Annotated in this window: 475 protein-coding genes, 13 tRNA genes, 1 other RNA gene and 13 pseudogenes (2 of these 502 cut by a window edge); 247 read left to right on the plus strand and 255 right to left on the minus strand. The window is 31.5% G+C overall.

The genetic code is table 11. The features are described from left to right. A protein-coding gene (locus ACAM25_RS04030; RefSeq protein ID WP_369611056.1) for an MFS transporter crosses the window boundary here: on the plus strand, nucleotides 1-121 show its 3' end. Its footprint begins 1,301 nt before the window's first position; only the last 121 of its 1,422 coding nucleotides appear in the window; its start codon lies off the left edge, out of view; the stop codon is at nucleotides 119-121. Here the strand turns inward: ACAM25_RS04030 and ACAM25_RS04035 are convergent. From ACAM25_RS04035 to ACAM25_RS04050, 4 genes and pseudogenes are all read right to left on the minus strand, one after another. Further along, complete coding sequence (locus tag ACAM25_RS04035; RefSeq protein ID WP_369611057.1) at nucleotides 118-366, minus strand: hypothetical protein; 249 nt, start codon at nucleotides 364-366, stop codon at nucleotides 118-120. The genes ACAM25_RS04030 and ACAM25_RS04035 overlap by 4 nt on opposite strands. Continuing rightward, a complete protein-coding gene (locus ACAM25_RS04040) occupies nucleotides 342-1,652 on the minus strand; it encodes an amino acid permease (protein WP_369611058.1) in 1,311 nt (436 codons plus the stop codon). Before ACAM25_RS04040 ends, ACAM25_RS04035 begins: the two co-directional genes overlap by 25 nt. Before the next feature lie 182 nt (nucleotides 1,653-1,834). Continuing rightward, nucleotides 1,835-3,286, minus strand: coding sequence for a 4Fe-4S binding protein (locus ACAM25_RS04045; protein WP_369611059.1), 1,452 nt, complete (start codon nucleotides 3,284-3,286; stop codon nucleotides 1,835-1,837). 12 nt (nucleotides 3,287-3,298) lie between these two features. Continuing rightward, nucleotides 3,299-4,297: pseudogene (locus tag ACAM25_RS04050) on the minus strand (hypothetical protein). A 189-nt stretch (nucleotides 4,298-4,486) separates the two neighbouring features. Here ACAM25_RS04050 and ACAM25_RS04055 point away from each other — a divergent pair. From ACAM25_RS04055 to ACAM25_RS04070, 4 genes are all read left to right on the plus strand, one after another. Then, nucleotides 4,487-5,278 (plus strand): DUF929 family protein, encoded by a 792-nt coding sequence (locus tag ACAM25_RS04055; RefSeq protein ID WP_369611600.1) that lies wholly within the window; start codon nucleotides 4,487-4,489, stop codon nucleotides 5,276-5,278. A 66-nt stretch (nucleotides 5,279-5,344) separates the two neighbouring features. Beyond that, on the plus strand, nucleotides 5,345-5,539 hold the full coding sequence (locus tag ACAM25_RS04060) for a hypothetical protein (RefSeq protein WP_369611060.1): 195 nt from the start codon (nucleotides 5,345-5,347) through the stop codon (nucleotides 5,537-5,539). A 63-nt stretch (nucleotides 5,540-5,602) separates the two neighbouring features. Beyond that, a complete protein-coding gene (locus ACAM25_RS04065) occupies nucleotides 5,603-5,800 on the plus strand; it encodes a hypothetical protein (RefSeq protein WP_369611061.1) in 198 nt (65 codons plus the stop codon). Between the two features lie 15 nt (nucleotides 5,801-5,815). Continuing rightward, nucleotides 5,816-6,454: a hypothetical protein gene (locus ACAM25_RS04070; RefSeq protein ID WP_369611062.1), complete on the plus strand. Its 639-nt coding sequence runs from the start codon at nucleotides 5,816-5,818 to the stop codon at nucleotides 6,452-6,454. On the opposite strand, the gene ACAM25_RS04075 is transcribed toward ACAM25_RS04070, so the two are convergent. The 4 genes from ACAM25_RS04075 to ACAM25_RS04090 form a co-directional block, all read right to left on the minus strand. Beyond that, nucleotides 6,447-6,788 (minus strand): hypothetical protein, encoded by a 342-nt coding sequence (locus ACAM25_RS04075; protein WP_369611063.1) that lies wholly within the window; start codon nucleotides 6,786-6,788, stop codon nucleotides 6,447-6,449. The genes ACAM25_RS04070 and ACAM25_RS04075 overlap by 8 nt on opposite strands. A 64-nt stretch (nucleotides 6,789-6,852) precedes the next feature. Continuing rightward, nucleotides 6,853-7,872, minus strand: coding sequence for a DEAD/DEAH box helicase (locus tag ACAM25_RS04080; protein WP_369611064.1), 1,020 nt, complete (start codon nucleotides 7,870-7,872; stop codon nucleotides 6,853-6,855). Between the two features lie 492 nt (nucleotides 7,873-8,364). Next, a complete protein-coding gene (gene fdhF, locus ACAM25_RS04085; RefSeq protein WP_369611065.1) occupies nucleotides 8,365-10,341 on the minus strand; it encodes a formate dehydrogenase subunit alpha in 1,977 nt (658 codons plus the stop codon). A 56-nt stretch (nucleotides 10,342-10,397) separates the two neighbouring features. Further along, nucleotides 10,398-10,979 carry a hypothetical protein gene (locus ACAM25_RS04090; RefSeq protein WP_369611066.1) on the minus strand — a complete coding sequence of 194 codons (582 nt, stop codon included), beginning with the start codon at nucleotides 10,977-10,979 and terminating at the stop codon, nucleotides 10,398-10,400. Nucleotides 10,980-11,056: 77 nt separating this feature from the next. Here ACAM25_RS04090 and ACAM25_RS04095 point away from each other — a divergent pair, with 77 nt between their 5' ends. Continuing rightward, a complete protein-coding gene (locus ACAM25_RS04095; protein WP_369611067.1) occupies nucleotides 11,057-11,911 on the plus strand; it encodes a lysine exporter LysO family protein in 855 nt (284 codons plus the stop codon). Beyond that, a complete protein-coding gene (locus ACAM25_RS04100; RefSeq protein ID WP_369611068.1) occupies nucleotides 11,908-13,020 on the plus strand; it encodes an MFS transporter in 1,113 nt (370 codons plus the stop codon). The genes ACAM25_RS04095 and ACAM25_RS04100 overlap by 4 nt, the downstream gene beginning before the upstream one ends. On the opposite strand, the gene ACAM25_RS04105 is transcribed toward ACAM25_RS04100, so the two are convergent. Continuing rightward, nucleotides 13,001-13,630 carry an HAD family hydrolase gene (locus ACAM25_RS04105; protein WP_369611069.1) on the minus strand — a complete coding sequence of 210 codons (630 nt, stop codon included), beginning with the start codon at nucleotides 13,628-13,630 and terminating at the stop codon, nucleotides 13,001-13,003. The genes ACAM25_RS04100 and ACAM25_RS04105 overlap by 20 nt on opposite strands. 137 nt (nucleotides 13,631-13,767) lie before the next feature. Between ACAM25_RS04105 and ACAM25_RS04110 the strand changes: the two genes are divergently transcribed. After that, nucleotides 13,768-14,679 (plus strand): sodium:calcium antiporter, encoded by a 912-nt coding sequence (locus ACAM25_RS04110; protein ID WP_369611070.1) that lies wholly within the window; start codon nucleotides 13,768-13,770, stop codon nucleotides 14,677-14,679. A 17-nt stretch (nucleotides 14,680-14,696) separates the two neighbouring features. Further along, nucleotides 14,697-15,038, plus strand: a complete 342-nt coding sequence (locus ACAM25_RS04115) for a YidH family protein (RefSeq protein ID WP_369611071.1) — start codon at nucleotides 14,697-14,699, stop codon at nucleotides 15,036-15,038. Here ACAM25_RS04115 and ACAM25_RS04120 read toward each other — a convergent pair. Beyond that, nucleotides 15,033-15,887 (minus strand): translation elongation factor, encoded by an 855-nt coding sequence (locus ACAM25_RS04120; protein ID WP_369611072.1) that lies wholly within the window; start codon nucleotides 15,885-15,887, stop codon nucleotides 15,033-15,035. The genes ACAM25_RS04115 and ACAM25_RS04120 overlap by 6 nt on opposite strands. A gap of 304 nt (nucleotides 15,888-16,191) precedes the next feature. On the opposite strand from ACAM25_RS04120, the gene ACAM25_RS04125 reads away from it, so the two are divergent. Together ACAM25_RS04125 and ACAM25_RS04130 are read left to right on the plus strand one after the other, a co-directional pair. Next, nucleotides 16,192-17,892, plus strand: a complete 1,701-nt coding sequence (locus ACAM25_RS04125) for a PQQ-binding-like beta-propeller repeat protein (RefSeq protein WP_369611073.1) — start codon at nucleotides 16,192-16,194, stop codon at nucleotides 17,890-17,892. A 41-nt stretch (nucleotides 17,893-17,933) separates the two neighbouring features. After that, entirely contained in the window at nucleotides 17,934-18,068 is a 135-nt protein-coding gene (locus tag ACAM25_RS04130) for a hypothetical protein (protein WP_369611074.1), read from the plus strand. Between the two features lie 2 nt (nucleotides 18,069-18,070). Here ACAM25_RS04130 and ACAM25_RS04135 read toward each other — a convergent pair whose 3' ends face one another. Next, the gene (locus tag ACAM25_RS04135) at nucleotides 18,071-19,822 is read right to left on the minus strand and encodes a DNA/RNA helicase domain-containing protein (protein ID WP_369611075.1); all 1,752 of its coding nucleotides are present in this window, start codon (nucleotides 19,820-19,822) and stop codon (nucleotides 18,071-18,073) included. Nucleotides 19,823-19,897: 75 nt separating this feature from the next. Here ACAM25_RS04135 and ACAM25_RS04140 point away from each other — a divergent pair, with 75 nt between their 5' ends. Continuing rightward, nucleotides 19,898-20,644, plus strand: a complete 747-nt coding sequence (locus ACAM25_RS04140; RefSeq protein ID WP_369611076.1) for an exodeoxyribonuclease III — start codon at nucleotides 19,898-19,900, stop codon at nucleotides 20,642-20,644. 280 nt (nucleotides 20,645-20,924) lie between these two features. Here the strand turns inward: ACAM25_RS04140 and ACAM25_RS04145 are convergent, their stop codons facing one another. The 4 genes from ACAM25_RS04145 to ACAM25_RS04160 are packed head-to-tail and all read right to left on the minus strand — an operon-like array spanning nucleotide 20,925 to nucleotide 23,352. Beyond that, nucleotides 20,925-21,392 (minus strand): hypothetical protein, encoded by a 468-nt coding sequence (locus tag ACAM25_RS04145; protein ID WP_369611077.1) that lies wholly within the window; start codon nucleotides 21,390-21,392, stop codon nucleotides 20,925-20,927. 3 nt (nucleotides 21,393-21,395) lie between these two features. Continuing rightward, a complete protein-coding gene (locus ACAM25_RS04150) occupies nucleotides 21,396-22,139 on the minus strand; it encodes a hypothetical protein (protein ID WP_369611078.1) in 744 nt (247 codons plus the stop codon). After that, nucleotides 22,132-23,013 carry an ABC transporter ATP-binding protein gene (locus tag ACAM25_RS04155; RefSeq protein ID WP_369611079.1) on the minus strand — a complete coding sequence of 294 codons (882 nt, stop codon included), beginning with the start codon at nucleotides 23,011-23,013 and terminating at the stop codon, nucleotides 22,132-22,134. The genes ACAM25_RS04150 and ACAM25_RS04155 overlap by 8 nt, the downstream gene beginning before the upstream one ends. A gap of 6 nt (nucleotides 23,014-23,019) precedes the next feature. After that, complete coding sequence (locus ACAM25_RS04160; RefSeq protein ID WP_369611080.1) at nucleotides 23,020-23,352, minus strand: hypothetical protein; 333 nt, start codon at nucleotides 23,350-23,352, stop codon at nucleotides 23,020-23,022. Between the two features lie 203 nt (nucleotides 23,353-23,555). On the opposite strand from ACAM25_RS04160, the gene ACAM25_RS04165 reads away from it, so the two are divergent. From ACAM25_RS04165 to ACAM25_RS04175, 3 genes are all read left to right on the plus strand, one after another. Then, a complete protein-coding gene (locus tag ACAM25_RS04165) occupies nucleotides 23,556-23,849 on the plus strand; it encodes a HEPN domain-containing protein (protein ID WP_369611081.1) in 294 nt (97 codons plus the stop codon). Beyond that, nucleotides 23,827-24,171: a nucleotidyltransferase domain-containing protein gene (locus tag ACAM25_RS04170; RefSeq protein ID WP_369611082.1), complete on the plus strand. Its 345-nt coding sequence runs from the start codon at nucleotides 23,827-23,829 to the stop codon at nucleotides 24,169-24,171. The genes ACAM25_RS04165 and ACAM25_RS04170 overlap by 23 nt, the downstream gene beginning before the upstream one ends. A gap of 435 nt (nucleotides 24,172-24,606) precedes the next feature. Then, the gene (locus ACAM25_RS04175) at nucleotides 24,607-25,509 is read left to right on the plus strand and encodes a hypothetical protein (protein WP_369611083.1); all 903 of its coding nucleotides are present in this window, start codon (nucleotides 24,607-24,609) and stop codon (nucleotides 25,507-25,509) included. A 12-nt stretch (nucleotides 25,510-25,521) separates the two neighbouring features. On the opposite strand, the gene ACAM25_RS04180 is transcribed toward ACAM25_RS04175, so the two are convergent. The 5 genes from ACAM25_RS04180 to ACAM25_RS04200 form a co-directional block, all read right to left on the minus strand. Continuing rightward, complete coding sequence (locus tag ACAM25_RS04180) at nucleotides 25,522-28,446, minus strand: thermopsin family protease (protein ID WP_369611084.1); 2,925 nt, start codon at nucleotides 28,444-28,446, stop codon at nucleotides 25,522-25,524. A 237-nt stretch (nucleotides 28,447-28,683) separates the two neighbouring features. Beyond that, nucleotides 28,684-30,627 carry an APC family permease gene (locus tag ACAM25_RS04185; RefSeq protein WP_369611085.1) on the minus strand — a complete coding sequence of 648 codons (1,944 nt, stop codon included), beginning with the start codon at nucleotides 30,625-30,627 and terminating at the stop codon, nucleotides 28,684-28,686. Between the two features lie 133 nt (nucleotides 30,628-30,760). Next, nucleotides 30,761-32,281, minus strand: a complete 1,521-nt coding sequence (gapN, locus tag ACAM25_RS04190) for an NADP-dependent glyceraldehyde-3-phosphate dehydrogenase (RefSeq protein ID WP_369611086.1) — start codon at nucleotides 32,279-32,281, stop codon at nucleotides 30,761-30,763. A gap of 24 nt (nucleotides 32,282-32,305) precedes the next feature. Then, nucleotides 32,306-33,241 (minus strand): bifunctional 2-dehydro-3-deoxygluconokinase/2-dehydro-3-deoxygalactonokinase, encoded by a 936-nt coding sequence (gene kdgK, locus ACAM25_RS04195; RefSeq protein ID WP_369611087.1) that lies wholly within the window; start codon nucleotides 33,239-33,241, stop codon nucleotides 32,306-32,308. 40 nt (nucleotides 33,242-33,281) lie between these two features. Beyond that, complete coding sequence (locus tag ACAM25_RS04200) at nucleotides 33,282-34,154, minus strand: bifunctional 2-dehydro-3-deoxy-phosphogluconate/2-dehydro-3-deoxy-6-phosphogalactonate aldolase (protein ID WP_369611088.1); 873 nt, start codon at nucleotides 34,152-34,154, stop codon at nucleotides 33,282-33,284. Here ACAM25_RS04200 and ACAM25_RS04205 point away from each other — a divergent pair. Further along, nucleotides 34,136-35,002 carry a DMT family transporter gene (locus ACAM25_RS04205; protein ID WP_369611089.1) on the plus strand — a complete coding sequence of 289 codons (867 nt, stop codon included), beginning with the start codon at nucleotides 34,136-34,138 and terminating at the stop codon, nucleotides 35,000-35,002. The two genes, ACAM25_RS04200 and ACAM25_RS04205, sit on opposite strands and share 19 nt — an antisense overlap. Nucleotides 35,003-35,291: 289 nt before the next feature. Next, nucleotides 35,292-36,611: a hypothetical protein gene (locus ACAM25_RS04210; protein ID WP_369611090.1), complete on the plus strand. Its 1,320-nt coding sequence runs from the start codon at nucleotides 35,292-35,294 to the stop codon at nucleotides 36,609-36,611. 112 nt (nucleotides 36,612-36,723) lie between these two features. On the opposite strand, the gene ACAM25_RS04215 is transcribed toward ACAM25_RS04210, so the two are convergent. Next, entirely contained in the window at nucleotides 36,724-38,229 is a 1,506-nt protein-coding gene (locus tag ACAM25_RS04215; protein ID WP_369611091.1) for an APC family permease, read from the minus strand. A gap of 143 nt (nucleotides 38,230-38,372) precedes the next feature. On the opposite strand from ACAM25_RS04215, the gene cutA reads away from it, so the two are divergent. The 3 genes from cutA to ACAM25_RS04230 all read left to right on the plus strand — a co-directional run bounded on the left by cutA (nucleotide 38,373) and on the right by ACAM25_RS04230 (nucleotide 42,739). Continuing rightward, on the plus strand, nucleotides 38,373-40,568 hold the full coding sequence (gene cutA, locus ACAM25_RS04220) for a glyceraldehyde dehydrogenase subunit alpha (RefSeq protein ID WP_369611092.1): 2,196 nt from the start codon (nucleotides 38,373-38,375) through the stop codon (nucleotides 40,566-40,568). 89 nt (nucleotides 40,569-40,657) lie between these two features. Continuing rightward, nucleotides 40,658-41,887 (plus strand): NAD(P)/FAD-dependent oxidoreductase, encoded by a 1,230-nt coding sequence (locus tag ACAM25_RS04225; RefSeq protein WP_369611093.1) that lies wholly within the window; start codon nucleotides 40,658-40,660, stop codon nucleotides 41,885-41,887. Between the two features lie 3 nt (nucleotides 41,888-41,890). Next, nucleotides 41,891-42,739 carry a DUF1641 domain-containing protein gene (locus ACAM25_RS04230; protein ID WP_369611094.1) on the plus strand — a complete coding sequence of 283 codons (849 nt, stop codon included), beginning with the start codon at nucleotides 41,891-41,893 and terminating at the stop codon, nucleotides 42,737-42,739. Between the two features lie 92 nt (nucleotides 42,740-42,831). Here ACAM25_RS04230 and ACAM25_RS04235 read toward each other — a convergent pair whose 3' ends face one another. Both ACAM25_RS04235 and ACAM25_RS04240 read right to left on the minus strand, forming a co-directional pair. Further along, the gene (locus tag ACAM25_RS04235) at nucleotides 42,832-43,404 is read right to left on the minus strand and encodes a hypothetical protein (protein ID WP_369611095.1); all 573 of its coding nucleotides are present in this window, start codon (nucleotides 43,402-43,404) and stop codon (nucleotides 42,832-42,834) included. Between the two features lie 25 nt (nucleotides 43,405-43,429). Continuing rightward, nucleotides 43,430-44,686: an AMP-binding protein gene (locus ACAM25_RS04240; protein ID WP_369611096.1), complete on the minus strand. Its 1,257-nt coding sequence runs from the start codon at nucleotides 44,684-44,686 to the stop codon at nucleotides 43,430-43,432. A gap of 167 nt (nucleotides 44,687-44,853) precedes the next feature. On the opposite strand from ACAM25_RS04240, the gene ACAM25_RS04245 reads away from it, so the two are divergent. Continuing rightward, complete coding sequence (locus tag ACAM25_RS04245; protein ID WP_369611601.1) at nucleotides 44,854-48,684, plus strand: protease pro-enzyme activation domain-containing protein; 3,831 nt, start codon at nucleotides 44,854-44,856, stop codon at nucleotides 48,682-48,684. Between the two features lie 13 nt (nucleotides 48,685-48,697). Here the strand turns inward: ACAM25_RS04245 and ACAM25_RS04250 are convergent, their stop codons facing one another. Continuing rightward, complete coding sequence (locus ACAM25_RS04250) at nucleotides 48,698-49,276, minus strand: DedA family protein (protein WP_369611097.1); 579 nt, start codon at nucleotides 49,274-49,276, stop codon at nucleotides 48,698-48,700. Nucleotides 49,277-49,448: 172 nt separating this feature from the next. Between ACAM25_RS04250 and ACAM25_RS04255 the strand changes: the two genes are divergently transcribed. Next, nucleotides 49,449-50,102 (plus strand): DUF3834 domain-containing protein, encoded by a 654-nt coding sequence (locus ACAM25_RS04255; protein ID WP_369611098.1) that lies wholly within the window; start codon nucleotides 49,449-49,451, stop codon nucleotides 50,100-50,102. Between the two features lie 20 nt (nucleotides 50,103-50,122). Beyond that, nucleotides 50,123-50,809: a creatininase family protein gene (locus ACAM25_RS04260; protein WP_369611099.1), complete on the plus strand. Its 687-nt coding sequence runs from the start codon at nucleotides 50,123-50,125 to the stop codon at nucleotides 50,807-50,809. Here ACAM25_RS04260 and ACAM25_RS04265 read toward each other — a convergent pair. Then, nucleotides 50,790-51,005, minus strand: a complete 216-nt coding sequence (locus tag ACAM25_RS04265; RefSeq protein WP_369611100.1) for a winged helix-turn-helix domain-containing protein — start codon at nucleotides 51,003-51,005, stop codon at nucleotides 50,790-50,792. The two genes, ACAM25_RS04260 and ACAM25_RS04265, sit on opposite strands and share 20 nt — an antisense overlap. A gap of 357 nt (nucleotides 51,006-51,362) precedes the next feature. Here ACAM25_RS04265 and ACAM25_RS04270 point away from each other — a divergent pair, with 357 nt between their 5' ends. The 4 genes from ACAM25_RS04270 to ACAM25_RS04285 all read left to right on the plus strand — a co-directional run bounded on the left by ACAM25_RS04270 (nucleotide 51,363) and on the right by ACAM25_RS04285 (nucleotide 54,346). Beyond that, the gene (locus tag ACAM25_RS04270) at nucleotides 51,363-52,079 is read left to right on the plus strand and encodes an ABC transporter ATP-binding protein (protein ID WP_369611101.1); all 717 of its coding nucleotides are present in this window, start codon (nucleotides 51,363-51,365) and stop codon (nucleotides 52,077-52,079) included. Beyond that, nucleotides 52,076-53,419, plus strand: a complete 1,344-nt coding sequence (locus tag ACAM25_RS04275) for a hypothetical protein (protein WP_369611102.1) — start codon at nucleotides 52,076-52,078, stop codon at nucleotides 53,417-53,419. The genes ACAM25_RS04270 and ACAM25_RS04275 overlap by 4 nt, the downstream gene beginning before the upstream one ends. A gap of 462 nt (nucleotides 53,420-53,881) precedes the next feature. After that, on the plus strand, nucleotides 53,882-54,079 hold the full coding sequence (locus ACAM25_RS04280; protein WP_369611103.1) for a hypothetical protein: 198 nt from the start codon (nucleotides 53,882-53,884) through the stop codon (nucleotides 54,077-54,079). A gap of 36 nt (nucleotides 54,080-54,115) precedes the next feature. Further along, on the plus strand, nucleotides 54,116-54,346 hold the full coding sequence (locus tag ACAM25_RS04285; protein ID WP_369611104.1) for a hypothetical protein: 231 nt from the start codon (nucleotides 54,116-54,118) through the stop codon (nucleotides 54,344-54,346). Between the two features lie 929 nt (nucleotides 54,347-55,275). Here ACAM25_RS04285 and ACAM25_RS04290 read toward each other — a convergent pair. From ACAM25_RS04290 to ACAM25_RS04325, 8 genes are all read right to left on the minus strand, one after another. Then, nucleotides 55,276-55,629: a nucleotidyltransferase domain-containing protein gene (locus ACAM25_RS04290; protein ID WP_369611105.1), complete on the minus strand. Its 354-nt coding sequence runs from the start codon at nucleotides 55,627-55,629 to the stop codon at nucleotides 55,276-55,278. Next, complete coding sequence (locus tag ACAM25_RS04295) at nucleotides 55,613-56,038, minus strand: HEPN domain-containing protein (RefSeq protein ID WP_369611106.1); 426 nt, start codon at nucleotides 56,036-56,038, stop codon at nucleotides 55,613-55,615. The genes ACAM25_RS04290 and ACAM25_RS04295 overlap by 17 nt, the downstream gene beginning before the upstream one ends. Before the next feature lie 353 nt (nucleotides 56,039-56,391). Further along, nucleotides 56,392-56,766, minus strand: coding sequence for a hypothetical protein (locus tag ACAM25_RS04300; RefSeq protein ID WP_369611107.1), 375 nt, complete (start codon nucleotides 56,764-56,766; stop codon nucleotides 56,392-56,394). Next, nucleotides 56,763-57,974, minus strand: a complete 1,212-nt coding sequence (locus ACAM25_RS04305) for a hypothetical protein (RefSeq protein ID WP_369611108.1) — start codon at nucleotides 57,972-57,974, stop codon at nucleotides 56,763-56,765. Before ACAM25_RS04305 ends, ACAM25_RS04300 begins: the two co-directional genes overlap by 4 nt. Continuing rightward, a complete protein-coding gene (locus ACAM25_RS04310) occupies nucleotides 57,931-59,097 on the minus strand; it encodes a hypothetical protein (RefSeq protein WP_369611109.1) in 1,167 nt (388 codons plus the stop codon). The genes ACAM25_RS04305 and ACAM25_RS04310 overlap by 44 nt, the downstream gene beginning before the upstream one ends. Before the next feature lie 7 nt (nucleotides 59,098-59,104). Then, nucleotides 59,105-59,380: a hypothetical protein gene (locus tag ACAM25_RS04315; protein WP_369611110.1), complete on the minus strand. Its 276-nt coding sequence runs from the start codon at nucleotides 59,378-59,380 to the stop codon at nucleotides 59,105-59,107. Between the two features lie 140 nt (nucleotides 59,381-59,520). Next, nucleotides 59,521-60,387: a DUF4352 domain-containing protein gene (locus ACAM25_RS04320; protein ID WP_369611111.1), complete on the minus strand. Its 867-nt coding sequence runs from the start codon at nucleotides 60,385-60,387 to the stop codon at nucleotides 59,521-59,523. Between the two features lie 112 nt (nucleotides 60,388-60,499). After that, nucleotides 60,500-60,871 carry a hypothetical protein gene (locus ACAM25_RS04325; protein WP_369611112.1) on the minus strand — a complete coding sequence of 124 codons (372 nt, stop codon included), beginning with the start codon at nucleotides 60,869-60,871 and terminating at the stop codon, nucleotides 60,500-60,502. Between the two features lie 113 nt (nucleotides 60,872-60,984). Here ACAM25_RS04325 and ACAM25_RS04330 point away from each other — a divergent pair, with 113 nt between their 5' ends. After that, nucleotides 60,985-61,545, plus strand: a complete 561-nt coding sequence (locus tag ACAM25_RS04330; protein ID WP_369611113.1) for a hypothetical protein — start codon at nucleotides 60,985-60,987, stop codon at nucleotides 61,543-61,545. Nucleotides 61,546-62,259: 714 nt separating this feature from the next. Next, a complete protein-coding gene (locus tag ACAM25_RS04335) occupies nucleotides 62,260-63,240 on the plus strand; it encodes an ATP-binding protein (RefSeq protein ID WP_369611114.1) in 981 nt (326 codons plus the stop codon). A 258-nt stretch (nucleotides 63,241-63,498) separates the two neighbouring features. On the opposite strand, the gene ACAM25_RS04340 is transcribed toward ACAM25_RS04335, so the two are convergent. Together ACAM25_RS04340 and ACAM25_RS04345 are read right to left on the minus strand one after the other, a co-directional pair. After that, nucleotides 63,499-64,059 (minus strand): isochorismatase family cysteine hydrolase, encoded by a 561-nt coding sequence (locus ACAM25_RS04340; RefSeq protein WP_369611115.1) that lies wholly within the window; start codon nucleotides 64,057-64,059, stop codon nucleotides 63,499-63,501. 93 nt (nucleotides 64,060-64,152) lie between these two features. Continuing rightward, a pseudogene (locus ACAM25_RS04345) lies at nucleotides 64,153-64,389 on the minus strand (IS110 family transposase); the annotation flags it as partial. 664 nt (nucleotides 64,390-65,053) lie between these two features. Between ACAM25_RS04345 and ACAM25_RS04350 the strand changes: the two are divergent. Then, the gene (locus ACAM25_RS04350) at nucleotides 65,054-65,179 is read left to right on the plus strand and encodes a hypothetical protein (RefSeq protein WP_369611116.1); all 126 of its coding nucleotides are present in this window, start codon (nucleotides 65,054-65,056) and stop codon (nucleotides 65,177-65,179) included. Here ACAM25_RS04350 and ACAM25_RS04355 read toward each other — a convergent pair. The 5 genes and pseudogenes from ACAM25_RS04355 to ACAM25_RS04375 form a co-directional block, all read right to left on the minus strand. Next, on the minus strand, nucleotides 65,176-66,426 hold the full coding sequence (locus ACAM25_RS04355; protein ID WP_369611117.1) for a hypothetical protein: 1,251 nt from the start codon (nucleotides 66,424-66,426) through the stop codon (nucleotides 65,176-65,178). The genes ACAM25_RS04350 and ACAM25_RS04355 overlap by 4 nt on opposite strands. 5 nt (nucleotides 66,427-66,431) lie before the next feature. Then, complete coding sequence (locus ACAM25_RS04360) at nucleotides 66,432-68,024, minus strand: AAA family ATPase (protein ID WP_369611118.1); 1,593 nt, start codon at nucleotides 68,022-68,024, stop codon at nucleotides 66,432-66,434. Further along, nucleotides 67,994-68,164, minus strand: a complete 171-nt coding sequence (locus ACAM25_RS04365; RefSeq protein WP_369611119.1) for a hypothetical protein — start codon at nucleotides 68,162-68,164, stop codon at nucleotides 67,994-67,996. The genes ACAM25_RS04360 and ACAM25_RS04365 overlap by 31 nt, the downstream gene beginning before the upstream one ends. Nucleotides 68,165-68,218: 54 nt before the next feature. Further along, nucleotides 68,219-68,433 (minus strand): annotated as a pseudogene (locus ACAM25_RS04370) (IS6 family transposase); the annotation flags it as partial. 66 nt (nucleotides 68,434-68,499) lie between these two features. Further along, nucleotides 68,500-68,625 (minus strand): hypothetical protein, encoded by a 126-nt coding sequence (locus tag ACAM25_RS04375; protein ID WP_369611120.1) that lies wholly within the window; start codon nucleotides 68,623-68,625, stop codon nucleotides 68,500-68,502. Between the two features lie 127 nt (nucleotides 68,626-68,752). Between ACAM25_RS04375 and ACAM25_RS04380 the strand changes: the two genes are divergently transcribed. From ACAM25_RS04380 to ACAM25_RS04390, 3 genes are all read left to right on the plus strand, one after another. Then, entirely contained in the window at nucleotides 68,753-68,941 is a 189-nt protein-coding gene (locus ACAM25_RS04380) for a PaREP1 family protein (RefSeq protein ID WP_369611121.1), read from the plus strand. A gap of 74 nt (nucleotides 68,942-69,015) precedes the next feature. Beyond that, the gene (locus tag ACAM25_RS04385; protein ID WP_369611122.1) at nucleotides 69,016-69,174 is read left to right on the plus strand and encodes a hypothetical protein; all 159 of its coding nucleotides are present in this window, start codon (nucleotides 69,016-69,018) and stop codon (nucleotides 69,172-69,174) included. Nucleotides 69,175-69,465: 291 nt separating this feature from the next. Beyond that, nucleotides 69,466-69,768: a PaREP1 family protein gene (locus ACAM25_RS04390; RefSeq protein WP_369611123.1), complete on the plus strand. Its 303-nt coding sequence runs from the start codon at nucleotides 69,466-69,468 to the stop codon at nucleotides 69,766-69,768. A 79-nt stretch (nucleotides 69,769-69,847) separates the two neighbouring features. On the opposite strand, the gene ACAM25_RS04395 is transcribed toward ACAM25_RS04390, so the two are convergent. After that, a complete protein-coding gene (locus tag ACAM25_RS04395) occupies nucleotides 69,848-71,185 on the minus strand; it encodes a DUF711 family protein (RefSeq protein ID WP_369611124.1) in 1,338 nt (445 codons plus the stop codon). After that, nucleotides 71,186-71,458 (minus strand): ACT domain-containing protein, encoded by a 273-nt coding sequence (locus ACAM25_RS04400; protein ID WP_369611125.1) that lies wholly within the window; start codon nucleotides 71,456-71,458, stop codon nucleotides 71,186-71,188. It abuts the gene before it with no gap. A 255-nt stretch (nucleotides 71,459-71,713) separates the two neighbouring features. Between ACAM25_RS04400 and ACAM25_RS04405 the strand changes: the two genes are divergently transcribed. Both ACAM25_RS04405 and wrbA read left to right on the plus strand, forming a co-directional pair. After that, nucleotides 71,714-74,713 (plus strand): S41 family peptidase, encoded by a 3,000-nt coding sequence (locus ACAM25_RS04405; protein ID WP_369611126.1) that lies wholly within the window; start codon nucleotides 71,714-71,716, stop codon nucleotides 74,711-74,713. Nucleotides 74,714-74,762: 49 nt separating this feature from the next. Beyond that, a pseudogene (wrbA, locus tag ACAM25_RS04410) lies at nucleotides 74,763-75,323 on the plus strand (NAD(P)H:quinone oxidoreductase); the annotation flags it as partial. Between the two features lie 391 nt (nucleotides 75,324-75,714). On the opposite strand, the gene ACAM25_RS04415 reads toward wrbA, so the two are convergent. From ACAM25_RS04415 to ACAM25_RS04430, 4 genes are all read right to left on the minus strand, one after another. Continuing rightward, complete coding sequence (locus ACAM25_RS04415; RefSeq protein ID WP_369611127.1) at nucleotides 75,715-76,116, minus strand: PIN domain-containing protein; 402 nt, start codon at nucleotides 76,114-76,116, stop codon at nucleotides 75,715-75,717. Beyond that, nucleotides 76,088-76,336: an AbrB/MazE/SpoVT family DNA-binding domain-containing protein gene (locus ACAM25_RS04420; protein ID WP_369611128.1), complete on the minus strand. Its 249-nt coding sequence runs from the start codon at nucleotides 76,334-76,336 to the stop codon at nucleotides 76,088-76,090. Before ACAM25_RS04420 ends, ACAM25_RS04415 begins: the two co-directional genes overlap by 29 nt. Nucleotides 76,337-76,447: 111 nt before the next feature. Beyond that, a complete protein-coding gene (locus ACAM25_RS04425) occupies nucleotides 76,448-76,675 on the minus strand; it encodes a hypothetical protein (protein ID WP_369611129.1) in 228 nt (75 codons plus the stop codon). Nucleotides 76,676-77,009: 334 nt separating this feature from the next. Then, nucleotides 77,010-78,359, minus strand: coding sequence for a hypothetical protein (locus ACAM25_RS04430; protein ID WP_369611130.1), 1,350 nt, complete (start codon nucleotides 78,357-78,359; stop codon nucleotides 77,010-77,012). Nucleotides 78,360-78,577: 218 nt separating this feature from the next. On the opposite strand from ACAM25_RS04430, the gene ACAM25_RS04435 reads away from it, so the two are divergent. The 6 genes from ACAM25_RS04435 (at nucleotide 78,578) to ACAM25_RS04460 (ending at nucleotide 85,786) form a co-directional block, all read left to right on the plus strand. Continuing rightward, a complete protein-coding gene (locus ACAM25_RS04435; protein WP_369611131.1) occupies nucleotides 78,578-79,141 on the plus strand; it encodes a hypothetical protein in 564 nt (187 codons plus the stop codon). Continuing rightward, on the plus strand, nucleotides 79,138-80,769 hold the full coding sequence (locus tag ACAM25_RS04440; RefSeq protein ID WP_369611132.1) for a hypothetical protein: 1,632 nt from the start codon (nucleotides 79,138-79,140) through the stop codon (nucleotides 80,767-80,769). Before ACAM25_RS04435 ends, ACAM25_RS04440 begins: the two co-directional genes overlap by 4 nt. Continuing rightward, nucleotides 80,751-82,160, plus strand: coding sequence for a hypothetical protein (locus ACAM25_RS04445; RefSeq protein ID WP_369611133.1), 1,410 nt, complete (start codon nucleotides 80,751-80,753; stop codon nucleotides 82,158-82,160). Before ACAM25_RS04440 ends, ACAM25_RS04445 begins: the two co-directional genes overlap by 19 nt. Next, entirely contained in the window at nucleotides 82,142-82,672 is a 531-nt protein-coding gene (locus ACAM25_RS04450; protein ID WP_369611134.1) for a hypothetical protein, read from the plus strand. Before ACAM25_RS04445 ends, ACAM25_RS04450 begins: the two co-directional genes overlap by 19 nt. 965 nt (nucleotides 82,673-83,637) lie before the next feature. Then, the gene (locus tag ACAM25_RS04455; RefSeq protein WP_369611135.1) at nucleotides 83,638-84,846 is read left to right on the plus strand and encodes a radical SAM protein; all 1,209 of its coding nucleotides are present in this window, start codon (nucleotides 83,638-83,640) and stop codon (nucleotides 84,844-84,846) included. Between the two features lie 292 nt (nucleotides 84,847-85,138). Then, a complete protein-coding gene (locus ACAM25_RS04460) occupies nucleotides 85,139-85,786 on the plus strand; it encodes a hypothetical protein (RefSeq protein WP_369611136.1) in 648 nt (215 codons plus the stop codon). A 408-nt stretch (nucleotides 85,787-86,194) separates the two neighbouring features. On the opposite strand, the gene ACAM25_RS04465 is transcribed toward ACAM25_RS04460, so the two are convergent. Further along, nucleotides 86,195-88,402: a DUF929 family protein gene (locus ACAM25_RS04465; protein ID WP_369611137.1), complete on the minus strand. Its 2,208-nt coding sequence runs from the start codon at nucleotides 88,400-88,402 to the stop codon at nucleotides 86,195-86,197. Nucleotides 88,403-88,714: 312 nt separating this feature from the next. Here ACAM25_RS04465 and ACAM25_RS04470 point away from each other — a divergent pair, with 312 nt between their 5' ends. After that, complete coding sequence (locus ACAM25_RS04470) at nucleotides 88,715-90,403, plus strand: APC family permease (protein ID WP_369611138.1); 1,689 nt, start codon at nucleotides 88,715-88,717, stop codon at nucleotides 90,401-90,403. 2 nt (nucleotides 90,404-90,405) lie between these two features. Here the strand turns inward: ACAM25_RS04470 and ACAM25_RS04475 are convergent, their stop codons facing one another. Together ACAM25_RS04475 and ACAM25_RS04480 are read right to left on the minus strand one after the other, a co-directional pair. After that, nucleotides 90,406-91,161: a sulfite exporter TauE/SafE family protein gene (locus tag ACAM25_RS04475; protein ID WP_369611139.1), complete on the minus strand. Its 756-nt coding sequence runs from the start codon at nucleotides 91,159-91,161 to the stop codon at nucleotides 90,406-90,408. A 23-nt stretch (nucleotides 91,162-91,184) separates the two neighbouring features. Further along, nucleotides 91,185-91,877, minus strand: a complete 693-nt coding sequence (locus tag ACAM25_RS04480) for a purine-nucleoside phosphorylase (RefSeq protein ID WP_369611140.1) — start codon at nucleotides 91,875-91,877, stop codon at nucleotides 91,185-91,187. A gap of 275 nt (nucleotides 91,878-92,152) precedes the next feature. On the opposite strand from ACAM25_RS04480, the gene ACAM25_RS04485 reads away from it, so the two are divergent. Continuing rightward, entirely contained in the window at nucleotides 92,153-93,175 is a 1,023-nt protein-coding gene (locus ACAM25_RS04485; RefSeq protein WP_369611141.1) for a hypothetical protein, read from the plus strand. Here the strand turns inward: ACAM25_RS04485 and ACAM25_RS04490 are convergent. After that, complete coding sequence (locus tag ACAM25_RS04490) at nucleotides 93,167-93,499, minus strand: hypothetical protein (RefSeq protein ID WP_369611142.1); 333 nt, start codon at nucleotides 93,497-93,499, stop codon at nucleotides 93,167-93,169. The two genes, ACAM25_RS04485 and ACAM25_RS04490, sit on opposite strands and share 9 nt — an antisense overlap. 581 nt (nucleotides 93,500-94,080) lie before the next feature. Here ACAM25_RS04490 and ACAM25_RS04495 point away from each other — a divergent pair. Next, the gene (locus tag ACAM25_RS04495; protein WP_369611143.1) at nucleotides 94,081-94,719 is read left to right on the plus strand and encodes an MBL fold metallo-hydrolase; all 639 of its coding nucleotides are present in this window, start codon (nucleotides 94,081-94,083) and stop codon (nucleotides 94,717-94,719) included. Between the two features lie 117 nt (nucleotides 94,720-94,836). Here ACAM25_RS04495 and ACAM25_RS04500 read toward each other — a convergent pair whose 3' ends face one another. Further along, the gene (locus tag ACAM25_RS04500; RefSeq protein ID WP_369611144.1) at nucleotides 94,837-95,985 is read right to left on the minus strand and encodes an MFS transporter; all 1,149 of its coding nucleotides are present in this window, start codon (nucleotides 95,983-95,985) and stop codon (nucleotides 94,837-94,839) included. Nucleotides 95,986-96,366: 381 nt separating this feature from the next. Here ACAM25_RS04500 and ACAM25_RS04505 point away from each other — a divergent pair, with 381 nt between their 5' ends. Next, a complete protein-coding gene (locus ACAM25_RS04505) occupies nucleotides 96,367-96,939 on the plus strand; it encodes a DUF998 domain-containing protein (protein WP_369611145.1) in 573 nt (190 codons plus the stop codon). 292 nt (nucleotides 96,940-97,231) lie between these two features. Here the strand turns inward: ACAM25_RS04505 and ACAM25_RS04510 are convergent, their stop codons facing one another. After that, nucleotides 97,232-97,708 carry a hypothetical protein gene (locus ACAM25_RS04510; protein ID WP_369611146.1) on the minus strand — a complete coding sequence of 159 codons (477 nt, stop codon included), beginning with the start codon at nucleotides 97,706-97,708 and terminating at the stop codon, nucleotides 97,232-97,234. Nucleotides 97,709-97,838: 130 nt separating this feature from the next. On the opposite strand from ACAM25_RS04510, the gene ACAM25_RS04515 reads away from it, so the two are divergent. Both ACAM25_RS04515 and ACAM25_RS04520 read left to right on the plus strand, forming a co-directional pair. After that, nucleotides 97,839-98,783: an SPFH domain-containing protein gene (locus tag ACAM25_RS04515; protein WP_369611147.1), complete on the plus strand. Its 945-nt coding sequence runs from the start codon at nucleotides 97,839-97,841 to the stop codon at nucleotides 98,781-98,783. A 50-nt stretch (nucleotides 98,784-98,833) separates the two neighbouring features. Further along, a complete protein-coding gene (locus ACAM25_RS04520; protein WP_369611148.1) occupies nucleotides 98,834-99,175 on the plus strand; it encodes a hypothetical protein in 342 nt (113 codons plus the stop codon). Nucleotides 99,176-99,290: 115 nt separating this feature from the next. On the opposite strand, the gene ACAM25_RS04525 is transcribed toward ACAM25_RS04520, so the two are convergent. Further along, nucleotides 99,291-99,788 carry a hypothetical protein gene (locus ACAM25_RS04525; protein WP_369611149.1) on the minus strand — a complete coding sequence of 166 codons (498 nt, stop codon included), beginning with the start codon at nucleotides 99,786-99,788 and terminating at the stop codon, nucleotides 99,291-99,293. A gap of 180 nt (nucleotides 99,789-99,968) precedes the next feature. On the opposite strand from ACAM25_RS04525, the gene ACAM25_RS04530 reads away from it, so the two are divergent. Further along, complete coding sequence (locus tag ACAM25_RS04530; RefSeq protein WP_369611150.1) at nucleotides 99,969-100,127, plus strand: hypothetical protein; 159 nt, start codon at nucleotides 99,969-99,971, stop codon at nucleotides 100,125-100,127. On the opposite strand, the gene ACAM25_RS04535 is transcribed toward ACAM25_RS04530, so the two are convergent. Beyond that, entirely contained in the window at nucleotides 100,124-100,906 is a 783-nt protein-coding gene (locus ACAM25_RS04535; RefSeq protein WP_369611151.1) for a helix-turn-helix transcriptional regulator, read from the minus strand. The genes ACAM25_RS04530 and ACAM25_RS04535 overlap by 4 nt on opposite strands. Nucleotides 100,907-101,009: 103 nt before the next feature. On the opposite strand from ACAM25_RS04535, the gene ACAM25_RS04540 reads away from it, so the two are divergent. Continuing rightward, the gene (locus tag ACAM25_RS04540; RefSeq protein WP_369611152.1) at nucleotides 101,010-101,615 is read left to right on the plus strand and encodes a hypothetical protein; all 606 of its coding nucleotides are present in this window, start codon (nucleotides 101,010-101,012) and stop codon (nucleotides 101,613-101,615) included. 497 nt (nucleotides 101,616-102,112) lie between these two features. Here the strand turns inward: ACAM25_RS04540 and ACAM25_RS04545 are convergent, their stop codons facing one another. Next, nucleotides 102,113-102,265 carry a hypothetical protein gene (locus ACAM25_RS04545; protein ID WP_369611153.1) on the minus strand — a complete coding sequence of 51 codons (153 nt, stop codon included), beginning with the start codon at nucleotides 102,263-102,265 and terminating at the stop codon, nucleotides 102,113-102,115. A gap of 63 nt (nucleotides 102,266-102,328) precedes the next feature. After that, a complete protein-coding gene (locus ACAM25_RS04550) occupies nucleotides 102,329-102,526 on the minus strand; it encodes a hypothetical protein (protein ID WP_369611154.1) in 198 nt (65 codons plus the stop codon). A 432-nt stretch (nucleotides 102,527-102,958) separates the two neighbouring features. Between ACAM25_RS04550 and ACAM25_RS04555 the strand changes: the two genes are divergently transcribed. The 3 genes from ACAM25_RS04555 (at nucleotide 102,959) to ACAM25_RS04565 (ending at nucleotide 106,574) form a co-directional block, all read left to right on the plus strand. Further along, the gene (locus tag ACAM25_RS04555) at nucleotides 102,959-103,654 is read left to right on the plus strand and encodes a hypothetical protein (protein ID WP_369611155.1); all 696 of its coding nucleotides are present in this window, start codon (nucleotides 102,959-102,961) and stop codon (nucleotides 103,652-103,654) included. Beyond that, a complete protein-coding gene (locus ACAM25_RS04560; RefSeq protein WP_369611156.1) occupies nucleotides 103,647-104,255 on the plus strand; it encodes a hypothetical protein in 609 nt (202 codons plus the stop codon). The genes ACAM25_RS04555 and ACAM25_RS04560 overlap by 8 nt, the downstream gene beginning before the upstream one ends. 504 nt (nucleotides 104,256-104,759) lie before the next feature. Beyond that, nucleotides 104,760-106,574 (plus strand): protease pro-enzyme activation domain-containing protein, encoded by a 1,815-nt coding sequence (locus ACAM25_RS04565; protein WP_369611157.1) that lies wholly within the window; start codon nucleotides 104,760-104,762, stop codon nucleotides 106,572-106,574. Here the strand turns inward: ACAM25_RS04565 and ACAM25_RS04570 are convergent. Continuing rightward, nucleotides 106,563-106,730 (minus strand): hypothetical protein, encoded by a 168-nt coding sequence (locus ACAM25_RS04570; protein WP_369611158.1) that lies wholly within the window; start codon nucleotides 106,728-106,730, stop codon nucleotides 106,563-106,565. The genes ACAM25_RS04565 and ACAM25_RS04570 overlap by 12 nt on opposite strands. Before the next feature lie 114 nt (nucleotides 106,731-106,844). Between ACAM25_RS04570 and ACAM25_RS04575 the strand changes: the two genes are divergently transcribed. From ACAM25_RS04575 to ACAM25_RS04590, 4 genes are all read left to right on the plus strand, one after another. Beyond that, nucleotides 106,845-107,252, plus strand: coding sequence for a hypothetical protein (locus ACAM25_RS04575; protein ID WP_369611159.1), 408 nt, complete (start codon nucleotides 106,845-106,847; stop codon nucleotides 107,250-107,252). A 643-nt stretch (nucleotides 107,253-107,895) separates the two neighbouring features. Further along, nucleotides 107,896-108,345 (plus strand): hypothetical protein, encoded by a 450-nt coding sequence (locus ACAM25_RS04580; RefSeq protein ID WP_369611160.1) that lies wholly within the window; start codon nucleotides 107,896-107,898, stop codon nucleotides 108,343-108,345. A gap of 288 nt (nucleotides 108,346-108,633) precedes the next feature. Next, nucleotides 108,634-108,810: a hypothetical protein gene (locus ACAM25_RS04585; RefSeq protein WP_369611161.1), complete on the plus strand. Its 177-nt coding sequence runs from the start codon at nucleotides 108,634-108,636 to the stop codon at nucleotides 108,808-108,810. Between the two features lie 129 nt (nucleotides 108,811-108,939). After that, nucleotides 108,940-110,490 (plus strand): hypothetical protein, encoded by a 1,551-nt coding sequence (locus ACAM25_RS04590; RefSeq protein ID WP_369611162.1) that lies wholly within the window; start codon nucleotides 108,940-108,942, stop codon nucleotides 110,488-110,490. Here ACAM25_RS04590 and ACAM25_RS04595 read toward each other — a convergent pair. The 5 genes from ACAM25_RS04595 to ACAM25_RS04615 are packed head-to-tail and all read right to left on the minus strand — an operon-like array spanning nucleotide 110,441 to nucleotide 120,862. Beyond that, nucleotides 110,441-111,709: an MBL fold metallo-hydrolase gene (locus ACAM25_RS04595; RefSeq protein ID WP_369611163.1), complete on the minus strand. Its 1,269-nt coding sequence runs from the start codon at nucleotides 111,707-111,709 to the stop codon at nucleotides 110,441-110,443. The genes ACAM25_RS04590 and ACAM25_RS04595 overlap by 50 nt on opposite strands. Next, nucleotides 111,706-114,414 carry a DEAD/DEAH box helicase gene (locus tag ACAM25_RS04600; protein WP_369611164.1) on the minus strand — a complete coding sequence of 903 codons (2,709 nt, stop codon included), beginning with the start codon at nucleotides 114,412-114,414 and terminating at the stop codon, nucleotides 111,706-111,708. The genes ACAM25_RS04595 and ACAM25_RS04600 overlap by 4 nt, the downstream gene beginning before the upstream one ends. Next, entirely contained in the window at nucleotides 114,398-114,805 is a 408-nt protein-coding gene (locus ACAM25_RS04605; RefSeq protein ID WP_369611165.1) for a hypothetical protein, read from the minus strand. The genes ACAM25_RS04600 and ACAM25_RS04605 overlap by 17 nt, the downstream gene beginning before the upstream one ends. Then, complete coding sequence (locus ACAM25_RS04610; protein WP_369611166.1) at nucleotides 114,802-118,005, minus strand: DUF499 domain-containing protein; 3,204 nt, start codon at nucleotides 118,003-118,005, stop codon at nucleotides 114,802-114,804. Before ACAM25_RS04610 ends, ACAM25_RS04605 begins: the two co-directional genes overlap by 4 nt. Nucleotides 118,006-118,051: 46 nt before the next feature. Then, nucleotides 118,052-120,862 (minus strand): DUF1156 domain-containing protein, encoded by a 2,811-nt coding sequence (locus ACAM25_RS04615; protein ID WP_369611167.1) that lies wholly within the window; start codon nucleotides 120,860-120,862, stop codon nucleotides 118,052-118,054. 902 nt (nucleotides 120,863-121,764) lie between these two features. Between ACAM25_RS04615 and ACAM25_RS04620 the strand changes: the two genes are divergently transcribed. From ACAM25_RS04620 to ACAM25_RS04630, 3 genes are all read left to right on the plus strand, one after another. Beyond that, nucleotides 121,765-122,211 (plus strand): hypothetical protein, encoded by a 447-nt coding sequence (locus ACAM25_RS04620; protein WP_369611168.1) that lies wholly within the window; start codon nucleotides 121,765-121,767, stop codon nucleotides 122,209-122,211. 434 nt (nucleotides 122,212-122,645) lie between these two features. Beyond that, entirely contained in the window at nucleotides 122,646-124,043 is a 1,398-nt protein-coding gene (locus ACAM25_RS04625) for a tetratricopeptide repeat protein (protein WP_369611169.1), read from the plus strand. A gap of 47 nt (nucleotides 124,044-124,090) precedes the next feature. Then, nucleotides 124,091-124,711 (plus strand): hypothetical protein, encoded by a 621-nt coding sequence (locus ACAM25_RS04630; protein ID WP_369611170.1) that lies wholly within the window; start codon nucleotides 124,091-124,093, stop codon nucleotides 124,709-124,711. Between the two features lie 35 nt (nucleotides 124,712-124,746). Here ACAM25_RS04630 and ACAM25_RS04635 read toward each other — a convergent pair whose 3' ends face one another. From ACAM25_RS04635 to ACAM25_RS04670, 8 genes are all read right to left on the minus strand, one after another. Next, on the minus strand, nucleotides 124,747-126,822 hold the full coding sequence (locus tag ACAM25_RS04635) for a hypothetical protein (protein WP_369611171.1): 2,076 nt from the start codon (nucleotides 126,820-126,822) through the stop codon (nucleotides 124,747-124,749). A 5-nt stretch (nucleotides 126,823-126,827) separates the two neighbouring features. Then, nucleotides 126,828-130,334 (minus strand): DEAD/DEAH box helicase, encoded by a 3,507-nt coding sequence (locus ACAM25_RS04640; RefSeq protein WP_369611172.1) that lies wholly within the window; start codon nucleotides 130,332-130,334, stop codon nucleotides 126,828-126,830. A 75-nt stretch (nucleotides 130,335-130,409) separates the two neighbouring features. Next, nucleotides 130,410-131,489: a DNA methyltransferase gene (locus ACAM25_RS04645; RefSeq protein WP_369611173.1), complete on the minus strand. Its 1,080-nt coding sequence runs from the start codon at nucleotides 131,487-131,489 to the stop codon at nucleotides 130,410-130,412. A gap of 326 nt (nucleotides 131,490-131,815) precedes the next feature. Then, nucleotides 131,816-132,874, minus strand: coding sequence for an AAA family ATPase (locus ACAM25_RS04650; protein ID WP_369611174.1), 1,059 nt, complete (start codon nucleotides 132,872-132,874; stop codon nucleotides 131,816-131,818). 133 nt (nucleotides 132,875-133,007) lie between these two features. Continuing rightward, nucleotides 133,008-133,277: a hypothetical protein gene (locus ACAM25_RS04655; RefSeq protein WP_369611175.1), complete on the minus strand. Its 270-nt coding sequence runs from the start codon at nucleotides 133,275-133,277 to the stop codon at nucleotides 133,008-133,010. Between the two features lie 262 nt (nucleotides 133,278-133,539). After that, nucleotides 133,540-134,064, minus strand: coding sequence for a PaREP1 family protein (locus ACAM25_RS04660; protein ID WP_369611176.1), 525 nt, complete (start codon nucleotides 134,062-134,064; stop codon nucleotides 133,540-133,542). Nucleotides 134,065-134,248: 184 nt separating this feature from the next. Next, complete coding sequence (locus ACAM25_RS04665; protein ID WP_369611177.1) at nucleotides 134,249-135,145, minus strand: hypothetical protein; 897 nt, start codon at nucleotides 135,143-135,145, stop codon at nucleotides 134,249-134,251. A gap of 237 nt (nucleotides 135,146-135,382) precedes the next feature. Further along, complete coding sequence (locus tag ACAM25_RS04670; protein WP_369611178.1) at nucleotides 135,383-135,574, minus strand: hypothetical protein; 192 nt, start codon at nucleotides 135,572-135,574, stop codon at nucleotides 135,383-135,385. Between the two features lie 689 nt (nucleotides 135,575-136,263). Here ACAM25_RS04670 and ACAM25_RS04675 point away from each other — a divergent pair. Beyond that, complete coding sequence (locus tag ACAM25_RS04675) at nucleotides 136,264-136,509, plus strand: AbrB/MazE/SpoVT family DNA-binding domain-containing protein (protein WP_369611179.1); 246 nt, start codon at nucleotides 136,264-136,266, stop codon at nucleotides 136,507-136,509. A 166-nt stretch (nucleotides 136,510-136,675) separates the two neighbouring features. Here ACAM25_RS04675 and ACAM25_RS04680 read toward each other — a convergent pair whose 3' ends face one another. From ACAM25_RS04680 to ACAM25_RS04695, 4 genes are all read right to left on the minus strand, one after another. Beyond that, nucleotides 136,676-137,020: a DUF86 domain-containing protein gene (locus ACAM25_RS04680; RefSeq protein ID WP_369611602.1), complete on the minus strand. Its 345-nt coding sequence runs from the start codon at nucleotides 137,018-137,020 to the stop codon at nucleotides 136,676-136,678. 33 nt (nucleotides 137,021-137,053) lie between these two features. Then, nucleotides 137,054-137,476 (minus strand): nucleotidyltransferase domain-containing protein, encoded by a 423-nt coding sequence (locus tag ACAM25_RS04685; protein ID WP_369611180.1) that lies wholly within the window; start codon nucleotides 137,474-137,476, stop codon nucleotides 137,054-137,056. A gap of 664 nt (nucleotides 137,477-138,140) precedes the next feature. Continuing rightward, on the minus strand, nucleotides 138,141-138,704 hold the full coding sequence (locus ACAM25_RS04690) for an MFS transporter (RefSeq protein ID WP_369611181.1): 564 nt from the start codon (nucleotides 138,702-138,704) through the stop codon (nucleotides 138,141-138,143). Beyond that, a complete protein-coding gene (locus ACAM25_RS04695) occupies nucleotides 138,659-139,453 on the minus strand; it encodes an MFS transporter (RefSeq protein ID WP_369611182.1) in 795 nt (264 codons plus the stop codon). Before ACAM25_RS04695 ends, ACAM25_RS04690 begins: the two co-directional genes overlap by 46 nt. A 136-nt stretch (nucleotides 139,454-139,589) precedes the next feature. Here ACAM25_RS04695 and ACAM25_RS04700 point away from each other — a divergent pair, with 136 nt between their 5' ends. Further along, nucleotides 139,590-140,552, plus strand: coding sequence for an alkaline phosphatase family protein (locus ACAM25_RS04700; protein ID WP_369611183.1), 963 nt, complete (start codon nucleotides 139,590-139,592; stop codon nucleotides 140,550-140,552). Nucleotides 140,553-140,580: 28 nt separating this feature from the next. Here the strand turns inward: ACAM25_RS04700 and ACAM25_RS04705 are convergent, their stop codons facing one another. Next, nucleotides 140,581-142,017, minus strand: coding sequence for an MFS transporter (locus ACAM25_RS04705; protein ID WP_369611184.1), 1,437 nt, complete (start codon nucleotides 142,015-142,017; stop codon nucleotides 140,581-140,583). A gap of 207 nt (nucleotides 142,018-142,224) precedes the next feature. Between ACAM25_RS04705 and msrA the strand changes: the two genes are divergently transcribed. Then, nucleotides 142,225-142,779 (plus strand): peptide-methionine (S)-S-oxide reductase MsrA, encoded by a 555-nt coding sequence (msrA, locus tag ACAM25_RS04710; RefSeq protein ID WP_369611185.1) that lies wholly within the window; start codon nucleotides 142,225-142,227, stop codon nucleotides 142,777-142,779. 60 nt (nucleotides 142,780-142,839) lie between these two features. Here msrA and ACAM25_RS04715 read toward each other — a convergent pair whose 3' ends face one another. The 5 genes and pseudogenes from ACAM25_RS04715 to ACAM25_RS04735 all read right to left on the minus strand — a co-directional run bounded on the left by ACAM25_RS04715 (nucleotide 142,840) and on the right by ACAM25_RS04735 (nucleotide 145,559). After that, nucleotides 142,840-144,393: an aldehyde dehydrogenase family protein gene (locus tag ACAM25_RS04715; protein WP_369611186.1), complete on the minus strand. Its 1,554-nt coding sequence runs from the start codon at nucleotides 144,391-144,393 to the stop codon at nucleotides 142,840-142,842. 135 nt (nucleotides 144,394-144,528) lie between these two features. Beyond that, nucleotides 144,529-144,804, minus strand: a pseudogene (locus ACAM25_RS04720) (nucleotidyltransferase domain-containing protein); the annotation flags it as partial. Nucleotides 144,805-144,859: 55 nt separating this feature from the next. Then, nucleotides 144,860-145,072 (minus strand): HEPN domain-containing protein, encoded by a 213-nt coding sequence (locus ACAM25_RS04725; RefSeq protein WP_369611603.1) that lies wholly within the window; start codon nucleotides 145,070-145,072, stop codon nucleotides 144,860-144,862. Nucleotides 145,073-145,154: 82 nt separating this feature from the next. Next, nucleotides 145,155-145,277 (minus strand): HEPN domain-containing protein, encoded by a 123-nt coding sequence (locus ACAM25_RS04730; protein ID WP_369611187.1) that lies wholly within the window; start codon nucleotides 145,275-145,277, stop codon nucleotides 145,155-145,157. A 90-nt stretch (nucleotides 145,278-145,367) separates the two neighbouring features. Next, nucleotides 145,368-145,559: a hypothetical protein gene (locus ACAM25_RS04735; protein ID WP_369611188.1), complete on the minus strand. Its 192-nt coding sequence runs from the start codon at nucleotides 145,557-145,559 to the stop codon at nucleotides 145,368-145,370. Between the two features lie 165 nt (nucleotides 145,560-145,724). Between ACAM25_RS04735 and ACAM25_RS04740 the strand changes: the two genes are divergently transcribed. The 5 genes and pseudogenes from ACAM25_RS04740 to ACAM25_RS04760 all read left to right on the plus strand — a co-directional run bounded on the left by ACAM25_RS04740 (nucleotide 145,725) and on the right by ACAM25_RS04760 (nucleotide 150,611). Continuing rightward, nucleotides 145,725-146,360 (plus strand): hypothetical protein, encoded by a 636-nt coding sequence (locus ACAM25_RS04740; protein WP_369611189.1) that lies wholly within the window; start codon nucleotides 145,725-145,727, stop codon nucleotides 146,358-146,360. A 137-nt stretch (nucleotides 146,361-146,497) separates the two neighbouring features. Beyond that, nucleotides 146,498-146,904 (plus strand): annotated as a pseudogene (locus ACAM25_RS04745) (hypothetical protein). An 89-nt stretch (nucleotides 146,905-146,993) separates the two neighbouring features. Further along, nucleotides 146,994-147,617, plus strand: coding sequence for a zinc ribbon domain-containing protein (locus ACAM25_RS04750; RefSeq protein WP_369611190.1), 624 nt, complete (start codon nucleotides 146,994-146,996; stop codon nucleotides 147,615-147,617). 225 nt (nucleotides 147,618-147,842) lie between these two features. Next, nucleotides 147,843-148,124, plus strand: coding sequence for a twin-arginine translocase TatA/TatE family subunit (locus ACAM25_RS04755; RefSeq protein WP_369611191.1), 282 nt, complete (start codon nucleotides 147,843-147,845; stop codon nucleotides 148,122-148,124). A gap of 429 nt (nucleotides 148,125-148,553) precedes the next feature. Next, nucleotides 148,554-150,611 carry a xanthine dehydrogenase family protein molybdopterin-binding subunit gene (locus ACAM25_RS04760; RefSeq protein ID WP_369611192.1) on the plus strand — a complete coding sequence of 686 codons (2,058 nt, stop codon included), beginning with the start codon at nucleotides 148,554-148,556 and terminating at the stop codon, nucleotides 150,609-150,611. Here the strand turns inward: ACAM25_RS04760 and ACAM25_RS04765 are convergent. The 7 genes from ACAM25_RS04765 to ACAM25_RS04795 all read right to left on the minus strand — a co-directional run bounded on the left by ACAM25_RS04765 (nucleotide 150,598) and on the right by ACAM25_RS04795 (nucleotide 156,860). Continuing rightward, a complete protein-coding gene (locus ACAM25_RS04765) occupies nucleotides 150,598-150,915 on the minus strand; it encodes a TA0938 family protein (protein WP_369611193.1) in 318 nt (105 codons plus the stop codon). The genes ACAM25_RS04760 and ACAM25_RS04765 overlap by 14 nt on opposite strands. Continuing rightward, complete coding sequence (locus ACAM25_RS04770) at nucleotides 150,912-151,817, minus strand: C2H2 type zinc finger domain-containing protein (protein WP_369611194.1); 906 nt, start codon at nucleotides 151,815-151,817, stop codon at nucleotides 150,912-150,914. The genes ACAM25_RS04765 and ACAM25_RS04770 overlap by 4 nt, the downstream gene beginning before the upstream one ends. A 115-nt stretch (nucleotides 151,818-151,932) precedes the next feature. After that, the gene (locus ACAM25_RS04775) at nucleotides 151,933-152,400 is read right to left on the minus strand and encodes a hypothetical protein (RefSeq protein ID WP_369611195.1); all 468 of its coding nucleotides are present in this window, start codon (nucleotides 152,398-152,400) and stop codon (nucleotides 151,933-151,935) included. A 31-nt stretch (nucleotides 152,401-152,431) separates the two neighbouring features. Beyond that, the gene (locus tag ACAM25_RS04780; protein ID WP_369611196.1) at nucleotides 152,432-152,695 is read right to left on the minus strand and encodes a hypothetical protein; all 264 of its coding nucleotides are present in this window, start codon (nucleotides 152,693-152,695) and stop codon (nucleotides 152,432-152,434) included. Nucleotides 152,696-153,299: 604 nt separating this feature from the next. After that, nucleotides 153,300-155,207: a GH116 family glycosyl hydrolase gene (locus tag ACAM25_RS04785; protein WP_369611197.1), complete on the minus strand. Its 1,908-nt coding sequence runs from the start codon at nucleotides 155,205-155,207 to the stop codon at nucleotides 153,300-153,302. Between the two features lie 137 nt (nucleotides 155,208-155,344). Next, a complete protein-coding gene (locus ACAM25_RS04790) occupies nucleotides 155,345-155,524 on the minus strand; it encodes a nucleotidyltransferase domain-containing protein (protein WP_369611198.1) in 180 nt (59 codons plus the stop codon). A 259-nt stretch (nucleotides 155,525-155,783) separates the two neighbouring features. Next, nucleotides 155,784-156,860 (minus strand): MFS transporter, encoded by a 1,077-nt coding sequence (locus ACAM25_RS04795; RefSeq protein ID WP_369611199.1) that lies wholly within the window; start codon nucleotides 156,858-156,860, stop codon nucleotides 155,784-155,786. A 41-nt stretch (nucleotides 156,861-156,901) separates the two neighbouring features. Between ACAM25_RS04795 and ACAM25_RS04800 the strand changes: the two genes are divergently transcribed. Both ACAM25_RS04800 and ACAM25_RS04805 read left to right on the plus strand, forming a co-directional pair. Next, complete coding sequence (locus tag ACAM25_RS04800; protein ID WP_369611200.1) at nucleotides 156,902-157,564, plus strand: TrmB family transcriptional regulator; 663 nt, start codon at nucleotides 156,902-156,904, stop codon at nucleotides 157,562-157,564. Nucleotides 157,565-157,595: 31 nt separating this feature from the next. Then, nucleotides 157,596-158,336, plus strand: coding sequence for an MBL fold metallo-hydrolase (locus tag ACAM25_RS04805; RefSeq protein ID WP_369611201.1), 741 nt, complete (start codon nucleotides 157,596-157,598; stop codon nucleotides 158,334-158,336). A gap of 12 nt (nucleotides 158,337-158,348) precedes the next feature. On the opposite strand, the gene ACAM25_RS04810 is transcribed toward ACAM25_RS04805, so the two are convergent. Both ACAM25_RS04810 and ACAM25_RS04815 read right to left on the minus strand, forming a co-directional pair. Beyond that, on the minus strand, nucleotides 158,349-158,660 hold the full coding sequence (locus tag ACAM25_RS04810; RefSeq protein ID WP_369611604.1) for a hypothetical protein: 312 nt from the start codon (nucleotides 158,658-158,660) through the stop codon (nucleotides 158,349-158,351). A 215-nt stretch (nucleotides 158,661-158,875) separates the two neighbouring features. Then, nucleotides 158,876-159,832, minus strand: coding sequence for an acetamidase/formamidase family protein (locus ACAM25_RS04815; protein WP_369611202.1), 957 nt, complete (start codon nucleotides 159,830-159,832; stop codon nucleotides 158,876-158,878). A gap of 390 nt (nucleotides 159,833-160,222) precedes the next feature. Here ACAM25_RS04815 and ACAM25_RS04820 point away from each other — a divergent pair, with 390 nt between their 5' ends. Continuing rightward, entirely contained in the window at nucleotides 160,223-160,459 is a 237-nt protein-coding gene (locus tag ACAM25_RS04820; RefSeq protein WP_369611203.1) for a hypothetical protein, read from the plus strand. A gap of 585 nt (nucleotides 160,460-161,044) precedes the next feature. Here the strand turns inward: ACAM25_RS04820 and ACAM25_RS04825 are convergent. Together ACAM25_RS04825 and ACAM25_RS04830 are read right to left on the minus strand one after the other, a co-directional pair. After that, entirely contained in the window at nucleotides 161,045-161,758 is a 714-nt protein-coding gene (locus ACAM25_RS04825) for an ABC transporter permease (RefSeq protein ID WP_369611204.1), read from the minus strand. Then, nucleotides 161,739-162,572, minus strand: a complete 834-nt coding sequence (locus ACAM25_RS04830) for an ABC transporter ATP-binding protein (RefSeq protein WP_369611205.1) — start codon at nucleotides 162,570-162,572, stop codon at nucleotides 161,739-161,741. The genes ACAM25_RS04825 and ACAM25_RS04830 overlap by 20 nt, the downstream gene beginning before the upstream one ends. Nucleotides 162,573-163,052: 480 nt before the next feature. Here ACAM25_RS04830 and ACAM25_RS04835 point away from each other — a divergent pair, with 480 nt between their 5' ends. Then, a complete protein-coding gene (locus ACAM25_RS04835; protein WP_369611206.1) occupies nucleotides 163,053-163,199 on the plus strand; it encodes a hypothetical protein in 147 nt (48 codons plus the stop codon). Nucleotides 163,200-163,927: 728 nt separating this feature from the next. On the opposite strand, the gene ACAM25_RS04840 is transcribed toward ACAM25_RS04835, so the two are convergent. From ACAM25_RS04840 to ACAM25_RS04865, 6 genes are all read right to left on the minus strand, one after another. Beyond that, the gene (locus ACAM25_RS04840; protein WP_369611207.1) at nucleotides 163,928-164,770 is read right to left on the minus strand and encodes an SMP-30/gluconolactonase/LRE family protein; all 843 of its coding nucleotides are present in this window, start codon (nucleotides 164,768-164,770) and stop codon (nucleotides 163,928-163,930) included. Nucleotides 164,771-164,866: 96 nt separating this feature from the next. Next, nucleotides 164,867-165,256: a PH domain-containing protein gene (locus ACAM25_RS04845; protein WP_369611208.1), complete on the minus strand. Its 390-nt coding sequence runs from the start codon at nucleotides 165,254-165,256 to the stop codon at nucleotides 164,867-164,869. Then, on the minus strand, nucleotides 165,220-166,191 hold the full coding sequence (locus ACAM25_RS04850) for an ABC transporter ATP-binding protein (protein ID WP_369611209.1): 972 nt from the start codon (nucleotides 166,189-166,191) through the stop codon (nucleotides 165,220-165,222). Before ACAM25_RS04850 ends, ACAM25_RS04845 begins: the two co-directional genes overlap by 37 nt. Next, nucleotides 166,184-167,155, minus strand: coding sequence for an ABC transporter ATP-binding protein (locus ACAM25_RS04855; RefSeq protein WP_369611210.1), 972 nt, complete (start codon nucleotides 167,153-167,155; stop codon nucleotides 166,184-166,186). The genes ACAM25_RS04850 and ACAM25_RS04855 overlap by 8 nt, the downstream gene beginning before the upstream one ends. Continuing rightward, nucleotides 167,152-168,228, minus strand: a complete 1,077-nt coding sequence (locus tag ACAM25_RS04860) for an ABC transporter permease (protein WP_369611211.1) — start codon at nucleotides 168,226-168,228, stop codon at nucleotides 167,152-167,154. The genes ACAM25_RS04855 and ACAM25_RS04860 overlap by 4 nt, the downstream gene beginning before the upstream one ends. Continuing rightward, on the minus strand, nucleotides 168,225-169,256 hold the full coding sequence (locus tag ACAM25_RS04865; RefSeq protein ID WP_369611212.1) for an ABC transporter permease: 1,032 nt from the start codon (nucleotides 169,254-169,256) through the stop codon (nucleotides 168,225-168,227). Before ACAM25_RS04865 ends, ACAM25_RS04860 begins: the two co-directional genes overlap by 4 nt. A 263-nt stretch (nucleotides 169,257-169,519) precedes the next feature. On the opposite strand from ACAM25_RS04865, the gene ACAM25_RS04870 reads away from it, so the two are divergent. Together ACAM25_RS04870 and ACAM25_RS04875 are read left to right on the plus strand one after the other, a co-directional pair. Beyond that, complete coding sequence (locus ACAM25_RS04870) at nucleotides 169,520-171,403, plus strand: ABC transporter substrate-binding protein (RefSeq protein WP_369611605.1); 1,884 nt, start codon at nucleotides 169,520-169,522, stop codon at nucleotides 171,401-171,403. Nucleotides 171,404-171,577: 174 nt separating this feature from the next. Continuing rightward, nucleotides 171,578-171,889: a Rieske (2Fe-2S) protein gene (locus ACAM25_RS04875; protein WP_369611213.1), complete on the plus strand. Its 312-nt coding sequence runs from the start codon at nucleotides 171,578-171,580 to the stop codon at nucleotides 171,887-171,889. 212 nt (nucleotides 171,890-172,101) lie between these two features. Here the strand turns inward: ACAM25_RS04875 and ACAM25_RS04880 are convergent, their stop codons facing one another. Further along, on the minus strand, nucleotides 172,102-172,356 hold the full coding sequence (locus tag ACAM25_RS04880; protein ID WP_369611214.1) for a hypothetical protein: 255 nt from the start codon (nucleotides 172,354-172,356) through the stop codon (nucleotides 172,102-172,104). Between the two features lie 122 nt (nucleotides 172,357-172,478). Between ACAM25_RS04880 and ACAM25_RS04885 the strand changes: the two genes are divergently transcribed. Then, nucleotides 172,479-172,844, plus strand: coding sequence for a hypothetical protein (locus tag ACAM25_RS04885; RefSeq protein WP_369611215.1), 366 nt, complete (start codon nucleotides 172,479-172,481; stop codon nucleotides 172,842-172,844). A gap of 966 nt (nucleotides 172,845-173,810) precedes the next feature. Here ACAM25_RS04885 and ACAM25_RS04890 read toward each other — a convergent pair. The 7 genes from ACAM25_RS04890 to ACAM25_RS04920 form a co-directional block, all read right to left on the minus strand. Beyond that, entirely contained in the window at nucleotides 173,811-174,533 is a 723-nt protein-coding gene (locus tag ACAM25_RS04890; RefSeq protein WP_369611216.1) for a glycosyltransferase, read from the minus strand. A 110-nt stretch (nucleotides 174,534-174,643) separates the two neighbouring features. Beyond that, complete coding sequence (locus ACAM25_RS04895) at nucleotides 174,644-175,177, minus strand: TQO small subunit DoxD (protein ID WP_369611217.1); 534 nt, start codon at nucleotides 175,175-175,177, stop codon at nucleotides 174,644-174,646. After that, complete coding sequence (locus tag ACAM25_RS04900) at nucleotides 175,174-176,073, minus strand: hypothetical protein (protein WP_369611218.1); 900 nt, start codon at nucleotides 176,071-176,073, stop codon at nucleotides 175,174-175,176. Before ACAM25_RS04900 ends, ACAM25_RS04895 begins: the two co-directional genes overlap by 4 nt. A 1-nt stretch (nucleotide 176,074) precedes the next feature. Then, nucleotides 176,075-177,301 (minus strand): YncE family protein, encoded by a 1,227-nt coding sequence (locus ACAM25_RS04905; protein ID WP_369611219.1) that lies wholly within the window; start codon nucleotides 177,299-177,301, stop codon nucleotides 176,075-176,077. Nucleotides 177,302-177,378: 77 nt separating this feature from the next. Next, on the minus strand, nucleotides 177,379-177,711 hold the full coding sequence (locus ACAM25_RS04910; RefSeq protein WP_369611220.1) for a DsrE family protein: 333 nt from the start codon (nucleotides 177,709-177,711) through the stop codon (nucleotides 177,379-177,381). Beyond that, on the minus strand, nucleotides 177,686-178,027 hold the full coding sequence (locus ACAM25_RS04915) for a hypothetical protein (RefSeq protein WP_369611221.1): 342 nt from the start codon (nucleotides 178,025-178,027) through the stop codon (nucleotides 177,686-177,688). Before ACAM25_RS04915 ends, ACAM25_RS04910 begins: the two co-directional genes overlap by 26 nt. Before the next feature lie 34 nt (nucleotides 178,028-178,061). Continuing rightward, on the minus strand, nucleotides 178,062-179,012 hold the full coding sequence (locus tag ACAM25_RS04920; protein WP_369611222.1) for a sulfurtransferase TusA family protein: 951 nt from the start codon (nucleotides 179,010-179,012) through the stop codon (nucleotides 178,062-178,064). Between the two features lie 102 nt (nucleotides 179,013-179,114). On the opposite strand from ACAM25_RS04920, the gene ACAM25_RS04925 reads away from it, so the two are divergent. The 7 genes and pseudogenes from ACAM25_RS04925 (at nucleotide 179,115) to ACAM25_RS04955 (ending at nucleotide 182,278) form a co-directional block, all read left to right on the plus strand. Then, a complete protein-coding gene (locus ACAM25_RS04925) occupies nucleotides 179,115-179,330 on the plus strand; it encodes a sulfurtransferase TusA family protein (protein WP_369611223.1) in 216 nt (71 codons plus the stop codon). An 89-nt stretch (nucleotides 179,331-179,419) separates the two neighbouring features. After that, nucleotides 179,420-179,645, plus strand: a pseudogene (locus tag ACAM25_RS04930) (sulfurtransferase TusA family protein); the annotation flags it as partial. A gap of 261 nt (nucleotides 179,646-179,906) precedes the next feature. Continuing rightward, nucleotides 179,907-180,080: a hypothetical protein gene (locus ACAM25_RS04935; protein ID WP_369611224.1), complete on the plus strand. Its 174-nt coding sequence runs from the start codon at nucleotides 179,907-179,909 to the stop codon at nucleotides 180,078-180,080. Nucleotides 180,081-180,165: 85 nt separating this feature from the next. After that, entirely contained in the window at nucleotides 180,166-180,417 is a 252-nt protein-coding gene (locus ACAM25_RS04940) for a sulfurtransferase TusA family protein (protein ID WP_369611225.1), read from the plus strand. A gap of 3 nt (nucleotides 180,418-180,420) precedes the next feature. Beyond that, nucleotides 180,421-181,650 (plus strand): YeeE/YedE family protein, encoded by a 1,230-nt coding sequence (locus ACAM25_RS04945; RefSeq protein WP_369611226.1) that lies wholly within the window; start codon nucleotides 180,421-180,423, stop codon nucleotides 181,648-181,650. A 3-nt stretch (nucleotides 181,651-181,653) separates the two neighbouring features. Further along, nucleotides 181,654-181,926, plus strand: coding sequence for a hypothetical protein (locus ACAM25_RS04950; RefSeq protein ID WP_369611227.1), 273 nt, complete (start codon nucleotides 181,654-181,656; stop codon nucleotides 181,924-181,926). Beyond that, on the plus strand, nucleotides 181,919-182,278 hold the full coding sequence (locus ACAM25_RS04955; protein WP_369611228.1) for a DsrE family protein: 360 nt from the start codon (nucleotides 181,919-181,921) through the stop codon (nucleotides 182,276-182,278). Before ACAM25_RS04950 ends, ACAM25_RS04955 begins: the two co-directional genes overlap by 8 nt. Here ACAM25_RS04955 and ACAM25_RS04960 read toward each other — a convergent pair. From ACAM25_RS04960 to ACAM25_RS04970, 3 genes are read right to left on the minus strand one after another with little or no spacing between them, the layout of a single operon-like run. Next, a complete protein-coding gene (locus ACAM25_RS04960; protein ID WP_369611229.1) occupies nucleotides 182,267-183,553 on the minus strand; it encodes a deoxyribodipyrimidine photo-lyase in 1,287 nt (428 codons plus the stop codon). The two genes, ACAM25_RS04955 and ACAM25_RS04960, sit on opposite strands and share 12 nt — an antisense overlap. A 53-nt stretch (nucleotides 183,554-183,606) precedes the next feature. Beyond that, nucleotides 183,607-184,125 (minus strand): type 1 glutamine amidotransferase domain-containing protein, encoded by a 519-nt coding sequence (locus ACAM25_RS04965; RefSeq protein ID WP_369611230.1) that lies wholly within the window; start codon nucleotides 184,123-184,125, stop codon nucleotides 183,607-183,609. A gap of 46 nt (nucleotides 184,126-184,171) precedes the next feature. Next, complete coding sequence (locus tag ACAM25_RS04970) at nucleotides 184,172-185,374, minus strand: MFS transporter (protein WP_369611231.1); 1,203 nt, start codon at nucleotides 185,372-185,374, stop codon at nucleotides 184,172-184,174. Between the two features lie 123 nt (nucleotides 185,375-185,497). Here ACAM25_RS04970 and ACAM25_RS04975 point away from each other — a divergent pair, with 123 nt between their 5' ends. Continuing rightward, entirely contained in the window at nucleotides 185,498-186,901 is a 1,404-nt protein-coding gene (locus tag ACAM25_RS04975; RefSeq protein WP_369611232.1) for a glycosyltransferase, read from the plus strand. On the opposite strand, the gene ACAM25_RS04980 is transcribed toward ACAM25_RS04975, so the two are convergent. Next, nucleotides 186,879-188,687: a thermopsin family protease gene (locus tag ACAM25_RS04980; RefSeq protein ID WP_369611233.1), complete on the minus strand. Its 1,809-nt coding sequence runs from the start codon at nucleotides 188,685-188,687 to the stop codon at nucleotides 186,879-186,881. The two genes, ACAM25_RS04975 and ACAM25_RS04980, sit on opposite strands and share 23 nt — an antisense overlap. Nucleotides 188,688-188,718: 31 nt before the next feature. Further along, complete coding sequence (locus ACAM25_RS04985) at nucleotides 188,719-190,422, minus strand: glycoside hydrolase family 15 protein (RefSeq protein WP_369611234.1); 1,704 nt, start codon at nucleotides 190,420-190,422, stop codon at nucleotides 188,719-188,721. 91 nt (nucleotides 190,423-190,513) lie between these two features. On the opposite strand from ACAM25_RS04985, the gene ACAM25_RS04990 reads away from it, so the two are divergent. The 5 genes from ACAM25_RS04990 (at nucleotide 190,514) to ACAM25_RS05010 (ending at nucleotide 195,832) form a co-directional block, all read left to right on the plus strand. Beyond that, entirely contained in the window at nucleotides 190,514-190,720 is a 207-nt protein-coding gene (locus ACAM25_RS04990) for a VapB-type antitoxin (protein WP_369611235.1), read from the plus strand. A 25-nt stretch (nucleotides 190,721-190,745) separates the two neighbouring features. Beyond that, a complete protein-coding gene (locus tag ACAM25_RS04995) occupies nucleotides 190,746-191,126 on the plus strand; it encodes a type II toxin-antitoxin system VapC family toxin (protein WP_369611236.1) in 381 nt (126 codons plus the stop codon). 479 nt (nucleotides 191,127-191,605) lie between these two features. Then, entirely contained in the window at nucleotides 191,606-192,217 is a 612-nt protein-coding gene (locus tag ACAM25_RS05000) for a hypothetical protein (protein WP_369611237.1), read from the plus strand. Nucleotides 192,218-192,296: 79 nt separating this feature from the next. Then, nucleotides 192,297-194,186 (plus strand): protein kinase, encoded by a 1,890-nt coding sequence (locus ACAM25_RS05005; RefSeq protein WP_369611238.1) that lies wholly within the window; start codon nucleotides 192,297-192,299, stop codon nucleotides 194,184-194,186. A gap of 56 nt (nucleotides 194,187-194,242) precedes the next feature. Then, nucleotides 194,243-195,832, plus strand: a complete 1,590-nt coding sequence (locus ACAM25_RS05010) for a PQQ-binding-like beta-propeller repeat protein (RefSeq protein WP_369611239.1) — start codon at nucleotides 194,243-194,245, stop codon at nucleotides 195,830-195,832. A gap of 18 nt (nucleotides 195,833-195,850) precedes the next feature. Here the strand turns inward: ACAM25_RS05010 and ACAM25_RS05015 are convergent, their stop codons facing one another. The 3 genes and pseudogenes from ACAM25_RS05015 to ACAM25_RS05025 all read right to left on the minus strand — a co-directional run. Then, on the minus strand, nucleotides 195,851-197,158 hold the full coding sequence (locus ACAM25_RS05015; protein ID WP_369611240.1) for a M20/M25/M40 family metallo-hydrolase: 1,308 nt from the start codon (nucleotides 197,156-197,158) through the stop codon (nucleotides 195,851-195,853). A gap of 20 nt (nucleotides 197,159-197,178) precedes the next feature. Next, complete coding sequence (locus ACAM25_RS05020) at nucleotides 197,179-197,436, minus strand: putative peptidoglycan binding domain-containing protein (protein WP_369611606.1); 258 nt, start codon at nucleotides 197,434-197,436, stop codon at nucleotides 197,179-197,181. Then, nucleotides 197,410-197,940: pseudogene (locus ACAM25_RS05025) on the minus strand (DUF1028 domain-containing protein); the annotation flags it as partial. The pseudogene ACAM25_RS05025 and the gene ACAM25_RS05020, both read right to left, overlap by 27 nt. Nucleotides 197,941-198,011: 71 nt before the next feature. On the opposite strand from ACAM25_RS05025, the pseudogene ACAM25_RS05030 reads away from it, so the two are divergent. The 4 genes and pseudogenes from ACAM25_RS05030 to ACAM25_RS05045 all read left to right on the plus strand — a co-directional run bounded on the left by ACAM25_RS05030 (nucleotide 198,012) and on the right by ACAM25_RS05045 (nucleotide 202,502). Next, nucleotides 198,012-199,163, plus strand: a pseudogene (locus ACAM25_RS05030) (RNA-guided endonuclease TnpB family protein). Nucleotides 199,164-199,337: 174 nt separating this feature from the next. After that, nucleotides 199,338-200,447, plus strand: coding sequence for a cytochrome P450 (locus ACAM25_RS05035; protein ID WP_369611241.1), 1,110 nt, complete (start codon nucleotides 199,338-199,340; stop codon nucleotides 200,445-200,447). An 18-nt stretch (nucleotides 200,448-200,465) separates the two neighbouring features. Next, a complete protein-coding gene (locus tag ACAM25_RS05040) occupies nucleotides 200,466-201,083 on the plus strand; it encodes a hypothetical protein (protein WP_369611242.1) in 618 nt (205 codons plus the stop codon). 93 nt (nucleotides 201,084-201,176) lie between these two features. Then, a complete protein-coding gene (locus ACAM25_RS05045) occupies nucleotides 201,177-202,502 on the plus strand; it encodes an MFS transporter (protein ID WP_369611243.1) in 1,326 nt (441 codons plus the stop codon). Here the strand turns inward: ACAM25_RS05045 and ACAM25_RS05050 are convergent. Continuing rightward, nucleotides 202,499-202,915, minus strand: coding sequence for a hypothetical protein (locus tag ACAM25_RS05050; RefSeq protein WP_369611244.1), 417 nt, complete (start codon nucleotides 202,913-202,915; stop codon nucleotides 202,499-202,501). The two genes, ACAM25_RS05045 and ACAM25_RS05050, sit on opposite strands and share 4 nt — an antisense overlap. A 77-nt stretch (nucleotides 202,916-202,992) precedes the next feature. Between ACAM25_RS05050 and ACAM25_RS05055 the strand changes: the two genes are divergently transcribed. From ACAM25_RS05055 to ACAM25_RS05065, 3 genes are read left to right on the plus strand one after another with little or no spacing between them, the layout of a single operon-like run. After that, on the plus strand, nucleotides 202,993-204,294 hold the full coding sequence (locus ACAM25_RS05055; protein WP_369611245.1) for a phytoene desaturase family protein: 1,302 nt from the start codon (nucleotides 202,993-202,995) through the stop codon (nucleotides 204,292-204,294). A 19-nt stretch (nucleotides 204,295-204,313) separates the two neighbouring features. After that, a complete protein-coding gene (locus ACAM25_RS05060) occupies nucleotides 204,314-205,348 on the plus strand; it encodes a hypothetical protein (protein ID WP_369611246.1) in 1,035 nt (344 codons plus the stop codon). A gap of 55 nt (nucleotides 205,349-205,403) precedes the next feature. After that, nucleotides 205,404-206,993, plus strand: coding sequence for a serine protease (locus ACAM25_RS05065; RefSeq protein ID WP_369611247.1), 1,590 nt, complete (start codon nucleotides 205,404-205,406; stop codon nucleotides 206,991-206,993). On the opposite strand, the gene merA is transcribed toward ACAM25_RS05065, so the two are convergent. After that, complete coding sequence (merA, locus tag ACAM25_RS05070) at nucleotides 206,990-208,348, minus strand: mercury(II) reductase (RefSeq protein ID WP_369611248.1); 1,359 nt, start codon at nucleotides 208,346-208,348, stop codon at nucleotides 206,990-206,992. The genes ACAM25_RS05065 and merA overlap by 4 nt on opposite strands. Nucleotides 208,349-208,358: 10 nt before the next feature. Further along, entirely contained in the window at nucleotides 208,359-208,523 is a 165-nt protein-coding gene (locus tag ACAM25_RS05075) for a TRASH domain-containing protein (protein WP_369611249.1), read from the minus strand. Nucleotides 208,524-208,621: 98 nt separating this feature from the next. Between ACAM25_RS05075 and ACAM25_RS05080 the strand changes: the two genes are divergently transcribed. Together ACAM25_RS05080 and ACAM25_RS05085 are read left to right on the plus strand one after the other, a co-directional pair. Continuing rightward, on the plus strand, nucleotides 208,622-208,972 hold the full coding sequence (locus tag ACAM25_RS05080) for an ArsR/SmtB family transcription factor (RefSeq protein ID WP_369611250.1): 351 nt from the start codon (nucleotides 208,622-208,624) through the stop codon (nucleotides 208,970-208,972). A 46-nt stretch (nucleotides 208,973-209,018) separates the two neighbouring features. After that, the gene (locus ACAM25_RS05085; protein WP_369611251.1) at nucleotides 209,019-209,474 is read left to right on the plus strand and encodes a hypothetical protein; all 456 of its coding nucleotides are present in this window, start codon (nucleotides 209,019-209,021) and stop codon (nucleotides 209,472-209,474) included. Nucleotide 209,475: 1 nt separating this feature from the next. Here the strand turns inward: ACAM25_RS05085 and ACAM25_RS05090 are convergent, their stop codons facing one another. Next, entirely contained in the window at nucleotides 209,476-210,432 is a 957-nt protein-coding gene (locus ACAM25_RS05090) for a zinc-ribbon domain-containing protein (protein ID WP_369611252.1), read from the minus strand. A gap of 129 nt (nucleotides 210,433-210,561) precedes the next feature. On the opposite strand from ACAM25_RS05090, the gene ACAM25_RS05095 reads away from it, so the two are divergent. From ACAM25_RS05095 to ACAM25_RS05110, 4 genes are read left to right on the plus strand one after another with little or no spacing between them, the layout of a single operon-like run. Further along, nucleotides 210,562-210,828: a hypothetical protein gene (locus ACAM25_RS05095; protein WP_369611253.1), complete on the plus strand. Its 267-nt coding sequence runs from the start codon at nucleotides 210,562-210,564 to the stop codon at nucleotides 210,826-210,828. Beyond that, entirely contained in the window at nucleotides 210,822-211,763 is a 942-nt protein-coding gene (locus ACAM25_RS05100) for an Ldh family oxidoreductase (RefSeq protein ID WP_369611607.1), read from the plus strand. The genes ACAM25_RS05095 and ACAM25_RS05100 overlap by 7 nt, the downstream gene beginning before the upstream one ends. 31 nt (nucleotides 211,764-211,794) lie before the next feature. Then, nucleotides 211,795-212,562, plus strand: coding sequence for a plastocyanin/azurin family copper-binding protein (locus ACAM25_RS05105; protein WP_369611254.1), 768 nt, complete (start codon nucleotides 211,795-211,797; stop codon nucleotides 212,560-212,562). A 1-nt stretch (nucleotide 212,563) separates the two neighbouring features. Next, the gene (locus tag ACAM25_RS05110) at nucleotides 212,564-212,902 is read left to right on the plus strand and encodes a hypothetical protein (RefSeq protein ID WP_369611255.1); all 339 of its coding nucleotides are present in this window, start codon (nucleotides 212,564-212,566) and stop codon (nucleotides 212,900-212,902) included. A gap of 35 nt (nucleotides 212,903-212,937) precedes the next feature. Here the strand turns inward: ACAM25_RS05110 and ACAM25_RS05115 are convergent, their stop codons facing one another. Next, nucleotides 212,938-214,281, minus strand: a complete 1,344-nt coding sequence (locus tag ACAM25_RS05115) for an MFS transporter (RefSeq protein WP_369611256.1) — start codon at nucleotides 214,279-214,281, stop codon at nucleotides 212,938-212,940. Nucleotides 214,282-214,888: 607 nt separating this feature from the next. Further along, nucleotides 214,889-216,277: a selenium-binding family protein gene (locus tag ACAM25_RS05120; protein ID WP_369611257.1), complete on the minus strand. Its 1,389-nt coding sequence runs from the start codon at nucleotides 216,275-216,277 to the stop codon at nucleotides 214,889-214,891. Nucleotides 216,278-216,559: 282 nt separating this feature from the next. Between ACAM25_RS05120 and ACAM25_RS05125 the strand changes: the two genes are divergently transcribed. After that, nucleotides 216,560-216,979 (plus strand): PaaI family thioesterase, encoded by a 420-nt coding sequence (locus ACAM25_RS05125; protein WP_369611258.1) that lies wholly within the window; start codon nucleotides 216,560-216,562, stop codon nucleotides 216,977-216,979. Here the strand turns inward: ACAM25_RS05125 and ACAM25_RS05130 are convergent. Together ACAM25_RS05130 and ACAM25_RS05135 are read right to left on the minus strand one after the other, a co-directional pair. After that, entirely contained in the window at nucleotides 216,976-218,520 is a 1,545-nt protein-coding gene (locus ACAM25_RS05130; protein WP_369611259.1) for a long-chain fatty acid--CoA ligase, read from the minus strand. The two genes, ACAM25_RS05125 and ACAM25_RS05130, sit on opposite strands and share 4 nt — an antisense overlap. A 49-nt stretch (nucleotides 218,521-218,569) precedes the next feature. Further along, nucleotides 218,570-219,967 (minus strand): 4-hydroxyphenylacetate 3-hydroxylase N-terminal domain-containing protein, encoded by a 1,398-nt coding sequence (locus tag ACAM25_RS05135; RefSeq protein WP_369611260.1) that lies wholly within the window; start codon nucleotides 219,965-219,967, stop codon nucleotides 218,570-218,572. A gap of 91 nt (nucleotides 219,968-220,058) precedes the next feature. Between ACAM25_RS05135 and ACAM25_RS05140 the strand changes: the two genes are divergently transcribed. Continuing rightward, entirely contained in the window at nucleotides 220,059-222,026 is a 1,968-nt protein-coding gene (locus tag ACAM25_RS05140; protein WP_369611608.1) for a 3-hydroxyacyl-CoA dehydrogenase/enoyl-CoA hydratase family protein, read from the plus strand. A gap of 31 nt (nucleotides 222,027-222,057) precedes the next feature. Then, nucleotides 222,058-222,816 carry an SDR family oxidoreductase gene (locus ACAM25_RS05145; RefSeq protein WP_369611261.1) on the plus strand — a complete coding sequence of 253 codons (759 nt, stop codon included), beginning with the start codon at nucleotides 222,058-222,060 and terminating at the stop codon, nucleotides 222,814-222,816. 10 nt (nucleotides 222,817-222,826) lie between these two features. Here the strand turns inward: ACAM25_RS05145 and ACAM25_RS05150 are convergent, their stop codons facing one another. Next, nucleotides 222,827-223,741 carry an alpha/beta hydrolase gene (locus ACAM25_RS05150; RefSeq protein ID WP_369611262.1) on the minus strand — a complete coding sequence of 305 codons (915 nt, stop codon included), beginning with the start codon at nucleotides 223,739-223,741 and terminating at the stop codon, nucleotides 222,827-222,829. Between the two features lie 185 nt (nucleotides 223,742-223,926). Between ACAM25_RS05150 and ACAM25_RS05155 the strand changes: the two genes are divergently transcribed. From ACAM25_RS05155 to ACAM25_RS05205, 11 genes are all read left to right on the plus strand, one after another. Further along, the gene (locus tag ACAM25_RS05155) at nucleotides 223,927-224,514 is read left to right on the plus strand and encodes a TetR/AcrR family transcriptional regulator (protein WP_369611263.1); all 588 of its coding nucleotides are present in this window, start codon (nucleotides 223,927-223,929) and stop codon (nucleotides 224,512-224,514) included. A gap of 41 nt (nucleotides 224,515-224,555) precedes the next feature. Next, on the plus strand, nucleotides 224,556-224,957 hold the full coding sequence (locus ACAM25_RS05160; RefSeq protein ID WP_369611264.1) for an SRPBCC domain-containing protein: 402 nt from the start codon (nucleotides 224,556-224,558) through the stop codon (nucleotides 224,955-224,957). Between the two features lie 34 nt (nucleotides 224,958-224,991). Further along, on the plus strand, nucleotides 224,992-225,927 hold the full coding sequence (locus tag ACAM25_RS05165; RefSeq protein ID WP_369611265.1) for an alcohol dehydrogenase catalytic domain-containing protein: 936 nt from the start codon (nucleotides 224,992-224,994) through the stop codon (nucleotides 225,925-225,927). 44 nt (nucleotides 225,928-225,971) lie between these two features. Beyond that, entirely contained in the window at nucleotides 225,972-227,174 is a 1,203-nt protein-coding gene (locus ACAM25_RS05170; protein ID WP_369611266.1) for an acyl-CoA dehydrogenase family protein, read from the plus strand. Nucleotides 227,175-227,225: 51 nt separating this feature from the next. Continuing rightward, the gene (locus ACAM25_RS05175) at nucleotides 227,226-228,836 is read left to right on the plus strand and encodes a long-chain fatty acid--CoA ligase (RefSeq protein ID WP_369611267.1); all 1,611 of its coding nucleotides are present in this window, start codon (nucleotides 227,226-227,228) and stop codon (nucleotides 228,834-228,836) included. A 9-nt stretch (nucleotides 228,837-228,845) separates the two neighbouring features. After that, nucleotides 228,846-230,033 (plus strand): thiolase domain-containing protein, encoded by a 1,188-nt coding sequence (locus ACAM25_RS05180; RefSeq protein WP_369611268.1) that lies wholly within the window; start codon nucleotides 228,846-228,848, stop codon nucleotides 230,031-230,033. Beyond that, nucleotides 230,027-230,557, plus strand: a complete 531-nt coding sequence (locus tag ACAM25_RS05185) for a Zn-ribbon domain-containing OB-fold protein (RefSeq protein WP_369611609.1) — start codon at nucleotides 230,027-230,029, stop codon at nucleotides 230,555-230,557. The genes ACAM25_RS05180 and ACAM25_RS05185 overlap by 7 nt, the downstream gene beginning before the upstream one ends. A 379-nt stretch (nucleotides 230,558-230,936) precedes the next feature. Next, on the plus strand, nucleotides 230,937-233,867 hold the full coding sequence (gene fdhF, locus ACAM25_RS05190) for a formate dehydrogenase subunit alpha (RefSeq protein WP_369611269.1): 2,931 nt from the start codon (nucleotides 230,937-230,939) through the stop codon (nucleotides 233,865-233,867). Then, nucleotides 233,831-234,187, plus strand: coding sequence for a DUF1641 domain-containing protein (locus ACAM25_RS05195; RefSeq protein WP_369611270.1), 357 nt, complete (start codon nucleotides 233,831-233,833; stop codon nucleotides 234,185-234,187). Before fdhF (ACAM25_RS05190) ends, ACAM25_RS05195 begins: the two co-directional genes overlap by 37 nt. Further along, nucleotides 234,168-234,944, plus strand: coding sequence for a formate dehydrogenase accessory sulfurtransferase FdhD (gene fdhD, locus ACAM25_RS05200; protein ID WP_369611271.1), 777 nt, complete (start codon nucleotides 234,168-234,170; stop codon nucleotides 234,942-234,944). Before ACAM25_RS05195 ends, fdhD begins: the two co-directional genes overlap by 20 nt. Before the next feature lie 27 nt (nucleotides 234,945-234,971). Further along, nucleotides 234,972-235,778 (plus strand): acyl-CoA dehydrogenase family protein, encoded by an 807-nt coding sequence (locus ACAM25_RS05205; RefSeq protein WP_369611272.1) that lies wholly within the window; start codon nucleotides 234,972-234,974, stop codon nucleotides 235,776-235,778. Here the strand turns inward: ACAM25_RS05205 and ACAM25_RS05210 are convergent. The 3 genes from ACAM25_RS05210 to ACAM25_RS05220 are packed head-to-tail and all read right to left on the minus strand — an operon-like array spanning nucleotide 235,758 to nucleotide 238,150. Next, nucleotides 235,758-236,192, minus strand: coding sequence for a MaoC family dehydratase (locus ACAM25_RS05210; RefSeq protein ID WP_369611273.1), 435 nt, complete (start codon nucleotides 236,190-236,192; stop codon nucleotides 235,758-235,760). The two genes, ACAM25_RS05205 and ACAM25_RS05210, sit on opposite strands and share 21 nt — an antisense overlap. Before the next feature lie 28 nt (nucleotides 236,193-236,220). Continuing rightward, nucleotides 236,221-237,294, minus strand: coding sequence for an acyl-CoA dehydrogenase family protein (locus tag ACAM25_RS05215; RefSeq protein ID WP_369611274.1), 1,074 nt, complete (start codon nucleotides 237,292-237,294; stop codon nucleotides 236,221-236,223). 34 nt (nucleotides 237,295-237,328) lie between these two features. Continuing rightward, nucleotides 237,329-238,150 carry a DMT family transporter gene (locus ACAM25_RS05220; protein WP_369611275.1) on the minus strand — a complete coding sequence of 274 codons (822 nt, stop codon included), beginning with the start codon at nucleotides 238,148-238,150 and terminating at the stop codon, nucleotides 237,329-237,331. 131 nt (nucleotides 238,151-238,281) lie between these two features. On the opposite strand from ACAM25_RS05220, the gene ACAM25_RS05225 reads away from it, so the two are divergent. The 3 genes from ACAM25_RS05225 to ACAM25_RS05235 all read left to right on the plus strand — a co-directional run bounded on the left by ACAM25_RS05225 (nucleotide 238,282) and on the right by ACAM25_RS05235 (nucleotide 240,746). Next, nucleotides 238,282-238,614, plus strand: coding sequence for a hypothetical protein (locus tag ACAM25_RS05225; RefSeq protein WP_369611276.1), 333 nt, complete (start codon nucleotides 238,282-238,284; stop codon nucleotides 238,612-238,614). A 242-nt stretch (nucleotides 238,615-238,856) separates the two neighbouring features. Next, on the plus strand, nucleotides 238,857-239,051 hold the full coding sequence (locus ACAM25_RS05230) for a hypothetical protein (protein WP_369611277.1): 195 nt from the start codon (nucleotides 238,857-238,859) through the stop codon (nucleotides 239,049-239,051). A 51-nt stretch (nucleotides 239,052-239,102) separates the two neighbouring features. Beyond that, nucleotides 239,103-240,746 carry an NAD(P)-binding protein gene (locus tag ACAM25_RS05235; RefSeq protein WP_369611278.1) on the plus strand — a complete coding sequence of 548 codons (1,644 nt, stop codon included), beginning with the start codon at nucleotides 239,103-239,105 and terminating at the stop codon, nucleotides 240,744-240,746. On the opposite strand, the gene ACAM25_RS05240 is transcribed toward ACAM25_RS05235, so the two are convergent. Next, nucleotides 240,714-241,976 (minus strand): MFS transporter, encoded by a 1,263-nt coding sequence (locus ACAM25_RS05240; protein ID WP_369611279.1) that lies wholly within the window; start codon nucleotides 241,974-241,976, stop codon nucleotides 240,714-240,716. The genes ACAM25_RS05235 and ACAM25_RS05240 overlap by 33 nt on opposite strands. Before the next feature lie 145 nt (nucleotides 241,977-242,121). On the opposite strand from ACAM25_RS05240, the gene ACAM25_RS05245 reads away from it, so the two are divergent. From ACAM25_RS05245 to ACAM25_RS05255, 3 genes are read left to right on the plus strand one after another with little or no spacing between them, the layout of a single operon-like run. Further along, nucleotides 242,122-243,345, plus strand: a complete 1,224-nt coding sequence (locus tag ACAM25_RS05245) for an NAD(P)/FAD-dependent oxidoreductase (protein ID WP_369611280.1) — start codon at nucleotides 242,122-242,124, stop codon at nucleotides 243,343-243,345. A 22-nt stretch (nucleotides 243,346-243,367) separates the two neighbouring features. Continuing rightward, nucleotides 243,368-245,653: a xanthine dehydrogenase family protein molybdopterin-binding subunit gene (locus ACAM25_RS05250; protein ID WP_369611281.1), complete on the plus strand. Its 2,286-nt coding sequence runs from the start codon at nucleotides 243,368-243,370 to the stop codon at nucleotides 245,651-245,653. Beyond that, nucleotides 245,650-246,960, plus strand: coding sequence for an FAD binding domain-containing protein (locus tag ACAM25_RS05255; RefSeq protein WP_369611282.1), 1,311 nt, complete (start codon nucleotides 245,650-245,652; stop codon nucleotides 246,958-246,960). Before ACAM25_RS05250 ends, ACAM25_RS05255 begins: the two co-directional genes overlap by 4 nt. Here ACAM25_RS05255 and ACAM25_RS05260 read toward each other — a convergent pair. Next, a complete protein-coding gene (locus ACAM25_RS05260; protein WP_369611283.1) occupies nucleotides 246,935-247,666 on the minus strand; it encodes an enoyl-CoA hydratase/isomerase family protein in 732 nt (243 codons plus the stop codon). The genes ACAM25_RS05255 and ACAM25_RS05260 overlap by 26 nt on opposite strands. Nucleotides 247,667-247,746: 80 nt before the next feature. On the opposite strand from ACAM25_RS05260, the gene ACAM25_RS05265 reads away from it, so the two are divergent. From ACAM25_RS05265 to ACAM25_RS05275, 3 genes are read left to right on the plus strand one after another with little or no spacing between them, the layout of a single operon-like run. Then, nucleotides 247,747-248,343, plus strand: coding sequence for a class I SAM-dependent methyltransferase (locus ACAM25_RS05265; RefSeq protein WP_369611284.1), 597 nt, complete (start codon nucleotides 247,747-247,749; stop codon nucleotides 248,341-248,343). Nucleotides 248,344-248,394: 51 nt separating this feature from the next. Further along, entirely contained in the window at nucleotides 248,395-249,516 is a 1,122-nt protein-coding gene (locus tag ACAM25_RS05270; protein WP_369611285.1) for a thiolase family protein, read from the plus strand. Beyond that, a complete protein-coding gene (locus ACAM25_RS05275) occupies nucleotides 249,516-249,782 on the plus strand; it encodes a hypothetical protein (RefSeq protein ID WP_369611286.1) in 267 nt (88 codons plus the stop codon). Before ACAM25_RS05270 ends, ACAM25_RS05275 begins: the two co-directional genes overlap by 1 nt. Here the strand turns inward: ACAM25_RS05275 and ACAM25_RS05280 are convergent. Next, nucleotides 249,769-250,236 carry an STK_08120 family protein gene (locus tag ACAM25_RS05280; protein WP_369611287.1) on the minus strand — a complete coding sequence of 156 codons (468 nt, stop codon included), beginning with the start codon at nucleotides 250,234-250,236 and terminating at the stop codon, nucleotides 249,769-249,771. The genes ACAM25_RS05275 and ACAM25_RS05280 overlap by 14 nt on opposite strands. A 210-nt stretch (nucleotides 250,237-250,446) precedes the next feature. Between ACAM25_RS05280 and ACAM25_RS05285 the strand changes: the two genes are divergently transcribed. Further along, the gene (locus tag ACAM25_RS05285; RefSeq protein ID WP_369611288.1) at nucleotides 250,447-251,442 is read left to right on the plus strand and encodes a Glu/Leu/Phe/Val dehydrogenase dimerization domain-containing protein; all 996 of its coding nucleotides are present in this window, start codon (nucleotides 250,447-250,449) and stop codon (nucleotides 251,440-251,442) included. Here ACAM25_RS05285 and ACAM25_RS05290 read toward each other — a convergent pair. The 3 genes from ACAM25_RS05290 to ACAM25_RS05300 all read right to left on the minus strand — a co-directional run bounded on the left by ACAM25_RS05290 (nucleotide 251,395) and on the right by ACAM25_RS05300 (nucleotide 255,013). Continuing rightward, nucleotides 251,395-251,841: a hypothetical protein gene (locus ACAM25_RS05290; protein ID WP_369611289.1), complete on the minus strand. Its 447-nt coding sequence runs from the start codon at nucleotides 251,839-251,841 to the stop codon at nucleotides 251,395-251,397. The genes ACAM25_RS05285 and ACAM25_RS05290 overlap by 48 nt on opposite strands. A 192-nt stretch (nucleotides 251,842-252,033) precedes the next feature. Beyond that, entirely contained in the window at nucleotides 252,034-252,564 is a 531-nt protein-coding gene (locus tag ACAM25_RS05295) for a DUF1404 family protein (protein ID WP_369611290.1), read from the minus strand. A gap of 1 nt (nucleotide 252,565) precedes the next feature. Beyond that, complete coding sequence (locus tag ACAM25_RS05300) at nucleotides 252,566-255,013, minus strand: cbb3-type cytochrome c oxidase subunit I (protein WP_369611291.1); 2,448 nt, start codon at nucleotides 255,011-255,013, stop codon at nucleotides 252,566-252,568. A 433-nt stretch (nucleotides 255,014-255,446) separates the two neighbouring features. Between ACAM25_RS05300 and ACAM25_RS05305 the strand changes: the two genes are divergently transcribed. From ACAM25_RS05305 to ACAM25_RS05330, 6 genes are all read left to right on the plus strand, one after another. Then, nucleotides 255,447-256,040 (plus strand): sulfocyanin, encoded by a 594-nt coding sequence (locus tag ACAM25_RS05305; protein WP_369611292.1) that lies wholly within the window; start codon nucleotides 255,447-255,449, stop codon nucleotides 256,038-256,040. A 59-nt stretch (nucleotides 256,041-256,099) separates the two neighbouring features. Continuing rightward, a complete protein-coding gene (locus tag ACAM25_RS05310; protein ID WP_369611293.1) occupies nucleotides 256,100-256,540 on the plus strand; it encodes a cytochrome c oxidase subunit II in 441 nt (146 codons plus the stop codon). A gap of 4 nt (nucleotides 256,541-256,544) precedes the next feature. Further along, nucleotides 256,545-256,994, plus strand: a complete 450-nt coding sequence (locus ACAM25_RS05315) for a hypothetical protein (protein ID WP_369611294.1) — start codon at nucleotides 256,545-256,547, stop codon at nucleotides 256,992-256,994. Nucleotides 256,995-257,060: 66 nt separating this feature from the next. Continuing rightward, complete coding sequence (locus ACAM25_RS05320) at nucleotides 257,061-257,780, plus strand: hypothetical protein (protein ID WP_369611295.1); 720 nt, start codon at nucleotides 257,061-257,063, stop codon at nucleotides 257,778-257,780. 58 nt (nucleotides 257,781-257,838) lie between these two features. Beyond that, complete coding sequence (locus ACAM25_RS05325; protein ID WP_369611296.1) at nucleotides 257,839-258,564, plus strand: Rieske 2Fe-2S domain-containing protein; 726 nt, start codon at nucleotides 257,839-257,841, stop codon at nucleotides 258,562-258,564. 4 nt (nucleotides 258,565-258,568) lie between these two features. After that, nucleotides 258,569-260,092 carry a cytochrome bc complex cytochrome b subunit gene (locus tag ACAM25_RS05330; protein WP_369611297.1) on the plus strand — a complete coding sequence of 508 codons (1,524 nt, stop codon included), beginning with the start codon at nucleotides 258,569-258,571 and terminating at the stop codon, nucleotides 260,090-260,092. Nucleotides 260,093-260,204: 112 nt separating this feature from the next. Here ACAM25_RS05330 and ACAM25_RS05335 read toward each other — a convergent pair whose 3' ends face one another. The 4 genes from ACAM25_RS05335 to ACAM25_RS05350 are packed head-to-tail and all read right to left on the minus strand — an operon-like array spanning nucleotide 260,205 to nucleotide 263,026. Further along, a complete protein-coding gene (locus tag ACAM25_RS05335; protein ID WP_369611298.1) occupies nucleotides 260,205-260,561 on the minus strand; it encodes a hypothetical protein in 357 nt (118 codons plus the stop codon). A 15-nt stretch (nucleotides 260,562-260,576) separates the two neighbouring features. Then, nucleotides 260,577-261,302 (minus strand): winged helix-turn-helix transcriptional regulator, encoded by a 726-nt coding sequence (locus ACAM25_RS05340; RefSeq protein ID WP_369611299.1) that lies wholly within the window; start codon nucleotides 261,300-261,302, stop codon nucleotides 260,577-260,579. Between the two features lie 21 nt (nucleotides 261,303-261,323). Continuing rightward, the gene (locus ACAM25_RS05345; RefSeq protein WP_369611300.1) at nucleotides 261,324-261,785 is read right to left on the minus strand and encodes a GNAT family N-acetyltransferase; all 462 of its coding nucleotides are present in this window, start codon (nucleotides 261,783-261,785) and stop codon (nucleotides 261,324-261,326) included. Continuing rightward, nucleotides 261,782-263,026, minus strand: coding sequence for an NADP-dependent malic enzyme (locus ACAM25_RS05350; protein ID WP_369611301.1), 1,245 nt, complete (start codon nucleotides 263,024-263,026; stop codon nucleotides 261,782-261,784). Before ACAM25_RS05350 ends, ACAM25_RS05345 begins: the two co-directional genes overlap by 4 nt. A gap of 127 nt (nucleotides 263,027-263,153) precedes the next feature. On the opposite strand from ACAM25_RS05350, the gene ACAM25_RS05355 reads away from it, so the two are divergent. The 3 genes from ACAM25_RS05355 to ACAM25_RS05365 are packed head-to-tail and all read left to right on the plus strand — an operon-like array spanning nucleotide 263,154 to nucleotide 266,176. Further along, nucleotides 263,154-263,969 (plus strand): DUF929 domain-containing protein, encoded by an 816-nt coding sequence (locus tag ACAM25_RS05355; protein ID WP_369611302.1) that lies wholly within the window; start codon nucleotides 263,154-263,156, stop codon nucleotides 263,967-263,969. Between the two features lie 37 nt (nucleotides 263,970-264,006). Further along, nucleotides 264,007-264,468 carry a CoA-binding protein gene (locus tag ACAM25_RS05360; protein ID WP_369611303.1) on the plus strand — a complete coding sequence of 154 codons (462 nt, stop codon included), beginning with the start codon at nucleotides 264,007-264,009 and terminating at the stop codon, nucleotides 264,466-264,468. Nucleotides 264,469-264,499: 31 nt separating this feature from the next. Next, complete coding sequence (locus tag ACAM25_RS05365) at nucleotides 264,500-266,176, plus strand: hypothetical protein (RefSeq protein ID WP_369611304.1); 1,677 nt, start codon at nucleotides 264,500-264,502, stop codon at nucleotides 266,174-266,176. Here the strand turns inward: ACAM25_RS05365 and ACAM25_RS05370 are convergent. After that, a complete protein-coding gene (locus ACAM25_RS05370) occupies nucleotides 266,168-266,872 on the minus strand; it encodes a hypothetical protein (protein WP_369611305.1) in 705 nt (234 codons plus the stop codon). The genes ACAM25_RS05365 and ACAM25_RS05370 overlap by 9 nt on opposite strands. 53 nt (nucleotides 266,873-266,925) lie before the next feature. On the opposite strand from ACAM25_RS05370, the gene ACAM25_RS05375 reads away from it, so the two are divergent. After that, nucleotides 266,926-267,702: an XdhC family protein gene (locus tag ACAM25_RS05375; protein WP_369611306.1), complete on the plus strand. Its 777-nt coding sequence runs from the start codon at nucleotides 266,926-266,928 to the stop codon at nucleotides 267,700-267,702. On the opposite strand, the gene ACAM25_RS05380 is transcribed toward ACAM25_RS05375, so the two are convergent. Continuing rightward, nucleotides 267,691-270,582 carry a hypothetical protein gene (locus ACAM25_RS05380; RefSeq protein WP_369611307.1) on the minus strand — a complete coding sequence of 964 codons (2,892 nt, stop codon included), beginning with the start codon at nucleotides 270,580-270,582 and terminating at the stop codon, nucleotides 267,691-267,693. The genes ACAM25_RS05375 and ACAM25_RS05380 overlap by 12 nt on opposite strands. A gap of 483 nt (nucleotides 270,583-271,065) precedes the next feature. On the opposite strand from ACAM25_RS05380, the gene ACAM25_RS05385 reads away from it, so the two are divergent. From ACAM25_RS05385 to ACAM25_RS05420, 8 genes are all read left to right on the plus strand, one after another. Next, nucleotides 271,066-271,995 carry a hypothetical protein gene (locus ACAM25_RS05385; protein WP_369611308.1) on the plus strand — a complete coding sequence of 310 codons (930 nt, stop codon included), beginning with the start codon at nucleotides 271,066-271,068 and terminating at the stop codon, nucleotides 271,993-271,995. 330 nt (nucleotides 271,996-272,325) lie between these two features. Beyond that, nucleotides 272,326-272,472, plus strand: a complete 147-nt coding sequence (locus ACAM25_RS05390) for a hypothetical protein (protein ID WP_369611309.1) — start codon at nucleotides 272,326-272,328, stop codon at nucleotides 272,470-272,472. Nucleotides 272,473-272,703: 231 nt separating this feature from the next. After that, on the plus strand, nucleotides 272,704-272,949 hold the full coding sequence (locus tag ACAM25_RS05395; protein WP_369611310.1) for a hypothetical protein: 246 nt from the start codon (nucleotides 272,704-272,706) through the stop codon (nucleotides 272,947-272,949). A gap of 17 nt (nucleotides 272,950-272,966) precedes the next feature. Continuing rightward, complete coding sequence (gene tsaA / locus ACAM25_RS05400) at nucleotides 272,967-273,431, plus strand: tRNA (N6-threonylcarbamoyladenosine(37)-N6)-methyltransferase TrmO (protein ID WP_369611311.1); 465 nt, start codon at nucleotides 272,967-272,969, stop codon at nucleotides 273,429-273,431. 235 nt (nucleotides 273,432-273,666) lie between these two features. After that, on the plus strand, nucleotides 273,667-273,948 hold the full coding sequence (locus tag ACAM25_RS05405) for a hypothetical protein (protein ID WP_369611312.1): 282 nt from the start codon (nucleotides 273,667-273,669) through the stop codon (nucleotides 273,946-273,948). Nucleotides 273,949-274,018: 70 nt separating this feature from the next. After that, nucleotides 274,019-275,152 (plus strand): radical SAM protein, encoded by a 1,134-nt coding sequence (locus ACAM25_RS05410; RefSeq protein WP_369611313.1) that lies wholly within the window; start codon nucleotides 274,019-274,021, stop codon nucleotides 275,150-275,152. Then, on the plus strand, nucleotides 275,125-276,168 hold the full coding sequence (locus tag ACAM25_RS05415) for a TIGR04053 family radical SAM/SPASM domain-containing protein (RefSeq protein WP_369611314.1): 1,044 nt from the start codon (nucleotides 275,125-275,127) through the stop codon (nucleotides 276,166-276,168). The genes ACAM25_RS05410 and ACAM25_RS05415 overlap by 28 nt, the downstream gene beginning before the upstream one ends. A gap of 21 nt (nucleotides 276,169-276,189) precedes the next feature. Further along, entirely contained in the window at nucleotides 276,190-276,993 is an 804-nt protein-coding gene (locus ACAM25_RS05420) for an aldo/keto reductase (protein WP_369611315.1), read from the plus strand. A gap of 130 nt (nucleotides 276,994-277,123) precedes the next feature. Here the strand turns inward: ACAM25_RS05420 and ACAM25_RS05425 are convergent, their stop codons facing one another. The 6 genes from ACAM25_RS05425 to ACAM25_RS05450 form a co-directional block, all read right to left on the minus strand. Further along, nucleotides 277,124-277,654: a hypothetical protein gene (locus ACAM25_RS05425; protein WP_369611316.1), complete on the minus strand. Its 531-nt coding sequence runs from the start codon at nucleotides 277,652-277,654 to the stop codon at nucleotides 277,124-277,126. Nucleotides 277,655-277,665: 11 nt separating this feature from the next. Continuing rightward, nucleotides 277,666-278,061 (minus strand): hypothetical protein, encoded by a 396-nt coding sequence (locus ACAM25_RS05430; RefSeq protein ID WP_369611317.1) that lies wholly within the window; start codon nucleotides 278,059-278,061, stop codon nucleotides 277,666-277,668. 87 nt (nucleotides 278,062-278,148) lie between these two features. After that, complete coding sequence (locus ACAM25_RS05435) at nucleotides 278,149-278,568, minus strand: hypothetical protein (RefSeq protein WP_369611318.1); 420 nt, start codon at nucleotides 278,566-278,568, stop codon at nucleotides 278,149-278,151. Nucleotides 278,569-278,615: 47 nt separating this feature from the next. Further along, nucleotides 278,616-278,804 (minus strand): hypothetical protein, encoded by a 189-nt coding sequence (locus tag ACAM25_RS05440; protein WP_369611319.1) that lies wholly within the window; start codon nucleotides 278,802-278,804, stop codon nucleotides 278,616-278,618. Next, nucleotides 278,801-278,941 (minus strand): hypothetical protein, encoded by a 141-nt coding sequence (locus tag ACAM25_RS05445; RefSeq protein WP_369611320.1) that lies wholly within the window; start codon nucleotides 278,939-278,941, stop codon nucleotides 278,801-278,803. Before ACAM25_RS05445 ends, ACAM25_RS05440 begins: the two co-directional genes overlap by 4 nt. Beyond that, on the minus strand, nucleotides 278,941-279,921 hold the full coding sequence (locus tag ACAM25_RS05450; protein ID WP_369611321.1) for a Rieske (2Fe-2S) protein: 981 nt from the start codon (nucleotides 279,919-279,921) through the stop codon (nucleotides 278,941-278,943). The genes ACAM25_RS05445 and ACAM25_RS05450 overlap by 1 nt, the downstream gene beginning before the upstream one ends. Before the next feature lie 253 nt (nucleotides 279,922-280,174). Here ACAM25_RS05450 and soxA point away from each other — a divergent pair, with 253 nt between their 5' ends. Genes soxA through ACAM25_RS05470 form a run of 4 tightly spaced genes read left to right on the plus strand, consistent with a single transcriptional unit; the run spans nucleotide 280,175 to nucleotide 284,554 of the window. After that, nucleotides 280,175-280,702, plus strand: a complete 528-nt coding sequence (gene soxA / locus ACAM25_RS05455; RefSeq protein ID WP_369611322.1) for a proton pump complex quinol oxidase subunit SoxA — start codon at nucleotides 280,175-280,177, stop codon at nucleotides 280,700-280,702. A gap of 45 nt (nucleotides 280,703-280,747) precedes the next feature. Then, nucleotides 280,748-282,286, plus strand: coding sequence for a proton pump complex quinol oxidase subunit SoxB (gene soxB, locus ACAM25_RS05460; protein WP_369611610.1), 1,539 nt, complete (start codon nucleotides 280,748-280,750; stop codon nucleotides 282,284-282,286). Then, nucleotides 282,264-283,958 carry a proton pump complex cytochrome B SoxC gene (gene soxC / locus ACAM25_RS05465; protein WP_369611323.1) on the plus strand — a complete coding sequence of 565 codons (1,695 nt, stop codon included), beginning with the start codon at nucleotides 282,264-282,266 and terminating at the stop codon, nucleotides 283,956-283,958. The genes soxB and soxC overlap by 23 nt, the downstream gene beginning before the upstream one ends. Before the next feature lie 38 nt (nucleotides 283,959-283,996). Then, nucleotides 283,997-284,554 (plus strand): DUF1404 domain-containing protein, encoded by a 558-nt coding sequence (locus ACAM25_RS05470; RefSeq protein WP_369611324.1) that lies wholly within the window; start codon nucleotides 283,997-283,999, stop codon nucleotides 284,552-284,554. Nucleotides 284,555-284,634: 80 nt separating this feature from the next. Here ACAM25_RS05470 and ACAM25_RS05475 read toward each other — a convergent pair whose 3' ends face one another. Both ACAM25_RS05475 and ACAM25_RS05480 read right to left on the minus strand, forming a co-directional pair. Continuing rightward, on the minus strand, nucleotides 284,635-285,084 hold the full coding sequence (locus ACAM25_RS05475; RefSeq protein WP_369611325.1) for an HPP family protein: 450 nt from the start codon (nucleotides 285,082-285,084) through the stop codon (nucleotides 284,635-284,637). Between the two features lie 119 nt (nucleotides 285,085-285,203). Further along, the gene (locus ACAM25_RS05480) at nucleotides 285,204-285,596 is read right to left on the minus strand and encodes a hypothetical protein (RefSeq protein ID WP_369611326.1); all 393 of its coding nucleotides are present in this window, start codon (nucleotides 285,594-285,596) and stop codon (nucleotides 285,204-285,206) included. 236 nt (nucleotides 285,597-285,832) lie between these two features. Between ACAM25_RS05480 and ACAM25_RS05485 the strand changes: the two genes are divergently transcribed. Continuing rightward, the gene (locus tag ACAM25_RS05485; protein WP_369611327.1) at nucleotides 285,833-286,570 is read left to right on the plus strand and encodes a hypothetical protein; all 738 of its coding nucleotides are present in this window, start codon (nucleotides 285,833-285,835) and stop codon (nucleotides 286,568-286,570) included. 90 nt (nucleotides 286,571-286,660) lie between these two features. On the opposite strand, the gene ACAM25_RS05490 is transcribed toward ACAM25_RS05485, so the two are convergent. Together ACAM25_RS05490 and ACAM25_RS05495 are read right to left on the minus strand one after the other, a co-directional pair. Further along, nucleotides 286,661-288,982, minus strand: coding sequence for a hypothetical protein (locus ACAM25_RS05490; protein WP_369611328.1), 2,322 nt, complete (start codon nucleotides 288,980-288,982; stop codon nucleotides 286,661-286,663). Between the two features lie 49 nt (nucleotides 288,983-289,031). Further along, nucleotides 289,032-289,469, minus strand: coding sequence for a DUF973 family protein (locus ACAM25_RS05495; RefSeq protein WP_369611329.1), 438 nt, complete (start codon nucleotides 289,467-289,469; stop codon nucleotides 289,032-289,034). Between the two features lie 220 nt (nucleotides 289,470-289,689). On the opposite strand from ACAM25_RS05495, the gene ACAM25_RS05500 reads away from it, so the two are divergent. Further along, nucleotides 289,690-290,394, plus strand: coding sequence for a hypothetical protein (locus ACAM25_RS05500; protein WP_369611330.1), 705 nt, complete (start codon nucleotides 289,690-289,692; stop codon nucleotides 290,392-290,394). Here ACAM25_RS05500 and ACAM25_RS05505 read toward each other — a convergent pair. From ACAM25_RS05505 to ACAM25_RS05515, 3 genes are all read right to left on the minus strand, one after another. Beyond that, nucleotides 290,359-291,021 carry a hypothetical protein gene (locus ACAM25_RS05505; protein WP_369611331.1) on the minus strand — a complete coding sequence of 221 codons (663 nt, stop codon included), beginning with the start codon at nucleotides 291,019-291,021 and terminating at the stop codon, nucleotides 290,359-290,361. The genes ACAM25_RS05500 and ACAM25_RS05505 overlap by 36 nt on opposite strands. Before the next feature lie 519 nt (nucleotides 291,022-291,540). After that, a complete protein-coding gene (locus tag ACAM25_RS05510; RefSeq protein WP_369611332.1) occupies nucleotides 291,541-293,424 on the minus strand; it encodes a DEAD/DEAH box helicase in 1,884 nt (627 codons plus the stop codon). A 269-nt stretch (nucleotides 293,425-293,693) separates the two neighbouring features. Further along, nucleotides 293,694-293,766 (minus strand) — tRNA-Gln (locus tag ACAM25_RS05515). Nucleotides 293,767-294,186: 420 nt separating this feature from the next. Between ACAM25_RS05515 and ACAM25_RS05520 the strand changes: the two genes are divergently transcribed. Next, nucleotides 294,187-294,519, plus strand: coding sequence for a DsrE family protein (locus tag ACAM25_RS05520; RefSeq protein WP_369611333.1), 333 nt, complete (start codon nucleotides 294,187-294,189; stop codon nucleotides 294,517-294,519). 39 nt (nucleotides 294,520-294,558) lie between these two features. Beyond that, entirely contained in the window at nucleotides 294,559-295,284 is a 726-nt protein-coding gene (locus ACAM25_RS05525; RefSeq protein ID WP_369611334.1) for a molybdate ABC transporter substrate-binding protein, read from the plus strand. A gap of 88 nt (nucleotides 295,285-295,372) precedes the next feature. On the opposite strand, the gene ACAM25_RS05530 is transcribed toward ACAM25_RS05525, so the two are convergent. The 5 genes from ACAM25_RS05530 to ACAM25_RS05550 form a co-directional block, all read right to left on the minus strand. Further along, nucleotides 295,373-296,434 (minus strand): amidohydrolase family protein, encoded by a 1,062-nt coding sequence (locus ACAM25_RS05530; protein ID WP_369611335.1) that lies wholly within the window; start codon nucleotides 296,432-296,434, stop codon nucleotides 295,373-295,375. Beyond that, entirely contained in the window at nucleotides 296,427-297,707 is a 1,281-nt protein-coding gene (locus tag ACAM25_RS05535; RefSeq protein ID WP_369611336.1) for a glutamine synthetase family protein, read from the minus strand. Before ACAM25_RS05535 ends, ACAM25_RS05530 begins: the two co-directional genes overlap by 8 nt. 111 nt (nucleotides 297,708-297,818) lie before the next feature. After that, on the minus strand, nucleotides 297,819-298,454 hold the full coding sequence (locus tag ACAM25_RS05540) for a protein-L-isoaspartate O-methyltransferase (protein ID WP_369611337.1): 636 nt from the start codon (nucleotides 298,452-298,454) through the stop codon (nucleotides 297,819-297,821). Next, nucleotides 298,447-300,180: an ATP-binding protein gene (locus ACAM25_RS05545; RefSeq protein ID WP_369611338.1), complete on the minus strand. Its 1,734-nt coding sequence runs from the start codon at nucleotides 300,178-300,180 to the stop codon at nucleotides 298,447-298,449. The genes ACAM25_RS05540 and ACAM25_RS05545 overlap by 8 nt, the downstream gene beginning before the upstream one ends. A 1-nt stretch (nucleotide 300,181) precedes the next feature. After that, nucleotides 300,182-300,880, minus strand: a complete 699-nt coding sequence (locus ACAM25_RS05550) for a DNA double-strand break repair nuclease NurA (protein ID WP_369611339.1) — start codon at nucleotides 300,878-300,880, stop codon at nucleotides 300,182-300,184. Between ACAM25_RS05550 and ACAM25_RS05555 the strand changes: the two genes are divergently transcribed. From ACAM25_RS05555 to ACAM25_RS05590, 8 genes are all read left to right on the plus strand, one after another. Beyond that, a complete protein-coding gene (locus ACAM25_RS05555; protein ID WP_369611340.1) occupies nucleotides 300,855-301,775 on the plus strand; it encodes a thiamine-phosphate synthase family protein in 921 nt (306 codons plus the stop codon). The two genes, ACAM25_RS05550 and ACAM25_RS05555, sit on opposite strands and share 26 nt — an antisense overlap. A 66-nt stretch (nucleotides 301,776-301,841) precedes the next feature. Next, entirely contained in the window at nucleotides 301,842-302,006 is a 165-nt protein-coding gene (locus ACAM25_RS05560; RefSeq protein WP_369611341.1) for a hypothetical protein, read from the plus strand. A gap of 10 nt (nucleotides 302,007-302,016) precedes the next feature. Further along, on the plus strand, nucleotides 302,017-302,616 hold the full coding sequence (locus ACAM25_RS05565) for a hypothetical protein (protein ID WP_369611342.1): 600 nt from the start codon (nucleotides 302,017-302,019) through the stop codon (nucleotides 302,614-302,616). A gap of 19 nt (nucleotides 302,617-302,635) precedes the next feature. Further along, nucleotides 302,636-303,268, plus strand: a complete 633-nt coding sequence (locus tag ACAM25_RS05570; protein WP_369611343.1) for a peptidase M50 — start codon at nucleotides 302,636-302,638, stop codon at nucleotides 303,266-303,268. Continuing rightward, entirely contained in the window at nucleotides 303,265-303,822 is a 558-nt protein-coding gene (locus ACAM25_RS05575; protein ID WP_369611344.1) for a rhomboid family intramembrane serine protease, read from the plus strand. Before ACAM25_RS05570 ends, ACAM25_RS05575 begins: the two co-directional genes overlap by 4 nt. After that, nucleotides 303,819-303,980: a hypothetical protein gene (locus ACAM25_RS05580; protein ID WP_369611345.1), complete on the plus strand. Its 162-nt coding sequence runs from the start codon at nucleotides 303,819-303,821 to the stop codon at nucleotides 303,978-303,980. The genes ACAM25_RS05575 and ACAM25_RS05580 overlap by 4 nt, the downstream gene beginning before the upstream one ends. A gap of 11 nt (nucleotides 303,981-303,991) precedes the next feature. After that, nucleotides 303,992-304,558: an adenylate kinase family protein gene (locus ACAM25_RS05585; RefSeq protein WP_369611346.1), complete on the plus strand. Its 567-nt coding sequence runs from the start codon at nucleotides 303,992-303,994 to the stop codon at nucleotides 304,556-304,558. Next, nucleotides 304,551-305,447, plus strand: a complete 897-nt coding sequence (locus ACAM25_RS05590; RefSeq protein WP_369611347.1) for an Mrp/NBP35 family ATP-binding protein — start codon at nucleotides 304,551-304,553, stop codon at nucleotides 305,445-305,447. The genes ACAM25_RS05585 and ACAM25_RS05590 overlap by 8 nt, the downstream gene beginning before the upstream one ends. On the opposite strand, the gene ACAM25_RS05595 is transcribed toward ACAM25_RS05590, so the two are convergent. Further along, nucleotides 305,437-305,655: a hypothetical protein gene (locus ACAM25_RS05595; RefSeq protein ID WP_369611348.1), complete on the minus strand. Its 219-nt coding sequence runs from the start codon at nucleotides 305,653-305,655 to the stop codon at nucleotides 305,437-305,439. The genes ACAM25_RS05590 and ACAM25_RS05595 overlap by 11 nt on opposite strands. 107 nt (nucleotides 305,656-305,762) lie before the next feature. On the opposite strand from ACAM25_RS05595, the gene ACAM25_RS05600 reads away from it, so the two are divergent. After that, nucleotides 305,763-306,113 (plus strand): helix-turn-helix domain-containing protein, encoded by a 351-nt coding sequence (locus ACAM25_RS05600; protein ID WP_369611349.1) that lies wholly within the window; start codon nucleotides 305,763-305,765, stop codon nucleotides 306,111-306,113. On the opposite strand, the gene ACAM25_RS05605 is transcribed toward ACAM25_RS05600, so the two are convergent. The 3 genes from ACAM25_RS05605 to ACAM25_RS05615 are packed head-to-tail and all read right to left on the minus strand — an operon-like array spanning nucleotide 306,084 to nucleotide 308,069. Continuing rightward, on the minus strand, nucleotides 306,084-306,803 hold the full coding sequence (locus tag ACAM25_RS05605; protein ID WP_369611350.1) for a 5-formyltetrahydrofolate cyclo-ligase: 720 nt from the start codon (nucleotides 306,801-306,803) through the stop codon (nucleotides 306,084-306,086). The two genes, ACAM25_RS05600 and ACAM25_RS05605, sit on opposite strands and share 30 nt — an antisense overlap. Then, complete coding sequence (locus tag ACAM25_RS05610) at nucleotides 306,787-307,353, minus strand: LysE family translocator (RefSeq protein WP_369611351.1); 567 nt, start codon at nucleotides 307,351-307,353, stop codon at nucleotides 306,787-306,789. Before ACAM25_RS05610 ends, ACAM25_RS05605 begins: the two co-directional genes overlap by 17 nt. Further along, the gene (locus ACAM25_RS05615; protein WP_369611352.1) at nucleotides 307,350-308,069 is read right to left on the minus strand and encodes a DUF72 domain-containing protein; all 720 of its coding nucleotides are present in this window, start codon (nucleotides 308,067-308,069) and stop codon (nucleotides 307,350-307,352) included. Before ACAM25_RS05615 ends, ACAM25_RS05610 begins: the two co-directional genes overlap by 4 nt. Before the next feature lie 50 nt (nucleotides 308,070-308,119). On the opposite strand from ACAM25_RS05615, the gene cbp1 reads away from it, so the two are divergent. Next, nucleotides 308,120-308,563, plus strand: a complete 444-nt coding sequence (gene cbp1, locus ACAM25_RS05620; RefSeq protein ID WP_369611353.1) for a CRISPR DNA repeat-binding protein Cbp1 — start codon at nucleotides 308,120-308,122, stop codon at nucleotides 308,561-308,563. On the opposite strand, the gene ACAM25_RS05625 is transcribed toward cbp1, so the two are convergent. After that, nucleotides 308,532-309,677, minus strand: a complete 1,146-nt coding sequence (locus ACAM25_RS05625) for a tryptophan--tRNA ligase (RefSeq protein ID WP_369611354.1) — start codon at nucleotides 309,675-309,677, stop codon at nucleotides 308,532-308,534. The two genes, cbp1 and ACAM25_RS05625, sit on opposite strands and share 32 nt — an antisense overlap. A 46-nt stretch (nucleotides 309,678-309,723) precedes the next feature. Next, nucleotides 309,724-310,479, minus strand: coding sequence for a cell division protein CdvB1/B2 (gene cdvB1/B2 / locus ACAM25_RS05630; RefSeq protein ID WP_369611611.1), 756 nt, complete (start codon nucleotides 310,477-310,479; stop codon nucleotides 309,724-309,726). On the opposite strand from cdvB1/B2, the gene ACAM25_RS05635 reads away from it, so the two are divergent. Both ACAM25_RS05635 and alaXM read left to right on the plus strand, forming a co-directional pair. After that, nucleotides 310,439-310,699: a hypothetical protein gene (locus ACAM25_RS05635; RefSeq protein WP_369611712.1), complete on the plus strand. Its 261-nt coding sequence runs from the start codon at nucleotides 310,439-310,441 to the stop codon at nucleotides 310,697-310,699. The two genes, cdvB1/B2 and ACAM25_RS05635, sit on opposite strands and share 41 nt — an antisense overlap. An 11-nt stretch (nucleotides 310,700-310,710) precedes the next feature. Beyond that, on the plus strand, nucleotides 310,711-311,412 hold the full coding sequence (gene alaXM / locus ACAM25_RS05640) for an alanyl-tRNA editing protein AlaXM (protein WP_369611355.1): 702 nt from the start codon (nucleotides 310,711-310,713) through the stop codon (nucleotides 311,410-311,412). A 1-nt stretch (nucleotide 311,413) separates the two neighbouring features. Here alaXM and ACAM25_RS05645 read toward each other — a convergent pair whose 3' ends face one another. From ACAM25_RS05645 to ACAM25_RS05655, 3 genes are read right to left on the minus strand one after another with little or no spacing between them, the layout of a single operon-like run. Further along, nucleotides 311,414-311,845 (minus strand): GtrA family protein, encoded by a 432-nt coding sequence (locus ACAM25_RS05645; RefSeq protein ID WP_369611356.1) that lies wholly within the window; start codon nucleotides 311,843-311,845, stop codon nucleotides 311,414-311,416. Between the two features lie 23 nt (nucleotides 311,846-311,868). After that, a complete protein-coding gene (locus ACAM25_RS05650; protein ID WP_369611357.1) occupies nucleotides 311,869-312,843 on the minus strand; it encodes an aminotransferase class I/II-fold pyridoxal phosphate-dependent enzyme in 975 nt (324 codons plus the stop codon). Then, nucleotides 312,840-313,415, minus strand: a complete 576-nt coding sequence (locus ACAM25_RS05655) for a helix-turn-helix domain-containing protein (protein ID WP_369611358.1) — start codon at nucleotides 313,413-313,415, stop codon at nucleotides 312,840-312,842. The genes ACAM25_RS05650 and ACAM25_RS05655 overlap by 4 nt, the downstream gene beginning before the upstream one ends. A 62-nt stretch (nucleotides 313,416-313,477) precedes the next feature. On the opposite strand from ACAM25_RS05655, the gene zfx1 reads away from it, so the two are divergent. The 6 genes and pseudogenes from zfx1 to ACAM25_RS05685 form a co-directional block, all read left to right on the plus strand. Beyond that, nucleotides 313,478-313,792: a zinc-containing ferredoxin Zfx1 gene (gene zfx1, locus ACAM25_RS05660; RefSeq protein ID WP_010978102.1), complete on the plus strand. Its 315-nt coding sequence runs from the start codon at nucleotides 313,478-313,480 to the stop codon at nucleotides 313,790-313,792. 628 nt (nucleotides 313,793-314,420) lie between these two features. Beyond that, nucleotides 314,421-314,531, plus strand: a complete 111-nt coding sequence (locus ACAM25_RS05665; protein WP_369611612.1) for a nucleotidyltransferase domain-containing protein — start codon at nucleotides 314,421-314,423, stop codon at nucleotides 314,529-314,531. Nucleotides 314,532-314,539: 8 nt separating this feature from the next. After that, nucleotides 314,540-314,830 (plus strand): hypothetical protein, encoded by a 291-nt coding sequence (locus ACAM25_RS05670; protein ID WP_369611359.1) that lies wholly within the window; start codon nucleotides 314,540-314,542, stop codon nucleotides 314,828-314,830. Continuing rightward, nucleotides 314,823-315,089 (plus strand): HEPN domain-containing protein, encoded by a 267-nt coding sequence (locus tag ACAM25_RS05675; protein ID WP_369611360.1) that lies wholly within the window; start codon nucleotides 314,823-314,825, stop codon nucleotides 315,087-315,089. Before ACAM25_RS05670 ends, ACAM25_RS05675 begins: the two co-directional genes overlap by 8 nt. Nucleotides 315,090-315,109: 20 nt before the next feature. After that, nucleotides 315,110-315,247 (plus strand): hypothetical protein, encoded by a 138-nt coding sequence (locus ACAM25_RS05680; protein ID WP_369611361.1) that lies wholly within the window; start codon nucleotides 315,110-315,112, stop codon nucleotides 315,245-315,247. Nucleotides 315,248-315,453: 206 nt separating this feature from the next. Further along, a pseudogene (locus tag ACAM25_RS05685) lies at nucleotides 315,454-315,612 on the plus strand (putative integrase); the annotation flags it as partial. A 31-nt stretch (nucleotides 315,613-315,643) separates the two neighbouring features. On the opposite strand, the gene ACAM25_RS05690 reads toward ACAM25_RS05685, so the two are convergent. Then, nucleotides 315,644-315,733: transfer RNA gene (locus ACAM25_RS05690), tRNA-Glu, on the minus strand. A gap of 272 nt (nucleotides 315,734-316,005) precedes the next feature. Between ACAM25_RS05690 and ACAM25_RS05695 the strand changes: the two genes are divergently transcribed. Continuing rightward, a complete protein-coding gene (locus ACAM25_RS05695) occupies nucleotides 316,006-316,179 on the plus strand; it encodes a hypothetical protein (RefSeq protein WP_369611362.1) in 174 nt (57 codons plus the stop codon). A 300-nt stretch (nucleotides 316,180-316,479) separates the two neighbouring features. After that, nucleotides 316,480-316,976 (plus strand): annotated as a pseudogene (locus tag ACAM25_RS05700) (IS1 family transposase); the annotation flags it as partial. A 172-nt stretch (nucleotides 316,977-317,148) separates the two neighbouring features. On the opposite strand, the gene ACAM25_RS05705 reads toward ACAM25_RS05700, so the two are convergent. Continuing rightward, nucleotides 317,149-318,054 (minus strand): hypothetical protein, encoded by a 906-nt coding sequence (locus ACAM25_RS05705; protein WP_369611363.1) that lies wholly within the window; start codon nucleotides 318,052-318,054, stop codon nucleotides 317,149-317,151. Nucleotides 318,055-319,000: 946 nt separating this feature from the next. Here ACAM25_RS05705 and ACAM25_RS05710 point away from each other — a divergent pair. After that, nucleotides 319,001-320,554, plus strand: coding sequence for a hypothetical protein (locus tag ACAM25_RS05710; protein WP_369611364.1), 1,554 nt, complete (start codon nucleotides 319,001-319,003; stop codon nucleotides 320,552-320,554). A 6-nt stretch (nucleotides 320,555-320,560) separates the two neighbouring features. On the opposite strand, the gene ACAM25_RS05715 is transcribed toward ACAM25_RS05710, so the two are convergent. From ACAM25_RS05715 to ACAM25_RS05730, 4 genes are all read right to left on the minus strand, one after another. After that, nucleotides 320,561-320,657: transfer RNA gene (locus tag ACAM25_RS05715), tRNA-Lys, on the minus strand. A gap of 36 nt (nucleotides 320,658-320,693) precedes the next feature. Next, nucleotides 320,694-320,921 carry a hypothetical protein gene (locus tag ACAM25_RS05720; RefSeq protein ID WP_369611365.1) on the minus strand — a complete coding sequence of 76 codons (228 nt, stop codon included), beginning with the start codon at nucleotides 320,919-320,921 and terminating at the stop codon, nucleotides 320,694-320,696. After that, nucleotides 320,902-321,816 carry an NAD-dependent epimerase/dehydratase family protein gene (locus ACAM25_RS05725; RefSeq protein ID WP_369611613.1) on the minus strand — a complete coding sequence of 305 codons (915 nt, stop codon included), beginning with the start codon at nucleotides 321,814-321,816 and terminating at the stop codon, nucleotides 320,902-320,904. Before ACAM25_RS05725 ends, ACAM25_RS05720 begins: the two co-directional genes overlap by 20 nt. Before the next feature lie 21 nt (nucleotides 321,817-321,837). Beyond that, on the minus strand, nucleotides 321,838-322,905 hold the full coding sequence (locus ACAM25_RS05730) for a glycosyltransferase family 4 protein (RefSeq protein ID WP_369611366.1): 1,068 nt from the start codon (nucleotides 322,903-322,905) through the stop codon (nucleotides 321,838-321,840). A 17-nt stretch (nucleotides 322,906-322,922) separates the two neighbouring features. On the opposite strand from ACAM25_RS05730, the gene ACAM25_RS05735 reads away from it, so the two are divergent. Both ACAM25_RS05735 and ACAM25_RS05740 read left to right on the plus strand, forming a co-directional pair. After that, on the plus strand, nucleotides 322,923-323,831 hold the full coding sequence (locus ACAM25_RS05735; protein WP_369611367.1) for a glycosyltransferase family 2 protein: 909 nt from the start codon (nucleotides 322,923-322,925) through the stop codon (nucleotides 323,829-323,831). 16 nt (nucleotides 323,832-323,847) lie between these two features. Then, nucleotides 323,848-323,945: transfer RNA gene (locus tag ACAM25_RS05740), tRNA-Lys, on the plus strand. Between the two features lie 4 nt (nucleotides 323,946-323,949). On the opposite strand, the gene ACAM25_RS05745 is transcribed toward ACAM25_RS05740, so the two are convergent. From ACAM25_RS05745 to argC, 10 genes are all read right to left on the minus strand, one after another. Continuing rightward, nucleotides 323,950-324,225, minus strand: a complete 276-nt coding sequence (locus ACAM25_RS05745; protein WP_369611368.1) for a signal recognition particle subunit SRP19/SEC65 family protein — start codon at nucleotides 324,223-324,225, stop codon at nucleotides 323,950-323,952. Next, nucleotides 324,222-324,608, minus strand: coding sequence for a 30S ribosomal protein S8e (locus ACAM25_RS05750; protein WP_369611369.1), 387 nt, complete (start codon nucleotides 324,606-324,608; stop codon nucleotides 324,222-324,224). Before ACAM25_RS05750 ends, ACAM25_RS05745 begins: the two co-directional genes overlap by 4 nt. 32 nt (nucleotides 324,609-324,640) lie before the next feature. Then, on the minus strand, nucleotides 324,641-325,429 hold the full coding sequence (gene uppS, locus ACAM25_RS05755) for a polyprenyl diphosphate synthase (RefSeq protein ID WP_369611370.1): 789 nt from the start codon (nucleotides 325,427-325,429) through the stop codon (nucleotides 324,641-324,643). Further along, nucleotides 325,411-326,451, minus strand: coding sequence for an N-acetyl-lysine deacetylase (locus ACAM25_RS05760; RefSeq protein WP_369611371.1), 1,041 nt, complete (start codon nucleotides 326,449-326,451; stop codon nucleotides 325,411-325,413). Before ACAM25_RS05760 ends, uppS begins: the two co-directional genes overlap by 19 nt. Next, nucleotides 326,399-327,562, minus strand: a complete 1,164-nt coding sequence (gene lysJ, locus ACAM25_RS05765; protein ID WP_369611372.1) for a [LysW]-aminoadipate semialdehyde/glutamate semialdehyde transaminase — start codon at nucleotides 327,560-327,562, stop codon at nucleotides 326,399-326,401. Before lysJ ends, ACAM25_RS05760 begins: the two co-directional genes overlap by 53 nt. Continuing rightward, entirely contained in the window at nucleotides 327,559-328,413 is an 855-nt protein-coding gene (gene lysX / locus ACAM25_RS05770; protein WP_369611373.1) for a lysine biosynthesis protein LysX, read from the minus strand. The genes lysJ and lysX overlap by 4 nt, the downstream gene beginning before the upstream one ends. After that, nucleotides 328,410-328,580 (minus strand): alpha-aminoadipate/glutamate carrier protein LysW/ArgW, encoded by a 171-nt coding sequence (lysW/argW, locus tag ACAM25_RS05775; RefSeq protein WP_369611374.1) that lies wholly within the window; start codon nucleotides 328,578-328,580, stop codon nucleotides 328,410-328,412. Before lysW/argW ends, lysX begins: the two co-directional genes overlap by 4 nt. Before the next feature lie 67 nt (nucleotides 328,581-328,647). After that, entirely contained in the window at nucleotides 328,648-329,070 is a 423-nt protein-coding gene (gene lysM, locus ACAM25_RS05780) for an HTH-type transcriptional regulator LysM (RefSeq protein WP_369611375.1), read from the minus strand. Then, entirely contained in the window at nucleotides 329,063-329,854 is a 792-nt protein-coding gene (locus tag ACAM25_RS05785; RefSeq protein ID WP_369611376.1) for a [LysW]-aminoadipate/[LysW]-glutamate kinase, read from the minus strand. Before ACAM25_RS05785 ends, lysM begins: the two co-directional genes overlap by 8 nt. Nucleotide 329,855: 1 nt before the next feature. Further along, on the minus strand, nucleotides 329,856-330,905 hold the full coding sequence (gene argC / locus ACAM25_RS05790; RefSeq protein ID WP_369611377.1) for an N-acetyl-gamma-glutamyl-phosphate reductase: 1,050 nt from the start codon (nucleotides 330,903-330,905) through the stop codon (nucleotides 329,856-329,858). A gap of 57 nt (nucleotides 330,906-330,962) precedes the next feature. Here argC and ACAM25_RS05795 point away from each other — a divergent pair, with 57 nt between their 5' ends. Then, a complete protein-coding gene (locus tag ACAM25_RS05795; RefSeq protein ID WP_369611378.1) occupies nucleotides 330,963-331,391 on the plus strand; it encodes a hypothetical protein in 429 nt (142 codons plus the stop codon). Here the strand turns inward: ACAM25_RS05795 and cedB are convergent. Then, nucleotides 331,371-333,188 (minus strand): DNA import protein CedB, encoded by a 1,818-nt coding sequence (gene cedB, locus ACAM25_RS05800; protein ID WP_369611379.1) that lies wholly within the window; start codon nucleotides 333,186-333,188, stop codon nucleotides 331,371-331,373. The genes ACAM25_RS05795 and cedB overlap by 21 nt on opposite strands. A gap of 38 nt (nucleotides 333,189-333,226) precedes the next feature. After that, nucleotides 333,227-333,814 carry a 6-phospho-3-hexuloisomerase gene (gene hxlB, locus ACAM25_RS05805; protein WP_369611614.1) on the minus strand — a complete coding sequence of 196 codons (588 nt, stop codon included), beginning with the start codon at nucleotides 333,812-333,814 and terminating at the stop codon, nucleotides 333,227-333,229. 144 nt (nucleotides 333,815-333,958) lie between these two features. On the opposite strand from hxlB, the gene ACAM25_RS05810 reads away from it, so the two are divergent. Beyond that, the gene (locus ACAM25_RS05810) at nucleotides 333,959-334,261 is read left to right on the plus strand and encodes a hypothetical protein (protein WP_369611380.1); all 303 of its coding nucleotides are present in this window, start codon (nucleotides 333,959-333,961) and stop codon (nucleotides 334,259-334,261) included. Between the two features lie 362 nt (nucleotides 334,262-334,623). Then, nucleotides 334,624-335,037: a hypothetical protein gene (locus tag ACAM25_RS05815; RefSeq protein ID WP_369611381.1), complete on the plus strand. Its 414-nt coding sequence runs from the start codon at nucleotides 334,624-334,626 to the stop codon at nucleotides 335,035-335,037. On the opposite strand, the gene ACAM25_RS05820 is transcribed toward ACAM25_RS05815, so the two are convergent. Both ACAM25_RS05820 and ACAM25_RS05825 read right to left on the minus strand, forming a co-directional pair. Further along, nucleotides 334,997-335,851, minus strand: coding sequence for an NAD(P)-binding protein (locus ACAM25_RS05820; protein ID WP_369611382.1), 855 nt, complete (start codon nucleotides 335,849-335,851; stop codon nucleotides 334,997-334,999). The two genes, ACAM25_RS05815 and ACAM25_RS05820, sit on opposite strands and share 41 nt — an antisense overlap. A gap of 3 nt (nucleotides 335,852-335,854) precedes the next feature. Beyond that, a complete protein-coding gene (locus tag ACAM25_RS05825) occupies nucleotides 335,855-336,133 on the minus strand; it encodes a hypothetical protein (RefSeq protein WP_369611383.1) in 279 nt (92 codons plus the stop codon). Between the two features lie 57 nt (nucleotides 336,134-336,190). Between ACAM25_RS05825 and ACAM25_RS05830 the strand changes: the two genes are divergently transcribed. Both ACAM25_RS05830 and ACAM25_RS05835 read left to right on the plus strand, forming a co-directional pair. Beyond that, nucleotides 336,191-336,418 (plus strand): hypothetical protein, encoded by a 228-nt coding sequence (locus ACAM25_RS05830; protein WP_369611384.1) that lies wholly within the window; start codon nucleotides 336,191-336,193, stop codon nucleotides 336,416-336,418. Nucleotides 336,419-337,230: 812 nt separating this feature from the next. Beyond that, nucleotides 337,231-337,395, plus strand: a pseudogene (locus ACAM25_RS05835) (putative integrase); the annotation flags it as partial. 27 nt (nucleotides 337,396-337,422) lie between these two features. On the opposite strand, the gene ACAM25_RS05840 reads toward ACAM25_RS05835, so the two are convergent. The 3 genes from ACAM25_RS05840 to ACAM25_RS05850 form a co-directional block, all read right to left on the minus strand. Further along, nucleotides 337,423-337,497, minus strand: a tRNA-Val gene (locus ACAM25_RS05840). Between the two features lie 92 nt (nucleotides 337,498-337,589). After that, nucleotides 337,590-339,215, minus strand: a complete 1,626-nt coding sequence (locus tag ACAM25_RS05845; protein ID WP_369611385.1) for a thiamine pyrophosphate-binding protein — start codon at nucleotides 339,213-339,215, stop codon at nucleotides 337,590-337,592. A gap of 40 nt (nucleotides 339,216-339,255) precedes the next feature. Further along, nucleotides 339,256-339,345 (minus strand) — tRNA-Cys (locus tag ACAM25_RS05850). A gap of 69 nt (nucleotides 339,346-339,414) precedes the next feature. On the opposite strand from ACAM25_RS05850, the gene ACAM25_RS05855 reads away from it, so the two are divergent. Continuing rightward, nucleotides 339,415-339,975, plus strand: coding sequence for a nucleotidyltransferase (locus ACAM25_RS05855; protein ID WP_369611386.1), 561 nt, complete (start codon nucleotides 339,415-339,417; stop codon nucleotides 339,973-339,975). A gap of 1 nt (nucleotide 339,976) precedes the next feature. On the opposite strand, the gene ACAM25_RS05860 is transcribed toward ACAM25_RS05855, so the two are convergent. Next, nucleotides 339,977-340,147: a 50S ribosomal protein L40e gene (locus ACAM25_RS05860; RefSeq protein ID WP_156013463.1), complete on the minus strand. Its 171-nt coding sequence runs from the start codon at nucleotides 340,145-340,147 to the stop codon at nucleotides 339,977-339,979. Nucleotides 340,148-340,217: 70 nt separating this feature from the next. Between ACAM25_RS05860 and ACAM25_RS05865 the strand changes: the two genes are divergently transcribed. Together ACAM25_RS05865 and aspS are read left to right on the plus strand one after the other, a co-directional pair. After that, a complete protein-coding gene (locus tag ACAM25_RS05865; protein WP_369611387.1) occupies nucleotides 340,218-340,724 on the plus strand; it encodes a transcription elongation factor NusA in 507 nt (168 codons plus the stop codon). Nucleotides 340,725-340,726: 2 nt separating this feature from the next. After that, nucleotides 340,727-342,016, plus strand: coding sequence for an aspartate--tRNA(Asn) ligase (gene aspS / locus ACAM25_RS05870; RefSeq protein ID WP_369611388.1), 1,290 nt, complete (start codon nucleotides 340,727-340,729; stop codon nucleotides 342,014-342,016). On the opposite strand, the gene truD is transcribed toward aspS, so the two are convergent. Continuing rightward, on the minus strand, nucleotides 342,013-343,128 hold the full coding sequence (truD, locus tag ACAM25_RS05875; RefSeq protein WP_369611615.1) for a tRNA pseudouridine(13) synthase TruD: 1,116 nt from the start codon (nucleotides 343,126-343,128) through the stop codon (nucleotides 342,013-342,015). The genes aspS and truD overlap by 4 nt on opposite strands. Next, complete coding sequence (gene pth2 / locus ACAM25_RS05880) at nucleotides 343,125-343,490, minus strand: peptidyl-tRNA hydrolase Pth2 (protein ID WP_369611389.1); 366 nt, start codon at nucleotides 343,488-343,490, stop codon at nucleotides 343,125-343,127. The genes truD and pth2 overlap by 4 nt, the downstream gene beginning before the upstream one ends. A 44-nt stretch (nucleotides 343,491-343,534) precedes the next feature. Between pth2 and ACAM25_RS05885 the strand changes: the two genes are divergently transcribed. The 15 genes from ACAM25_RS05885 to ACAM25_RS05955 are packed head-to-tail and all read left to right on the plus strand — an operon-like array spanning nucleotide 343,535 to nucleotide 357,671. Further along, nucleotides 343,535-343,738, plus strand: coding sequence for a zinc finger domain-containing protein (locus tag ACAM25_RS05885; RefSeq protein ID WP_369611390.1), 204 nt, complete (start codon nucleotides 343,535-343,537; stop codon nucleotides 343,736-343,738). Between the two features lie 9 nt (nucleotides 343,739-343,747). Further along, nucleotides 343,748-344,023 carry an elongation factor 1-beta gene (locus tag ACAM25_RS05890; protein ID WP_369611391.1) on the plus strand — a complete coding sequence of 92 codons (276 nt, stop codon included), beginning with the start codon at nucleotides 343,748-343,750 and terminating at the stop codon, nucleotides 344,021-344,023. Nucleotides 344,024-344,082: 59 nt separating this feature from the next. Continuing rightward, nucleotides 344,083-346,392 (plus strand): CDC48 family AAA ATPase, encoded by a 2,310-nt coding sequence (locus ACAM25_RS05895; protein WP_369611616.1) that lies wholly within the window; start codon nucleotides 344,083-344,085, stop codon nucleotides 346,390-346,392. A gap of 5 nt (nucleotides 346,393-346,397) precedes the next feature. After that, the gene (locus tag ACAM25_RS05900) at nucleotides 346,398-346,628 is read left to right on the plus strand and encodes a hypothetical protein (RefSeq protein WP_369611617.1); all 231 of its coding nucleotides are present in this window, start codon (nucleotides 346,398-346,400) and stop codon (nucleotides 346,626-346,628) included. Continuing rightward, nucleotides 346,625-347,686, plus strand: coding sequence for a flap endonuclease-1 (gene fen / locus ACAM25_RS05905; RefSeq protein ID WP_369611618.1), 1,062 nt, complete (start codon nucleotides 346,625-346,627; stop codon nucleotides 347,684-347,686). The genes ACAM25_RS05900 and fen overlap by 4 nt, the downstream gene beginning before the upstream one ends. Before the next feature lie 48 nt (nucleotides 347,687-347,734). Continuing rightward, entirely contained in the window at nucleotides 347,735-348,394 is a 660-nt protein-coding gene (locus ACAM25_RS05910; protein ID WP_369611392.1) for a bifunctional precorrin-2 dehydrogenase/sirohydrochlorin ferrochelatase, read from the plus strand. Further along, a complete protein-coding gene (locus ACAM25_RS05915; protein ID WP_369611393.1) occupies nucleotides 348,387-349,622 on the plus strand; it encodes a glutamyl-tRNA reductase in 1,236 nt (411 codons plus the stop codon). The genes ACAM25_RS05910 and ACAM25_RS05915 overlap by 8 nt, the downstream gene beginning before the upstream one ends. After that, nucleotides 349,576-350,586 (plus strand): porphobilinogen synthase, encoded by a 1,011-nt coding sequence (hemB, locus tag ACAM25_RS05920; RefSeq protein WP_369611394.1) that lies wholly within the window; start codon nucleotides 349,576-349,578, stop codon nucleotides 350,584-350,586. Before ACAM25_RS05915 ends, hemB begins: the two co-directional genes overlap by 47 nt. Further along, nucleotides 350,559-351,842, plus strand: coding sequence for a glutamate-1-semialdehyde 2,1-aminomutase (hemL, locus tag ACAM25_RS05925; protein WP_369611395.1), 1,284 nt, complete (start codon nucleotides 350,559-350,561; stop codon nucleotides 351,840-351,842). Before hemB ends, hemL begins: the two co-directional genes overlap by 28 nt. Further along, nucleotides 351,839-352,720, plus strand: coding sequence for a hydroxymethylbilane synthase (gene hemC / locus ACAM25_RS05930; RefSeq protein WP_369611396.1), 882 nt, complete (start codon nucleotides 351,839-351,841; stop codon nucleotides 352,718-352,720). The genes hemL and hemC overlap by 4 nt, the downstream gene beginning before the upstream one ends. Next, nucleotides 352,701-353,336, plus strand: a complete 636-nt coding sequence (locus ACAM25_RS05935) for a uroporphyrinogen-III synthase (RefSeq protein ID WP_369611397.1) — start codon at nucleotides 352,701-352,703, stop codon at nucleotides 353,334-353,336. Before hemC ends, ACAM25_RS05935 begins: the two co-directional genes overlap by 20 nt. Continuing rightward, complete coding sequence (locus ACAM25_RS05940; RefSeq protein WP_369611398.1) at nucleotides 353,329-353,589, plus strand: hypothetical protein; 261 nt, start codon at nucleotides 353,329-353,331, stop codon at nucleotides 353,587-353,589. Before ACAM25_RS05935 ends, ACAM25_RS05940 begins: the two co-directional genes overlap by 8 nt. Nucleotides 353,590-353,591: 2 nt before the next feature. Further along, nucleotides 353,592-355,229: an alkaline phosphatase family protein gene (locus ACAM25_RS05945; RefSeq protein ID WP_369611399.1), complete on the plus strand. Its 1,638-nt coding sequence runs from the start codon at nucleotides 353,592-353,594 to the stop codon at nucleotides 355,227-355,229. Further along, nucleotides 355,207-356,571, plus strand: coding sequence for a (2Fe-2S)-binding protein (locus tag ACAM25_RS05950; protein WP_369611400.1), 1,365 nt, complete (start codon nucleotides 355,207-355,209; stop codon nucleotides 356,569-356,571). The genes ACAM25_RS05945 and ACAM25_RS05950 overlap by 23 nt, the downstream gene beginning before the upstream one ends. Continuing rightward, nucleotides 356,568-357,671, plus strand: a complete 1,104-nt coding sequence (locus ACAM25_RS05955; protein ID WP_369611401.1) for an NAD(P)/FAD-dependent oxidoreductase — start codon at nucleotides 356,568-356,570, stop codon at nucleotides 357,669-357,671. Before ACAM25_RS05950 ends, ACAM25_RS05955 begins: the two co-directional genes overlap by 4 nt. Here ACAM25_RS05955 and ACAM25_RS05960 read toward each other — a convergent pair. Continuing rightward, nucleotides 357,668-358,657, minus strand: coding sequence for an MBL fold metallo-hydrolase (locus ACAM25_RS05960; protein WP_369611402.1), 990 nt, complete (start codon nucleotides 358,655-358,657; stop codon nucleotides 357,668-357,670). The two genes, ACAM25_RS05955 and ACAM25_RS05960, sit on opposite strands and share 4 nt — an antisense overlap. Before the next feature lie 48 nt (nucleotides 358,658-358,705). Further along, the gene (locus ACAM25_RS05965) at nucleotides 358,706-360,508 is read right to left on the minus strand and encodes an ATP-dependent DNA ligase (RefSeq protein ID WP_369611403.1); all 1,803 of its coding nucleotides are present in this window, start codon (nucleotides 360,506-360,508) and stop codon (nucleotides 358,706-358,708) included. A gap of 150 nt (nucleotides 360,509-360,658) precedes the next feature. Here ACAM25_RS05965 and dcd point away from each other — a divergent pair, with 150 nt between their 5' ends. Then, nucleotides 360,659-361,210, plus strand: a complete 552-nt coding sequence (gene dcd, locus ACAM25_RS05970; RefSeq protein WP_369611404.1) for a dCTP deaminase — start codon at nucleotides 360,659-360,661, stop codon at nucleotides 361,208-361,210. On the opposite strand, the gene ACAM25_RS05975 is transcribed toward dcd, so the two are convergent. From ACAM25_RS05975 to ACAM25_RS05995, 5 genes are read right to left on the minus strand one after another with little or no spacing between them, the layout of a single operon-like run. Continuing rightward, nucleotides 361,167-361,865, minus strand: a complete 699-nt coding sequence (locus ACAM25_RS05975) for a hypothetical protein (protein WP_369611405.1) — start codon at nucleotides 361,863-361,865, stop codon at nucleotides 361,167-361,169. The two genes, dcd and ACAM25_RS05975, sit on opposite strands and share 44 nt — an antisense overlap. 40 nt (nucleotides 361,866-361,905) lie before the next feature. Further along, complete coding sequence (locus tag ACAM25_RS05980) at nucleotides 361,906-362,607, minus strand: thioredoxin family protein (RefSeq protein WP_369611406.1); 702 nt, start codon at nucleotides 362,605-362,607, stop codon at nucleotides 361,906-361,908. A 51-nt stretch (nucleotides 362,608-362,658) separates the two neighbouring features. Then, nucleotides 362,659-363,351, minus strand: coding sequence for a TIGR00296 family protein (locus ACAM25_RS05985; RefSeq protein WP_369611407.1), 693 nt, complete (start codon nucleotides 363,349-363,351; stop codon nucleotides 362,659-362,661). Then, entirely contained in the window at nucleotides 363,323-363,787 is a 465-nt protein-coding gene (locus ACAM25_RS05990) for a DUF5615 family PIN-like protein (RefSeq protein ID WP_369611408.1), read from the minus strand. The genes ACAM25_RS05985 and ACAM25_RS05990 overlap by 29 nt, the downstream gene beginning before the upstream one ends. Then, complete coding sequence (locus tag ACAM25_RS05995) at nucleotides 363,787-364,035, minus strand: hypothetical protein (protein WP_369611409.1); 249 nt, start codon at nucleotides 364,033-364,035, stop codon at nucleotides 363,787-363,789. Before ACAM25_RS05995 ends, ACAM25_RS05990 begins: the two co-directional genes overlap by 1 nt. Nucleotides 364,036-364,082: 47 nt before the next feature. Here ACAM25_RS05995 and rqcH point away from each other — a divergent pair, with 47 nt between their 5' ends. From rqcH to ACAM25_RS06010, 3 genes are read left to right on the plus strand one after another with little or no spacing between them, the layout of a single operon-like run. After that, the gene (rqcH, locus tag ACAM25_RS06000; RefSeq protein WP_369611619.1) at nucleotides 364,083-365,852 is read left to right on the plus strand and encodes a ribosome rescue protein RqcH; all 1,770 of its coding nucleotides are present in this window, start codon (nucleotides 364,083-364,085) and stop codon (nucleotides 365,850-365,852) included. A gap of 24 nt (nucleotides 365,853-365,876) precedes the next feature. Continuing rightward, nucleotides 365,877-366,740, plus strand: a complete 864-nt coding sequence (locus tag ACAM25_RS06005; protein WP_369611410.1) for an RIO1 family regulatory kinase/ATPase — start codon at nucleotides 365,877-365,879, stop codon at nucleotides 366,738-366,740. Nucleotides 366,741-366,742: 2 nt separating this feature from the next. Further along, the gene (locus ACAM25_RS06010; RefSeq protein ID WP_369611411.1) at nucleotides 366,743-368,569 is read left to right on the plus strand and encodes a DUF460 domain-containing protein; all 1,827 of its coding nucleotides are present in this window, start codon (nucleotides 366,743-366,745) and stop codon (nucleotides 368,567-368,569) included. Here ACAM25_RS06010 and ACAM25_RS06015 read toward each other — a convergent pair. Further along, the gene (locus ACAM25_RS06015) at nucleotides 368,556-369,773 is read right to left on the minus strand and encodes a methionine adenosyltransferase (protein WP_369611412.1); all 1,218 of its coding nucleotides are present in this window, start codon (nucleotides 369,771-369,773) and stop codon (nucleotides 368,556-368,558) included. The two genes, ACAM25_RS06010 and ACAM25_RS06015, sit on opposite strands and share 14 nt — an antisense overlap. Before the next feature lie 32 nt (nucleotides 369,774-369,805). Beyond that, nucleotides 369,806-370,063, minus strand: coding sequence for a U6 snRNA-associated Sm-like protein LSm6 (locus ACAM25_RS06020; protein WP_369611620.1), 258 nt, complete (start codon nucleotides 370,061-370,063; stop codon nucleotides 369,806-369,808). A gap of 103 nt (nucleotides 370,064-370,166) precedes the next feature. Here ACAM25_RS06020 and ACAM25_RS06025 point away from each other — a divergent pair, with 103 nt between their 5' ends. Further along, complete coding sequence (locus tag ACAM25_RS06025; RefSeq protein ID WP_369611413.1) at nucleotides 370,167-370,487, plus strand: ArsR/SmtB family transcription factor; 321 nt, start codon at nucleotides 370,167-370,169, stop codon at nucleotides 370,485-370,487. Here ACAM25_RS06025 and ACAM25_RS06030 read toward each other — a convergent pair. Beyond that, entirely contained in the window at nucleotides 370,434-372,029 is a 1,596-nt protein-coding gene (locus tag ACAM25_RS06030; RefSeq protein WP_369611414.1) for a CTP synthase, read from the minus strand. The two genes, ACAM25_RS06025 and ACAM25_RS06030, sit on opposite strands and share 54 nt — an antisense overlap. A gap of 83 nt (nucleotides 372,030-372,112) precedes the next feature. On the opposite strand from ACAM25_RS06030, the gene ACAM25_RS06035 reads away from it, so the two are divergent. Then, nucleotides 372,113-372,784 (plus strand): orotidine 5'-phosphate decarboxylase / HUMPS family protein, encoded by a 672-nt coding sequence (locus tag ACAM25_RS06035; RefSeq protein ID WP_369611621.1) that lies wholly within the window; start codon nucleotides 372,113-372,115, stop codon nucleotides 372,782-372,784. A gap of 26 nt (nucleotides 372,785-372,810) precedes the next feature. Beyond that, nucleotides 372,811-373,260 (plus strand): hypothetical protein, encoded by a 450-nt coding sequence (locus ACAM25_RS06040; protein WP_369611415.1) that lies wholly within the window; start codon nucleotides 372,811-372,813, stop codon nucleotides 373,258-373,260. Nucleotides 373,261-373,296: 36 nt separating this feature from the next. Here ACAM25_RS06040 and ACAM25_RS06045 read toward each other — a convergent pair whose 3' ends face one another. Genes ACAM25_RS06045 through ACAM25_RS06065 form a run of 5 tightly spaced genes read right to left on the minus strand, consistent with a single transcriptional unit; the run spans nucleotide 373,297 to nucleotide 376,843 of the window. After that, on the minus strand, nucleotides 373,297-373,719 hold the full coding sequence (locus tag ACAM25_RS06045) for a DUF2153 domain-containing protein (RefSeq protein WP_369611416.1): 423 nt from the start codon (nucleotides 373,717-373,719) through the stop codon (nucleotides 373,297-373,299). A gap of 47 nt (nucleotides 373,720-373,766) precedes the next feature. Beyond that, entirely contained in the window at nucleotides 373,767-374,165 is a 399-nt protein-coding gene (locus ACAM25_RS06050) for a Trm112 family protein (protein WP_369611417.1), read from the minus strand. Further along, complete coding sequence (gene glmM, locus ACAM25_RS06055; protein ID WP_369611418.1) at nucleotides 374,162-375,529, minus strand: phosphoglucosamine mutase; 1,368 nt, start codon at nucleotides 375,527-375,529, stop codon at nucleotides 374,162-374,164. The genes ACAM25_RS06050 and glmM overlap by 4 nt, the downstream gene beginning before the upstream one ends. A gap of 15 nt (nucleotides 375,530-375,544) precedes the next feature. Then, complete coding sequence (locus ACAM25_RS06060) at nucleotides 375,545-375,844, minus strand: hypothetical protein (protein WP_369611419.1); 300 nt, start codon at nucleotides 375,842-375,844, stop codon at nucleotides 375,545-375,547. A gap of 36 nt (nucleotides 375,845-375,880) precedes the next feature. Further along, on the minus strand, nucleotides 375,881-376,843 hold the full coding sequence (locus ACAM25_RS06065; RefSeq protein ID WP_369611420.1) for a CBS domain-containing protein: 963 nt from the start codon (nucleotides 376,841-376,843) through the stop codon (nucleotides 375,881-375,883). A gap of 1,277 nt (nucleotides 376,844-378,120) precedes the next feature. Between ACAM25_RS06065 and ACAM25_RS06070 the strand changes: the two genes are divergently transcribed. From ACAM25_RS06070 to ACAM25_RS06090, 5 genes are all read left to right on the plus strand, one after another. Beyond that, the gene (locus ACAM25_RS06070; RefSeq protein WP_369611421.1) at nucleotides 378,121-378,483 is read left to right on the plus strand and encodes a DsrE family protein; all 363 of its coding nucleotides are present in this window, start codon (nucleotides 378,121-378,123) and stop codon (nucleotides 378,481-378,483) included. A gap of 396 nt (nucleotides 378,484-378,879) precedes the next feature. Then, a complete protein-coding gene (locus tag ACAM25_RS06075; protein WP_369611422.1) occupies nucleotides 378,880-379,356 on the plus strand; it encodes a hypothetical protein in 477 nt (158 codons plus the stop codon). Next, nucleotides 379,353-379,502 carry a hypothetical protein gene (locus tag ACAM25_RS06080; RefSeq protein ID WP_369611423.1) on the plus strand — a complete coding sequence of 50 codons (150 nt, stop codon included), beginning with the start codon at nucleotides 379,353-379,355 and terminating at the stop codon, nucleotides 379,500-379,502. Before ACAM25_RS06075 ends, ACAM25_RS06080 begins: the two co-directional genes overlap by 4 nt. 69 nt (nucleotides 379,503-379,571) lie before the next feature. Then, nucleotides 379,572-380,639 (plus strand): hypothetical protein, encoded by a 1,068-nt coding sequence (locus ACAM25_RS06085; protein ID WP_369611424.1) that lies wholly within the window; start codon nucleotides 379,572-379,574, stop codon nucleotides 380,637-380,639. A gap of 73 nt (nucleotides 380,640-380,712) precedes the next feature. Beyond that, nucleotides 380,713-381,102: a CBS domain-containing protein gene (locus tag ACAM25_RS06090; RefSeq protein ID WP_369611425.1), complete on the plus strand. Its 390-nt coding sequence runs from the start codon at nucleotides 380,713-380,715 to the stop codon at nucleotides 381,100-381,102. Here ACAM25_RS06090 and ACAM25_RS06095 read toward each other — a convergent pair. Next, nucleotides 381,103-381,318, minus strand: a pseudogene (locus tag ACAM25_RS06095) (succinate-semialdehyde dehydrogenase); the annotation flags it as partial. It lies immediately after the preceding gene. 918 nt (nucleotides 381,319-382,236) lie between these two features. Here ACAM25_RS06095 and ACAM25_RS06100 point away from each other — a divergent pair. Continuing rightward, nucleotides 382,237-383,637 carry a Piwi domain-containing protein gene (locus ACAM25_RS06100; protein ID WP_369611426.1) on the plus strand — a complete coding sequence of 467 codons (1,401 nt, stop codon included), beginning with the start codon at nucleotides 382,237-382,239 and terminating at the stop codon, nucleotides 383,635-383,637. 14 nt (nucleotides 383,638-383,651) lie between these two features. Then, nucleotides 383,652-384,347: a hypothetical protein gene (locus tag ACAM25_RS06105; RefSeq protein WP_369611427.1), complete on the plus strand. Its 696-nt coding sequence runs from the start codon at nucleotides 383,652-383,654 to the stop codon at nucleotides 384,345-384,347. A gap of 112 nt (nucleotides 384,348-384,459) precedes the next feature. Here ACAM25_RS06105 and ACAM25_RS06110 read toward each other — a convergent pair whose 3' ends face one another. The 4 genes from ACAM25_RS06110 to ACAM25_RS06125 form a co-directional block, all read right to left on the minus strand. Beyond that, nucleotides 384,460-385,509: a hypothetical protein gene (locus tag ACAM25_RS06110; protein ID WP_369611428.1), complete on the minus strand. Its 1,050-nt coding sequence runs from the start codon at nucleotides 385,507-385,509 to the stop codon at nucleotides 384,460-384,462. 672 nt (nucleotides 385,510-386,181) lie between these two features. Next, nucleotides 386,182-387,315: a hypothetical protein gene (locus tag ACAM25_RS06115; protein ID WP_369611429.1), complete on the minus strand. Its 1,134-nt coding sequence runs from the start codon at nucleotides 387,313-387,315 to the stop codon at nucleotides 386,182-386,184. Next, nucleotides 387,312-387,863: a hypothetical protein gene (locus tag ACAM25_RS06120; protein WP_369611430.1), complete on the minus strand. Its 552-nt coding sequence runs from the start codon at nucleotides 387,861-387,863 to the stop codon at nucleotides 387,312-387,314. The genes ACAM25_RS06115 and ACAM25_RS06120 overlap by 4 nt, the downstream gene beginning before the upstream one ends. Nucleotides 387,864-387,865: 2 nt before the next feature. Further along, nucleotides 387,866-388,366, minus strand: a complete 501-nt coding sequence (locus ACAM25_RS06125; RefSeq protein WP_369611431.1) for a hypothetical protein — start codon at nucleotides 388,364-388,366, stop codon at nucleotides 387,866-387,868. A 794-nt stretch (nucleotides 388,367-389,160) separates the two neighbouring features. Between ACAM25_RS06125 and ACAM25_RS06130 the strand changes: the two genes are divergently transcribed. After that, nucleotides 389,161-390,228, plus strand: a complete 1,068-nt coding sequence (locus tag ACAM25_RS06130) for a hypothetical protein (RefSeq protein WP_369611432.1) — start codon at nucleotides 389,161-389,163, stop codon at nucleotides 390,226-390,228. A 6-nt stretch (nucleotides 390,229-390,234) separates the two neighbouring features. Here the strand turns inward: ACAM25_RS06130 and ACAM25_RS06135 are convergent, their stop codons facing one another. From ACAM25_RS06135 to coaBC, 4 genes are all read right to left on the minus strand, one after another. Then, entirely contained in the window at nucleotides 390,235-391,644 is a 1,410-nt protein-coding gene (locus tag ACAM25_RS06135) for a Piwi domain-containing protein (protein ID WP_369611433.1), read from the minus strand. Next, entirely contained in the window at nucleotides 391,644-392,693 is a 1,050-nt protein-coding gene (locus ACAM25_RS06140; protein ID WP_369611434.1) for a hypothetical protein, read from the minus strand. The genes ACAM25_RS06135 and ACAM25_RS06140 overlap by 1 nt, the downstream gene beginning before the upstream one ends. Nucleotides 392,694-393,624: 931 nt before the next feature. Beyond that, a tRNA-His gene (locus ACAM25_RS06145) sits at nucleotides 393,625-393,699 on the minus strand. 45 nt (nucleotides 393,700-393,744) lie between these two features. After that, on the minus strand, nucleotides 393,745-394,971 hold the full coding sequence (gene coaBC / locus ACAM25_RS06150) for a bifunctional phosphopantothenoylcysteine decarboxylase/phosphopantothenate--cysteine ligase CoaBC (RefSeq protein ID WP_369611435.1): 1,227 nt from the start codon (nucleotides 394,969-394,971) through the stop codon (nucleotides 393,745-393,747). Between the two features lie 38 nt (nucleotides 394,972-395,009). Here coaBC and rimI point away from each other — a divergent pair, with 38 nt between their 5' ends. Further along, nucleotides 395,010-395,513 carry a ribosomal protein S18-alanine N-acetyltransferase gene (rimI, locus tag ACAM25_RS06155; protein WP_369611436.1) on the plus strand — a complete coding sequence of 168 codons (504 nt, stop codon included), beginning with the start codon at nucleotides 395,010-395,012 and terminating at the stop codon, nucleotides 395,511-395,513. Here the strand turns inward: rimI and ACAM25_RS06160 are convergent. From ACAM25_RS06160 to ACAM25_RS06190, 7 genes are all read right to left on the minus strand, one after another. After that, on the minus strand, nucleotides 395,493-395,906 hold the full coding sequence (locus ACAM25_RS06160) for a hypothetical protein (RefSeq protein WP_369611437.1): 414 nt from the start codon (nucleotides 395,904-395,906) through the stop codon (nucleotides 395,493-395,495). The two genes, rimI and ACAM25_RS06160, sit on opposite strands and share 21 nt — an antisense overlap. After that, entirely contained in the window at nucleotides 395,890-396,786 is an 897-nt protein-coding gene (locus ACAM25_RS06165) for a triphosphoribosyl-dephospho-CoA synthase (RefSeq protein ID WP_369611438.1), read from the minus strand. Before ACAM25_RS06165 ends, ACAM25_RS06160 begins: the two co-directional genes overlap by 17 nt. Beyond that, the gene (locus ACAM25_RS06170; protein ID WP_369611439.1) at nucleotides 396,755-397,672 is read right to left on the minus strand and encodes a nucleotidyltransferase; all 918 of its coding nucleotides are present in this window, start codon (nucleotides 397,670-397,672) and stop codon (nucleotides 396,755-396,757) included. The genes ACAM25_RS06165 and ACAM25_RS06170 overlap by 32 nt, the downstream gene beginning before the upstream one ends. Further along, nucleotides 397,636-398,538: a DUF1464 family protein gene (locus ACAM25_RS06175; RefSeq protein WP_369611440.1), complete on the minus strand. Its 903-nt coding sequence runs from the start codon at nucleotides 398,536-398,538 to the stop codon at nucleotides 397,636-397,638. Before ACAM25_RS06175 ends, ACAM25_RS06170 begins: the two co-directional genes overlap by 37 nt. After that, nucleotides 398,535-399,089 carry a hypothetical protein gene (locus ACAM25_RS06180; protein WP_369611441.1) on the minus strand — a complete coding sequence of 185 codons (555 nt, stop codon included), beginning with the start codon at nucleotides 399,087-399,089 and terminating at the stop codon, nucleotides 398,535-398,537. The genes ACAM25_RS06175 and ACAM25_RS06180 overlap by 4 nt, the downstream gene beginning before the upstream one ends. 31 nt (nucleotides 399,090-399,120) lie before the next feature. After that, nucleotides 399,121-399,774 (minus strand): hypothetical protein, encoded by a 654-nt coding sequence (locus ACAM25_RS06185; RefSeq protein WP_369611442.1) that lies wholly within the window; start codon nucleotides 399,772-399,774, stop codon nucleotides 399,121-399,123. Between the two features lie 103 nt (nucleotides 399,775-399,877). Continuing rightward, a tRNA-Met gene (locus ACAM25_RS06190) sits at nucleotides 399,878-399,976 on the minus strand. Between the two features lie 382 nt (nucleotides 399,977-400,358). On the opposite strand from ACAM25_RS06190, the gene ACAM25_RS06195 reads away from it, so the two are divergent. Continuing rightward, nucleotides 400,359-400,880, plus strand: a complete 522-nt coding sequence (locus tag ACAM25_RS06195; protein ID WP_369611443.1) for an adenosylcobinamide amidohydrolase — start codon at nucleotides 400,359-400,361, stop codon at nucleotides 400,878-400,880. A 4-nt stretch (nucleotides 400,881-400,884) separates the two neighbouring features. Here ACAM25_RS06195 and ACAM25_RS06200 read toward each other — a convergent pair whose 3' ends face one another. From ACAM25_RS06200 to ACAM25_RS06225, 6 genes are all read right to left on the minus strand, one after another. After that, on the minus strand, nucleotides 400,885-401,328 hold the full coding sequence (locus ACAM25_RS06200; protein WP_369611444.1) for a GNAT family N-acetyltransferase: 444 nt from the start codon (nucleotides 401,326-401,328) through the stop codon (nucleotides 400,885-400,887). Nucleotides 401,329-401,370: 42 nt separating this feature from the next. After that, nucleotides 401,371-402,081, minus strand: a complete 711-nt coding sequence (locus ACAM25_RS06205) for an ABC transporter ATP-binding protein (protein ID WP_369611445.1) — start codon at nucleotides 402,079-402,081, stop codon at nucleotides 401,371-401,373. A 751-nt stretch (nucleotides 402,082-402,832) separates the two neighbouring features. Then, a tRNA-Asp gene (locus ACAM25_RS06210) sits at nucleotides 402,833-402,908 on the minus strand. A gap of 488 nt (nucleotides 402,909-403,396) precedes the next feature. Continuing rightward, nucleotides 403,397-405,037 (minus strand): hypothetical protein, encoded by a 1,641-nt coding sequence (locus ACAM25_RS06215; protein WP_369611446.1) that lies wholly within the window; start codon nucleotides 405,035-405,037, stop codon nucleotides 403,397-403,399. A 298-nt stretch (nucleotides 405,038-405,335) separates the two neighbouring features. Continuing rightward, on the minus strand, nucleotides 405,336-406,970 hold the full coding sequence (locus ACAM25_RS06220; RefSeq protein WP_369611447.1) for a hypothetical protein: 1,635 nt from the start codon (nucleotides 406,968-406,970) through the stop codon (nucleotides 405,336-405,338). 782 nt (nucleotides 406,971-407,752) lie between these two features. Continuing rightward, nucleotides 407,753-409,387 carry a hypothetical protein gene (locus ACAM25_RS06225; protein WP_369611448.1) on the minus strand — a complete coding sequence of 545 codons (1,635 nt, stop codon included), beginning with the start codon at nucleotides 409,385-409,387 and terminating at the stop codon, nucleotides 407,753-407,755. Between the two features lie 311 nt (nucleotides 409,388-409,698). Between ACAM25_RS06225 and ACAM25_RS06230 the strand changes: the two genes are divergently transcribed. After that, on the plus strand, nucleotides 409,699-409,854 hold the full coding sequence (locus ACAM25_RS06230) for a hypothetical protein (RefSeq protein WP_369611449.1): 156 nt from the start codon (nucleotides 409,699-409,701) through the stop codon (nucleotides 409,852-409,854). 311 nt (nucleotides 409,855-410,165) lie between these two features. Here ACAM25_RS06230 and ACAM25_RS06235 read toward each other — a convergent pair. The 4 genes from ACAM25_RS06235 to ACAM25_RS06250 all read right to left on the minus strand — a co-directional run bounded on the left by ACAM25_RS06235 (nucleotide 410,166) and on the right by ACAM25_RS06250 (nucleotide 412,601). After that, nucleotides 410,166-410,250, minus strand: a tRNA-Ser gene (locus ACAM25_RS06235). A gap of 68 nt (nucleotides 410,251-410,318) precedes the next feature. Then, on the minus strand, nucleotides 410,319-410,627 hold the full coding sequence (rpsJ, locus tag ACAM25_RS06240) for a 30S ribosomal protein S10 (protein ID WP_369611450.1): 309 nt from the start codon (nucleotides 410,625-410,627) through the stop codon (nucleotides 410,319-410,321). 26 nt (nucleotides 410,628-410,653) lie between these two features. After that, entirely contained in the window at nucleotides 410,654-411,961 is a 1,308-nt protein-coding gene (tuf, locus tag ACAM25_RS06245; protein WP_369611451.1) for a translation elongation factor EF-1 subunit alpha, read from the minus strand. A gap of 55 nt (nucleotides 411,962-412,016) precedes the next feature. After that, nucleotides 412,017-412,601, minus strand: coding sequence for a 30S ribosomal protein S7 (locus tag ACAM25_RS06250; protein ID WP_369611452.1), 585 nt, complete (start codon nucleotides 412,599-412,601; stop codon nucleotides 412,017-412,019). 83 nt (nucleotides 412,602-412,684) lie between these two features. Between ACAM25_RS06250 and ACAM25_RS06255 the strand changes: the two genes are divergently transcribed. Continuing rightward, nucleotides 412,685-413,164, plus strand: a complete 480-nt coding sequence (locus tag ACAM25_RS06255; protein ID WP_369611453.1) for a bifunctional nuclease family protein — start codon at nucleotides 412,685-412,687, stop codon at nucleotides 413,162-413,164. Between the two features lie 9 nt (nucleotides 413,165-413,173). Here the strand turns inward: ACAM25_RS06255 and ACAM25_RS06260 are convergent, their stop codons facing one another. Genes ACAM25_RS06260 through ACAM25_RS06295 form a run of 8 tightly spaced genes read right to left on the minus strand, consistent with a single transcriptional unit; the run spans nucleotide 413,174 to nucleotide 423,132 of the window. After that, complete coding sequence (locus tag ACAM25_RS06260; protein ID WP_369611454.1) at nucleotides 413,174-413,617, minus strand: 30S ribosomal protein S12; 444 nt, start codon at nucleotides 413,615-413,617, stop codon at nucleotides 413,174-413,176. An 11-nt stretch (nucleotides 413,618-413,628) separates the two neighbouring features. Further along, entirely contained in the window at nucleotides 413,629-414,060 is a 432-nt protein-coding gene (locus ACAM25_RS06265; protein WP_369611455.1) for a NusA-like transcription termination signal-binding factor, read from the minus strand. Further along, nucleotides 414,061-414,381 (minus strand): 50S ribosomal protein L30e, encoded by a 321-nt coding sequence (locus ACAM25_RS06270; RefSeq protein WP_369611456.1) that lies wholly within the window; start codon nucleotides 414,379-414,381, stop codon nucleotides 414,061-414,063. 5 nt (nucleotides 414,382-414,386) lie between these two features. Continuing rightward, complete coding sequence (gene rpoA2 / locus ACAM25_RS06275) at nucleotides 414,387-415,565, minus strand: DNA-directed RNA polymerase subunit A'' (RefSeq protein WP_369611457.1); 1,179 nt, start codon at nucleotides 415,563-415,565, stop codon at nucleotides 414,387-414,389. A 6-nt stretch (nucleotides 415,566-415,571) separates the two neighbouring features. After that, the gene (rpoA1, locus tag ACAM25_RS06280; protein ID WP_369611458.1) at nucleotides 415,572-418,214 is read right to left on the minus strand and encodes a DNA-directed RNA polymerase subunit A'; all 2,643 of its coding nucleotides are present in this window, start codon (nucleotides 418,212-418,214) and stop codon (nucleotides 415,572-415,574) included. Next, complete coding sequence (locus tag ACAM25_RS06285; RefSeq protein WP_369611459.1) at nucleotides 418,207-421,593, minus strand: DNA-directed RNA polymerase subunit B; 3,387 nt, start codon at nucleotides 421,591-421,593, stop codon at nucleotides 418,207-418,209. The genes rpoA1 and ACAM25_RS06285 overlap by 8 nt, the downstream gene beginning before the upstream one ends. A gap of 8 nt (nucleotides 421,594-421,601) precedes the next feature. Further along, complete coding sequence (locus ACAM25_RS06290) at nucleotides 421,602-421,856, minus strand: DNA-directed RNA polymerase subunit H (protein ID WP_369611460.1); 255 nt, start codon at nucleotides 421,854-421,856, stop codon at nucleotides 421,602-421,604. A gap of 55 nt (nucleotides 421,857-421,911) precedes the next feature. Beyond that, complete coding sequence (locus ACAM25_RS06295) at nucleotides 421,912-423,132, minus strand: NADP-dependent malic enzyme (RefSeq protein WP_369611622.1); 1,221 nt, start codon at nucleotides 423,130-423,132, stop codon at nucleotides 421,912-421,914. Between the two features lie 149 nt (nucleotides 423,133-423,281). Between ACAM25_RS06295 and infB the strand changes: the two genes are divergently transcribed. Then, nucleotides 423,282-425,090, plus strand: coding sequence for a translation initiation factor IF-2 (gene infB / locus ACAM25_RS06300; protein WP_369611461.1), 1,809 nt, complete (start codon nucleotides 423,282-423,284; stop codon nucleotides 425,088-425,090). Here infB and ndk read toward each other — a convergent pair. Together ndk and ACAM25_RS06310 are read right to left on the minus strand one after the other, a co-directional pair. After that, nucleotides 425,062-425,505, minus strand: coding sequence for a nucleoside-diphosphate kinase (gene ndk, locus ACAM25_RS06305; RefSeq protein WP_369611462.1), 444 nt, complete (start codon nucleotides 425,503-425,505; stop codon nucleotides 425,062-425,064). The genes infB and ndk overlap by 29 nt on opposite strands. Continuing rightward, nucleotides 425,505-425,690 (minus strand): 50S ribosomal protein L24e, encoded by a 186-nt coding sequence (locus tag ACAM25_RS06310; protein WP_369611463.1) that lies wholly within the window; start codon nucleotides 425,688-425,690, stop codon nucleotides 425,505-425,507. The genes ndk and ACAM25_RS06310 overlap by 1 nt, the downstream gene beginning before the upstream one ends. Before the next feature lie 66 nt (nucleotides 425,691-425,756). Between ACAM25_RS06310 and ACAM25_RS06315 the strand changes: the two genes are divergently transcribed. The 6 genes from ACAM25_RS06315 to ACAM25_RS06340 all read left to right on the plus strand — a co-directional run bounded on the left by ACAM25_RS06315 (nucleotide 425,757) and on the right by ACAM25_RS06340 (nucleotide 430,251). Beyond that, complete coding sequence (locus tag ACAM25_RS06315; RefSeq protein WP_369611464.1) at nucleotides 425,757-426,008, plus strand: 30S ribosomal protein S28e; 252 nt, start codon at nucleotides 425,757-425,759, stop codon at nucleotides 426,006-426,008. A 4-nt stretch (nucleotides 426,009-426,012) separates the two neighbouring features. Beyond that, complete coding sequence (gene upp, locus ACAM25_RS06320) at nucleotides 426,013-426,663, plus strand: uracil phosphoribosyltransferase (protein WP_369611465.1); 651 nt, start codon at nucleotides 426,013-426,015, stop codon at nucleotides 426,661-426,663. 34 nt (nucleotides 426,664-426,697) lie between these two features. Further along, a complete protein-coding gene (gatB, locus tag ACAM25_RS06325) occupies nucleotides 426,698-428,119 on the plus strand; it encodes an Asp-tRNA(Asn)/Glu-tRNA(Gln) amidotransferase subunit GatB (protein ID WP_369611466.1) in 1,422 nt (473 codons plus the stop codon). A gap of 86 nt (nucleotides 428,120-428,205) precedes the next feature. Further along, complete coding sequence (locus ACAM25_RS06330; protein ID WP_369611467.1) at nucleotides 428,206-428,913, plus strand: phosphoribosyltransferase family protein; 708 nt, start codon at nucleotides 428,206-428,208, stop codon at nucleotides 428,911-428,913. After that, nucleotides 428,910-429,491 (plus strand): MBL fold metallo-hydrolase, encoded by a 582-nt coding sequence (locus ACAM25_RS06335; protein WP_369611468.1) that lies wholly within the window; start codon nucleotides 428,910-428,912, stop codon nucleotides 429,489-429,491. The genes ACAM25_RS06330 and ACAM25_RS06335 overlap by 4 nt, the downstream gene beginning before the upstream one ends. Before the next feature lie 118 nt (nucleotides 429,492-429,609). Next, nucleotides 429,610-430,251, plus strand: a complete 642-nt coding sequence (locus tag ACAM25_RS06340; protein WP_369611469.1) for a 2,5-diamino-6-(ribosylamino)-4(3H)-pyrimidinone 5'-phosphate reductase — start codon at nucleotides 429,610-429,612, stop codon at nucleotides 430,249-430,251. Here the strand turns inward: ACAM25_RS06340 and tes are convergent. The 4 genes from tes to purB all read right to left on the minus strand — a co-directional run bounded on the left by tes (nucleotide 430,246) and on the right by purB (nucleotide 434,487). Continuing rightward, complete coding sequence (gene tes, locus ACAM25_RS06345) at nucleotides 430,246-431,994, minus strand: tetraether lipid synthase Tes (RefSeq protein ID WP_369611470.1); 1,749 nt, start codon at nucleotides 431,992-431,994, stop codon at nucleotides 430,246-430,248. The two genes, ACAM25_RS06340 and tes, sit on opposite strands and share 6 nt — an antisense overlap. A 69-nt stretch (nucleotides 431,995-432,063) precedes the next feature. Beyond that, complete coding sequence (locus ACAM25_RS06350) at nucleotides 432,064-432,981, minus strand: thiamine-phosphate kinase (RefSeq protein ID WP_369611471.1); 918 nt, start codon at nucleotides 432,979-432,981, stop codon at nucleotides 432,064-432,066. Nucleotides 432,982-432,991: 10 nt separating this feature from the next. After that, nucleotides 432,992-433,089: transfer RNA gene (locus tag ACAM25_RS06355), tRNA-Thr, on the minus strand. 33 nt (nucleotides 433,090-433,122) lie between these two features. Then, entirely contained in the window at nucleotides 433,123-434,487 is a 1,365-nt protein-coding gene (purB, locus tag ACAM25_RS06360) for an adenylosuccinate lyase (RefSeq protein WP_369611472.1), read from the minus strand. A 29-nt stretch (nucleotides 434,488-434,516) separates the two neighbouring features. On the opposite strand from purB, the gene ACAM25_RS06365 reads away from it, so the two are divergent. From ACAM25_RS06365 to ACAM25_RS06385, 5 genes are all read left to right on the plus strand, one after another. After that, nucleotides 434,517-435,518, plus strand: a complete 1,002-nt coding sequence (locus ACAM25_RS06365; RefSeq protein WP_369611473.1) for a formate--phosphoribosylaminoimidazolecarboxamide ligase — start codon at nucleotides 434,517-434,519, stop codon at nucleotides 435,516-435,518. Further along, nucleotides 435,515-436,564, plus strand: coding sequence for a formate--phosphoribosylaminoimidazolecarboxamide ligase family protein (locus ACAM25_RS06370; protein ID WP_369611623.1), 1,050 nt, complete (start codon nucleotides 435,515-435,517; stop codon nucleotides 436,562-436,564). Before ACAM25_RS06365 ends, ACAM25_RS06370 begins: the two co-directional genes overlap by 4 nt. A 115-nt stretch (nucleotides 436,565-436,679) precedes the next feature. Continuing rightward, a complete protein-coding gene (locus ACAM25_RS06375; RefSeq protein ID WP_369611474.1) occupies nucleotides 436,680-437,687 on the plus strand; it encodes an adenylosuccinate synthetase in 1,008 nt (335 codons plus the stop codon). A gap of 12 nt (nucleotides 437,688-437,699) precedes the next feature. Then, nucleotides 437,700-439,100: an NAD(P)/FAD-dependent oxidoreductase gene (locus tag ACAM25_RS06380; RefSeq protein WP_369611475.1), complete on the plus strand. Its 1,401-nt coding sequence runs from the start codon at nucleotides 437,700-437,702 to the stop codon at nucleotides 439,098-439,100. Nucleotides 439,101-439,137: 37 nt separating this feature from the next. Beyond that, nucleotides 439,138-440,103 (plus strand): Lrp/AsnC family transcriptional regulator, encoded by a 966-nt coding sequence (locus ACAM25_RS06385; protein ID WP_369611476.1) that lies wholly within the window; start codon nucleotides 439,138-439,140, stop codon nucleotides 440,101-440,103. Here the strand turns inward: ACAM25_RS06385 and ACAM25_RS06390 are convergent. Genes ACAM25_RS06390 through ACAM25_RS06415 form a run of 6 tightly spaced genes read right to left on the minus strand, consistent with a single transcriptional unit; the run spans nucleotide 440,066 to nucleotide 445,240 of the window. Further along, nucleotides 440,066-440,878: a prephenate dehydratase gene (locus tag ACAM25_RS06390; protein ID WP_369611624.1), complete on the minus strand. Its 813-nt coding sequence runs from the start codon at nucleotides 440,876-440,878 to the stop codon at nucleotides 440,066-440,068. The two genes, ACAM25_RS06385 and ACAM25_RS06390, sit on opposite strands and share 38 nt — an antisense overlap. A gap of 41 nt (nucleotides 440,879-440,919) precedes the next feature. Beyond that, nucleotides 440,920-442,134 carry a threonine ammonia-lyase gene (gene ilvA, locus ACAM25_RS06395; RefSeq protein WP_369611477.1) on the minus strand — a complete coding sequence of 405 codons (1,215 nt, stop codon included), beginning with the start codon at nucleotides 442,132-442,134 and terminating at the stop codon, nucleotides 440,920-440,922. Nucleotides 442,135-442,160: 26 nt separating this feature from the next. Beyond that, complete coding sequence (locus tag ACAM25_RS06400; RefSeq protein WP_369611478.1) at nucleotides 442,161-442,676, minus strand: HIT domain-containing protein; 516 nt, start codon at nucleotides 442,674-442,676, stop codon at nucleotides 442,161-442,163. A gap of 30 nt (nucleotides 442,677-442,706) precedes the next feature. Continuing rightward, complete coding sequence (gene radA / locus ACAM25_RS06405; protein ID WP_369611479.1) at nucleotides 442,707-443,672, minus strand: DNA repair and recombination protein RadA; 966 nt, start codon at nucleotides 443,670-443,672, stop codon at nucleotides 442,707-442,709. 54 nt (nucleotides 443,673-443,726) lie between these two features. Further along, entirely contained in the window at nucleotides 443,727-444,254 is a 528-nt protein-coding gene (locus ACAM25_RS06410) for a hypothetical protein (RefSeq protein ID WP_369611480.1), read from the minus strand. Beyond that, nucleotides 444,233-445,240 carry an RsmB/NOP family class I SAM-dependent RNA methyltransferase gene (locus tag ACAM25_RS06415; protein ID WP_369611481.1) on the minus strand — a complete coding sequence of 336 codons (1,008 nt, stop codon included), beginning with the start codon at nucleotides 445,238-445,240 and terminating at the stop codon, nucleotides 444,233-444,235. Before ACAM25_RS06415 ends, ACAM25_RS06410 begins: the two co-directional genes overlap by 22 nt. Before the next feature lie 4 nt (nucleotides 445,241-445,244). Between ACAM25_RS06415 and cyaB the strand changes: the two genes are divergently transcribed. Genes cyaB through ACAM25_RS06435 form a run of 4 tightly spaced genes read left to right on the plus strand, consistent with a single transcriptional unit; the run spans nucleotide 445,245 to nucleotide 448,053 of the window. After that, the gene (cyaB, locus tag ACAM25_RS06420; protein WP_369611482.1) at nucleotides 445,245-445,805 is read left to right on the plus strand and encodes a class IV adenylate cyclase; all 561 of its coding nucleotides are present in this window, start codon (nucleotides 445,245-445,247) and stop codon (nucleotides 445,803-445,805) included. Further along, a complete protein-coding gene (locus tag ACAM25_RS06425) occupies nucleotides 445,774-446,616 on the plus strand; it encodes an S-adenosyl-l-methionine hydroxide adenosyltransferase family protein (RefSeq protein ID WP_369611483.1) in 843 nt (280 codons plus the stop codon). The genes cyaB and ACAM25_RS06425 overlap by 32 nt, the downstream gene beginning before the upstream one ends. Then, on the plus strand, nucleotides 446,556-447,074 hold the full coding sequence (locus ACAM25_RS06430; RefSeq protein ID WP_369611625.1) for a nicotinamide-nucleotide adenylyltransferase: 519 nt from the start codon (nucleotides 446,556-446,558) through the stop codon (nucleotides 447,072-447,074). Before ACAM25_RS06425 ends, ACAM25_RS06430 begins: the two co-directional genes overlap by 61 nt. Before the next feature lie 55 nt (nucleotides 447,075-447,129). Further along, nucleotides 447,130-448,053 (plus strand): hotdog domain-containing protein, encoded by a 924-nt coding sequence (locus tag ACAM25_RS06435; protein WP_369611484.1) that lies wholly within the window; start codon nucleotides 447,130-447,132, stop codon nucleotides 448,051-448,053. Here the strand turns inward: ACAM25_RS06435 and ACAM25_RS06440 are convergent. Both ACAM25_RS06440 and ACAM25_RS06445 read right to left on the minus strand, forming a co-directional pair. Next, nucleotides 448,050-448,586, minus strand: coding sequence for a DUF99 family protein (locus tag ACAM25_RS06440; RefSeq protein WP_369611485.1), 537 nt, complete (start codon nucleotides 448,584-448,586; stop codon nucleotides 448,050-448,052). The two genes, ACAM25_RS06435 and ACAM25_RS06440, sit on opposite strands and share 4 nt — an antisense overlap. Continuing rightward, nucleotides 448,564-449,760: an ORC1-type DNA replication protein gene (locus tag ACAM25_RS06445; protein ID WP_369611486.1), complete on the minus strand. Its 1,197-nt coding sequence runs from the start codon at nucleotides 449,758-449,760 to the stop codon at nucleotides 448,564-448,566. Before ACAM25_RS06445 ends, ACAM25_RS06440 begins: the two co-directional genes overlap by 23 nt. A 1,141-nt stretch (nucleotides 449,761-450,901) precedes the next feature. Between ACAM25_RS06445 and ACAM25_RS06450 the strand changes: the two genes are divergently transcribed. The 7 genes from ACAM25_RS06450 (at nucleotide 450,902) to rnpB (ending at nucleotide 453,199) form a co-directional block, all read left to right on the plus strand. Then, nucleotides 450,902-450,975: transfer RNA gene (locus tag ACAM25_RS06450), tRNA-Ala, on the plus strand. 218 nt (nucleotides 450,976-451,193) lie between these two features. Then, nucleotides 451,194-451,544 carry an SWIM zinc finger family protein gene (locus ACAM25_RS06455; RefSeq protein WP_369611487.1) on the plus strand — a complete coding sequence of 117 codons (351 nt, stop codon included), beginning with the start codon at nucleotides 451,194-451,196 and terminating at the stop codon, nucleotides 451,542-451,544. Then, complete coding sequence (locus ACAM25_RS06460) at nucleotides 451,541-451,735, plus strand: hypothetical protein (RefSeq protein WP_369611488.1); 195 nt, start codon at nucleotides 451,541-451,543, stop codon at nucleotides 451,733-451,735. Before ACAM25_RS06455 ends, ACAM25_RS06460 begins: the two co-directional genes overlap by 4 nt. After that, complete coding sequence (locus ACAM25_RS06465; protein ID WP_369611489.1) at nucleotides 451,683-452,006, plus strand: transcription elongation factor; 324 nt, start codon at nucleotides 451,683-451,685, stop codon at nucleotides 452,004-452,006. The genes ACAM25_RS06460 and ACAM25_RS06465 overlap by 53 nt, the downstream gene beginning before the upstream one ends. Further along, entirely contained in the window at nucleotides 451,957-452,709 is a 753-nt protein-coding gene (locus ACAM25_RS06470) for a geranylgeranylglyceryl/heptaprenylglyceryl phosphate synthase (protein ID WP_369611490.1), read from the plus strand. The genes ACAM25_RS06465 and ACAM25_RS06470 overlap by 50 nt, the downstream gene beginning before the upstream one ends. A gap of 2 nt (nucleotides 452,710-452,711) precedes the next feature. Continuing rightward, a complete protein-coding gene (locus ACAM25_RS06475) occupies nucleotides 452,712-452,888 on the plus strand; it encodes a preprotein translocase subunit Sec61beta (protein WP_010978264.1) in 177 nt (58 codons plus the stop codon). A gap of 8 nt (nucleotides 452,889-452,896) precedes the next feature. Next, an RNA gene (gene rnpB, locus ACAM25_RS06480) (RNase P RNA component) lies at nucleotides 452,897-453,199 on the plus strand. On the opposite strand, the gene ACAM25_RS06485 is transcribed toward rnpB, so the two are convergent. After that, nucleotides 453,189-453,692 (minus strand): DUF367 family protein, encoded by a 504-nt coding sequence (locus ACAM25_RS06485; RefSeq protein WP_369611491.1) that lies wholly within the window; start codon nucleotides 453,690-453,692, stop codon nucleotides 453,189-453,191. The two genes, rnpB and ACAM25_RS06485, sit on opposite strands and share 11 nt — an antisense overlap. A 56-nt stretch (nucleotides 453,693-453,748) precedes the next feature. Between ACAM25_RS06485 and ACAM25_RS06490 the strand changes: the two genes are divergently transcribed. The 9 genes from ACAM25_RS06490 to ACAM25_RS06530 all read left to right on the plus strand — a co-directional run bounded on the left by ACAM25_RS06490 (nucleotide 453,749) and on the right by ACAM25_RS06530 (nucleotide 461,222). Beyond that, nucleotides 453,749-454,000 carry an Lrp/AsnC family transcriptional regulator gene (locus ACAM25_RS06490; RefSeq protein ID WP_369611492.1) on the plus strand — a complete coding sequence of 84 codons (252 nt, stop codon included), beginning with the start codon at nucleotides 453,749-453,751 and terminating at the stop codon, nucleotides 453,998-454,000. 284 nt (nucleotides 454,001-454,284) lie between these two features. After that, entirely contained in the window at nucleotides 454,285-455,283 is a 999-nt protein-coding gene (locus ACAM25_RS06495; protein WP_369611493.1) for a DUF1743 domain-containing protein, read from the plus strand. Nucleotides 455,284-455,358: 75 nt separating this feature from the next. Beyond that, nucleotides 455,359-455,445: transfer RNA gene (locus ACAM25_RS06500), tRNA-Arg, on the plus strand. 232 nt (nucleotides 455,446-455,677) lie between these two features. Then, nucleotides 455,678-457,489, plus strand: a complete 1,812-nt coding sequence (locus ACAM25_RS06505; RefSeq protein WP_369611494.1) for a ribosome biogenesis/translation initiation ATPase RLI — start codon at nucleotides 455,678-455,680, stop codon at nucleotides 457,487-457,489. A gap of 32 nt (nucleotides 457,490-457,521) precedes the next feature. After that, the gene (gene fbp / locus ACAM25_RS06510; RefSeq protein WP_369611495.1) at nucleotides 457,522-458,676 is read left to right on the plus strand and encodes a fructose-1,6-bisphosphate aldolase/phosphatase; all 1,155 of its coding nucleotides are present in this window, start codon (nucleotides 457,522-457,524) and stop codon (nucleotides 458,674-458,676) included. Between the two features lie 42 nt (nucleotides 458,677-458,718). Further along, complete coding sequence (locus ACAM25_RS06515; RefSeq protein WP_369611496.1) at nucleotides 458,719-458,955, plus strand: 30S ribosomal protein S17e; 237 nt, start codon at nucleotides 458,719-458,721, stop codon at nucleotides 458,953-458,955. A 3-nt stretch (nucleotides 458,956-458,958) separates the two neighbouring features. Continuing rightward, nucleotides 458,959-459,207, plus strand: coding sequence for a MoaD/ThiS family protein (locus ACAM25_RS06520; RefSeq protein ID WP_369611497.1), 249 nt, complete (start codon nucleotides 458,959-458,961; stop codon nucleotides 459,205-459,207). A 4-nt stretch (nucleotides 459,208-459,211) separates the two neighbouring features. Beyond that, nucleotides 459,212-459,577, plus strand: a complete 366-nt coding sequence (locus ACAM25_RS06525) for a hypothetical protein (protein ID WP_369611498.1) — start codon at nucleotides 459,212-459,214, stop codon at nucleotides 459,575-459,577. Between the two features lie 199 nt (nucleotides 459,578-459,776). After that, entirely contained in the window at nucleotides 459,777-461,222 is a 1,446-nt protein-coding gene (locus tag ACAM25_RS06530) for an ATP-binding protein (protein WP_369611499.1), read from the plus strand. Here the strand turns inward: ACAM25_RS06530 and thsB are convergent. Next, nucleotides 461,219-461,373, minus strand: the end of a protein-coding gene (thsB, locus tag ACAM25_RS06535; RefSeq protein ID WP_369611500.1) for a thermosome subunit beta. It continues 1,504 nt past the right edge of the window; only the last 155 of its 1,659 coding nucleotides appear in the window; the start codon falls outside the window, past its right edge — the gene reads right to left on this strand; the stop codon is at nucleotides 461,219-461,221. The genes ACAM25_RS06530 and thsB overlap by 4 nt on opposite strands.

The raw sequence follows: 461,373 nt of genomic DNA on the forward strand, positions 1-461,373 counted from the left end.
ATCTACATGGGTTTTATTCCAAGTACCTATGGTAATAATGGGAATTGTACTAATCTTCGTATTACCAAACACTATAGGGCAAAGTTTAGAGAAAATTAATGAAGCTGGAGCTGGTATTTAAACCTTAAGACAGTCCTTAATTTTTTCTATTAAAAGTTCTGCATCTTCTTTTTCTATATGAATGAAATATCTCCAACTCTCATCATTTAGTGAAGGAAAATGAAGTACAATATTTGCTAAGTTTTTACATTCTTCACTATCTATGAGTATGCTAGGATTATTTTTCAAAAATTGCTTAATGAAATTTAATGCTGTCAGAGGTTTCCCCATCTTTACTAAATTTAATGCAACTTCAATTTCCTCCATTTTAATCCCCAGTGTACAAAACCTAATATAATTCCGCTAATTAATGAAAGTATTCCTACTAGTGATATGGTCCCGCTATAAGGATAGATGTTTGAAAATATACCATAACCCATTAGTAATACTGCTGAAATAGATAAGAGAGCATCATAATATTTAAAGCCTATTGTTTTTCTTGTGAAAAATGGGAATAAAGCTGAAACAATAACGTGAGAGCCATAAAGCGTTACTAAAGAAGCTTCAGTAGTTAAATTATATACTTCAGTATATTGTCCTGTAATACTAGCAATTAAGTTAATAATTAAGAAAAATCCAGCAACAGCTAAAATAGATTCTAGCATATTATTCCTTAGTAAACTATATGTTAATCTTGATAATGCAACATATGCTGCTGTTACTGAGCCTATTAAACTATTTAGTGTGAAAATAAAAATAACTAATGCCATAGGATTTCCCATTAGTTCTTGAGCGATATAAAAAGCTGGATACTGAGTTATATTAAGCAGGTTTTGAACACCAGAATCAGAATAGCCAGCAAAGGCAATCTCGAAATATGAGGCAAAGAGTACTGCTATAGAAGCAATCCAATATGCGTATAAATATGATTTTGCGACGGTTTTTCCTTTTCCTATTGCCTCATATCCTAAAAAGAAGGATGCACCTCCACCAGCTAAAGTAAAACCTACGGCTAATGCACCAGAGAAAAAATTAGAAGATGAAACAGTTATGTGTAATGGTTCTAATGAAAATCCTGTGACTGAAAGAACTTTTATTCCTAATATAAAGATGAGAATAACTTCTATTGCAGATGTTATCAATGCATAGAATAATGGTGGTCTTATTCCTGTAAGAAGAAGTAAAGTCAAAATTATTGGTATTAAGATTTCTATTATGGAAATTACATAGGTTGGCAGTGAAAATTCAGAAGTTATTACAATTCCGGTTAAATAAGTAGTTGCTGATGGCAAGTAAATAGCATAACTTATCCAGTAAAGCCATCCAGCAATTCTACCTAATAATTCTCCTCCTCCTCTTCTTGCAAACTCATAAGTTCCACCAGTTGAGGCAACTACTTTTGAATATCTATAACCTATAAGAACCCATAGAAAGTAAATTAACGCTCCAAGTACGCCTGCTATAAAAGTAGAGGATAAAGCGTCTGAAAGGGCAAAAGTTAGATATGCAGATGCTGATCCTAGAGGTGCAATTGAGCTTAATGATTGAGCGTAGACTAAATAGCTTGGTATTGAGTTCTCTTTTGGTTCCAATTTCTTGGATAAGCTAACCATATGTTTAATTTAGATAAGGTAAATATATTTTTTCTTACCTCTCTTTACCTTCTGTTATCGTTCTTTGCAAAACAAGTAAGAGAAAGAATTAGAAGTTAATTGATACGGTAGAAAGTTTCTTAGATTCTTGGCTCATTCTTATATTTCAAGAATTTAAGATAGTTTATAACTTTTCGAAACGACTAAGTGAATTTCCTAGAAAATTTCTGTATTATATTTCTAATATCATGAGTCACTATGTTATCATGAGGGCATGCTTCAATACAGTCTCCTACTCCTACACATTTGAAAGCCTTAAATTCACCCTTCTTAATGAACGAAGCTCGCATATCTGTTAAACCAACTGGACAAGCTGTGGCGCAATCAACACTTCTACAATTTAAACACAGCTTAGGATCCTTAACCTTAAGTTTAAAGAGACCTAGATATCCAAAAAATTGATTAAAGGATCCCCATGCACATAATCCAGAAGTTACACAAGAATAATTTCCTAGGAAGGGCATCGTTACAAACTGAAGATACCAAATTACGTTAAAGTAAAGGCTACTATAAAATACTGTCGGATCGTTACCTAGAATAGTGAAGTTAATTATTTTTTCAAAATTAAGGTAAGATAGAATTGCAAAAATAATAAGTGAGCCCCAAATTATTATCATCAATATTTTGTAGAAATTGCTCATTTTTGATGTTAGAGTCTTTTTACCTAATTTTGATATCCTATTGTATTTTTTCATAGAATCTTGAAAAGTCCCTTGAAGCATAAAAGGTGCAGTACAAGTCACAGAGCAAACTTGTCTAGATCCAAATAAAAATGAAAGAATTGCAGTTACAATATAAGTGCCCAAAATACCATCAATAAGATATGAAGGTTCTACAGGACCATAAGTTCCAAAACCATTAAACCACATATATGGTATGTATTCCACACCATTAGCTATTGGTGAAAAACTAGGTAACCAAATACTATATACAAAGTAAGCTAAAATCATAAGAAATATTCTTACTTTATTCTCTATCTTATTTACTTCAACTAACCTAAAGAAAGCTAAACTTCCTAACCAGACTCCCATTTCTAACATAAACCAAGGACTTGCTGTAATCGTTGCAAATACAGACAGAAAGTCGACAATCAGATATAAAGGATTAGAAATCGGAAAATATCCGAATTGATTAAATAAGTTCTGAATGTTGGTAACATATCCAGTCACGTAACTTAAAACTCCACTAGAGAACCATGCAAATACAAAAGCTAAAAATAGTAGTAAGAATGCTAATTTAGAATTATTAAGATATGTTGTTTTTCCTTTTCTCATGAAGAAACGTAATAAAAGATATAATTCTGGGATAGCTAAAAGATAAGTAGGTGTGTCAATAAAATCATTAAGAAATAAAATCATATATGTTAATGATAAAGCGATAAGTATATCTAATGCGACAAATGGATATTTAGTATTTGTATTTCTGTTTAGATATAGATTCTGAAATAATATTGCAACTAGAAATAGATTTATAAATATTAAAGGTATAATGCAAAATGCACTAAATGGAATAGAAATAAATATTAAAAAATATATATTTTTAGATATTAAAAATACAAATTTTTGTAAAAAAAGGTTTAAATTGGAAAACTTCACTTAGGTCACCCTTTAGATAGGATATGGATATATATTTGGATCACTGAAGAATAATACCATATTAGAGTTAGTAGTGTTGAATAGATCTGATGGAGAGGTGATTCCTGGGATAACGACTTGCAATGCGCCTGGCTTTAATGTCTGCCATATAGGATTATCTTGATTTGCAGATATAACTGCACTATCATATGTTGTCATAGCTGCCTCTAAAGCTGAAATACTATTTAGACAATTTCCAGTTGGATCAGTTAAATTAGATGGCACTATTTGTTGGCATTGTCCTGTCACTGGATTTGGAAATATATTAGGATCAAAAACTAGTACTACTACAATATACCATGGAATTGAAGTATTTGTAGTAAATGTTACTAAATGATCGTGAGCTGGTGTAGGTAAAACTCCTTCAGGAAGTCCAAATACTCCGTTATAAATTCCTAAATGCTGTTCAACGGCTGTAAATGCTGGAGAATATATTAAGCTCATATGATCTGGGCATGCAGTTGGTGTAAGTGCAGCACCACATTGAGTTAATATAATGTATGTTTGATTCTCATAACTAAATGTTGGAAATCCTTGTGGAGTCACACCTAATTTCTGTACTCCAAATATTGATAAACCAGCAAAAGCTGGAACTAAAACAAATACTGGTGCAGCTCCTTTAGGAAAAGCAGAAATATTACCAGCACCTACTTCACAGCCCATAGCTTTACTTACATTTAATGCTGCGTTAGGGAAGAACACTGTACCGTTAGGAGTGCATTCAAATTGTGCAGTATACTCAAAAGTGATCACTTGGCCATTATAAAACGCTCCTCTTGCATTAACAGTTAAAGGCTTTGTAACTATCTGAGTTTAAGTACTTGTAGTTGAAGATATCGAAGTTAAGGTAGTTGTTGTAGTAGAGATTGATGTACTTGTAATTGTTTTAGTTATGGTTGGTTTTGATGCATATAGATAAAAGCCTATAGCCGCTATTATAATTAATATTATGGTTACAGCTCCAAACACTATATTTGATACTGCTCTTTTAGATTTTTATCGAACTTTTCAGTCTTTTTCATGATGTTTCTAAAGAAACAATTATTATAGCTTATTTAAGGATTACTTAAACTTTTTTAACACAAAATAATACAGTGATTATAGTTATAAGCTTTTATATATTATAAAACTATTAGGAATATCAGTCTTCTAGCCTTTCTAATAGGGATAATTATAGCAATACTATTTCTCTCGATATATAAAGGCTCCTCAAGTAATACCATTATAGGTAAGACTATATCTTCTAATTTATATAGGCAATTAATTGAGCTTAGTAATAACGGATATAACATTTCAGTAGCAACTACTAACATTAGAATATTTCCAGAAAATTTCTCACCTAATGGTAAACCTGCAGTAATATTTGTTGGAGCAGAATATTGCCCTTATTGTGCAGCTGAAAGATGGGCCCTTATAATAGCATTACTTAGGTTTGGTAACTTTAGCGGGTTAGAATACATGTTATCTAGTTCTATGTATGTTTATCCAAATGTTCCTACTTTTACATTTGTTAACGCAACTTACCATAGTAAGTATATTTCTTTTATAGGAATTGAATACGAAAATAGACAAGGTCAACCATTAGAAGAAGTACCACAGAGCATATATCAGATGTGGATAAATTATGGTAATGGCTCAATACCCTTTATAATTTATGGATATTATTATCAAGTTGGAACCACTATTGATCCAGAGTTATTAGCTGGGAAGAATTGGACATACGTTGTATCTCAACTTCATAATTCAAATAGTTTAATATATAAAGAGATATATGCACAAGCTAATCTTATAACTAAAATAATTTGTCAAATAGACGGAAATAAGCCTTTTAACGTATGTTCTCATTTTATAATTGGTAACACTACAAGTAACTTAAGTTTTTATCAAAAATCTAATGCTGAATATTATTCTACTTTAATAGTATTATTATCAGAGGATCTAAAAAACAAGTAAGAAAGAAAGTGTTTACTGAATCAATATTATAGCTTAATTTAAATAAGCTAAACCTAATTTTTTCTCATGGATAAAGAAAAGATTAAAAATATGTTAGAGGAGTTAAAGGATGAAATAGATTCAATATCTTCTGATTTAGACGAAATAATAGATAATATAGATAGTATGTCTGAAGATGAAATAAAAAAGAAAATAGATGATATTGTTGATGCAATACTTGATTTAAAAGATGATGCTAAAGATTTACAGAAATCAATTTAATTTTTTATCATACCGTATTATTATAAAGATAAATTTAAATTCCTCAAATTTAATATTAAATTGATGCTTATATCAGCTGAGTTGACTATAAAAATAATTTTCACTGTTATAAGTTTAGTTACGGGTTTTTATGGAGTAGTAAATCTAATATTTTATAAGTTGAGTTTACCAGGATTTGAAGGTAAATGGGTAATCCACATGTCAGCTACCTTATTAGCTGTTTCAGTCGCTTTAATTATTTTAGCCTATACGTTTATTTAATTACTTGTATTTAAGATGATAAGGATTGGAAAAATATCTAAAGATGAAGAGGAGTATTATTTTGCCTATGATAAAGGGAAATGGAGAGAAGTTAAAGTAAAAAACAAGGTTTGGCATTCAGTCAAAAGCCAAAAATATTTTGAAGCAGAAATAAGTGAAGAAGAAGGTACAATAATAAAGAGAGTTTTTAAGAAGGAAAATAATACAATCATCGATTACTTCGTAATAGAAAATGGAGAATTGAAAGAACTTATTTTGAATTGCAAAGAAATTGATAAAATTCTAGAGGAGTCTGTCTTTATTTGTGAATACAAAGATAAAGTAAAATTTTATAAATACAAAGGTAAGCTATTTGAAGATAAAGTTCAACTACAGAACTATATTTATAATCAAATAAAGAGAGAATTTGATAACGATTTAATTAAGGTGGAAGGGAAAATGAAAGTTGAAACATCAAAAGCTTATCTTTTCTCTATAAAGGGAAAAGAAGTATGGATACCTAAAAGTGTTTGTTCATTTAATGAGAATTACATTGAAATACCATTATGGTTTGCAAAGTCTAATTATATTATAAGTGAAAAGGAATATAATCAAATTATAAGTGAAAAGATGAAGAAATATGAAGAAGAGTTAAGCAAAATTGTGTTCATCTAATAAAATGATGTTTTTCATCCTCTACAATTTTTTCAATTTCGCCTTTAACCTCAAAATTTCTCAAATAAAAATTAAGAGCTTGTTCTTCAACCTTATTAACAACTAATTTAATCGCTTTGTTACCTAGTAAACCTACAATGATTCCAAGAAATAATAGTAAGTAATATACCGGCTTTTCTAAACGACTTTTTCTAAATCTTTTGAAGTAATTCCAATGCGTTAATTCATTTTCGTAAGCGTAAAAGAATCTCCCTTCTTTTTTTATCATATAAATACCTTTAGCTAAACCAGTAGCTCCTGCTTCACCCAATAAGGCTAAAAGATACTTGTCCATAAGTTAATATGAGAATGGAAATTTAAAAACAAGTGTAATAATCTCTTAAACATAATCTTTATAATTATGCTTTGCTGTTGAGTAATTTCTTAACTTCTCTCTCTAACCAATACTCACTATCTAATAAGAACGTTATCGCTTTACCTTGTTTTCCCATTCTTCCAGTTCTTCCTATTCTGTGAATATAAGTCCTTATATCTTTGGGTGCATCGAAATTTATTATCTCGCCAACCAAAGGAATATCTAAACCTCGTGAAGCTACATCAGTAGTAATTAACATATCATATTCTCCTTTTCTAAAAGCATCAATATTTCTGTTCCTTACACTTTGCGGTAAGTCCCCTCTTAATTCTACAGCATTATCAAATATTCTTACTAATTTAGCTACTCTACTCCTTGTTCTCACAAATACTATAATTCCACTTTCTTTATAAGTCCTTAATGCTTTTATTTTACTTCTCCAATCATCTTCAACTCTAATAAAGTTGTGTTCAACATTGGCTAATCCAATACATGCTTCTACTTCCTCGTAATCAGAGATGAACTCTCTTGCAATCTTTCTTATTTCTTCTGGTATAGTTGCAGAAAAAAGTCCCGTAATTTTTCTATTAGAAGTCTGAGAAAGTATTATTTTTACGTCATCAATGAATCCCATCTCTAACATTAAATCCGCTTCATCAAGGATTACAATTTCGAAAGATGAAAGATCTATTTCGCCCTTGCTCCATAAATCTAAAAGTCTACCCGGTGTAGCAACTATAATATTAGCATCTTTTACTCTCTTAATTTGGGATTTATAGGGCATTCCTCCATAAACTTCTGCAACTTTAACGTCCATATATCTACCTATGTCCCTTATATGTGAGGCTATTTGTCTTGTTAATTCTCTAGTAGGTGTAACTATTAAGCTCTTTTTACCTAGCTCAAGAATTGGGATTACGAATGCTGCAGTCTTTCCACTTCCAGTTTTTGCTCTAACGACAACATTTTTTCCTTGTAACATCAAAGGAATTGTCTTCTTTTGAACTTCTGTGAGTTCTTTGAAGCCCATTTCTTTAATGGCTTTTTCTATTTTTTCATTCATAGGATATAAACTACAGTCATTGGAATAAAAGATTATGCATTTTTATTTTAACCCTTTATATTTTCTAGGTAATAAAGTTATATTTTACAAGAACTGTAGGCAGAAAGCCTCACTCTTAACGGTACTCCTCAAATTCAATTCATGAAAAATATTTATTTTAGGCTGGTATGAGGAGATGCAAATTAAAACTTAAGAAATAAATTGACTCATCCTATGTAGGCTCATCTGTAGTTAAAATTTTTTACATACATTTTTTCTCTTTATTAAGGTAATCATAAAACTTATGATATTAATATATTTCGAAATAATTTAACACTTCTCTGACAATATATGATAGAATGTTTTTATATGCTAAATGAAATGAAGATGAATTTTTACCAAAACAGATTAAAACTATGTATAACTTTTTATCTACCTTGATTTATTATCAATGGAATGATTTTGGGAGAACCATAAATGTCGGAGATAACGTCCACACTTTTTGTTATAATTCTAGTAAAGTTTAACCTTATCAATTTTTACAATAGTGTATTTATACTTAGGTGTTTTACTTTCTTCATCTAAACTGTCACAAACAACATAGTTAACATTCGGATCATGCATATACGCAAACACACTCCCTTCTTTTACTTCATTAGAGATTGAAAGTGTGAAGATTGCTGAACCACATTTAGAAGATACCTTGACAATATCTTTGTCCTTTAATCCTAGTCTTTCAGCATCTTTAGGGTTAATATATAATGGCGATTTAAAGCTATTGAATCCGGGAGTTCTATTTATAAGCTCATCGGTATTATATCTTGTTACAGTCCTACCAGTAATTAAGATAAGACCCTCCTCTTTCATTTTCTTATATTCGACTGGGATAAACTTTGCTTTACCAGTAGGGGTAAGGAATTTCTCTCTATAAAGGATTGTATCATTAACCGGATATCTGGATGGTTTAGAGTAATCCATAACTTCATCTAAGGTTAAGTTCGAGTAAATTTTGACAACCTCTTTCATTTCAAGAAATACTTCTTTTGGATCAGATGTGAATCCTTTAAATCCAAGTTCTTTAAACAATAAAGAAATAATTTCAAGTTCACTCTTTGCTTCTCCAGGCGGATTTACAGCCTTAAATCTCCATTTAACAACTCTATCTAAACTTGTCACAGAACCCTCTTTTTCTGCCCACATTGCAGATGGTAAAACAAAATGTGCAAGTTTCGCGGTCTCAGTCATAAATGGATCTATAACTACCAAAAGTTCTAATGATTCTAGCACTTTCTTAACTTTATTTCTATTAGGCATACTTATTACTGGATTAAAATTCATTAAGACTAATGCCTTTAATCCACCTTCGAGTAATGCTTCAGTTACAGTTTTTCCAACCCAGGTTGGAGGTTTAAATCCCCATATTTTCTCTAATTCTCTAGCGTTTTCCTCATTCATTATACCGTTGGGAAAAACATTAGGTTTTATAATATCGCCAGAACCTTGAACGTTTGCTTGACCCCTATAAACTATTAATCCACTTCCGTCAGTTCCAATATTGCCAGTAAGTAATGCTAAGTTTATATAAGCTCTAACGGCATTAACTCCTTCGGATTGAGTTAAACCTAATCCCCAAGAAAAGATTACTTTTTTCTGAGAGATTAGCTTTGCAAATTCTATTATTTTTTCCTTATTTATTCCCACTATTTTCTCAGCTTCGTCTAACGTGTAAGAGGAGATAGTCTTTTTATACTCTTCAAATCCTTCAGTCCTCTTTGAGATAAATTCTTCATCTATTAAATTATTAGAAATTAAATAATTAGCAACAGTGTTAAATAAGTAAATATCTGTTCCAGGGTTAACTTGTAAATGAAGATCTGCAATTTTTGCTGTCCCAGTCATTCTGGGGTCTATTACAACAATTTTTCCTCCATTTTTCTTCAGTTGTACTAGATATTGGGAAATTACTGGATGACTTTCAGTTATTGATTCTCCAGCAATAACTAATACCTTTGCTTTGGAAATTTCTGTAACTGAAGTTGCTGAGGCTCCTATTCCTAGCATTTCTTTTAAAGCCATGGCTGAAGGCTCGTGACAGACTCTCGCGCAAGAATCAATGTTATTTGTCCCTAACGCTCTAGCTAATTTCATGAAAGAGTATACTTCTTCCAAAGTATTCTGGCAACCTCCATAAAAGCCTATTGCTTTTTCTCCGTATTTCTTCTTTATTTCTAATAACTTTGAGGCTATTTCCTTTATTGCTTCCTCCCACGTAATTCTAATGAAAACTCCTTTTTCTCTTTTAAGAGGATATGTTAATCTATCCCAACTATAAATTGGTTCATGGGCTGTACTTCCTTTTCCACATATATGACCTCTACTTACTATATGAGAGGAATCTGGAATTGTCCTTACTATAATATTATTAACAACTTCTAATTTTAAACCACATCCAACCCCACAATAAGGGCATATCGAGCTAACTTCACTCATATCAAAATAATTTGTCACAATAGTATTTATCTGAAATATTAGTAAAAATAAATATTTCAATTTGTAAATAAAAGATGAAGTATCTTCTTTCTATATTCTAAAATCTTACTACTTATGTTAACAAAGTCATTTATCTCATCATCTTTCAACTTAAATAAGTGTGCTACTTCGTTGGCTGTTTCCTTTAGGTAAATTCTAGTGTGATCACAATCAAGTGACTTAACTATTTCTACTCCTTCTTTATAACTTTCTAAGTCACTCCAAAGTTTAAATCTAGTTACTGGTTTGTTGATAATTTCTACGACGTAATATAAGGGTTTCCAGGCAGATAATGTATGACCATGATCAATAATATATGCATTATTTTCTTCATCATCCATCACATGTTCCTCTTTCAAATCAATATTTAATAACCATTCTTCGAAGGGTAATGCTCTTTTAATTTTTTTGAGGTTTTTTACATTTCCATTAGATTTCTTTTCAAGTTGTTTCATTATCATTCCTTCATTTTTGGCTGTAACTTCTAAGACCGGCATATCTAGTATTTTTCCAATCCTAGACGAAAAAAGTTCTGCTATTACTTCATATTTTGTATTAATATCATTATCTTGCTTATATTTCTTAATGAAAAATTGCACTTGTTATAGCAGTTTTTCAACCTTAAAAAACTTACTAAGAGATGAAAATATAAATACGTCTAACCCTCACTTACAATATGTACTTTCTCCTTACGTTTATATTACTTTACGTTATTTCAATTGTGATTGGGAAGTTTGTTAAACTTCCTTCGATAGTTTCTGATATTGTAGTTGTAATCTTAATATTTACAATTTCATTCTGGGGAGGAATTGAGGTAAGTGGGAGTACAATTCTTTATGTTTTACTTACTTCATTAGCTACTTCGTTAACAATTGTAGTTGTTACATATTTTATGGGAATCTTCTTTACTATTTCTGGTAAATCTGAGTGGAGAAAAATAGATTGGAAAGGACAAATAAAGTATCTTACTCCGTTAATCCTTGGATTAATTTTAGGAATATTTGTGAAGATAAACGTAAACTTTGATGAAATAATTGATTATGAACTATATGCTTTAGTTATAGTTATAGGATTGCAAATAGGAGAAAGTTTGAAGATTAATATTTTAAAGAGAATATCTGGATTAGCTGTAATTTCTATTGTGATTGACGTTTTAGGAGCAGTTGTCTCTGCTATTCTATTATCTCCTTTTTATCCTTTCAAAGAGATCTTACTTACTGCCTTAGGTTCTGGTTGGTATTCCTATACTGGTCCTTTTTTAGCTAAATATTATGGACCTACAGTAGGAGTATTTGCTTTTTTAGTAAATTTTCTTAGAGAACAACTTACTTTTCTTTTAGTTCCCTTATTTTTTAGGGTTAAAGCATCTCCTATAGGTGCTATTGCTGTTGGCGGTGCAACTAGCATGGATGTAACTTTACCACTTTATGTGGACCTTCTTGGAAATGAATATGCTATAGGAGCCTTAGTTAATGGTTTAATCTTGACCCTTCTAGTCCCAGTGATTTTACCATTAATGGTGATTTTATGAAAAAGTGGCTAATAGTTTTTATATCTTCCTTATCTTTCTTTTTAAGTTATTTTTCAAGAATAGCTTGGAGTATTGTTTCAGTATATTCCTCCCTTAAACCTACAGTCGTTGCAGATGGTATAATATTTTCGCTTTTCTTTGCTGGTTATATTATAGTTCAAATACCAGCAGGTCTTCTGTCTGACTTATTCCCTCCAAGGAATATTGGTTTATTAAGTTTAGTTGGACTTAGCATTTCTTCATTTCTTTCTGGAGTTGCAAATTCCATAGTGATAGAGTATATAGCTAGTTTATTAATGGGACTATCTGCTGGTTGGATTTACCCTGTTACAATAAAGATTCTTTCACTTAACTTCTCCCGATCAGAATTACCCATAGCAATTGGATATTATAGCTTAGCTTGGCCATTATCAATTGTTATTGCCGGACTAATTTTACCTTATATAAGTATAAATCTTGGATGGAGATTTTCATATTACTTAATTGCAATAATTTCTTTTGTAACAGCTTTAACTTATTTATCTTTTGATAAAAAAAGAGGAGAAAAATTAAAAAGAGAAATAGTAGTAAAAGATAAAAACGTGATAATAGTTAGTTTAGCTGGCTTTATGTTCTTTTTAGCTTATTGGATAATTACACTTTATGCATACAAGTATTTTCTTTTCATTGGTCTTAATGATTATATAGCTGGATTTGCATATTCCTTATTAGCATTAGCTGGAATCCCTTCTACGATTATAGCTGGTTATATTATAAAAAAGATTGGAGTAAAACTCACGCTATCGTCTTGTGAGTTATTTTACGGTCTTCTTACAATTTTACTATCCTTTTTTATCTCCTCCATTTCTATAATGATCATTTCCACCTTCATGGGTTTCATTAGGTTTATAATTACTCCGGCAAACTCTACGGCAGTTTCAATTATAGGAGGTAAAAAGGCTGGTAGTGTAACTGGATTTGCAAATTTCTTTTGGCAAAGTAGTGGAATTATAGCTCCTTTAGTAGCATCTTTTGTAATACTATCTTTTGGTTACTTTTTCCTTTGGATTTTAAGTGGTATAATTATACTAATCTCTTCTCTCATGTACTTTACTCTTCTAAAAATTTAATTTCTTTTAAATTTTTTACGCCGAATTCATAGAAATTAAATCTATTTAGTAAAATTCCTTCTATTCCAGCATCTCTTGCTCCTTTAATGTCCATTTCGTATATATCACCAATATGAAACCTAGGTTTTCCGAAATTTCTAATCACTAAAGAAAATATTTTAGGGTTTGGTTTTACTAGACCAACTTCAAAAGAGAATATAGTGAAATCAAAGTATTTATTTAGTCCTAGCTTATAAAAAACTTCTTTTCCTCTAGGCGTTGCATTAGAGACTAAAACTAACTTATGTCCTTTTGACTTTAATTTCTCTAAAAAATCTATTACCTCATCATATACCCAGTATTCTTCTCCTCTATCGATTTTTTTAATTTCCTTTACTAATTTTTCATTAGAAGGATTAATTCCTAGTTCATAAAAGAAATCCCTTAAATCAAAGGGATTAACACCATTAGAATCTGGAAAATAATGTTTTGCCATAGTTCTTATATAAGCTTTATATACTTTCTTTAACGAGAATATATAGCCGTTATCTTTTAATATTTCGTAGATTTTTTCATATTTTCTTGGTGTAAAAGCGATTAAAGTATCTCCCATATCTAAGGAAACTATCATTGATTTCTGTTTTCATTATCTCGTAAATTCTTATAAAATTAACCTAAAAGAAATTTTTAAATAGTACAAGTAGAGTTATAACATTTAATTATTGTTTTCATAAAGCTTAAAGGGTATTGAACAAAAATAGTAATAGGTTGCTAGAATTAATAATAATCTTTATATTTCTTGCTCTTTCAGCAGAACTAATAGCTAGGGGAACAGAGAAATTAGAGGCTTTCATGGGACAAGGAATGGCTGGCGGAATTATAATGGGGCTACTTACCGCTTTACCAGAAACAATTTTTGTAATAGTTGCAACACTCAGAAAAGAGCCTTATGTAGCTTTAGGATCTGCCATAGGTGGAAATGTACTTCTATTTACCTTTGGAATTGGATTTTTAGGAATATATTTCTACTTAAGATGGCAAAAAAATCTTAAGATTAATGAGGATTATTCAGTAGAACACAAGTTCTTAATATTAACTACTATTGCTTTAATTGCTATATTGATTTATGGACATCTAAATATTTTTACAGCCATACCGTTGTTAGCAATTTACTTCTATTATGCAACTTATAGAGTAAGAAAATTTGTAAGAGAAGAGAGAGATTTAGATGAAAAAGAAATTCTTAAAGCTGTTATATACTTAGTTGTTGGTGCTTTTATTTTAATATTGTTTTCAGAACCTTTCGTAGAACAAATAGTCGATTTATCTAAGGAACTTGGAGTACCTTCAATATGGTTAGCTTTAATTATTTCTCCTTTAGCTGGAGAATTAGAGGAGACTTTTTCAGCTATAAGGTTAGCTCACTCTTCAGACTCTGGTGGCTCATTAGCTATTTTTGACTTTGTGGGAAGTAAAATAGAAAATGCAACAGTATTATTAGCTGTAATAGGGATTTTTTCGGATATATCATTAATGCCTGGTGTAACAGAACTTATAGCAACAGTTATTGCTAACTTTATTGCAATAATGATTTTAATGGATAAAAAATTAGGAGTTAAAGAAAGCGTTGTGTTACTAGTTCTTTATTTCTTTATCGCTACCATGACCTTATATTTCTGATATAAAAATCTAAATTCATGAGTGCAAGAGATCATTTAGCAAATAAGAGAACCTTTCTTGCCTGGGTTAGAACAGCTATAGCATTAATGGGTTTCGGTTTTGTAATAGCAAAGTTTCAGATTTTTCTTCATATACTAGTTCACCAACAACTTTCTTCAACATCCTTATTAGGTGGAGTCATAATGATTATTATGGGAATTGCAACTCTCTTATACGGTTTTTATGAATATGTAGAACAAGAAAAAGAACTAAAGAAAGAGACATTTACACCTAGGCTTACTCCTATGATAGTATATACAATTCTGTTAACAATCTTAGCTATAGCATTGGTCGTAAGCTTATACGTAAGTGTATCATGAGATTTCAGCATAACCAAAAACTCTAGGCGTTTTAGGTTTAGCGTTAATATTTATTATTATACCTCTTTCTATTGATACTGGTATTTCACCATTTAAGATAATTTCCTCATTATTTTTTATACTACCCATTACTTTTATTCCTCCCGCGATAACATGAACATTTTGGGCATCTGAGGCCCATTTAAATTTCTTAAATTTAATTTTATCAGTAAGTTTTAAGCCTGGCTTAATTAACGCTGTAACTCCTTCAATCTCCTCTAGTTTAACATTTCTTAGTGCAAAACCTATTCTTGTCCCTGGTAAAACACCTTCTTGGTCTTCATCTAGAACTTGAATGCTCTTAACTTCAACTTCTTTCTTCATAGGTAAAGCAATTAATTTATCATGAACTTTTACTTCTGTTAATGCAAAGCCTAAGACAACCGTACCTACACCTTTAACATTAAAGGCCCTATCAATGTAAACATAGCCCTTATCTTTAGGTTCAATGTCAATTTCTTTAAACTCATCAACCATAGATGAAATAGTAAGCTCTTTAAAGAATTTACTAAAATTTTCAACATCATCTGGTAAAACTATCCCTTTAATTCCAGACGCCTCAGCTAATAAAGCAAGTTCAGCCTCAACGGCTGTAATTTTAGGAATTCTTAAATAAAATGTTGTTGATAGTGATAATGCTTCGGCTTGATCTAATAATTTCTGAGGAGATGGAACTAAAACAGATCTTATTAAATCTCCAATTCTTCTATAATAAATTTGATTTTCTGTCTTCTTACCTAATTTTTCAGCTAAATTAATTGCATCATTTTCATCAGACGAAAGGATCGTAATGATTGAACCTTTAAACATAAATGAAAGTAATACGTGGGAATTATATAGTTATTCTTTAAGGCGAAACTAAGCCTCTACAATTAAAAGATTTTTTAAATTCTTTTATTTAATTCTTCTTTCTTTTAAAAGATAATAATCTGTATTACTTGTTTAAGATAAAAACCAAATATACTTAATATGTAAATTATTGAACATTATATGATTTTTATGGCTAAAAGATCTGTAAATTATTTATAAAAACAATTATATTAATAAAATTTACGCATGTTACTTATTATCTTAAAATTTAAAAAGTTACCACTTGAGACTGACTTGATCTAAAATGAACACAAAAGCATTATTAGTAGTATTTCTTCTAATAGGTTTAGTAATTGGAATAGGAGTAGGTTATTTAATTCATCAACCGTCAAGTAAAGTTAAAACAGTTACACAAACAACTACTCAAACGGTAACACAAACATTATCGCAACCCCAGGGGATTGCAATGACTACGGCGACTATAACGATGAAATCACCATTAACTGGTGTAGATGAAAAAGTTACTATAACGGCCTATCAAAATTCTTCTATGAAGTGGTATCAATACACTTACTATAATTATGGTAATTGTTATTTACCATGGTGGACAATAGTAACTTATTATCCTAGTAATTTGCCAAAAGATCCTGCTACCATAGGAAATTGGACAGTCTATGCATATCAGCAAGCTCATGAATCAGTTATTAATATTAATTTCCCTGCAGTGAATTGGTCATTTATGCAGATGAATGCCTTACCATTAAACGCGCCATTTCCAGCATATCAAGCGTTAGGAAATAGGACTGCACCAGTAATCTTAACTCAGTTAGTTGGTGATGCTGTGGGAGTAACATATTTTGATGGAATAATTTATGTTCCATCTGATGCTAACGAACTTTATGCAATAAATGCTTACACTGGTAAATTAATATGGTCAGCAACTACAGCAAACTCAGTAATGAGTAATCCTATAGTAGTTAATACATCAAAAGGACCAATAGTTTATGTATCTGTTGGTGATGCTGGATTTTCAGCTTCCCACAGCATATTTGCTGTAATTACTGGGAATTACAAGAATGTCATTAGAGGTTATAGCTATGGTGCGGTATATGCATTTAATGCAACTAATGGACAATTATTATGGGTTCACTTTGATGATGGTAATGTAATGCCAACTCCAGCTTATATAGATGGTTTATTAATTTATGGTGATGGTTCTGGGCATATAGTTGCATTAAATGCAACTACTGGACAAGTAGTTTGGAGGGATTATGTAGGAGTATCAGCTTTTGACTCAATGAGCTCAACAAACTATTATGTATTTCCTAATGGAACAACAATAGCAATAATGGGTTTCACATTAGCAGTACCACCTTATGGAGAATTAATAGCTATCAATGTACAAAATGGTGAAATCGTATGGCATTTCACTTTGCCTAAAGGTTATACTCCATTTAACACTGGTATGGGTGATGTATCACCAGCAGTTGATGAGAAAAACGGAATTGTAGTACAAAGTACAATTGTAAACTTCAATAAAACTAATAGGACTGTTGGTTTTGCAGTATTTGCATTAAATGCTACTAATGGAAAATTATTATGGATAGAACAATTAGCAAGAGGTTATGTACCACCAGCATTTAAAGGAGGAGTACCTACAATTTACAACGGAGTAGTATATGTAGGTACTCCAGTAGCTAATGAGGTATTTGCATTAAATGAAAGTAATGGAAAAGTATTATGGGTTGCAAAGATTCCAAATGTTCAAGGACCTCCAAGTGGAGCTGGTGGTGGTAGAGCTAATCCAGTAATTATTGATGGGTATTTAATAGAACCAGCCGGAGCTTATATAGATGTATATAATGCAAGTAACGGAATGCTAATAAAGAGTTATTACGTAGGAGGTAGGTTTGGAATAGTTAATGCTGTCGTAGTTGGTCAAACAGTATTTGTAGATAATAGCTATAACTGGGTATTTGCAATACCACTCTCAGATTTAATTTAACTTTCATTTTTCTCTCCTATTCATATTTTCCCTTTTTTATCATGCCAGTCTGGGTAAAAATAGGAACTCTAGACGTAATATTTCCAGATGAAGAAAGTATGATGAGAGTACTTAAAGAATCTGGAATAGATCTTAATGATGTGATAGTAATAGAAAAGATGAAGGAGGATAAGTAAGGCTACTTAATTAAGCTAAGTAAGTAATCTCTTGTTTTTTCATCCTCACAGAATATGTAAACTCCTCTTATTCCTCTCGTAAGCATAATGTAGTATCTATTCTTTAGCAAAGTTAATGCTCTATCTTTATCTTTTTTAGCAATTTGTTTAAGTGAAAATCTATTCCCGCCTACATTATCAGTTATTACACTTGGATTTATTTCCCATTTTTCTCTCCAAACTAAATCTCTTCCCCAAACTACGCCTACATAATCAGCCTCAAATCCTTGAGCACCATAAACTGATGCACAATATGATAAGGGATCAAGTTGTCCACTCCAATACCTTGGGTATTCAGTTTTTGCATCCATTAGCCAAGTTATATGTAAGTTCTTTCCCTTATATAAATCAAAGCCAGATTGCAAAGGATAGCCGATTCTAACGTTTTTTATCGATTTTTTATTCTTTAGATCCCCTTCCGATTCAGTAAATGCACAAACCAATGCTTTCTTCCCTGGCTTTTCTCTTAATTCGTTTAACATAACCTCAATGTCAGTGAAAACTTTGAAGAACGAACTAGGTAGTTCAACTTTTTCACCATTTAATAACTTCTCGATAAGAGAAGTGTAGGGCATTCTGAAAGAGCCTGTCAAACCTCTTTTTTCGACGATCGAGTATTTACTAGCAATAGACATGAAGTTTGCTTCTGTGCCTTCTTCTTCACCAAGTAAAATCTGCTCTTCATCAAAAAAGTAAACTTTTACCTTAGCCCTTTTCTGAGTATTCTCAATAACTTTAGTTGTCATTCTTTGAGCTTCATCAAAAACTGCTAAATCATGAGTTTCATTATAGCCATCATCACCTATTCCAGCTGGTTTAACTCTACCAGTAGAATAAAATCTTATCAATCCCGTTAAAGGTCTAGTTTTGTAATGTTTTTCCAAAATGTATTTTAACGTATTTAATAACCTATTATTTTTGTATCCAAGAACTACATTATATCCATGTCTTAATGCCTCAAAAAATAATGTTATTGCGACTAATGTTTTCCCGGATCCACTACCTCCTTTAACTAAGTAAGTTTTATCTATATTCTTTTTTACAGAATCGAGAATGTCTTCTATTAGCAGTAACTGTTCTTGTGTTAATCCGTAACCGTTTGTATAAAGAGTATTAGTAAAATCTGATAGTATCTGCTGATCACTTATTCCTTGTAGCAAAGAAATAAGATCTTTAGTAATTGTAAGTATACTATTTATGAAATTGTAAATCTTATCTTGAGAGGGCAAAGTTAGTTTATCAATTTCCCTCTTTAATTCATCTGGTTTTCTAATAATTAAACAATCCTCTGATGTGCTATAATCGCTAGTGTTATAAAGAAGTAAAATTCCTCTGAACTTAATCTTCATAGGATGGAAATAATTCAGTTTGCTCACATAATTTTTCAATTGAATGCAAGGATCTTGTCTTAACTGTCCGTCTGCTTCTACAGTATACTCATCAATCTTTTTTACTCTTCTCCATCCTTTAGCCTCAACGACAATTCCTTCATTGTCGTTAAGGAAAATAAAATCTGCATACTCTGAAAAGATTGGATACTCAGCAATTACTGGATGAGTAATTTTTGATTTTAAGAGGAACTGAAGGGAAGATTTCCATGAGTTTACTCTCTCTATTTTTGGTTCTTCGTTAAAAGTATTTTCATATTCACTAATCATCGTATTAACCATCTCATCAAGGCCGTCAAGTTTGTAAAATACTACTGGTAATACCACATAATTTCTATTATACTTACAACATATAAAGATTAAGAATGTTAAACTCTTAATGTGTGAGGCAAATATTAATTTATGAGACTAATTTCATGGAACGTAAATGGGCTAAAAGCAATTATAAAAAAGGGATTCATAGACACTATAAAATCTTTTGATGCTGACATTTTGATGTTCCAAGAGATTAAGACAGATAAAATCCCAGAGGAGTTAAAGGATTTAGGATATGAAATCATAATTTTTCCTTCAAAAGTTAAGGGTTATAGTGGAACAATGACAATGACTAGAGTTGAACCATTATCAGTTATTTTAGGCTTAGGTAAAGAGGAATTTGATAATGAAGGAAGAGTTATCACACTTGAGTTACCAGAATTTTACGTTATAAATGCTTATTTTCCGAATGCAGGTGGGGCTGAATTAAAAAGACTTGATTTTAAACTTTCCTTCAATCGTGAATTTGAGAGATTTGTCCTCTCTTTGAAAAAGCCAGTTATTGCTTGTGGTGACTTTAATGTTGCTCATCAAGAGATAGATATAGCTAGGCCTAAAGAAAATGAAGGTTACGCAGGTTTTACTAAAGAGGAGAGGGAATGGTTTTCTCATTTCCTTGAACTTGGTTTCATGGATACATATAGATTATTTGTTAAAGAAGGAGGGCATTATTCGTGGTGGTCATATAGATTTCATGCTAGAGAAAAGAATATTGGCTGGAGAATAGATTATTGCGTAGTTTCTAAAGAGCTTGAGAAAAGAGTGAAAAAGGCTGACATATTAGAAAAAGTTATGGGTTCTGATCACGCTCCAATTTTATTAGAAATAAGCTAACAAATCTTATTTCCAAAGCGCTCAGAATAGGTTGAGACATAGTTAATGACATATTTTAATTACTTAGACACTAAAACATGGATTGAGTAACGTTATCTATATGTAAATAAGCCTCTAATGATCTGCATTATTGTAGTGACGTTAAAAATTTGCTCTCAGATGAAGCTTACGGCGTCCGCCTGAATAGAGTCATGAAGTGTGAGTTAAGCTGAACACTGTATTTACAATATACACATTCGTAAGAAAAACGTTAGAGTAAAGGATATTGTTTTATAATAAACTAAAGTTTTCTCTTCTTAAATATTCTAACAACATAGACAATCAGAGATAATATAGACCCTATAATACTTGAATAATAAAGTAATGTTGAGTGTAAGACTAATTTAAGTTTTGTAATTTCTACTTTAGCTGTTGCGTTATACTTTATTGGAATTTCAGTGAAATTATTTGTTGTTGCGTTATATAACCATTCCTTTATTATTATAAATGAGTAATCTCCAGGCTTAAGCGAGATAGTATATGGAGATGATGAAGTTACATTAACTATGATTCCATTTATTTGAATTTCACTAATAATATCAGTTTTGTTTTGTGTAATAGTAATATAACCATTTTCGACTAGGGGTGAAATTGAAAGATTTAGTGTTTGGAAATTATACACTAAATGAACTGGTGTTGAGATTGATGCAGTAGTTAAGGCTAGAAGTGTGATAAACATAGATAAAGACAAAAGTTCCAATCTAATCATTTTTTATACCTCCATTCTTAGCATTATTAAAAAGGAGATTATAAGAAGGATCACAGCTAGAATAAAATCAATTAAAACACCACTCATCGCGTAACCTAAGTAAGTTGCATTGGAGGAAATTGCATAAGCTAAAAGAAGAGGGTAAGGATTTAAAAACGACGTAATTGAGAGTACAGAAGGATTTGTAGATAGTAGACTATAGTTTCCAAATCCACCAACGATGAAAATTGATCCTAAAATGAACATTGAGGCTAAAGTTGTTGCCCCATTACTTCTTATTGTTAATGTTAAGAATAAAATTACGTTAGTTGAGAAGAAGTAACCAGCAGTAAATGATGCTGTTAGTATTTGTGTCATAAAGTTCCAATAACCAATATCCATTAAGTAGAATACATTAATTATTAGCCACATGAGATACGGTAAGATAACGTCAAGGAAATAGCTCATCAAAAAGAAAGTTCTTCTCTTAATAGGCATCATAAGAAAAGACACAATACTTCCACTAGTTAAATGGTCTCCAAGGACAAATATTATATTTCTCAAAGCTAAAGCAAAGGCAACAGTTTCTGATAAACTAATAATTGGAATGAAAGCAACAACCAATGCATAAGTTTGAAATCCTCCTTTCTCTAGAAAAGCTGGAATGAAAATATTGCCTATTAATATTGTTGGTAACATTAACTGTAACGTTGGATCCTTGTATCTTTCCTTGAAAAGGATTTTGAATACGCTTATTGTGCTACTCATTGTTTTCACCGCTAAGTTTTCTAAATACATCATCAAGACTAGTCTTTCTAACGTTAAGTATTTCTATTCCATTATCATCTAATATATCAACAATTTCCCTTAATTTTCCTTTTATTTTTATATATGCTCCTTCAGAGACTGGATTATATTTTTTGAGTACTTCCAATGCTTTTTCCTTATCTTTAACCAGTAAAATTATTTCCTCAGAATTAAATACTGATTCAACCTCATTTATCTCCCCTTGTGCTGTTACGATCCCGTCGTTGATAAATACAACATGAGTTATTACTTTTTCTAATTCTGAAAGGATGTGAGAAGATATAAAGAAAGTTACGTCATATTCCTTGTTTAGTTTCTTCACTAAGTCATAAAACTCAATCCTAGCCTTAGGATCTAAATTTGCCGTTGGTTCATCAGCTATTATTAATTCCGGGTTTTTGATAAGTGCAGCTATTAATTGTATTTTTTGTGCTTGCCCAGATGAAAGTTGAGAAATCTTCTTTTTCAAATGTTCAGTTAAGTTGAATTCCTTAATGAGAGACTTCAGATCACCGTGATAAATAGAATTTAAATCATTAAGATATTCCTCAACTGAGTCATTAGGAGGGTAAGGCAATTTAGTAAAGATTACTGATACCCTCTCCTTAACTCTGGGATTATCCCAAGGATCTTCACCTAGAACTCTTACAATTCCCCCGTCTTTTCTTAGTAAACCGGAAAGGATTTTAATAGTTGTAGTTTTACCCGCACCATTTGGACCAATAAAACCTGTGATTGAGTTTTTAGTAACAATAAATGTAACCCCTTTTAATACTGGTTTTTCGTTAAATTTCTTCACTACATTAATAAGTTCAATCACATGGTAAATTTCCATGAGAAGTTATAAATGTTTTAGTAAGTAGAAAATTTCTTTAGTTAATTCTTTTACATCTTCTGTTACTATATATCCTTTTATTGATTTAAGCTTCTTAATTGCTTCTTCATAATTATTTACTTCTCCATTTTCAATCCATTCACAGAGTGCTTCTAAGGCAACTTTTTGTGTTAAGCAAGTAGTTGGAGAGTATCTAAGGATTAGTTTTCCATTCTCTTTCTTCCATAAAAGTTGTACAAACCCTTTCTCTGTCTTTATGAGTTCACAATTATATCCTTGTATATCTTTAGTTTGATAGATTGGTCTTAGGATAAAATCTATAGCTTTTTTCCTTCTCAATTTTAGGGTCACCCTAAAATAATCATAGCTAGTGTTTAAATATTTTGCTTTGCTAAGTGAAGTGAATTTTTAACGTGTGAAAAGGTAAATTATTTCTATGAATTTCTTAATTATTTCGAAATTCATTTACGTAAATATTTCCTCAAACCTTTATATAGTAAATGCTTCAAACTTATACCTATTAGTGAACACTATGGTTGTACTTGAAGGATGTCCTCTTTGCTTCAGAATTAAAAAGTCATGAAATAAGAAGTATGCTTTCTACTTTAACTAAATTATTGAGAGAAAACGAGTATAAAGATTTAGCTAAAGAGATAGAAGAGTTATCAAGAGAACATAGAGATAAACTAAAAGACCTTGTAGATTCTTATATTGATTCACATTATGAAGATATTGAGTATGATAAAACACAAGCTGACGAATTGATAGAGTTGGTGGAAAAGATCATAAGTAAACTGGAAGAGGTAAGTAAACGTGCTAAGCTGGGTGAAGGATAGGTTTAAACATCTTTCTAGATGGGGAGAACATGCTAAAAATATAGCTAAGACTCCCAAAGAGATTTATCCTAATGCTGAGGTTTATGTTTTTCGTGGAGTTGCTGAAGATAGGATCACAGTATTAAGTGATATAGATATATTAATCGTTTTTAATTATAAGTTAGAAGATAAAGAAATAATGAATTTAAGAAAGAGAATTTTCTTTAATGCTGTTGATAAACACGGTTTGCCCTTTGATTCACCAGTTAAACTTCATGTCGTTGATGATGATAAAGCTAAGTTATATTTTACAATTGCAAAGAAATTAATTAAGGTGGATTAAGTCCTCTTACATATATCATTAAATGAGAACAGTGCATCAATTGTCCCTTCGTTTAGGCACAAAGTTAAGAAAACTATAATTTCTATAAGAAGATACAAAGAAAAGATCATATAAATTAATACCAAAATAGAAATAATTTATACCACGGGTACTCTCCTAAACAAATAAGAAAGTAGATTTATTATAACTTTAAATCGTTATACGTTAACGAAACGTTAGTAAGCCTATAAGTTTTTAATCCATCTTACATTGCCTAAAATAGCTCAAAATTCTCGAAATGAATCATACAAGTATGCAAAATTTTTAACGAAAGATTAATTATTGAACGTTACTGTAACTCCTCCTTATCAATTAACTTTTTCCTAAAATTTAATTAATCTGTTCATAAATTAAAGATAGTAAAATTTTTAAACTTTAGGGAAACCCTAATATATGATGATAAGTATTTCTGAATTGCTAAACCCACCTGAAGGATTAAGTGTTGGAGAAATACTACTAATATCTTTAATTCTAGGAATGTTACATGGTGCTACTCCAGATGAACATACATGGCCTATAACGTTTAGTTATGCAATTGGTAAATATAGTACAAAGGGAGGAATGAAAGCTGGTTTTCTATTCTCACTAGGATTTACTATTCAAAGAGCATTCTTAACTACTATAGGATTTATCGGATTAGCTGCAATATACAAGGAATATAACTTGGATGGGCCAGTCTATTTCGTTGTAGGTATAGTTATGGCTATTGCAGGTTCATATATCTTGAAAGGAAAATATTTACATTTACCAATAGACAAACTCTTACATGGAAATATTCATGAGGAAGAAGAAAATCAATTAAGAGATGTTCCATTAAAGATGACTATAGTTCATGGTTTAATAGCAGGTTTTGGTTTTGGGGCATATGCAAGTATAATTACTTTTGTCCTAGCACCACAAATGCCGAGTATATGGTATGCTCCATTACCAGGAGCATTATTTGGAATAGGTACTATGATAATGCAAATCATATTCGGAGCATTATTTGCAAATATAATGAAAGTGAAGAAAATGACAGAACAAGAAATAACCTATATTGCTAGGAGGACTGCAGGTAGGACATTATATTATGGTGGTCTAGTCTTTGTGATTGCCGGATTAGCAATAATTGCTTTTCCCTTTATCGATAATTGGGCAATATCAACTGGAAATCCTATTCCTAACTTAGATGCAATAGATATAGGCTTTCTACTTGTAGTTACTGTAGTAGGATTAATAGGGCTTACAAGTATTATATCATCATATAGGGAGGTTATGAAAAGAAAAAGCAAGGAAGTTAAGGGAGAAGTTCAAAGATAAATTTTTTATGTATTATTTAAATCTCTTTTTGCTTATTATTACAATTGCTGTTACTATTGTCAGTAAAGTGGAAATAATATTAAGCAAATTAAGTTTAAGTACTATTTTTTCATTTACTGGTGATTCAACTGTTATCGTTGCATTATTGTTAGTAGTATATGTTCCTATCCATTTTGCTGAATAATAAAACGGAACAACCTCATATAACGTTATTTTGCTTCCTTTAAACGCCCAAAATGTCTTTCCGTTAATGTTAACTAAATATTGTTGTAAATAATAGACTGTAATATTTAACGGAGATTTAACACTAATGTTTAATGATGGAGTTGCATTATATATGGCGTATCTAGTTGTGGAGTTAATATAATATGTAATGTTTATAATCCTTATAATGTCATATTCGTTATACCAACCTGTTAATAAACTCTCATTTGTATTGTTTACAAATGCGTGAACTGGAAGGTTTGACTTAACAGTGATAAGATACTGTATTCCCCACTTAGCATAGTACGTAAAACTTTTATTTATTGTTAGATTTTCTGGGTTAAGCAAGGCGTATCTCTCTTCAGTTGAAATCATCTTATATTGGAATGGTATTTCAATTCTCTCAGAATTATTAAACCAACCATTATTAAGTGTAATTTGTTTTCCATTTACTATTCCAACTAATGGGAAGGATGAATTAAAGAATATATAGTATTGCATGATTTTTAGAAAAGTTATGTTATAGGGCTGTGTTACTATAAACTTAATGTCTGAAGGTATATACATTATCCTTTGCGTTATAGAGATATATTTAAAGTAAGTCTGATTCAACGTAATTAAGGAATATATGTTATACCAATTTGATGTAAAGTTTTCTTTACTGCCATTTAATTCACCTATAACACTCATTTCAAAATAAACGTAAAACTGGACAGTAGCATTGATTATGATTTTCTTAGGAGAATTTACAATAATTATTATTGGTGTTTTATTATAAATATAAATTCTTTCAAATTTTCCAACATATTGCGTATTTTGAGTTATTTCAATTTTTTCAGATTCATTATACCAACCAGTATTAAATACAAAAGTTTTTCCATTAATTGTAGCATTTACAGGGAAGCTAACTTGAATAAGATATTGTGTTAGCCAATTAGCAGTATAATTAAATGATGACGTAACAGTAATATTAATTGGGTTTAATAGAACTTCCCTTTGTCCATAAGAAACATTATAAATCTGGTAAAATATGACAATTCTTAAACTCTCATTGTACCAACCAGAACTCAAGTTTATAATATTATTATTAATTTTAGCTAGTAAAGGATATTCGGTTGTTATGTTAACAAAATATTGTGTTAACCATTTAGCAGTATAATTAATGGGAGAAAGTATTTGAAAAGAAGTTGGATTCAGTAAAATTTCTCTTTGAAAGGAATTAATATAATAAGTTTGCTTAGGAATATTTACAACACATGATGCATTAAACCAATTTGAAAATAAGGTCAATTTATGTCCGTTAATAAATGCATATAATGGATAGGCCGAATTTATCTCAACATAGTATTGTAATACTTGGTTAACATAAATACTAACATTTTGAGTAATTTGGATATAAGTTACGTTGGGGTACAATGCGTATCTTTCTAAAGAAGAGATATAAGTATAGTTCACTGGTGGAAGTAAAATTATAGTACCATAGTAATAAAATCCACTTCTCACTAACATTAGAGTTCCATTGACTAATCCCCACATAGGTATATTTATATAAAGAAATAATTTCTTTGGCTGAATTTTATAATGGACAACTAAAAGATAATAGTTATTGGTTAAAGAAAACGTTGTTTCAGTTGTATTATATTCTTGATTTGAATAAGGTTCAATTACTGTAACCATGTATGGAGTAATAAAATAGTTTTGCTTCACTATCGGGTAAATAATTACTGAAAGACTACTTGGAGAGGTAAACGAAATATAACATGAAAGCCCATAATGATCTGAAGGATCATAGTTCTTTAACATATTATAGGAAAAATTATATCCATTAATATTATAGGTTGAGTTGGCTATAACAGTAACCTCAGTCCAACCTGGAATAAGAGGAGTAAAGAAACTTGTTAAAAATGTAGGATTAGGAGTGCCAAGGGTAATCTGAACAAATCCCTTATTACCCAAAGATGCTTGTAAATTAGTTGCTGATTCTTCAGTATCAAAACCATAATCGTAAACTTGTGGAAAAGGTGAATATAAGTTAGGTTGAACCTCATAAAATATACCTAAAAGCGAGTCCATCTCTGAAAATGATGCCGATCCTCCGTTTCCACTACCTCCCCATACTAGTTCAATGCTATACGGTAATCCAGCACCTGTATAAGAGGAGGAAATGCAGATTGTTGCTGACTGTAGATTCTGAACTTGAATAGTAACTTCATCATATGGTGTACTTGTGGGATTAGATGGCGTTCCATATCCAATTGTGATAGTTAAATAAGATGTTGAGTAGGACAAAGAGATAAACAGTATGTAAGTTAAATGTGTTGAGTAGTATTGTGGCGAAGTAGAATAAGAGTAGTAAGTTACTACATGGCCATTTATATTGGTAGAATACACATTCCCATTTCCGTGTATAAGATTTGAAGAAATATTAGCGTAAGAATATGTGAAATTCCATATTTCATCATTAAAGTAAATTTGATTATTATTAAATTCAATAATATTCTGTACCCAATAATCATATATTTGTCCAAAGTAGTTAGTAGCCTTAATAACTGCATTAAATTGTAATGAGGCAGAAGATGTATCAATACTGGAGATATTAACATAACCTAATACTTCGTTTGTGCTTATTGGGGTAGAAGATATACTAGATACTCCTATAGCATATTTATTTGATGGAATATATCTTGGTTCAGCAGTTAATTGAGTTGAGTAACTAATTGGGATTAATGACATTAAGATAAGAATCAAGAATAGCAAATGAATTTTCATATATAAACCTTGAAATTGATATTTTTAAACTTTACACTACTAGAAGAATTAAGGATAGTATTGCGAGGAATAACAGAAGAAAAATAAATGCAAACAGAATAACATCACTAACTAATGGTTTTAAATATAGAGTAAAAGTTAATAGTCTTAGAATTAATGCTGGTAACATATAAAAATATAAAAAAGAATAGCTTAAATATTTTATATGTTGCTTTCTTTTGTCTCTTCAAGTATCTCTTCAATTGCTTGTGTTCTAAATCCACTATTTACGGCCCAGAAATAGAATAATAATATTATGAGTGCAGCTACTACTGTATCCAATGGGAATGGTATAACTGTGTCTAAGCCAAATCCTCCAAAGTATGACAATACATATATAGCAATAATGAAAAATATTAACCACCAACCAGCATTTATCTCTTTCTTTACATCTCCACTTACATTTCCAAGGAGAAATAACACGTTAGCAGCTAACATTCCTAGTATTCCTAATATGTAGATGGCAAAAGCAAGATTATTAGCTACTGATAATCCACTTGTTGCATTAAATAATCCAAAAGCTAATAACAAATCAGCTACAAGATCTAATACTCCAATTATTGATGCATATGTTCTATTTACTCCTAACATCTTGCTAGCATAGAATGCAAAGAATAAGGGCAATCCAAGGAAAATTCCAGTAAAGACGTAGAAAAGTACAGCAAAACTGGACCAATATACTATTAATCCAGATGCTAAGGTAGCTATAGGTGCTATTATTGCTGCAGCTGGAAGTTTAAAAGGCCTATTTAATTCTGGTGCATGTTTTCTAAGTACAGCTAGACTTATTCCTCCCATAATGTAAGTTAATACAGTAGCTGACGATATGAAGCCAACTAATGCATACCATGATGGGAATGGTAATAAGAATATAGCTCCAATAATTAAAGATGCAATTAATGAAAATGTAGGTATTCTTGTTTTTCCTATTTTAAGGAATATCTCTGGTAAATAACCATTACTTGCAAATGCGTAAATAGTTCTTGTAGAAGTTCCGGTATAGATCCATCCAGTTCCTGATGGGGAGATTATGGCATCAATAACAAGTATTATTCCCCATATCGAGAAGAATGCTAATATTGGACCAGCAACTGGAGCAATTTGTAACAATATCAAGAAGGGTGCTGAAGAAATAGCAACACCAGAAGATGTTACAGCATTGCCTAGTGCTGTCCAATTACCTGGAGTAACAGGGACTAAAGTTCCAGATTCGTTTAGATATAATTTATTCCAATCTATCCCTCCTACGAATGCAACTTGAAGTAAAGTATATAATGCTAATGCAATAAGTAAAGATCCTATTACAGCAAATGGGATATCTTTCTGTGGATTTCTTCCTTCTCCACCGTACTCAACAGCTTGCCTAAAGCCTAAATATGAGAATATTACTCCAGTAGTAGGTATAGCAAAAAGAACTGCGTTAAATCCATAAATTCCTGAAGGACCTTTAGCTACGTACTGAGGTGCTGGGAAGAAACCTGTAACTGTAAAGTTAGAGGGATGAAAATCAAAAGCTAAGATTATGAGCACTGTTAAAGTTGGAATAAGTAATTTCCACCATCCAGCACCATGAGTAACTTTACCTAAAACATTTACGCCGAAATAATTTAAGAAAAAGAAGATAAGCAGTAATGCTATCGCTAATCCAATACCTTCTCCAGTTAATAAAGTTACTGGAGCACCATTGAAGTACCCAGTATAACTCAATGAAGGAACGTAGGATGCTACATAGGTTACAACAGCTTCAGCCTCTATGGCGGGTACTGAGGCAGCTGAAAGGAAATAAGCCCAAGTTATTAAATATCCAACAAGCCCTCCGTGAGTATAGTGTGGATACCTAGTAATTCCACCACTTTTAGGAATAGCAGCCCCTATTTCAGCATAAGAAAGTCCAACAAATAAAACTAGAATACCAGCAACAATCCAGCTTAAAACTGCTGAGCCTCCTGCATATTCTGCTGTACCTAATGATGCAAATAGCCATCCAGAACCAATAATTCCCCCTAGAGATAAATATAGTAATTCAAATTTACCTAATGATTTTCTTAATTGTTTATCAGATGAAATGCCTAGATCTTTTGCACCTTTAGTTTCTCTTCCAGCCATCAAAATATATAGTTCTAAATACTTTATAAATATTCATGTACTAAACATGATAAATTATGTAGATTTAAAAAAGATAGAGAGTTTTAAGTAAACTATAATTTTTGATTTTAAATGTTTGGCTAAAAACATTTCATTACAAGTATTCCCAAACCCCTTTCCCACGATAATTATATACAATAGTTTTGTATGCTGTAACGTTTTCTATTGTATATCCTATACCTTCTCTTCCTATACCAGAATCTTTTCTTCCACCAAATGGGAAGTATCCAATACCATGTTTAGGATATTCATTAACATAAATAGCACCAACTTCTAACATTCTTATAGCCTTTCTAATTTTAGTAATATCATTTCCAAATATTGCAGCATCTAAACCATATCTTCTTCCATTACTTAATTCTATCGCCTCATCAATGTTATTAACTTTAGTTATTACAGCAACCGACAAGAATACCTCCTTTTTATAAAGATAAAGATCTTTAATTCTCTCTTTTCCAATTTCAATTAGTGTGGGTTCAATATACGTAGGGCCGAGTCTTTTTCCTCCATAAAGTACAATTCCACCTTTGTCAATAGCATCTTTTACAGCATATTCAAACTCATCAACAGTCCTAGAATCAATAATAGGTCCCATATTAACGTCTGGCTGTCTAGGATCACCAACCTTTACCTTCTTTAACTCTTCTACAATATTAGCTTTTAGCTCTTCATAAATCTTTGGCTCAGCAAATATGAACTTTATTGAATCGCATCTTTGACCAGAGTAGCTCGTTATTCCAGTTACAATTTTTTGTGCGGTTGTTTTAGGATCAGCATCATCTAAAACAATTGCAGGGTCTCCTCCACCTAACTCCATAACATATTGCTTTAATCCACCCACCTTCATTACATGATCCCCAGTTTCGGTACTTCCAGTTAAGGAAATCACTGAAATTCTCTTATCTGAAACTATCTTATCCATTTCACGCCCTGGAACTGTAATTATAGCTAATGCTTCTTTTGGAAATCCAGCTATTTCTAATAATTTTGCTAACATAATTGCTGGTAATGGAGTGGCCGATGCTGGTTTTAATACAAATGCGTTACCTGCAACAGTAGTATAAACAAGTTTGTTAACAATATCAAATAAAGGATAATTAAAGGGAGTTATTGCTAAAACAACTCCTAAAGGTTCTCTCCTTATTATCGCTTCTGCTTCAAGGCTTTCACTACTCCAATCTCCTGGGACGTATTCTCCATAAAGCTTTCTAACATCGAGATCGGCTCTAATTAACCTTTCAATTGCTGCATTTACTTCTCCTTCAGCAGCACTCTTAGTTTTACCATTTCCAATCATTAAGACTTCAACAAAATCTTCCCTATACTTATCGATTAAATCAGCTAATGTATGATATACTTTAAGCCTCCTCTCTCCTGGCATATCCCTAATTGCCCATCTTCCTTTTTTATATAAGGTAGAAAGAACATTGTCTACCATCTCATAGTTCAATTTAGGAACTCTGGCATAAACAGTTAGATCAATGGGAGATTTTATTTCTTCAACGTCTTTTGATGAGACCCATTCGCCAGCTAAATATGTTTTAAAAATTGGTATGCCATCTGGATCTACAGTATATATATCTTTAAATCCACTTAGCTCTTTTAGTGAAACCATATATTATTCTCTCTCTTTACATTTTTATTTTTTCATATCCCTAAGAAACATCTCAATATCTTTAGTAGTAGGTAAATTCTCTTGATCACCTCTTATCATAACATTTAACGTAGAAGCTACGATAGCATAGTCTAATGCTTTTTCAATCTCAAATCCTTTATAATAAAGGGAAAGGAAAGTACCTCCTAATGCATCTCCAGCCCCGGTTACATCTTCTACTAGGACTTGATAACCAGAGGAGTAATATTTCTTGCCGTCGTAGTAAACGATTGCACCTTTTGGACCTAGTTTCATAACAATTATTTCAGCATAATTAGAAAGTTCCTTAGAGACCTTATCAGGATCGCTCTCCCCTACAATAATCTTAGAATCATCTATATCAGTTATCAAAAACTTTAAATGATACATCGAAAGTAACTTTAGAATTTCCTTCTTGGCCTCTTCAGCGGACCATAATTTCAATCTAATATTTGTATCAAAAGACCTAGTTGATGCTAATTCAAAAGCTTTATAGACTGCTTCTTTAGCGGTAGTTGAAATTGCTAAAGTTATTCCAGTTGAGTGAACTAAAGTAGCTGATTTTATGAAGTTTTCGTCAACGTCCTCCGGGGAAAGTTTGCTTCCAGCACTCCCTTTTCTATAATATATAGAATCACTTTTGTAAGGAACTGGGTAATGTCTTTGAATGAAAAATATTCCAGTAGGTGCTGTAGGGTCAATTTTTATATGAGATACATCTACTCCTTGTCCTCTTAACCATTCAATTGCATTATAACCAAATTCATCGTCACCTACTCTTGCTATTATCCCACATTCATTACCTTGTTTTATAAATGCTACACAATAATTTGCTTCGCTTCCTGCAACATGTTTTTCAAAATAATTTACATGACGTAATGGTCCCGGTGTTAACGAATTAAATTCTATGAGAATTTCTCCAAGGGTAACTAACTTTACCATAAATAAAAGTTTATAAAAAACCATATTATCTTTTTCTCTCTCATAAAACTAACCTTTCTATTTCCTTTTTTATAGGTTGGACTTCATTTAGTAATGCTTTTACTTCATCATCTTCTAGAGGGAATATTGGTCCTCTGGGATAACCTACATCGTAACCGAGAAATTCCTTAACTAAATAATATATGGAGGAAAGTTGACCATATTTTCTACTAATATCTAAGACTTTGTTAACTAATTTTTGTAATTCTATTGCTTTATCTAATTCTTTTTTTGAAATGTATTCCTTCATTTTTCTCATTAAATGAGGTAAATAGTTAGATACTGCTGTAACACTTCCATCTAAAGAAAGTAAAGAGTAATATACTAGGGAATCAGAACCGTTATAGACTTTTAGATTAGGCATTAAAATTTTGTATTCTAATGAATGAGCTAAGTCTTGGTTCGTATCCTTTAGGCCCGTCATTATATCCTTTATCTGATAGAGGGTTTTTGCTGAAATATCATATCCAGTAGCTAAAGGATAGTTATAAAGATATAGAGGGTGAGGAGAATATTTGGAAATTGTTAAGAAATATTTAAGTATCATTTTTTCTGGAATTCTAGGGAAATAGTATGGTGGATAAGATGCAATTCCAATTATGTCATAATCCTTTGATGCTTTAACTAGATCTATTACGTCGTTAATATTTAAGCTACCTACTTGAAATATGATCTTGTTTGTAACATCATAAATAGCTTTTAAGTTCTTTAATTTTTCTTCTTTAGAAAGAGCGGGACCTAAACCAGTAGTGCCATTAACAAAAAGTATATCTATTCCATTTTCTATTAGATATTTTGCATGATTCTTTAATTTTTCAACATCTACTTCTCCTTCTTTTGTAAATGGTGTAAGAATTGGAGTTACTATTTCCATACTTAAATTTTAGTACAGTTATTAAAATACCTAATCAAATGAATAAGTACTACCTTATTCTGGTCTTTGGTGGGATAAGTTTTGGCACTGCTTCAATCTTTATAAAGCTTTCTGGGATGACTCCCTCAGCCTTAGCCTTCTTTAGATTCTTTGTAGCTGGCTTGATACTTTCACTTTTTTCAAGTATCAATCCGAGAAAAATTCTAAAATATTCTCTCTTTGGCTTTCTTCTAGCCCTACACATGATAACTTTTATTATTAGTGTTTACAAAACTACAATAATTGATGCTACAGTATTGGTATCAACTTCTCCTTTCTTTGTAATTTTACTTTCTAGATTTACAAAATTTAAAAACACTATTAAGGACGTTATTGGAAGCATAATAGGTTTTTTAGGAGTTATCTTGATAAATTACCCCCTCGAGATCGGGTATTTAATAGGTAACGTGATAGCAATTATTTCAGCCTTTCTAATAGCCCTATACACAACTTTTCTAAGCAATGTTAATGAAGAGCCTCTTTTATTAACTTCATCAATTTATCTTTCATCTTCAATCTTTACCTTTCCAATATTCCTAATTCAAGGATTTGGAAAAGTTAATGAAATTTCAATCTTATCTCTTCTGGGTTTAATCTTCTTACCAACGTTAATTGGACACACTTCAATAATAGTAGCCTCTGGTAAAGTAAAACCACAACATATAGAAATAATCGGTCTTTTAGAGCCAGTCTCAGCATCAATTTTAGCTGTTTTTATATTTAATGAAATTCCTACATTATTTCAGATCATAGGTTCGGCATTAGTTCTATTAGCTGTACTTTACATTTTGCTAAGTTCTTCGAGGTAAGATTTTTCTTTAATAAGCATTTGCATAATCTGAATGAAAGTGTCAATAACAGTGAGATAATGAAATACTTATTAGAGTGAGTAGTATAAGAGAGTACTTGTACCAGAGTTTGTAGCTTTTTAACGACACTTATGTGCAAAATTTTAAATTGAAGATTTATTACTGAATTTTATGAACGCTCGAGAAGATGATTAGAGTTATTATATCAGTAATCTTATATTTTTTAATAAGTAATTAAAAATGTGGAATGCATAGGACTTGAGAATAATAATGAAAAAGGGCCTCAATTATGATATGGAAAATTGTAAAACTAAAGCTAAAGACGAGATTTAGTAAACCCCTTATAATATCTGGTAGCGTGTTTATGATCGGTTATGCTATAAGTATCTTTGCATTTTATCACTCTAAACTTTCTACTTCTTATTTAACTTATTTAACGTTATATCTACTAATGTTCTTATTCCTTACTATAAACCTTATGGCTAGTATAGGTAATCCAATTGGTACCTTTATATATGATAAATCTGACTTTGACTTCCTCTTTACCATTCCACTAGATAAAAGAGATTTTGCGTTAGCTTTCTTTATCTTTTCTATCATTTATAATTTGTTAACATTTTCTTTACCTACTTTCATTCTTCTGGCTTATATCATGGGTATATACTCAATACCGTTGGTAATTTCATTGGCATTTTCATTTACAACGCTTAATGTAATTGCTATTAAACTTTCAAAATATAAATGGATCTTGTTTCTCTTAATCGAGTTATGGTTTCTCTCTTTTCTCTTTAAATTTCCATTATCACCTTTGTCTATAATTTACGGTGAGCCTGAAGGTTATTATACTTATATTGCTTTCTCTCTCTTAACTTTGCCTTTTTATTTCAAATATTATACAATTCCTACCCAACTTACTGTTCTAGCTTTAGGAGAAAGAAGAAGACAAATTGTATTTTCCTCTTCGATTTTCATGTCAATGTTAAGGAAAAACTTAAGAATAGCCGGCTCTATTGGGATTACATCAATAAGATTAAGGGGATATGTAATTATTTCCTTAATATTGTCAATAGTATATTATATCTTTGAGAACTTTTTTAAAGGAAATCCTCTCTATATTAACATAGTAACGTTAGTGATTCATGTCTCTTTCCTTGTTATGATTATGTCGTATGCTCAATATTCCCTTTTGGGTGAAGCAATATGGATTTATATTACTGTTATGGACGAAAAAACGTTTATTAGATATTATATTGCCTCAAAGCTTATACCATTATACCTCGTTCTTCTTCCTTTTATTTTAACATCCGCATTACTAGGAAATCTCAATGAGTTCCTACTAGCCACTTCTATTCCACTTTTCTTTATAACAGCTACATATTCCTTTTTGTATTCCCCATTAATAGTCAAACAAGGGATAGTGATTGAGAAGATGACAGTTAGAAAAATTTTCTTACCTGGAATTGTATACCCCGTTTATATTTTAGTATTATTTGAATTCTTTATTTACTTCCCTCTTTACGTTATTCTCTTCATAGTAGTCTCTAATATAGCATTATTATTTATAAGTTGGAGAAAAGCAGTTGAGAACTACGTTACAAAAGAAGTTTGATCTTTATTATGAAGATGAAAAAATTTCAATATCTTTTGCGAGTATGTTCGCATTTTTATTATTTCAATAAAAAACCTTCTTTAGATTTCCCAGTTATTAGGAAGTTGTCTAGTTATTCTGGTGGTATTTCCTTATATATCATATTAAGATCCACGCCTTTTCTCTTATTGTAAATGTAAGATGCTATAAACACTAAAGCTGAGAAAACTAAAGTTCCTATTACAAAAGCTAAAGTTATTGGATTTGGCATACCATTAGAGTTTACAAACCCGAAGTCTGGGTTAGTGGCAGATACGTAAGTTAGATAAGCGAAATAACCAGCTGATATTGCACCAAGAGGTATTAGTATTATGTTTTTGTATTTAACACCGTGCATAATTCCAGCAATACTGACTACTAAGAAATAAAGTGCACCTAACACCGTAGCTCCATATAATGCTAACGCGTTTTGTGAACCTAAGAATACTATAACTCCTAAAAAGAAGGCAGTAGCACCTAAATCTAGCAAGTGAGTGAATATAGGACTTCCGCTCTTAGTAACGTTGGTTAAGAAAGATGGTAGAACTCTATCAAAGGCCATTGCGAAGATATATCTGGAGAAGACTATTGCACCATAGGCTAATATAAATACTTCCCATAAAATTAAGCCTAGGCCAATTATCCATTCTAGAACTTGATTGCTTGATAAACCAATAGCTACTGTCCAAAAAGTATATATAAATCCGTTATTTATGTATTGAGCAGTAGTGAAGGAATAACCACCAGCATAATACATTACTCCATAACCAGCCATTACAATAATGAAAGTTAAAATAAGGCTTATAAAGACATTATACTTAAGGGAGTTCTTTCCTTTAATTTCAGCAGCTACTGCTGGACCAGCTTGCATCCATGGGAAAGTGTATAATGCCAAGAAAGGTAACATGAAGAGAGTTGCTGATAAACTAAAAGTAGGCCCAGAGTAAGAAGTTACGTTTCCTCCCATAAGAGTAATAATGTTACTGGCTTTTGTTACAAAGTTGTTAACGTTTGCTAATATTACTCCCATAGCTATTATTGTCGTAGCTAAGGAAATTACACCTAAAACGCTTATGAGTGAGTAACCCCACTTTGCTTTGACTATATTTATCCCAATAATTATAGCAAATATTACAAAACCAAGAATGAAAGAGTAAATTGGTTGAGTTAGCACGTTTCCAAGGTTAATTAAGGCCTGATTTGAATTTAATGAACCAATTTCACTAAACACAGTTTGGATTGCTGAAGAAGCGAAAAAAGCAGTTAATGCAAAATAGGCTAAGGATTCAATCATTAATGATAAAGCCATCACGGTACCAATTGCTCCATTTAATGTCCTAGATATCCAAACATAATCTCCACCAGTCCTAGGAATCTTTGTAACGAAGTATGTATAAATATAAGCTTGAGGTAAGGCAAATAAAAATCCTATTAATGTGGCAATTAGTAAATTAGAACCAGGTTGAACATAAGGTGTTATAGAAGTGTATAATGCTAAACCTGCGGACATATTTCCTATATTTAACATAATAACATCAAGGAAGTTTACTTGTTTTATTAAACCAGAACTCTCCCTAATGAAAAGGTGTGATTTTTCCATAAATCTCCGTTTTTACTAATCTCTCCTAAGAGTTTAAAAATTTTACTTACACGTTTAAACATATTACATTATCCTCTGTCAATCTTTTTACTTAATCAAGTAAAAAGAGAAAGTTTTTATCTCATTAGGAACTTATCAAATATGTGTACGTCGGTCAACGTGTAAAGAGGAAGGAAGACCTTAAGTTAATTACTGGAACTGGAAGATACGTTGACGACATAGAAATACAAGGAAACCTCTATATAAGTATCTTAAGAAGTAACGTTTCTCATGCTAAACTTAAGAGAGTTGAGTATTCTGATGCCTTAAAACTAAATGGAGTTTATGGAGTAATAACTGGGCTAAACATTCAAGTTGATAATAGGCCTAGAAACTTTCCAATGGCTAAGGATGAAATACTTTATATGGGACAACCGATAGCTGCTGTAATTGCAAAGGATAGATATATTGCTACAGATGCACTAGATTATATTTCCTTTGACTATGAAGAATTGCCAGCTGTAATTGACCCAGAAGAAGCTATAAAAAATGAGGTAAAAGCTATAGAGGATAAAGATAATGTAATTTATAAGAAGACCTATTCTGGTGGTAATGCTGAAGAAGCTTATGAGAAATCTGACTTAAAAATTGAAGAGAAACTTGAAATCTCAAGAGTTTATGCAGCGCCAATGGAGCCTAGAGGATTAGTTGTAGATTACCAACAAGATAGAGTAACAGTTTATGCATCAACCCAGTCTCCACACTACATGAGATCTTTCTTATTAGCAGCTTTTGGTGATAAAGTAAAAGATATAAGAGTTATACAAGCAGATGTTGGAGGAGCATTTGGATCTAAATTATTCCCATATCCAGAGGATTACATTGCTGTTTATGCAGCATTAACGTTTAAGAGACCAGTAAAACTAATTAACACTAGAAGAGATGACATGTTTTCTACTTATCATTCAAGAGGGCAAATACATAAAGTAAAAGTTGGAGCTTCTAAGGATGGCAAGATTAACACCATTATTGATGATTTAATAATAGACTTAGGTGCTGGATGGCATGGTACATACTTAGCAGATATTCCAGCGACTCTAATTACTGGCCCTTACGATATAAAGAACGCTAAAGTGAATATTTATGGTGTATTAACAAATAAGACTCCATTAGATCAATATAGAGGTGCAGGTAGACCAGAGGCTGCTTTCGTTTATGAAAGGATTATGGATATAGTTGCTGATGAATTAAAAATGGATCCAATTGAATTAAGGAAAAAGAACGTAATACAATCAACACCTTATAAAAACGCAATGGGTCTTTTATATGATTCTGGTGATTACAAAGCATTACTCTCCAAAGCAGAAAGTTATTATAGGGAAATGGAAAAAAGAGCTGAGGAATTAAGAAAACAAGGAAAAAGGATTGGTGTAGGTCTTTCGTTCTACATAGAGCAAAATAACTTTGGTCCATGGGAAAGCGCTTCTGTGAGACTCCTCTCAAACGGAAAAGTTGAGGTTATAATAGGTGCAGCACCTCATGGTCAAGGAACTGGTACTGGAATTGCTCAAATTGTAGCGGATGAATTAGAAATTAGTATAGATGATGTCGATGTAGTTTGGGGTGATACTGATAAGATTTCAAACGCATTTGGGACTTATGGAAGTAGAAGTTTGACTTTAGCTGGTAATGCTGCCTTATTAGCAGCAAGAAGACTAAAGGAAAACATTATGAAGCTAGCTGCAGCATTTATGAAAAGTGATGTTGAAGAATTACAGTATAAAGATGGAAAAGTTTTCAATCCAAAATCTGGGAAATCAATGACTTTAAAGGAGATAGCTCAAAAAGCAACAAGTAACTTAGGGGGAGTCTGGCGCTATAAGGCTGAACCTACATTAGAAGCTACTGCTTCATTCGGACTTGATAATTACACATTCCCGTATGGTTCTCATATAGCTATGGTCGAAGTAACTGAAGAAGGTTTAGTTAAGGTATTGGACTACGTTGCTATTGATGATATAGGTACAGTGGTTAATCCTATGTTAGCTGAGGGACAAGTTCATGGTGGTATTATTCAAGGCTTTGGTGAATCATTACTTGAGGAAATAGTTTATGATAAAAACGGTAATTTATTAACATCAACTTTTGCAGAATATTTGATTCCTTCAGCAGTTGAGGCATTCAATATGAAATGGTTATATATGGAAATTGGTAAGTCAAACGCTCCATTACCAGCAAAGGGGATTGGTGAAGGGGCTACTATAGGAGCTCCACCAGCACTAATTAGAGCTCTTGAAAGAGCTGTCGGAAAGAGATTTACTAAGGTTCCAGTAAAAATGGAAGAATTATCTATTTTATGAAGTTTTTTGGGGTTAAATAAACTTCTTTGAGAATTACTTAAAAAATATTATTACATAAGTTTAAAAGTTATGAAATCTTATTTTTTCTTATGCCAAAGGTTCTAGTTTTAGGTGCAAGGTTTGGCGGTTTAACAGCTGCATATACTTTAAAGAGATTAGTAGGAAAAGCCGCAGATATTAAGGTAATAAATCAAAGCAGATTTTCATATTTTAGACCAGCATTACCTCATGTTTCAGTAAACTACATGGATGTAGACCAATTAAAAATCGATTTAGCACAAGCTCTTCCAGAAAAAGGTATTCAATTCCAAGAGGGAACTGTACTAAAAATTGACGCAAGAAATAGTAAAGTAATCTATAGAAAACCTGACGGTTCTGAGGTAGAAGAAGGATATGACTATGTTATAGTAGCAATTGGTGCGCATTTAGCAACTGAACTCGTTAAAGGCTGGGATCAATATGGTTATAGTGTTTGCGAACCGGAATACGCTGTTAAAACAAGAGAAAGATTAATGAATTGGCAAGGAGGAAATATTGCAATTGGTTCTGGATTCTTCTATCAAGGTCATAATCCAGCTCCTAACGTGCCAAAGAATTTCGTCCCAAATGCTGATGCTGCTTGTGAAGGACCGGTATTTGAAATGAGTTTAATGCTTTCTGGTTATTTAAAGAAGAAAGGGGTGTGGAATAAGACTAAAATCACTGTCTTCTCACCAGGGGAATACTTATCAGATTTATCTCCAGCATCTAGAAAGGCTGTAGCAGAAATTTATAAGAGCATGGGTATTGAATTAATTCATAACTTTAAGATTAAGGAGATTAGAGAGCACGAAATAGTAAGTGAAGATGGCAAAACCATTCTATCAGACTTAACAATTTTAATCCCACCATATACCGGAAATCCAGCACTAAAAGCCTCAACTCCAGACTTAGTCGATGACGGTGGTTTCATACCAACAGATTTGAACATGGTATCTATTAAATATGATAATGTATACGCTGTTGGAGACGCAAACTCATTAACAGTTCCAAAACTAGGTTATCTAGCTGTTCAAACTGGTAGAATTGCTGCTCAACATTTAGCTAGGAGATTAGGTTTCAATGTAAAGATTGATAAATATTATCCAACTATAGTATGTGTAGCTGATAACCCATATGAGAACTTTGCTGTAGCAGTTAAAGATGATACATGGTATGGCGGTAGTGTATCTGAGGCAATTCCATCACAAGCGAACCACTTGAAGAAAGAACTATTCACAAAATACTTCATGTGGACTAAAGGAGATATGGCATTAGAGAAGTTCTTAGCGAGCTGGTGAAAAATGGAGGAATTACAACTTGACAGACTTCTTTCAGAAGAAAACCTTTCAACTTTAAATAAATTACTTAATATTTTTTCTCAGGCTGAAAATAAATATGGAATTCTATCTTTAGCTGAAGGAGTAATATCTGATGAAGACTTGATAGGAAAAATACTTAATAGTGTAGTTACTGACACGACTCTAGAACTTTTACAAAAATGGAATAATATTACAAAGATGTTAGAGACATTAAGTAATGAAGAAACATTAGAAACAATAAACCAAGCTTTAGATTTAGTTAAATTATTGAACAAGAGTGGAATATTAGATCCAATAAAAGGAATATTACAAGATGAAGATACTTTAGGAAAAGTAATGTCAGCCCTTATCAATGATGATACTTTAAACTTACTGTCAAATTGGAATAACCTAGTAAAATTGTTGCAAACAGTTTCTAAGGAAGAAACTGTTAACAATATCAATGAGTTAATGGAATTATATGGAAAACTAAAGAGTACAGGAATAATGGATGTAATAAAAGGGATTTTAGAAGATGAAGATACCATTGGAAAAGTTATGAATGGTTTGATTAACGATTTTACTCTTAGCTTACTAGCTAATTGGGGTCAGATAACTAATGATTTAAGTAAATTTGATTTGACAAACTTCAAGTATTATACCTTATTAATTAATGAAACGGGTGAAGCACTTAAGGAGGAGAAAATAGAGAGAATAACTCATTGGTGGCAACTCTTAGGATTATTGAAAGACCCAGAAATACAAGTAGGATTAGGAGTAGTAATAGCTGTATTAAGGCATATAGGAAAATACCATATGAAGTATATTGAAACAAATGGGACTCAATCATAATTTTACAAAAGTGCGAGTAAAAATCCTCGCTAATGTATACTTTCAATTAGGAATGTAATAAGGCCTTTTCCATAATTTTCATTAATACATTTTTACAATTTTTTTATTTCTTCTAATGCCTTTTTTACTTCTTCAATGCTGCTTTCATCCTCTAATGTGCTAATGTCCCCTAAGTTTTCATTATTAATTAATGCTCTCAATACTCTTCTCATAATTTTCCCAGTTCTTGTATGAGGGATCTTATTAACGATAACAATTTCTTTTATATCAACTATCTTTCCTAGCTCTTTTTGAACTTTCTCCTTTATATTCTTCTTTATCATTTCGTAATCTGTTACTCCTTCTTTAGGTACAGCAAATATTACAATACTACTTCCTTTAATCTCATCTGGTACTGAGACTGCAGCAACCTCAGCAACCTCTGGAATGTGAGCAGTCTCCTCAATTTCTCCTACTCCAAGTCTATGACCTGCTATTTTAATTACATCATCTGACCTCCCTAGAATATATAAGTACCCTTCCTCGTCTTTATATCCATAATCTCCAGTAAGATAATATCCAAATCTTTCATAATACTTTATATATCTATCATCATTCCATAAACCTATCATAAATGCTGGCGAAGGAGATTTTACAATTACATAACCAGCTTTACCGGATGGCAATGGATTTCCTTTATCATCTACAATATCAATATCTATACTTGGTAGAGGTAAACTTACTGACTTTCTTTATTGGTAATAAACCTATTGCCATCCCGCCTGGAGAAGCAATATAACCACTATTCTCTGTTTGCCCCCAAGTTTCAAAAACTATAGGAGAGAACTTTTTTAGCCAATCAAATGCATCTCCGCCTAAAATTTCACCAGCTGTAACAATTATCTTTAAATTGGAAATATCGTAACCATCAGCTGAACTGCCTTCTTTCATTAATTGCCTAACTAGAGTGGGAGCTGTCCATATGTAGTTAACCTTGTATTTCTCAACTAGTTCCCATATTTTATTCCCAGATAAAACTCCTTCAAACCATAATACAGTGCCTCCATTAAGTAATGGACCATAAGTGCTGTAAGAATGACCGTTGATCCATCCTATGTCTGAAGTCGAGAGAAAAACTGAGTTGTTAAAATCAAATAACCAATTATTATGAAAATAGGCCCAAACAGTATAAGATCCCATAGCGTGAACTACGCCTTTAGGTTTTCCAGTAGTCCCAGAAGTATACAATATAAATAATGGATCCGTAGATTCAACTGGTTCTACATCAATTGAAGGATAACCCTTTGCTATAAACTCGTTATACTCAAGATCTCTTCCCTCTTTAAAGTTACTCTTTGATTCTCTATCTAAAACAATAACATGTTCTACTGGCGCTTCTTTTAAAGCATCGTCAAGAACACTTTTTAATTCAATGCTTTTACCTCTTCTATAGGTTATATCAGCAGTGAAGATAACTTTAGGCTTTGCACTAGTTATTCTATCTATTAACGCTCTTTTACCAAAACCAGAGAACACAACAGTGTGGATTCCACCAATTCTTGCAGTAGCTAACATAATTATCATTGCTTCTGGAATCATTGGCATGTAAAGCATTATTCTATCTCCTTTATTTACCCCCAACTCCTTCAATCCTTTACTTACTTTACTTATCTCTCTATGAAGATCTTGGTATGTAAGTTTATTAACATTTCCTATTTCGTTTTCCCAAATTAATGCTAACTGGGTTGATTTAGTTGATAACCATCTATCAATAGCGTTATAAGTTATGTTAATTTTTCCGCCAGCAAACCATCTGTATTCACTGGGAGATTTATAATCAAGCACTTTATCCCATTTCTTAAACCAAACAAGTTTAGATGCTATTCTTTCCCAAAATGATAAAGGATTTTCAATACTTTCTTTCCAAATTTTCATATAATCTGAAATTGAAGTAAATTTAATTTCCATAAAATGAATAAGGTTAAGGAGTTTTAAGTTTTATATTCTTTTAAATCTTTGATATTCTAATTTTTTACTTCATTCTGTAGGTCTATCTATACATTATTACACTTAAGGAAAAAATTAATAAATTACTAGGAGTAATACTATCTATGAAAAGTCGAACAGTAGTAATTATTGTTTCCTTTCTTTTTCTTATTTCAATATTAACTCCTACGGTAATATTAACTGCAGCACAAAATCAATATATACAACCAATTAAGGAACAAGGATTTAAGCGAATTGGTACTTTATCACCCAGTCAACGTGTAATTTTTACAGTTTACATACCCCTTAAGAACCTTGGTTTACTGTACTATTATGCTGAGGAGACTTCAAATCCTTCTTCTCCTTTGTATCATCACTTTTTAACCCAAAGTCAGATAGCTAAATTATTTTATCCTACTGAAGAATATAACAAAATCTTAAATTACATGAAAAGTCAAGGTTTTAATATACTTTTCACAGCAGCCGATTCAGTTATCGTAGCTGAGGGTAGTGTTAGTCAAATAGAGAATGCTTTCAACATTGAATATGCATTATATTCTAATGGTACTTTTTCATATTATACAGTATATGGGGTTCCTAAGTTTAACGTATATATAGTCTCTAATAACTTAACTTCAGTATTATTTGCTCATCCATCTACGTTAATAACTCAAAAAGATTTAGAGAAGTTTTATCAGTCAATAAATCAAACATTTTCAATAGAAGCTTATTGGCCTACAGCTTTACAAAGAGTTTATAATTTAACTTCGCTCTTTAACATAGGTTATGAGGGACAAAATTACACAATTGGAATATTAGACTTCTATGGTGATCCATATATTACTCAACAATTAGCTTATTTTGATAAAGTTACTGGTTTACCAAATCCACCAAACTTCACTATAGTTCCGATAGGTCCTTATAACCCGAATCTAGGTATTATAACTGGATGGGCTGGAGAGATCAGTTTAGATGTAGAAATAGCCCACACTATGGCACCTAAAGCAAATATCACTTTATATATAGCTAATCCTAATTTACCCTTATCCTCCATTATTGCATATATTGTATCTCAAGATAAAGTTGATGTTTTGTCTCAAAGTTTTTCTATTCCAGAGTCTTCATTTTCTAATTTCTTTAACGGAGAAACTTTCTATTCATGTGTAGTATTAACAGACGAATATTATGCTATGGGAGTAGCAGAAGGAATAACATTTCTTGCAAGTAGTGGTGATGCTGGAGGGAGTGGATATAGTAATGGGCCAATAGGAACTGTAGGATATCCAGCAGTCTCACCTTTTGTAATAGCTGTTGGTGGAACTACAACTTATATTCAATTCCCTAACGGGTCTTATTACCAAACAGCATGGTCAAACTATGGCTTTGTGCCTAATTTTATAAATTATGGAGGATCTACTGGAGGAATTAGCATAATTGAACCAAAGCCTTGGTATCAATTTGCTTTATCAACTCCAGTAACTTATCCAAATGGCAGAGAAATTCCAGATATTTCAGCTAACGCTGATGTCTTCCCTGGAATTTATATAATATGCCCAGGGAACGTCACTCAAATAACCGGAGGTACGAGTGAAGCCTCTCCATTAACTGCTGGCGCTTTAGTTACAGTTATGAGTTATTTACACCAAAGATTAGGATTAATAACTCCTACATTATATATGATAGCTCAAAACTCTACATTGTATAATAAAGTCTTTTACCCAATAACGTTTGGTTATAATATACCATGGACTACAAGTTATGGTTATAATTTAGTTACAGGTTGGGGAACAATCAACTTTGGTGAATTGGCTAATGTTTTACAAAGTACGAAAACTTCTCCTAGCCTATCAATTGAGGTTAATGTTTATAATGTAAGTGGAATGACTCCTCTTCAGTTTTATCCTGGAGAAGAAATGTTAATAAACGCTAATATCACGTATAATGGGATAGAAGTTACGTCAGGTATTTTCTTTGCGACTATTGAATCAGTTTATGGTAACGTAACTACTGTTGAATTAGCTTATAATCCGACAGCAAAAGAGTGGACTGCAACCCTTACATTACCTTCGACTGCTGTTGGCGTAATATTTATTTACGTTTATGGTTCATCAGACGGTATTAAGGGAATAGGATATACTGAGTCATTCTCTGGATATTATATACAGTTCATAACTCCAGAAACTGGTGTTCCATTTGATAGTAATGTTACCCCAGTTATAGAAGCTTGTGCAACTAATGTATATGGGCAAGTAGCTCCTCCAAACTTTAGCTTTAGTATAACTCTTTATAGTTACAATATAACAACAAATCTATATGCAGATATTGGTGGAGAAATATTAACATTCAATTCATCAGTAGATTTGTGGACGACTAAATTACCTACCTTACCAGCTGGAGTAATTCTCGGAGAGACAAATGGGGCTTATGGGTTTATAGCGTTCTCTAATGGAATATATTTGCAATCTATGTTTATTTTGCCAGATGTAATAGTTGAGCCCGGTACAGTTGCTGGAGGACAAGCAGTTATAATTGAAGGAGAACCAGAACCTCCATTGGCATTATTTGGAACTTTAACTTATAGTGATATATTATATGGAACAAATATCACGGCCCAATTGATAAGTCCTAACGGAAAAGTGATAAGTAGTACAAGAGTCTTAATTACACCTTCTGGACAATATTTAGGATTCTTACCAGTGCCTAAAGATATTCAAAGCGGATTATACACATTGATTCTAACTGCTATCTACTACTCATATACGCTTAATGAATATATCACTGGACAATTTTACGGACAAATTTACATCAGTTCTTACTATAACGTTCCTCATGTTAATACAGTGAATTACGCTTATGAAGGACAAACAATTAACATTTACGCTAATATAACATATCCTAACGGAACAGAAGTAAAGTTTGGAATGTACTCTGCTGACATATATCCTACAATACTTTCGTCACAATACTCTACAATAAGCACAGAAATTCAAATACCTTTGTGGTATAATCCATCTTTGGGACTCTGGATAGGAAATGTAACACTTCCCTCAAGCATTTCGCTAGGTAATTTCACATATTTACAGACTACGTATGCGGGAGTACCATTTGAAATACTTGTAACCGGAGTTTCTGCTGATGGAATTCCAACTACTACTAACATTTCTGCTGAACATACTTTCTACGTTTTACCTTACACTGAGGTAAAAGGAGAAACTATAGATGTCGGACAAACATATAATGCTTACCTTGTTGATGATACAATAGTTGGAAATGTAACGTTATTAAATGACGTACTTTATAATGACACTATCATGGGACACGCAACTATAATTAATTCCAACGTCTCACTAATTTATCTTAAGGGAGGAAGTATAACTATAGAGGATTCAAACGTTAAAGATATTTATGCATACAACTCATCAGTTACATTAATTAATACTCAAGCTAACTACGTTAATTTAACTTCATCAACAATATCATTAATTAATTCTAAAGTATTGTCAGTATATCCGCCATTACCAAGTGTAATAATCTCATCGCCAAAAGATAATCAAAATGTCAGTGGAACTATAACAATATCTTATAGTGTTTCTGGTTCAGACATTTCAAAAGTAGAAATATTCTTAAACGGACAGCTATTGGCTACATTACCTTCTCCCAGTGGAAGTTATACTCTCAATACTGCAAATTATCCAGACGGAACATATAATATTACAGTAATTGCAATACAAAGTGATGGTCTTTCAAATAGCTCAAGCGTTTTAGTTAGCTTTGAAAATCAACTAAATTCGTTAGGCTCTACATTAAACTCTGATATAAGCAACGTACATTCTCAAATATCGTCTTTAGGAAATACTGTTACAAGTGACTTTAACAGTTTACAAAGTAACGTGTCAAGTGTGAAAACTTATGCTATCATAGGAATAGTTTTAGCCATAATAGGCATTATAATAGGAGCTGTAGCTATATTAAGAAAATAAAGTTTTTCTTTTCTCATTTCTTTATTATTCTTAAAATTACATAAATTATAATCAATATAATTGTTACTGCTAAAGCATAAATTCCAAATTTTTCAGCTAATGTAATAATATAATTTATTTGGTTTGCATAATGATAGCCAAGAAGAGATAAAATTACATCCCATATTGAATGCCCCAAGACTGTAAACACTAAGAATCTTATTATCCTCATTTGAGCAACTCCAGCGGGGTAAGAAATTAATGCTCTAAACTCTGGAACAAATCTAAAACTAAAAACAGCAATATCTCCGTACTTCAAAAACCAATTATGAAGTCTCATAAGTCTTGCATTATCTATAAACAAATATTTTCCATACTTTGACAAAAATGGATATCCTAACTTCAAACCAATTATGTATGCAATAACTGAGCCAACTAAGCTACCTAAAGTTCCTATTATTATTCCTAAAACAAGGTTTAACTGATTTAAAAAAGAGTAATAACCAACTAGCGGCATAATGATTTCACTTGGTATTGGTAAACCTAATCCTTCGCCTATCATTAAAACTAAAAGAAAAACATATCCTTGTGTACCTTGAAATACGTAAATCATTTAGGGATACGTAACATTCAAATCTAAAAAATTTTTCCCAACATAGTAAACGTACCTTTTATCTGCTTAGTATTCTCATTGCTTCTTGGCTTATGAATCACACTTTTCTTATTGTCTTTTATGTTAATGAACTTAAAGATAAAAATAATAATTTAAAATTCATAAGAATTTTATGTTAGTTATCTCTTCTGTTTATGGTCCCGTATCTTATCCAATTATAGCATCAACAATGAAAAGACACGATATTAAAATAGTTTTTGAGAAAAGTGAAGATGCTGACGTTTATATGGATGCAATTCCTCTATTAAATAACACAGATTACGTTCTAGTATCTAAAATGCTTCTCATAACACCAAAAATAGGAGATAAAATAGCTGTATGGAAGAAAGGAAGTGCTAATGATATTTTACTTCAACTTTTAGTAAAGCTTTACAAAATTTCACCAGAAATAATTTACACTGAAGACCCTTCAGAAGTGTATAAGTTATATATTCAAGGAAAAGTTGATTCGGCAATGGTAACTGTTGGCATAACTAAGGACGGAGAATATATAGAGGATTTATTCTTAAAGAAAGGATTTATCTTGCCTGGAATTTGTGGGGCAAAAGTGAATAGAAGAGAAGAAGACTTTGTTTCTGCTTATCAAGAAGGAATAGACTTATTTAAAGAAAACCCAGAAGAAACAGCTGAATATGTTGCCGATAATTTACCAATACCTCGACCTTCTACCTTTATTGAGAAAATAATGACTAATGCTAAATATAAGGTAGAAAGAGTATCATTTGATTTTAAGAAATTTACTTCAGAGATAGAAAATAAAAAATAAGGCTTCACTTAATTTATTTCATGCTACTAATTTATTCAACAAGAGACGAGATAAAAGGGAAAATTCCACTAATTCCTATCGGAAGTATTGAACAACATGGTCCTCATTTGCCTATGGGAACAGACTCAATAATAGTTGAAGAAATTGCCAAAAGAGTAGAAAGGAGTATGAGAGATAAAATCCTACTTTTCCCTACGATTTACTATACATGCTCTCTTGAACATGGCAATTTACCGTATTTTGGTGTTTCTTATCAAACTTTATTTAACTATTTGCTCGATCTCTTAGAGAAGATAAAGGATTACTTTCCTCTTGCAATAATCTTGAACGGTCATGGAGGTAATGAGTCCTTACTTGATTTAGTAAGAAGACAAGTAAATTTCACTAACTCAAATTTTAAGGTTTACATTTTTTCTTTAGTCGGAAAAGGGAAACAATACTTTAATGTAAATGATCTTCATGCGGGGACTGTTGAGTCTTCAGTTATTAAGAGAATAAACTCAGACTTAGTTAGAGAAGAAAAACTAAAAGAAGTAAATTATGAAGTAAAGCAAGGCGTTTTTGAAACTATAACAACTTCTGAAGCAAATCCTTTTGGTATAATTAATCTTGACGGTGAAATAAAAATAAATGAACAACTGGGAGAAGAGTTTATCAAAAGGGCCACAGAAGAACTTATTAATTTCATTAACTCTCTAAACTTTTAACTAATTCTTTCCCTTTTTGAGTAAGAACAAATCTCCCCCTTTCCCTTTTTATAATTTCATCTTTAATTAAGTCATTAAGTTCCCTCTTCAATGCGTCTGTTGAAATATTTAGCTGATCCTTTATATCTTTAAATAATACTGGTCTATCATAAGAATTCAAAATTTTAATTATCTTAATCTTTAATTCGCTAAGCATAAAAAGGAAATAGAGAGGAGGTTTATAAATAATCCTCTCTATTAAGAGCTTCAAAGTAGAATCTTAATTATTACTTATTCTCTTCATCAATTATATTAATTAAAGAATAGCTTAGGATAAGAGATTTTATCTTTAGTAAATTTTACTCAATACTTTTAAGAAACGCACTCTATCTATAAGTTAGCTCTCTGACAAGAATGAATTTTAGTCGCATCTTTTGTAATTGCTTATAATTTTTATGAATCTAAATCGGAAGATGTTTTAAAATATTAAGATTATTCTTCTCGAATGAGAAAATAACAAAAGGTGAAGCTTAATTCAGAAAAGTTTTTTACTTTTCTTAATTAGTCAGTAATTATGAATTGCATAGAAGTCAATAATGTTGTTAAGAGATTTGGCAATGTTCATGCTTTAGATGGGATATCGTTCTCTATTCCTTGTGGAGCTAAGTATGCTTTGATTGGACCTAATGGTGCTGGAAAGTCTACTACTCTCAAAATTTTATCTGGCTTACTCACTCCAGACTTAGGAGAAGTTAAAATAAAAGGGATGAGACCTAACTCTAAAGAAGTTAAGAAGATCTTAGGATATCTACCGGAAGATGCTATGCCTTATAGGACTCTAACTGTATTAGAAAACTTGGAATATATTGCTTCATTAAGGGGAATTCCAAATCCTAGAGAGAAAGCTTTACAAATGATTAATATCTTTGGTTTGCAAGAGTACATGCATACTGAAGCTGGTAAACTTTCAAGAGGAAATTTGCAACGATTATCTTTAGCCTTAACTATTATTCATGATCCTGAAATAATTCTACTTGATGAACCGCTTAATTATTTGGATATTCCTACTCAGGAACTAGTGATTAGCATTCTTAAGTCATATATACTTTCAACCCTTTTAGTCTCAACTCATATAATGTCTATTGCAACTAGATTGGCAACACATGCAATAATTATAAATCACGGAAAAGTAGTCTGGGTAGGAAGCATTGATGATTTAAAGAAGATGGGTAAAGAAAATGAGCCAATAGAAAGCATTGTTGCAAGAATAATGACTGGTGGAATAACATGATAGGAAAGGTGATTGAATTAAAATTAAGGACTGTTTTCAGTTTGCCTCTTTTAGTTTTCTTTATATTCATTGCATTTATTTCTACGGTCTTTGCAATAGGATTTGCTAATATTCCACCTCAATTAGATCAGCCAAATTCTTTTGATATTGTTTTCCCTATTTCGATCTTTTCCTCTTTTCTTCTTGGATATACTCTCTTTCCTAGAAGTATATTAATTACTAAATCGGATTTGGATTTCTTATTTCAAATTCCCCTCGATGATAAAGACTTTCTTATAGCAACTACTTTAGCTGGTTTTATTATCAATTACCTTTACCTTTCCTTTCTCGTCATCTTTTTAGCTCTCATAATGCATTATTACGGTTTTCTTTTCCTTATTATTTTCTCATTAGATTTAACTTTTCTAAGTAATCTTCTTTATCTTCTAACTTTTTGGAAAAGATTACCAATAGCTATTATCTTAGTTTTATGGTTCGTTTCTTCATATTTTGATTTTCCCTTATCACCATTTTCTATAGAATATGGAAACTTCCTTGGCTTTTATTTATTCCTTATTTTCTCCTTATTACTTGCATTACTCTTGTTCAAGTACTTTTCCTTATCAAATTACGTAAATACAATGCTAATGGAGCTTGGAGGACAAAGAGGATCAGTAAAAAGTTTAATTAACTTATCTTCTTCTTCTCCTTTCATGGCTATGCTAAAGAAGAACCTAAACTTAATAGAAATAGGCGGAAGAACTGGTGGATTTACTGGAGGACAATACAGTATCGCAAGAGTCAAGATTTATTACTTAACATTAGGTGTTTTAGCTTTGGCAATAGCTTACTATTTCGTTGCAGATCTTATACCCATTTTCTCTTTCTACTTTGTCCTAATAGAGTTCTTTTTAAATTATTCCATCGCCCAAGCATCTTTTATAAATGAACCATTTTGGATAAATTTAACAATAATGAGCCCAATAGAATTTGTTAGGAGATACTTTTTAAGCAAATTAATCTCGCTTTACATAGTATTCATACCTCTTCCTATTCTAGCTTTTATAATGGGAAATTACAATGAAGCAATAGCATTTCTAATAATCCCATTAACGTTCATAATTATGACCTCATTATTAGTTAGATATTACCCAGCTACCCAACAAAGCATGCAGAATGATAGGATAACTTTTAGTAAAATTATACTATCTTATGTGGTATTGGGAATAGGAATAACAATTAGCGTTTTAGCTGTATACTTCCCATTTTACACATTAATTGGAGTAATAATATTAGATTTGCCTTTCTTTATATCACAAAGCTTTTGGGAAAAAGCATTTGAAAGAAATATAAGAGCATAATCATAGTATTGCTGAGTAGGCAAAAATTCTACCTAGAAATTGAAAGATTTATATGCGAATAGCGTCAAAATGTCCAAAGAAGCTATAGAAATAATTTATATCTAACAATGATACTGTTGATGAACTCGGACCGAAGGAAATGTTGCTGACTTCTTCCTTATCCTCAGTGCTTTCCCAAATTCAATTCATGAAAAATATTACTATAATTTTATTTTAAATAAAATATGAATTAAAACTTAAGAAACAAATTGAATCACCTTAGAAAAAATTCGCCGTTTTCACAATGTACTTGATCACATTTTTGTCTTTAGTATAATTATAATAAAAAATTAGGAATACAGGTTTTTATTTATACGTGTTCACACATAGCAGAATGAATACGCATTAACGCATATAAAGGAAAAAGAAAAAACTAGAAAAAAGAATAAATATTAGGATGAAGAAAAAACAAAAGTTGCTATAGTGTTTTCCATAGCGGGAATATTTTTCGCTATCTTAGGTATAGGGATGGCTATCTATTCTAATCTAGAAACAGCTATTGGATTTGTATCGGTTTTGGCAGTACCAATTTATGCAATAGGGTTTATAGGTTATTGTAGAGTGCCAGATGAAAAAGTTGAACATCTAGCAGGGAATAATCTATTTTCCCCAGTGTATTGATACAATGAAAAAGGCATTTGGAAAAATAGAAAATTGATGATAGAATGGTCTCAGATACAAGATATGATTGTATATAAAGTATTCATGCGACATAGCGGAAAAATCGGGCCAATTTTCGAAGGATCTAGTCCAAATATTTATGGTGAATTGGAAGAAATTGGAACTATTAGAATAATTCTAAAGGATGGAAGACAAATAGAAATAAAAAATGTCTTGACCCCATTTACTGTAGTAGATTATATAAAAAAGGTTTACCTTAAAAAATAGAATTTTTACATTCTTTACGATTTTAATGCTCTGAAGGCTCTAGCTAAGTGTTTGCGCGATCGTATCAATGTAAATGCGAAGAATAACATAATAGCAAAATCGCTCCCTAGTGAATTACTCCGCCCTTACGGTACTCTCCAAATTATTACCTTAAAAACAAGTTAAGATAGATATAAAGTAATTCCATAATTTTAATCAATTAGATAAAAATACATCTTATTGAATCTTGCCTAGAAAAAGCAAAAAGAGAAAAAACTTGAAATTCATTTTATTAACCTTAAAGAACATAAGATGTATACTTAAACTCATAGAAGATAGAGGAAAACCTAGACTAATAATTGAAACAAATAATTCCTTATTCTATGTGATTGTCAGTAGACATTATAAAAATCTGATAAAAAAGAAAAATTAAAAAATTTTATTAGCTTATTGAGGAGTAAGTTAAGAATAGTTTGTCACATTTATAACGATAGTTATGTTTCCGTAGTAGCTTACGTCTGGGTAAAATATAGCAAAGTCCCATCTGGTGCATAAAGCTTCTCTGGTACCATATCTTTTTCAATCAATTCTAGTGTATCTGGGAATTCAATTGCTTCGGGAATTTCTTAACTCACATTTTTCTTTCTAATTTTGCTTCTTCTCGTCTTTAGTTGTTTTTTATATATTATTCTTTGCCCTTATGTAACTTAAACTAACTTTCTTCCCGCCTTAACCGGTACTTCTTAAATTCAATTCATAAAAAATATTGCTAAGGCTTTATTTTATGTTAATAAGTAAGGAATACAAATTAAAACTTAGGAAATAAATTGTGTCATCCTAGCATAGGGTTGTCGATTTAATTTTAAGGTGATGATTTTGTGAAATACCATGAAGACTTTCTATCCACACTTCTTGCAAGTTTTAATTTGTTCTGACATTCTTTAAATAACTTATTGGTCGGAATGAATCTCAATCAACTTTTTTGCATGTTTGAAATAGTCTTTTGCCTTTTCTTCATCAACAACATGTAACTCAACTGGTGCACCAAAAGGCAAATTATATTTATCCATAGCTATGTTTAAAACTTGCTTTTTTAATTCTCTTCTATCCTTATCAGATAATTGATAAGGGAAAATGATTAAAATATCTATATCACTTAGAACAGTAATTCTATCTTCAGCTATTCCACCAAAGACATAAACCTTTACATTTTTATCAATTTCCTTTGATGCTTTAGCTATAATTTCAGCATATTCTTTCCATCGTCTTAAATGCTCAAATTTATATTTAACCCAGCTTGACACGTTTACTTATCTCCTCTAATTTATTTATAATTTTTTCAGCAATTGAAATAGCATTTTCCGCCTGTGATTTATCATACTCCATCTCTCCATACCTACTTTCAATATAAGCATCTTCTAGCTCAGACAGTTCATTCCTATATTCCCTAGCAAGCTCTAGAATTTCATCCGATAAATCGGGATAGCTGTTTTCTTTTAATAGCTTAGCTAAATATGACAACAGTGTTCTTACTTCATGACTTTTGAATTCAGAAGCAAATAGTTCAAACAATACTGCCTTTAGATAAAGCTGGATTGCTTCCTCAGCATGAAACATAGCTAGATCATAGAAACCATCATTTATATCCTTCTTTGCGTCACTAAGAAACTGTAAAGCTCTTCTCTTAAGTCTTTGTACTTTTATACCACTCACATGTCTATCTAAAACCTAAATAAGCTATTAACTTAATTCTACGATAGGATATAAATACTACTTAATTTATTAAGCGTAAATTCTACTAATTACTTAAATAGCGTTAACATACATAAATATTATTAAATCGTTTCATAGTATGATCGTTAGGTATAAATTATTTCTATGACTTTTCCGCTGTTTAATATATCCATTTTAGTCTTGCCTTTATGTAGAGATTCAAATGCTTTGAATTTATACCTTCATGACGATATCAGAATCGTTTCTTCTTTTTTCCGGTTCTAATACATTTCTCGTTATATATGCCACCACATAGATAATAGCTCAATAACTTTCCTAGTTAACTTCCAAAATCATTTTACATTATTTTTTGTTCCTTTCTCAAATTCAACTAGTAATTTATCAGCTTTATAAACATTCTTTAGCACTTTTCTTTCTCCATTATTTAACGTGATTATTACGTTTGAAAACTTTAGTCCTTGATCAATCTTAATCTCTTTGATTTCTTTCCACAAAATTTTCTCTTTCCCATGAATTATTATCTTATCCTTCTTCGTAAATATAGTAGGTCTTATAACTAAGTAAATGTCATAGAAACCTAGTCCTATAGTGATTAAAAACAATAATGTAAAAACACTTATATTAAAAGGAGCAATAGCTAAAGATACTATAAATGTAATAAGAGGAGAAAATAAAAGTATTAGACTTCTTCTATCGAATAATCTCATTTCAAATAATTTTTCAATATCCAAGATAAAAGGATTAGTGAGAAGGAGAGCTCATTAAAATCTCTTTTTTTCTCACACTTTAATTCTCCTATTTCTGCATTAGAAATTACATTTTTCCAATGAGTTATTGTAGCCTTATCTGAGGACAAAATCAGACTATCCTTAATTAAGAGGGGATCAATCATAGGGATTATTGCATCACAGAAGAATATTGGAGTTGGGATCATTGTAGATCTACTTATTAGCTCTTGTAAGTATATCCATGCTAATTCATGAGAAATAATTTCAGCCTTATTTCTTTTGGGCTTAGATCTATTATTAGCTATTTCAATATATGCACAATAGGGCAAAAGGGTTTGAATATCAGGATAGAATACAATACCTCTATATATTAAATTAGTATCAATTAATATACCCCTATACTTTCTCATTAGCTCTCTTAGTTCGTATTCCCTGTCAAGAACTACTTTTATCGAATAAAATCCTAACTCCTTATCCAGTGTACCACTATTATCATTGAATAATTTTTTAACTAATTCTTCAGGTTCAACTTCTTTTCCATTAAAAGTTATTTTTCCCTTATCTAAAACTAGGAGACAATCTTCCTCTTCATTCTTTATTCTTATCTCATATTTTCTATCTATACAGAGAGTAATATCTTCTCCAACTCTATAATTATCCTTTTCTTTTACATTAAAGTCAAGTGAAAGCGAGGCAATTATTTTACTTAGCTCTCTGTTCTTTAGTAATGAATTTATTGAATCTTTTGCATAATCATAATTTATAATATCGTTAACATCTTCTTTTCCTTTAAACATTGGTACTAGAAATCTAGGTACATAAGGGTAAAATAGACCATACCACGGACCAAAGGGAAACATTACGTGATCTATAGGAATACTATTTTTTACTGCCTCGGTGGTAAGTTTTATTACATACACTACTGAAGTTGCTGATGGCACTATTAAATCAGAATCTTTAACCTCTTCTTCTAATGGCATTCTATAATTTATTTCCTTAATTTCAATCTTTGGTTGGGTTTTAAGAATTCGGAGAAAACTTATGATATCTTTTAAATAAGAAGTAGCAAACGGTGGATATAATAAAACTAACTTATCAACGTCGTAAGATTCTAACGTCCTCAGTATTGTAGTAACTGCTGTCTCAAATACCTTTATTGGTGCTCCTATTGGAATTACTGCCTTCATCAATGCTATTACTTAGTCTCTCTAAATAATTATTTAAATCATTTATAAAGCTTGGAAAAACAGAAAGAACTGTCAGCATAGTTCTGTAATCTACTTCGTCATGAGCTCCTTTATTTCCAATAACCCTAAAGGCATTAAACACTGAGGAATAGTTTGCTAATTTACCATAAAATTTCATTTTTTCTTCTATTTTCTCTAGTATATCTACGAAGTTATAAAGAACTCTTAACCCTTTTCCCTCACATAATTCACTATTACTTACGTCATTCCACCCCTTTTTACTTGCGATAGAGCATAAAATATCTCTATATTTTTCTGTTATCAAATCTTCTAATATCCTTCTAATAACGACGGCAGAAGAAGTATAATATCCCATTAAATATAAAGATACTGCTTGAGAATAAGTGAAAATAAAATTGTTAAGTGTTAATGTAGTGTTAATTTCATAATTTATTGCTTCTTCAGACGAGTGACTTAAATTCTTATAAATTAAACTCAGAAGAATTAGAATATTTCTAGAAGAAAATGTAATAAAAGGTCTAATGATATGTCCCTTACCTATAATTATTGAATAGGATGTTGTAAATTTTCCCTTGTCATTAGCTTGGCAAATATTATAGGGAACTACATTAGAACCCAAAGGAATTCCATCACCCTTCTCTGGAATTATTCCTAAAAGATCAGAAAATTTTGTATCCTCACAAGTTGATCCAGTTTCGCTTTCAAACTTCTTTTCTATCTCTAAAAAATATCCCTTTTGCTTATCGTAACCAATATAAACCCGTGAAATACCTAGAGAAGAAAAGAAATAATTTCCTTCAAGAACTTCTTTCCTTAACATTTTCACAGTATCTAAATTAGAGTAAATAATTTTGAAAGGACTTCCTATCCAAATAAGAGTTTCTCCATTATCTAATTTATTGTAAAGTTTTTCAAATTCCTCCAAAGATGAAACATGTATCTCATTTCCTATTATCACAAGAACTTTTTCCCAGTCTAAAAGAGAAGAAGGATATACATTAAATTTGCTATGCAAATTACTTAGATCTGAAAGAATCCTTGTCCAATTACTCAAAGGTTCTTCCTCCATAGAATAATAAGCTAACCTTATTCTACTTTCCATAAATTATCTATAAATAGCTGGAATTATAACTTTTCTTATTTAGCGAAACTCTTCTCTTGAATTTTCCATGATTTCCGAAAATAGTAGCTAAAGTTCTTAACAATTCTTTATGTGAATCATCATAACATTTCTCTAGGTGTTTCAGTAGATCCCCGTAATTCCCAGACTTAATTTTAGCACCACAAATAGGGCAAGAATCAATTTTAGTCTTCGAAATATGAATGACTAAATCTTTCTTTCTATTATATTCTTTTTCTTCATTCTTATGAAGAGGGCACCTCATTGCTCTTTTTGAGGTGCCTTAAGATTAATCATACTAAGACTTTAATAAAGATTACTATGCAAATAACTTTTCTGACCTCTTTCCAGCCTGAAAGTGATCAAAAACTTCCATTTATTCATTATAGAAAATAAAAAAGAAAGTTAACTTACATCAACGGTTATAGTTAATGGGCCATAGTAACTTTCATTAGGAAAATAGATAGTTATTGTCAAATAGTATGTATCCCCTGGATTAATTACAACTCCTTTGTAATTTGTATCCACTGTATACTTAAACTGTGGAGAAAGCGATATACCTTCTATAGTTACTGGAGTAGAGAAATGACCATTCTGTATCTCAAGAGTTATGTTAAACGCTTGTCCATTAAATCCTTCAATGTTTGCTAATGGAGAGCTTGAAGATACTAAGACTAAACTATCTGTAGATTGACAACTTACGGTAGTAATATAAGATATATAACTATTTGGCTTAGGTAAAGAGATATTAAAATATGTTTGTCCAAGTAATGAAGTATAAACTAATCTCTGTGGCACAGCACTGCTAGGAACTAAAAATGCAATGCCACCAACTATATAATTACCATGCTGAAGAGTTACTCCATTCTCTAAATACCCACTAATTCCCGGTGGTTCAAACTCACATGAAGAATAAATTCCTTCTGTTGTATATAGATCGAAATTGCTTGTATGTAAAGTAATAGTTCCGCTTCCTAGATATGTTATATTTAGATAAACAACAAGATAAGCCTTAGTTTGATAGCCATCTTCTTCAGCCACAGCTTGTGCATTAGTTACATTAATAACTTTAACTAAGAAGGGACTTGATGGCGTTACAGAAGTAGTTGTTAAAGGCTGAGTAGTTGAAGTAACTGAAGATTGAGTAGTTGAAGAGACGGGTGACGTAGTTGATACTGGAGCTGTGGAAGGCTTTGAGACTGACATTCCGGCTATTATTAATATAACTACTATTACTACTGCTACAATCCCGATTATTAGTTTAGTATTCATATTCTCAAGACTTTAAAAGAAAAAGGATTTTTATAAAGATTATTCTATTTTATTTTCTATTAGACCTGAAAATTCTTAAAAAGAGAAAAAGGAAAAAATAGATATATCTTTTTCACTCCTTAGCAGTAATAGCTCCAACTCCTCCAGCTATTGCAAAGATTATTCCTATAATTAACCCACCAAATGTATTTATGGCTCCTAAAAGTGCCAATATAATAACTAAAGCTCCCCCAATTTTCCTCATTTTACTATTACTAGATCTCAGAAATAGAATAGAAAATAATATGATTAGAATTCCTATTACAAAACCAAAAACAATAAGAAATGTCGCATCACTAGTCCCTTGTTGCTCTATCGATTTACTATTTGCTAATCCTGCAGTAAAACTATATAGTGATCCTATCAGTAAACCAGTAGCTATTCCTCCTATTATGTACATAGCTCCTCCTATTGAAGCTAATATTGAAGCAGTCGAACGTTTCATAAAAATGTAGAAATCATTGTAAGTATATAAAAATAAGATGAAAAAATTCTAAAGCTCTTTCAGTTAAACGTGAAAAAGTAATCCTTTTAAAAATCCCTCTTTAAAACTATTTTATGATACTCTTAACAGAAATAACAAGCGATGAGACAAGACTTTTCAGAAATCTTAAAATAGATAAAATTAACGAAATTATACTTCTCTCTAGTGATAAGATTTCAGAGCAATCTTCTCGCTTTGTTTTAGAAATGTTAAACATTCCTTACGTTTTGTTAAGCCTCAAAGGATTTGAAGAGGGAGTAGTTGAAATAGCTAAAATACTAATGACGAAAAAAGAGGAGATTGGCTTAGCTCTTTCAAAGAGAGATTTAGGGATACTACAAATCATTTATGCCTTAGCTTTAGTTAAACCAACTGCTAGGCTCTTCATAGAGGGAGAAGAGATGGGGAGAATAAAAGACCTTCAAAAATTAGATATTACACAAGATGATATTACTCTTTTACAGTATATTGGAAGTGGGATAGAGAATATTTCCAAGTTGTCTAAGATAATTAACTCTTCAATGACCACAACATGGAGAAAAGTTAAGGAATTAGAGGAAAAAGGATTAGTGGAAAAAGGGAATAAACTCCAACTTACTAGAAAGGGAAAAATTGCAATTATGCTGAATAAATAAGTTCTTCTAAATCTTAATCCTATTCACATTCTTAGTTTATACGATGAAGAAAAACAAGAATACAAGTCTTGGGAATGGAAAATTTACGTAATTCTATCTCGTGAGAAGTTATAGTACTTTGACAGGCTATTTCGAGTTTAACTTTTGTTCATAATAATCGTCTGGTCCATTAAATCATCTAGAATATAAAAATATAATTCTCACATTGGAAAACAATAAGATGGGGAAAAAGTTACCTATGATGAGCTTTTCTCTAATGATCTTTTTCATAATTTTCATTATTTATGAAATATTTTAAATCTCTTTGCTTACATAATTCTCTATTTTAGTAGAGTAAGTTCATAATATTACTTCATTGTTTTAAACTATTAAAACTCTACAAGAGTAAGAAATTTAATACTATTCACTTAGCCTATCTTTAAATCCCACCCTAGATGTAGATAGAGAATTTCCGGATAAGAGAAAGTTAAGATGTATGAATTCACCTTATCATCAAGTAGAGATTTTCCTGTAAAGAGGATAGAAATATTATATTATTTATTTCAGAAAATCTTATAACTGCATAGGACTTTTAAAATCTTTAAAATGACTAGAAACATTCCTAGTTAATAGTATATCATCTTCTATCAATTTTTTAAATTATGAAAAAGATACTTTGTGGGGCAAAGTAGTTTGGGGGGCAAAGTTATATTCTCAAAGAAGCCCAGACTTAATGTGGAGGAAATATTTGATAGAGATGAGGAAATAAATCAACTTTCTTTTTTATTAAAAAGAAATGAATGGGTTATTATATTAGGTCCAAGAATGAGTGGGAAAACAAGTATAGCATTATCAGTCTCAAACACTTTCTCTGATCGTAAAACTATTTACGTAGATCTTGTTAAAGTAAAAGGATTAAGAGATTTCATAAATAGACTTTATTTTTCTATACCTAAAGGTCTAATTGAAAGAGTTAAAGAATCTTTAGAGACTATAGGAGTGAAAATAGGTCCCACTTCACTTTCCTTTAAGATAAAGAGCACTGCGGTGATTGAAAGTATTATTAGATCAATTTGTTCAAACACCATTCTAATTTTAGATGAAGCACAAGATCTAAAGCAAGGGATAAATCATTTAATTCCAGTTTTCCATAGATTATTAAACTCTTGTCCATCCCTTTCAATAATTTTTACTGGCTCAGCTATAGGATTAATAAGAACTTTGCTAGAACAGAAAGGAGAAAAACCATTAGCTGGAAGAAAACCTAGTGAGATCTTTTTAAAACCATGGAAAGAAGAACTAGCTAGAGAATACCTTGAGAGAGGATTAGAAAACTGTAACGTAAGCTTCAAAAGAGAAGAAATTAATGAGGTTTTACAAGAGTTAGGTAGTTTAGTAGGTTGGTTAAACATTTACGGAGTAAATAGATGTATTAAATCTCATGAAGAAGCATTGAAAGAAAGTATAATAGAAGCTGTGAGTATAGCTAAGGAAGAGATAAATAATGCTATAGAGAGAAAAGCTTGGAGAAAGAAAGCTTTAAAATTAATGGTTTACGGTGCTAATTGGAGCTTACTTGAGAAAGAGTCAAGAGTTTCTACTGAAACCTTGTCCTCTTTCCTTGATAAACTTGAAAGGCTTTACATTATTGAAAAGAAAGAAAAAATTTATATTGTGTCAGATCCTGTATATAGAAAGGCTATCCTTAATTTATAGTTTATAGTCTTTTTCATTGAAACGGAAACGTTAAACACGATTTCATAAATTACAATTACTATGAAAATCACCATATTAAATTCATTCTAGTGTAAAATCCTTGAATTTTCTAGCTCTGGAGATCTTTATATAAAGAGTGAAACCTAATGCTTACTGGTAGAGAGCATTTAATGGAAATACGGATAAGGAGGAGAGATTTCTATCAAATTCTTTTTGTAAAAGAAAAGTGTACTTTTTACTTGGCAATAGAAAATTGTTTTAAGAACTCCACCTTTCAATAATATCCTTGTTATCAAGAACTAACATTAATCTTTGAAGATTTTGCAACGACCTTTCATGAGCTGATTTATCTGATGAAGATACTGCTTCCTTAGCAATTACTGGTAAGAAACCTAAGGCTTGAGCATGTCTAGCAGAAGTTTCTACTCCAATATCAGTAGCGATTCCAGTAAAGACAATTGTAGTAATTCCAACGTTTCTTAACATTAATTCAAAGTTTGTTCCAACAAAAATACTTGGTGTGTTCTTATTAAGTACAACATCTCCAGGCTGAGGATATACTTCTTTGACTATATCTCCGGGATTAAAAGATCTTCTAAAAGCTGGGTTTTGAAATCTATCTGGGTAAGGTGTAATTTTCGTATAAACTATCGGTACATTATATTTTCTAGCTGCCGAGATTAATTCACTTAGCTTTTGTAAAAATTCCTCCCTGTTAAAGATACTATTTACAAGAGCCTCTTGTACATCCCATACTACCAAAACCGAATTATCTTTTCTAATTAGCTTTTTCAACTCCTCAAAATTATACCAAGACATGAGGTTAAATTGGAAATTGAAGTAAAAAGTTTAACTATTCGACGTCGAACATTTCGTGTTTTCGTTGTGTTTTTCTTTCTTCTAGTTCTCTTTTGGTATGTATGATGTTTTTATTGCTCCTATTGCTAGTCTTTTTGAGTCCATTTCATCTGTTTTCTTTCCTATCGCTTCTCTAAGTTGTAGTGGGTTTACTAATCCTTTTTATGTGAGTGTATTGTATAGGTAGTAAAAGTATACCCCAATTGCTTCCATTATTCTTTCCTTATAGTCCCCTAGGAAGTTTATTAGTTCTTGCATTCCTTCGTTGTCGTACTTGAATTCTCTTGTTTCTATTTCTTTTTGAACTAGTTTTTCTCCTTTTTGTTCTAGTCTTATTTTCGTTACTACTATTTTTGATTCTCCGACGTTAATCCCAAAGACTTTTACTTCTTGCACGAGTTATACTTTTTTCATTATTGTATTAGCTTTTCTATAATAATACTTATAGAAAATAATGCATTATCTTAACTTGTTCTCCTAGTTATGACTACTTTTTACCCCTCGGAAAAAACATGATATTCTACTACTCGGGGTTTTTACTCCCATTTGTTAGATTATTGAGGAGAGTTATTAGCCAACCTTGTTTATAGGGTGTTTAACCCCAGAGGCACAAACGGCTTGAGGTTTTTTGGGTTGAGTGTTTATTTAATTTTCGCTTGTAATACTCAAGGTATTAATGTGAGCCTAACCTGAGCAGAAAATTCGTAGGAGTGAAACTTATTACGGATTTAAAGATTCTGTCCCAATATTTAGAAAACTTATATTAGCATATCATGAGTACGCTAGAAAGAGTTATCTAATAGAGTTTCTTTTAGAATAAATTCTTTTCTAGTAACTTGCTCATATCTAACAAGATCTTTGAGATTAAAGTTTTCGAAAGAATCTAAAATATATTTACTCAAATCTCGATTACTTATTCCCTACTCTCACCTAGATTTGGAACTAGGAAATTATTATGCCAGTATGGATAAAGCTAGGAAACACAGACATAATTTTCCCCAATGAGGAATTGATGTTAAAGACATTAAAAGAGGCTGGAATACCATTAGAGAAAGTAATAATTGTCAATAAAAAAGACTAAACCTGCATATTTAAACTACTTAAGATATTTTCAATTTTTTTAATATTTTTATTATCATCATCTAATGGATTTATTTTTAGCATAAAAAGCTTTTTACCATTTTTAAACCTTATATCAACATATCCTCTCTCGTTCACTATTTCATTAAGTTTTAGTGTACTCATCTCTTCTAAATCCATAGCTTCATTCTCGATTAAACCGGGATAAACTAAAATTACAGTTAATGGGTCATACTCATAAGCATACGCCATAATTTTAAACCTACTTGCAGTAATATAACTAACTCTAGACGAGTATTTACATTCAAATATTATGAGATTGGAGTTATCCAAAGAGAAATCTGGTCTTCCCATGTATTGAGTTACGTCAGATAGATCGTCTATTCCATCAAGTTTTGACTTACTTTCAATTGAAGAGTTAAAGAGTAATCTTAACTTCTTTCCACCTTTATAAGCTAAAAATTCTCCCTTATCAAAAACAATTGTGTACCCTTTACTTTCAAGAAGTTTAGCTACTAAGAAGAATGTATAAATCTCATATAATCTCCATCTTAATAGTAATAATATTTGCTTTTTGTATTCTATCTTTAACTTTTCACTGCCTATTCCTATTTCAATTTCACTTATCCTCTTTATTTTTAAATATTCTTCATAAGCACTTATGAGCCAATCTGGGTCTCTGTGAGTTATAGGTCTAAAGAATTCATTTTTAACCTGAATTCTTAATTTGCGAATTATATTTTCTAATTTCTTAATTTTATTAACTGTTTTTTCAAATTTATTCCTGAAGTATCTTATATCTATTTTTTGTATCTCTTTGCCTAACTTTGATTCTGTGAAACTTATAATATTGTAGGCTTTATCTAATAAGTAAAGTAATATTGCATATTCTGGTGCGTTTGTTCCTTCTTCAAATGAATAATATGCATAAGCAGATTTTCCTCTAAGTAAAATAGTTCTTGGTATATCTATCGGACCATAAGGAACTGAATCAATTTTTACCGCAAATTGTCTGTGTTTTAATTTCTCTTTCTCTGCCTCCTCGTATAATTTAAGTAACTTGCTAATACTTTCTTTAAATAAAGACAATAAGAGGAAGGCCTTAGTAATTTCATCTATAGGTAATTCAGATTGATAACCGGTTTTTAATAACTTATCAACGTTTGGCACTTTATTTTTATATTCAATGTAATACTTACCTACCTTTTTGACTAACTTTGTACTCATTTTTATGTTACTTAATGACATCTCTTTCACTTTGACATACACCCATTTGCTAAGTTGTCAAAATCTTTGATAATTTCTTGATCTATAGTGCCTAAAGTTGACAAGAGAATTGATTTAAATAAGTTAAGTTTTTCTTGTTGTAAAAGTGAGTTCTTAACTTCACTATATATTTCTAGAGCTTTCTTAAGGGACGCCGGAGAAATATCGAAGTTTAATCCTTCACTATCACGCTTATCTTTGAACTTTTTCCTTAAGCAAGAGATAAAGTTTTTGATCTCGTCCTCAACTGGATAGTTTTGAATGTCTTCAGCCCCCTCAGGGTAATTAAAATCTATTGCAGCAAATCTTCTAACTAACGCATCTCCCAAATAGAAAAGATTACGAGTATCAATTAAGTTCATAGTAGCTATAATTCTAATTCTCTTTAGTGGTTCATCTTTGTATTTTTTATAATTTTCTAAGAATTCTAAAGCGACTTTATCCTTATTTGGATAACTCTTAATTTCATCAATTAAATACTTTGGTATTGACCATTCATCTGGATTAGTTGTAGAAAATATTGTAAAAAATTCACCAAATGCCTTGTCGATATCAGCTCTGTTTATTTCATCAATTATAACCAAATAATATCCATCTTTTACCTTAACAGCTTCATTATAGGCTCTAATTAACAAACCGCTCTTCCATATTACGTTATTATTTTCTATGCTTTCTCCTCCTATTAAATCTCTCCTAAACCATAACGAATTTGCAGTTGTAATAGTATAACAATTCTCTCCTAATGATCTACCTATTCTTAATGTAAGCTCAGTTTTGCCAGTACCTGGAGGACCTACAAAAAGCAAATGCCCATGCTTTAGATAGCTTAGAATCACCTTTATTAAGTCAATATTAGAAAAAGGATATGAGGTTTTAATAAAGAGATTATCTAGTATTTTTCGTAATGCGTCATCGCTGGAATTAATCTTACATATATATTCTGGCTGTGTAATTTGTTCAGATTGCGATAAATTAGAGGTATTTGTTTTGGAATTGATATTTTTCTTTATCTCTCTGTAAAACCACAAAGTTTCTACTATTTCTTCTTTTTTAGATATAACATATTCTTTAATCTGTCTAATTATGTAAGGATCTATATAGCACTGATTTCCTCTAATCGTTATAGTTTTACCCTCTTTGTTTTTTAATTCTAGTTTATCCAAGCTATTAATTAATGTATTCCATGAGATGCCCTTGTAGTTATTTACCCTTAAACTTTTATTCAGGTATAAAACTTTAATTCTAGTTATAATTTTCCATATACCATTTATTTCTTTCCAATATCTAAAATTGCGAAACAAATCATAGCTAATTTCTACGATTGTTCCAAACCCTAATACATATATGTCATTTCCCTTTTTCACTCCTAAGATTGCTAAAAGAGGGTAATTCAAATTATTATTTTTAATCTGATCTCTGTATCCTTCTACTAAACCTTTGAATTCTATACCAGTAATATCATCTTCCCCTTTACTTTCACCTTTATCGCCCCATATCATGTAACCTAATTCCTCTTCAATCGAATAAAGATAAGAACCCTTCCAATGCTCTATGTCTTCCTCATTTGCTTGAAAACACATACTCTTTTATAATCTTTACTCTCAAGAAGTGGCAAAATTTTCATCTTAATTTCTTCTTTAGCCTTATTATCATCAGCTTCATCTAAATACTTATTAAGAAAATCTAGGTTGTTCCTATATTGGAACCAGTCATTATACACAAACATTAAGTAACAGAATAAAATTTATACTTTACTTTAGCGAAAAAGAATGTGTCAAATAATTTCTTTCACTATGTTGTATATTAAGAAGAACATGCTAAACCACGATGTTAAACTTTGCTTTCTTGAATTCCATGGGAGGTTGTAATCCATTGTTGATAGTCTATGTTTTATACTTCTGAATACTTGTTCAACAATATTTTTCTTGCCAAATCTCACGTGTTCATGATAGAGAAGTAATTATATGCTGATAGTCCATCATGTATATAATAATCATCAAGTTCCTTGTTAAGGATCTTCACTCCTCCTCAGTACTACTACATCAAGTCCTTGATTCAATTAGCATAAAGAATGGGAAAACCGTTTATATCCCTAACAACCCAGGCTATAGTGCTTTTCATAGTAAATGCAACGCCAGAGTGATAGGTCATATAATTGAAATTAATTCGTTGCATTTTCATTGAAAAAGACTATTTACGCTTCAATAGAAAACTGTTCTTAACGACTTTCTTCATAGGTTTCTTATTGTCGAGCTAAACACTGAAGCTACTATAAAAATTAATATTTCTTGAAGTCAAACTATTCGTCATGGAAAGAGATTTAATTAAGCTAGATGAGAGTTACATTTACGCTAGGTTGATTAAGGCATTGGATGATTCCTTATTAGCTATTAAGCTTTTTGAGAGAGGTTTTATAAGAAACTCAGCTGGAAAAGTATTTACTGCTGTTAAAGCTTTACTTTCAGCATTAATAATAAAGTATGAAGATAAATTATGAGGAAAAAGGAAATCCCTTGTGTTCATCTATTGCTGATTGTGACTTACTTACTGCTGTAGAAGCACCGAAGAAAGTTGTTACTGAATACGTGGAATTTAAAATCTAAGCTTTTACCCAGAAGTAGGAGAGTTAGAGAGGCTAGAACTACTGGAGCTTTGCCAGTTGTATTTATTGCAGTTGAAAAAGCTGTAAAAAGAAGTTTAACAATACTCCAATATCTTCATGGCTTATAATAGATTAAAAGTTTTTTATGCTTCGTCATGTGTAATAACGTCTCAAAGGTTTTTAACGTGAAAAATTCTAATAGGTTATGAACATCTAAGAGAGCAAAATAAAAAGGGGTTATTAATTATAAATAAATGTTGAAATACCCAAGGAGCTAGAAGTAGTCTTAGAAAATGAAGCTAAGAAAAGGGGTACAGATCCCCTCCTCTTGCTTTATGACAAGTTATTAAAGGACTTAGATCCATCTCAAAGAGTGCCACTCTATATTTTAGCGTATGAAAAGTTTTCGAGTGAAACTAATGAATATAAAGATGATCTCGTTTAAACTTCTGGAAAAAACTTGGGGTGCTTGTGCATCTATTGTTAGAGCTTATGGTGAGAAACACTGTTTAGAACATTATAGGCATAGGGACCTTGAAGAGATTATGAGCAAACTAGTCTCTAAAACTGGAAAAGAACTTGGTTTATTATGGGGAGCATGTTTAAGGTTACATTCTAATTTCTACGAGAATTTTATGGTTAAGGATGACGTTAAGATGATGATAGAAGCTGTAAAGGAGTTTGTAGGAAAAATGAAAACGTTAATAGAAGAGGAAGGATAAACAAATTAAGGAGACCTAATTTAAGCGAGTATGCAATTCAGTTTAAAGTCTAATTAGTCACAAGAAGAGTGAGAAACATTCATCCAAACTCTAACCTCTTTATTCCAGAAGGCATATAACCAGATAAGGAAGTAAAGTTATTAACATCTATATCTTTAAGTTTCATAACAACAACTTTCCCTAAAAGTCCGCCTAAATCTACAGTCTCCCCAGGATTAGCATCAAGAGGGATAACTCTCACACCTAGAGTTTTATTAAGTATAACTCCCATAGCCAGAACATCAAGTATTAAACCAATTACCTTATCTTTGCCTTGTCTTTTACTAACACCAACCATATCAATCCCAGTATTGCAAACAGAGGATAAGGCTAGTAAAGTAAAGAAATCTATTGAACCATCAATAGCTCTTTCAACCATAACAGAATCTTCGCTAACCGGAATAAATGCACCACTAAGACCACCAACAGAAGAAGTTGCCATTGCACCTCCTTTCTTAACTGCATCAATAAGTAAAGCTAATGCCATTAAACTTCCATGACCACCCATTTTAGAGATCCCCATTGCCTCAATTATTCCAGCTACGCTATCACCTATTTTTGGTGAAGGAGCTAAGGATAAGTCAACAATTCCGAAAGGAATTCCTAATTCTTTTGAAACAGCCTTACCAACTAATTCACCAAGTCTAGTTATTTTAAATGCAGTTCTCTTTATTAGATCGTGAAGTTCTTGTAGTGTAGTGGGCTTATTTCTTTTTATAACGCTTTCTATTACTCCAGGACCGCTTACGGCGACGTTAATCATAGAGTCTGGCATTCCTAAGCCATGATGAGCTGAAGGAACAAAAGGAGAATCTGGAGGAACATTAGCCATTATAGTTGCTCTTGAAGAAGCTTCTGGCTTCATTTTAAATAACTCATCAACAAAAAGCTTAACAGCATCAATATTTACTCCGGCCATAGTAGAACCAGCATTAATCATTCCAGCCAATCTTTCTGTTGAATTCAGCACTTCTGATAAAGATTTCAAAACAGTTTCACTACTCTTACTTAATCCTCTATCTGCAAAGGCTGAATAACCACTAATATAATCTATACCATTTTCCTCAGCTAGTTTATCCAACTCTTTGGCTAAACTTAAAGAATAGGAGGGAGATAAGACTTCAAAGATAAATTGGACTGGCGAAATTGCGATCCTCTTTGTTACAATCCTTATACCATATTTTTCTGAGACTTTTTCTACTGTCTTCGAAAATTTACTTACAAATGAATAAAGTCCCCGTATTTTCTCCTTTATTTCTTCGAAGTTTGAGGAAATCAAAAAGTTTGTATTAATACTTAACGTTACTGATCTTATATCCAAATCTTCTTCACTTAACATCCTATGAACTTCAATAATTTCATCAACACTATATTTCATTCAAATCCTCTCCATGTATTTGAAAACCTCTTCATGATATACACTAACTTCAACGTTAAGTTCCTTTCCTTTCTTTTGTAATTCTTCTCTTAGTCTTGATAAAGGTTGCTTGCTTTGAGAAATGTCAACTATCATAATCATTGCAAAAACTCCTCTTAAAACAGTTTGAGAAATATCAATAATATTAACGTTATTTTGGGCTAAAACTGAAGCAATTCCAGCAACTATTCCGGGTTTATCAGCACCAACAACAATTATAACAGCGTTTTCCACAGAAAAAAGAAAGACTAAAGGAGTATAAAAATTGTTAATTAAGTTTTTAATATCTCATGATTGATATTCCAAAAATTAATGAAATCCATTTAAGTTCCTACCTTACGTGATGGATTACAAATTTACTATATTCTCCATGTCAAACTAAACGTAAATATTTTTAAAATAATAGGTCATAAAAAATTTTTAGTTAAACTCTAAAATTTTCAGTTATCTGAAATGACTTTAAATAGAGATTTATCCGAATGAGTAAATATGAAAGGATATTATCTTTATCCAGATATAAGAGAAAACTACATAGCTTTTACGTCAGACGACGATATATGGTTATATGACGGAGAAAATGCAAAGCGATTAACTTCTGGCTTAGGAGTAGCAATTAGACCAAAAATAAGTCCAGACAAAAGAAAAATTGCATTCACAGTTTTATGGTTACAAAACGGTAAAAGTGGAGGAGACGTTTTCATTAGTGACGGTAATGAAGCAAGAAGAGTAACTTATTTTAATTCACCTAACTCTAGAGTTGCATTTTGGTTATCTTCTGAAGAAATAATAGTAATAAGCGATTATCATCATCCTTTTTCAACTATAGCTTACAAAGTTAACATAAACACTGGTGAAGCTAAAAGGCTTAACTACGGTTTAGTTTCAAACATTTTCATAAAGGACAATATAGTTGTTTTAGCTAGGGGTTATCAAGATTTACCATTTTGGAAAGGATATAAAGGAGGTACTAAAGGCGAACTTTGGATTTCCTATGATGGGGGTAAAAAATTCGAAAAATTCGTTTCACTTGATGGAATTGTTAGTTGGCCTATGATAATAGATGACAGAGTGTATTTCCTCTCTGATCACGAGGGCATAGCAAATTTGTACTCAGTTAACCTTAAAGGAGAAGACTTAACTAAACATACAAATTTTTCTACATATTGTAGGAATGCGAGCTCTGACGGAAAAAGAATAGTATTTCAAAACATGGGTGATATATATCTTTTTAATCCTTCTACCAATGAGACAAGAAAATTAGATATTGAAATTATTACTGACAGAAAGAAGAGACAACCAAAATTCGTTAACGTGCTTGATTACCTAACAGAAGTAGATTTGAATGAAAATTATGTTAGCCTAGTCTCAAGAGGTAAAATCTTCGTAATGAAACCATGGGAAGGACCAGCTATTCAGCTAGGAGAAAAGCAAGGAGTTAAGTATTATGCTCATCAGTTATTACCAGATGGAAGTGTAATAGCATCAGATGATGAGGATAATCTTTTACTTCTAACTCTTTCTGGAAAAAAGATTCTCAAACAGAATTTAGGAAGAATAGAAAGAATTAAAGTTTCACCAGATGGTAAAAAAGTTCTTATCAGTAATAATAGGTTAGAACTTTGGCTTTACGACATAGAGAAAGACATAGTTAAGCTAATTGACAAAAGCGACTATGGAAGAATAACTGATTTTGATTGGCATCCTAATAGTGAATGGTTTGCCTACTCGTTCCCAGAAGGTCCATCAACAAGTTCAATAAAGATTGGAAATATTAACGGTAATATAGTTAGAATAACAAGTCCTTATGGTTATGATTTTTCGCCATCTTTTGACCCTGATGGAAGACATTTATATTTCTTATCTGCAAGGCATTTAGAACCATCGAGCGATAAAAGGATTTTCAACATGTCATTTCAAAAAGTCGTTAAACCTTATCTCGTTGTACTTTCTAACACTTATTCTCCATTTAATCCTCCATTTGGAAAAGTTGAGGATAAAAAGGGTGTGGAGATTCAAGGAATTCAAGACAGAGTAGTTCCTTTTCCCGTAGATGAGGACAATTACGTCAAAATTGAAGGGAGTAAAAACAATAAGGTCTTTCTCTTCTCTTATCCAATAAAGGGAGCATTATCATTTATGCAAGATCAGACTGGCAGACTTGAGGTATTTGATTTAGAAACAAAGACAAAAGAACTTTATTTAGATAATGTTAGAGATTTCATTGTTTATCAGTCTAAAATTCTTGTTGCTTTGAAGGACTCTTTAAGGATATTCGATGTTTCCTCTAAGCCTGATTTGTCAGCATCTGGTATAAAAGGAGGAGTTGTTGACATTTCAAGAGTAAAAGTTTACGTAGAACCAGAAAAGGAATGGAGGCAAATGCTCAATGAAACTTGGAAACTAATGAAACAGAATTATTGGAATGAGAAAGAATTAAAAGGATGGGATGAAGTTCTTAAAAAGTATGAACCATTATTAGACAGAGTTTCTACGAGGTATGAATTAGGCGATATAATCCTTGAAATGCAAGGTGAAACAAGAACTTCTCATTCATACCATACACCTTATACTTATGAAACTCAAGAACCTTTACCAATTAAAGGTTTAGGAGCAGAATTTGAGTACGATGAAAGTAACAATTGTTTCAGAGTAGTTAAAATATATTCCGGCGATCCAGTTAATGAAAACGAAAAAAGTCCACTAAGAGATCCGGGTATTCAATTAGATATTGGTGATTGTATAATTTCAATTGACAGAGAACCTATAACGTTTAGGCAAATTAATTACTATCTAATAAATAAGGATCAAGTCACTCTTGAAGTTTTAACAAAAGGAGGAGAAAAGAAGATTGTATACGTTAAATTGATGGATGATGAAAAGTTCTTGATTTATAGAAGCTGGGTAGAAGAAAACAGAAGACACGTTCATGAAAAGACTAACGGAAGAGTTGGCTACGTTCACATCCCAGATATGCAATATCAAGGATTTAGTGAGTTCTTTAGATTATTTGTTTCTGAGTTCGATAAAGAAGGATTGATTGTTGATGCTAGATTTAATAGGGGTGGTTTTATTTCTGGATTAATATTACAAAGACTTTTGTTAAGGAGGGCTGGTTATGTTATTCCTAGAAATGGAAAACCAGTTCCAGAACCTTATTTATCTTCTCCTAATGTAATGGTTGAAGTTGTAAATGAATATGCTGGTTCTGATGGTGATATATTTACTTATCTATTTAAGAAATTCAAATTAGGCTTAGTAATTGGTAAAAGAACTTGGGGAGGAGTAATTGGGATCTCTCCTAGACAAAGGTTAGTTGACAAAACTACTGTAACGCAGCCAGAATTTGCTGTTCATTTTGATGATATTGGTTTAGGCATAGAAAATAGGGGAGTTGACCCAGATATTGAAGTTGAGATACCCCCCGGAGTTGAAGGAGATCCACAGCTTGATAAGGCTATTGAAATTATTATGAAAGAATTGAATAAGTAATTCTTTTTTAAATGTCTAACTAGAGATAATTTAAGTAACAAAATAACATTTTTACGGATATGGGGCAATAGTGGAATTAGCTAAAGAGATAGCTAAAGGAGCAGAAGAGGAAGGAGCAGAAGTAAGAATAAAAAGAGTTAGAGAAACTCTACCTCAAGAATTACAATCAAGAATTCCATTAGACAAAGTCGAAGACATACCAGAAGTTACTCTTGAAGATATGAAATGGGCTGACGGTTTTGCTATTGGCTCACCAACAAGATATGGCAATATTGCAGGAGCACTTAAGACTTTTCTTGACACTACAGCAGTTTTATGGAAAGATAACCTGTTGTATGGTAAACCCGTAACTTTCTTCACAGAAGCATCAACAATACATGGAGGTCATGAGACAACAATATTGACAATGAGTACTTATGCTTATCATTTCGGAATGGTAATAGTTCCAGTAGGATATGGAATTCCAGAACTTTTCCAAACTACTACTGGTGGTGGTCCATATGGAGCAACACACTTAGGTTCGAAAGAGGAACTTGATGAAATGGAAAGAAAAATAGCCAGATTTCAAGGAAAGAGAATAGCGGAGGTAGCTAAAAAGCTAAAGAGTTAACATAATAAACTAACATTCTATTTTGAATCTGTTTTTCTGTAACTGAAAATGTAATTCTACTATGAAAAATTTTATAAGAAGTAATTTCATGCGAGAAATTTCTAGTCATGTAAAGATTAATTGATAAGAATATAAAGATATCTTTAACTATGTCTCTAAATTTATTTATCTTAATCTTTTTCTTCCTTCTAGTAAGAATATAAATTGACGAAAGAAGTTGATATAATAAATATTTTATTAAGAGAGAAGTGCAGAATTCATATACTTTTTTCCTTATAAGAGCGTTAGACTATTACAGCACTAACGCTTTATCTAATAATTTCCTCTCCTTAATTTTCTTCAGTGAATGGCATATGAATAAAGCTATCTTCAGTAAGTTCATGACGACGAATTAACTCATAACTTCAGCGTTTTTGAAAGCTTTTGGAATAGCGGAATCAGTAGTTATTATCTTTGCTTTCTCCCTTTCAGCTAAAGCAATTAAATATGCATCAACAATAGAAAGAAAATCATAAGTTAATTTTATCTCGCCAGCTCTTATACTAAGGTCTTCGTCTATATTAACAAATTTTATTGGAGATTTTCTTATTAATGATATTGCAGTCATTGAGGACTCTTTACCTATTAATCTTCCTAAAACATAATAGAGTTCTGTTAAATTAAGAAATAAACTAATTCCTTCTTTTTCCCCAGTAAATATTTCTTGTAATATTTTACGATACCTCTCATCCTTTTTGAGAAAATAATTTATGTATATTCCAGTATCAATAATTACCTTTTCTTTCTTTTTCAACCTCTCTTCTCCTCTCCTCTTCTAAGATATTTAATGCTTCTTTTACATCAGCTTTACCTTCAAAAATGCCCCAAGCATCAATTAGGCTCAATTCTTTCTTTAAGATTATTGTATCATCTTTAATTTCTATTTTCAAAACGCTTCCCTCTTTAATATTTAGTTTTTTTCTTACTTCTGATGGCAAAACTATAATCCCCTTTTTGTGTACTTTTACTTCCATAAATTATTTTTGTTTAACAATGATAAAAGTTTAACTCAATTAAAGTTTAGCTTAAAACACTTTGAACACGAATCTGAAATTTATCCCGTAAGTTGCATTATTGAGGTATATTTACATGCGTAGCCATCTTCCTTTTTTCTTGTTTTTATTGTAATATTTGGTTATGTAAATTGATCTCCATTGTTGTTTTGCTCCATATGTTTCTGCTAGTTCTAGGGCTTGTTTTTGGCTGTAAATGTTTATTTTTACTGAGGTGTTTGTTATACAAGTTTTTAGCTTAACCTTTCTTTCCGTGAAATAAGGTTTTATTTGTGATTTCCTTATATAATAAGTTAGCAAGATCTTTAGATGATAACGGTATTATTTTAAATCTTACTTACCTTAAATTCTGCATTTCCTAACTCCATCAAATTTACTACTGGAGCTCCTTATGGAGCAACGCATTTGGGTTTAAAAGAGGAACTTGATGAGATGGAAAGAAAAATAGCTAGATTTCAAGGTAAAAGAATAGCGGAAGTAACTAAAAAGCTAAAATCACAAAACTAATAAAATTGACATTAAAAAAGCATTTTCAGTAAAATATATTTATTTTATTGATTATTTAATTATTCTTCTTTTTTAATTATATAATCAAAAAAGTTTCATTTAATAGAAACTCAGAAATCTAAAAATTTTATATAATATAAGTGTTATTTCCAAGTTCTTCAATGTAAACTGTTTGTAAAGATGAAGAGGCTGATTGTGGCCAATACCACAGTATTGCATTTACTGTTAAAGGAGGATTTGAAATAGAATAAGCGAAATCCCAGTATATTGCTGAGTACAAGTTTTTCTGTGAATTACTAATAATCCAATATATGTTCTCAGTGTTATTATAATAAAATCCGTTTAAGTACACATTATTAGATATGTTGTAAAATTCTTGTGCGTGTACTCCTTGTTGATTTTGTAGTGATACAAAGTATGCTTGTGAAATACCAACAGCAAAATATGCAGATCCAAAAGATACAGAAATATTGTAACCGTTTAATTCTGATGGGGAACTAAATTTTTGAGATGCAATCATCTTCCCTTGTGAATATACTGAAATATTGAAATTTTGAGAAAGTCCTAATTGAGATCCAGTTGTTATATTTACAAAGTACATTTGCCCATTATTTAGTTGAGTCAGCTTTTGAATAGTATTACTCACGTTAGCATATAAGTAACCGTCATCTTCATATAATATTATGGTCACATCTTTGTTGTTACTGCTTGTTGTGTAGTACTTCAAATTAAGGATTGTAGCATAAGTTTGATTATTAAATACCTCAAACCATAACCCAAAAGAATCACCAGTCTGAGTAGTTACATAATGAGGAGCTTGAGCACCTTGTAATTGTTTACTACTCTGAATATAGTTTCCAGTCTTACTTACTATATAAACACCTACACCTAGAGTAGTAGGAGAGATATAAGTAAAATCTAACCTATACCATTTTCCCTCATAATTGTACAAGATCCAAATTACTATGACGTTATTAGGTTTAATTATTGATGAAATTATGTAAGTTGAGTTTGAACTCACGTTATAAGCTTCTAATCCATTTACATTGCCCAATAACTGGAAATTTTGAGGAATATAAATATTTCCGGAGAGGGAAAATGATTTAACTGGTTTATATCCATTAAGTGTAGAATAAAATACTCCAGATTTTGATGGAGAAGGCAAAGTATAAAATAGGCTTGACAAGGGTTTTTCTGCAGTATTAAATATAACTATAGTAACAGTTTTAGTTGGTGAACTTATCCATATTAAAAAACTCACATTAAAATAATTATAAGAGGGAGCAATTCCTTTAAAAGCTAGTGTTGAAGTTTCTATCTGTATGCTTTTACTTAAGCCAATAAGATAAGATTGAGACATTACAGATGCGTTAACGTTATTGAAGTAAAACGAATAAAGAACAAAAACTCCAAGCATTGCTATTAATGTTGTAATAGTAAGAATAAGTGCAATAATTGCAGTAGAGACTCCTTTCATATAGTTTTTGTCTTCAACATTCTATTTAAAGTTTACGAGAATATTGTCACTTACAAAGGGAAAAATTTACAATCTTTCTAATATATAAACGTTTAATATCAGAAGTAATTGGCATTTACAAAGAATTTAAAGCTTAAATCGTTACATTCAAAGTATAATCATGAGAAAGAAATTTATAATAGAAAAACATATATAGTAATTTGAAGGAGGGAAAATCAATGCCTTCAGAAGTAGTTAGTGAGATGATGCTTATAGTCTTAGTAATTATTGTAGGAACAGTTATTCTTGGTTTTAGCTTTGCCTATCTCCTTCCTCAGATAGCCTTTTCAAATGCACAAAATCAAGCGTCTAATTTAGCTTCCTCTTCTTCAGTTTCTGTAGGACCATTATTATTATCTTCTTCTGGAAATAGTGGTAGCTTAGTTGTTGAGCTTTTTAATCCAGCTTATAATGGAACTCTTTATGTTTATGCATTTGTTACTCCTTCTTATGAGGAATCCTCAGCTGGTATAATAACACCTACATCACCCTCTTCATTTTCTGTTTATTTTCCCAATGGAAGTACCGCACCTAGTTACAGTGTATCAACTATTTATGAAACTAACGGAAAAATTTTGTATGGTTCTGGTTTAACTGTCTATAAAGTTACATTTAATACTCCGATTACTATAGTTGTAAATAATGTGAACAAAAACGATATAGTAATTATATGGTTCATAGTAAATGAAGGGGGTTATTATTTTAGAATAGGTTATACTTATACGGGGGTGCCCACAACATGAAAGGACTTTCTATACCTGTAGCTTTACTCATAATGTTAATCTTATTCCTAGCAATATTAATTCCAGCATTTATCATATTTAACCAGTTAAATGCATATTCTGCACAAGGGAATATTCAAGGAAGTATTTATCAAAATCAACAAGAATATCAGAATGAACAAGTCTTCAAAGGTGATCCGAATATTTATTATAATGCATCCCCATCTCAACCAAGCCTTGTTTTTACTTATAATTCAATCCCTACGCCGTTTAATCTCTCAAAAATATACTACTTTGATGGTACACAATGGGTTCCAGTACAAACTGAAAGTATAACAATAGATGGTTATATTAAATATCCTTTACCTACTCAAGTTGCAGGATATCCAATAATAATTGTAACCTCTCTAGGTAACGTTTATTTCCTTAATCCGAATACTTCTGTGGTTACAGTTACTATAAGTCAAGGGCAAGGAAAAATACCAATATATATATCAGCTTATGTTAAAAATGGATCTAAGTTAATCCCTGTTTCCATCTTAGTAACTTTACAATCCTCATCTGGTGGTCAAATAATATCTGGTTTAACTCCACAAATTTTTACCGTTACACCCGGCTCATATTTACTTGATGACGTGAACGGATCCATAATTTACTTATCTAGCTATGGATTGACTGCAAAATTCCTAAATTGGAGTTTAATAGGATATGGATCTCTAACTTATCCAGATAAATTAGATACTCAATTTGACGTATATGGTCCATTAGTAATCACAGCAGTATATAATGCATCATTAGAGAAATTTAAAGTAACAATAATGCCTAATAATTTGCCTTTGGGCGAAAATATTACGTCTCAATATAATGGCGAGACATTGGTTCTTTCTGCAGTAAACAAGACAATTCCAGTCACAATAGACAATAAAGTTTATTACATTAATTCTTCTGGGCTAACGTTGACATTGACTTATGGTTACCACATTATTGAATTTCCCTCATATTATAACATTACTTTTAATTACACTTTGAAACAAGGTTCTGCTAATAGTAATAAAATTCTGTTTAACGTTTCTTACGGCCAAATTAATTGTTACGAGTTTACGGGATTAAGTTCTAGCACCTCTAAAATTTCAGTAATAAGTGGTAATACAATATTTGTTAATGGAAGCGGTACAGTATATGGTAATTATCAACAATATCAGACCTATTATCTAGTGATCGTGAAAAATGATTTCATATTACCTCCGGGTTGTACCTTAGATTCTAATACTTCTCCAGTCCTTGGTGATATAGCTGGTGAACAATTACAAATAAATGGTGTATATACTTGGGGGCCAATTAAGAACTTTGTTCCACAAGAGTTTTATGTAAAGGCTGGAACTACGTATGAAGTAACTTATGACTATTTACATCCAGCACCTTACGGTAAATACGTAGTAAGTGGAACTTGTTATGTTTCATTACTTTCATATCCTTGGTTTATTACAATTTATAGTTCAACTTATTATTATGGTCAAACATATTATCTTGAGGGGAATACTCAACCAGGGATAAGTTTCACAGCTAATTCTCCTCTTATAATTATAAATGGTGAGGAATGGTTATATGGAGGTACTCAATCTCCTAATCAATGGGGTGGAGGTTTTTGAAGAAAATTTATAAGAAAGGTTTAACTAATGTTGTTGCATTAATAATAGTCTTATTCATCTTGCTAGCTCTTTTAGTACCATTTATATTCTACTTTATGTCATCTCTTAGCTATAAGCAAGTGTCTTCAGCAGTTTTTAATAATTACGTCTATCTTAAGAATTTACAAATTAGACAAGTTACTAATGGACATCCTTCAATATATTATAATGGTAGCATTATCATTTTAGCTTATAGTAACGGAAGCTTTACTCCTCCAGCAAACTTAACTATAACTGAAATACTTTATTTAACCTCTAACAATGTATGGGAAGAGGTTCCTCTTCAATATCCACTAACTATCTATACTGGAAAGTCCTTGCAATTACCAAGTTATGTGTTAGGAAAGCCAATAATAATAGTAACATCATTAGGGAATATATTCTTCTTAACGCCGGGATCATCAATTGGTCCGTTTTCATTAGCTGGCAAAGCTGGAGTAGAGATTATTACGCAAATATCAAATTCTTCCTTTACGATAGGTACATCTGCAAACATAACGACTAACATTTATGGCAAATGGGAGAATTTCACAACGCCAATAGCTTTTCCAAATGAGAGTGGTACATTCGAAGTAAAAGTACCAGAATATGTGTTCTATGAGAATTCTAAAGGACAAATAATTACTGGGGTATTTCATAATTGGGCTATTTTAGGTCAAGCATCTCTTAATAGCACTAGTTCACTAGGCATTAGGGTAACTTTAGAGGATGCTCCGGCTGTTCTAATAGCTAATTATACTCCATTATTAGCTAAAGCCACGTTATGTATAGAGACTAACTATCCACAGTCTACAACTATTTCGATCGATGGTAGAACGTACACTATAACAAATGGTGAAAAAATACAGATTCCAGCTGGTTTTGCTAACGTTACAGTATTTACTCTTCAAGGAACAATACAAGTAAGTAGTGAGGTTAAACAACATTATGTTTATGATTATATGCAATATCAAAGTACTATTTCTCATGCAACTTCTATGATAATATTTATACCACCAGATACGACTCAGACGTTAAAAGTAGAGTATGACAATAATTATAACTGTTATCTTGTTACCTTAGAAGCACAAAATAATGATGGTTATCCTGTCTCTATTGGAAATAATCTATATAATTACGGTCAATCATATTGGTTTATAGGAGGTAACTATTCTTTCGTTCCTATTGGGTTCTTTTGTACTTATGCTAACCCGCCATATACGTACGGCGCTGTTACAGTATACTTCAACTATAGTAACGGTACAACATTTACATATAACTTCCCTAACATACCGGGATATGTTATAATAAATCAGCCGATGACAATATGTGTGATTTACGGGGTGGAGTTGTATTGGCAACCATTAACATAAAGGGACAATCAACGCTAATTGCTTTTCTGTTAGCTCTTTTATTAATAGCGTTAATTCTAATTCCGACATATTACCTTCTATTAAGTTATTCTAAACCATCAGTGAAGGTGAGTAATTTCGCATTAATTGCTAAAAACCAAATTAATGGTGGAAGTGTCAGTATTTTCTATTATGATGCTCCAGGGAAAGATAAGGGTAATATTACATTACTCCTCTTCAGTGGCAATGGCAACTTCACATTGACATCTGTTTACACCATATATAATGGATCAATTATTAATATAACAAAAGAAGTTGAAGCAATAATAATAAAACCAACTGGTAATGTCCCTATAGGGACATTACCACAACCTTTAATATATAATTTTACTACCGAATCTACTATATCTACTACTATTAATAATAGAAATGTGCTAATTTCAGTATGGCAATCAATATTAATCTTGCAAATTGAAGCATATAATCAAACAATTTTTGTTACTCTGTATCCTAATGAAACCGCCTTAAGTTAACTTTTTTATTTAGTGAGACTTAACGCAAATGGCAAGTTACTCTTCATTTTTGTGAAATATTCAAAAGATTGTACATTAGCTTTTAGCTTAATATTTCAATTATTTGGTTGGTAAGTATGGGCAGTCTTTAGACTAATATTCATGAAAAAGTTACTAGTATAAACTAATAACATACGAGGTCTTTGTGGAAACAGTAATGAAGATATACTTTAAACTACAGTTTTACACATGCTACTAACTCAAATACCGTATTATATGATATCTCATTTAGTCTTGTGAGCTAGAAAACGATAGTAATAAATTAGTGGGTTTGTCCGATAATTTTATTATTAAAATAAAATTAAAATAAAAAGTTTAAAAAGTTTTCTTCATAGAACTTAGAAGAAGAAAAATTATAATTATAAAATAGAAAAATCAAGCTATAATAGTTCATCTTACTCCTATTTATTTAATAAATTTTGTAAAAACAAAATTATTGGACACGCTCATAGTGTCATCATGAAGTTATAAATGATTTCTATATCTTTCCAATACATAATTATTGTTTAGCAACATATACATCTTGTCTCTTCATAGAGATTAGTAATGCCTTGAATTTATACCTTTGTGACGATGCTATGGTCGTACTCAAATCAGCTAAGCTAAATCTTATCAAGAGAATATGACAGTTGTGCGTTTCTTTCCTATATTATTTTATCGTTTCAAGTAAGATATTTTTCTTTCTAATAAGAAGAGACAAATAAAATAGAGCATGATAAACATAGAAAACTAACAAAGTTAAGTTAAAATGGCTCTCTTTCTTTTTCTAATTCTCTTTAACAGAGTTTAAAATAATACTAATTGGACTATTCTTTCATATTTATTTAAACTAGAATTGAAACTTGCACTTATGAAAGCCGTAAAAGTAGTAAAAATAGAAAGAAAAATGGGTAGATGTAACTACTCCCCATCTTGGGGGCAGTAAAATGCAAAAAGTCAAGTTATCTAAATTCAATGTTTTTCTTTACGATTATGGAATTATTTTTAATACATTAACAGGTTATGCAATAAAAGTTGATAAGGGGACTATGGAAAAAATTCAAAAAGGTGAAATACCGGAAGATTTAAAGGAAATTATTGAAGAAGGTTTTGCTGATCAAGATTTCGATCCAGATAGACTTATTGCAAATAAGAAGTATCTTGAACCTACTTTAGTATTAACATATGATTGTAATTTTGATTGCGTTTATTGTTTTCAAAAGGCATTTAGAAATAAAAGCAGGGTAAGTGAAACTGTAGTTAAAGGATTTGTTAATTATATTTTGAGGAAAAGAAAACCGACTAGAGTGACTTACTTTGGAGGTGAACCATTACTCGAGTTAAGAAGGATTGAAGAAATCTCTAATATTCTAAGAAAAGAGATAGATTATTCATTTAGCGTTGTAACAAATGGTTCTTTATTAACTCCTTATGTTCTTGATAAGCTAAATTCAGTGGGTTTAACACATGTTCAAATAACTTTAGATGGTCCTAGAGAAATTCATGATAAAAGAAGGTATTTTGTGAATGGTAAAGGCTCTTTTGATATTATATTGAAAAATCTAAAGTATGCACAAGATCATACTAAGGTTGTTCTAAGAATAAATATTGATGTAAAGAATATGGAAGAAATTGAAAGACTATTGAAGACTCTTAAGGATGAGGGAATAACAAATGTTAGATTAGATCCTCATTTAGTTCATGAGAATGTGTTTAGGCATGAGTATTGGCATAATACTTTATCTAAAGATAGTGAGGGTGAAATATTAGTTAAATTCTGGGAAATTGCTAAAGATTATGGATTTGAGATTCCACAAGAGGTATTCAGATTAGGAATATGTGTTGCTCACATAGATGAAGATATTGTTGTAGATCCCTTTGGAAATATTTATCCATGTTGGGCATTTACTGGTAATCCTCTTTATATAAAAGGAAAATTAAAAGAAGATGGGAGTATAGAATGGGTAAGAAAGGAATTATTAGGAGAAAGAGCTAAATATGTGTGGAAAGGTAAGTGTGATAATTGTCCATTTTTGCCAATGTGTGTTGGTGGTTGTAGATTCTTTGCAGTTCTTGATAAAGGAAAATTTGATGAAATAGATTGTCAAAAGAGGAATTATGAGGAAATTGTAAAGTTAATAAAATATTTTATATAAAGAAATTTTCCTTAAATTATGTTTTTTAAGATTTTACTTAGCAAGGTAAACAATTGTTGCTTATTTTTCTTTTTATAATTTAATTGCTTAAAGAGAATACGGTTTTTAACTTTAATTGTTGTACACACTTAAGGAGTAAGGCTTATATATGAAATTGTGAGAATAAAAAATGACAAAACAGGACTGTCCGGGGAAACGGACAGGATGATCGGATAAACCGGACTGTCCGGGGAAACGGACAGGATGATGGGGGTTGTAAAATTTTAAAAAGTTATCACTATATCTATTTTCTGTGTTAGTTAGTGTTGATGAGTCTGGAAATCAGTCTACAAAGGATCCTTACCCTTTTGTAATAGGAATTGTAATCATTAGGGACGAGGAGAGGTATAAAAAGGACTATCATAATTTCTTTGGTGATAGAATTTTCAAGTATTCGGAAGATAAGCCGAAAATAAGTAACGTAGAGGGAAACGTTAAAGGAGAATTCATTTCCTTTCTATCTGCACGTATATTCTCTATAGCGATAATCGTGGAAAAATTTGAAGATATAAAAAGTTTAGCAGTTGATATTTATGGCAAGCTTGTAGCTTTTCATTTGAGGAAAATTGATTTGAAAGGGAAAGTGAAGGTATTGTATGATAGAAATCCTCTTTTAAAGAAAGACGAGAAACTATATATTCAAAATAACTTTCATTATTGGTTAAAATACATAAAAGGTATATGGATCAGTGTTAGCTTTGAGGGTAAAGATAAAGATATAACGATCTTTCCTGCTGATTATGTAGCTGGACTAACTAGAGATTACGAATTATGCATGGAAAGAGAGATTAAAAATGAAAAATATTGCGGACTTATTAGGGAATGGATAGACTTACTCTCTCCTTGTATATATTTTTACACAACTAGTGAAATAAGAGAGATTGTTAGAGAGCTGAATTAACTACGTAATTTGTTCGAATCTTCATGTAATATTCTGGTTACGTTAGTTTATCTGATGCATTTCTTAGTTCAACTAAATGTGATTAGGAATTTCTATCTAATTGCACATCAATATTCATATTTAATCATATGTGATGATCCAAATGAGAATTATATGAAGATATTGAGAATCTTACAATTAAATATTAAATTTGAATTCTTAATCACATTTTGTTTGAATTATGAAATGTCATAAATTTATTTTATCGCTATTCTTAAAGCTTCAATAACATACGTTAAAACAGTATTTCAAAGGTTCTCACATAATAAATAATTTCTAGTCAACCTACTCCACCGTTTTGGCAAAAAAGATAAAAATCATAAGTGACGTATATAAAAATAGTTTAAATACAAGTTAAATGAGAAAAAATTAAATTATTTGACTTATAGGAATTGCTATTACATATCCCCATATTGAATCATCAATTAGAGTATTACCCACAATTACGGGCTGATCTTTTCCAAGATCAGTTCCAGTATAATAATTTGCTACTATCTGTCCATTTTCAGCGTTTAATACTGTTATGTTAACGAAGTTAGGGACAATAATGTAACCATCATAATATACTGGTTGATCAGCTAATGAGGCCTTAGGTAATTTAGGTGATACCCATATTAACTTGCCAGTAGTTAAGTTAAATGCAGCTACTGTTCTGTTAATATGTGAAGGTACATAAATTACTCCATTGTATACTAAGGGACTAAATCCATTATTATCATCTCCAGGGTGACCATAACCTGTAATGTTCTCGATATAGATTATATTCCCGTCAGTTACATTTACAACCATTAATACTTGTCTAACATAGATTTGATTTAAGTAAACTCCTTTATATATTGGATATCCCATGAAACTATCGACTAAATATTCTCCATATATTGCTGGAACTGCATCACCTACTGATGAACCGTATGCGAAGGGAACTTTTAATAACCAAGCTAATGAACCATTATTTGCATATAAAGCAACTATTGCTGACATATTTACTGGATAACCCGGAGAGAATGCTGCAATAACTAATGCGTAGTTCTTACCTTGATATAAATCTAAACTTGCCATATTTGCACTTCCATCATAAGAATAATTCCAAACTTTTTGTCCAGTTGTTGCATTTAATGCATAAATGTTTCCATCTCCGTCATCAAAGATAACTAAACCATTATAAATTACTGGAGTCGGCATTGCTTCAGATTTAGTTAAGTATAGCCATAATGGGACTCCATCAGTAGCGTTTATAGCCAATAAACCATTTAATCCAGTATATAAACCTCTATGTCCTCCACCATAGGCATTTAATTTCCCTTGAGTATATGTAAATGTAGCCCCTCCTAATCCAACGTAAACTATTCCATTATATACAACTGGCTCAACCATGATTACAGCTGCAGGTGTTGTTAATTCCCATATTAGTTTACCGGTTTGAGAATTTATCGCATAAAGTTGACCCATGTCCGAAGCAACGTACACTACTCCATTAGCATATGAAGGACCTACTGCATCTCCAGCTGCTTGTTCATAACCTGCACCATATTCTGAGCCTAATTCTTTCATATCATTTTCCCATGCAGTAATATTACCAAATTGAAATGCATTTTGTTGTTGAAAAATCCAATTAGCATTTAATGATCCAGAAAATACTGGGTTTCTATTTGGAGAATTTGCGTACATTAACCAATTTGAAGGACCAGTAATCAAAACGGATAAGTTTCCGGGGTAATAATATGTAGTAAATCCAAAACCATGTAGATAAGTAGTAAACACTTCTTCAGAAGGAGTAGAAGAAAAAGAGGATGTAGAACTTGGGACCCCCATAGACATGTTTAATACTTTCCAGAACTGGTTAATTGCTTGCATTAGTTGTGGATTGCTTTGTGTAATGAGCTCTTCCATTACTTGTTCTGGTGTTAGTTTAGCAATTGCTGATGGTGAATACGACGGACCAATTAAGATCCACGTTCCATTAGGCCCAGTTACTATCATCATTGTTACTGGATGTGGTGGCACCTTATATTGGCCTATTAAAGGAACATTATACATCACTGCTATATTATAAACCCATTGTGGAGCATATTCCTTTAATTCTTGTAATCCGGCATATAATGCAATAGTTGGGCTTAAAGAGTAGTTTAGTGGTTTTGGTGTTGGCAAGACTGTTTCGTTTAGATATTCGTTATAAAGATATATGTAATCAAATATGACTGGAGAGTTCTTTGGTATTGACACTCCTTCAAATAATAATCCAGGGACATTGGGTGGTGTTCTAAACGGATCAGATGTATGGTAAACATAGGTAAAGTTTATTCCGTAATGCGATAATACATAGTATATTAACCATGAGTCCATTGCTGCTACATGGCATCCAATCCAACCAGAAAGGAATACTTCAGTTTTGTTTGGCGGTGCAAAGTCCATATTTGTTACTTTAGTCCATACTCCAACCTTAACATCAGATAGTGGCACCCATCTTGAATTATTTGCTGGTTGTTGACTATTAGAAGGAGAATATGTTAAATACGTTGTTGATGTAGCTATACTGATAGCTATTATTACTAGAAGGGGTATGAGAAATTTTTTCATTCGGGGTCATCATTTATGCTGATTTTTAGACTATAAATTCTTTTCAAATGAAAACTTATGAAAAACTTTTTTTACTTAAAATTTTAATATCAGTATATAGAGAATTAATTTAATTGTTTTTAATAATAAATTTTAATTAGTGAAATCCAAAGTATTATTTATCTTTCAAAAATTCGGAAGATCAAAGTTTAGCAAATTTAAATTTTACTTGCGAAGTTAGTTAAAACTTAGATGAATTTAAAATAGCTAGGTTTGTTTTTAAAACCATATCCATAATTTAAATTTTTAAGAGGAGTATCAAAAGTCATTTGTATGGAACTAAATAGCGATGAAAAATTGAAAAAAGTTCTTTCTAAGTGGGAGTTAACTTATCTTTCATTAGGTGGAATAATAGGTTCTGGTTGGTTATTTGCTCCTTTAGGAGCAGCTGCTTATGCTGGAGTTTATTCAATTTTTTCTTGGATAATTAGTGGATTTATGATGATTATAATAGCACTAACCTATGCTGAAATAGCTTCTATGCTACCAAGATCTGGCGGGATCATTAGATATCCTCATTATACTCACGGTAAAATAGTAGGATTTTTTATGTTCTGGGAATATTTAATTTCAGCAGTATCAACAGTATCAGTTGAAGCTGTAGGAGCTGTAACATATCTTTCTCATTTCCTACCTTCTTTGTACTCTAATGGACAGTTAAGCCTTAAAGGCATCTTACTAACCTATTTACTGATTATAATTTTCTTTTTTGCAAATTACTATGGAGTTAAGATTTTAGGAAGAATTTCTCATGGAATGGGTTGGTGGAAGCTAATAATTCCTACAATAACTACAATAATTTTATTCTTTTTTATAAATTCAACAAACTTTACCTTACCAAGTAATTTTGAAGGTATGTTTTATGCAATCCCTGCATCTGGTATTGTCTTTTCTTATTTAGGTTTTAGACAAGCCATAGAATATGGAGGAGAAGGAAAAAATCCACAGAAAGATATTCCTTTTGCTTTATTATCTTCCCTTTCAATAGCAATGGTATTATTTACGTTATTGCAGATTGGTTTTATTGGTGCTTTAAATATTTCTTCTGCAAACTGGAAGAGTTTGCTAAGTTCTCCAATAAGTAATTCACCTATATTTTCAGTACTACAGATACATTCAATTGCAAGTATAGAGTTACCTTTAGATTTTTGGTTAACTATATTAATATTTGATAGTATTGTATCTCCGATAGGTACAGGTATTATATATACTGGCACATCTGCTAGGACTATTTATGCTTCTGCAACTAATGGATATTTACCTAAATTATTTGCAAAAGTTAATGAAAAAGGAATTCCAGAGATTTCTTTATATGTCTCAATAATCTCTGCAGGGCTATTCTTATTGCCCTTGCCTTCTTGGTTTGCTATAGTTAACATATCTTCTACGGCAACAGTTACAACATATATAATGGGAGGAATTGAGTTAGAGTCTTTTAGAAAGTTATATCCGCATATAAAGAGGCCATTTTCTTTACCTTATTGGAGAATGATATCACCACTATCAACAATATTTGCAAGTTTACTGGTTTATTGGTCTGGATTTAGCACTTTGTTTTACATTATTGTTATAGGTCTTTTAGGTCTTTCATTCTATTTATTACTATCTTCGGAAAAGAAGATTATTAATTTAATCTCCATTATAAATATTACAGTCATCTCGATACTATTCTATAGATTTACTAATAACTTGAATAATGCTAATAATTTATTTTTCTTTATCTTTCTAGTTATAGTGTCTTTATCTATAATTTCTCAATTGATATTATATAAAGATAAAAGAGAAGTAAGGGCATCATATTGGTTAATAATATTCTTAGTTATGATTATAACACTGTCATATTTTAGCTCATTTGGTTTATATACTGTGATAGAATTTCCATATGATACATTAATTCTCGGAGTCCTAATGTTAATAATCCATTATCTTGCTGTCAATACTTCTATTCCAATCCAAACTTAGAATCATAAAACTTTAAATAACTCACTAATTGAAGTCAAAACGAAGACACTTCCTAGAAACATGTAAATGTAGGAGGCTTTCATTTTGTTTGCTAATTTTGCAAAATAATAACCAGATATTAACGCTGTTATCCCGATCACTACACCTGCAATTAAGTCAATTCTTCCAGCCGATAAGTAAGCTAAACTCCCACTAGTTGCGGAAAATAACATGGCTAAAGTTGCAGTACCTATCATCCTTTTTATTTCGATATTGAAGAGTAACATCATAACTGCAATAAACATTATCCCTCCGCTTGCACCTAAAGTTCCAGTAACAATTCCTATAATCATTGCTAAAAATATTGCAATAATGAATTTTAATTTTCCAATTTCAACTCTTTTGATGTTCAGTTTTGGATTTCTTGATCTTCTAAAAGATACATAAGCCATGTATGAAGTGAAGAGTACAAAGGCTCCTTCTAATCCTTTTTCTGGCACAGCAAATGCTATTCTAGATCCGATCTGAGCTCCAATAATAGCTCCTAAACCTAACAATAAGGAAATTTTATAATCAACATTACCATGTTTAAAATAAACAAAAATAACTGATATTGTAGTAATTACATCAACTAAAAGACTTGATCCTATTGAATCATAATAAGATAAACCTAAATAAGAAAGGGCTGGGACTACAATAAGTACTCCACTAGATCCAGTTATTCCAGTTAAAATACCTACTGCAATACCTATAAGGATAAGGATGTAAATGGGGATCATAAGAATACCAGAGAAAAAAGAGTTTAAAGACTTTCTAATATAGCTTGAGCAATTATTTTCTCTTCTTCGTTTATCTTATCTTGCGTCAGTGAGTCTCCAGTTAACCCATTTCTGTATATTAAATGTACTGATAAGGCCTTAAAGTTAAGCAAATTACCTAAGAAGTATAATCCTGCGCCTTCTAATTCTATTGCTATATGATTTCTTGCTGACACTTTTTCTAAGAATTCTTTACTGTGAGTCATTAATGCATCACTAGTATATACTATTCCAACTCTGACACTTAGATTCTTTTTCTTTAAGTTTTCTACCACTTTATTGAGTAATTCATAGTCTGGTGTTAATGCGTAACTAAAGTATTCACCTAAATATTGGTAAAATGTGCCACCTATGTTATAGGAATAACCAATAGGTACTACTACTTCTCCTGCTTTTACATCTTTTAATCCTGTTGCTGATCCAAATCTTACAATTTTCCTTACTCCTAAATTATATAGATCATGAGTAACTAAAGTTAATGAAGGAATTCCTATTCCGTGAAATACTACGCTTACTTTTTCTCCTTTATATGTTCCTACATAGGTAGTATAGCCTGCAAATTCACTAACTAATTTAGGATTCTCTAAAAGTTGAACTACTGTTTTCATTCTTTGTATATTTCCAACAATTATTGCCTTATCTCCAAGTTCCCCTTCTTTTGCTGTTATTAGAGCCATTGCATTCATTGTAAGGTACTGAATAATTTATATTTCTAACTGTTCAGTTTTAACGGGGCTAAACTTATATTTTAATATTGAAAAGCAGTTTTAAAATAGTTTCAAAAGTTTAAAATCACTTTCGCTAGAAAGCCCTAAATTGTTGAAAAAATAAACTGAGATTAATAAAAATATTTGATTGTAACTAATATTTTATATATATAGAAATTAACATAAAAACTTTATAAGCGAAATAAACATTAATTTTAAATAAAAGCTTCTTTTAGCTATACCATATGAGAATAACCGCTGAATGGTTTCCGACAATTTTAGGAACAATGGTTTTATCTTTAGTCTCATGGATAAATTCTATTCTTTGGAACAACAATATTTTTCTTAATATAGGAAAAGTAATATATTTTATTGGATTAATCTTGTTTTTCTCCTTCTTATTTTTCTGGGGTTATGGATATCTTAAATCTCCAAAGTTAATAAAGGAGGACTTCAATAACATAACAAGAGTAGCTTTTTCAGCATTTATTGGAGTTTTACTTTACATTTTTGGATTCTTTACTACCGTATATGTGAATGCTTCACCATTAACAATTAATTTCTTGTATTATATTTTCTTATTTGCTTATTTTTTAGTTCTTACTGTAAATATTATTATTGGTTATAAACTCTATACTCAGAATATTGAGCAAAGGGAAGTAAGTTATGCATTATTAGTACCTTCAATAGGAATTTCCGCCAATGTAATTCTCTCAGCACCTATATTACCACCTTATTATCCTTATATTAGTAAAGAGGAGACAGAGATAGCTTATTTTTTAATGTTAATAGCCGTAGGAATAACATTCTTTCAATTTTTATTTATAGGCACTGCAGCATTTTTATCTCATATATACATAAAAGCTTATCAAACTAGCCCTGCAGTTATGATTCCCTTAGGTGCAGCTAGTATCCTTTCAATAAATATCTTAACCTTTCCTTCATATAACGATCTAGGATTATTTTATTTCCCTCAAAAATATGCAATAACTTTAGCTATAATACTTTGGGGCTTTGAGATATGGAATTTTATAGTAGCATTATTAATTGCAATAAAAAATATAAAAAAGAAAATGCCTTTAACTGTTTGGGCGTACGTATTTCCTCTAGGTATTATGACGTTTGACAACTTCATGATTTATCAAATAACAAGTTTATCAGTATTTTTCATTAGCATAGAAATATTTAGCATAATTGCAATAGCTTTTTACATTTATGCATTATACAATACAATATTATTTTTAAAAGAGAAAAAAAGCTTATTCTAGATCTGAAATTTCATCCGATATATCTTCATTGTCATCACTTTTTGTACTTCTCTTTTCATAGTTTTTTCTAGCTTCTTCTTCTAACGCTATATATTCCTTTGAAGTTTCGTTTAATGCATAACCAAGTCTATGATATAATAATGCTGCTTCTGCTTGAGAAAGTTGAAATCCTATCCTATTATTCCCATCATCTATTACTAAAAGGAACTTTGCTTCCTCTGGGAATCCTCTTTCATTCATTTTTGCCTCATCAATAAGCAACTCTAAAACTTTTGGTTTATTATTGTTTTGCTGAAATCTAGGAATCCTTAATATCCTTTTCATATTATTTCTATTCTCTGTTAAAGTATAAAAATTATTTTGCTTCTTCTATAGGGTAAGATAATAAATTAAATTAATTGTTAAAAATAATTAAAGATATACAAGAAAATGACCTCGATGACAAAATCACTTTTCCACATAAAGTCTCTTAAGCGGATAATTGATTTGTTATTAGGTTGTAACTCCTTTTTATTCTCGTCAGTTAGGTTTTAGTTTCTCTAGTTCTGAGTATCCTTATGGCTTCAAATACTTTTTAGCACTTTCTCTAAGCTCAATTATAAAGAGTGAAGATTAATAGTTACAAAACTGTATTAATAGTATTATGAAATAAAAATTCTTGAAGTTTTTATCATTAAAGGAAGAGTAATTTAGTAATTTTAAAGTCTTTAAAAAGAACTAGATTAAAATTTAAGGTATTTATGTAAAGATAGAAACAGTAAATTTTATATCAATAAAGAGTAGAAAGTCATAGAAATAATTTATACCTTCATGATTATACTATAACATTATAATAGCTTTCTTTATTTAGAGAATTTTATTTCTTTTCCTTAACTTTAATAATAGTTGTTATTACATTATATTATATGAAAGTTTATGAAATTCCTTTAAGGTTTGTAAAGTCTTTCTTGATAGAAAATGACCAAGGTTTAATACTTGTAGATTCTGGTACTCCAGGGAGTGGAAATAAGATAATTTCAACATTAAACTCTCTTGGTAAAAGTTTAACTCAAATAAAATATGTTATTTTTACGCATTCTCATGTCGATCATATAGGTGGTGCTTATGAGATTAAAAAGGTTTTAACTGATGCGAAGTTTGGCATCGATAATAACGGAATTGACTATCTGAAATACGGAAAAATAAGAGTGCCAGTTCTTCATTCTTCTCTTTTAAAGATTCTATTTTCATTAGGTAAACCTTTCTTTTTTAGGAAATTTAATGGAGTTAACGTAGATTTTATTCTTAATGAAGGCGAACTAATTAAGGGTGTTGAAATCATAAAAACACCTGGTCATACAGATGACTCAATTTCAATTTATCTCCCAGAAATTAACTCAATAATAGTAGGAGATACTTTGCAGGGTACTAAAAATGGATTAAAATATCCAAATATTTACGAGAATTTTGAAGAGCTAAAGAAGAGTATAGAAAAAATAAAATCATTTAACCCTTCAATGATTTACGTTTCTCATGGAATAAGCTCTTTAAAATTCCTAGATTAAATGTTTTTAAAGACTAATTGTATAATCATGCAATATCTATGAAGAGACCAAAAGATAAGACTTATATTAAAAGTGATGAAATATGAAAATAATTTAACTTTTTATTAATACACTATGTCAAGATTTAATTAAATTTGTATCTCTTCTATGTAATTCCTTAATTCTTAAATATAGGAAAGAGGTTATAATTCTTAAAATTCCTATACTTAACAGCATTAGATTTATTGCCGTTACAATTCCGACGGTTGCAGATATAAAAGAAAATATAATACTACTTATTGAAGAACCGGTTAGGGCAGAAATTCCATTAATTAAATTATATAGAGCTATACTTGATTTCTTCTCTTCTTTTGTCGAATTATCAAATATAAATGCTGTATAAGATATTGATGCTGAATTGGTAAACCCAGATATAATATACGCTAAATAAATGTAGTTTACACTTGGTGATAGAGCATAAGCTAGTGGAAATGTAGCTAAAGCCATTCTTCCGAAAAACATAATTCTAGTTCTAAACTTATCAACTAGCCTACCTATTAAGTGCGATAAAGATAAAGTTGAGACCCCACCTATAACATCAATTATCGCAATTTGTAGCTCATTCATATGGAACTTATAAACTTGGGCTAATGGAAATAAGGGCCACGCTGTTGACCAGACGAATGTAAATAAGAAGGAAATTATGAAAAACTTTTTAATTTCATCATTTAGGCGAATTTTGCTTCCAGGATATTCAACATCAATATCAGACTTAGATATTATATACGAATTAACTATATAAATTATGCCGGAAGTGATAAAGAAATATCTCATTAAGGAAAGAGAATCTTTAACTATAAACCCTGTAATGAATGTTGCTATTAAACCACCAATAGTAGAATAGAAATTAAAAGAAGCCAGAATTCTTCCTCTACTAGTTTCACTTATTTTATCTAAAATTAAAAGCCAACCGAAATTGATTATTCCAATAGCTATATTAACACCTATGTAAAGTAAAACCATAAAAGAATTGTATATTTGTAATAATCCTAAGGTTAGCCATAATATGCCTACAGTAAGTGTACCTAAAATAATAGATTTCTTTGCTTTTATCCAAAGGTTTGTTAAGAGGAATTGGACAATTCCAGGAAATGCTATGCTTGCTGACGTTGTCATTGCTAATAAAACTCCAGAAATTCCATAAGAGGCAGTGAAAAATGAAATAAATGGGTTTACTAAACTCGATGCAAGATTGTTTAATAACGTGTAAGTTCTTAACGGCTTCAATTAGGTCTAATACATTTTTATTATCTTTGTATTTTAAAAATTTACTATCAAGTAATAGTTAGACTTAAGGGAAATCTTCTCAAAAATTGAAATATTTATACTTAGCGATGATAAAATGGTTAGAGTTTTTCCCTTACTTTCAAGTAGTATAATTTAAAAATAAGTATATAATAATTATTAAATATAAAAATAAAATGATAAAAAACAGATTAGGAAAGAGCAAAATAGCAAAGCAATTATTTCAAGAACGATCGCGAAATATTAAGATTAATAAATAAGGTTATGTGATACATATATATATAAATTCTAATTAATTTATAAAGGATCAACAATATTATGTCGTATTAATAGATTTAAAGCCATATTACCATAATAAATTTAATGAACAAGATATTATTAGTAGGTCTTATAGGTATTCTTTCTGCATGGGTCACTATACTTATTTCTGCTTTGTTAAATCCTTGGTTTAGTATAACACATAATGCTTTAAGTGATTTAGGTGGAGGAGGTCCACAGTATGAACATCCATATCCTACAGATCCATTAGTATATAACGGAGGTCTTATAATTACAGCTATAATAATTTTCATATTTTCCATTTTAGTAGTAAAATATTCTAGGAATAAAGTAGAAGTAGTTGGAGGATCATTTTTTATGATCTCTGCATTGTTTTTAGCATTAATAGGAATATATCACGAAGGAACGTATCCACATGATTTTGTGTCATTATGGTTCTTTATCTTAGCCTCAATATCTTATTTGACAATATCAATATCTTTAATTCTTACAAAGAAATTTTGGAAAAGAGGAATTCTGTTAATCTCGATTATATTTATTTCATGGATACTTTTTACTGTAATACCGTGGCAGTCTGTTGCTGAAAGTGAGATATTTGGAATAAGTATTATTGATATATGTGTGATTTTGCATGGTTTATCATTTAACCAGTTATAAGCATTAAACTTCAGATAGAAGGTAACTTGCCGAACACTAAATACTAAGTTTTTATCATTCTATATCCTTATTGCCCTTCTAAAGATTAAAGTAGTTTTCGCCTTTTAGTAACTCTCATCATTTGCTTAAAGTTTCTCTCTTTATCTTAAATAGAAAGTATAAGAAACATTTTCTCTTTCTAATTTTAAATTTATTTTCTTTAAATAATATCTTATCTTCTTACTCAATTCTTGATATGTGCCCTCTATCATTTCTTATTATAGAAATAAAAAAGGAATAACAAACAAAAAGCTTATCTATATTCTGGAGGGAAGAATAATTTTTGTCTTTCTATTATTACTTGTTTTAAATTGTCTAAAAGCTTAAGAATTACGTCAATATTCTCGGGTATGCTTGAAAGTTGATAAATTTCATTTGCTATACTTACCATTTGCGAATCATGTTGAACAATTTCGTCTAATTGCTCAGTCTGAATTTTCCATCTAGCATATACATCAGCACCACCACCTTGTTGACTTAAAACAGTACCTATCAAAGTCCTAATTTGAGATATTACAAACTCAATTCTTTTTAAGAGTGGTGAAAAAGGATTTTGGGAGGCTAATTGACTCTCTGCCAAAGAAAGGTTAGAGATAGTACTTTCTAGTTTTTGAATTACTGATTGTCTAATAAGGAAATCGTCTTGCCTAATTAAATCCTTTACCTTATAACCTCTATACCCTGGAACCATTAATTGAAGCTTCTCTAAAGGGGTAAGTTCTCTTGGCATATATTATAATTTGAAAACTAGCTAAAAACTTTTCATATCTAAATTTTACCTTCTTTGGCATATAGGGAAAAATTGAATTAGAGGGTAGAAAAGTTTATATCGTAGATCTACTAAAATATTAGCGATAATTATGTCAATTGCGTTAAGAGGACAAGTTATATCAACAGAATTAGAAAATGGAGCTTCAACAATGGCTACTGATGTTATAGTATTTAGATATCCTAAAGAGAATATTACCTCCAAATCTATTATCATAGTTCAGCCTACAGAAAGAGCAATAGTTGTTATTCAAGGCCAAATTGCAGCAGATTTACCTCCTGGAACTCATAATATTCAATCACCATCGAACGCCTTATCACAATTCTTATCTAAATTTAGATATAATCAACTTCCTTATGATACTATAGTCTTTTACGTTTCCATGACAAGGCATGAAGTTAGAGTTTCTGGAGTAAGTCAAACTGATGATCTAGTACCGTTAGAATACGAGGTTGCTGTTTACTTTAGAGTGCAAAATCCTGGGCTATTAGTAACTAACATACAATTCTCCTCTCAATTCTTTAGAGATGCAGACTTAGCAGCTTATATTAATCCTATAGTGGATCAAGAGGTAAGTCAGATATTAAATCACGTAAAATTAATGGAGGTATTCAAAAAGTTTGGTGACATTTCAACAGCAGTTACTGCAGTATTAAAGAGTTTCTTAGCTGAAATAGGAATAGAACTTATCTCAGTAAGAATTACTAAACTTTATCCACAAGACCCAGAGTTAAGAAGAATATTACAATTGAGAGATTTAGGAATTCCAACAGAAGAGGCAGTAAGATTAGGTTTAGCAAGATTATTAGCTGAAAGAAGTGACCCTTCGAGCGTTAACATGGCTCTAGGAGTACCTTATTATCCAAACTTATCATCAATAACAATTGGTTATCCATTCTTCTTCCCAACTGGAGGAAGAGGAAGTACAACATCAACCGCAACAGGAGGTTCAATAAGCTTGCCAAGTATTTTAGCTCAAGTGCTAGGGCCAAGTAGGCAAGAGGGTGAAGAGAAATCTCAGAATCAAGAGAGTTAGGCTGGAATATATTAGCTGGTATTGGCTATTCCTTTATACTTACAGTAGTTATGGCTATCATTGCTGGATTAGTTTTTCTTTTTTACCCCTTAACAATTCCATCAATATCTCCTATAATCTCATTAATAATTTCACCAGCTGAAGGAATTATTCAACTAATAGTTTTAGGGGCGTTTATTGCTTTTGTTTTACCCATAAGAACTAAAGTAGCCGGTATAAATTTGATGCAAGTGAGAAAGTTAGGTATAATAACTGCCATTGGATATTTGGTTTTTTCGTTGCTTCCTTACGCCTTTATAGTACCATTTCCTCAAACGTATATAGGATTAATAATAGCCTTTAATGTGCTAAATGGTGCCGTAGCTGGTGGCGTAGCCACATTTTTATCTTAGTTCAATACTGTTTCTCATCTAGATTTTTTATATCTTACTAATTACTTTTCTATTTTAAAGAATAAGTAACCAAATAAAATCTTTTCTAAAAAGAAAAGAAAAAAAGATAACTTAATCAAGAGTTTTCCTCGTTATTATTTTGTCCTTTATACTTTAATAATAGAAGTGGTGCATTAATTACTGATTTTCCTTCAGGGTTTTGAGAAACAGTATAATTTATTTTCACGTCGACAGTATAGGTCCCTGCTGGTAAATACAGTTTATAGTCATTATTTTCATGTAATTGCAGAGTTACAGTATAGTTTGCAATGCTTATAGTTACAGTAAATTGCGAAAATACATCACCAAGAGCATCTTCTTTCAACTCTAATTCATAAGTACCACTAGTTAAGACAGTAACATTAGTTTTCCCAACTAAACTTCCACTTTGACCAGCCGTTAGATTACCTAAATTAAAATTAATTGGTATTACTTGTATTTGCTGATTATTGTTACTGCTAGATATATTATATGATATAGTTGCTAAAGTTCCATATATTGCCTCGCCAGCTATCACTAGTCCAGTTAGTAGTATAGCAGATATGGCTAATCCAAGTAGTAGTGGTTTGTTCATGGCTAAGATCATTTACGCGTTTCATCTTTATAAGAGTCGATTTCGGTTCGTTGAAATTCTATATTGTTTCAGGTTTCCAATAATTCATGAAACTTTCTCGCCCCTACGAAACTTAAATTTTAGAATATTTTTAAAACGTGTATCTTAAGAGGAAAAATAAACTAGTGAGAGATGAGAAAAATGAAATTGAAAGAAGAACATGAGGAAGAAAAGGAGGATATTACTGAATACTGGATAGATACGAAATTAATAACAATAAGCTTAGTAATAATGGTAAGTGTGGAAGTTCTAATAGACTTAGTGATTATAGCTACCAGCGGACATAAGTTATTTCCCTAATCTTTTTTCTTTAAAGCATATTTTACTTTTCCTCCTTCTCTAATTTCCTCTACATATCCTAACTTAACTAATTTTTTTACTCTTCTATAGGCAGTAGCTTTTGGTAGACCAGTCTTCCTTATTATTTCAGCTAATGTGATTGAACCGTCTTTTATAGCCTCTAAAACTATCTTATCTCTCTCATCTAAAACTTCAGTAACTACCTCTGCCTCTTCGTCTTTTGCTAAGGTTTCTTTCTGCTTTCTTCCCTTAATTAAGTATACTATTCCAGAAATTAATATCACATCAAGAATGATCAAGGCTATAACCAAATAGAATTCTGTGTCTTCATTAGACTTAACTTGAGGAATTAATTCTGCGTAAAGAATAGTAATCTTATTAGTATTTGTGAAAGTTATGTTATAGAATCCATTAACAGCCGTAAAACTATAAGGTTGTGGAGAAATATAAGTTATTGATGCATTTGTTGGCAAGAAAACATTAACGGTGAAATTTTGGTTCTCTTGCATCTGAATAACTCCTTTAGGCAAATTTGCTCTGTAAAAAACGTAAATAGTACCGTTTCCTCTTAAGAAAAGATGATTACCAGATAGATTATATTCCGCCCCAACTACTCTTAAATCCCCAGCATATTCGCCTATAAGAGTAAATTCGCTGACGTTATGTAGCTCAGCAACTATAGTTCCATTATAATAAATGTTAATTGTACCACTATCTCCTTTTGATATTAATGGCATTAGTAATAATATGAAAAGCATTAGTGTCAGAATTTTTCGCACATGAAAAACTCTATAATTTAAGTTTATTAACTTAGTGTTTCACTTTGTTTCACTCTTTTGTGGAACTAATGTTTAAATGAGATAAATATAATAGAGTATACACATGGAAAGGCAATCGTTATTGGTAAGTTTACTTGTAGTCACACTAATTGTAAATGTAGTGCTAGGAATAGAACTTTATTATACCTTGCATAAACCCTCTCAGCCTTCTGGCTCTGTTCCATTAAATATTTCACAACTTCAAATACTAACTAACACCACAACTACAATTACTCAAACAGCAACTAAAACAGTAACAGTTACTAGTAACTCGTCCCAAACTACGTCACAGAGCAAATTGTACTCGTTCTCTTTTAAGGTAAAGTTCAAAATTCATGTGAATGAGAAAGGGGTTTACATAATTGGAATTAAACCAAATATAACTTTTAACTCCTTATATGTATTGTTGTATTTCGAAGATGGGAAAAGTGTATCCTTAAGTCTTAACAACACATATTCTAATATAACTTTAAAAGACAACGAAGTTGAAGTTACAGCTTATATTTTCGGTTCTACTTATGAGAATTTAACTCCTTCACAGATATTTGAGGATTTAGGCTTATATTTGCATTTTGTATCTCCATTATCATCGGAGAGCGATGATTTGATTTTACTTGCGAACTATTATAGAATTAATCCTTTATGTGAAGATTTTATGTGCTATGCATAATTTATGTTTACATGATTAATTGGTAAAGATAGTCAGTAATTTATTAAAAATTTACACTATATCGTTATCTTCCTTAACATTTCTCGCACAACTGGAAAATTAATTATTCTATTAAAATCTTTTTGTTGAATAATATTTTTTATAAATTGTAATGAAAAATAACTGAAATAAAAGTATGTCCGGAATTTAGCTGTATTAAAAGGTAGTGTAATATCTTAACATTTATATCAAATCTTTCTCTTAAAAGTAAAACGTAGTCTATATCGATCTTTATAAAATATCACTTATTTTTTACATTTCAATATACTGGAATAATTAATAAATTCTAATTAATCCCGTTTGGTCAAATCCTCTATCAAAAGATGCTATATATTTTTCATTTAAATTGCGTAAAATTGTAAAAGAAATATAATCAGTAAAACTGAAATTTTGATTTTCGTATCTAACAAAGCAATTCCAGGCTTCATTAAAAGTTTTTTCATCTACTTTTATAAGAGCTAAGTATCCATTATCCACGTTTTCAAGAAGGGTTTTCCTACTTTTATTGCATAGTCTTTTCCTTTTCTTATCATTACCAAAGAAAGAATCTCGTCAAAGATATAATCCGTAATAAAAGGCTGACCATATTTTCCTTCATCAATATCGTTCATAATATTTAAAGCTCTTTCATGATTTACATCGGTCAAACTCAGAGATAAAAAAAGAAAGAAGTATCAAGAAGAATCGCGCTTTTCACCATACATTATCTTACCAATATCTTCTGGCTTAACACTACCCATGTCAGTTATTAGACGAGACAAAGACCTACTCAACCCATGAAAAGTGATAGAATTATTTAAGCTGGTTCTATCACTTTTTTCAGCTTGTAATTTCTTAGCTATTGATTCTTCTTTTGTATTGTCTTCAGGCACAAGTATAGCTAGTATTATGAGTATAAAAGTTTCTTCCTCAGATGGGTAGAGAATAATTCTGAAATAACAAGATCGTAATAGGCAGAATTATAACATGAAACGTTATGAGTGAGATATAATTATCATCACTACTAAGAACTTGACATTACTTTTCCATGGTATTTTTAAGGCTTATATTCTTATAATTTCTTTAAAACTACATTTTAATCTCTATATCTTATTAGTTACACCTAATGATAGTAAGAAATCCTAATGATTATGTAAGTTCTTATCTGAGCTGTCTAAAAATATTATAGAGAATAGACTTAAATTTCTATTTTATATAAAAGAAATTATCTATAATAATTTTTATTATATTTCGCGTTTTGTTCGAATTTACCCATTAATTCTTTATATTCTTTATACACTATATTTAATTCAGTGGTATGGATTATGATATCATCAGAATTGTTGCAGTCATTTTCTGATTATATGAATTGGAAAAATGAGAAAGTCTCACATAATTTTCCAAGAGAATTAATTAGAAAGATGGAAGAGTATTTGGTAAATAAGTATGGTGAAGATCTCATTGAAATAGGAGAATTTATACTTACAGCCTTAACTAATCCCTCTAATGAGAATGCAATAAAAATAATTTCAGAGAAATACAAGAAAATAAAGGAAGAGATAGAGCTTTACAATTCTATTGTGGAGCATAATACTGTCATTGGAGAATATAAGGAAATGGCAGAAAAGAAGTTGGCAAAATTGATAGACACCTTAATGAAAAATCAAGAGGGATTTGAGAAAGAGGCATCTAAGGATTATTCTGGTATATTTTTAATTTCTTATTATATGATTTATCTGGATTTCATAACTAAATTGTATTTGATGCTAGCAGATTTAAAGCTAGCCAAACCAAATGTGAGAACTATAGATTTGCCCTATGAAAGAAAAATTATCAACTTAATAAATACTGCAGTATTTCTTTTCGCAATACCCATTATCATATACTTAGAAAAAGGTAAAATTATGGGAGAACTCACGTACCTTCAAGGCATTATGTTATACTTCATAACTAAAGATAGAACATTTGTGAATCCGAATTCTCTAGGTTATAAGTTATTCTTGGCTGTTTTTAATGACTAAAGCAGTTTTCGTAGACACAAATATCTTAATTTTTTGGTTATTTGAACTAGATAATATAAGTTATAAACAAGTAAATAACTTAATAGAGTGCGTAAATAAAAAAGGTGAAAAGCCTAAAATTTTAGAGAAAACAGTTACAGAACTAAATATGATTATATCAGATGCTTTTCTAATGACTAGTAAAATTTTAATAAATAACTTAAGAGTTGACTGGGATTCTCTAACAATTTCAGAAAGGAAAAAGTTATTAGATGAAATAGAAAGAGATTATGATAAAAAGTATGATGATGCATACAATAAATTAAATGTTGAATTGAAAAATTTTATACCGCGAGGAGGAGTAAGAGTTTTAGTAAGCAAAAAGCTTTTCAAAGCTATTTATAAAGAGATTATCAATAAGACATACAAGGAAATACAAGAATATCTTAACCCGAAAGAATTAAATAATTTGCTTACAGCTATTCAAGTTTTTAGAATAAGACCTTTTTTTGAAATAATTGAGCTTTCTAAAACTTTTTTGTCTAATATTTCGGTTGATGAAATAACAATTATATATGAAGGAATTTTTAAAGCGATGAGAAACGTAAAAAAAAACTCCTAGTTTAATCGATAAAATGACATTTGTTTCCTTATATATACTTTTACGGGAAAAGACATATAATAAGATTATATTCGTAAGTAACGATATTGATTTCAAAAGAATATACACTTATGTATACGATTATACAAAAGACATCATTAGTGGAAAAAGAGATCCCAGAAGGTATTTGGTAAGTGATACTGAGAAGGTTTTAGAAACATTAAATAATTTGAAGATTACTGATCTGAGCAGTTTTAGCTGTAACGAATTATGATAAAGAAGTTGCTTGTTAGTGCTTATAAATTAAAAATAAGCTTTCACCAAGATTAATAATATTTTATGGTTGGTTTTGAAGTGGGTCTATAATATCGTTTCTAAGTCATAAGTTGTTGTAATAGCTTTTTCGAATATTTTTAAACTTGTTAGTATATAAACCTCATCTTTCAATCTTTATGTAAAGATCTAAATCCTCAGTTTTTCCTTATCATTGTGATATCTTTTGATAACAAAATTAATAAATAGGTAATGGAAAGTTTAATTATGCAAAAAGTTTCGATATTGTTTATTTTAATTCTACTAATAATCTCGGGAATTGTAAGTATAGCTGGACAACAACAATACTATTATATACAAACTACATCACCTCAATATTCCATCTTACCCGGTTCAGTGTTCGTTCAACCATTAAATCAATCAGAAGAGCTTTACATTGCCGTTTTGTTGAACTTTACAAACATTTCTTCTCTCGAAAACTATCTTAATCAAATTTACTTATTACCTTCTAATTTTCATCATTGGCTAACTCCCTCACAGTTTAGAGAGTATTATTATCCTTCACAGAGTTATGTCAATTCCCTAATAAACTATCTTGAGTCTTATGGACTACAATTTAAAGGCCAATATGGTTTAGCATTAGTATTTAAAGGAACAGTAGGCGAAATAGAGAAAGCATTTAGCACTTACATTAACGTTTACTATTACCCCTTCAAAGACTTATATTGGTTTGGACAAGTAGGAATTGTTGATATAGGCCCATTTTACTATTATAGTAATAATGTTACAGCATCTTTGCCTTATAATATTGGTAAGTATGTTTTAGGGATTGTAGGTATTGATAGTGTTGATCCAAAGGTTATAAGCGTATTAAAAGATAGTGCTTGGCATTTAAATATAACTAGAGCAGAACAAAATGGGTTAATATCTAAAATAGTAATTTCTCCAATAACTATTCAAGAGTACTTTAACTTTACTAAAGCTTATGGAGTAGGTTGGACTGGTAAAGGTAGTGATATTGCAATAGAAGGAGTACCAGAATGTTATGTTAATGTATCCGACATATACTATTTCTGGAAGCTTTATAATATTCCAAGGACTGGAAGTCTTTCTGTGATAACTTTTGGTAATGACACATCTGGAGGACAGTCTGCTGAAAATGAGTTAGATGCTGAATGGAGTGGTGCTTTTGCACCCGGTGCTAATATTACAATAGTCTTTAGTGATGGTTACGTTGGTGGGCCAGCATTAGTTGGTAATTTGCTCAATTATTGGTATGAGTACTATTACATGGTTAACTATTTAGATCCTAACGTAATTTCTGTCTCAGTAACGGTCCCAGAATCTTTCTTAGCCGCCTACTATCCAGCTATGCTTTATTTGATTCATAATATGATGTTACAGGCTGCTGCAGAAGGTATCTCAGTTTTAGCAGCATCTGGTGATTGGGGATATGAGAGTGATCATCCGCCACCAAACTTCCATATTGGAATATACAATACTATTTGGTATCCAGAAAGTGATCCTTATGTTACATCAGTAGGTGGAATATTCCTAAACGCTTCATCAAATGGAAGTATTGTAAGTTTCTCTGGATGGGATTACAGTACTGGTGGAGTTAGTGTAGTGTTTCCGGCACAATATTATGAGTTAACCTCTCTTATTCCAGACACTCCAACATTTGCAAGGACTTATCCAGATATTGCATTTGTCTCTGCTGGTGGTTATAATATTCCAGAGTTCGGTTTTGGTTTACCATTAATATTTCAAGGTAAACTGTACTTATGGTATGGTACTAGTGGGGCTGCACCAATAACTGCTGCTATGATTTCATTACCTGGTGTAAGATTTGGTGCTTTAAACTTTGCATTGTATCACATTTCCTATAGTGGTATTATAATATCACCTTTAGGCAAATTCCAAGGATTATCAGCATGGATTCCAATAACATCTGGTGCAAACCCATTGCCAGCACACTACGGTTGGAACTTTGTTACTGGTCCAGGGACGTATAATGCATATGCAATGGTATATGACTTGCTACTATATTCTGGCTTAACTTCGTAAAATAAATGATATCACATAGATGCCCAGTATTAGCTCAAGAATTGAAAGATAAAGCAATACTGGTTTTACCTTAGGTCTAGCAAAATATGCTATTAGTCCGGTAAGTGATGCAATAGTTAGACCTATAGCTACTCCTCTAAAATAAAGAAGATCCATTATAAATTTTTTAATCTTTCAATATTTAAGTTTTTCCTTTTCATAGAAGTATTTTTATTTTCTTCTTTCAATAATCACGTAAAAGATTTATTTCACTATATCATAAATTAATTTATGATAAATAGAAGAGGAATAATTATAATGACAATCTTTTCGATTTTTTATGCCATGCTTGAGTTAGGAATGGTTTGGGACCCTTCTCAGATTTCTACTTCCCCTAAATGGATGAAGGATATTTTTACTCCATTTGTTTCTTTATACTTCTATAGGATTATCTATATTGTATTATTTGGATTTCCTTCATATTTGGCATCGGGAAAATTACTATCTTTAGAAACTATATGGTATATTATTTATGGTTCTACGATGGAAGATATAATTTATTGGATTTTTGATCTTCATATTCCTTATTCATGGGCATGGTTTTACCCAGTATACTTAGGCATTCCAATAGATGACGTTATAAGTGTAATTATTCTTATATTATTAGGTAAAAAAATAAAAATTGAATTAAAAAGATAAGAATATTTTTAGATCTCTTCTTATGAGACTATAGATACTCTTACTTCTCTAATGGTTTCATTAAAGTGTTCATTGATTTATGATCTATTAATCACTTTGTTACCAGTGCACAAAGACATCCTATTTATCAAGAAATAAATCACGACTTTATTAAGTTCGATAAGTTTTTAAACTGCTCTCTATATCTTTAAAACATAAGATAGTCTAAAACTTTCCGGAAAATACCAACGAGTCTTTACATACCATAGGATATATATCGTCCTTTATATGGACATACTTTTACAGATTCGTTATGCGAGTAATTAATTTTTATAGGAAAAACAGATGGATCCTTCTATGAAGTTTCATTTGTTAGATTGTCTAAACGTACTAGCTAACCGATATTTATATAGTAAGTCCGGTAAGTTTTTAAACCCTTCTTACATTACCAATGACCTAAAATAGCTCAAAACTTCCTGGAATGATTAACGTTATGAAAGATACTGTTTATAACTATGATCAGAGTTTCCGTAGCCATTAACGACTAAATAACTATAGAAAGTCTAAAAATAATTTATATCCTTACAAAAAGTGTGGGAAGAAAGCCTTTGGGTGGGGATGAATACACGTAATATTTAAATAATACTGCTAGATAAGAGCCATCATGGTTAGGGCTTCAGAGCGAGCTATCCGCGAGGACATTTCCATCGAGGAGGAAATCGTGACTGTAAGAATGAAGATTTCCTCCTCTGCTCTAAAGCCCCTAGCCGAAAAATACATGAAGCCAAAAAAATTCGTGCTAGGTTGGTTATATGAGAATAAAACAACTTCTATTAAAGAAGTACATCACGGAGTATATAAAGTGCTAAGAGAGGAATATGGCCTACCATCCAAGTTAACACAAGATTGTTATCGTGATGCAATAGCAACATACAAAGGATGGTTAAAGAATCCTAGAAGGGGAAGATTCCCAATACTGAAAAACATCTCCTTATGGTTAACACCAAGACTTAGCTATATTGATTTTGAAAACAAGAAGGTGAAAATTCTAGGAGAGTGTTCTAAGTGTGGTTCGAGAATGGTTGAATCTGGTTATCGTATGCTTAAGTGTTAAAAGTGTGGTTTTGAGGATCATCGTGATTATATAGCCGTAATGAACTTGTATGGGAGGGGGTCTCTGACCCTCTCAACTGCCTCCCAAATGAGAGATGTAATCCCGAATCGATGAGGGGAACCTCCGCCTTAGGCGGAGGAAGTCAGTAGCAACACCAACTCCCCAAGCCTCCTCATTTGGATCATAAATGACTATTGAATACGTCATATTATATCCTCATAAGTTCTGATATAAAAAGGTATAATAGATATATCTAAAATTTATTAGGATATAATTGTAACTAATATTATGTATGACTGGTTTAAGGAGATGAGAAAAGAAAGCCCAGTTTACTATGATGGTAAAGCTTGGAATTTATTTAAGTATAGTGATTGCAAAATAGTTCTTAATGATCACAAAAGATTTTCCTCTAATTTAACTGGCTATAATGATAAGGTTGAGCAAGCTAAAACTTATCGTACTTAGTAGTCTGTTAGGGAATTGCTTAAAGTAGTGTGAATATATAAAACGAAAGTGTTACCTTTTTCTCTCATAATAACGTATTACCCACTCCCTTATAATTGACAATTTATTCGTATGAGAAATCTTAATCGAGTGAAATTTATAGGTAGTGTAACATATTGGAATAAGAAAAGGAAAGAAAAGGGTTACGATCCTTTTGCTTTAACCAGTAAGACTTATTGCGGTTTCAATGATCCTGCTCCATTATTCAAAAAGCTTCTTTCATTCTATCGTGGAAGTCATAGCAGAAATAACATTAACAAAATCTCTTTCAAATTAAATTCCTTTCTAATTACTTGCCCATATTGTGGTGAGAGATTTGAAGTTGAAGATAGCAGAGTCATACGTTGTCCTAAATGTGGAAATGTAATCAAAAAGGTGGACTTTAAAACTTGGAATAACAATCTTGATCTTTTCCTTAAAGGAGAAATTACTTTAAAACAACTCTTAGACTCTCCAGTAGTAATGAAAGATTTTCCACAAGAGATTCAACAGTACTATTTAACACCAGACTTTCCAGATGAAGAACTTAATTTCAGAGTTTCTAAATACGGTTTTGATAAAGTTTACAAGTACTTTTCTCCAAACCAGTTACTTACAATAATTAAATTGACAGAGCGCATAAGGAGAAGTAAGCTAGAGGAAAGAATAACCTTATCTCTTGCTTTAATAGATTTCCTAACCTTTAACACTATATTTTCTAAATTTCAAGGTAACAGTGTTTTAGGCATTTTTAATGAAGGTGAGCCAAAAGTAGTGTGGAAATGGGCTGAACTAGACGCGGATGCAATTTATTACTTTGTGAGAAAGATAAGGAAGAGGGAAGAATGCAACTCTGACAGACTAGTATCTTATCCCTTCACTTTAGATTTAGATCTTTATGAGAAAATGGTTAATTTCTACTTTCCATTTTTGAAGAGAGCTTTAAGTGACGTTGACTCTTTCTATTTAATTCCAAATCTCTTCAAAGAAGAATTCTTTGAATGCTTAGATTCTGACTGTAATTCATATGTAGAGAAGAAATCTTATCAAGTAGAGAAAGATATTGAAAAGATAATTAACAAACCCGGAATACTCTATCTTAGAACTTTTGAAGATGTCGAAATAGCAGTGGCTCACTTTCATGTAAAAAGAGTAAGCAAAGTAGGAAGTTTTTATGCTACTGAAATTGAAGCCAGAGATAATAATAAGTTTCTTATTCCAACTCAAATAATTTGTGAAAGTGAAATAAAAGGAGATGATGTAAGTTTTCTTCTAAACGCACTATCCTCATGTGCAGATAGATTTACGTCTGCAAGGATTATTGGAATTAAAGGTGAGAAAGAATTGTTAAGAAAAATATATAACGAAACGTTTAAGCTAATTGACAAGTATGTTGGAACAATATCACTTTCAAACAAAGTTGAGAAAGTCTACGTTATTGGAAGAAAATATGGGAAATCAAAAGAGTTCTTCAAACTCCTTTATAGGATAACTGGAGGTGTAATAGTTAAATATGATAATAAATCACCAATAGCTTACGCTTTAAAGTATTTGCAAGGTGAGATAGAGGAGGAGGAATTAGATTATGAAAGTAAGCAAATAGCCCTATTACTTAAAGGCACTGATAACCAAACCTCTTCACAAATTCGCAAACTGTCCTAGAAGCTTCTGTGTGCACTGGAATCACGTATTTTGGCTTTATCGTATCCAGTATATCCCTTAATTCATAAGGATAATAATGACCAGAAATCCTTAGCCTATAAACTATAAAACCTAAAGTCTTAAACCATACATCCTCAACACTTTCATCCTCTCCACTTTCGCTTTTAGTTTCAGTTGACAATGATATTACGACAGTTCCCTCAAGGTTCTTAAGTTTTCTAGCTAATTCTATTGGCTCATCTTTCGCTGTTAAAATCACATATTCGGATTGAGATTTAGTTAGTTCTTCTTCATCAACTACCTCAAAGACTTGTTCAAAGTTTTCATCAAGTAATTGGTAAATTTCCTTATTCCATCCAAATCTTCTTGTCCAATAATCAATCATCTTTAGTAATCTTCTATTTGTAATTACTGGTTTCCTACCATAGTAATTAACATAATGCAAAATTGTAAATATTGCCTCAACATCTAGAGGGTCTAACAAAACCATGATAAGGGAGTTTTTATGTATGTTAAAAATCTCAAAAACAATGTTATTGAAAGTATATTCGTTAGTGGGAGTTGAAGGTGATGAAAAGTTAGTTCCTTCAATTATTAAAACGTCTGTGGAATAACCTTTTGCAGTTATTTCCTTTAAAAGTAACTTATTGTGAATCTTTGAATGTAATTCCGAATCAATACTATCAATTGGAGAGGTAAGCCTAAAGTCTCCAGTGTAAAGTATTCTCACGTTTGGATTGTTCAAATAGTAAGCAACTGCTGGATAAGCACTATGTTCTACGTAAAAAGGAATTACATTATCTTGATTTGAAATTGCATTATTAATATTTATAGCGACAGAAGGTGGTACGTAAGTTGTCCAGCCTGGGGAGTTCTTATAAGGTTCAAGAAATTTTTCCAATATCTCAGTATCTGGCACATAAACTTCAGCATCTGGGGGTAGATGAAATAAAAGACCCAAATGGTCCAAATGATAATGGGATATGAAGATCTTTTTGTATTCATCTGATGGCGGAATTATTCCTAATTCCTTCATTTCTTGAGGACTAAGTGGTTGTATCCTTGTATTGTAAAACTTGCGAAATCTTGAGAACCGTATCCCTTGATCAAAGACTATCTCAGAATCCTTATCCTTTATTACAATACAATTTCCTCCTATTTCATTATAACCTTGAAGTATTTTTATCTCAACTCCGTTTACAGTCTTAGTTACAGTCATACTCTCACCAGAGAACCATTAACATAAGAGCAAGCTCCCTTGCTGTTTAATAATTCTGCGGGGGGTACAATTTTAAGATAATCAACACTTCCTTTTCCTTCAATTCTTAACTGGTTATCCACAATACTTACCTTGTAACCTAATTTTTCAAGTGAAGAAATTACTTGATTTCTGTCAACAGAGTTAATTCCTTTAACTCCAATTATTCCACCTATAGGCCCTTCAAGTTCAATCTTGTAATCGTCAACTGTTTGTGGTAACCAATTATCTTTTCCTCTTTTCTTTCTATAATTTATGTAAGGATAAGAAAGAGATCTTAATTTTTCAAATAAGTCTGCCCTAACTTTACTTTCATAACTTTCTTTATTTACTATTTCAATATTACATTCAGTACTTGTTCCTTTAATTACCTTTGGAAGAATTTCTCCTAAAACTTGCGATACTGAGATAATTTTACCGTCATTTTTAATAAACAAAGGAATACTCAATACAGTTTCATTCCCTAATTTTACATCAGCAATAAGCACGTATAGTGAATAATCAATTGCATCAGATATTATAAATTGGACTTTTTTACTACCATATGTGAGATTTCTTATACTCCTAAGTATATTTCCTATTAAACCAGCGTCAACTTCTTGTGGTGGTAATTTTTCCCCTTGAATTATAATTTTCCCGTTACTCTCTGATACTTTTCCTCCATATGCTTCTACGATAGAGGATAATAAGTTTGTTAAAGAATTTGACATATCTTGTCTATTCTCAAATCCGGCAAGACTTCTTATGTAGTTTTTTATATCAAGTTCCATATTCTTAGAAACTTTAAGACCGTAAGTATTAATTGCCTTTTTGAATTTAGATACTCTATCAATTATGCTTCTAACTACTTCATCTAAAGGTGTTCCTTCACCTCCCGCTTGTTTCAATGCAGAAAAGAATATATCTTGAGAAGTCACTTTTTCATTCTTATCTTGATCATAATAACCAACATTTAACATAACATCTTCATTTTCGGACGAGAGATCGTAAACAATCTTTTTCTCTGTGTTACTTATTATAACTGAATCAGTAGTATTTACATCTGATTGAGTAGAATAAGCTATACTGAGAAGCTTTGAAAAATACTTTTCAACTAAATTCTCTTCTAATGGAGTTTTCAAAGCTATGTAATAAATGTAAACCGGTTTCCTTTGCTTTAACCTATAAACTCTTCCATTCCTTTGCTCAAACTTTACAATACTTAAAGGCAATTCATAATGAATTAACACATTTGCATCTTGTAAATTAAGTCCTTCAGAAGCAACATCAGTTGATATAAGTACTTTTCCCTCTTTTCTTAACCATTCCTTAATGTTCTCTATCCCAACTGTATTTATGTTTTCACTGTGTAAGACTCTAATATCCTTATCCTCCTTAAGGCTTAATTCATTTTTAAGCTTTTCAAAAATATATTCGGCAGTATCTTTATAATCAGTAAAAATGATCACTTTATCTCCTTTCTCTAAATGTTCTTTCACTAGAGATATCACAGCCTTAACTCTACTATCATTATTAATAACAAGTTTAGCCAATTCAGCTAATTCCTTCAACTTTTCCTTGTATTTACTTAAAAGATCGGAATTTTTACTAACGAAATTATTTATCAAATCGTCAACGTCTTTATTTTCGCTTACAGTCTCTTCATCAGCATAATCTTCGAGTTCATCTTCTTCCTCATCCTTTTCATTCAAAACGGGCGATCTTTTTTCTATTATATGATCTAAAGTAATTAAACCAGCTTTAGGACTAGATAAAGCTCTTCTACCTATTAAGAACCCTAATAATTGGATTCCCCTAGCTTCCTTATTCTGCTTTGCAGCAGCTTCTTTAACAATACTTAAACCTAAATCAACCAGTAACTTGTAGTATTTTTTCTCGTCATCTGAAATATCTTGAATGAACATTGAAAAGTAAGCCTTTGGAAATATTGGTGAATTCTCATAAATTTCATTTACTGATTTCTTAGTACGTCTAAGGATTGTGGATTTTACAGTATCTCTAACAAGATCTTCCTTTTCTCTAAAATATGGATCTATAAGGGTGAGCCTTTCTAAATAATCTTTACTATCCCCTTTATGAGGGGTAGCAGACATTCCAATAAGATGTAAGTTTGGTTTAGATGCAAGTTTCATTACTGCCTCAAATCTTTGAGTTCTCTTATTTCCCTGCATTCCTATTTTATGAATCTCATCAATTATAACTAAATCCCAATTAACATTCAAGAACTTATCCAAGTGTTCCTTTTTCTTAAATGTGTCAACACTAACAACGTATATTCCATCTTTATCAAGATCAAGAATAGTAGTATCTTTATTCCTATACTTATATGTCCAGATCGGTAACTTCCACTCAGCCTTAAATTTATTTAAATTTTCTTCAACCCACTGAAAAATAATGTTCCTTGGTAAAATAACGAGAATCTTTTTCGCATTTCTCTTTTTAATTAATTGATCCATTATCATCATTGCTTCAATAGTCTTTCCTAAACCAACGTCATCAGCTATTAGAAATCTTATAGGATGCCTAATTAAAAGCCTATAAAAAATTTCAGCTTGATGAATATATGGTTCAAAAGTGTAGTTTGTTAAATAAGTATAACGAAATAGTGGGTGATATTCTTTCAGCAAGTCCAAAACAAACGCAGAAAAATCAATAGCCTTTGACATATAGGTCCCTTAATGCTCTCCCAACTCTATATGTAGAAACCATACTATTAGTTTTCATATAGCGTGAAGTAAATTCACTATACCAAAAGTGAAGAGTAAAATTATCAAATGAAGATACAACGTTTACTAACACAGTGTATAACACTTTTTTCCTAACATTTTGCAAACTACCAACATAAACAACCATCATCTTGAATAGCGTTTCATCGTCAGTATAAACGCTCTTTTTAGTTACCTTATGAGGGAAATTCACTTTTTCTAGGAACAACTTAAGGTCTGAAAGGCCTAATCTTGCTGAAAATACTTTAACATAACTTGATCCAGTTTGACTATAAAAATGTAATTTTGGCTTCTTTTCACTAATAGTTTCTCTAACATAAAATTGACTCATTCATTAATCACCCTTATGCTTACCTTAGCTTTCCCTTTACTTACTAATTGACGAATTATTTCTTTCTCATTAGAATCTAAAATTTTATCTGTAATTATGCTAACTTCTAAGTTCCCATTAATTTTCGCATTAGTTCTACCAATTATTGTTATTTCATTATGCACTAGTTTGCTTAATGTATCCATGTCTATATCTTTAATACTAATAGTTACTGCAACATTCTTTCCATCCAATGTTATATTTCCATTTATCTTCTTCTCACCAATAATATTTCTTAATCCCCTTGTAAGATCATCAACATCTTGCTCAGAAGTGATCAAGTAATTAATTTTCTCAATCTTTCCTTTATTCGGGATATCTCCAGGAGGAACTTCAATTATGTCTGGTGTAATCTTTACTAGGACTGGGATTGTTTTTGTCTTCTCTTTTCCATTGTATCTTACTATACACGTTAGCTCATCATTATCATTAACTGTATAACTAAATTGAATTTGAGAATCAAGTTTTAAATCTGATTTATAGTACAATATGTTTCCATTTTTATTAATAATGGTTAATTCCACGTTACCTTCAAAAGACCCTATTTTCTTTAACGAGATATTGATTGTTACAGTCTTTCCTTTATATTCAGAAATTGATAAAGGATAAATTTCAATATCAACGCCTCTTTCTACTTTTTCTTCTCTTAGCTCTAATGTAGCCGTTTGATATTTATAAAACCAGTCTGGTTGAGTTATTAAGTTGTCAAGATTTAAATCTTCTTTGTCCAGCTTAAGCACGTAGTATTTTTTGATTACCGTATCTCCTTCTTCCGTATAGGTTGTTCTTTTTATAAGCTCCTCAATCTGTAATTTAGCGGCTTCTAAAGGTGGTAAAATTATTGAATCATCTTTTATTATTCCCACTGAGAAATCTTGGTTAGGTAATTTCTTAAAGTAAACTTCTTTTCCATTCCAAATTCCAATCTTTAAGTTCTCTAAACCTTCTAATAATGCCTCTTTCAAAGCATCTTTGCTTATCCATGGTAATTTAGGATTAGAATAAAACTTTTCCATAATATCACTGAATTTCCACCTCTGAGATGTTATGTCAACAGATACCTCGTTAAGGTAGTATGTCAATAAATCAAAGTTCAGATCACTTTTGTCTAATAGTTTATTTGCGCTCTTAAGTGTTTCTTCAGCTCGTTCTAATATGGTTTTGTCTTCTCTAGCAAGAGGTTCTATTCTTATTTGATTTACATCTACTGGGAATGCTAAATTACTAAAGTAAGAAATAAGATTTACATTTATGTGCTTTTCCAATTCGTTTATATAATTCTTCATTAAGCTACTAGCCACTTTCCTCATAATTTCATCACTATAGTAATTGTTTACATCTACTTTTCTACAACCCAAATACTCCTTAATTCTGCTCGTTAGTTCACTTCTTATATTAGAGTCCGTTGAGTAAACTAAGGCTATTGTATTAGCATAATTTCTTGGTGTCTTTAGTTCTTTCTTAAAAATAAACATTTTCAGTTTATCTTCAAGATCATCTTTTGATATAGGATCTCTAATAATTACAGCTTCATACTTTGGTTCATCATCACTAATTAAATTATCAATAGATGGAACAATTCTAAGTGAGGAATTACTCAATACTATATAATTTCCTCTCCTGTTATAGGACAAATCACTTATGAATTTCTCAAAATTAGTTAGAACTTCAATATCACTAATGTTTCTTGCTTCACTTATACATAAAGTCCTTGGATCAGTTAGGAATGTAAACCAATACTTACCCTCATAAGAAACCAAGTAAGGAATCATTGAAACCCCTTGAGTTATCTCATTCAATTGCTTAACTACATCACTAGGGGTAAAGTTTAGTTTTAAGAGATAAGATAGGTCAAAAACACTTGTGACAATCTCTTTATTATCCGGTAAGTTAGCTTTGTACGGATCTGGCTTTAGACCTAACCTAAAAACAAATGTGGAAAGGAATATATAGTTAGCTATTAAGTAGTTGATTTCTAAACCCTTTGTCTTGTTCTTTATTTCTGTTACAACATTTTTGAATTCTTCATACTTTCTTAACAGTAGATTTTCTATTTCAGAATCCTTTATGTCAATATCTGAAGGTAAAACAAGATCTCTTGTTGGTTTTTGGTTGTATAACTGTCTCACAGTTATTCTAGTTATTCTTAATGCGTCTCTGGTTTTTTCTAGTCCGTTATGTAATTCTAAGAGTCTTTGCAGTACTTTTATATATAAGGGGTGGAATGGGTAAGTTTTATCCAGTTCGTCAATGATAGAAACGTCAACAAGATCTTTGAAATCTTGTGCCTTCTTCTTATACTCTTGTAATAGATTTAGTGGTATTTTTACGTCTCCAAAGATTCTCTTTTTAAGCATTTGTGCCAAATCAATTTCAGTCGATATTGGTGATTGGGAAGGTTTACCTATTCTTTCAACCCTTTTCCATAAAGCTTCTATTACAGCTTCATCGTAACCAATTTCGCCTTTTATTCCTTGGTTTGTTAAGTTTGCTGGTAGTGTAATAACTAATACCAGGGGTACATTTTGTGTTACTCCGGCTAATGCTTCAAAGAAGAGCAAACATTGATTGTAATAGGTTCCGTAAACAGATTTTGATATCCTTTCTAAATACCAAGCTATCTCGTCAACTAGGATAAGAACTTTCTCGCCCAAGAATAACTTCTCTAGTTCATCCTTAGTGGGTGTTATCATGTCTTCGTCTCTTTTTTTCATCATATCGTATTTTCCTATTTTGTGTGCTATGTAACCCCAAAGTGTTTTTATTCCATTTATTGGATTGTCTGGTGATGGTGCTGTATTAGCATCTTTTCCACCAATTACAATTACCTTAACATCTGAAGGAATATTAAAACCATACTTCTTAGCTATATCTGGTGAATTAAAAGCGTGATACAAAGCAATAAGGGAGTGTGTTTTTCCACCACCGAACAATGAAGTTATTATAATTGTATCTCCCTTGTTTTGACTTAGTGTGCCCGCAACTTCTTCAATTAGTCTTTCCATGGATGGTGAGAAGTATGTTGCTGAGAAGAATTGGTTTGGGTCGTTATAGATTGGGTGTGCTTTGCCTAATGCTACGTCTGAGAGTTCTGGTGCTAGGTTTGCGTCTAGTTTTTTATCCCATACATCATTTCTTATTTGCAAGTCATAAAGTGTCATATAATCACCTCGAGAAGTACAAGTCTAATCCTTGTTTTTCTTCATATCATATAAGTTTTTTGCATGCTTCTTTTTCTATATCTCCATCCGGGAGTACTTTAACAAATATTTTTGCTATTGTTAATGCCTCATCAACATATGGTGATTTACTCCTAACTTCCTCAATCTTTTTCTTAATATTTGTAGGATCTTGAACAGCAAAATACTCTAGGTAATGCAAGGTCTGTATTGGGCTTGAGAATTTTTCCTTCAATATTGCTGTCTCCATGTCTGGCATGTTCTTCCAAGAGTCTATAGCATTCAAAAGATCTTTCCCATAAGGTTCATTCAATGTTAGAGTTTTGTCTTTCTTTTCATCACTTATTATAATTATTCCAGAGTTTTTGAGTTCATTTTCATTTATGTCACCGGTAACATTTAGCATCGTCAATGTAGTGGTGTCTAGTTTTCTTTGTGAGTTTTTCACTGGTGGTAATAGGACTTTCAGAAGTACGTATAGTGAGGAGATTTTTGTTAATGCTTTTGTTGTTGTTATTTCTCCTAATGTTTTGACTATTGCTTCTGATGTTGTTGGGAATATGTATTTTTCTACTAGTTCTTTTACTCCCTCATAACCTTCTCTTATTCCTATCAATTTCTCATACGACGTGAATTTCTCAAGTACTTTTCCAAGGCTTGCAAAATATGTGTCTAAGTCAAGTAGTGGTTTCTTGTTAGCCCCTTTCATTCTAGTCGTTAGGTAGTTCTTTAACCAACTTACAGCATGGTTTAATGCTTCATTTTTAACTTCATTAACTGGTTTTTGTCCTTTAGCCTCTTTCCTCCATACAATAACCATAGATTTATCTAATGATCTAACTGTATTTCTAGCAGTTAATCTTGTTTCATCTTCGGTGGTCACGGTGTGTACTACTGATATTCTCAGTTTTGCTTTTTTCCAACCGGCATAAAGTAGTGCTATCCATGCTTCTGGTGAAGTATGATTGTAAAAGGTGACTATTACACCATCGTCCTTGACAAGATCCTTCATTTTAATGAATGCTTCACCAAGCCTTTCTCTAAAATACTCTATTGTACCTATTCCGTTTCCGAATTCTTTTTTTCTACCTCTATCTACTCCTAAATCCTTATCAGCTAATGATTCAAATTGAGTTATTCTAGATAGGTCAAATACTCTGGTGTACCAAATATAGTAATAATCACTTACCTCAGGGTAAGGAACGTCGTTGAAATATGGAGGATCTGTTATAATAGCATCAACTTTTTCTGTTAAAGAAAGTTTTGTAACATCAGATGTAATTATTTCTATTTTGCTATTCGTGTTACCTAATGCATTTATAAGATACTCTAAACCATCATAAACATGCTCTAAGCTCCTCCTTAAACTACCAATAATATCTGCTAAGGGTGATATTTCAGCCCAATTCCATGTTACTCCAAATCGTGTAAATGCACTTGTTTCTCTTATAAACTTTTCTGTGGAATCTATTGAAGTAAAATAAGAATTATATCTTGTATAATTTAGAAACGCAATAACTAAATAAGTTATTATTGTCTCTGCGTACTCTCTATCAGGAATACTATTTTCTATTTCTTTAATTATTTCTATAATTTTTTCATAAATGAGAAGTTGTCTAGGATTGTAAATTTTGAACCATTTAGTAAAGCCAGATCCAAATATTCCTAAACCAGGTGAGATTTTTTCAGTTGGTAAATCGTTTAATTTTTTCATTTCCTCGAATAATTTCCAAAATCTTTCTTCATCGTCTTCGGTTATTTCGAAGAAGTCTAAATTCTTTCCTTGGCCTTTAAACTTTACTAGTAAGCTTGGTCTTGCTGGTGAGTTTTTCAACTCTTCAAGGCTTATCTCACCGTTCAAAAATCTTTCAAGGTTTTTATTCCATTCTTTTAATGCTTTTTTAACATACCATTCTTCTCCTTTTCCTTTGGGTATTGTGTTTCCACTTTGTAAGCAGCGAGCATAATTGCTTTGAGCTTTAATATTCCGTTCTGGTACTTCATATGTTTTTCCTTCAACGATTATTTTATTTCCCTTGACCGTTGCTTTTATTGAGTTTTTACCTAACTCCTTGTTTAAGTCTCTTGGTATGATTTTTACTTTATTTCCTTCAACCTTATAATCCATGTAAACAAGTCTTTTGAAAGTGCCGGAAGTTGTTTTTTCTTTTCTCTCCTCTTCATCACTCTTTCCTTCTTCTTTATCATCTGATGAGTTTCCTTTCATTTTCATGAGCCAGAACTGGCTTAGCATTGGTGAATAGTAGTTTGTTCCAGGGCATTTGATCTCCCAAGTTCCTATGAACCCGTCATAATCATTGTAAAGTTCTTTTACGTAAGGTTCTATTCTTTTTAGTAACTCGTCACCATACTTTTTAACATCGTTTAGTAATTTGCTTCCGTATTTTTTAGGGTATTCAAGTACCGCTTTTTCGAAGAACGTTGCTATCGGTAACAAATCAGACGAGATTACTTTTCCAACTCCTAATCTTAATGCTTCAAGTGGTATTGAACCAAAACCAGCAAATGGGTCTAGGACTGTCTTTTCTTTGAATTCGTCAAACGGTGTAGGATTTATACTATGGGGTGATTTTACATTATCTAGTAATTTTATCTTTTGTCTAAATTTATTTATATTATAATTTTCTGGTAGTAGTGATGCTGCCACAAATGCTCTTGATGCTATTAATGGTTTTCTTGTTTTCCAATAAATTATCTCCCAATATTTTGGTCGTTTTCTATAACCTTTTTCCTCTTTAGCTCTTTTATCAATTTCTGGGACAATTTCAATAAATTCATCACTTTCAATAAGTCTCCTGCTAGAGGAAAGGTCTGGCACAGTACATTTATTGAACACTAATATAAAAATTTTATAACGAACAAATCAATCTTACAGAGTGATAAAGTTAGGGATATTCAAGTTTAATACATATTCATAGAGTCATTAACCATGTGTAATTATATTTCTTTAACTTAGCCGAAATTTTAATTTTCGTCATGATTTATTTTATTTTTATTAACCTCTGTATGAAGATCTTGTGTCACAAATATTACATTAATGTAATCTATTAATGCATATGTTTAACAATTTCTTTATTATAAAGTATATGGATATATGATAAGGAGAGTGCATTGAACCATTACATTAATCTTTGTTTTAATTTTACGAAGGGTAGAAAACTAATAATTAAAAAGAAATTATCAATATTTTATTTTTGCTCCTCAATACTTATTTCTCGATATCTAAAAAATTACTTGATTATAATAATTTTTCTTGAAATCGGATAAAGAAACTACATGAACAACCATGTTTAAGCCATTATTTTTTCTGGCCTTGTAATACTTAGAATTTAGACTTCATTTCTAAATTGCCTCTAACCTAACTTAATTTATAAAAAATTTTAGCATCTCTAGTTCTTCTTTTGATGTTAAGTAGTATAATCTTATTGATAACGTAAGAACTAAGAAAACTTGATAAAAAATTGAAAAGGTTAATTACTGAGGAGTTCTCTCTTACTAAATGTTTACGGAGTAAATTCCTCTAAAAGAGCAGGAATTTTTAGTTTTATACCTAATTTTCTTCTATGTCCCTATTCTCTTTCTAAGAAATTTTCACGGGCGGTAATAACTTAACTAGATTTTCAAATAATAACTGATTTTTAATAATTACTGTTCTTCTTTTGCATTTGACGTTTCTACATTCTCGGAAAATATAATTATCCCTTTTCATAAACTATTAATATGTATATTGTATTAAAAGGGAAGCTTGGAAATTTCCTTTATTCCCTGAAAGATATGAAGAAGAGGGAAACTCAGTTAATTAAAAAATTCCCCGAGGGAACATTTATTTGGGGTACTAACAGACGGATCTCTTCTTTGGAAAAGGGAGTAAAAGTATTATTTTATCTTACTGGCGAGGGTATTGAAAGTGGTATTGTGTTCTATGGCGAGATATTAAGTGTGGGCGAACTTAAGGAGAAGTACTGGCCAGAAGGTGAATGGAAATATTGGATTGCTATTAAGGTAGAAAAGATGCCTAAGTCAATAATAGAATATGATGATCCTTCAAAGTGGCATTACGTAACTTATGAGGAGTTAAAAAGTTTAGGTTTTAGGCCATTGCCTTGGCCTCAAAAGATTGAAGATGAGTTAGCAAAAAAGATAATCTCGATGCTAGAAAAGAAGTAAAAGATGAAATTCGTGTAAGACCTCTTTGTACTAACAAAGAAATAACCCCGAACTTATGCATTCCTAAATAATTTAGGCATTGAGCCCAATAACTCATATCTAGATTAAATATGTGCTTTAAGGAGAATGCTAAGAAAAATTTTAAGATTTCTTAAACTAGTTGTTCTTAGCATTAAAATTTCTTTCTAGCTAAGATAAATAATCTACTTAAATGGATTTCTTCTAAAAATAGAATATAGACATGCTGTTATATTTATACTCTTTTTCCAGTACTCCTTTACTTCTTCTTGTTATAATTCTATGTGAGTAAAATTTTCTATGCATGTAAACTATGGCTAAGTGGTAATTAAATCTAGTTCAAATAAAAATAATAAAAAGTGAAATATTACTTAGCGAAAAACAAATTACTCCTTTTTACTATAATACATTTAAGAATGAGTGATGAAGTAAGTTTTCATAAGAATGTTATATCCAGTTATAGAGCAGTGTTAAGTCGCCTTGGCATGGATGTAGATATAAAAAAATTTCTTTATAATCTTAGAGGTAGGGGATACGATTCTAAAATATTGTGTAATTTGAAAAGCTTCTCAGAATACCTTGATAAGCTTGATTCTTCAATAATTGACCATGTTAAACATATACTTACTGGAGTTAAAATTACTGATGTAGATGATATTAACTATGTTCAAAATTTTATTAACAATATTTTTCGCTATAAGGAATTGATATCTAAATCAGAAATAATGGAAATATTAGCAGCAGAGTTAAATTACTCGAACATAAGTGTATTTCGTCGTGTAGCACACAATTTAGATGGTTTCATCAGAGAAAATGTATATATTAGCAAGTATATTAAGTCTATTAATCAAAAACTTAAACTAAAGGGAAAAGCCGAAATTAGTTTAAGATGTTTGCAGATAAAGAATATTGATGAAAATAGAAACATAGAAAATTTTTTAGCTGAACGGAAACGTGCGCTAGCTCGGCTTGATGAGCTTACTACTTTATATCTAATGTTAGCTTCTGATTATTATCCTTTAAAAGATGTATTTATGAAAATTGATAAGATTTTAAATTCGATAAAAGAATGTGATTATGAATTATTTAATATAGGTAAATTAGATAATATTTACGATGAAGCAAAAGATAAAATGAGGGAAAGATTCGAAAACATAATAAGGAACCTCAAGCAGTTAAAGGAAAGCTATTGTGAATTAAGTAATAAATTTGATTTAAAAGTAAATTGTAATTTTATTGAAAATAACATTAATGAAATATATAATTTACAAAATGCTTATTCACAGATGAGAAAAAGCCTAGATGAACTATATATATATCTCCTTAAAGTTGAAAAAATAAAATGCCAAATTATTGAATATATAATTAACAACTTTTCTATTAAAAGTATTTCAATTTCAAGTGATGGTAAGAAAAAAGGTTCAGAATTAATCAAATATATCGATATGTTTGGAAAGTTTATAGATAGTTTAATTTATTTGGCAAATAGTGAGATAGTTCTATCCATAAGATCTTTGCAGATAACTACTGCTGATGTATTTTATCATGCCATGAGACAAAAAAGTGAGAAAATTAAAGAAGTAGAGAGGAAATTGAATGAGAATAAGCCAGATGAGGCTATAGCTGTTCTTAACGAAATAATGAAGGAAAGTCCTAATGATGCTTACTACTACTATTATGCTAAAGCATATATTCAAAAAGGAATGTATGAAGAGGCACTTAAAATGTGCGAAAAAGCGTCATCAGCAATCCCTAGATATGAATATTATGAATGCTGGGCCGAAATTGTGAAAAAACAGAATACTAATGGTTAGACTCGCGGAATAATATATATAATATCAGTTGCTTAATAATACTTGTAATGCTTAAAAAGAATAGGATAAGTGTAAAGCAATTAGCTAGTGTAAATTTAGGTTCTTGTACTCATTTTATTGGAGATGAGGACTTGTTAAATAGTTTCAAAGAAAAGCATGATAGAATTGTTCAAGATATAGAAATAGCTATGAAAAACATAGGTTTCAATTGTAACAAAGAAAAAGTCGTAGGAAGTAAATTAGATGACGGAATATTAGTAAGTGGAAGAATAGATCTATATTGTGAGAAAAATAACGATGTAATTATCTTCGAAATGAAATCATCATTTATTGGCAACGCAAAACCAAATGATAAATTGCAATTAGGTATTTACTACGTTCTTTTATCAAAAATTGGAAAAAATGTTGTTGGAGCAATTTTAGTTTACAATAAGGATAATAATGAGCTAGGATATGAATCGTTTAATGTGGGAAAATATAAACTAAGTCTGCCTAAAAAGTACTTTTATTATATTGTAGATCTAAAAGAGGCCAAAATAACGGCTGAAATATCAAATATTGTAAGAGCATTTAAGAATTATAGTAACATTGACTCGTATATTATTGGAAAACATTGTGACTTTTGTAAAAATTTAAACTGTCCTTTTAATTCAAAACTTTCCGCATAAACGGTTCATTTAAATATTCCAATGTTAAGTTGCATTTAGTCATTACTTATATTATCTATATCAACGTTAATTAAGCCCAGATCTTTTAGTATATAAACCGCAGACCATTTACTAGTTTTTAGTTCTTGTGAAAGTGGATTCATATCACAATAGTTATTACCTAATTCTCCTTCAATATAAACGCAATTATAACATCCATCAACACACTGATCTAAGTAATAGGGCCAAATATATTGTGAATAAGTGTAAAGGTCGTTCTTTCCTATGTTTAATTTCTTAGATATATCATAAACAAGTTTATTAGCATATATAAATCTAAATATTGTCCTAGAAGGTTTATAGTGAGTATTAATGTAATTTTTAACTTCATTATCAGCCTGGTTAAGAGCATTATTTCTTTGTATAAATTTTTGTCTGGCATATTCTAGCCTTTGCTTTTCAAGAGTCCAATTATAATTACATCTGTCTAACACAGTATTTGTCTGCTTAAATAAGATATCGTTTATACTCTTTTTAAGTTCATCAATAAAATTAGTGTTATTATATATATTATTTAATAAATTATATGAGTACTTTTCCTTAGAAAATACATTTATCTCCAAATTAAAATTTTCTCCGGAGTCCTCACTTTCGATTTGAAAAGTATTTTCATAGAATATTTTTTTCTTTTGTAATGTAACATCATTCGAAAATTCTACTACTGTAAGATAATTTAGCAGTGAAGGATTTTGTTGATCAGCTGATACTCTAATATTTATAAGTTCTCCGAAATGCTTAATGCCAGTAATTTTAGTAAGTGCTTTCATTAACAAATGGGATATTCCATGTAATCCATACATCAATGCGTAAAAGCCAATAATTTTCTTCAAAGTTAAAACTTGATCATAATTTAAACTAAGTGATTTCGATTCATCGAATACATCAAGTATTAGATCTTCCAATTTGCTATGAGACTTGTTGAATTTGTTATACAAATTTAATGCTTGAGTAAGAGTTAGAGAGTAATATATGAGATAGTAATTGTAAAATTCAAGTGTACTCCTAAATTCAATATTACTGAAAGTGCCATAAGCACTATTTGAGTTTTTAAGAGCACTTAGATATTTATAGATACTATCATTTATGTCTTTACTAAGAAATAGCTTGAATATTGAAGCCCTATGATGATTCCATAGCCAATCTACTAACTCAACTACTTTATTCCAATTGTAATTATTTATAGTCATTTTTAATTTTCCACTTTCAAACACATAGTCCTTTGGCAGTCCAATATTAGCTGAATTGTTGCTAGATGAAACTTGAGGAAATTTAACGGAGTAAGCAACTATAAGAGGTAGCATAAAATATATGTATTTCTCTTTTTCCTTTCTACCATTCTGTATACGATAACCTTGTCCCTTTATTGATATTTGAGCGCCAAGATAATAGATTTGTAAATTTGTGTCATTTAATGAAAAAATTTGTGTTTGAGAACTCGAATTCGCTTCCTTATCTATAATAAATGACCTTAAATGCACTTTTGCATCTCTATATTTGGTAGCGAAAATTCTTATATCTTCAGCTTCTAAGATAAACTGTCCTTTTTTATTTTTTTCATATTTTTCAATTCTTATATTTATTTTATGTTCTTTAGGCAAACTGTCTAAAATATCCTTGCTCAGAACTAAAACGAAATATAACTTGCAATTACCAGTATTAGAACACTTAGTGGCTTTATTCCCATTATTGCCTCTCCACCTACTATAACCTAAAACATAATATATTTTATCCTTGTCATTTAGATCGTTTTCTTTCAATGAAATTCCAGCTAAAAAGAATATTTTAATGCTATTTGACTTAGGTTTCTCTCTTCCATAATCACTATTGTATACAAGTAAAATGGGATATTTATCGTTGTCAGTTATCAATTTTTTAAAAATCTTAATGATATTATCTAAATTTATTTTAGTCGCATATAAACCATTTGGATCAATAGGTAATAATTTATTTATAATTATTTCTTTTATAATTTTTATCACTAATGTAGAAACTTTTTTTGAGTTGTCATTTTTAATACTCAGGGTTCCAAGGTAAGCCATATTGTACTGGTAAAATGGAAAAGAGATATCCATTTCTCTCACTCCTCATGTCTAAATGGTATGTATTTGATCACATCATCTCTTGACTTACGATTTATGTTCCCGCACTTAAGTTTAATTATATTTGACTGTTTTTTTCTACTAGATTTCTTGACACTATTAATATCGTCACATACATATTCTATTGCTTGTATCTCTGCTAATGTAGGATTAGGTATAACGTTTCCAGTAACTAAATCTATTGCTGATGATAGAAGTATTCTATATACTTTCGAACTTTGTTTTAGTTTAGGTAGACGAATGGCATACAATCTCATTAGCTGACTAATAATATCGCTAATATAGTTATCAATATATATAACTGAAGTTGGTGAATTATTCTTTATAATATTCTTCAGATGTATATAAAGTGAGGTCTGATTGTTTCCTGCTACATTTCTTACACATTTTATTACATTATTAATATCAAATCTGATTTTTTCTAAATCAATAATATAAGAAGGAATTTTTGCGCTCAGAAGAATAGAAAGCGAAATTGAACCTGAGCGTGTAGGATAGTTTGTAATTGAATCGATATCGAAAATAAAACTGTTAATAATTTGAGGTGCATTTACTAAATTATTTATATTAATGGAAGAACAAGAAGAATTTGATTGATTTCCATTTAAGAGTAGCTTCAGATAATTTACATTCATGTTTTTTAAAATATTTTCCACATAAAATAACATTGGTTCCACATTATAAATTACGTCATAAACCTCTTGTATACCATTGTAAGTATTAGTATATTTCTGAATAATTTGTTCTATGTGATCTCTAGCTTTTACGAGATTTATGACTTCATCTATTATATTTCTTGATGGATTAGGGGTCTTCTCTGATGTATATAATAAAATAACGTTTGAAAGGAAGTTTTTAATTGCTTGTTGATTTATCTTACGATTGTTAAAATCGATGTATATCAATGCGCAGTATCTTTTAATTGTATTTTCGTCTATATCCTTAGGAATACGTTGCTGATACACGTTAAATAAGTATCTGAAAGCAAATTCTTCATCTATAAAGGAAATATCTATACCAACATTTCTCATAAATAGACTTCCAAAAGCTATTCTCAATGTGCTATTAGTTCTTCCGGCTCTGCCTATTCTCTGTATATAACTTTCGCTTGATGTAGGAGCTCCATACTGATAAACTAACGAAACGCCAGGAATATTAAGTCCTAATTCAAGAGTAGAGGTTGAAAGAATTAATCTCCATTTATCACTATTATTTCTTATTATGTTTTCTATTTTATTCCTTGTTTGAGGATCTAATTTTGCATTATGAAGCAATACGTAATATATGCTATTTGAATTTATAACATTGTTTGCAAATACTAACACATCTTTAACAATGTTTAACGCATTAGAACTATTATTGTTAAAAGCTATAATATATTTGTTTATTTCTGATAAGGGATAAAATAACTGTATATGAGAATACTGAGCGAGATACGTATCTTGAAGTAGAGAATAACCGTTCGGTATTTGATTTAATAGATCTTTAATTATTTCAGAACCAATTCTTTTTTGCCATGAAGTTATTAGTGGACTTACAAGCAATTTATCTGCATGAAAATGTTCCTTACGAATACCATTTTCTACGAATCTTCTAAAGATTTCTCCTTGAGTCGGAATATTATCTATAAACGTAATATTGTGAAGGTAAAAGTTATTTAGATTGTATGCATTTTTGACTCCTAAGCTAAGTCCCTCAATCCATATAAGCGTAGTAGCCAAAGCCTCTATTAATGGAGTTTGTGAGCCCCCTCCTGGAGCTGGGAAATTTACTGTTGTTATTATAAGTCTTTTCTTTGAATTCTTGTCTACAAAATTGTAGTAATCTTCATATATAACACCAATATTTGCAATAGTATAGTATAGATCTTGAATCCATCTAAGCAACGGAGTTAGATCAGGTTGTGCTCGTTTGGATAAACCCGAAACGTTTATTCCACCTACGTATGATAAAGAAACGTTATTAGGAACTAAAACTCTATCACCTATTGTTGCACTAGACAAAATTATATCAATTTTCCTATAGTTAATAAATTTCTTTAAATCTTCATATAGGTTCTGGTAATTGTTCCCGTATTTATTCCAAAATGATAATAATAACAACCTAGCCAAAAGGAAATGTAAATTGTTTATTTTCGAAATATCAGTAAGAAATACATGTGCTTCATCAATAACAATTAGTTTAAGATTATCTAGTAAAGTGTTAATCCAATTTGGATTTTTGCTTAAATGATAAGAAAGCATTGAATGGTTTGTTATAATGATACATGGAGTGTTAATGGGATCGGAGCGAATTTCACTAACCCAATCTAAAATTTCGAGCCTATTCTTAGAAATTAATTCTACATCTTTATTTTGTGTATATCGTAATTCTCCTCCATTTATTTTTATACCACCTCGAAAAGGGCTATCCCCATTTACTTCATTTTTACTAAGAGGACTATCCCCATCCATTATCTTTACGCAAATTTTCTTTCCGCTAGATAACTGTGAATTTACCCAGTATATCAAGTTTAACATATCCTCTAATTGTTGTCTAGCTAGCGCCTTAGTTGGATAAATTATAACTCCAACTCCTCCTTCTTTAAGTAACTTCAATATAATATAGCTCATGAAAATCAAGGTTTTACCAGCACCCGTAGGAGCTGAAATTAAGGCAATCTTTGGTTTATCAATATTTTGTAAGAGATCCATTATCATTTTTTCTTGGTAAGGATTAAGTGCTGTTATCTGGTTCTTACGAAGAGATTCACAAAATATCTCCTTAAGGTCACTAAACTTCTGTTCTAAATGCTTGCATAACTCCTCCATGTATTTCATATCTCTGTCCAAGAAGTAGTCTTCAATGAAAGGCAAAATATAGGATTCTAAAACTTTATATGGCATTTCTTGTGTCATTGTCTTTTTAGAGTAAGGTAAGGATGTTTCATAACGTGTAAGTCTAATCAATTCACCAAAGGCAGATTTATAGCATAAGCTGTTATTGTTTTTAATTTCTTCTTCAAGAAATTTTCGAATTTCATTATAGTCATCTCTTCCTTTTAATTCATTCATATAGGTATAGAGATATGCACGTAGGTCTCCTTCTTTCTCTTCATTATGAACGGAACTATTATTAATTGCTTTCTTAACACTGTTCATATCCGTAGGATCGCATGGAAGATCAATCAAAAGTCTGCTTCTAATTAACTTGTTAAAGAATGATCTAAAATCGTTAGATGTAAAACGATAATTGATATTCATTCTCTTAAGGGTGCTTAATACTAAATATAAGATGTCAATAATCGTAAGTTTTCTATCCACATTATAATTAACACTAGACTTGGAAGCTGAAACATAAAATCCTTTATTATATACACAAGGTGTACCTAATCTCATTAAACAAATTTCGTGCTTCAAAATTTCATGATAAATTTCAATAAAGGTATCAATGTTACTACTTTTAGGATCAGGACTCAAAGAATCAAGCGTAAAATTCTGACTCATATTATTTTTACTTTCGGATATGTGTATTATATTTTTTTCTCTATGTAATTTAAATAGTATTTTTCAGATCAAAGGTTAAGAGGATATAACAATAATGTACTCATTTCCGCCTCTTTTTCCTATTTTTCTATGATTATGCACTACTTCAGTTTCGATTTCAATTCTTCCCCATATGTTATTAATCTTTTCTATAATTCTATTTCTAACCTTTTCATTCTCTTCGTGAAAAATTAATATTTTCTCTTTCATCTTTTTTGTTTTCTTTAGAAATAACTCAAGTTTTTGCTCATACGAAATCTTATCATTCCTTACTGGATTGTATACTATTTCTTCTGAGAAACTAAAGGTTACTCTTTTTCCTATGTATTTTTTTAGAAGCAGTGGGAATTTGCTTTCTTTTAGCCAAGCCCAGTAAAAGAATGATAATTCCATGTATTGTATTTCGTCAAAGAATGGTGGGTCTGTGAAAAGTGTTGCTGATCTGTATTTACCATATTTGAAGGTTAATGCATTGCCAAGGAATAGTTTTACATTAAGTTGCTTTGTTATGAATTTCCTAGAGAAGTTTTCTATTTGTCTTTCAAAAACTTGGTAAGGGTCTTGTTCTTCATGCTTTTCTGGTACCCAGTATGATGGGACTCCCCAGCTTCCAGCATTTTTTCTTTTCATCTTTGAAGAGGGGAATAATGTCGCACAAAAAGCTCCGTACAGTGCTATTGCTGTTGGGAATTGTATTCCACTATCAACTACTTTATCTATTGCCTTCAGTATTGTGTAAAGTTTTCTAAAACTATCTAAGGTGAATAGTTCACTTACCCTCTCTACTTTTTCTTTCTTTAAGAATGATTTTCCATCCTTGTAATAAAGGTAGTCATTTGATAAGACCCTCTTTCTAGTCCTCATTTTTCTTGCTATTTCTAAAACCTCATAGGCTTTCTCTTTGAATTCTGATTTATCAATAGGTTGAGTATTTACAAATGCTACAAGGTACGCATAAGGATTAATGTCTACATAAATGCCTTCTTTTCCTCTTTCTGCCACATAACGAACTATTAAGCCAGAACCACCAAAGGGATCAAGAACGACGTCAGAAGTATAATCAATGTATTTTTCAATTAATGATTCGGGTTTTCTTTCCCAATAACGTAAAAGCATAAACATATTTATCTTTAAATAAAAGAATTAAATACTATTTCTCTATACAAATCCGGTATTACCATTATGAGAGGAGTTATTAGTTATTTTTTAATAGCATGGTTAAAAGAATAATTATGGTTATTTCTCAATTTGTATCTTACCTACTTTTCATTTTGGTCATTATTCTACCTCTCTTTAACTACATAAAACAAGGATTAGCTCTTACTGCCTGCTTAGTTATTTTTTCGCTATAAATGCACTTTTCCTTATCTTAGCACAACACTCCATCTCCTTTGAGTCACATAACATGATCCGGACATCTTTACACGTAATATATTGTTCACTCACGGTAGTTTTAACTCCCATTCTAATATTTTGTTCATAACTTCCTCAGTTATTCCGGGTATAGCCCTATACATTTCATTAACATCTGCTTCGTTTACACTTCCATCTTTAACATAGTATACCTTTACTTTAGCATTTTTAATAACTTCTTCAACTTTCTCAATTACATCAGCTGGTAAACTCACTCCCACAGAGCTTAGCAGTTCTTCTATTTGTTCTTTACTCGGTTTAGCCCTTATTACTTCACCTATTATTAAAGGTATTATGTCAGAATGTGTGGTTATTACAAACTTATACTCATCTGTTAGACTAAGGAGAACTAGTGCAAGTGCTACCTGATATGCGGGATGTAATTGAGATTCTGGCTCTTCCACTAAAACTAATGCTGGTTTGCTTAGGGTTTGAAGTGGCATGAGTAAGCTTGATATTTCAGAAACTATTGCTGAAACTTGAGCAACATTTAGTACTTCTCCATCAAGTCTGAAATAGACTTCTTTCTCGTTTAAACCTACGTCGAGTTCCGTTAATGATCTGACTATGCTAGTCACGTATTTATCTGAGGCATTTCTAACTCCCTCGTAATAGTATTCCTTAAACGCTTTGTAAAGGAAATAGTTAGGTTCTGATTGCAGAACTTGTCTTCCATAAGGGACAAAAAGAACCGATGCTATCTCGCTTTGCGTTGAAAAAACTAGGTAAACGTCACTGAGTACTTTATTCACGTCAATGAAATTAGCTAAAGCCGGTTTAACCTCTATTCTATTTAAGATTGACATTAGTAATTTCTCGTCTTTGGCTACTAAGTTTAAAAGTTCTTTATTTAAGACGTCTTCAATCGTTTCTATTTTTCTTATCTTAATCATGAAGTATGAATATAATTTATTTTCTTTGAGTTTAGCAACTATTTTAACGTTTTGTGAAGAATAAATTTCAACCTCTTTTTCAGTCAATTCAACATTAATTTTTATCAGTGATGAAATTGGATTGCCATTTAATTCAACTTTGTAATTGTCATCTATGTATGCTAATTTACGTAGCTCCTCAGTTATCGAATCCATAATGGCTTTTTTGATTTTCTCGGTGATATTTTGTATGTCTACATATTGACTATAAACATAAGTAATTGATTCGTTGCTTTTTTTCGACATTCTCGAGCTTAAGGTTTGGTAAAGCTTTAGAAATAGTTTGTTGTCATGTTTCTGGTAAATATAAAACATTAGGGGCTAAGATTTCCATTGTTTTTATTGCAATTATTAGATTATCTATGTCAGTTTGTAATGATGAAGTAATTTTCTCTTTAACTATTTCTTGGAATTTGTTGTCTAAAAGAAGAAGAGAGTGATAGATTGCTTTTAAAATGTAAGATTTTCCAGTTGACGGGTAACCTAAGATAAAGGTTAAGTCGCCTAATTCAATATCAGCATTCTTTATGGGTCCTAAGTATTCAAAATGGAATTTCATGATTATTATTACTCCGGTAAGAATAAATTTTTAATATTAGGGAGATGGTTGAAAGAAGTCGTCAATCTTTTTCTATTCGTAAACTTACAAAGCCTAAGAAATTGTATAGAAAGTTAGCAAAGTTTTGAAGCTATTTAGGTTAGGAAGTGAATAGATCAAGTTTATATTAAAACGACACTTTGTTAATTAAATACTAGTTGTGTGTTAAAATTTTCTTAGCAACAAGAAGTTTTGACAAGTTTTATTTTACACTTTAAATTGTTTATTTGCTTAGATCTTCAAACTTCTTTAGCTCACTTTTTACCTTTTCTTCTAAAGCTATTATCATACTATCTTTTATTTCGAAATACTTATTTATTAATTCTGGGATTTCAGAAATAACCTCAATCATGTCATTCTTTACTTCTTCTATTGTCCTATATCTGGAGAAATCGCAGTCAAAGCCATTAAGCTGATATCCACGTAAATCTAATGCTAACTCTACGATTAAGTCTACAGTAATTACGACTTTTTCAAAGTACATCTCCAGAGTCTTCATTGAGCGTGTAGGTACTGTGTGTGCTCTTTTCTTTACCCATTCTTTCTCTTTCTCATCCTTAGCTAATTGGACTAGCTTATCACCGTACTTTACTACTAATGCTGAAAGTAAAGCTTTAACAGCAGTAAATACTTTTCTAGTTGAGTTTCTTGTAAAACCTCTTTCAAAGAGCTCAATAGCTAATAATGAATCATCTAATGCCTCAACTAACCTGGCATAAATGTAACTATCATCTAGATTTCTTTCCACAGCCATAGTTTAACTTCAAGAGTATTAAGTTTTGTGATTTCAAGCTCTAGCTCAACAATGAGTCGTGAAACGTACTAAAGTTCCTTGCAACGAATCAGATCATGAAGAACTGAAACTTAAGATTTAAACTTTAGGAGAGTAATTCATACCCTTAGTTTGCTGAAACTCATTATAAGGCTAGAAATCATGTAGATCGTAATATCTCTTCAAAAGCTTTCTTCCAGTAGTTCTCTGAATATAGAAAGTACACACTTGTTAAGACTATTCCTAAAAGGGTATAAAGTGGATAAAAATAAGCTAAGAAGCTGGTTAATATCCCTACCCCTATGATGGCATAAGAATATGCTAACCTTGTCAATGTTAGTCTCTCTTGTTGCATATATTGTTGAGGAACTGGATAAAATCTAGCTAAAAGAGAAGTCATTATCACAAAACTCGGAGGAATTTCTAAGAATGCAAATGCTTCATTATAATGCCTTGCAATTAAGGCTACTATTGGTAAAGGTAAAAAGGCTAAATAAAGGGAGAAAATTTTACTTGCAAAGTACCTCCTTACAAATTCTAAAGGACTCATTATAGAGAGATTAATCCAGAGTGGTTCATTTATAAATGATGCTTGAGCTATTGAAAACACTAAGAAAAATTCGGTAAGAATGAAAATTAAGGAAAAGATTGAGGTGAAAAGAAGAAGGTAATATAATACTGACATGGCTAGCATTCCTAAAGTTACATAATATACTTTAACCCTAGCTACCATATATTGCCCACCCATAAATGTACTAGCTCTTCCACCTAACTCTATAAGGTTGATGTTTTTCTTTAACATTGCAATAAAAGGAGAGGGAGACGAGAAGTCTATTACTTTCTGTACTCTCCCTCCCTTTATGACGCTCTGTTCTAATGTTTTTTCAACTACCGACGTTAAGGAAAAGGACTTGTACGAGAAGATTCCTAAAAATATTGTAAAGATAAAGTAAAAGCAAATACCGTGAGAGAGCGGTGAGTATGGGAAATTGAAATAAGCTGAGAAAAACCACAACACTAACGCCGTGGAAATCACTAGTCTTTTCCAAAAAGTCATTAAATAAAACAAATTTCTTAAAAATGTTAAATTAAGAACAAAAAGGAATACAAGTATTAATCCAGCAATATGAAGGAATATGGAAACAAATACTAGTAAGGATAGCAAATAAAAGTAGATGATAATAGACTCAGAAGTTGCAATTGCAATAAAGAATTCCTTATCATCGAGAGGAACTTGAAAAAGGAAGTCTAAATCTGATTTTGTTATTAATGCACTTCGAGAGAATAATGTGAATCATATCATAATGGAAGAGAATACAGAGGCTAAAAACAATATAGCAGATCTAGGGGGTTTATAATATGGTGGCATTATAGTTGAAGTAAAAATTCCAGCAAGGGTAGAAATTATTGCAAAAAAGATTAAAAGAATAAGAAGTGGGAGAGAGAAAGTTGATTTGAGCTCTAATTTAATAATTTTCTCTATCATCACTTCACCTTTCGTAACTATCTCACGTTAATTTCTATATACTTTCTCTCTGTCTAACTAATCAGTTAAATAATATAACTTTTTTCGTATGTTGTTGAGTTTATGTCATGATGTAAAATTTGCTCGTGATAGTACACTCTCTTATTATTCCAAGAATTTTTGAGCTATTGACAATGTATGAATAGAGAAATGTCGCTTGGGAACATAAATGATTAGTGTTCTCCCAAGTAAGTTTTTCTCCTAAGTTTTGGGATATTGTTAAGGCTTTGGCTACATACTATTATTAAGAGTACTCTGCCAGAGAAAGTTGGCAACTTGCTCTCGTTTTTTATGAGACTAAAACGTATTGTTTGTAGTCTGTTAAGAACGTTCAGACTGGGTTATGTGATGCTCATATCAAATGGCGTTAAAAATGTTGAAATCAAGGCGTTACTTAAAGATTACACGATGGCATATCAAGACTATGTGCAAGACAAGATCATGCCACATTTGGGTTAAGGAATGTGATAGAACAAGTGCTTAGGAGAGCTAAACATAAACTTTCTCACAGTAAGCAAAGTATAGTGTCTTGTTTAACACGTTCTTACGTTTTGAGAGAAATTGTTGTACACGCTTAAGTTAAACTAGTTGTTTACCTTGTCTATTTATATATGTGAATCTTATATATGTGGGTAAGCAGATGGGTATATATGAATGAGAAAATCGTTACATTAGATGAGAGGGGAAGGATTATTTTGCCGAAAGAGATTAGGGAAAAGGTTAATGCAAGAAAGCTTAAGGTTAAGCTTGTCAAAGAAAGTATTTTACTTCAACCAGTTGATGATGCTGTAGACAGGTTCTACGGTATATTTAAGGGGAAAGTTGAGAAAGATGTGGATGAAATATTCAATGAAGCTGTGGAAGAGCGTATAAATGAAAAGGTACTTCGACGTTAATGTTTTGTCTATTATTTCTTAGAATTTGAGCGTGACTAACAGTTTTGTTTTTACAAGTGTGCAATTATTTCTTAATTTTTCCTTTTTAAACATTCCTTTCTCCATGTGTTTTATGAAGAGAATTCGTTTTTCAACTCTTTGTCACGTGCACTTCCCCTTAGTTTCTTTATGGATCCCAATACTCTTTGGCTTTTTCTCTAAGTTTTTCAGCTATTTCTAATATTTTTCTATAACTTCTTTCTTTCATTATTTTTTCTATTACTCGTCTTTCTACTACAGCATAAGCATGGACTACAATATTTCTGAAAGAGATCACTGAATTCAGAAACTTATACTCCTCCTCATTAATTAAACCAAGTTCAAATAATTTTCTTACACTCTCCTTATAACTATCAGTAGTTATACCCATATTGGAAAGAAGTCTTCTTGACAGATCAATGAAAGCTTGTGCTTGTATTTGAAGTAAATGAAGTGTAGCGTAATAAGTTATCCATTCATCAAGATTTTGAATTTCATCAAGTAATCTTTTATCATCTCAAGAAGCTTATCTAATACTGTCAATCTCTTTCCACCTTTTCATTACCGCCTTAACAGCGTTTTCAATCTCATTTAATTTTTTGGCGTCAATTAGAAAATCCTCACACTCATTTATCCTATTATTCATTTTAAACCATGCTTTGTCATCACGTAAATAAATTAGCCTTGTATTATTGAATATCTCATGAATTAAATAACAGCTTGTTTCGTCAGTTATTATTACTAAATCTACAAGCTCTGTGTTAAGAAAGTCTTGTAAATCAGCAAGTAATTTTAAGTGAGTATCAACATCATATTCTTCAAGTTCAACAGCAATATCTACATCTCTTCCTTTACTTTTTTTTGCAATTGATCCAAACAGTACAGCGTAAAGTACATTGTAATTACTCCAAGGGAATTGTTTAAGTTTATCAAGGACTGTTATATCCACAGTCTATAATAACACTAGCAATAAATAATCCTTTTCTCAGCATATTGAGCGTGTCCATTGTGTACATAGATATGACGATCTCTATATGAAGACTGAATAAAAATGATTAATGCACTAGACATAGAAGTAAACAAACAGTTATAGAAATAACTTAAGTGACATTGGAACATTCTCTTAAACTTGCATTTCATAAATATTTTACTAAATCTTCGATGTTAAAGATACAAGACTGGACTATAAGAAGAATATACCTTGAGTTAAAAATAATAGTGTTAGATTGAGGAGTTGGAGAGGAAATAAACATGAAAAGAGAAAGCTATGCAAGTTTAGAATTGTTTCTTGGATGCTAGTTTTCTCGTAAAAGTTAAGAGACTCTGTATGCTCTTTCAGTTAAAGATTATCTACAACAAACCCTCTTATCTCGACTAAATAGTGAAAGATAGGAGGACAGTGTAAAATTTAGAAGATATTATAATATGTTATTATCTTCCCTTAATGAAAAAGAACTTCTGATTAAAAAGAATTAAGATACTCACTAAAACCATTTGATATTCTCCGTGTTGCAGTTATGTTTTAAAGAATTCGATAAGGTTGCTGAAAAAGAATATGGCTTTAGTTTTAATAAGCTGTGCAAATGAAGATCACTTTAACAGAACAAAAAGAATCATTTACTTTCTAATTCCTCTCCTAATCTTTCAAACTCAGTTAAACTCCTTTGTTTTGGCTCTGGCAAAAACATAGTAGTTATTGCTCCTAAGAAAGATACTATAGCTAATATAACCATTGTTGGTACTATACCATAGGCGTTTAGTATAATAGGGAAAAGAAAAGTAGTTGTTAAAACTCCCATTCTGCCTCCTAATACTGTTATGCCTTGAGTTAATCCCCTTACAGTTGCAGGAAATAGTTCTACTCCCCAAAATCCTACAATTGTACCCGGACCTATTTGACTGAAAACTGTACTAAAGCCGTAAAGTGAAAGAGTTACGATAGGACTTATTTTACCTATAAGGAAGGCGAAGATTAGTGTAAATAATCCCATGCCAGTGAAACCAATTGCTTGTAATGCTTTTCTACCTAATTTATCAGCTAACATAGCACTTGTAAAGTTCCATGGTAAGGCAAATATAGTCAAGATGATGAGTTCAAATATTACTCCGTTAATACCTAATTTCTCAGCTATTACGTTTGGGCCGAAAAATAAGCGGAAATATCGAAGAAATACCACGTAAGTGCAGCTAATAAAAGTGTTGGTAAGATTACATTCCACATGACTTTTCCTACACTTACTTTGTTCACGTTAAGTCCATACTTTTTCTTTAACTCTTCAACATCCCCTTTTACAAAAAGAAGGTAATGAGGTGTTTCCGGATATTTTCTTCTGAAATACACTACCAGTAGTGCTGGAACGCTCCCTAAGGCAAGTACGACTCTCCATAGTATGTCTGTTGGTAAGATTGAAGATAAGGATAAAGTTGCTATAACCGAGAGTAATGCCCCTAAATTCCACATAAAACCGCCAGAAATAGCCATTAACTTACCTCTATCCTTTCTATTAGCATACTCAGCATTTATAAGTGGGGATAGAACGTAATCAGCCCCTATTCCTAAACCTAAAAGGAATCTCAGAATTACAAGCTGATATGGAGAAGTTATAAATGCTTGAAATAATGCTCCAAAAACCATTAACATAGCATCAATTCCGTAAAACCTCTTTCTTCCGTGCTTAGCTAAATAACCAAAAATTAATGCTCCTAAAATGTTTCCAGCAATTATTGAGGCAAAAAGCATTGTAGATAATTGAAGAAGAGAGGAACCAAAGTATGATTCTAGAGCTGGTAATATCAAGGCTGCTACTGTTAAATCGTAACCATCTACTATTTGTCCGGCACCAGCTATTAAAGTTGTCTTAATGTGAAAAAGGCTTAATTTCTTCTCTTCATAATCTTTCAACGGATTGTGAAAGGGCTCTTGCATGAGATTACTAAGATTGATAATTTATAAACTTACTCAATATACTTTATTTATATTTATATAAAAGAAAATAAACTATTTAGTTATATGTAGTTATTGCTAATTCATTCTTTTAATTGGGCTAGAGAGAAGTATCATAATGAGCTTAGAAAACAGTATTTATTCCTTGTCAGTTGAAGTTAAAAACGCAATTGAAGGAAAAGGCTCACGCGAGTTAAAGAGGGACAAAGTACTTTTTATCTTAGTAGATGGCTTAGGTTATAACGTAATAGGGAGATTGGGATTAAAAGAAGTTAGAAAAATTAATTCAGTCTTTCCTACAATCACTGTTACAGTGCTAACTACAATTTTAACAGCTACTCCACCCGGTGTTCACGGAATTTTAGGTTGGAGAGTTTTAGATAAAGAGAATGGAAGAATTGTTAATCTCTTAGAAGAAAACGCAAATGTAGGTTTTGCAAAACCGTTTCTCACTGAGGAAGATGTAATATTAGCACCAGCATTAAGACCCTCTATGAGACTTTTCAAAAGTATAACGAAAAACGTTATTCCTTATTTCTCTCCATGGGATGCGATAACACAAACTAATGATATAATTAAAAACAAAAGACCTAGGTTTGTCTTTCTATATCTTCCTTTTGTTGATGCTGTTAGTCATTATTTTGGTCCTTACTCATCCCACACACTATATACTGCACAACAAATTCTTGAACTAACAAGAACGCTTGCTGAAAAGCTGAGTGGAGAATATTCTGTAATAATTACTTCAGATCACGGTCATATTCCAGTTGAAGGAGTTGTAAGAATAGACAAGGAGATTCTACATTACGTTGACTTACCACCTTACGGCGATCATAGGAACTTAATGCTACTTAGCAAGAAAGACCCATCAGAATATTTGACTAAGAAGTATAATTTGACTGTTCTTAACAAGGAGAAGGCGAGAGAAATTATGGGGGGAGACAATATTCCAGATTACGTTGCAATTCCAAATGATAACAAACTTTACATGTATTGGAATGATGAAGAAGAGGCAAAGCATTTAGGTTCTCATGGTGGATTAAGTAAAGAGGAGATGGAAATTCCATTGTTTATATACTGAGAAAAAGAAGTAAGGAAAAAATCAGTTTTTATTCATTTATTTCATCTGATGAACCTTTTTGATTAGATGATTGGCTACTTAAGCTTTCAGCTAGTTTAGCCACTTCTTCTTCTTTACTTGCTTCTTCTAAGGATTTTCCTTTAGTTTCTGGCACTATGAATAACGTTATAATAGCAGCTAAAACTCCTAAGAAACCTCCAATACCTACAGCTAAACCTAAACCAAAATTACTTACTAAGAATGGAAATATTGCTGAGTTTGCTAAAGCTCCAGTTCTATCAATTGCCACAACTATTCCAGATGCAATTCCTCTTATTTTAGTTGGTACTAATTCAACATTAAATATTCCAGCCGCACTTACATTTGCTGGTCCAACATTGTGGAAGAAGTGATAGCCAGCCAAGATTAAAGCAGCGATTAAAGGAACTAAGCCAACTGGTGATTTTAATACTGTTATTTTTAGTACGAAGAATAAGATTAAAGCAGCTCCCATTCCTATAAAGCCTATAGCCTCTAATGGTTTTCTTCCCCATCTATCAATTAGCAGTAAGTTTACAATTCCACCTGGAATTGATGCTAAAAGTGTTATTAATAAGCTAAATAATGCTAAATTCTTAATTCCAAGAGGATAAGCTACTAATGCTAACTCGAAAACCCCTCCCGGATTAACCATGTGATCTAAGAACCATAAGAAGCCAGCAATAAAAATTGCCCAAGCATATTTTATCATGTAAAATAGTACTGGAGTTTTGTCCATTAAGTTAGCATTTATAGTCACGTCTTTTTTAGTCACAGTCTTAATAACGTTTTCAAGTCCCTTTACATCACCCTTTATTCTTGCTAGATATCTAGGAGATTCTGGGACTTTTCTCCTTAGATAAACTACTGATCCCGGAATTATTGCTCCTAAGGCTAAGACTATTCTCCAGCTAATATTTGAAGGTACGTTTAATGCATTTAATAATAAAATTGTCCCAGCACTAGCAATACTTCCTAAAGGACCAGTTACACCAACGGAAAAAGCTAGCAACTTTCCTCTATCTCTAACCTCAGAAAATTCTCCTAATACTATTGGAGAGAGTACGAAATCTCCACCAATTCCTATTCCGAATATCATTTGGGTTATTATTAATTCAATAGCATTTGTTGTAAAAGCACCTAAGAGAGAACCTATTGCTAGAAATAAGCATTCAAAACCATAAACTGCTCTTCTACCTTTAAAGTTTGATATAAAGCCGAAGAGTAATGCTCCAGCTATTGCAGTCCAAAAGGATGCTGTTCCTAATAATATAAATAGAATTCCAGTTGCGTGAAAAATATGTGATAGTTGCTTTAATTCTATGGAAACAAATGTAGTGTTGTAGCTTATTGTGAACATTCCTAGTGTTGTTATTAACAAACTTCTGAAATGGTATATATTGAAGTTTGCTTCATCTAGGGGTTTGAAAACGTCTTTTAGGTTCATCAACTTTCTCTAAAAATTTTCGTATTTAAGAATTATCGACATAAAATTAATAGAACTATATATGCATACAGAATATATATTCCAATATAAAAACTATGAAGATGAAAAACTATAAGGACAACGTGATTAACTAGCTTTATTCTTCTAGTTTTTAACGTTAAGAGATTTTTAATAAAATTTCTTATACAACCTTGTCAATCTTGAATTATGGAAATTGCTACATTAGGTGGAGGATGTTTTTGGTGTACTGAAGCAGTATTTAAGAGGGTGAAAGGAGTTATTAGTGTTAAACCCGGATATTCAGGAGGAACAATGCCTAACCCTACATATGAGGATGTATGCACTGGAGAAACTGGGCACGCTGAGGTAGTTCAAATTGTTTTTGATCCTAACATTATATCTTACAAGGAGATATTAGAGATCTTTTTTGCTATTCATGATCCTACAACATTAAATAGACAAGGTAACGATGTAGGAACTCAATATAGATCTATAATACTTTATCATAATGAAGAGCAAAAGAAAATAGCTGAGGAAATGATTAAGGAAGTTGAGAAAAAGTTAGGCAAGAAAGTTGTTACAGAGTTAAAACCTTTTGAAGCGTTTTATGAGGCAGAAGATTATCATCATGATTTTTACGATAAACGCAGAAGTTATCCATATTGCAAGTACGTTATTGATCCTAAAGTTGAAAAGTTGTTCAAGTATTTTCCAGAAAAAGTAAAAGATGAATATAAAGGTAGATCACTTAGATTGATGTAAATAAGAGTTAATGGCATAACTTCTAGGGAGTTTTTTACAAAACAACTATAGTTCCAAACATTATTTGTATGTAGTCCTAGCTTGTTCCCTCATAAATGATAATAAGTAATATGGTCCACCAGCATTTTTACCAGTCCAACCAGAATCTTTCCATCCTCCGAATGGTTGTACTCCGGGCATACCACCAGTAGTAGATCCAGAGATTCTATTAGCATAAACAACTCCAGCTTCAATATTGTTGAAGAAGTATTCTATTTCCTTCTCGTCTTCGGAAAATATTCCAGCTGTTAAACCGTAATCTACATCATTAGCTAATTTAATAGCTTCTTGAAGGTTTTCTACTTCTTTTGCTAAAAGAATTGGCACAAATAACTCAGTTTTCCATAAACTACTAGAATATGGTAAATCAACAATAACTGTAGGCTGAACTAAGTAAGTCTTTTCCTCTTCAATTACATTTCCACCAACTAATATTTTTCCTCCTTCATCTATTGCTTGCTTGATATATTTTTTATATTTCTCAACAGCATTCTTATTGATTAAAGGTCCTAGGAAAGTTTCTCTCTTTCTAGGGTCTCCTATAACAGTCTTTTCTATCTTGTCTTTAAGTTTAGCAAGGAATTCATTATAAACAGCTTTCTCAATGAAAACCCTTGAAGTGGCACTGCATTTTTGTCCTCCAAATCCAAAAGCTCCTCTAAATGTTCCTTCTACAGCCTTGTTTAAGTCAGCCTTAGCAGTTATAATAGTTGCGTTTTTCCCTCCAAGTTCTAATACAGCTGGTCTAGGCTTTTTATTTATGAAACTCTTTAAAAGTTTATGACCTACCTCTCTTGACCCAGTAAAAGCGAAACCATCTACATAATCCAAGTATTTATCTACCAATTCTCCCGGAATTGTTACGTAATTTACTACCTCTTTCGGAAAACCAACCTTCCTCAAAATTGATACTAACATAAATGCTGAGAGTGGAGTATCAGATGAAGGTTTTACAACTACTGTGTTACCAGTTAATAAAGCACCTAAAGTCATTGTTGTAGTAATTGCTAAAGGGAAATTAAAGGGGGATATTATTAACCAAGTTCCGTAAGGTCTCATAACGGAATAAGCTTTTTCTCCTTTAACTATTCTACTTTCCATTTCTCTTATAAATCCTCGATTATCTTCAAGGAGTTTAGCGTAATAATTAAAATAGTCAATAGCTTCATCAACCTCTGCCATAGCTTCATAACGATTCTTTCCATTTTCATATGTTATTATTACAGCTAACTCAAATTTCATTCTTCTCATTTCTTTAACAGCTTTATAAGCTAGTTCAACCCTATCTCTCCAATCACTATCTTTCCAATATTTGAATCCTTCTTTTGCTACATTTATTGCATTAAGTAAGTTACTTCCATCATCTCTCTGAAATATTCCTAAAACTTTGCTAGTATCTATTGGTGTTTTAACAATTAATTTATCAGAAAGTTTAACCTCATCTTTTCCTACAAGGATTGGATATTCATTCCCTAAATTTACTTTTTCTAAAGCTTTTTCATACTCCTTGTGAAATTCCTCTTCTCTACCTTCTTCTAAGTAGGTCTGATAAGTTTTCTCGTTAACAAATACCATGAAATTATATAGTATTCGAAGTATAAATATTTTCATGTATACATATATCAAACTTTACATAATATATAGTTCTTATAAAGACTAGATAGAAAAGGAGGGAAGGAGATTTTCTAGTAAAGATGAGACAATGTAATCTTATGCCTCAATTTCAATTAACTTTTTTGCATGTTTAAAATATTCTTTAGCCCTTTCTTCATCAACAACGTGAAGCTCAACTGGTGCACCAAAAGGTAAGCCATATTTGTCTTCAGCTAAAATCAAAATTTTCTTTTTTAATTCCCTTCTATCTTTATCACTTAAGGGAAAAGGGAAAATAATCAGTATATCTATGTCGCTAAGCACTGTTACTCTATCTTCAGCAACTCCGCCAAATACATAAACCTTTGCTTCCTTGTTAATTTCTTTTGTAGCTTTAGCTACAGTCTCTGCATATTCTCTCCATCTCCTTAAGTGTTCAAATTTGTATTTAACCCAGCTTTACACGTTTACTTATCTCCTCTAATTTATTTATAATTTTTTCAGCAATTGAAATAGCATTTTCCGCTTGAGATTCATCATATTCCATTTCTCCGTATCTGCTTTCAATATAAGCATCTTCTAAATCTGAAAGTTCGCTTCTGTATTCTCTAGCTAGTTCTTGTACTTCATCTGCTAAGTCAGAATAACCATTCTCTTTCAGCTAAATATGATAGAAGTGTTTTCACCTCTGAGTTTTTAAATACGCTAGCAAATAGTTCGAAAAGTACTGCTTTTAGATAAAGCTATATTGCTTCTTCAACGTGAAACATTGCTAAATCGAAAGATCCATCATTCAAGTCTTTCTTTGCGTCACTGAGAAATTGTAAAGCTCTTCTTTTCAGCCTTTGTACTTTTAATCCACTCACATGTCTATTTAAACAAAGTTAATATAAAATTACAAGCTTCTCCAAGAAACAGTAGATAGGGTTAAAGTTTGCAGAGATACTAAGTTATAGCTAATCTTGTTCTTTGCCATATATTATCTTATCAATATCTTCTGGCTTAATATTACCCATGTCAGTTATTAGATGAGATAAAGATCCACCTAACCTATGAAAAGAGATAGAATTATTTAAGCTGGTTCTATTACTTTTTTCAGTTTGTAATTTCTTATCTATTGATTCCTCTTTTGTATTATCTTCAAGCATAAGTATACTTACTATTAGGAGTATAAAAGTTTCTTCCACAGATATAACCTAATCATGTTAGAAGAGATTAATTTAAGTGAGTACTATAAGAGCTTTTAAGTGACAAAACGATGTTCTTGCTTTTACTCACTAATTCTTTTATTTTTGATTACTAAAATATAAGCAATGACAATAACAGAATTATTATGGTCATTTTCAGATTACATAGATAGGAAAAAAGAGAAAGCTTACTATGATTTTCAAATCGAGGTGTATGCTGAAGATATCGTTGAAATAGGGTACTTTTTACTCACAGCTTTAACTAATCCCTCTAATGAGAGTGTGGTAAACATCATTTATAAGAAAATAGAGGAAGAGATTGAGCTTTACAATTCTATTGTGAAACAAAACACCGACATTGAAGAATACGAGGAAATTATAGAAAACAAACTGAGAAAGTTGATAGATGCATTAAGGAAAAACCAAGAGGAGTTTGAGAGAGAAGCATTTAAGGATTATTCTGGCATATTTATAATTTCATATTACACGATTTATCTTGACTTTGTAACTAAATTATATTCAATGCTGGCATACTTAAAGCTAGCTAGAACCATGGATCCTTTTCATGAAAAGAAAATTATTAACTTGATAAATACTACAGTGTTTGTCTTTGCAATACCCATTATCGTGTACCTAAAGAAAGGTAGAATTATGGGAGAAATTACGTTCCTTCAAGGATACATGTTATATTTCATAAATAGAGACAAGACGGTTGTGGATCCGAATTCTCTGGGTTATAAGTTATTTCGGGCTATTTTTTAAGACTTTTTACATGCATAAACACTTATTGAACTTGATAGTATGAGTTATAAACCTAAAAAGGGGTAATGTCTTATAATCCTTTTTGTATGTTTTTATCTTGCATAAAAATTTTATTTTACGCCATTTTAGGTTTAGCTATGATTAATAGAAGAGGCATAATTATAATGACTGTATTTTCAATTTTTATGCCATTCTTGAATTAGGAATGGTTTGGGACCCTTCTCAAACTCCTAATTCACCAGTATGGATGAAAGAAATTTTTACTCCAGAAGTTTCTCTTTATTTTTACCGCATTCTTTACGTTTTACTTTTCGGATTTCCTTCATATTTAGCTTCGGGTAAGTTATTATCTCTAGATACTATATGGTATCTTATATATGGTTCTACGATGGAGGATATTGTTTATTGGATTCTCGATCTTCATATTCCTTATTCATGGGCTTGGTTTTATCCAGTATACTTTGTTATTCCAGTAGATGATGTAATAGGTATGATTCTTCTTATAATATTAGGTAAAAAAGTGAAAGTAAAATTGAAAAGATAATCTTGTTAAGGTGACTCTTGATTGAAATTCAAAACACTTGTTTTCAACATATGAAAAGGCTTAAATATTTGGCTCTCGAAGCGTAACATATGAGTTACAATCCACCGCCACCTAATCCTCCACCATCTAAGCATAGAAAATGGCTTCCAATAATTATAGGTATAGTAATAGCTGTTGCTATTATAGCTTCAGTCCCAGTAATTTTAGCATTAATCAATCCTTCTCCAGTAGTGGTTTCAGCTTCAACAGCTCAGTCAGTCTTCGGCGGTTCATGGACAGTAGTCACAAATGAAACTTATTTTGCTAAATACCCAATAAATTACGTGACAATAGAATATGCTAACGGAACTAATGTGACTATTCCTTATCCTCATCAAGTTAAGTCTATAGATCATGAAGTATTAATAGGAAAAGTCAACAACACAAGCGTTACAATGATAATTCAAGTTATTACTTATACCTCAAATGTAACGCTATTTCATCATGATTTTGGTTTCTTCGGTGGCATTCAATGGGGCAATAACGGTTTTTCATTTAATGTGACAAGTTATAACGGTTATACGTTAATATATTACGCCTCATCATTTCCACATCCACACACTTCAGTTACGGCAATTAAAGGAAATGAGGTTGTTCAAATAAGAATAATAGGCACCTCTGCATCGTTACAACAAGTAGAAGAGATTATTTCAAATTTATATTTTTTTGACTAAAGCTCTATTTGATATCTTGGTTGTAGTAATGTATAAAAAATTAAAACCTATTACCTTTATTTTATATAATATCTTATTAGAAAGTGCAAATTAGACACTTACAATGGTTAATGCTCTAGAAAAAAATTATATTAATACAGTTTTTTATTTATATTTCATATAAAATAGCTTATCAATAGGAAAATTGATAACATAAGCATATATGCAAGTAATCTAAGAGTAGACATGAGAATCATGGCTTTCACTATAACTGATACAGCTATATTAGTAGTAGTTATTCTTATATTATTTTTCGGAGCCTCTAAGTTGCCTGAGATATTTAGATCTTTAGGCAGAGCTACTGGTGAATTTAAGAAAGGACAGTTGGAGGCTGAAATGGAACTCATGCAAATGCAACAGCAATTAAATCAGCAATCTAACAAGGAAGTTGAATTGATAAAAAAGATAGAAGAGCTTCAAAAACAAATAGATGAACTAAAGAAACAAACTCAACAACAAAAACAATAATTTTTTGCACTTTAAAAAACTTTTTTACGATCTTATAAGTATAGCTAGCTAATTAAAAGACTTTCCCTGCAATTTTCATCATATAATATCATTCTTGGCTTTAAAGTTCAATTGTCTGTATCGAATATTATATATTAAACATCTGCCACTGAATTTATATTAAGAAAATATGGTATAGTAACCTTTTATATCGATTCCTTTGAAGTTCTTCTTAGATTTATTTTCTAGTTTCCATTGGCCTCATTATCTCTTGCATTTAAAAACATAAATAGATTTGATGTAATTTCCGTTAGATTCTAACTAAGATCTAAGCACTAACGAAATAAATTTCCCTTTATAAACCTTCTGAAAACGTAAATCAAAAATTATGATACTCGTTTCGTTTTCTTCTTTGCTTAAACTTATTAATTAGTTTTCTAACTAACTTTTATGATCGAAGAGCATTTACCTATAATACTTGGTAAATCCACTTATATAGATGATATTACTCCTAAGAATGTAGTATACTTACATGTAGTAAGATCAACCATAGCTAGAGGAAGAATAAAAAGTGTGTCAAAGCCGGAACACTCTTTACTTTCATTAAGTTGGGAAGATGTGAAACACTACGTTCCAGTGCAAATTTTTGGTGAGTTAGCAAAAAACGCACAGGTCGCAAGAATGCCAATCCTTTCTGATGGTAAAGTTAACTTTGTAGGACAACCAATATTAGCTTTTGTAGTTGAAGATAGGTACAAAACAGAAGATGTAGCTGAAGAAGTAAACATAGAGTATGAGGAGTTGGATCCAGTTGTTGATCCAGAAGAAGCTTTAAACTCTCCTCCGATACATGATGGATTAAAAAGCAATATTGCCGTGGAGCAAACGTTAGAAGGAGGAAATCTTTCTTTGAAGGACAAAGCAGATGTAATCGTTTCAAGGAAGATTAAACAAGCCAGAATAGTTTCAAATCCTTTAGAATCAAAAGGTTTCTTATGTTGGTGGGAGGGAGATACGTTAAATGTTTACGTATCTACTCAATCAGCTTTTGGTGTTAGAAATGGTTTAAGAGAAATGTTAGGAATTCCTCCCGAAAAAATTATAGTTAAAGCACCTCCAAATGTTGGAGGAGGATTCGGAAATAAATCGGGAGCTTACCCCGAATATGCATTAGCTGCTATTGCTTCATTAAAATTAGGAAGACCAGTAAAATGGATAGAGACTAGAAGTGAAATGTTAGTTAATGCCCAATCTTTAGGAAGAGGAGAAGTTTCTGACATGAAGCTTTATGCCACAAAAGAAGGAGAAATTCTAGGAATCGAAGGAACTATAATATCTAACATGGGTGCTTATATGTATGGTATAAACTACTTTACACCGTTCTTCGTGGCTAGATTAACTAATGGCCCCTATAAAATGAAATTTGTCTCAATAAGAGCAATATCAGTTTACACGAATACTCCGCCAATGGGATTCTATAGGGGAGCAGGAAGACCCGAGGCTGCGTTAATTCATGAAACTCTAATCGAAGACTTAGCAGATGAGTTAGGAATGGACCCAGTTGAAATAAGGAAGAAGAATTTAGTAGACGATTCCGGTTATGTTACTCCTTTAGGTTTAAAATATGACCCTGCTGGTTATCATGAGGTTCTAGATATAGCTGAAAAATATTATAGAAAAACAAAAGAAACTTATAAGGATAAGGGAGTCTCAATAGTTACATTTACTGAATTAGTAAGAACTTCACCTGGTGAAGGGGCCAGAGTAGTAATAAAAGATGGTAAAATATACTTCTATCTAGGATTAGGAGCACATGGACAAGCTTATGGTTCATCTTTTAAGTGGATAGCAGCAGACATTCTAGGAGTAAGTGAAGACAAAATAGAAATAATAACTGGTACTACTGATTTAAAGGAAGGAGTGGGTAGTTTTGGTTCAAGAGGAGGTACAGTAGGTAGTTCTGCCTTAATTGCTGCAGCACAAGAGCTACTCAAAAAACTTGGAAAAGATAAATTAAATGATGAAGACTTAAAGAAGTATGAAGGAGCTGAAGCTGAAGTCTTCTATACTACAGATGATATCTTTGCTCCTGGTGCACATGTAGCTGTAGTTGATGTAGATAAAGAAACAGGGCAAATTAGAGTGATTGATTACTATGCTATAGATGATGTAGGAAAAGTTTTAAGTAGAGAAGAAATTGAAGGGCAAATAGTTGGAGGAGTTCTACAAGGTGCCTCACAAGTCATGATGGAATCTATGCAATATGATGAAAGGGGAAATCCTTTATGTTCCTCTATAGCTGATTGTGGTTTGCTCACAGCTATAGAAGCACCAAGGAGAGTAAACACTGAATACGTAGAATTTCGATCTAAACTTCTCTCTGGAAGTAGAGGAGTTGGAGAAGCTGGTACTACTGGTGCCTTACCAGCCGTATTTATTGCAGTTGAAAAAGCAGTAAAAAAGAAGTTTAACATTACTCCGGTAAATCCTTCGCTTATAGTTCCTTAAAAGTACCTATTTCTCCTTCTTCGTTAAATTTGACGTAAAATTTATATTCTTTTTCATTATGTTTGGCAATACAAGTTCTTCCAGTGTAATAATTTCCGTTAATTGTAAGTTCATCAATTCTTTCCCAACATGTTCTTTTCTTTACTTCATTTATCATATTTTTGAATTCTAAAGCACAAAAATCACAGCAGAAAAAGAGCCTTTGCCCTTCTATTTCTTCATAATACTCGCCCCATGTAGCTCCACATAAAGCACAACCTGTCTCTTTACTTCCAGCTTCTTTCCCATTTACGATTATCTTCATTTCATCACCACCTTAATTAATTCTGGTTCTATTTCCATTCCTCTTTCTAGCCTAGCAAATAAATAATTAGAAAAAGCATCAAATGATTTTAATACTGTAACTTGTATCTCTTCCTCCATTCCTCTTCCATATTTTTCTACTAAATTTAATGCTTCACCCGCATGAGAGATATCAGCTTCATACCCTTCCCTTAAGAAGTCCTTAACTTCTTTAGGATATTCTGAAGAGGAAAGTATTTCTGGATTAAAATAAGGTAATTTTGCTCCATAGTTTTTCAAGCTACGATCAGCTACTAATTCTAAACTATGCATTGAAGCCATTGTAATTATCCAATGTTTTGTTTCAGCAACTTTTCTCCAAAATCTAATTGAAGATTGAGTAGCTGGTAATGGTGAGGTAGAAAGTATTTTTTCTCTACTCATACCTAGGGCCTCACCCATGCGTAATAAAAGTTCATAATGGGATGGCCTACCTTGATATCCGATAAATTCTACTGCTATGTTCTCTAATTCAAATCTCATAACATCATCTTTGTCTGTTTTAAATATAATAGATGAGAGAACCTTAACCCAGTTCTTTAAGAAGTGTTGATGTTCAATAACATAACCTAAAAGAACACCTCTAGTAGGTTTTTGCATCGCTATAATAAATGGATGTGGATTTTCTCCGTAAAATTTCTCAATGAATTTCTTCCTTATCCACATTCTTAATCCTTCTGGCATTGAAAAATATTCTTCTAACTTCTTTGATAATTCATCAATCTCAAGCCTACTCGTAGTTAAGTTTCTATTTAACCACATAACATGAGATTTGTCACTCTTTTTATTTGCCATTTCATCTATATGTTCAGCTAGTGAATACCAAGAATCAAATTTAATTTCACATGATGGGCATATTGGCATAATGTTAATTTCTCATCTTTAGCTAATAAACATAGTTTCAAAAAATTCTTTTATCTATATTCTCTGTTATCTCTCTAAATGTAGTAAGATTTATGTAAATAATTAATTATGTTTTTTACATCTTTAATTCAGATAAGAGTTCATTGACAAGTTCCTTATATTCATCAATTTGAAGAAGTTCAATTAAATATTTCTTTTCTTTCTTTATATCCTCTTCATTTACGATGCCTAGGACAAGAATCTGTTTCAAGGTAACATACCATGATAAGAATCTTACGGTTAAGTTTGAATCTCTTAACATTTCTATAAAATACTCTTTATAAGACTTAGTCTCTTCAACTGAAATAAGTCCTTCGGAAATGAAACTTGGCAATGAATTCCACGCTCTATATCTAGTACCAGTATCTGGAAATTTTAACAGAGATACTAGGAAAGAATGAGGAAGGTATTTTGCTTTTTTAAGAACGTAATTCCAAGCTTCATGCTTTATATCTTTATCATTACTTGACAAGTATTTTTCAATTTCATCTAAAGACAATTGATCTGCTGATTGAAGTAAACTTAAAACTTTTTCCTTTTCCATGAGTTAATAAAGTAAAAAAGAGACAAAAAACTTACCACCATCTTCTTCTTCTATATAGTCCTATATACATAGGACCATAAACTGCTAAGTTTTTCCCTATATCTGTAAGTTCCAAGTATTCCTCTCCATCCTTATAATATCTTCTAACTAAACCATAAAGCATAAGATAACTTAATACAAAATCAAAAGCCGAACCATAAAGTGGTACAGAGCTTTTTAACTCTGATATCTTCTTTGCTCCAGTTTTTAATTCATCTATTATTCTTGCTCCTCCTAACCTTATTAAACCCATCATTATTATCTTTTTCGATATCGAAACTAATAAGTCTTATCTTACGAAATATGTGAAAAATAAGTTTTAAACTAAGTAAGTTAAAAATTCTCAGTAAGACACATATAGGTTAGATCTGAGAGAAAAATAAAAAGAGGTTAATTATATTATAAATAAAGAAGGAATTAGCGGTAGTCTTAGAAAGAGAAGCCAGAAAAAGAGGTACAGATCCTCTCCTTTTACTTTATGACAAGTTACTAAAAGATTTAGATCCCTCTCAGAGAGTATCACTTTATATTTCAGCGTCTGAAAAATTTTTGAATGAGGCCCATGAATATAAAGATGATCTCGTTCAAGCTTCTGAAAAGCCTAGAGCGCTTGTGCGTTTATTGTTAAAGCTTATTGAGAAAAGCATGAGTTAGAACATTATAGGCATAGAGACCTTGAAGAGATTATGAGCAAATTAATTTCTAAAACCGGAAAAGAACTTGGTTTATTATAAGAAGTGTGTCTTAAGTTGCATTCTAATTTCTACGAGAATTTTATGGTTAAGGATGACGTTAAGATGATGATAGAAGCAGAAAAGAGTTTGGAGGAAAAATGAAAATAATATTAGAAAAAGATTGAACTAAAATAGAAAACTCCATATTGCTGGACTACCTATGTAGTGGTCAAGAAAATCTACAAATGGATCGGGTTTACCGTTTATTGAAGATATTCTTGAAGGCTGATTCCAGACAAGTCCTTGTTTAACTAAATTATTCCACTCTTTTTCACATAAAGAAAGGGAGTCCTTAATTCCATACTTATATGCTAACCAACAAATAGCAAATGTCATTCTAGGCCATGAAGAGTATGTTTGAGGAGATAAAGGAATAACTTTTCCATTTTCGGTAACAAGGTTAGGTACACAATAGGGAGAAGTATTGCCATTTACCTTAACTATATAACTTAACGCCGATACAATTTTCTCCTTATCAACTATGGGTTCTAGATCAAGCATTCTAGCCCACCACTCACCAAAAATTTGTGCTGTAAATATGGCATTCATTCCTTCCCAAGCTATGAAATATTTTCCATTAAACATTTTCTCAAACTTCTCTCTTCCTTCTTTAAGCTTTTCCTCTACCTCCTTTAACGTTTCGTTATCGTTCATGAGTCTTGCAATCTCTCTCATAGCTAGCAAAGAGGCTATATAAACTGAGGAAACATAACTGTCATGCCCTTTAATAGGTGTAGCATCAAATGCACTATCAAATTTCCCTTCTAAATATGGCAAACCGTTTTTAAGCGTGGTAAATTCCCACTTCAATGCCTTTATTAGTGCGGGGTAAACTTGTTTTAATGTTTCTATATCCTTTGTGAACTTATAATATCTGTAAACTAAAAGGATAAAAGTTGGGTTTATGTCTTTCCATTTCGGTGGAGAAGATGTGCCATCATTTGGAGCATCAAGAGAAAATAAGCCTAAATCATGAGGAATATAGCCATCATCTCTTTGACTTTTGGCAAAAAGTAAAATTGTTTGTTTTTCCAAACACGGGAATAACAGAAGAATTGGTAAAGAGCCAAATTCGTAACAAGTACCCAGTGTACTGACGCAAGGACAAGTTACTGATTCGAGGATTCCAAATCTCCCTCTTTCATCTAGCCAAGTTGTTGAAGATAAAATATAGGCAGAGTTTATAATGGCGTCAGAGAACTGATGAGATAAAATTGAATCTTGCCACTTTTTTGTCTCTCTTTCAAGATAATCAAAGTTGTCAAGAAAGTATTTCGCAACGTCATATGAATCTTTAAAGAAATTCTCATAATAATGCCCATAAGGATAATAAACGCTTTTACCAGTAAAATACCAGGCTATTACGAAACGTGATTCTCCTCTTGAAAATATTATACTCGCTGGTGAGTCAGCCATTCCAGTAACCTCATGTGGATAATCTAATTTCTCTTTCCATCCCCTAATCTCTTCTCCTAAAGAAAATTGAGTAACAACACTCTCTATGTTATCGGAAATAATTGTTACGTTTCCTTTTCTAGGATCGTAATCAGTTGCCTTTAAGTTTGTGTGAAATACCCCTTCTTTTACTCTCTTATTTATTCTTCCAATATTAAAGGTCCCAGTTATGTTAGGGAACGAGAGTCCTATTAAACTCTCCTTGTTTACCTTAATTTTTAGACCTACTGCTGGCAAAGCAGAGTCTTTTAGATTGTTAGGAATGATTGAAGAGAAAGCGATAATTCTTACTTCTACGTCTTTCCTTTTTACTGTTATGTATACAAAAGGATATTTTCCCTCATAGATAACTTCATCTGCAGAAGGATAAAAGGAAACGATTTTTTGTGCAAAAAACTCCTCATCATTAGTATTTATGTAAATATGAAAACCTTGAAGTTCTTTTATAGGGTTATTCCAATTATTTGCTATTGTGACGTTTACTACTCTGACTTTATTATCAATCTCAATTTTTCCAGTTCCAATTCCTCCTAGTGGAACTCCTGCAACTATATTGTCTTTGTGAGTATAAGTAACCATAATTAGTTAGATGAACAAAAACAAAAAGATGTTTCTATCAAGAGTTAAAATTCTTCATAAACATCAATAAACCTCTTATAACAGCTCTCATACTCTTTTTTACTAACTACGTGAATTTCGAAAGACGCATAAAAACCCTAAAGCATCATATAAAATTGATGAAACTTTTGCCTTTCCCACTCGTTATTAAATTTTGTAATTACTAAAACATCAACATCACTATCTATTCTGAAATTCCCTCTCACTACTGAACCAAAAAGAATAACCTTACATTGCAGATCTACTTTCTTTACACACGCTTCTTTTATAACTTTCACATAATCTCTAACGTGAAAGAGTCTTTATTATGCCAAGAATGACTTTGAGGTCGATTTTTATGACGAGAAAAATTCAAGGCTTATACAAGTAACATACGCATCAGACAAAATTAAAAATAGGAAAAATTAAAGGTCTAATTAAGGGGAAAGAGGTTACTAGGGCTTAAGGATTTAATCATAATGAGCTGGACTTAGAAGAAGAAATAGAAGTAAAAGGGGATAAAACAAAGATAATTCCTCTTTATAAGTTCTTATTAAGTTAAAGTATAAGAATCATGGCTACTAATTGAAATAAACCTATTATAAATAAAGTGTAATTGAAACCCACTATTGAATAGATTAATGGTAATATTAATCCAGCTACCCCATATCCACTATCTCTATATAGTCTGTAATACCCTAATGCCTTTCCCCTTACACTTTCATCAACTCTATCATTAACAGCAGCTATTAAGTTTGGGTAAATCATTCCCATTCCTAATCCTTCTATAATTGAAAATTCAAGTGGTAATGCTGAATATTTCATAAACCCTAAAAACATAAGAACAAACCCTAAGGCTAAAATTAATCTTCTCTTATTATACGCATCTGCTATATAACCAAATAAGGGCTGAGAAAGAGACCATGAAAATGCATAAGAAGACACAGTTAAACCTACTAAATATAAACTATAGTGTTGAAGAAGTAAGTAAGAAGGTATTAATATGAAAAAGGCTGAATCAACAAATTTCTCCAGTAATCCAGCAATACTAATTTTCGTTATAGGATAATATCTAAGCTTTGGATCAGTGTTTGAGTTAACTAGTTTTTTAGTTTCCATTGCAATCATTGAGCCTAGTAATGCTATTACTGAAACTGAAAGTATAAATATGTAATTTAAATTGAACATAATACTGGCTAAAAAACTACCGAATGATACTCCTAAATAACCAGACATTTCATTAATTCCAGTAGCAAAACCAGCTCTTCTTTTGCCACTAATATCTATTTGTGATGTAACTGTAGTAGTCCAAGTTAATGCTTGATTTATGCCAAGTAAAATAGAAACTACTATGATTGCAAAAACATTAAGATAAAAAACTAGAAAAGAAGACAATAAAGCTATAATCCATCCAATTAAGAGTACTTTCTTTCTCCCTAAATCATCTGAAAGTTTACCAGCAAGAAAATTAAAAGTACCCTTAACGAAACCAAAGGCAACTAGTGGTAAAAGTAAAGCTAAGCTTAAACCCAAGTTCAACTCTTTCTCATACTCTGGTATTGTAATCCTCAATATTCCTAAATAAAATCCAGTAAAAAACACTAAGATTGTAAATAAGATAAATTGTCTGTTCACATTAAGTAAAATTTAAAACATATAAAAATCATTTATTCACTATGGAAAGTGAATTAGAAGGAAAATTAAGAAGACTAGGTTTCTCTTTTTATGAAGCAAAAGCTTACTCATCATTGCTCGTCCTTTGCAGTGCAACTATGAAAGAGATTTCAGAAAAGTCTGGAATACCATATCAGAAGGTTTATGAGATAATAACTTCATTAGAGGCTAAAGGATTAGTAAGAGTAATTGAAGGTAAACCAAAAAGAGTAAAATTAATTGATCCATCAATCTCTTTAAAAGTTTACAGAGATAAAATAGTAAATGAATTAGATGAGATTATAAACTATGTGATATCCTTACATGAAAAAAGTAAAATTAGTGAAGTCGACCGTAGTATACATGTTAAGGGAAGAAGAACAGTAATAAAATTAGTGAAGCAATTTGCTGAGAGAAGTAAAAAGATGAAAGTTGTCTATGATAAGATACCAGAATGGTTAATGAAAATACTTAAACAATATAATGGGGATTTATTTGTAATAACTTCAAAAAACATAGATTTACCAGGCAAAAAGGTTGATAACATTACCTCAAGGTTTATTATATTTGATGATTCCTTATTAGTTACTTTCAATGGTGATGATGAAATAGTTATTGACTCTTGTAAAGGATGTGTCATTCAAGCTAAAGAGCATTTTGATTTATTAACTTCTAAGAGTGAATAAGTAATTTATATTTTCACTCAAACTGTAAATTATGATATTTAGACAACTAATAAGCAAAAAAGGTGGCTGTATAACTTACGTTTTTGGTTGTACACAAGCTGGAGAGCTTTTTGTTATTGATCCAAAGTACGAATTAGTTAATGAGATAGTTAAGCTCGCAGAAGATTTAGGAGATATGAAGATATCTTATATAATTGATACTCATACTCATGCTGATCACATTTCTGGGGCTAGAAAATTACAAGAGATAACAAATGGAAATGTTTACTACCATGAGGAATCTAAAGTTAAATTTAAAATTGAAAGACTTAAGGATGGAGAAGAAATAAAAGCTGGAAACGTTAAAGTGAAAGTTATTTATACACCAGGTCACACGCCAGACAGTATTTCAATTTTAATCTACGATAAGAGAAGGGATGAAAGTTGGAGCGAACCATGGGCTGTACTTACTGGTGATACTTTATTTGTTGGAAGTGTAGGAAGAATTGATATAGCTGGAGGAAACTCTGAAGAAAATATGTATAACAGCTTAATGAAACTGAAAAACTTACCAGATTATGTTGAAATTTATCCAGCTCATACTTCTGGTTCAATATGCGGATTTGCAATTAGTGGCAAACCGAGTTCAACTATAGGATTTGAGAAGAAATTTAATCCCTTATTTAGAATTAATAATAAAGACGAATTTATAAACAAAATTAAAAGTATCAATATGCCTAAACCAAAAGAATTTGATGAAATTATAAAAAGAAACCTTGAAGGAGTAACTTAAACTAGATAGTCATTACTTGCTAGCTACTTTTTGTCTATTTATTTCTATAACACCACCTATAATACTTAATATTGAAAATACGCATGGTGCAAATAATCCAGCAATTCCTCCTCCTATCATTACTCTCCAATCATTTTTATAGACTCCATAAAAAGTTACTAAAGCTCCTATTAATCCTATAATACCTAAAGCAATTACTGAATTACCATAGATTGCAATAATCTTAATAAAATGATCAATTAATGGTTCTTTAGTTGCTATACTAGTTATGCTTGCTATCAGTGTTATTAATCCTCCTATTGAACTTATTATTCTTCCTATCATTTTTATCACCAACGAGTGGCTCTTCTTATATCCTTTTAAATTTTACTCTAATGAAGTAAATTATTACCTATAATTAATTTGAAAAGAAAAAAATACATATATATTACTCTCATTTCATAAAAATAAGTTTAACTCCGAAAAAGAAAGCATAAACTCAATTCTCTTTATCAAGACAATAATATAGAATTGTAAAAATTAGAAATAAAAAATAAATGTCATATTATTTCTATGTCTTTTTCAAATATATCTTTCGGTAAGTAAGCTGTAACTATCCAGTTAGGCACATCTACAACTTGGCTAACTCTCAAATTTACAGCAACGCTAGCTAACATATAAGCTTCTACTGGAGTCATGTACTTAGCTAATAATGATATTATTCCTTTTATTGCCTTTTTTGATGCAACCCATAAGTTTGGATCTATTCCAGGGTAAGAGATATACTCATTAAATTCCATCTCCTTTACCTTTTTAGTTATGAAAACTGGTTGTGTTAGACCTACGTTTTTAATTAACCTTATTTTCATTGTAACCTCCATTGGGGCTTCTATTGCTGTCCCACAAACCTCACCATCACCCTGGGCTAAGTGAGTATCACCAATTGAGAGTAAACCACCTTTAACAAATACTGGTAAGTATAATTTTGTCCCAACTGTTAAATGCTTAATATCCATATTACCACCATTTTCTCTAGGAGGAATAGTGCTGAACTTACCTCTGTATGGTAATGCTGTACCAATAACACCAGGGAATGGATAAATTGGAATTTTAACTTTCAATTCACCAAAAGTTGCATAAGCGTACTTCTCATCAACTTTCCAAATCTTTAATGCTGGACCTTGTAAGTCAATTGGTGCAGTATATTGCTCATCAGCTAAGAAACCAAAGCCCGGAATTACCCCAGTCCAACCCCATCCCTTATGCTTAAACTCTAAAAACTCAATCTCTATTGCATCACCTGGTTCAGCTTCTTTTATTTCTATAGGTCCAGTTAATGGATGAATTCTAGAGAAATCTAACTTCGATAAATCTTTTTCAGTTGATGTCTCAGTTATTTGACCATCAGAGGCTTCTTTAGTTTCTACTGTTATTATATCCCCATCACTTATACTCATTATAGGAGGTAATGAATTATCCCATTTGTTGTGTGTAATTGCATGAATAGTATATTGCATAAAATAATTTTGATTACTGATTTAAGAATTTACTTCAGCTTAACTAATACACTTGCATTTTACTTTTATATCTAGTTTAACTACAAAATGAAATGTTAATAAGGATAAATTATACGACTTATTATAATATTATACCTATAAGATGATTCTCGTATAGTAAAGTTAACAATTCTGTTTTAAGGCCTTTATGTAGACCTAAGGATAACTCAACAGTCTGAATATTTTTCAGAATTACTAGAGATATATCGAACTTTACAATTTGAACATAGAAGAACTTAAAGATTTTGCCTATTCAAAAGTTTATATAGATCATACCTTAAATAATAATTTATTACCTTCGTCATGAGGAAATAGACTTTAAAATATATTTAACGCAATATTATCTTTATTATGAGATATCACAATTTTTGGATTAAATTTAAGGAGTATGCAGTTCAAAATGAAGATGCTTTTAGCTCATCATATCTACTAAAAAGTGTTATTCATTTAATTAAGGAGAATCCTAATATCACGTTAATAGGACTAGCTGGTATTTTAGATACGGACGCAGTGTATCTAGCTAAATATTTAAAATACATCTATAAGAGCGTTATAGAGAAGGAAAGGAACTCAAGACTGTTACCTTAACGTTTAAAGAGCTATCCTAGTTGTAAATAACAAATTTTAAGGAAATACATTAGCTAGCATAGAAATTTAAGATTATTATTTTTTATACGAAAGTAAAATGAGTGCAATATTGAGAGAATTAGAAGATTATAATAACATGCACCGAAGAACGGTAAAGATCTCATATTCGTTGTCATAAATTACCAAACAAAACACAAAAAGTTTCATAAAGATGCAACTCCCAGTCTCATAAAAAGATCTTCTGGAATAGAATTTAATAACCGCTAGATATGGGGAAAATATTTATATGTTAAGGGAAGAAGTGCTTAACTGCGTCACAAAGATATTACATAATATCGCTCCCAGCAATTAAATTACGTCTTTAAAAATAATAAAATATATCTACTATTTTACGTAAATGGAAAGATAAGACCTATGTAAGTTAAAAATAAATATATAAATAATCTATGCATTTATATTACTAAGAAAGAAATTAATGGTTTTTAGATCTAAAGTAATTCTAACAATTATATTAGAATATATATTAAGTAAACACTATGTAGTATTGGATTAAAAAAGAATAAATTATGGATTAAATAATAATTTTTATATAGATTTCAAAACTCTACTGTTAATAATCATTAAAACTATACCATATACTATTACCCCTAAACTCCATAAGAGAGAAAAACTGCTACCTATAAATGCATTATAAATTGCTTGCGACATATATGTTGTAGGTTCTAGTAAAGTAAGATACCTAAAGGGTATAGGTATGTAAGTTATTGGATAATAAACAGGGGCGAAGAAAGTTAAAACGAAACCTATTATTTGAGAATATTGATTAACAGCATAAAAGTTCTTGATACCTAATCCAACAGTTATTCCTAGCATAGAGGAAGTAAATATTGAAGTTATTATAGATATTAAAAGAAATAAAATAGACTTAACTATTACATGAAGCAGAAAGTAACCAATTATAATAACTATTGGTATCATAATTAATGTTGAAATTCCATTGCCTAATGCTATGCTTAGTGCGTAAAGCTCTTTAGGGATACCAGCGGAAACCATTAAGGAAAATCTACCTGATCTTCTCTCATAACCTAAAGATTGAGATACAGTAACGAAAATCCCTATAGACATGTAGAAAGTAATAGTGCCAGAAAGAATGTATGGATAATAGGAACGCATTGAAATAAATCCAAAAGCTAACATAAAGGCTAGAGGGAAGAATATAGCGTAAAATATCATAAGGGGTAAATATGCTTTTATTACCTTAAATTGCATTATTATTAGATCAAGAAATTCTCTCAACATCTTTCATTACCTCTAAGTATATTTCCTCCAGAGTTGGTAGCCTTACTTCGAATTTACCCTTAAGAGTCATAATTAATTTCTTTAATTCTTCTTCGCCTTTTACTTTTAATACTTTACCAGTTGTATAGTCTATAATTTCATACCAATCTGAAAATTTTTCTTTTATCTGCGAAGTTGTTCCTTCTAGGATTACTTTTCTATTTATGAGGTATATTCTGTCTGCGAGTCTTTCTGCTTCATCTAAGTAATGAGTAGTTAGTAACATACTTTTTCCCTCCTTTTTTAGGGAAAGCAATATATTCCAAACTTCTCTTCTAGCCTCTGGGTCTAGACCAGTTGTTGGTTCATCAAGGACGATTAATTTAGGCTTATTGACTAAAGCCATAGCAATCAATGTTCTTCTCTTCAGACCGCCAGATAGATCCCTAACTAAAGTATTTCTCTTACTACTTAGATCTAATTTTTGAATTAGTTCTTCAACATTTTCCTTTAAGATTTTTTTATCAACTCCTTTCAACCTGCCAAAATAATATATATTATCCCAAACTGTTAGGTCTTCAAATGGTTCTGTCTCTTGAGGTATTACACCCATTAATCTTTTCACACTTCTATCTGTCGGTTTCTTTCCAAATACTCTTATTTCTCCCTTATCTGGTATTAACTCTCCATAAATTTGTTTTACTAGTGTTGTCTTTCCAGCACCATTAGGTCCTAATAATGCTATAATTTCACCTTCGTTAACAAAGAGTGAGATATTCTCGTTTGCAATAATTTTACCATAAGACTTCCAAATATTCCTAACATCAATAATCATATAGTAATTTAAACGAATGAAGTTAAAAAAATAAACCTTGTAAATTAACATAAACAGATCTTACTATAGCATAGGGGCTAGAATCCCCAAAACCCCTTTATTTCTCCCCTATTCTAATTCCCCCATCTAGCCCCCTATATATAATAATTTAAGTAAACTAGTTTAAAAAATTATCGTGTTTGATTTTAATATAAATGAAAAATTCAATCCTTAATAAGTTATAATATCACACTATTAGGTTAATGAGTGTGCATATAGTGTCGTCATTAAGGTATAAATATTTGTATAAAACGAGTATTATGTATGGGTAAAGAGGGAAAGAGAGGAAGCCGGTTATAGGGATATTTCTTGTCCTAATTGTAGTAATCATGTTAACAAGGTCGGGAAGGCTATAGGGAGGTAACTTTATATGTGCAAGGACCGTAGGAGGAGGGGGCTAAGCATCATTATCCAAAGGGTTTAAGAGAGGAGACTTTAAAGATGTATGCTAATAGTATGAGGGCATTTTCTAGTGTTCTTCAAGTTCCTTTAGGAATGGTATTTACATGGATTAAGAAGTATGGTAGTAAGAAGTATAATAAGTTTGGGAGGAGAGCTAGGAATAGATTAGATGAGAGTGGCTTATGAGGTGTGGACATTTTTCAATAGAAGTGTGAAGGCTTTTAATACGCGGGTTTTTGTCTTCTCCATTATGTTACATTTTCTAAGAGCATTTGTATTTCCAGAAAGTTTTGAATTGTCTTAGTTTTGAAAATGAAGAGAATTGGATAAAAACTTATGGGACTTAGTAACGTTTAGGAGTTTTTAACAATGTATACCAGAGAAGGGTGTCTGGGTTACGTATGTTTTATTTCCTTCTCCTAGAACATAGGGTAGTATCACTAGTTAATCCAAACGAATTCTTCCACTCATACTTTGGAGATAGTCTGTTAAGAGGACTCTGACTTCCTCCCCGCCCTGAAGGTTTTCTACCCACACTTATTGTAAGTCTTGTGTTATGGGAGAGATAGAACTTATGCCAAAATGACTACAGTATGAGTGTGTTTAACAATATTGTTTTTATAAATTTATTAAATAAACATTTACGTAGCAATCTTGTATCTCTCTATTTTTCTATTCAATATTTGGTTCTTTTGTACTTCGATGGTTATAGAGAGAATTAAGTTTTCCAAATTTTTATTATAAAATTTTTAGCCACATTAAAGTTAATGACAAAACCTTAATTTTGAACAGCATTTGGCTTGATTAAAAACCTGATTCTAAAGAATATTAGCAATGAAAATTCTAGTGAGAGATAACTAGAAAATACTAAAAACGTTAAAGATAGAAATAAAAGTAAGGACAATTTAGGCTAATTATTTTGTATATAGAAAGGAAAATCTATAACTCTTCGTTCCCTTAGTATTAACCTTATGATAAAATAATTTTCCACTTAATGGTTCATCTTCTTTATTAGCAGTAGTTATGAATAAAGTATCTAAGTCTTCCTCACCAAATGTTACTGAAGTAACGTAAGTTACTGGAAGTTTAAGTTCAGATACCTTCTTACCATTGGGTGACCATCTACTCACTTTACCTCCACCCCAATGGGCTATCCATAAATAACCTTCTTCGTCAATTGTCATACCATCTGGATTACCTTTTTCAGTAGAAAAATCGATGAAAACTTCTTTGTTATAAATATCTCCAGTATTTACATCATAGTCGAATGAATAAACTTTTCTTATTGGACTATCGATCAAATACATTTTACCCCTATCTAAATCCCACGCTAAACCATTTGATACAGTAAGATTAGATAACATTTTCTTTAATTCTTTGTCAAATCTGTAAAGGTTTCCGCTAGGAGAATCTTTTGAAGTATTCATAGTACCAGCCCAAAATCTTCCCTTAGGATCACACTTCCCGTCATTAAACGTATTCTTTGAAATATTTACTTCAACAGATACTATTTCCTTAATTTCTTTAGTCTGAATATTAACTAGAGAGATAGTATGCCTTATTGTAGCTAAAACTCTATTCTCGTCTATTACACATAATGAAGAAACCATATCTGGAACTTCTATGATCTTTTCGTTTTTGTCATCTAAGTTTTTTATAATAATCTTTTTACCCTCTATGTCAACCCAATAAATACTATTAAAATCATATACTGGACCTTCACCTAACTTAGCTTTATAATTACTAAATACATCCATAATTTCTTATATTAATTCAGTATATTTTAACTTTAAAAGTGGAAAGAAAGTCTCAGAACGAGAGAAAGATAGTGGGAAGGAAAAGTCATGCGATCATCATACGATTTTCTTTTTTAATAACTCGAAAATTTCATCTGGATTTGGAATATCTCTAATAATTTCAACTTTTTTCGTTTTTAAAATTAAATAAACAGATCCACAATGAAATCTTTTTGCAAGAAAACCTACTGAAATAAAAGCATCATCAATTATAGAATAACTAATGAATTTCCTTGAAAAGGGTGTTTGTATTATTATCCCATTCTCATCAAAAATATAAGTGTGAATTCTTTTCCAAAAAGCGTACAAAAAGAGGGTTGTAAATACTATCCCCAAAAAGATTAGAAAACTAATAAGTCTAGAAATATCTAGAAAGAGAGAGAAAATAAAGATGATTATTGTCCCTTTAACTATTGTTTTTGAGATGACTGGTTTAGTAGCCAACATGCTACTTTTCTCCCGTTATATTCAAAAAGTGGTGGTTCCTGTTTTTTACATATTTCCGTGACGAACGGACATCTAGGATTAAATCTGCATCCATTAGGAGGATTAATAAGTGATGGTACTTCTCCCGTTGGTGGCTGTAAATCTTTCCTCTTTAAAGATGGTACGGAAGCAATCAGACTTTGAGTGTAAGGATGCTTTGGCGATGATATAATTCCTTCTGCATCTCCAATCTCCATTAATTTACCAGCATATAGTACAGCTATCCTATCTGATATATATTTTGCAACATGAATATTATGTGTAATGAACATATAAGTTATTCCTTTTTCTCTCTGAATTTTTACTAATAGGTTTAAAATCTGTGACTGGACTGAGGCATCTAAAGCTGAAGTTGGTTCATCAAGTACAATAAACTCCGGTTCCGTGATTAATGCCCTAGCTATAGCAACTCTCTGAAGCTGTCCTCCAGAAAGCTCTCTTGGGTATTTAGTAGAAACATACTCAAAATCTAAACCAACACTTTCTAATACTTGTTTGACAAGTTTTCTCTTAGTTTCAGAATTAACTTTTCTTAAAGGCTCAGCAACAACATCAAATATTTTCATTTTAGGATCAATGCTTGTTGCTGGATTTTGGAACACCATTTGTATTTTCTTTCTAATTTCCTTTACGTTTTTATCAGTTATCTTTTCTCCTCTATAATAAATTTCTCCTTTAGTAGGTTTATCTAAAGTTACTAATATCCTTCCTAATGTTGTCTTACCCGACCCAGATTCACCAACAACTCCTAGAACTTCTTTCTCATAAATTTCTAAATCTATATTATCTAAAGCTTTAACTATAATTGGCTTTTTTCTAAATAGTTTATCTAAAATACCATAGCTACCTACTATAAAGTACTTTTTCAATCCAACAACTCTAATCAACTCATTCATATAACCAACACCTAACTCTTCTATTGTTTATTGTTTTAAGTTCTGGTTCTTTATTCCTACAAATATCAATTACTTTATTACATCTAGGATGAAACTTACAACCTGTGGGTAAAACTAAGAATGAAGGAGGGCTTCCTTCGATGACCTTTAACTCTCCTTCCTTTTTAGATATTGTAGGAATACTTCCTATCAAACCTTGTGTATAAGGATGCATAGGTTTATTTATAACTTCATCTATATTTCCATCCTCCATTATTCTTCCAGCATACATTACAATTAACCTATCAGCAATGGCGTAAACTAATGAAATATCATGAGAGATAAAAAGAATTGCAATCTTCTCTTCTTCCCTTAACTGTTTAAATAATTTAACTATTTGAGCTTGAATAGTTACGTCAAGAGCTGAAGTCGGTTCATCAGCAATTAGTATTTTAGGCCTTAAAATTAAGGCCATTGCAATTACAACTCTTTGGACTTGTCCTCCAGATAGTTGATGAGGATATTTCTTTATAATTTCTTCGGGATCAGGTAATCTTACATCTTTAACTGAATTTAAGATAATTTCTTTAGCTTCTTTCTCATCAAACCTCTTCCCATCTCTACTCATTTTTACTTTGACAGCTTCCATTAGCTGATATTCAACTGTTTTCACTGGATTTAGACTGTTTAGAGGATTTTGGAATATCATGAAAATACCAGTTCCTCTTACATTTTCAATTTCTTTTTCAGTTAATTTAACAATATCTTTTCCATCAAAGAGTATTTCACCTCTTTCATAGAAAGCATTAGGTGGAAGTAATTTAATTATAGAATGTCCTAAAGTTGATTTGCCAGAGCCAGATTCACCTACAATACCTATTATTTCACCTTCTTCAACGTCAAACGTCACGTTATCTAAAACCCTAAATTTTCCTATTAATGCCTTGTATCCTACTGAAAGGTTCTTAACTTCTAAAACTTTCAATAAACCACCCTCCCTGCAATTACGTCTTGTAATCTGTCACCTAGAATGACGAAAGAAGCTACAATAACTAAAATTACTATTGATGGAAATAATGGCCACCACCAAACATGAGGTAAATATTGTAAGCCATTAGATACCATTGCACCCCATTCTGGTTGATTTAATCCTTGAAGACCTATTCCTAAAAACGTTAAGCTTGAATAAGTCAATATTACATTTCCAAAATCAAGTGCAGCATATGAGAGAACTGGGTCAATAACATTGTGAAATACATGCTTAAACACAATTTTGAAACTATTAAATCCCATTAACTTAGCCATATCTATATACCCCATGTTTTTGACTACAAGAGTTTGACTCCTAAATAATCTTGCATATGTAGCCCACCACGGAATCATTAATCCAATCATAGCACTTGTAAAACTTGATCCTAAAAGAACTGCAACGGCAATTACTAGAATTAATCCAGGTATAGCTAGGAAGACATCAGTAATTCTCATTAATATTTCATCAATCCAACCACCAAAGTAGCCGGCAAACATTCCTACTAAACCACCAATTACTATTGCAAATATTACAACTACAGTAGAAATTTCAGCATCGGATGGTGCAGCATATAATATTCTACTTAGTATATCTTCTCCATTATAGTTAGTACCGAAGGGATGATGAATTGAAGGAGGTAATAGCGAGGCTGTAAGATTGAATTGAAAAGGATTGTAAGGCAAGAACTTGTATGATAGAGGAATATATAGTATTTGATGTGAAGCATATTGCAAAAGACCTTCAAATATTGACCAGGTATAATAAGCAAAAACTATTATTAAAGCAACAAGAGCAACTTTACTACGTAAAGCGTTTCTCATTAAACTACTCTTATAAATATAATAAGCACCTAGCACTACAGCAGATATTGTTATGCTGAAAGTCGAAAAGAGCACATAAGGTAATAACAAGGTGTTATGGAAATGATATGCTCTTAACGTTGATTTATTAGCAAAATATGCATATATTCCTAAATTAATAATTAAATATATAATAAGAGCAAAAACAAAGATTTTACTAATCTTCATTCAAGCTTCACCCTAGGATCTAATATCCCGTAAAGTACATCAGCTATAAAGTTGGCTACTATAACAGCTATTCCAATTATTATAGTAAAGTCTAATACAGCTACATAGTCTAGGCTTTCTATTGCTTGAGTTATAAAGTATCCTATGCCTAAATAGTGATATATATCTTCAACCAAAACAGCACCAGCAACTGAATAACCAAAGAATAAAGCAACTAAAGTAATTACGGGAATTAAACTATTTCTTAAAGCAACCCTATATACAACATAATTTCTTTTCAGCCCTTTTGCAAAGGATAGTTTTGTATAATCAGACTCCATTGCATCAAGCATTGATGATCTTGTTATTCTTGTAAATAATCCAAAGGTAATTATAGCAATTGATAGGGTAGGTAAAACAGCATGTCTAACTGCTGAAAGAAAGTAAGGCCAATCACCGGATATTAGACTATTTAATATAGGAAAAGGAGTGTATGAAGGTGGAGCTTTTAATAAAGGATTTACCGTACCATTAGGTGGTAATAGACCTAAATAATAAGCTATAACTAATTGAAAAATCAGAGCTACAAGAAATGGTGGTGAAGCCCAGGTAATTAAGTAAACTCCTTTTATCGTATTATCCTTTAAAGTCCCTCTATTAGCGGCAGCTATTGCACCACTTAATATTCCTATCACCGCTGCTAAAATATCGCCGGGAATTACAATTTGCAAACTTATAGGTAAATAGTGAAACAAAAGAGTCGATTCTTGGACTTTATATATGGGATCAATGCCCCAATTTCCAGTAAATATATCTTTGAGGTAATCAAATAATTGAATATAAAGAGGAGCATTCAAATTATATTCTTTAATTATTTGATTAATCTCGGTAGGAGGTGCATGAGGATTACCGGCGTAAATTCTTGCTAAAGCTGCTGGATTAGGGGCTGCCGTATGAATTAATATAAACACAAATAGTATAAGAAGTAAGAGTGTCACAATTCCGTTTATAGCTCTTTTAACGGCAAATTTCAAAAATGAGCTTTGCATAATTAAACTACCATCCATTATTATTTAAAAATTTTCTGTCATACATCATTAGAATCCTAGTTTTGTTTGATAAAGTTTAAATAAGAGTATTAGAAACTTTTTATCGACCAATAATGAAAAGTAGGGGTATCTCTGGAACATTAATTGCAATAATAGTTGTTGTAATAATCATCATAGCAGCAATAGCAGCAATAATGCTTACAAGCCATAAGACAACACCAACCACGACTACTACTACAACACCGATCACTACAACAAGTAGCATGATTGCTACTACCACGACTACAACAACATCAGTAGTTACGACAACATCAATAACGCTCTCACCACCAAACTCAACAACACTAACTGATGTAGCGCAAACAGCACCACCAGATGCCTTAGACCCAGCAACTGGATTTTACGTACAAGACGGACCATTATTTACGGCATTATTCCAAGAATTAGTAGAATTTAATGGTAGTAATTATCATGAGGTTGTTCCAGTTATTGCCCAAAATTATACTAATATTAGTTATCAGCACTGGATATTCTATATTAGACAAGGTATAACATTCCCAGATGGTGTTCAAGTAAATGCATCTACTGTTTGGTTCTCTTTCTATAGAACAATACTAATGGGGCAAGGACCAGGTGTAGCAAACTACATTGAGTTATTATTTAATGCTACTGTTTATGCTCAAACTGGTTATGCTATACCTTGGGGTGTTAATTATGCTATACAAAATGTTACTGGCTTACCAACAGCAAACAATTACAATTTGACTGCCAAAATATTAGCATCAATATTATCAAACTTTAATGCTAACAACGCAACAATACAAAAGATTATGAGTTATCCAAACCAAGCAGTAGTAGTATTAGGACCATATGAGGTAGAAATAAACACCCTAGAACCATATAGGTTCTTCTTATTTGATATTGCATCATGGTGGGGTGCTATTGTTAATCCTGTTTATGTTGATGAGCATGGTGGTGTTCAACCAAATACTCCAAACTCTTACATTGACGAAAATGGTATGAACGGTACTGGACCATATTTATTAATTCATGTTGCACCAGGTTTTTCAACAATAGTTTTAGAAGCTAATCCACATTACTGGGCTATTGGTAAGAATGTGCCAGCAGTAGCTGAACCAGCACACATTAAATATATTATAATTGATTATGGATTATCACACACTGATAGAGTTGAGGACTTCTTAAAGAACCAAGCACAAATATCTTACGTATCCATACCATACTTATCACAAATACTAGGACAATCACCATACAACACAATACCAATGAATGCATCATTCAGAAACTTTGGTGCCACACCAGGTGTGTTATACATATCAATGAATATGATGCAGTTCCCAACAAATATAACTGATTTTAGGTTAGCTGTTGTGCATGCCATTAATTATCAGCAATTGCTCCAAATCTTTAGTTATAATGGTAAGATTTTGGCACAGGAGTACTTAGGACCTATTTCTCCGCAATTCCCAGGTTATTATAATCCAGATAACCTAACACCTTATCAATATAATCCAGGTTTAGCTATGAAATATTTGAATGAAGCTGGTTATCAAGGAGATTTCTATGTAGTTTTGCCAAACGGTACTATTCTTGGTAATCCTAACGGCCAAGAATTACCAACAATAAACATTTATGCTTTAGCACCAGTAACACCTTTAGAGCAAGATGAGTTAGAGATTATTACACAAGATTTGCAACAGATTGGTTTAAGTGTTTCAGTAAAATACGTGTTACCGTCAGTAACTGATGGGTGGACTACTCCAAGCGGTACACCATTAATGGTTGATTTAGGATGGTTTCCAAATTGGCCTGACCCCGTGTTCCAGCAATTAATGCCATTAACTGATGTACAATTTGGTGGTATTTCTGGTAATCTTGCATGGGTTAATATATCTACATTACAACAAATGTATCAGACTTTACCATTTATAACAAATGCTACTGAGCAAGAGCAATTGGTTGCTAAAGCATACCAAATAATATATAATGAAGCACCTTATGCTTGGTTACCATTCCCAGATACCTATTACTTTGTGCAGCCATATGTACAAGGATTTACATACAATCCATACGTTGGATACTTCTACAACATGATGTACTATTCAACATACACATACAGTACTTAAATAAGTTTAAACTAATAATATTTTTTTACTAATATTTAAACGGTATTGTCTAATCATATTATATTTAAACACCATTTTAAATTCTTTAACTGATTTAGGAAAATAATAAATGAAATTACCTTATTTGTAGTTTAGCAAAGCAAATGTTATTTACTGTTTGTCAAAAAAACTCATATGTTAACTTTAGTTGAAATAAAAGGATATCCAATAATGATATATGAAAAAGACGGAAAGAAATACATGTATTTAGCCGGTTGCCCACATAAACAAAGACCTATTACTACAGAAGGTTATAAAATTGAAGAGGACACAATAGTTTGTCCTTTCCATAAAGCTAAATTCAGTCTGATAACTGGAGAATTAATAAAACCACCGGAGTCAAAGACTTCTTGTCCTCCTGATTGTAAGTTAATAAGAGTAGATATTATAGGAAATGAAATTAAATTTGAAAAAGAACCATTTCATCCATCACTTCCTAAAAAGTAATTTTATAAAGAGGCATAAAACCAATTAGAGCTAAAGGTTTCCATGGAGTTAGATTTTGCGAAATTGATAGTTTTATTTTATAACTTTCAAGTATCCTAACAACCCACTTTCCTTTAACTGAATTATAAATTCTAAGGTAAGGAAAAGTTAAATAAAGTTCATAAGTGTAAGAAACTGACTAGAAAAGTGTTGTAAATAATTCCTACTTAGTTCTATATGAGAATCAATGAATCCAGAATCATAAATTCTAACATGAATTTCCCATTATTAATAGAGAGTGCATACTTCTTTCCTTTTCTTAGCTCTAAAAACACTTCATGGAAACCATCTTTTTTAAATCTTTGATAAATTTCTCTGTATATAATCTTAGGTTTCCCTTCTTTCCTAGAAAAGTCTTCTGGAAGTACTTTAACATTTTGATCTTCATAAAGAATCTTCTTTGGTACCTTAACTGTTATCTCATTCACAAAGATACTTAACTTAAAAACTCTTTAATAGACAAAAAAAGCTGAACATTTTCAAACTTTATGTATTGTATATACATCTCTCCTTAGATAATTTTATTTATTACGTATCTTAAAGCTATGTAATGATTAGAATTATCATGGTTATTGTTGCCCTCCTTTTAATTTTCTCTGGCGTTTATATGATTGTTCATGATGCCACTTCACACTACACAAGTAAAATATATCTTTACAACGGAACAATTTATATATTATATCATAAACCGATCTTTAAAATAGGAATTTTAAATTATACTTTTGAGTTAGAGATAGTTAGTTCTCATTTTAATGGTATTATAAAGATCGCAAATAAAAGTTTATATAATGAACTTAAAAATATGATTTTTGTAAAAATTAACGTTTATAGTGGAACTGAATCGAAAGCTATAATTGCTAAAGTCGAAATAATAAATCATCCTCTAAACCCAAGTGAGGTTGCTAAATATACTTAACATACCTTATTTATTTTCTAATAAATTACACTTAATGAAATATAGTAGGGTTAGAAAATGCGTTGGTTATAGCGCATTCAAATGTCCTAAAGAGGATAATAGGGATCATATTTCGGTTAAGTATCTCTATGAGAGGGCTCTTTAACTTCTTTTTGTTTATTATTCTATGTTAATTCTTACAGAGTTTATTGATGCATTAAGAAGAAAAAGAAAATAATAGAGTTTATAAGTCTGAAAAGTAGGCAGATATTAAAGAGGGGTTTGAGTCTCATTGAATTTCATGTATTTTGTATCTAATTCTTAACCCTAGAGCTCAATGTAATCATGAATCAACCCACACATCCTTCTCACCTCCATTAAGGGAATAATCTAACTCACCTTACTGTGAGAAAAATCCCCCATATTCTGAGATTGAAACTTGATTAAATTATTTTGAATTAAAGTTCATGCAATAAAAATAACTGTTGAGTGTGCTATAGTCTTTTTCAATGAAAATGCAACGGAATGATTTCAATCATAAAACTTTTTACTCATTTCAGCAATGGCGTTACATTTACTATGAAAAACACTATAATTTTTAAATAAATTGAATACTCAAAAATTAAAAATATTGTTAGTAGATCTAACTTCTTCTCTGACTTCCTCCCATAACGGTTCATCGGTTCCCCTCATCGATTCGTGGTTACATCTCTCATTTGGGGGGCAGTCGAGAGGCTCAGAGAACCCCTCCCATCCTGGTTATTGTTCATTTTTAATTTGTTTATAACACTATGTAAACTTTGTGGGCATTTATCCCGCCTCAGAGAGGCGAGACTTTCTGCCCACAGTTTTTGTAAAGGGACATAATTTCTCACTTTCATATTTTCAGAAAGATAATTTATTTAAGTACTTTTAGTTTTTAAAATTACGTTATGGTTACTTTTCATAAAGTGAATAAAACAAAAAATTACGGGAAACATTTATTTCCTACCTAAGTCTGTTTATTATCCAATTCTGAACCTTTAAGAAACTTTTAGTATATAATATCTTTCTAAATGGAGAGTAAAAAAATCTAAGTTTTACTAGAGATAGAAACATAAAGATAATTATTTTTATTAATTTCTTGCTTATTTTGCTATCTTCTTCTTTATGATAATATTTTACCGGTATTTCCACAACTTTATACCCTCTTTTTACAAAGGAATAAACTAAGTTTACATCAAACACATAATCATTCATCACAAGTTCATGTAATATCTCTTTCAATTTATTTAATTTTACAACTTTCACACCGGCTTGAAAATCATGAAATCTATAGAGGGAAGGAAAAAATAACTTTGTTAGAAAAACGAAAGCATGATGAAGAAATCTTCTTATTGGAGGCATAGTAGAAACATCCCTATGTGCTATAACTAAATCAGCATCAACATTTACTAATTTCTCGACGTCAAGCGTCGGTAGGTCAGCATCAATTATTAGAACTTTATCCCCTAAAGCTTTTTGAACGCCGATTTTTATTGAACCACCTTTTCCTATCCGTGTTTTGTTGATTATAACTGTTCCACCGTATTGCTTTACTACTTCTGGAGTATTATCGTCCCCTTCAAAGACAACGATAATATAAGCAGAAGGAAACTTTTTACGTAAAAGTGAAAGCGTTGAGGCAATTCGTTTTTCTTCATTATACGCTGGAATAACAATTGAAAGCATATAGTAAGATCGAAATTCTATTTATAAGTTTTACTCTTCATTTTTCCACACGTAAATAATAAAAACTGTTAATGGTATAAAAAACTGTTATTAAAAAATTTTCTTACTATTTAAACAAGAATAAGATATAGTATAATGCACAAATAAAATAGACTACCCATAATGAACCATAATTTAGCATTATCAATTTGTTTAATCTTTCTCCTTATTAATGCATCTAATCCAAAATCTTGTGATCCTTTATAAATTAGATAAAGTTCAATGATCATCATAAGTAAATTTATTCCGTATTCCTCAGTATCTACCCAAAAAGCGGATAAAAAGTAAATTAGGTTTGTATAAAATGCTATAGTATTTGTTAATCTTGTCATTAAACCAAGGAGGTTAAATATCCCAAAAGTTATTTCGCCTATCATTACTAATTCTCCGACAAGCAAAACATGAGGCAAAACAACTATCTGTAAAAATTCTCTCATTATAGGACCTTGCATTAATACTTGAATAGTTATACCAACATAACTTGTAGAAGAAGGATTAAGATATCCTGAGTTCAATAATTTTTCAAATACTCCAGCATAGATCCAAATAGTAGCTAAAGCAAGTCTCATGAAATTGGGCCAAAACTCAATTTTCAATTGACTCATAATCTCACTCTCCTTGCTAATTCATTTGAAATTTTATAGATCTCATAAACTCCTATACCAATTAATACAAAACCTAAAAGAGTAGGTGAAGAAAGAAAGAGAGCTTGAAGAATTCCTCCAGTCCAAGTACCAGCTAAGAAAGTTCCATATTTCCACATAATTCCCTTGGTTAATGGTACATTTGACAATAGGAAAAGAAGAGAATTCATAGCAGTTGGAGTTAAACAACATATTCCAGCAATCGTCCCTATTGAAGGAACTGAAGCACTAAGAAAGCCAGCTAAAGAATTAAATGAAGTTATTCTGAAAGAACTGGGAATTTTCCATTCATAAGCGTTTAATGAAACATAGATTAATGACATTATGTAATAACCTAAGATTAAGGCTATTGAAAGAACTATGTCATTAATAACTCCTAAAAGAATTAACCAAGGGTTTAAAACAAATGGTCCTACTATATTTAGGCCAAAACCCTGATAAGATATTTCTGTTAATGGTACAAAGTAAGGACTTACATTTATGTTCGGTACAAGTAAAATTCCAGAGACAATCATAAAAGAAATAAAATAGGCTAAAGAATAAATAATGACCATCCATTTACCAAAACTATCCTTTAAAGTTGCTTTTATTACGTTCCTTAATCGCATAGGACCAGAGACTAAAATAAATCTCCCTCTTCTCATTCTATAAATAAAATATCCAATAGTAGAAGAGACAACTATATATATTATACAAATAAGTAAAAAGTAGTTTAAAAATGATACTTGACCAGATGTAGTAAGCGGATAATACCAGAGCATTTGCACTCTTAAACCAGTAATTATTATAGGCAAGAAAACTGTAGCGTTATAAAAAACGAATACATAGAAAAAAGGATTTATTTTCAATTTTAACACCTCAGCAATGTAATCCAGTTATCGGTGGTAATAACACGTTATCTACTAAGTAAGTTGCGGTTGAAACACTTACTGGTAACACAAAGGCTGGAGCAGTAGTTAAAGGTACTTCATATGCTATGCTTAAAGTCTGCAAATTAATTAGTACAATCATACCTCCACTTGATACTGAACCATGGATAATAACATAAGCATAACTCCCACCAGGAGTAATTCCTATACTAGCTAAACCAGCTGGATTTATACTTGGTAATGAAATAGTGTTGACTATTTGAAAGTTAGAGGTGGATATAACAACTATCTCATCTTTATTTGAAGGAGCTTCTAAATAATATTGGCCATTAGGTGTAAAAGCACCTCTCTGAGGAACAACACCAGATGGCATTTGAACCATTCCTAGATACTGTAAGCTTGGAAGTGAGTAAAATCCAACAGAGTTATTTCCAGCATATTCTACAGCCACCATTGTTCCTTGCTCATTTGGCGAAACCATATAAGGCTGAGAACCTAATGATGTAACTAAAACTTTTGCGACACTTCCATTTGAGGCATATATTAAGTCAACTGAATCATTGAATCTTAATGGAACTATTAAATAATCACCATTTGGAGTCCATCTGACATCACATGGATAATAGGTCTTTCCAGTCGGAGAAACAAAAGTATCCTTCCAAATAACTTGCAAATTCTGTAAATTAATGACTTCAACTGCACCGGATGGTCCATCAGCGATAGCAACGTATTCTTCATTTGGCGAATATGCAACACCTATAAATCCTATGCTTTTACCAACACTTAAATTTCCAACAACTTTCATTGTTGTAGGGTTTACAATATAGACTGTACCGTTATTAACTGGAATAACGATATAAGAAGCATTAAACATTCTACCGTTTAGAAGCTCATCCCAATAATAGATTTGTTGAGGTACATTAACTGAGATGTTGACAACATGCTGAAAACCTAGGAAACTTGAGGTTTGAGAGAATGGATTTATTGCTTGAACAATTCCCTTCTGAGTAAATACAAGCAAGTAGAAATTATTATTAACTGAAGTTGACGTAGAAGAGAATGAAGTTGTTGGTGTAATAGAAGTCGTAGTAGAAGTACTAGAGCTTTTCATCATTATATAAGCTGCACCTATTCCTATTAGTAAAATTATAACAAATCCTACTAAAAGTAATATTTTGTATGTCATTCCCCTTTCAAGTTTACTAATCTTCTTCATATGATTTTTTATGTGATAAATAGGTATAAAAAAATACTTGTTTTTTAAACCCTTTATTCAGAATTATCACAACTAAGTTAAATTGTAATTATTAAATCTACTTTATCAATTACAGCCCTATAAAAGTCTGGGAAACAGCCAACTTTAGCAGAATCAATAAGTTTGTCAGCGACATCTCGCATATAAGCACACTGATCACAAGCTTGTAAATAGATCCCTTTTTCTTTTGCCAGCTTATCTAGTCTTTCAGCTATTGGATTCCCCTTTAAGAGTAAATAAACGTTATCATGAATAAAGAACATTCCAACAACCTCAACATAATGTCTATTTTCCTCTAACTGAGGTACTATCATATTTCCTAATATGTAGTTTCCAAGATTTGATTCAACTATATAAGCTACTTTTTTCATATACAATCTCCCTAAACTCTTTTATAGTTTTACTTACTATATCATTAATTGTAAGTCCTTTTATTGATCTAATAAATTCCTCAAGATTTTTCTTTTCCTCAAACGCTTCGCATAACGCTTCTAATGTTATTATAACTATTGGACATTCTGAAGATCTATATGTTATTTTCTCTCCATCAAAATACAATTTAAACCATCTTGACTCATCAATTTTTACATCACCTATTTCTTTTCCTTTCGGTCTATTATACATTCTTTTCATTAGAAATTCAGATGCATATTTTCTTGTTATTGCACAACCACATTCATCTTTCATTTTTGGGTCACCCTAAATTATATAAACTGAATATTTAAACTTTATGTTTGAGATAAAATACATTACTTTCACCCTCAATAGGAAGATACTTTAAAGCATCTTCGTCATAAAGAGTTTTATCTTCAATGTCTAATCTAACAGCAAATATCTTCTCTCCATTAACTAACGCTGTAAGTAACCAACCTCTGCCTATAGGCGCTGAAGAAACTAACGTAAGTCCTTCATATTTTAAATCTTCCTTCTTAATTGCATTAACTGCTTTTTGACTTACTATTTGATCGAAATAAGAATATAGAAACGCCCTAAATTCTCCCTCTTTTATTAGTTGCTTGATTTCATTTTCTTTCTCTTCTTCTATGGCTTCAACAAATTGAGAGCAGGTCTTTGTGTTTCCAAGCTTAACAAAAATAAAAGAAGCATAATCACCCATGTTATATATCTCATATCTACAGTTGAAGAGCCTTGCTACTTCTGGGAGTGTATACTCAATTGCAGCAGGATTATCAACTAAAACCTCTAGTACTTTTCCTTTTTCCATACTATACAATTTTTGTTTTGTTTTTATTTCTGGTACCGGACATGAGTAACCTCTCAGATCAAGCACTTCGTCCGGATTAGTTTTAAATAGAGCTACTTTTTCCGTATTATTTTTATGTTCTAATTTAGTAATTATTTTTCCATATTCTTCTATGTTCTTTTTGATTCTATTCAAAAGACTGTTTAAGATTATCGATTCACCCTCCCCTTTTATTTCTATCATATTACCATGGATTTCTATTGAAATTTTGAATTTTCCATTTTTATCAAAAATCTCTAAAGAACTTGTCCTTTTAACTATAAAACAATTAAATTTTATAAACCTCATTAATTCAATGTAGCCTTCGTAACCCCAATCTAGTTTTTTAATATTTTTAAGACAATATAATTTATAAAATCTTTCTATATCTAGTATCATATCTGGGTTAGATAACTTTAATTCCATCATGATAAAAAGCCTATAAAGTACTATTTAAATTTTTTCTCATTTTACTTATTTTTAGAAATAATTGAATAATATTTATATTACAGGAGTTTGATAAGATAAAACATGGAACTAAATCTCATAGGCTTATGTTGCTCACAGCCTCATTTGTTAGTTTATTCAAAACTGAGAAAAATGAAAGAAGAAGAAAAACTTAGAATTATAACTGATGATGTTACTGTTATAGAAAGAGATATAATACCCTTAGCGAGAACATTCAATTGCAAATATTTAGTAAAGAAAGAAAATGATAAATATATAATATATTTAGAAAAAATTTGAATTAAAATTTTTAATAAAAAATTAACAATTTCTAATAAAATTTATATAGACACAAAAACATACTTAAGTTTGATGAACTTAGAAGAGAAATTGGAAAATGGAAACCTAATGAAATTTTAGATGTTAGAGGAGAAGAATGTCCTATTCCAGAAACTCTTGCAGCTAAGAAATTAAATAATATGGGAAATTTTAGAGGTTTTGACTGATCATCAACCAGCAGTATATGTAACATTACCTTATCTCGCGAAAAGATTTAGTTACCCTTATCTAGTTATACGAAAGGAGGACTACTACATAGTTAGAATAATTAAAGTTTCAAATGAAGAAAAGGGAACTATAGAGCTAAATAACGAGATTCAAGTGAATTTGTCATTTAAAAAGTTGTTGAAGCTTTTTAGATTCATCTATCTTAATGAGTTTTGTTCCACAAGTTAAAAGAGTTAAGAAGATCAATTATTCTGCTTATTCATTATCAATGAAGTATATTATTCCTTTTGAGCTCCCTTTATTTGTAAAACGTGAAGAATATCCTAATACGTCTATAATAAAATCGAAAGCTCAAGTAAAATAGCTTTTTTGAAAGCTACACTTGGATTTGACTTCTTTATTTATGCTCATAGGGGATACACAGGAATAAGAGTTAGAGAATGGTATGAGGGACCATTAAAGTTTATGTGGAAAAAAGAAATCAACAACCACATTAGATTGGCTAGAGAAAAACTTCCCTCTTATTTAGTTAAATTAATATAATTAATTTCAAATCAATTTATATAAAGGTTTAAAAAGAGGTATTTTTTAAAAACATGCTTTTCTTAATTATTATTAGGGGGTTAAAATGAGTGAAGATCTTAAATTTAAAAATCCGGACCAAGTGTTAGACGTTAGAGGAGAATCATGCCCAGTACCAGAAATGGAAGCAAGCAAAAAATTGAGAAAGATGAAGGTAGGAGAGCTTTTAGAGGTTTTGACTGATCATCAACCAGCAGTAGATGTAACATTACCTTCATTAGCTAAAAATCTAGGATATCCTTACTTAGTAATTAAGGATGGGGAAATTTACCGTGTAAGGATATTAAAGGTGAAATAACTTATGCCACCCAGTATGGTATTGCAGCCATTTTATAACGAAAGTTGGGCCCTTATATATGGACTATTTGGTTTAAGCGGGTTTATTTTAGGTTGGGTGGCTCAAAGGGGTAATTATTGTTTTGTAAATGCAATGACTTCTATTTTTACAACAAAAAGTTATGAGAGATTTGGAGCACTTTTAATCTTATTTGGTCTTTCCGCTTTAGGTTGTGGTCTTTTAGTAGCATTTGGAGTAATTCCAGCAGTTGATCAATACTTTTTTAATTATTTTGCTGGTTGGTATATATTAGTAGGTTCCTTTATTTTCGGATTTGGTGCTGCCTTGGCTGGTGGATGTAATTTATCAATGTTATATAGGGCTTCAAGTGGTTATGTTCAGAATTGGATTGAATTATTTGGAATGATGATAGGTACTTATATATTTGCAATAGGCATTTGGCCATTCCAACAATATACAATGGAAAAAGGAATTTTTTCAACAACAATGGGAGGATATGTCGAGTATTTACCTTATGTAATATTTCATTCAGTTTCTCCGATGGCTGTTTATATTACTACACTTTTGCTCTCTTTACCTTTAATCATACTAGGAATATACCTACAACAATATACGAAGAAAAAATGGGGAATGAATTTTAGAGTGAATTTACCAGGAACTATGGCATATAGACCACCAGGAAGCGTTGCCCTAGGAAAAGAAGAAGAGAAAAAGAATTGGAAAAAAGAAGCATTAGATATGTTATTATTAAAGAAGCCTTATGGAACAAACTTGTCTACAGTAATTTTAGCGTTAGATATGATCTTTGTGTTTATTGTAGGAGCCGGTTATACATTCAATTATTTGGTAATTACTTCCTCTGATGGAGGGAGATTCTTTGAATACCTTCTGATGTTACCTGGAGTAAACTTATTCTTAACTACTCCATGGTTTAACGATGCATTGCCAATAGTTGATCCTAGTACTCTAATGGTAGTTATGCTTTGTGTTGGAGCTTTTGCCGCATCTTTTTTAAGTGGTGATTTTAAAATAAGAATTCCAAAAGAGAAAAAGAGACTTTTAATAGGTTTTGTTGGTGGTATCTTAGTAGGAATTGGTGTTAGAATGGCATTAGGTTGTAATGTTGGATTAATGTGGACCAATTTTGCTCAATTAGGATATGATGGTATAATATTTCTATTTGGAATGTTAGGAGGCGTATGGTTAGCTGTAAAGATTCAAGAGAGGTTATGAAAAATGGTGGAGACCAAGTATATTAGAAAATTACTAGCCCCACTAGTCCTATCCCTATTTGCGATTGGATGGTATCAATTTAGTAAAATATATTTGACTCATGCTGATAGCTTAGCGTTAAGCAATGCTAACTTTGCAGTTTACGTTCAATCTCAGGAGTTCAATGGTTACCTTACAGCTACGAAGTATATCTGTTACGCAATAGTTTACGTTGGACTTCTACTCTTTTGGTATAACTTGGTGAAATTCGTGGAGGTGAAAGAGAACCATGGTTGATTATGCCATAATGATGGTTTCTGGAGATAATGAGAAAATATATATGGGTATTATAACTGCAATTGGTTTGGTCTCTGGAGGAAATAAAGTTTACATGTTCTTTACGATGGATGCATTAAAGGCTTTGACTCCTGAGAGTGAAAAAATAATATTAACCAACGCTAAACCATTAAAGTATTACATTGATAACCTTTTAGAATTAGGTGGCGAAGATGTAAAGATTGTTGCATGTGAATTTGGTATGAAAGTAAAGGGAATAAAAGAGGAGCAATTTATTTATCCAGTTAAGCCTAGTGGAGTATCTGAATTTGCTCTGAAAGCTAATGAAGCAAAAGGAGTTCTAATTTTCTAAACTCCTATATTTTTCTCTTACATAGTTTACTCTTTCTCTCCAATCTACAATAGGAGGAGGATAACCTTTGACCCTCCTCTTATCCAATGAGTGTATAACTGAGGGTGGGTAATCTCTCAACTCCTCTACCCAATCTTTTATGAACTTTGCTTCTGGATCAAATTTTTCTTGTTGCTTCCATGGATTAAAGATACGAAAAGTGTAATCTACTCCAGTTGAAGCAACCCATTGCCAATTTCCATTATTTATAGCTGGATCATAATCTACAAGTTTGGTTGCAAAATACTTTTCTCCCCATCTCCAGTCGACAAACAATACCTTAACCAGGAAAAAAGCTACAATCATCCTTAATCTGCCATTAATGTAACCAGTTGAATTAAGAGCTCTCATTCCAGCATCGATAATCGGGTATCCAGTAATTCCTTCTTTCCAAGCGTTAAAATACTCAATATTGTTATCCCATTGTATATAGTTATACTTCTTTTTAAAACTATTACCAAAAACGTAAGGATTGTAATAAGCGAGAAGAGTAAAAAAGTCCCTCCAATATAGCTCTCTTATAAATTCTTCATTATATATCTTTTTATAATAAACTTCTCTAATCGATACTGTACCAAATTTTATATGAGGAGATAAATGAGAATTACCATTTTCAGAAGGAAAATCTCTTTTAGTATAATCTATATCCCTCTCAAGAAGTTTTAATGCCTCTTTTCTTCCACCTTGAAATAAAGGAGATTCAAATTTCTTAAAAGAGATCAAAAAGTCAGTTGATAAAGAATCAATAGAGCCAAATTTTCCTTCTATAGTAAATGGCTCTCTAACCTTTAATTTTTTAGCATCATTGTAAAACGATGTGAAGGTTTTATGATGAAAGATTGACTTAGTAGTTAACAGATAATCCTCAAATACCTTAAACTCTATTCCTTTATTTTCACATACCTTCTTAATGTTTGAATCCCTAGTTATAGCAAAGGGCGTATAATCCTCATTTACATAAATTGCATCAACTCCTCGAAAATTTGAGATCACATTTTCTGCTTCTCCAAAGAATATATGCAGTTTACTACCCTTTCTTCTTATTTCACTATCAAGTTCTAATAAAGAATTAATCATAAAAGAGACTGCAAACTCAGACTTGTAAGGATTATTAATAAGCTGCCTAGGATCTGCAATAAAAATTGGGATTACTTCTTCGCATTCATTAAAAGCATTATTTAAACCAGAATTATCATAAAGTCTCAAATCTCTTCGAAATATAAATGCACATCTCACATGTTATAGTTACTTAATACCTTAAAAAGAGTTGTAAGATTTATTAGAATATTTCACATTTTCTTTATAGCCTTTAAAGCTTTAATTAAGCTTTGAGCAAAATATGGTAAATCTCCAGGATGCCTTGATGATATTAGGTTCTCGTCTTCTACGACTGGGGCATCAATGTATTCTCCACCAGCTGCGATAACGTCATCTTTTATTGATGAAACGGAAGTAACTTTTCTACCTTTAATTACTCCAGCTGAAATTAATATTTGAGGACCGTGACAGATTGCTGCAACTGGTTTCTTTTTCTCAAAGAATTTTCTTGTAATGTCCTTAACTTCTGGTAAAGTCCTAATTCTTTCCGGCCCTCTTCCACCTGGAATTACTAATGCAAGATAATCGTCTATATTAACATCTTTAAATGCAATATCTGCAACAACTGAATAGCCATGTTTTCCTACTATTTTCATACCGGCTTCTTTGCCAGCTATTACTGGTTGGAATCCTTCTTCTATAACCCTATAAAAAGGGTAAAGTAATTCGATATCTTCATATTCGTCTCCAACTATGAAAAGAACTTTCATATTAAAACTTTTGCTCAAAAGCAAATAAGTTTATGGTAAATAAGATTCACTCATTAACCGAAATATACTTAACTTTCTTTTTAGCTTGAGCTTCAGGGACATTCCAAAAGAACTTATAATACAGATATAAATTAATCATATTTACTACAAAGGAGGAGATAAAAGGAATTGATAAAGCAATAGTTAAAAGGAAGCCAGAGGTTACAGTTGAGACTGCTGATGGTAGAAGTCTAGCTGTCTGATTTATTCCACTAGCTGTTGCTCTTCTTCTTTCACTTACTAAATTCATCATTAATGCTTGTTGAGATGGTAAAGCAAATACTCTGAAAGTTGTGAAGGCTATATAGTCTAATTCAGCAAATAAAGTATAATGAAGAAAAGGAAATATAAGTACTAACATAGAAGAAATTCCTCTAGTAATTATAATAAATTCCACGAAACCTAAAACTTCTGTGAAATATGGTGTTAAAAACATAATAGTAGCTGAGACTATTCCACCTAAAAACACAATAACTCCTATTTCATCCTGTGCTAAACCATAAAATTTTTCAAAAATTACTGGAATAAATGGGGTTATTAAGCCTTGAGCTATACCATTAAAAATGCCAGTATATGTAAATTTTTTAATTATTTGTATGTCCTTATCTCTTACTTTTATTTCTTCTTTTTCTTTTTTCACAGGTAGAACTTTAATTGGTATTGATGACAAAAAAGATATCAAAGATAAGATAAGACCTAAGATAAAAAGTTCATGATAATTTTTTATGTAAGAAAGCAAAGCCCCTCCAGCGCCTGCATATGTGGAAGCTAATGTAAAGATTGAATAAATCTGAGTTCTATTTTTCTCATTAGTTTTCTCTGCAAGGATGGCTGTTTGTATAGGAGCTACAGTTGCACCTACTCCACCGCCAACTAATCCTCCAGCAATTCCAAATCCTCCCAATGCGGAGGCTATAGCAAGTAAATAAAAGTTAGTTGTTAATAATATAATAAGAATACTTAGAGGCAAGAAAAATAAGGTAATAAGAAGAGTAAATTTTCTATCCTTCATATCAGCATAGATAGAGAAAATGAATGCAATTAACGGAGAAGCAAAAGCTCCGATACCGAAAAGAATTCCAATTTTTACTAAACTTAAACCTATATGTAAAAAGTATAATCCAATTACTACTGATATGAAGCCAGCAGTTATGCTTCTCGTAATTCTCGAAAGTAAAAGTAAAGCAATATCTATCTGATTCCTATCCATAAAAGTTATTCTGACCGTTAAGGATATATATCTTTCGGAACCTAACTGAGATAAAAAAACAATTCTGAGAAATTTATTATTTAGGGAAAGTCTTAAAATACGTTATAAGGATAGAGTTTAATCATGATAGTTAGTATAACAGCCGAGTTAGGTTTGGACATTGGAGAGAATTTTGCTGGTGGTTTAGGAGTTTTAGAGGGAGATAAATTTTATGCTTCTGCTAGATTAGGTATTGACTACGCTGTTATTACTTTATTTTATAGAAAAGGATATACTAGAAAAGAAGATAAACAAAAAGAGTTATTGTCTCATGTAATAAAAGAATGGGAAAGTGAAATAGAGTTCAACAAAAAGGGAAAGGTAAAAGTCGAGTATTTAGCTTATAAATTAAATACTGCCAAGGCTATATTTGTTAACGTTATTTCACCCGAATGGGCTAAAAAACTAAATGAACAGCTTTACATAGAGAATTCTGAAGAGGAAAGATTTTACAAATATTTACTTCTATCTAAAGCTTCAGAAAAATACATTAGTCAGATAATAGGCTGGGATAAGATAAAATATGTAGATTTACAAGAAGCATATCCTTCTTTTCTTCCTCTATTAAGGTATTTCCCTAGGTATAGGATAATCATTCATACACCAGCACCATGGGGTCATCCAACTTTTTCAGCAAAATTCTTTAAGGAAGAATTTGGATTCGAATTTCCTTACGATCCAGTAGTAATGACAGAAATTGGTCTTTCAGTTGCTACTCAAGGTATTGTAGTTTCTAAGAAAATGATAAAACATGTAAGTAAGGTTTTTCCACATCATATGCATAAAATAAAGGCTATAACTAATGCTGTGGAGATACCTAGATGGAGGCATCCATTACTAAATAACGTTAAAGACCTTGATGATTTTATTAGAAAGAGAAAGGAGATAAAGAAAGAAAGTCTTAAAAAATTGGGTAAAGAGAGTGAGAAACCAGTTATAAGTTGGGTAAGAAGAATTACACAATATAAGAGACCAGAGTTTATTTTAAGGTTAATAGATGAATTAAAAGATGACGTTATTTTTATTATTGGTGGAAAAGCTCACCCCTTTGAGTATTATGGAATAGAACTGGAGAAAAAATTTAAGGATTATGCAGGGACAAGAAATAACGTGATTTATGTGCCCGGAGTGGATATAAATTCCATGAAACTAGCAATATGGAGCAGTGATATATGGACCTTTACACCATTTTCCGGTTGGGAAGCTAGTGGTACTAGTTTTATGAAAGCTGGGATTAACGGTGTTCCTTCAGTCGCTTCAAGGGATGGTGCAGTTCCAGAAATTATAAGGGATGGATACAATGGTTGGCTTTATGGCGAGGATAGAGACGAGTTATTACCCTTAACTTCTTATGACCATGAATATGAAGAGTTTAAAAAGAAGATTAAAGAAGCATTAAACAATTACTATGAAATCGGATATAACGCTTATCTTACTTTCTCAGAATTCTGTTCCATGGATAGACTTATGAGAGAATACGTTTTATGAGAAAAACTATAAGTATGATAACTATTATTATTAGAAGAAACATTATACTAGAGTAATTCAAAATCTTAACTTCTTTTTCTATAATGGGAGAATTTACCTCAATTACACCTCCATTACTTACATTATAAGTTCCTACCCATTTAACATTAAACAACAAAAATGTGGGACTATATAGGATTATTTTACTACCTTGATTCAACCATTCAGTGATATTATTAATAGTAGCTTTATATTGCAATACATATTCTGGAGTATAATTAATTAAAGGTTGTGATACTATTAAAGTAGAGTTATTTTCAAGAACATATCTTTCTTCAGTATTTAAGTAGATTACTTTAGGAATGTTTATTTCGCTTCCTTCTTTAAACCATCCTTTAATAGTACTTCCATTAGGCAACATAATATTCACGTAATAGTAGTAAGTATAGTTAACATCAACGTAAACCTCTCTCGGTAAATCCGGATAAGGTATTACATACCCATTATTAACAGTTTTTCCATTAACAGATATGTAATTAAGCCGTGCGAATTCATATTTCCCTGAAATATTTTCCGGGAAATATATTTTATAACTAGAATTTAGATAAAATGAATAATTATACGGAATTATAAAAACGTAAAGAAATAAGGGTGAGGGAGGATTAAATTTCTCAGTTAATAAGCCTAAATTCTCATTTCCCACATAAACATTGGCATATGAATCTCTAATACTCACATGTAGATCAGTTGTTCCTTCTCCGGTATTTACACTGTAAGTGTATAGAGATCTAAATGGTTTCCATCCATAAGTTGAATTATAATATAAAGCTAAAGAGGCGTTTAATGAGACAAATGACGTTATTTCTCCTCCACTATAACCACCAAATACCAATTCAGCGTCATAAGCATGATAATCCCCAGTTAAGTTATAAGGATCAATAAGTAGATATCCCTTGAAGGGGAAAAAGACTGTATTGAAAAATTTTATATCTGGTTTTACAAAAGTTCCGTTCTGTATTATAACATATCCAAAAGATATCCTCATCCCATTACTTACATTACTAACATTTATTATAAGAAAACCCGCTAACGGAAGTTTATAACTATAGAAATGTGTGTAATTACTATAAAAGTAACTATTGTTAAGCAACGCAGAGACAGAGCTTACATTCCATACGTTTGCGACAAATTGTAATTGGTTTTCAGATGTGATAAAACCTATAACATCCTGTAAAAATAAACTCTGATTATCTTCCCCATACAGAACAGTATTAAGCTGGAGGGATGCTCCACTTTGAGGATTGTATGAGGAGTTATATGCGTAGAGAGAAGTAATATTAAAAAATCCTAGTATAGCATTTGTAGAAACACTGCACACACTTTTATTTCCTACTCCATATGCAACAATTCCAATAGCTGAAGAATTTCTAGGCTGGGATAAGAGTGCTAACGCATTATAAGGAACAATGAATATCTCATAGTTTTGAGGAGAGGGATATGAATTGTTAGCCCCATCTATAACAACCACATAGTTACCCGGATTTAAGTAAAATGAGTAGCTTCCTTTCGAAATATTAGTTAAGATAACAGGTTTAGAGTTTATACCCTTTATCCAGTTGTTAAACTGCTGTAAAGTAAAGATTAATAAAGGAAATTCCTGCGAAGAAAATGATATTATATTTAATTTGTAACCTTCTGGTAAGTACAAATTAAAATAAACATATTCATGAGAAGGCAATGGTATATAACCAGCTACCACAATCGAGAAAAGAAATAAAATAAGGATAAAGATCGAATAAAATCTCACAACTATTATTTATTCCTTAAGTTAAAAAGAATTAAGGATATTCTCTATCTAAAGATTTAATTTCTTTAATAGCTAATATTCCTTGCGCATGGACAAAAGCTTGTGGATAATTCCCTGTATATTCATTTCTTTCTATGTCTATATGCTCTCCAGCTATATAAAGTGAAGGTTTAAAGACATTTTCAATTATTTTTCTTGAGTCTATGCCGAGCTTCGTATAAACCCTAGCTAGCCATAATGTTGTTAAAGCAAATGGATGTTTCGCCTCCCCTAGCGAATCGGACTTATATCTTTTCACGTATATTTCTTTAACTACTAGATCTTCTTGTATCTTCTTCAACGTATTTAGAAATATCCGATCTTTTTCTGAAATAAATCCGTAAAGTGGTAAGGTTAATAAGCTAGCATCAACTTCCATAGTTTCAGTATGCTGAACGAAATGTCCATCTTTTACACCATTTTCTAAAATCCACTTTTTCAATTCCTCCTTATCCCAGCTAACTTCCTTGTTTATTTCTTTTGCTAATTTTTCAGCCCTATCCATTGCAACCCACATCATAACTTTAGAATGAATATAATGTCTAGGCTTTCCCCTGTCTTCCCAAATTCCAGCATCTTTTAATTTCCAATTTTTATCTTCCCATTCTGCGATATATTTTATTGCTTCCCAATTTTCTTCTAGGAAGACTTTATCTTTAGTTAGTGAATAGTATTGATACACAGCATCTAAGAAAAAGCCTTCAATATCTAATTGAATTTGCATTGCAGCGGCATTTCCAATCCTTACTGGCTTTGAGTTCTTATACCCAGATAACCAATTTATTTCAATCTCTGGAGGAGGATCATCCCCATCAATAGTATAAAGAGGATGAAGAAATGGCTTAGATGTAAAGTTGACTAACCCAAAGAAAAAGTTAATTATTCTCCTAGCTTCAACTATGTATCCAGCTTTTAGTAAGGCTTCAGCTATTATTGAAGAGTCTCTAACCCAAGCATATCTATAATCCCAATTTCTACCTCCACCCTCAACTTCTGGCAAAGAGGTTGTAGGTGCAGCTATTACAGCTCCTGTTGGCGAATAAATTAAGCTTAGCAAAATCCATATAGAAGTCTCATAAATTACATCTAATATATCTTTCTTATTTTTAATTTTATTTTTTTCATAAAAATTTTTCCAATAAGTAAATGACCTTCTGAAACTATGCTTCAAATCATAAATTAAAGAGGAACCTTTGTTAAAAGGACCATATTTCTCGTCGGAGGAGTAAATGAGATAAATATAAATTTCTCCGGGTAAAATTTCCCATTCAAAATATCCAGTACGTTTTATCTTATCTGAAATCAAAGCTAAACAATCGTTATCGATAGGATTTAGAAACCTAAAGCCTCTTTTTCTTTCTTCAATAATTGGCTTATATAAGCCATAATTAAAAAGTGGTTTTATTATGGCTTTTAGTGGTTTTTCTGTCTTTATATATCTAATTATTCCACTTTCTCCTTTAGGCATGATATCAATTATTTCTACGCCTTGAGCTTCAGTCTTAAGTACGTTAGGATATACATATGACATTTTAGGTTCTTCTTCTAAATATATAGAGAACTCTCCTCCTTCTTCATCCAAGAGTCTAGTAAATAGTGAGGGAGAATCAAATCGTGGTAATGGTAGCCAAACAATATTTCCTTTATCTATCAGTGCAGACGTTTTGTTATTTGATATAAACCCTAATTGTTTCATGAATTATAATATTAGCTCCAACGTTTAAGATTTGTTATTACTAAGACTATCTTATATTAAATTCATAATATTGTACAAGAATGTAATTTCCATGAAACTGCCAAAAGAAATGAAAGAGAAAATGAGCAAATATAATGTTAATTGGGATCAGCTAATTAAAGATTTCATATCAAAGAAAATTGAAGAGTTAGAAAGAGAATCTCATGCCGAAAAAGCTAAAGAAATTTTAAGTTCAATAGAGCTATCCACTAATGGATTCGCCTTAAAGGAGGTGAAGAGAAATAGAGAAAGTAATTGATGCAAGTGTAATTTCTGCGGTTATAATGAAAAGTGAAAATTGGGAGAAAATTATCGAATACATTCCTAATGGAACAACTCTAGATATTGCATATTTAGAAGTTTTAAACGTTATATACTCTGCAAGAAGAAAAAGAGTTATAGATAAAGAAAAGAGTAAAGTTCTGTTTGACGCTCTAAATGAGTTGATGAAGTCAATGAAAATTTATGATTCATCTAATTATCTTAAAGACGCTTTCATACTATCAAATGAATACAATATATCAATATATGATGCTTTATATTTAGCTTTAGCTTTATCATACAATGCTGAATTAATAACCTTATCGGATAGGCAAGCTAAAGTAGCTAGCAAACTTGGGATTACTTATAGAAAAGAACTAATGAATCTTTTAACTGGTCATTAATAATAAGGTAAGGCTTTACATTATTTTTTCCTATAGCAATTCCTTTTATTTTCTCTATTAAGTCTTTGTTTCCGACTATACAAATTTCATTCTTGTCCCTCGACACAAAATTAATGAATTTCTCTGGATCGACCACTATATTTAATGGAATAATTAAGTATTTTTCAAATCCTAATTTTTTTACAAGCTCAATAGAAGATTTATCAAGTATAACATCAATTTCGATTGAGCATCACCTCTATAAAAATATGTAAAATTATTTTTAAATGTTTCGTTAAACGTTGTTAATATAACTAATACGAGAAAAAGATGGAGTTGGAACTTTTTGACAGTTTTTTACCTCTATATTTCACAAATATAGCATAGACAAATAAAGTTGTAAGACATAGTAACGTAAATGTAATTTGTGAATTTCTTCAAGGTAAGTTAATGTAGACGTGTAAGGAAAAGAATATATATATTAAATCCTAAATATAAGTGTGCAAATTAATAAAAGTTTGCTAAAGAGAGACGTTGAAAGAATTGAAATTAGAGACTTAATTAAAGATAAAAAAATTAATGACATTGATGGAGATTGGATAAGAATAACTGACTATTTTTCGTTTAATAAAGATACAATATTGTTATTAGCTAGTGAATACAAGAAGAAGTATGGCTCTCTTGCCCCTACGATATCTTTAGCTTTACTTATTTATGGATTAGGATTAGATAAACGAGAAGAGTACATGAACGATGAAAGTGACTGGGAATATGTAAAAAATGCAATTGGTAAATTTCCTTTTGAAGAGTATTATGATTATGAAAATAGAATGTATGATATTCATATTAAAACTTTGAAAACACTACACAAATATGAATTCTTAAAATATAGTAGAAACGATTTTGTGCATTTACAAACGTGGATATTGGCAACATATTTGGCAATGTTAGAAGAGAATCATTGCACTATTACTCCAGTAAGGGAAAACAGAGTTCTTGTTTCATTAAGTATAAAAGGAAACAAAAAAGATATAGAAAATGTTGAGGAACAAATAAGGAAAAGATACGGCGTTTTATTTGATTTGAACGTCGGTTGGTTCACATATTCTTAAATATTTTTAAGAATAATAATATTTGGCGCTGGGATGCTGAATGGTGATTGACGACCACCGGCACTGATGTGTGATGCCAATGCAAAAAATAAAAAATAAGAAGCTTTTTTATTCTTCTATTGCAAATATAATTCTAATTCTTATTTTTAGTTTAAATTTTAAGAACTCTCTTTTTGGCTTAATATCAGTTCCTTTTACGATTCTTTCCTCGATAGATAAAAAGTATGTTAAAATAGCTTTAGTTACGTCTTTTTTATCAAGTGTTTTAGAATTTCCAACTCCTTTTTATCCTCTATCCATACTTTTATCAATAGTTACACTTACTAACCTATTTGCAGGAGTTTTGATTATAGGAATAACTGATATCTCAGTCCTCCTAGTATTTTTAGCTTATAAGATAACTAATACACCACTAAATGATTATCTTTTACTACCACTTTCAGCAACCTCAGCTTTTTTAGGATTTTTATGTATTAGGGCATTAAAAGGGCTTGATTATGATATTATTACATTTAACATACATGGTTTACCTAACGGTGAAACTTGGTATCTAACATTTAATAGTAAAACTTTTCAAGTTAAAGAAAATCATGTAGAAGTAATAGCTGATAAAGGGACTTGGATAATTTGCCCAATACAAAAAGCAAATATGTATTTCATTCCTGATAACCATGTCGGAGAAGCTAAAGGTGGGGATATAATAAATGTCAAGTTTTCAACTACTTATACTATTGATTTAAGAAAGTACCCAGAATGCACTATATTATTTGTAGGCAAAAACATCCCTACTGATTTTTTAATTAAGATTAATGGGAAAAAGTACAAAGGAAAAGAGATAATTGTTCTTCCAGAAACTCAGAGCGTAAACTGGATTGCTGAAGATTTAATTATCGGAGACCTTCTTTTTGAACCAAAAGTAAAATCCGGAATAGCATTAAGGGGACAATATGTTGAAATTGAATATGAACCAAAACTGCTAAGAAAAAGTCTTGATGTATTTAATTGGGATCCTAAAAGTTGGATTAACGAGAAAATTTACGGTTATAGAGTTCTCGAAGTTGTTGGAGAAGGGGGAGGTAGTTATGTATTAAAAGGAGAAAAAGAAGGGAAATATTACGCTATAAAAGTACTTAAAATAGAACCTTCTAAATCACAAACTAAAGCTATAAGTGATTTTATTGATTTATTTAAAGAATCAAATAATTTAATTGAGCTAAGCAATAATGAAGGTTTAGTAAAACTTTATGGTATATTTATTGATATAAACCAGATTGGTAGTATTATGAGAGGGGATAGTGAAACTTACTTAAAATATCCACCATCCATTGTGATGGAATTTATGGAAGGAGGTACTTTAAAAGATTTAATGAAATTTTATAAAACTGATAGAGAATGGTATGAATTAGTTAAGATAATTTTAACTAGAATTTCATTAGCCTTAAGACACATTCATAATTCTGGTTATGTTCATTTAGATATTAAACCTCAGAATGTTTTCTTCTCTGAAAAATTACCAGACAATCTTAGCAATATATTATCTATATTATTCTTAAAACCACAGATAATAAAATTAGGAGATTTAGGTTCATCCTCTAAAATCGGAGGAAAAATAACGCAAATAACACCAGAGTATAGCTCACCAAAACAACTAGAGAATGCCATCCTTGGTTTAGGAGCCACAATAGATATGGACATATTTTCTTTAGGAATGATTGGATATTACTTATTAACTGGAAAAACAAGTCCCATATCTACCTTATTAGATGAAGCGTTAAATCTTTATAATAATAATAACATTAGAAACTCACTCCTAAAAGTGGACGAGGCAAAGAAATTTTTATCTACATGGAATATTGATTTTCCTCCTAATGCACCTCAGAGTCTGAAACAATTAATTGAAGATTGCATTAAGGGAAAAATTAATAATTCCGATGAATTTTTCAATAGACTTAATTTGATTGTAATTTAACAATTAGCTTATAAATTAGTTAAATATTAATCTTTACTTATCCTCTTAATTTATTGATGATAAGGAAAAAATTGATTTTAGGGATATTCCTAGCAATAATAATAATAGTAAGTAGTTTATTCATAGTAAGAGGTCAATTTTTCGATGATACTCCAACTGTTCAAATCTTCACATACACTAGTTATAATGGAACATATTTTCCTTATACGATAAAAGTTGTCTATTATCCTGGGAATATGAGCATTAATATAAATATGAGTTTCCCTTCTGTTTGGCCAGTAACGAATTCACAACAAGATCATAATGCTGTAGTCCAAACAACTTGTAAAGCAATTTTAGAGGGAGTTAATTGGGATCTTCCAGCTTCCCAAATTGCTGGCGGAGTTTCAATTCCATTATCAACTCCTATAAATCAATTACCTGGAGCTAACGTTATGGGAGCTAAAAAAGCCCTAGTAATGTTAACTCAAATGGTCGGACAGCCCTTAGGAGTAACATTAGCTGACAATTTGTTATTTGTTGAAATGGATAGCCTTCCGGGTAGTATTTTTGCTATCAACCCAGTTACTGGAAAAATAGTCTGGTATGCTACTGGATTAGCAAGTTATGCGATGAATAATCCAATAGTTTACAATGGAATAGTTTACGTAACAGTAGGAGATGTAGGTTTTAATTTCGCTAATTTCGTTCATTACGAGAAAGGACAATATGACCAAATAGTAAGAGGAATGGGGTATGGAGCAATTTATGCCTTCAATGCTACTGACGGTAGACTAATTTGGATGAGATTTACTATGGGAGAAGCAATGCCAGCACCAGCAGTTTATGATGGAATTTTAGCTTATACTACTGGTGCTGGATGTTTTGTAGGAGTAAATGCAACAACTGGACAGGTTATTTGGATGGATAGATTTGCTGGATTATTTGCAAGTATGAGTAGCGTTAATTATTACATCTTACCAAACGGAACACCACTGTTTGTTGGAGGATTTACATCTTTATCTAAACCTTATGGATTACTAATTGCCGTTAATGGTTATAATGGAAAGGAAGTGTGGAATGCAACTTTGCCAACTCCTAATCAACCTTATAATACTGGAATGGGTGATGTTCCACCAGCCGTGTCGCAACAATACGGAATAGTTGTACAAAGTACAGTAGCTAATGCGGAGCCAAACGGAACAGTTGACACTATGTTATTAGCAGTTAACGCAACAAATGGGAAAGTATTATGGGCTACTAATCTAGGGAGAGGATATACGCCACCAGCATTTAAAGGAGGTATTCCATTAATAATAGGAAATACTGTCTACGTAGGAATTCCATCATTAGGAAGTGTTGCAGCTGTTAACTTACTAAATGGTTCAATATTATGGGAGACCAGATTACCAGATTTACAAATTCCGCCATCATATCCTGGTGGTCCTAGAGGTAGCCCTACATATTATCGTGGTTTGCTATGGGTTGCTGCTGGACAATATATTTATGTCTTAAACCCACACACCGGGAAAGTGATTACTATGTATTACGTCGGTGGTAGATTTGGCATTGTAAACCCTGTTGTTGCTGGAGGAACAATGTATCTAGCAAATTCATATGGCTGGGTTATCGCTATTCCATTAAGTGAAATTTATCCAGCAATTTAAAGTTATTTTCTTTTTTCTTCATTCTTTTTCATATTCTTTATAAAATTCTAAGGAGTGTTGAATTGCTTTATAAAAGTTTTCAATTTTTATGTTCTCATTTGGAGCATGAGCATTTGACGAGGGAGTTCCAACGCCTATTGCACTTACTATTTCCCTTATTCCTAAATCATAAAATACACCCATAGGTTGTGTACCAGCAGAGTTTGGTAAAATAACTGGATCTGTCTGGTAAACCTTTATAGCAGAACTCACCATAGCCTTAACTATTTTTGTGTTTGGACTAGTTCTGACTGGTTTTTCTAAACCATGATTGATAATCTTTACGTTCTTAAAATGATTTAAATGATCTACTAATAAGTTATATATTTTAACAGGGTCTTGATTAGGAACAAGTCTGAAATCTATTTTCACTTTAGCTATAGATGGTACTATTGTTTTGCTCCCTTCACCAATATATCTTGCAACAATACCATCAATATTACAAGTTGGTTCAGTAAAAAGTGAGTAAACTACTGATTCTTTATCCTTATACTTAAGTTCATAAGCACCTAATGATTTCTTAAAAGTCTCTATATCAAGATCATAACTTTCTAATAATCTCTCTGTCTCTAAAGGGAGTTTCTCTATATTATCATAAAATCCTCTTAATTTCACTTTTTCACCATCATAAATTGAATTAAGTATTTTGATTAACTCCCAAACTGGATTATATATTACTGGGGCATTAGAAGAATGAACATCTCTTTCTCCAGTCTTGACTATTATTTCCACGTATACCAGCCCTTTTACTCCAAGAACTATCATAGGTCTACCCTTCGAATCTAATCCAGCACCTTCCATAATTACTCCATCAGCATTAAGCTTCTCCTTATTCTTTTCGACAAATTCTGGTAAATGGATACTTCCAATCTCTTCTTCCCCTTCTATTACAAACTTAAAGTTAAGGTTGCCCTTGTATTTAGTTAAAGCTAAAAGTCTTGCCATTAATGTACCTTTATTGTCTGAAGCACCCCTTGCATAAATATAATCTCCATCTATAGTTGCTGAAAATGGTGGATATTTCCACTCATTTAAAGGATCAACTGGTTGTACGTCGTAATGATTATAAACTAAAAGCGTTTTATTACCACCGTTGTTTATTTCACCATAAATCACCGGATGACCATTAGTTTCTACAATCTCACTTTTTATTCCTAATTCTTTCATAAACTCTTTTAACCAACTTGAAGCTTCTCTTATTCCTTCTCCAGTAGCTGAAACTGAGGGTATTTTTAGGAAATCAATTAATTTTGAAAGAAAATATTTCCTTTCTTCTTCATTAAACATAATTAAAATAAGATGTTTGCCTATTTCAAGCTTTCTGCTTGAGAAATTAACACGTTTAGAACGCTTTTACCTATTCTATCTCCAGTATATTTTCCTTCAAAATTATTTATTTCTATCCACTCTTTTAAAGATTTATAACCTAGTTTAGCTAACGCTGATGAAATTATATCCTCATAGTCTTTCACATTTACCATTTCTTCTTCTACAAAAGTGGCTATCCATAAGTTAAGTATTCTCTCTAATTCCTTTAACGGTTCTTTATGGTCATCAACTCTTATATCAATGTATTTTCCGACATTAAGAGGATCAAACTCCTTTTCGCTTTTCTGCTCTTTTTTTACTACAATTATTGAAGCACTTTGCTTACCTCTTCTATCTCCTCCTTTTTCCTCACCAGCCTTTAATGCTCTAAGGATTTTCTCATATATTTTTCCCTTACCCTCAGCCTCTTTAGCCATTGCTTCTATAACTTCTTCACCAGCGAGTATATTTCCTTGAACAGTGAAGTTGTTTCCTATAATATGTCCAGCATAAGGATAACAATCTTTTCCAGTAAAAAGCTATACTTTGTCCTTTCGAGTCAACTATTCCTATTTGTCTTTTTTCCTTAAAGGATCTTGAGAAAGAAGTTTTTGCAAAGTTTCGTTCGCTGAATATTTCTCTAACAACTCTAACCCTTTTTTACCATACTCTAAATTTGCTAATGCTTGAGTTGCAATTGCTCCTACACCAGGCTTTAACCATGGAACAAAAGCACCAACAGCTAAGAATTTACAATAAATGTGGGCAGAAAGCCTTTAGGCGGGGATGAATACCCACAATATTTAAATAATACTCATAATTAAAATCCATTATGGCTCCAGAGCGAGCTGTCCGTGAGGACAGTTCTATCGAGGAGGAAATCGCGACTGTAAGAATGAAGATTTCCTCCTCAGCTCTGGAGCCATTAGCTGAAAAATACATGAAGGCAAAACGTTATGTCCTTCGTTGGTTGTATGAGAATAAAACAACTTCTCGTAAAGAAGTACACAATGCATTATATAAGGTACTAAGAGAGGAATATGGCCTACCATCAAAGCTTGCAATTGATTGTTATCGTGATGCTATAGCAACATACAAAGGATGGTTAAAGAACCCAAGAAGAGGAAGATTTCCAATAATGAAAAACATCTCCTTATGGTTAACACCAAAAGCAAGCTACACAATTGATCTCAAGAGCATGAAAGCAAAAATTCTTGGTCAAGAAGTTGAGATTGTGGGATATCCTCACAACCTGGATTTCTACAAGGATTGGGAGATTAAAGAAGCTAGGCTTGTTAAGAGGGCTGATGAGTGGTATCTACATGTGAAAATGGAAAAGAAGATGAAAATAGAAAGGGAAGTCAAAGGTCTTATAGCTGTTGATATTAACATGGATTTTATTACTTTAGGCAATGATAAGCAAGTAATCAAGATACCAACTAGGCTAGATGACGCATACCACTACAAGAAATTAGCTGAGGGATTACAGAGGAAATACCCTAAAAGATGGAAGGAGAACAAGAGGATTTTGAATAGGATAAGACACTTTCACATAAAGGCAAGTAATATTCTCACAGACTTTGCTAGGAAAGTTGGTAAGTGGGTTATTGATGAGGCTATTAAATTTAGTGCCAACTATGTAGTACTTGAGAGACTAAACAGAATGATTTCTCATGTCAAGGAGTTAAAGAGAGACTATAGAGACAAATTATACTTGATGCAGTATAACCGTATTCAATATTGGATTGAGTGGGAGGCAAGGAAACATGGTCTTAATGTGGTTTATGTTAATCCTAAGTATTCATCTATTACTTGTCCCAAATGCGGATCAAAAATGATTGAATCTGGTTATCGTATGCTTAAGTGTTAAAAGTGTGGTTTTGAGGATCATCGTGATTATATAGCCGTAATGAACTTGTATGGGAGGGGGTCTCTGACCCTCTCAACTGCCTCCCAAATGAGAGATGTAATCCCGAATCGATGAGGGGAACCTCCGCCTTAGGCGGAGGAAGTCAGTAGCAACACCAACTCCCCAAGCCTCCTCATTTGGATCATAAATGACTATTGAATACGTCATATTATATCCTCATAAGTTCTGATATAAAAAGGTATAATAGATATATCTAAAATTTATTAGGATATAATTGTAACTAATATTATGTATGACTGGTTTAAGGAGATGAGAAAAGAAAGCCCAGTTTACTATGATGGTAAAGCTTGGAATTTATTTAAGTATAGTGATTGCAAAATAGTTCTTAATGATCACAAAAGATTTTCCTCTAATTTAACTGGCTATAATGATAAGGTTGAGCAACTTAGATCTAATAGATTATTATTTGATATACCAACTAGATATACTATGTTAACTTCTGATCCTCCACTTCATGATGAGTTAAGAAGTATCGCTTCTGACGTTTTTACTCCATCTAACTTATCTATATATGAAGGATTGATAAGGGAAACTGTCACAAAATTACTTTCTGAAGTAGGTGAAGAGTTTGATGTAATGCAAAACTTAGCAATACCTTTACCTATAATAGTTATTTCTAAAATTCTAGGGATTGAAGCGGATTATAAAAAGATTAAAGATTGGTCAGATTTAGTGGCTTTGAGACTTGGTAAACCTAATGAGATTTTTTCTATTGGAAGAAAATATCTTGAACTAATAACTTATGCAAGAAGAGAAATTAAAAGCAGAGAAGGGAATAAGATAAAAGATTTAACTTCAAGAATAGCAAACTCCAATTTATCAGATATTGAGAAAGAAGGATATTTTATTCTTTTAATGATTGCTGGAAATGAAACAACAACTAATTTAATTGGGAATGCGATCGAAGATCTTACAATCTATGACTCATGGAATTATGTAAGAGAAAAAGGAGCAGTAAAAGCAGTAGAAGAAGTATTAAGATTTTCTCCCCCAGTAATGAGAACCATAAGATTAACCAAAGAGAAAGTTAAGATTAGAAATGAAGTTATTGATAGTAATGAACTTGTTAGAGTATGGATAGCCTCAGCTAATAGAGATGAAGAAGTGTTTAATAATCCAGATGCTTTTGAACCAGATAGAACTCCTAATCCTCATCTTAGCTTTGGGTCTGGTATACATCTTTGTTTAGGTGCCCCATTAGCAAGATTAGAGGCTAGAATAGCACTAGAGGAATTTTCTAAGAAATTTAAAGTTAAGGAAATAGTAGAGAAGGAAAAAATAGATAATGAAGTACTTAATGGTTATAAAAAATTGATAATACGCGTTAATAAATACTAGTAAGCATATTTTTTAATAATGAGGTTTATTTACTGTATTAAAGGGAATTATCTATTTCCATGCGACAAGCCAAAAAAGAATGAAGAATATTACATATTTGAGTATACTAAGGATCTTCAATTACTTATATCTAAGTGTAAAGGTGAACATTGTAATGAAATTGAAGTTCAATGCTTAAACTTAAAATTCGATTTGCTTGAAGCTTTAGTTGTAGAAGAAGAATTAAATAAGCTCTCTGCTTTTAGATCCTTTCTACAAAAGTATAATGCAAAAGTTTACTTCTTGGAGAACAATAGTGTACTTGAAGCTATAGTTAATCCTAAGCTTTTTTACTACAAGTACCTAGGTATTAATGATAACGAGATAAGGATGAAAACTATTAATGAACTTAAAAGATGGGTTTCAAGATTTTTATTCCTCGTTAACATCCTTGAAGATTTAAAAGTAATTAGATTCACTTCTCACTTAGATAGTCTTGATGGTAGATATGCTTTATGGATAAAAGAAAACTGTGAAGACCCAGCATTTACTTTAGTTACTGAAAAAGAAGGAGAAATAAAGATATGGTTAGGATATAAAGATTGTGATATTTTAATAAGAAATAGAGATGAAAGATGTTACAAAATAAATCAATAAAATATATTATTTTTTACGATTTATATTAATTTCGTTTTACCACTGAAATTTGATATAAGTAGATTTATAAGTTACTAATATACATGATTATTGATGAATAAGATAAATGAGTTAATAGATAAATCAAAATGGACTTACATACATACACTAATGTTTGCATCATTGGCTGTAGGTTTTTTTATGTGGGGAGTAATAGCTTCTATTGCTCCCTTGGTATATCCATCAATCAATAACGTACTTTTCCTTTTAACTCCAACATTTGCTACAATAGCTGGAAATTTAGTATTACCTTTCTTTTCAGATAAAAGATTAGGAAGGAAAACTACTTTTTTCATTACTATGAGCTTATACTCTATAGGTACATTATTCATAGTGCTTTCAGCTGTTTTAGCTGGTTTTAATAGTAATAATATGGCTAACATGCCTTATCTTGCTTTACTAGTTATTGGTATAATTTTAGGTGTATTAGGAGTTGAAGGAGAAGTGCCAGTTATGTTATCTTACACTGCTGAGATGATGCCGTTAGAGTATAGAGATCAAATGTTAGTTCTTGCACCTAATTTTGACAATATTGGCGCAATGATTGCTTCCCTCATTGGATACATTACTTACAATTTATCAAATTCATATGCAATAGAACTTATTTCTCTTTCAGCAGTAGCTATAATAGGAATAATAACTGCGATAATAATTAGACTGTTATTACCCGAATCTGTGAGATGGTTAACAACTAAAGGCTATATTACTAGAGCAGAAAAAGAAGCTGAAAAAATTGCAAAAGAAATATTAGAAATAAGAGAAAATGAGATAAACAGAAATTTAAGTTTAGGATTTAGATACGCATTTCTTGCAATTATTGGTATATCTCAATATCTAACTTATGGGTTAATGGCTTTTGTAGTAGCCGACTTTTACTTTACTGGCTCAACAGTAGACTTTATAGTGTTTATAGCAAACTTAGGTGCAAGCATAGCTGGGGTAATAGCTGGATTTATTATTAAGAAATTCAAGACTAGAATCTTTGCATTATTCTCATTTCTAGGTGGTACATTAAGTATGATACCAATAATCTTGCTAACATTTAATTTTAACATAGTAGCATTTTACATTTTACTTCTCATTAATATGCTATTTAGCGAATTTGGCTGGGCTACAAGAACAATTTACGAACCAACATTAATGCCAAGTAATTCAAGAGCCTTTATGATTGGTTTAATTAGATTAGCTCCAGTTATTGCTTATGCAGTATCTGTCTATACACTTGGCACCTATCTTTCGAATAACTTGTTATTATACTTAGTTTATAATACTGCACTTTGGGCAATAGGAGGAATAGCAACAATACTATGGTTTTATAAAGGAGTTGATGTAAATTATGTAAGTTTAGAAAAATTAGACTTAATTAGACATCAAAGTTAGATATACGTATGAGGTCTAAGCGTTTTTTGAGATTCTTTAAGGTAAATATCTCTGGGGTCTGCTAACTCTAATGCTAACCTATGTGCATAACTTCCTTCACCAAATTTTTCTTCGACGATCTCAAGATCTATCCTTCTAACTTCTCTTTCGTCAGCAATTCCTAGTAAATGAAGATATTCATGAAGAAGTATTACAAATAGGTATTCATACTCATGACCAGCATTTTTAGCCTTTAAATATTGCTGTGCATTGACATAGATTGTTGTGTCATTAGCTTTTACATAAGCCAGAACAGTAGGTGGTAAATACTCAACTAACTTTACAGTAGCATTCGGTATATCTTTCCATCTCTTTTTTAACTCTTCTTTTAAGTCCTCTAATACTATATCAATTGATATTAACGGAAAAGGCATAATACTAAACTCTCATTTCATCCTTAAATTGTTTTGTAAGCATAACTATATTTAACACAAAACAAAGCAATTTCATTATGAAATACGATGTTATTATAATAGGTGCTGGACATAATGGCTTAGTCTCAGCAAACTATTTAGTTAGTAAAGGTCTTAAGGTACTTGTTATTGAAGCTAGAAACAGGCCAGGAGGTATGGCTGATACAGCTGAGTATAAAGGTATAAAATACAGTAGAGCATCTTACGTTTTAGGATTAATGCCTAAAAGGATCGAAGAAGAGCTAGGAATTCATTTTCCAACATTTGATTCAGAAATTGCTGACATTTATGTAACTGATGATAATGAAGTGCTTTATCTCTGGAGAGATAATGAAAAAAGGTATGAGGAATTTAAAAAACATGGTCAGAATAAGTATGTTGAACTTGATAGGTTAATTTTTAAACTAAAGAAATTGGTAGAAGAGAAACTTCTATTTCTTCCAAAACCACCTTCATATGACGACTTTGAGAAACTAGTAGAAGGTACTGAACTAGAAATATTTTTAGAACCTACTAAAAAAGTCCTTAGTGAATATTTAGATAGTAAATTTCATGAAGCTATAGCATACGCATTTATGTTCAGCTTACCAGCTTACATAATGGCATATTACTTTAGTTTAGATTGGAAAATTGTCAGAGGTGGTATGGGAACTGTAGGACAAATATTAGCTGAAAATGCTAAGAGACTAGGAGTTGACATAATGTATAACACAGAAGTTAAAGAGATAATAATTAAAGAAGAGGAAGCAAAAGGTGTAATTACTAGCTCTGGAAAGAGTATTGAAAGTAAAGTAGTTCTTCATGCAGGAAGCCCAGTATTATTAAACAGACTAACTAATGGGCTCTTAAATGTATATCACCCTAATTTTAGGCCAGCATGGAAAAGATGGACTATACTACTAAAGAATCCACCAACATTACCAGATTACATTAAAAACCATTTAGATGTTCTTTTCACGTTACCAATAGGAGAAATCACAATTCCGTCTGGTGTTGATGAGACTTTAGGTGCACATGTGATAACAAGCATGGGAGGAGATATTGAAGAAATTAAAGAGTTCTTTAAAATTAAAGATGAAAATGTAATTTATATCGATTTACTTACTTCTGACAAATTAGAGAAAGAATACTTAGCTCCATATGGAGATATGAATCATATGCCTATGACTCCAGATTTCATGTTTGATAGCAGACCAGTAAAAGGATGGGGATATTCCACACCAATAAAGAACCTTTACATAACCGGCTCTGGTACTTATCCTGGAGGACAAGTTACCGGTATCCCTGGAAGAAATACAGCAATGAAAATATTGGAAGATTTGGGGAAAAAGTTAATTTAAACTTTGAAGACTTTTTCACATGAAAAATGAAATTTTGATCTTTTCAATAATTTTATCAACAGTTGCTCCCGGAATTATTGCCACAACTCACCTTTCAATTTATATTGCACTTCCCTCATTTCTTTTAGGTCTTATAATAGCTTATTTAACTTATCTTCTAGTGAACGTGAAGTGGGATTATCAAGGACTTTATGGTTACGCTAAAGATACTCACCCTCTTCTGGGTTTCATTTTCTTAATAAGTTGGCTTATTAGTTATTACCTTTATGTAGTATATACAGCAATATACATCCCATATTACGTTCTTAATTTAGATAACATACAAGCAACAATAATTTCTTTATTTGTTGGCATTTTAGTAATCTTAGCTTTAATTACGAATCCTTATTATGCTTTTCCTGCGATTGCGTTCTCTCAAATTATTTTAGCAATACCACTTGGTTGGAAATTACAGTTAGGCTATACACCGCCAATACCAGAGTTATTTACTAACATTCTTTCCTCCTCTCTTCTCGTTGTATGTATAACCTTATCTACTTTTATAAAAGGAGAAAAGAAATATTCACCATATATTATATATGCCGTTCTCATTTATGGAATAGCATTATTATATGGTTCTTTCTTATCACCAGATTTAATAGGAGTTTATGCTTCGGCAATAGGTAATTTCGGATTAATATTAGCAGAATTTACAATGATAAGAAATCTTTTATTTTCGATTAATAAGATTAGGTTATACAGAGTTCTTGTGTTATTATCATTACCAATAATAGGAATAGGAAATATCAATTATTCTCTATTCTATAATTCTTTGATATTTCCATCAGTTTCATTACTCTATCTAAGTCTATTTGTATCTTTCCTCTCTTTATATAAATATTTTTCCTCTGCATTTGTTAGAGTACTCACGACTATTTCTTTAGTGTTATTTATTTATGGAGAATACAGTATTATTACTATAACAAAAAGCTATCTATTTTACGAGTCTGTAATAGCAATTACGTTAAGTGTGATTATAGCTTTGATTTTATATTACAGAAAACTTTCAATTTAATTATTGATTTGGGTAAAAGTATATAAGTTTAACAAACTACTAAAAAATGATAAAAATGAATAAAATAATTTTAGTTTCTATAATAGCAATTTTAATAATAATTTCAGGTATAAGTGGATATTTAATAGCCTTACAAAAAAGTCATGGTACTCAGATAGCTACAGTCACTACAACCTCTACAGTAACACAAACTATTACATCTCAACAAGTAATTTCACCACTAGTAGATCCAGCTAACTTAGGAAATGGTGAAGACTATTTAATAAATCCAGTCTTCCCAGATCACACAATTGCTTCACAATATGCCTATGTTACTCCAGGTGAAGGTTTAGTTTTTATTGGTAATCCTTACCTTTCTGGAAATGGATATCTAGCTGGAGCCAAAGGGGCTGCTGTAGTAGCATCAATGCTTGCTTACCAACCATTAACAGTTTACAATTACTATCTTTACATTAATTCTCCATCATGCATTAATGTTCCCGGAGCGGTAAAAACTGACTCAGCTACAGTAATGTATTTAGCTTCAATGTTAAATCAACAATCTTCATTAGATAAATCCCTTTACTTCTTAGGCGATGTAGGTCTTGAAGGTTATATGTATTCTACTGGTGTAGTATATCAAAGAATTGTACAGTTATATCAAGGAGGAATTTACTATCTAGTTGTTCCACAAATGATGGCTTTAGCTGAAGGACAAAACTATCAAATGGCCTTACAATTTGCTAAAGAACATAATGAAGTCCTTTATACAGTTTCATCAATACCACAAATATATCAAATAGTTACTGGAACTAGTTTACCTCAACCCAAAGGTTACATAGATTTTCCAATTAACTTTTCTGTTGGTTACTATTACTTAGCTAAAGTTTATGAGGAACTATACAACGAAAGCACAAATACCACTGCAAAACAAATGGCTAGCCAATATTGGAGTGAAGCTGAAAAGTTAGCAGAAGAAGGAAATTATACAGCATTTTACTTCTTACCTAATCCTGCTGTATCAGCAATTGAAATATTATATCAACCAAGCTATAACTTACAGTCTGAAATACAACTTGCTATTCAGGATGCAAGTAATTTAACTAACTTATGGAAAATAGAAACTGCGTCTGAGGCAGCTTACTTAAGTCAAGGTAATATATCTGAAAAAATATTGGCAAATGCTTGGGCTGCATTAAGCATTTCCATTAACGCTGGTCCTTCAATAAGTCCTTATGGCTTTTACCAAGGGTTATATAATGAGTTCTTAGTAGATTTATATGCTGCTGAATATCTAGATTCAGTTACCAACTCTCACTATGGAAACATTACATTATTACTACAAGTTTATAGAAATCCTAACGTAATATATGATTTTGGATTCTTTGCAAATTACTATGCACAACTAGCAATACAGTTTAGGAATTATTTCTTAAAACAGTTAAATTCTACTGATGAACAATTAGTATTAAATTCCATTTATTCTTATATGGCTAATGAAACACAAATACTTGAAGACGCTGCTGCATATTATGATGGACCATCAGTTGTAGGATACTTAATGATGGAGTATGGTTTACAGACACACAATTTAAATCTATTATATTATTCTATGCCATTTGATAGATTTGTTATGAATACAGAGGAATTAAATTGGTATATTTAATCTACACAACAACTTATTTTTTCCACATTTCTATAGAAAGCCATACTTACTATTTTTAAGCTTTCACTCATTGTAGGAAAAACGTGAACTGTATCAATTATATCATCAATTGTAGCTCTCATTTTTATTGCTAAAGCGGCTTCATTAATAACTTCAGCAGCATATTTTCCAAACATTTGAACTCCTAAGATTTTCTTAGTTTCTTTTTCTATGTTCATTTTGATTAATCCTTCTTCTTCTCTCAATATTCTAGCTTTAGAAACATTTTTCATCTTTACAGTTCTTGAGTCGACGTTAATTTTCTGTGACAAAGCCTCTTGATAAGTAAATCCAACTCTAGCCACATTGGGTTCAATAAATATAGCTTGAGGAATACTTAATTTATCAATCTTTTTATGCGATCCTAAAATTGCATTTTCAGTTGCTATTGCCCCTTCTTTTCCGGCTAAAGCTTCAAGCATTAAATCACCTATTACGTCACCAGCTGCATATACATTAGAATTTGTAGTTTGTAGTTCCTCATTCACTAAAATTCCGCCCTTATCATTTAATTTAACTCCAGCAACTTCTAAGTTAAGATCAACATTAGGTTTTCTACCAGTTGCTAAAAGTATCTCATCTACTTCAACTTCTCCCTTATCAGTTATTATTAGTTTTCCTTCATTACTTTTCTTTATTTCTTTTATCTGTATATCTGTTGCAATGTAAATTCCTTCATTTTCAAGATATCTAGTTACAGCTAAAGATATTTCTGGCTCCCAATCCGGTAATATTCTTTTGCTTCTTTGTAAAATTATTACATCTACTCCCAATCTCTTATACATTTGTGCAAACTCTAAAGCTTGAGCCCTACCACCTATAATGGCTAATGAACTTACTTTCCTATTCGGAGATAAAGCTTCTACATTAGTCCAATATCCGTTTTCTTTCAAACCTTTAATATCTGGTATGTAAGGAGAAGAGCCAGTTGCAACAATAAATTTATCTCCTTCTATTACTCTACTGTTAACTTTCACAGCTTTAGGAGAAATAAAATAAGCTTTACCCTCAATATATTCAACGTCATAAGAAGATAACACGTCTTCATATTTTTCTCTCTTTAGAGAATTTACAATTTCCTCTTTATCCTTAAAAGCTTCTTCAAAATCTGGAAAAACTTGCTTTCCTAAAGTTTTAGTAGTGTAGTAATATAATTCTCCTATTCTCAATAGTCTTTTTGAAGGGACGCATCCAACATTGACACAAGTACCTCCAATAGTACCATAACCTATCATTATAGGCTTTACTCCTAATTCATTAGCTCTTATGAGAGAAGAAAAAGCTGCTGCTCCATTACCTATTATAACTAATTTCATTTTTACTCACTTAGTAACAAGCAGAATGTCCTTTTCTTTCATATGCATCTGCACAGTGAGAACAACAGAAATGATGTTCCTTTCCATCTATTACTCTAACATATATATTATCCTCTGTGAGTTCTGCTCCACAATATTCACACCTTAACTCTGTTAAATTCATTCTTAATTTCATTTTTGGTCATATTTTCTTATTCTTTTTTCCTATTTAAATTTTTCATATGAACATTTGTTCATAGAAAGATATTTAAAAGAAATTTCCATATTTAAATCGTGGAAGCATTATTAACTGAATTGGAAATGTTCTTTTCAGCACTATCAGATAGAACAAGACTAAGCATAACGTTACTATTAATGGATAAAGGAGAGATGACAGTAGACGAAATAACTAAACAGCTAAGAAAATCTCAGTCATTAATTTCACATCACTTATCTTGTTTGAGAAATTGTGGAGTAGTAAAAGTTAGGAAAGATGGAAAATATTCCTATTATTCTATATATGATGAAAATGTTAGAAAGTTAATAACTATTGCAATAAATATTGTTAAAGAACATAGTCAGTCAATCTTAGGTTGTGAAGTGCTAGCTGAAGAAAAAGGAATTAAAGTAAGTGAGCAGAAGTAATTTTCTTTTGAAGAATTTTATAAGCATTCTAGTCTTCAATATACTTATGGAAAAACTTATTGTTATTCCAATATTACTTATCTTAGTTTTATTATCTCTAATCTCCTTAAGTTATTTTTACCCTTACATAGTTGGTATTTCAGTAAAGTTAACTAACGAGAAGTTCTATTATGACTTAGTATGTTTTACATTAGTTGTAAACGTGAAAAAGCCTTTTGATTGTTATTACCTTATAAATATCACTGGAATAAAAATCTTGAATTTCACTTATAATATATCTAATTCATTCTATATTTATAGTACGCATATAAGTAAAAATATAAGTTTTAATATCCCTAATAATATAGCGAATTTAATATCTAATGAAACTTATGTTAACATGACCTTAGAAATAAAAGTTACTATAATAAGTAGTATAAATACAAAAGTAGTTAGACATTACCAAATACAAGGTAACTTTACAAATACATATTTAGAATATTTAAGAGAAGCTTATTTATAAATTAACTTTGTTGAGCTTGTGCTTGCTGTAAATTATATCCACAATTCGAGCAGAATTTTGCTCCAGCAGAGTTTACATAACCGCATTTTGGACACTTTATTGGAGTTAAAGGAGCTCCACAATTTGGACAGAATTTGGCATTGCTATCAACTTCTTCACCACATTTCCAACACTTTATTTTCTTTATAGCTTGTTGCTGAGTAGATATTTGTTGCGGAGTTGTCTGTGGTGAATACTGTTGAGTTATAGGTTGTTGCTGTGGATAAGTAGAAGATTGTGGTGGATATGGAGCAGGCTGGGAGGGATAAGGTTGTGGATACATGCCAGGTTGTTGAGGATACATTCCGGGCTGTTGAGGATACATGCCAGGTTGATATAAAGGAGGTGCACTCATTAACGCCATCATAGCTATATTAATTAATTGTTGCTCATTAGCGTAATCTTTATATAAATTATATGCATCGTAAGCAGTTACTCCTCCTCCTAAAAGTTCAGCTAACTTACTGTGTAAAATATCGTCACCTACTAAAACAGTGCCTCCAGCAGCAGCACCCAAGGTTAATAAATCTTGCATTAAATTTGCAATTCCAGTTTCAATAACTGCCACCCATTGGCCTCCCATATTACCTTCACATATCCTTATAGTATAACTTACATTCTTATCGGTTAACATACCTAAAAGACTATTATGTTGAGCTTGAATAACTGCCATATTTTGACCTACGAAAGGGAAAACGTTAAAACCTTGCCCCATCAAGTACATTTGAACTTGCTGGACTACGTACTGAAGATTTACTGGATACTGCAATGGTACCATCTGTTGCTGCCCACCTAAACCCATACTTTGTTCGCACATGAACATTGCCATTGGATTATTAGAAGGTGGACCTCCATAAGGTTGTGGATATCCCCCTTGTGGAGGGTATCCTCCACCATATCCATAAGGATTGTAAGCCATTAATTACTATTATCATTACGCTTACTTATATATTTTGTTAATTCTTTTTTACTCAGATTTCATTTAAAGAACACAAAGAATATTTTTATTGCCATATAATCTTAAAAATAACTAACAGGATGTAATATTATGGAATGGAAATTTAAGAACACAAATAAATTAAATGCAAATTCAGAAAAAACTTGTACAGTAGATGAAGCAATTAAAATACTTAAAAATAAGTATAATATTGATATAGATTTGTTAACTAGCATAACTAGTGATGTTTTAATCAAATACTTGACTGAGCATAAAATTGGAATTGAGGAAATAAAAAAGAAATACTCAAACATAAGCGAAATAGAAAATATTATAAATGATATATTAAAGGTTGATGAGGAGAAAAACAAATTATGAAAATAAAAGTAACTGATTTAAGAGATTTACTACTTGAGATCTTAGAGAAAAGAAACATAGAAGGAAAAGAAATTATAACAAATCACTTTATTGAAGCAGAACTAAGAGGGCACTCTTCTCATGGAATTCAAAGAATAATCCCACTCATAAAAGGAGTGGAACTAGGAACTATTAAGAGTAAGCTAGATTACGAGGTTCTAATAAGGAGAGATAATCAAATACTTATTGATGCTAAACATAGCATAGGCATTGTACTTTGGGACAAACTAATAGATGAGTTCATTGCTAATGTAATAGCAGTAAAAAATGCCTCTCACATTGGCTTTTTAGGATATTATACTAGGAAAGTTGCTAGAAAAGGAAGAATTGGAATTATGTTTGGTAATGCCGAACCAGCAGTAGTCATGCCAGGCACAAGCAAGAAAATACTTTCAACAACACCTCTAAGCATTTCAATACCAACAAATCCTCCAATAGTCTTAGATATGGCATTAGCGTCAACTGCTAGAGGTAAGATAATCGAGGCGTTAAGGAAAGGAGAAAAAATACCATATGGTGTCGCTGTAAACGAAAAAGGAGAAATAACTACTGATCCTAACGAAGCATTAAAAGGTGGAATTCTTCCTATAGGCGGTATGAAAGGCTTCTTCCTTATGTTAACTTTAGAACTTTTAACTTCATTCTTAACTGGTTCTGCTGTGGGACCAGAGGTTAGAGGAGTACTAAATACTGAAAATCCTCCTAATAAAGGAGAAGTTTTAATTACACTAGATCCTTTAGCTTCAGATACTCACGGAGTTGAAATATTCAAAGGTTTCACAGACTTACCAGGCTGGCATAGTGAAAAAATGAGTACAAGGGAATATCTAGATATAGATGATATTTTATATAGACAATTAGAAGAACTTAATAGAAAAGTTCCGTATTTTCGCTAAGTTTATATTTATGAAAGGATTTACTAATGTTATGAAAAGAATTTTTATCATATTAATTATAGTCTTAGCAATACTAGTGGCAGGAATAGTATCATATGCATATTTCAATGTTTATTTGCCTAGGGAGTATCAACAAGAAGCGGTAAACTACTATAACCAGCAGTTAGAATATTATGGTTACTACGGTGGAGGAGGAATGATGGGAAGTGGTATGATGGGTCAAGGAGGAATGTATCATATGATGGGATATTATGGAGGATATACTGTAATGTATGAACAAACAATACCAATAAATGAAGCGATATCTATGATGAAAAATGTTCCAAATTATGTCAAAGTTTTTCCTGAAAATGATACGCTAGTTTTTAATTCAACGGACATTACACTAGTAGTATTATCAATGGGCCATGGAAGAGCTATAAACTTAACTGATTATGTTCCGCCTTCCTTTGCTCATGCTCAAGATAATGTCTTCGTAATTTACGGTTTAATTAATCCTACGATCATAATACCACAAGGAGCAGTTGTACATATAATACTAATTAATTTGGATGCCGGAGATTATCATAATATTGCAATTACTCCGGTTCCTCCACCTTATCCTTATTACGTTATGATGTATATTAAAATGAATATTTTAGGAATGGCTCCTATGTTACCACCAGCTAATTATAATTCTGGACAAGCATACACATTCAGTTTTACCACAACTTTTAGCCAAACTGGAACTTATTATTATTTATGCGAATATCCTGGACACGCAGAAATGGGAATGTATGGAGAAATAATAGTGAGATAAAATGGAGACCTATCAAATTTTAGGATTAATTGGTTCTTTACTATTAATAATAGTTCTAATTATTCCCATTTCATTTTTCTATTATCATTATAGTATGATGGGGTACTATGGAGGAATGATGGGATTTGGAATGTTTTATGGAGGGTTCTTTTTCTTATTCTTACCTATTTTAGCTTTTATTCTTGGTATTATAGGTTCTTTAATTTCTGATAGAACAATTGCTGGCGTACTATTAATTATAGCTTCAATATTTTCCTTAACTGCTATGTTTTTTGGAATAATTCCTTTTATACTTCTCTTAATTGCTGGTATAATGGCTCTTACATACAAAAAGACTTGATTTTTTGTTAATAACTATTTTAATATAAAATTAGGTTATCCTTGTTTTATCTCAGTTTCTTCAACCAATTTTGTTCCTAAAGTCTCTGGTCCTATATATTGCCCTATTCCCACTAATACTGCACCAATCATTAATAATACTGCAGTAGAGAACCATACGTTAGTAGGAGTATCTATGGATTTAAACAGATATTCGTGCATTAATGGAACATATATACTAAACCAACCTCCTAAGAATATTCCAGATGAATAACCAAACCCTACACCTGAAGCTCTCATAGATGCCTTAAATCTTTCTGAAAGGTATATAGGTATTATACCCCATGGGCCTTGAGTTATTATACCAACTAGAATCGACGCTATTGACGCTAAAATATAATTACCTACTTCTGCTGAAGACATTAATAAATAATACATTGGAATTGACACTATGAACGTTATAATAGCCCAAATTATGGTTAATTTTCTTCTTCCAAAATATTGTGATAAAGCTCCAAACATTACTGCACCAGCAAAAGCAGCATATGTACCATAAGAGTATATTGTGTCTGCTTCGCCAATTGGAAATACTGAAGGGGAGTGTTCTAAGATTGTAGGAACAAAAGCAAATAATGAATATGCAAAGAAGAACATGCCTGTCATGTATAACATTACTTGAAGGAAGTCTTTCCTATACGGTTTTTTGAATAAATCTATTAGGGGAGTTTTTCTAATTAATTTCTTATTTTTCACATCTTCAAATACTGGTGTCTCTCTCATTGACAACCTTATAGCTAGAGCTATTACAGCCGGTGCTAGTGCAGTTAAGAAAATATATCTCCATGCGAAAACTTCCACGTTGTGTAAACCATACGCTGAAATAAATATTCCTTCCACTACTGCAGCTAAAGCAGCGCCAAATGAGAACCCTCCTTGTACAATTCCACTTATTAATCCTCTCCATTTATAAGGAGTCCATTCCATTGCAAATGGGTGGCCAGCTGCGTATTCTCCTCCAGCAAATATTCCTACCACTATTCTAATCAATACGAAAAGAATAAATGAAAGAATTCCTACTTGTGCGTAAGTTGGTAAAACAGAAGTTAATGCACTAGCTATTCCTAAACCTAAAACCGTTATTATTAAATCAGCCCTTCTACCTATTTTATCACCTAAATTTCCAAATATGGCTGAACCTAATGGCCTAAAGATTATTGTTAAAGAGTATGAAAGAATAATGGAAAAGGTAGCTAATAAAGAAGATTGTGGTGGTAATAACACTTTAGCTAATACTGGTGCTATTGAAAGTATCATGGTTAAATCATATGAATCGAGTAAAAAACCTACAAATTGAGATACAATTGCTTTACCACTATCAATTGTAAATTTTTGTGGTTCCACACTTTTAAATTATTAAGGATAGACAAAAACTTTTTTTAAGGAACTATGATATTATTTTTAAATTTCCTCTAGTAGAAGAGAATATTAATGACAGAACGTTAAAACTAAGATAAAAACGCTTAAAATTAGTAAAATTAATATTTCTAAATAATCTAAGTTATACCTAGATAAATTTAGTGGTATATTCTTGCTAATGCAAAAAATTAATTCTCTTGTTAATAAATTTGATATAAAATATAATATAAAGAATAAATTACTAAAATAAGAGATAATTATGGGATAAATTACATTCATATTTAGTATGGAATTTATAAGAGACCACTTAATAACGTTTAAAATTTTTGGTTTTATGCTACTATTATAATGGATAAAATTACCCATTATAAGTTTCATTCCAATACTCATATATATCATATAAAGTAGTATCAATTCAGAAATTATTGAATGGGAAATTCGAATTAAAACTATTATAAGGATTCCAATAAGATAATAAAAAAATGTGATAAAAAAAGGTAATAGGTACGATTCTTTAACTTTTTTGAAAGAAAAAAAGTAATATGAAAAAAGTAAACCTTTATGAGGATTCACACCTTCAATTACTCCTAGACTAAGGATAGCAGTAAGAATCAGAGGAAGCATCTCCACCATTTAATCTCACCTGATGAGCTCTAGCATTGCCAAACTCAACAAAAAACTCTTTATCAATTTCAATTCCTCCTTCTTGGTCGACATTTAGTTTAACTAACCATCCCTTAATTCCTTCTGGGTAAAACTGATTATCCCAAGTGCTATATAGTGAGTTTGTAACATAAACTCTCTTTCCATCTCTACTTATTTCTATCATTTGCGGAGCTCCACTAAGTTTATGTCCAGAAGGATGATCAGCCCTATGTAATATTCCTCCTAATTTAGCCTTTCCAGTTAAAACTGGTTTAAATGGATTGCTAACATCATATTGTCTAACTTCACCAATACCCCATAAACTAACATATAAGTACTTGTCATCTAAACTAAGATCAATATCAGTTACTAATGGCGGCACTGCTTTAAATGGTTTTAATATTTCTGGTAGCTCACCCTCAGTGGGTTCAGCTGGAATTTCAATAACTTTTTCTGCATTCCATTTTCCGTCTTCATAAAACCATAGCCATATAGAACTACTTAAGTCTCTTAAGCTGACCACCATATTCACGAATCCCATCAATTTTGTAGGATCATGTAAAGGCCTTAGCTCTAGTGCCATTCTATTCTCTTCACCTAAAACCACACTTGAAATTCTTTTCCTTTTTCTTAAGTCCCAGAAATGAATTCTATTCCCATATCTGTCCTTTAAATGTTCAAGTTTTAACCCATCTTCGATCGTATTTGGTACAGCCCATTCGCTTGTAACCATCACCTCATTAGGTAAATTCCACCAAAAATCATATGCTAAATATTGATCTCCTCTATCAATTTCCCATTTACCTAGAGGTTCAAAACTATAGTGATCAAGCATTAATATTCCTCCAGGTCCTTCTCCCATCTCATTCCCTAAGGCACTAATATATATTCCATCTGGACCACAATGGACTGTATGAAGTCTACTGTAGCCAGAAGTCTTAGTTATCTCATCAGGTTCAATGATTTTTTCTATCTTTGGTTCTCTTGGATTAGGTTTAGTATCAATAATATAAATTCTAGATGATCTTAAACCTGGAACTATTAAATATCGTCTTTCCATATTTGGTCTACCGTTTGGACATAAAGCAGAACTGCATGCATTCCAGCCAAAATGATGTAACTCATCTTTTATATAAGGTAATTCTACTTTATGGACCACTTTCGAATAAGTTTCTGATTTAGGGTTTACATCAACAACTGCTACAAAATCTGGCCTTTCTATTCTAGTTCCAGTATACAAACATGCTACATACGCTAGATCTTCTGGCGGAGACTTCATAGCCATTTTTGGTGAGGGATAAAATGTTGGATCCCTTTTAAACGGAGCTAAAGCCATTAACTAAATTCTAGTTAAATAATTTATTAAGGTTTATTGTAAGTGCAATTATATCAATTATTTTTTGTTATTAACTTAGATTATGTTATTTTAGGTATAATCTAGTTTGATTTCTGAACCTTAATTTAAACTGTGATCGTTTTCAAATATCTTTTCCTTTCTGTTTTAATATGCATATACAGCTCTATATAATATATATTCAATCCTTTCTTTTTAAAAGTATCTAGATTTAAACATGGCAAACACGTAAGATTTTTTTCTTTCATTAAACAATAGATTTCTATGGATTTACAAAAAGTGCTTGAAAATGCTGATAGAGTATTTAAATATTTAGAAGTAAAAATATTAGAAATTAAACCAGGCTATTCTAAAATTCAAATACCTTATAAGGAAGAGTTTTGTCGAAGAGGTAACGTATTAAATGGTGGAATAATAATGACTGCAATGGACTTTGCTGGTGGGTTAGCATGCCTTTCAGTAAATGATGGAATAGATCAAGTAACACAAGAACTAAAGATTAATTTTCTAGAACCAATGTACAAAGGACCATTTACTATTGAAGGAAAAGTTATAAGGAAAGGAAGAACTGCAGTAGTTGTTCAGATAGAATTTAAAGATAATGAAGGTAAAATAGGGGCTATTGGTTTAGGTACATGGTATATAATAAGAGATAGAATTGTTAAGAAGGATGAAAATAGTTAAATAATATTTTTAAGCATTTCTCTTATCACTTTCTTATCTAATTTCCCAGTACTTGTTTTAGGTATTTCGTCAACGAAAATTATTTTATCTGGAATCCACCATCTAGGAAATTTATTCAGTGATAAGAGATATTGTTTTATTTCATTTTCTGTGATATTACCCTCATATTCTTTCTTAGGCTTTACTAAAGCTATTGGTCTCTCGCCCCATTTCTCATCTTTAACTCCGACTACTGCAGCCTCAAATACTTTATAATACCCCGTAATTGCGTTTTCTAAATCAATACTTGAAATCCATTCGCCACCACTTTTTATCAGATCTTTTGCTCTATCAACAATTTTTATATATCCTTTATTGTTTATTGTTACTATATCCCCAGTTCTCATCCATGTCCTACTATTTATCAGTTTAAATGTCTCTCTTGTTTTTTCAATCTCTTTGTAATACTCTTTAGCTATCCAAGCTCCACTAACCCATAATTCACCTATACTTTTGCTATCCCATGGAAGTTCTTCTTCTCTATCTAAGCCCATTAATTTAATCTCAATCCCAGGTAATGGAATTCCTTGACTACTTATCATTTCTTGATTTTGATTTACAGTAGTTATTGCTTCTGTTTCTGTCATACCCCATGCATGATATAGATGAACTCCCATTTTATTAAACTTCTCAGCAATAATTTTTGGTGGCTCTGCTCCTCCAGTAACAACTATCTTTAAAGACGAGATATCATAGTTTTCTTTCTCTATAAAATTAAGAAAGTCGATCCACACAGTAGGAGCACCAGCAGCAATAGTTACTTTTTCTTTTTCAATTAACTCAGCTAGATCCTTAGGCTTTGGCCTTGGTCCCGGTAATACCAATTTAGATCCAGTCATTAAAGCTGAAAATGGTAAATCCCAACCATTTATATGAAACATAGGTACAACAACTAATACACTATCTTTCCTTGAGATCCCTATAGCGTCCTTAGCAAGTAAAGTTAAAGAGTGCAAATAAATTGTCCTATGAGTATATACAACTCCTTTAGATCTTCCAGTAGTCCCAGATGTATAACACATTATAGCTTCATCTCTTTCATCAATTTGAGGGAACTCGTTAATTGGCTTCTGCATATCTATTACTTTATCAAAGTTATTATCTAGCAAAAATATTCCATTTAGTGACGTTTTCAAATTTTTTGTTAAACTTTCAAATTCTGGTGATATAAAGGCATATCTGTCATTCGCGTGATTAATAACATATTCAATTTCATTAGGATGAAACCTAACATTTATCGTATGCAAAACATATCCCATGTTAATCGTAGCAAAATATAGCTCAAGATGTCTTCTAGTATTCCATTCAATTGATGCAACTCTATCTCCTTTGCTTAATTTAAGAGATTGTAGAAAAGAAGAAAACTTTCTTACTCTTGTAGCAAATTCGGAATAAGTCTTCCTTTCAATTCCCTCTTCAGATCGTGATACTATCTCACTATCACTATATAGTTTTTCAATTCGCCAAAAAATATGTTGCATTGTTAATGGAAAATCATTCACAATATTTAATAATTTATCTTAAAATTTAAGTATTGCGTATAAAAAGAAACTAACTTGAAAGTATCTTTTTCACAATTTCCTTGCTCTCATTAAAATCATAGGTCCTAAATAACTCGATTTTGCTAGCCTCTATTGATCCTTCAGCATGTATCATAGTAGTTAGTAGATATCCTACCATTGAACTACTACCAGCTATTTCCTTTACAAGTTTCAAAATATTGATCCTTTCTTTTCCATCAATCGCACCTCTTAAATACTTAGTTATAACTTCGCTTTCCTCACTTCTTAAATCTTCTTCTGATGGTAAAGTAGCAATGATTCCTCCCGCTATATCTATCAAATCTTTTACAATTTCATGGAAATGAGTATTAGTATATAATTTTCCAATATTAGTGAAAACAAAATTAGGAATAGCAATTTCTTCATCATTTTCCGGGTATATAGATGATGAGATAGCTGACATCCTTAATATTTCTTTATACATAACAATGTCTATTATATCATCTCTAACATGTTTCTCATTTAAGATACCGTTAGCTTCTGCTGCTAGAATTGCCGAGCCTAAATAAAGATTAGCCATTGCAGCTCTATATGATATTGCAGTAAATCTATGATAAGTTGCGAATAACCTAGCTACAGTCCCAGAAAACTCATATTCTTTAAAAAGAAATACCCTATCCCATGGAACAAAGACGTTATCGAAAATCGTTAAAGTTTCTAGTTCATAATCTTTTGAATTTAATATTGAGGATGTATTACCCTCTACCTCATCTATAGGTCTTACTATCATTTTTAACCCTGGAGTATTAGCTGGAATTGCAAATGCTATAGAATATTCTTTATCTTCTTCTCCCATAGCTCTAGTAGGAATTACAATTATTTCATCAGAAACAGCTGATTGAGTAGTGTGTGCTTTTGCTCCTCTTACTATTATTCCATCATTTCTAACATCTACAACTCTAACATACATATCTGGATCATCTTGCTTAGAGGGTCTTTTAGATCTATCACCTTTAACATCTGTTTGAGCAGTTGCCAGTGTTAAATCGTTTTTAATTATATATTCATAAAATTTCATTACTCTATTATAGTAATCAGTTCCATATTTTTTATCAACTTTTTTAGCAGTTATCATTAACGCAAAAAGAGCATCACTTCCTATAGCTTGCGATATATTAAAAATACCGTTACAGAAAATTGTTGAATCATAAATTAATTTATGCCTATCTATTAAATCTTGGGAATTTCTTGGGATTTTAAAATATTTACTTATTTTACCATATTTAGGATCATCATATAATCTATTAGGAAAATCATAAATTTTTGATGCATGTAAAGCAGCTATTCTTAATACTGGATGTTGTAAAATGTCTGTAACGTATTTTCCTCGGTACATTATTTTTCTTCCATCATTTAGTGATTTTAGATAATCTTCTTTACTTCTCATATTATTTTTTTCCCATAAAGCGTTATATAAGCCTTTTACAAAATTTGTGCAAACAGTATATTTTTTAGCCCCAGTTTACTCTCTTTACTTAATGAGATTAGAAGACATCAAAAAGGTATTAGTAATTGGAGCCGGAACTATGGGACATGGAATAGCAGAATTATTTTCTATGTCTGGTTATCAAGTATATTTGAGCGATATAAGTCAAGATATACTTGATAATGCTTTAAACAAAATTAGATGGAGTTTAGAAAAACTACAAGAGAAAGGGCAATTAAAAGAAGATATAAATACAATTTTATCAAGGATAAAAACAATAGTTGGATTAAATACTATTGTAAGTGATGCTGATTTTGCAATTGAAGCAATAGTAGAAAGAATTGATTTAAAAAGGCAAATTTTTTCTAAATTAGATGAGTTATTACCTCCACATGCTATATTAGCAACTAACACCAGTAGCTTATCAATAACTAAAATAGCTGAAGCAACTAAAAGAGCAGATAAAGTAGTTGGTATGCATTTCTTTAACCCTCCAGTATTAATGCAGTTAGTCGAAGTTATGAAAGGAGAAAAGACAAGTGATGAAACGGCTAAATTAACTTATGATTTAGCTAAAAAACTTGGCAAAACACCTATAATGATAAACAAGGATATACCAGGTTACGTAGTTAATAGAATTCTCGGAGAGATAATATCTGCCTCCTGTATTCTTATTCAGAGAAATTTGGCTGATTATTTAACTATTGATTCAATAGCTAGATACAAATTAGGATTTCCTATGGGAGTTTTTGAATTAATCGATTACACTGGAATTGATGTTAATTACCACGTCTCAAAATCATTAGAAGAATATGGCATTAAGTCTCCTTGTGTCACGTTATTTGAAGAAAAAGTAAAGAAGAATGAATTAGGAGTAAAGACAGGGAAAGGGTTTTACACTTACCCAGTACCAGGAAAATATAATAAACCTAATATACCTAAAGAATTAGCTGATAAACTCGATCCGGCTTTACTCATAGCATTAGGAGTAAATGAAGCAACTAGACTATTAAAAGAAAGAATAGTTAGCAGAGAAGATTTAGACTTAGCTGTTAGATTAGGATTAGGTTTCCCTAAAGGAATACTTCAGTATGCGGATGAGATAGGAATAGATAACATTATAAAAGCAATTGACTTTTTGGCTGTAGAAAAACCAGACGAGTTATTACTACAAATGGCAAACGAAGGAAAATTAGGGTTAAAAACTGGAATAGGATTTTATCAGTACGGGAAAGTAGAGACAAAAACACTAAATACACTTATAGTGCGTATTGAACCACCGTTAGCATGGATCATTTTAAATAGACCAGAAAGGTTAAACGCACTTAACATGGATCTTGTAGAAGAATTAAGTAAAACCCTAGCTGAATTGGAAAATGATAACAAGATAAGAGTAGTAATATTGACTGGAAATGGAAGAGCTTTCTCAGCAGGAGCTGATATTACTTCATTTTTAACATTAAAACCAATAGATATTATTAGGTTCAGAAGCATTCGTGAGTTAACAAACAAGTTACAGTTTTACACTAAACCAGTTATTGCTGCAATAAATGGTTATGCATTAGGTGGAGGATTAGAGATAGCTATGGCATGCGATATTAGAATTGCATCTGAAAGTGCTCAGCTTGGACAACCAGAAATAAATCTAGGAATAATACCGGGTGCTGGGGGAACTCAGAGATTACCTAGAATTATTGGTAAAGGTAAGGCCAAATTACTTATCTATACTGGAGATATGATACCAGCAAAAGAAGCTTATAATATAGGATTAGTTGACATGGTAGTTCCAGATAATAAGTTTGAGGATGAGGTAAGGAGGATTGCTTTAAAAATTGCTGAAAAATCACCACTCTCATTACTTGCTGCTAAACTAGCTATAGAACTAGGTTACGAATCTAATATATTTACTGGAGAATACCTAGAATCAAGTCTCTTCGGATTGTTATTTACTACTAAAGATGTACAAGAAGGAGTAAGAGCGTTCTTAGAAAAGAGAAAACCCGAATTTAAAGGAGAGTAAAGTTATTTTTTATCTTTTTATACTCTAACTTATGTATTCATTAAAAAATAAAGTAGCAGTTGTAACTGGTAGTGGAAGGGGAATAGGAAGAGCAATTGCTGTAAGATTATCGTCAGAAGGGTCATTAGTTGTAGTTAACGCTAAGAAGAGAGTTGAAGAAATGAACGAAACTATAAAGATAATTAAAGAAAATGGAGGAGAGGCAATCGGAGTTTTAGCTGACGTTTCAACAAGGGAAGGTTGTGAAAAATTGTTAAAGGATACACTTAAGAATTATAAGGCTGTAGATATTTTAGTAAATAATGCTGGGATAGGTTTGTTTTCACCATTTCTTAATGCTGACGATAAACTTATTGAAAAGCATATAACTACTGATTTCCTTTCTACTCTATATTGTTCACAAATATTCGCTAAAGAAATAAGAGAAGGCGGTGAAATATTAAATGTAGCATCAGTAGCAGGAATAGTACCAGCTTATGGATTATCCATCTACGGAGCAATGAAAGGGGCAGTAATTACATTAACTAAATACTTAGCATTAGAACTTGCACCAAAAATAAGAGTTAATGCAATTGCTCCAGGTTTTGTAAAGACTAAAATGGGTGAAAGTATGTATAAGTTGCTAGGAATTAGTGAAAAAGAATTTGCTGAAAGAGTTACTATTATGGGAAAACTCCTTGAACCAGAAGAAATAGCAGAATTTGTGGCTGCAATACTAAAAATAGAATCTCTTACTGGTCAGGTGTTCGTAATAGACTCTGGTGAAAGCCTAAAAGGTGGATTAAAATAACTTTATTTACCTAATATCTATCGTAAAATATTTTTCTCAAGGAGAATCCAATCAGTCCTATTGCATCTTTACCTTGTCCAATTACTGGGAAAAACGATAAGAAACCATGAATTACATTGTTAAACCTTACACTGGTGACTTCAACGCCGGATTGAAGTAATTTATTTGCATATGCCTCTCCTTGATCTCTTAATGGATCGTGTTCAGCTGTAATTATTAACGCTGGAGGTAGCCCAGAAAGGTCAGCTAAAATAGGAGAAAATCTCAAATCTAAAACGTCTGCAATTGAACGTAAATATTGTTGACCAAACCATTCTATGTGAGCTCTATCCAAGAAATATCCTTCTCCGTATTCATAAATTGATTTTGTAACTAAATCAAAGCTTACTGCAGGATAAATTAGAACTTGATACCTTAATCTAATATTTTCCTTCTTAGCCAAAATAGCCATTACAGCTGTAAGATTACCACCAGCACTATCTCCACCTATAGCTACTCCATATTTACCGTTAAATTTTTCTGCGTTAATATAAATCCATTTTAGTGCATCAAATGAATCAACTACTGCAGCTGGAAATTTGTTTTCTGGTGCAAGTCTATAATCAACTGATATAACTAAACAATTACAAGCATTAGTTATAGCCCTACACAGGGGATCATAACTTTCAATATCACCTAAAACAAATCCTCCACCATGATAATAAACTAATATACCAAATGGTCCTTCAAATTTAGGGTAATACACTCTTGCTGGGATTTCTGTTTCACTTCCTGGTATTTTTATGTCCTCAATTCTTCCTACTTCTTCTTTTGGTGCTAAAGAAGCCATTTGCCTGAACGTTTTTCTTATTTCATCTATTGATGCCTTTCCTATTGGTATCTGCAATTGAGTCTCTAAAAGTTTTTTAATCTTTGGATCTAACATCTTGTATTTAATTAGCCTTATTACTTTTTATTTTTTCATCATAATTGGTTCATGCCGTTTATATAATAAAAATGAACTTTTTACAAAGTCGATACTAGTATCAAATTTTAGATTTAATAATTTTTATTATAAATCTATTGAACTCAAATTAAAACTTTTATTAATAAAACTCATATAAAAAGATTATGATTACGCCTAAAACAAGAAAAGGGAATAGAACACTAGAAAAAATCTTGAACGCATCGATAGAAGTGATAGAAGAGAAAGGATTTATGAACACTTCTGTCTCAGATATAACTAAAAGAGCTAATGTAGCTTATGGACTATTTTATTATTACTTTAAGGATAAGTATGAGTTACTAGACCAATTAATAGTTAAGGCAAATAGGGAGATGAGATATTATCTTAAAACTCACACAGAAGGAATTGAAGATAGAATAGAAAAGGAGAAGGTAGGTATGAGAGAATTTTTAAGATGGATAAAAGAGAATAAAAGATATTACAAGATATTTATAGAAGCACACGTACACAGACCTCAAATGTTGATATGGCATTACAATAAATTAGCGGAAAGATACTCTATTGGATTGAGAGAGGCAATGAAAAAAGGAGAAATAATCACTATAAATCCAGAATTATTATCTTATGTCTTAATTGGAATTGGGGAAATATTAGGTAAAAGATATATTTTATGGAGTAATAACGATATTTCGCAAGAGCTTTTAACTGAGGTTAATAAAATCATTGAGAAATTACTTATACCTCAAAATTAATGAAACAAAATTTTTTATTTTATGATTCATAAACTGTAATTATGTCTTCTAATGTCGAAGGAAAAATTTACGCAAATAAGTCTATTGAAGAAATATTAGGGAACTATCAGAATTTTATAAGTTGTATACCTAGTGTAAAAGATATAAAAGATAGGAAATTCAAATTAGATGCTCAAGTGGACGGATTTAATGTAACAGTAGATGGTGAATTATCTACTTTTCAAAAAGAAGGACAAAGTTACATATACGGATTAAAGATCAGTGGCCCCGGTGTTACAATAACTATTACAACTACATACAAAGTTCAGGGTAATGAAATATCGTGGTCTTCACAATACAAGTATGAAGGATTTGCTGTAACAATGATAGGTTCATTATTAGATACTACAATCCAAAATATGATAACGACTACAAATGAATGCATTAAAGCTAAGCTGACATAAAAATATTTTAAATGCAGTAGAAATAAAGTAAATTATGAAAGCTGCAATTCTTTATAATTTTAATCAAGATTTTAAAATAGAAGAGACCAAGCCAAAAGGAGTAGGCGTTAAAGTAAATGTAGCGGCTACTGGAATTTGTGGAAGGGATATAGTAATTTGGAAAGGGGGATTTAGGAATCTTAAGACACCGATTATTCTGGGCCATGAAATTGTAGGTTATTATAAAGATAAGCCAGTTGCTGTCTATCCTAATATAAATTGTGGAAAGTGTGAATATTGTAAAAAAGGTAAAGAAAATTTATGCGACAATAGTATTATCATCGGAGAAAACCAAGATTTTACTGGCGGATATGCGGAAGAAGTAATAGTGCCAGAAAACAACCTAATATCATTACCAGATGAGGATTTTGAAAAATATGCTGCTGCTTTAGATCCTTTAGCTACTTCTATTCATGCAACAAAATTAGTAAACATAAATAAGGATAGTAAAGTTTTAGTTACTGGTGCAGGAGGAGGGGTTGGTGTCCATTTAGTTCAGTATTTAAAGTATCTAGGTATTAATAACGTATATGCATTAACTTCTAAAGGAGAAAAACTTAAAGAATTCACAGAGAATGTTGTCACTGATATTAAAAGTCTTAAATTTGATATTATATTTGAATTAGTAGGATCAAAAACCATAAATGACTCTTTAAGAGCTCTTAATAAAGAAGGTACTTTAATACTTATTGGAAATGTGGAAGGAGAACCGATAACCTTACTTAGACCAGCTTTATCGATAATGAGACAACATAAGATTATAGGTTCAGCATCTTATACTAAGAAAGAGTACGAAGAAGCAATAAGATTAATTCATGAGAAGAAAATAAAACCAATTTATCAGACATATGATCTTTCTGACATAAATAGAGCGTACAAAGATTTACAGAATAGAAAAGTTTTTGGAAGAGCCGTGCTTAAAATTAGATAATCTAAAGAAAGAAAGTTTTTATTTACATGTATCACACATAAATTATGGTTTTGCCATTTAATTCAGTAGAACTATTCTCTATTGAGATATCGGAAAAACATGAATTATTTAGAAAAGCTATAAGAGAATTTATGGAAAGAGATGTTGCTCCTTTTGTTGAAAAAGGAGAAAGAGAAAAGGAAGTGCCTAAAGAAATTTTAGAAAAAGCTAAAGAACTAGGCCTATACGGAATTACTGTTCCAGAAGAATATGGTGGACAAGGAGGAGATATGTTAATGTCAGCTTTAGCACAAGAAGAGATATCTAGAGTTTGGCCATCATTCGCTACTAGAGTTTCTGCTGGTGCTCTATTTACAACACCAATCTTGCTTTTTGGATCTGAATATTTGAAGAAAAAATACGTTCCTTCTGTTGCTAAAGGAGAAAAAATTGCTGCATTAGCCAATACTGAACCCGTAGCAGGATCCGATGTTGCTGGGATAGAAAGTACTGCAAAGAAAGCTAACGGAAAATATATACTAAATGGAAGGAAAATTTTCATAACTAATGGTGGTATAGCAGATTATTATGTAGTAACAGCTAGAACTTCTCCACCACATCCGGAAGCAAGATGGAAGGGAATTTCAATGTTTGTAGTTGAAAGAGAATGGAAGGGAGTTAAAGTAGTTAGCAGAATAGATACATTAGGATTAAAGGCTTCAAACACAGCAGAATTAGTGTTTGAAGACGTAGAAATTCCAGAAGAGAACTTAATAGGAGAAGAAGGTTTAGGTTTTAAATATGCTATGGCAACATTTGATAGAACTAGAGTCGGAGTTGCAGCTCAAGCATTAGGTGTAGCACAAGCGGCTTTAGAGAAAATGGTAGCTTATTCAACTCAAAGAGTAGCATTTAAAATGCCAATAATTATGTTTGAATTAGTTCAAGAAAAAATAGCAGAATCACTCACTGAAGTAAATACTGCCAGACTTTTAACATATTGGGCTGCAACTTTATTCGATAAGGGTTTAGAAAACGAGGCTATAGTAGCTGCTTCAATGGCTAAATATTATGCAACTGAAATAGCTGAAAAAGTGGCAATAAGAGCAATTACTGTTCATGGAGGATACGGTGTAGCCACATCAACAGGAGTAGAGAGATTATTAAGAGACGTAGAAGTTATGAAAATCTACGAAGGGACCAACGATGTACAAAAACTGACAATAATTAGGGAGACTGCTAGGAGACTTTTAGGTATCAAATTATAATTTTAACATTAAGTAAAAAGATTTATTAATTCTTTATTCGATTTTCATAATATGAGTGAATATTACGAATATCAATTAACAATAGATAAAATTCTCGATAGTGGAGTGAGAAGTTTTCCAGATAGAGAAATTGTATATAGAGATTTGAGAAGATATACTTTCTTATCTTTTTCAGATTCTGTGAAGAGATTAATGACTGGATTAAAGAAACTGGGTGTCAAAGAAGGTGATACGATAGGAGTTATAGATTGGGATACAGATGTATATTTACATTCATATTACGCTATTCCAATGTTAGGCTCAATTTTACATACTGTAAATATCAGATATCCCCCAGAATTAATATTAAAGACTATATTACAAGCTGAAGATAAGTTTCTTATTGTTAGAGACGAGTTTCTCCCTTTAGTTGAAAGAGCAAAAAACCTTTTACCAGTGGGGATTAAAATAATAACCTATAGTGATACCAAGGAGAAAGTTAAATCTTCAATGTCAGATGCTGATTTTTGGGATTTAATAGATAATAGTGAACCTTCAGAAATACCTCAAATAAATGAAAATGCAAGGGCCACTATATTTTTTACTTCTGGCACTACTGGAGAGCCTAAAGGTGTTTGGTTTACTCATAGGAAATTAGTTCTACATGCAATGAGTGTAAGCCTAGTAGGTGCAAGACCACCTTTAAATCTCTCAAGTAATGATGTATATTTAATTTTAGTTCCTATGTTCCATGTACATTCTTGGGGATATCCATATGTCTTTATGTTATCCGGAATAAAATATGTATTACCGGGTAAATATGACTATGGTCTTATACTAAGATTAATGGAAAAAGAAAACGTGACTTTCTCTGCTATGGTACCAACAATTTTGTATTTTATAATAACTCACCCAGACGCTCAAAAATATTTACATGTTTTTAAGAGATGGAAAGTAGTAATAGGAGGGTCTGCTCTTCCAGAAGGATTAGCAAGAAAAGCGAAAGAATTAGGCATTACAATAACTTGTGGCTATGGACTTTCAGAAACTTGTCCAGTTCTAACAGTTAGTTATTGTAATTCCTTAGCTGAGAAATTAGATGATAGCGTTAAGTTTTTAGAACAAATTACAGCTGGAGCTCCAATACCTTTAGTACAATTAAAGATAGTTGATCCTATTTCTAATGAAGAGAAAAAAATCAATGAAATAGGTGAAGTAGTAGTTAGAAGTCCTTGGCTAACACAAGAGTATTATAAAGACCCGGAAAAGACTAAAGCCTTATGGAGAGGTGGTTGGTTACATACCGGTGATTTAGGTTACATTGATGAATATGGTTATTTACATATTGTAGATAGAGAAAAAGATGCTATAAAAAGCGGAGGAGAATTTATACCCTCATTACTCCTAGAAAATGTAATATCATTACATCCTAAAGTCTCACAAGTCGCAGTTGTAGGTAAGAAAGATGAAAAATGGGGTGAAAGACCAGTAGCATTTATAGTACCTAAAGAACCAGTTAGTGAAGAAGAGCTTAGGAACTTTCTCTTGGAAATGAGTAACCAAGGGAAAATACAGAAATGGTGGATACCAGATAAGTTTATCTTTATTCAGTCTATGCCGCTTACTTCTACAAATAAAATAGACAAAAAAGTATTAAGAGAGCTATTAGATAAAAATATGTAGGTGAAAAATTTGCGTAATGTTGCAATAGTAGGTACTGGGCATACAAAATTTGGTGTTAGGACAGACGTTAATTTACAAGAATTAGCTTGGGAAGCAATTAGGCAAGCATTAGAAGAGGCAAATTTAGAACAAAAAGACATTCAATATTTTGTCGTAGGCAACGTTGGAAGTTGGAGCGCTGAGGAGCTACCAGCAGTTGTCATTGGTGAATATTCTGACTTAGTTCCAAAAGGAACTATGAGGGTTGAAGCCGCATGTGCTACTGGAAGTGCAGCATTAAGAGATGCATACTTAGCAATAAAGTCTGGAGAAGTTGATATTGCCTTAGCTGTTGGAGTTGAACAAATGCATCAATCACCAAACCCTCAGGTTGTTGAATTAATTGGTAGAGCTGGAGACTATTTCTGGGAGTTTGAGAATTTTGGTTTAACTTTCCCAGGTTATTATGCTCTTTACGCTTCAGCTTACATGGCAAAATATGGAGCTAAAGAAGAAGATTTAGGAAAGATTGCAATAAAGAATCACTATTATGGTGCAAGAAATCCCTATGCGCAATTTCAGAAAGAAATAACAATGGAAGAGTATTTAAAATCTAAACCAGTTGCTTATCCCCTTAAGTTGTTGGATTCTTCGCCAATAACTGATGGTGCTGCTGCTGTAGTTTTAGCTAGTGAAGAGGTTGCTAAAGAATTAACTGACTCCCCAGTCTGGATAGTATCACAAGGAGTAGCTAGTGGTACAGCAAACTTAAGTAAGAGAAGTGATTTCACACATATCGATGCTGCTGAAATTGCGGCTAAAGAAGCTTATAAGAGGGCTAAAATTGAATTCGAAAATGCTTGGAAATATTTTGATGTTGCAGAAGTTCACGATTGTTTTACAATTGCTGAAATTATGGCTTATGAGGATTTAGGTTTTGCAAAAAGAGGCGAAGGATATCTTTTAGCTAGAGAAAAACAAACTTACATAGGTGGCAAAGTTCCAGTGAATGTTGATGGAGGTCTAAAGTCTAAGGGGCATCCAATCGGGGCAACTGGGATTAGTATGGCAGTTTCAATAACTAGACAATTACTGGACAGAGCTCCCAAAGGAACACAAGCAGACATTAAAAATGGAATGGGATTAACGCACAATGTTGGTGGTACTGGACATTATGCATATGTAACAATATTCTCAACTAGGAGGCCATCATCATGATTAATGATATAAGGGAAAGATTACAGCAACAAATTTCACAATTAATTATAGCCTTAGATGGGATTGTAAAAACAACTGGTATGCCAATAATTACTGATAAGTCTGGCAATCCGCTATGGGTGGACGTTAGAGAAATTACATTAAGATATCAAATACCAGTTAAAAAAATTCAAAAATTTTTCGAAGGACTAAAAGAGGGTAAAGTGTTAGCAACAAAATGTCCTAAATGCAACACTATTTACTTCCCACCTCAAGATGATTGCCCTAAATGCAAAATGAGTAATTTAGAATGGGTTGAAATGCCTAACGAAGGAGAATTAGTTGCTTATACTATTATTAACGTAAAACCACCATCTTTCTCGCATTATTCAGATTACATAATTGGAATAGCTAAAATGGCAAATGGAGTTAATATAACTGCCTGGGTAAATTCTAAAGAAGTAAAAATAGGTATGAAGGTTAGACTTAAGGTAATAAGAAGAGAGCCAGAAGGATATATAACGTACGAATTAGAACCTATTTAACATTATATTATTTCCTACTTCAAATAATAAATATCGAAATACATTACTTTTTTTCACATATACATGGATCGATTTATGATAGTCTAGCTTTTATAATTATGGTAAAATATTCTCCTAAACTAAAAATAGTGCCGATTATTATGTTAGCTCAAGTGGAATACTCACAAAGGTTATACAAACGTATATTTTAAGCAAAAAGACTAGTAAAATTAAAAATCATTATATTTAATAGAAGGATTTTCATTTCAGATTATCTATATAAAGGATTATTTAACAATTTATAAGGACAAAGATTTTAAGGAATTTCCTAGAACATTTAATTCTAAAAATATTATTAACTAACTATTTTTCCTAATTATTATTTATATATTAGCCTAGTATGTTTAAACTTGTGATAGTAACATTAAATGAAAGGCAAATAGAGTTAAATGATAATATTACTATTCTTGATTTGTTAAAACGAGAAAAAATCTATATACCTCACATATGTTATAATGAGGGATTAGTTCCAATACAGAGTTGTGATACATGCATTGTAGAAGTTAACGGAAGATTAGTGAGAGCATGTAGTACTAAAGTATCCGATAACATGAATATAGTAACTAATAGTGAAAAAGCAGTGAATGCTAGAAAAACAGCATTACAGAGAATTCTTAGGTATCATAAATTATATTGTACAATTTGTGAAAACAATAATGGTGATTGCGTACTTCATGAGGCAGTAATTAAATCTGGTATTGTATCACAGAGTTATATTGAAAAGCCATATGCAATAGATGATTCTGGTCCTTTTTATGTGCATGATCCGTCGCAGTGCATTCTTTGTGGTAGATGCGTTGAAGCTTGCCAGGATTTTGCAGTTAATGAAGTTATTTGGATTAATTGGGATTTAAATCCGCCAAGAGTTGTATGGGATAATGGTAATCCAATAGGTAACTCTTCATGTGTTAATTGTGGAACATGTGTAACTGTTTGTCCAGTAAATGCACTTATGGAAAAATCAATGCTTGGAGAAGCTGGTTATTTTACATGGATAAATCCAGAATTGAAAAAGAAGATGATAGATTCCATTGGAAAATCTGAGGAAAACTTTAGTCTTTTAATGACAATAAGCGAATTAGAAGCTAAAGCTAGGGAAAGTCAAATAAAGAAAACAAAGACAGTATGCATATACTGTGGAGTTGGATGTAGTTTTGAAGTTTGGACAAAGGGAAGAAAAATACTTAAGGTTGAACCCAAACCTGAATCACCAGTTAATGGAATCTTAACATGCGTCAAAGGAAAGTTTGGTTGGGATTTTGTAAATAGCCAGGAAAGATTAACTAAACCATTAATCAAGGAAAATGGAAAGTTTAGAGAAGCTACTTGGGAAGAAGCAATTAACTATATAGCGCAAAGATTGAGAGAAATTAAGGAAAAGTATGGTCCAGATTCCATTGGATTCATTGCCTCAGATAAGATGACTAATGAAGAAGCCTATTTATTGCAAAAATTAGCTAGAGCCGTTATAGGAACTAATAATATAGATAACTCTGCAAGGTATTGTCAATCACCAGCAACAATAGGCCTTTGGAGAACTGTAGGTATAGGTGCTGATTCTGGTACAATTAAAGATATTGAAAATGCTGATCTTATTATTATTGTAGGTCATAACACAACTGAAAGCCATCCAGTTGTTGGAAGTAAAATTAAAAGATCAAAGAAAATCAGAGGAACTAAATTAGTCGTAATAGATGTAAGAAAACATGAAATTGCTGATTGGGCTGACCTGTTTATTAGACCAAAACCAGGCACAGATGCGGCTGTTTTAGCTGGAGTGGCAAAATATATTATCGATCAAGGATGGGAAAATAAGGAATTTATATCTAAAAGAGTAAATGGATATGAGGAATTTAAAGAATCGATAAAAGGCTTCACATTAGATTATGTTGAAAGCGTTACTGGAGTACCAAGAGAGCAAATAATCAAATTAGCCGAAATGATTCACTCTGCTAAAAGCGTTGCAATACTCTGGGGAATGGGTGTTACTCAACACTTAGGAGGAGCAGATACCTCTACGATAATCTCAGATTTGCTCTTACTAACTGGAAATTATGGTAAACCTGGAAGTGGCGCATTCCCGATGAGAGGCCATAATAATGTTCAAGGAGTTAGTGATTTCGGTTGTTTGCCTAACTATCTTCCTGGTTATCAAAAATTTGACGAAGCTACAATAGTTAAATTTGAAGAAGCTTGGAGAACTAAATTAAATAGAAAACCTGGTCTACAAATTCCACAAATGATTGAAGGGATATTAGAAGGAAATATACATGCATTGTACATTGTAGGAGAGGATACGGTAATGGTTGATTGTGGTACCCCATTAACAAGACAAGCATTAGAAAAAGTTGATTTCCTAATAGTTCAGGATATGTTCTTAACTGAAACAGCAAAGTTAGCTGATGTAGTTTTACCAGCAGCAGCTTCGCTTGAAAAGGAAGGAACTTTTGTAAACACTGAAAGAAGAATACAAAGAATCTATAAAGCATTTGAACCATTAGGAGACTCATTACCAGATTGGATAATAATACAAAAGATTGCTAACGCGCTAGGGGCTAATTGGAACTACTCTTCACCAGCTGAAATTATGGAAGAAATTAGAAGATTATGTCCAATATTTGCTGGAGTTACTTATGAGAGACTTGAAGGATTTAAGAGCTTATTATGGCCGGTTAATGAAGATGGTACTGATACTCCTTTACTTTATGTTAATGCATTTGCTACACCAGATGGTAAAGCTATCCTATATCCATTGGAATGGAAACCACCACAACTTAAAGATGAAGTACATAAAATAACTGTAAATACTGGCAGAGTATTAGAGCACTTTCACGTAGGTAATATGACTAGAAGAGTAGAAGGTCTAAGAAGAAAGGTTCCAGAAACTTTCATAGAAATTTCAAAGGAATTAGCACAGAAATATTCAATTAAATCCGGAGATTTAATATTAGTAAAGTCTAAGTTTGGTGGAGAGCTTATAGGAAGAGCTTTAGTTAGTGAAAGAGTTCAAGGAGAAGAGATCTTTATACCTCTTTATGCCTCTGACCCAATGAAAGCTGTAAACAATTTAACTGGAACTGTAATAGATAAAAATTCGGGCACACCAGCTTACAAAGATACTCCAGTAACAATTGAAAAAATATCAGAGGGAAATGAGACTCCATTACCCAGAGATAATTGGAGGTTCCATATAAATGAAAGGAGGAGACAATTTGGAATAGAGGTGGAGAAAAAATGGAAGAGGGAAGAATTCAAACCATTGACAGAATAATAGAAGAAATAATAAAGAATCAAGAAGCAATCATTAATTTTATAGAAATACTTAAAGAATTACAGAGAACTGGAATTCTACCATTTATGCTAGGAATTCTGCAAAAGAGTGAGGAAAATCTAGCATTTCTCATAGAACAAAACTCAAATTTAATAAAAAATATTAGCATTATTTATGCTATTCTTAATGGAGATGAAAAATCTGGGGAAATTCATTTAGCTGACATAATAAAATTACTTAATGACCAAGAAGTGAGAAGAGGTCTTTATCTAGTGTTGAGAATATTAAAGGCGATAGGAAATGCAAATAAAGAAAGTTAAAGTATTTAGAGTAAGAAATGAAAACACAGAAGACGAAGATTTTGTAGCTGTAGAAGAGCCATTAGAAGTCAGAACGTGTCATGAAGGCTGCCAAACTTTTGCTATAATTATGAGAACACCAGGGAATGATATTGAACTTACTTTAGGTTTTTTATATTCTGAAGGTGTTATAAATTCAATAGATGATGTTAGTGATATCTCCATTATTAGTGAGAATGTAGTAGAAGTAAAACTGAGAAAACCAGTAGAAGTAAAAATAAGAGATCTGATTGTTAATTCTAGTTGTGGAGTTTGTGGAAGAGCATTTTTATATACACTAAACATTTTGAAGTGCAACACCAAGATTAGAAAAGATGTTATTTTTTCTTTACCAGAGAAGTTAAAGGAGCACCAGAAAATATTTAATCTCACTGGAGGTCTTCATGCTGCTGCATTATTTACCTCTTCGGGAGAATTAACTTATGTATATGAAGATGTAGGAAGGCATAATGCTGTAGATAAGTTGGTCGGTAGATTGTTGATAGATAGAAAAATACCAGCAAGTACATATATCATGCAAGTTAGTGGAAGGATAGGATACGAAATAGTTAGTAAAGGAATAAAGGCTGGTATTCCAATTATTTGTGGAATATCTGCTCCAACAAGCTTATCAATTGAAATAGCTGAAGAAGCAGGGGTAACTTTAATTGGATTTTTAAGAGGAAATAGCTTTAATGTTTATACTCATAAAGAGAGGATTGTTTTAATCAGTAAATAATTTAAGTAAAAAAAGAAATTACATATTATGTTACTTAATGTTGAAGAAAATGAGGATGTTAATCTTATCATAAATTCATTTAAAGAACTCCTTGATAGAGAATGGAACATACTTGGTAACAAAAAGCATGAGGCTACAAAAGAGAAAGTTCAAGATTTATTTTATAAAATTAAAGATTTGGGAATATTTCAGTTCCTGAAAGAAAATAGTAATATATACTCTTTCTTAATAAACGAGGTTATAGGACAGAACTTGCTTCCCGGAATTATAGCAACTACAGCAATTTCAAGGAGAGATTCTCCCACTACGATAGGTGTTAAATACGTACCAGAAATAGATAAGGCAGAATTCGTAATAACTCCTTATGGTATAGCAAAAGTTAGTGATGTGGAGTATATCGAAGTTAAATCACCAGACCCTTCAGTTAAAATGTATAAAATAATTTCTGGCAAATGGGAAAAGAAAGAAGACTTTAATTTGATCCTACTTAACGCTTCATCACAAGTTATTGGACATGGAATATATTGTTTAACAAAAGCAATTGAGTATGCAAAAAATAGAGTAGCCTTTGGGAAGCCAATAGGTTCTTATGAGGCTATCAAACATAAAATAGTTGATGATGCGATAGGGCTTGAATTAGCTAGATCAAGATATTTAGCAAATGTAGGAGAACCAGAATCAGTCTTCGAATATTCTTTTAAGAAATCATTTAAGGCAATATTGGATTCTATTCAAGTTCACGGAGGCATAGGATTTACTACAGATTTAGATCTGCATTTACATCTAAAAAGAATAATAATGATACAAAAGATTTTAAGTCCTCTTATTACTTAAAATTTCCATTTTAATCCTCATTACCTCTTCTTTATTCTGGTTAACAACTATAATTTGCAAATAAACTTTACCATCTTTTTCCCTTTCTTTTTTGTCAACTACCTCTACTATGGCTTTAAGTGTATCTCCAATCTTCACTGGTCTTTTTGCATCAATCTCTAATTTAGTTAAAGCCACAAAACCTTCACCAAAAGGATCTGAGGGCAACTGGTAAGTTAAGCCAACAGCTATTGAAGCTGTAAGTAAACCGGGTAATATTCTTGTTTTAAATCTAGTATTTTTAGCGTACTCTTCATCGAGAAAGAGAGGGTTTAAAGCTCCTGTTAATCCCGTAAATAAGACAACATCTGCCTCAGTTACAGTTCTTCCTTTCGTTTCCCACTTTTGTCCTAATTGAAAATCTTCGAAGTACATAAGATTCTCTTCTTCTTCTTTTTAATATTTATTTCGGCAACTTAAGTAATTTCTCTCCTATTAGATTTCTGAGTATTTCTGAAGTACCACCAGCAATTGTTCTTCCTCTAGATGCTAACATGCCTAAATACCAGTTTTCTTCCATAATTTGCTCTAGGTCATATTCCGTAACTGCTACTTCATAAATTTTCTGTAAAATTTCAGACGAAACTAGTTTAAGTATGGCGCCTTCGACATCTACGTCTTCACCCTTTCTTAGTTTCACTAATAATCTTCTATAAAATCCCTCTAATCCCTCTACTTCATCTTTTAGTTCTCTTACGTTTATTTTGTCTAAGAGAATTTTCGAAACAAATAACATTGTTACTCCTAAGAAAAACCTTTCATGGTTTAACACTGTCATTGCTACATTCCATCCTTCATTTACCTTACCTACAACGTTCTCTTTAGGTATTTTTACTTCATTAAGATAAACGATATTAAACTCACTTTTCCCCGTAATTTGGTTAATCGGAGAAACTTTAATTCCTTCTTGCTTCATATTTACAATAAACATTGTCAAACCTTTATATTTATCTTCTCCAGTTCTAGCTAAAAGTAACATAAAGTTTGCTAAATGTGCATAACTACTCCAGATTTTCTGTCCAGTAACTAGATAATAATCTCCTTTATCTTCTGCTCTAGTTTTTATGTTTGCTAAATCTGAACCAGCATGAGGTTCTGAAAATCCTTGACACCATATATCGTCTGCTGAAAGTATCCTTGGTAAATATTTTTTCTTCTGTTCTTCAGTACCATGTTTAAGTATTGCTGGTCCAGCAACCATTAGACCTATTGAACCTAAACTTCTTCCATAGGGTAAACCAGCCCTTATGAATTCCTCATAAGCAATTATCTCATAAATAGGATCTAAGCCTTGACCACCATACTCTTTAGGCCAAGTTATTCCTATATATCCACCTTCATAAAGCTTTCTTTGCCAATTTCTTAGCTCCTCATAGTTTTCAATTTCAGCTGTATCGAAAAGTATCTTTAACCTATAAGGAGGAGCATTTTGCTTAATCCATTCCCTTATCTTTAACCTATACTCATCTTCATTCATAAATTAATATCACACTAAAATAAAATTAAGTTTTTTATGAAGTCATAGTTAAGTAAACTCCTATCAAAGTGATAGCTGATCCTATAATTTCTAAGAAAGTTGGTATTGTTTTAAAGAAAACATAAGATAGGATATAAGCAGTTACTGGAACTAGAAGCGACCCAGTACTCGCTTTTACACTGCCTAAATATTTCACTGCGTTAAACCAGAAGAAAAACCCTCCAACTTGTGCAATTAATCCTAAAGTAATTAATAATCCTATTCCAGTTAGATTAAACGCAAAACTAAAATCTATTGGTGTTATGGCGAGTAATATAGGAATTGATACTAGAGCCATAAAAGCATTCAGTTTAACTAAATCTTCCTTTAATAAATTTCTTCTGTAATATACTGTACCTAAAGCCCAAATTATTCCACCTATTAAACCAAATAAAAGACCTAAATTAAATGAGATAAAAGCTGATGCAGTTATTCCTATAACTCCGATAATTATTCCAATAATTCCTTTCATCTTAATCTTAGTGCCTAAAATCAGTTCTATAACTAGGATAAATAAAGGCTGAGTATATATCATAATAGCGACTAAACCCGGATTGCTAGAGAAGTAAACCCCTAAATTAAGAAAAGTAAGTAAGCCAACAAAATTCAATAAGCCATTTATAAATTGTTTAATCCCTACAGAAAGTCCTCTACCTAAAATATAAAAGAAAATAAAACCTATTGAAACCCTAACAACACTTATTATCATGGGAGATGCATATTCTGAAACTAACTTGGTAAGAGGATATGATAATCCCCAAACTATTGCTACTGGTATCATCCATTTTAAAAACAACGATCCAGTACTGGAAGACATAATAATACTTCGACATTTTATTATTTAAAAACTAACTTTACCTATGGAAATTTACTATATATTGGAAATTATATATTCTTTAATATTTATTTAAAATAAAACTTTTAAGTTAGTTTGAATAACTATCAATGATGGCAAAAGTACTCTTTTTGATAATGTCTGGCGATGAAAAGTTCGATTTAGCTATGAGAATGGCATATAACTCAATGAAAAATAAGAGGTATGAAGATGTCAAGATAATATTCTTTGGTCCAAGTCAAAAGAAATTAACGCAGATAGATGGCGATATAAAAAACATGTTCCAAGAGATGCTTAATAATAAAGCTATAGATTCAGCTTGTATCGGTGTAGCTCAAGCAATGAATATAAAGCCTAATTTAGAAAGTATGGGAGTAAGCTTAATGCCTGCTGGTGAAAGAGTGTCTTATTATGTTAATCAAGGATACGAAGTTATAACTTTTTAAGACATAAAGATAAACTTTTTATTTCTATATCTATTATTTTTAGTTATACTTTTAAATCTTATTTAACTAAACTATTTCTTAATCTATTATTTTTACATTCTACTAATAAAGTATATTTGAATATTTTTGTAAAAAACAGATATATAGTAATAGGTATATGTGTTTATTTATATACTTTCACAGATTCTGATAATCATAAAAATTTATAAATTAGTGTAACTATATTATACATGTGAGAAAAAATGGCAAAAATTGGAAAACTATGTGGCTGCAGTTCTTTGATAGCTATAGGCGCTTTCCTGTTTGGCGGTGGATTAGCTGGAATTGTTAAAGTAGCATCACCAGAATTTCCACTTTACTTGGGCGTATTATTAATGCTAATAGGTACTTTATCAGCTTCAGTCACTTTAGCTCCAGATAAATCTCAAGAATACTGAGTTTCTCAAAAGTAAGTTAGATTTATTTATTTTATTAACGTTTTTTGAAATATGAAGTTACTAGAACCTTTTTCTATTAAAGATGTTGAACTAAAGAATCGAGTAGTAATGTCACCAATGATAACTAATTTAGCTACACCCGAAGGTTATCCTACCGAAGAACACATAATGTATTTTGTTAGAAGAGCTTCAGCTGGTTTACTAATAACTGAATACACTTACGTAAACAAAGTTGATGCAAGAGGTTCACCAAATCAATTAGGATTATATGATGATGAATTAATACCAAAATTTGCTAGATTAACAGAAGCTATACATAACATGGACTCTAAAATTTTCGTACAACTTGTTCATGTTGGAAGAAAAACTAGAAAAAACCTAATTTGGGGAAATCAACCTATCGCGCCATCAAATATACCTCTTTTAGATCCCGTTAAAGAAATGACAGAAGATGATATAAATAGGGTCATAATGGACTTTGTAAAAGCATCTGAGAGAGCTGAAAAAAGTGGATTTGATGGAATTGAACTCCACGGAGCTCATGGATACTTAATTGCTCAATTCTTATCGCCAGCAACTAATAAGAGAGAAGACAAGTATAGAGATGGAGTAATTTTCCTAGAAGAATTAATAAAGGAAATTAAGAGAATAGTTAGTATTCCAGTTGGAATGAGAATATCTGTAACAGAATTTGATCCTCAAGGATTAACTCCCGAACTTGTTAGCAAAATAGTGAAAAGAGTAGAGCATTTACTAGATTATGTACATCTCTCAGCAGGAAGAGATGGACCATTAGGTGGTTCTTCATCATTTTATTATCAAAGACCAAGTTACGTAGAAGAGGCAAAAATTGTTAGAAAATCAGCCAATTTACCCTTGCTTTTAGTTGGTTCAGTTTCAACAGTTGAAGATGCAGAAAAAGTTCTTGAGGTAGCTGATGCAGTAGTCTTAGGAAGACAAATTCTAGCTGACCCAGATTGGGTAGTAAAAGTTCAAAAGAATTTGCCAATACGTCCATGTATAAGATGTAATCAATTATGTAGATTATTATCTACAAGAGAAGTAAGATGTGATGTAAACCCAGAATTAGGTTGGGAAATATTGCAACTGAAGAAAGGAGAAGGAGAAGTGAAAATCGCTGGCGGAGGAGTGATGGGTTTAGAGATAGCAAGGGTATTAGCTTTAAGAGGATTTGATGTTAAACTATATGAAAAAAGAGATAAATTAGGTGGTCAACTAAATGAAATAAAAGATCCTTGGAAAAAGAATGAATTCTTACGTTTGATTGATTATTATGAGAAAGAACTAAAAAGACTTAACGTTAAAATATACTTGTCAAGGGAAGAGAAAGATGTAGACATTGTAGCTATACCCAAAGAAAGACAACCAGAATTTAAGGAGTATAAAGGCCTTAGAATATTAATAAATTCAAACCTTTACGCTTACCAAGATTATGTGTTTGAGTGGATAAAGTATAATGAAGTGTACGTGACGGATAACGTATTTAAGGGCTTAGATAGAAATAGAAGTTACTTACTTCAGCAAAAATATAAAGAATTAGGAGTTAACATAGTGAAAGAGAAAGTTAACGCAGATATAGTAATTGACGACATTAGAAAAAATCAACCTTCAATAGGTCAATCTATATCTAGAGGCTTTTGGCTAGCCATGAATTGGAACACTAGTCTCCTCTAAAGGTTTTTTAGCCGTCTCCTTAAACATTATGATCGCTATTATATCTGCTATAATACATATAGTAGCGAAGAATAATAAAGAATGTGAGAAACTTAATTCTTTTTCTAAAATAGGAAAATAGAAAGTGCCTAACACACCACCAATTCTGCTCACTGCAGTTGCAAATCCCTGACCACTCGCCCTCACTGAAGTTGGATATAATTCTGTTGGATAAAATAATGTTACAGCTCCAGCCCATTGCTCAAAAGCTACAAAGGTCATAAAATATGGTACTAAAATACTTCCAGATAGATGTAAGAGAGCTCCTACGTAAAGAAGAAGACTCATTAAAGATAATCCGATAATTAATGTCGGTCTTCTTCCTATAGGATCTATTACATTTATAGCTATTAGATAACCTATTAATGCTCCTATCGATATTGCTAAAGTACCTAATACAACTTCGTATTTGGAAGGAAAAGCAAACTGTTCTAACAAATAAGGATAGTAAAGTCCTATTCCGTAAGAGGCAACATCAAACAAAAACCATACTGAAGTAACAAATAACGTCACTATTAAGAGCCTCCCCTTAAATATGTCTATAAATGATGATGCACCTTTAGTTTGCAATTGTCTTTCTCCTTTTTCTTTACCAACAGCTATTAACCATCTTGGTGACTCAATTAATTTTAATCTGAGTAATACTATAGGGATAGAAATTAATGCTCCAAATAAAAATACATATCTCCAGAAATAAGGACCAATAGGCAGAAATGCTAGAGTAACTAAACTAGATATTGCTGTCCCTACCCAATACATCGATATAGATCCTACTAGATATTTTCCTCTTGTTAATGACGGAGATAATTCACTTAATATCGTACTACTTATTGGATAATCTCCACCAATTCCGAAACCTAGAAATAACCTTGAAAGAAATAGTTCCATAAAACTATTGGACAAAGCGGTTAAAATTCCAAAAACTAAAAAGAAGAATAAATCTATTCCCATTAATTTACTTCTTCCCAGTTTATCTGATAAGAACCCAAAAACAATTGATCCAGGAATCATGCCGATTAGTGAAGACGCTACGAGTAATCCATATTCACTAATAGTTAATGAAAGTTCTTTAGATATTATAGTTGCAGCAAATGATATTATTGATAAATCGTATCCATCTAATAAAAACCCTCCAGAGCTTACAAAAAAGGCTCTAAGCTTTACTCCTAAAGGGATTTTTTCAAAGCTCACAAATATTCTCAACACATTATTCCTAAAAAGTTTTGACGGTTTAAATATTCTGATTTTTATAATTATAATTAATTATTGTAGAAATGAAACAAATTTATTAAAAAGTTAAATATTTGCTTAAATAACATTTTATGTATGACCATTTATGGAGAAATTCACTGACTACCTTATAATTGGTAGTGGAATAGCTGGATACAGTGCTCTAAAAGAATTAGAGAAAGAGAACGTAATAATGGTTACCTCTGATAGGTATTATCCTTACGACAGACCACCATTATCAAAAGAATACTTGAGAGGAAAGATTGATAGAGATTCAATATTTTTTGAACCGGTAAGTTACTATGAAAAAAGAGAAAATTTAAGAGTAATTTTGAATAAAGCAGTAGAAAGAATAGATCCTAAAGAGAAAGTAGCAGAACTTAATGATGGTTCAGTAATTCATTTTGATAAAGCCTTAATAGCTACTGGTGGAAGGCCTAGAAGGTTAAACATACCTGGAGAAAACTTACAAGGAATCCATTACCTTAGAACATTAGATGACTGTGACAGTTTGAAGCAAGAAAAAGGAAAGGAAGCAGTTATAGTAGGAGGAGGCTTTATTGGTATTGAGGTTGCCTCTAGTCTTACTATGTTAGGAGTAAAGACTACTGTAATAGAGGTTAAGCCTTATATTTGGAACACTTTCGTGGATGAGAAGATATCAAGATTAATACAAAATTACTTCGAAAAACATGGCGTTAGTTTCGTACTTAATGAAGGAGTTAAAGAATTTCTAGGAGATAATAAAGTAAATAAAGTCGTTACACAAGGAGGCAAAAGTTTAAACGCTGACTTTGTTTTAATTGCAGTTGGTATTCTACCTAATGTTGAAATTGCACAAAAAAGTGGTATTTCAGTAGAAAATGGTATAATAGCAAATGAATATTTGGAAACTTCGGCGAAAGATATTTATGTCGCTGGTGATGTTGCTAACATTTATGATCCTTCAATTGGGAAAAGAAGGAGAATAGAACATTGGAATAATGCAGATTATACTGGCAAACTTGCTGCAAAAAATATGCAAGGAAAAAAGGAAAAGTATAATTTCCTCTCAACAATTTGGTCTGACATATTTGATTTGCATATAGAATCTGGCGGTGAGACAACAGATTACGATGAATATATAATTAGGGGTAATTTCTCCATTGACAATCCTAATTTTAATGTAATATACTTGAAAGGAGGAGTTATAAGAGGATATGTGGCTATAAACAGAAATTATGAGGAGCTTTCAGCTTTAAATAAATTAATCATGGCAAAGGCATACGTTAATAATAAGAAGAAAGAGTTAGAAGACGAAAGTTATGATTTAAGCAAATTAAGTTTATAAAGAATCTTGCACTCTATTTTTTATGTATATTGAAGGACTACGTGCAGTTAGTGGAGAAGGAGAGTACATAAATGATTTACCAGACTTACCAGGAACTTTGTACATGACTATTTATAGAAGTCCAATAGCTCATGGGAAAATAAAGAAAGTTGATGTCTCTGATGTTTGGACTCATGGTGGACTTGCATTTGGACCAGAAGATTTACAGAAAGTTATTATTAATCCTTTTCCTAATACTATAGATGCTCCTATAAACTATTTCCCCTTTGCTAAAGATAAAGTAAGATTTGTGGGAGAACCATTAGCTGTAGTATTAGCTAAAGATCCTTACAAAGCTATAGATCTATTAGACTACGTTAGTGTTGAGATAGATGAACTTCCACCAGTTATCTCAATAGATGACGCATTAAAAAACGAAATATTAGTGCATGAAGAGCTAAAAAGTAATGTTGCAATGCATAAAAATATGCGTTTTGGTGACACAGTTAAAGCTTTCTCTGAATCATCAGTTATAATAACTCATTCATTTAAATTTGGTAGACACTCTGCTTTACCTCTTGAAACGTATGGACTATTAGTTAAATTTAGCGATGAACTTCAAGTTTGGGCAAATGTGCAAGGACCTATGTTACAAGTCTACTTCTTAAGTAGAGCATTAAACATTCCATTAAATAAGATTAGACTTTTCTCTCCAAGGGATATCGGAGGAAGTTTTGGAAATAAATATTCTTTATACCCTTACATTACTTTAGCTGCAGCAGCATCTAAACTTTCTGGAAAACCAATAAGATGGAGTGAAAGTAGAACTGAGAGCTTTATTGGTAGTTCGGCTGGCGGTGAAAGAAAAGGGATGGTAGAAATTGCATCGACGAAAGATGGAATAATAAAAGGGATTAAATACACTTTTTATGAAGATGTAGGAGCATATGTAAGACCTCCTGAGCCTGGAGTATTATTTAGAGTTCAAGGTAACTTAAACGGAGCTTATGATATTAGAGCAATTGAAGCTGAATATTACGTTGTTCTTACAAATAAATCTCCAACTGGATTAAATAGAGGTTATGGGGCACCACCATTTTATTTTGCATTAGAGACTGCAATAGACAAACTAGCTGATGAACTTGGAATTGATCCATTAGAGTTAAGACTAAAAAACTTGATTAAAACGTTTGATAAAGAAATTGATGGCCAGAGGTTTTATGAGACTGTTAGTGGTGGGCTTTACCCAGAACAAGATTACGTGAGAGTAGTAAAGGCAATAGAAGATGAATACAATAAATGGAAAAATGTGAAAAGCGTAGGAGTCGGAATTGCTGTTATAGTTGAGCCTAGTGGTACTAATTTAGCTTATGTTGATTTAGCCTTAAACAAAATTAGAAATCCTCATTCAGCCTCTGGTGATTATGTTATTATAAGCCTAAATCCAGATGGTTCAATTAACGTTTTTGTAAATGGAACAAATGAAGGACTAGGACATGAAACTACAATAGCCGAATATATTTCTAAAGAACTAGGAATTGATGAAAGCTCAATTCACGTGGAAAATAGAGTAGATACTACACAACCATGGAATTTAGCTAGTGGAAGTTACTCTAGCAGATTTACTCCAATAGTTATGAATGCTGTTAAAATAGCTGTTGAAGAACTCAAAAATAGGTTATCTGAATTAGCTAAAAAATACTTAGAGACAGACAGCGTAATTTTTGAGAATGGTAAATTTTATGACGAGAAAAGACAGAAAAGTGTAGATATAAAGAGATTAGTCTCAGCTTATCATTGGGATCCTAGTTCATTTAATTATGATAAAGCATTATCTGTGACCTCTTACTTTTACTCACCCCTATTAAAGCCACCCCAGGACAATAGAATAAACTCTTCTTTAGGTTATGCTATTCAAGCTCATTTAGCCATAGTTAAGAAAGATGAAGTAACAGGTGATTTTAAGATAATAAAATATTTGATAGTACATGATGCCGGAAAAATTCTAAACAAAAACTTATTAGAAGGCCAAATGTATGGAGGATTATTACATGGTATTGCATTAACTTTTTATGAAGAGCTTAAGTATGATGAATTAGGAAATCCATTAGTTACACTCTTTGACTCTTACGAATCTCCAACTTTATCAGAAGTAATAGACATGGAAGTTGAGTTAATTCACTTTGAAACACCAGCAAAGTACTTACCATTAGGAGCTTATGGAGGAGGAGAAGGACCTATAATGGGGGCACCAGCAGCTATTGCCAATGCTGTATCGAGATTATTAGGGAAAAGAATTAGTGAAGTGCCAATCAGGGTGATAGAATGAGTTTTGTTTTAGGCATACCTAGAAATTTTAAGTACGTAAAGGTAAATTCGTTAGATGAAGCGTTAGAGATGCTTAAAGAAGGCGCAAAAATTCTTGCTGGCGGGCAAAGTCTTTTTCCACTTTTAAAACTCAGAATTTTGAGTGTTGATAATCTAGTTGATATAAATAACCTTGATTTAAGAGGAGTGAAGGAAAATGAAAAAGAAATAGAAATTTTCTCCTTAACAACACATAACGAAGTGGCATCAAAAGTTAAAATATTATCAAAAGTAGCATTTACTATTGCAGACTATCAAGTTAGAAATAAGGGAACAATTGGTGGATCATTAGCTCATGCAGACCCAGCAAGTAATTATTATCCAGCATTAATGGTCTTGGATGCTAAAGTGAAAGTGAAATCAAAGAGAGGAGAAAGAGTAATTGAAACAAAAGAACTGTTTAGATCTCCATATACTACTTCTCTAAAAGAAGATGAAATTATAACAAGCGTGATAATTCCAAAAAGTGAAAAAACAGTATTTAGTTATGAAGTATATAAGAGAGGAGGCTCAGCATATCCAACAGTGATAGTAGCTGTAAGTTTGAAAAATAACAAATATAAAGTGAGTTTTGGAGGAATTTCAGAAAAACCATTATTAATAGAGGGCAAAGTAGAAGATAAACCTAAAGAACATGTGATAGAACAACTGAGAGAAATAAAGGCTATATCTGATATACATGCCGATAGTAATACTAGATTGAAATTAGCTGAAAGGTTATTTATTTCTGCGTTTAATAGAGCTCTTGAAGGAAAATCAGATGAAATAAATTTACAACCAATGGATATACAGTGGAAAAGCCAGCCATTAAAGGCGTATAATAAAGTAACCATAAAAATTAAAGTTAATGGAATTGAAATAGAAGATGAAGTAGAATCAAGAACATTACTTCTTGATTTCTTAAGAAAGAATGGATATAAAGAGGTTAAAAGAGGATGCGATGAGGGAAAATGTGGTGCTTGTACAGTTTTAGTTAATGGAAGATCTGTTAAATCTTGTTTAACGTTAGCTGTACAAACAGTTGGACAGGATGTAAGAACTGTAAAAGGATTAGAAGATATAAAACCTTTACAAGACTCATTTGTACAAAATTATGCTATGCAATGTGGTTATTGTACCCATGGATTTCTCATGGTAACTTATGACTATTTAAAGAACGTAAAGAAAAAAGAAGATGAATTGTTAAAATATAGCATAAAAAATATCTGCAGATGCACAGGGTATTTTAATATTATAAAGGCAATTAAGAACGCTTCCTTGAGTCAATAAACTCTTTCATTCTCCTTTTAGCTGACTCTGTCTGAGATAATAACGCTAATTCCATTATAGCCTTTTCAACTAGCTTTTTGTTCTTTTTAAGCCATCTTTTAATCGTTTTTATAGAGTAGAAATCAAGCTGATCTATTAATGAAAGTACTCTATTAACTTCTTCATATAACTTATCATCTGGTACCACATAGTCAATTAATCCCAAAATTTTAGCTTCTTCAGCTGTTATTGCTTCTCCAGTAAGAATTAATCTATTTATTTTTCTTCCTAATGCAAAAGGACCTATTGATACGGCCATAGGAGGAATTAAACCTAATTTAGCCTCTGGGATAGAAAACTTAGCTGAGTTAACAGCTACAGTTACATCACAGAATAATAATATTTCACAACCTCCGCCATAAGCTAATCCATTTACTGCACATATTACAGGTTTTTCAGTCTCAATTAAAGCTTCTATAGCCGAATATAAAGTTAAGAAGAACTCTTTTGCTTTCTCGGCATTATCTAGCTCATACATGGCATAAATATCGTCGCCAGCAGAAAATGCCCTCCCAGTACCAGTAATTACAATAGCTTTTGTATTGTCTTCATTCGCCTTTTTTAAATACTTGGCTAAAGAGTCCCAGCTTTCCTTATCTAGTGCATTAAGCCTTTCTGGTCTATTAAAGATTATCCATGAAACACTATTTCTTTTTTCGTAAATCATAATAAGAGTATATTCTTTCTCTCAATTTAATTTTGCTTATTTAAAATCACATTAAAATAAAACTTAAGTGATATTAACTTATGGAAACGTTAAAAGAAATATTTAATTTCGATTTTTCTATTTATTGGAAAGAAGCTGAGGAAATAAATAATAAAATTAAGAATATCTTAGGCTCTGAGTTTCCATATGCGTTAACTGAACGTAAAAGACTCATACTTTATTCAATAGTTAAACATATCAATCCCAAAACTGTTGTAGAAACTGGGGTTGGCCCGGGAGTTTCTACTACGATTATTTTGTCAGCTTTAGATAAAGGAATTCTCTACTCTATAGATGTTAGAGACATTCTTGAAAATAAAAAACCAACAGGTTTTCTAGTTCCTAACAATTTAAAGAATAAATGGAGATTATACATAGGAAAAAGCAAAGATGTATTACCTGTTCTTTTGAATCAATTAAAGGAAATTGATATTTTTCTTCATGATAGTGAACATACTTATGAAAACGTTATGTTTGAATTAGACTTAGCTTGGAATTATTTGCGTAAAAATGGAGTATTACTCATAGATAATTTAGATTTTACTGAAGCTCCTTATCATTTTTCCAAAGAAAAAAGAGTAAAATTATATAAAATAGATAAGGAAGCAGGAGGATTAGGATTAGTACTAAAAAGTTAATGCTTAAAACATAAGTGAATTTTTTAAATAATTTTCCTAGAGTATAAAGTAATGGTAGCAATTGTTGACATTGGAATCACAAGATTTGGAAAAAGAAAAGAGAATATATTCGAATTAGCAAAAGAATCAACACAAAATCTTCTAAAATATAATATAGATTTTGTTATTATTTCAAATTCTTATTCTGGTGAATTTAATGAGATTTCTGGTATCAGTTCTTTGCTTACTACTTATCTAAACATAGACAATATACCATCATTAAGAGTTGATAATACAAGTGGTAGTGGAGGTTCTGCATTACTAATAGCAAAGTCCTTGCTTGAAGCTAAAGAAGCTAACGTTGTTCTGGTATTAGGAATCGAAAAAATGTCAGATAAGAAAACAAAAGAAGTTACTAAGATAATATCTTCTTTATTGCCTCATGATGAACGTATAGCATCTTTACCTTCACTTGCATCATTATCGGCGTTAGAATATATGAAAAAATTTAATGCACCAAGAGAAAGTATTGCTCAAGTTGCCGTAAAAAATCATTATAATGGTTCACTAAATCCTTATGCACATATTCAAAAAAGAGTAACATTAGAAGAAGTTTTAAACTCTCCAATTATCTCTGAACCTCTTCGACTTTATGAATATACACCTATAAGTGATGGGGCGGCTGCTGTTGTTATGGTAAGAAATGAGGATGCATTAAGTTATACTTCTAAACCTGTATATATTAAAGGAATAGGTACCAGTAATTATACGGCTTACATAAGCGAAAAAGAAGACTTTATAACATTACCAGCTGTTGTACATGCATCAAAGAAAGCCTTTAGAAAAGCTAAGGTCGATAAGATAGATTTTGCTGAGCTACATGATATGGCAACGATATTAGAAATTATTCAATCAGAAGATATAGGGCTATTTAAGAAAGGAGAAGGATGGAAAGCTGTAATGGAAGGAATAACGTCTCTCCAAGGGGAAATTCCTATTAACCCAAGCGGCGGATTGAACTCTAAAGGACATCCAATAGGAGCTAGTGGGATAGCTCAAGCTGTTGAGGCATTTTTACAGATAAGAGGAGAAGCAGGAGAAAGACAAGTTAAGAATGCTAGAGTTGGTTTATCGTTAAGTATGGCTGGTTATGGAAATTCAGCAACTGTAATCATTTACGGTGACGAACCTTGATGAAGTGTATTAATTGCGGATATATAACTCACGAAAGGATAAAATGTCCTAAGTGTGGTGGTAATTTAATACAAATATTTGAATTAAAAGGAGAAATATTATATTCTTGGAAATTAAATGTGACACCGGAGGGACTAGAAGATAGTTATTATTTAAATTTAGTAAGAGTGGAGGACGGTAAAGTATTATGCAAATCAGAAGAAAAATTTAAAGAAAGAGATATCGTTATTGTTAAAAATCATGGCGAATGTGTTAAATATGCCTAGTTATTCTCTCTTTTCTAATCATCTCATCAAATTCTTTCAGTGATTTTTCAATGGACTTCTTAATTGATGATACAATAGGTTTCTCTTTTTCTCCTTCATATTCTATTTGAACATCTAAATTTTCATTAATTTCAATCTTTCCACTTCCAGTAGGTTCACTACCCATATACATCATATCAATCTCTTTCTCTCTAGGCAATTTAATTATTCTAGGTTGGAAAAGCATAACATAAGAGATTTTTACTGGTGAAACAAATTTTCTTACCTTTGCTTCTGCTGGAAAAACCGAAAATATTGATGGAATTTCACCATAAACATAGAATACATTCTCTTCTTCTGAAGGAAATATAAATTTAAAAGGAGTAAGATTCTTAAAAAAGAATACGTGGTCTGATAGTATATTATATACTACATCTCTCTCATGAGAAGTTATAATCTTGATAGAGACTCTCACAAATTATAACTAGTATAAGAATTTTTAAATCTTTCAATTATCTGTTTACTTACCTTATTATTGCTATTATATATTTTTCATCTTAAAACTGATCACTATTTATCAAAATATCATAAATGTATTAAAATGATTTAAAAGTATTATGAATAATGTTTACGATAATACCTATATAAATGAAAAATTTTTAAGGTAGTTTAAAAATTAATTAGTGTGCTTGAAAGTAAGAAGTTTATGTTAGGTAAAGTTGATTCTACATTTTTCATTCCAGATAAAATAACATATTTTAAGTTAAAAAGAAAAAGTAAGATATATCAAGGCATAAGGGTACAATACTCCAGAATATTTGGCCCATATATTGGCGGTGTTATATTATCACAAGACTTAGATACTCTGATAGATTTAGCTATAGTTTCCTTTTTAAGAAATACACTTTTTAATTTACCGTTTGGTAGTGCTATAGGATATATTAACGCTCCTATTACAGAAGAAAAAATAGAACTGATAAACCAATATATTCAGTATGTTAGAAGTAATTTAGGTATAGATATTTTACTACCCGACGAAGGAACAATGGATTTGGCTGATGTATTTTATGCAGAGTTAAGCAAACTCGATGAAAAATACTCAACAAACATATTATTCTATGACAACTTATCTTATGCAATAGGAATAATCACATTAATAAAATTTGCATTAAAAGGAAATTTTAATGTAAAAATTGGAATTTTTGGAAATAATCCTGCAAATAATGAACTTTTTAAGTTACTTGAAAGTCTTGGTTCTGAAGTTAATTATGCAAATTTAAGTTCTGAAACTGATGTTCTCGTTATAACTAGTGGAAAGAAAATAATTAACACATTTAACGAGAATATAATAAGGGCAAAAATATTAGTTGAAGGAAGCGATTTAGCTATAACTTATGATGCATATAATAGGTTAAAGAAGAGAGGCATAATTGTGATTCCAGATATACTTAGCAATGTAGGTAAAATATTAGGAGTATACCTTAATTGGGTCAATTTCAAAATAGGAAAAATAAAATTTAATGAAGATGAAGTTATAAGATTTATTTACGAGAGAATTAACAAAGTATTAAGAGACGTAATAGAAGAAAATAAAAAATACAATGATTTAAAAATGAGTTGTGTTTCTTTAGCTTTAACCAAGATAAGCAATACCTATAAGAGAACCTATGGGAACTTGTGATGTTGTACCTACATATATTACTTCTGTTACAGTGTTACCTTGAATTAAAACTACGTTTTCATTAAAACCTTCAATAGAAGTATAAAGAGTTAAATTCCCAGAAAAGCCTAAGCTATTAACATAATCCCTTGCGTATGTTGAGGATTTAAATATCATCTTTATGTAAATTAACCAATCCGAATTACTATCCACAAATCTATAGTAATATTCTTTTTCCAGTCCTTGTACACCTTGATTAGTTACATAACTGCTATATAAGCTCCAATGCCCACCAAGATACTGAGAAGGATTAGGTGGCTGAATTACTTGAGGGGAAGATGATAAACTAAGTATTCCTAGCGAGAGAACAGCGATTATAACAACTGCAACACTAATAACATATATTAATCCTTTCTCCATTTTTTCACCTTATTATATATAATATCGTATATCCTCTTAATAAATTTTTATATATATATTTATATTAGTATGCAGATATGGTTAAATATGAATCTTTGTTTGTTATTGGATTTTAATTAGTTTAATCTTCTTTAACTCAGTTTAATTATTAATTATAATTATCAATATGTTAACGGAGACAACCAGTAATATCTAATTTGTGAATATTTTAGCAAAAAATAATTTTAATAGTATATAAACACCAAGAATATCCATTATAACAAAAACTATTGAACCAGCTGCTGGTAGTTCATATCTAGGATAAATTGAATAAGGAGAGGCATAAAGAGGATTAGCAATAATCCACATATATGATAAAAATGAATCTCCAATCATCCATAAGAAGAATAAAAAAATAATGTAATTTACAGAAAAATTTTTCATTGAACTTCCTACCAGCACACCAGATATAGTTAGAGAAATAACATCAATAATCCAAATTGGATAAAGTGAGGTTGCCAGATCAAAAAACCATGGTAAATGCCAAAAAACTATAATAGGTAAGGCTAAGACGAGGTACACTTTAGGTAGACTATATGACGATTTATGTGCAATGAAAATTGATACTCCAAGTATTAGATAATGTAATAACATTGGAATGGAAGGAGATAAAGATAAAAACTTAAAAGTAAATGGTATTACAAGAATTATATCAAGAAAAATTAGATAAAAAAATTTATTCATTTCATATCCCGAAGAATGATATTTGTCCGGGTACAAATGGATGATAGAAAGGTAACTGTAAGTATAACATAGTAAATACTATTACCCAAATACCATCTACAAAATGCCAGTAGTATGATGCAGCCGTTGAAGCTTCATAAGGAACTATTTTTCTAGCCCTTAATAACGTAAATGCCCATAATGTTAAGCCCATTATTACATGAAAACCATGAAGCCATACTATAGTAAAGAAGAATGATGTTATAATATTTTCTTGTGGTGTAAAGTGAATTATATGAGTAAACTCATACATTTGGCCACTTAGGAATGTTAAACCCATTAAGAAGGTTGCTAAACCTAAATACTTAAATCTTTTTAATTTACCCTTAAGCAAACTATCATAGGCAAAATGCGACGGAATTGAGCTAGAAAGTAATATTATTGTCATAGCTAGTGGTAACCCATACCAGTCGACATGGAACGATGCTAGGTAAGGCTGGGCTGCAGGAGTCCAATTTATTGTATACAAATATCCGCCAATGAATCCTCCAAATAAGAAAATTTCAGCTATAATCAAATAAAGAACTATAGTTCTTGTCTGTAATGCTTTCTGTACTCCTTCAGGTGTGACTGTTAGAGTATTTGATGAACCAGAAAATGGAGAGCCAGCCATCTTTGTTAAATCAAATCCACCAGAAGGTCTTATTGAGGGCATTGAAGGATAAAGTTCTTTGAAGTAATCGTGGTAGGCCCAATATCCTCCAGCAGCTAAGAACGCTAAAATCATCGGTATTCCTACACTTAATAGTCCAAATCTTAATATGAAGAGAAATCCTAATCCGGGTAAGAACATCATAAGCCCTAGCATTGCAGGTAAAAATGTTCCATGTCTATGTTCTGGTATTGATCCATCTAATGCTCTACCAAAAGTTAATGGCAAAGCTACTGGCTTAATGTAAAAATCTGGTAAACCTATTGCTTCTGCTCCCCAAGGATCTAGACTTTCAACTCTTTTGCCTTTTATCCAACTATATAGCAAATTCCCAAAAATCAATACTAAACCAATACCCATTATTACTCCTCCAACGTCTATGAATATCTGGAATGGATAATAAATCATGGAAGGAACCCATGCATATCTTCTAGGCATGCCTAAAACTCCCTCAACGAACATACCAGTAGCTATAACAAAAGCTCCAACTATAGTCATTATTGCTCCACTTTTTGATAACTCCATATCATACATCTTTCCAGTAAAGTATGGGAAATAGTAAAGTAAAGCAGCTAAAAATGCTACAATTATAGCAAAAACCATGTAATGGAAGTGACCCACAACAGCATAAGTTCCATTTAAATCATAATCTAAGGGAATTAGAGGAAACAAGACACCAGTTATACCACCAACTAAAAATAATGCTATAAATCCTAGAACTAAGATAGAGTAACCAGTAACTTTAAGCTTACCTTGATAGAATGTTGCTGTCCAATTAACTACCTTTACACCAGATGGTATTGCGATTGCCATTGTAATCGATGCAGAAACTGCATCTGCCCAAAAATTAAATATCGAGGTGAACATATGATGCATCCATACTCCCATTGCACTTAGAAATGCAATTGCAAAAGAGGATAAAGCTAAAGCTTTGTAACCATATATTTGTCTTCCTACTGCTCTAGGCAAAACTTCACCAATTATTCCCATAGCTGGGAGCATAAGTATATATACTTCTGGGTGTCCAAAGAACCAAAAAACATTTTGCCAAAGAAGTGGATTTCCTCCTGCATTTGCATTAAAGAATTGAAAGCCCCAATCTCTCTCTAAAAATGCCATAGCTAAACCTGCTGTGAGTGGTGGTAAAGCTATCATTAATAAGATAGCTGTTGAGAAAAACGCCCAAACAAATAATGGCATCTTAAAATATGGTACTTTCTTTAGCCTAGTAATTGTAAGTATAAAGTTTATGCCAGTTAATGTACTGGATATTCCAGCTATAATTAAACCAATTTCTATTAAATCCATTCCAATTCCAGAATTTACTTGTAAATCTACAGAAAGTGGAGCATACATGTACCAGCCTGCATTTACAACTCCTACTAATGGAGATATACCAGAAAGTATTACTGCCGGAACTAGAATCCAAAATGATAAAGCATTAATTTTAGGCCAATATAGGTCAGGAGCACCAATCATTCTTGGCACTAGATAATTTGCTAAACCAGCAGATAATGGCATTACTACGAAGAATATCATAAATATTCCATGTAAAGTTAAAGCATCATAATATGTAGTTGCCCCTATATTATTAAAGGTTAGTTGCGTTCGCATTATTATTGCTTCAGCACTCCCTATTATAAGGCTAATAATACCTAGTGTTATATACATTATACCAATATCTGAAGCATTAGTTGTAGTAAATGCAATTTTGAGAATCTCTTTTATTTTATGAGCTACACTACTCATAATTCTCATGTTAATTATTTAGTTCTGGTATATTAAGTTTTTTATCAAAAACTTTGATAGTTTAAAACTTTAATAATATTTTAATATTTAAGAGAAAAAATTTTATTAATCACAAAGCATTTAGTTTATACCGTTCAGAAGGTTAATATATATAATTAATTATGTTAATTAAAAATTGTATTTAAAAAGATTATATAAATGATTTCTTTCTAAAACGCAATAAAGAATACTCCATGAATATACTGAAAATTTAAGTTTGTTAATCAAAAATAAAAATCTGGTTGTGAATAAATCCCTACATAATTCAATTTATGCATCAAATTTTCTATAATACTTTTTAAAACTAATTTTTAATTTTACGTTGGAACTCTCATTAACGCTACAATAACAAAAATGGAGTAAAAAAATAAAAGTTTGAAAAATACACTTTATTCTTGGGAGTATGAAAAAAGGAGTATCCCCGACATTTACTGCAATAGTAGCAATTGTAGTTGCCATAGTAGTTGTAGGCGCATCTGTATATACATACCAACAATTTTTAGCTTATTCAGCAAAAACATCAGCTGTAGTTTCAACAACTTCAACTACACCTAGACATACACTAAAATATGATCCAACAAATAAAACAGTCTTTATAACCTTAGTAACTCTAAGTAGTGGTCCTACATTTAACTTTAACGGCACAGATTTTGGTTCAATGGTTATTTATGTTCCTGCAGGATGGAATTTATATATTACATTTATAAATCAAGAAAGTTTACCACATAATCTTAATTTAATTGCTAACGATACGGCAACCCCAAATTCACCAAATATTGCTTCAGATGGAAAAATTCTTTTAACTATTGGCGCCTCTTCTAGTGATTATGAAACTACTGGTATAATGAGCGGACAGTCTGCAAGTGGTTTGTATACTGATATACAACCTGGAATATATTGGCTTGCTTGTGGAATAGCTGGTCATGCAGAATCTGGAATGTGGGTTGTCTTAGTTGCCTCTTCTAATGTTACTACACCATATGTTGTTATAAGTTAAATCTTTTTTTATCTTTTTTTGCGTTAACTATAAATATTAGACTATTAAATATTCTTTTGATGGTTAAGTTATCTATAGAAGTAATTACCATGATAGGTGCAGCATTAATATTAGCTGTTCTAGGTGGAATAGCATTTCATGATCTTATAATGATAGATACTGGGGGATATTTTCCACATAACGAGAAACCAGAAGTAATAAGAGTAATTGCTAAGCAATACGTCTGGGAATTTATTTACCCTAATGGTACAGTAAGTTATGATAAAGTTGTTATACAGGCTGGAAAGCCATACATATTCAATTTAACCTCAGCAGATGTTATTCACGCAATGTATATAGTTCAACTAGGATATAAATTAGAAGCAATCCCTGGATATTATTATCCATTGTACATAATTGTTAATAAGCCTGGAGTTTATAATATTTATTGCGCAGAATTTTGTGGCCCAGGGCATTATACTATGATTGGAGAGTTGATAGTTGTTAACGGAACTGGGTGAGATAATGAGTCAAAGGCTTAGTAAAAAGGATTATGCTTTATGGATTATATCAATTCTAGCTATGTGTTTCATTTTTTTAGCTGTAGGAAATTTTGGAAATTTAACGGCATTAAGTTCGGCTTCACCTATTTCCCTAGCTGAGAAATCGTTATTCAGAATTACATATATTGCTGCTTCAGGAGTATTTGGAATTTTTATGGGAAGTTTAATTTTCCTTGCTTTAAGATTTAGGGAAAAGAGTGAGATAATAACACAAAGAAAAACTGATTATACAGCTATAGGTCTTGGAGTAGCAATAGTTACTGGAATTGCATTAGTCTGGTTTTCCTTACCATATTTGTCACCGAATCTTCCCTTAGTTTTACAATTTAACACTGGAATACTATTATCTATGGCGATGTTTCTATTATTTGCCTTAACTATAGTACTATATAAAGAATATTATAAAGAATAAGTTAATTAAATTTTTTTCAATTATATTCTATCAAAATTTATAAGCTTAAAATTAGAAACTATAATTATGAAAAAGGTATTTTTGGTACTTCCGATGATAGTATTGTTTTTATATTTTTCTCTTCTTCCTCCCGGGTTGTTTTCAAACATTATCACGCCCGTTATTTTTTGGACTATTACTCTTCTTTTAATAGCATATTATCCACTTAAAGTAGCATTTTCCTACGTAATAACTAATTTCAGAAAAAAAGAGATTAAGATAACTACATTAGCCTATTTTCCAGTTCATCTTTTTATATTTAGTTTAGCTATAGAGAAGTTATTAACTATTTTCTTTTCCCCTTCAGCTTTTTACTATGAACAAATAGGCTTAGCTTATGCACCATTCTCCACTTACGGATTAGGATTTGTTTTCAATCTATTATTTAACCCCTCCATTGAAGTATTACTTCCACCATATTATTATCTCTCAATTACTCCTTTTGCAATATTTGTAGCAATTACGATAACTTTTTTAGTATCTGCAAATATTGGTAAGATATTTGAATTTATAAAATCAAAGAAGCTAATTTCTGGAATTATAGCAATTGGTCTAGTTGGTGGGACAACTTGCTGTCTCTCTTTACCTACCATTATAGCTTTTTATACACCTTTATCTTTCCTAGCTTACAGTGTAATTGCTGGTGAAACATTGACAATTATTTACTTTGTTTTACCTTTAATAGTTATATTATCTCTTTATGATCTATTCAAGAGAACTCTTAAAGTTAAATGCAATTGTAAATAGATTAAATATTTTAGCAAAACTTAAATAGTTTTTAGTATTAAATTTCTTTGTGGTAAAAATGAAGAGACGCGATTTTATTAGGCTAGCTATGATTGCAGGAGGAGCAGTAGCTGTATCTCCTTTATTTTCACCACTTTTTAATTACATGGGTTATTACTATAACGAATTGAGAATAATCTCTAAGAATTATTTAGTTGTAAATAACTCGTCAGGACTTCTTGGTTTTCCAAAGTATAAAATAGCTAATATAAAGGATATACAGAATAGCAATTGTCCAGTTTATTTCTTCGCATATCCATTAACCAATGAGCCTTGTTTCTTAGTTGATTTCTCAAAACTTAATGGACAAACAGACGTGCAATTTAAAAATCCTTATTATGGTCAATTTAGGATAAATTCTAATTTTCCTAACATAAAGGGAGTTGGACCTAAAGGAGCTATTTGTGCTTTTTCAGCCATTTGTGTACATTTAGGTTGTCAGCTACCAGCCCAAGTATTAGTTAGTTCTCCAGATGTACCAGGGTTAAATCCATCAACTACAATTTTACATTGTCCATGTCACGGTTCGATGTATAAACTAGATGAAGGAGGGATAGTAGTTGGAGGACCAGCACCTAGACCATTACCAATAGTACTACTAGAATATGATAATACAACTGGTGATATTTATGCTATAGGTACGAACGCTCCCTATTTCTCTAAAACAAGACCTACCAGCAACTTGATATATGATCCAGACTACTCTTATCAAATTCCATCTAATCCAGCATGTACTACTGGGTGAAATCATGGAGGAGGAGAGAGAAAGTTGGATAGATAAAGTTTTTCAATGGCTAGATGAAAGAATCGGAATTTATGGTCATACTATAGCTAAAGCACCAAAATATGCTTATAGGCTTGATTATTGGTTAGGTTCAATGGTTTTAGCTTCATTTACGTTAGCAGTAATTACTGGAGCTTTAGTGGCACTATATTATGTTCCTTCTGATCCTTACGCATCAACGGTTTATTTAATTTCACAAGTACCTTATGGTGCATTACTATTTAGTATACATACGTGGGCAGCTTATGCAATGATATTCTTACTTATATTACATATGACAAGAAACTTTATTGTAGGAGCTTATAGAAAACCAAGAGAGATAATGTGGATAGTAGGAGTTATCTTAGCTGGTTTAGCTTTAACTGAGGCATATTTAGGTTATTCTTTACCATATAATTTAATATCATGGACAGCAACAACAACTGGCTTAAACTTGTTTACTTACATGCCTTTTAATTTAGCGTCTTTAATTAAGCTTATGACTACTGTACCAACAAATTTACCTGGAATAGCAAGTGGAGTAGATCCATTAGTTGATAGGTTTTTCATTTTCCACTGGATTGTAGGAGGATTAATACTCTTATTCATAATGATCCACTTAGCCATATTTGAAAAACATGGAGGACCAACACCTCCACCTAGTAAAGAACCTGGACCAGAATTAGTTGAACATTACAAAGATAAATTAGAAAATGATCCGAATTGGAAATTGCAACCTTACACTAGGACATTTGGATTGATTTTAATGACTTTCTTCTTAGTTTTTGGAGCAGTTATATTGATAGCGTCTATAATACCTTACAATATAACAATTACTGGGAATGGGCTTAAATATACTATGCCAGAATATAATCCAGTATTAGCAGCACAAACTCCACCTATTCCTGATTGGTATTTCTTATTTATATATTTCTTCTATAAATCGGTTCCTCCTCAATATGCCTCCTTAATATTTTTAGCATGGATATTAGTAACACTATTGTTCCCCTTCATTGATCAGTATATATTTAGACATAAGGCAAGCCATCCCGTTATAAGACCAGCCGCAATTGCTTTAGGAACAGGGTTCATAATTTCGTTCATAGTAAACAGCATATGGGCATATAAAACTCCTGGAGTAGATATAGGACCTATAGGTGTTGAAGTTGATGGATTAATATTCTTAGCTAGCTTTATAGTACTCTATCCTTTGTTAAAATTCTACTTTGCTCCTAAATCGTTAAAAGAAAACTCCTCCTCATTTAATTTTAGAAAGACTATGATACTACCAACTAAAACTCTTAATCAACAGCAACATAAATTATTATTGCGATCAAGCGAAGTTATATTTGCAGCTTTAGTTTCTTCGTTTGCTTATACAACAGCACAATTAATAGCTTCATTACAGATAGCATATATTACAGCACAGTTTGGCGTAGGTTTTCTACTAGGTTTAGATCTATTAATACTATCTGGAATATTGTCTTTCATAGTTTTCGGAGGTAAATAATTCATATATTTAACTTTTTTAATGTTGAAATTCATATTGTTTTAAAATTATAGTACTACTTTTGTACTAGTTAAGCTATTTTTAAAAACCTTTCTATGTTAATTTCGTAAAATTAGATTAGCATTATTTGGTATCCATTATCGATAAATAATGAAAGATCTTTATGGTCATTTTCATCTCCAAAAAGTCTAATTCCTCTATTCAGTAGTTTATCTTTTATGTTTAAATGAGGAGGAGATGCGCAATAGCCACATGCACCATATACTATACCTTCCTTTAATGCTTCATTTAATAATGGCTTTATATATTCATTATCACTAACTAATATTTTCTCTCCTAATCCTTCAAAATATACTAGTACTTCATTTCCTTTTCTTTTTAAATTTATAGCATAATGTAACGCATGTGCGGCTTTTACTAATTCAGATTTTATATCTGGATCGGAAAATATTATAAATGCATATTTCATGGAAAAAAGAGGAAGTTATTTCAAATAAAGTTTTGCTTGAAAATTTTGATCTTGACTCAACCAATTATTCACTTCATATTTTGATTTTATTGAAATTTTTCCAAATCTAGTTAATTTTACTATATCTTCTAAGTTATTTGCAAATCCTATTGATAATGAAGGATAATTAAATATAGTCTTTGAAGGTTTAATTGATGATAAAAATGAGTATAATAGGAAATCAAGTTTTGTTATGTCTATCTTTGGTATAACACGAACTATACCATGAGAAAGTAAGAAATTCAAATGCCTTTTAATTGTTCTTATTTTACGATTTAATTTATAGGCTATTTCGCTTTCATCAATTAGTGGGTTATCATTTAGTAATTTAATTATTTCGTAGTCTAGGAAAGATAAAGAATATTTCTCCTCAGGTATTTTTTCGTAAAAGATAGGGTCTATCATTTCAATCTCTTTCTCAACTTCATTCCCATAAATTTCAGATATTGAAAAACCTTCTATACATGTAAACCTTATGCTCTCATTTTTAATGTTTTCTTTATTATGGATTAAGATAGCTCTCTTATAACCTAAAATCGTTGGATTAACATAGACATAATAACCTTCTATATAATGTTTTAACTTGTTTATTCTATATAATAACGTAGAAATATCAATGCTTATCCTTCTAGCTAATTCTCTCTTGCTTATTCTAGGATTCATAAAGATATAGTAAAATATCAACTTATCTAATTTATCCACAAGTTCATGTTTATCATTCATCTAATCAATTTTTCTTATGTACTCATTATGAAGCTCTCTAAAGCCTTTTTTAGTGTAAAAAGACGTTGCTATCATATTTTTTGCTGGAAATCTTGCCAATATAGTTTCTATTCCTCTTTCTTTTAACTCTTTTTCAATATAATTAATTAAGCTTTCACCGATACCATTACGTCTATAAGCAGGATATACATAAATTTCTTGGATCATTCCGACTTTTTCTGGTATATAAAACTCTCTATTTGAAATAAATACTCTTGCGCCACCTACTACTTTACCATCTTCTTCAGCGACTATTAATAAAACATTATTATCATTAAACGATTTTTTAATAGATTCTTTCACTTTTTCTTCTAAGTCTTGTGATACTTCTAATAATGGATCAAATTCTGAGTTAAGCTGATACATTCTTGTAAACATATCAGTCAGTATTTCAAGATCTTTTTCAGATGCTTTTCTTATCATAATACTAACCTCCTTGCTTTTCCAATTCTTTCTTTAGCTAATTCTAGAAACTCTTTATAAGATAACTTTAGTCTAGCATAACCTAATTCTACGGCTTTAGTTGCTACTGCCGCTGCCATCCTGAAATAAACTTCTATTTCATCCATTCTTGGAATTATATAATCTTCCCTCAAACCTTTCTCTTCAGCATACTTAGCTAATTCTTCTGAAGCTGATATTATCATTTCATCAGTTATTTTTCTTGCTCTACAATCTAAAACTCCTCTAAATACTGCTGGAAAGATTAAGGAGTTATTTACCTGATTTGGAAAATCACTTCTACCAGTTGCTACAATTACAGCACCGGCCTCTTTAGCCTCACTAGGATAAATCTCTGGAATGGGATTTGCTAAAGCAAATACTATAGGTTTGTTCATCATTCTAATAAGCCTTTTATCTATCTTAGCATAGGGTGAGGAAGCTGCAATTAGGATATCAGCGCCTTTAAAAGCCTCATCAACAATTGTAACTCTCTCCCCATTAGTTTGTATTGCTAACTCATATTTCCAAGGGTGTTTAAACATTAGAGAATCTATGTCTCTCCTTTCAGCATATAAAGGACCTTCTCTATCTATAATTATCATGTTTTTAGGATTAAAACCATATCTTATTAATAATCTTGCTGTTGCTATATTAGCTGCCCCAGCTCCCATTAAAATAATCTTTGAATTTTTATCTTTTCCAGTAAGTTTTAGAGCATTAATTAACCCAGCTAGAACAGCACCAGCAGTTCCTTGTTGATCATCATGCCAGACCGGTATATTTAAGACTTTTTGTAGCTCTTCCAGAATAAAGAAACATTTAGGTGACTCAATATCTTCTAAGTTTATTCCTCCAAATGCGGGCTCAATAGCCTTAGCAACTTGAATAAATTCTTCCTTACTATATACTCTAATGGGTAATGGAAAGGCATCTACACCACCTAAATATTTGAATAATAATGCTTTTCCTTCCATAACTGGTAAAGAGGCTATAGGACCTACATTTCCTAAACCTAAAACTCTACTTCCATCAGTCAGAATAGCAATAGTATTCCATCTACTCGTTAGCTCAAAACTTTGATCTTCATCCTTTTGAATTTCTTTTACTAACTCTGCAACACCTGGAGTGTAAATTAAAGCAAAATCTTCATAAGAATTGATAGGAACTTTTGGTAATATTTGTAATTTCCCTTGATATTTCTTTGCTAACGACACAGCCATACTATATTTAATGTCTTTAAATTATAAAAATTTTTCGTAAATCTTGAAATGATCAAAATAAATATTATTCTTCTTACTTTTAGTTATTGGGGAAAAATTTATAGTTTGATCAGAATAGAAAAAAGCAATGAACAAAAAAGTCCTTGGAACTGTTATAGCAGTAATAGTAATAATTGCTGCGTTTCTATCAGTATATTACATTATGAAACTGAGTAATACAAAGGCAAGTGTAAATAATACACAATCACCAACTACTTCCTCCATTAATGAAATACCGGCTGGTAAATTTGTGAAAATAAGTAATATTGATTTAGCACCAAAAGGGCAAGTAATTGTGGTAGAACAATCTTGGTATGGATGCCCCGTAGGAGCAGCAGCTTCATGGGCCATTTATAATGTTTTAAAGAATTATGGGAATATTACATATGAATTTCATTATTCTGATCCTGATCATAAGCCAGCAAACATCCCAGGCCTAATATTCTTAAATTTCACCCCAACGTCTATAGTCAGATTTTATGTAGCTTATGTTTATAACGAATATTTAAATGCCTCTTACAATGGAACACCAATACCTCAAAATGAATTAATTCCGATTGGAGAAAAAATATTAGAAGAGGAATATGCAAGTATGGGATTACCACCTCAAGTTTCACAGTTCATAATTCAGTACGAGACTAATGTTACAGTAGAACAATATGGTAAGCCATCTGCACTATATGTACAACCACCACATCTTAACTTTGCAATACTAATATCTGGACCTAATGGAACATATATTGTTACTACTCCAATAGTTAACCCAGATATACTTTCTGGATACAGTCCTCAATATGTGTTTAATAACTTAGACCAATTCCAACAAATAATAAACGCATCAAATATGATTCAGCAAGTTATACTTGAAGCAGCAGGACCTTTAGCTGGCGAGTGTCCAACGTAAGTTAATTATTTTTTATTCCTACTTCATATTTTATAATATGAGTTCTGAAGATGAGTTAATTACGTATATTTTGAAAAATTATAAGAATATAGCAACAATAGGCTTTTCAAAAGATCCAACAAAACCAGCACATCAAGTTCCTAAATTTCTTATTACTAAAGGCTATAATGTGTATCCGGTAAATCCTTCCGCCGATGAGATTTTAGGAAGAAAAAGTTACAAATCAATCTTAGATATTCCGGATAAAATTGATATAGTAGAAGTTTTTAGACCTTCTTCAGAAGTTCCAAAGATTGTAGATGAGGTACTTGAAAGGGTAAAACAAAAAGGAGATGTAAAAGTTATCTGGTTACAAGAGGGTATAAGAAATGATGAGGCAGCAGAAAAGGCTAGAAAAGCTGGCTTAATTGTTATTCAAGATAGATGTATGTACAAAGAATATATGAAGAAAATAGCTGGAGATAAAAGTCCTCCTCCAGTATCACAAGTTGTAGAATAAAGTTTTTATTCACTTTTACATTTCTTTAAGTATGTATAATAAAAGGTATATGATTTTTCTCCTTATCTTACTTATGTTCTCTGTTATCTTATCTTTAAAAACAAATTCTCTCTCCCTTTCTTCTAAAGAGCCATTTAACGCATCAATAATTTATACATCTCCTTCAGCTGTACTAAACAATTCTATATTTTATCTTTGTGCAATAATTAACGGTACTGTTAGTTTAAATTTAGTTTCTCAATCAGCTACTTTTAATGTAACATCAGTTTCAACTTATTTATCTGGTCTAAATATTCCTATCCTTCAACTGGATGGTTTTGTAATATCTACACCAAAAGTTATTGGAAATAAGGTCTTTTTCATTTATTTACCTGGAGTAAAATCTATTAATCCTTCAAACCTTACAATTAAAAAATCGTATTTTGCTTACGCTTCATTTAATGGAAACTGGGGAAAAGTAATAAACTTATTAACTTACGGTGCTTCTGAAGATTTTGATGTCTATAATAATACAGTTTATCTTATTTGGAAGCCTTCATATTCCTCTAGCAATTCTTTTTTATTAATATTAAATTCTAATGGAATACTTCTTAACAATATTTCATTAAATATTATTAATGCTACTTCTATCAGCGTTTCTAACGGTTTAGGAGTTATAGGCAACTCATCAATATCTCAACTAACCTCGCTAGAGAATCTCTCTGTTTCTGGACTTGTTGGTGATTACTTTGTTATTAATTTAAGTAATGGTAAAGTACTTTACGAAATACCAGAATATAATGGATTAGAGCCATCATTAGTCAGTGTTTCAGATAATTTAGCATTAGTTACATACTCGTCAAGTTCAGCTTCTTATTTAGTATTATATAACTTATCTAATCAGAAAATATTATCCACAAGAGAGTATAATAGTGAGGCAATAGGTTATATAAATGATGGTTATATACTAGTAGAACAAATTGTTAAGTCAAACTTCGGAATAAATTCAATAATAACAGTTTACAATGAAAATTGGAGTGTTATATATCAGAAATCGCAACAATCCTTGACTTCATATTTATTAGCTGATGGTTTGATAGTAAACTCTACCTCTGTAACTGCTATTATTACTACTATAAACACAGAGCTATCATTCTCTCAAATAACTATAATATCATCCATTGAACTTATTAAAGTCTTAGAAGCACCAGAGCCCTTTACTATTTCAGTATACGAATATCATTACCCCGGATATACTATACTTTATCTAATCTGGAATGAAAAAGTCCCTTCTACGTTTTATGTTTACTTTAACAACTCATTAAGATCGATACTTCACCAAAACTATGTAGAGTACAATATTACACAAAATGTAACTTATCTGGTAAAAATTGTCGCAATGAATGCTTTAGGGAATATAACAGAAAATATCATAATAAAAATTATTGTTTATCCTTACTTATCTAAAATCACTTCTACCACAACTACTTCTAGTAGTAGCACAACTTCAACTACTGAAACTACTGTAAGTAATATAACGACACAACAAACAACTGAAAATTATTATACAACAACCGAGTCTAGTAATATATCTCACAATATTACTACTATAAGTCACTTATCTACTACCTCAGTGATAAATGTACCTCAAACAGAAATTGTTGCAATTATCTTGATAGTAATAGGAACAGTAATATTGATCTTACTTTCTGGTAGGAAATTAATATAACTTAACTTCAAACTCTGCATTATCTGATTTTACTCTTATTTTCTCTCCCTTATTTATAGGTATAGGACCTACAATAGATCCAGTAGAAACATAGCCACTAACTTCTTTACCTATGCTTTTGATAAGCCATTTAAGCATCTCTAAATAATTTCCATAAATAAAGTTTGGTTTATCTTTTCCTTTTAACTCATCATTAATATAAACTTCAACTGATTTAGGCTGTTCAGAAACTTTTTCACCTAAATATAGGAGACCAGCTACCATATCATCTGCCTTGAGTTGATTAAAATTCAATTTATTTAACGGGGCATTAAATCTTGTCATAGGCATCTCAATTCCTAAATAAGTTTCCTTTATGCAATGAGGAATATTATCCTCTTTACAGTTATCTGCTAAAACAATAACCTCTATTTCAGCATAAGAATATCTAAATGGTAATTTGACCTCATTTCCTTTTTTTACAATCATATTATTCGTTAATATTCCATAATCTGGTCCATTTGCCTTAAATTTCTTTATAGTTTCTAATGTTACAAGGCTTATTTTATATCCTCCCAATCCTTCATCTTTAACAAGTTTTTGAGTAAAAAGATTAAATATCTGAGTAGCTTCCTCACTATTTACTTCAAAAGGTTCTATCTCTTTTTTATCTTTATATGCGTTATAAAGTAACTCAACTTTTTCTTCTATCTTCATCGTAAAACATGTTATAACTAAAAGATTTAAGTGCATTGTATAAGTTATATGTTATGTCAATTTGTGAAATTTTTCCTCTTATTACAAAGTTAACAGCTGAAGGAAAAAAGGTTGTCATGGTAAACGAGGAAGGGAAAAGAAGTATCTTTGTAGAAGATAAACTTGTTTTAGGTTTTAAAGAACATGAAAGGTATGCAAAAGAAGCTTTAGAAAAAGGTAGGATTGAAGTTGAAATTAATGGAAAGAAAATAATTGCTGAAGTAATAGAGCCAAGACCATCATTAATTATTGTAGGTTCTGGAATAATTGCAAAAGCGTTAGCAAAATTATCTTTAGCAATGGGATATTTAGTTGCCGTAATAGGTGATAATGACATTAATGAAGAAGAATTTGCTGGAGTAAACTTTATTTCTAACTCTTTAACTTTACTTGATCAAATAATTACAGAAGATTCCTTTGTAATTATTGCTAATGAAGGAGGAAAACCTTACGATGTAAATGCTGCTTATATAGCTTTGAAAAAAGCAAAATATGTCGGCTTTTTAGCTAGTCAGAAAAGAGCTGCATATACTATTGCACAGTTAATGAAGAAAGGAATTGACATGGAAACATTAAAAACAAAATTTTACTCACCATTAGGATTAGACCTAAACGCTAAAACAGCAGAAGAAATTGCATTAAGTGCGTTAAGTGAGGTTGTAAAAATTTTAAGAGGGGGTAGTGGAAAACATATGAGAGAAATCAAAGATCCTTATATGTATTTAAATGATGCCCTAGAAGGAAAAATTGAGGAAAAATGTAACTTTAAACCTCAAACATTATCCTCCTAAAAAATGCCAAAAACCAATATAAGGTATTAAAGATACGACAAACATTTTTCTATCATTTACATATTTACTCAATATTTCTAGCATTGCTGAATAATAATTCTCTTTTGCATACTCCAATGCTTTATCTAACTCTTTTTTATCATTTTTCATTACAGCAGTTATTATACCAACTAGTGCCTTATCTATTCCTTCATCCTTATTTTTAATTTGATTTGCAATAAAGTCAAAGAATTTGTTCTTATCATTAGCTCCTAACAAAATTTCAGCAGATATATATATTAACAAATCTAAAGTTGTTCCACTGAATATCCTTGGTTTCTCTTCTATTCCTAATACCTTCTTTGAGATAGAAGACGCTACTAAAAGAGAACCTTTTACATCTTGCTCTTTAACATAATCAGTCAATTTCTCAAGTTCGATAATATCTTGCAAAACGGATTTGTATTCATATTTACCACCACTAACTAAAGATTTCATTAGCTTAATCTGATAGAATTTAAGTAGATCTATAGCTTCATTATTTTTTATTTTGCCTTCTTTCATTTTATTTCTTATTCTATTATACCAATTAATTACTAGTTTTTCAGAAAGCTCAATAGTGGCTCTTACTGATTCCTCTCTAGGATGAGTTAGAAGCAACGTGTATCCTATTCCTGCATCTAATCTATCTTTAAGTTCATCAATATAATCCATTATATCATTTGAGATTGGAAAGAAATCCTTTAAGTGTAGATCGTCAAGATTATATTTACTATTTTTGACCAATGCATAGTTTTTTCTGAATTTATCATATATAAGAGCCAATTTAAGTAAATCATGATTAGTTAAAGAGTATATTCCTAAGAACCCATAAATCAAAACAGACCAGAGAGGATTAGTAAATTGAATAAGATCCAATGAACCATCTATGTAATTTACTAGTGATTTAGGAAACACTGAATATTCATTATCTATTTCGTTTATAATTTGCTTAACTTTATCTATATCTTCATTAGAATATTTTAGATAATTGAATAGAATTGCTGAAAGTTGATAAGAATAATTCTTTTTAATTACCTTGATATTATTAATTATATCATCAAGGACAAATCTTACCCATTCTACTTTGCCATTTTTAGATAAAGTTAATAAAATATCTAGTGCTGTAGAGGTACACTTATCTTCTGTACTTTTCATTAATATACCCTTAATCTTAGCAAGTAATTCATATGGTTGAAGACTATTATTACTTAACTCTTTGCAATATTTCTCGATATTAATATTGTCTTTTAATCTTTCTATTATATAAGGTAAAAATATTCTCATAAAATTAAAATTATTATCGAAATATTCTTTTATTTTTGAGATTATTCTTGGTTTTTCTCCTTCAGTTATTGAAAGATAAGATAAGATGTTTAGAATACTATCTATCATAGTTTCATTATTAATTTCTTTTGAGATCTCTTCCGCTACATTTGCCAGTATTTTTTCTACGTTTATACTATCTAATGAATCAGTATAATAATCTTCAGACTTTGGAACTTTAAATGGAATATTACAGTTAGAAAACCATTTAAGTATTAAGTCATTTTCATTAACATTTTTCCTACCACTATTTTTTAAAATAAGTGCAGAGATTCTTACAGGGATTGGTATGTTATATTTATCATATACTGCCAAAATTGGAGAATACCATAAAATCTTATTCGGATCTGAATCAAAAATAACATTATATATATAATTCCAATAATCAGCATAGAAATTCTCTAGAGCTTCATTTAATGTTGATTCGATATTATCAGTCTGATACATAATAATATAATGCATAGGAATAGAGGTTATTCTCTCATCTAATCTTAATGTTAAACCTTTATCTCTAGATAAAGAGTATATATATCGTCTATCTACATAAATTTTAAAAGCATTAATACCTAAAGTTTTTGCTAAATCATTAGTTAATACATAAAGAACTTTACTTTTATTACTATTATATATTTTTTCTAGACTAGTGTACTCATTATTAGTATTATGATAGTCAATAACAGAAATTTCGAGTTTATGATCTTTTGCTCTTTTCTTTATAAGTTCAGATATTGTACTTTTACCAGTTCTTAGGCTACCAATTATAGCCACATTGTTTCCTCTAAATAGTTCAGATATTGCAAGATTAACAATATCTACATATTCTAGGTAATCTATAATAGATAGTTCTTCGACTTCCGTAGAAGAGTAATTTAAATCGCTTATTTGTCTTTTACTTTCACCAGGTAATAATCCTAGAGAAGAATCTATTAAATAGTAAATGATTTCACGCCATATTGGTGAAAGCTTTTCCCAATCTTCTCTCAAATTATTACCTTTATAAACCTTTTTGAGTAGTTCCTCTGGAGATTTAGCTTCATTCTCATTTATGTATAATATTCTTCGAAATTTGTTAAATGTCTTTAATGCATCATCAATCTTATTCTCCTTAGCTAGTTTAACTCCTTCAACTAGCAACCCTGGAATATAAGTGTAATAACCATGTAATGTAAGGATAGAATAATCAAGAATCTTACTTACATCTTTATCCACTCTTTTTACTACATAATTAATTGCCTTATACGCTGAAATTGTGAAAACATTACCACTTACTTTAAGATTCCCTTGACCTAATTTAGTCTTACCAAATAATAAGTCAATAACGTAACTCCTTCCAATAACTTTATATGTTGATTTAGAGTTTAAGAAATCTCTCCAATTTTGAAGCTCTTCCACGCTATTGAATTCGTTAGGAATCTCAATGCAATCTTTACAATATTTTTTAATTATTCCTTTACCTCCATACGGAAGAACTTTTATGATAACAACATCATTTTTAAGTAAAGCCCTTAGTTGTGAAAGAGACGTAATTTTTCTCATATCTTGAGTATTTTGAAATATAAGGTATAAAACTATTAGCCAAAATAGACTGTTTATCGTTTCAATTAAAATTACGGATCAATTATATTTTCATCTTAAAAATAAGCGATAAAGTTATTAAAATCCTAGCCGATTTTGCTATTATAATCATCAATATTACTATAAACTATTTACATCTTAGTTTTGCTGACTTCCTCTTAGCCCTGAAGGCTAGGGTTCCCCTTATCAATTCGGGTTTACATCTTTCATATGAGATGCAGTCGAGAGGCTCAGAGAACCCCTCTTCTCAGACTATATTTTTTATTTATTTTTGCGAGCATTCATCCCTGCCTAAAGGCTTTCTGCCCTCAACTTTGTTAGACCAGTCACTCTGGGAAGTTTAAACAAGTCTTTGGGGAAAGTAGTGTATTAGACTTCAATCATAAAATAAACCTAATTATTTAGGTTACTAACTTTTTATCAGTCATGAAAAACAGAAAAATTATGGATAAGATAGAAATAGAACCATGGGGAGTAAATGTTCCCTATATCTATTTAGCAACGATCATGTTCTTCTTAGGAGGATTATCCCTTGATATTTCTCCCTCATATCATCCTTATTTTATGACAATAGGTGTTTATTCTCTATATTTTGGAATGTTACAAAGACTCTTTTTCCCAGCGAAGAAATATTTTATGACACACATATTAGCCTTAATTTTCTTAGCAATACCTCTATCTCATTATTTTCAATTTCTAGCTTCAATTTTTCTAATAGTAATTGAAATTACTGCGCTAAGAGACGTTAAAAGTTATGGAAGTAAATTTCCAGTGAATATTCTAGTCTTATCTTCACCCTTTCTATCAGCGATCATGTGGTTTTTATTTCTTAATTATTGGAGCCTAGCCATACCTATCTTAATTTACATATTAGGAGTAAATATTGGAGTATTTACAGCAACACTAGGAGCTAAACCCTTCTTTGGAATTTTACAATTGCCAGTCTTAATAATGGGGCTTCTTTCAATGTTTTATCCCTTTTTAATACCAGTTACTTTAGTATTTTACTTTTTATTACTTTTCCGAAAAAGAATAAATTTCAAGGTAAATCCTACTTCAATCTTAGTTATTATAATTTCACTTTTAACTACATTTTCAGCAATAGTTTTAGAAGATATGCTTCACGCATTTTACCTTGATGTAATGTTTCCTTTCTTCTTCTCATGCATAACATATTCAACCGCAAGATATAATCATCAAAAGGTAGCATATATATTGCCACTACTTTTACTCTCATATTATTTTAGATTCATTAACCTTGAAGTTTCTGGAATTTTCCTTCCAGTGTCATATCTCTACTTTCTTTTCTTAATTAAAGATACTTTAGGAATAACTGGAATAAAAGTAGGAATGTCAGCAAAATATTTAAAATAATATACGAGAGATGGTATACTAAGAGCGAAGTGGTTTCAGTAAGAATAAAGAAAGAGGTAGTTAAAGAAATTGATTCCTTAGTTTCTGAGAGAGTTTTCTTCTCAAGAAATGAGGCTTAAACTATATCATGGGATTAAAGGAAATAGATAAGTGAAAAGAGATAAATCAGAAAGTCAAAAGAAATGCAACTTCCTATATTTAATAAAACTTTCTTGCTGATAGGAGCAAGTATCGAAATACTTTGATACATCTATAATTAATCTATAATTATTCGGTCTATATTAAATGGTCATAGAAGAGAGAAGCAATAGAAGAATTTAAATCTGGGGAATGACATCAACATTAGGATTAATTGGATTAGTGAGTTACTTATCTAGAAATATAAAAGATAATCCTTTACCATACGCAATAAAAATCCTTTCTACCTACAACAGATTTGTAAAGAGTTTAGTTTCATCAACGCTTACTCCTTATTGATGTATACTATAACGCTACGAATATAACTAAAGAAGTTACATTACGAACATTAGAATTGCTTCATATTACTTATGCTTCAAGCCGATAAATTCCTAACTGCAGATATTAAAGCTAGGACATCTTGCTTAAGAGATAAGATAGATTCGAAAATAATAGATTAACAATGTTAATTATCTTTTGGCTTAAACATTAGGAAAAATATTTATTTACTTCCTTCAACAAGCTTTCCTTATGAGAAAAGAAAGGATCACGTTAATGCAAATACTTGATCCTAAATATCGTTTCAATCTAACATTATACTTAGAAAAAGGGTTCATAAAATTCAACAATCTTACAGTTTCACAACTCTCCTCGTTGATATACCCTTATTTTAAAAAATATCGAGTGAAAGAAGCTGGAATTGAAGGAGATAGCGCAGTAGTAGTATTAGCTAAAGGTAACAAAAGAGTTTATTTAGAGATCGAAATTATTAACTAATACTCTTATTTTAATTTATGCTTAAGTACATAGGAATAGTTAAGGAAAATATTGAAGGAAAAGGTGTTATTGAAATTTATAAAGAGTTTGAAAATGGATTAATTAAAATAGAAGATTTTTCGCATTTAATCGTAATATCATGGTTAAATAAAGTAACTGAAGAGCAGAGAAATACTTTAATAGTGAAACCAAGAGGACTTCTTAAATATGGATTCAAGTTAGAAGAGCTTCCTGAAGTGGGAGTTTTCTGTACAGATTCTCCTCATAGACCAAATCCCATAGCTATTTCTATAGTTAAACTGATAAAAAGGGAGGGAAATATTTTGTTTGTTGAAAATTTAGATTTATTCGAAGGTACTCCAATCTTAGATATTAAAGCGTTTACTCCAGCAAGGTGTCCAGAAGACGTAAAAGTACCAAAATGGGTCGAAGAATTCGAAAAGAAACTAAAGGAAATTAGAGGAAATAAAGTACCTTTCTAATTATAAAGCAACATAATCTTTGATTTAAACAATGTATGTAGTAAGCTTACTAAAAGTGCATGTTAATTTTTCTTTTAAAGTTTTCTTTTAAAAGTAACACAATATACTGAGGAGCAGATTAAACAATGCTTAAAAAATTTACTTTAATAATACGCTAAGAGTTAAAAAGAATTCAACATAAAGAGATAGGAATTAGGCTAAAATAATTAAAATATTATGAAAGAGATTAAATCATATGGAAAACGTATTACCAGAATATGTGTATGATATTCAACACATACTTTCATTAATTAAATATAATACGAAATCAGATATAAAAGTAAATTATAACGATCCAGTTCAATTACAACAACTTTATGAATTCTTGGAAGATTTATTAAACATGATAGAATTCATGACTGCATACAATTTAATCAGACTAAAGGACAGTGAAGTGAGAGAATTAAAGGATAAAATAAGAAAAGATATGGAGTTAATCTCAGAAAGTATAGATAAACTTATGTACGAAAACGTTTAACAAAGTTAATTATTTTTACACCTCATTATTTAGCTTATGAAATTTAAACTTTGTATCAAATTTATCATTAATGATTCCAATAAGCGTTATGGTTACAAACAGTGGAACAGTATCCTTTCAGATTAAAGGAGAATATAATCCTAAAAATCCTAGTAGATTTAGTCAAGTTTTCAGACCGGTAATAACTTGGAACTTAACATATAAGTGCAACTTAAGGTGTTTACATTGTTATATAAACGCTTCTCCTAACGGTGAAGAAGGTCTTTCAACTGAAGAAGCATTAAAATTAGTTGACCAAATGACTGAAATTAAGATACCATTACTCATTATGAGTGGTGGAGAACCATTAATGAGAAAAGATTTTTTCGAAATAGCAGAATATGCTTCTAAAAAGGGAATAAAACTCGCGTTATCTACAAATGGAACCTTAATAAGTGAAAAAGTTGCTGAAAAACTTAAAGAAATAGGATTCATGTACATAGGTATAAGTTTAGATAGTCCATATCCAGAATTTCATGATAAATTCAGAGGAGTAAAAGGAGCTTTTGAAATGGCTATAAAAGGAATAAGAAACGCTATTAACGCAGGTTTAAACGTTGGTTTACGCTTTACAATAACTTCAAAAAATATTGATTACGTTGACGACTACATGAAGTTAGCATTAGAACTAGGAGTAAAAAGAATAACTTTCTATCATATTTCGGCAAGTGGAAGAGGTAAAGATCTGAAAGACTGGATGTACACTCCTCAACAATACGAAAATTTCATGAATAAACTTATTGAATATGCTAAGCAATTAAAAGGAAAATTGGAAATAGAAACTACATTAGCACCCTTTGACGGTATTTATATTGCTAAAAAGTTAGCGAAAGATGAGAAAGAATTAGCAGATTATTTACACTTTGTTAAAAACAGTGGAGGTTGCGGAAGAAAGATGATATCTATTTACCCCAATGGTGACGTTTATCCTTGCCAGTTTATTGACTTTTATAAGTTAGGTAACGTTAGAGAGAAACCACTTAAGGAAATAATTACAAACATTCCTGATCTTTTTGTAAATACGGAAAAATATTTACAAGGAGAATGTAAATCGTGTATTTATAATGAATACTGTAAAGGAGGAGATAGGGCTAGAGCATATTATTGGAATGAAAACATTTATGGAGATGATCCATTATGCCCTTTGAAGAATCTCCACATTTAGTCTTTTGGGAAGTAACAAAAGCATGCCCTCTTGCTTGTAAGCATTGTCGGGCTAACGCAATAGATAAGCCATTACCCGGGGAATTAACTACAAATGAAGGTAAAAAGTTACTTGAAGATATAGCGCAATTTGGAAAAGTAGTTATAGTGTTTACTGGTGGAGATCCTTTATCTAGAGAAGATATCTTTGAGTTAATGGACTATGCAAAGTCTTTAGGTTTAATAGTCTCCTTAGCTCCAGCACCTTCTTATAGGCTTAATGAGGAAACTATGAAAAGAATAAAAGAGTTAGCACTTTATATGTCAATAAGTCTTGATGGATATAAACCAGAAACACACGATTGGCTTAGAGGTTTAGGTAATTATAAGTATGCTATTAACGGTATTAAACTAGGACTAAAATACGGTATACAAGTACAAGTAAATACGTTAATATGGAGAAAAAGTTATGGAGAATTACCTTACATTGTAAAATTGCTTAAGGAATTAGGAGTAAAAGTTTGGGAAGTTTTCTTCTTAATTCCAGTAGGAAGGGGTACTATTGAGCTTGATATTCCTAAAGAGAAATATAAAGATGTAATCGATTTCTTAGTTGAAGCTTCTAGATATGACATAGTAGTAAGGACTGTTGAAGCACCTTTCTTCAGAAGAGCTAAGTTAGAATATAAGGAGGAAAATAACGAACTAATTCAAAAGTTAAGGGAACTATTAGGAGAACCTAAAAAGAATGTTGATAAAAGTATAATGCCTACGAGAGACGGAGCTGGAGTAATATTTGTAGCATATAATGGTGATATTTATCCAAGTGGTTTTCTACCAATAAAATTAGGTAATGTAAGGGAAGAAAGTATAGTGAATATTTATAGAAACTCAGAATTACTTAAAATGATTAAAGCTGGCAAACTTAAAGGAAAATGCGGAATTTGTGCTTATACAAATATATGTGGTGGAAGTAGGGCTAGAGCTTATGCCGTTTATAATGATCCTTTAGCCGAAGACCCAGCATGCCCTTATTAGTTCGTTTTCAAACTATATATTATGAAAATCTTCAAGTGGTTTTCAATTTCTGACTTAGCTTTAGGAACATGGAAAATGGGTGGAGGATTTTGGCAAGCAGATTACTCTAATGATCAAAATGATATAAAAGCGATCAAAAGGGCAATAGAACTAGGAATTACCGCGATAGATACAGCAGAAATGTATGGAAATGGACACGCAGAAGAACTAGTAGGAAAAGCTATTAAAGACTTTAAGAGAGATGATCTTTTTATTATAACAAAAGTGTGGCCAAACCACGCTAGATATGAGGATACAATAAAATCAGCAATAGCGAGTTCAAAAAGACTAGGGACTTATATTGATTTATATCTTCTTCATTGGCCTTCAGAAGTACCTATATGTGAAACAATAAAGGCATTTGAAGACCTAGTTGACAGAGGTATTATTAGATTTTTTGGATTAAGTAATTTTAAGTGGAAAGAAATTGAGAAAGCTAAAGAATGTTTAAGGAAATATGAAATTGTTGCAGTTGAAAATCATTATAGTCTTTGGGATAGAAGTGATGAAGATACCTTAAATTATGCTAATAAAAATGGATTACTTTATCTCTCCTATACGCCAATAGAAAAAGGAAGAATAGCTAGTGACAAAATACTTGTAGAGATGGGAAAGAAATATAACAAAACACCTATTCAAATTGCCATAAATTGGTACATTCAAATACCTAGCTTAGTACCAATAATTAAGTCAAGTAATGTTAAACATTTGGAAGAAAATATTGGAGCATTAGGTTGGAGTTTAACGAAGGAAGATTGGAATAAGATATCGGAAAGTTATAAATAAAGACTATGAATAATTTGTTTATTCTATGTATTTTCGCACTTGAAGGAAGCAATTTAAATTATAATGATAAACATTAAATAAAATAATTAAAATTATTACTTGATTAGCTGTTCCAACCTAATATAATTCGTCATTTTGGTAATGGCAAAAAAGACACAGCCAAAACCATAAGTATAACTGTCAACGTTAGTATTGACATTCCTAAAACTGAATAAAACTTTAGTCTTAGCTGAGTTACTTTTATCTCATCAGCAACTTCTGGATTTACTGATTTATATAATTTGAATAATCTCTCAAAGTTATGTGCTATAATTAATCCTATTGAAAATCCTATAATTCCTAAAATACCACCAATAAATATACAAAATCCCCAATCTGTAGATAAAATTATACTTTCTACTTCACTAATCCCACCCTCTCTATAATATTCTATCATATAAAATAAGAATTCTCCAGCACCAAAAACTATAGTAATCATCCCTGTAGCCTCAATAAAGCTCATTAGTGGAGGAAAAATCTGGGTCATTAATTCATAGATAGAACCCTCTGAAAGTTTAGATAACCTTGGTCCAAAAACACCAAATATCATTACAGCACCAAAGTATATTAAAGAGAAGAAACCATGAACTACATTAAGTAAAAAAGAAATAGGTACTGCCAATAACTCTTCACCTAGAGAGAGTAAATTATACAACCAGTTGAAGATATTATTGATATTAAAAGCGATAAAGCCATTATATATGAAAAAGCATAATTATAGGTAGCATAAAATGCTAAACCACCCGCAGCTGCTAATCCAACAAATACTACTGTTATTAATGAAAGATAATACAAGTCTCTTCTATCACTAAGATAAGAAAGAGTAAAGAGTAATACTGCTCCTAAACCACTCAATATAGCTAAACTTAAGTGACTCGATAATAATGCAGCCATCCATGTTTGATTTATTGGAAATTGAGCGTTCAACATCGTTGCAGTACCTGCTATAAAAGTACCAATAAGTAAAATTGTTTCAACAACTGAGGAAATTAGTACAGGGGTATTTCGACTGGATACTGATTGCGTCATAATTATCAATTTATTATTTATGAAAAGGGAATAAATAAATATTTCGCTAAAATATTTCATTAAATAAAAATATATTAACTTTATTATTTATTTTCTCATTGCATAAAACATGAGAGCTGAAGCAAAAACTACTGTAAAGACAAAACCGATACCCATACCTAAAGCATAATCTGGTATTACAAATCCACCAAAATAGAATAATCCTTCAAAAGCAGCTCCTAATACAGAAAGAATATTAAGAACAGCTAAAACTCTTAACACAGTATTATTAGCTCTAGTAGCTGAACCATACGTTGCAATAGCAAATATTACTGCAAATGCAGCTGCATATATATGAGCTGTTATTGGACCACCCAATAACGGTAATTTAAATATTGCAATATCCATCCCAGCTATGTAAATGACAATAAGACTAGCCAATTCTGCTGCAGCCAATGCTGGAGTATACTGATTTTTAGAAAATTTTGATGCTAAAGAATTATATGTATCTAATAATGATTTCGCCATGATTAAAAATAGGTAAAAGAATTTAAAAAATTTTACTTCGAAAAACGTTAGTAGAAATCTTTGTAAAAAATCCAACCAAATGTTACGCCAGTTAGTATTATGTAAATTGCAGCCATAACAGCAGTAGCGTTCTCGACTCCTATTAATGAACTTAAAGCGTAATTCAATGGTAAAGATATTGCAATGAAGAAAAGCACAGTTATGATTAAAAATAATAATCTAGGAGGTAATTTCACAATAACCACCTTAATATCATTGGTAAAACGTCTTGGATCGGAGATGAATTCCAGAGTATAGTATATACAATAAATGCTATTAAGGCTGCTGTGGCTCCAAAGATAAGTAAAACCACAGCTAATCCTAATTTGTTCATTATGAACCACCTTCAAAAGTATTTCCTTCATTCTGCAAAGTAGTATAACAGTTTGTTACACCTTGTCCCTTCTTTAACAAGAACTTTGGACAACCAGTACTCTCATCATAGCCGTCTAAATATGCAACACCTTCAAGATCTGAAGTATGGTCCATAATTGGTGGTGCATTAGGATTCATTCCTATTGCATAAAGGTAATCTGTTGAGGAATCCCAATATAATTCAACGTAAGGAAGAGGCCTAACTGTAGGTCCAGTTAACACAGCAGCACCATGCCAGGGATCATAAGTTGAGCCATGACAATCACAGTGAATAACACTTATAGCCTTAGCTTGCATGGCTGCTTGATATGCATCTGGCGGAATATAGTTTGGTGTACTTCCACCAACCTTAAAATACTGTGGAGGATAGAAATGAATTTCAGGTGGAACACAGCCTAAATGTTGGCAAATTGCACTATAAGCTACAATGGAATTATAAGGACCTACACCCCCTGGAAAATGATAAGTTTTCCCAGTTTCTGGTATTAAAACTTCAGTAGGAGGAACAGCTACTGGGTTATTATTTTCATCACCCATGTTTAATAAGAAAGTTATATCTCCTAACATTGGGTATTCGAAAAGAAGTATTTCTGGATCATTAACTGGTATTTTAGAAGCTTCTATTGGATTACCATTAGAGTCTACAATTATCATCCAAGGAAAACTCTTTAAATATATCTCTTGGGGATTTAGAGAATTTATTAATGGTACAGCTGAGGCAACAGCAAAAACACCAATACCAATTAGTAATCCCTTTAAGAATGCCCTTCTTTCTGGATTTAAAGGACCAACATTTTTCTCAGCATATTCATAAAGATATTCTCTTCCTTTTGTCATAAACTCTTTAGTGTCAAACCTTGTGTTTTTATTCCTCATTTTCCAAATAAGTTTCTTAGCAAATATAAAATCCTCTCTTTTTATAATCACTTTATCCTTCATGCTCTCTACGTGTTTTGAGTTATTTTTGCATATATAAAAACTTAACTCATATATCATTTTTTCACTAAAATTAATTTATATATTAATTACAAATATAATTATATATTATTTATATTAAAAATCATTAAAATCTTTTACATTAAATAAATTTTTTAGGTTTAGTTATGTATACTACGCTACTTTTTAATGAAAATATTGCAAACTTAATAGTTATTAAAAATAATGTTTTTAAACTCTTTTATCTATTATATGCATGAGAATAATGAGCTTCTTAGCTCACATTAAGGAACATGCAGAATTAGCATGGTTCATAGTAATGTTAACACTAGTAGCAATTTTCTCTGGTTGGAATATTTACGGAGTAACACACGGAACTAGCACAAGTTACAGATACGGATTGCCATTATTTTCTGGCTTACCAAAACAAGCACAACAAGCTGTAATCTATTTCAATTCTCATCCTCCCTCTGGGAAACCTTATGAAGTTATTAATGGCATATTAGTAGTTAACATGTCAATAACACAAACTACTGGTTACGTTCCAAACGTTATAGTAGCAAATACATCAGAGCCAATTGTAATAATTTTATACTCACCACAAGTGATTACTGGATTCTTTATGAGATTACCTAACGGTGTTGTTAACGTTAATGCTGTGCCCGGTACTCCTAGTTACATATACTTCGTCACTCCTTCTACTCCGGGTAACTATACATGGAGAGACCCGGAGTATTCAGCTTACAACTTCTCCTATTTCACCGGAACTTTAGAGGTGGTGTAAATGAGTTACGTTTGGACAATTTTAGATAAAATAACTATGGCAATAATAGATTTTGTTAATAAAGCTAAGAAAATAGTTAACCCAAAGGATACGTTATCCCTCTCTTGGTTATATTTCTTAGGCTCAGTAGCTTGGTTAATAATTCTTGGCACAGCTGCAATGAACCTAAGAACTTATTTAACTTACGACCAAAACTCTCCCGCAGTAGGTCCAATTTACTATACAATGCTCACTATTCACGGTTGGAGTGCAATGTTAGGACTAGTACCCGATGCCGCAATTGCCATTATAATATTTTCAATATATAAATCTGGATTATCAGTAATACACAGAAAAGCCGTAACTGCTATGTTTTGGATTTCGAATCTTGCATTAGCATTTGCTTTATTTGGAGGCCCCGATACCGCCTGGTATATGTATCCTCCTCTTGCTATAGAAGATAACTCAGTATTCCAAGCATTTAGATTATATCACGGTGCAATGATAGGGGCAGCTTATTTAGCCCTAGCATTAAATAGTGCATGTGGAGCAATTGCTACTCTAATACTCGTCATTGACGCTTATTTAACAAAACCAAAGGATCAAAAAATCAACATATTTGCAGCTTATGGTGTAGCTTTCGCATTAGTTATTGCAATAACTTTACCAGCATTGACTGCTGCCGAATTATGGTATGTAGCAGCTGTATGGTTCCCAACTATGGTAACTGTAAATCCACTTTTGTGGGTAATCCTATTCTGGTTCTATGGACATCCAGTAGTTTATTATGTTCCATTCCCGCTATTTGGAGCATTATATTATTATATTCCAATTTATGCAAAAAGACCATTATTCAGTGAAAAATGGGCGAGATGGAATATTTTCTTATTAGCAATAGGTTCAATGCTAATATGGGTTCATCATTTACAAACTTTCCCATTACCAGTTGACTTAAGAGCATGGATTACAGTCTCAACGCTCTTATTAGCTTCTGGTTCTGGGTTAACAGTCTTAAATTTGGGGCTAACTATATTGACATCAAAAGGTTATGATTATAAGGATCCATTAGGTTTAACATTCTTAATCGCATTAATTGGTTTTATTATAGGGGGAGTTCAAGCATTACCATTACCTATAAATATCATAAATGGCGTAGTACACAACACTTATTACGTCGTTGGTCACTTCCACTTAGTAATATGGACGCTAATATTAGTTGGATTTACTGGAGTCTTCCTTGATCTATTAAAAGCCTCTAATCCAAACTTAAACTTTAGTGAAAAAGCTAGAAAATTAATGGTTGCTGGATTAATAGTATGGGCTGTACCATTCATATCTGTTGGATATTTAATGAGCATAGCCGGTTATTTAGGACTTTTAAGAAGAGTGATCGCTTACCCATCAATGTTTACTCCTTACATGGATGCAATGTCATTTTTAGCTGAAATTGGAATACCGGGTTTAGTAATAACTATAGCTACTGGAATAGGTGAATATTTGAGAACTTCTACTAAGGTATCAAGTTTAAGTTCACCTTTCTCTTTTTCTGGAACTATGGTTAAACAGTTAGGAGGTGATAAAAGTGGAAGAACCACAAAGAGTTAAAAAAGAAGAAGAGAAGAAAAACCAAGGCTTTTTCGATTCAATATTAGATAGAATAGGAATTAATGAGGCACCCTTATTTAGAACTCCGGACTACATGTATAATGTTTCATACTGGTTAGGAGGGTTAGTAGCTGCAAGTTTTGCTTATACTGTAATAACTGGTTTAATCCTTTTACTCCTTTATAACCCAGCAAATGCTTATGCACAAACGCAGACAATTATAAATGATATCCCGTATGGTGCAGTAATTCTATTTAGCCATCTTTATGGAGCTTACATAATGATCATTTTAGTTTACATTCATATGTTTAGAAACTTCTTCAAAGGGGCTTATAAAAAGCCTAGAGAATTACAATGGGTAACTGGTGTATTATTGCTTGCTCTTACATTAGGAGCCTCTTTCTTCGGCTATAGCCTAGTTGGAGATGTGTTAGGTATTAACGCTGTTGATATAGGTTCTTCGTTACTTATTGGTACTGGTTTCCCCGGAGCAACTACAATAGTAGGTTGGTTATTTGGACCAGGTGTTGACGCAGTCCAATCAAGTAATCCAGCAGTTAGAGCTGAATTCTTTAGCAGAATTTTAGGATGGCATATAATCATGGTAGCATTAATTGGATTACTCTTTATGTTTCACTTAATGCTATCTGAAAGATACGGAATGACACCATCAGCAAAAGAAAAGCCAAAAGTCCCAGCTTATTATACAAAAGAAGAACAGCAAAAGTTTAACCCATGGTGGCCAAGAAACTTCGTTTACATGTTATCGCTTGTCCTAATGACTTGGGGAGTAATTCTAATTGTACCAGATGTATTAGCGAATTTAAACTCCATAGTAAGTTTACCTATAGTAATTAACCCCTTCCCAGCACCACAAGCATTTACTACAGCAGCCAACAGTGTTCAGCCATATCCACCATGGTTCTTCTTATTCCTTTACAAATTTGTAGACTTTCTATTACCTAATGGAACACCAATATTACCTTCAATGGTAATTGCAATACTTATAATTGGTTTAGTAATTTTAATGTTAATTCCGTTCTTCGAAAATAGCCAGTGGATGTATATAAGTAATAGAAAATTCTGGACTTGGGTAATGAGTGTTTTAGCGTATTCCTTAGTAGCCTTATCAGTCTGGGGCTATCTAGAACCAGGAGTACCAGCACCAACTTCCCAACAATTATTAATACTAGGCGTTCCAGCATTAATCTTAGCTATAATTATTGGAATATCTGACAAGTTGAAAAGAAGAAATAATAAGGAAATATCATCGATTCAAGTTCCTAGGATTACTCCAACCTCAATCCTTAGTACTTCAGTGATAACTTTACTATTCGCAGGAACTTTTGGTGACTTCTTACTAAGGCCAAGCCTACTAGGATTATTTATACTATTCCCGCTTGGAGTATTAGTATACCATTTCGTAAGTAAAATGGTTAAAGCGTTTAATAGCAATGGTGCAACTAAGTCAAGTTATCCAATAACAAAGAAAATGGCCTTCATAGCAATACCTACAATCTTTATAATTACAATTTTCCTTGCTGTATTATTCTTCAAATTACCAAGTGTTGGTGTACAAAGTACCTATGCTGGAATTGATTTAGGTGTAATACTATTCTTGTGGGGTTATGCAATAAACCTTTACCATTACTTGTTTTATGTAAAAGATTAAAGAGAAAGATTTTTTATTTTTCTTTCCAATTTTATTTTATGGAAATTGATAAGAAAGAATTAAAAGTTTCACATTTTTTATTACCCATTGGTATTCTAGTCTTATTCCTAAATCCTTATGTTGAAGGACTAGAGAGCAATTATCAGTGGTTATTTATGCTTTCTCATTATGCCATGTTTATAGCTGGATTACTACTAATAAATGGTATAGTTAAAGGTAACTATTTACTTCTCATACCTTCAGCAATTATAGCTGTCTTTTGGCACTTACCATATTATTTTTCTTTAGCAGCTGCTTTTCCCATATATAGGATATTATGTGAACTCTCACTTGTTTTATCTGGAATAATGGCTGGTATAGGTATTAGTAAGCTTTCCTTACTTTACCGTTTTGGATTAGTAATTATATGGATGACAGCAGATACAGCTTACTCAATCATCTTTTTACTAGGAAATCCAGCTTATACTAACGTTGTTTATCCCTTCTCTCCTTATACTGTTTCTCAAGAAATTAATACAGCTATAGCAATGTGGATTATTATGTCAGTAATAATTGCTTATATTGCTGGAAAATTCTTACGTGAGTTACTTTTTTAATTATATTTAATTGGTTATTTTAAGTGGGAATTACCTACTATTCATTATTTCAATAAATTACTTTTTAAGTGAAACTATATTTATTTAATTAACGGTTCTATATAACGTGTAAGCAAATAGTTTACCCCTTCAACTATAATTACACCAGTTAAAACGGGATGAAGAATAAAAAGAGGTGAAACTTTTTCTAATACTGCCAAGAAAGAAGCTAAAATTGATGGTGGATGTTCAATATTTATGAGAACTTCAATGATAAAAGAGACGAAAGCTGAGATCATAGCCATTAATAAACCTGTAAGAGAAAGTAAAACAAATAAAACTCCTATCACAGAGGATATAAGGTACGAAATCATGATCGGAAAACTACGATATTCTCTCCAATCTGGATCTGGGTATTTAGTGGCAGCAGTAGCTAAAAACGGTGGAAGAATATATTCAGTGTGAGTTAATACTGTTACTATGAAAAGAAGGGAAATTGAAATAATCAAATTAAGTATAGCGATAGTTTTCTTTTTTCTTGACGGGAACATACATCTTTCACACTCCGAATTTATGTAATAAAATTTCGAATTTTTCTTTTTATTCCTTATCCAATTATCATATAAAACTATAAGTAATAAAGATAACCACATACGCAAAGTCTTACTTCTCATCTTACCTTCTTTGATTTCGTGAGAGTAAAATATGTAAAGTAACTTATTACTCCGTAAAATATATGAGCCATTACATAGCTTAAAGTTATTTTTATTGGAAATATGAGCAGGTGAATGGGTAAGCTAAATAGTGATAATACAGCAGAACCAAGCAAAAGACCCAAAATAAATGCTGAAAGATAATTACAACTTCTTATCTTCACACTCTCTAGTATTTTTACGGCAACAAGAAATACTACCATTGACGCTATCAAATGGAGTAAAATTCCTAAGAAGATTGAACTTATGTGAAGAATATGAAAGGAGATTGTTGAAAATACGTCGAAGTCGTTAACAAAGAATACCAATTCAGCAATACCGCCTATTAGACCAGATAAAACTGCTTTCATAACTGACTCCATCTCCACCTTGAAGGATAAGGGTTCCCCCTCGTCTGAGGAACAGTTAAGAGACTCAGAAAACCTTTCCCGTCTTAACTTCAAACTACATTTTTCTTTATTTAACAGTACTATTTTTTTTCGTGTCATCCCCGCCTAAAGGCTTTCTGCCCATACTATTGTTAGTATATTCTTCTCAAAATAGAAACTAATCGATAATTTATTAATTCGCTCACTAAGTTTATCTTGTGACTGAGGATATTATTAAGCAAATTATTAGTAATCAAGAGCTAATTGATGCCATCACTAAAAAGGTTTATGAAAAGTTAAAGGATGATGTTGTAATTCAAAGACTTGAGAAACTTGAACAACAAATGGTTGAGATACTGAAGGTTATACAGAACACTAATGATAATCTAGTTTTAATTTGGGAGAAAATGGATTATCATGATACAGTATTAGGAAAACACTCAAACATACTTGATGAACATACTAAATTACTACAAGAGCAAACCAGAATTTTGAACGAGCAAACTAAAGTACTAGAAGATCACACCAAAATATTACTAGAGCAAACTAAATTACTACAAGAGCAAACCAGAATCGTACTAGAACATACTGAGTTATTGAAGGAGCATAGTAAGAAGTTAGATAATATTACTGATGAGTTGAGGAAGATAAGAATTTCACTTGACTCCTTCACTTCTAGGGCGGGCCATTACGTAGAAAAGACTATAATGGAATTATATAAGGAAGCATTAAAGATTCATGGTATTGACCCATCAAATGTGAAACATGGATATGTTGAAGATGTTGTTGGCATAGTGAGTAAGGGGAGAAAGTATGAGATTGACTTTTACGAGACTGATGATATAATCCATCTCTTTGAAGTAAAGAATTTATGTGATGAAGATGCTATTGAACAAATTGAAATTAGGATTAAGTTACTATCCTCACAACAAACAAGAACATTAAACCATACCTAGTTTGTAATTCAATCTTTGACCGTGTAAAAGATGAGGCTGAAAAAGAAGGTATTGTAGTTATTGCTGGAAATGTAATAGAAGACTAACTTGTCACAACATTCTTCTTTTCACTTTACGTGATATTATCGAGTATTTGTATTCTAATAAAAGAAGAACAACAGCTATTACATTTATAATTAACACGGGAGTTAAATCATAATTTGGTGGTGGATAAACCTTTCCTATGATTATATTATATCCAATACTTGGAATAACATCACCCTCAACTGGATAAACAGTTACTGTAACATTTTTAGGATGTAATATTACGTTCTTTATAAAGAGAGAATAAGGAATAAGCTCAAGAGAAACTAAATAAGTTATACGAGAGTCTGGGTGAATAAGCTTAAGCTTACCCGTGGTATATATTTTGCCTAAATAAGTAGTAATGACTTCCATACTCACATTTTGAGTATTAACAGTAAGTGATGCAGTCCCGTTAGAAATCTCAATAACTCCACCTTTTGGATAAGCTACATAAGTTAAGACCACAGCATAACAACCTGGTGAAGTTGAAATATATTCACTTGCTGGAGAACCAACTTGAATTAGTGAAATACCGGGGAATGAAGAAAGGATTGCTTGAGCTCCAGAGTTTACATATATAGTACAACTAAAATTAGTTGGATATGGCAAACGCTGAGCTGGAATTTTTACAGAGTAGTTGTGAAAAACATCAGCCTTTAAATATATTTCCCCACCACAAATAACACCAGCAAGATATTGTGGAGGAACATAAATGTATGGCGGAACTACAGCCACATCTTCGTTTAAATCAGTAACTGGACCAACTAAAATGTAAACGCCTTGAGAAGTAAAATTTGCCCTATAATCAAGGTTCTTAAAGATGTAAATACCGGAAAAGTTTGCAACTAATTTAAGATCTTTTTGTGCAAGGAAATAAGAAATGTTCTTATTTGCCACCACGTACTCTACACCGTAATACTGAAGGATTTCCCCTAGAGAAGTAGTATTATAAAATGGAAGAAAGACTGCGTTAGGAATACCGGCAAAACCTTCAGCAGAATACCACTTACCGTTGTAATATATTGGACCACCATAGACTGCAACCTTAGCACCATGTAAGTATTCAGCAACTTCTACTAGGTTTTTAGGAATAGGAGTTGGAACATAATTACCGTAGTAATTACCAGTAGCATAAGAAGGATAAGAAAAGACTAGTTGAGCAATAATTACTAGGATTACAAACATAATACCAATGAGGCGAGGGATTTCTCTTCTTGTGAGAATTATCTGATCCCCTATGAAGGCAAATGTTAAAAACAATGGGGCTGGTATCATTTCACTTAAATAAGTTGGAAGAATTATCCACATGTAAGGGAAGAAAGGAGTTTGCTTTAACCAATCGTTCAGATAGTAAATGAAGTTAAGTGTGAAAGTATGATTAAAAATTGTAATAGAAGATGAGAGGAAAATAACAAGGAAAATGTAAAGGGAAAAGTAAAAGATAACGTCAGTCTTTATAACCCTCTCAGCATAAAATACTACGCCTAAAATTACGAAAACTGGTAAAAAGAAAGAGAAGAGGTAAGAAAAGAAATAATTACCAGCGTAAAAGTTAACTAAAGGTACGAAAAGACCTATTCCTCTTAAATTATCTGCAAACGAAAAGGTATTATAGTTCAACCAAAGTTGTACAACTGAAATAGAATTACCTATTGACGTATAAACGTGTTGTTGAACAAACAAAGCATAAAAAGTTCTTATGTTTTCCACTACGTATAAGGGTAGAGAAAAGAAAGCAAGCTTAATGTAACGGAAATTTCTTCTTACTAGTTGGTAAATAACGTAAAGGAAAAGTGTTAAGAAAGAGAAAACAAAACCTCTAGGATCAGTAGTAGTTAAGGTTAAAAGAAAAGAAAGAAGAATTGCTCCCTTCAACGTAGATAGTTTGCTTACGTAACTTAAACCAACTAAAAGAATAGGGTATAAAGCAACAAAAGTAACATAATTACTCCAATATGTAAAGTACATAAAAGTAGGAGAAACCACATAAAGAAACGCTGTTAGAAAGGCTATTATATCCTTATACTTACTATTAAGAATATATCTGGTAGCAAAAAACGCTGAAAGATATCCTAGAAAAATTGGATAAGCATAATTTAATTTATCATATATTTGAGGAAATAACTGAAAAATAGAAATAGGAAAATCTGGGTTATCCATTAGAAAAAGTATATTTATTTCTCCGCTAGAGACTAGAGGAGATATATAACCAAGTAATGAAGGGTAAGAATCTCTGACAAAAATTAATCCCGAAGAAAGAAGAGTTTGCCTAAGTATAAATAATGTAGAAAGAAGAGCTAGTAAAAATGAAGTTATGTAAATAAAAAATGCTCGTTTATACATCACTTATCACAAATAGATAAAAAGAAAAAATAACTTAAAAACTAGTTCATTATTACTGGTATACTACAGATACAGATACTGATTGTCCGTCACTTAATCCTAAGCTTATTGTGTAAGTAGAACCTGGTTCTAGAGTTTGTGATACGTCATTACTAGCTATTGATATAGTTATTGTATTTGCTCCAGCAGATAAACTAGCACCTACTGAGGCTGGTGATGTTTGTACTCCAGATATCAGAGCATTCTCAACAACTACATTTCCAGTTGAATGTAAAGTTATTACAGCTACGTAGTTACCATTGCTATAAATCATTGTTCCTGTTCCTACTTGTGTTACTGTTGGCGTGCCACCAAATGCACCGAATAGACCGAAAGCAAATCTTACAACTACTAAAGCTATTATTACTGATGCAATTACTAATATTAATGCTGTTACAGCACCACTAAGACCTTTCTTGTTTTTCCTTGCCTTTGTGAGGGCCTTAATCATTTTTTCTCAATTAAATCATTTGCTAAATGTCTATATAAATTTTTCTATCGTAACTGTTTAAGAGAAAAACTAATAAATCAATTAAGAAAGTGATGAGAGTACAAATAAAAATAATGACTATATATGAAAGATAGGGAACTTAATTATATTAGATAATTTCCATTCTGCAACTTTGAAATTAATATATAAACTTAAATAGACTACTACATAAAAAAATATTATGAAAAGTAGTAGATTGGTTTTTCTCTTTATATTATTACTTCCTTTCTTATCAGTTACTTTAATTACTCATTCTGAATTTTCCGTTGGTACATTTTTTGCATACAATCAAACGGTTATTATGCTTTTACCTAATGGTACAACAACTACTCTACATGAGGTAATTTTACAAAAAGTTGATAAAATATTCTCTAACGGTACAATGGAGATTAATGTTACTGTTTATAATGTTGCAGAAAAATATTATTTACCTCCAACTATTTCGTTAAACAATATTTCCTTTCCTATAAATTTTTACTATATTCCACCTTCACTTTTAGGTGAACAATGTATTCATAGAGGTGGTGCTCCATTACGTTTTATTAACTACTCTAACGGTATTTATTTATATAATGATAATTATACACTTGAGGGGGTTAAAATTGTGTTTAATATGTGGGTTAATAAAGATGGTATTGCGGTAAAAGTACAAACGTTACAAATTGGAGTAAATAAAGTTTTAGTAAGTAATGCTACTGCAATACTCTGGAAAACAAACTACTATAATACTTCAGTTACTCCTCCAACATTTAAAGGCTATACTGAAGCAAAAGTTGTTACAATGAATATTAATGATCTTCCGATTGTAACGGCAGAGAAACTAATGAAGTATATTATTATTACTGGAGTATTAGCTATTGTTCTTATACTTCTTTTTAGAAAATAATTTATAAACTGAAATTAGAACTACTCCTACTACAAGAAAAGAGAGAATATAATTCTGTATTGTTCCGTTAATGCTAGTGACTGTTATTGGGGATGTAACTCTCGTTAACCCAGATGGAAAGTAAATTTTCGCATTGGGACTTATTAAGTTACTAGAATATAGAACGAACGTATTATTGCTAACTAAACCGTTTATTCCATATTGCAAAAACACTATCTTATAAGGTACTCCACTTTCGTTAACGTAATAATATGTTATTACTGTAACTAGTTGAGCTGGATGTTGGGTATTTTCGTAAACATAATATCCGTCTTGTTCACCTATAAGGGTAAAAGTAAGATTTCCTCTTTGCACCACCTTTTCTCCTACTTGAGGGAAAAAGTAAAGAGAAGTTGGAGAGCTTAAATTATTGTAAACGATTAAGGGTCCAGCATACTGAGAGTAGTTAAGATTAATGAGATAGAACTCGTACTTCACTGTACCATTAGGAAAAATGTTAGTAACGTTTTCGATCAATAGTCCGTATATTGTTTTTCCGTCAGATGCAAAATATGAAATTGTTTTGTACTCTATAAAAAACGGGTGATGGGGAAGAACAAGAATTAATAAAAGAAGAAACGGAAGCATAATCTCACTCATCATAAAAACATTTCATCACTTCTTTTTCCTCAGACCTGGCCACTCTAATCATCAATAAAAACTCGTATAAATAGCTATTAAATCTTCTTTTTGAAATTTCACCGTTTAATACAGTTTCCTTAAAGCTGAAATTTAATTCTTCAGTTCATTTTTAGACCTTACCTTATATGGATGATAAATTCTCAAGTGAAATTCAAGATGTATACTTACCTTGGAGTTTTTGCACAAAGAATATGGAGGATCGTGACTTCAATGAAATCCAAGAATTGAATATAAGAAGAGATCCAAATATTCTTCCTTGAGTTAGTATGCAAATTGTATAACTAACTGAAGCTTAGCTTCTAAACAATGTTAAAAGTGTGAGAATCTTTTTCAGTGAACCTTAACGATCTTTATTCTATTTCTTATAGAATTACATAATTAAACGACTATGTTACTATAGTTCATTTTCATAATATGCATAGTCTTTTTACTTCAGTACAGTTTAAAACTTATTCATTCCTTTCTTTATTTATATTCTTTCCACTTGTAATCTTCTGTAATTATTCCGATCTGTTTCAATGCTTCTACTCTGGGATCATCTTTATATATACTTTTTCCATAATTTTCATTGACAAATTCTCTTAGCTCTATCTGATATCTTTTACAGAAATTAAACTCTCCTAGTTTTAGTAAATTAGAAACAACACAAAGTTCTTCTAAACTTTTTATCCCCTTTTGAATAATTATTTTAGCTTTATCCTTATCAATACCTAACTTAACTAAAGTGACCCCAAACTTTGGTAAGCCATATTTTACGCTTTCGTAAAATTCTAAAGCTTCTTTGGCTTTCTTATGTCCTAATGCTTTTAATACTCTATATAAGGCAAAGGATATCCATCTGGCATTAGAAATTACCTCTTCTATGTCTTTTGCCGATAATTTCAAGCATAGGGTAGATATATCTTCACCGTTTATCCATCTCTTAAGTAATTCTTTTCCTTCCTCACAGCCCCTAAGTGATTGAGCAACTTCTGGAGATGATACTAAAACATCTAGGAAATCAAAGTCATCAGTGTTAACTGGAAATCCCTTTAACGCCATAACGTCAATATAACTTAACGAAACAGCTTTGCCCAGAGGTGTTAATATAATATTCCCATTATTTTCAAAAGTTATTAAACCTAGAGAATGCAAATAGTCTATTGATGGTTTTACTTCTTTCCCTTTGAAGTGCAAACTTCCTTCTTTTATCGTATTTTCTATCTCTTCCTCTTTTGCCTTATTTAACCAGCTTATCACTCCTAGGGTTAAGTTTTCTAAAGTGTATTCAATTCCTCCTATTTCCTCTTTTACCTCACTCTTATAATATTTCTTAACAACTTTGTCCATTTCCTTAATAGTGTCAGTTATTACTATTGCCATTCCCTCTTTATCAAAACCTGGTCTTCCAGCTCTTCCAGCTATTTGTTTAAATTCTGCTGGAGTTAATTCTCTCCATCCTTTAAACTCTCCCTTTTCGTTCGAGTCTGGTAGTGTTATATCATAAAATACTGTTGCATAAACTGGTAAGTTAACTCCTTGTCCTAAGGCTGTTGTCGATACTAAAACTTTAATTTCACCTTTTATGAATTGTTCTACTGTCTTATCCCTAATTTCAAATGGTAAACCTGAATGATAAGGAAGAGCTGGTATGGAGAATTTTCTTAAAGTTTCTGCTAAAGTTTCGGCTGAATTTCTACTCCTCACGAAAACTAAGGCGTTTTTATTTAAGGCAAGTATGTAATTAAGTACACCTAAAAGTAGGTCAAGTTTTACGTTTTTTAAACCTCTTTTTTCAATTGAAATTATTCTATTATCATCATAACATCTTATTAAAAAAGGGAAGGCAACGCATTCATGTAAAGGAACTTTTCTCTTTTCTATTTTAATTAGCTCAGCATTCAACCACTTTCTATAATTTTCTAAATCTCCTATAGTCGCACTTAAGCCTATAATTGGTACTGAATTATGTTTTGCCCACAAAACTATGTCTTCTATTGGTAATCCTCTATCACTTTCTACGTTATGTATTTCATCAATTATAACTAAGCTGATTTCTTTTAACCATGGATAATTGTGTCTTATTGCACTATCAAATTTTTCATAAGTAGTTAATAAGGCATCAGAGTTAAAGTACCTTAGATCGTCCTCATAAACGTCAGAATCAATGTATTTCGCATTTCTTTTTATTGCTTTATAGACTTCTCTAGATAGAGCTTTAAGGGGAGAAACGTAAACTACTATCCTTTCTTCCTCATTAAGCAAATACTTAGCTATATGAGTTTTACCAGAACCAGTTGGAGCAGAAATTAAATAACTATTACCGTGATTATAAGAGTTCTTGAAAAGGGTAAATAAGTCAGATGACATAAAAAGAAGTCACTTGGTTGACTTATATTGCTTATGTTTGAATGAAAGTGATATACCTAAGGAAACAAAGACAAAGGCTAATATAATCTCGGTAATTTCTAAAGCTATAAGTATAGTTCCTTGATCCATAATTTTAGTATCACTTTTGAATTGTTTTTATCCCTTTTTGCTCATGAATTAAATGGTAAAATTATCTTTCTCTTAAAAAAGATTTTCCCTTACTTATCTCAGTTTAGAAGTGTTGAGGAGTCAGACGAAAAGAAAAGAGGTAGCCGGGCAGGGATTCGAACCCTGGTCCGAGGGGCCAGAGCCCTCGATCCTTGACCGCTAGACGACCCGGCTAATTCTATATATTATGTCATATGTTTTAAATCTTACGGAATTTAAGCATCATTAAATTTCATTTATTTTGTATCCATTATCTATCCGTGAACTTCCTCGAATATCTAATCATACTTCTCTATCTCCTTCACTAACAATAAGGGAAAAATATCTTTAGTTAATTTCAATGTTACCCAGAAATTTATCTAAAGTGAAGTTTTTAATTATAGTCTATGCTAAGAATATTAATTTTCACGTTTTAGGGACATTTTCAATGACACTCAGAGAAGATTTACACGTTATTCATTTCAAAAAGTCTTTGTTATCTCAGACAAATCAAACCCATTTATTTTAACAATATAAAATTCTAGAAATAACTTATATATTAGTGATGACTCTTATAATGATTAGGTAAATTAGTAAGATGCCTTATTTAATTTTATGCCATTAAATGTTATTGTTCAAATCAAGGATGAAGATAAAGTTATGCAAGGTTTAAGGTCAGTAATTAACCTATATAATGATTTAAAAGATGCTGTTATAGAGGTGGTTTTCCATCAATCAGCAATTAAAGCATTACTTAAGGATAGTAACTTTAGGGAAATAATAGAGGATTTAATGAGTAAGGGTATTATAATAGTTGGTTGTGAAAATAGTATTAAAGCCCAGAAGATAAAGGAGGATTCGTTAATATCGGGTATTAGGATTGTTACTTCTGGTGTTGGTGAAATAGTAAGGAAACAAAGTGAGGGATGGATTTATCTTGTGGTGTGAAGAGAAGAGTTTATGAATTTCTTTATTTATTTTTAATTTATGGATCTTACTCTTTCGAATTTTGATATATTACTTGACTTCTGGGGAAGTACTGATGGATTAAAGATGTCTTTTTCTGGTAATCAATGGTTTGTTTTGCCTGATATTCTTTCTTTTCTAGATAAGAAAGGGATAAAAGCATATATTGAAACTATTCCTCCTGGACTTGTTAGGAGAAGGGCTGAAGGAGAGAAAATTAAAGTTGGTAACTTAGAAATATCATTTAAACCGGAAATAGTTTCTTTACCTACATCTTTATTGCAAGGTCTTAAGATCAAAAAGAGTAAGGAATATGTTGAAAATACTATGGTTATTGTTTATAAAGAGGGATTAAAAGTAAAGGATTGGTGCGATTTAAATAATCTTTCTCGTGTTGCTATTCCTAACCCAGAGACTGAAGGTATTGGGCAAATCTTCAAAGAGATTTACACTGAGGTTTGTGGAAATTATGAGAATTTAGCAAGTAAAGTTTACTTTACTAAGGTTCACCATAGGGAAATTCCTTATATGCTTTCTTCTGGTTCTATTAATGCTGGTGTTGTTTGGAAAACTGAAGCCTTATATTGGAAATTTAATTATATTGAACCAGAAAAGAATAAGGTTGGTAAGCTTGCATTTGCTTTGTTAGAAAATGCTAGTGAACAAGCTGAAATTGTTTTTAATTTGCTCTTTTCTGATGAGGTTAAATCTATTTACGAAAAATATGGTTTTAAATGGGTAGGCTAAAAATTGAAATTCTTACGAACTAGATTAATTGTGACAATCTCTTTTTATCAACTAATGTTTTTTAGCAGTTTAAGCATAAACTGTCAAACTAAAATTGATAAAGTTCTTCAGCATTTTTATAAAAGAATCTCTCCTCAATTTCTTTTAAATCTTTCTCGTCTATAAGGTCTCTCCTTATAAATTCTGATTTGAGTTCCTCAAAACTTTCCTTAGCTAACTTTGCCCCTAACCATGCTATTTCTGGTACGTTAAACGCATCTGAACCATATAACACTTTATTAGCTGGGGAAACTTCAAAAATCTCCTTCATTACGTTAAATGTTGATAAAGGAGCAAAAGGATTGAATTGTGAAATATCTAAATAAACTGATGGAAATATATAGCTCATCCAAGCTGATTCTCTATGGTAAGGATAACCAGCGTGAACGAAGACTATTTTCCCTTCGTATTTTCTTACTATATCAGTTAAATATGAAGGACGAGAGAGTTCAAATTTTATATCCCTATCTCCTGCACCAGTGTGAATTTGAACTGGGACTTTTAACTCTTTAGCAATTTGAAGTGTTTTACATACTAGATAATCTCTAAAGGCCTTAGCTTTTTTACCAAACCAGTCCCTTTCTTTACTATAAAAGTCTTCAAAGGCTTTACTTTCATTACAAGAAATTTTTAAACCAGTACGATAAGCTATTATTGTCTTAAAACCTACGTAGCCCTCTTTAACTTTACCTCTCAAAGTCTCTTCAAAGTACTCTATCGCTTTATCAAATGATTTCTTAAACAGATCGTCATTTATAATTTTTTCAATTCTAAAAAGAAGTTTATATTTAACTGGTATTTCCATTTCTTTTTTGCCAAAGCCTTCATCAATTATAATCCCTTCTATTCCAGCATCTTTAAAAAGGAATTTAACGTAATTTACTGGATCATCTTTTATCATTCTGTTTCTCTCTTCTATGAAATTCTCCCCCAAAAGCTTCTTTATTCTGTGTTTTAATGCTAGAAAAAACGGCTTCAAAAGATTCATTGTAACTACATCTGCATTTATCTCACCTTCAAGCCAACTTTCTGCAGTTGCTAAGGCTAACTCTTTTTCACTCATTGGTTTAGCTGAAAACCAATGAGCATGATCATCAATTATTTTAAACATATCTATACACTTCGTACTCCCAATCTGTTACCAAACTTTCATATTCTTCAACTTCAGCCATTTTAACTTTTATAAACTCCTCTACAATGTCTTTCCCAATTCTTTCTACTAGTCTAGTATCCTTCTTTAACTCTTGTAGTGCTTCCCTTAGATTCCTAGGTATGTCCTCTATGTCCTTCCTATAGTATGCGTTTTCATTTACTGGAGTTGGCGGTTTTAATCCTCTTTCGATTCCATCCATTCCAGCTTCAATAAATGCGGAAAGAAGTAAGTAGGGATTTGTTGTAGGATCTGGCACTCTGTACTCAATTCTTCTATCTTGCATACTCATACCAGGATAAGGAGTTGGTATTCTCAACATTGCACTTTTGTTATTATATCCATAAGTTATCTTTGTGGGTGCCCAAGATCCTGGAACTAACCTTTTATAAGAATTAATTGTTGGTGCAGAAATTGCAGCTAATGCTTTAGCATGTTCAATTATGCCAGCAATGAAATTGTAAGCTAAGTCGCTTAAACCGTATTTATCATTGCTGTTGAAAAACAAGTTCTTATCTCCTTTCCATATGCTAAAGTTTAAATGTAATCCAGAACCAGCCATTTTATTGAAGGGTTTTGGCATAAAGTTTGCTTCTACTCCATATTTGCTTGCTACTTGTCTAGCTATTTCTTTAAATATTACAACTTCATCCGCACTTCTCATAGCTTCTTTATGTAAAATATCAAACTCATATTGTCCCGGACCATACTCTTTGATAACTCTAAGTGGTATTATCCCTACGCTTTTTGCTGTTTTAGCTATTTCTGGAATTATTTGGTTTGTATAATAAGCTCTAGAATCAAAACATCGTGCGTCGTCATAGGGTTTTTTGTCTTTAACTAAGTAGAACTCGATTTCAAATGAGGATTTGGACTCATATTCATTATATTTATCAAGTTTACTCTTAAGTAAACTTCTAGGGTCAAAAGTCCATGGAGAATCTCCTTTATATAAATAACATAATACCATAGCTGAAGGAGGAAAGATTGAGAGTGAAGATAAGTCTGGTTTTAAAAATACATCCTCATCTTGTGGTCCAAAACTACCATATGGAGAAATGTAATCCATTGGCGTAAAGCTCATCATTGCCATTGTTAGCCCAATTCCAGTTTTCACTAGACTATCAACTTCATCTACATATGCACCTTTAGATCTTATAAGTCCATCAAGACCAACCCATGTAAAACGTAAAATGTCCACGTTATTTTTCCTTAGTAATTCACTTACGCTCATATTTTTAATAAATGAAAAGGAAATTTATAAGCAGTGATGAGGAAAGATTCTCTGAATGATGAGGAGGGTCTTGAGCGCTGATCTTAATATTCTCTTATCGCTTTGTTTCATTCAGTTTATCCAGTAGCCACAAATTCCTCTTAATGGAGAGAAAATTACATCAAAATACCTTATAATTATTGGTGTCTGTGCCTTTACTATTTTATATAATCCTTGTCTATCTTTCTTGTCTGTAATAGGAACTACGATTACCCCTTTATCTTTCATTTGTAAATAAATTGGAAAAGGGAATGTTGGTGATGCTGCCCAAATTATTGCTTTATCATATGGTTGTGCTTTGTCATAGCCTATACTTCCGTCCCCAAAAATTAAATTTACATTATACTCTTTTAAATTGGTTTTTGCAATGTTAAACATTTCTTCATCATACTCTAACGTATAAACGTTCTTATCCCCAACTATTTCAGCAATTAAGGCTGTATAATAACCAGTACCAGTACCTACTTCAAGTACTTTTTCATCTCTTTTTAAATCAAGTATATCTAGCATTTTTAAGCCAAGGCTTAGTGCTGTTGTGGTATAATTTTTAGTTATTTGTAATGGTTCATCAATGTGCTTTAATGAATAAGCTTTATCTCTAATTTTTTCAGGGAGAAATTTTCTTCTATCTACTTTTATGAAGGCGTTAATTAGCTCTTGGCTCATTATAAATGTTTTCACATAGTATATTATTTCTTCATCAACCATGCTTCAAGTTCTCCTTAAGTTCAATTAGGTTGTTTTCAGCTTTAAATATAACTGGTATATCCTCCTTTAATGCAGCCTTAAAACTAACAATCATCCATTGTCCTACATCAAACTCCAATGTTTTATCTACTAAAGAGTCTGAAATTCCAAAAGTCTCAGCTATTAATTGTCTATCATAAGGCCTAGGTAAAGTACTAATGAAATATGTGTGAAGTTGTTGTAAAACGTTTGTATTTAAATATGCTAATCTTTGGGTACTAATTAATCCGTGCAAATAGTATTTTCTTCCATGTCTAAGTAATTTTTCTACTGCATTTGATGATGCTTCACTATTATCTTTTTGCCTAGTATCAAATGGAATAAACTCTTGAGCTTCATCAAGGACAAAGAGTATAGTTGGAGTTGATGAATAAGATCTTTTTCTTCTCATGAAGATTTGTTCAATTAAAAGAGATACTATGAGCCTTGCATCATCCATGTTAGGAGATTCTATTATGAAAAGTCTTGGGGATTCTTGAGAGCTATCTAAAGCCTCTATTGCCAATGCCTCTATGTCATATTCTTCAGTAGTCACAGGCTCTTGATTAACATAACTCTTTATTGCTGAAATGAATGTGAAAATAGCAGAGTTTTCCCTCAAGTTAGCTTCTCTAGCCTTTGTCTCGATCTCAGATAGTAAATCGTTAATATTGTCATCTACAATATCATCTTTAGTTAACTTTCTTTCTCTCATTAATTTATCAAGTTGTTGAAGTAACATGAGGAAGAAGGGCTTTTGTGCTGTTGCAACGTATTTATCATCAACTTGGTTTCTTATCATATCTATTAATTGCCCATAAGTTAAGTAAAGAGTTCCTTGAGGAGGAATGTATAACTTTCTTAACTTATCTTGTGTATAAAGTTTCTCAAAGGCTTTTCTTATTTCCTCTCTGTAGTCATTAAGTTCTTCTGGTATTACATGAGTCCTTATTAGCCTTCTTCCAGCGTCAATATCATTGTTTGGTAATCTATCTAAAGTTATTAGTCTAGAGTTAAGTTTCAGAAGCTGATCTAATAAAAGGATTGCGTATTCCATTGATACATCTACAATTATCACCTTTAACTCCGGAATTGTCTGTAATGCTTTTCTAACTAATAAAGCAGTAAGATTTGATTTTCCAGAACCAGTATAAGCAAATACTCCTATATGATATTTTATAGCTTTTCTTAGGCTTATCTTTAAATCAACGTTCTCATTAACTACTTTTCCAATATTTACTCCATCTTCATAAAAGATGAACTTTTCAAATGCATCTGGAGAAAACAATTTTGCTTTAGAGCCTAACAAGGGTGGAATATAACCCTTTGAAAACTTTATTTCGCCATCTTGTATTTCTAATATGTAACCAACTGGTGAAGCATAAACTTCTATCCAAGATTCACTTGAGTTCCAACTTTCTTCAACCCTTCTCATTATTTCATCTCTCAACTCTTTCGGTACATTCCCATCTAAGTTAATCATTGCATAATGTAAAGGAAGATAATCGACTACCTCGAGTAGTAAATACTTATTTTGTTTTACAGTTTCAACAGCTAGCAATTTTCCCGGGTCAATCATAATATCCCTAGAGAAAGGGAATTCAATTATGAAGGTTCTAAATGAAATTGAACCTCTTCCGTCAGCTGTAGGCCTAGTAAACACTTTTATTTCTCTTAATCTTCCTTCAGTATCAAGGAATAACTGCATTTTATTTCCTCCTATTCTTTTCTATTATACCCCTAAATTGCCTATATTTCTGAGGAAACTTAGATATAATAAAATCTAATGTTTTTATGTATTTATCTCTATAATATTTGGCAACTTTATCAGCTAAGAATAATGGATAATTATAACCTAATGCTTCTGGTATTGGTTCTTTGCCTAGAGTGAACAAGACACTAAGTATTTCATCCCAATTTTTATTTAATGTGGTTTCAATTAAGAAGACCCATGAAAAAGGAAAAAGCTTGAAGTATGCTCCCCTAATTTTACCTTTAGTATAAACTGGGACTAACCAAGGTGTTTCATAGTCCATTTCTATTCTTTCTGAAGGATCTTTTATTATTGCAATTACGTTCTCTCTTTCATATTCGTCCATACTGATTTTTCTATCTAAAAACAAAATTTCTGAACTAGATTTATCAGCTTGCTCATATTCCATCTTTCTCATTTCTTCCTCTGGTTTGCAGTCTTCACAAATTTTTTCTTCATAACTTATTTTAGAAATTAAAATCTTATTACTAACTACTTCACCGTCTACTTTACTTACTACAATATAAGCCACATTCCCATGAGTGTATTGAACTTCATGAAAACTTCCATCTATTGCTGAAAATGTGAAATTCCATTCACCATATTTACCTTTGATCAAATTAATAATTGTGGTAAAAACTCCATTAGAGCTCATTACAGATAGTCTCCTACCTACAATTAAGGTATTGATAGCTAAAAAACTTAGAGAATTAGGAATGAGCCAAAACAGAATTGCAAGTTTACTCGGTGTTACTCAGCCAGCTGTAAAGCAATACCTTGATGAAAATGACAAGGAACAATATGAGAAACTAAAGGAAATGGGATTACAAGAAGAAGAAATAAATAATATAATAGAAGATTTAGTAGAATTATTGAACAATGGGGATGTTAAAAGTGCTATGTATTACATTACTGATGTTGGATTAAAATATTTATCAGAATTAAGATTCTGTAAATTCCATAAAGAGAAAGATAAGTATATTCCTTCTGATTGCGATATTTGTAGATATATTTATAGACAAAATGAAGAGGAGAGAATGGAAATTGCATTAAGTATGTTACAAAATGAATTAATTACTCCATTAATCCCAGAGGTTTTAAGTAACATAGCTTTTGCAAGAAAGAATCCTAAAGGAATAAACGATATTTTGGCCGTTGAAGGAAGAATTACTAAAGTTAAAGGATTACCAACTCCTGTATCTAATCCTTCCTGGGGAGCAAGCAAGCATTTAGCTACTATTTTATTGAAGGTTGTTCATAAAGATGCAAGTATAAGGTCTGTTATGAATATAAAATATGATGAGAAAATTGATAAGGCTTTAAAACTTTTAGGCTTTAAAACTGCTTATGTAGGTCCTAGCGATGATAATGATGATGAAAGTATTTCAAATTTAATTTTTTCAGCATTTAGTGAGGGAATTGATTGCATAGTTCACTTAGGAGGAAAGGGATTGGAACCAATAACTTATATATTTGGTAAGGATCCAGTTGAAGTAGTAAAAAAGGTTATAGAAATTGGTAAAAAATACAGAGAGTTAACCGAAAATTAATTAGGAGTAAGTAATACTAAATCTGTTTTACAAATTATTTAATTACCTCCTTTTCGATTTATTCTTATGTCTCGACTTCAAGAGGTAATAAAGAGACTTGAAGAAGTAGAAAAAATTATTAAAGATGCAAAAATAAATGAAGAGGATAAGGAGTACATAGAAAAAATTCTTTTAAAGAATATGAACATTGAAGCAGAAATATATACAAAGTATTTAAAGAGTAATAAATAATAATATTTTTGTGAGATATGAAGCATTCATTGATATACTGAGTGGAGATAAAAGATTTTTAAGTAGTAGTGGAGATGTTGTTGGAATAACTGAAGAACTAAGAAAATTAATAGAACAAAACGGTATTAATCTAATCACATTTTCTGATTTTATAGTTGAATACTTGAAAGAAAACCAATCTCTTTTAACTATTCATGTTACTGGAAAGCCTTTTTCAATATTATGTCCAAACATTGGTGTATTTCTTCAAATATGGATAACTGATGCCGAAAAATCAACTCAACATTTCTTAGCTATTGTAAACTACTCCGGCAATGTACAAATTTCCATTTCTAAACCAGAACTTTTTGACAGAGTGATATTTGATATTATGAAAAAGAGCATAGAATATTTAGACTGTTTAAGGGTAGAAATGCCTTTCCTTTATAGATTTATAATTTTTGAGTTATTTAATTCGTTTAGAAAGCTTTCAAAGATAAAATTTGAAGGGATAGTTGATAAAAATATTGTTTTAGCTGATTATAAAGATAGAGGCCTAATTTGGGAAATAGACTCTACTACTATTGATTATACAAACTCAATTTCGAAAAAAATTTTATCTCCATATTAACTATTTAAATAGTGAGAATTTGAGTTACATTGACTATTTAGAGTGGAGATTTCGAAATTTAAATGAAGGCTTATCCTTTCTTTTGGCAATACTCTCTTTATCAGTTGCCTTTATAGGACCTATTTACATTTCGGTTAACCCAATAATAGGAGTTTTAATACCAATTATAACAGCAACAACAGCAATAGTTCCACATGAAATAGCACATAGACAATCAGCAAGAAATTACGGTTGCGCATCTAGGTTCATTCTTAGCTTCAAAGGTTTTATAGTAACTCTTTTAATAAATTTAATAAGCGGTATTACTGGATTTGGCTTTCTTGTATTTGTAGCAGGTTATACTGGAATATTTTGCAGATTTGGTGGCATGTCAAAAGAAGTTGAAGGAAAGACTGCCTTTGCTGGGCCAGCTACTAATTTAGTTCTAGCTATTCTTGCCCTTCTTATAATTTCCTTTGTTCCCTTGCCTAACCTTTTTCTTAAATATTTGTTCGCTGAAATTTTCGAATTTAATAGTTATGTAGCTTTCTTTAATCTTATACCAATACCACCATTAGATGGACAAAAGGTATTAAGATGGAATCCAGCAGTTTGGGGATTAGCATTGGTATTCTCACTTATATTAACCTTTATACCTTATTATATAATATGAAATCTACTGTAGTTTTAATAATTTCAATAACCATTGGTTATATTATTGGGCAAATATTATCACTTCAGAGCTCTTTTTTGCTTTACTACCTCATTCAGATTAATTATCTGATACTAAAATATGGATTTTACTGGCAATTACTCACTTCTATTTTTATAACTCCTAGCTTCTTTGATTGGGCATTTAATGCTATTGCCCTATACTTTATTTATTGGCTCTACAAAAGCCAAGCTGGAAAATTAGAATATTTAGTATTTCTTCTTTCTGGTATAGTTGGGAATCTTTTCTCTTTATTTCTTTACTCACCTTTAACGGCCTCAGCAGGAGCTTCTGGAGGAATATTTGGATTATTTGCTTATTATGCTGTAAGCGATTATCTTAAAGATAAGCAAGTAAACAAGATAGCCATAATTCTCTTATTAGCTGTTTTCATTATGAGTGATACTCTTCCATTTTTTGATGTAGATATATGGGCACATACTGGTGGTATATTGACTGGGGTATTACTTTCGTTATTGCTTTTTAAAATATATGAGACAAGAAGAACAGTGTGAACATAGTAGAGGAAGTCCTTCTAATAATTGGTCTATTAATGTTCCCTTACGGAGTTTATGAAATATGGAAAGGAAGCGGAGATAGACAAACTAAGTTAATAATTATTGGAATTTCAGTAGTACTTTATTTAGTGGAGACTATTTTAGCATTGAGATAAATATTTTACAAGTGATAATAATTATTACTGGAACTCCAGGAACAGGTAAAAGCACGATAGTGGACTTACTCTCTAAAACATTAGGCTATGAAAAACTTCATGTTTCTTCCTTTTTAATTCAAAACAAAGTTTTTTCCGAATATGATGAATTACATCAAAGTTACATTATTGATGAAGAAAAGGCTATACAACTTCTAGATGAATATATAAAAGCTAGAAATATTGTTATCGAAACAATTTATCCTTCTTTAATTTCTCATGCAGATAAAGTAATAGTTTTAAGAAAAGACCCTAGGCTCCTTTATGAAGAATTAAGAAAAAGAGGATGGAATGAGTTAAAGGTTGCTGAAAACGTCATGGCAGAAATTTTAGGTGTAATAAGTAGCGAGGCTAAAGAATATTTTACAAAAGTTTGCGAAATTAACGTAACTAACCGAAAGCCTGAAGAAGTAGTAGAGCGCGTTTTAAAAGAGCAATGTGAAGAGATCGATTGGTTATCTATAGAGGAGATAGGTGATTTATTAATCTCATTAGATAAGATTATTAGCTCTTATGAAGATAGTATAAGTGATGAGTAGTAATAATCCATTCAGAATATCATCACCACAACCATCCTCAAGGCAACCGAGAGATTTAAGAAAAGTTAATCAACAAATTCAAGCTGCAGATTTAAAAATACAAATGAAAATGAAAATGGTAAAATATAAAATAGCTGTTTTGAGCGGAAAAGGAGGAGTAGGCAAGTCTTTTGTATCCTCAAATCTGGCTATGGCCTTAGCAGCTGCAGGAAGAAGTGTTGGAATTGTTGACGTGGATTTTCATGGTCCATCAGTACCAAAAATGCTTGGAGTTAGAGGACAATATTTGACTGCAGATGATAAAGGAGGAATTAACCCAGTAGTTGGTCCTTTTGGGATTAAAGTTGTTTCAATTGATTTTCTCTTACCAAGAGATGATACTCCAGTTGTATGGAGAGGGGCAATAAAGCATACAGCTATTAAACAGTTTTTAGGTGACGTTAATTGGGGAGAATTAGATTATTTAGTTATTGATATGCCACCAGGTACTGGAGATGAAGCTTTGTCTGTAGCACAACTAGTTCCCAATTTAACTGGAATGGTTATTGTAACTATACCTTCTGAAGTTTCTACTCTCGCCGTTAAGAAATCTATTAATTTCGCGAAAACAATAAATGCTAAAATCTTAGGTGTGATAGAAAATATGAGTTACTTCATTTGCCCTTCTGATGGTAAACCATATTACATTTTTGGTGAAGGAAAAGGAAAGCAAATGGCTGAAGAAATGGGAGTACCATTATTAGGCCAAATACCCTTAGATCCTATTGTCGCTCAGGCTAATGATTTAGGTGAACCATTCTTCTTAAAATATCCAGATAATCCGGCCTCAAAAGAATTTATGAAAATTGCTGATCAAATTATTCATATTATTGAGAACTCTAACCAATAGCAATAGAAAATAAAAACTTCTTCTTTTCATAATCTGGCTCTTTCTTTACTTTTCCTTCCCTCACTAAATCAGCTAATGCTTCCCTAAATTCTACCATATCGAACTCTAATCCTTTTTCTAATAGTATGTCTCTTATTTCAGTAGATGTTTTAGGACCTTCTTTACTTAATAAATCTATAATAACTTTTTTTAATTCATCCTTATTCATGTTTAGTATAATACAATACGAATAAAGTATAAAAAAGTTATTAGTCAGAATAGTAGTTAAATTTAAAAAATAGTTTATTTAATATTAAAGATGATAGGTGGTATAAAATGAGTATTGAAATTACTGAAAAAAGCGTAATTTTCAAAAGGTTCCTTGCTGTTGCTTATGGGCTTTCTGAGGCCGAAATTGAAGCTTTTCTGAAAATAATGGAGAGTAAAGAAGGAAAGAATGTTGATACAATTTCTAGTGAATTAGGAATTAGCAAAAGTAGAGCGAGTTTAATTCTTAAAAAACTTTCAGATGCGGGACTAATTGAAAAAGAGAAAAGTGGTAATAATAAAGGAGGAAGACCAAAGTTCATGTATTATGTTAACAGAGATGAAATAAGAGCCAAATTAGAGAAAAAAGCTAATGAATTATGTAATGAATTAAAACAGCTTATATCCTCTCTGAGCTAAATACTTCTTTAAAAATGGAGTTTCTTCTATTTTCTCCTTAGTTAAATATTCAAGGTAAATTCCTTTAGGTTTTTCTCTTGATCTTTTTGTATATATAACTTTAGTCGGAGTAGTTATTATATCAACTGGTACATCATAAGGCTCAGCAGGAATAAAATCAACAATTTGAACATCATGAACAGTAGTAGCAATAGGAGTATACTCATCAACTTTACCTAATTCTCTTAATATAGCAAACTCTAATTCACTATATCCTTCCCCCTTTCCAACTCTATCCCCAGTTAAAGTAACTGCTACAGATCCAGCAACTATCAAATCAACTTTTGGTATAGAGTATAAGTCGACAACTTCTCCGTACTTGAAAAATCCACTTATTTTTGTTGCGTCTTTAATGTTGTCAATTTTATTAGGATCTAACAAATAAAATTCTCCTTTTAACCTAGGGGTTGGAACAATAAGTAACTTACCACTCTTTAATACTAACTCTCTGACTGGTCTTTGAGGAGAATCTGGATTTACTTTAACTATTTTTGCCTTTGTAAATTCTTTAGTCTCGGCTAGTTTTCTTGCAGCTTCATCTGCTCCTTTAAAGTTAGGAATTCTACTAAAAACAGGTCTAGGAAAAGAAGCAATATTGGTTTCTTCAAGTAATTTCCAAATCTTTTCCCTTATTTCAGATTTTGATTGCATGAATACCTTGGTATAATATATAAATACCGAAAGCTAAAAGCACTACGAATGAGAACATTTTAACAGCAACTACGTAATTCTCTCCAATTTTATTAATTAACTTTGGAAATAAAAATATCCAAATTATTATTCCAGTAAAGAATCCTGGAGCTATAAAAATCGAAAACTGTTGAAGCATAGGAATTCCAAAAGCTATCCACCAACTAATCTGATATGGATTTACTAAAGCAGTAGTTAGTCCTTTTATATAACTCCCCTTAATAGTAGTTTTAAATCCTTTAATCTTTAAAACACCATAAGCCAAATATAACATATAAGCTCCTCCTATAAAATAGAATATTACTAAAATAGATTGAGGAATTAAACTTTTAAAAAAGAGAGATACCCAGAAAAATATAAAATCAGCTGTCATTGCTCCAGCTCCAACTGCAGTTCCATGAAAAGATGACTTTACTGACTCATGAGCCATCATTGCATTAATTGGACCAGGAGGAGCAGCTATTGATAACCCCATTATTATACCAAGTGCATAATCATAAAAAATATTCATTGCATATTTAAGTCTTTTATCAATTTTTTAAATCTTAAGGCATCGTCAAAAGAGTAGATATTGTTAAATAAAACATATACATCTTCTTTTTCTTGCATTACAATTTCAGCTAGTTTTTTCAGATCTTCATCAGTATATTTATATGAGTAGTTCACTTCACCTTTTCCTATTCCATGAAGCCTATAATATTTCTTTTTAGTAAGTGAGATATGTCTAAAAGGATCAACAACATGAATAATATTTAATTCACTAAATATTTTTGATAACAAATCACCCTTATACCATTCCTCTCCTCGAGGCTCCCAACCGTAAATGAAGGAAGGATCAGTAGAGCTAAAGAAATTTTTCAAATTTTTTACATTTTCTTCAGTAGGCAAAAAGGAAGAAGGGGTTTGAAATATTATAACTTTAGCGTTAAGTATTTTTGCTTCTTTTAAGGTGACTTCGTAAGCTTCAAAAACCTCTTTCGTTGGTTTGAAAAAACCGAAATTCTCTTTATTACCAAAATCGCTCTTCATCTTCTTATATGTAGTTCTGTTATATTCATGAGTTATAACTTGTAAAGCTTTTATAGTAAATTCTATATTTTTGCCTTGTTTTCTCCATTTATTTAATGTCTCTTCACTTACAACATCATAAAAAGTTTGTTGAACTTCAACAACATCAAAATAATTGAAATGCTTATAAGTAAATCCACAAGTTCCAATCTTTATCATAACTGAATATGGAAAAAAGTTTATTTTTAAGCTTTAAGTGATTTTAAAATGTGACTGAAAAAGAAGTTATAGAAAGAATTGTCGAAATGTATAATTCCGGCCGTACTATCAGAGAAATCTCAAATGAGTTAAAGATGAGTTACGGAAAAGTGAGGAATATATTAATTAAAGAGGGAGTAAGGATGAGAAATAAAGTCCCAAAGGAAACTGTGGAAAAAATAATAGAACTAGCAAAACAAGGATATAGTGCAAGAAAAATCAGCAAAGAACTAAACATGAATGAAACTACAGTACTCAGAATCTTAAAAGAACATAACTTAGGTAAAAGAATAAAAAGAATTACCAAAGAAGAAATAGAAGAAATCCTGAGAATGTATAGAGAAAATAAATCAATCTACGAAATCGCAAAGAAATTAAACAGATCTACGAATCTGATAGTTTATTATCTCAAAAAATATAAAGCTATTCGTGAATCTTCTTCCACATCTCCCTAGCTAATTCTCCCTCGTATTTAAAGACATTAACCAATTTCTTTGCCTCTTCTCTTTTTTGCCTATGTTGTTCAAGGAAGTCATTAAGTTTTTCAATTAGTATTTGCTTTAACTCTCCACTCAATAGTGCACCGGATCTATAGTCCTCTTCTATCTTCTTTATTTTATTATCATCTGGCTCGAAGAACATATATAACCATTGAAAAGACACATCAATATCTGGGTTTCCACCATATTTTCTGTGTAACTCTATTGTGGGTTGACCGCCAGAAAAAGCATACTTCATTATTTTCCTTTCAACAGTCTTCGGATCATCAGTTAAATATATTGCAGTCTCCGGTTGCGAAGAGCTCATTTTACCCTCTGGGCCAGTTAAAGGAGGAATAAATTTGCTATGAATTTGTGCTGCTTTGTAATATCCAAGGCTTTCAGCAATATCCCTTTGTAGCCTCCAATAGGGATCTTGATCAATACCAGCTGGTATTAAACATCTTTTCTTTTCAAACATAGTTGGAGCTATTTGTAATGCTGGATACCATATAATTCCTATATTTGAAGAAGTATCTAAACCAAAAGTAGCTCTCACTTCTGAAAAAGTTAATTTTTTAGCAATTTTTATAGCTATAGGATACATATTTCTTATGTATTCAGTATCTTGAAAAATGAAGGTTTTGTCTGGGTTAAATCCTACTGCTATTATATCTAAAATGTTATCATAAGCCCATTGCCTAGTTTGATCCAATGTATATTCTGGGTTTCTCATGAATTTTTCATCATCAGTAACTTCTATATATAAATTCACATTAAATTTATCTTGTAACCATTTTGTGAAAATAAAAGGAATAAGATGACCGATATGCATACCTAATGAAGGGGCTCTACCAGTATATAAAAAGAATCCTTTTCCTTCCTGATAATCTTTCAAAATTAGATCTAAATCTCTATGAGAGAAGAAAACATCCCTTCTTAACATAACATGTAATTCATCATGTATTAAGTTCTTTATTTTCTCCTTTAATTCTGGAGTTATTTTTTGAGTACCAAATTGGACAATTAGCTTATCATAATCAACTTTTCCTTTTACTTCCCAAGGAGTTACATTAAAATCTTGAGCCATAATATAAAAAAGAAAAATGAGAAATTTAAAAATGTGGGAAGAAAGTTTATGATTTTTGAGAGGAGGCCAATCCTCCAGCTGGTAGCTCTGGGAATTGCTCCTTCATCTTCTGTTCTGCTATCATTGATGCTTCTTCTAAGATCTTTCTTGCTTCTGGAGAAGATGTTACACCCACTCCTCCAACACCACTGAATTCTCCAGCTTCTATTACAACTTCTTGTAAACTATCACCTAATTCACCAAGTTCAATTGATAATTCTGGCATTACTCCCTTTAGTGCAGTCTTTAACTCACTAATTACTCCCATTACTGGTATTAAGTTTACGTAAATGTCACCTAATTCACCAACAGTTTCAAGTCTTAATTCTACTTGCTCTAATGCAATCTGTGTAGTTATTAACTGCTTAGTTATTTTTCTTATTTCAGCAACTTCATTAGCATACATTGCTGCTCTTGTATGATCTTTACTCATTTGTGCCTCTACAACTCTTTCGAACAATGTCCTATCTCTTTCTTGCATTTTAGCAATGTAAGAGTCTAATCTACTTATCATTGACCTAATCTTATATTGAGCTTGAATTAACCTATATTTTAAGGGCTCTTTACTCTTTGGTATTTTTACTTTTTCGTTTCCAGCCCATATCTTTTGGAAGTCTTCTTTTCCTAACATGGGCAATTTATATCTTGGCACGTTAGTCTTATAAAGCGGTTTTACCCGTAATATAGGTTTAAAAATAAGGGTAACCAATAAAATATTTAGTATGCCAACCTTTAGTGAAGATCCAGATGTTGATATACTTATTACTGATAACCTTTTAAAAGTATTAGTTGACCTTAGAGGAAGGAACATAAAAACAGAAAACTTATTAGTTAAGGCTGATAATCAAGGGATTTATCTTTTCGATAAAGAGAATAATAACGTAATAAAAGTAATCAAATTACCAAGTCAAGTTGATCCTAACTCAGTATCATTTTCTGAGAATTTTGGTACTTACATAATTACGCTTAAAAAATCCTTATGAAATATTATAGTATGGTTGAAAAGTTATACTTAACTGATTGTTATATTAAGGAATTTAAAGCAAAAATAACCAAGATTGAAGGAAATCTCGTATTCCTTGATAAGACAGCCTTCTACCCTGGTGGCGGAGGAGTAGAAAATGATAAAGGTTTCTTATCATTTAATGGTGGAAAAGTAGAAGTTACAAACGTAAAAGAAGTTGACAACGATGTTGCTCATGAAGTCTCATCAATTCCATTCAAAGTTGGTGATGAGATTACTGGAATAATAGATTGGGGAAGAAGATATAAAATGATGAGATTACATACAGCCTCTCACATAATAGCTTCAATAGCGTATTCTAAGTATAATGCTAAAGTAACTGGAGGAAATATTTCGCCAGAGTATGCCAAAGATGACTTTGACGTTGATGATAAAAACAAGCTTCTTGAGATAGTGAAAGAGGCTAACGAAATCGCTAAAAAGAGTATACCAGTGAAAATATACTTTTTAAAAAGAGAAGAAGCATTAAAAATACCTGGAATTGTGAAGTTAGCTGAGAAGATGCCACCAAATATTGACTTATGGAGAATTGTCGAAATAGAAGGAATTGATATCCAAGCAGATGGAGGACCACATGTCTCTAACACTTCTGAAATAGGGGAAATAGTTCCAATAAAGGTTGAAAATAGGGGAAAAGGAAAGAAGAGAATTTATTATACTGTAAAACCTTAATCTAACCCCAAACGTATTTTATACTTAAGACAAATCTAACCCCAAAGCCTCCAATTATTCCTAGGAAGTTAATTGCTGCTAGATAAATTGAGGATAAATGTAAAGTTGAGAAAAATAATAGGAAGAGTAATTGAGTAATATTACCATAATGAATTAGTAATACAACTAGCCCTATAACTATTACATATTGAACTATACCACCTACTAAAGAAGACACGTGAAATTTCCACATTCTAGTTACAATCTTTCCTTTTCTCATTTCACGGAAAGTCCATACATCATTAAGTATAAAGTTGAAAAGTATTGAGACTTCAATAGCTAAAGCCAAAGATATAGCAATAGGTATATAAGCCTTAGTTAACAATAATACTCCTTCATTAACTATAGTACCTAAGCCACCAACAATAGTATATTTTATAACTTTTTCTAACACAAATAACTACTAAAAAGTAATGATTAATAAAGTTTTTCGCACTCGAGAATCTTATCAATCAGTAATAATAAGTCTTTAAAATCATTTTTTAAAGAAATTCTACCATGAGTTTCTCTTAAACCTAAGAAACCATAAGGCTCCCTTATCTGATATCCATACTTCCTAAGAATTTGATTTACCTTACTTGCCGATATAGGAAATTCAACAAGAAAATATGGTGCAACAGTATCATAAATTTTAAACTTAACTTTAACATTTTTGAGATCATCTATAAGTCGTTTGACTTCTTTCCTAGATTTTTTTAGAAAATCTTTAACTTCCTTAGGATTCAAATTAGTGAATACGTAGTATACAACGCTATTTATCCTCCATGGAGGTGCTTTTTCCTCTAACTTTATTGATTCCTTGCCTATTGTAAACCCTAATCTTAAACCGGGTATTGAAAGAGATTTTGTAAATGAAGATATAATTAAAAGATTAGCGTAATCTCTTGTATATTTAATAGAACTAGAAACAAGACTAATATCGATAAAGGATTCGTCTAGTATCAATTCCCTTCCTAAAGATAGAAAATTTAAGATTTCATTCTCTTTTATAAAACTTCCAGTAGGATTAACTGGATTACTAGTTATAACACAATCTCCAGATAAGAAGTACTCAAATGTATTACCTTTTTCAATAGCGAAATAGCTTGACCCTCTTTTATATTCAGAAAAATTTGGTTCCGGTACATTACATTTTTTGTCAATCAACTTAATAGCTTCAGAAGAACCATTGAAGACTCCAATTAAGTCTATATCGATATTATAAAGCTCTGCTATAAACTCCTTTAATTTCCTATAATCCTCTGGAGGATAATATTTGTAAACTTTTTTATGTATGGCTTCACGTATTAGCTCTTCAATTATAGGCAAACTCCCCAAAGGATTAAGATTAACACTAAAGTCATTAATACTTTCTGGACCTTCTTTATCCCATTTAACTCCTCCATGCTTCATAATCCTCTCTCCTTAAAGTAAGCCTCAATAATGTTCTTTTCAGCTCTCCTTAAAATTTCAGCTAAAGTAGAAGAGCTAATATTTAACTTCTCAGCTAATTGAGTTAAAGTAATCCTTCTGGGAAAATCGTAAAAACCAGCTTCAAGAGCAATTTTAACTATTTGTTCTTGCCTCGCTGTTACAATAGAATCTGTTTTAGCTTTAACAACCTTTAGTACTTTTACATCGATCTTCATGTCAACAAACTCCTTCAATAGCCTCTTTAATTCTTGATAACCATCAACTATAACAGTCCAAACTATTGAGTCAGGCAAAATGTTCCCTTGAGTTATAGTATATTTTGAAAGAATCGAAATAATCTTTGAATTAACTTGCATTGTACCTAGATAACTGTTCTTAGAAACCCTAGTGAAAGACGAAAGAAACTGCTTTTCTTTTCCTTTATATTCAACTAAAATTCTATATCCTTCTCTATCCTGCCTTATATCAAGAATTGTAACAGAACTATTATACCAGTCATTTATAGAAATCCAATCCTCTAAAGGAGTTTTTAAAGTTACGTGAAGTAACATCCCGAACATATTAGGGGATTAAAATATTTTAAACTAATGCTATTTAGTAATTGGGGATTTGTATGGGTATCGATCCGAACTACAGAACTAATAGGCAGGTTGTAGGAGAACATTCTGGACATAAAGTATATGGTCCTGTTGAGCCTCCGAAGGTTTTGGGAATACATGGTACTATTGTTGGTGTAGATTTTGACTTATGTATTGCTGATGGTTCATGCATAAATGCCTGTCCAGTAAATGTATTCCAATGGTATGATACACCCGGACATCCAGCATCTGAGAAGAAGGCAGATCCAGTAAATGAACAAGCCTGTATATTCTGCATGGCATGTGTAAATGTTTGCCCAGTAGCAGCAATAGACGTAAAACCACCATAAATTTTTTCTCTTAATTCTAAATCAAATTATAAATTATTTAAAACTTATACTAAAACTTAAAAATAAGTATATTTAGTATATATATTATATCGTTATGATAATAAATTCTTTCTATAACTTCTCTATGAATTACGCCTTTCTTGCACTTGCGTATAAATCTTTCCTTTCAACCTTTATATATATCTTAATTTTATACCTTGACGATTACTCAGTTATATAAGTATGCAAAATTTTTAACCTAAAGATTTATTAAACGCTCAATTTACATGATCTAAATTTTATCTATGTAAGTAAATGACTTAAACTGTGATTAGTATAATTTCATACATTTTTAGGAAAAAAGCTAGTATTTACAACATCCTATTTTAGAATTTCTCAACAAACATAAACTTAAAAGAAAAAGAAAAAAGAAGTTATATAATCGTAAATAATAAATGAAAAATATCTATTTATAGTTAATTTCCAGAGATGTAAACATAAGAAACTAAAATAGGTTTTTATCTTTTTCTTTCCAGTTCTCAATTGTGAAAAAAGGAATTGAAAACTTACCAAAGCCCTATGATGAAGTTGTAAAAAATTACTTGATGCACTTTTATCCCTTTATGGTAGTAACTTAGTCTCTCTCTTAATTTACGGAAGCGTAGCAAGAGGAAATCCTAGAAAAGACAGTGATATTGACTTATTAGTTGTCTTTGAATCTTTACCATTGAATAGACCTGAAAGGCTTGATAATATTTAACAAAGCTTATGATCTTGTTGATTCTTTACTTCTCTCTCATAGATCAAGGATACTATATAACTTTATCGCCAATAACTAAAAGTAAAGACGAAGCAATTCATTTTACTCCCCTTTATCTAGATATGATTGAGGATGCTGTAATTATTTATGATAAGGATAATTTCATGGAAAAAGTGTTAAATAGAATTTCTGAAGAGCTTAGAAAATTAGGAGCTAAAAGAGTTTGGCTGAGCGATAGAGCATGGTATTGGGATCTGAAGCCAAATTATAAATTTGGGGACGTGATTGAGATTGAATAACCTAGATATGATTAGATCTTATATTAATCAAGCTAAAGAAAGAATTGAACATGCAGAAGAGGCTTTGAAAAAAGGTAATTATCCTTATGTGGTTAGACAATGCCAAGAAGCTGTTGAACTTTTACTAAAAGCTTCACTTAGGTTCGTAGGTATAGAACCTCATGATGTAGGGCCAATATTAAGAAAAGAAAGTGAAAAATTCCCAGAATGGTTTAGAGCTCACAATGATGAATTGGCATCAATATCAAGAAAATTTTAAGAGAGGAGAGAGAATTCTCTATGTATGGTGATGAAGAAAGAAATATACCACCAGAGCTACTTTATACCAAATATGATGCTGAAATATACTTATCCCAAACTAAGACTGTTCTCTCTTTAGTTTTAAAACTCATCGAAGAAGGAACTAAAACTAGCTAATATAAGAAATCAATTACTCACTAAATGTACCAATACTATTTCTAAACCGAATTCAAATAAATCGACCTAATTGTGAAATTAACTATTTACTTAGCATTACTTCCTTGAGACAACATAATATTTTCTCTTTCAATAGTTTAGGCAAAAATTAACGCTTGCCAATTGCTTATAAATCAAAATTGGCAATCGTTATTTAGGGCGATAAAATGACGAAAGAAAAGACTAGATACAAATATGGTGATGTGATAATAAGGGAAAGAAAAGGGCGGTATTATGTCTATAAGTTGGAAACGATAAACGGTGAGATAAAGGAACATTATGTTGGTCCTTTAGATAAGATTGTAGAAACTTACGAAAAATTGAAATTGGGAGTTGAAGGGGGTGTTCCCCCTTCAGTGCCGCGGCCGGGATTTGAACCCGGGTCACAGGCTCGAAAGGCCTGCATACTTTCGGTGCACGCGCTTGACCGGGCTATACTACCGCGGCATCTGTAGTTAGAATTAAGAAGAAGGAGATATTTAAGGTTAGCGATTAATACTTATTACTATGTAGGATATATGAAAACAATTATGATTAGAGACGACGTTTATAAAAAGTTAGAGAAATAAAAGGAGATAGAGTTTTAGTGAAATAATAGATAAATTAATAGAAGAGTCTAAGAGTATAAGAAATAAAAGATAAGAAATCTTTCGGAATTTTAGATGAAAATGAAGCAAAAATATTAGAGAAAAACGTAGAAGATTTGAGGAAAGAGCTAAATGAAGCTTTTAGTAGAGACATCAGCTCTTATTGAATATTTAAGAAGAAATGAGAAGATAAAGGAAATAGTAGAGGAAGCAGACGAGATATACATAAGCTCTCTATCAGTATTTGAACTTCTGTCTGGAAGAGTTAAGGAAGATGTAATAATTGGATTTTATAAGGCTGTTTAAGATTATACCCTTCACTCGAATTAATGGATTAATCCTCTAGAATATATAAGAAGTTAAAAGAGGATGGAAAATTCATAAATCTCGTAGATATTTTAATATCTTCTCCCGCCAAAAATGGGACTTCCTATACTGACTAAAGATAAAGATTTTGAAAAGATTGATTGATTAAAATAATGCTGATTTAGAGAATGACATTAGATACGTAGCATTAGATCTTATACATTGCGTTATCATTAAACTACAGAGTATGTCCATAGCGTCGTCATGAAGTTATAATTATTTGTATAATGAGTATTACTTATGGGTAGGAAGCTTGTTTATAGGGATATTACTTGTCCTTCTTGTGGTAGTAATCATGTTGTTAAGAAGGGTAAGTAGGAGTTTCTTTGTAGGAGTTGTGGTATGAGGTTTATTGAGGGTTCTAAGCATCGTTATGATAAGAGTGTGAGGAAAAAGCTTTAGATTAGAAATGTATGCTAATGGTATGAGTATGATTATTTCTAGAGTTTTGAATGTACCTTTGGGTACTGTTTTTACGTGGATTAAGAGGTATGGTAAGAGGAAGTATGAGAAACTGGTTGATCTTTGGAGTAAGGCTAGGGATGTTGTTGGTGAGATGTGGACTTACTTGAAGAGGAATAAAGAAGCCTTCTACAAGTAAGTTTTTACTGGTTTTTTATTTTCTAGTAAGGGTATGTATGTTTCTTTTTCCGTGGGGGATCATGATGAGAGGACATTTAATGAGCTTAGACAGTGAGAAGGGTACTTGGGTAACTGATGACTACAACTTATATTTCCATATTGTCGTCCTGTCGGTATAAAATTAAGATGCTTGTATTCTGTATATGAAGGCTAAATTCTATAGGGAAAATTATGTAAATAATTTATACCTAAAAGATGACAATATGAACACACTCAGAGAAATAGTGAGAATAATTATAATAAAACTCACAAGGAAAATTAAAGGACTTAAACATTCTTATCATTCTTTATTTTTGCTAACCTTTTTGTCATTAACCACACTCTAACCTCACGAGGCGGATGAGTAGAAAATGGAATAATAAAATAGATGAGCTTAGCATAAACACTTAGACCCGGTGTAATCTTAAGAAATTTAACAGCACCATTCAATGAAATCTCTTTTTCAACACTTATTGAGTAAAGATCGGCCATAATTTCTTCCACGCCCCTAGAAATTAAGTAGTAATAAAATGAAAGATAAAGAAAAGCAAAAGGGATAGGCTCACTTATTGCAGAAATTAATAAGAAAAACATAAATAGAAAAAAGAAAGTTTGTAAAGATTTACCATTACTAAAAAATGCAAAGGAAAAAATAAATGGAAGGGAGAAAAACAGAACTACAATAAGGGTCAAAGTGTAATTCTGATTAAGAGAAATGAATAAAAGAAACAAAGATATTACAAACACATAAAAGAGAAGAAAACTAAAAAGAACATGAAGTTTATACAAATAAGGATGTTTTGTAATTTTAGCAAGTTCATTTTCTGAAAGTAAACCTAATACTAAGGATATACCAGAAAGAGTATTAACATACCTCCAGTTAGTATAATTTTTCGCATGGCCAATCTCATGATATAAGACATAATTATAAATGTCGTAATCACGAAGAATTCTATTCTCTAATATTACAGACCTCTTAATTGCATAAGCATTAACATAACGGAGTTTAGCAACATAAACGTCTATACCATCAATATTAAATATCTTCTGAAGCTTCCCATAAACAACCTTCAGCGGGACTAAAGATAATAATGCCATTAGAAAAAGAAGAAAAAATAAAAAGGGGAAATAAAACCAGAGAACTATAAAAGTTAACGAATAAATTATTAATCCAATTATAAATATAAACTTCACGTGATTAACTATAAAAAAGAAAAAGTTAATATATTTTTTCATAACTCGGTAAAGAGTAGCTTACGATATTTTTAATTTGAACTAGATGAATTTGGTAATACATTATAGAGAGACAGGAGGGATTACTTGGGTAAAGCAATACATAAGGTTAATGTTTCCCCGTTCCAAGTTATAAAAGTCTTTTTCTCTTAAATTTTGGGATATTGCTAAGGTTTTTGCTACTTATTCTTGAATATTCCGAAAAATACGTTACTACTGGAGGAGATTGAATAATCTTACAAATTCTAGTTATTATGCACTTGATTTTACTAGTGAATGTGTTAATGTACTACTTGTGTTAATGCTGGCTTTATCTCCTTCTTCATGTTAACAGAAGCGTATCTTGATAGAATAAGTATTTAGAAGTATAAAGCACAGAATTTCAGTGATAGACTTCCTTGGAATTCAGGCAAAATAAGCTTGTTCGGTGAATTCAATCTTACCGTTTATAAAAGGTGAGAGAAATTGTTGGACATACTCATAGTGTCGTCATGAAGGTATAAATTATTTCTAGGATATTTTGCAACATAATTATAATAAATCTTTTCTTTCAATCAATCTTCATATAGAGAGCATAAATATGTTAATTTAATGCTTAAGTAACGACGCTTATATAAGTATGAAAAATTTTTTGACCGAAAGATTTATTACTGAACGCTATGCGGTAGGATCTGTTAAATGTTATTTCTTTTTATTAAATAAAATAGTCTCATCAGAATTTTAATAAAGAAAATATAAATAATATATAGAGACTTAGAAAATATAAAATTAAGATTAAATGTTACTTCTTTTTTTTTTATTTTGAACTACTATTTACTAATCAAATCTCTTCTTATACTATAAATACTAGAAAAGTTTTATTCAACTCAGTGCATTATATATACTTAATTTCTTAATTGGTGATAAAATGAGTGAACAAGAACAACAAGAAGAAGTATTAATTGGAAAAGAAGAAGATGTACAAGATCTTAGTAAAGAAGATTTAGACGCATATATATACATAGCTGATCAAACGTCGGAAGTTGTAGGAGATATTATAACTCAATTAGAAATACTTCAGGTTGTAAGTTTTGAAGAATATTGTAGAATATGTTTTGGCAGAGGCTTATCTAAAGCTTATGAATTACTGAGAAATCACGATCCTAACGCTTACGCAATAATGCCAGCATTAGGAGTTTCTGAAAGAGTGGCTCCAGATACAGATGATGTATATCAAGTTATTAGACAAGGAGTATTAATAAGAACAGTAGAAGGAAACTACTATTATATAGGTGGTATAAGTGAGAGGTGGAGGGCTGGCAATTTTTACGTTAGCCAAGCTGGTTCTCTTGCCTCAACTAAAATATACTCAGACACGCTTAAATGGTATAAGGAAAATAATGTCAAAGTCGGTGTAATACCCCTATATAAAGAAAAAGATATTGAGAATTTTATAAATCCGCCATTACTCTATTGGTGTAGTCAAAATGGCCAACCAGCAGATATACCCATAGGACTTGATGAATTACTAAATAGTAAGACTACAGTAGCTGGATTATTATCAACATTACAATGGGTTATTATAGGTTATGCTGGCGATCCATTTATAAAAAGGCATGGTCAACTACAACTAGAATCTTTATTTTATAGGCATGAATTAGTAGGTTTATCTAGCAAACCACCAACCTTACTTGCTGGTATGGTATCCTCATTAAATAATATTACATGTTATGCTAAGGCTAATAATATAGCTAATATAAATCAATTACTTAGTAATCCAAGAATTAAGGGAATCATGATTTTACCATACAATACTTATGCAGACATGGCATGGTTATGTAGACAGAAAATTCCTAATAAGGGAATATGTAAATGGTATGAAGATAATATGAACAATAATAAGTATATATCTTTAAATGAGACTTCAATCGGTGCACCAATATTTTCTAACGTTAATTGCTGTGATAGTTGTGAAGGATTAGTATTGTTAGGTTTTGTGGGTGAGATAATAAAGTATGATAATCCGAATGGAAATACTTCTGGTATTATTGGTGTTTATCCTTCACCAAAATGTAGTAAATATACTGATGCATGTATTAACGATTACGTATCATTACTTGGTATTAATGAACCTTTTAATATACAATTAACAGCTGTAAATAACGCGAAAAAAGCTAAGAATAAGCTAATATATTTAGGTTTCCCAGCCCAAATAGCTGAGACGGCTGTAGAATATGTAGAAAACTGGTTACAACATCCAGATAAGATAGCTGAAGAAGCTAAACCGTATGCTGAAAAAGCTAATAATGTAGCCAAAAAAATTTGGGAAACAATACAGAAGGATAAACTATATAGATGTTTAAACTATGATTGGATTTACAAATGTCTAGATGAATATGACTGGAATGAAAGTGAAGAAGATCTATACAAAAAGACTCTTAATTGTGTTATGGAGATGTGTTATGAATCTGGAAGAGAATAAAATACGCGGGCCCGCCGGGATTTGAACCCGGGACCTACGGGTCGCTTTCCGCGACCCAGCGCGGTTAAAAGCCCGCCGCTCTACCTGGCTGAGCTACGGGCCCACAAAAATCAATAATAGGACTAATATTTAAATTAAACTATTTTCTTTTACCAGTACTAAGCATCACATAACCAACATAACCTAAATATCCGAAAACTCCTAAAATAATCAAGAAATTAAGAACTTTAATAAAATAATCAGATATGTTAATGTTTCCTAACTTTATCTGTAAGCCTATAAATATTATCTCAAAGGCAAGAATAATAACTAAGGCTGAAAGAATTAACAAACCTAAACCTAATAATCTAATTTTTACGTAATCCATTTAATAAATCCCTCACAGCTTGTTTTACAGCATCTCTTGAACTATATTTAGGTTTCCATCCTAATTCCTTAATTTTCTTTATGTCCAATAACATAAATCTAACGTCACCTATCCAGCCCCTTCCATCACCAGAGTCAATGTATATATGTTCTGGTGAAACATTCATTTCTTCCTCTACGATCTTTGCGATTTCATCTACTGTTATCCAATCTTCATTACCTAGGTTATAAACCTCGTATCCTCTATTAACCTTTTCAGATAGTAGAATAAAACCCTCAACTGTATCAGAAATGTAAACATAACTTTTCTTTTGTTTTCCATTACCTAGTATTTCTAATTTTTTGTTATTTTTTAATAGTTTATGCACAAAATCATAAATAACTCCATGAGAAACTCTTCCACCAGTTACGTTAGCTAAACGAACAGAAATACCAGTTATACCATAAACTCTCGAATAATATTCAACCATTTGTTCTCCAAGAAGTTTATATAAGCCATAATTAGATATAGGCTTTAGTTCTGCATTCTCTGGAGTTGGTATTTTATCAGTCTCTCCATAAACTGTAGAGGATGATGCAAAAATCACTTTTTTTGCATCATTTTTTCTAGCAATTTCTAATACATTTAAAGTAACTTTAACATCTCTTTCAAAATGTTCTTCAACATCAATCATAGAAGTCCTTACATCAGGATTAGCAGCTAAATGAAAAATAATTGAATCCTTAGGTATCTTTAAATCATTATGCCTTCTTAAGTCAATTTTCTCATAAAGGGCTTTCTCATTTATATATTTTCCGTAAGAGAAATCATCAATAACTATTACTTCTCCTTTATCCACAAGATAATCAGTTAAATGACTTCCAATATACCCAGCACCACCAGTTATTATATAAATCATGAGTATAGATTATTATGGTTACATTAAATAATTACTTATAACCTCGTGTATTTTTTTCTTAAATACGTTTTTATGAAATGACATAGCCATCTCATGCATTTCTTTACTTAAATTTGAGACATCTTTTACAAGTATATCCTTTGCTATCCTAACTGCATCTTCAATATTTTGATAAGAAAAATCCGGAACTAATTCACTACTTCCACTCTCCTTAGGAACAATAGGAATTACACCAGAAGCCATAGCTTCAACAATAGGAATACCAAAATGTTCACCTATAGTAGGGTGAAAATAAATTTTAGCCTTTGATAAATACTTTAAAACTTCTTCCCTTGGTAAATTAGGCAAGAATTTTACGTCAACCTTTAATTTCTCTTTAAGTTTGCTTAACTCGTTAAAGTATTTTCTATCATTCAAATTACCAATTATAACTCCTTTAATTCCACTCATAGACGAAAAAATTAAAGAGTTTTCAATCATCTTTCCCCTTTCAAATCTAGCGATTGTCACGAACATATTTTCTCTATATCCTAAATGGTAAGCCTTTGAAAAAAATTCAACATCTACTGGCGGGTATATTACTTGTGGTTGAGTAATTTCAAAAGTTTCTGCAATGGCTTTAGCTGAATAAAATGAGTTAGCAATGATTTTAGCTCTTTTTGCTTCATCCTTTATGTTTGATAGAATTGCTTTGAACGGCAAAAGATAAAGTTTCCAAAATAGAGACCGTGTGTACTTACTAGGAACAGAGGAAATTGCTGGCGCACCTGCATAGACTATATGAGGAGCTATTTTTGACAAAGGAATAAGAATTCCAGATGCGTTAAAGAACAATTTTGGCTTTACTTTTTTAGCCGAAAAATAAACAAGAAGTCTCTGATATTTATCGAATCTAGTCAAGTGGAAAGGAATCGAATAAATAGAAGGAATAGAAATATCATAAGGCTTAGAAAAACTCACAGCAACAAAATCAATATTTCTTTCCTTTAACATCTCAAAAACCGTGTAATAGACATTTCCTTCACCACTATAACCTCTACTCATTCCTAAGCCGTGAGCTATTACGGCTACCTTTATTTCCTTCATTATTATTCATTAACTTAATGGAAATTATTATACCAGTTGGTCCTAGTGATAAAATAGAGTGGATAGAAAAATCAGTTAAATCTGCCTTATCACAAGATGTAAACAAAGTAATAATTTATGATAATAGTGAAAGAGAAGATATTAATAAGTTCTTTAACTTAATTTCATCTAGTAAACTTATCCATATTAAAGATAGAAGAATGACGAAAGTTAATATGTCAAGATTAAGGAACAAAATGTTATCCTTAGCTGATGAAAAATATGTAATCTTTCTTGATAGTGATGTAATAATCTTTGAAGGTTATGCTAAAGTAATAGAAAATAAACTTAAAAACAATGTGGCATTTACATGGATGCACTATGCCTATTCAGAAGATGAAGTGAAAAAACCAATAAATGTTGGAGAACACAATCCTAACCTTGGATGCGCTGGTCTCGATGCTGAAATTGTTAAAAACATAGGTGGATTTGATGAGAGATATGAGAGAGATGAGGATGTATGGCTTTATGCAAAACTAAGAAAACTAGGGTATAATGCAGAACCGTCTGAAGGAAGATGTTTACATTTAAACAAAGTTCATGCTAGGTTGGATTTTCATTCTTCATTAAAAGAGGCAAGAAGAAATTTATGGAGAAGTAAATACGATATAATGCTACTTTTTGACGGTTTATCCAACATAACTTTTCTAACTGGTTATTCTTATTATGGTAGCTATTACATATTAGCAATACTGACATCAATCTTTCCATATGTAGGAATACTTTATATTCCACTTGTGGGTTATGGAATTTATTATTATGGTGGATTAAAGAAATATTTACTTAACTTAATCCCAGGCTTAGCTCTAGCTCTTTCCTTTCCTTATGGTTTATTTTATAATATGTTTAATCGTAAAAAACCTAAAACAACTTTAAATACTTCTTAGATTACTCTTTTTCTGTGGGCCCGTAGCTCAGCCAGGTAGAGCGGCGGGCTCTTAACGTAAATAAGAGGTAGAGGAGATACCCGTAGGTCCCGGGTTCAAATCCCGGCGGGCCCGCGTATTATTTATTTATCTCCTCTAAGATTTTTTTAATAATCTTATATTTTCCTTCATTTTTATTTACCATAACTAGTCCAGCTATACCTGATGCCGGATGAATTTTATCAGGGAAAGGGATAGGATCTAAACCAAGCTTTTTACAAATAGAAACTAGTGTATCAAAATCAATTTTCTTTCCTTCAATTCTTCTAATTTTTCTTCCATATCTTCTACTACTTGCTAAAAAATAAGCTAGCCAGATAGCGATTTTTTCATCTTTATAATCTCTTAGGCTCATTCTCTAATCAGTACAGCATTTATTGTACCATCCTGACCTGGCCTTGAAGTGACTTTAGCTTTGCCCAATTCTGTTTGAATTATTGTTCCTTTAACTATAATTCCTCTTCTAGCATATTCTCTGTTTGCAGGGGTTTGAAGAACTGATATGATTTTAGTTTTTTTACTTACTTTTTCTTGAGGATCATATACATTAGCAAAAGCTGCATATTTTATTCTAATCTTTTCATTTCCACCCATTACTCTTTCTTTCTCAATGACTTGCTCATTACTTAACTTCGTTTCTGTAGGTGGTGAACCTAATTCAAATTTCCTTTTATCTCTATGCTTTCCTTTTTTTCCTCCAGTTATTTTCCTAAAATCATTCCCTTGGAAATATCCCATACGAAAGTTATTTAAGAATGAAGCTTATAAATTTAAGCTCCAAAGTTTCTTTTTCTCTTTTGATAGGACCTAATTGCTCTCCATAAGTCTATTTTTCTGAAATCTGGCCAATAAGTATCTACAAAAAATAACTCTGAATATGCAATATGCCATAAGAGAAAGTTACTTATCCTTACTTCTCCAGAAGAGCGTATGACTAGATCAATGTCTTCTAATTCCTTATCATAAAGATATTGTCTGAATAAATTCTCATTAATTTCATTTAATTTTATTTTACCTTTTTGATAATCGACAATTATTTTCTTTGTTGCATCAATAATCTCTTGTCTTCCACCATAGCAAATGGCTAAAGTAAGTTTTCTCTTATTAAAGTTCTCTGTCTTACTGCTTAATTGGTTTATAATATCTATTAGATCTGGTGGAAGTTTATGTAATAATCCTATTGCTCTTACTTTGACTTCATATTTATAAATTATATCCCCATAAAGTAATTCTTCTAATCCTGCCTTGATGTAATTAAATATAGTAGTTAACTCGAGATTAGTTCTTTTATCACAATTTTCCGTAGATAATGCAAAAACTGTTATATTCTTTATTCCCATTTCTAAAAGCCAAAGCAGAACTTGTTTTAACTTTTTGTAACCATTGTAGTATGCGTCATTTATGCTAAGGTTATTTGCTCTAGCCCATCTTCTATTTCCGTCAGGAATGATTCCCACGTGTTGTGGAAAAGGCCCGTCTTTTATTTCATCCCACAAGACTTTTTCATAAACCTTATAAACAGGGTAAAGAATAATTTTAGTTATTTTTTCTTTAAGCATAATTCTTCTATCGCGTTGATATAAGTGTTCAAAGCTATAAATATTTCATCAATAGAAATCTTTTCATTATCAGTATGCTCTAATGAAGAATTCCCAGGACCATAAGTTGCTATTTCTTGAGTAATATTCTTTAATATATTCATATCACTAGTTCCAGCTTTTCTAGCTAATCTAGGTTTATGTCCTTGTTTTATAAGGCCTCTCATCAATGACTTTACTAATTCACTATTAGCACTAACTTTAACTGGCTCAATATCTTCCACTATAGAAATACTACATTCCCTAAACTTCTCTTTTATTATATTCAAAATCTCATTTTTAGAGTTTTTTACAGAGTATCTTATATCTAAATGTAAATATGCTTCAGAAGGAGTTACATTAATATAATCACCAGATTTTATTACGGTGGGAACTATAGAGAAATCATCATAATTTATTGGAGGCCTATAGACTTCTAAAATATTTTTAGCAATGTTTACTATTAAATTATCCTTAGCAGAAGAGGAGTGTTGTGGGACTCCTCTACAAGTAACGTCTAAATGAAGAACTCCCCGATATTCAATGATTATATCATAAGTATTGCTAGGTTCCCCTACAATTATATAGTCATATTTCTTTCCAGAGTTAACCAGTTCTCTTGCACCTTTACTTTTTCCTTCTTCATCTGAAAGAGCAGCAAATTGAACTTTATAACCTTTTTCGTTTAGTAAATAAGTTGCTAAAAGCATAGCTACTAAAGGTCCTTTAGCGTCTACTGCACCTCTTCCATATATTATATCTCCCTCAACCTTAGGTTCTAAGAATCCTGGAACCGTATCAATGTGAGAAGCTAATAATATATTTCCTTCTCCCAGAAGATAAGAATTAGTTTTTGTTATTTCTAATTTTAAATTAAATTCTTTTGAAATTTTATCAAAAAAGTCTTTAGCTCTTTCTTCTTCTCCAGAAGGAGTATAAATTGAAACTATTTCAATGAGTAACTCTTTTATTTTCTGTCTCAATAATTCCTTTTCTAGCTGCATCTGAAGCTTCCTCCATATCTTTTTGAGTAATCATATAAGGTGCTAGAAATCTTATTACTGTTGTCCCAGCTTTTAGTGCTAAGACACTTTCATCTTGCATTACTTTTAATGCAATAGCTGGTGGGAATCTTATATCTATTCCTATCATTAATCCTTTTCCTCTTATTTCTCTCAAAGACTTCAAATCACTTAATTTCTCTTGAAGAATTTTCCTAAATAATTCGCCTTTTATATGCGCTTGTTCTGGCACATTATCTTCTTTAAGTACTTTAGATGCTGCTGTTACTGCAGCCATAGCTAATGGATTTCCACCATATGTACTTCCGTGATCTCCTTCTTCAAGCTTTTCAGCAATCCAATCTGGTAAAAATAATGCACTAACAGGGAATCCTCCTCCAATAGCTTTTCCTGCAGTTAATAAATCTGGGACAATTCCATAATGCTGGTATGCCCAAACTTTTCCAGTCCTACCAAATCCAGTCTGTACTTCATCTGCTATTAATAAAGCTCCGACTTTTTGCGTTTGCTCTCTTAAAGCTTTCATAAATTCTTCATTTGCTGGAATCACTCCAGATTCTCCTTGAATAGGTTCTACTATTACTGCTGCTGTTTGATCGTCTATGTTCTTTAATTCATCAATGTTATTGTATGTTAAAAATTCTACTGGCGACATTAGTGGTTCGAATGGCTCTCTATATCTTTTATTCCACGTGACTGAGAGAGATCCAGCAGTTCTTCCATGAAATGAGTTTTTAAAAGCTATAATCTTTTTTCTACCAGTTACTTTTCTTGCCGTTTTTAATGCCGCTTCAACAGCTTCAGTGCCACTATTGAAAAGAATTAAGTTATCCATTTTGTCAGGTTTTAGGGGGTCTAACTCTTTTAGCATTTCTTCTTTTATTGGCGTAGAAAAAGACGTTGATAACGTCATTATATTTTCCATTTGTCTAGTAAGATATTCTACTACTCTTTTGTTTCTATGCCCTAAAAAGGCTACACCAATACCAGTGTGTAAGTCTAAGTATTTTCTGCCATTAATATCCCAAACATATTGACCTTCTCCTTTTACAATAGTTAGACCTCTATCTCCATAAAGTTGAATGAATTTCATTTTTTAATCCACTCTTCAAGTTTTTTAAGTAAATATTCTGAGACGTTAAAATTATTTACCCTCACTGTGTTCTTATATTCTGGAACTCCATTTACTTCATTTATAATATAACCTCTTTCTGGATCTTCAAAAATATCTATACCCAGGAAAAATCCTCCTACAATATCTTTAACTTTTAAAGCTAAATCCCTCAATTCATCATCTATTTTTAAAGGCTCAGCTCTAGCCCCTAATGCTGTGTTTGTTTTCCAATTCTTTGAATTTACTCTATAAATTCCTACTGGTGCTTCGTCACCTATTGTAAAAATTCTTATATCCCTATCTGGTTTTTTAACAAATTCTTGAACCAAGTATATATATCTATATTGCAATGTAGTATATTCTTGATACTCAAGGAAATTTCTTAATGTGTCTTCATCAATAGCCTTAGCAACCATTCTACCCCAGCTACCTTCAATAGGTTTAATTACTACTGGATATCCAAGCTTATTAGAAAGTTCTATGGCTTTTTCCTTCGAAAAAGCAATAATTGTTTTAGGTACTCTAATTCCATGCTTTGAAAGCAAAGATAAAGTGTATAACTTATTTTCACATTTTATTAAAGTAAATGAATCGTTCACAACTTTATAATTTAAGTTTTCAAATATTGATGAAGTTATTACAGCTCTAGAATGAGATGTATTCCTTTGAATTATAACGTCAAAATCTCCTAAAGATTCATTAGTGTTATTATAAAAATAATAAAAATCTTTTGTATATATAGGAATTACTTTATGACCCAGGCTTCTGGCCTCATATATTAGATTTTTCTCTTCCCATCTAAGAAGATCATATATTACTCCTAAGATCACTCTCCCCAGTCCTCTCCCACTTGCTCAGCTAGTCTTAAGGCTAATCTACCATGGTCATTATATACTTCTAATTGTGCTCCACATTCATGTTCAATTATTTCTCCTGGTAATGCATCATCTGGTACATTTACATCTCCATTACATACTGGGCATTTTAAGACTACCATTTTTGGATCAAATATAGCATAAGAAGTAAGTAGTTGATAAGCTTTTATGAAAATAAATGGTTCGATTTTAGAACCAAACTCTAAGAACTATTGTACTATTAGTACTGATTACTCCTTGAAGACTTCTTATATCATCTATTGTTTTATTAATAGAGGAAATATTTGTTCCTCTAACAACTGTAAGAATATCATAATCTCCAGTTGTCTCGTAAACAAATTCAACTCCTTGTATTTTTATGATTTTCTTCGAGATTTCTGGTGTAGGAATTTGAGGGTTAGTTTTTACCATAACAATAGCTCTTATTTCATTTTCTAGTTCATAATCTATTGTAAACCTTTTTATGACCCCTATCTTTATTAACTTCTCAATTCTTTTCCTAACTGCAGCTTCACTTACTTTAAGTTCCTTAGCTATTGTAGTATAAGGAGTTCTAGCATTTTTCCTTAATATTTCTAAAATTTTTAAGTCACTTTCGTCTACATCAGCCATTGCTAATCACCGTCCCCCTATCTTGTAATGCATTAGATATGGGGTCTTGTACAAGACCCGAGGAAATTATTACTTTTTTCACTCCATTTTCAATAGCATCTGCCCCCATTAATAGTTTTCTATTCATACCAGGCCCTATCTTTTTAGATAGTTCTTTTGCCTCATTAGGTGTTAATCTTTCGACAACTTTTCCATCTATTAATACTCCTTCTACATCAGTTAGAAGTACTAATAGATCTGATTTTGTAGCCGTAGCTATCGCAAAAGCCATTTGATCCCCATCAACGTTAAGTAGAGTTTTTTCAGCTGGATCATAAGCCAATGGAGAAAAAACTAGAAGATCAAAACTCTTTAACAAATCTGATATTAAAGAAGTATTTACTTGTTTTATTTTTCCAGTAAATCCACCATCAATTATTCTTTTTCTTCCTCTTTCATCGATTATTATTATTTTCTTTTTTCTTTCTGCAATAACTAAATTACCATCAGCTCCAGTTAAAGAAATTGCTTTTTTCTTATCAGCTAATTTTGATATTATTTGCCTTGATATTAAACTCATAACCATTATAAAGACATCAAGCTCTTCTTTAGTTGTATATCTACTTCTTATCCCTTCTGGCGATGTTACAAATACTGGTTCTATTCCTAACCTCTTTGAAGTTTCAGTTACTTGATCTCCTCCTCCATGAACGAAAATAACTTGCTCTTTAGTATTTGATAGACTTTCAATTATCTTATCTAAATTATTTTTAATTACTCTTCCACCAGCCTTTACTACAATCATTTTACGCAGGCCTCAAAGGAGGTAATCTCAATCCTTCATCTTCATCAAAACCTCTTGAGATATTAAAAGCTTGAACTGCTTGCCCTGCTGCTCCTTTCATTAAATTATCTATAGCTGAAAACATTGTAACTCTTTGAAGTCTTTTTTCTATTGCAAACCCTACATCTGCAAAGTTACTGCCTATCACAAACTTTGGATCCGGATATGGATGTACATTACTTCTTATTATACGTATGAATTTTCTTCCTTTATAAAATTCTATAGTCTTCTTCCATAAATCCATTTCAGAAACTTCTGTATTTAACCAACCATGAACTGATGCTAATGCGCCTCTTACACTGCTTACAGCATGTGGAACTAAACTAACTTTTACGCTTCTTTTTGCTATTAGGCTGAGTTCTTGCTCTGCTTCTGCAGCATGTCTATGTCCATCTGCCTCATAAGGCCTAATTGCATTCTGTCTTTCTGGATGGTGGCTTCCTTCATGAGGTTTTGCTCCTCCTTCACTACTTCCTACTTTTACGTCACTAACTATCTTATATGTCTCTAATAAACCAGAGGCAACTAATGGAGCAGCAGCTAAGATTGTTGCTGTTGCATTACATCCAGGAGAAGCAATTAGCTTAGCGTTTTTAAGTTCTTCATAATGTAACTCTGGTAATCCATAAACTGCCTTATTTAACAGATCTGGATATGGATGCTCATAGCCATACCAAATCTTGTATAGATTAGGATCTTTCAATCTGAAATCAGCACTTAGATCTATTATTTGTATGCCCATTTCTAGAATTTTTGGAACGTATTCTAGCGAAACTTTATGTGGTAACCCTAAAAAAACTACATCAGCCTTGTCACCTAATCTATCAAAAGAAAACTGTGAAAAGTTCATATTGTAGAATCCTCTTAAATTTGGATGTACTAATGTTATAGGCTTCCCTGCATATTCCCTTGATGTTACATAAGTTACTTCAACTTTTGGATGCACAGCAAGTAATCTAAGTAATTCTCCTCCAGTATAACCCGAACCTCCTATTACAGCAACTCTTATCATCTTTTGACCATTAAGCAATAGGATTATAAGTAATTTAAGCATATATAGTATTATATCATGAGCATAACAACAGACGAATTAAGGAAATTTTTAGAGGAAAAAATTGCTGATTTAAAGAAAGAGCTTGAATTTTATGAGTATCTGTTAAGTTTAATAGAGGCTGAAGGATACAAGGGAATTGTCAAAGGAAATAAAGGAAGTATGGACATTCTAAAAAATAATAGAGGAGAAATTCTTGCGGAGATATATTATATGCCTCCAGTAATGAAAATTAACATTAAAGGGAAGATAACTATAAATAAGATTTATGCTAATGTGCTGACAAAGATACTAGAAAGTGAAAAAAACAGAAATAAAATAGATTATGACATAATGTTGGATAAGGATGAGCTTAGAGAAATAATTATAAAAAATGTAAAGGATGAAATAATTTACAACAAGATAAAAGCAGCTTTACAATCTATATTAGAACGTATCTCGTATTAGCGTATCAAGGCTAATTACTACTGGTCTTGGATCAGTTATAAATCTGATTAAAGCTTCTCCTTTACCTAAAAATGTTAACTCATTAGTAATCTCTTTATCAGAAACATTAACAAATCTTAGAACTTCTTGCCAGAATTTCTTATCACCATTATTCATAAATGCAATAAGTCCTATATTTTGTAAATATACATCACTATAGTCTCCTAAGTCTATGATATTCTGTGTCGCCATTAACAACATTATTCCAAATCCTCTTCCTCTTTTAATAAGATCTATTATAATTGAATACTCGGAAGAATCCTTTATAATGGTCCATGCTTCATCTATGACAATAGCTAACTTAAGTTGATCATCAGCTACATTATATTTATTATATATTTTAGTAAGAACAGAAAGAATAATTAACCTTCGAATTTCTTCAGATTTTATTAAAGATAAGTCTATGACATATATGCTTTCACTTTTTATTAAGTCTATCAATGATACATCATTATTTCCTTCAAACTCTTTAACTTGGGAAATTATTCTATAAAGATAAGTTTTTAGCTGGTAGGAAATATCTAATTTTTCAATTTCTTCCAATATCATATCCCAAGTTGGATTTGCATATTTATAGAAGATTTCTTTAATTATTTTATATAATATTGAAGAAGTATACTTATCTAATCGAAAACTTAAAGATAAAATCTCCTCTAATTGTGATATATAAGACTCTAGGTTTACATCATCTATTTTTAACAATCCTAAACCATAAATTATTGGATTTAATACTTTAAATTTTATACCATATTTTCTTAATCTAAGCTTAATATCACTCTTTGTATCAAAAAATATTACTGGAATATTTGAGAATGAATTAATCTTATAACCTAAACTTATCAAAAATTCAGTTTTTCCAGACCCTGTAGGACCTATTAAAAGAACATGAGGATTTAGCATATTTTTGTAATTCCAGAATACTACTCTATTATTACCTAACTCTTTTCCAATATAAATTCCATCATCAAAGAACTCAAATCTAGGAGACTTAGGTAACGAAAATACTGTTAAGAAGGGAATTTGAGTCGGAAAACCCTCATGTTTAATCTTGATTTTGTCTTGAAATAACTTTACAATCTCATCCTTTGTTGCTAATCTTGCCTTTACTCCAATACTCTCTAATCCTTTTTTCAGCAATTGTGCTGAAGCTAAAGCTTTATCCTCAGATGAAGATTTTACGATGAAATATATTAAATATCTAAAAGGAGACTCACCTTCATTTATTTTAGTAATCATTGATTGTATTATTTGCAATTCATTTTTTGCTTTCTCATTTGACGGATCTGCTTCAATAATAATTCTAAGATTTTGTGCCCTTAAAAATAAGTTTTCTAAGAATTTGTTTCGATCTATTGATTGTTTTCTTAGAATTATCTCAATATCTTCTAATACATCCAAGACTTTATGAAATGAAATTATTTTATTTCGTAGACTTTCATCACTTAAGTCTCTATAATCGAAAGGTATATCGTCAACTACCAGAACGCTTTTTACGTAGTTATCATACTTTATCAAGCCGTCTTTTATAATGACTTCAGATTGATCTTTATCGCTTTTATTTTTTAAATGAAGTAAGCCATTGAAGAATTTTTTTATAGACAAAAATTCCTTTTCTTTTCTATAAACGTAAAGAAATAAAACAAATAGAAACGAATCTAAAATAAAAAATATAATATTTCTGCTTATAATTGACAAAATAGTAAGGATTATTACAAGGATTATAAATGACTTAGAGCTTTCACCAAAACTTTCATTCATGTATTAACATTATTATTAAAATATGAGAGAGAAGAGTGTTATAATTCGATATTAGCATGTACTTGCCTCAGATCTTCTTCAGTCTTCTTTAGCCTTAACATAAGTTCCGCAACTATTCCATCTAAGAATATTTGTGTAGTATCCTCAAATAAAGTTCCTAATGGTGCTAAAGGTTCTGTTATCCCTAATATTTGCCTAGCAAAATAATCTTCATTTTGAGAATATTTAGTTCTCCCTGGAACTTCAACTACAACATCCGCTATTTTAGCTATTGGGCTATCTGCATAACTCGTAATAACTATCAGTGTAGCTTTAGCTTCTTTAGCCGCCTCTGCAGCAGTTAAAATTAGCTTGGTTCTACCAGAACCAGAAATAGCTATTGCTATGTCTTTTTCACCAATAGCCGGAACTATAGTTTCACCTAATACATATGCATTATAACCTAAATGAAGAAGACGCATTGCAAAAGCTCTTCCAACCAAACCACTTCTACCAGCACCCATCACTAATACTTTTCCATTTCTATTATTATAATAAAAATTAGTTAAAACATCTACCATTTTATTTACTTGTTCGGGTTTTATCATTTGCGCGGATCTTATAATAAATTCTGCAATATCAAACATGGTTTTGATACTAAGTGGGGCTTGAAGAAGTGAAGATGAGGACAAATTATTTCTCCAATTAAATTATATCTTGATTGCTTTAAAACATTATTGCTATAAAGTAGCAATTAAAGTTTAATATTTTACATGATAAATAACACTATTATGTCATCAACCACAAGATGGATCCCAAAATGGAACATAATAAACATAGAAATTGAAGGAAAGCAAATAGAGGTTTGCTATGATGAAATCACTAAACTTTATGCTTGTCCATATTGTACTCCAATATGTAAAAAAGGAGGAATACCAGAACAAGGAAGTTATTTCTTTAATGTAGACGATTTGAAAGAACACATAAAAGCACACAAATTAAGTTTATGGATTAAATCAAAGAAAGTAGAGGAAGAAGAGGAAGAAGAAAAGATAAAAGTGGGAGAAGAAGAGGAAGAAGAAGGGGAAGAGTAATAATTAAAATACTTATCGTTGGGAACTTTACTATCGATATAATTAATGAAAAAGAACAAATAGGTGGCCCACCATTATATTCTGGATTTGCAATAAATAAACTAGGTGGCGAGGCTCACGTTTATACTATATTAGGGAAGGATTTCAATTTTGAAATCCCACATTTTCTAAAAATATATAAAATAGTAGATGATAAATATACTGTAAAATTTAGACATATTTTCATAAATAATGAAAGAAAACTTATTCTAGAAAATAAACCTAAAAATAAAATAAAAATATTACCCTTAGACTTAAGTTATTTCTCTGGAGTAATTATTAATCCAGTATGTAATGAAATAGAAATAGAAGAGCTAAATGAGGTGCCAATTGCTCTTGATATACAAGGTTTTATAAGAAACTGTGAGGTAAATAAGGAAATTGAATACGTAAAAGCGAACCTAAGTCCTATTTCAAGTTATTTTGTATTCCATAGTAACATTGAGGAATTTGAAAAAAGCGAATTAACTATAAATTATCTTTTAGGCCTAGGGTTTAAGGAGTTATTAATATCATATAACGAAGACGGATTTGAGTTATACACTAGAAATTATAAGGAATTTTTCAAAACCTCAAAGATAGGTAATTATAAGACTGGGACAGGAGATACGCTGATTGCTTCTTATTTCTATTACAGACTGATTGGATATAATCCAAGAGATTCAGCACTAAAAGCAAAAGAGTTTGTAGAATGGTTCAGCAATTATGGATATCTTGAACTGTTTCACACAAAGTGAGATTCTTCCATTTTCCTAATCTTCCGCATAGTTTAAACCTTTCTGGCAGATTATTTTCCTCATCCCCTATTAGGATTGCATCCCTTACTATCCTTGATCTTAATCCTATTATTTCATCTTTTGTTAGGATTTTCTCTCTCTTAAGATCACTAAATATTTTATCCCATATAGGTAAAGAGCCAGAAAATGGGATTATCACATATAATACGTTATATAATTCACTTAACCAATAAGCATTTATTACATGAGAAAAAGAAACCCCATTATCACCGTTTATATATACATCCCATCCAATATCTCTTTTAGGTATTACAGCAACGATTTCTGCTATCGAAATGCTTTTTAAATTACTTTTTTTACCGAGAGATTCAAGTATGAATTTTTTCGAAATTGTAACAAATATTTTATTAGCTTTTATAATTCCTTTTGATGTTATTATATTTTCTTCATTTATTTTCCTTATATTTGAATGAAATACTCTAACTTTTTTTGATAAGGTATCGATTATATCAATTAGATTGTCAACATAATACATTTTTTCTTTAAAAAACAACCATGGTGGTAATTCTTGTATATTAAGCTTTTTTAATAAGTAGTTCTCTTTCTTAGAAAATATCCTTAATCTTACTTCCTTTACATTAAAAGGAGCACAAGAGGAGTGCAAAAGTGGAGGATGAAAAGGAACTTTAAAATCTAAAATCTCGTCATAACTAAACACTCCACCTAACTTTGGCTGGTTTTCAATAACAAGAACGTCTTTAAGATTTTGAGCTAATAATAAACCAGTAATGCCTCCGCCTAAAACTACATTCACATTTCAGATTATTGCTTTATTAGATAAAACATTATTTGATGAATGAGTATAACTACCATTTGTAAAATCATCATCCTTTTTATCATCAATATTATTCAATAACTTCATTAATTCATTTTCAGATTCTAACACTATAGTCTTGTTATCGAGTTCCACTTCTATGAAAGAATTACTTAATAGGTCTAATTCCAATGTGAATTCAATTCTTCTCTCTTTTAAGACTTCTAACATTTTAGGTGAAATATAAATACCGCTGTTAGCGCCAATAATAATTTTAAGCATCCTATATTGAATGTGTTGACAGTATTGCTTAAAAGAAATCACATACAATATTATCAAGTGAAATCCTTTTTAGGTTCAACAATAGCACAAGGAGGAGGAATATTTGCTTATACAACAAGCTATGAAGAAGCAAGAAAAATTTACGAAAAAACTTGCAAAATATTTACTGAATTTTCAGTAAAGATATTAGATTTAAAGGACACAAAACAGAGACTCGATGCAATTAACCTTGATCCAGATATTGCAGATTTTAAAGAGGGCTATGTTATAGCTATAGGAGTTTAAGCAATGGATTAATTATTTTTAACCTTACTCATGATTTATGCTTTGATTAGTCAACGATTTTGCAAACTCAACTGGAGTTAATACTTCAATCAACTTCATCAGCGTTCCATCACTAATTTCTCTCTTACCAGATTTAATTCGCCATTGAAAACAGTTTCCATAATTAGATACTCTTAGTGTAAATTATTTTTAGACTCCGTATACTAGATGTGGATGATAAATACCCAAATAGTGTTGAGAGAAGGAAATTCAAGATGTATAGGTTTCCCAAGAAAGGGATAGAGAAGAATAATTGAAGAACCACAACTTCGATGAAATCCAAGGGCGAAAATGGATACAAAATCTATGAGATTCAATGGGATCCAAATATCATGCCAAGTTACACGATAAATAAGTTCACGTTAACCATAGTTTTTATCTACGTAATCAAAAATTTTCCACTTTCTTGTTCGATTTGTTTAAATTTGAATTCGTTGATTTACATTAGAGAAATCTTTAGTTATTCTGGAAGTTTTGAGCTATTTAGGCAATATAGGAATAGATTAAAAACTTACCGAAATCGCTAACGTTGCTTGTTTAAGAGCAAAAGGCACTTTTCATCTCCACCCAATAGATGCTTAAGAAAGGTATACTTGAGGTTGATATAGGTATAAAAAGTCCTGGAATGATGTTTCTTAGACGTTATTTTTTACATTTTTTTCCAATTAGGAACCTTTGCCTTTTTCTTTCAATTTATCGTTAATTGTGATAACTTTTAACGCGTTAACGATGCTTAAAAATCGCGTTTTATTAACCATTAATTTAGGACTAAAATGACGCAAAAACAAAAGACTTATACATTTGGTGATATAATCATACGTGAAGTTAAAAGTCGGTATTATGTCTATAAATTGGAAACGTTAAATGGTGAGAGAAAGGAATCTTACGTTGGCCCTTTAGATAAGGTCGTAGAAACTTACAAAAAATTGAAAGAAAGTGGGGGCGTGGGGGCTGTGCCCTCACTATGGGCCCGCGGGGACTTGAACCCCGGATCTCCACCGTGTGAGGGTGGCGTCCTAACCAGGCTAGACGACGGGCCCTTGATGCATATACACTTAATTCTTTTAACCTTATATAAGTTTCTATTTGTCTTACTTCCTTTGATTTTTCATTTAATTAGTAGTATAAAAAATCAAAATATGACTGATTTGTAGTCTGGTTCTATTTTAACGTTAAGAACGTTTAATCTATTTTCAACTAAATTATTTAATTCTTCTTTCAATTCACTAAAGCTCTGTATTGTTCTCGCTTTTAGACTTCTCTCTAACATTTCATCACTAACCTCAATTGGGGATGGGGTTTTAGTAATTGTTGGGATATCTGAAGATACAGCATCTATCATGGTGTTGCCATTATCGTTGAGTATAAGAAGAACACCTTTACTTTTAGTTAACCTATTTTCTAATAATGAAAGGTTTTGCATTACTCCTTGAATATCAGTTATTCCTAAAGTTTTTACATTATTAGATCTAACTATGCCGCTTACACCAATATTCCTTTCTAAAAGGGATTCGCTAGTTATCCAACTAAATGGTTTTTCTATTGGCAATCTAACGAAGTCTATTGTGGGAGCCGTTAAATCAATAAATATTTTATTAAAATCAAATTGTTGAATAACTCTTACTACATCGTAGGGCCATAAACCTCCATGAGAATCTAATATGTAAATTTTCCTATATGCTTTTATTTTTTCAGCAGAGCCTCTCTTAATTGGTTCCTTAATTTTAGTCTTTAATTGTGCCAGAAGTTCTTTTAAGAATAAGCCAGTATCAGCGACAACTGGTATTTGAGGAATAAACACTTTACCAATGTCTTCTCCATCAACATTATTATGAACAACATAGCCCTTAAATTTCATTGACCAACCAGCTGTTGATAATTGCGTGAACCTAGTTCCTAAGGCTAAAACAACATCAGCTTCATCAAGAACTTTACTACCTTCTTCAGTTGCAAATAAGCCTAGTCCTTCTCCAGCATAGAGAGGATGAGAGGCTGGTAATACTCCTTTGCTTCTAAAAGTTGCTATCACTGGAGCATCTAATAATTCAGCTAATTCTTTTAATTCGTTAAATGAATTTGAAGCTAAAACACCATAACCCGCAATTATTACTGGAGTTTTAGCATTAGATAAAACTTCAGCCACCTTAGCTACAGTAGTTTTATCCGGTGTTTTCTTTTCTGGCTTTTGTTCTGCTGGAGATAAAGGATATGCTTTGAGTTTAAATAGGTCTTCAGCTATTTCTATATAAACTGGTCTATTTCTATTACTTAAGGCCTCTTTGTACCCTTTTTCAATAGTTATTATGATTTCTTCAATACTTACCACTCTTTCACGCATTTTTGTTATAGGAGATAAAATTGCCATCATATCATCTTGTGTTTTCAACTCAGCTATTCTGCTCCTTCCTACATCCCTATATGATCTTAAAGTTGAAATAAGTAATAATGGAACTGAATCCATGAAAGCTTGTGCTATTACGTCAATTGCCTCTGTTAAATATACTCCAGGTGATTGTATTACAACTCCGAGTGTATTATATTCTCTAGCATATGAATCAGCTAACATTACAGCTTCTCTTGGAGTTGACGTGTAATTTACATTAACCTCATATTGCTTCAATCTTTCTGCAAGAAATGAAGGAAGAGAGTAAGAGGAGAACACTTCTTTAATTTCTAATTCTTTCAATGTATAAGCAATAGCTTCATCTCCTTTTGTCTCCCTTCCTATTGTTTCCTCCTTTCTTTTAGGTTGGCTCACAAGATTATACAACAAAAGTAAAGTATAAATTTTTTAAATAAGCCGGGGGCGGGATTTGAACCCGCGAAATAACGGGTTTCCATGTTTAAACTCTGCGGCCCGCCGCCTTTGACCGCTCGGCCACCCCGGCAAATTAACTATATGTTACATCAAACTAAAATATTTTAATGTTTATTATAGCATTTAAAAACGTGAGATTGTGATTCCTTTTTCAAAAGTAGGAGAAGTACTTTCAGAAATAAAACAACTAACTGACTTTGTAATAATTGGAGATACCATAGTTGATATCTCATTAGGTAGAAAGGGAACAGAAAGCGATGTAGATCTTTTCATATTAAGTTTAAGTGTTCTTATAGACGAAGATAAAATACGTGATTTTGCTTATGATAGAGGATGGGATTTTGGTAAGACACCAATAGATACTCCAAGAATTATAGCTACTGTAGATGATGATCAGTTGCAAATAGATATGTATGAAAATATCCAAGATTTTTTTGTACCTAAAGAAATTATTAACAGTGCAATAGAGATCAGATTAGGTAAAGAAAAATTCAAGATAATTAAACTAGAAGATTATATTTTACTTAAAACTAATGCATTTAGAGAAGAAGATGAAGATGAGTTGAAAACTATTACTTATTTATTAGGTGAAGGAAAATTAAGTATAGATAAAAAATATTTAGAATCTCACATAGACTTGTTTGAAGAAAACGCAAAAAGTATAAGGGATAGACTTGGGTTGATTGGAATAAAAATTTAGGTTATCCTTTCTTAGCTGGTAACTCTTTCTTCTTAGGTCTCAGATTTTTACTGTGACATCTTCTACATTTCGTAGCTCTTATTGAGTTTAATGCACCACAATCTCTGCATACTTTCTTTAAAAATACTCGTTGTTGCACTATTTGTAACTTTACTGGATCGGTGAGTGGCATTTTTAACCCCGATTCAATAATATGACTCAGTTCAAAAAAAGTGTTGCGGTAAAAGCGGAGTTGAAAGAGGATGAAGATACCGCTAGACTATATTTGTGTAAAAAGTGGATTATTATGCAACCGTTGTCAATCTCTGATAGATAGAGGAGAAGTAGAGCATTTTGAAGTAGACGTGATGAAGATACTATTAGATTTAGAAGAGAATCAATTCAAGGAACTTAAAGATGCTGTATACCATAAAGCCTTCAAAGTAGATAATTTGTTAATATTGCTTGTCACAAGCCCTCCTTCTATGTCTCATCAAAAATGGATAAAAATAGCTAAGATATTACAAGAAAAACTTGGTATAAAAGTGAGAATATTAGAGAAAAGTAATAATATAAAATCAACTGCGTCCCAACTTTTATCCCCAGCTAGAGTTTTAGGAGTAAATACTGTATGGCTTCCTGATGGTTCAGTACAGTACGTTATAAGGATCTCTAAGAACGAGAAAAGATTCTTGCCAGCTGATGAAAATTCGTTAGAGGAAGCACTATCAAAAATTCATGCTATTCCAATTAAAATTAGGGTGGAGTAAAAGTGTACAGAAGCCATTTTATTACCGACATTACGCCAGATTACGATGGTAAAGAGGTTGTTCTGGCTGGGTGGGTACATCTTTTACGTGATTTAGGCGGAAAGAAATTTATAATACTTAGAGATAAGACTGGATTAGGTCAAGTTGTTGTTGATAAAAACTCAAAAGCCTTTACAGTGGCTCAAGATTTAACACAAGAAAGTGTAATACAAGTTAGAGGAATAGTTAAGACGGATAAGAGAGCTCCGAGAGGTGTAGAGTTACACGCTGAAGAAATAGTATTACTTAACAAAGCAAAAGCACCCTTACCATTAGATGTATCTGGGAAAGTTAAAGCGGATATTGATACTAGATTAAGAGAAAGAGTATTAGACTTAAGAAGACAAGAAATGCAAGCTGTAATCAAAATACAATCTCTAGCTCTAAAGGCGTTTAGAGAAACTTTATATAAAGAAGGATTTATTGAAATATTTACCCCTAAAATTATAGCTTCAGCTACTGAAGGAGGAGCACAACTTTTCCCAGTAATTTACTTTGGGAGAGAAGCTTTCTTAGCTCAAAGTCCGCAGTTATATAAAGAATTAATGGCTGGAGTAGTAGAGAGAGTTTTCGAAATTGCTCCTGCATGGAGAGCTGAAGAATCAGACACACCTTTCCACTTAGCGGAATTTATAAGTATGGATGTTGAAATGGCTTTTGCAGACTATAACGATGTAATGCAACTTCTTGAGAAGATTATATACAATATTGTTGATACCATAAAGAGAGAAGGAAAAGAGGAATTAGCTGTATTAAACTATCAACCACCAGAAATAAGATTACCTATAAGAAGATTAAAATACACTGAAGCAATAGAAATACTTAGAAGTAAAGGATATAATATAAAGTTTGGAGATGATATAGGAACTCCAGAACTTAGAATTTTAAATGAGGAATTAAAAGAAGATTTATACTTCATTATAGATTGGCCCTCCGATGCTAGACCTTTCTATACTAAAGTAAAAGATGAAAATCCAGAACTTAGTGAAAGTTTTGATTTAATTTATAGATTCCTAGAGATAGTTTCTGGAAGTACTAGAAATCATAAGAAAGAAGTACTAGAAGAGACATTAAAGAAAAAGGGGTTAAAGCCAGAGAGTTTTGAATTTTTCTTAAAATGGTTTGATTATGGCATGCCACCCCACGCTGGTTTTGGTATGGGTTTAGCGCGATTAATGGTGATGCTCACTGGAATACAAAGTGTTAAAGAAATTGTGCCTTTCCCAAGAGACAAAAAGAGGCTAACACCCTAAGTAAATAGACGTGGATCATCCCTAGCTATTTCCCTTATAACGATAGTTGCATAAATTCCACGATCTAAAGCGAATGAAATTTTTTTATTTTTAAAGTCAAAATTTCTAACCCTTGTATAAGCTTTTCTTACCATGCTTCTTACGTTAATCTTTAATTCTTTAACTTTAAAATCTGCATTAACTATTCCTTCTTCCCTAAATATTTCTTTACATATCTCATCACATTTACTATAAGACGTAGGAATCTCTATCATAAGGTTTTCATCGACATTTTTAGGGTCCATGATTCGAGATAAATACTTATTAAATAGATATGATTGATATGCTTCAACAAAGAAAGATAAAGGGGTTTGTAGACTTTTTAATATATTTAGGTAATTCTCGTTTTTTAATAGAAGTTTTAAGGCTATTCTTTCATCCTTAAACTTCTTTGGAAATAATTCTAATGCTTCTTTATAATTTCCTTTCATGTATTCACTTCTTGCCTTCTTAAGTATTTCACTCTCACCTTCAAAAGGATATCCTATTAAGAAATCTAATGCATTTTTCCAATCTCTTAAAACTAGCATTTTCCCTATGACATGGGTTATGGGCCTTCTAGTGCCAAACCTTTGATAACCTACATATGCTGGAAGATACTTAATTTGAGATAATTTCTTTATTCGCCTTTCTAGTTCCTCATAATCGTCAGTCTGAAGCTCTATTTCAAATATGTTTCCAGTATGATTGAACTTTGAGTCAGAATATCCAAGAAAATATAACGAGTATTTTTCATTTTCTATCTTATCCACAATTTTTTTAGTATTTTCAGTATAGATTATTTGTTCAGTGATAGCATTAGTATCCTTTATTCCTATATAATGGACTTTGCTATGAAGTATTTTAGATATTTCGTTTATTACATTAAAATGATCAATTCCCTGCTTCTTAAGCAAATAAACAGCATATCTGCCCTTCGATTCGCCCTTCCATTCTGAGGCTGGTTTATATGAAATTTCCTCAATTACTCTAAACCCTAATGGTCTAGGGATTGTAACATTTAACGGTTTCCAATCCTCACTAATAAAATATTTTTCCATTCCTAAAATTATATCAATTGGATGAGGAGTTATAGTAATTTCAGATCACCAGTAATTTTATCCACCAAATCTGAAGGAGCAGGACCTATACCTAAGCATGTGATGGTCCCAGGTTCTAATTGGGTTTTGCCAGCATCTTGGATTATAGTTGCCGGTAAACCTAAACTTATAGCTCTTTCATATCTCTTGTTTAATTCTTCCAGATTTGGAACTTTTACAACAATTTTTGGTTGCCCTTCATTTAACCAATAATTTAACCACTCTTTCCAGACATTATTACTAGAATTTAAAACATCAAGAACTAAAGATACTGCAGCATGAGCAACTTGAGCTGCTATTTTTCCCTTTCCCATATCTAAATCTGTCCTTACGACTATAACCATTTTGATATCCATCAAAAAGAGAGAATTTATAAGCTAATTAAAAACTATGTAATACAATGAGCCTAAATTTCAGATTAAGCTTAAGAGAGGAAATTGAACCACCAGTGTGTTCAAGCTGCGGAAAGATAATACATCCTAGAGAGAAAGGCGTAGAATTCTATTGCCCTAACTGCGGAGAAATCTTAATCAGAAGATGCTATTATTGTAGAAAACACATAGTAACTTATACATGTCCTAAATGTGGATTTGAAGGACCTTGAGGTGAAAACATGACAGACGTATTAGTAATAGTTAAAGTGTTCCCAGAAAGTGATGAAGTAAACTTAGATAATCTATATGAAGAAATAGGAAAGAAACTACCTCAAGGATATAAATTAGTTAGAAAAGAAACAGAGCCTATTGCATATGGCTTAAAAGCGCTAATTGCTTATGTGCAAATGCCTGAAAACGTAGAAGGTGGTACTGACGCACTAGAAGAAATAATAAACGGAATCCAAGGAGTTAGTCATGCTGAAGTAGTTGGTGTAACAAGATTAGGTTTTTAAATTAATTATACTTTAAGTTCTTATACCACATTATTTATATACATATTTTGGAGATAGAGTTGAGTGCTGGCGCTGAAATTCCTCCTTCTGGTAAGAAGGAGCTTATATTAAGAGTAGTTGAGGCAAAGCAGAAAGATGTAGGTAGAGGAAAAGTAAGAGTAGACATTGACTTACTAAATCAAATTGGTGTTAATCCTGGAGAGGTAATCGAAATTGAAGGACAAAGAAAAACAGCAGCGATAGCATGGCCTTTGTCTCCAGAAGACGTCCTAGAAGAAGAAGACAAATATATAATTAGAATGGACGGGATAACGAGGAAGAACGCGGGTGTTTCTATTGGAGATAAAGTCATTGTGAGAAAAGCTTCCCCCAAAGTTGCAACTAGCGTAAAGTTAGCTCCTTCTAATTTCTCAATTACTGTTGATCCAGGTTTTATATCTTATGTTAAGAAAAAACTAAAAGATTATCCATTAGTTGAAGGAGATACTGTTCTTATCCCAGTTTTGGGCCAAGCTATTCCATTCACAGTAGTACAAGTTAGACCACAAGGGGTTGTCATTGTCTCTGATGAGACTAGTATAACAATTTCTGAAAAACCAGCTGAACAGGCTAGATATCCAAGAGTTACTTATGAAGACATTGGTGGCATGAAACATATTATACAGAAAATTAGAGAATTGGTTGAACTCCCATTAAAACACCCAGAATTATTTAAGAGATTAGGAATTGAACCACCTAAGGGAATCTTATTATATGGTCCTCCTGGAGTGGGTAAAACATTATTAGCTAAAGCAGTTGCTAACGAGACAGAGGCATATTTTACGTCTATAAATGGCCCGGAAATAATGAGTAAATTTTATGGAGAGAGCGAACAAAGACTAAGAGAGATATTTGAAGATGCTAAAAAACATGCACCTGCCATAATTTTTATTGATGAAATTGACGCTATAGCTCCAAAAAGAGATGAGGTAATAGGAGAGGTAGAAAGGAGAGTTGTTGCACAATTGCTAACTTTAATGGATGGTCTTGAAAGCAGAGGAAATGTTATAGTTATAGCAGCAACTAACAGACCTAATGCTGTAGATCCAGCTTTAAGAAGACCTGGAAGATTTGACAGAGAAATAGAAATACCTTTACCAGATAAGCAAGGAAGACTTGAGATACTTCAAATCCATACTAGAAATATGCCATTATCGAAAGACGTAGATTTAGAAAAACTAGCTGAAATGACTCATGGATATACTGGCGCAGATTTATCTGCACTGGTAAGAGAAGCAGCAATGAATGCATTAAGAAGATATTTGCAGGTAATTGACTTAAACCAAGATAAAATACCACCTGAAATCTTAGAAAAAATGGAAGTAAATATGGATGACTTCTTAAAAGCATTTAAAGATATAGTACCTAGCGGACTAAGAGAAATTTATGTTGAAGTTCCAGAAGTGCATTGGACTGATATTGGAGGCCTTGAGGAAGTTAAAGAAGAACTAAGAGAAGTAGTAGAATATCCATTAAAATATAGAGAAGCTTATGAAAATGTAGGAATTGAACCACCTAAGGGTATTTTGTTGTTTGGTCCTCCTGGTACTGGTAAGACTATGTTGGCTAAGGCTGTTGCTACTGAGAGTGGTGCTAATTTTATTGCTGTTAGGGGTCCGGAAATATTATCGAAGTGGGTTGGTGAGAGTGAGAAGGCAATTAGGGAAATATTTAGAAAGGCTAGACAAGCAGCACCAACAGTAATATTCTTTGATGAGATAGATGCAATAGCACCAATGAGAGGATTATCAACAGATAGTGGAGTAACAGAAAGAATAGTAAACCAACTACTAGCAGAAATGGACGGAATAGAAAAACTTGAAAATGTCATAATTATTGCTGCTACTAATAGGCCTGATATTCTTGATCCTGCTTTGTTGAGGCCTGGTAGGTTTGATAGGTTGATTTATGTTCCTCCGCCAGATAAGAGGGCTAGGGTTGAGATTTTGAAGGTTCATACTAGGAATGTTCCATTAGCTGAGGATATTACTCTGGATGAGTTAGGTGAAAGGACTGAAGGATACACTGGAGCGGACTTAGCAGCATTAGTGAGAGAAGCAACATTAAGAGCAATAAGAGAAGAGATGACAGAGTGCATGAAAAAAGCTGATGATAGTTGCAAGAAGAATGATAATGAGTGCAGAGATAAAATTGTAAAGGAATGCATGAAAGGAAAAGGTGTATTAGTTGAAAGAAAACATTTCGACATAGCATTAAAGAAAGTAAGACCATCAGTTACAATGGATATGATACAATTCTATCAGAACTGGCTAGAAAAAGCTAGACAACAATTGCCAAGAGCTAATCTAAAACCAAGTACTTTCACGTGAAGATAATGTGGAGAGAAGTTCCATTACATTACGTTATTTTAGAGATTTTAAAGAAGAGAAATGCTCCAATAACAGATGAAGATTTATACAAAGAAGTTAAAAAGAGCGTAAATTATGAGATATCTTTTTCTGATTTTTTAAAAGCTTTAATGAAGCTTGAAATTAGGGGCCTTATTACAGTAACGTTAATAAAAGAGAATATCAGAATGATTAATTATATAGGTGAAAAGGAATAGGAGTAGATCTTGCTGATCTTGTTGAAGATGTTAAAAGAGAAATTTCAATTGCTGAACTTAAGGGAAAAAAAGTTAGTATAGATGCATATAATGCTCTTTATCAGTTTTTAGCTGCAATAAGACAGCCAGATGGAACACCATTAATGGATAGCCAAGGAAGAGTTACTAGTCATTTAAATGGTTTGTTTTATAGAACCATCAGTATTTTAGAAGAAGGTATTATACCTATTTATGTTTTTGACGGAAAACCACCAGAGCAAAAAAGCCAAGAATTAGAACGAAGAAGAAAAATAAAAGAAGAAGCCGAGAAAAAGTTAGAACAAATAAAAACTGAGGAAGGAGTAGAAAAGAGCGAAGCAAGAAAATATGCTCAAATGAGTATAAGACTCACAAACGAAATGGCAGAAGAAAGTAAAGAGTTATTAAAAGCTATGGGAATTCCAATAGTTCAAGCGCCTTCTGAAGGAGAAGCAGAAGCTGCTTATATAAATACATTAGGTTTAAGTTGGGCAGCAGCTAGTCAGGATTATGACTCACTTCTCTTTGGAGCTAAAAGATTAGTAAGAAACCTTACACTAACTGGAAAAAGAAAACTTCCAGGGAAAGATGTGTATGTTGAAATAAAACCAGAATTAATTGAGTTAGATAATCTCTTGAAAAAGTTAGGTATTACAAGAGAACAGTTAATTGACATAGGTTTAATTATAGGAACTGATTATAACCCTGATGGAATTAAAGGATATGGAGTAAAAACTGCATATAGAATCATAAAGAAATATGGAAGTTTAGAAAAAGCCATCGAAAAAGGAGAAATACCTAAAATTAAAGTTAATTTTAACATAGAAGAAATAAGATCGCTTTTCTTAAAGCCACAAGTGATAGAACCAAAAGAAAACTTAGAATTAAGTGATTGTGACAATAACAGAATCATAGACATTTTAGTCAAATCCCATGACTTTAATGAGGAGAGAGTTAAAAATGGAATAGAAAGATTATCTAAAGCAAAAAGAGAAGCAAAGGGTGCTTCTCGCCAGACTGGTCTTGATCAGTGGTTCTGATTTAATAATATTTTCATGTACATAGCTTTTAAATTAAATAATTTTATAATGATATTTGTGGACACTGACATTTTCATTCCAATATATCTTAATCTAGCTGATTTTAATGTTTTAATTATAGGTGGAGGTAAAGTAGGCACTAAAAGAGCTATTAGCTTTGCTGAACATGGGGCAAAAGTTACAGTAATTAGCCTTTCATTTAGTGATGAATTACTCAAAAATCAAGATAAAATAAATCTTTTAAATGAAAATGCAAACGAGCTATCAGAGGAGTTATTATCAAGATTTGATATCATTGTTACAGCAACAAATGACAAAGTACTTAATAGTAAACTTTGTAGCAAAGCCAAACAACTAAGAAAACTTTGTAATAACCCAACCAATCCTGAAGAATCAAACTTTATAGTTCCCATTTATTATACAGATAATAAATTATCAATAGCTGTTACTACTTTTGGTAAGTCTAGTTTAAGTTCAAAATATGTCCTAGAACTTATAAGGGAAAATATCCTTTCTAATAATGCCATTTACAATCTAATTGAAGCTATGGGAGATGTAAAAGATCTTCTGAAAGACGAGATCAAAGATCCTAGTAAGAGATTTACATATTATAGTAAAATATTTAATGATGAAATATTTAGAAATTATGTAAACGAAGGAAAAATTGAACAAGCAATAAATAGAGCAAAGGTGATAATAAATGAGTGATAGAGAATCTATTAATATTAACAATTATGCTGCAATAGTATATACATATAAAACGGTAGGATTGAGTAAACTTTATGAGCATTATGTAAAGGATCAAGATTTGTTAACATTGAAGAATATTATAGATGGAGAGATAAGTGTTGTTCAGACATGTAATAGAGCTGAAACATATCTTTACTTTTATGAGGATAATGGAGTCGATAAATTCCTCAAAAAAATTGACGAGATTCATGGAAAGCCAATAAGTAAAGAGGCAATAGTACTAAAAGGAGAGGAAGCAGTAAAACATTTATTTGAGGTAGCCGCTGGTTTAGATTCTTTAGCAATAGGAGAATACGAAATTTTAAGACAACTTAGAGAAAGCATAGACAAAAGTAAGAAGATGGGGTTAAGTGATGAAAAATTAAGTTTCCTTTTTGAAAATGCCATAAAAGTTGGTAGAAGAATAAGGCAAAGCACTGAAATTTCAAAAGGCAAAACCGGAGTTTATGCTTTAGCGATAGATTACGCAAAGCATATGGCTAACTTTTCAGATTCAAGAATTGCAATTGTAGGTGCAGGAGAAATTGGAGATAAATTAGCTTTAATGTTAAAAAATGAAGGAGCTAAAGATGTTGTAATATTTAATAGAACATATGAAAAAGCATTAGAAGTAGCTAAAAAATATGGTTTTGTGGCAGAATCATTAGATTTTAATAAAGTAAACAACTTCGATATAGTATTTGTAGCAATCTACTATGATAAGAAAATTAATTTGCCCGGACCTAAGTTAGTGGTTGATTTATCCATCCCTACAGTTGTTGAAGGAAATAATGTAATTACTCTTGAGAATTTGAAAACAATGTCAGAAAAGATATTAGAACTTAAGAAAATAAGTCTCCAAAAGGCAGAGCAGTTAATTCAAATAGAGATAGAGAATTTTAAGAATGAAATCATAAAATATAATCAAAATAGATTAATATCAAAATTCATGAAAAGAATAGAAGATATTAGAGAAAGTGAAGCAGAAAGAGCCTATTTAGAGATTTTAAAACATATTGACAACAAAGAAGAAATAAAGAATATAATTGATAGGATGACTAACTCTATGCTCAAAAAAATCTTTTCACCACTTTTTGAAAACATTAGAAAAAATGAAGATATGGCAAACTACATTAGTAACATTTTCGAAATATTAAGCAATGGTAACATTTCCGACCCTAAGACCGAGAAGACTGAGAAAAAGTAAACTAATAAGAGATCTTGTTGCCGAAACCTCACTATCTATCTCCGGATTAATACAGCCTATATTTATAAAAGAGACTATCAATGAGCCAGAAAAGATAGATAGCATGCCAGGAGTTTATAGATATCCAGTAAATGAACACCTAATAAAGTATGTGGAAGATGTTTATTCCACTGGTGTACGCAATTTTATTCTATTCGGAATCCCTTCATATAAAGATGACTTTGCCTCTTCAGCATATGCAAAAAATGGTGTAATACAGCGTTCATTAAGGTTATTAAGAGAAACTTTTGGTGATAAGATACTTTTAATTACTGACGAATGCACGGATGAATATACTTCTCACGGTCATTGTGGTATTATAACTCAAAAAGATGGTAAACTTTGTATTGATAATGATGAAAGCCTAAAAGTACATGCAATGATTGCTGTAAGTCAAGCAGAGGCTGGAGCTGATATTATTGCACCTTCATCAATGATGGATGGAGTAGTGGGAGCTATAAGAAAAGCGCTTGATGAATCTGGATTCAATGATGTTGCTATAATGTCGTATAGCGTTAAATATGCGTCGACTTTCTATTCACCATTTAGAGATGCTGCTTATTCTAAACCTGCTTTTGGGGATAGAAGAGGATATCAAATGGATCCCAGAAATGCATATGAGGCATTAAAAGAAGCAAGTTTAGATATAGAAGAAGGAGCAGATATACTCATGGTGAAGCCAGCTCATACATATCTTGATGTCATAAGGTTAGTTAAGACAACTTTTCCTCAATATCCATTAGCTGCTTACCACGTTAGTGGAGAATATAGTATGATAAAAGCAGCAGCCTTAAACGGTTGGATAGATGAAAAAGTTGCTGTATTAGAAATAACTACAGCAATAAAAAGAGCTGGAGCTGATTTGGTTATTACGTATTATGCAAAAGATATAGCTAATTGGATAAAAGAAGGTGTACCGTTTTGAGTGAGATTCTTTGGAGAAGAGCTTTAGAGTTATTTGCTGGAGGGGTAAATAGTCCAGTAAGAGCTGCAGTAAAGCCCTATCCCTTTTATGTTGAAAAAGGAGAGGGCGCATTTCTTTATACTGTAGATGGTCAAAGGCTAGTCGATTATGTATTAGGTTATGGACCCCTAATATTAGGTCATGCAAATCCATATGTAAAAGAAAAGATAAAAGAACAGATAGATAAAGGTTGGCTTTATGGTACTCCTAGCAAAAAAGAAATAGAACTAGCAGAAAAAATTAGATCTCATATTCCCTCAGCAGAAAAAGTTAGATTTGTTAATAGTGGTACTGAAGCAACAATGTTAGCAATTCGTTTAGCTAGGGGATATACGAAAAGAGAAAAGATCTTAAAATTTGATGGAAATTATCACGGTGCACATGATTATGCATTAGTTAGTGCTGGTAGTGCCGCATCTGAATATAATGTTTTAATATCTGGGGGAATACCCACTTCAATACTGAATACAGTTGTTCTCTGTAAATATAATGACTTAGAATGCGTGGAAAAAACTCTGAAAACCGAACAAATAGCTGGTGTTATAGTAGAACCAGTCATGGGAAATATGGGAGTGATCTTACCAGACAAAGATTTTCTAAACGGATTGAGAGAACTCACTAAGGCATATAATTCGCTTCTTATATTTGACGAAGTAATTACGGGTTTTAGATTGGGATTAAGCGGTGCTCAAGGTTATTTCAACGTAATACCAGACTTAACAACTCTAGGAAAAATAATTGGTGGAGGTTTACCAATTGGAGCAGTGGCTGGTAAGAAGGAAATTATAGATAATCTAACACCAAGTGGCAAAGTATTTAATGCTGGTACGTTTAATGCTAATCCTTTAAGCATGACTGCAGGTGTCGCAACGATTGAAGTCTTAGAAACTACAAACGCTTATGATATAGCAAACAAAGCTGCTAAAGAAATATCTGATGAACTTAATGCTTTATTTTCAAGAAAAAATCTCGAGTTTACTATAAATAGAATACAAAGTATGTTCCAATTCTTTATTGGGGTAAAGAAAGTTACTAATGCTGATGACGCTAGATTAGCTAATAGAGAGCTTTATATAAAGATACATGAAAAATTGTTGAAACTTGGAGTCTTTATTCCACCAAGTCAGTTTGAAACAATATTTACTTCATCTGCACATACTGATGAAGTAATTAACATAACAATCGAAGCCTTTAGAAAAGTGGTGAACGAAATTTGAAAGTTAGAATAGCAGCAAGAGGTAGTAAGTTAAGCAGAATTCAGGTTAGAAAAGTAGAAGAGGCATTAAATAAACTAGGCATTGAAACAGAATTTATTGAGGTTAAAACTAAGGCTGATCTTTTTCAAAACGAGCCTTTATTAAAATTAGGTAAAGGAGTTTTTGAAAAGGAAGTTAATCAAGCAGTTTTGGAAGAGAAAGCTGATGTTGCTGTTCATAGCATGAAGGATATACTTTCGGAAATTTCTCCCGATCTTGAGATATATGCTGTATTACCAAGAGACCCTCCATATGATGTTCTTGTGTCTAAGAAAAATATTTTCGATCTCGAACCTCAAAGCGTTATAGGAACAAGTAGCATTAGAAGGAAGAATTTTTTAAATTTTTATAGAAAAGATATTACAGTTAAGGATCTAAGAGGAAATATAGATACTAGGCTGAAAAAGTACTTTTCCGGAGAATATGATGGAATAATAATTGCAGAAGCTTCATTAATTAGGTTAGAGGAAAAGATAAACTACTATAGGTTAGACCCAAGATTATTTACACCTGAAGCTAATCAAGGAATAATAGTAGTCATAGGGAAAAAGAACAATGATAAATTAAGGAAAATATTCAGTGAGATTAATGATTATAATACTTTAGAAGTAGCATTAGCTGAAAGAAAAGCCTTAAGTATAGTTGGTGGGGGATGTCATTCTCCCATTGGAGTTTATTTTGAAAAACAAGATGAAGTAATGCATGGTATTATAAGTACTTCGATTGGCAAAAAAAAGATTACAGTTGAAGAATATTTTAATAGTTCCTCTCCTAATGTAGGAGAATTATTAGGAAGAAAATTCTTAGAGGAAATTAAAAATGAAGGTCTTATTCCTTAGACCAGAAGGTTCTTTTATACCCCCAAACAAAAATTTTATACACATAAGTTTGCTTAAACCTAAATGCTTACCATATCAAGTCAATTTAGACAATATAGATGGAATAGGTTTTACCAGTATAAATGCAGTTAACTGTTTTAAAGATTTTGATAAACTATATGATAAAATCTTATTTGCTGTAGGTCCTACAACAGCAGAGGCTATAAAAAATAAGGGATTAGAAAATGTTATAATACCTTCGGATTTTACTGTTGAAAATCTTATTAACTTGATGAAAACTAAGGTTAAACAACCATTATTAGTAAGAAGCTTAATTGCAATAGATAAGAGCCTAGGCATAGAACAAATAGCGGATTATACACTAGAAATTAATGAGGAAAAACTTAAGGAAGCAAAAGAACTGATAGAAAATTGTAAGGTTAATGTTATTGTATTAACAAGTTCTTATATTGCTAGCTTGGTAAAAGACTTTATAAGAGATTGTCAAATTATTATAAGTATAGGACCCTCTACATCTAAAGTGCTTGTAAATAAGAAAAATATATATGAAGCAAAAGAGCATGATATGAAAGGCATCTTAAAATTATTGAAAGAATTGGGTGTAAGTGATGAGTGAGGAAATAAAATCATTAACCATTTCTACCTTAAGAAAGTTAGTAGGAGACTTTGATATAAATTCTCTCGAAATAAAATTTTATCAATCATTTAAGGATAGATATGACATTTACGGGAAATTTCAAAATGATAAAGGCCTTTATGAATTTGCCATAAGTGTAGATAAAAAAGGAAACATAAAGAGAGATCATATAAATCTCATAATGCCAAGAAAGGTAAGAGACGAAGTAGATAAAAAAGTACATAGTGAGTAACTTTGAAAGTACTATTGATAGTTATTGACGGGGCATCCTATAAAGTAGTAGAGAAAATAAAAGATAGATTACCTACTATTAATAAGTTAATAGAGTCAGGTTTTTATGGAAAACTTGAGTCTGTTTTTCCTTCTCTTACACCTATTGCAATAGCTTCTTTAATTACTGGGAACTTACCAGAACATAATGGAATTACAGCACCTAAAATATTTATAAAAGGACGTTCTTTATCAGCTCCACTTTCAGCATTTAGTAGTGAGGGTTTAAAATCAGATCCTATTTGGGTATATTTAGGAAAGCATGGATACAAAGTGACAGTAACTTCTAATCCTCAAGCATTGCCAGATAAATGGAAAATAAATGATGTTACTTTGTTTGATCCATATAAAAGTAAGATGAAGAAGTGTAGTGATGCAAAAATAATTACTGAAGGGGAAAATAAAATACTAGGTTTCGTCTGGCTGTCGGAAAAAAGAAATTCAAAATACTTAATTGTTTATCCTAGCCCTAGTGGAGAAAAAGAAATAGAATTAGAGGAAGGAGAATGGAGTGAACCAATTCAAATAATTGGTAAATGTGGTAAAGAGGAGTTAAAAGGAGCAGTATTTCTTCACGCTAGAAAAGATAACGTCTATGTTACTCCAATAAGTTTCTTTAATTATAAATGGGGAAATAATATTGAATTACAGGATAAGGTTTGGAACAATATTGTAACTAAGCATGGTATGATACTTGATGGAGATTATCATTCATTATACAAGGGAATGATTACCTTTGATGAATATATTAAAACTATTGAACTTACATACTCATTCTTTCTTAATTATACAATTTTTTTACTTGAGAATACGAACTGGGATTTCGCTATTACATATTTACCCATAGTAGATAATTTACAACACTTACTATATGGTGTTAATGACGACAAAGCCTTTGAGTATATAGTTAAAGGCTATCAAATGGCTGATGAGTTTATTAAAAATCAATTAGACTATGCAGATATAGTATTTGTTTGTTCTGATCATGGTATAGCACAGATAGAAAAAAGAATTTTTATAAATAAATTCCTAGAAAAAATTAATGTATTAAAAATAAACGAAAACGAAGAAATTGACTGGAGTAAAACCAAAGCCTATTATGGTGGAGGTGGACAAATTAGAATAAACTTAAAAAACAGAGAGAAAAAAGGAATTGTCTCATCAAGAGAATTTCCAAAACTAGTAAGATATATTGTAAGAAATCTCGAGAATCTATCAGATGAGGATACTAATGAAAGAGTTTTTACATCAATAGTAGCAAAAGAGACACCAGCTAATGATAGAGAGGGTGATATTTATATTACTGGAATAAAGGAAAAATATGGTATAAGTAGCCTTGTTAAAAAAGACATGAATGTGATCGAGAAAGTTCAATACTATAAAATGACTTCTGGAGAGCACGGTTATTTTAGAAAAGATGATCTTTACGGCATTATTATAGTTCATGATAAAAAAATGAAAATAAGAAAAACAATACTAAATGCTAAAATAATAGATATAGCACCAACAATTCTTAAACTCTTTAATATAATAAATGTTAAAATGGATGGAAAGCCAATTATTACATTAGTAGAAAAGTATGGACATCTCAACAATAGTTAGCAAAAGAAAAAGAAGAGTTATAGGTATCAGTTACATTGAACCTGGTTTACCTCATGTTGAAATTATGTTAAATGGAAAAAAGATAAATATAGTAGATACATCACACATTGAAAATTCATACATAAGATTACCATTTAACGTAAAGTTATTTCACAAAAACTTCATTGTCAGAAAACTTTCTATCACACTATCAAAATTTCAAAAATTACCAGATAGATATATTGAAAATAAGAAGAAGGAGATTAAAAGGATAGAAGTAGAAAGATTAATTATAGGTGGAGGAACTTCTGGCTTATCTGCTTTAGATAAGAATTCTTTATTAATAACTCGTGAAATCCTAGGAGATATTGAATTTGATGAGAGCTTAATACCAGAAATTGAGAGAGAAGAATTACTCTCCAAAATGAAGGAAAAAGTAAAAGAATACGAGAGCAGAATAATTAATGGAAATTTTATAGGTAAATTTGATGAAGGATTACTCTTTGAAACTGACTATAATTACTTATTAGTAAATCCTAAAGAGATCATAATTGGCGTAGGTGGAAGAACATTAAGACCCATTTTTAAGAAAAACTTTATTCAAGGCATAGTTTCTAGGGAGTTGTATTTAAAAAGACTAAAAGATAAGTATAATAATATTATAGTTTTAGGATTCACCAATATAACTGCTAGGACTGCATTAAATGCAAAAAAAGCTACGATAATTTATCCTAAAGGAATTAAATTAATTATGTCTAATTTCTATAAAAAGTTAATAGAAGAAGAAGGGATAGAGATAGTAAATGATGATATTATAGATATAAAGAGAAACAAAGATGGGATAAAAGTAATAACAAAAGATGGTAGAACTATTCAAGGACAATTAGTAGTCTTTTCTGTTACTAAACAACCTAGAATTGAAGTTACATACAATATTGGATTAAACTATAAGTTTAATAGATCTTTACACATTTACCAACCAGAGAGTAACGAAGCTATAAAGGCAATAGGTGGGACTTTAGGAATTATGGATGAGTATGTGAGTTATCTTAGTGGAATTAACTCTCTAGATCAAAGAGTGATAAAGGAATATGAACCAGGATTAATAGACAGTCTTACACAAGAAAAATCTCCATATTTATTTGGAGATTCCGGAATGGTATGTGAGTGTGAAGATCTTGATCTAGAAGACGTGTCTTTTGCAATACAATTGGGATTCAATAACGTAGAAGGAATAAAAAGAATAACTGGTTTAGGTACGGGAGTATGCCAAGGTAAGGTATGCAGTTATTTAGCAGGAAGTCTAACGGAAAGTAATACATTGATTTCATTTAGATCACCTTTGTATCCGGTGAGTTTATGATAGTGATTATAGGAGCCGGTGCTCATGGACTTAGTCTAGCTTACCATTTAAAGAAGAAAGGACTTAAAGACGTAACAATAATTGAAATGAAAAGAATAGGATATGGGTCAAGTAGTCGTAATGCAGCTAGATTTAGATATCATTTTTACAGTGAAGAAAATGTAAATTATGCACTAAAAGCTATCCCATATCTTATATCACAAAGTAAGGTATTATTCTTAAATTCTATTATATACAGAACAGGTTACCTTTGGATATTACGGAATGAGAAGCAAATTTCAGCTTTCAAAAAATTAGATTCTTTTTGGAAAAGCAAAGGAGTTGGTGGAAGATTCTTAGACTGTAAAGAATTCCATTACTTGAACGTTGATACTTTATGTTATTATGCTCCACAAGACGGTGCTTTTCATCATGACTACATTTTATACAGTTATTTTATAGAAATAAAAGACGTATATAAGGTTATTTATGACAAGGTGACAGAGATTTTAACACGTAATGGAAAAGTAAAAGGTGTAAAAACAGAATCCGGGAAAACAATTGAAGCAGATATGGTAGTTATTACTGCAGGAGCATGGAGTGGAGAAATCTTACAAAAGTTAAATTATCCATCATATATTGAACCAGAAAAGAAAGAAATATTCATTACTGAACCTCTTAAATATTTCATAAAACCCCTCATTATAGATAATGAAATTTATTTCTCACAAACCCTAAAGGGAGAAATTATTGGTGGAAACGAAAGTAAGACTCAAAGAGGATTCCTACCCTTTACGAATTCTATTTCTGAAATGAGCAAATTCATCACTAGTCTTAAAGAACTAGTTAAAGACATTCAAGGGATCGGAATATTAAGAGGATGGAGTGGTTATTATGAAATGACACCAGATCATTCTCATATTATGGGGTTTAGCGAATCATGGCCAGAAGGTTTGTATATCGATGCTGGATACAGTGGACATGGAATGATGTTTGCCCCCTACTCTGGTAAAATAATGGCTGACCTTATAGCTGATAATAAAAAAGATCCTATGCTTAGTATATTCTCACCAGATAGATTTACCAAGAATAAACTATTAAGTGAAAATTTAGTTATCTAAACACTTCTTGGCAAAACTATAAAGGTCTTTTTAGGCAAGTATTTTCTACCAAACTCAAATAAATCTCTTGCAAACTTACTTCTACTTCCATCAATTACAATAATATCAGCAGTAGTATTATCAATATAATAAATAGTGTCATCAAAATCTCCGTGACTACTTAAACCTATTATGAATGATTTTTGATCAACTCTTCTAATAAAGTCCTTTAGGACCCAACCATCCAACAAAAAATTTGTCGCAGTTTTATCCCTATTTTTAAAGTTTGTGACATGATGAAAAGAAATATACCATCCGTCTTTCATAATTTCTCTTCCTTCTTTACTTTTCTCTTCAAAAACATTATCAATCCTTATTCCATGCTTTATGGCAACATTAGTTAAATCCTTTATTTTTCCAGAGACTATAAATGGGGCATCTACGTTAAATTGTCTTAATATCCTCATAGCCTCTTGAATTTTGCCATAATATGCGTATATCCTTACTGGACCTTGTATTAATGCATCTCTAATATAATCAGAAAATAGCATTTCTGCCTCTTCTTTATAAGGTCTTTTGTGTAATGGACTCCCATAAGTAGCATCAATCACAAGAACATCAGGATTCAAAATAGGAGTACCTTTACCGGGATTCTTAAAATCACCAGTATATGCAATTTCTATACCATCAGTATTCACTACTACTTGTGATGCACCCATTATATGGTCAGCTTTTTCTAATCTAATCTTTTCATTCACAACATCTAATGTTATACCATACTCTAAGTCTATTCTTTTATGCTTTGGGACAGTATAACCTAAAACTGATATTGCATCCAACGTAATTGGAGTAGCAATTATGCTTGCACATTCCTTTATACTTTTGTCTAATTCGTTTAAATGATCAGAATGAAAGTGAGTCAATACTCTAAATAATCTTCTAAAATGACCATCAATAGTGAAATTCTTCCCTAATAAAATTGCACCATTATCTAATATGTCAAACACTATCTATTTTTGGAATAATTAGTATATGAAGTTTAGTTTAATAATTCCTTAAGCTTCATCACTCTGCGGGGTCTCCTCTTTCTTTTTCAATTTTAATTTATACATCTCATAGATTTCTTTAGGTGTTGTGGCATCTTCAATGCTCTTATCATCTCTCCATCTTATGAATCTAGGGAATCTAACCGATAATCCAGCATCCTTAGTTACCATACCTTTACAGCATGTATGTTCTGGAGATAACGTAATCTCTGCTCCGATAATTTCAGCTACATATTTAGGTTCAACCCATATATCTGGGACTAATTCTGAATCGACTCTGGGATCCTTGTTATCCAATTTAATTTCCATTAATTTCTTTTGCAATTCATCTAATTCTGCATCACTAAATCCGGAAGCAACTTTGCAAACTGTTTTGAAAGTATCAGTCTCTGGGTCATAAGCAGCCATAAGCAATGAACTCAACTTCCCTCCTCTTTTTCCTCTACCATAAAACGCACCAACAACAACTAAATCAACGCTATCTGCCATCTCGCTTTGATAATCTCTTTTCAGCTTTATCCAAAGGAAGCCTCTTGAACCCGCTTGATATATTGAGTCTTTTGCTATTGACTTTACCATTACGCCTTCTGCCCCATTACTTATAGCATCATAGAAGAATTCCGTTAATTTATCTACGTTATTAGTATAAATATGATGAGCGATATGTAACTTATCATTAGGTTTTATTACCTCCTCTAACTTCTTTCTTCTTTCGGGTAATGGTTTCATAGTGTAATCTTCATTTTCATAATACATTAAATCGAATAAATATACATTCACTGGATACTCCTTTATAGCTTCTTGTATGTCATTCTTTCTTTTCCTATGCATAAGTTCTTGAAATGGTCTGATTTCATTACTTTCTGGATCAACAGCTACTATTTCTCCTTCTATAATCACTTCATTGGCGTTTATATATTCTCTAACATATTCCACTACATCTGGATACATTTTAGTAATATTTTCTAATCTTCTTGAAAAGATATAAATCTCTTTATCCTTCTTATGAATCTGGGCTCTTTCACCATCATATTTATAATCTACTAATGCTTCTCCTCCTACTTTTGCTAAAATTTCTGTGGGATCATTTAACCTTTCAGCTAACATTGGTCTAATAGGTATGCCAACTTGTGGTTTAATATCCTTTAAAGCCTCAGCGCCTTGCTGAGCAATAATCTTTGCTATATTACCTAAATCAGCCCTTAAATTATATGCTCTTTCAATAAGTGATCTATAAGATACGCTGCCAGTAAATGCAGTAGAAAGCGCATCCATTATCGTTGCATCACCAATCCCTACTCTAAGTCTTCCATCAACAAATCTTACTATGTATTTTGCCTCTAAAGGAGAAGCTTTCTTTAATAACCCAGCTAAAGATCTTATTTTTATATCCCTACTTCCTTCTCCAGAGGCTAAAGCTATTTTTGTCAAAGCATCATAAGTCTCCTCAACAGTTAATCCTTCAGTAGTCTGAGCCCCAAGAAAACTTAAGATTGATGCGGACTGCGGGGTTTTCTTAAGCCTCATTGCCACTTCTCCTAAATCACCAATAGTCTTAAGTTGTTCTTCTACAATTTCTTCCTTAACGTTAGTTGCTATTGAAATAGCTTTAATTAGTAATTTTTCGCCTACCCCTAGCTCTGGATAACCTAAGAAATCTGGCCACAATTTGCCTTGAATTAGGTATACTACCTTATCAATAACATTCTTGTCAGCCTTCTTAAAAAGGTCAGTTAATAATGCAGTAAGTTGAAGTCGTGAAGATATCTTTTCAAGTTTATCAAAATATTCAGCAATCAGTTTAAACTCCATACATTAAAATATTTTAGCTGAACTTTTATATTTATAGCTTTGACGATATAATACAGTGATGAAAACCCGGCAATTCAGAAAGGTGAAGAATCAGAGTTACTCTGATTAGTCCTATTCCTTAAATATTTACGCAATATATATCATATAATAATGATTCTTGGTGATAGGGACCTAAAATACTATCTGGAAAAAGGATGGATTAAAATTGATCCTTTAAGGGATGATACTGTTAGGGAAAATGGAATCGATTTAAGGGTTGGTGATGAAATAGCAAGATTCGTGAAAACAGACAAAGTCTTCGATCCAGATAACCCAGATCCTTCATTCTTCAAAATTGAAAAAGGAGAAGAATTCATCATTTCACCTTATGAGCACGTTTTGCTAACGACTGAAGAATATGTTGAACTACCATCAGATGTTATGGCTTTTGTAAATTTACGTTCTTCATTTGCAAGGCTTGGTTTATTCATCCCACCAACAATAGTTGATGCTGGATTTAAAGGACAAATAACAATAGAGGTTGTTGGTTCATCATTTCCTATAAAACTGAGAAAAGGAACAAGATTCATTCACTTAATTTTTGCCAGAACATTAACACCCGTAGAACATCCATATCAAGGAAAATATCAAGGACAAAGAGGAGTAACTTTACCAAAGTTCAAAACAGAGGTTTCCAACTTTTTGTCTCTCCATCAAAAATGATTAATCCTTCACTAACTAATCTTTTGAAAAGCTTTGCCTCTTTCTGGTCTAACTTACTTTCAGCCTCAGCTGGGTCTGGAGTTTTTATTTCTTTTAACTTTTCCAAAAACTTGTTGAAAAATTCTTGTGATAGAGCTATTCTTTCTTTTTCTGTGTAGATTATTCTTGCCCCTTCTCTTTCTAACTTATTGAAAAATGCGTCGGCATTCTTAAGCCTTAATTCTGATTCAAATAAAGCTCCTTGCTGATTAAGAATTTCTATTGCTGTTTTCTTTTCACCTTCTTTTTTACTTTGCTCATAAGCTGGTTTTTTCTGTGTTTGTATAGGTTTTTGCTCTTCTTTTTCTTTTGAAGATTGACCCTCTACTTTGGCTTCAATTTCATCTATTCTCTCAACTACTTCTGCAATTTTTCTCTTTAAATCCTCTATCTGTGCAGTAAATGGATTAATTAAATCTTGAACTTTTCTTTCTAATCTAGAACTAATTTGAGCCACTAGGTCATTTACATTAATGTTATTTGTTGTTATAGTAGGTGAACCAGAAAGTAATACGGACTTTATGTAATCGTTTATTAAAACATAACCTTCTTTCTTAGCTCTTTCCTCTAACTCTTTATACTCTTCATCTGTTAACTTAATGTAAATAATCTTCATTAACTCATAATTAGAAATAATACGCTAAAAAATTGACCTATTATAACTTTTGCTTTTCCAATAACGAGTTAATGAAATTCTCCTCATATGGTACTCCAATAAATTCTACTGATTCGTTAATTGCTACAGTTGGTACACTCATAACTTGGTATTTTTCTGCTATATCTTGATTCTCATATGCTTCTACTACATCAGATTCCACATTACATTTACCAGCTTTACATGCCTCGTATGCTACCATGTGAGCCATTAATGCCGCATAAGGACAATATGGACAAGAAGGAGTAACTACAGTCTCAATTTTTACATAACCATTAAGCTTAGTTTTAATTGCATTTATAGTCTCTTGGCTTAAACCACTCTCACCTAAAGATAACCTAACCACAGTCTCTACTAATGCTCTAATTTCTTCACCCAATGGAGCTCCAGTCCACCTTAGATACCCTTTCATAAAAGCTACAGTAGGTACTCTTTCAACTCTGAAGTCTTTAAATAATTCACTGGAATTAGGATCAGCTCTATCAACTACATGAACAACAGCTAAACTTTTACCATCAGAGCTCTTAGGAGCAGCATCACTCATGAATTCTAAGAATTTTTTAGTTACTTCACAATAATGACAATGCTGATCTTTTGAGTCAATAAACACATAGATATCTACTGGGTTCTTCATATCTTTGAGTGCATCAACAAGAGCTTGCTTAACTTCATCTGTAAAAAGTTCTGCAAATTCCTCTTCCATGCTTTTCACGCTAATATTGATAATTAACACAGTTAAATAAAAATGTATCTATCATAATAATAGCATTTCTTCTTTCTTACATTTTACTTCACTAGGTTTTATCATAATAATTTTTTCGGATTTAGGCTCTACTTCTCTGAATATAATTCCTTGAAATTTCTTTACTTTTACCTTATCATTTAACCAACAATCTGGGTCTAAACCAGCTTTAATGCAAGTTTCGGCTAAAAATGTCTCTTCATCCCAACAATATTCCATAGGAACTTGTGGTAAAAGCAGACCGCTATAAAGTATTCCATATTCTACTATTAGTCCATCTTCTCCAACTTTAATATATTTTGGCAGATCCCATCTATTCTCTACGTTAATTTCTTGCGGTTTTGTTAATACTGTAACTTCAATAATTATATTATCAAATTCCTCTCTTCTTAAGGGAGGAAACCTAGGATCTGAGAAGGCAGCAGCAATAGCAGCCTTCGATACTATTTCTTTTAAGGGAGCAACAGCTTCAACATAGCCAATGCATCCCCTTAATGAGGAGGAGCTACCATAATAAGTTTCAAGCGTAACAAATGCTAAACCTTTTTTATTTAATCTTGATTCTTCAAATGACTTCAAATATTCCTCCAAATTAACTTTAAGTAAACCTAATCTATTAGCTATAGAATCTCTTGCTATCTTTATAAGTTGCTTACCAATCTTTTCATCTAATTCATTAACCACTACTAATTGCTCTTGACTCATTATTTTTTATTTTACTCCTTGCCCTAATAAGAATATTCTCTATCGTCCTCCAATGTGAACCCTTCCAATACTCTTTTCCACATTTAGTGCACTTCCATCTGTTTTCATCTATTTTCTCTAAAACTCCATTGCATTCTGTACACCTGCTAAAATTCGGGTCGGCATTTAAATCAATTTTATATTTAATTGCAAGTTTAGTTAAAATATCTATAAAATCCTCAGTTGGATATACTAAAAAACATTCTAAACCTTTTTTCCTTGCTCTAACACATAGTCCCCTATCTCTAGTGATAATTATTCTGTCATTCTCCTCAGCAATTTTCAATATTTTCCAATCTTCATAGGTGTTACTATATAGTGTATCATATCCTAAGATTCTAAGCCATCTAGCAAGCTTACCTAACATTGCATCTACTATGAACTTTTGTGATTGCATCAAATGTTATATAGTATTAAAAATATTAAAAACCAAGCAGAAAAGAGTATCAATACTCCTCTTCCAAACATATCCCATTTACCAAATTGATCAAACTTGTATAATTGAAATATAAGAATTGATACTACATAAGCAATTAAAGGTACAATAAAGGCTATAATTTCATTACTTACTAAAATAAAAGAAATTATACCAGCTATAACTCCTACAATACCCCTAATAACAACGATTTTATCTTCTTTTTGCACATGTAGATATTAAGTGAGGGGTTAATAAAGTGAATAAAAAGACGTCAATGTCATATTTCGATCTTTTAGCATGGCTAATTGAGAATAAGAATGAGTTAAAAGGCTGTAGAATAGACAATATCTATAAGGTTACTGGCACCCAGGCTTACTTCTTCAGATTACATTGCAAAAACGGAGATAAGAACTTAATAATAGAGCCTGGAAAGAGAATCCATTTTACAAAATACGATAGACAAAAAGAGATTTCAAATGAAATAAGCTTGTTAAGAGCACACTTAAAAGATAAGATAATTGACGAAGTTAGTATTTTAGGCAAAGAGAGAATACTAAAAATTACACTAGGAGACAGACTTTTATACATAGAGTTATTACCAAGAGGATTACTTGTAATAACTGATCTGCAAAATAGAATATTATTTTCAACTGAATACAAGGAATTCAAAGATAGAATTATAAAACCAAATGTAGAATATACCCCTCCTCCACCACCTCTTCCCTTAACGGAAGAAGAAAAAGATAAACTTCTTAAAAAAAGGAGTCTTTCTAGAATTTTAGGAGTACCACAAGAAATTATAGAAGCTTTAGGATTTAATATAAGTAATAAAAATGAATTAAATCTAGCTATAAATAAAATAAGTGAACTGGAAGAAAATATAGTTAAAGGAAACTTCGCTAAATGTTTAATCCCTAACGTTACTGTTATCCCAATAAAAACAGATAATTGCATTGAAAAAGAGACATATAATGATGCTTTAGACGAATACTTTACTAATGAAGAAAAAAATGTTATTAAGAGCGAAAGTGATAAAAAACTTGAGGAAGAAAAGAAAAAACTAGAAAAAACAATACAAGAAGTTGAAGAAGAAATAAAAAAATATAAACAAGAAGAAGAAAAATATAGAAGTATTGCTAATATCCTTGTCTCTAATTATGACAAAATAGAAGAAGAATTAAAAAAATATCAAGATAAGAATAGCATAAAAATTAACTTCAATGGCCTTGAAATAGAGTTAGATCCTAAATTATCTGTATACAAAAACGCATCTAAATATTTTGACATAGCAAAAGAATTCGCTGAAAAATCTAGGAAAGCATTAGAAACTTTAGAGAACTTAAAGAAAAAAATAGAGGAACTTAATAAACAAATAGAAGAAAGGCATGAAGAGATAAGAATCTCTTTAAGAAAAAGAGAATGGTATGAAAAATACAGATGGAGTTTCACTAGGAATGGTTACTTAATAATTTCAGGTAGAGACGTTGATCAAAATGAAAGTCTCGTTAAAAAGTTCCTTGAACCAAAAGATATTTTCCTTCATGCAGATATACAAGGGGCATCAGCTACAATAATTAAAACACAAGGTAAAGAAATTTCAGAAGATGACATAAAAGATGCAGCAGTTATTGCAGCTTGCTATTCTAAGGCGTGGAAAACAGGAATGGGAGCAATAGATGTATTCTGGGTTTATGGTGATCAAGTAAGTAAGTCACCACCCAGTGGAGAATACCTAAAGAAAGGATCATTTATGATATATGGTAAAAAAAATTTTGTAAATAATGTTAAAATGCAGTTAGCTATGGGCGTAACTGAAGACTTTAAGATTATAGTAGGAAGCGAAGAAATAGTAAGAAAAATGAGTGGATTTAATGTGTATTTAATTTTGGAACCAGGGGATGATGATCCTAGTAAATTATCTCAAAAAATTCTCAAGATCTTTCAAGAAAAATTAAAAATAAAAGGGTTAAAAGTTTTACAAGAAGATATAATTAGAGCTTTACCTGGAAGGAGCAAAATAGTTACAATAAAGAATAAAACTTAGCATTCAAAATATTAGATAACTGTTATGGTTGTTTTAACTTTAGCTGAAAGAGCATCACTTATAGGACCCTTAGACTATAAAGTTCTAAAAACAGTTTATGAATTAAATTCTAATTACGAGTACGTTCCTTATTCTGCTATATCTGAAGAATTAGGATTATTAGACAGGGAACTAAAAGAAGTATTACTAAAACTATATGATTTAAGATTATTATCTAAGGAAAGAATACTTAAAGAAATAGGATATAGATTAACATTTACTGGTCTTGATATACTTGCCATAAAGAAGTTATATGCAACTAAAATACTTAAAAACCTTGGTATAATCATAGGTGAAGGAAAAGAAAGTAACGTATACTTTGGTTATAATTTTTCAGATGAGACAGTTATAGTTAAGTTTCATAGGATCGGCAAAAATAGTTATAAAAATATAAGAAAAATTAGAGGCATTAAATACAAGGAAGACTGGATCAAATTAACAGTAAAAAATGCAGAAAGAGAATACAAAGCACTAGATTGTTTATATAACAACTTTGGTAACGTGCCCAAACCTTATGGACAAGCTTATAACGCAATAGTGATGGAGTACGTACAAGGTACAGAACTATACAGAACTAATATATCAAATCCAGAGGAAGTATTGCAAGATATACTTTCTACATTAAGAATTGCTTACACTTATTGTGATAAGATAGTTCATGGAGATCTTAGTGAATATAATGTTTTAATTAGTGAAGAAGGAAAACCATATATTATAGATTGGCCTCAATGGAAAAGAGAAGACGAAGATTTATTGATTAGAGATGTAACTAATATATTATATTATTTTAATAAAAAATATGATATATATAAAGATATTAATCAAGTAATAAATTATATAAAGGGGTAATAATGCGAATAATGGGTATTGATATAGAACCAGGAAAGAGTCCTAATTCGACCCAACCCCCTTCATATGCAGTCATAATTATAAATGATAAAGGAGAAATTGAAGAGAAATATGAAAATATTCACATTGGTAAATTAATAAGATTAATCTGGGAAAAGAAACCAGATATCTTGGCTACAGATAACGTTTATGAGCTTGCGTCTAACGAAAGACAATTAGTAAAATTACTCTCTTTATTGCCAGATAATATTCAGATAATACAGACAACATATGTTAATGGTCAATTTAAAGATATCAGAGAAGTAGCAAAGGAGAATGGAATAGAAGTTCAAGGTAAAACTAATCCAATAAAAACTGCTTATCTCTCCGCTTTATTAGCCTCCAAAGGTATAGGCACATCAATAAAAGCAATTGAAAATAGGACAAAAATAATTGTATCTAGAGGTAGAGCTTTAGGTCCAGGAGGAATGAGTAGCAACAGATATAAAAGACATATAAGAGGATTAGTTCTAAGAGTAATGAAAGAAATTAAAGAAAAATTAGATAAAAATGGTTTTGATTATGATTATACTATAAAAAGAACTAAAGCCGGAATAGAAAAAGCAGTCTTTGTCGTTTATGCCCCAAGACAAAGCTTAAATGGAATAATAAAGAAAATGAAAGGACATGATTTAGTAGTAGATATAAAACCAATTTTTAAAAGCAAGATTGAATTCGTAGATAAAGAGAGGTATTCAAAAAAACCTGTTATTGTAGGAATAGACCCAGGTATAGAGGTAGGAATATCTATAATAGATCTATATGGTAATCCAGTTTATCTTGATAGAAAAAGAAATATTGATAGAGAGGAAATTATTAATATAATAAGATTAAATGGAAAACCAGTATTAATTGCTACTGATGTTAATCCAGTACCAGATACAGTAAGAAAAATCGCTGCTCAGCTAAAATGTAAAATATACGAACCAGATCGTCCTTTATATATTGACGAAAAGATGGAATTAGTTAGCAAATTCTCTGAATTACATGGAATAAAAATCGATGATCCACACATTAGAGATTCTTTATCAGCTGCTCTTAAAGCTTATTATGATTTTTCACATAAATTAAGGCAAATAGAAGGTTTCCTAGGAAGATTAGACTTAGAAATAGAAGAAGATAAAATAGTTGAATGTGTAATTGAAGGAAATACAATAAATGAGTGCATTGAGAAAGAAATCGAAAAAGAAATAACTACTTCTTCTAGTCAAATAGATAATTCTAAAACAACAGAGAATAAGCAATTTGCAACTCCATCTCAGACAGTAAATAATGAAGTTCTTGAATACAAGAAAGAAAACGAGAGACTAAAAAGATATATAAAACAATTGCTAAGTTATAAGGACTATTTAGAAAGGAAAATAAATGAAATTAAAATGACAATTAACGTAGAAGTAGAAAAAGATAGAAGAGTTTACGAATTACATAATATAATAAGCACTCACTTAAAAACTATAAACACTCTTAAAGCTGAAGTTGAAAATAAGGATAAGGAACTAATCAAACTAAAAGAATTAATTAGAGATCTTATTATTGGAAATAAGATAGCGTTACATCTATCCCAATTACCCCCATATTTGAGAATTGAGAATAATAAAGTAATACTACTCGAAGAAAATGTAAGCAGTGAAATTATTGATTTAATAATAGGTGATTACGTTATTCTTTCTAAAGATCTATTAAGAGATGCCGGAATACTTAATAAAGAGAAACAACTAAACATAGACTCAAAAATTGATCTTAAGCGTATAATTGATGAGTATAGAAAACAACGCTTTAGAAAAGCATAACCTTATTCTCTAATATTAACTCTGATATTTTAGTTATAGACCCTAATATTTCATCAGATATTCCTTCTATTTCTCTCTTCATTTCATTAGTTAAAGTACCATTTTCTGTCGTTACCTGAACATTAGCGATTAATGGATCATCTATGGGTCTACCAATTTGTCCTAAGACTTCAACTTGCACATTCTTTATTCCTTTTACTTCAGAAGATACTTTTTGTGCAATTAGATTAGCTACTATATTGTATATTTTACCTACATGATTAACTGGATTCTTTCCTGCAGTAGCCTCTAAGGACATAGGTCTCATTGGAGTAATTAAACCAGTTGCTCTATTTCCTCTTCCAGTCATACCATCGTCTCCATGTTCTGCAGATGTACCAGTTACTGTGAGATATACAATTCCTTTATCAATCTTATCTCCAGTATTTATATTAACTCTTACGTTGTATTCTGGGACCAATTTACTAGCTAAATCAAGTACCACTTGTTTAGCCTCTTCTTTAACTGCAATATAATGGTTCAAATCACTTACTAGTTGGCTTATCACGGCCATTGCTATTGTAAGCTCAATTGTCTTTCCTTTTCTTAGTCCCATAACTTTTATATCTTCTCCTATTTCTGGTATTTTGGCCTTTATTTCTTTAGAATTTAAAAGTCTTTCTGTCTGATAAACGAGGTTCTCTAATTTAGAATAAGGAGCAAAACCTACTCCAAAGCTTGTATCATTAGATAAAGGCACTGATTTCTTAGCTACTTCAAATATACCGACTAAGTCTGCTGAACCTTTACCAATCTTATAATCAACTATTACATGTTTTTCAGCGTCTAAATACCTAAAATGTTCTTTTATCCATTCTTTTACGCTTTCAATAATTACTGTACCAACTGGTATGCTTTCTATCCCAGATTCAGTTTTAACTTCCGTTGTTGCTCTTCCTGCAACAATTATATAAATAGGCTGTAAAACCTCTCCCCCTTTAAATCTAGGTGCTGCTTGACCTCCAACAACCAAAGTCTTATCTAAGTTGTGGTGCAAAATTGTCCCGTATCTTTTTAAATAGTATAACGATAATTTCCTACTTGCCTCTTCGGAAGCTGCATCTGCTATATAATCTGGATGTCCAGTTCCCTTACGCTCTACAAGTTCGACCTCTAAAGAATCTATATCTACCCAATGGCTTAATTGTACGTTTATGTTTCTCATTAGAATACACTCACCGATGTATTCTTATAAAATTATTTTCCCATTAGGGCTTCATAGTCTACGCTTATGAAAAGAATATTGCTTCCTCTTATTAGGACTCTTCCATATTTTGCCACTGGCTCTGTTGTACCTTCCTTAGTCTCAATACAATCCCTTAAAACTAAATTCATTGTACCGTCACTTTGCTCTAATCTTCCTACATATTCTGAGCCATCTTTAAGTTTTACTAGCACGATTTTATTTGTTGCAGTTTTTAAATTCTTTAATGGATTTTCTATCTTTGCTTGCACTATAGTCATCCTCATTTTCTTTTCTGTTACTGACTAATATAAAAGGGTTCTTGTCTCTTAGCCACATCCTTTTTAAAGGAAAAACTTTAAATCTTTATCTAATGTGGAATTAATAGTATCTGATCCAGAGGAAATATTAAAAATTACTAGAGCATTATCGGTTATGTCACGTATAAATATTCTTAAATTAGTAGCTGATAATGAGTTAAATGTTACAGAATTAAGTGAAATTCTGCATATGACTAAAGCAAATGTAAGTATGCATATTTCAGAATTAGAAAACGCTGGACTCATAGAAGTTACTTACAAAAATGGAGTAAAAGGTATAAAAAAAGTAATAAAATTAAAATATGACAAAATTATTATTGACTTAAATTCCAGCAACAGCTTTCAAGAAACTAATAAAGACGGGAGAAGGAGCTAATGGCCTACTCTTATATTCTGGGTGGCCCTGAAGCCCTAAGAAGAATTTATGATTATTTAATTCAATCATCTCAACCAATCCATTTTCACTAACACCGGATATAACTAGGCCTCCTTTCTGGAGCTGATCAACATATGCTGGATTAACCTCATATCTATGCCTATGTCTCTCGTATGCAGTTGTACTACCATAAATACTGTAAGCTAAAGTCCCTTCTTTTATTCTAACTTTTTGAGAACCTAGCCTCATTGTTCCGCCCATTTGAACTACTCTTTTTTGCTCATCTAACAGCGTTACTACGGGATGAGGAGTATTTGGATCAACTTCAGTTGTATGTGCCTTTTCTAACCCTAATACATTTCTAGCAAATTCAACAACAGCTAATTGCATTCCATAGCATATTCCTAGAAATGGAACATTATTCTCTCTAGCATATTTTATAGCCATTATTTTTCCTTCAACCCCTCTAGCACCAAAACCTGGTAAAACTATAATTCCATCAACTGATTTCAATTTATCAATAGCCTCTTTAGAAGTTTCTAAGTCAGTTGACTCAATCCAAACTAGGACTGGTTTAAGATTCAGTCTTGATGCAGCATGATAAATTGCTTCTTTTATACTAATATAACTATCCTTAAGCTTAGTATATTTTCCAACTAATGCAATCTTTACTTCCTTGTTTGCTGTCTTTAGATTATTTATAAACTCATTCCATTGAGATAAATCTGGTTGACTATCTGGCAGATTCAGTTTTCCTAAGATCTTACTTGCTAAACCTTGTTTTTCCAATATGAGCGGAACCTCATATGTCATTGTAACGTCATAATTAGAGAAAATATACTCCGGTTTTACATTTGTAAATAATGCAATTTTCTTTTTAGTCTCGTCATCTAATGGAACTACTGATCGCGCTACAATAATATCAGGTTGTATCCCAATTCTCCTTAATTCTTGTACACTATGTTGCAATGGCTTGGTTTTTATTTCCTCTGTAACTTTAAGATATTCAACTAGTGCAACATGAACAAAAACAACATTTCCTTCCTCTTCTTCTAGTTTCAATTGCCTCACTGCTTCTAAGAATGGCAATCCTTCTATATCTCCTACAGTACCACCAATTTCTATAATAGTAATATCAGCATTAGCCATATTTGCAGCATATCTTATCATACTTTTTATCTGATCTGTTACATGAGGAATAATTTGTACTGTTTGACCCAAATATTTTCCTTGTCTCTCATTCTTGATTACTTCAAAATAGACCTTTCCAGCTGTTATATTGTTATAACTATACATATTAATATTAACAAACCTCTCATAATGTCCTAAATCTAAATCAGTTTCAGCACCATCTTCAGTAACAAAAACTTCTCCGTGCATGTAAGGATTCATTGTGCCGGCATCAACATTAAGATATGGATCAACTTTTACCATAGTAACCTTATATCCTCTGCTTTTTAGCAATAAACCTATAGAAGCTGCAACAGTTCCTTTACCTACACTGGACAATACTCCTCCAGTAACTATAATGTACTTTGTCAATCGGAAATCACAGCTAAAAATATCATACAGTGAGTTTTAAAAATCATTCATTTATTTTTATGAAGAAATACCTAGCTGGTGGAATGATGGAATTACTCGAAAAATTACTAAAAGGTAAAAATTTACAAGTAGCTTTGGATTTTATTGATTTAAAAAACGCAGAAGAAGTGGCTAAGCAGTCTATTGATGGTGGGGTTGATATAGTAGAAATTGGAACACCATTAGTTAAGTCTACAGGTATTGAAGGAATAAAGAAAATAAAGAAAATAGCTCAGAGTAAAATTATCTTAGTAGACACAAAAACTGCTGATGCCGGAGACGTGGAAGCTGAAATAGTGAATTTAGGAGGAGGAAACATTATGACAGTATTAGGAATAATGGATGATTCAACTATAGAAAGCGCAGTTAAAAAAGCTCATGAGTATGGCATTTTAGTTCAAGCAGACCTAATAAACGTAAAGGACGTTGTAGGTAGAGCAAAAGAAATTAAGAAATTAGGCGTAGATATAATAGGCTTACACGTAGGTCTTGACGTTCAGAAAAAAAGAGGAATCACAATAAGAGACCTTAAGAACGAAATAAAAATGGTTAGCGAATTGGGTGTTATAATCTCTGTCGCTGGAGGACTAAATAAAAACAATATTATTGATCTCTTAGATTTGCCTATTAACATTTACGTCGTTGGAGGAGCAATAACAAGATCAAAGAACCCATTTGAAGAGACAAAAGAGATCGTTAAAATAATTAAGGGGTAGACAAATAGTAATAAAGGAGTGATTAAATGTCACAACCTGGACAGACTAAGTCTAAAGAACTTAAAATAACTTCTAAGCAAGTATTTACACCAGAAGCACTAAAAGATGATAGGAGAAAAGTAAAACTTCTATATATAATTAAGACATTAAATGGAGCATCGGAGAAAGCATTAACAATCGGTTTATATGAATTAAAACAGAAAGGCTTAGATTTAGGATATCAATTTAATGTTATAGGAAATAACGTGTTTAGTCCAATGTTAAAAGAAGATGTTACTGCATTACTTTATGTAGGATATTTAGAAAATGACCCTCAGAGTAAGAAATTAAAACTTACCTCTAATGGGCAAGAGTTCCTAGATGGACAACAGATTGAAGATGACTTCAAGAACACATTAGCTCAGTTAATTAGTGATATAAAAATGAAAGTAAATGCAATAGATGAAGAAAATAGACTTAAAAGTAGAAGAAGATAGACAATTTTTATAAAAATAATAAAAGAAATTAATTTATTACATAGTCATAAATGTTCCTCTTCTGTTAGGAGTGCTTTGCTGTTCTTCATTTAATGGCCTATTCCATATTAATGGATCTAACTTCCCTTCTTTACTTAATTTGATTACTAAATCTCTAAATTGGCTAGTGTGCCTTATATCTAATTCTAGTAAAGTTTCTAATATATTCCATGTCGTTTTCATAACATCTTCTAGCATTTCTTTTGGCATATGTTTTATTATCTGAGGATCTTGTAGCCACTGATCAAATGCCTTTATAGTTCTCATTATATGCTGAAATGCTACACGTGTAGCAAGAATTAAATCTAACCTATCAGCATCTGCTGATTCATACTTTTTCTCTAGTTCTTTCAATGTTTCCAACAAATTTTTCTGCATTTTAATCCATTCGTCAAGATTAGACAGATATCCGCTTTCCAATAGTTACACCAGATAATATTATTTAAATTCAAGCTAATAAAGATATGTCAACTTTGTTCTGATTTTAAATTGAAAGGAAGTCCTTCATCTAAAATTTCCTTTGGAATCTTATCTTTATATTTCTTCATAAAGTTAAGATCCTCATCCTTCTTTCTAAGCTTATCTGGTAACATCCTTGGTATTTCATCTATTATTGGATACCATCTTTTACAGTTAGGACAATATAGTAAACCGTCTATGATTTCATATTTAAAGCACTCTTCACAAGGAGGAGTTTCCTTCATATCTTTTATGAATTGATTTTTATAACTACAGAAAAGCTCACATAAAGGCTTTTTCTCGTCTCCTATGCTTCTCTCTACAGTTTTGGCAGAAAAAACATAATATTGCAAGGGAAAATGTTTACAGATAGGACAAGCTAAAAGATCCATTAACCTATATTTCATTTACCCTCTACAATTCTTTTTAACTCATTAGCTAAATTATTTGCTATACTCTGATCTTTTGCCTCAGCCATTATTCTTATAATGGGCTCTGTACCGCTTTTTCTCACAAGAAACCAGAAGTCTTTGCCTATGACTTTAACACCATCGATAGTAATGGTCCTAATTGCTGAACTAGAGTATATTTCGATAATTCTTTTATATATTTCCTCAAGATTCATTCCTGGTTTTAAATCTACCTTAGTTTTAACCAGATAGTATTTTGGAAGTCTATCGAACAGTTCTGCTGATGAAACATTTTCATTAGCCATAAGCTCAAGCATTAGTGCAAAGCTCATCGCTCCATCTCTTACATATTGATGAGGAGGATACATAAAACCTCCATTCTCTTCAAACCCAGCTAATGCTTTTTCGTCAACAACTTTATGAGCAATATCCACACTTCCTACTTTAGTCCACTCAACTTCAATATTAAATTGACTTAAGTACTCCTCAACAAGACTTGAACTAGACACTGCTGTTATTACTTTCTTGTTGCTATTTGGATTCTTCAAATAAGCCCAGTAGGATAACAGTGTCGCACTCCTATCTCCCCATTGTATTCTTCCTTCAGAATCTATAAAAATAGCTCTATCAGCATCTCCATCATGAGCAACACCTAAATTTACTTTTAGTGATTTAGCAACTTCAGCAGTTTCTTTTAGACTATCAAATGTGGGTTCCGGTTGCCTTGCAGAAAATAAAGGATCAAGATTTCCATTAAGTGTATATATCTTACAGCCTAAAGATCTGGCTACCAAAGGAGTTGAAAGTGCACCTACACTATTTGCCGGATCGATTAAGACAGTATAGTGCTTTTTAGACACTTTTTCAACGTCGATATGAGATAAAATACCAGAAACGTAATTACTGATTACTCTATCTTCTTTTTTAACCTCATTAGTTAACGCACTCCACTCAACAGTATTGAATTTCTCTTCAAATAAAATCTGCTCTATGGTATCTTCTTTTTCTCTTCTTATTTCTATACCATCTTTATCTATTACTTTTATACCATTATAAGGTGCAGGATTATGACTAGCAGTAACTATAATACCGCCATCATATCCTAAAGTCTTTACAGCGTATTGTAAAGCTGGAGTTGCGGCCATTCCACCATCAAAAACTTCAATTCCAACGCTCAGAAGTCCACCTTCAACAATCTTTACTAACATATCACCTCCTGCTCTTACATCCCTACCAACTAGAATCTTACTACCCTTACCAAAAAAAGTACCAATCGCTTTAGCAAGACGTAAAACAAGTTCAGTTGTTAACTCTTTATTAGTTACTCCTCTTACACCATCAGTACCAAAAAGCTTTCCCATAATTTAATACTCACTTTATTGCTTTAATTTCTTTAGTAACTCTATCGCTTCACTCCCTCTCTTATCCATTACAAACTTAATATTCCTTATTGTCTGATACTGTTTCTCTTCCCTTAATCTCTTTAAAGAATCTAAAATTCTATTCAACTCTTTTTCTATGTCACTTACGTTTTTATTAGCTTTCTTAGCCTTAGCAATTTCACTTTTTAATCCATTATGAATTTCCTTTATTAGTAAATTTAGATCTTTCATTAATTTTTCTTTATCATTATATCCTTTTTTTCTAATTTCTAAAACAAGCTTATCAAGTTCCATATGAAGAATTTAAAAAAAGGAATTTAAAAAATTGATTTATACTGATAACAAAGTTAATGTATCTGCGACACCCGGAATACTCCTAATTAAAGCTACAGTAGAGAGAAGTCTTTCAGAAGTCTCTGCGGCAATAGTAGTTACTACATCGTAGGGTCCGTAAACCAGCCTGGCATCAATAACTCTGTCTAACTCTTGAATTGGAGTAATATCAAAAGATGCGTTAGGAGCTAGTTTTATCAATACAAATGCGTAAGTTAATGTTGCCGTTATTTTAACTAGATCCCATTCAGTTACAATAGCCCTAATATTATCTTTATCATCTACTATTAAGACAGAACCCACATCTTTAGAGGCTATAATATCAGCAACTTCTCCTAACGTTAATTCCTCATTACCTTTAACTACATCTTTAGAAGCGTAATCAGTAACTTGTGCAGTTAACTTGTCTTCAGATAGTGCCCTTAAGACATCTCTAAGACTTATTAAACCCACTATTTTCCTAGACTGTTCTAAAATGGGTACATGTGATATACCATAACCTATCATTAATGATGCGGCATCCTTTACTGTTGAAGTTGACATAATTGTTAATACTGATTTAGTACCTACATCAATAGCTGGAATTGTGACATCTCTTGGAAAAGCTTTTGCTATATCCCTTTCAGTTACTATTAATGAATTTTCAACCAATAAAGAACCTAGGCCAAAAGCTAGCATAATTCTACTAGCATCTTTTACTGTAGTTGAAGAATCAACAGAGACTGGACGTGAAGCTATATCCGAAGCTTTTTGAGTCTTCCAATTTTCATTCGATAACGCAGCCCTAATTATACTTCTCGCACTTATTACTCCTACGATCGATCCTACGGGACCGTAAACTGCTACTCTTCTTATTTTGTTATCAATCATAGTCTTTGCTATTTTATCTAATGTATCTTCTGAAGATACGCCTATTAAATTCCTTGAAGCTATTTGAGATACAAGAATTTGTTTTGCCATTAGTATATAATAGACTTACATATTTTTAAAATTTGTCAATTATAGTTAAGAAAATGAATATTTTAGTCATTATAAATTATTTTTATTTGACTAAGTAAATAAAAATTTAAAAACCTAATAGAATGTTAATTATTACAATTCTAGATTCTTTATAAAATATTTTATTCTTCTTTATTTAGAGAAAGGCTTAATAAAAGCTTAATCATAATTAAAAGAAATATTAAAAAGTCAATTACCCAACAACTTCCTAAATTACTATCCGAATCTGCTTATTAATGAAAATCGATTACTGTATCACAGTATAGTAAAAGGAGAAAATAATAGAATTATAGAGAATCAAATTCACTTGAGATAAAAGAGTTCGTTATATTCCTATGAAGAGAATATTAGTAAATGTTAAAAGTAGGGCTCGGGCCGGGACTTGTACCCGGGACCTACGGGTCCACAGCTCTCTAAGAGTTATTCAATAAGGTAAAGAATAACACATTGTTGTTATTCAATTGAATTTTTCATTAATTAAAGATAAAATATGTGTATAATGAGAGGATTAAAAATGAGGAAGACGTTATTCAGTTAACTCCCCAGTTAACTGAATTATTGGTTTAGATCTTAGTAAAAATAATTGATAATAGCGTTTCCCCATTAGCGGTATTTCAGCGCGTTTGTAAATATTTGTACTTCTGCTAACAAGGTTGAGCTTCTGTATGGGTTCATCAGCCTCACTACACTTTATGAGCTCCAGTCGAGGCTAACGCCATAACCTCCTATCCGAGTTATCCGGGTATTCTCACCGAAAGCTGATCATCTAAAGCTTACTTGACCTATAATTAATTACTAAATTTAAATATATCGTTAGTTACGCTATAGCTTTTTCCTTTGTTTTCTAATGATCAATTTATTTCTTAGGTTTTAATTCATATTTTCGCAGTTCAAAAATAAAGATTTAGTAATATTTTTCATGAGTTGAATTTGTGAAGTACAGTTTAGGGGCGGGGAAGGGTCAGTAACTAGTTTATCTCCCCAAGTGGTTTATATTATATTAATTCAGAAAGTGTTATTTAGTTACTGTTTTTGAGTTCTCTACTTAGGTAACAAGTTAATGCGCTAAAGATGTAATATGATAAGTTTATATATTTAATTTAGCTTTGGCTATAAGTATAATATGAATATTAGTCTTTTTTCTATAGTTAAGAAATGAAAATAAATTACATCTAGTTATTTTAACTTAAAACTTTTTAATACTCATGTTTAAAATGCTTTGCATAATTAAAGTATTTATGAACGATAAGGTATTGTTTGTTTTCATGACTGGAAGGGAGAATATGGCAAAACTATTAGCTAATATTGGAATGGCTGGTAAAATTAAATCTGTTGATCCTAATATAACAGTAGAGATGATTTTCTTAACTCCTGCAGTAGAGGTGTTAAATAAAAAACAAGTTATTTTTAGGCCTATAATAGATACTATAAAGGATGCTAAAAAGGTAGGGGTAAAAGTAGTAGCTTGTGAAGTTGCAATGAAAAATGTGGGACTTGATAAGGAGGATATAGAAGATGGATTAGTTGATGAATATGCACCAATAGGAGGAATTTATGTTTTGAATAAGATAAAAGAGGGATATGAAGTATTAACAATCTAGATTTTTTATTGTTAAATTAAATTTTACTAAAAATCTTATTGAGACTTATAGAAAGTACTTTTTGGACTTTTTAGTTTAAACGAAAACTAAAGTTATGTATATCTAAAATTTTCGGTTTTGTGTCTAGATTATTTAAAAATCTTAACTTGTAGATCACTATGATAAGTATTGCTTCAGATAGGTCATTTGATAGTGAAGTAGATCATATAATAGATACCATTATCGATTTAAAGAGGAAATATAATTTAAATATAGAGCATAAAATATTTGGTAATATTTTAGAATTTAGGATGAAAAGTAAAAATAGTTATAATGAAGTAAAATTTGTAATAAGAAGAGATGATAAATTAATTGTAGATATTTTTCTGAAAATGATTCTTTATTGGGTGAAATACTATGGAAAGTGTAACTTCATTTATTTTAGTTATGGCTACTGTTGTATTAGGGCTTGTCGCTGTAGGATTATTTGCTTCTTATGGAAGTATTACTTATGCTAATACTGTTAGTTTGAAACAAGCTCAAGAGTATTCTGCTGGTTTAAGAATAACAGTAGGAAAGGTAGATGGTAATGAAGTTCCTGTTCTTATTAATGATTATGATTATAATGGGTCAATATATCTTGTAGCATTTTATTCAAAGTATAATAATCCTAATTATTTCACTTCTCAATATGCTGAAATTAATTCTACTGCTTCTCTCTCTGGTAATGCCAAAATAAATAGTTTGAACAATGGTATTCTATACGAAGGTCAAATAAGTTATTATAAGACGTATACTGGTGATTTGCAGTTAGTAAGTGTTAAGCCTGGGTATTATACTATCTTGTGGATAATTATTGGGTATTATGAAGTTGGATATGAGGTGATTCAATGAGTTCAGTAATAGGAATGATATTTGTTTTGATTATAATGTTGTCAGTTATAATACCAGTAATGTATTTGGTAACTTCTACTCCTTCAAAGTATGAGGAGAGTTTAGCTTCTGTTCAGCCTAAAGTGGATGAGGCTGAAGAGCAGTAAAATGAAGTTAATAGTCCTTCATCACCTATTGGTTTCTATTATGATAATAGTACTGGCAATGCTTATATTGTGTATTATAGCGAGCCTGCTGTTCCACTAAATATTTCGTATTTTCTAGGATATTCTGGAAATGATTTAAAAGTAATAAAGATTGGTGATCCTACTAATACTACATATAATGGTTATCCTGCTGTTGAGTATGATATAGGTGATTATACTGAGTTAGCTATGGTTACTTCGCTTGGTAATATAATATATGCCAATCCTATTGTTAATTGTAACAGTAATACAGATTCAACGATGATAAGCCCTATGGAAATGTTTGCTATACAAGATGCTTATATGAATCCAAATAATGTAAAAACAGATAATCCTTATTCTCTAACTTCTCATTATGTGATTAACTACTGTCAAACACCAGGGTTAACAGGATATGGTGTAGAAATAACTATAATAAGAGAGTATAATTCTGGATGGCTTAATTTAACCATTGCTGGGGTTAAACCTTTCTCTGGTTCATCTGTAGAAGATCCTGATACGATTGGATTTTATGCGCCTACAACTTATGGAAATATGTATGGCCAAATAGAGTGGTGTTCTAACTCTATGTTATTCAATATATCATATGATGGAAATCCAAAGGATTGGGGTCTTACTCCATATTTCTATGCTGGAGTCTATACGTCTGTTCAATATAATAATATATTTCCAGCAAACATAGACTTTTATTTTGAAGGGAATCAGATTTACGTATATGTCATTCATGATGGGAAAGAATTAGAATTACCTAATATTAAACCTGTGGATTTGCCTCCTAATTCTAATTTTGGGTGTCCCCCACTTCCACCAGGATTCCAAGACAAATATTTTACTCCATTGTATGAAGTAAATTACTCTGTTTCGATATGGGGTCCTTTACCAGCAGATTCGTATAAGGATACTACACTATCAATGTCTAATAGTTTTCCATTTAGTCCTATACAAATGAAGCCATACACTATCCCTGATGGTAATGCTGTCGCTTTCTGTTATTATTATCCAGTAAATAATGATTACGTTCCAATTCCTATAGGGGCTCCTATAGAAATTTTCATAGACAATGGAATGATACTAAGTAGTGTTCAATCTTCAATTTAGTAAACATATAAGGCTATGTTTTGATAAGTTTTATTTAGAAAGTTTTTTTATCTAGATTAGAGAAATATTTTTTATGAGTATAAAAGATCTTATAACGAAAGAGCCTATTACTATTTCTTCTTCGTCTTCTATAAAAGAAGCAGCTAAAATGATGAGGGAGTATAATGTTGGTTCGTTACTTGTTACTAGTAATGGGAATGCGGTAGGAATAGTAACTGAAAGAGATATAATTCAAGCTATTTCTGATGATATTTCATTAGAGGAAAAAGTTAGTAAGATAATGACAACTAACCTAGTTATGGCTGAAAGTAATATGGATGAAGGAGATGCTGCATTATTAATGGCTAATAAGAAAATAAGGCATTTAGTAGTTACTGAAAATGGAAAAATCATAGGTGTAATCTCTTTAAGGGATGTAGCTAAGGCTTTGGGTTTAGAAACTACAGATGCTAGTATATGGTGATTACTCAGGAATTATTAAGCTTCTTATAGCTTCTCCTTGATTTAATAATTTTACTGCTTCGTTAATTTCTTCTAATTTGAATTTGCCAGTTACTAATTTTGTTGGATCGTATTTACCCAATTTTACTAGGTCTAATAATCTTGGCATATCTACTCTTGGTCTTCCTCCATAGTTTCCTATTATGGTTATTCCATTTCTCACTATATTAGCTCTAACACTCAAAAAACTTGGGATCCCAGCAGGATTAACTTGATTGAATTTTTCTCAGTTTACTGGGGAGTTAACTGATTGTAAAATAGTAATAATATTACTATTGCGTTATTAAAGATAATAACGCGAGAAACGAAAGATTAAATACCCCTTTTTGCAAAATCAGAAATCGGGGGATGAAGGGGATGAAGAACACAACACGAGATGAAGGGTAAATGACCAGCCTGCGCTGACCCAGACCCTCTCCATCCCCCTATCATATTATACTCCTCCCTTTCTAATTAAGCTTATCCTCCTAGAAAAGTAATTACAACTGTGGTAGTCTTTCTATCTGAAGATTATGAAATCGGGGCGGGAGTGGTGTTGAGTTTCCCGGCATCTAACAGTGACGAAGAGGGACAGAACTGACCCCTGTTTTCATTTTCTCATTTTATCTAATTAAGCTTAAACTACTTTATCCATCTTTCTCGGTTTACTCCCCAGTTAACTACAAATATGTGCAAATTCCTTCAAGATGGAAGAAGTTACCAAAATTTTTTGGAGGAATGATGATGGAAAAACTCCGTTTTAAACATGTAGGTATTACCTATGATGAAAATTTTTTCTCCGTTACTTACACATTAAAACTAACGTTTGGTAATATTTCATGTCCATTGGTATTACTATAAATATACGTATTTTCATTCGAAAATAAGTAGGAGTTGTTTAGGAGATTGTTGGTAGTCTTTATTTTTAAAAAATAAAGGATAATACACAATCTTCCATTAGATATAGATTTAAGTCAGGAGAAAAGAAAAAGATTAGGAGGGGCTCGGAGGTGTTGTAAGAGATGTCTACTAATAATTCAAATCAAAACCAAGCTAATAACTTTAACGTTATATTTAGCGATGTTGATGCGACTTGTAATGTTAAAGGTGGCATAAAATGATGACAAGCCAAACTGATTATGTTACACAACTTAATGAGGCGACTATAAAAGTCATTTTAGGGAGGAACGCCAAGCATCATATTCCAGAATTTATAACAGTGTTAAAACCTTATAAAAAAGCCGATATTAGCATAAGGGTATTAGCGTTAGGTAATATTTCTGAAGAGTACAAGAACATAGTAGCAAAATTGTTAGATGGCCTTTATAATAGAGGGAAAGATCCTATTAGTGGCAGTCCTTATCAATGGCCTTATCTTAATTCTAGAGGCTCGAATTTAAGCAAGGTCTTTAATATTAAATATGAGTTCGACCAAAATCTGGAGGTAGTTAACCTTGATGAAATAAAGAAGGACATATCAAATTTTTTTGACTACACTGATAAAAGATATACTGTACACCTAGTTGTTGGTGAAGAGAAATCATTTAACCAATTTCATGATATACTCAAGGTATACGCTAAGATAGAAGGAGTTAGATTACAATTCATTAAATTATCTACTCTTCGAAAAATTTTTCATAAAATGTATAAGTATGCTATTCCATTGAATCTTGCTATCCAATTTTTAGCTAAGAGTGGAGATGGTACTCCATGGATCCCAGACCAAGAAGTATATAAAGAGATTTCGAAGGAATATGGTATATCTAACGGTCTAGTCATTGGAATATCATTCGCTAGGCCGCATGAGAAAATAGTATACGGTGTTGGTTTCTTCTCAACTTTTAATAATTATTATCAAAAGTTCGAGTTAGAAGAGTTCGAGTTAGAAGAATCATTGAATACCTCAGAAGGACTGTACGTTCCAAAAGATAAGATGGCAGATCTACTAGAGAAGGGACTTAGATGGTATAGAGAAGTAGTTCATTCAGATCCACCATTAGTTATTATTTATAAGACTTCACCACTCCATAAGGAAGAAAAGGAGGCAATAAAAGACGTACTAGGAAATACTAGATGGGTATTCATTCATGCACAATATACTACTAGTGAAAGACTTTTTGATACTTCTAAAGAAGATTTTTATGTCGAAAGGGGTACGGTGTGGGTACAGCGAAGAAATAAATGGAAACCAGAGTCAGATGATTTTTACCATAGCAAGGTTACAATTGCAGCTACTGGTTACATCAAGCCTGTTATCCTAGGTAAGGTACCTTATATACCACCATTAGGAACCCCAAAACCGATTAGGTTAAACATATTTACTAACATAGATATTAACCCAGAAGCTGTAGCTAAAGTAACACTCCTCCAAATTAAGGCTGATTGGGAACATCTAAACATTAAGTCAAGAAAAATAGCAGTTCTTAAGTACTCAAATAGATTTGCAAGACTCTTACAATGTGCGCTTAAAAATGGTATTGATGGTTTTAGAAAAGCCGATATAAGGGATATATTGTAAAGGACGTGATATACATGGTTTTGGAAACTAATGTTTACATATCAGACAGTGAAATAAACGAGATAAGTCTTTCTTGTGTCGACCTAAAAAACGAAGGAGATGCTTATAAGGTACTTAATGAACTGGCTGAAAAAGGGATTTTTGCTGTCCCAAGGGAAAACAAATTATACTTCACAACATTAGAAGAGGACGAGAAGACTAGGAAAATACTTGAAGAAGTGCTAAGTAAAATAGATGTTAAGCCTTCAATACAAAAGGACTGCAAGAAGATAAATCCAGAAGAAAATATAGATTACTTCAGAATAATCATGTCTAATGCAATCAGATACCATATATTAAATAAAAGGAAACTAAGCTATCAACTACCAAACACAGGATCTGGAATCTATATATGTACTGAAAAAGTAAGAATTAATAACATAGAGGTTTGTAGGGGATTAAGATTAACTATTGATGTGTTTGATAATAGGGTTGAAATTAGTGCTGAATACAAAGTTAAAGTTCTTAATGAAAATAAGAAACTTAGTAAAGAAATGATAAGAAAAATTAGGGAACTCAGCCTCATTAAGCCAAAGAATAGGTATAATTATATACTCGAAGTTATGAAAGATCTTTTTGAAGATCATGATAGTATCACTATACAAATATCACAAGACATGAGAATCAACTTTAGAAGAATGGATTTTCCTTTTTATACAACTTCAAATTGACTGAAAAGAACTAAAACGTCTATTCCATTTCTATGTTAACAAAATCTATATGACCTCTTCAGTAGAAGTCGTTCAACCTAAGGAGATAAAAACTAACCATAAAATATGTTATTTAATTTGATGATTTATTTTCCTTCAATTTGTCAGAGATAAGATCATATAGGAAAAATACAAATGGTGGAACAGTTACTATAATCTCAATGATTTCCTTTGAAGGTAATGAAATAAATGGTAGTGCTAAAAGTATGCTAATTAAAATTAATAGAATTATTAAATATGTCTTGAGTGTCCTAATAGTTTTCTCAAGTTTTTCACTATTTTCAATTAACTTCTTTGCTTTTTCTGAACTTTGACCTACAACATATACCGTTTTATCAAAATCAAGTTTTTTAAGTGCAATAAGGAGAATAAACAGTTTTTCATTTGGTGGTACTTCCTCAAATGTAGGGTCATATTCAATTCCGAGGGACTTGAAATACTCTTGTACTTCACTTATGAAACTAATTTTACCTAATTCGTTTAGTATACTCTCCTCTTGTATTCCAGAGCTAGATCCGAATAGTAAGTATGCAAGTGTTGCCTCTAACAAGTTACTTCTATCAAATACCTCATTTATATTAATATCAATGCTGTATTGTTGGTTCTGTAGTTTGTGATACAAATAATAATATAAAAGAACCTTTTTGTTAGAGTTAGCAAACTCATGTATGTCTACATTTAAATATGCCAGTAAGAATCCTAGTTCTTCTGGGTAAGGAGCTCCGGCTATTTTATAATATGACCTCTTTTCCAGAATCTCTTTCAACTTTTTCTTAAGACCTCTTATATTTTCATTGTCTTCAGTCTTTTCGATTATGTATAGATATATTGCAGTAGCAAGGCCTTCCTCCCAATTATCCTCTATAAAAGCTGGGTACTTGAAATAATAATCCACTTTCTTATTTATTTCCTCCAGTAAGCTGTCTCTTTCTGGTGCACCTAAATCAAATTCACCCGAAACATATTTAAATAAATATGCCCAGGCCCTAGTTAGTTCAGATGTATCTACCCTTAATAAGAGATTATCACCAATTCTTTTTAATTTAATAAAATAAGGGGCATAAACCACCCTGGGTTTAATGTCAGCGTTAGTCTTATTTTTTCTGAGATTACCTAATAGCATTAAGCATTTTACCTGTATGTATTTATGAAAAGCTAAATTATATTTATTCTTTAACCCTGCATGGTTTATAAAAACATCTTTATCTTGAATAATACCATATTAGAAGTTAGCAAATTCAACAACTACTATTTACTACTACTAAGCTTATGATTGAATAAGCAATGTTTCAGCTATTTATGTGTACGTAAGGATCCTTCCTTCCTCCCCTTCCTCTTCCTTCTCTACATAAAAAATCTCTAAAAAATGTAAAAAATTCAATTAGCTTATAATTAGCTAAAAATTAGCCTACGTAAAAATTCAAGTTTGCAAATTGTTTTTTCTATCTCTTTTTAGGTGAGTAGTAGTTATACCAGCTATAGGATTTTTAGCTTTTTACTGGGGAGTAAACTGAAAAGTTTACATTGTAGATAAAAAATTAGAAAAAGACTAGATAGGCTGTTTGTTTATTTCAATTTGTTTCTCTCAGTTTACTGGGGAGTAAATTGCCATAATTTGCAAACGTTGATACACAGAAAACTTAGGTTTAATGTTCCGGGCGGAGTAGATCACGATGGTAGTACAATATCTGGCTTCTCCCCGCCACAGACTTTCTGCCCTCATTTATGTAATCATGAACATAGAGCGATAACGTATAATGACTTTCCGGAAACAATAACATTGGTAATCCTCAGCTCATTCCCACTTTTGATTTAAGAGAGATCTGAAAGTATTAATGATAGTGGGATTAGAGGAAATTGGATCTTTATGAAATTCCTCAAAGTCCTTATTTATAATCAACGAATTTAACATCTTAGTCAGAGAAACTATTACTCCGAGCTTATCTTCTGAATTCTCCCTTGCTGCCTCTTCAATACGGGTTAAAAGATATTTTGCCGATTCCTTATCTGGACCTGTAAATTTGTCAATAAAGGATTTTGTTTCTGATAGAAATCGATCATCATTAACAACATCTTGAAGATTTCTGGCTTCGTGTGTTACTGGATCAACAATGAAACTTTTACGAAATCCCTCTTCCCATATTTTTGGCATGGGAAGAGGCTTCTTACTCGTAGTTATCCTAACTGAGGAACTATAAGATAATATGCCTGGAAAGAAATACCTAAAAATTGATGTGCTTTCCATAACTTTTTGTCTATTAGGGCTTAAGGTAACCGTAAAAGATTCTGGTAGGCCGGTAACTATAGGGATAATGTTGTTAAGATTTAGTATTTTGTTGAATTCAACTAAATCTCTCCATATTTTGTTCAAGGTGTTTATTCTCTTGTTGAAAATAATTCCTAACATCTTGATTCTGGTATTACTTATCACGTTTTTAGCTATCTCCGGATCAAACCCTATTATAGGAACGATATTTTGATAAGTCTTCGCAAAAGAAGAGATGATATCTTGGATTGATGATCCCTTTAATTTATTTAATGGTAAAAATAATAATGGATTTTCTATGTCCTTTTGAAATTCTATCACACCATTTAAGAGACTTCTTATTTTTTCAACTTGAGACAGTTTTCCTTGAATAGACGGAATAACAAGAAATAGCTTATTGTTATCTGACATTAACTTCTTCAATTCGTATATTTTATCAATCAGTTCAGCCTTTAACTCGGGCTTAAAGGGGATATTAACCAAAAATACGTGGTCAGGGATGTATAAATTTGCTGGAGTATATTGTTTCGAAATGATCTCTTTTCTCGATAGAGCCTTTATAGGTAGTAGTATTTCCTTACCATTGATTGTTAGTTTATACCCCCTTACATAGAGACCATTAAGCTCATATCTATATAAATCTGAGATACTGATGTCTATCATCCCTTACCCCTACCCCACTTAATTTCTTTGAATTTATCTTTGATTTTTGAACGCTCCTTATATTGCGGATAATTAGCGTAAACGTACCTTAATATTCCTTTTACAGTATACTGATCAATACTTCTCCTGAATAACTTAAAGTCCTCTAAGTCTTTTCTCCTTATCTTTTCCTCAATAATTGCTTGAGCTTCCCTCTTTCCTTTCTCAGTTAATGAAAATGCTTCTGTCTCTTTACCATACTGCCCCTCTACTTTGATGAAGTTTGACCAGACTAAATTATCCAACTCTTGAGTAAGAAGGAAACTATAAGGACCATAGGAGTATGGTATAAAATGAGGGTCTTCGTAAGTATATCCTTTTTTATCCAATTCCTTGTAGAATAGAAAGAGCCCTTTCTGGTATTTTATTCTAGAATATATAGGCTTATCTGGTGATAAGCCGAACAAAATTAACACTACATCAGATATAAAGAGATCTACTTTTTCAAACTCCTTCCCTTCAGCCTCATCCAATGTATAATACCTAGTTTTATCTGGGAGCTCTCTCATACTCACACCTCTATTGGTTCTGGACCAGGACATACGTACTTGTCAAGTTTTTTCTCGTAATAACACGTAATATAATATCTTTTTTTAGTACGTTTATACTCAAAGATATAATCATAACTAAAAATCTGTCTCTTCTTAATAAAATTGATAAACTGGTTTATAATACTTGTTGGATCTTCTGCCTTTAGAGAAGCGTATTTGCTGGCAAATGCTAATCGTTTAGTAAAAGCTACATAATTATTATTAAGAAAATCTTTGTAACGCGTTATTCCAAATTTTGTATTAAGATAGCGTAATATCGATTCATTAAATTCCATATGATTTAATAGATAATTAAGATCTGGTTTCTCTATCCAAAACAATCTGTGGCATACACCACAATAATATGGAATGCCTAGCCTGGTAGGTCTTGAAAAAGTAATACCCACTCCGGAAGCAGATATATTAGTAAGTGACAGAGGATTCATAGTAGCACCACAGTAAGGGCATTGTATTGATGACAAACTATTATACCCCTCCATAGTCTAATCACTAATATATCTCCTATGGAATTGAAAGAGATCCTGGCAAGTGCCAAACTATTTACCCTATGAATATTTCGTTATGGTTTTAAATAATTCTTCATGATCATCATACAAACTTAACTGGGGAGTTAATGAGATTTTAGAAAAATAAGTAGCCAGTGTTGAGCTTTTTTAGCATAGAAATGTGTGAAATTCGAGACATATTATTTACTACTACTTTCCTCTAAGGAATTGAAAGACTGTTACAGATGAGCCTCATCTGTTTTGGATGAATGAGCTCTATTTCGTCTCTTTCTTCTTCCTCTTTTTTCTTATCATAAGAAATTTCCTAAAAAATACAAAAAAATTCAATTAGCTATATAGTTAGCTTAAAATTAGCTGATGTTAACTGGGGAGTTAAGCGAGTAAAAAGGATAGTAATATTATTCCTATTATACTATTAACAATAATTCCGATAAAAGTGAAATATTCAAATATTTGCCCAAACAGAATTAGGACGGGATAGAGGAATAATGAATTGCCCCGGAAACTGACCGTGATGAGCAGGGTCAGGTCTGATCCCTACCCCTAATTACATTATATTTCTTCTTTTCTAAATAAGATTTTCTCACTAGGAAATGTTAGGCTTATTGTTTTTTGATAAAGAGAATATTTTGTCGGCTATTAGGAGAGTAATTAAAACGACAAACTAAGGTCTTCTTACTACTCCGTAATTTCTAAACTCAAACAAACTTGAAAAACATATTAACTTTCTTATTTAGTTATAGTTATACATGATTAGTCCTCGCTCATCTCAGACTCTTTTAGATGCGTTAGATAGAACTTTAGAAATTTTACATGATCAGACCAAAGTATGTGAACAACTATCTGATAACATAATTTATTTGTACATTTATGATCTGATCTGTAACAAACAAGAATCAGAAAATTCTAATAATATTAAACTACCTAGGCCTTATTATGCGTACATAATCATAGCGTATCATCTGCTGTTCTATAGAGGGCTAAGCAGAGCACAAAAACTGCTAACAAAATTATCTGAAGTTGAGGATGAAATGGATGATAATGAAAGAAGTGCATTTAAAATGATTATGGCTGTTTCTCAAGAAGTAGAATATATAACGAAATTTAACGAGTTGACTAAGAAATCTTTAACAAAAAGAGATGAGTACACTGAAGCACAATATTCTCTAAATCGAATTAAAATGGAGTTAGATAGAATACCCGTAAATGAATATAGTTGGGCAAGTATATTTAAAGAGATACTCAAGCTTAGAGTAGTATCAATAATAGATAGTAGTCTTATAAAGAGTGCGGATAATATAAATAATTCAATAAAGGACCTTGAAGCAGAAATTATATTAGACGAGAGGCTAATTGACGGATACAACATAATTTCTCTTTCAGGAGATTATATAAAATCTTCAGTCTTGGAATATTTCAAAAAGGAATTAGATATTATAAAGAGTCAAATTATTAATGTCTTAAAAGAGAAGGAAAAAGTTGATGATAACCTTAACAAAATATATTGGTTGCTATCTAGAATACCAAAACTAATATCTATATTAAGTTTTATGGAATCAAAACTAGGATCCATACAATATATTCTTTATATTCTTTATGCAGCGATTATAGCATTTGTGGGAGAACGTACATATCAAGGTTTCCTATCATCACATTTACAGATTATTGAGATTATTTTACCTATTATTAGTTTGATCGTATTTATATTTCTAGTAATTATATTCTTCTTAGTAATACTCTTTCGCATCTATAAGAGGAAAGCTATGAAGATAGAATTAACATTCTTTCATAAGCTCGAGGAATTAGGAAATCAATAAATCTTTTTATATAAACCACATTACTTTTTTAACATTTTCTGGTAGAGTCTTCTCACTAACCCTAAAAACCCTAGATGTTAAATAAGCTATTTCTCTTGAGTACCTAGTAGTTATTGGTTCCTTTAGCATAGGATTTTGAACTGATACATAATTAAGTCTAGCCATTGCGAAAACAGTCCTAATTAAAGTAAGATCATCAAGGTTACTTTCATCAAGATTACTTTCATTTTCTAGTTCGATATGCCTAGATACTAACAAAAGTGTAGGTAATCCTCTAAATATGTTAGCCTTCGTCTGTTGATTCGAAATCTTAAAAGTTCCAGTAGTGCTTAGAGCATAAACATTATTTTTCAATTTAATAGTTAATCCTATAGGTGGATACCATGAATTTTCTCCAGACTTACCTTGATATTCACTAGAATCATCAATTAACACAAGGTCTGAATAATTTATTTTCAAAACGAATATGATTACTCTTGAACCTAATGAATTCTTTGCCTCTTGAATAGCTTTTCTTATTTTTTCATCATCATCTCTTCCTAGTTCCTTTCCTGAATAATGAATAATGACTATATGATCTTGTACACTAGACTTGCTTGCAATATCTTTAATATATCTAGAAATTATTTCACCAAAACTAGTTGGTACGTTATTCGAATCGAGAACATTACTATCCCCAAATACCCATACACCATAAGAGTCAAAAACTGAAACATAACCAACATAATTCTTATTATTTAACGGATCTCTAGATAAACCTAGCCCGATAATATGAAGAGAGATTTTCCCGCTCAATGTTCTCTCCTTAGTTACTGGACTTTGAGCCAGAGAATAAGGCACCCCGCCCATCTTTACAAACAATTGGATTGCCATAGGCAGAAGCGACCATATATAAATGGAACTGTTCTTTAAAGTATCCGTTGTTACTATTTGGGTAGGGGACGAAAGTTCGCCTAGTTCTGGATTGAGGAAATTTGCTTTCACCCTATAATATATACTATCTATTTCACTTCTTGCAGTCTTAGGAAGGACAATTAAAGGAAAAGTCTTAGACTCATAATTATCCTCATATACTGATAGAATCTTATTAGGATCATAATCGTTTCCAGAATCATAATCAACTACTTGAAAATCTATATTAGTTCTAAAAATATTGTTAAATCCTTTGTAAACTCGCCAATTATTACCTTCTAGTCCATTTTTTAAATCATTACTTAGCGATTTGCATGAATCTAAATTCTCCTTTTTACAGATTATTAATATCTTTTTATATCTATTTACACTGATATTTTTATCATAATGTGATGAGATTGAAAAAGGGCCATAGAATGTAATGTAGTATGGATGAATATTTACATTGCTTTCACCAAATCTTAATAAGAAATCTGATAATGAAAATCTATGAAAAATTTTCATTATTCGATTACCTCCAATTTAGTTGGTATATCATATCTAACTCCACCTATTACCATTAAATCCTTAAGTAGATTAGATAACCTTTCTAAATTTTTTTCATCTAACATGATTTTGTAAAATTTTCGAGGGGTAATTAACATACCCAAGTCTCTTCGGAAGGCATCAAAGTTCTTACATAAATTATTTTGGATAAATAATCTTGATCTCTTAAAATTAGGATTTATTTTTATCAGATATTTATTTTTCCACATTTTGGGATCAATTGGAATGCTTATCTGATTATTCTCGTCATCTGGAGAACTCAAAACTATTCTATTCTCTTCAATACGTTCAATTGTATACACTTTATTTTTCGAATTGGGATCAGCGAGAAAGTTTACTTTAACTCCCTTTAGAGAGTCAATTTTCCCTTCCTTTCCTAATATACTAAGAATATATTCCAAATTTAATTCCATATTAATTCCATATGATAAATTTATAACTAAGTGTAGGAGTTTTTCATCTCTAATTTCGCTCTGCATTATGTTAAATGTAAAACGCTTAACTACTTGACATAAGTTATCTTTCTTTTCACCACATAGACAAGGGTATTTACCACAAAAACTATCAAAATACCCATCTGAAATCTCTAAATCCACTGCTTGCTGATGAGTAAACTCTAAGCATAAATCACTCCCTATTACCTTTTTTTGACATTCATACTGTCTTAATTTTTCATTATTTCTAAAGTCTTTCTTTAACTTGTTGATCAACAACCTAGAGGCTATAATAGAGTTAGAATCATACTGTTTCTTAACAGCATCTTTTATTTCTGGGAATTGTTGTAACTCTTGCTCACTCAGTTCTCCGTTAGCAGAAGTAAAATATATTCCAGCCTTAATATCCTCATTATAGTCATTAGTAAATACAGTAGCAACCAATGAAGAACTACTTTTGTTTATCTTAGACCCTATCATAGTGATATCTTGCCTCGGGACTTTAGAAGGATCAACATAATACACTGTTAACACATCTAGATTCGGGATAAGTCTAACTGCATTAATGTACACTATACATCACCATCTTATCCCATAAAACTCACATATAGTAGTAGATCAGAAATATTAAGTAATTTTTGGATACCACTGAGTATACAAATTTCTATCCATATCGAATAATTAACAAGTAATATACTTTATTAGATTACAGAGTTACAATGAGAAGAATCCTTTAATAAAGTTTAAGGTCTACAATATGTAGACTTTTCCTACATGATGAAGAAAGCATAGTAAATGGGATTAACTATTACTCTCCTCTAAGGAATTATGAAAGAGCAAAGCTTAGATAGCTAATAGTCTACTTATTTAAGCACTGCTTAACCACATCTTTTATCTCATCGGGTTTAGCTTCACATGTACGATATGCTTGGCTTATACTTCCTAGCACCTCATTATCATACTTTATTATCATAGTATTTGTAGATACAGTATTAAACTCGATACTATACTTTCCATCTTCAAAGGGTCCCCAAAGTGTAACTAAAAGTTCAATATTATAATCATTGTTAAAGCATTCTATAAAAGCCGTCGAAAACTGTTTTCGTTAAAGCGTGAAGTTTAAATACTTTGCATTCTATATATTTTTTAGATTCCCATCACAGATGTGGATGGTAAATTCCCGAATAGTGGTGGGGAGAAGGAAAAAACTTAAGATGTGCGGGTTTCCCTCGCTATAATGCGAGGTGGGGGGTTTCCCGCGAAAGGGACGGAGAAGAATGATTGGGCAACCATGACTTCGGTGAAATCCAAGGGCCGAGAATAAATACAATGAAATTCAATGAGACCCAAACCCCTTTGTCTCTGTTCATCTGTTAATTTTTCTACTTGTATCATAAAATCACCCGATTCTATTATAGTATAATCTTATGTTATTCTTTTTTCGTCATATGTTATGCAATTGGAATAAGACCGGCGGAGTTCAGTGAAAATTATCGTAAAATAGGGCTCGGGCCGGGACTTGAACCCGGGACCTACGGGTCCACAGCCCGTCGCTCTAACCAGGCTGAGCTACCCGAGCCAGTCCATTTATTATTATAATCTCCTTCTTTTTAAACTTACTCTCTTACTTAGTCTTGTATTCTTGTTTAACTATATCAAGTATCTCTCTAGCTATTATTGTTTTATAATTTTTATTTATCTTTTTAACAAAATTCTTACCAATTACTATGACCTCATTGTAATCTGAGGAAAATGCGATATCTCTCCTAGATGCATTATTGGCAATAATTATGTCAAATCCATGCCTTTCTTTCTTTAATTTTGCTTTTTCTATCAATTCACTATCATCATTTACTGTCTCTGCTGCAAATCCTACTAGAAAAACATTATATTTTCTAATTACACTAGATATTTTTATTGTTTTCTCTAGTTCTATTTTTGGAACCTCAACATGGCTATCTATTTTAGAAGAAGATGTATTCTTAAACTTATAATCTGCTGGTGCGCCAGCTAAAATTACAATATTATACCCCTCTTTAACAAATTTTTCAACTTCATTAGCCATTTCATTAGTAGTTTCAACACTAACTTTTTTCTTAACATATGGCTTTAAATGAGAGCTTAAAGGGCCATGAACTAGAACAACGTCAGCACCCCTAAAATAAGCCTCATTAGCTATTGCAACACCCATAGTACCACTACTTGGATTTGATATAAACCTCACTGGATCTAAGTATTCTCTAGTCGGACCTGCAGTAACAACAATCTTATATCCTTCTAAATCTTTTCCCCTAAGTAATAAAGTCGAAATATAACTTGCAAGATAATCTATGTCAGGATAATGAGCAACGTCTCTGACTAAGAATGGTTCTATTACTATTACCCCAAGTTCTCTTAGTTTATTTAAATTACTAACCATTTGAGGAGAAAAATACATTGGCAAATGCATAGCAGGAACTAATATTACTGGCTTTTTAAGCCCAATGAAGTTTAAAGCTGTAATTGTTACAGTAGTATCTGCAATACCATTAGAAATTTTACTTATTGTATTTGCTGTTGCTGGAGCTATTACATAAGCATCAAAATCCTCCGCTAAAGTAACATGTTCTATTTCGCCAGTAAGCTTAGTAACAACTGGGCTACCAGTTGCCCATTCAAACATAGAAGGAGAAATTAACTTTGTAGCATCCTTACTCATAATAACTTTAACTTCGGCACCTAGTCTCATTAATGTCCTTACTAAATCAATAGTCCTATAAATGGAAACACTTGCAGTTACGCCTACAACAATCTTTTTGTTAGAAAGCTCTGAGGATATCTCGCCTATGATCTTTTTTGACGGATGACTCATCAGTCATAAATTTATACTTTGGATAAAAACCTTATATCATGGAATATGCAGAAGCAAAAAAAGGAAAAGAGTTTAAGGTTAGAATTGCTAGAATTACTGATATTGATGAAATAATAAAAATTAATAGATTAGCTTTACCTGAAAATTATCCATATTACTTCTTTGTTGAGCATCTAAAGGAATATGAAGCAGCATTTTACGTTGCTGAGGTTGATGGACAGATTGTAGGATACATTATGCCTAGAATTGAATGGGGATTTAGCAATTTAAAACAGTTACCTTCACTAGTAAAGAAAGGTCATGTTGTTTCAATAGCAGTACTAGAACCATATAGAAGAATGGGAATAGGTACTGCACTTCTCCAAGCATCGCTAAAAGCTATGAAAGAAGTTTATGGTGCTGAGGAAGTTTATTTAGAAGTTAGAGTAAGTAATACACCAGCAATAAACTTGTATAAAAAATTAGGTTTTAAAGAAGTAAAAATCCTAAAACATTATTATGCCGATGGAGAAGATGCATATTTAATGGCAGCACCTCTTTAACTCGTACTTCTCTCCATCATATATTACATAATAGCCTTTTTCTATACTGCCAACAGAAACTATCTGTGTTTTATTGATATAATATGTCTTCTGCTCCTCAAGATGACCATGAAGTACGATTTCCGGTAAATTAGATAAAATTTGTCCTAACACTAACTGAGATCCTCTAGGATATCTAGGCGGAAAATGAGTTATTACTTTCTTTGAGGTAAAAGAAGTAGAAAGATCCAGGATTTTGTCAACTAATAAACCATTCTTTCTTAGGTATTTTTGAGTCGTAATATCCTCCATTTCACCTAATATACCATAATAATTCCTTATGTATTGTGGACACTCAACATCTCCTAATCCAACTATAGCATCAACATCTAAACTGTTAAGAAATTCGATCACATCCTCTTTGCAAGGTACCCGTGTAATTAAGGCTATTCTTCTTATACCATTCATCAAGATAATATAATGCGATTCCAGTAGCTATTATATCTGCTGTTGATCCAGGGTTGAAATTGTTTTTAGTTAAAAATTCATCAAACTTTTTTACTAAATCTAAAGAATAATTATGTAAAATTTCACATGCATATTTTGACACAGCTATAGCAACAAAACCACCATATTTCCTAAATATAAGTCCATCTGGGATTTCACAGAGAATTTTTATAAAACTATACACTACACCTTCCTCTATTCCTTTCGATTTAATCTCTTCTACTACTTCTAAAGAATATTTGTAATCAAAAATCATATTTCTAACTGAGCTATCGATTTCTGCCGATTTAAGGAGAACAGAATATAAATCATATTTCTTAAGCTCAGTATAATCCATATTACTTATCTTGCCTAAGTAACTTAATTTTAGTTCCTTAAGCGTTAAAGAGAAATAGTAAGAATCGTTCTTATTTAATGCCTTTATAACTTGTGATGTTTTTGAAAGAGTATCCTTCAAGGAAAACAAAGAAGAATAAGCAATAGGCAATAATTGCATAGCTGTGCCAAAAATCGAGAAATTAAAATTAAGCCTTTTACTTTCTATTACTGCTTCATACAGTAACTTATACAGACTAAAATACTCTTTTTCTCTTCTCATTTTACATGCTTCTTTATAAAAATCCTTCATGACTAACGCTGAGTAGATAAGGTCGGAAAAACTTACCGACTTAATATCCTTAACTCTAGATGCATTACCTGGTTTATCAATGAGTGCTTCGTCAATAGAAGCTCTAGATAGAAGAAAACTTATATTCTCACAGTAATCTTCTAACATATCCTTTAACATTCCTATCACCTATAATTAGAATACTCTCACCATTATTACATTCCATAAGCATACCTCTTGCATGAATCCTTTTGGACTTAAATAATAACATTGAATATATACCCTCATACGAAGTTAGAGTTTTTGGAGTTATTTCACCTTTAAGTAAAGATATATTATCCAAGACCACTATAGAAGGATAAAAAATTGAATATGTATTATCAGAAATATCAGCTACAATTTCTCCTTCTCCTACGTTTTTACACACTTTATCACAGTATTTTAAAGGGTAAGGGTATACAAATAGAAATGAGTACTTTACCCCTTTATAGATTCCTCTAACACGTAAGTCATATAACTCTTTTGCATCTTCAATTGATATACCATAGTTCTTGGAGGTCTCTAGAATCCAATCCTCATCTCTTTCAAAACCGTTAAATGAATTTAGAAAATCCAATCCATCTTTAATCCCATAAATTACAAAGTCTATGTCTGAGGAAGAATGAGATATACCAGCTAAAAGACTTCCTGTGATTCCAATATTCCTAACCCCTATTTTATCATAAATTTCTAAGGCTATATTTTCTAGGATATTTTTGGGACTTTTAATAACTTCTTTTATTTTATCTTCTGGTCTTAAATGCTTCAAAACATTTGATTCATAAATTATAGGAAAAGAAACATTATAGCAAGGTTCATAAACAAACTCTTGATTTACTTTCAAAAGATTATGAACACCGTAATATTTTAATGCTCTTTCATATCCTTTCCATATTCCTTTACCAGTATAAATATATTTCAAATATGCATAAACATATCCGAAAGGATTAATGTTTGAGTAAACAACGTAAATGTTTCCATCTTTTCCTATTATAATGTCTTTATCAAGGAAATAATCTCTTCCCATCCTTTTAATCTCACAAAAGAAATAGCGTTTCCAGAGCTTTTTAACATATCTAAATATTTCCTATAAACTCCACCACCTATTGCATTAGCAATATAAGCAGAACCTACAGCAGCTTCCTTAAATTTAACCTCAAACTTCTTGCCGAAATCCAATTCATGTTTCTTCTTTCCAGAAACAATTATAGGTATTTCATACTTTGATGAATACCATTCAGCAATAATTCTTATTAACTCCTTACCTCTCTCCCAATTTCCATTAGTATAAATCACATCTTTAGTAATCTTTGCATATTTATGTAATAAATATGCAACCTCACCATCAATAAATCCAGCAGATGAAGGACCCGGTAGGATAGTACCACCGAAACCATCAATAATCTTACCGTTTAAAACAACTACTATTGCTGAAAAATTACTACCAGCTTCAACTAAAACAAAACTATCGTATAAAGTTCTATAGAAAAAAGCTGAAGCCACTTTATCAGCAGTACCCATATCTATCAAATTTATTTTCCTATATGTTGGAACACTTTCAAGTTCTATTACACTAGGAATTGTTACAGCATTAGTAAGCCATAAGGAACTTCGTATAAAGTTTCTTAATGGTCCTTCCTTTTCTGGGTCAGCTAAAGATAAAAGAAAAATCTCTCTATTACTAATCTTATTTACCTTATAAAATGGTAAACCGTGACCAGAAGGAAGGGCTATAATCTGCGGTCTTTCCTTGCTTATTTCCCTTACTAAAGAAAGAGAATAATGAGGAATGTTTGAGGTTAGGACTTCCTTATAAGATAATAAAAGGCCAACTTCACTAACAATAGCTATACCATAAGTCTTGCTACCCGGATCAATCCCAACAAATTTCATTTTTGTTCAATCTTCACTTCTACCATTAAATCACTTTTCTTTATTTCATAAGTAATTTCACTGTTTGTTAATTCCCCTTTTAGTAAATTTTTACAAAAATTCTCGAAATAATTTGCTATATTCTCATTTTCAAATTTATAAATAACATCTTGTTTATACTGAGAAGAATACATGTTAGCCTTCACTCCTCTTAAAAGTTGGGCTATAAAATCTAATATTCCAATTAATTTATTTATTTTTCCTTCTTCAGTTAAAGAAATAGTTGATATATAACTAGAAATTAAGAGAGATAAGTCTGCTGGAGTAATTAATGAAGTATTAATTGTTAAAGCTCCTACAGAAACTAAATGCTTTAAAAGTCTATAATAAACTTGAAGATAACTGACATCATCTCCTAAAGACCTATATAGAGAAATATATAAATCAACAGCAATATTAGTAACATCATAAACAGTTCTTCCTTCTTCATCCGCTATGTTCTTTAATTCTTTATACAATTTATCCTTCATAAAGCACGAATGTCTACTTTTTTCTTCAAAAGTTTCTTCCATGTATACAACTGTATACAAGAGGATAATAAACTTATTGATTAACCTTTAAAGTTAATATCGCAAATTGACCATTTTCACTTACTTGAACTTTAGATAAAGAAACTTTCAACTCCGATAATATATCACCTAGAATTTGAGAGATAATTTCTAAAAGGGGCTTATTTGCATACCTAGCTGTAATTCTGCATAGAATGTTTCCTCCACCAGAATTTTCACAATCAACATTATCGATTAAAAATGAAAGAAATGGAATGAAAGATATAACATTTTTAAGCTCACTTACATCATTTTCACCGACGATTGAAAGTGATTTAATATAATGCTTTCCAGTTGCCGTTGCTATTGATTGAAAAAGATACATTGCAGATTCATCCTTTTGAAGATAAGAATAGATTAAAGGAACAAAACTTGATAACAAAAATCTCATAGAAGCATAAGAGTGATAAATTTTAGAAAGATTACTTATATCATCCCAAGAGTTATGGGTCTTTAAAATTGCATCAATCTCTTGAAAAATTATATATAAAGTATCATCTACCTTGTCATTTATAGTCTTGTAACCATCAGATGTAAGAGAAGAAGTTAACTGACGTTTTATATGATCTTCAATACTATCCAAAAGCCGTGAATTTTCCTCTGACATTGGATGTAATTTTCTTGTCTTCTTTTCTTTCTTCTCTTTCACATTTTACTAAACTCTTTCAAAAGATATATACTCTTTCATCAGTGGCTGCCCACAAACTGTCATTATTCCATTCGGCTCTTTGTCATCATAAATGGAGGCGGGATAGCGGCGCCTGGATTTGAACCAGGGACCTCGGGGTCTCACCGTGGAGAACTTACCCACTTATGAGCCCCGCGGGCTAACCAGGCTACCCTACGCCGCTACTCAATCCCGCCGGATGTATTATTATTAACTAACATATTAAAGCTTTCTGTCTTAAAAGACATTATAATTAATTATATATAACTAACAGTTTAGAGTACTCTTTTAAAGAGGTGCCTATGAGTAAAATTAGTATATCTTACTTACAAAGAAATCTGAAGATATTAAAAATGAAATATGAACTCAAGGAAAAGCTAGGTAACGAAAGCAAGACTTACTTAATATCGAAATAATATTAGATTAGTATCCCTAACTTGAATTTAAATCTAGAGGTTTAAGTCTCATCAAAGAACTTAATTCTTCCAACCCTTATATAATAAGTTTTTGAAATAACCTAAACAGCATTATATTAACAATTTATTATGATAATATTATTTTAAGTTATGAGAGTTGTTAAATTTGATCTTGGAAAACACTACTTAACTTTATCCTCAGCTCTTTACCCAGAAGGAATTTCTTATGTGAATAATATAGTTTTAATATTAGTAAGTAAAGATTATTGTAATAAAAACCCTTGGAGTGATATAGAGAGATATAAAGAAAGAGGAAGCCTTGTATTTATGACAGCAGCTAAAAATTTTATCTTTGAGACATACGATAATATAAAACTCTTTATAAGTGCTGGAATTGGAGAAAGCGGAGAGGACGCTGGTTGCACAATAAATATAGGGGTTTTTGTAGATTATCCTCTTAACCTTAACGGGCTAATAGATTTAGTTAGAACCTTAACAGAGGCTAAATGTGGTGCTTTAAGAGATTTAAATTTACCATTCACTGGTACTGTTAGTGATGCAATAGCAGTAGGAAGCATAATCGGAGAAAATTATTTTGCTGGTCCTGGAACTGAAATGGGTAAAAAGATAGCAAAAATTGTAAGAGAAAAAATAAAAAAGCTATTATCTTAATTATTTATTTGAAAATCATTTTTCCACAATCTGCCTCTTCACTAACCTCTTTACAAAGTATTAGATCATCTTCATATGCATCAAGTAATTGTATAATTGTACTCTTAACATATTTCTTATTAAAAAGAGTATAACCTAGACTTTTAAACATTTTAATTGCAGGAATATTATCACTTTTAGTCGATGCTACTATAATTCTTACCTTTTTTGAGATAAAAACCTCTTCTGCTTTCTCTATTATCTTCTTTCCAAACCCTTTTCCTCTATAACTTGGCAATATACCTACATAGAATATTGCTCCAATATCCTTATATTTCTTCAATTCAGCAAAACCTATTTCTTTCCCACTATATTTTTGTATTAAGATCTTTGAAGATTTCATATTTTTAAGGGCATAATAGCTGTCATACCTTGAAAGAGAAGAAGATATTAAGTCTTCAATACTCATATTCTCGGTTCCTTTTGCTCAAACTAATTATTTCTATTAAAATTAAAAAACCTTTCCCTCCTTAATTATTCTTGCAACAATACGCTCTATAGGTTCATCCTCTTTCCCCATAGATCTTAATAAGGAGAAATCGCCTATCCATCTAATTGTACCATTCGATATAATTAAAACCTTTGTAGCCAACCTATCAGCAACCGATAAAATATGAGTAGAAACTAAAAGCGTAGAATTAAGTCTACTAAACAAATCAATCACTGTCTCTTGAGAAGGAATATCTAAGTAATTTAATGGCTCATCCAATAAGAGTAAACTAGGATTATGAAGAATCGCCATAGCTATTGCAAGCTTTTGCCTATTACCCCTCGAAAGAGTAGAAGCTTTATAGTTCATATATTGACGTAAATCCAACAAGTCAAGCAAATCATATATTTTACTTTCATCAACATCCCTTAAAGAAGCAACAAATTTCAAGTTATCAATTACTGATAGGCCAGGGAATGGATCTGCGTCTTCTGGTAAGTAACCTAGAATCTTTCTTACTTCAGGGGAGGAAGGATCTTTATCCATTATTCTAACTTCTCCCTTATCTGGTTTTATCAATCCAGCAAGTATCTTTAACATTGTACTCTTTCCAGCACCATTAGGTCCTAACAATGCCCATTTTTCATTACATTCTATATTAAACGTTACATTGTAAAGTGCAATAACATTACCATATCTTTTTGTTAGGTCCTTTACAGATATACAAAACATAACTATAAAATGAGTAGTTTTACAATATAATATTAGCTAACGTTCTAAAAACTTCATAGTGTCATCTTTTAAGTATAAATTTAGAGCGATTGAATGAAGAGAAAAAATCATAGAAATAAATTATACCTTTACTTATATAAGTATGCAAAATTTTTGACCGCGTAAACGCTATGTTAGTACTGATTAATCGTAAGTCAAAAATTAAGGAATAACTTAATCACTTAATGACTTTTTTCATGAGTTCATGAATTTTTAGATTATTTCTGTAGAAATAATTTAAAACTTTACGTGACTACCACAGTTCTCATATCTGTTATAGTTGTACATCATAGGTTCTCTATGATAAATTTTCTTCCCTTCTATTTTTATATGTCCTTAGTTACCTATAACATCAAACAAAATTTTATCCAACCTCCAAATCATGTAACTAATGAATAAGTTACTTATTATATTCAGTAACTTGAAATAATCATAAGCCAGAAAAGAACTTAAAAGAACCTATAAACTTGCTCTAAACTCAAAGACCTTCTTTATCTCTGAATATTCTTGGGTATTATCATGCTGTTAAAAAATGTTTCCTTAATAACGATTAAGTAATTTAACCATATAAATAAATCTCAGCGTAGAAGAATAAGGGATAGGGTTATGTATACTTAATAAAGAAGGATTGAGACAATAACACAACGTATCACTGCACTAATACTTTAGATTGTTTATATAAAAGGAGGAGGGCCTTAATGCCGCCCTTATGCGCCGCGGCCGGGATTTGAACCCGGGTCAAGGGCTCGACAGGCCCTCATCCTAAAACCGGGCTAGACTACCGCGGCACTCTAGATATTCCACACTACTTTTTCTAGCCCGGTATTGCTGCATCTGCAACATATATATGCTTTGACTACCTTAAAAAGCTTACTGATTAGGTGATACGGCGTTATTGAAGTTGAATCTCATTGAATCTTATATACTTTGTATCCATTCTCCTACTGATTCATAACGTGAATTAGTTAGACTTAATAGTAGTCATTTCGATGAGCCTTTAGGTCATTGGTAATGCAGGAATGGTTTAAAACTTATCGGACTTACTAAGGATATAAATCTTCATCTTTTATGCATCAAAGTAATTGTTCTCCAACCATTATTCTCCATCTCTTTCGCAGTAAAACCCGAGAGAGAAACTGACACATCTTGAACTTCCCATTACCATTAAGGGATTTATCATTCACGTCTGGAGTAGGGGTATAAAAATTAAGAGTATCTAAAAATTCACGTCTTTGTGGAAACTGTTTTTGGCATCAATTAATAAGTTAGATTTTGCTTAAATTTCTCCTATATGTGGTCCTTTTCTAGGATACAAGTTCTTCAAACATTCCTCATACTTACTCATATTAAATTTACTACAAATGTATTCACATTGTGCTTTAGCAGCTTCTCTTAATCCCTCATCATCTGGCGCACCTAAATGCCACTGCGTATAATAAGGCAAATTCTTAAGTCTTTCATAAACTTGATTAAAACAAGAATTAACACAGTTCTCATCAACCTCAATAGCCTGGCTTCTACAAATATGCAAAGCCTCAAACTCCTTCTCACTAGCTTCAGACTTTACTAAATTATAAATATCATCAACAAATTTACTCAAATAATTATAACACTCATTATAATCTAAACAAGGATAACTATTACCATCATATATTCTATCTTCAATCTCATCAGCAATCTCCTCAGAATACTTCGAAAGTAAAATACCTAATATTACAGCAAAATTAACCATACTATTAATCAACTTATCATCATACCCCAAATACATCTTAGCCCATTCAAATATATCTTGATAACTCCAAGAATTTGGTGGCGGAATAACAGATAAAAATGCTGAAGATTTTAACATATCCTTACTAAGCTTAAGACGAGAAATAATATCATCAAAATTCTTCCCGGAAAGCTTAGCTAAATCATTTAACACATCATAAACATTAACGACATCAGTCACAAAACCAGAAATTACTGGTGAACCACATTCATTTCCAGAAACATAAACAGGTGAACCAGTATAATAGGTGTCAAAGGAATCACCAGGGACACCTAAACCTATATAGTTATCGAGGGCACTAGACATAGAAGAGAAGTAAGTTTGTACGTTAAATAACTCAGTAAAATAGGGATATTTGGAAGATGCAGCAGCACTATCTATGAGACATTCATTACAATAATAGTGACTTCTAGTACCTTTTGTTACTATTTCCGGGGTGTTTGCAAAAAGATTAATGAGTAAGGTTTTGTATGTTATTATTGATGCTGAGTAAGGGTATTGTTGTACTGGGTTGACTGGGTTTACCCATTCTTGTTCCGCTCTTTCTGTTCCAACTAAAACTCCGATTTGTACTTCTTTTTTATTTATTCTTATTCCTAATATACTTTGTCTTATATTCTTGTTATAATTTAGTCTTCTTTCTGCCCCATATTGATATGCAGATACTTTGCCGGCTGCCCAATATTGTGATATTCCTCCAATATACACCATTATTGGGTTTCCTGATGGTGTAATTGTTCTGATTAATACTCCTTGTCTGATAAGCATTTTTACGGCTTCTTCAGCCTGATTTTGTGAGGAGATTATAGTATTGTAAGCTTCACTTGTAATAGTGTTAGATGAGGCTAATGCTGGTGCTACAGATTTTATGAAATTACTATTACGATTATGATATTCTTGGTTTATTTTTTGTTGCATTTCACCATTACATTTTGTTTGGGTGTTTGCTTTCTGATTTTGTAATAAGTACATGAAGGGAAAACCTAATTGTGCTGTTGCTATTCCAATAACTGATATTACACCTATCAATTTTTTATTTATAAATCCAGAGAATTGAGTCTCGTTTTCATTATTTATTATGCTTTCTACTGTTTCTTCATCGCCAGCTTCTTCTGCATAGACTAATTCTTTCTCTCGTGTAGACATAATTTGTTTTTTAAACTTGTTATACATAAACATTTTCACAACATAAATTTTCGATAATATTAGTGTGCCCATAGCAATGTCATAAAGGTATTAATTATTTCTAGAATATTTTTGCAATTTAATTAGAATCTTTTCTTTCAATCTTCATATAGAGAGCATAAATATATTAATTTAGTGCCTAAGTAACGACGCTTATATAAGTATGCAAAATTTTTGACCGAAAGATTTATTACTGAACGCTATGGACACAGTCATATGATATAGCGTTACTGACATTTAATAAGCTAAATCTCGCTTATTAAACTTCTCCTATATGCGGTCCTTTTCTAGGATACAAGTTCTTCAAACATTCCTCATACTTACTCATATTAAATTTACTACAAATGTATTCACATTGTGCTTTAGCAGCTTCTCTTAATCCCTCATCATCTGGTGCACCTAAATGCATTTGTGTGTAAAATGGTAGATTCTTAAGTCTTTCATAAACTTGATTAAAACAAGAATTAACACAGTTCTCATCAACCTCAATAGCCTGACTTCTACAAATATGCAAAGCCTCCAACTCCTTCTCACCAGCTTCAGACTGAATTACATTATAAATATCATCAATAACCTTCTCCAAATACTTATAACACTCATCATAATTTAAACAAGGATAAGAAGAACCATCATACAAGTACTCCTCAATCTCATCAGCAATATCCTCCGTATATTTAGATAATAAAATCCCTACAATAATGGCAAAATTAACCATTGAATTAATCATTTTCTCGTCATAACCTAAATATGTCATAGCCCAATTTATAATATCACCATAATTCCAAGAACGAGGAGGAGATAATAAAAAGAAAGCACCACTAGAATCAACATACTCTTTACCACCACTAGGTAAGATCTCACTAAGACTCTTACCACTCTCACTAGCTAAACTACTCAAAACCTCTGCTAGATTACCAAGATCAATAACAAAACCACCTATCCTTGGAGAACCACACTTCTCGTCAGAAACATAAACTGGAGAACCACGATAATAATCATCAAAAGGATTATCTGGAGAACCTAAACCCAAGAAAACATCAGAACTAGAATACCCAAAATAATAACCAAGATTAAACACCTCAACAAAATAAGGAATTTTAGCTGATGTGGTATTAGCTACTGTTTCACAAAAATCACATTGATAATGGTATTTTCTACCAGCTGAAACTATTGGAGATATTGAAGAGAATTCACTCTGTATGAATTGTTTATATGTTATTATTGATGCTGAGTATATGGTTTGTTGTATTGGGTTTATTGGGTTTATGTATTCTTGTTCTGCTCTTTCATGGCCAATTAGCATGCCTAGTTGTAACACTTTTCTATTTATTTTTTTGCCAGAGAGGTTTTTCCTTATTGTACCACTGTAGTTGAATCTTCTTTCTGCTCCATATTGATAAACACTTACTTTTCCAGTAGCCCAGTCTGGTGATAATCCGCCTATATAAACCATAATTGGTTTACCTTGTGGAGTTATTGTTTTTATGAGGACTCCTTGTCTGAAGAGATCTTTTGTAGCTTCATAAGCAGGATTGCTTGAGTTTACGATAGCATTATATCCATTGCTTAGTATATCGTTTGTTGTTGCTATTGCTGGTGCGACAGATTTGATAAACTCTTTGTTTGCTGTCTTGTATTCTTGGTTTATGTTTTGTTGCATTTTGCCATTGCATTCTGTTTGTTCATTCATTTCTTGGTTGTTTGTTAGGTAGAGAAATGGGTGGCCTAATCTTGCAAAAGCTATTGCAGTATATACTAATGCGTTAAGCCATTCTTGGTTTATAAAATTATAAAATTGTGTTTGATTTTGATAACGTAAAATACTTTTTGTTGTCTCAACATCACCTTGTTGTTCAGCATATTCTAATTGTTTTTGCCGTTGTTCGTAAGACATAATAAAATAGTCGTGTTATTCTTTATAAATTTAATCCAAATATTACTTGTGACTTTGATTGATTATATATGCTATTTCCAATAATTTCACATTCATTTTACGAATTTCAACTTTTATTATAAGAATAAAATTAAAGAGTCTATAATATTTATTTAAAGAAAGCTTAAGAGTATATATTTGAATGTAAGTAGACTTATATATTTCAATTTCTTAGATATAAGATTTTTAACCGAAATTAATTTGTGAATTTTATTATAGAATTATTAATGTTTGATTTAAAGAGCTGTATAAAGAAAGCACTTAGTAAATACAGAAAGTCTTTAGACCAATACTCATGCTAGGTAATTATGCGCATTGATCAATCATGTACAAAGACTTTCCGGAAACAGTAGTTTTATTAAGTAAGCATAGCAAATGGGTTGCCGTTAAGGTATATATTATTGTAACTTTCTGAGTTATTTTGACATTAATCGTTAGTATTTCAGGAAAGTTTTAGACTATCTTATGTTTTGAAGATATAGAGAGCAGGCTAAAAACTTATCGGACTTACTAAGGATATAAATCTTCATCTTTTATGCATCAAAGTAATTGTTCTCCAACCATTATTCTCCATCTCTTTCGCAGTAAAACCCGAGAGAGAAACTGACACATCTTGAACTTCCCATTACCATTAAGGGATTTATCATTCACGTCTGGAGTAGGGGTATAAAAATTAAGAGTATCTAAAAATTCACGTCTTTGTGGAAACTGTTTTTGGCATCAATTAATAAGTTAGATTTTGCTTAAATTTCTCCTATATGTGGTCCTTTTCTAGGATACAAGTTCTTCAAACATTCCTCATACTTACTCATATTAAATTTACTACAAATGTATTCACATTGTGCTTTAGCAGCTTCTCTTAATCCCTCATCATCTGGCGCACCTAAATGCCACTGCGTATAATAAGGCAAATTCTTAAGTCTTTCATAAACTTGATTAAAACAAGAATTAACACAAGAGTTATTAACTTCAATAGCTTGACTCCTACAAATACGCAAAGCCTCCAACTCCTTCTCACCAGCTTCAGACTGAATTACATTATAAATATCATCAATAACCTTCTCCAAATACTTATAACACTCATCATAATTTAAACAAGGATAAGAAGAACCATCATACAAGTACTCCTCAATCTCATCAGCAATATCCTCCGTATATTTAGATAATAAAATCCCTACAATAATGGCAAAATTAACCATTGAATTAATCATTTTCTCGTCATAACCTAAATATGTCATAGCCCAATTTATAATATCACCATAATTCCAAGAACGAGGAGGAGATAATAAAAAGAAAGCACCACTAGAATCAACATACTCTTTACCACCACTAGGTAAGATATCGTTTAAACTCTTACCACTCTTACTAGCTAGATCATTTAAAATCTCTTCTAGATTACCAAGATCAATAACAAAACCACCTATCCTTGGAGAACCACAATTCTCATCAGAAACATAAACTGGAGAACCACGATAATAGTCATCAAAAGGATTATTAGGAGAACCTAAACCCAAGAAAACATCAGAACTAGGATATCCAAAATAATAACCAAGATTAAACACCTCAGTAAAACAAGGAATTGTACCAGATGTAGTACTAGCTACTGATTTACAAAAATCACATTGATAATGATAACTTGCACCAGCTGAAACTATCGGAACTGTTGAAGAGAGCAAATTCTGTATGAACTGTTTATATGTTATTATTGATGCTGAGTAAATGGTTTGTTGTATTGGGTTTACTGGGTTTATGAATTCTTGTTCTGCTCTTTCACGGCCAATTAGCATGCCTATTTGTAGTATTCTTTCATTTATCTTCTTACCAGCAATGTTTTTCCTTATTGTATCATTGTAGTCAAATCTTCTTTCTGCTCCATATTGATAAACACTTACTTTTCCAGTAGCCCAGTCTGGTGATAATCCGCCTATATAAACCATGATTGGTTTGCCTTGTGGAGTTATTGTTTTTATGAGGACTCCTTGTCTGAAGAGATCTTTTGTAGCTTCATAAGCAGGATTGCTTGAGTTTACGATAGCATTATATCCATTGCTTAGTATATCGTTTGTTGTTGCTATTGCTGGTGCGACAGATTTGATAAACTCTTTGTTTGCTGCCTTGTATTCTTGGTTTATTTTTTGTTGCATTTCACCATTACATTTTGTTTGTTCATTCATTTCTTGGCTATTTGTTAGATAGAGAAATTGATGACCTAATCTCGCAAGGGCTATTGCGGTGTATACTAATGCGTTGAGCCATTCTTGGTTTATAAAGTTATAAAATTGTGTTTGATTTTGATAACGTAAAATGGTTTTTGTTGTCTCAACATCGCCTTGTAGTTCAGCATACTCTAATTGCTTTTGTTGTTGTTCGTAAGACATAATAAAATAGTCGTGTTATTCTTTATAAATTTAATCTAAATATTACTTGTGATCTCGATGAATTATATATGCTATTTTTAGTAATCTTACTTTTATTACATGAGATAAAATTAAAGAGTCTATAATATTTATTTTATTCATTGAAAGCTTAAGAGTACATATTTGAATGAATGTAAGATATTTCAATCTCTCAAATACAAGATTAAACATCAAATCAATTCATGAATTTTATTGTAGAATTATTAATGTTTAATTTAAAGAGGTAACAAAGAAAACTCTGATAAGTACAGAAAGTCTTTAAGCCAACACTCGTGCTAAGTAATTATGAGTATAGACCAATCATGTACATGGGCGTTCCAGAAACAGTAGCTTTATTAAGTAAGCATATCAGGTGTGTTGCTGTAAAGACTATTTCTATAGCTTTCTTAGTTATTTTGACATTAATCGATAGTATTTCAAGAATTTAGACCATCTTCTGTTTTGGCTATACTGAAAGCAGACTCAAAGCTTATCGGACCTAGCAGTATATGAAGCCTTTGTCTTAACTTTCATATTAAGATCAATGATACCTTAAATCAGCTTTGATAACATTTATGTAGTAACTCGATGATTTTATAGGAAGAGTGCTCAGGGAAGAAAAGTAATGCAAGTGAAGTTATCTCATAAATTACACGTTTAATCAAAACCTACCAATTGATAATTTAGTGAATATAATCACTGACACAAGTTGATATTCATTATGTATTTCAAAATTGTCTTTATTACGACTAGAGAGTAACGCCGGGGGCGGGATTTGAACCCGCGCGGGGAAGACCCCCAATGGCTCTCCAGGCCATCCCCTTAGTCCGCTCGGGCACCCCGGCAAATATTAGTTAAGTAAAAACAAATTAAAAACATTTTCCTCTAATAAGCATATAATAAAAGTAGTAGATTAAATTAATTCAATCTCAATATAGACATCATCTGGTACTCTTACTCTCATTAGTTGTCTCATTACTCTTTCATCTGAGGATATGTCTATAATCCTTTTATGTACTTTCATTTCCCAATGTTCCCACTTTTTCCTACCTTCACCATGAGGTAATCTCATTACTGGAATTTCCATTCTACTTGTGGGTAATGGTATTGGACCGTTAATCTCAACACCAGTTTTTTGAGCTAAGGTCTTTATTTGTGATATAACATAATTTAAATTATCAATATTTGTACTCCAAAGTCTAATTCTTGCTTTGGTGGGCATAAAAATCACCATAATAAAAAATATTTTTATTTAATATCAACTTTCTTTGGTTTTACATCAATTACTACTCCTACACCTACTGTCTTGCCCATGTCTCTCATAGCGAATCTTCCTAATGCTGGGAACTCTCTGAATTTCTCAGCTACTAATTCTTTGATTGGTTTCATTTTAACTATAGCAGCATCACCGGCCTTTAAGAATTGAGGATTCTTTTCTGCTTCTTTACCAGTCTTTGGATCTATCTTAGATGTTAATTCTGTTATCCTACAAGCCACGCTTGCAGTGTGTATGTGAACTACTGGGGTATAACCAACACTAACAGCTGTTGGGTGCCATATAACTATAATTTGTGCAGTTAATTCATCAGCTACTGTTGGTGGTGCGTTAACGCTACCAGCTACGTCTCCTCTCTTTATATCCTTCTTTTCAATACCTCTAACGTTAAAACCTATATTATCACCAGGCTCTGCTTTCTCAATCTTTGTGTGGTGGGTTTCAATTGATCTAACTTCTGCAACTTTACCTACTGGCATAAAGACAACTTTGTCACCTACCTTTAATACACCAGTTTCAACTCTACCTACTGGTACTACACCTACACCAGAAATTGAATACACTTCTTGTATTGGTATTCTTAATGGTTTGTCAACTGGTTTTGGAGGTATCTCTAATTGGTCTAAGTAGTCTTCTAATGTTGGACCATTGTACCATTTCATATTTTCTGATTTTTGTGTAATATTTTCTCCAGTTGGTGCAACTACTGGAACAAACTTTACTTTATTCATATCAAATCCAAAGCTCTTCATGAACTTTCCTACTTGATCTACAATTTCTTTGTACCTCTTTTCATCATATGGTGGATCTGTTAAATCCATCTTATTTACTGCAACTATTACTTGGTTAATTCCCATAGTCTTTGCTAAAATAATGTGCTCTCTGGTTTGTCCTTCAGCACTCATTCCAGCTTCATATTCACCTTTCTTTGCTGATACTACTAATATTGCAGCATCTGCTTGGCTTGCACCAGTAATCATATTCTTTACGAAGTCCCTGTGACCAGGTGCATCAATAATTGTGAAGAAGTATTTCTTAGTTTCGAATCTCATGAAAGTTAGGTTTATTGTTACACCTCTTTCTCTTTCTTCCTTAAGCCTATCTAATAAGAATGCGTATTTTTCTGATTCTTTTCCTAGTTTTTTGGCAGCCTCTTCGGCCTCTTTTATAGTTTTCTCATCTAGAAAACCTCTATCCATCAAAAGTCTTCCTACTAGAGTACTTTTACCATGGTCTACGTGCCCTATAACAATTAGATTTAGGTGAGGCTTTTGTGACATCTTACTCCCTCTTTCACATAATTAACGAGGCAAGCATTAAAAGTTTAGCTATAAGTTATCTCGAGCTTAATGCAATTCTCTCAATCTCTTCTTTCTTCCTAATTGCAAAGCTTTTTGGATCATTGTTAGCAGCAGCTATTATTTCTTCAGCTAAAGCTTCTTCTATTGGTTTTGGGTTATTAAATGAAGAATCTTTAGCTCCCATTACTAAATGTCTTAATGCTAAATCAACTCTTCTTTGCGGTGACACGTCTACTGCAACATAATAAACTATACCACCATACATTATTCTAGTTACTTCTTCTCTAGGTGCTGAATTTTCTATTGCTCTTACCAATACTTGTATAGGATTTTGATTTGTTTTTAGAGCTATAATATCAAAGGCTGTTTTTACTATATTATAAGCTAACATTTTCTTACCTTTATTTCGTCCAGGTCTCATTACGTTATTTATAAGCCTTTCAACTATTGGTAGTTTTGCTTTTCCAAACCTTCTATGCTCGTGCCTACCACCGGTATGAGGTAAGTAAACTGGCATCAAACCTATATACTTCTTTAGGCTAGGATCTCTGACTTCTACTTTAGTGTCCCATTTACCGAATACTTTTAGGTCTATTGATGAGACTTCAAAGGACTCCATTTTTTGTCTTATTGGTATTGTTATTTTTTCCTTAAATGTGTTTATGAAGGATTTTATAGTGCTATTACATAGTATATAATATAATGAGCCAGGATAACTCAGAAGAGTTGATAAAAGTAGAAAAAGTAGATGCATTCTTTTATCCTATTCACGGTATTCCAACTATGGTTCTGTATCTAGAAGATGGTAGAGAGTTTAAAATGTTTCAAATTCCACCAGAAATAGTCATTGCATTAAATAGATTACAGGAAAAGAGAGATTATGAAGAGTTATTAAGAGGTGATAAGAGAGAAAATATATATGATATTCTTGCATTTTCTTCTGAAATAAAAGATCAATTAAGCAAGATAATTAATAGAGTAATTATAAATGATGTGAATGAAGAATATGGAGTTTATATAGCTACTGTTGAGTTCAAATATGATGGAGTAATTATTGAAAAACAGTTAATTCCAAGTCATGCAGTATTCCTAGCTATTGTATCCAATAGACCAATTTATGTGAAAAAGAGTTTAGTTGATGAACAAGAGAAACAAGAGAGAAAAAGTGGAGAAGAAGCATAAAGTAAAATTTTATCTTACTGGTTTTTGTTTCTTGCCTTTATATAATGCATCTAATGATACTCCATTAACCATAATTACTTTATATCTCACTCCAGGTAAGTCACCCATAGATCTACCTAAAGTGCCTCCAATTCCAGCTATTACTACTTCATCATGTTCGTCAATGAAGTTTACTCCACCATCTCCAGGAACGAAAGCAGTAACTATTCTTCCATTTTTAACTAATTGTACTCTAACTGCTTTTCTTACTGCGGAGTTAGGTTGTCTAGATTCTATTCCTACTTTCTCTAATACAATGCCTCTAGCCATAGGTGCCCCTTCTAATGGATCAAACTTTTCTTTAAGTCTTAGCATTCTCCTCTTAAACTTCCTTTGATGCCATCTAAACTTTAGCCTTTTTAATCTTAATTTTCTAGCTGCAAATAATCCTTTTGGTGATTTACTTCCAGCCATCTTACACACCTTTAAGTTATAATCACAGAATCAATATCCATATATCTTTTTAATATTAACTTTGCTCTACTTACATTTCTACCATTCTTGCCTATAGCTAATCCTTTGTCTTGAGGATCAACGTTAATATAAACTGTTTTCTTAGAGTTGGATTGTACTACTTTTACACTTCTTACTTTTGCTGGTGCCATTAGGTTTTTCACTAAATCTTCTAGGTTATCACTATAACCTACTATCTCGATTGACTTACCTATAAGTTTTTCTAATCTTTTTACATTAGAACCGCTTTTCCCTATTGCTATTCCCATATTTTCTGGGTTCACAAGAAATATAATTCTGTTATTTTCTTCATCAACAATGCAATCCTTTGCTGTTACACGTGTTACGTCTTGAAAAAGAGACATGTATCTTAATTCTTCTGAAGTAAGTTTAATCTCTGGCAATTATTGCGTCCCCTCCTTTATTTGTTCTAGTAATCTTGATTCGCCTAAATCAATAATACCTATAGTTGAAATCATAAATGGTTTTCCACAAAGAGTTCCTAATTCATATGCACTTCCGCTATATTGATAAACTGGAATGTTTGAAATCTTAGCATAAGTAATTATATCATCTTTCAAGTCTTGCCTTAAAGTAGAAGCAACTATTACCATTTTTACCTTACCATTCTTTATCATTTTTATAGTTTTTTTACTTCCAAAAATTACTTTCCCAGTTCTTAATAAAGTTTTCAGTTCACTTTCAAAGCCTGTTACTTGAGACATTTTATTCACCTCACATTTGGCCTCATGGTCAATTCAACTATACCAGTACCTAATCTAATAGGCTGGCCAATTATAATATTTTCTACTACACCTTTAAATTCTTCCATTTCTCCTCTTGCAGCAGCATCAAGCAAATGCTTTACTGTAACCTCGAAAGCAGCCCTAGCTAGTACGCTACTTTTTTCTCCAGTAACTCCGTGTCTTCCTATTTGTCTAACTACTCCAGTTCTAGTCATAATATCAGTTACTAATAGAATGTGTCTCATATCTACATCAAGACCTTGCTCATCTAATACTTTCTTTATTTCTCTAGCTATAGCTTCCCTTGCTGCTTCAATACCAAAAGTTTCAGCTATTTCATGAATATTATTTGTTTGTATTTTACTTACATCAACTCCTTTTACTCCTATAACTCCTTCTAGGTTTGAGCCATCTGTAATTATCACGTACTCGTCTCCCTTTTTCTGTACTATAGCTCTCCTTATCCCTTTAATACCTTTTATTTTTGTGTTAAGTAATTTTTCTCTCATCTTGAATAATGCAGAAATACTATCTATTTCTTCAAAGTAAATTGTAAAAGTATATTCATCTACGTCCTCAATTCTTATTTTTCCTAGTTTTAACTTAGAGATTATTTTCTTTACATCGGAAACTTCTACTCCTTTATCTTTTAGCATTTCTTCATCAAGCTGTAAGGTAATTGACATATTGGTAATATCAACACTTATAGACGAAATTACATTCTCGATTTTTGTATATTCTATTTTCCTTGCTATTTCTAATGCTTTTTCTTTATCAAATTTGTATTCATCAGTAAGATATATTGTCATGATTGGAGTAGAAGGAGTCTTTCTAGCATCAACTATTTCTATTAATCTCGGTAAACCTAAAGTTACGTTTAACTCTCTAATCCCAGCAAAGTGGAACGTTCTTAATGTCATCTGTGTACCTGGCTCACCAATAGATTGCGCTGCAACTATTCCTACTGCCTCTCCAGGTTCGATTAAGGATTCTTGATAATCTTTCACGGCTAAATCAATTATTTTATCAACGTCTGATTCATTTATATCTATATCTATATTATAGAGAGCATTCCTTAAATCTTCTATTACTTTGCTTGGTAATTTATCCTTTACTTGCTCAAGGGACTTATCAATGTAAGCTTTCATATACTCGGAAACCATTTTATTTCACCTCTTCCAACCTACAACTCTTTCAATTATTCTATTTACATCTACTGTTTTACCATGAGAACTATACATCGGATGGACTTCGTCTTCTCCGTATGCTGGTTCTATTACTTCGCCATAAAGTGATCTTACTGTTCCATCATATTCTACTCTTAAATCTGATAATGCGTTAATTAACCTTCTCTGCATATAACCGCTCTGTGAAGTCTTTACTGCTGTATCTACTAATCCCTCTCTACCTCCAGCTGCATGGAAAAACATTTCTATGGGCGTTAATCCTCTTGTAAATGAATTATGTACAAAACCTCTTGCATCTGGTGAAATATCTCCAGCTTTAAAGTGCGGTAAAGTTCTCGTCATATATCCTCTTTTTATTCTTTCTCCTCTTACAGACTGTTGCCCTAACATAGCTGTCATCTGTGTTATGTTAAGTTCACTACCTCTGGCTCCAGTTACTGCCATTATATAAACATTGTTAAACGGATCAAGATACTTAGTTGCTATATCACCTGCAGTTTTTCTTAACTGGTCTAAAGTTTCTAATATATGATCTTCAAGGCTTTCCTCAGCTGTTCTCCCAGGAATGAGTTCTAGCGTTCCCTCATTATATTGCTTTATAAATTCATTAACTTTCTGATAAGCTACCTTTGTTTGTTCGTCTATTTCGTTAAAAGCTTGAGAAGGTATAGTTACGTCATCTAATGTCATAGTGAAACCTCTGAGTTCTATGTATCTTATAAATAATTTGAAGACATTATCCATTATCCATCTTCCGTAATCAGTACCATACTCCCTTATTAACCAGTGTAAAATGCTCTCTGGTTGCTGGTTGCCTATTGCTTTTTTATCTAAAACACCTTCCAGTAATATACCGTTTTTGATCACGATATAAGAGTCATGAGGGCAAACTTCATTTTTACAAGCTCTAAATCCTTTCGATATATTTGCCTGTCCGTGGAAGTTAAAGTCTTTAGGCAAGAAGAGACTAATTATTTGTTTACCGGTATAATATTCTTTAGGAGCTAATATTGCTGGTTCACCAATTTCTCCAATAAAGTCTGTAACTCCTAATATAGTAGTCACTTCCTCTTTAGTTAATAATGTTGTCTTAACTGTTAATAGATAGGCACCGCTTATATAATCTTGAGCACCACCCATTATTGGGCCTCCATATCTAGGCGTTATAATGTTTTTATGAACTAACATAATTTCTTTAGCTTCTGCTATTGCTTCCTCAGACTGAGGTACGTGTAAGTTCATTTCATCTCCATCAAAGTCAGCGTTATATGGAGGACAGACAAGTAGATTTAACCTAAATGTTCTACCGGGCAATACTTTAACCTTGTGAGCCATCATAGATATTCTGTGTAATGAAGGCTGTCTATTAAATAATACAATATCTCCGTCTATCAAATGCCTTTCAACAATATATCCCGGGGTTAAACTTGAAGCAAGTTCTTTTCTATCTTTAACATATCTCAAATCTATTCTTCTGCCATCTGGTCTAATTACATAGTTTGCCCCAGGCCATTTATCTGGACCATTAATAACGTATTGCCTCATTCTTTCTATGTTCATTTTTGTAACTCTTTCTGGTACAGTAAGCATTTTTGCTATAGCCATTGGAACACCAACTTCATCTATACTTATATTAGGATCTGGCGATATAACTGTTCTCGAAGAAAAATCAACTCTTTTTCCAGATAGATTACCTCTAAATCTACCTTCTTTACCTTTTAATCTTTGAGCTAATGTTCTTAAAGGTCTTCCAGACCTATGTTTCGCAGGAGGTATGCCAGGAATTTCATTATCAAAGTAAGTAGAAACGTGATATTGCAATAAATCCCATAAATCTTCTATAATAAGTTGAGGTGCACCAGCGTCTATGCTTTCCTTTAATCTTTCATTTATTCTTATTATATCAACTAACTTGTGAGTTAGATCATCTTCTGCTCTAATTCCGCTTTCAATTGTTATTGAGGGTCTAATAGTGATTGGTGGAACTGGTAATACAGTTAATATCATCCATTCGGGTCTTGAGTTCTTAGGATCATAACCTAATAACTCAACGTCATTATCTGGTATTTTTTCTAGTCTTTCCCTTATATCTGAAGGGGTTAATCTTATAACTCCTTCTTTTCTCTCCTCATAGAAGTTGTATGGTTTTTCTAATTTTATCTTAAATTGTTTTTCTCCGCAATGGGGACATTCCATGTTTTTCATTGCATTTTTCTTTATATATTCTATTAATCTTCTAGCTGCAGAAGGCCATCTTTCTTTAATTGCATGATATATCCTAGAATATCTCTGTAACTCTTCTTCTTTTATTTTTAATCTACCACAATGTCTACAAGTAGCTCTTAATATATCGTAAACGTGTTTTACAAAACCTACATGAATAACTGGTCTGATTAACTCGATATGACCAAAATGTCCTGGGCAACCATTCAGAGTGTTTCCACAAGTAGGACATTTCTGTCCAGGTTCAATTACACCTAATCTAGGATCCATTACTCCTCCTTCTATTGGAGTACCATCCTCGTCATAAACCTCAGATGTTATTATCGCTGTTACTGACATTTTTCTAATTTCGTCTGGCGAAAGAATACCAAATTTTATTCCTTTTATGATTTTTTCACTCATTATTCTCACCTTTTACAGAAACTTTATCACCTAATATTAATCTAGGTGAAATAACCATACTCATTAATTCTTGTAAGAGTAATTTAAATGCATAAGACACAGTTACCGGATATAAGTTAGTGTTCTCTCCATGAATCGGACATACGTACTTATTTCTTGTTCTATCGTACCAACCTATATATCCACATTTTTCACATACATATATAGTAGCTTTATCTGAATTATCTAAGAGCCTATCTTTAATTAGCATTGCTGTACCAAATCCTATAAGACAATCTCTTTCCATTTCACCAAATCTAAGTCCACCTTCACGTGCTCTACCCTCTGTTGGCTGTCTTGTTAGTATTTGTACTGGACCTCTTGCTCTTGCATGCATCTTATCTGCAACCATATGGTGTAATTTCTGATAATATACTACGCCAAATAATATTCTTCCTTTCATTTTTTGTCCTGTTCTTCCATCATATACTACCTCACTTCCATCTGGTAAATATCCTGAATCCTTGATTCCTTTTCTAATTTCTTCTAATTGAGGAGATTCAATGAAAGGAGTAGCATCTACTGGCTTACCAGTTAATGCAACATATTTACCAGCTAAAGCCTCCATTATTTGCCCAATTGTCATTCTTGATGGTAACGCATGCGGATTTAGTATTATATCTGGTACAATACCCTTTACAGTATAAGGCATATCAGCTTGATCTATTAACATTCCTATTACTCCTTTTTGTCCATGTCTTGTAGCGAACTTGTCACCTATTTCTGGTATTCTAAGATCTCTCACTCTTACTTTAACTAATTTATTTCCTTCAAAGGATTCAGTCACTAATACTAAGTCTACTATACCCATTTCTCCATGTCTTGTCACTATAGAAGTGTCTCTCTTAGCTTGTTCTGGAGATAATTCCTTAAACTCTTGTAGGAATCTGGGAGGACTTACTTTACCTATTAATACATCTCCACCCTTAACTTCTACTTCTGGTGAAACAATACCATTATCCTCTAATAATCTATAATATTCATTACCCTTATATCCCTTTGTCCCGGGCTCGGGTTTCATTATTTTGTCTTCTTGCCCACCAGGGTACTTTAATTCCTCAGTAGAATAAAGCCTAAAGAATGTTGATCTATACATACCTCTTTCTACAGACGATTTATTCATTATGATGGCATCTTCCATATTATAACCAGTATAAGACATAACAGCTAATATAGCATTGTTTCCAGCTGGTCTATCATTATAACCTATTATATCTAATATTCTCGTACTTACTAACGGCTTTTGTGGATAGTGAAGTAAATGCGCACGTGTATCGGTTCTAAGCTGATAATTAGCAGCATACAAGCCTAAGGCTTGCTTTGCCATTGCTGACTGATAAGTGTTTCTTGGTGACTGGTTATGTTCTGGATAAGGAATTATTGATGCTGTAATTCCCAGAATTCCAGGAGGCCATATTTCAAGATGAGTATGATCTTTTGTTAAATCTTGAGGATTAAGTGCGATATAAGCGTTCTCTTCCTCTTCAGCATCTAAGAATTCTATCTTACCTTGCTTTACAAGATCATCAAAGGTGATCTCTCCTTTCTTTAATTTTTCTATGTCTTCTTCTGTGACTAAAGGTTTGCCATCCTTAACAACAATTAAGGGTCTTCTTACTCTACCTCCATCACAATTAATATGAACTTCATTTATATACTCTGTAACAATGTGAGCTACGTTTACTTCATCACTTATTTTACCTTGCCTACGAAGCTCTCTTATTTTCTCAGCTAGCTCTTTACCATCTGGATAATATCCTAATAATCTACCATTAAGATATACTTTACTCCAATTTAGGTATTTATTTACATCCTCTTCCTCTTCAGATGAAAGCCTATTAATTAATTCCTCTTGTGATAAAACACCTTGTTCATAAATTACTTTCTCAACACTAGATTCGTTAATTCCAACTGATACTTGAGCCAATAAAGCTAGATTTTTGACTAACCCGCTATTAGGACCTTCTGGGGTTTCGAATGGACACATTCTTCCCCATTGAGTCCCATGTAAATCTCTTGCTTCAAAGTTAGGTTGACCTCTAGCTAATGAGGATACTACTCTTCTTAGATGACTTAGCATCGATAACCAGTTTGTTCTATCTAATAATTGACTTACCCCAGTTCTTCCACCAACCCAATTACCGGTAGCTAATGCATGTCTTACTCTCTCAGTTATTATATCAGCTCTTACTAAAGCAGTTAATGATAATCTTCTCCCTCTAACCTTTGCTTTCTCCAGTTGATAAACTAAGTCTTTTATAAATGCTTTAAATGCTACTCTGAACAAGCTCGTAAATAAATCTCCAGCCAATCTAACTCTTTTATTCGCATAATGATCTTTATCATCTGGTTGTCTTCTACCCAAATATAATTCTAAAAGTTTATTCACAGCTGCTGCTAGATAATATCCTTTTTTCTTTCTATCTTCTGGAGAGGTACCAATGTGGGGCAAGAAATATTTATCTATTATCTGTTCAGCCCTTTGTATTCTATTTTCTCTTTTCTGACCAATCGCAATTCTATTTCCTATAAAATCTAAAGCATCTTCTACTGTAGTTATTGAGCTGGCTTGTTCTAATGAAGGTAGCAATTCGTTTTGTATTTCTGGGTCTAAAGATACAGCATAAACGATATCTTTATCCGTAGTAAAACCTAATGCTCTCATCATTATTACAAAAGGTATTTTGCCCGGTACAGTAGCAAATGATACTTGAATACTACTATCTTTTAATCTTTCTATAACAACTTGAACTCTATAACCAGCAGCTGATGATGTAATTTTTGCTACGTGAGTTATATTTGATCCACTTTTCCCATAATCGACTAGAACTCTATTTGTAGCTAGATCTTCTTGCGCTACAATGACCTTCTCTGTGCCATTTACAATGAAATACCCTCCAGGATCTTTAGGATCTTCCCCAATCTGAATTAACTCTTCATACGTCATGTTAGATGTAGGATCTGCTATTGACTTTAACATTATGGGTAAATCTCCTACATATACTTCTACTGGCTCTCCTTCTATATTATTTTCAACTGGGATCATAGTTAGATACAAAGGAACGGAGTAAGTTAAGTTTCTTAATCTAGCCTCAAGAGGAGTAATTTCTTTTGGTGGACCTTTATCTGTTTCTCTTATTCCTGGTCTATCATATCTAATTTTCCCAAGCTTTATTTTTAAACCTGGTATTTCTGTAGTTATTTCCCCTTGTTCATCAATCACTTGTTGCAATTTGTTCCTTAGAAAATCATTAAAAGAGTCTAGGTGTTGTCTCACTAATCCTCTAAGCTTAAAGAAGGATTTTACTATTTCCCATCTATCATCTACTGAAAGACTCATTAGATTGATCACCCACTTATAACATACCTATATACAACTGCTTCTCCAGAAAGTGGACTTTTCCTTGTTATTTTAATTATATCACCAGGCTTTGCTCCTATCATTTTTGCTATAGGATCAGAAGCTCTTATCCAAGGTAACTGTTCTGGTCTTATACCTAATTCTTTAAGAACCTTATAAGCTTCTTCAACACTAAGGACCTCATGTTTAGGAACCAGCTCATACTTACTCGGATCTATCTTTACTTTAGATGAAGAACGCATAATAATTCACCAAACTAAGTCGTAATATCTAAGTAGTTCTAACTACTTAAAAAAATTATGTTAATGAGGAAAGAAGTTTTCTTGCGTTATTAATAATGTCTTTAGCAGAATTATAAAGTTCATCATAAGATAAAGATACTCTTGCTATCCCTTGTTGTATTGCTTTTACCCCTACTGCAGCTGCAACTCTTGGATATACTTCCCATTCAGTCATTTTAGGAATTATATATTTTTCATTAATTCCTTTCTCTCTTGCAAAAGATGCTAATTCCCTAGCAGCTTCTATTACCATTTCATCTGTTATGGTTTTTGCTCTAACGTCTAATGCCCCTCTAAATACAGCTGGAAATATTAATGAATTATTTACTTGGTTTGGTAAGTCGCTTCTTCCGGTAGCCACTATTCTAGCTCCAGCTTTTTTAGCATCATCTGGCCAGATTTCTGGGACTGGATTTGCTAATGCAAACACTATTGGGTCCTTATTCATTAATTTTATCCATTCTGGCTTTATTACACCCGGACCAGGCTTAGAAGCTGCAATTAATACATCTGCACCTTTGAATGCCTCTTCAATTGTTTTAACCCCACTCTTGTTTGTTTTCTCTAGAAGTTCATATTTCCATGGATTCTCTAATTTCATATTATCCTCATCATCTCTACCCTTATATAACGGGCCACGGCTATCTATAACTATCATATTTTCAAAAGGAATACCATACTTATAGAGGAGTCTTGCTGTAGCTATGTTTGCCGCTCCGGCTCCATATAGAATTACTTTTACATTTCTAGGATCTTTGCCCGTTATCTCCAATGAGGTTATTAAACCGGCTAGCGTTGCACCAGCAGTACCTTGCTGATCATCATGCCAAACTGGAATTTGCAGTGTCTGTCTTAACTTATCTAGAATATAGAAACATTTCGGTGATTCTATATCTTCTAAATTGATTCCACCAAATGCAGGTTCTAAAATTTTTACAGTTTCTATTATTTTATCCGGATCCTTAGTTCCAATAGGAAGAGGAATTGCATCAACTCCTCCTAAATACTTAAATATTAAAGCTTTCCCTTCCATTACTGGCATTGCAGCTTCTGGTCCAATATCTCCTAAACCTAGCACCCTAGTACCATCAGTGACTATAGCAATCGCGTTCCATCTGTAAGTGTAATGAAATGATAAGTCCTTATTCTTTGCGATTTCCCTTGATACTGCTGCAACTCCTGGGGTATATAAAACGGCAAAATCATCAATTGATTTTACTGGAACTTTAGGTATCATTTGTATTTTTCCTTTATATTTAGAAGAAATTTCAATTGCCTTTTTATCTAATTCACTCAATGTAATAACACCATTATCTTAACTAAATATAAGATTAAATTTTTTGAGCATGAAATAGATATCAATGTAGTTTTAATAGGTGAAAGCTTATGTCTACACAATTACAGAGTAGAAGATTAAGACAACCAATAGTTGTAGTATTAGGACATGTAGATCATGGTAAAACAACACTTCTAGATAAGATCAGAGGAACAGCAGTAGTAAAGAAAGAGCCTGGTGAGATGACACAAGAAGTTGGAGCTAGTTTTGTTCCTACAAGTGTAATTGAAAAAATCGCAGAACCTCTAAAGAAGATCTTCCCTATAAAACTCGAGATACCGGGGTTACTTTTCATTGATACTCCCGGACATGAGTTATTTAGTAATTTAAGAAAAAGGGGAGGAAGCGTTGCTGATATTGCAATTTTAGTAGTTGATATTGTTGAAGGATTTCAAAAGCAAACGTATGAATCGTTAGAAATCCTAAGAAGTAGAAAAGTCCCATTCTTAGTAGCCGCTAATAAGATTGATAGGATTCCAGGGTGGAAAACAGCAGATACATATTCGTTCTTAGAAAGTTTTAAAGCACAAAGAAAAGACGTGCAAACACAATTAGATAATTACGTGTATAGACTAGTAGGCCAATTAGCTGAATTAGGATTTAATTCTGATAGGTTCGATAGAATAAAAGACTTTACTAAAACTGTAGCAATTGTTCCAGTCTCAGCTAAAACTGGAGAAGGAATAGCTGAGTTACTTGCGTTACTCGCTGGTCTAACTCAGAATTACATGAAAAGCAAGTTAAGATTTGCTGAAGGACCAGCAAAAGGTGTGATCTTAGAAGTTAAAGAATTACAAGGATTAGGCTATACTATCGACGTAATAATTTATGATGGAGTATTAAAGAAGAATGATACAATAGTTCTTGGTGGATTAAATGGGCCAATAGTTACAAAAGTTAGATCTATTCTTGTTCCAAAACCTTTACAAGATATTAAAGTAGTTAAAACTGACCTTACGCAAATTGATGAAGTATATGCGGCAGCTGGTGTAAAGATCTATGCTCCGGACTTAGAAAATGCATTAGCCGGTTCTCCTTTATTTGCGGCCGAAAGTGAACAACAAATAGAAGAATATAAAAAGATTATTCAAGAGGAAATTTCTAGTGTTAAATATTATAATGCAAATATCGCGGGAATCGTAATAAAGGCTGATAGTTTAGGTAGTCTTGAAGCTATAGTTGAAGGATTAAAGCAAAAAAATATTCCAATTAGATTAGCGGATATAGGACCTATAACTAAAAGAGATATTACAGAGGCAGAACTGACATTACAAGAATCTAAAGAATATGCAATAATAGCGGCATTCAGAGTTAAGCCGTTACAAGGAATAGAAGTACCAAATAAGGTAAAGTTAATTTACAGTGATATAATATATCAGCTAATTGATGAGATAGAAAAATATATAAACGAAATAAGAGAAAGTGAAAAGAGAAGAACTTTAGATAGTTTAGTTTTACCAGGTAAGTTTAGAATAATTCCCGGATATGTATTTAGAAGAAGCGATCCAGCGATTGTTGGTGTGGAAGTTTTAGGAGGAATTATAAGGCCTAAATTCCCAGTTATGAAGAAAGACGGCAAGCGAGTTGGTGAGATCCTTCAGATTCAAGATAATAAGAAAAGTGTTGATAGAGCAACTAAAGGTATGGAAGTAGCAGTTTCAATTAAAGGTAATATAATGGTTGGAAGGCAGATTGATGAAGGAGATATACTCTATACTGACGTTCCGAAAGAAGATTTAGAAATCTTAGTAACTAAATATAAGGATATAATAACTGATGATATGAAAGAAGTGATAAAAGAGATAATCAATATAAAAAGAAGCGAAAACCCTACATATGGGCTTGGACTACAGTTGTAACTAATTCTTCTTCCTTAAAGAATATACTCATTTCTCTTTTTGCTTTTTCTTCGCTATCAGATGCATGAATAACGTTTTCAGCTTTACTTAAAGCATAGTCTCCCCTAATTGTCCCTGGAGGCGCTTCCTTAGGATCAGTATTTCCAATCATTTTTCTTACTACATTTACTGCTTCGTCTCCTTCAATAACCATACATACAACTGGTCCAGAAGTTACATAATTTATTAGCTCATCGAAGAAAGACTTTCCTTTATGTTCTTCATAAAGTCTTTCTGCTATATTTCTATCCATCTTTACCATTTTTAAGCCTATGATCTTTAATCCTCTTTTTTCAAATCTTGAAATTATTTCACCTACTAAATTTCTTCTAACTCCATCAGGCTTAATCATTACAAAAGTTCTTTGAATAGCCATTATTTACCACCTATATACGCCTTTGTCCATTTCAATTTTTTAGGATCTCTATGTAGTTTTAGCATTGATTTCCTACATTTATTTGAACAGAACCATAATATGCTACCATCATTTCTAACATACATTAATCCAGTAGCTGGTGGAATTTCTTTTCCGCAAAAGCTACATTGTCTAACTGTAGGCATCTCATGATAATACAGAGAGTGAAGTATTTAAGTGAATTGGTGTTTGATTACTAAGGGATAAGAAAAATGAGTGAGAAAGAAAAAGCTCAGACTCAATCATCTATAATAGAGGAGTTTGGATTTCCAGCTGAAGTAATTCAAATTCTTGATAGAACTGGTGTTACTGGCGAAGTTACTCAAGTTAGAGTTAGAGTCCTTGAAGGAAGAGATAAAGGTAGAATACTTACTAGAAATGTTAAAGGACCAGTAAGATTAGGGGACATACTTATACTTAGAGAAACAGAAAGGGAGGCAAGAAAGCTAACAACCAAGAGGTAAATATATGCCACTTATTGTTTTGTCTAAACCAATCACGTTACATTTTTTAACACAACTTAGGTCTAAAAATACAGATCAAATTACATTTAGAAAAACACTTGTTAGATTAGGTAGAATAATTGGCTATGAACTTCTTAATATGTTAGATTATAACATTGTGGAAGTTGAAACACCTCTAGGAGTAAAAGCCAAAGGTGTTTACATATATGATTTAGAAAATATAGTAATAATAAATATACTTAGAGCTGCTACACCTTTAGTTGAAGGCTTACTTAAAGCTCTACCCACAGCTAGACTAGGAGTTATAGCTGCTAGTAGAAGAGAAAAGCAAGTTGATTCTGGTTTTCCACGAGAAATGGAAGTAGAAATATTTTATAAAAAAATCCCAGAAATTACTAAAAAAGATAATGTTATAATAGCAGATCCTATGATTGCTACTGCAAGCACAATGTTAAAAGCATTAGATATGATAAAAGATAAGGAACCTAAGAGAATCTTTATAGTTTCTATAATCATCTCTGAATACGGAGTAAAAAGAATATTAGAGGAGTTTCCAGACGTAAATATAGTAACTATTTCAATAGACCCAGAATTAGATAATAGAGGATATATTATTCCTGGATTAGGAGATGCTGGCGATAGAGCATTTGGTTAAACATTTTTATCTTTAATTACTTTCATGAATAAATATGGTTAAGATAGGATTAGAAGTACACGTTCACCTTACTTCACTTAAAACTAAACTATTTTGCTCATGTCCTAGTGATTACACTGGAAAAGAACCTAATACAAACGTTTGCCCAGTTTGCCTTGGCTTACCTGGTGCAATACCAGTATTAAACGAGAACGCTGTAAAATCAGCTATAATGGTCGCCTTAGCTATAAATGCAGAAGTTGCAAATACGTTAGTTATGGTAAGAAAACACTACTTTTATCCAGATATGGCAAAGAACTATCAGATTTCTCAATATGATGGGCCAGGCAGTATTGCTATAAGCAAAGGAGGATACTTAAAACTGAGAGAAGGAAAAGTTGTAAGAATAAGAAGGATAAACATTGAAGAAGATCCTGCAAAAATAATTTATCCCACAGGATCTATGTTAACTAGTAGATATACTCTTCTAGATTATAATAGATCTGGTATGGGACTCCTTGAAATCGTAACTGAACCAGATATGACAGAACCTAAGGAGGCTAGAGAGTTCTTAGAGAAATTAAGATCTATCCTTGAACATTTAGGCATATGTAATTGTGATCTAGAGGGAGCAATGAGGGCAGATGCAAATGTTTCAGTAGAAGGAGGGGAAAGAGTAGAGATTAAAAATATTGGATCACCTAAAGAGGTAGAAGAGGCTTTAAAATATGAGATAGCTAGGCAAAAAGCAGCAATAGCTCAAGGATTACCAGTTAAAAGAGAGACAAGACATTGGGATTCAGAAAGAAAAGTCACAGTACCTACTAGAACAAAAGAAGCTGAAGAGGATTACAGATATTTTCCAGATCCAGATTTACCACCTTATCCTATAACTCCCGAGTACGTAGAAGAAATACAAAAAATCTTGCCTGAACTACCAGATTTAAGAATCCAAAGATTAGTAAAACAATACGGTATAACGGAATATGATGCTACAGTACTAGTTATGGATAAAGCACTAGCTGATTTGTTCGAAGCTACAGCTAAAGAATATAAAAACTATAAAAAACTTGCAAATTTACTCATAAATGATTATTTGAGATGGCTTAATGACAAGAACTTAAGGCCTTCTCAGTCTAAGGCTGGAAGCCAACATTTAATAGAGTTATTAAAACTATTAGATGAGGGAACAATTACAATAAAAATAGCAAAAGAAATTTTACCTGAAATAGTTTTAGAAGGAAAAATGCCTTCTGTAATAATTAAAGAGAAAGGACTTATTGCTTTAAAAGACCAAGAATATCTTGAGCAGATAATAAATGAAGTTATTAAAGAAGAGCCAGAAGCAGCTGAAAAAGCAAAGAAAGATCCTAAAGTTATCAACTACTTAGTAGGAAAGGTTATGAAAAAGACTGGAAAAAGAGCAGATCCTCAACTTACTAATGAATTAATAAAGAAAATTTTAGGAATTAGCTAATCACAGCGTGGGTTTTTCATCACATAATCAGTACTTAAAACCCCGTTCATCAGAAATATAAGGAAGATGGTGATATTTATTTGAATATGCAAAAAGACAAGGATTTAAGACTAAGACTAACAGTTGTTGATTTACTTAAAGAATTAAAGAACAGTTTTACGTATAAGGAGCTTTCAAAAATATTTAATATTCAAGAGAGTCTTTTATGCAGATATGTTAATGGAGCAACTATACCTAGTGAAGTTCATGCTAAAGAGATTTTAGACAAGTTGAAATCAAAAGAGTTCTTAACAAAATTTTTACTTAATAAAATTGTTATTCATGAGGATGGATATATAGATACTTCCGGTTTACTATTTTATCCCAATTTACTTAAAATATTAATAGAAATTTATTATCATAGATTTTTTGAAACAAAAAATATAACTAAAATTGTTACTGTAGCTGTAAATGGTATTCCTTTTGCTACATTAACAGCTGAAGCTTTGGCTAAACCTTTAGTAATTATTAAAAAACATAAAGATTCTATATTTATTGATTATATAGATGAAAGCCTAAAAGAATCTGATGGAGTAGTTACTTCTATATTTTTGAGAAAAGACTATATAGTAAAAAGTGACAAAATACTTATTATTGACGACGTAATAAGAAGTGGTAAAACAATTATTACTGCTTCTAAGTTAGTTAAAAAAGCAGGAGCTGACGTAGTGGGAGCACTAGTAATAGCTACTGTTGGTAATGAGTGGACTAGATACATTAATAATATTATAGTGAAACCTCTATTTGTATTATGATAGCTAGAATATCAAAAGACGTTTACTCGATTAAAGGAAATTACAATGTTTATGTCATAGTAAATAAAGATACTTCAATACTTATAGATAGTAGTGATGGAACAGATTATACTTTAATTATAGAAGGAATAGAAGAAATTTTAACTAGATATAATACTGAAATTAAGTATCTTATACTAACTAGTCATTATGAAGAAGTAGCTGGTGGTGCTTATTATCTTTCAACTAGCTTAAGGATTCCTTATATAATTGCAAGTAGTGAGGATTCAATTTCAATAAGAAAAGGAAGAGGAAAAAGAAGTAACTATAATCCGGTTAATATTAACTTTGAAATTAAAGAAGGAAGAGGAAAAATTAATAGTTTAAATTTTATTAAATCTAGATCTCCTTCCCTGGGTTCTCTCCTTATAATTTATAGTGATATTATCTTCAGCGGTGTTAATAAGGTATCTGGTATTATGAACAAGATAAATTATATATGTGATATTAATGATTGTAAAAAGGTAGAAGAGTTTTGGTATTTGAGGAAAAATGCGACTCTTGTGGAAGATATACGGAAACAAAGTATTGTGGAGTAAGAAAAATTAACGTATGTGTAGATTGTTGTTTGCTCTGTAACATAAGGAGCAAGTGTGAATTAAGAGTATGGTTTCACGAATTAGTACCAAAAATATCAATTAAAGGGAATATTCTAAAATGAGACCTTATATTATTATTTTTAGCACTATGACAATAGATGGTAGAATAGCATCAAAAGACCATTACAGCGAACTGAGTTGTCCTTACGATAAAATGAGACTGCATATCGTAAGAAGCGAAGTAGATGCAGTATTAGTAGGTTCTAATACAGTAAAGATAGATAATCCAAAACTTACTCTTAAATACGCTAAAGGTAAAAATCCCATTAGAGTAACTATAACTACAAGTTTAGATATAGATCTTAATTCCAACATTTTTATAACTCCGCCTTTAACAATAGTATACACTAGTTACTCCACCTTTATTAAAAAGAAGAATACCATTAATCAACTTGAAACCAAAGGAGTTCTAGTTAGACCTTTAGAAAATTTATCTTCTTGTGAAATTGCAAAGGACTTGTACGAATTAGGAATAAGAAAACTGTTAATCGAAGGAGGAGGAAGAACTATCTGGAACTTTATAAAAGATAACTGTTATGATGAATTGAGGATTACAATTTCACCAAAAATCTTCGGAAATGGAGTTTCAGTTGTAAATGGAGAAGGGTTTAAAGGAAGTGAAGCCCCTAATCTGGAATTAGTAGATTACAAATTATGTGAATGTAAAAAAGAAGTCCACTTAATATATAGAAGATTATAAGAATAGTTTATATGTTAATTGATATATTTCTCCTTGCTCTAATCTTGTAGCATTTCTTTTGTATTTCATCATATCTCCTATACTATTTTCACCATGTTCTTTTATCCATTTATCTAAAGGAATCTGGTATTCTTTTAGTATTTTATCTCTATATAGATCATTTAACACATTATATGTACAGAATGGTATAACTCTTCCATCTGGTGTAACGTAATGAATGTCACATCTCATTACTCTTTGTATATCATAGTTATATAAGTCCATGAAATGCATTGTTCCTAAGAATAATGTTCTATAATGCCATTCACCTAATGCCTCATAATTATGATTAACAATTATGTTGTAAAGCATCTTATAGACATCGAAATCTTTAGGTCCTTTCTCTTTATCAATGAACTTCCTTAAATTATAAAGTAATTTAATTCCAATCCAATACTTATTTCCACCTTCTCTTAACTCTTCAGTTTTCTCCTTCAAATATTCAAGTAGTCCTTCCAAATCAATAAACTTAGATATAGGTATGAAATGAGGCTCACCATTTCTCCACTCAACATAAACATAAGTACCCGCACCACAACTTGGATGATTTGCCATTTCAAATTGTTCTTTTCCAGTTAATGCTTCAATTAATTTTGAAAACACTACCGAAGTTCCTATTGGATACCAGCTATCTCTAGTTATTTCTCCATCTGTCTGTTCTTCAATAGCTTTTAATACTTCTGGAATAGTTATTCTGAACTTATTTCTCATGTTTCTCTTCATCATTCCAGTCAAACTAACTGGTTGGAAGTTTACTGATCTCACTACATCTAAATTATATGCAGCGAACTTAACTATGTTACCTAGATCTTGATCATTTACAGTCTTTATTACAGTGGGTACTAAGACTACGCTTGTCATTCCAGCTTTTCTAAATACTTCCAATGTATAGGGTACTTCCCAATGGTTCTTTGGATTTGTCCTTCTATTAGTTCCATCAAAACTCATATAAATTGTATTTACTCCAGCTTCCCTTAATTCTCTTGCATATCTTATCGCTTTTTCAGGATCTTCAAAATACATTTTAGCAAAAGTTCCACCCCAAGTGTTTAATTGAATATGTTTAACTCCACTTTCTCTTAAAACTCTAACAATTTCTATAAGGTCTTCTCTTAATGTTGGTTCTCCCCCAGTAATCTGTATAACCAATGTAATATCTTGTCTCTTTAACTGATTAACCATGAACTTTATTTGTTCTAATGTTGGTTCAAATACATAACCAGCTTTCTCAGCAAAGAAGAAACAGTACCAACAAGATAAATCACATCTGTTAGTTATTACTAAGTTAACTAATGCTGAATGTTGATGATGCATTGGACATAATCCGCAGTTAAATGGACAAGGAGATTTTAGATCTACATAAGGAACTTTTGGACCTTTACCTTCATATTCCCAATAATCAAACTTATAATATAAACCAACATCACCATAATACAAATCCTCAAACTCACCATGATCTGGACATATTTTTCTAATATATAATTTATCTTCTTTTTCAAAAATTACTGCAGGAAGTAATCTATAACAAACAGGACACAAAGAGCTTGTAACCCTAACAAGTTTTTCATTATCAGCTAATTTTGGTAATGGCCCTCCTATTTTTATTTCTCTGTCCCCAAATTTCACAATGCCGTTTTCAAATTTTGAAGGAGCTGGCAGTAGTCTAAATCCTCCTTGTGGTTCCTCTTTTGAAGTTTGCGCCATAATGTATCTACTACTACATAAAGAACAAGCTATATATAAACAATTTCACCGTATACACCAACAATTAGGTTAAAACCATCCTGTAAAATTATCCCAACCAGTTTTTTTAATAAATTGGTTATTATATTCTAAAGTAGGATTTGAAATTATTTCACCTATTATTTGGGGTGAAAAACCTAAATAATTCATAAAATCCAAAATTGATTCAGCTTGAGTTCTATCTACAACTAAAATTGTTTCGTACTCTTCACCAGAATACTTAAGCAAATCTTCTTCCTTAAGTTCATATTTTCTTATTTTTCCCAATATATATGGAGGAAAAGGGAAGCTATACATTTTTATCCCTTTTTTAGATCTTTCTATAACGTTATATAATGATATAACTAGACCATCACTAATATCTGTAGAGTAGTGAATTGAATCACAATAAGTAGCGAAAAGCTCGCTTAGCCTCTTATTAACTATTGGATGTCTAATTTTATTCTTCTCTATATTACTAATGCTAATTTTCCAATTATTAAGATATGATAAAAAAACTAAAGAAGTATAACCAATAGGATTTGATATTATAAGTCTGTCTCCTTCCTTCACGTTTTCAGCTTTTTTGTAACATATAGCTTTTCCTATGACTGTAACATCTATCCAACCATTTTTAGAGGAGTTTAAATCTCCACCAATATAAGAAGCATTATAATAATCACTAGCGTCTTTAATTCCCTTTATTATATCTTCGATTTTTTGAACATCTTCCTTCCTTATACCTATAGATGATAAGACAAATGTTGGAATTCCTCCCCTCGATAATATATCACTTATAGATGCTACAACAGATTTCCAACCTATGTCATAAAAATCCATAAAATTAAACGTATAACCTAACTGAAAGCCATCAATTTTATACATGTTTTTATTTTCATCTACATAAACATCATCATTTACGTAACTATACTTACTTATTATATTTCTAATTATTTCGTGTTCAGACATTTTAATCACAAGCCGCCGCGGGGACTTGAACCCCGGACCACCGGCTATCTTGGATCCTATTTCAAAACCTTACGAGGCCGGCGCTCTACCTAACTGAGCTACGGCGGCATTATATTATCTGTTTATAAATTAATAAAATTTTTACGATTGTTCTACGATGCTTTTTGCGTAGGAAATTGCTCTTTGAATTAATTCCTTATAGCTCCCTAGATAATTATAAGGATTTAAAGATTCTATAATTTTTTCCCTGCCAAGTATTTTTACTATTTCATCACTATTTAACGCAACTTCAAGCAATGATTTCCCTTCTTTTTCTGCCTCTCTGGACAGTTTCATAACCATCTCATGAGCTATATGTCTAGGTATATTAGCTTGAGTTAAACTTATCATTAAGCTTTCAGCCATGATAAGGCCTTTACTTAACTCAAGATTTTTTCTCATGTTTTCTGGGTAAATTTTTAAATTAGATAGAAGTGATAACATGCTATCTAACATTTCATCTATTATTAAGAACGCATGTGAAATTATTATTCTTTCAGAGGAACTATTAGTTAAATCCCTTTCATGCCATAATGGTATATTTTCTAGTTCAGAAACTATTAAACCCCTTAGCACTTTAGCCAATCCACTTATTTTCTCTGCAGTTACTGGATTCTCCTTATGAGGCATAGTACTACTACCAACTCTTGTTTCAGCTGAACCTTCGGCTAATTCTAATATTTCTGGTCTCATCAATTCTCTTATTTCTAATGCTAGTCTATCGAGTTGAGAACCTAAAATAGCTAGGTCGGAGATTAATTCTGCAAACCCATCTCTTGGAGCAATTTGCGTAGAGATCTCATGTGGTGGTAAACCTAAATATTCGGATACATATTTTTCAATTTCTAAGCCTTTATCCTTCCAACTAGCCATAGTTCCTACTGCTCCAGCAAATTTTATCTTAAGTACTCTTTTACTAGTATCATTAAGTCTTTCAAGTGACCTAGAAAACTCGTATACATAATTTGCAAACTTAAACCCTAAAGTAATGGGCAAAGCGTGCTGACCATGAGTCCTTCCAACCATAACAAGCTCTTGATATTTTTGTGAGTATTCTATTAAAAGTAAAATTATTTTCTTTAATTTATTTTTTACAATAGTTATAGCATCTTTAAAAATTAATGCATTAGTAGTATCTACTATATCGTAACTTGTAGCACCAAAATGAATGAATTTGCCAGCCTCACCAGAAAGTTCGGCTAAATGAACAGTTAATGCCATCACATCATGCCCTAGCTTTCTTTCTAGATTGCTAACTCTTTCTGGATCAATTTTGTCTATATTTTTATCTACAATACTAACATCTTCTTCCTTGACTAAACCAATTTTTGATAGTGCATATAGTAATGCAACTTCTACTTTAGCCATTCTTTTAAGAATACTTCTCCTTTCAAAAAGTTCTCTCATTTCTTTACTTCCATATCTCCAGTCTAAAACACAGATAGAATCTTCCACAGCACTAATCATTTATAAGTAGTATAAGTGATTTTTTATTAATGTATATACTAACAATTGGTAGTCATTCATCATTACAAATCTTACATGGAGCTAAAAAAGAAGGATTTAAAACAGCTTTAGTAACGCCAGAAAAAAGAGTCAAATTCTATAAACAGTTCAATTTCATAGATGAAGTTTATGGTTATAAAAATGAAGATGAGGCTGTTAATTATATTAATAATTTCGAGAAAAATGGAATATTAATTCCTCATGGTAGTTTAGTAGAGTATGTAGGGCCAGAAAGAGTAAGTAGAATAAGAACTAAAATTTTTGGAAACAGGAATCTTTTCGAATGGGAAGCTAATCAAAAGAAGAAAATGAGCTTACTTAAAGCTGCAAAGATAAAAATCCCGGAACAATTTGAAAGCCCAGAAGATGTAGATAGATTAGTAATTGTCAAACTTCCCGGAGCTAAAGGTGGAAAAGGATACTTTATTGCAAGAAATAAGGAAGAAGTAAAAGAAGGATTAAATAAATTAATTGAACAAAAAATGATAAAAAATTTAGATGATGTGATTATTCAAGAATATGTAATCGGCGTACCTATGTATTTTCAGTTCTTTAATAGTATCATGTTAAACCGTTTGGAGATAATTGGAATAGATATAAGATATGAGACGAATATTGACGGACTAAGAAGACTACCACCAGATATTAGAGTTGACCCTACTTTAGTGGTAGTTGGCAATATTCCTGCTGTAGCTAGAGAAAGTTTATTACCAACTGTATTTGAGTATGGAGAGAACTTTACACAAACTGTTAAAGAATTAGTTCCGCCTGGAATGATAGGACCTTTCTGCCTTGAGTCGGTAGTTACTGATCAGGGTGATATAGTAGTTTTCGAGTTTTCCGGAAGAATAGTTGCTGGGACAAATCTTTATGTTAACGGTAGCCCTTATAGTTGGCTATATTGGGATGAACCAATGAGTGCTGGGAGAAGAATAGGGAGAGAAATTAAATTAGCATTAAATTCAAATAAGCTAAATATGGTATTAACATAATGGTTAGAATTGCTGCTTTAGCTAGTCATTCTGCCTTAGATGTATTTGATGGAGCTAAAGACGAGAACTTTGAAACTATAGGACTCTGTAAAAAAGGAAGAGAAAGGCCATACTTAGAATTTAAAAGAATAGTTGACGAATGTATAGTTCTCAATGATTTTAAAGAAATAGCTTCAGAAAAAATAGATAATTATTTACTTTCTAGGGATGCAATAATAGTTCCTAATAGAAGTTTAGCAGTATATGTAGGATATGATAATATAGAAAAAATGAAAACAAAGTATTTTGGAAATAAAAAAATGCTAAGATGGGAAGAGAGAACTGGAGAGAAAAATTATTACAAATTATTGGACGAAGCTAAAATTAGAAGACCTAGGATATTTAAACCAGAAGAAGTTGAAGGAGCTGTAATAGTAAAATTGCCCGAAGCAAAAAGAAGAGTTGAAAGAGGTTTTTTCATAGCAGTTAATAAGAAAGATTTTGAGGAAAAACTTGACTCTCTTATGAAAAATGGAATAATTGATGATGAAAGCATAAAAACAATGGTAATAGAGGAGTATATTTTAGGAGCTCATTTTAACATAAATTACTTTTATTCCCCAATATTTAATAGAGTAGAACTTTTAAGTATAGACAGAAGGATCCAAAGTGATCTAGATTCATTTTATAGATTACCTGCTGAAGTACAACTTAAATTAGGAAGATTACCAAGATTCATTGAAGTAGGCCATGAGCCAGCAACAATAAGAGAGAGTTTATTGGAGAAAGTTTTTGAAATAGGTTATGCTTTTGTAGAAGCAACTAAAAAACTTGAACCACCTGGAATAATTGGCCCATTTACCTTACAGGTCATGGTAACTCCAGAATTAGATTTAGTAGTGTTTGATGTAGCTCCAAGAATAGGTGGAGGTACTAATGCTCATATGGGGATTGGAAGTCAATACTCCAAACTTTACTTCGGAAAGCCTTTAAGCCTAGGAAGAAGAATAGCCATTGAAATAAAAGAAGGAATAAATAACGGAAATATTCACAAAATTCTAACATGACGTTTTTTAGGTAAGAAGGAATTATTAACAACCTTATTATTAGCTATTTATAATTATAAATTATCGTGAGCTAAGTTTATATATTTATATGAGAGATTAATCAAAACGGTGTTTCATGTTAAATATTCTAGTAGGAGGATTTTTTGGCGATGAAGGAAAAGGAAAAGTTGCTGCATATCTTGCATTAAAAGATTCACCAAGCTTATCAGTAAGAACTGGTTCGATTAATGCAGGCCATACTGTAACCTACATGGGTAAACAATGGAAAGTGAGAATAATTCCATCAGCATTTATAAATAGATCAACCTTTTTAGCTTTAGGCCCTGGAGCTTTAACGTCTATAGAAGTTTTAATGAATGAAGCAAAAGAGACTAATTCTTTAGATAGATTATTTATAGATCCTCACGTGGGTATTATAACTGAAGAAGAAGTAAAAGAAGAACGAAATGACGAATATCTTATGAAAAAGATAGGAAGTACTGGTCAAGGTGTAGGATATGCGGAAGCTAAAAGAATTTTAAGGAAACTTAAACTAGCTAAAGATTTCGAAATCTTATCTAAATATATTGTTAATATACCTAGTTTATTATTGGAAAAATTAGATAAAAATGAAAATATATTAGTTGAAGGTACTCAAGGATATTATTTAAGCTTGTATCATGGAGAATACCCTTATGTAACTAGTCGAAATACCTCGTCTTCTGGTATTTTAAGTGAAATTGGAATAGGTCCGAAGTACGTTGATCATGTAATAGTTGTTTTCAAATCATATGTAACTCGAGTAGGTGAGGGGCCCTTGGAAGGAGAATTAAGTTGGGGGGAGGCACAAAAATTAGGAATAGCAGAAATTGCAACTGTTACTGGAAGAAAAAGAAGAAGTGCCCCATTTAATATTAAATTGGCAAAAGAAGCAGTGAGGGTAAATTCAGCAACACAGATAGCAATTACGAAATTAGACGCTTTATTCAAGGAAGCTAAAGGAGTAAGAGAATATTCAAAGTTACCTTCTGAAGCAAAGAAGTGGATAGAGAATATTGAAACTGAACTAAAAGTACCAATAACATTAATTGGGACTGGAGAAGATGCATTAGATATGATAGATCTTAGAAAAGAGAAAATATGAGAGGTGTTATACATGTATTATGATGCAACAATTATAGGTGCAGGACCAGCAGGTTTGTTTGCAGCTTATGAACTAGCGAATTTAAACAAAAATGGAGCTAAAATACTATTAATTGATAAAGGTACAAGACCATTAAAAAGAGTGTGCCCGCTATTAAGTCCTAAGGAAAAATGTACTTTTTGCAATCCATGTCATATTACTTATGGTATAGGCGGAGCAGGAACTTATAGCAGTGGAATTATTAATTTAAGACCAGATATAGGTGGAGAACTGCATGAAATTATGAGAAGCTGGGATAAAGCTCAAGAACTGATTGATTATGTAGATCAAATTTTAGTAAAGTTTGGTGCTCCTAAGGATAGGTTCTTTGAACCTAATATGGAAAAAGTAAAGGAAATTCAAAGAAAGGCAGCAAAAGTTGGTGCTGAATTTATTCCAATAAGACAGAGACACATAGGTACCGATAAAACTCCAATTGTAATAGAAAATATATTGCAATATATAGAGAGCAAAAATGTTAAAGTAGCAGAGTTAACTGAAGCAATAGAAATAGAGAAAAAAGGATCAGAATTTGTAGTTAAGACAGACAAATTGGGTGAAATAGAGACTAAAACTCTACTAGTAGCTCCAGGAAGAGCTGGCGCAAAATGGTTCTTAGACCAAGCTAAAAAATTAGGAGTAGACATGATACCGGGACCATTAGATATAGGAGTTAGAGTTGAAACAGAAGCTTTTGTTATGGAAGATTTAACTTCAGCTGTCTGGGATCCTAAAGTAGTAATGTATACAAAGAAGTATGACGATAAAGTAAGAACGTTCTGCGTAAATCCTGGTGGGTTTGTGATGAAAGAAGTATATGATGATGGTACAATAGGTGTTAACGGGCAAACTTTTGCTGATAGGAAAAGTAAAAACATTAACTTCGCCTTCTTGACAACAATAAAGCTTTCAGACCCTCTAGAAGATACTATAGAATATGGTAAAAGCATTGCAAGATTAATGACTAGATTAGGAGGAGAAAAACCAATTATTCAGCGTTTAATTGATTTTGAAAAAGGAAGAAGAAGTACTTGGGAAAGAATAAATAGATCCACTGTAAAGCCTACTTTAAAAGATGTAACTCCAGGTGATGTAAGTATGGGTCTACCTTATAGGGTAGTTAGCAATATAATAGAAGGTTTAGAGAGACTAGACAACTTAGCCCCTGGAATATACTCTTCTAATACTTTACTTTATGCACCAGAAATAAAATACTATAGCATGAAGGCTGTAGTAGACAGCAATATGGAAACTGTAGTAGATAACTTATTTGTAGCTGGTGACGGAGTTGGTTTATCAAGAGGTATAAATGTAGCCGCAGCCACTGGAATATTAGCTGCAAGAGGAATAGCCATAAAGTTAGGACTTTTATAATAGCAGTTTTTTAGCTCTTGTATGATTATTTTATCTTATGGAGTTATCAGATATTGATAAAAGGCTTGTCATGGAACTTGAGTATCATTTTCCTTTTAGTGAAAGGCCGTTTAACGAGATTGCAGAAAGGCTAGAAATAAAAGAGGAAGAAGTTATAAATAAGACTAAGGAACTTCTTGGAAACGAGATAATAAAAAGAGTTGGAATGTATGTCAATTTTAGAGCAAAAGGGATGGAAGGCGCTTTAATAGCAACAGAAATACCAATAGAAAACCTTGAAAAATATAGAAAATTAACGTTAGCTATAAAAGAGTTAACACATAATTACATAAGAAATCACCCAAAATATAATGTATGGTTTGTATTAAAAGCTGAAAATAAAGATAAGCTAAGGGAGGAAGTTGAAAAAATAATTAAAGAAAGTGGTGGAAAAGATTATGTTATTCTATATTCTAAGAAAACATTAAAATTGAGTGTAAAGTATGATATCATACGAGGAGTTTCTTATAGCGAACCAGAAGAAATCCATGAAAAAATTCCTACTGCAGAAGAATTAGGAATATCTAAAGAACTATTAAAGGACTTATCATTACCCTTACAAATCACTGAAAGACCGTTTAAACAAATAGCGGAAAAATATAACATGAAAGAAAGTGAACTAGTCGAGTTAATAAAAGAGTTAAGAGAAAAAGGAGTTATCAAAGATTATGGGGCTACAATAAATGGAGAAAAAGTTGGAATCAGAGAAAATGCAATGATGTTATTAAACTCTGAAGATATAGAATCATCTTGTTATAATTTAGCTAAAAACTTAAAGGAAGCTACTCATGTAGTACTTAGAGAATCAGATAAGAAATGGGATTACTTATGTTATGCTATGATACATGCAGCTAATAAAAAAATAATCTTTGATGTTGCAAAAAAAGGAATTGAAATAACCAAGGCAAAAAGTTATATGCTATTATTCAGCCTAGATAATTTGAAGCCCGGTATTGTAATCTAGAGAAAGTTCCTTTTATTTTAAGCGTTGTTACTAAGTTTTGTATTTTAGCTAAAGTATCTTTAACTTTTTCATCTTCTAAGTTTCCCTCAAACTCTAAGTAAAAATAGTATTGCCAAGGTATGCTTTTTAATGGCCTTGAATAAATCATTGTTAAATTTATCTCATTTATGTAAAATTTCTCTAAAACTCTATACAGCGAACCTGGCTTATGAGGAACTGTAAACATTAGCATGGTTTTATTTCCATATGTAGTAAGTTTTTTGGAAATAACTATAAATCTTGTTATATTTATACTATCATTTATATTTTCTAACAATATTTTTAAATTGTATAATTTAGCTGCATATTCCGAACATATTGCTGCTGAATATTTCTGCTTTGAAGCATATAGGGCAGCTGTGGAAGTACTTTCTACTGGAATAAAGTTCGTTAAATTATATTTGCTTAAGGTCTCTTTTGATTCATTTATAGCATGAGAATGAGAATAAATTACCTCAATATCATCAATAGAATTCACTGAGGGATTTACAGCAAGTACTAATTTTATTTCCTTTTCTATTTCATAATTTACATAAATATCATCAAATTTGAATAAATTATCTAAAGTTTCATGTACAGGACCTTCTATGCTATTTTCTATTGGAACAACACCAATAGAGTTTTCATTAGAAATACTCATAAATACCTCCGTTATTGTCTTCTTAGGAATCTTATTACCATCAAATATGTCTGCAACTTCGTTTGTGAAACTTCCTCTTGGGCCTAAATAGTAAATTCCATTTGGATCAAGGTTCTATTACTTTACTTATATAAAAATTATTCGATTAACTTAGCTTCAATTCCATCTAATGATAAATTATAAATGAAATCTGATAATGCCTCACCACTTGGCACTTCAAACATGACGTATATTTTAGTATAACCTGGTTTCACATCACTACTTATTCTATCATGAATAACATCTATTACATTACCTCTAATTTGAGCCACTCTACTTAGTACTTTGTTTAGATAACCAGGTTTATCTGGTACAATTACTTTTACTTTGACAATTCTCTTATTTTTGAATAACATTTTATCAATTATTCTAGAAAGAACTGAAAGATCTATATTTCCTCCACTTAATATTGGAACAACTTTACTATTGGGAGAAACTCTAACTTTACCAGATAAAAGAGCAGCAAGTGATGCGGCACCAGCACCTTCTACTAAAGTTTTATTCCTCTCTAAAAGATATACAATTGCATTAGCTATTTCTTCATCGTCAACAAGAACTATATCGTCTACTAATTCCTCAATTATATTGAACGTTATCTCCGAAGGAGATTTTACTAAAATACCATCAGCTATTGAAAATGAAGGTTCTATTTCAACTAGTCTATGTAAATCTTTTGAAACTTTCAATGATGGAGAAGCCGAAGATTGCACACCAATTATTTTAGTTTTTGGGCTTTTTGCTTTTATAGCTATTGCTATTCCAGATATTAACCCTCCTCCACCTATAGGTACTACAACAACATCTGGAGTATAAGGTAATAATTCTAAACCTAAAGTACCTTGGCCCAAGATTACGTTTATATCACCATATGGATGAACTAATATTTTTCCTTCTTCCCTTATTATCTCTTCAGCTTTTTTCATACTTTCATGCAAAAATTGCCCATAAAGGATTACCTGGGCTCCATAACTTTTTGTTGCTTGATACTTAGAAATAGGTGCAGTTTCTGGCATTACAATAGTAGCTTTAATACCTAATACCTTAGCTGCATAAGCTACTCCTTGTGCATGATTACCTGCAGAAACAGCTATAACTCCTTTCTTCCTTTCCTCTTCGCTTAAACTTGTTAATTTAGAAAACGCACCTCTTACTTTAAATGAACCCGTTTTCTGCAGATTCTCTAACTTTAAATATACTTGTGAATTAACCATATCGGAAAAAGTTTTTGAGAAATCTAAAGGAGTTTCATGAATATATTTTCTAATTCTATCTTGTATTTTAACTATTTCATCAAAATATTTTATATATGACATCAGGAAAACCCTGCACTCATCATTAGTCAGAGATCGAGGGCCTCTTCACTAAGTATTTTTTCTATTTCTGGCTTTAATTTATTATATGTATCTTCTAACATTTCTGGAAGAACTTTAACTCCCCCTATCACTGGCATAAAATTAGCATCACCATTCCATCTAGGCACCAAATGAACATGTACATGTTGATCTATTCCAGCACCAGCAACTCTACCTATATTTATACCAACATTAAATCCATCCGGAGAATATACTCTTCTAATAGCTTTAATACTAGCTTTCAACAAATGATTTATTTCTAGAATCTCTTTGTCATCTAATCCTTCAATAGAACTAACATGTTTGTAAGGTACTATCATAAGATGACCAGGGTTATATGGAAAAGCATTAAGTATTATATAAGAGAATTTACCTCTATAAAGAATCCAATTTTGTTTGTCCTCATTTTTTGAAATTACATCACAAAATAAACAGGAAGTTGACTTATTTTTAGAAGCTTCAGAGACATATTTTGATCTCCAAGGAGCCCAAAGAACATCCATACATGAAGATATAATGGCAAAAATTAAAAATTACTCTTCAGCATCTCTAACTCCTTCTTCCGTGATAGCAAACACTACCTCTCCTTCTGGTAAATGTGGTGCATCAACAATTCTAGCTATTCTCTTATTACCTCTACTTTTCTTTAATTGAACTCTAATACCGGGCACGTGATAAAGCGTATGTCCGCCTACAGCAACTGTAGGGTCTCCATAAAACATATCTGGCCTGGCCATAACTTGGTTAGTTATTATTACAGCTAAATCGTACATTTCAGCTAATCTTACTAATTGATGTAAATGCTTGTTAAGTTTCTGCTGTCTAACTGCTAAGTTTTCTCTACCCGGAAATTCTGCTCTAAAGTGAGAAGTAATAGAATCAACTATTACTAATTTTATTGCGGGATCTTTTCCAATAAGTTCTTGAAGATCATCAACTATTGCCATTTGATGATCACTATTTATTGCTCTCATATAGTAAATGTTATTCATCGCACTATCTGGTTCTAAACCAATAGCCTTTGACATAGCTTCTATTCTCTCCCATCTAAATGTTCCTTCAGTATCAATATATACAGCTTTACCTCCTAAACCACCTTTTTCTAATGGTAATTGAACGTTAACACTTAACTGATGGCATAATTGAGTTTTACCAGAACCAAATTCCCCGAAAAACTCTGTCATTGTTCTAGTTTCTATTCCTCCACCAAGTAATCCATCTAATGCTTGGCTTCCAGTAGTTATTTTTTTTGTGTTAATTCTTTCCTTCTTTACCTCTAGTGCTGTTTTAAATCTTATATCTAAAGCCTCACGTGCCTCTTTTATGATTCTTTGTGCAGTTGTTAAAGGTATACCAGCAGCTACACTTAGATCTTGAGGAGACGCTACAGCTACAGCTTCTAATGAGGAATATCCAGCTTCAATGAGTTTATTTAAAATACTTTGCCCTACACCTGGAAGGTCTGAAAGGCTTTTAACTTTTTTCCCATCAGATGACATTTAGTTCACCTTACTTTCTAAATGAATTCCTTCTCACTTACACCTAATAAACTTTTATCCGCCCTTCCTTAAATACCATCCTATATCTAATTCTGGTATTATCTTAACCTTATTGTTCTCTTTTTTTACTGTTACATAAGCTATAAATTCTCCATATTTATTGATAGCTAAATAGTGTTTTTCCTCTATTTCTTTATTTACTATAGTTATTGGCTTACCATATGTTATAATTTCACTCATTTTTTCGTTTAGAACAATTTTATTTTTACATATTTTAATTAGGTATCTTGATAAAGGCAATAGTGGCTTAACGTTACCAGATTCAGTTATCATCAGTATGGGTTCACCTAAACTATAAGGGAACATATTAATCTTATTTAATTCTAGAAGAAATATGTCAGTATTAATTGATTTATCAATTATTTCTACGATAGAATACTTAGACTTAAACATAAATATCTCTTTATTTTCGAGAAAGGAATACTCTTTTTCACATTTATATCTCTCAAAAATTTTATTGATATAGTTTAAAATTCTATTTAATGAAATTTTTTCCGCTATTATTCTTTTATTATCTTGCAAATAAAAAACCCCTCAGTACCACTCTTATGTGGATAAAATCTGATACAATTTCTTAAACTTTCATCAAATTTAATGCCATTATATTCAGTTAGTCCACTTATTGCAGGATAACCAGAAATTTTATCTATTTTTACATTATAGTTTTCAACTAGATAATTTACTACAGCCTCGTTTTCCTCTGGTGCTACACTACATGTCGAATAAACCAAAACTCCGCCCTCTTTTAATACTTTATATGCTGTATCTATTAGCCTTAACTGAGTGTAAAAGAATTCTCTTAAATCATCAATAGTGGTTTTAGTTTTCCTAGAGGGATCCTCTGGTATTAAACCTTCTCCACTACAAGGAGCATCTAATAAAATTTTGCTAAATTTAGCATTCAATTTATTCAAAATAGTTGCATCGGCCCTAAGCAATATGGTATTCTTCACTCCCATTCTATTTATGTTAGAATATAATGATCTTATTCTCTCCCTAGACTTTTCAACTGCTACTATTATACCACTGTTTTGCATTAATTGAGCTAATTGAGTAGTCTTACCACCTGGGGCAGCAGCCATATCCAATACAAAATCTTGACTAGTTGGATTAAGGACATAAGCAGGAACCATTGATGCAAGACCTTGAATATAATAATATCCAGATAAATATTCTATTGTTGCACCTAAAGAAGGTCTTGGAGGAACAGATTTTACAATATATCCATGTTTTAACCAGTGTACTTTCTCTAGCTCAAATCCCTTTTCTCTCATTCTTCTTTCTAATTTTTCACAACTTATAAGCAAATCATTGCATCGTATACTCTTTCTTAACGGATATGAGCAACTGTATAAGAACTCTTCCGTTTCATTATCTCCCATAATTTTAAGATACCTTTCAATCATGTAATCTAAGAATTTATATTTACGTGCAAGTCTAATTGCCTTAAAGCTAGGTGAGACGAAAAACAAATTATTATATTTTTTTATATAATCTTCAATTGACATAACTATGAGCCATATAGAGAGAGAGATTAAAATAAAGCTAATTTCTCCAAAGCTAGAAGATATAGAGAGAAAACTGAATGAAAAATATAAGCCAATAAATGAAGAATACCAAGTAGATATATATTATAATAGTCCAGTTAGGGATTTTAGGAAAACTGATGAGGCTTTAAGGCTAAGAGTTATTAACAATAACATGATAGAACTAACATATAAGGGACCCAAACTATCACAGCAATCAAAATCCAGAGAAGAAATAATTGTAAAAGTTGACAATTTAAATTCTATGGATTTAATCTTACAAAGGCTTGGTTTTATTAAAACATTAAAAATTGAGAAAATTAGAAAAAATTATAAGATAGATAAATTCATAGTATCTCTAGATAAAGTAACTGATTTGGGAGAATTCATAGAGATTGAAGGAATTAATGTAAAGGAAGAGGAACTTACACAATTTGTCAATACATTTCTAAAAGAATTTAACATTTTAGGAGAAAAAACACTTAAATCATACCTTGAGTTATTAATTGATAAACTTGAGAAGACCCCAAATAGCAATACTTACTGATTTTGGAATTAGTGATAACTATAATGGAGTAATGGAAGGAGTAATAAGGAAGATAAATCCTTATGTTGATATTACATATATATCGCCTAACGCTAAAGAATTTAATATCTATGCCGGAGCTTATATGTTATATACAGCTTATAGATACTTTCAAAAGGGAACTATATTTTTAGTAGTCATTGATCCCGGAGTCGGTACAAAAAGAAAAGCAATAATAGTAAAAACTAAGAATTATTACTTTGTAGGACCAGATAATGGAGTTTTATATCCAGCCATAGCTGAAGATGGAATACAAGAGGTAATAGAAATAACTAATCCTAAGATGTATCTAAGTAAAAATATTTCCAATACTTTTCACGGTAGAGATATATTTTCAGTAACAGCTGCTTATCTTTCTTTAAATGTGAAACTCGAAGTATTTGGAAACCAGTTAGAAAAAGAAAAAATAGAAAAGCTATCTTTCAATTTTACTGAAACTACAGAAAATAACAAAAAAATCTATTGTGGAAAAATTATATACATTGATCATTTTGGAAATGTTGCTACTTCAATAAAAACATCAATTGATAAAAGGCAAAAAATCTTAGTTAAGCATAAAGGAAAGAGCTATGAAGTAAAGATTGTAAGGACTTTTGGACAAGGAGCTGAAAATCAATTACTGATATATTCAAATGGTTACGGTTTCTTAGAAATAGGAATAAATAAAGGGAACGCCTCTATAGTTATTAATGCCAATGAAGGTGATGATATCTGCTTAGAGGCCTATACCCAGGAAGATTCCAACCATTCCACAAAGGACACTTATCAGTAATTAAATGGGCCTTACAAAAAGTTAATGAATTAATAATTGTTATTGGAAGTGCACAAGAAAGTCATACTTTGGCTAATCCATTCACCGCTGGAGAAAGAATTGAGATGATAAGGGAAACTTTACTCGATGAAAATATAGATATCTCGTCTATTTATTTTATTCCAATACCAGATATCTTAATGAACAGTGTATGGGTATCGCATGTAAAATCCTTCTCACCTAGCTTTGATGTTGTATTCGCTAGAAACCCTTTGGTAATAAGACTATTTAAAGAGGCAGGATTTGAGGTGACTATACCACCAGCATATGATAGAGAAAAATATAATTCAACATTAATTAGAAGATTTATAATAGAAAATAATGAAGAATGGAAGAAGTTAGTCCCAACTAAAGTAGTCGAATATATTCTAAAAATACGAGGGGACGAAAGGCTAAGAGCAATTGCTGGAATATACTAAGGGAATAGACAAAAAATATTATATTTTTTAAACAGTAAGATACATTAGAAGTCAAATGATAAAATTAGAAACATATTATAATGTATATCCTTGGCACGCAAATCACTTTGGAAGTCTACATGGCGGAATTTACATGAATTGGTTAATCGATACTTCTGGCATGTTAATGTCTAGCATTAGTAAAGGAAATTACTTACTAGCATCAGTAGATTATATTTATTTATTTAAACCGGGTAGAGTTGGAGACGTAATAAGAATTGTTGCAGAACCTCTAGCAAGTTGGGAAAGTTCGGTTGAAATAAAAGTTAAAGCTTGTATAAAAAGAGGAGACAAAGAAGAGTTAGGAGCATTAGGTTTAACAACGTATGTTGCAGTTGATGAAAATAATAGACCTAGACCACTACCAATAAAAATTGGAGCAAATGAAGAAGCAAACAAAAGAAGAGAAAAAAGATTAGAAAAAAAGAAAAAAGATTCAGAAGATACAGATGACCTTCTGCCAGGTATGACATTCGGAAGAAGCTACATCAGAACAATTTACCCAGAACACGGTTTTATGAATGGTATATTATATGCTGGAAAAATGTACACAATGCTAGATGAAGCATTAGCAATAGTTGCGAAATTATATTCAAAAGGAAACGTTTTTACCGCAAGTGCTGGCTCAGCCAATTTCTTAACGCCAGTTAGAATAGGTGATATATTAGAAATACAAGGAGCAGTAGAATATACTGGAAACACTTCGTTAGATGTTGGAGCTAAAGTATTTGCTATAAATCATTATACTGGAGAGAAAAGATTAGTTACTAGAACAGTATTTTCATTCGTAGCAATAGATGAGAATGCAAAACCAAAACCTATAAATAAAATTATTCCAGCCACTGAGAAAGAGAAGAAAATATTCGATGAGAGATTGAAAGAAAGAGAAGAAAGAATAAAGATGTCTAAGGTAATTCAAGAAACTGAAACTTGTGGCTAAATGATTCTCTTTGATAATAGGAATGTCGATAAACTGCTAGAAATTTCATGAGCATTTTTTAATGGCTCTGGAATTTTATCAAATATTTGATATTTTTCAATTATTTCCTTTGCAACTTTCATGTCCATATTTGTATAAATATAAATATCACCTTTTATAGTAGATATTCTTACTAAACTATTCAACACAGACATAATTATTTGTCTTCTCTCTTCAGTAAAATGCTTTTTTAGAGCTTCCTCAACTTTTACCAGATTAGGTTTAGATGAATAAAAGATAATGAATTTCTTTGTCAGAACTTTAGGATCTATATAATTGAAACCACCAAAAGTCACACCATCTAAAATACATATATCTCCTGTATTCAATGAGTTTAAAACTCGAGATGCATCATTCCCATCAACTTTAATAAATCCAAAATCTACATCAAGAATTTTATATTCTTCATAAACTACAGAAAGTAAAACAGTATACCCTTTTCCTCCTTTATAATATAATGGAAAATATCCATCATCTACCCCAGAGACCAGCAATCTTATTATCTTTCTCAGTTATAGCTTTAATAATTGTATCTTCATTAACAGCAAGATTAACCTCTTTAGTTTTACCATATCTTCCCCTATTAACTACCTTTGCCGTAATAATTCCTAACATATCAAGTTCATTAATTATATCACTAACCCTTCTTTGCGTTACACTTTCAACTCCAACCTTCTTTGTAAGTTTAACATAAATCTCGTAAACTTCTCCGGTAGTTAAACTTCTCTTCTTTTCCCTAAAACCTATAACAATAGCTAATAAAACTAGTTTCGAATGAAATGGAAGTGTAGAGACAACCTCGAATACCCTGTCCCTTTCTATTTCGACTCTAGCTTTATTTACATGTTCTACTGAAACTTTTTCAGATCCTTCCCTTTCAGCTATTTCTCCAGCTACCCTTAAAAGATCTAAAGCCCTTCTAGCATCTCCATGATCCCTAGCTGCCAAGGCTGAACAAAGCTTTAATACTTCGTCAGAAATAGCAGACTCATAAAAAGCTAATTGAGCTCTCTTTCTTAAAATATCCTCTAATTCTTCGGCGTTATATGGCGGAAAAACTACTTCTTCTTCACTCAAACTACTTTTAACCCTAGGGTCAAGGAACTCTATGAATTTCACATCATTAGTTATTCCTATTAGTGAGACTTTACTTTTCCCTATATCATAATTAGCCCTAGTTAACCTGTACAATATATCATCACCATGTTTCTTTACTAGAGCGTCTATTTCATCTAGGACTATTACTATAATAGGCTTTAATTCACTAACCTTCTTTAAGAACCTCTTATATAACTCAGCTGTTGAAATTCCAGTAAAAGGAACTCTAACACCTAAAGTCTCTAACATATCCGCTAAGATCCTATAAGGAGTGTCCGTTTGTCTTGTGTTAATGTAAATATAAATGAATGAATTGTTAATTTTTTCATATAATTTCTTTAGTACAAATTTTGTCACAGCTGTTTTGCCAGTTCCAGTTAGTCCATAAATAAAAATATTGTTCGGTTTTTCTACCCTAATAATAGGAGATAATATTTCAACTAGTCTTCTAATTTGGTCCTCTCTATGAGGCAATTCGTCAGGAACATAATCTGGCAATAATAATTCTCTATTACGGAATATTTTAGATTTTTTAAGAGATGATAATATATCGTCAATGATATTGCTCATTAACTATTATCTTTATATGTGAACATTAAAAAGGATCCTACATTTTACTCCCCAGTAAAAAACCCCTCTATTTCCACTGGAGACTTTTAAAGTAATACTGAACTCTTCTTCCCCTCTATTTCCACTGGAATATTAATTATACTGAAAATGATGCAAACTAAGGGGTTTGTATAATAAAGATTGCTAGAGATTGATTTTAATGTAGCGGAAAGTTATGAAAAGAGTTTCCAGTTGAAATTGAGGGGTCTCTGTGTTTAATAAAAATTCAAAAATATTAATTAGTATAATTTTAAAGGAAAAATAAATATCTTTAAATAGAAATTAGTTATGTTACCAGCTCTGATTATTCTTAAATTTTAAATTAGAATTAAAAGCAAAATAAATACTTAATTGATTTGTATTCAACCTAGAATAACATCTTGCTAGTCATCACTTAATTAGCTGATAGTTAAATACTTTCCATTAATCTTTTATTCAATACTGATTTTGCAGCTAATCTTTTTCCAACTTATTGTTTATCTTGTTTTCATACAACTAATTATAAATGACTAATAAAGAATAAAGATATAAACTTGATATAACTCAAATACCTTTAACTCTTAAACGAGAAGAAAGAGTAGGGCTTGAATAAATTGTATATAATTGAATATTAGATGTGGCTATTAAATTGAGACAAAATACACTGGAAAGTGTAGCTAGAGATTTAGTTATATTCATAAGCTAAGAGAAGATGCGTAACAGTATATGCTGAGAATCTAGTTAAAAATATTTAGGTTCAAATATAAAACATGATGTTTTCTTCTTTAATTGTTTTGTTGCTAATTTTGATAGAACTTATTTTAATGACATTTCTACTTTGATTAGGTTTAGCAACTGAATTAACAAATTTGATAAGGAACTTATGACAAAAAGCGAAAATATGAAAACATAACCTAGCCAATACGTTTAGTTTGACTAATTTTTGCTTTTTAGAGAGGTATATATAAATATCGTATAAAATATTCTGTAATATATTAATAAATTATAGAACATCTACATAATAAATTGATAAATTAAAAATGTCTTTTAGCTGAACAACTAAGAATCCTACAGACTAATGTAGTGCATAAACTTTAAATTAGAAGTAGAAATAGTATTTAATGGGCCGGTAGCTCAGCCTGGAAGAGTGCTCGGTTGGCATCCGAGAGGTCCCGGGTTCAAATCCCGGCCGGTCCATCTTTTTGTCGTCTCATAATATGATTAAAAAATACTTATCATTTTAAGAAAGATTTAACTGGGGGAGTAAAACTAACGTAATTATTTCTACTATATAAAAATAAAAATACTTAAAGAATAAATTAAAATTACGAAATATTTGTTTCTATTTCTTATCCTTATCGAATCATTTTCTATTGATGAATACTATATAAAGTATTATTTCGAATATAATGATTGTGCTTTCATCTGTTACAAAAGCTAAATCAGCTGTCATTGAAGGACGAGTAATTAGATTACAAGTTTCTGATGCTTATTATTATTTATATATATTTCTAGGCAAAAATAGGGATTACATACTTAACGAGAGAATGTGTTCATGTAAGGATTTTCTTTATAATGTTATGTTTAGGGGAAAGAAAAATAAATGCTATCATCAGTTAGCTTTAGAGTATGCATTAGAAAAAGATATGCTTATTACGATAGAAATAAACAAGGAAACGTTAATAGATATCATCATGGAAATTTATACAATGGATAAGTCATTTATACTACGGAAAATATTATTTAGCCGAGGTCAAAAACGTTGATTCCTACCCTGGGAATATTATATTTAGCTGTTGTAGGCGTTTTGATATCTGGCATTATATATATCTCTTTTGCGGAAGTTTTTAAGAACGGAATAAAAATTAAGATTACAAGGGGTAAAGTAGTTAAAGGTGAATCTGATGGGAGGAAGAAGAAAAAGAAGAAAACAACTACTTCTAAGACCAAAGCCTAAGATTCCGAATACCTTTGAATGTCCCAGATGTGGTAGAGTTGCAATCACTGTAGAAATAAAAAATGGTATAGCTAAAGTAAAATGTGGAAATTGTGGTTTAGAAGATGAATTTGAAGTTCCAGCAATTTTTGATGAGGCAAACGCATATGGTAAATTTATTGATAGGTATTTTGAAGGTAAGATACAAATAAAAGAGAGTAAGGCTGAGGAGAAGGAAGAAAATGAAACTCAAGGGGAAAGTGAAGAAGATAATACAGGAGAAGTTGAGTGAAGGAAGGGTTTTACATTTTTCTTTATTTGATCCAGATAAGGTAGATCTAGAAACATTATATTCTATAGCTTCTAAGTTAGTTGAGTCTGGTACTAGTGGCTTTTTAATTGGTGGTACATTAGGAGTATCAAAGGAAAAACTAGATAATATAATTGACATATTAGAAGATTTTAAGGTTCCTAAAATAATATTTCCAAGTAATGTAAATTTAATTACAGAAAAAGCTGACGCTATACTTTTTATGTCTTTATTGAATTCTGATGATATATATTATGTTACTGGTGCCCAACTCATTGCTGCGCCTATAATAAAAAAGCTAAGGCTTGAAACGTTGTCAACAGGTTATGTTATTGTTGGGCATGGTGGTACAGCTGCACATGTGGGTAGAGCTAGAGTTATACCGTATGATAACATTGAACTAATAGTTGCATACTCTATTATGGCTGAATTATTTGGAATGGATTTTGTTTATTTAGAAGCTGGTTCCGGCGCACCAGAACCTATAAGACCCTATGCTATATCAGTTACTAAAAAGTACTTAGAAAATACTAAGATAATAGTTGGTGGTGGAATAAGAAGTGAAGAAGTTGCAAAAGAGCTTGCACTTGCTGGTTCTGATATTATAGTTACTGGTAATATAATAGAGCAAAACTTAGAAAAAGCATTAAAAATAGTTAAAGAGATAAGTAATATTAGGAGATAACTATGCCATCAAGTAAAAAGAAAAAAGAGACTGTCCCATTAGCTTCAATGGCTGGATTAATAAGATATTATGAGGAAGAGAATGAGAAAATTAAGATATCTCCTAAATTATTAATTATTATAAGTATAATAATGGTTGCTGGAGTTATAGTTGCATCTATATTAATTCCTCCGCCATAAAATAATTAGGGAGCCCTAGCGTGGGCAACGGGTTACTGAGGAAACTCCGGCCTCCAGACCCCAGGGAGACCCCGTTACGGGGTAGGGGTAGTCCCCCTGGCAACTACACAGAAACGAACTAGTATGGTGGCAAATGAAAATGATTCGAAGGTGATCTGAGCGATCAGATCACCTAGATGAGAGTCACCATACTAGTTGAAACGGTAGTCCCTCCTGGAGCAAGTAGGGAGAAGATGAAATGGGGTCTGATTCTCCCTGGGACGCTAAGTCAAATCCCAATAATACAGAAGCCGGGTTATGCTAGGGCTCCCTTAAAATTTTTTCTATTATCTCCTTCTCTATTTTTATTATCTCACTCTCACTTTTGTTTCTATAAGATTCTAGTAATTCCTTGTTCAGTTCTAAGAAAGTATGACCCCACTTTATCAAGTTTGCTATTTTTAGAGACTCCTCTACTTCATTAATTATGTATAATGCTGCTATTAAAGCTTCGATTGACGATAATTTGTATGCAATTCCATAGTTTGTTGGATTTCCTGCAAATAGTATTGGTAACCTTCTATGCTCTCCTTTAATATTCCTAAATTCTATTTCTGATGTTTCATTCCAAGACGTATCAACTATTGTTATACCAGCTTTTTTAGCGATATCTTTATCAAGAATAGATAATGTTCTTATAGAATATGGATCAAGAATTATACCTTTTCCTTGCCTTGTAAGTTCTGCAAAATGTAATTTAACTAATTTTTTGCCTGTACATTTCTTTGGATCATCCTTATGATAATCTATAATATATACTTTCATTAATTCTCATAAAGTTCTTATAACTTTATAATTAATAAACCTTCTGTAGATTAAAAATGGCTTCTGCGATAGTTCTTATAAATACGGATGCAGGTGGGGAAGACGAAGTATTTGAGAGGCTAAAAAGTATGAATGAAGTAACAGAGGTTCATGTGGTTTATGGAGTATACGATATAGTGGTAAAAATAGAAGCAGATTCGATGGATAAGTTAAAAGATTTTGTAACTAATACTATTAGAAAGTTACCTAAGGTGAGATCAACATTAACAATGATAATAGTGGAAGGGAAGAGCTTAGTGAAAAAATAGTAATAGGAATAGATGATCATGATTCACCAGAAGCTGGATGCACAACTCATTTCGCAACTCTATTAATAAAAGAATTTCTAAAAGAAAAGATAAAACTTTTAGATTTTCCCTATTTAATAAGATTAAATCCAAATATTCCTTGGAAAACAAGAGGAAATGCAAGTATTAAATTAATAATAGAAAGTGGTAAAGATATTTCAGAAATAATCGACATAGTATGGAACAAATCTCTTGAATATACTGAAAAAATAAGTAAAGCTAAAAAATACAACAGAAAGCCAGGTTTGGCGATTGCTAAATATAAGTTTACTGATTCATGGTTTTATGAGAAAGCAGTGAAAGACATAGTTCCGTTAAATTTAGCTAAAGAGTATGCAGAAAAGAATGGAATTATGATAAAAGGAGACCGAGGAATTATAGGTAGTATAGCCGCTATATCTTATAATCCAGAAGAAATTACATATGAATTAATTACCTATAGACCTGAAGAAGAGTGGAGTAAAAATAAAAGAGAAATTGATTTTAATAGTGTAGTTAATTTTGAGAACAAGTATTTCCCAAAGGTATTTGAAAATGTTGATTATATTAAGAAATATTTGTTAATTTCTCCTCATGGTCACGATCCAATCTTATATGGTATTAGAGGAATAGATGCAGATATTTTAATCAAAGGTTTAGATGAAATAAAAACAAAAGATAGTATAGATATGGCTATGATTTTTAAAACCAATCAAGCAACAGATTCTCATATCACTCATAAAAATTATTTTTATCAAACGACAGAAATTGTAGGAAAAGTCTTAATGGTTAAGATAATAGAAGGAGGGGATGTTATTATTAACGTGAATAATGAGTCAGTGCTAGTGTATAAAGAAACTGGGGAGTTAAACCTAGCATCTAAATATCTTAGAAAAGGAGATATAATAAGAGTAATAGGCGCAGTAAAACCGTCTATTAAATTTGGAAAAATAATTGAGGCAGAAAGGATAGAAATATTAGAATTAAACGATAAAATCCTTAGAAATCCAAGATGTCCGAAATGTAATAGTTCTTCTGAATCACTTGGGAAGAATAAAGGATTTAGATGTAAGAAGTGTGGATATAAATTTTATGGAGAAAAAATAATAGAAAAAGTTCCTAGAGAGTTAACTACTGGTATTTATCAGTCGAGGTATTATAGACATCTCACTAGGCCCATTTATTTAGATCTTATAAGAAACCAAACGTTTAATGAGGATCAAATAAGTAGTATTTTAAACAAGCTAGTTAATTATAAGAATTAAATGTAAAGATAATGACAAATTTTGAGTATGTAATTATTTAAGCTTTGAGGAGAGATTTTAACGTAGTATAAATGAGGACCCGTAGCTCAGCCAGGATAGAGCGCCGGCCTTCGGTCGGCGGAAGTAAGCCGGTGGTCCCGGGTTCAAGTCCCGGCGGGTCCGCTATATTAAGTACAATTAATGAAAGCTATAATAGAGAAAAAGAGTGATAGGTAATTTTTTAAGTTAATCATTCATGTGATGAAATGGTGAAGGTTTTGGTTTTTGAAGAGGATTGGGAAGAAGAATTTGATGAATTTGATGAAGAAGAGGATTGGGAAGAAGAGGATTTCGAAGAAGAGGAATGGTAATAAATTAAAGTTTTTTCTAACTTTTATCTAAGTTAGGTGTTGTTATGAGAGTTGCAGTAATAAATTATGATTTTTGTAAACCAGATAAATGCAATCTTGAGTGCATTTCTTTTTGCCCTATTAATAGGTCTGGAAGTAAAGCTATTGAGCTTTCAGATTTAGTAAAAGGTAAGCCAATAATCTACGAAGAAACATGTATTGGCTGTGGTATATGTATTAAAAAATGCCCATTTGAGGCAATAGATATAGTGAACTTGCCAGATGAGTATGGAGAAGACGTTATCCATAGATATAAGGTTAATGGTTTTAAATTGTTTGGTATTGTGACTCCTAAAAGAGGATATGTTATAGGAATTCTTGGTAAAAATAGTACTGGTAAATCCACTATTTTAAGAATATTAAGTGGAGAGTTAATTCCTAATTTTGGAGATCCTCAAGCAAAGTTAAGTATTGATGAAGTTTTAAATCATTTTAAAGGAAGAGAAATTTATGATTATTTTTATCAATTATATAATAAAAAAATAAAGGTAGCACATAAGATCCAGTATGTTGAATATGCGTCAAGATTTCTTAAAGGAACTACAAATGAACTTTTAAAAAAAGCTGATCAAAGAGGCAAAGTAGATGAGGTTAAGGAACTTTTAAATATGAAAAGCTTTTGGGATAAGGATGTAAAGTATCTTAGCGGCGGAGAACTTCAAAAATTACTTATTGCTGCCACTTTACTTAAAGATGCCGACATCTATTTATTTGATGAACCCTCTTCATATCTTGATATAAAAGAAAGAGTTAACATGGCTTATGCTATTAGAGAATTAACTAAAAATAAATATGTTATTGTTGTTGAGCATGACTTAATAGTATTAGATTATTTAGCTGATCTCGTAAACATAATATATGGTAAGAGTTCTGTCTATGGCAGGGTATCTAAAACTTATAGTAATAGGGTTGGTATTAATAATTTCTTAAGGGGTTATCTCCCAGCAGAAAATGTAAAAATAAGGCCCGAAGAGATAAAGTTTAATCTTAAAGATCTTACTGACTTAGATTTTAATCCTCACGCATTACAAAAGGTTATATGGACAGATATAGTTAAAAAATTAGATAAATTTACCCTTGAAGTAAAAGAAGGTTATGCAAGAGAGGGTGAAGTGATAGGAATAGTAGGTCCCAATGGAATAGGTAAAACTACTTTTATGAGAATTCTTGTTGGTGAAATTAAGCCTGATAGTGGTGAAGTTTTAACTGAAGGACTTAGTTTAGCTTACAAACCTCAGAAAATAGTTCCCGATTTTGACGGGACCGTTCAGCAATATTTAGAGAACGTTAGGAAAGACATATTATCCTCCTCCTCATGGTTCTTTGAAGAGGTAATTAAAAGGCTAAATCTTCATAGAATATTAGAGTCTAATGTAAAGGATTTAAGTGGGGGAGAATTACAGAAACTTTATATAGCTGGTACTTTATCTAAGGAGGCAGATATATATGTTCTTGATGAACCTTCTTCTTACCTAGATGTAGAAGAGAGATATATAGTTGCAAAGGCTATAAAAAGGGTAACGAGAGAGAGAAAAAGTGTAACTTTTATGGTTGATCACGATTTAGCTTTACATGATTATATAGCAGATAGGATAATGGTATTTATAGGAGAGCCGGGATCTCATGGTCTTGGTAAAAGCCCACAGACTCTAAGTAGTGGTATGAATGAGTTCCTTAAAGAATTAGGGATAACATTTAGAAGAGATATGGAAACTGGAAGGCCTCGCGTAAATAAACCAGGAAGTTACTTAGATAGATTGCAAAAAGAGACAGGGGAATATTACTCGTTAAAGGTCGTAAAGGAAGAATCTACATAAAGTTTTTATCTGTAAAGAGTTATATGTGAGTGATGAGAACTACTATAAGTGTAATAAAAGCGGACATAGGAAGTTTAGCTGGTCATCACATAGTTCACCCAGATACAATGGCTGCAGCAAATAAAGTTTTAGCGGCTGCAAAAGAACAAGGAATAATTATAGACTATTATATAACTCATGTAGGAGACGATTTACAACTAATAATGACTCATACAAGAGGGGAATTAGACACCAAAGTTCATGAGACTGCTTGGAATGCGTTTAAAGAAGCAGCAAAAGTAGCTAAAGACTTAGGATTATATGCAGCTGGTCAAGATTTGTTATCAGATTCCTTTTCTGGTAATGTAAGAGGATTAGGGCCTGGAGTAGCTGAAATGGATATTGAAGAGAGAACCTCAGAGCCTATTGCAATATTTATGGCAGATAAAACTGAGCCTGGAGCATACAATTTACCATTATATAAGATGTTTGCCGACCCATTTAATACTCCTGGATTAGTTATAGATCCCACGATGCATGGTGGTTTTAAGTTCGAAGTTTTAGATGTATATGAAGGAGAAGCTGTTATGCTTTCTGCTCCTCAAGAGATTTATGATTTATTAGCCTTAATAGGTACACCAGCTAGGTATGTAATAAGAAGAGTTTATAGAAATGAAGATAATTTGTTAGCAGCAGTAGTATCAATTGAGAGACTTAATCTTATTGCTGGAAAATACGTCGGTAAGGATGACCCAGTGATGATAGTAAGATTACAGCATGGATTGCCAGCATTAGGAGAGGCACTAGAGGCATTTGCATTTCCTCATTTAGTACCAGGCTGGATGAGAGGTAGTCACTACGGTCCATTAATGCCAGTATCACAAAGAGATGCTAAAGCTACTAGATTTGATGGACCTCCAAGGCTATTAGGTTTAGGATTTAATGTAAAAAATGGAAAGTTAGTAGGTCCTACAGATTTATTTGATGACCCAGCATTTGATGAGACAAGACGTTTGGCTAACATTGTCGCTGATTATATGAGACGTCATGGTCCATTTATGCCACACAGATTAGAGCCAACTGAAATGGAATATACTACATTACCATTAATCCTAGAAAAATTAAAGAACAGGTTCAAAAAAGAATCAGACGTATATAAGGCTAAAGAAAGCGTTTACGCTAAAGAAGAAGCTCAAGGGCATGATTAATTTTTTCTTTTCTTATTTTAATCTAAACATATGGTGATTTAAGTGGGGAATGTGTACACGAAGGATATAAAAAGAGTTGCTATACAATTATATGAAAGATTCAAAGATCAAGTTACTACTGATTATCAAGCAAATAAAAAACTTGTAGAGTCTTATGTAGATGTAATGTCAAAAAAAGTTAGGAATAGGATAGCTGGATATTTAACCAGATATGCAAAGATGCAGAAGATGCAGACTAAGAAAGAATCTGAAGAGGAGTATATTGAAGGTGAAGAATAAGAAATGGTAAGTGTTATTTTTAAAGGTCCATTAGTAAGTTATTTTGGTTCAGACAAGGTTATTTTAAATAAATCTTATTCTAATATTAATGAACTTATTAATGAAATAGATAAAAATGGTATGATTACTATAAAGGGCAAAATTAAGTCTGGTTATATTATTTTAGTAAACGGAAAAGACTATAGATTATTTAACGGAATAATAAGTGATCAAGATACAGTTGAGATAATTCCTATTAATCACGGTGGATAAATATATGGAGATCACTGAATTACAAGATATTGAAGTAAAAAAATACATTAAATTTGACGGGGAATGTATAACACAAATAATAGATTTTAAACCTGAGCTTGCTATAGTAAATCAAGCGTGCGAGATTTTTAATTATTTCATGAATAAAGGATATAAAACCAGAGTTAAATCTCCAGAGATCCTTTTCTTATCCTTACTCTATGGATCATTAAATATTAAGGATATTTTGAATAAAATTTCTACTTCCCAGACTAAATACATGATAAAATGCTGCAAAAATGATCTTTTGACTTCTGTTTCTAATCTTGACAAAGAATTAAGAGTAAAACTTTCATCTATTGCTATAAATTCACTTGACACTCTCATTTAAGTATTTTTTATAATACATGGAGACTAGGTATTTCTCTCTCATTCCTTTACTTGTTGGGATATATTTACTAGGAAGCACTTTCCATATATTTTCCTTAAATCAAGAATATATTTTCTATTCTGTTTTAGCAATAATATTATTAATTGTCATTTTATCTAAATTCTATGTTTCAAACAAAATTAAAAAAATTATCTTACATATGAATATAAAGAATTCCATCTATGAGTTGCAGTTAACTGATGAAAGTTATTATTTTATAGGATTTCGAATAGTAGGGAAAGAGAATAATAATGACATAAAAATTGATTATAACTCAGAATTACAAATTGCGATAGATACAGTAAGAAGAAATAAAGATAGAAACTTAAAGGTAGCTATAGTAACTCTTTTAGATCCTGCCCCAGGTAGTGCGATATTATTTTACGCTAAAAAGGATAAAGATATAGAACATCTCATAAATGAAGCAATACTATTAAAGAGTATGATAGAAAGTATTGCACCCCATGTTACTTTAGAACCAATAAGTTTTAAAGTAAATCCAGTATTGCCTTTGCCAAAAGTTCTAGGAAGTGTTATATATACAGGTTACATAGGTCAAAAGAAATTTGATGTAAAAACTGATCATATAATATCTGGAGATTATGATATTGAACTAGGGAATATACTAGAATCCAGTGAAATACCTATAGGAATTAGATCAAATGATGTATTTAGACATGTAGGTATTTTTGGATCTACCGGAAGTGGAAAATCAAATACAGCTGCTCTACTTTCAATGGAATTAAAGAAAAAAGGTTTTGATGTTATTATTCTAGATTGGCATGGAGAATATAAGAATTTATTGAGAGATTTTAATGTTTATGATAGCCAAAATTTTCTAGTTTTAAATCCAATTGATACAGACGATTTAACTACAATGGATATAGCTGAACTAATGGGTGATGCATTAGAGCTTACAGAACCTCAGAAGTTCTTATTATACTTAGGTTTAGAAGTTCTCAATCAAATGCACGAGTTTAGTTTTAAAACTCTTTTACAAGTAATATCAGCTAATATTTCAGATAATACTTTTATGCAAAGAGACGTAAAGTTCGCGTTAACTAGAAAGATTATCATGCTATTTTCTGGTTTAGGTGAAAAATTGATATCATCAGATAATGGATATACATATATGGACTTAGGTGAAAAATTAAGAGGAGGAAATATTATCGATCTAAGTTTTATCAGAAGCATTAAACTTAGAAAATTATATGCTTTAATGATACTTAGGTTTTTATTAGAATATGCTATTGAGACTAGAAATAAAGATAGGAAAATGTTTATAGTAATAGAGGAAGCTCAAAACTATTTTAATCAAATGAATACTGTGATAAGTAGAGCCTTGCAAGAAATAAGAAAGTTTAACGTAGGATTGTGTATAGTTTCGCAAAGTCCTTCTAATGTAGATCAAGAGGTTATTAAGAATACTAGTATAAAGATTATACATTCTATAAAGTCAAATATTGATAAGAAAGTAATTGCGGATTCATTATCATTAGATAAGGAAGGAATACAACTTATGGATAAGTTAGATATAGGGGAAGCGTTATTAGTTGCGCCAAATTTAAGAAAAGAGGTATTAATTAAGGTAAAAAAAGTTGTTTAGTCTTCTTCTTTTTTCTCAGTACTCTTAGATTCTCCTCCTTTACTTTCAGACTTCTTTCCAGCAGCTATTAGATCGTCAATTCTTAATATTAAAGTAGCAGCTTCTGTTGCGGCTTTTATAGCATTCATTTTTACTACCGCAGGTTCTATAA

Origin of the sequence: Sulfurisphaera javensis, from assembly GCF_041154675.1 — an archaeon.
GTDB classification, from domain to species: domain Archaea; phylum Thermoproteota; class Thermoprotei_A; order Sulfolobales; family Sulfolobaceae; genus Sulfurisphaera; species Sulfurisphaera javensis.

Excerpts from the sequence above, each read along its gene's own strand:
- ACAM25_RS04035 (WP_369611057.1), bottom strand. The coding sequence starts at position 366 with ATGGAGGAAATTGAAGTTGCATTAAATTTAGTAAAGATGGGGAAACCT.
- ACAM25_RS04040 (WP_369611058.1), bottom strand. The coding sequence starts at position 1,652 with ATGGTTAGCTTATCCAAGAAATTGGAACCAAAAGAGAACTCAATACCA.
- ACAM25_RS04060 (WP_369611060.1), top strand. The coding sequence starts at position 5,345 with ATGGATAAAGAAAAGATTAAAAATATGTTAGAGGAGTTAAAGGATGAA.
- ACAM25_RS04065 (WP_369611061.1), top strand. The coding sequence starts at position 5,603 with ATGCTTATATCAGCTGAGTTGACTATAAAAATAATTTTCACTGTTATA.
- ACAM25_RS04070 (WP_369611062.1), top strand. The coding sequence starts at position 5,816 with ATGATAAGGATTGGAAAAATATCTAAAGATGAAGAGGAGTATTATTTT.
- ACAM25_RS04075 (WP_369611063.1), bottom strand. The coding sequence starts at position 6,788 with ATGGACAAGTATCTTTTAGCCTTATTGGGTGAAGCAGGAGCTACTGGT.
- ACAM25_RS04080 (WP_369611064.1), bottom strand. The coding sequence starts at position 7,872 with ATGAATGAAAAAATAGAAAAAGCCATTAAAGAAATGGGCTTCAAAGAA.
- fdhF (WP_369611065.1), bottom strand. The coding sequence starts at position 10,341 with ATGAGTGAAGTTAGCTCGATATGCCCTTATTGTGGGGTTGGATGTGGT.
- ACAM25_RS04095 (WP_369611067.1), top strand. The coding sequence starts at position 11,057 with ATGTACTTTCTCCTTACGTTTATATTACTTTACGTTATTTCAATTGTG.
- ACAM25_RS04100 (WP_369611068.1), top strand. The coding sequence starts at position 11,908 with ATGAAAAAGTGGCTAATAGTTTTTATATCTTCCTTATCTTTCTTTTTA.
- ACAM25_RS04105 (WP_369611069.1), bottom strand. The coding sequence starts at position 13,630 with ATGATAGTTTCCTTAGATATGGGAGATACTTTAATCGCTTTTACACCA.
- ACAM25_RS04115 (WP_369611071.1), top strand. The coding sequence starts at position 14,697 with ATGAGTGCAAGAGATCATTTAGCAAATAAGAGAACCTTTCTTGCCTGG.
- ACAM25_RS04120 (WP_369611072.1), bottom strand. The coding sequence starts at position 15,887 with ATGTTTAAAGGTTCAATCATTACGATCCTTTCGTCTGATGAAAATGAT.
- ACAM25_RS04125 (WP_369611073.1), top strand. The coding sequence starts at position 16,192 with ATGAACACAAAAGCATTATTAGTAGTATTTCTTCTAATAGGTTTAGTA.
- ACAM25_RS04130 (WP_369611074.1), top strand. The coding sequence starts at position 17,934 with ATGCCAGTCTGGGTAAAAATAGGAACTCTAGACGTAATATTTCCAGAT.
- ACAM25_RS04140 (WP_369611076.1), top strand. The coding sequence starts at position 19,898 with ATGAGACTAATTTCATGGAACGTAAATGGGCTAAAAGCAATTATAAAA.
- ACAM25_RS04145 (WP_369611077.1), bottom strand. The coding sequence starts at position 21,392 with ATGATTAGATTGGAACTTTTGTCTTTATCTATGTTTATCACACTTCTA.
- ACAM25_RS04150 (WP_369611078.1), bottom strand. The coding sequence starts at position 22,139 with ATGAGTAGCACAATAAGCGTATTCAAAATCCTTTTCAAGGAAAGATAC.
- ACAM25_RS04155 (WP_369611079.1), bottom strand. The coding sequence starts at position 23,013 with ATGGAAATTTACCATGTGATTGAACTTATTAATGTAGTGAAGAAATTT.
- ACAM25_RS04175 (WP_369611083.1), top strand. The coding sequence starts at position 24,607 with ATGATAAGTATTTCTGAATTGCTAAACCCACCTGAAGGATTAAGTGTT.
- ACAM25_RS04180 (WP_369611084.1), bottom strand. The coding sequence starts at position 28,446 with ATGTCATTAATCCCAATTAGTTACTCAACTCAATTAACTGCTGAACCA.
- ACAM25_RS04185 (WP_369611085.1), bottom strand. The coding sequence starts at position 30,627 with ATGGCTGGAAGAGAAACTAAAGGTGCAAAAGATCTAGGCATTTCATCT.
- gapN (WP_369611086.1), bottom strand. The coding sequence starts at position 32,281 with ATGGTTTCACTAAAAGAGCTAAGTGGATTTAAAGATATATATACTGTA.
- kdgK (WP_369611087.1), bottom strand. The coding sequence starts at position 33,241 with ATGGTAAAGTTAGTTACCCTTGGAGAAATTCTCATAGAATTTAATTCG.
- ACAM25_RS04200 (WP_369611088.1), bottom strand. The coding sequence starts at position 34,154 with ATGGAAATAGTAACTCCAATTCTTACACCATTTACAAAAGAAGGAGAA.
- ACAM25_RS04210 (WP_369611090.1), top strand. The coding sequence starts at position 35,292 with ATGATATGGAAAATTGTAAAACTAAAGCTAAAGACGAGATTTAGTAAA.
- ACAM25_RS04215 (WP_369611091.1), bottom strand. The coding sequence starts at position 38,229 with ATGGAAAAATCACACCTTTTCATTAGGGAGAGTTCTGGTTTAATAAAA.
- ACAM25_RS04225 (WP_369611093.1), top strand. The coding sequence starts at position 40,658 with ATGCCAAAGGTTCTAGTTTTAGGTGCAAGGTTTGGCGGTTTAACAGCT.
- ACAM25_RS04230 (WP_369611094.1), top strand. The coding sequence starts at position 41,891 with ATGGAGGAATTACAACTTGACAGACTTCTTTCAGAAGAAAACCTTTCA.
- ACAM25_RS04240 (WP_369611096.1), bottom strand. The coding sequence starts at position 44,686 with ATGGAAATTAAATTTACTTCAATTTCAGATTATATGAAAATTTGGAAA.
- ACAM25_RS04250 (WP_369611097.1), bottom strand. The coding sequence starts at position 49,276 with ATGATTTACGTATTTCAAGGTACACAAGGATATGTTTTTCTTTTAGTT.
- ACAM25_RS04255 (WP_369611098.1), top strand. The coding sequence starts at position 49,449 with ATGTTAGTTATCTCTTCTGTTTATGGTCCCGTATCTTATCCAATTATA.
- ACAM25_RS04260 (WP_369611099.1), top strand. The coding sequence starts at position 50,123 with ATGCTACTAATTTATTCAACAAGAGACGAGATAAAAGGGAAAATTCCA.
- ACAM25_RS04265 (WP_369611100.1), bottom strand. The coding sequence starts at position 51,005 with ATGCTTAGCGAATTAAAGATTAAGATAATTAAAATTTTGAATTCTTAT.
- ACAM25_RS04270 (WP_369611101.1), top strand. The coding sequence starts at position 51,363 with ATGAATTGCATAGAAGTCAATAATGTTGTTAAGAGATTTGGCAATGTT.
- ACAM25_RS04275 (WP_369611102.1), top strand. The coding sequence starts at position 52,076 with ATGATAGGAAAGGTGATTGAATTAAAATTAAGGACTGTTTTCAGTTTG.
- ACAM25_RS04285 (WP_369611104.1), top strand. The coding sequence starts at position 54,116 with ATGATAGAATGGTCTCAGATACAAGATATGATTGTATATAAAGTATTC.
- ACAM25_RS04300 (WP_369611107.1), bottom strand. The coding sequence starts at position 56,766 with ATGAGATTATTCGATAGAAGAAGTCTAATACTTTTATTTTCTCCTCTT.
- ACAM25_RS04305 (WP_369611108.1), bottom strand. The coding sequence starts at position 57,974 with ATGAAGGCAGTAATTCCAATAGGAGCACCAATAAAGGTATTTGAGACA.
- ACAM25_RS04310 (WP_369611109.1), bottom strand. The coding sequence starts at position 59,097 with ATGGAAAGTAGAATAAGGTTAGCTTATTATTCTATGGAGGAAGAACCT.
- ACAM25_RS04315 (WP_369611110.1), bottom strand. The coding sequence starts at position 59,380 with ATGAGGTGCCCTCTTCATAAGAATGAAGAAAAAGAATATAATAGAAAG.
- ACAM25_RS04320 (WP_369611111.1), bottom strand. The coding sequence starts at position 60,387 with ATGAATACTAAACTAATAATCGGGATTGTAGCAGTAGTAATAGTAGTT.
- ACAM25_RS04325 (WP_369611112.1), bottom strand. The coding sequence starts at position 60,871 with ATGAAACGTTCGACTGCTTCAATATTAGCTTCAATAGGAGGAGCTATG.
- ACAM25_RS04330 (WP_369611113.1), top strand. The coding sequence starts at position 60,985 with ATGATACTCTTAACAGAAATAACAAGCGATGAGACAAGACTTTTCAGA.
- ACAM25_RS04340 (WP_369611115.1), bottom strand. The coding sequence starts at position 64,059 with ATGTCTTGGTATAATTTTGAGGAGTTGAAAAAGCTAATTAGAAAAGAT.
- ACAM25_RS04350 (WP_369611116.1), top strand. The coding sequence starts at position 65,054 with ATGCCAGTATGGATAAAGCTAGGAAACACAGACATAATTTTCCCCAAT.
- ACAM25_RS04355 (WP_369611117.1), bottom strand. The coding sequence starts at position 66,426 with ATGTCATTAAGTAACATAAAAATGAGTACAAAGTTAGTCAAAAAGGTA.
- ACAM25_RS04360 (WP_369611118.1), bottom strand. The coding sequence starts at position 68,024 with ATGTGTTTTCAAGCAAATGAGGAAGACATAGAGCATTGGAAGGGTTCT.
- ACAM25_RS04375 (WP_369611120.1), bottom strand. The coding sequence starts at position 68,625 with ATGAAAATGCAACGAATTAATTTCAATTATATGACCTATCACTCTGGC.
- ACAM25_RS04380 (WP_369611121.1), top strand. The coding sequence starts at position 68,753 with ATGGAAAGAGATTTAATTAAGCTAGATGAGAGTTACATTTACGCTAGG.
- ACAM25_RS04390 (WP_369611123.1), top strand. The coding sequence starts at position 69,466 with ATGAATATAAAGATGATCTCGTTTAAACTTCTGGAAAAAACTTGGGGT.
- ACAM25_RS04395 (WP_369611124.1), bottom strand. The coding sequence starts at position 71,185 with ATGAAATATAGTGTTGATGAAATTATTGAAGTTCATAGGATGTTAAGT.
- ACAM25_RS04405 (WP_369611126.1), top strand. The coding sequence starts at position 71,714 with ATGAAAGGATATTATCTTTATCCAGATATAAGAGAAAACTACATAGCT.
- ACAM25_RS04420 (WP_369611128.1), bottom strand. The coding sequence starts at position 76,336 with ATGGAAGTAAAAGTACACAAAAAGGGGATTATAGTTTTGCCATCAGAA.
- ACAM25_RS04430 (WP_369611130.1), bottom strand. The coding sequence starts at position 78,359 with ATGAAAGGAGTCTCTACTGCAATTATTGCACTTATTCTTACTATTACA.
- ACAM25_RS04435 (WP_369611131.1), top strand. The coding sequence starts at position 78,578 with ATGCCTTCAGAAGTAGTTAGTGAGATGATGCTTATAGTCTTAGTAATT.
- ACAM25_RS04440 (WP_369611132.1), top strand. The coding sequence starts at position 79,138 with ATGAAAGGACTTTCTATACCTGTAGCTTTACTCATAATGTTAATCTTA.
- ACAM25_RS04445 (WP_369611133.1), top strand. The coding sequence starts at position 80,751 with ATGGGGTGGAGGTTTTTGAAGAAAATTTATAAGAAAGGTTTAACTAAT.
- ACAM25_RS04455 (WP_369611135.1), top strand. The coding sequence starts at position 83,638 with ATGCAAAAAGTCAAGTTATCTAAATTCAATGTTTTTCTTTACGATTAT.
- ACAM25_RS04465 (WP_369611137.1), bottom strand. The coding sequence starts at position 88,402 with ATGAAAAAATTTCTCATACCCCTTCTAGTAATAATAGCTATCAGTATA.
- ACAM25_RS04470 (WP_369611138.1), top strand. The coding sequence starts at position 88,715 with ATGGAACTAAATAGCGATGAAAAATTGAAAAAAGTTCTTTCTAAGTGG.
- ACAM25_RS04475 (WP_369611139.1), bottom strand. The coding sequence starts at position 91,161 with ATGATCCCCATTTACATCCTTATCCTTATAGGTATTGCAGTAGGTATT.
- ACAM25_RS04480 (WP_369611140.1), bottom strand. The coding sequence starts at position 91,877 with ATGGCTCTAATAACAGCAAAAGAAGGGGAACTTGGAGATAAGGCAATA.
- ACAM25_RS04485 (WP_369611141.1), top strand. The coding sequence starts at position 92,153 with ATGAGAATAACCGCTGAATGGTTTCCGACAATTTTAGGAACAATGGTT.
- ACAM25_RS04490 (WP_369611142.1), bottom strand. The coding sequence starts at position 93,499 with ATGAAAAGGATATTAAGGATTCCTAGATTTCAGCAAAACAATAATAAA.
- ACAM25_RS04495 (WP_369611143.1), top strand. The coding sequence starts at position 94,081 with ATGAAAGTTTATGAAATTCCTTTAAGGTTTGTAAAGTCTTTCTTGATA.
- ACAM25_RS04505 (WP_369611145.1), top strand. The coding sequence starts at position 96,367 with ATGAACAAGATATTATTAGTAGGTCTTATAGGTATTCTTTCTGCATGG.
- ACAM25_RS04510 (WP_369611146.1), bottom strand. The coding sequence starts at position 97,708 with ATGCCAAGAGAACTTACCCCTTTAGAGAAGCTTCAATTAATGGTTCCA.
- ACAM25_RS04515 (WP_369611147.1), top strand. The coding sequence starts at position 97,839 with ATGTCAATTGCGTTAAGAGGACAAGTTATATCAACAGAATTAGAAAAT.
- ACAM25_RS04520 (WP_369611148.1), top strand. The coding sequence starts at position 98,834 with ATGGCTATCATTGCTGGATTAGTTTTTCTTTTTTACCCCTTAACAATT.
- ACAM25_RS04525 (WP_369611149.1), bottom strand. The coding sequence starts at position 99,788 with ATGAACAAACCACTACTACTTGGATTAGCCATATCTGCTATACTACTA.
- ACAM25_RS04530 (WP_369611150.1), top strand. The coding sequence starts at position 99,969 with ATGAAATTGAAAGAAGAACATGAGGAAGAAAAGGAGGATATTACTGAA.
- ACAM25_RS04540 (WP_369611152.1), top strand. The coding sequence starts at position 101,010 with ATGGAAAGGCAATCGTTATTGGTAAGTTTACTTGTAGTCACACTAATT.
- ACAM25_RS04545 (WP_369611153.1), bottom strand. The coding sequence starts at position 102,265 with ATGAACGATATTGATGAAGGAAAATATGGTCAGCCTTTTATTACGGAT.
- ACAM25_RS04555 (WP_369611155.1), top strand. The coding sequence starts at position 102,959 with ATGATATCATCAGAATTGTTGCAGTCATTTTCTGATTATATGAATTGG.
- ACAM25_RS04560 (WP_369611156.1), top strand. The coding sequence starts at position 103,647 with ATGACTAAAGCAGTTTTCGTAGACACAAATATCTTAATTTTTTGGTTA.
- ACAM25_RS04565 (WP_369611157.1), top strand. The coding sequence starts at position 104,760 with ATGGAAAGTTTAATTATGCAAAAAGTTTCGATATTGTTTATTTTAATT.
- ACAM25_RS04570 (WP_369611158.1), bottom strand. The coding sequence starts at position 106,730 with ATGGATCTTCTTTATTTTAGAGGAGTAGCTATAGGTCTAACTATTGCA.
- ACAM25_RS04575 (WP_369611159.1), top strand. The coding sequence starts at position 106,845 with ATGATAAATAGAAGAGGAATAATTATAATGACAATCTTTTCGATTTTT.
- ACAM25_RS04580 (WP_369611160.1), top strand. The coding sequence starts at position 107,896 with ATGGTTAGGGCTTCAGAGCGAGCTATCCGCGAGGACATTTCCATCGAG.
- ACAM25_RS04585 (WP_369611161.1), top strand. The coding sequence starts at position 108,634 with ATGTATGACTGGTTTAAGGAGATGAGAAAAGAAAGCCCAGTTTACTAT.
- ACAM25_RS04595 (WP_369611163.1), bottom strand. The coding sequence starts at position 111,709 with ATGACTGTAACTAAGACTGTAAACGGAGTTGAGATAAAAATACTTCAA.
- ACAM25_RS04600 (WP_369611164.1), bottom strand. The coding sequence starts at position 114,414 with ATGTCAAAGGCTATTGATTTTTCTGCGTTTGTTTTGGACTTGCTGAAA.
- ACAM25_RS04605 (WP_369611165.1), bottom strand. The coding sequence starts at position 114,805 with ATGAGTCAATTTTATGTTAGAGAAACTATTAGTGAAAAGAAGCCAAAA.
- ACAM25_RS04610 (WP_369611166.1), bottom strand. The coding sequence starts at position 118,005 with ATGACACTTTATGACTTGCAAATAAGAAATGATGTATGGGATAAAAAA.
- ACAM25_RS04620 (WP_369611168.1), top strand. The coding sequence starts at position 121,765 with ATGTATATTGTATTAAAAGGGAAGCTTGGAAATTTCCTTTATTCCCTG.
- ACAM25_RS04625 (WP_369611169.1), top strand. The coding sequence starts at position 122,646 with ATGAGTGATGAAGTAAGTTTTCATAAGAATGTTATATCCAGTTATAGA.
- ACAM25_RS04630 (WP_369611170.1), top strand. The coding sequence starts at position 124,091 with ATGCTTAAAAAGAATAGGATAAGTGTAAAGCAATTAGCTAGTGTAAAT.
- ACAM25_RS04635 (WP_369611171.1), bottom strand. The coding sequence starts at position 126,822 with ATGGATATCTCTTTTCCATTTTACCAGTACAATATGGCTTACCTTGGA.
- ACAM25_RS04640 (WP_369611172.1), bottom strand. The coding sequence starts at position 130,334 with ATGAGTCAGAATTTTACGCTTGATTCTTTGAGTCCTGATCCTAAAAGT.
- ACAM25_RS04645 (WP_369611173.1), bottom strand. The coding sequence starts at position 131,489 with ATGCTTTTACGTTATTGGGAAAGAAAACCCGAATCATTAATTGAAAAA.
- ACAM25_RS04650 (WP_369611174.1), bottom strand. The coding sequence starts at position 132,874 with ATGGATTCGATAACTGAGGAGCTACGTAAATTAGCATACATAGATGAC.
- ACAM25_RS04655 (WP_369611175.1), bottom strand. The coding sequence starts at position 133,277 with ATGAAATTCCATTTTGAATACTTAGGACCCATAAAGAATGCTGATATT.
- ACAM25_RS04665 (WP_369611177.1), bottom strand. The coding sequence starts at position 135,145 with ATGACTTTTTGGAAAAGACTAGTGATTTCCACGGCGTTAGTGTTGTGG.
- ACAM25_RS04670 (WP_369611178.1), bottom strand. The coding sequence starts at position 135,574 with ATGATAGAGAAAATTATTAAATTAGAGCTCAAATCAACTTTCTCTCTC.
- ACAM25_RS04675 (WP_369611179.1), top strand. The coding sequence starts at position 136,264 with ATGAATGAGAAAATCGTTACATTAGATGAGAGGGGAAGGATTATTTTG.
- ACAM25_RS04695 (WP_369611182.1), bottom strand. The coding sequence starts at position 139,453 with ATGCAAGAGCCCTTTCACAATCCGTTGAAAGATTATGAAGAGAAGAAA.
- ACAM25_RS04700 (WP_369611183.1), top strand. The coding sequence starts at position 139,590 with ATGAGCTTAGAAAACAGTATTTATTCCTTGTCAGTTGAAGTTAAAAAC.
- ACAM25_RS04705 (WP_369611184.1), bottom strand. The coding sequence starts at position 142,017 with ATGAACCTAAAAGACGTTTTCAAACCCCTAGATGAAGCAAACTTCAAT.
- msrA (WP_369611185.1), top strand. The coding sequence starts at position 142,225 with ATGGAAATTGCTACATTAGGTGGAGGATGTTTTTGGTGTACTGAAGCA.
- ACAM25_RS04715 (WP_369611186.1), bottom strand. The coding sequence starts at position 144,393 with ATGGTATTTGTTAACGAGAAAACTTATCAGACCTACTTAGAAGAAGGT.
- ACAM25_RS04735 (WP_369611188.1), bottom strand. The coding sequence starts at position 145,559 with ATGCTTGAAGATAATACAAAAGAGGAATCAATAGATAAGAAATTACAA.
- ACAM25_RS04740 (WP_369611189.1), top strand. The coding sequence starts at position 145,725 with ATGACAATAACAGAATTATTATGGTCATTTTCAGATTACATAGATAGG.
- ACAM25_RS04750 (WP_369611190.1), top strand. The coding sequence starts at position 146,994 with ATGAGTTACAATCCACCGCCACCTAATCCTCCACCATCTAAGCATAGA.
- ACAM25_RS04755 (WP_369611191.1), top strand. The coding sequence starts at position 147,843 with ATGAGAATCATGGCTTTCACTATAACTGATACAGCTATATTAGTAGTA.
- ACAM25_RS04760 (WP_369611192.1), top strand. The coding sequence starts at position 148,554 with ATGATCGAAGAGCATTTACCTATAATACTTGGTAAATCCACTTATATA.
- ACAM25_RS04765 (WP_369611193.1), bottom strand. The coding sequence starts at position 150,915 with ATGAAGATAATCGTAAATGGGAAAGAAGCTGGAAGTAAAGAGACAGGT.
- ACAM25_RS04770 (WP_369611194.1), bottom strand. The coding sequence starts at position 151,817 with ATGCCAATATGCCCATCATGTGAAATTAAATTTGATTCTTGGTATTCA.
- ACAM25_RS04775 (WP_369611195.1), bottom strand. The coding sequence starts at position 152,400 with ATGGAAAAGGAAAAAGTTTTAAGTTTACTTCAATCAGCAGATCAATTG.
- ACAM25_RS04780 (WP_369611196.1), bottom strand. The coding sequence starts at position 152,695 with ATGATGGGTTTAATAAGGTTAGGAGGAGCAAGAATAATAGATGAATTA.
- ACAM25_RS04785 (WP_369611197.1), bottom strand. The coding sequence starts at position 155,207 with ATGGTTACTTATACTCACAAAGACAATATAGTTGCAGGAGTTCCACTA.
- ACAM25_RS04800 (WP_369611200.1), top strand. The coding sequence starts at position 156,902 with ATGGAAAGTGAATTAGAAGGAAAATTAAGAAGACTAGGTTTCTCTTTT.
- ACAM25_RS04805 (WP_369611201.1), top strand. The coding sequence starts at position 157,596 with ATGATATTTAGACAACTAATAAGCAAAAAAGGTGGCTGTATAACTTAC.
- ACAM25_RS04810 (WP_369611604.1), bottom strand. The coding sequence starts at position 158,660 with ATGATAGGAAGAATAATAAGTTCAATAGGAGGATTAATAACACTGATA.
- ACAM25_RS04815 (WP_369611202.1), bottom strand. The coding sequence starts at position 159,832 with ATGCAATATACTATTCATGCAATTACACACAACAAATGGGATAATTCA.
- ACAM25_RS04820 (WP_369611203.1), top strand. The coding sequence starts at position 160,223 with ATGAGATATCACAATTTTTGGATTAAATTTAAGGAGTATGCAGTTCAA.
- ACAM25_RS04825 (WP_369611204.1), bottom strand. The coding sequence starts at position 161,758 with ATGTTGAGAGAATTTCTTGATCTAATAATAATGCAATTTAAGGTAATA.
- ACAM25_RS04830 (WP_369611205.1), bottom strand. The coding sequence starts at position 162,572 with ATGATTATTGATGTTAGGAATATTTGGAAGTCTTATGGTAAAATTATT.
- ACAM25_RS04835 (WP_369611206.1), top strand. The coding sequence starts at position 163,053 with ATGTATGCTAATAGTATGAGGGCATTTTCTAGTGTTCTTCAAGTTCCT.
- ACAM25_RS04840 (WP_369611207.1), bottom strand. The coding sequence starts at position 164,770 with ATGGATGTATTTAGTAATTATAAAGCTAAGTTAGGTGAAGGTCCAGTA.
- ACAM25_RS04845 (WP_369611208.1), bottom strand. The coding sequence starts at position 165,256 with ATGTTGGCTACTAAACCAGTCATCTCAAAAACAATAGTTAAAGGGACA.
- ACAM25_RS04850 (WP_369611209.1), bottom strand. The coding sequence starts at position 166,191 with ATGAATGAGTTGATTAGAGTTGTTGGATTGAAAAAGTACTTTATAGTA.
- ACAM25_RS04860 (WP_369611211.1), bottom strand. The coding sequence starts at position 168,228 with ATGAAGATTAGTAAAATCTTTGTTTTTGCTCTTATTATATATTTAATT.
- ACAM25_RS04865 (WP_369611212.1), bottom strand. The coding sequence starts at position 169,256 with ATGCAAAGCTCATTTTTGAAATTTGCCGTTAAAAGAGCTATAAACGGA.
- ACAM25_RS04870 (WP_369611605.1), top strand. The coding sequence starts at position 169,520 with ATGATTGCTACTACCACGACTACAACAACATCAGTAGTTACGACAACA.
- ACAM25_RS04875 (WP_369611213.1), top strand. The coding sequence starts at position 171,578 with ATGTTAACTTTAGTTGAAATAAAAGGATATCCAATAATGATATATGAA.
- ACAM25_RS04885 (WP_369611215.1), top strand. The coding sequence starts at position 172,479 with ATGATTAGAATTATCATGGTTATTGTTGCCCTCCTTTTAATTTTCTCT.
- ACAM25_RS04890 (WP_369611216.1), bottom strand. The coding sequence starts at position 174,533 with ATGCTTTCAATTGTTATTCCAGCGTATAATGAAGAAAAACGAATTGCC.
- ACAM25_RS04895 (WP_369611217.1), bottom strand. The coding sequence starts at position 175,177 with ATGAGTCAATTGAAAATTGAGTTTTGGCCCAATTTCATGAGACTTGCT.
- ACAM25_RS04905 (WP_369611219.1), bottom strand. The coding sequence starts at position 177,301 with ATGAAGAAGATTAGTAAACTTGAAAGGGGAATGACATACAAAATATTA.
- ACAM25_RS04910 (WP_369611220.1), bottom strand. The coding sequence starts at position 177,711 with ATGAAAAAAGTAGCTTATATAGTTGAATCAAATCTTGGAAACTACATA.
- ACAM25_RS04915 (WP_369611221.1), bottom strand. The coding sequence starts at position 178,027 with ATGAAAGATGAATGTGGTTGTGCAATAACAAGAAAATATGCATCTGAA.
- ACAM25_RS04920 (WP_369611222.1), bottom strand. The coding sequence starts at position 179,012 with ATGATGGAATTAAAGTTATCTAACCCAGATATGATACTAGATATAGAA.
- ACAM25_RS04925 (WP_369611223.1), top strand. The coding sequence starts at position 179,115 with ATGGAACTAAATCTCATAGGCTTATGTTGCTCACAGCCTCATTTGTTA.
- ACAM25_RS04940 (WP_369611225.1), top strand. The coding sequence starts at position 180,166 with ATGAGTGAAGATCTTAAATTTAAAAATCCGGACCAAGTGTTAGACGTT.
- ACAM25_RS04945 (WP_369611226.1), top strand. The coding sequence starts at position 180,421 with ATGCCACCCAGTATGGTATTGCAGCCATTTTATAACGAAAGTTGGGCC.
- ACAM25_RS04950 (WP_369611227.1), top strand. The coding sequence starts at position 181,654 with ATGGTGGAGACCAAGTATATTAGAAAATTACTAGCCCCACTAGTCCTA.
- ACAM25_RS04955 (WP_369611228.1), top strand. The coding sequence starts at position 181,919 with ATGGTTGATTATGCCATAATGATGGTTTCTGGAGATAATGAGAAAATA.
- ACAM25_RS04965 (WP_369611230.1), bottom strand. The coding sequence starts at position 184,125 with ATGAAAGTTCTTTTCATAGTTGGAGACGAATATGAAGATATCGAATTA.
- ACAM25_RS04970 (WP_369611231.1), bottom strand. The coding sequence starts at position 185,374 with ATGGATAGGAATCAGATAGATATTGCTTTACTTTTACTTTCGAGAATT.
- ACAM25_RS04975 (WP_369611232.1), top strand. The coding sequence starts at position 185,498 with ATGATAGTTAGTATAACAGCCGAGTTAGGTTTGGACATTGGAGAGAAT.
- ACAM25_RS04985 (WP_369611234.1), bottom strand. The coding sequence starts at position 190,422 with ATGAAACAATTAGGGTTTATATCAAATAACAAAACGTCTGCACTGATA.
- ACAM25_RS04990 (WP_369611235.1), top strand. The coding sequence starts at position 190,514 with ATGAAACTGCCAAAAGAAATGAAAGAGAAAATGAGCAAATATAATGTT.
- ACAM25_RS04995 (WP_369611236.1), top strand. The coding sequence starts at position 190,746 with ATGAAAAGTGAAAATTGGGAGAAAATTATCGAATACATTCCTAATGGA.
- ACAM25_RS05005 (WP_369611238.1), top strand. The coding sequence starts at position 192,297 with ATGCAAAAAATAAAAAATAAGAAGCTTTTTTATTCTTCTATTGCAAAT.
- ACAM25_RS05010 (WP_369611239.1), top strand. The coding sequence starts at position 194,243 with ATGATAAGGAAAAAATTGATTTTAGGGATATTCCTAGCAATAATAATA.
- ACAM25_RS05015 (WP_369611240.1), bottom strand. The coding sequence starts at position 197,158 with ATGTTTAATGAAGAAGAAAGGAAATATTTTCTTTCAAAATTAATTGAT.
- ACAM25_RS05035 (WP_369611241.1), top strand. The coding sequence starts at position 199,338 with ATGTATGACTGGTTTAAGGAGATGAGAAAAGAAAGCCCAGTTTACTAT.
- ACAM25_RS05040 (WP_369611242.1), top strand. The coding sequence starts at position 200,466 with ATGAGGTTTATTTACTGTATTAAAGGGAATTATCTATTTCCATGCGAC.
- ACAM25_RS05045 (WP_369611243.1), top strand. The coding sequence starts at position 201,177 with ATGAATAAGATAAATGAGTTAATAGATAAATCAAAATGGACTTACATA.
- ACAM25_RS05050 (WP_369611244.1), bottom strand. The coding sequence starts at position 202,915 with ATGCCTTTTCCGTTAATATCAATTGATATAGTATTAGAGGACTTAAAA.
- ACAM25_RS05055 (WP_369611245.1), top strand. The coding sequence starts at position 202,993 with ATGAAATACGATGTTATTATAATAGGTGCTGGACATAATGGCTTAGTC.
- ACAM25_RS05060 (WP_369611246.1), top strand. The coding sequence starts at position 204,314 with ATGAAAAATGAAATTTTGATCTTTTCAATAATTTTATCAACAGTTGCT.
- ACAM25_RS05065 (WP_369611247.1), top strand. The coding sequence starts at position 205,404 with ATGAATAAAATAATTTTAGTTTCTATAATAGCAATTTTAATAATAATT.
- merA (WP_369611248.1), bottom strand. The coding sequence starts at position 208,348 with ATGAAATTAGTTATAATAGGTAATGGAGCAGCAGCTTTTTCTTCTCTC.
- ACAM25_RS05075 (WP_369611249.1), bottom strand. The coding sequence starts at position 208,523 with ATGAAATTAAGAATGAATTTAACAGAGTTAAGGTGTGAATATTGTGGA.
- ACAM25_RS05085 (WP_369611251.1), top strand. The coding sequence starts at position 209,019 with ATGGAAAAACTTATTGTTATTCCAATATTACTTATCTTAGTTTTATTA.
- ACAM25_RS05090 (WP_369611252.1), bottom strand. The coding sequence starts at position 210,432 with ATGGCTTACAATCCTTATGGATATGGTGGAGGATACCCTCCACAAGGG.
- ACAM25_RS05095 (WP_369611253.1), top strand. The coding sequence starts at position 210,562 with ATGGAATGGAAATTTAAGAACACAAATAAATTAAATGCAAATTCAGAA.
- ACAM25_RS05105 (WP_369611254.1), top strand. The coding sequence starts at position 211,795 with ATGAAAAGAATTTTTATCATATTAATTATAGTCTTAGCAATACTAGTG.
- ACAM25_RS05110 (WP_369611255.1), top strand. The coding sequence starts at position 212,564 with ATGGAGACCTATCAAATTTTAGGATTAATTGGTTCTTTACTATTAATA.
- ACAM25_RS05120 (WP_369611257.1), bottom strand. The coding sequence starts at position 216,277 with ATGGCTTTAGCTCCGTTTAAAAGGGATCCAACATTTTATCCCTCACCA.
- ACAM25_RS05125 (WP_369611258.1), top strand. The coding sequence starts at position 216,560 with ATGGATTTACAAAAAGTGCTTGAAAATGCTGATAGAGTATTTAAATAT.
- ACAM25_RS05135 (WP_369611260.1), bottom strand. The coding sequence starts at position 219,967 with ATGAGAAGTAAAGAAGATTATCTAAAATCACTAAATGATGGAAGAAAA.
- ACAM25_RS05140 (WP_369611608.1), top strand. The coding sequence starts at position 220,059 with ATGAGATTAGAAGACATCAAAAAGGTATTAGTAATTGGAGCCGGAACT.
- ACAM25_RS05145 (WP_369611261.1), top strand. The coding sequence starts at position 222,058 with ATGTATTCATTAAAAAATAAAGTAGCAGTTGTAACTGGTAGTGGAAGG.
- ACAM25_RS05150 (WP_369611262.1), bottom strand. The coding sequence starts at position 223,741 with ATGTTAGATCCAAAGATTAAAAAACTTTTAGAGACTCAATTGCAGATA.
- ACAM25_RS05155 (WP_369611263.1), top strand. The coding sequence starts at position 223,927 with ATGATTACGCCTAAAACAAGAAAAGGGAATAGAACACTAGAAAAAATC.
- ACAM25_RS05160 (WP_369611264.1), top strand. The coding sequence starts at position 224,556 with ATGTCTTCTAATGTCGAAGGAAAAATTTACGCAAATAAGTCTATTGAA.
- ACAM25_RS05165 (WP_369611265.1), top strand. The coding sequence starts at position 224,992 with ATGAAAGCTGCAATTCTTTATAATTTTAATCAAGATTTTAAAATAGAA.
- ACAM25_RS05170 (WP_369611266.1), top strand. The coding sequence starts at position 225,972 with ATGGTTTTGCCATTTAATTCAGTAGAACTATTCTCTATTGAGATATCG.
- ACAM25_RS05175 (WP_369611267.1), top strand. The coding sequence starts at position 227,226 with ATGAGTGAATATTACGAATATCAATTAACAATAGATAAAATTCTCGAT.
- fdhF (WP_369611269.1), top strand. The coding sequence starts at position 230,937 with ATGTTTAAACTTGTGATAGTAACATTAAATGAAAGGCAAATAGAGTTA.
- ACAM25_RS05195 (WP_369611270.1), top strand. The coding sequence starts at position 233,831 with ATGGAAGAGGGAAGAATTCAAACCATTGACAGAATAATAGAAGAAATA.
- fdhD (WP_369611271.1), top strand. The coding sequence starts at position 234,168 with ATGCAAATAAAGAAAGTTAAAGTATTTAGAGTAAGAAATGAAAACACA.
- ACAM25_RS05205 (WP_369611272.1), top strand. The coding sequence starts at position 234,972 with ATGTTACTTAATGTTGAAGAAAATGAGGATGTTAATCTTATCATAAAT.
- ACAM25_RS05210 (WP_369611273.1), bottom strand. The coding sequence starts at position 236,192 with ATGTACTTCGAAGATTTTCAATTAGGACAAAAGTGGGAAACGAAAGGA.
- ACAM25_RS05215 (WP_369611274.1), bottom strand. The coding sequence starts at position 237,294 with ATGAATGAAGATGAGTATAGGTTAAAGATAAGGGAATGGATTAAGCAA.
- ACAM25_RS05220 (WP_369611275.1), bottom strand. The coding sequence starts at position 238,150 with ATGTCTTCCAGTACTGGATCGTTGTTTTTAAAATGGATGATACCAGTA.
- ACAM25_RS05225 (WP_369611276.1), top strand. The coding sequence starts at position 238,282 with ATGGCAAAAGTACTCTTTTTGATAATGTCTGGCGATGAAAAGTTCGAT.
- ACAM25_RS05230 (WP_369611277.1), top strand. The coding sequence starts at position 238,857 with ATGGCAAAAATTGGAAAACTATGTGGCTGCAGTTCTTTGATAGCTATA.
- ACAM25_RS05235 (WP_369611278.1), top strand. The coding sequence starts at position 239,103 with ATGAAGTTACTAGAACCTTTTTCTATTAAAGATGTTGAACTAAAGAAT.
- ACAM25_RS05245 (WP_369611280.1), top strand. The coding sequence starts at position 242,122 with ATGGAGAAATTCACTGACTACCTTATAATTGGTAGTGGAATAGCTGGA.
- ACAM25_RS05250 (WP_369611281.1), top strand. The coding sequence starts at position 243,368 with ATGTATATTGAAGGACTACGTGCAGTTAGTGGAGAAGGAGAGTACATA.
- ACAM25_RS05255 (WP_369611282.1), top strand. The coding sequence starts at position 245,650 with ATGAGTTTTGTTTTAGGCATACCTAGAAATTTTAAGTACGTAAAGGTA.
- ACAM25_RS05260 (WP_369611283.1), bottom strand. The coding sequence starts at position 247,666 with ATGATTTACGAAAAAAGAAATAGTGTTTCATGGATAATCTTTAATAGA.
- ACAM25_RS05265 (WP_369611284.1), top strand. The coding sequence starts at position 247,747 with ATGGAAACGTTAAAAGAAATATTTAATTTCGATTTTTCTATTTATTGG.
- ACAM25_RS05270 (WP_369611285.1), top strand. The coding sequence starts at position 248,395 with ATGGTAGCAATTGTTGACATTGGAATCACAAGATTTGGAAAAAGAAAA.
- ACAM25_RS05275 (WP_369611286.1), top strand. The coding sequence starts at position 249,516 with ATGAAGTGTATTAATTGCGGATATATAACTCACGAAAGGATAAAATGT.
- ACAM25_RS05290 (WP_369611289.1), bottom strand. The coding sequence starts at position 251,841 with ATGGAGAAAGGATTAATATATGTTATTAGTGTTGCAGTTGTTATAATC.
- ACAM25_RS05295 (WP_369611290.1), bottom strand. The coding sequence starts at position 252,564 with ATGAATAAATTTTTTTATCTAATTTTTCTTGATATAATTCTTGTAATA.
- ACAM25_RS05300 (WP_369611291.1), bottom strand. The coding sequence starts at position 255,013 with ATGAGAATTATGAGTAGTGTAGCTCATAAAATAAAAGAGATTCTCAAA.
- ACAM25_RS05305 (WP_369611292.1), top strand. The coding sequence starts at position 255,447 with ATGAAAAAAGGAGTATCCCCGACATTTACTGCAATAGTAGCAATTGTA.
- ACAM25_RS05310 (WP_369611293.1), top strand. The coding sequence starts at position 256,100 with ATGGTTAAGTTATCTATAGAAGTAATTACCATGATAGGTGCAGCATTA.
- ACAM25_RS05315 (WP_369611294.1), top strand. The coding sequence starts at position 256,545 with ATGAGTCAAAGGCTTAGTAAAAAGGATTATGCTTTATGGATTATATCA.
- ACAM25_RS05320 (WP_369611295.1), top strand. The coding sequence starts at position 257,061 with ATGAAAAAGGTATTTTTGGTACTTCCGATGATAGTATTGTTTTTATAT.
- ACAM25_RS05325 (WP_369611296.1), top strand. The coding sequence starts at position 257,839 with ATGAAGAGACGCGATTTTATTAGGCTAGCTATGATTGCAGGAGGAGCA.
- ACAM25_RS05330 (WP_369611297.1), top strand. The coding sequence starts at position 258,569 with ATGGAGGAGGAGAGAGAAAGTTGGATAGATAAAGTTTTTCAATGGCTA.
- ACAM25_RS05335 (WP_369611298.1), bottom strand. The coding sequence starts at position 260,561 with ATGAAATATGCATTTATAATATTTTCCGATCCAGATATAAAATCTGAA.
- ACAM25_RS05345 (WP_369611300.1), bottom strand. The coding sequence starts at position 261,785 with ATGATAAGAAAAGCATCTGAAAAAGATCTTGAAATACTGACTGATATG.
- ACAM25_RS05350 (WP_369611301.1), bottom strand. The coding sequence starts at position 263,026 with ATGGCTGTGTCGTTAGCAAAGAAATATCAAGGGAAATTACAAATATTA.
- ACAM25_RS05355 (WP_369611302.1), top strand. The coding sequence starts at position 263,154 with ATGAACAAAAAAGTCCTTGGAACTGTTATAGCAGTAATAGTAATAATT.
- ACAM25_RS05360 (WP_369611303.1), top strand. The coding sequence starts at position 264,007 with ATGAGTTCTGAAGATGAGTTAATTACGTATATTTTGAAAAATTATAAG.
- ACAM25_RS05365 (WP_369611304.1), top strand. The coding sequence starts at position 264,500 with ATGTATAATAAAAGGTATATGATTTTTCTCCTTATCTTACTTATGTTC.
- ACAM25_RS05370 (WP_369611305.1), bottom strand. The coding sequence starts at position 266,872 with ATGAAGATAGAAGAAAAAGTTGAGTTACTTTATAACGCATATAAAGAT.
- ACAM25_RS05375 (WP_369611306.1), top strand. The coding sequence starts at position 266,926 with ATGTCAATTTGTGAAATTTTTCCTCTTATTACAAAGTTAACAGCTGAA.
- ACAM25_RS05380 (WP_369611307.1), bottom strand. The coding sequence starts at position 270,582 with ATGAGAAAAATTACGTCTCTTTCACAACTAAGGGCTTTACTTAAAAAT.
- ACAM25_RS05385 (WP_369611308.1), top strand. The coding sequence starts at position 271,066 with ATGGATAAGATAGAAATAGAACCATGGGGAGTAAATGTTCCCTATATC.
- ACAM25_RS05390 (WP_369611309.1), top strand. The coding sequence starts at position 272,326 with ATGACATCAACATTAGGATTAATTGGATTAGTGAGTTACTTATCTAGA.
- ACAM25_RS05395 (WP_369611310.1), top strand. The coding sequence starts at position 272,704 with ATGAGAAAAGAAAGGATCACGTTAATGCAAATACTTGATCCTAAATAT.
- tsaA (WP_369611311.1), top strand. The coding sequence starts at position 272,967 with ATGCTTAAGTACATAGGAATAGTTAAGGAAAATATTGAAGGAAAAGGT.
- ACAM25_RS05405 (WP_369611312.1), top strand. The coding sequence starts at position 273,667 with ATGGAAAACGTATTACCAGAATATGTGTATGATATTCAACACATACTT.
- ACAM25_RS05410 (WP_369611313.1), top strand. The coding sequence starts at position 274,019 with ATGATTCCAATAAGCGTTATGGTTACAAACAGTGGAACAGTATCCTTT.
- ACAM25_RS05415 (WP_369611314.1), top strand. The coding sequence starts at position 275,125 with ATGCCCTTTGAAGAATCTCCACATTTAGTCTTTTGGGAAGTAACAAAA.
- ACAM25_RS05420 (WP_369611315.1), top strand. The coding sequence starts at position 276,190 with ATGAAAATCTTCAAGTGGTTTTCAATTTCTGACTTAGCTTTAGGAACA.
- ACAM25_RS05430 (WP_369611317.1), bottom strand. The coding sequence starts at position 278,061 with ATGACGCAATCAGTATCCAGTCGAAATACCCCTGTACTAATTTCCTCA.
- ACAM25_RS05435 (WP_369611318.1), bottom strand. The coding sequence starts at position 278,568 with ATGGCGAAATCATTATTAGATACATATAATTCTTTAGCATCAAAATTT.
- ACAM25_RS05445 (WP_369611320.1), bottom strand. The coding sequence starts at position 278,941 with ATGAACAAATTAGGATTAGCTGTGGTTTTACTTATCTTTGGAGCCACA.
- ACAM25_RS05450 (WP_369611321.1), bottom strand. The coding sequence starts at position 279,921 with ATGAAGGATAAAGTGATTATAAAAAGAGAGGATTTTATATTTGCTAAG.
- soxA (WP_369611322.1), top strand. The coding sequence starts at position 280,175 with ATGAGAATAATGAGCTTCTTAGCTCACATTAAGGAACATGCAGAATTA.
- ACAM25_RS05470 (WP_369611324.1), top strand. The coding sequence starts at position 283,997 with ATGGAAATTGATAAGAAAGAATTAAAAGTTTCACATTTTTTATTACCC.
- ACAM25_RS05475 (WP_369611325.1), bottom strand. The coding sequence starts at position 285,084 with ATGTTCCCGTCAAGAAAAAAGAAAACTATCGCTATACTTAATTTGATT.
- ACAM25_RS05480 (WP_369611326.1), bottom strand. The coding sequence starts at position 285,596 with ATGAAAGCAGTTTTATCTGGTCTAATAGGCGGTATTGCTGAATTGGTA.
- ACAM25_RS05495 (WP_369611329.1), bottom strand. The coding sequence starts at position 289,469 with ATGATTAAGGCCCTCACAAAGGCAAGGAAAAACAAGAAAGGTCTTAGT.
- ACAM25_RS05500 (WP_369611330.1), top strand. The coding sequence starts at position 289,690 with ATGAAAAGTAGTAGATTGGTTTTTCTCTTTATATTATTACTTCCTTTC.
- ACAM25_RS05505 (WP_369611331.1), bottom strand. The coding sequence starts at position 291,021 with ATGCTTCCGTTTCTTCTTTTATTAATTCTTGTTCTTCCCCATCACCCG.
- ACAM25_RS05510 (WP_369611332.1), bottom strand. The coding sequence starts at position 293,424 with ATGTCATCTGACTTATTTACCCTTTTCAAGAACTCTTATAATCACGGT.
- ACAM25_RS05520 (WP_369611333.1), top strand. The coding sequence starts at position 294,187 with ATGCCATTAAATGTTATTGTTCAAATCAAGGATGAAGATAAAGTTATG.
- ACAM25_RS05525 (WP_369611334.1), top strand. The coding sequence starts at position 294,559 with ATGGATCTTACTCTTTCGAATTTTGATATATTACTTGACTTCTGGGGA.
- ACAM25_RS05530 (WP_369611335.1), bottom strand. The coding sequence starts at position 296,434 with ATGTTTAAAATAATTGATGATCATGCTCATTGGTTTTCAGCTAAACCA.
- ACAM25_RS05535 (WP_369611336.1), bottom strand. The coding sequence starts at position 297,707 with ATGAGCGTAAGTGAATTACTAAGGAAAAATAACGTGGACATTTTACGT.
- ACAM25_RS05540 (WP_369611337.1), bottom strand. The coding sequence starts at position 298,454 with ATGGTTGATGAAGAAATAATATACTATGTGAAAACATTTATAATGAGC.
- ACAM25_RS05545 (WP_369611338.1), bottom strand. The coding sequence starts at position 300,180 with ATGCAGTTATTCCTTGATACTGAAGGAAGATTAAGAGAAATAAAAGTG.
- ACAM25_RS05550 (WP_369611339.1), bottom strand. The coding sequence starts at position 300,880 with ATGAGCTCTAATGGAGTTTTTACCACAATTATTAATTTGATCAAAGGT.
- ACAM25_RS05560 (WP_369611341.1), top strand. The coding sequence starts at position 301,842 with ATGTCTCGACTTCAAGAGGTAATAAAGAGACTTGAAGAAGTAGAAAAA.
- ACAM25_RS05575 (WP_369611344.1), top strand. The coding sequence starts at position 303,265 with ATGAAATCTACTGTAGTTTTAATAATTTCAATAACCATTGGTTATATT.
- ACAM25_RS05590 (WP_369611347.1), top strand. The coding sequence starts at position 304,551 with ATGAGTAGTAATAATCCATTCAGAATATCATCACCACAACCATCCTCA.
- ACAM25_RS05595 (WP_369611348.1), bottom strand. The coding sequence starts at position 305,655 with ATGAATAAGGATGAATTAAAAAAAGTTATTATAGATTTATTAAGTAAA.
- ACAM25_RS05600 (WP_369611349.1), top strand. The coding sequence starts at position 305,763 with ATGAGTATTGAAATTACTGAAAAAAGCGTAATTTTCAAAAGGTTCCTT.
- ACAM25_RS05605 (WP_369611350.1), bottom strand. The coding sequence starts at position 306,803 with ATGCAATCAAAATCTGAAATAAGGGAAAAGATTTGGAAATTACTTGAA.
- ACAM25_RS05610 (WP_369611351.1), bottom strand. The coding sequence starts at position 307,353 with ATGAATATTTTTTATGATTATGCACTTGGTATAATAATGGGGTTATCA.
- ACAM25_RS05615 (WP_369611352.1), bottom strand. The coding sequence starts at position 308,069 with ATGATAAAGATTGGAACTTGTGGATTTACTTATAAGCATTTCAATTAT.
- ACAM25_RS05625 (WP_369611354.1), bottom strand. The coding sequence starts at position 309,677 with ATGGCTCAAGATTTTAATGTAACTCCTTGGGAAGTAAAAGGAAAAGTT.
- ACAM25_RS05635 (WP_369611712.1), top strand. The coding sequence starts at position 310,439 with ATGCCAACCTTTAGTGAAGATCCAGATGTTGATATACTTATTACTGAT.
- alaXM (WP_369611355.1), top strand. The coding sequence starts at position 310,711 with ATGGTTGAAAAGTTATACTTAACTGATTGTTATATTAAGGAATTTAAA.
- ACAM25_RS05650 (WP_369611357.1), bottom strand. The coding sequence starts at position 312,843 with ATGAAGCATGGAGGAGTTAAATGGGATAAAGAAGGTCCAGAAAGTATT.
- ACAM25_RS05655 (WP_369611358.1), bottom strand. The coding sequence starts at position 313,415 with ATGTTACTTCACGTAACTTTAAAAACTCCTTTAGAGGATTGGATTTCT.
- zfx1 (WP_010978102.1), top strand. The coding sequence starts at position 313,478 with ATGGGTATCGATCCGAACTACAGAACTAATAGGCAGGTTGTAGGAGAA.
- ACAM25_RS05670 (WP_369611359.1), top strand. The coding sequence starts at position 314,540 with ATGATCTTGTTGATTCTTTACTTCTCTCTCATAGATCAAGGATACTAT.
- ACAM25_RS05680 (WP_369611361.1), top strand. The coding sequence starts at position 315,110 with ATGTATGGTGATGAAGAAAGAAATATACCACCAGAGCTACTTTATACC.
- ACAM25_RS05695 (WP_369611362.1), top strand. The coding sequence starts at position 316,006 with ATGAAGCTTTTAGTAGAGACATCAGCTCTTATTGAATATTTAAGAAGA.
- ACAM25_RS05710 (WP_369611364.1), top strand. The coding sequence starts at position 319,001 with ATGAGTGAACAAGAACAACAAGAAGAAGTATTAATTGGAAAAGAAGAA.
- ACAM25_RS05720 (WP_369611365.1), bottom strand. The coding sequence starts at position 320,921 with ATGGATTACGTAAAAATTAGATTATTAGGTTTAGGTTTGTTAATTCTT.
- ACAM25_RS05730 (WP_369611366.1), bottom strand. The coding sequence starts at position 322,905 with ATGAAGGAAATAAAGGTAGCCGTAATAGCTCACGGCTTAGGAATGAGT.
- ACAM25_RS05735 (WP_369611367.1), top strand. The coding sequence starts at position 322,923 with ATGGAAATTATTATACCAGTTGGTCCTAGTGATAAAATAGAGTGGATA.
- ACAM25_RS05745 (WP_369611368.1), bottom strand. The coding sequence starts at position 324,225 with ATGAGCCTAAGAGATTATAAAGATGAAAAAATCGCTATCTGGCTAGCT.
- ACAM25_RS05750 (WP_369611369.1), bottom strand. The coding sequence starts at position 324,608 with ATGGGATATTTCCAAGGGAATGATTTTAGGAAAATAACTGGAGGAAAA.
- uppS (WP_369611370.1), bottom strand. The coding sequence starts at position 325,429 with ATGCTTAAAGAAAAAATAACTAAAATTATTCTTTACCCTGTTTATAAG.
- ACAM25_RS05760 (WP_369611371.1), bottom strand. The coding sequence starts at position 326,451 with ATGCAGCTAGAAAAGGAATTATTGAGACAGAAAATAAAAGAGTTACTC.
- lysJ (WP_369611372.1), bottom strand. The coding sequence starts at position 327,562 with ATGAAATTCATTCAACTTTATGGAGATAGAGGTCTAACTATTGTAAAA.
- lysW/argW (WP_369611374.1), bottom strand. The coding sequence starts at position 328,580 with ATGGTAGTCTTAAAATGCCCAGTATGTAATGGAGATGTAAATGTACCA.
- lysM (WP_369611375.1), bottom strand. The coding sequence starts at position 329,070 with ATGGCTGATGTAGACGAAAGTGACTTAAAAATTTTAGAAATATTAAGG.
- ACAM25_RS05785 (WP_369611376.1), bottom strand. The coding sequence starts at position 329,854 with ATGATTGTAGTAAAGGCTGGTGGAAGAGTAATTAAAAATAATTTAGAT.
- argC (WP_369611377.1), bottom strand. The coding sequence starts at position 330,905 with ATGATAAGAGTTGCTGTAATAGGAGGTTCGGGTTATACTGGAGGAGAA.
- ACAM25_RS05795 (WP_369611378.1), top strand. The coding sequence starts at position 330,963 with ATGAGCATAACAACAGACGAATTAAGGAAATTTTTAGAGGAAAAAATT.
- cedB (WP_369611379.1), bottom strand. The coding sequence starts at position 333,188 with ATGAATGAAAGTTTTGGTGAAAGCTCTAAGTCATTTATAATCCTTGTA.
- hxlB (WP_369611614.1), bottom strand. The coding sequence starts at position 333,814 with ATGTTTGATATTGCAGAATTTATTATAAGATCCGCGCAAATGATAAAA.
- ACAM25_RS05810 (WP_369611380.1), top strand. The coding sequence starts at position 333,959 with ATGTCATCAACCACAAGATGGATCCCAAAATGGAACATAATAAACATA.
- ACAM25_RS05825 (WP_369611383.1), bottom strand. The coding sequence starts at position 336,133 with ATGCTTAAAATTATTATTGGCGCTAACAGCGGTATTTATATTTCACCT.
- ACAM25_RS05860 (WP_156013463.1), bottom strand. The coding sequence starts at position 340,147 with ATGCCACTCACCGATCCAGTAAAGTTACAAATAGTGCAACAACGAGTA.
- ACAM25_RS05865 (WP_369611387.1), top strand. The coding sequence starts at position 340,218 with ATGAAGATACCGCTAGACTATATTTGTGTAAAAAGTGGATTATTATGC.
- pth2 (WP_369611389.1), bottom strand. The coding sequence starts at position 343,490 with ATGGATATCAAAATGGTTATAGTCGTAAGGACAGATTTAGATATGGGA.
- ACAM25_RS05885 (WP_369611390.1), top strand. The coding sequence starts at position 343,535 with ATGAGCCTAAATTTCAGATTAAGCTTAAGAGAGGAAATTGAACCACCA.
- ACAM25_RS05890 (WP_369611391.1), top strand. The coding sequence starts at position 343,748 with ATGACAGACGTATTAGTAATAGTTAAAGTGTTCCCAGAAAGTGATGAA.
- ACAM25_RS05900 (WP_369611617.1), top strand. The coding sequence starts at position 346,398 with ATGTGGAGAGAAGTTCCATTACATTACGTTATTTTAGAGATTTTAAAG.
- ACAM25_RS05910 (WP_369611392.1), top strand. The coding sequence starts at position 347,735 with ATGATATTTGTGGACACTGACATTTTCATTCCAATATATCTTAATCTA.
- ACAM25_RS05915 (WP_369611393.1), top strand. The coding sequence starts at position 348,387 with ATGAGTGATAGAGAATCTATTAATATTAACAATTATGCTGCAATAGTA.
- hemB (WP_369611394.1), top strand. The coding sequence starts at position 349,576 with ATGGTAACATTTCCGACCCTAAGACCGAGAAGACTGAGAAAAAGTAAA.
- ACAM25_RS05935 (WP_369611397.1), top strand. The coding sequence starts at position 352,701 with ATGAAGGTCTTATTCCTTAGACCAGAAGGTTCTTTTATACCCCCAAAC.
- ACAM25_RS05940 (WP_369611398.1), top strand. The coding sequence starts at position 353,329 with ATGAGTGAGGAAATAAAATCATTAACCATTTCTACCTTAAGAAAGTTA.
- ACAM25_RS05950 (WP_369611400.1), top strand. The coding sequence starts at position 355,207 with ATGGACATCTCAACAATAGTTAGCAAAAGAAAAAGAAGAGTTATAGGT.
- ACAM25_RS05955 (WP_369611401.1), top strand. The coding sequence starts at position 356,568 with ATGATAGTGATTATAGGAGCCGGTGCTCATGGACTTAGTCTAGCTTAC.
- ACAM25_RS05965 (WP_369611403.1), bottom strand. The coding sequence starts at position 360,508 with ATGGAGTTTAAACTGATTGCTGAATATTTTGATAAACTTGAAAAGATA.
- dcd (WP_369611404.1), top strand. The coding sequence starts at position 360,659 with ATGATTCTTGGTGATAGGGACCTAAAATACTATCTGGAAAAAGGATGG.
- ACAM25_RS05975 (WP_369611405.1), bottom strand. The coding sequence starts at position 361,865 with ATGAAGATTATTTACATTAAGTTAACAGATGAAGAGTATAAAGAGTTA.
- ACAM25_RS05980 (WP_369611406.1), bottom strand. The coding sequence starts at position 362,607 with ATGGAAGAGGAATTTGCAGAACTTTTTACAGATGAAGTTAAGCAAGCT.
- ACAM25_RS05985 (WP_369611407.1), bottom strand. The coding sequence starts at position 363,351 with ATGAGTCAAGAGCAATTAGTAGTGGTTAATGAATTAGATGAAAAGATT.
- ACAM25_RS05990 (WP_369611408.1), bottom strand. The coding sequence starts at position 363,787 with ATGCAATCACAAAAGTTCATAGTAGATGCAATGTTAGGTAAGCTTGCT.
- rqcH (WP_369611619.1), top strand. The coding sequence starts at position 364,083 with ATGTCATATTTCGATCTTTTAGCATGGCTAATTGAGAATAAGAATGAG.
- ACAM25_RS06005 (WP_369611410.1), top strand. The coding sequence starts at position 365,877 with ATGGTTGTTTTAACTTTAGCTGAAAGAGCATCACTTATAGGACCCTTA.
- ACAM25_RS06010 (WP_369611411.1), top strand. The coding sequence starts at position 366,743 with ATGCGAATAATGGGTATTGATATAGAACCAGGAAAGAGTCCTAATTCG.
- ACAM25_RS06015 (WP_369611412.1), bottom strand. The coding sequence starts at position 369,773 with ATGAGAAACATAAACGTACAATTAAGCCATTGGGTAGATATAGATTCT.
- ACAM25_RS06035 (WP_369611621.1), top strand. The coding sequence starts at position 372,113 with ATGATGGAATTACTCGAAAAATTACTAAAAGGTAAAAATTTACAAGTA.
- ACAM25_RS06040 (WP_369611415.1), top strand. The coding sequence starts at position 372,811 with ATGTCACAACCTGGACAGACTAAGTCTAAAGAACTTAAAATAACTTCT.
- ACAM25_RS06050 (WP_369611417.1), bottom strand. The coding sequence starts at position 374,165 with ATGAAATATAGGTTAATGGATCTTTTAGCTTGTCCTATCTGTAAACAT.
- glmM (WP_369611418.1), bottom strand. The coding sequence starts at position 375,529 with ATGGGAAAGCTTTTTGGTACTGATGGTGTAAGAGGAGTAACTAATAAA.
- ACAM25_RS06060 (WP_369611419.1), bottom strand. The coding sequence starts at position 375,844 with ATGGAACTTGATAAGCTTGTTTTAGAAATTAGAAAAAAAGGATATAAT.
- ACAM25_RS06065 (WP_369611420.1), bottom strand. The coding sequence starts at position 376,843 with ATGGCAAAACAAATTCTTGTATCTCAAATAGCTTCAAGGAATTTAATA.
- ACAM25_RS06070 (WP_369611421.1), top strand. The coding sequence starts at position 378,121 with ATGAACGATAAGGTATTGTTTGTTTTCATGACTGGAAGGGAGAATATG.
- ACAM25_RS06075 (WP_369611422.1), top strand. The coding sequence starts at position 378,880 with ATGGAAAGTGTAACTTCATTTATTTTAGTTATGGCTACTGTTGTATTA.
- ACAM25_RS06080 (WP_369611423.1), top strand. The coding sequence starts at position 379,353 with ATGAGTTCAGTAATAGGAATGATATTTGTTTTGATTATAATGTTGTCA.
- ACAM25_RS06090 (WP_369611425.1), top strand. The coding sequence starts at position 380,713 with ATGAGTATAAAAGATCTTATAACGAAAGAGCCTATTACTATTTCTTCT.
- ACAM25_RS06100 (WP_369611426.1), top strand. The coding sequence starts at position 382,237 with ATGATGACAAGCCAAACTGATTATGTTACACAACTTAATGAGGCGACT.
- ACAM25_RS06105 (WP_369611427.1), top strand. The coding sequence starts at position 383,652 with ATGGTTTTGGAAACTAATGTTTACATATCAGACAGTGAAATAAACGAG.
- ACAM25_RS06110 (WP_369611428.1), bottom strand. The coding sequence starts at position 385,509 with ATGCTATTAGGTAATCTCAGAAAAAATAAGACTAACGCTGACATTAAA.
- ACAM25_RS06115 (WP_369611429.1), bottom strand. The coding sequence starts at position 387,315 with ATGATAGACATCAGTATCTCAGATTTATATAGATATGAGCTTAATGGT.
- ACAM25_RS06120 (WP_369611430.1), bottom strand. The coding sequence starts at position 387,863 with ATGAGAGAGCTCCCAGATAAAACTAGGTATTATACATTGGATGAGGCT.
- ACAM25_RS06130 (WP_369611432.1), top strand. The coding sequence starts at position 389,161 with ATGATTAGTCCTCGCTCATCTCAGACTCTTTTAGATGCGTTAGATAGA.
- ACAM25_RS06135 (WP_369611433.1), bottom strand. The coding sequence starts at position 391,644 with ATGAAAATTTTTCATAGATTTTCATTATCAGATTTCTTATTAAGATTT.
- coaBC (WP_369611435.1), bottom strand. The coding sequence starts at position 394,971 with ATGAGTCATCCGTCAAAAAAGATCATAGGCGAGATATCCTCAGAGCTT.
- rimI (WP_369611436.1), top strand. The coding sequence starts at position 395,010 with ATGGAATATGCAGAAGCAAAAAAAGGAAAAGAGTTTAAGGTTAGAATT.
- ACAM25_RS06165 (WP_369611438.1), bottom strand. The coding sequence starts at position 396,786 with ATGTTAAAGGATATGTTAGAAGATTACTGTGAGAATATAAGTTTTCTT.
- ACAM25_RS06170 (WP_369611439.1), bottom strand. The coding sequence starts at position 397,672 with ATGGGAAGAGATTATTTCCTTGATAAAGACATTATAATAGGAAAAGAT.
- ACAM25_RS06175 (WP_369611440.1), bottom strand. The coding sequence starts at position 398,538 with ATGAAATTTGTTGGGATTGATCCGGGTAGCAAGACTTATGGTATAGCT.
- ACAM25_RS06180 (WP_369611441.1), bottom strand. The coding sequence starts at position 399,089 with ATGGAAGAAACTTTTGAAGAAAAAAGTAGACATTCGTGCTTTATGAAG.
- ACAM25_RS06195 (WP_369611443.1), top strand. The coding sequence starts at position 400,359 with ATGAGAGTTGTTAAATTTGATCTTGGAAAACACTACTTAACTTTATCC.
- ACAM25_RS06200 (WP_369611444.1), bottom strand. The coding sequence starts at position 401,328 with ATGAGTATTGAAGACTTAATATCTTCTTCTCTTTCAAGGTATGACAGC.
- ACAM25_RS06205 (WP_369611445.1), bottom strand. The coding sequence starts at position 402,081 with ATGTTTTGTATATCTGTAAAGGACCTAACAAAAAGATATGGTAATGTT.
- ACAM25_RS06215 (WP_369611446.1), bottom strand. The coding sequence starts at position 405,037 with ATGTCTACACGAGAGAAAGAATTAGTCTATGCAGAAGAAGCTGGCGAT.
- ACAM25_RS06220 (WP_369611447.1), bottom strand. The coding sequence starts at position 406,970 with ATGTCTTACGAACAACGGCAAAAACAATTAGAATATGCTGAACAACAA.
- ACAM25_RS06225 (WP_369611448.1), bottom strand. The coding sequence starts at position 409,387 with ATGTCTTACGAACAACAACAAAAGCAATTAGAGTATGCTGAACTACAA.
- rpsJ (WP_369611450.1), bottom strand. The coding sequence starts at position 410,627 with ATGCCCACCAAAGCAAGAATTAGACTTTGGAGTACAAATATTGATAAT.
- tuf (WP_369611451.1), bottom strand. The coding sequence starts at position 411,961 with ATGTCACAAAAGCCTCACCTAAATCTAATTGTTATAGGGCACGTAGAC.
- ACAM25_RS06250 (WP_369611452.1), bottom strand. The coding sequence starts at position 412,601 with ATGGAGTCCTTTGAAGTCTCATCAATAGACCTAAAAGTATTCGGTAAA.
- ACAM25_RS06255 (WP_369611453.1), top strand. The coding sequence starts at position 412,685 with ATGAGCCAGGATAACTCAGAAGAGTTGATAAAAGTAGAAAAAGTAGAT.
- ACAM25_RS06260 (WP_369611454.1), bottom strand. The coding sequence starts at position 413,617 with ATGGCTGGAAGTAAATCACCAAAAGGATTATTTGCAGCTAGAAAATTA.
- ACAM25_RS06270 (WP_369611456.1), bottom strand. The coding sequence starts at position 414,381 with ATGTCTCAAGTAACAGGCTTTGAAAGTGAACTGAAAACTTTATTAAGA.
- rpoA2 (WP_369611457.1), bottom strand. The coding sequence starts at position 415,565 with ATGGTTTCCGAGTATATGAAAGCTTACATTGATAAGTCCCTTGAGCAA.
- rpoA1 (WP_369611458.1), bottom strand. The coding sequence starts at position 418,214 with ATGAGTGAAAAAATCATAAAAGGAATAAAATTTGGTATTCTTTCGCCA.
- ACAM25_RS06285 (WP_369611459.1), bottom strand. The coding sequence starts at position 421,593 with ATGAGTCTTTCAGTAGATGATAGATGGGAAATAGTAAAATCCTTCTTT.
- ACAM25_RS06290 (WP_369611460.1), bottom strand. The coding sequence starts at position 421,856 with ATGCGTTCTTCATCTAAAGTAAAGATAGATCCGAGTAAGTATGAGCTG.
- ACAM25_RS06295 (WP_369611622.1), bottom strand. The coding sequence starts at position 423,132 with ATGATACCTAAAGTTCCAGTAAAATCAATTGATGATTTTGCCGTTTTA.
- infB (WP_369611461.1), top strand. The coding sequence starts at position 423,282 with ATGTCTACACAATTACAGAGTAGAAGATTAAGACAACCAATAGTTGTA.
- ndk (WP_369611462.1), bottom strand. The coding sequence starts at position 425,505 with ATGGCTATTCAAAGAACTTTTGTAATGATTAAGCCTGATGGAGTTAGA.
- ACAM25_RS06310 (WP_369611463.1), bottom strand. The coding sequence starts at position 425,690 with ATGCCTACAGTTAGACAATGTAGCTTTTGCGGAAAAGAAATTCCACCA.
- ACAM25_RS06315 (WP_369611464.1), top strand. The coding sequence starts at position 425,757 with ATGAGTGAGAAAGAAAAAGCTCAGACTCAATCATCTATAATAGAGGAG.
- upp (WP_369611465.1), top strand. The coding sequence starts at position 426,013 with ATGCCACTTATTGTTTTGTCTAAACCAATCACGTTACATTTTTTAACA.
- gatB (WP_369611466.1), top strand. The coding sequence starts at position 426,698 with ATGGTTAAGATAGGATTAGAAGTACACGTTCACCTTACTTCACTTAAA.
- ACAM25_RS06330 (WP_369611467.1), top strand. The coding sequence starts at position 428,206 with ATGCAAAAAGACAAGGATTTAAGACTAAGACTAACAGTTGTTGATTTA.
- ACAM25_RS06335 (WP_369611468.1), top strand. The coding sequence starts at position 428,910 with ATGATAGCTAGAATATCAAAAGACGTTTACTCGATTAAAGGAAATTAC.
- ACAM25_RS06340 (WP_369611469.1), top strand. The coding sequence starts at position 429,610 with ATGAGACCTTATATTATTATTTTTAGCACTATGACAATAGATGGTAGA.
- tes (WP_369611470.1), bottom strand. The coding sequence starts at position 431,994 with ATGGCGCAAACTTCAAAAGAGGAACCACAAGGAGGATTTAGACTACTG.
- ACAM25_RS06350 (WP_369611471.1), bottom strand. The coding sequence starts at position 432,981 with ATGTCTGAACACGAAATAATTAGAAATATAATAAGTAAGTATAGTTAC.
- purB (WP_369611472.1), bottom strand. The coding sequence starts at position 434,487 with ATGATTAGTGCTGTGGAAGATTCTATCTGTGTTTTAGACTGGAGATAT.
- ACAM25_RS06365 (WP_369611473.1), top strand. The coding sequence starts at position 434,517 with ATGTATATACTAACAATTGGTAGTCATTCATCATTACAAATCTTACAT.
- ACAM25_RS06375 (WP_369611474.1), top strand. The coding sequence starts at position 436,680 with ATGTTAAATATTCTAGTAGGAGGATTTTTTGGCGATGAAGGAAAAGGA.
- ACAM25_RS06380 (WP_369611475.1), top strand. The coding sequence starts at position 437,700 with ATGTATTATGATGCAACAATTATAGGTGCAGGACCAGCAGGTTTGTTT.
- ACAM25_RS06385 (WP_369611476.1), top strand. The coding sequence starts at position 439,138 with ATGGAGTTATCAGATATTGATAAAAGGCTTGTCATGGAACTTGAGTAT.
- ilvA (WP_369611477.1), bottom strand. The coding sequence starts at position 442,134 with ATGTCATATATAAAATATTTTGATGAAATAGTTAAAATACAAGATAGA.
- ACAM25_RS06400 (WP_369611478.1), bottom strand. The coding sequence starts at position 442,676 with ATGGATGTTCTTTGGGCTCCTTGGAGATCAAAATATGTCTCTGAAGCT.
- radA (WP_369611479.1), bottom strand. The coding sequence starts at position 443,672 with ATGTCATCTGATGGGAAAAAAGTTAAAAGCCTTTCAGACCTTCCAGGT.
- ACAM25_RS06415 (WP_369611481.1), bottom strand. The coding sequence starts at position 445,240 with ATGTCAATTGAAGATTATATAAAAAAATATAATAATTTGTTTTTCGTC.
- cyaB (WP_369611482.1), top strand. The coding sequence starts at position 445,245 with ATGAGCCATATAGAGAGAGAGATTAAAATAAAGCTAATTTCTCCAAAG.
- ACAM25_RS06435 (WP_369611484.1), top strand. The coding sequence starts at position 447,130 with ATGATAAAATTAGAAACATATTATAATGTATATCCTTGGCACGCAAAT.
- ACAM25_RS06445 (WP_369611486.1), bottom strand. The coding sequence starts at position 449,760 with ATGAGCAATATCATTGACGATATATTATCATCTCTTAAAAAATCTAAA.
- ACAM25_RS06465 (WP_369611489.1), top strand. The coding sequence starts at position 451,683 with ATGGGAGGAAGAAGAAAAAGAAGAAAACAACTACTTCTAAGACCAAAG.
- ACAM25_RS06470 (WP_369611490.1), top strand. The coding sequence starts at position 451,957 with ATGAAACTCAAGGGGAAAGTGAAGAAGATAATACAGGAGAAGTTGAGT.
- ACAM25_RS06475 (WP_010978264.1), top strand. The coding sequence starts at position 452,712 with ATGCCATCAAGTAAAAAGAAAAAAGAGACTGTCCCATTAGCTTCAATG.
- ACAM25_RS06485 (WP_369611491.1), bottom strand. The coding sequence starts at position 453,692 with ATGAAAGTATATATTATAGATTATCATAAGGATGATCCAAAGAAATGT.
- ACAM25_RS06490 (WP_369611492.1), top strand. The coding sequence starts at position 453,749 with ATGGCTTCTGCGATAGTTCTTATAAATACGGATGCAGGTGGGGAAGAC.
- ACAM25_RS06505 (WP_369611494.1), top strand. The coding sequence starts at position 455,678 with ATGAGAGTTGCAGTAATAAATTATGATTTTTGTAAACCAGATAAATGC.
- fbp (WP_369611495.1), top strand. The coding sequence starts at position 457,522 with ATGAGAACTACTATAAGTGTAATAAAAGCGGACATAGGAAGTTTAGCT.
- ACAM25_RS06520 (WP_369611497.1), top strand. The coding sequence starts at position 458,959 with ATGGTAAGTGTTATTTTTAAAGGTCCATTAGTAAGTTATTTTGGTTCA.
- ACAM25_RS06525 (WP_369611498.1), top strand. The coding sequence starts at position 459,212 with ATGGAGATCACTGAATTACAAGATATTGAAGTAAAAAAATACATTAAA.
- ACAM25_RS06530 (WP_369611499.1), top strand. The coding sequence starts at position 459,777 with ATGAATATAAAGAATTCCATCTATGAGTTGCAGTTAACTGATGAAAGT.